Origin of the sequence: Sphingobacterium sp. SG20118, from assembly GCF_044740685.1 — a bacterium.
Taxonomy (GTDB): Bacteria; Bacteroidota; Bacteroidia; order Sphingobacteriales; family Sphingobacteriaceae; genus Sphingobacterium.
This window is the reverse complement of record NZ_CP172826.1, coordinates 1153431-1614803: the sequence shown is the minus strand read 5'-3', so window position 1 is coordinate 1614803 and position 461373 is coordinate 1153431. Positions and strand designations below refer to the sequence as shown.

Annotated in this window: 409 protein-coding genes, 12 tRNA genes, 1 other RNA gene, 15 pseudogenes and 1 riboswitch (2 of these 438 running past the window's edge); of the genes and pseudogenes, 202 read left to right on the top strand and 235 right to left on the bottom strand. The window is 36.9% G+C overall.

The annotated features are described in order from the left end of the window. The 3 genes in view from ACFX5U_RS07550 to ACFX5U_RS07540 are tightly spaced (each overlapping or abutting the next) and all read right to left on the bottom strand, a layout consistent with a single transcriptional unit that may run on beyond the window. On the bottom strand, positions 1 to 1590 hold the 5' portion of the coding sequence (locus ACFX5U_RS07550) for a hypothetical protein (RefSeq protein WP_400262923.1). The gene continues 444 nt to the left of window position 1, outside the view; the window shows 1590 of its 2034 coding nt (coding positions 1-1590); it begins with the start codon at positions 1588 to 1590; its stop codon lies off the left edge, out of view. Then, positions 1565 to 2494: a PHP domain-containing protein gene (locus ACFX5U_RS07545; protein WP_400262922.1), complete on the bottom strand. Its 930-nt coding sequence runs from the start codon at positions 2492 to 2494 to the stop codon at positions 1565 to 1567. The genes ACFX5U_RS07550 and ACFX5U_RS07545 overlap by 26 nt, the downstream gene beginning before the upstream one ends. Beyond that, entirely contained in the window at positions 2484 to 2633 is a 150-nt protein-coding gene (locus tag ACFX5U_RS07540; RefSeq protein WP_400262921.1) for a hypothetical protein, read from the bottom strand. The genes ACFX5U_RS07545 and ACFX5U_RS07540 overlap by 11 nt, the downstream gene beginning before the upstream one ends. 392 nt (positions 2634 to 3025) lie before the next feature. Here ACFX5U_RS07540 and ACFX5U_RS07535 point away from each other — a divergent pair, with 392 nt between their 5' ends. After that, entirely contained in the window at positions 3026 to 4513 is a 1488-nt protein-coding gene (locus tag ACFX5U_RS07535; RefSeq protein ID WP_400262920.1) for a PLP-dependent aminotransferase family protein, read from the top strand. 54 nt (positions 4514 to 4567) lie between these two features. Beyond that, complete coding sequence (gene mazG, locus ACFX5U_RS07530) at positions 4568 to 5380, top strand: nucleoside triphosphate pyrophosphohydrolase (RefSeq protein WP_038697570.1); 813 nt, start codon at positions 4568 to 4570, stop codon at positions 5378 to 5380. Between the two features lie 130 nt (positions 5381 to 5510). Here the strand turns inward: mazG and metA are convergent, their stop codons facing one another. Then, entirely contained in the window at positions 5511 to 6455 is a 945-nt protein-coding gene (gene metA / locus ACFX5U_RS07525; RefSeq protein ID WP_038697568.1) for a homoserine O-succinyltransferase, read from the bottom strand. Positions 6456 to 6858: 403 nt separating this feature from the next. On the opposite strand from metA, the gene ACFX5U_RS07520 reads away from it, so the two are divergent. Then, entirely contained in the window at positions 6859 to 8403 is a 1545-nt protein-coding gene (locus tag ACFX5U_RS07520; protein ID WP_400262919.1) for a SulP family inorganic anion transporter, read from the top strand. Positions 8404 to 8510: 107 nt separating this feature from the next. Here the strand turns inward: ACFX5U_RS07520 and ACFX5U_RS07515 are convergent, their stop codons facing one another. Beyond that, entirely contained in the window at positions 8511 to 9419 is a 909-nt protein-coding gene (locus ACFX5U_RS07515) for a LysR family transcriptional regulator (protein WP_038697564.1), read from the bottom strand. A 302-nt stretch (positions 9420 to 9721) separates the two neighbouring features. Here ACFX5U_RS07515 and hutH point away from each other — a divergent pair, with 302 nt between their 5' ends. From hutH to kdsB, 8 genes are all read left to right on the top strand, one after another. After that, the gene (hutH, locus tag ACFX5U_RS07510) at positions 9722 to 11302 is read left to right on the top strand and encodes a histidine ammonia-lyase (protein WP_235212369.1); all 1581 of its coding nucleotides are present in this window, start codon (positions 9722 to 9724) and stop codon (positions 11300 to 11302) included. A 3-nt stretch (positions 11303 to 11305) separates the two neighbouring features. Continuing rightward, positions 11306 to 12340, top strand: coding sequence for an imidazolonepropionase (gene hutI / locus ACFX5U_RS07505; protein ID WP_400262918.1), 1035 nt, complete (start codon positions 11306 to 11308; stop codon positions 12338 to 12340). Further along, a complete protein-coding gene (locus tag ACFX5U_RS07500) occupies positions 12297 to 12560 on the top strand; it encodes an amidohydrolase family protein (RefSeq protein ID WP_400262917.1) in 264 nt (87 codons plus the stop codon). Before hutI ends, ACFX5U_RS07500 begins: the two co-directional genes overlap by 44 nt. Then, positions 12557 to 14572 carry a urocanate hydratase gene (locus tag ACFX5U_RS07495; RefSeq protein WP_400262916.1) on the top strand — a complete coding sequence of 672 codons (2016 nt, stop codon included), beginning with the start codon at positions 12557 to 12559 and terminating at the stop codon, positions 14570 to 14572. Before ACFX5U_RS07500 ends, ACFX5U_RS07495 begins: the two co-directional genes overlap by 4 nt. Next, positions 14562 to 15521, top strand: a complete 960-nt coding sequence (hutG, locus tag ACFX5U_RS07490; RefSeq protein WP_400262915.1) for a formimidoylglutamase — start codon at positions 14562 to 14564, stop codon at positions 15519 to 15521. The genes ACFX5U_RS07495 and hutG overlap by 11 nt, the downstream gene beginning before the upstream one ends. 109 nt (positions 15522 to 15630) lie before the next feature. Continuing rightward, the gene (gene trpS, locus ACFX5U_RS07485; RefSeq protein ID WP_038697557.1) at positions 15631 to 16629 is read left to right on the top strand and encodes a tryptophan--tRNA ligase; all 999 of its coding nucleotides are present in this window, start codon (positions 15631 to 15633) and stop codon (positions 16627 to 16629) included. A 17-nt stretch (positions 16630 to 16646) separates the two neighbouring features. Next, positions 16647 to 17261, top strand: coding sequence for a deoxynucleoside kinase (locus ACFX5U_RS07480; protein ID WP_038697554.1), 615 nt, complete (start codon positions 16647 to 16649; stop codon positions 17259 to 17261). 106 nt (positions 17262 to 17367) lie between these two features. Continuing rightward, positions 17368 to 18111 carry a 3-deoxy-manno-octulosonate cytidylyltransferase gene (kdsB, locus tag ACFX5U_RS07475; protein ID WP_280568777.1) on the top strand — a complete coding sequence of 248 codons (744 nt, stop codon included), beginning with the start codon at positions 17368 to 17370 and terminating at the stop codon, positions 18109 to 18111. Position 18112: 1 nt separating this feature from the next. Here the strand turns inward: kdsB and ACFX5U_RS07470 are convergent, their stop codons facing one another. The 4 genes from ACFX5U_RS07470 to ACFX5U_RS07455 are packed head-to-tail and all read right to left on the bottom strand — an operon-like array spanning position 18113 to position 20712. Next, positions 18113 to 19018, bottom strand: a complete 906-nt coding sequence (locus tag ACFX5U_RS07470) for an aldo/keto reductase (protein ID WP_400262914.1) — start codon at positions 19016 to 19018, stop codon at positions 18113 to 18115. Further along, a complete protein-coding gene (locus ACFX5U_RS07465) occupies positions 19008 to 19718 on the bottom strand; it encodes an FKBP-type peptidyl-prolyl cis-trans isomerase (RefSeq protein WP_038697548.1) in 711 nt (236 codons plus the stop codon). The genes ACFX5U_RS07470 and ACFX5U_RS07465 overlap by 11 nt, the downstream gene beginning before the upstream one ends. Positions 19719 to 19724: 6 nt before the next feature. Beyond that, positions 19725 to 19916, bottom strand: a complete 192-nt coding sequence (locus ACFX5U_RS07460) for a hypothetical protein (RefSeq protein WP_400262913.1) — start codon at positions 19914 to 19916, stop codon at positions 19725 to 19727. After that, positions 19900 to 20712: a glycosyltransferase family protein gene (locus ACFX5U_RS07455; RefSeq protein WP_400262912.1), complete on the bottom strand. Its 813-nt coding sequence runs from the start codon at positions 20710 to 20712 to the stop codon at positions 19900 to 19902. Before ACFX5U_RS07455 ends, ACFX5U_RS07460 begins: the two co-directional genes overlap by 17 nt. A 148-nt stretch (positions 20713 to 20860) precedes the next feature. On the opposite strand from ACFX5U_RS07455, the gene ACFX5U_RS07450 reads away from it, so the two are divergent. The 3 genes from ACFX5U_RS07450 to ACFX5U_RS07440 all read left to right on the top strand — a co-directional run bounded on the left by ACFX5U_RS07450 (position 20861) and on the right by ACFX5U_RS07440 (position 23788). Continuing rightward, positions 20861 to 21799, top strand: coding sequence for a zinc dependent phospholipase C family protein (locus tag ACFX5U_RS07450; RefSeq protein ID WP_400262911.1), 939 nt, complete (start codon positions 20861 to 20863; stop codon positions 21797 to 21799). Positions 21800 to 21891: 92 nt separating this feature from the next. After that, positions 21892 to 23202, top strand: a complete 1311-nt coding sequence (locus ACFX5U_RS07445; RefSeq protein ID WP_400262910.1) for a TonB-dependent receptor plug domain-containing protein — start codon at positions 21892 to 21894, stop codon at positions 23200 to 23202. Continuing rightward, on the top strand, positions 23141 to 23788 hold the full coding sequence (locus ACFX5U_RS07440) for a TonB-dependent receptor domain-containing protein (RefSeq protein ID WP_400263576.1): 648 nt from the start codon (positions 23141 to 23143) through the stop codon (positions 23786 to 23788). The genes ACFX5U_RS07445 and ACFX5U_RS07440 overlap by 62 nt, the downstream gene beginning before the upstream one ends. A 36-nt stretch (positions 23789 to 23824) precedes the next feature. On the opposite strand, the gene ACFX5U_RS07435 is transcribed toward ACFX5U_RS07440, so the two are convergent. Genes ACFX5U_RS07435 through ACFX5U_RS07425 form a run of 3 tightly spaced genes read right to left on the bottom strand, consistent with a single transcriptional unit; the run spans position 23825 to position 25878 of the window. Continuing rightward, positions 23825 to 24547, bottom strand: a complete 723-nt coding sequence (locus ACFX5U_RS07435) for a ThuA domain-containing protein (RefSeq protein WP_400262909.1) — start codon at positions 24545 to 24547, stop codon at positions 23825 to 23827. Positions 24548 to 24558: 11 nt separating this feature from the next. Next, on the bottom strand, positions 24559 to 25623 hold the full coding sequence (aroB, locus tag ACFX5U_RS07430) for a 3-dehydroquinate synthase (protein WP_038697538.1): 1065 nt from the start codon (positions 25621 to 25623) through the stop codon (positions 24559 to 24561). 48 nt (positions 25624 to 25671) lie between these two features. Next, positions 25672 to 25878: an RNA-binding S4 domain-containing protein gene (locus ACFX5U_RS07425; RefSeq protein WP_038697536.1), complete on the bottom strand. Its 207-nt coding sequence runs from the start codon at positions 25876 to 25878 to the stop codon at positions 25672 to 25674. 93 nt (positions 25879 to 25971) lie between these two features. Here ACFX5U_RS07425 and ACFX5U_RS07420 point away from each other — a divergent pair, with 93 nt between their 5' ends. From ACFX5U_RS07420 to ACFX5U_RS07410, 3 genes are read left to right on the top strand one after another with little or no spacing between them, the layout of a single operon-like run. Further along, positions 25972 to 27168 carry a proline dehydrogenase family protein gene (locus ACFX5U_RS07420; RefSeq protein WP_038697534.1) on the top strand — a complete coding sequence of 399 codons (1197 nt, stop codon included), beginning with the start codon at positions 25972 to 25974 and terminating at the stop codon, positions 27166 to 27168. Between the two features lie 44 nt (positions 27169 to 27212). Then, positions 27213 to 27641 carry an HAD hydrolase-like protein gene (locus ACFX5U_RS07415; RefSeq protein WP_400262908.1) on the top strand — a complete coding sequence of 143 codons (429 nt, stop codon included), beginning with the start codon at positions 27213 to 27215 and terminating at the stop codon, positions 27639 to 27641. Further along, on the top strand, positions 27604 to 27825 hold the full coding sequence (locus ACFX5U_RS07410) for an HAD family hydrolase (protein WP_400262907.1): 222 nt from the start codon (positions 27604 to 27606) through the stop codon (positions 27823 to 27825). Before ACFX5U_RS07415 ends, ACFX5U_RS07410 begins: the two co-directional genes overlap by 38 nt. Here the strand turns inward: ACFX5U_RS07410 and ACFX5U_RS07405 are convergent. Further along, positions 27822 to 29240, bottom strand: coding sequence for a hypothetical protein (locus tag ACFX5U_RS07405; protein WP_400262906.1), 1419 nt, complete (start codon positions 29238 to 29240; stop codon positions 27822 to 27824). The genes ACFX5U_RS07410 and ACFX5U_RS07405 overlap by 4 nt on opposite strands. A gap of 17 nt (positions 29241 to 29257) precedes the next feature. Next, positions 29258 to 29863: an RNA polymerase sigma factor gene (locus ACFX5U_RS07400; RefSeq protein WP_400262905.1), complete on the bottom strand. Its 606-nt coding sequence runs from the start codon at positions 29861 to 29863 to the stop codon at positions 29258 to 29260. A 232-nt stretch (positions 29864 to 30095) separates the two neighbouring features. On the opposite strand from ACFX5U_RS07400, the gene lysS reads away from it, so the two are divergent. The 6 genes from lysS to coaA all read left to right on the top strand — a co-directional run bounded on the left by lysS (position 30096) and on the right by coaA (position 36212). Then, positions 30096 to 31814, top strand: coding sequence for a lysine--tRNA ligase (lysS, locus tag ACFX5U_RS07395; RefSeq protein WP_280568812.1), 1719 nt, complete (start codon positions 30096 to 30098; stop codon positions 31812 to 31814). A gap of 182 nt (positions 31815 to 31996) precedes the next feature. After that, on the top strand, positions 31997 to 33052 hold the full coding sequence (locus ACFX5U_RS07390; protein ID WP_038697524.1) for a patatin-like phospholipase family protein: 1056 nt from the start codon (positions 31997 to 31999) through the stop codon (positions 33050 to 33052). 31 nt (positions 33053 to 33083) lie between these two features. After that, positions 33084 to 34316 (top strand): nucleoside recognition domain-containing protein, encoded by a 1233-nt coding sequence (locus ACFX5U_RS07385; protein ID WP_038697522.1) that lies wholly within the window; start codon positions 33084 to 33086, stop codon positions 34314 to 34316. 21 nt (positions 34317 to 34337) lie between these two features. After that, complete coding sequence (locus ACFX5U_RS07380) at positions 34338 to 34712, top strand: methylglyoxal synthase (protein ID WP_280568819.1); 375 nt, start codon at positions 34338 to 34340, stop codon at positions 34710 to 34712. 66 nt (positions 34713 to 34778) lie between these two features. Next, on the top strand, positions 34779 to 35183 hold the full coding sequence (locus ACFX5U_RS07375; RefSeq protein WP_038697518.1) for an OsmC family protein: 405 nt from the start codon (positions 34779 to 34781) through the stop codon (positions 35181 to 35183). A 63-nt stretch (positions 35184 to 35246) separates the two neighbouring features. Continuing rightward, the gene (coaA, locus tag ACFX5U_RS07370) at positions 35247 to 36212 is read left to right on the top strand and encodes a type I pantothenate kinase (protein ID WP_200878617.1); all 966 of its coding nucleotides are present in this window, start codon (positions 35247 to 35249) and stop codon (positions 36210 to 36212) included. Here coaA and ACFX5U_RS07365 read toward each other — a convergent pair. Further along, on the bottom strand, positions 36209 to 37063 hold the full coding sequence (locus ACFX5U_RS07365) for a mechanosensitive ion channel family protein (protein ID WP_400262904.1): 855 nt from the start codon (positions 37061 to 37063) through the stop codon (positions 36209 to 36211). The two genes, coaA and ACFX5U_RS07365, sit on opposite strands and share 4 nt — an antisense overlap. A 108-nt stretch (positions 37064 to 37171) precedes the next feature. Between ACFX5U_RS07365 and ACFX5U_RS07360 the strand changes: the two genes are divergently transcribed. From ACFX5U_RS07360 to ACFX5U_RS07340, 5 genes and pseudogenes are all read left to right on the top strand, one after another. After that, on the top strand, positions 37172 to 39271 hold the full coding sequence (locus ACFX5U_RS07360) for a heavy metal translocating P-type ATPase (protein ID WP_400262903.1): 2100 nt from the start codon (positions 37172 to 37174) through the stop codon (positions 39269 to 39271). 162 nt (positions 39272 to 39433) lie between these two features. Further along, positions 39434 to 42015: pseudogene (gene gyrA / locus ACFX5U_RS07355) on the top strand (DNA gyrase subunit A). 5 nt (positions 42016 to 42020) lie between these two features. After that, positions 42021 to 43118, top strand: coding sequence for a tetratricopeptide repeat protein (locus ACFX5U_RS07350; protein WP_400262902.1), 1098 nt, complete (start codon positions 42021 to 42023; stop codon positions 43116 to 43118). A 2-nt stretch (positions 43119 to 43120) separates the two neighbouring features. Beyond that, positions 43121 to 44290 carry a lipopolysaccharide assembly protein LapB gene (locus tag ACFX5U_RS07345; RefSeq protein WP_280568832.1) on the top strand — a complete coding sequence of 390 codons (1170 nt, stop codon included), beginning with the start codon at positions 43121 to 43123 and terminating at the stop codon, positions 44288 to 44290. A 280-nt stretch (positions 44291 to 44570) separates the two neighbouring features. Next, entirely contained in the window at positions 44571 to 45644 is a 1074-nt protein-coding gene (locus tag ACFX5U_RS07340) for an acyl-CoA desaturase (RefSeq protein WP_280568834.1), read from the top strand. Between the two features lie 384 nt (positions 45645 to 46028). Here ACFX5U_RS07340 and ACFX5U_RS07335 read toward each other — a convergent pair whose 3' ends face one another. Both ACFX5U_RS07335 and ACFX5U_RS07330 read right to left on the bottom strand, forming a co-directional pair. After that, entirely contained in the window at positions 46029 to 48611 is a 2583-nt protein-coding gene (locus tag ACFX5U_RS07335; protein ID WP_400262901.1) for a TonB-dependent receptor, read from the bottom strand. Positions 48612 to 49084: 473 nt separating this feature from the next. Next, positions 49085 to 50551 (bottom strand): aminoacyl-histidine dipeptidase, encoded by a 1467-nt coding sequence (locus ACFX5U_RS07330; RefSeq protein WP_400262900.1) that lies wholly within the window; start codon positions 50549 to 50551, stop codon positions 49085 to 49087. Between the two features lie 52 nt (positions 50552 to 50603). Here ACFX5U_RS07330 and ACFX5U_RS07325 point away from each other — a divergent pair, with 52 nt between their 5' ends. After that, on the top strand, positions 50604 to 51191 hold the full coding sequence (locus ACFX5U_RS07325; RefSeq protein WP_038697498.1) for a sugar O-acetyltransferase: 588 nt from the start codon (positions 50604 to 50606) through the stop codon (positions 51189 to 51191). Between the two features lie 110 nt (positions 51192 to 51301). After that, positions 51302 to 52843 (top strand): DUF3943 domain-containing protein, encoded by a 1542-nt coding sequence (locus ACFX5U_RS07320; protein ID WP_400262899.1) that lies wholly within the window; start codon positions 51302 to 51304, stop codon positions 52841 to 52843. 7 nt (positions 52844 to 52850) lie between these two features. Here the strand turns inward: ACFX5U_RS07320 and ACFX5U_RS07315 are convergent, their stop codons facing one another. Further along, a complete protein-coding gene (locus ACFX5U_RS07315; protein ID WP_400262898.1) occupies positions 52851 to 53288 on the bottom strand; it encodes a GNAT family N-acetyltransferase in 438 nt (145 codons plus the stop codon). 252 nt (positions 53289 to 53540) lie between these two features. Between ACFX5U_RS07315 and ACFX5U_RS07310 the strand changes: the two genes are divergently transcribed. The 3 genes from ACFX5U_RS07310 to ACFX5U_RS07300 are packed head-to-tail and all read left to right on the top strand — an operon-like array spanning position 53541 to position 55903. Then, positions 53541 to 54797 (top strand): putative DNA modification/repair radical SAM protein, encoded by a 1257-nt coding sequence (locus ACFX5U_RS07310; protein ID WP_400262897.1) that lies wholly within the window; start codon positions 53541 to 53543, stop codon positions 54795 to 54797. A gap of 1 nt (position 54798) precedes the next feature. Then, the gene (locus ACFX5U_RS07305) at positions 54799 to 55563 is read left to right on the top strand and encodes a TIGR03915 family putative DNA repair protein (RefSeq protein ID WP_400262896.1); all 765 of its coding nucleotides are present in this window, start codon (positions 54799 to 54801) and stop codon (positions 55561 to 55563) included. Positions 55564 to 55621: 58 nt separating this feature from the next. Next, positions 55622 to 55903 (top strand): GNAT family N-acetyltransferase, encoded by a 282-nt coding sequence (locus ACFX5U_RS07300; protein WP_038697490.1) that lies wholly within the window; start codon positions 55622 to 55624, stop codon positions 55901 to 55903. 229 nt (positions 55904 to 56132) lie between these two features. On the opposite strand, the gene leuS is transcribed toward ACFX5U_RS07300, so the two are convergent. Next, positions 56133 to 58916, bottom strand: a complete 2784-nt coding sequence (leuS, locus tag ACFX5U_RS07295; RefSeq protein WP_400262895.1) for a leucine--tRNA ligase — start codon at positions 58914 to 58916, stop codon at positions 56133 to 56135. A gap of 217 nt (positions 58917 to 59133) precedes the next feature. Between leuS and ACFX5U_RS07290 the strand changes: the two genes are divergently transcribed. From ACFX5U_RS07290 to ACFX5U_RS07270, 5 genes are all read left to right on the top strand, one after another. Beyond that, positions 59134 to 60012 (top strand): ABC transporter permease, encoded by an 879-nt coding sequence (locus ACFX5U_RS07290; protein WP_280568864.1) that lies wholly within the window; start codon positions 59134 to 59136, stop codon positions 60010 to 60012. A 2-nt stretch (positions 60013 to 60014) separates the two neighbouring features. Then, entirely contained in the window at positions 60015 to 60245 is a 231-nt protein-coding gene (locus ACFX5U_RS07285; protein ID WP_038697484.1) for a DUF3098 domain-containing protein, read from the top strand. 15 nt (positions 60246 to 60260) lie between these two features. Further along, positions 60261 to 61076, top strand: a complete 816-nt coding sequence (locus tag ACFX5U_RS07280; protein ID WP_038697481.1) for an undecaprenyl-diphosphate phosphatase — start codon at positions 60261 to 60263, stop codon at positions 61074 to 61076. A gap of 170 nt (positions 61077 to 61246) precedes the next feature. Continuing rightward, entirely contained in the window at positions 61247 to 61984 is a 738-nt protein-coding gene (truB, locus tag ACFX5U_RS07275) for a tRNA pseudouridine(55) synthase TruB (protein ID WP_400262894.1), read from the top strand. 43 nt (positions 61985 to 62027) lie between these two features. Beyond that, positions 62028 to 63002, top strand: coding sequence for a bifunctional riboflavin kinase/FAD synthetase (locus ACFX5U_RS07270; RefSeq protein WP_038697476.1), 975 nt, complete (start codon positions 62028 to 62030; stop codon positions 63000 to 63002). Positions 63003 to 63070: 68 nt separating this feature from the next. On the opposite strand, the gene ACFX5U_RS07265 is transcribed toward ACFX5U_RS07270, so the two are convergent. Then, a complete protein-coding gene (locus tag ACFX5U_RS07265) occupies positions 63071 to 65074 on the bottom strand; it encodes a M13 family metallopeptidase (RefSeq protein WP_400262893.1) in 2004 nt (667 codons plus the stop codon). Between the two features lie 83 nt (positions 65075 to 65157). On the opposite strand from ACFX5U_RS07265, the gene ACFX5U_RS07260 reads away from it, so the two are divergent. The 3 genes from ACFX5U_RS07260 (at position 65158) to ACFX5U_RS07250 (ending at position 67348) form a co-directional block, all read left to right on the top strand. Further along, complete coding sequence (locus tag ACFX5U_RS07260; protein WP_400262892.1) at positions 65158 to 65790, top strand: YgjP-like metallopeptidase domain-containing protein; 633 nt, start codon at positions 65158 to 65160, stop codon at positions 65788 to 65790. A gap of 66 nt (positions 65791 to 65856) precedes the next feature. After that, positions 65857 to 66144: a hypothetical protein gene (locus tag ACFX5U_RS07255; protein WP_400262891.1), complete on the top strand. Its 288-nt coding sequence runs from the start codon at positions 65857 to 65859 to the stop codon at positions 66142 to 66144. 1 nt (position 66145) lies between these two features. Beyond that, on the top strand, positions 66146 to 67348 hold the full coding sequence (locus ACFX5U_RS07250; protein WP_400262890.1) for an oxygenase MpaB family protein: 1203 nt from the start codon (positions 66146 to 66148) through the stop codon (positions 67346 to 67348). Positions 67349 to 67353: 5 nt separating this feature from the next. Here ACFX5U_RS07250 and ACFX5U_RS07245 read toward each other — a convergent pair whose 3' ends face one another. Then, the gene (locus ACFX5U_RS07245; protein ID WP_280568880.1) at positions 67354 to 68403 is read right to left on the bottom strand and encodes an alpha/beta hydrolase; all 1050 of its coding nucleotides are present in this window, start codon (positions 68401 to 68403) and stop codon (positions 67354 to 67356) included. A 90-nt stretch (positions 68404 to 68493) separates the two neighbouring features. Further along, entirely contained in the window at positions 68494 to 68640 is a 147-nt protein-coding gene (locus ACFX5U_RS07240; protein ID WP_280568883.1) for a hypothetical protein, read from the bottom strand. A gap of 5 nt (positions 68641 to 68645) precedes the next feature. Here ACFX5U_RS07240 and ACFX5U_RS07235 point away from each other — a divergent pair, with 5 nt between their 5' ends. After that, positions 68646 to 69680 carry a L,D-transpeptidase gene (locus ACFX5U_RS07235; protein ID WP_400262889.1) on the top strand — a complete coding sequence of 345 codons (1035 nt, stop codon included), beginning with the start codon at positions 68646 to 68648 and terminating at the stop codon, positions 69678 to 69680. Between the two features lie 80 nt (positions 69681 to 69760). After that, positions 69761 to 70519 carry a murein L,D-transpeptidase catalytic domain family protein gene (locus ACFX5U_RS07230; RefSeq protein WP_400262888.1) on the top strand — a complete coding sequence of 253 codons (759 nt, stop codon included), beginning with the start codon at positions 69761 to 69763 and terminating at the stop codon, positions 70517 to 70519. A 119-nt stretch (positions 70520 to 70638) separates the two neighbouring features. Here the strand turns inward: ACFX5U_RS07230 and ACFX5U_RS07225 are convergent, their stop codons facing one another. From ACFX5U_RS07225 to yihA, 4 genes and pseudogenes are all read right to left on the bottom strand, one after another. Further along, on the bottom strand, positions 70639 to 71292 hold the full coding sequence (locus ACFX5U_RS07225; RefSeq protein ID WP_400262887.1) for an alanine:cation symporter family protein: 654 nt from the start codon (positions 71290 to 71292) through the stop codon (positions 70639 to 70641). A 7-nt stretch (positions 71293 to 71299) separates the two neighbouring features. Then, positions 71300 to 72100 (bottom strand): annotated as a pseudogene (locus ACFX5U_RS07220) (alanine/glycine:cation symporter family protein); the annotation flags it as partial. Positions 72101 to 72276: 176 nt separating this feature from the next. Then, positions 72277 to 73128, bottom strand: a complete 852-nt coding sequence (locus tag ACFX5U_RS07215) for a UbiA-like polyprenyltransferase (RefSeq protein WP_400262886.1) — start codon at positions 73126 to 73128, stop codon at positions 72277 to 72279. A gap of 3 nt (positions 73129 to 73131) precedes the next feature. Further along, on the bottom strand, positions 73132 to 73839 hold the full coding sequence (gene yihA / locus ACFX5U_RS07210; protein WP_081918329.1) for a ribosome biogenesis GTP-binding protein YihA/YsxC: 708 nt from the start codon (positions 73837 to 73839) through the stop codon (positions 73132 to 73134). A 138-nt stretch (positions 73840 to 73977) separates the two neighbouring features. Between yihA and ACFX5U_RS07205 the strand changes: the two genes are divergently transcribed. The 4 genes from ACFX5U_RS07205 to ACFX5U_RS07190 all read left to right on the top strand — a co-directional run bounded on the left by ACFX5U_RS07205 (position 73978) and on the right by ACFX5U_RS07190 (position 76900). Then, positions 73978 to 74919, top strand: coding sequence for an ABC transporter ATP-binding protein (locus ACFX5U_RS07205; RefSeq protein WP_400262885.1), 942 nt, complete (start codon positions 73978 to 73980; stop codon positions 74917 to 74919). Beyond that, complete coding sequence (locus ACFX5U_RS07200) at positions 74912 to 75808, top strand: ABC transporter permease (protein ID WP_400262884.1); 897 nt, start codon at positions 74912 to 74914, stop codon at positions 75806 to 75808. Before ACFX5U_RS07205 ends, ACFX5U_RS07200 begins: the two co-directional genes overlap by 8 nt. After that, positions 75738 to 76226, top strand: coding sequence for an ABC transporter permease (locus ACFX5U_RS07195; RefSeq protein WP_400262883.1), 489 nt, complete (start codon positions 75738 to 75740; stop codon positions 76224 to 76226). The genes ACFX5U_RS07200 and ACFX5U_RS07195 overlap by 71 nt, the downstream gene beginning before the upstream one ends. A gap of 233 nt (positions 76227 to 76459) precedes the next feature. Next, positions 76460 to 76900, top strand: a complete 441-nt coding sequence (locus ACFX5U_RS07190; protein WP_038697457.1) for a nuclear transport factor 2 family protein — start codon at positions 76460 to 76462, stop codon at positions 76898 to 76900. 75 nt (positions 76901 to 76975) lie between these two features. On the opposite strand, the gene mnmA is transcribed toward ACFX5U_RS07190, so the two are convergent. Then, positions 76976 to 78067 carry a tRNA 2-thiouridine(34) synthase MnmA gene (mnmA, locus tag ACFX5U_RS07185; protein WP_280568905.1) on the bottom strand — a complete coding sequence of 364 codons (1092 nt, stop codon included), beginning with the start codon at positions 78065 to 78067 and terminating at the stop codon, positions 76976 to 76978. Positions 78068 to 78254: 187 nt separating this feature from the next. On the opposite strand from mnmA, the gene ACFX5U_RS07180 reads away from it, so the two are divergent. From ACFX5U_RS07180 to ACFX5U_RS07160, 5 genes are all read left to right on the top strand, one after another. After that, a tRNA-Phe gene (locus ACFX5U_RS07180) sits at positions 78255 to 78330 on the top strand. Between the two features lie 37 nt (positions 78331 to 78367). Continuing rightward, positions 78368 to 78443, top strand: a tRNA-Phe gene (locus ACFX5U_RS07175). 37 nt (positions 78444 to 78480) lie between these two features. Further along, positions 78481 to 78556: transfer RNA gene (locus tag ACFX5U_RS07170), tRNA-Phe, on the top strand. Positions 78557 to 78593: 37 nt separating this feature from the next. After that, a tRNA-Phe gene (locus ACFX5U_RS07165) sits at positions 78594 to 78669 on the top strand. 37 nt (positions 78670 to 78706) lie between these two features. Then, positions 78707 to 78779: transfer RNA gene (locus tag ACFX5U_RS07160), tRNA-Phe, on the top strand. A 54-nt stretch (positions 78780 to 78833) separates the two neighbouring features. Here the strand turns inward: ACFX5U_RS07160 and ACFX5U_RS07155 are convergent. From ACFX5U_RS07155 to ACFX5U_RS07110, 10 genes are all read right to left on the bottom strand, one after another. Next, positions 78834 to 80426 carry a RagB/SusD family nutrient uptake outer membrane protein gene (locus ACFX5U_RS07155; protein ID WP_280568907.1) on the bottom strand — a complete coding sequence of 531 codons (1593 nt, stop codon included), beginning with the start codon at positions 80424 to 80426 and terminating at the stop codon, positions 78834 to 78836. 13 nt (positions 80427 to 80439) lie between these two features. Further along, on the bottom strand, positions 80440 to 81741 hold the full coding sequence (locus ACFX5U_RS07150; protein ID WP_400262882.1) for a hypothetical protein: 1302 nt from the start codon (positions 81739 to 81741) through the stop codon (positions 80440 to 80442). Continuing rightward, positions 81701 to 83740 (bottom strand): SusC/RagA family TonB-linked outer membrane protein, encoded by a 2040-nt coding sequence (locus tag ACFX5U_RS07145; RefSeq protein ID WP_400262881.1) that lies wholly within the window; start codon positions 83738 to 83740, stop codon positions 81701 to 81703. Before ACFX5U_RS07145 ends, ACFX5U_RS07150 begins: the two co-directional genes overlap by 41 nt. 518 nt (positions 83741 to 84258) lie before the next feature. Beyond that, complete coding sequence (locus ACFX5U_RS07140) at positions 84259 to 84429, bottom strand: hypothetical protein (RefSeq protein ID WP_400262880.1); 171 nt, start codon at positions 84427 to 84429, stop codon at positions 84259 to 84261. A 1-nt stretch (position 84430) separates the two neighbouring features. Then, positions 84431 to 85879: a RagB/SusD family nutrient uptake outer membrane protein gene (locus ACFX5U_RS07135; RefSeq protein WP_400262879.1), complete on the bottom strand. Its 1449-nt coding sequence runs from the start codon at positions 85877 to 85879 to the stop codon at positions 84431 to 84433. A gap of 11 nt (positions 85880 to 85890) precedes the next feature. Further along, positions 85891 to 88833 (bottom strand): SusC/RagA family TonB-linked outer membrane protein, encoded by a 2943-nt coding sequence (locus ACFX5U_RS07130; protein WP_400262878.1) that lies wholly within the window; start codon positions 88831 to 88833, stop codon positions 85891 to 85893. Positions 88834 to 89159: 326 nt separating this feature from the next. Beyond that, a complete protein-coding gene (locus ACFX5U_RS07125) occupies positions 89160 to 89684 on the bottom strand; it encodes a DUF6266 family protein (protein ID WP_400263575.1) in 525 nt (174 codons plus the stop codon). A gap of 972 nt (positions 89685 to 90656) precedes the next feature. Continuing rightward, a complete protein-coding gene (locus tag ACFX5U_RS07120; RefSeq protein WP_400262877.1) occupies positions 90657 to 90842 on the bottom strand; it encodes a hypothetical protein in 186 nt (61 codons plus the stop codon). Next, a complete protein-coding gene (locus tag ACFX5U_RS07115) occupies positions 90839 to 91474 on the bottom strand; it encodes a DUF6088 family protein (RefSeq protein ID WP_400262876.1) in 636 nt (211 codons plus the stop codon). Before ACFX5U_RS07115 ends, ACFX5U_RS07120 begins: the two co-directional genes overlap by 4 nt. 55 nt (positions 91475 to 91529) lie before the next feature. Beyond that, complete coding sequence (locus ACFX5U_RS07110) at positions 91530 to 91904, bottom strand: hypothetical protein (protein WP_400262875.1); 375 nt, start codon at positions 91902 to 91904, stop codon at positions 91530 to 91532. A gap of 455 nt (positions 91905 to 92359) precedes the next feature. On the opposite strand from ACFX5U_RS07110, the gene ACFX5U_RS07105 reads away from it, so the two are divergent. The 3 genes from ACFX5U_RS07105 to ACFX5U_RS07095 are packed head-to-tail and all read left to right on the top strand — an operon-like array spanning position 92360 to position 93897. Then, on the top strand, positions 92360 to 93322 hold the full coding sequence (locus ACFX5U_RS07105; RefSeq protein WP_400262874.1) for an alpha/beta fold hydrolase: 963 nt from the start codon (positions 92360 to 92362) through the stop codon (positions 93320 to 93322). A 52-nt stretch (positions 93323 to 93374) separates the two neighbouring features. After that, entirely contained in the window at positions 93375 to 93686 is a 312-nt protein-coding gene (locus ACFX5U_RS07100; protein WP_400262873.1) for a YdeI family protein, read from the top strand. After that, positions 93661 to 93897 (top strand): YdeI/OmpD-associated family protein, encoded by a 237-nt coding sequence (locus tag ACFX5U_RS07095; protein WP_400262872.1) that lies wholly within the window; start codon positions 93661 to 93663, stop codon positions 93895 to 93897. The genes ACFX5U_RS07100 and ACFX5U_RS07095 overlap by 26 nt, the downstream gene beginning before the upstream one ends. 126 nt (positions 93898 to 94023) lie before the next feature. Here ACFX5U_RS07095 and ACFX5U_RS07090 read toward each other — a convergent pair whose 3' ends face one another. Continuing rightward, positions 94024 to 96231, bottom strand: coding sequence for a tetratricopeptide repeat protein (locus ACFX5U_RS07090; protein ID WP_400262871.1), 2208 nt, complete (start codon positions 96229 to 96231; stop codon positions 94024 to 94026). An 866-nt stretch (positions 96232 to 97097) separates the two neighbouring features. Here ACFX5U_RS07090 and ACFX5U_RS07085 point away from each other — a divergent pair. Then, positions 97098 to 97664, top strand: coding sequence for a hypothetical protein (locus ACFX5U_RS07085; protein WP_400262870.1), 567 nt, complete (start codon positions 97098 to 97100; stop codon positions 97662 to 97664). Between the two features lie 287 nt (positions 97665 to 97951). Here the strand turns inward: ACFX5U_RS07085 and ACFX5U_RS07080 are convergent, their stop codons facing one another. The 9 genes from ACFX5U_RS07080 to ACFX5U_RS07040 form a co-directional block, all read right to left on the bottom strand. After that, the gene (locus tag ACFX5U_RS07080; protein ID WP_038697410.1) at positions 97952 to 98419 is read right to left on the bottom strand and encodes a GyrI-like domain-containing protein; all 468 of its coding nucleotides are present in this window, start codon (positions 98417 to 98419) and stop codon (positions 97952 to 97954) included. Between the two features lie 248 nt (positions 98420 to 98667). Further along, positions 98668 to 98916, bottom strand: coding sequence for a phospholipase domain-containing protein (locus ACFX5U_RS07075; RefSeq protein WP_400262869.1), 249 nt, complete (start codon positions 98914 to 98916; stop codon positions 98668 to 98670). Beyond that, positions 98913 to 100226 (bottom strand): alkaline phosphatase family protein, encoded by a 1314-nt coding sequence (locus ACFX5U_RS07070; RefSeq protein WP_400262868.1) that lies wholly within the window; start codon positions 100224 to 100226, stop codon positions 98913 to 98915. Before ACFX5U_RS07070 ends, ACFX5U_RS07075 begins: the two co-directional genes overlap by 4 nt. After that, positions 100165 to 101148: an alkaline phosphatase family protein gene (locus tag ACFX5U_RS07065; RefSeq protein ID WP_400262867.1), complete on the bottom strand. Its 984-nt coding sequence runs from the start codon at positions 101146 to 101148 to the stop codon at positions 100165 to 100167. The genes ACFX5U_RS07070 and ACFX5U_RS07065 overlap by 62 nt, the downstream gene beginning before the upstream one ends. Positions 101149 to 101242: 94 nt before the next feature. After that, on the bottom strand, positions 101243 to 102178 hold the full coding sequence (locus ACFX5U_RS07060) for a proline dehydrogenase family protein (protein WP_400262866.1): 936 nt from the start codon (positions 102176 to 102178) through the stop codon (positions 101243 to 101245). A 109-nt stretch (positions 102179 to 102287) separates the two neighbouring features. Then, complete coding sequence (locus tag ACFX5U_RS07055) at positions 102288 to 102737, bottom strand: VOC family protein (RefSeq protein WP_400262865.1); 450 nt, start codon at positions 102735 to 102737, stop codon at positions 102288 to 102290. Then, positions 102734 to 103981 carry an MFS transporter gene (locus ACFX5U_RS07050; protein WP_400262864.1) on the bottom strand — a complete coding sequence of 416 codons (1248 nt, stop codon included), beginning with the start codon at positions 103979 to 103981 and terminating at the stop codon, positions 102734 to 102736. Before ACFX5U_RS07050 ends, ACFX5U_RS07055 begins: the two co-directional genes overlap by 4 nt. Further along, positions 103917 to 104165, bottom strand: a complete 249-nt coding sequence (locus tag ACFX5U_RS07045; RefSeq protein ID WP_400262863.1) for a hypothetical protein — start codon at positions 104163 to 104165, stop codon at positions 103917 to 103919. The genes ACFX5U_RS07050 and ACFX5U_RS07045 overlap by 65 nt, the downstream gene beginning before the upstream one ends. A 315-nt stretch (positions 104166 to 104480) precedes the next feature. Next, positions 104481 to 105116, bottom strand: a complete 636-nt coding sequence (locus ACFX5U_RS07040) for a helix-turn-helix domain-containing protein (RefSeq protein ID WP_400262862.1) — start codon at positions 105114 to 105116, stop codon at positions 104481 to 104483. Between the two features lie 544 nt (positions 105117 to 105660). On the opposite strand from ACFX5U_RS07040, the gene ACFX5U_RS07035 reads away from it, so the two are divergent. Then, positions 105661 to 105734: transfer RNA gene (locus tag ACFX5U_RS07035), tRNA-Arg, on the top strand. Between the two features lie 40 nt (positions 105735 to 105774). Here the strand turns inward: ACFX5U_RS07035 and ACFX5U_RS07030 are convergent. Then, positions 105775 to 106338, bottom strand: a complete 564-nt coding sequence (locus tag ACFX5U_RS07030) for an NAD(P)H-dependent oxidoreductase (protein WP_280568944.1) — start codon at positions 106336 to 106338, stop codon at positions 105775 to 105777. Positions 106339 to 106515: 177 nt separating this feature from the next. On the opposite strand from ACFX5U_RS07030, the gene ACFX5U_RS07025 reads away from it, so the two are divergent. The 21 genes and pseudogenes from ACFX5U_RS07025 (at position 106516) to ACFX5U_RS06925 (ending at position 133173) form a co-directional block, all read left to right on the top strand. After that, the gene (locus tag ACFX5U_RS07025) at positions 106516 to 107385 is read left to right on the top strand and encodes an AraC family transcriptional regulator (RefSeq protein WP_400262861.1); all 870 of its coding nucleotides are present in this window, start codon (positions 106516 to 106518) and stop codon (positions 107383 to 107385) included. 479 nt (positions 107386 to 107864) lie between these two features. Further along, complete coding sequence (locus ACFX5U_RS07020; protein WP_400262860.1) at positions 107865 to 110879, top strand: SusC/RagA family TonB-linked outer membrane protein; 3015 nt, start codon at positions 107865 to 107867, stop codon at positions 110877 to 110879. 51 nt (positions 110880 to 110930) lie between these two features. Continuing rightward, the gene (locus tag ACFX5U_RS07015) at positions 110931 to 112556 is read left to right on the top strand and encodes a RagB/SusD family nutrient uptake outer membrane protein (RefSeq protein ID WP_400262859.1); all 1626 of its coding nucleotides are present in this window, start codon (positions 110931 to 110933) and stop codon (positions 112554 to 112556) included. Between the two features lie 118 nt (positions 112557 to 112674). Continuing rightward, complete coding sequence (locus ACFX5U_RS07010) at positions 112675 to 113142, top strand: hypothetical protein (protein WP_400262858.1); 468 nt, start codon at positions 112675 to 112677, stop codon at positions 113140 to 113142. 100 nt (positions 113143 to 113242) lie between these two features. Next, a complete protein-coding gene (locus tag ACFX5U_RS07005) occupies positions 113243 to 114031 on the top strand; it encodes an aryl-sulfate sulfotransferase N-terminal domain-containing protein (protein WP_400262857.1) in 789 nt (262 codons plus the stop codon). Beyond that, complete coding sequence (locus tag ACFX5U_RS07000; RefSeq protein WP_400262856.1) at positions 113958 to 115073, top strand: aryl-sulfate sulfotransferase; 1116 nt, start codon at positions 113958 to 113960, stop codon at positions 115071 to 115073. Before ACFX5U_RS07005 ends, ACFX5U_RS07000 begins: the two co-directional genes overlap by 74 nt. Positions 115074 to 115103: 30 nt before the next feature. Continuing rightward, entirely contained in the window at positions 115104 to 116138 is a 1035-nt protein-coding gene (locus tag ACFX5U_RS06995; RefSeq protein ID WP_400262855.1) for a glycosidase, read from the top strand. A gap of 628 nt (positions 116139 to 116766) precedes the next feature. Further along, complete coding sequence (locus ACFX5U_RS06990) at positions 116767 to 117723, top strand: hypothetical protein (RefSeq protein WP_400262854.1); 957 nt, start codon at positions 116767 to 116769, stop codon at positions 117721 to 117723. After that, positions 117683 to 118585: a hypothetical protein gene (locus ACFX5U_RS06985; protein ID WP_400262853.1), complete on the top strand. Its 903-nt coding sequence runs from the start codon at positions 117683 to 117685 to the stop codon at positions 118583 to 118585. The genes ACFX5U_RS06990 and ACFX5U_RS06985 overlap by 41 nt, the downstream gene beginning before the upstream one ends. A 406-nt stretch (positions 118586 to 118991) precedes the next feature. Then, a tRNA-Ser gene (locus tag ACFX5U_RS06980) sits at positions 118992 to 119079 on the top strand. A gap of 579 nt (positions 119080 to 119658) precedes the next feature. Next, positions 119659 to 120060 carry a hypothetical protein gene (locus ACFX5U_RS06975; protein ID WP_280568946.1) on the top strand — a complete coding sequence of 134 codons (402 nt, stop codon included), beginning with the start codon at positions 119659 to 119661 and terminating at the stop codon, positions 120058 to 120060. Between the two features lie 111 nt (positions 120061 to 120171). Beyond that, the gene (locus ACFX5U_RS06970) at positions 120172 to 121560 is read left to right on the top strand and encodes a TolC family protein (protein WP_038702314.1); all 1389 of its coding nucleotides are present in this window, start codon (positions 120172 to 120174) and stop codon (positions 121558 to 121560) included. A gap of 9 nt (positions 121561 to 121569) precedes the next feature. Beyond that, positions 121570 to 124746 (top strand): efflux RND transporter permease subunit, encoded by a 3177-nt coding sequence (locus tag ACFX5U_RS06965; protein WP_400262852.1) that lies wholly within the window; start codon positions 121570 to 121572, stop codon positions 124744 to 124746. A gap of 12 nt (positions 124747 to 124758) precedes the next feature. Next, on the top strand, positions 124759 to 125859 hold the full coding sequence (locus tag ACFX5U_RS06960) for an efflux RND transporter periplasmic adaptor subunit (protein WP_038697359.1): 1101 nt from the start codon (positions 124759 to 124761) through the stop codon (positions 125857 to 125859). 12 nt (positions 125860 to 125871) lie between these two features. Continuing rightward, positions 125872 to 126438, top strand: a complete 567-nt coding sequence (locus ACFX5U_RS06955) for a TlpA disulfide reductase family protein (protein ID WP_038697357.1) — start codon at positions 125872 to 125874, stop codon at positions 126436 to 126438. A gap of 390 nt (positions 126439 to 126828) precedes the next feature. Continuing rightward, positions 126829 to 127980: a porin gene (locus ACFX5U_RS06950; protein ID WP_400262851.1), complete on the top strand. Its 1152-nt coding sequence runs from the start codon at positions 126829 to 126831 to the stop codon at positions 127978 to 127980. 15 nt (positions 127981 to 127995) lie between these two features. After that, positions 127996 to 129426: an anion permease gene (locus ACFX5U_RS06945; protein WP_400262850.1), complete on the top strand. Its 1431-nt coding sequence runs from the start codon at positions 127996 to 127998 to the stop codon at positions 129424 to 129426. A 10-nt stretch (positions 129427 to 129436) separates the two neighbouring features. Next, a complete protein-coding gene (locus ACFX5U_RS06940; RefSeq protein ID WP_400262849.1) occupies positions 129437 to 130090 on the top strand; it encodes a succinate dehydrogenase cytochrome b subunit in 654 nt (217 codons plus the stop codon). A gap of 21 nt (positions 130091 to 130111) precedes the next feature. Beyond that, positions 130112 to 132026, top strand: a pseudogene (locus ACFX5U_RS06935) (fumarate reductase/succinate dehydrogenase flavoprotein subunit). Positions 132027 to 132042: 16 nt separating this feature from the next. Continuing rightward, positions 132043 to 132789 (top strand): succinate dehydrogenase/fumarate reductase iron-sulfur subunit, encoded by a 747-nt coding sequence (locus tag ACFX5U_RS06930; RefSeq protein ID WP_400262848.1) that lies wholly within the window; start codon positions 132043 to 132045, stop codon positions 132787 to 132789. Positions 132790 to 132792: 3 nt separating this feature from the next. Continuing rightward, positions 132793 to 133173, top strand: coding sequence for a DUF2752 domain-containing protein (locus ACFX5U_RS06925; protein WP_144243277.1), 381 nt, complete (start codon positions 132793 to 132795; stop codon positions 133171 to 133173). A gap of 129 nt (positions 133174 to 133302) precedes the next feature. Here ACFX5U_RS06925 and infB read toward each other — a convergent pair. The 4 genes and pseudogenes from infB to ACFX5U_RS06905 form a co-directional block, all read right to left on the bottom strand. After that, a pseudogene (infB, locus tag ACFX5U_RS06920) lies at positions 133303 to 136486 on the bottom strand (translation initiation factor IF-2). Between the two features lie 106 nt (positions 136487 to 136592). Continuing rightward, positions 136593 to 137831, bottom strand: coding sequence for a transcription termination factor NusA (gene nusA / locus ACFX5U_RS06915; protein ID WP_038697352.1), 1239 nt, complete (start codon positions 137829 to 137831; stop codon positions 136593 to 136595). 2 nt (positions 137832 to 137833) lie between these two features. Then, positions 137834 to 138301, bottom strand: coding sequence for a ribosome assembly cofactor RimP (gene rimP / locus ACFX5U_RS06910; protein WP_038697350.1), 468 nt, complete (start codon positions 138299 to 138301; stop codon positions 137834 to 137836). Positions 138302 to 138449: 148 nt separating this feature from the next. Then, entirely contained in the window at positions 138450 to 139223 is a 774-nt protein-coding gene (locus ACFX5U_RS06905) for a LexA family transcriptional regulator (RefSeq protein ID WP_280568966.1), read from the bottom strand. Positions 139224 to 139324: 101 nt separating this feature from the next. On the opposite strand from ACFX5U_RS06905, the gene ACFX5U_RS06900 reads away from it, so the two are divergent. Continuing rightward, positions 139325 to 139648 (top strand): hypothetical protein, encoded by a 324-nt coding sequence (locus ACFX5U_RS06900; protein WP_038697346.1) that lies wholly within the window; start codon positions 139325 to 139327, stop codon positions 139646 to 139648. 31 nt (positions 139649 to 139679) lie between these two features. Here the strand turns inward: ACFX5U_RS06900 and ACFX5U_RS06895 are convergent, their stop codons facing one another. After that, a complete protein-coding gene (locus ACFX5U_RS06895) occupies positions 139680 to 141953 on the bottom strand; it encodes a penicillin-binding protein 1A (protein ID WP_400262847.1) in 2274 nt (757 codons plus the stop codon). Between the two features lie 363 nt (positions 141954 to 142316). Here ACFX5U_RS06895 and rpoN point away from each other — a divergent pair, with 363 nt between their 5' ends. The 3 genes from rpoN (at position 142317) to ACFX5U_RS06880 (ending at position 145289) form a co-directional block, all read left to right on the top strand. Further along, entirely contained in the window at positions 142317 to 143783 is a 1467-nt protein-coding gene (gene rpoN, locus ACFX5U_RS06890) for an RNA polymerase factor sigma-54 (RefSeq protein WP_280568975.1), read from the top strand. 311 nt (positions 143784 to 144094) lie between these two features. After that, positions 144095 to 144880 carry a porin gene (locus ACFX5U_RS06885; RefSeq protein WP_400262846.1) on the top strand — a complete coding sequence of 262 codons (786 nt, stop codon included), beginning with the start codon at positions 144095 to 144097 and terminating at the stop codon, positions 144878 to 144880. Next, positions 144819 to 145289, top strand: coding sequence for a hypothetical protein (locus ACFX5U_RS06880; RefSeq protein ID WP_400262845.1), 471 nt, complete (start codon positions 144819 to 144821; stop codon positions 145287 to 145289). The genes ACFX5U_RS06885 and ACFX5U_RS06880 overlap by 62 nt, the downstream gene beginning before the upstream one ends. Before the next feature lie 55 nt (positions 145290 to 145344). Here the strand turns inward: ACFX5U_RS06880 and ACFX5U_RS06875 are convergent, their stop codons facing one another. From ACFX5U_RS06875 to ACFX5U_RS06835, 9 genes are all read right to left on the bottom strand, one after another. After that, positions 145345 to 146556, bottom strand: a complete 1212-nt coding sequence (locus tag ACFX5U_RS06875) for a hypothetical protein (RefSeq protein WP_400262844.1) — start codon at positions 146554 to 146556, stop codon at positions 145345 to 145347. Between the two features lie 219 nt (positions 146557 to 146775). Beyond that, complete coding sequence (gene lysA, locus ACFX5U_RS06870; RefSeq protein WP_400262843.1) at positions 146776 to 147939, bottom strand: diaminopimelate decarboxylase; 1164 nt, start codon at positions 147937 to 147939, stop codon at positions 146776 to 146778. Positions 147940 to 147953: 14 nt separating this feature from the next. Then, on the bottom strand, positions 147954 to 149267 hold the full coding sequence (locus ACFX5U_RS06865) for an aspartate kinase (RefSeq protein ID WP_038697338.1): 1314 nt from the start codon (positions 149265 to 149267) through the stop codon (positions 147954 to 147956). Between the two features lie 119 nt (positions 149268 to 149386). Then, positions 149387 to 150334, bottom strand: coding sequence for a D-2-hydroxyacid dehydrogenase (locus ACFX5U_RS06860; RefSeq protein ID WP_400262842.1), 948 nt, complete (start codon positions 150332 to 150334; stop codon positions 149387 to 149389). Between the two features lie 15 nt (positions 150335 to 150349). After that, positions 150350 to 151417 (bottom strand): 3-phosphoserine/phosphohydroxythreonine transaminase, encoded by a 1068-nt coding sequence (serC, locus tag ACFX5U_RS06855; protein WP_038697334.1) that lies wholly within the window; start codon positions 151415 to 151417, stop codon positions 150350 to 150352. Positions 151418 to 151621: 204 nt separating this feature from the next. Beyond that, positions 151622 to 151825, bottom strand: coding sequence for a hypothetical protein (locus ACFX5U_RS06850; RefSeq protein ID WP_280568994.1), 204 nt, complete (start codon positions 151823 to 151825; stop codon positions 151622 to 151624). 120 nt (positions 151826 to 151945) lie between these two features. Next, positions 151946 to 153208, bottom strand: a complete 1263-nt coding sequence (gene icd, locus ACFX5U_RS06845) for an NADP-dependent isocitrate dehydrogenase (protein WP_400262841.1) — start codon at positions 153206 to 153208, stop codon at positions 151946 to 151948. Between the two features lie 9 nt (positions 153209 to 153217). Then, a complete protein-coding gene (locus ACFX5U_RS06840; RefSeq protein WP_280569000.1) occupies positions 153218 to 155347 on the bottom strand; it encodes a cation:proton antiporter in 2130 nt (709 codons plus the stop codon). A 112-nt stretch (positions 155348 to 155459) separates the two neighbouring features. Continuing rightward, complete coding sequence (locus tag ACFX5U_RS06835; RefSeq protein WP_400262840.1) at positions 155460 to 156440, bottom strand: ABC transporter permease; 981 nt, start codon at positions 156438 to 156440, stop codon at positions 155460 to 155462. A gap of 77 nt (positions 156441 to 156517) precedes the next feature. Between ACFX5U_RS06835 and ACFX5U_RS06830 the strand changes: the two genes are divergently transcribed. Both ACFX5U_RS06830 and fmt read left to right on the top strand, forming a co-directional pair. Beyond that, positions 156518 to 156772 carry a hypothetical protein gene (locus ACFX5U_RS06830; RefSeq protein WP_400262839.1) on the top strand — a complete coding sequence of 85 codons (255 nt, stop codon included), beginning with the start codon at positions 156518 to 156520 and terminating at the stop codon, positions 156770 to 156772. A 20-nt stretch (positions 156773 to 156792) separates the two neighbouring features. Then, positions 156793 to 157710: a methionyl-tRNA formyltransferase gene (gene fmt / locus ACFX5U_RS06825; RefSeq protein WP_280569007.1), complete on the top strand. Its 918-nt coding sequence runs from the start codon at positions 156793 to 156795 to the stop codon at positions 157708 to 157710. Here the strand turns inward: fmt and ACFX5U_RS06820 are convergent. Continuing rightward, positions 157707 to 157931: a helix-turn-helix domain-containing protein gene (locus tag ACFX5U_RS06820; RefSeq protein WP_400262838.1), complete on the bottom strand. Its 225-nt coding sequence runs from the start codon at positions 157929 to 157931 to the stop codon at positions 157707 to 157709. The two genes, fmt and ACFX5U_RS06820, sit on opposite strands and share 4 nt — an antisense overlap. A 364-nt stretch (positions 157932 to 158295) precedes the next feature. On the opposite strand from ACFX5U_RS06820, the gene ACFX5U_RS06815 reads away from it, so the two are divergent. Further along, positions 158296 to 159156 (top strand): RNA polymerase sigma factor RpoD/SigA, encoded by an 861-nt coding sequence (locus ACFX5U_RS06815; protein WP_038697314.1) that lies wholly within the window; start codon positions 158296 to 158298, stop codon positions 159154 to 159156. A 196-nt stretch (positions 159157 to 159352) separates the two neighbouring features. After that, the gene (locus ACFX5U_RS06810) at positions 159353 to 160252 is read left to right on the top strand and encodes a hypothetical protein (protein ID WP_280569014.1); all 900 of its coding nucleotides are present in this window, start codon (positions 159353 to 159355) and stop codon (positions 160250 to 160252) included. A 146-nt stretch (positions 160253 to 160398) separates the two neighbouring features. Here ACFX5U_RS06810 and ACFX5U_RS06805 read toward each other — a convergent pair whose 3' ends face one another. From ACFX5U_RS06805 to ACFX5U_RS06795, 3 genes are all read right to left on the bottom strand, one after another. Next, a complete protein-coding gene (locus ACFX5U_RS06805; protein WP_280569017.1) occupies positions 160399 to 161388 on the bottom strand; it encodes a diaminopimelate dehydrogenase in 990 nt (329 codons plus the stop codon). Positions 161389 to 161730: 342 nt separating this feature from the next. Then, complete coding sequence (locus tag ACFX5U_RS06800) at positions 161731 to 162405, bottom strand: CatB-related O-acetyltransferase (protein ID WP_280569020.1); 675 nt, start codon at positions 162403 to 162405, stop codon at positions 161731 to 161733. 458 nt (positions 162406 to 162863) lie between these two features. Beyond that, on the bottom strand, positions 162864 to 165218 hold the full coding sequence (locus ACFX5U_RS06795; RefSeq protein ID WP_280569023.1) for a GH92 family glycosyl hydrolase: 2355 nt from the start codon (positions 165216 to 165218) through the stop codon (positions 162864 to 162866). A 612-nt stretch (positions 165219 to 165830) separates the two neighbouring features. Between ACFX5U_RS06795 and ACFX5U_RS06790 the strand changes: the two genes are divergently transcribed. Together ACFX5U_RS06790 and ACFX5U_RS06785 are read left to right on the top strand one after the other, a co-directional pair. Then, entirely contained in the window at positions 165831 to 166391 is a 561-nt protein-coding gene (locus ACFX5U_RS06790) for a DUF4230 domain-containing protein (RefSeq protein ID WP_038697308.1), read from the top strand. Between the two features lie 519 nt (positions 166392 to 166910). Further along, positions 166911 to 167474: an AAA family ATPase gene (locus ACFX5U_RS06785; RefSeq protein WP_280569029.1), complete on the top strand. Its 564-nt coding sequence runs from the start codon at positions 166911 to 166913 to the stop codon at positions 167472 to 167474. Between the two features lie 52 nt (positions 167475 to 167526). On the opposite strand, the gene ACFX5U_RS06780 is transcribed toward ACFX5U_RS06785, so the two are convergent. The 3 genes from ACFX5U_RS06780 to ACFX5U_RS06770 are packed head-to-tail and all read right to left on the bottom strand — an operon-like array spanning position 167527 to position 168748. Beyond that, the gene (locus ACFX5U_RS06780) at positions 167527 to 167676 is read right to left on the bottom strand and encodes a hypothetical protein (protein ID WP_280569032.1); all 150 of its coding nucleotides are present in this window, start codon (positions 167674 to 167676) and stop codon (positions 167527 to 167529) included. Between the two features lie 14 nt (positions 167677 to 167690). Continuing rightward, a complete protein-coding gene (locus ACFX5U_RS06775) occupies positions 167691 to 168047 on the bottom strand; it encodes a hypothetical protein (protein ID WP_280569035.1) in 357 nt (118 codons plus the stop codon). A gap of 17 nt (positions 168048 to 168064) precedes the next feature. Next, positions 168065 to 168748, bottom strand: coding sequence for an MFS transporter (locus ACFX5U_RS06770; protein WP_280569036.1), 684 nt, complete (start codon positions 168746 to 168748; stop codon positions 168065 to 168067). A gap of 607 nt (positions 168749 to 169355) precedes the next feature. On the opposite strand from ACFX5U_RS06770, the gene ACFX5U_RS06765 reads away from it, so the two are divergent. Then, positions 169356 to 170717: an NAD(P)/FAD-dependent oxidoreductase gene (locus ACFX5U_RS06765; RefSeq protein WP_280569039.1), complete on the top strand. Its 1362-nt coding sequence runs from the start codon at positions 169356 to 169358 to the stop codon at positions 170715 to 170717. A 144-nt stretch (positions 170718 to 170861) separates the two neighbouring features. On the opposite strand, the gene ACFX5U_RS06760 is transcribed toward ACFX5U_RS06765, so the two are convergent. Further along, complete coding sequence (locus ACFX5U_RS06760) at positions 170862 to 171347, bottom strand: hypothetical protein (protein WP_038697300.1); 486 nt, start codon at positions 171345 to 171347, stop codon at positions 170862 to 170864. A 237-nt stretch (positions 171348 to 171584) separates the two neighbouring features. Between ACFX5U_RS06760 and ACFX5U_RS06755 the strand changes: the two genes are divergently transcribed. After that, positions 171585 to 172013 carry a hypothetical protein gene (locus ACFX5U_RS06755; RefSeq protein WP_280569043.1) on the top strand — a complete coding sequence of 143 codons (429 nt, stop codon included), beginning with the start codon at positions 171585 to 171587 and terminating at the stop codon, positions 172011 to 172013. Positions 172014 to 172092: 79 nt separating this feature from the next. Here the strand turns inward: ACFX5U_RS06755 and ACFX5U_RS06750 are convergent, their stop codons facing one another. Then, positions 172093 to 172602: a GNAT family N-acetyltransferase gene (locus tag ACFX5U_RS06750; RefSeq protein WP_400262837.1), complete on the bottom strand. Its 510-nt coding sequence runs from the start codon at positions 172600 to 172602 to the stop codon at positions 172093 to 172095. A gap of 106 nt (positions 172603 to 172708) precedes the next feature. Between ACFX5U_RS06750 and ACFX5U_RS06745 the strand changes: the two genes are divergently transcribed. Continuing rightward, on the top strand, positions 172709 to 172912 hold the full coding sequence (locus ACFX5U_RS06745; RefSeq protein WP_280569049.1) for a DUF6965 family protein: 204 nt from the start codon (positions 172709 to 172711) through the stop codon (positions 172910 to 172912). Positions 172913 to 172948: 36 nt separating this feature from the next. On the opposite strand, the gene ACFX5U_RS06740 is transcribed toward ACFX5U_RS06745, so the two are convergent. From ACFX5U_RS06740 to ACFX5U_RS06730, 3 genes are all read right to left on the bottom strand, one after another. Then, positions 172949 to 174022, bottom strand: coding sequence for an acyl-CoA dehydrogenase (locus tag ACFX5U_RS06740; RefSeq protein WP_400262836.1), 1074 nt, complete (start codon positions 174020 to 174022; stop codon positions 172949 to 172951). Further along, on the bottom strand, positions 173997 to 174629 hold the full coding sequence (gene pnuC / locus ACFX5U_RS06735; protein WP_280569054.1) for a nicotinamide riboside transporter PnuC: 633 nt from the start codon (positions 174627 to 174629) through the stop codon (positions 173997 to 173999). The genes ACFX5U_RS06740 and pnuC overlap by 26 nt, the downstream gene beginning before the upstream one ends. Before the next feature lie 210 nt (positions 174630 to 174839). Then, positions 174840 to 176348, bottom strand: a complete 1509-nt coding sequence (locus ACFX5U_RS06730) for a malate:quinone oxidoreductase (RefSeq protein ID WP_038697290.1) — start codon at positions 176346 to 176348, stop codon at positions 174840 to 174842. Positions 176349 to 176645: 297 nt separating this feature from the next. Here ACFX5U_RS06730 and fabG point away from each other — a divergent pair, with 297 nt between their 5' ends. Together fabG and ACFX5U_RS06720 are read left to right on the top strand one after the other, a co-directional pair. After that, entirely contained in the window at positions 176646 to 177389 is a 744-nt protein-coding gene (gene fabG, locus ACFX5U_RS06725; RefSeq protein WP_038697288.1) for a 3-oxoacyl-[acyl-carrier-protein] reductase, read from the top strand. Positions 177390 to 177644: 255 nt separating this feature from the next. Next, positions 177645 to 178622, top strand: coding sequence for an acyl transferase (locus ACFX5U_RS06720; RefSeq protein ID WP_280569063.1), 978 nt, complete (start codon positions 177645 to 177647; stop codon positions 178620 to 178622). A 3-nt stretch (positions 178623 to 178625) separates the two neighbouring features. Here ACFX5U_RS06720 and ACFX5U_RS06715 read toward each other — a convergent pair whose 3' ends face one another. Next, positions 178626 to 179312, bottom strand: coding sequence for a neutral zinc metallopeptidase (locus tag ACFX5U_RS06715; RefSeq protein ID WP_400262835.1), 687 nt, complete (start codon positions 179310 to 179312; stop codon positions 178626 to 178628). After that, on the bottom strand, positions 179287 to 179493 hold the full coding sequence (locus ACFX5U_RS06710; protein WP_400262834.1) for a neutral zinc metallopeptidase: 207 nt from the start codon (positions 179491 to 179493) through the stop codon (positions 179287 to 179289). Before ACFX5U_RS06710 ends, ACFX5U_RS06715 begins: the two co-directional genes overlap by 26 nt. A 180-nt stretch (positions 179494 to 179673) precedes the next feature. Here ACFX5U_RS06710 and ACFX5U_RS06705 point away from each other — a divergent pair, with 180 nt between their 5' ends. After that, positions 179674 to 180255 (top strand): alkylphosphonate utilization protein, encoded by a 582-nt coding sequence (locus ACFX5U_RS06705; protein ID WP_280569069.1) that lies wholly within the window; start codon positions 179674 to 179676, stop codon positions 180253 to 180255. A 34-nt stretch (positions 180256 to 180289) separates the two neighbouring features. On the opposite strand, the gene ACFX5U_RS06700 is transcribed toward ACFX5U_RS06705, so the two are convergent. From ACFX5U_RS06700 to ACFX5U_RS06690, 3 genes and pseudogenes are all read right to left on the bottom strand, one after another. Continuing rightward, positions 180290 to 181213 carry a polysaccharide deacetylase family protein gene (locus ACFX5U_RS06700; protein ID WP_280569072.1) on the bottom strand — a complete coding sequence of 308 codons (924 nt, stop codon included), beginning with the start codon at positions 181211 to 181213 and terminating at the stop codon, positions 180290 to 180292. A gap of 166 nt (positions 181214 to 181379) precedes the next feature. Then, a complete protein-coding gene (locus ACFX5U_RS06695; protein ID WP_280569074.1) occupies positions 181380 to 183032 on the bottom strand; it encodes a protein-disulfide reductase DsbD in 1653 nt (550 codons plus the stop codon). A gap of 138 nt (positions 183033 to 183170) precedes the next feature. After that, a pseudogene (locus tag ACFX5U_RS06690) lies at positions 183171 to 184248 on the bottom strand (PLP-dependent cysteine synthase family protein). 184 nt (positions 184249 to 184432) lie between these two features. On the opposite strand from ACFX5U_RS06690, the gene ACFX5U_RS06685 reads away from it, so the two are divergent. Continuing rightward, entirely contained in the window at positions 184433 to 184891 is a 459-nt protein-coding gene (locus ACFX5U_RS06685; protein WP_038697274.1) for an Lrp/AsnC family transcriptional regulator, read from the top strand. Positions 184892 to 184960: 69 nt separating this feature from the next. On the opposite strand, the gene ACFX5U_RS06680 is transcribed toward ACFX5U_RS06685, so the two are convergent. Further along, a complete protein-coding gene (locus ACFX5U_RS06680) occupies positions 184961 to 185503 on the bottom strand; it encodes a hypothetical protein (RefSeq protein WP_280569081.1) in 543 nt (180 codons plus the stop codon). Between the two features lie 238 nt (positions 185504 to 185741). Between ACFX5U_RS06680 and ACFX5U_RS06675 the strand changes: the two genes are divergently transcribed. Beyond that, the gene (locus ACFX5U_RS06675) at positions 185742 to 186131 is read left to right on the top strand and encodes a YchJ family protein (protein WP_400262833.1); all 390 of its coding nucleotides are present in this window, start codon (positions 185742 to 185744) and stop codon (positions 186129 to 186131) included. A 53-nt stretch (positions 186132 to 186184) separates the two neighbouring features. Here the strand turns inward: ACFX5U_RS06675 and ACFX5U_RS06670 are convergent, their stop codons facing one another. The 3 genes from ACFX5U_RS06670 to ACFX5U_RS06660 all read right to left on the bottom strand — a co-directional run bounded on the left by ACFX5U_RS06670 (position 186185) and on the right by ACFX5U_RS06660 (position 188159). Then, positions 186185 to 186664, bottom strand: coding sequence for a dicarboxylate/amino acid:cation symporter (locus ACFX5U_RS06670; protein ID WP_400262832.1), 480 nt, complete (start codon positions 186662 to 186664; stop codon positions 186185 to 186187). Beyond that, a complete protein-coding gene (locus tag ACFX5U_RS06665; RefSeq protein WP_400262831.1) occupies positions 186645 to 187634 on the bottom strand; it encodes a dicarboxylate/amino acid:cation symporter in 990 nt (329 codons plus the stop codon). Before ACFX5U_RS06665 ends, ACFX5U_RS06670 begins: the two co-directional genes overlap by 20 nt. 174 nt (positions 187635 to 187808) lie before the next feature. Then, the gene (locus ACFX5U_RS06660) at positions 187809 to 188159 is read right to left on the bottom strand and encodes a 4Fe-4S dicluster domain-containing protein (RefSeq protein WP_280569089.1); all 351 of its coding nucleotides are present in this window, start codon (positions 188157 to 188159) and stop codon (positions 187809 to 187811) included. Positions 188160 to 188321: 162 nt separating this feature from the next. Between ACFX5U_RS06660 and ACFX5U_RS06655 the strand changes: the two genes are divergently transcribed. The 6 genes from ACFX5U_RS06655 (at position 188322) to ACFX5U_RS06630 (ending at position 193088) form a co-directional block, all read left to right on the top strand. Beyond that, complete coding sequence (locus ACFX5U_RS06655; RefSeq protein ID WP_038702299.1) at positions 188322 to 189335, top strand: acyl-CoA reductase; 1014 nt, start codon at positions 188322 to 188324, stop codon at positions 189333 to 189335. A gap of 57 nt (positions 189336 to 189392) precedes the next feature. Further along, complete coding sequence (locus ACFX5U_RS06650; protein ID WP_038697267.1) at positions 189393 to 189596, top strand: hypothetical protein; 204 nt, start codon at positions 189393 to 189395, stop codon at positions 189594 to 189596. Positions 189597 to 189600: 4 nt separating this feature from the next. Continuing rightward, complete coding sequence (locus tag ACFX5U_RS06645; protein WP_038697265.1) at positions 189601 to 190281, top strand: cell division ATP-binding protein FtsE; 681 nt, start codon at positions 189601 to 189603, stop codon at positions 190279 to 190281. Between the two features lie 158 nt (positions 190282 to 190439). Beyond that, on the top strand, positions 190440 to 190976 hold the full coding sequence (locus ACFX5U_RS06640) for a nucleotide exchange factor GrpE (protein WP_038697263.1): 537 nt from the start codon (positions 190440 to 190442) through the stop codon (positions 190974 to 190976). A gap of 10 nt (positions 190977 to 190986) precedes the next feature. Further along, on the top strand, positions 190987 to 192144 hold the full coding sequence (dnaJ, locus tag ACFX5U_RS06635; protein WP_038697261.1) for a molecular chaperone DnaJ: 1158 nt from the start codon (positions 190987 to 190989) through the stop codon (positions 192142 to 192144). 314 nt (positions 192145 to 192458) lie between these two features. Then, positions 192459 to 193088: an outer membrane beta-barrel protein gene (locus ACFX5U_RS06630; RefSeq protein WP_400262830.1), complete on the top strand. Its 630-nt coding sequence runs from the start codon at positions 192459 to 192461 to the stop codon at positions 193086 to 193088. A 53-nt stretch (positions 193089 to 193141) separates the two neighbouring features. On the opposite strand, the gene ACFX5U_RS06625 is transcribed toward ACFX5U_RS06630, so the two are convergent. Beyond that, positions 193142 to 193909 carry an NlpC/P60 family protein gene (locus ACFX5U_RS06625; protein WP_400262829.1) on the bottom strand — a complete coding sequence of 256 codons (768 nt, stop codon included), beginning with the start codon at positions 193907 to 193909 and terminating at the stop codon, positions 193142 to 193144. A 68-nt stretch (positions 193910 to 193977) separates the two neighbouring features. On the opposite strand from ACFX5U_RS06625, the gene ACFX5U_RS06620 reads away from it, so the two are divergent. Next, positions 193978 to 194451, top strand: a complete 474-nt coding sequence (locus ACFX5U_RS06620; RefSeq protein WP_038697256.1) for a universal stress protein — start codon at positions 193978 to 193980, stop codon at positions 194449 to 194451. An 84-nt stretch (positions 194452 to 194535) separates the two neighbouring features. Here the strand turns inward: ACFX5U_RS06620 and ACFX5U_RS06615 are convergent, their stop codons facing one another. The 6 genes from ACFX5U_RS06615 to ACFX5U_RS06590 all read right to left on the bottom strand — a co-directional run bounded on the left by ACFX5U_RS06615 (position 194536) and on the right by ACFX5U_RS06590 (position 200864). Continuing rightward, positions 194536 to 195705, bottom strand: coding sequence for an RsmB/NOP family class I SAM-dependent RNA methyltransferase (locus ACFX5U_RS06615; protein WP_400262828.1), 1170 nt, complete (start codon positions 195703 to 195705; stop codon positions 194536 to 194538). Between the two features lie 3 nt (positions 195706 to 195708). Next, positions 195709 to 196998 (bottom strand): ABC transporter substrate-binding protein, encoded by a 1290-nt coding sequence (locus tag ACFX5U_RS06610; protein ID WP_400262827.1) that lies wholly within the window; start codon positions 196996 to 196998, stop codon positions 195709 to 195711. Then, positions 196955 to 198505, bottom strand: coding sequence for a glutamine-hydrolyzing GMP synthase (gene guaA / locus ACFX5U_RS06605; RefSeq protein ID WP_038697250.1), 1551 nt, complete (start codon positions 198503 to 198505; stop codon positions 196955 to 196957). Before guaA ends, ACFX5U_RS06610 begins: the two co-directional genes overlap by 44 nt. Positions 198506 to 198669: 164 nt before the next feature. Next, complete coding sequence (gene pyrF / locus ACFX5U_RS06600) at positions 198670 to 199488, bottom strand: orotidine-5'-phosphate decarboxylase (protein WP_400263574.1); 819 nt, start codon at positions 199486 to 199488, stop codon at positions 198670 to 198672. A 35-nt stretch (positions 199489 to 199523) separates the two neighbouring features. Beyond that, on the bottom strand, positions 199524 to 200108 hold the full coding sequence (locus tag ACFX5U_RS06595) for a TlpA disulfide reductase family protein (RefSeq protein WP_038697246.1): 585 nt from the start codon (positions 200106 to 200108) through the stop codon (positions 199524 to 199526). 12 nt (positions 200109 to 200120) lie between these two features. Continuing rightward, the gene (locus ACFX5U_RS06590; RefSeq protein WP_038697244.1) at positions 200121 to 200864 is read right to left on the bottom strand and encodes an RluA family pseudouridine synthase; all 744 of its coding nucleotides are present in this window, start codon (positions 200862 to 200864) and stop codon (positions 200121 to 200123) included. A 124-nt stretch (positions 200865 to 200988) separates the two neighbouring features. Here ACFX5U_RS06590 and panB point away from each other — a divergent pair, with 124 nt between their 5' ends. The 3 genes from panB to ACFX5U_RS06575 all read left to right on the top strand — a co-directional run bounded on the left by panB (position 200989) and on the right by ACFX5U_RS06575 (position 202680). After that, positions 200989 to 201804 carry a 3-methyl-2-oxobutanoate hydroxymethyltransferase gene (panB, locus tag ACFX5U_RS06585; RefSeq protein ID WP_280569114.1) on the top strand — a complete coding sequence of 272 codons (816 nt, stop codon included), beginning with the start codon at positions 200989 to 200991 and terminating at the stop codon, positions 201802 to 201804. A 13-nt stretch (positions 201805 to 201817) separates the two neighbouring features. Continuing rightward, a complete protein-coding gene (locus ACFX5U_RS06580) occupies positions 201818 to 202426 on the top strand; it encodes a hypothetical protein (protein ID WP_038697240.1) in 609 nt (202 codons plus the stop codon). A gap of 101 nt (positions 202427 to 202527) precedes the next feature. Then, positions 202528 to 202680: a 30S ribosomal protein THX gene (locus ACFX5U_RS06575; protein ID WP_081918322.1), complete on the top strand. Its 153-nt coding sequence runs from the start codon at positions 202528 to 202530 to the stop codon at positions 202678 to 202680. A 74-nt stretch (positions 202681 to 202754) separates the two neighbouring features. On the opposite strand, the pseudogene ACFX5U_RS06570 reads toward ACFX5U_RS06575, so the two are convergent. From ACFX5U_RS06570 to dinB, 6 genes and pseudogenes are all read right to left on the bottom strand, one after another. Beyond that, positions 202755 to 202959, bottom strand: a pseudogene (locus ACFX5U_RS06570) (YwbE family protein). A 71-nt stretch (positions 202960 to 203030) separates the two neighbouring features. Continuing rightward, a complete protein-coding gene (gene rseP, locus ACFX5U_RS06565) occupies positions 203031 to 204356 on the bottom strand; it encodes an RIP metalloprotease RseP (protein WP_038697236.1) in 1326 nt (441 codons plus the stop codon). 20 nt (positions 204357 to 204376) lie between these two features. Next, positions 204377 to 205534, bottom strand: coding sequence for a 1-deoxy-D-xylulose-5-phosphate reductoisomerase (locus tag ACFX5U_RS06560; RefSeq protein ID WP_038697234.1), 1158 nt, complete (start codon positions 205532 to 205534; stop codon positions 204377 to 204379). A gap of 15 nt (positions 205535 to 205549) precedes the next feature. After that, positions 205550 to 206338 carry a hypothetical protein gene (locus tag ACFX5U_RS06555; protein ID WP_038697232.1) on the bottom strand — a complete coding sequence of 263 codons (789 nt, stop codon included), beginning with the start codon at positions 206336 to 206338 and terminating at the stop codon, positions 205550 to 205552. A gap of 154 nt (positions 206339 to 206492) precedes the next feature. Next, positions 206493 to 208622, bottom strand: coding sequence for a S9 family peptidase (locus ACFX5U_RS06550; protein WP_400262826.1), 2130 nt, complete (start codon positions 208620 to 208622; stop codon positions 206493 to 206495). Positions 208623 to 208720: 98 nt separating this feature from the next. Beyond that, on the bottom strand, positions 208721 to 209821 hold the full coding sequence (gene dinB, locus ACFX5U_RS06545; protein ID WP_400262825.1) for a DNA polymerase IV: 1101 nt from the start codon (positions 209819 to 209821) through the stop codon (positions 208721 to 208723). A gap of 164 nt (positions 209822 to 209985) precedes the next feature. On the opposite strand from dinB, the gene ACFX5U_RS06540 reads away from it, so the two are divergent. Further along, entirely contained in the window at positions 209986 to 210390 is a 405-nt protein-coding gene (locus tag ACFX5U_RS06540; RefSeq protein WP_038697228.1) for a hypothetical protein, read from the top strand. A gap of 100 nt (positions 210391 to 210490) precedes the next feature. On the opposite strand, the pseudogene dnaB reads toward ACFX5U_RS06540, so the two are convergent. Next, a pseudogene (gene dnaB / locus ACFX5U_RS06535) lies at positions 210491 to 212099 on the bottom strand (replicative DNA helicase). A 431-nt stretch (positions 212100 to 212530) separates the two neighbouring features. Between dnaB and ubiE the strand changes: the two are divergent. The 6 genes from ubiE to ACFX5U_RS06505 all read left to right on the top strand — a co-directional run bounded on the left by ubiE (position 212531) and on the right by ACFX5U_RS06505 (position 216852). Next, positions 212531 to 213271, top strand: a complete 741-nt coding sequence (gene ubiE / locus ACFX5U_RS06530; RefSeq protein ID WP_038697224.1) for a bifunctional demethylmenaquinone methyltransferase/2-methoxy-6-polyprenyl-1,4-benzoquinol methylase UbiE — start codon at positions 212531 to 212533, stop codon at positions 213269 to 213271. Positions 213272 to 213296: 25 nt separating this feature from the next. Continuing rightward, positions 213297 to 214070 (top strand): SDR family NAD(P)-dependent oxidoreductase, encoded by a 774-nt coding sequence (locus tag ACFX5U_RS06525; RefSeq protein ID WP_400263573.1) that lies wholly within the window; start codon positions 213297 to 213299, stop codon positions 214068 to 214070. 16 nt (positions 214071 to 214086) lie between these two features. Beyond that, a complete protein-coding gene (locus ACFX5U_RS06520; protein WP_038697220.1) occupies positions 214087 to 214536 on the top strand; it encodes a GatB/YqeY domain-containing protein in 450 nt (149 codons plus the stop codon). A gap of 53 nt (positions 214537 to 214589) precedes the next feature. After that, positions 214590 to 215036, top strand: a complete 447-nt coding sequence (locus tag ACFX5U_RS06515) for a GNAT family N-acetyltransferase (RefSeq protein ID WP_400262824.1) — start codon at positions 214590 to 214592, stop codon at positions 215034 to 215036. A gap of 10 nt (positions 215037 to 215046) precedes the next feature. Then, on the top strand, positions 215047 to 215421 hold the full coding sequence (locus ACFX5U_RS06510) for a DUF423 domain-containing protein (protein ID WP_038697216.1): 375 nt from the start codon (positions 215047 to 215049) through the stop codon (positions 215419 to 215421). 5 nt (positions 215422 to 215426) lie between these two features. Then, a riboswitch (Fluoride riboswitch) is annotated at positions 215427 to 215489 on the top strand. A gap of 49 nt (positions 215490 to 215538) precedes the next feature. After that, the gene (locus ACFX5U_RS06505) at positions 215539 to 216852 is read left to right on the top strand and encodes a voltage-gated chloride channel family protein (RefSeq protein ID WP_051959805.1); all 1314 of its coding nucleotides are present in this window, start codon (positions 215539 to 215541) and stop codon (positions 216850 to 216852) included. 46 nt (positions 216853 to 216898) lie between these two features. Here ACFX5U_RS06505 and ACFX5U_RS06500 read toward each other — a convergent pair whose 3' ends face one another. The 5 genes from ACFX5U_RS06500 to ACFX5U_RS06480 all read right to left on the bottom strand — a co-directional run bounded on the left by ACFX5U_RS06500 (position 216899) and on the right by ACFX5U_RS06480 (position 221781). Then, positions 216899 to 217546, bottom strand: a complete 648-nt coding sequence (locus tag ACFX5U_RS06500) for a thiamine pyrophosphate-dependent enzyme (protein WP_400262823.1) — start codon at positions 217544 to 217546, stop codon at positions 216899 to 216901. Then, positions 217530 to 218633 (bottom strand): thiamine pyrophosphate-binding protein, encoded by a 1104-nt coding sequence (locus ACFX5U_RS06495; RefSeq protein WP_400262822.1) that lies wholly within the window; start codon positions 218631 to 218633, stop codon positions 217530 to 217532. The genes ACFX5U_RS06500 and ACFX5U_RS06495 overlap by 17 nt, the downstream gene beginning before the upstream one ends. 95 nt (positions 218634 to 218728) lie before the next feature. Further along, positions 218729 to 220045, bottom strand: coding sequence for a magnesium transporter (mgtE, locus tag ACFX5U_RS06490; protein WP_400262821.1), 1317 nt, complete (start codon positions 220043 to 220045; stop codon positions 218729 to 218731). Positions 220046 to 220114: 69 nt separating this feature from the next. Then, positions 220115 to 220819 (bottom strand): dipeptidase PepE, encoded by a 705-nt coding sequence (gene pepE / locus ACFX5U_RS06485; RefSeq protein ID WP_400262820.1) that lies wholly within the window; start codon positions 220817 to 220819, stop codon positions 220115 to 220117. Between the two features lie 89 nt (positions 220820 to 220908). After that, entirely contained in the window at positions 220909 to 221781 is an 873-nt protein-coding gene (locus ACFX5U_RS06480) for an SPFH domain-containing protein (protein ID WP_280569152.1), read from the bottom strand. Positions 221782 to 222032: 251 nt separating this feature from the next. Here ACFX5U_RS06480 and ACFX5U_RS06475 point away from each other — a divergent pair, with 251 nt between their 5' ends. From ACFX5U_RS06475 to ACFX5U_RS06455, 5 genes are all read left to right on the top strand, one after another. Next, on the top strand, positions 222033 to 222518 hold the full coding sequence (locus tag ACFX5U_RS06475) for a DNA-deoxyinosine glycosylase (protein ID WP_400262819.1): 486 nt from the start codon (positions 222033 to 222035) through the stop codon (positions 222516 to 222518). A 59-nt stretch (positions 222519 to 222577) separates the two neighbouring features. After that, positions 222578 to 223756, top strand: coding sequence for an AIR synthase related protein (locus ACFX5U_RS06470; RefSeq protein ID WP_038697204.1), 1179 nt, complete (start codon positions 222578 to 222580; stop codon positions 223754 to 223756). A gap of 54 nt (positions 223757 to 223810) precedes the next feature. Further along, complete coding sequence (locus tag ACFX5U_RS06465) at positions 223811 to 224245, top strand: RimK/LysX family protein (protein ID WP_038697202.1); 435 nt, start codon at positions 223811 to 223813, stop codon at positions 224243 to 224245. Positions 224246 to 224311: 66 nt separating this feature from the next. Further along, positions 224312 to 225244, top strand: coding sequence for a 30S ribosomal protein S6--L-glutamate ligase (rimK, locus tag ACFX5U_RS06460; RefSeq protein WP_038697200.1), 933 nt, complete (start codon positions 224312 to 224314; stop codon positions 225242 to 225244). A gap of 177 nt (positions 225245 to 225421) precedes the next feature. Further along, on the top strand, positions 225422 to 226279 hold the full coding sequence (locus tag ACFX5U_RS06455) for a fumarylacetoacetate hydrolase family protein (protein ID WP_400262818.1): 858 nt from the start codon (positions 225422 to 225424) through the stop codon (positions 226277 to 226279). 69 nt (positions 226280 to 226348) lie between these two features. Here ACFX5U_RS06455 and ACFX5U_RS06450 read toward each other — a convergent pair whose 3' ends face one another. Then, a complete protein-coding gene (locus tag ACFX5U_RS06450; protein WP_400262817.1) occupies positions 226349 to 227023 on the bottom strand; it encodes a head GIN domain-containing protein in 675 nt (224 codons plus the stop codon). A gap of 174 nt (positions 227024 to 227197) precedes the next feature. Then, positions 227198 to 228277, bottom strand: coding sequence for a class II fructose-bisphosphate aldolase (gene fbaA / locus ACFX5U_RS06445; protein ID WP_280569164.1), 1080 nt, complete (start codon positions 228275 to 228277; stop codon positions 227198 to 227200). Between the two features lie 572 nt (positions 228278 to 228849). Between fbaA and ACFX5U_RS06440 the strand changes: the two genes are divergently transcribed. The 4 genes from ACFX5U_RS06440 to ACFX5U_RS06425 all read left to right on the top strand — a co-directional run bounded on the left by ACFX5U_RS06440 (position 228850) and on the right by ACFX5U_RS06425 (position 233892). Beyond that, positions 228850 to 229032, top strand: a complete 183-nt coding sequence (locus ACFX5U_RS06440; protein WP_400263572.1) for an ArsC/Spx/MgsR family protein — start codon at positions 228850 to 228852, stop codon at positions 229030 to 229032. 88 nt (positions 229033 to 229120) lie between these two features. Beyond that, complete coding sequence (locus ACFX5U_RS06435) at positions 229121 to 231070, top strand: M1 family metallopeptidase (RefSeq protein ID WP_400262816.1); 1950 nt, start codon at positions 229121 to 229123, stop codon at positions 231068 to 231070. A 113-nt stretch (positions 231071 to 231183) separates the two neighbouring features. Beyond that, entirely contained in the window at positions 231184 to 231861 is a 678-nt protein-coding gene (locus ACFX5U_RS06430; RefSeq protein WP_400262815.1) for a hypothetical protein, read from the top strand. Positions 231862 to 232404: 543 nt separating this feature from the next. Further along, positions 232405 to 233892 carry an amino acid permease gene (locus ACFX5U_RS06425; RefSeq protein ID WP_038697189.1) on the top strand — a complete coding sequence of 496 codons (1488 nt, stop codon included), beginning with the start codon at positions 232405 to 232407 and terminating at the stop codon, positions 233890 to 233892. An 89-nt stretch (positions 233893 to 233981) separates the two neighbouring features. Here ACFX5U_RS06425 and ACFX5U_RS06420 read toward each other — a convergent pair whose 3' ends face one another. Beyond that, on the bottom strand, positions 233982 to 234284 hold the full coding sequence (locus ACFX5U_RS06420) for a septum formation initiator family protein (protein ID WP_038697187.1): 303 nt from the start codon (positions 234282 to 234284) through the stop codon (positions 233982 to 233984). A 184-nt stretch (positions 234285 to 234468) separates the two neighbouring features. Here ACFX5U_RS06420 and lpxB point away from each other — a divergent pair, with 184 nt between their 5' ends. Together lpxB and ACFX5U_RS06410 are read left to right on the top strand one after the other, a co-directional pair. After that, positions 234469 to 235578 carry a lipid-A-disaccharide synthase gene (gene lpxB, locus ACFX5U_RS06415; RefSeq protein ID WP_400262814.1) on the top strand — a complete coding sequence of 370 codons (1110 nt, stop codon included), beginning with the start codon at positions 234469 to 234471 and terminating at the stop codon, positions 235576 to 235578. A gap of 65 nt (positions 235579 to 235643) precedes the next feature. Continuing rightward, positions 235644 to 236282 carry a hypothetical protein gene (locus ACFX5U_RS06410; RefSeq protein ID WP_038697183.1) on the top strand — a complete coding sequence of 213 codons (639 nt, stop codon included), beginning with the start codon at positions 235644 to 235646 and terminating at the stop codon, positions 236280 to 236282. Between the two features lie 45 nt (positions 236283 to 236327). Here the strand turns inward: ACFX5U_RS06410 and ACFX5U_RS06405 are convergent, their stop codons facing one another. The 3 genes from ACFX5U_RS06405 to ACFX5U_RS06395 are packed head-to-tail and all read right to left on the bottom strand — an operon-like array spanning position 236328 to position 239399. Then, positions 236328 to 237407: a DUF3810 domain-containing protein gene (locus ACFX5U_RS06405; protein WP_400262813.1), complete on the bottom strand. Its 1080-nt coding sequence runs from the start codon at positions 237405 to 237407 to the stop codon at positions 236328 to 236330. A 7-nt stretch (positions 237408 to 237414) separates the two neighbouring features. Beyond that, a complete protein-coding gene (locus tag ACFX5U_RS06400; protein ID WP_400262812.1) occupies positions 237415 to 238470 on the bottom strand; it encodes a nucleoid-associated protein in 1056 nt (351 codons plus the stop codon). Between the two features lie 23 nt (positions 238471 to 238493). After that, positions 238494 to 239399: a histone deacetylase gene (locus ACFX5U_RS06395; RefSeq protein WP_400262811.1), complete on the bottom strand. Its 906-nt coding sequence runs from the start codon at positions 239397 to 239399 to the stop codon at positions 238494 to 238496. 226 nt (positions 239400 to 239625) lie between these two features. Between ACFX5U_RS06395 and ACFX5U_RS06390 the strand changes: the two genes are divergently transcribed. Together ACFX5U_RS06390 and ACFX5U_RS06385 are read left to right on the top strand one after the other, a co-directional pair. Beyond that, positions 239626 to 240261: a YceH family protein gene (locus ACFX5U_RS06390; protein WP_400262810.1), complete on the top strand. Its 636-nt coding sequence runs from the start codon at positions 239626 to 239628 to the stop codon at positions 240259 to 240261. A gap of 134 nt (positions 240262 to 240395) precedes the next feature. After that, on the top strand, positions 240396 to 241268 hold the full coding sequence (locus tag ACFX5U_RS06385) for a DUF72 domain-containing protein (RefSeq protein ID WP_400262809.1): 873 nt from the start codon (positions 240396 to 240398) through the stop codon (positions 241266 to 241268). A 59-nt stretch (positions 241269 to 241327) separates the two neighbouring features. On the opposite strand, the gene eno is transcribed toward ACFX5U_RS06385, so the two are convergent. The 7 genes and pseudogenes from eno to ACFX5U_RS06350 all read right to left on the bottom strand — a co-directional run bounded on the left by eno (position 241328) and on the right by ACFX5U_RS06350 (position 246956). Continuing rightward, positions 241328 to 242623, bottom strand: a complete 1296-nt coding sequence (gene eno / locus ACFX5U_RS06380; protein WP_038697172.1) for a phosphopyruvate hydratase — start codon at positions 242621 to 242623, stop codon at positions 241328 to 241330. Between the two features lie 203 nt (positions 242624 to 242826). Then, positions 242827 to 243928: pseudogene (gene carA, locus ACFX5U_RS06375) on the bottom strand (glutamine-hydrolyzing carbamoyl-phosphate synthase small subunit). Between the two features lie 283 nt (positions 243929 to 244211). Continuing rightward, on the bottom strand, positions 244212 to 244547 hold the full coding sequence (locus ACFX5U_RS06370) for a TM2 domain-containing protein (protein ID WP_280569200.1): 336 nt from the start codon (positions 244545 to 244547) through the stop codon (positions 244212 to 244214). A gap of 114 nt (positions 244548 to 244661) precedes the next feature. Beyond that, a pseudogene (obgE, locus tag ACFX5U_RS06365) lies at positions 244662 to 245661 on the bottom strand (GTPase ObgE). A 44-nt stretch (positions 245662 to 245705) separates the two neighbouring features. Further along, positions 245706 to 246275 carry an adenylate kinase gene (locus ACFX5U_RS06360; protein WP_038697164.1) on the bottom strand — a complete coding sequence of 190 codons (570 nt, stop codon included), beginning with the start codon at positions 246273 to 246275 and terminating at the stop codon, positions 245706 to 245708. Positions 246276 to 246345: 70 nt separating this feature from the next. Then, positions 246346 to 246419, bottom strand: a tRNA-Arg gene (locus ACFX5U_RS06355). A gap of 463 nt (positions 246420 to 246882) precedes the next feature. Beyond that, positions 246883 to 246956 (bottom strand) — tRNA-Arg (locus tag ACFX5U_RS06350). Positions 246957 to 247142: 186 nt separating this feature from the next. Here ACFX5U_RS06350 and ACFX5U_RS06345 point away from each other — a divergent pair. Continuing rightward, entirely contained in the window at positions 247143 to 247970 is an 828-nt protein-coding gene (locus tag ACFX5U_RS06345; RefSeq protein WP_400262808.1) for an alpha/beta fold hydrolase, read from the top strand. Between the two features lie 76 nt (positions 247971 to 248046). Here the strand turns inward: ACFX5U_RS06345 and ACFX5U_RS06340 are convergent, their stop codons facing one another. Beyond that, the gene (locus ACFX5U_RS06340) at positions 248047 to 248280 is read right to left on the bottom strand and encodes a hypothetical protein (protein ID WP_038697160.1); all 234 of its coding nucleotides are present in this window, start codon (positions 248278 to 248280) and stop codon (positions 248047 to 248049) included. 569 nt (positions 248281 to 248849) lie between these two features. Between ACFX5U_RS06340 and ACFX5U_RS06335 the strand changes: the two genes are divergently transcribed. The 4 genes from ACFX5U_RS06335 (at position 248850) to smc (ending at position 254542) form a co-directional block, all read left to right on the top strand. After that, entirely contained in the window at positions 248850 to 249461 is a 612-nt protein-coding gene (locus ACFX5U_RS06335) for a TetR/AcrR family transcriptional regulator (protein WP_400262807.1), read from the top strand. A 1-nt stretch (position 249462) separates the two neighbouring features. Continuing rightward, entirely contained in the window at positions 249463 to 250095 is a 633-nt protein-coding gene (locus ACFX5U_RS06330) for a nitroreductase family protein (protein WP_400262806.1), read from the top strand. 52 nt (positions 250096 to 250147) lie between these two features. After that, positions 250148 to 250852, top strand: coding sequence for a DsbA family oxidoreductase (locus tag ACFX5U_RS06325; protein ID WP_400262805.1), 705 nt, complete (start codon positions 250148 to 250150; stop codon positions 250850 to 250852). Between the two features lie 141 nt (positions 250853 to 250993). Then, complete coding sequence (gene smc / locus ACFX5U_RS06320; protein WP_400262804.1) at positions 250994 to 254542, top strand: chromosome segregation protein SMC; 3549 nt, start codon at positions 250994 to 250996, stop codon at positions 254540 to 254542. Positions 254543 to 254629: 87 nt separating this feature from the next. Here the strand turns inward: smc and ACFX5U_RS06315 are convergent, their stop codons facing one another. The 5 genes and pseudogenes from ACFX5U_RS06315 to ACFX5U_RS06295 form a co-directional block, all read right to left on the bottom strand. Then, positions 254630 to 255262, bottom strand: coding sequence for a YceI family protein (locus ACFX5U_RS06315; RefSeq protein WP_038697150.1), 633 nt, complete (start codon positions 255260 to 255262; stop codon positions 254630 to 254632). Between the two features lie 115 nt (positions 255263 to 255377). Beyond that, positions 255378 to 256704 (bottom strand): annotated as a pseudogene (gene murA, locus ACFX5U_RS06310) (UDP-N-acetylglucosamine 1-carboxyvinyltransferase). Between the two features lie 115 nt (positions 256705 to 256819). Beyond that, positions 256820 to 257632 (bottom strand): DUF4290 domain-containing protein, encoded by an 813-nt coding sequence (locus ACFX5U_RS06305; protein WP_038697145.1) that lies wholly within the window; start codon positions 257630 to 257632, stop codon positions 256820 to 256822. A gap of 52 nt (positions 257633 to 257684) precedes the next feature. Next, entirely contained in the window at positions 257685 to 259961 is a 2277-nt protein-coding gene (locus tag ACFX5U_RS06300; protein WP_400262803.1) for an ATP-dependent helicase, read from the bottom strand. Positions 259962 to 260354: 393 nt separating this feature from the next. Then, positions 260355 to 261086, bottom strand: a complete 732-nt coding sequence (locus tag ACFX5U_RS06295) for a class I SAM-dependent methyltransferase (protein ID WP_400262802.1) — start codon at positions 261084 to 261086, stop codon at positions 260355 to 260357. 91 nt (positions 261087 to 261177) lie between these two features. Between ACFX5U_RS06295 and ACFX5U_RS06290 the strand changes: the two genes are divergently transcribed. Continuing rightward, positions 261178 to 262053, top strand: coding sequence for a LysR family transcriptional regulator (locus ACFX5U_RS06290; protein ID WP_280569223.1), 876 nt, complete (start codon positions 261178 to 261180; stop codon positions 262051 to 262053). Positions 262054 to 262107: 54 nt separating this feature from the next. Here ACFX5U_RS06290 and ACFX5U_RS06285 read toward each other — a convergent pair. From ACFX5U_RS06285 to proS, 4 genes and pseudogenes are all read right to left on the bottom strand, one after another. Then, positions 262108 to 262885 (bottom strand): annotated as a pseudogene (locus ACFX5U_RS06285) (TIGR02757 family protein). A 79-nt stretch (positions 262886 to 262964) separates the two neighbouring features. Continuing rightward, complete coding sequence (locus ACFX5U_RS06280) at positions 262965 to 264110, bottom strand: cystathionine gamma-synthase (protein ID WP_038697135.1); 1146 nt, start codon at positions 264108 to 264110, stop codon at positions 262965 to 262967. 40 nt (positions 264111 to 264150) lie between these two features. Beyond that, a complete protein-coding gene (locus tag ACFX5U_RS06275) occupies positions 264151 to 264936 on the bottom strand; it encodes a GDP-L-fucose synthase (RefSeq protein WP_400262801.1) in 786 nt (261 codons plus the stop codon). Between the two features lie 20 nt (positions 264937 to 264956). Beyond that, positions 264957 to 266429, bottom strand: a complete 1473-nt coding sequence (gene proS / locus ACFX5U_RS06270; protein WP_038697132.1) for a proline--tRNA ligase — start codon at positions 266427 to 266429, stop codon at positions 264957 to 264959. Positions 266430 to 266606: 177 nt separating this feature from the next. On the opposite strand from proS, the gene ACFX5U_RS06265 reads away from it, so the two are divergent. Continuing rightward, positions 266607 to 267668: a hypothetical protein gene (locus ACFX5U_RS06265; protein WP_400262800.1), complete on the top strand. Its 1062-nt coding sequence runs from the start codon at positions 266607 to 266609 to the stop codon at positions 267666 to 267668. Positions 267669 to 267738: 70 nt separating this feature from the next. Continuing rightward, positions 267739 to 269304: a hypothetical protein gene (locus ACFX5U_RS06260; protein WP_038697128.1), complete on the top strand. Its 1566-nt coding sequence runs from the start codon at positions 267739 to 267741 to the stop codon at positions 269302 to 269304. A gap of 70 nt (positions 269305 to 269374) precedes the next feature. Here ACFX5U_RS06260 and ACFX5U_RS06255 read toward each other — a convergent pair whose 3' ends face one another. Continuing rightward, the gene (locus tag ACFX5U_RS06255; RefSeq protein WP_280569234.1) at positions 269375 to 270724 is read right to left on the bottom strand and encodes a nodulation protein NfeD; all 1350 of its coding nucleotides are present in this window, start codon (positions 270722 to 270724) and stop codon (positions 269375 to 269377) included. Positions 270725 to 270770: 46 nt separating this feature from the next. Between ACFX5U_RS06255 and ACFX5U_RS06250 the strand changes: the two genes are divergently transcribed. The 5 genes from ACFX5U_RS06250 to ACFX5U_RS06230 all read left to right on the top strand — a co-directional run bounded on the left by ACFX5U_RS06250 (position 270771) and on the right by ACFX5U_RS06230 (position 275538). Continuing rightward, the gene (locus ACFX5U_RS06250) at positions 270771 to 271520 is read left to right on the top strand and encodes a hypothetical protein (protein WP_400262799.1); all 750 of its coding nucleotides are present in this window, start codon (positions 270771 to 270773) and stop codon (positions 271518 to 271520) included. A gap of 9 nt (positions 271521 to 271529) precedes the next feature. Continuing rightward, complete coding sequence (locus ACFX5U_RS06245; protein ID WP_280569238.1) at positions 271530 to 272414, top strand: LysM peptidoglycan-binding domain-containing protein; 885 nt, start codon at positions 271530 to 271532, stop codon at positions 272412 to 272414. Between the two features lie 33 nt (positions 272415 to 272447). Further along, the gene (locus tag ACFX5U_RS06240; RefSeq protein ID WP_400262798.1) at positions 272448 to 273083 is read left to right on the top strand and encodes a uridine kinase; all 636 of its coding nucleotides are present in this window, start codon (positions 272448 to 272450) and stop codon (positions 273081 to 273083) included. Positions 273084 to 273190: 107 nt separating this feature from the next. After that, a complete protein-coding gene (gene purH / locus ACFX5U_RS06235; RefSeq protein WP_038697121.1) occupies positions 273191 to 274717 on the top strand; it encodes a bifunctional phosphoribosylaminoimidazolecarboxamide formyltransferase/IMP cyclohydrolase in 1527 nt (508 codons plus the stop codon). A gap of 272 nt (positions 274718 to 274989) precedes the next feature. Next, positions 274990 to 275538: a DUF1697 domain-containing protein gene (locus tag ACFX5U_RS06230; RefSeq protein WP_400262797.1), complete on the top strand. Its 549-nt coding sequence runs from the start codon at positions 274990 to 274992 to the stop codon at positions 275536 to 275538. 47 nt (positions 275539 to 275585) lie between these two features. Here the strand turns inward: ACFX5U_RS06230 and fabV are convergent, their stop codons facing one another. Beyond that, complete coding sequence (gene fabV / locus ACFX5U_RS06225; protein WP_038702287.1) at positions 275586 to 276782, bottom strand: enoyl-ACP reductase FabV; 1197 nt, start codon at positions 276780 to 276782, stop codon at positions 275586 to 275588. A 106-nt stretch (positions 276783 to 276888) separates the two neighbouring features. On the opposite strand from fabV, the gene ACFX5U_RS06220 reads away from it, so the two are divergent. Beyond that, positions 276889 to 277878: a multidrug resistance efflux transporter family protein gene (locus ACFX5U_RS06220; RefSeq protein WP_400262796.1), complete on the top strand. Its 990-nt coding sequence runs from the start codon at positions 276889 to 276891 to the stop codon at positions 277876 to 277878. Here ACFX5U_RS06220 and ACFX5U_RS06215 read toward each other — a convergent pair. From ACFX5U_RS06215 to ACFX5U_RS06205, 3 genes are all read right to left on the bottom strand, one after another. Next, entirely contained in the window at positions 277875 to 279656 is a 1782-nt protein-coding gene (locus ACFX5U_RS06215; RefSeq protein ID WP_280569247.1) for an ABC transporter ATP-binding protein, read from the bottom strand. The two genes, ACFX5U_RS06220 and ACFX5U_RS06215, sit on opposite strands and share 4 nt — an antisense overlap. A gap of 145 nt (positions 279657 to 279801) precedes the next feature. Next, positions 279802 to 280596 carry a S1/P1 nuclease gene (locus ACFX5U_RS06210; RefSeq protein ID WP_400262795.1) on the bottom strand — a complete coding sequence of 265 codons (795 nt, stop codon included), beginning with the start codon at positions 280594 to 280596 and terminating at the stop codon, positions 279802 to 279804. 67 nt (positions 280597 to 280663) lie between these two features. Continuing rightward, complete coding sequence (locus ACFX5U_RS06205; RefSeq protein WP_038697113.1) at positions 280664 to 281128, bottom strand: DUF4268 domain-containing protein; 465 nt, start codon at positions 281126 to 281128, stop codon at positions 280664 to 280666. Between the two features lie 106 nt (positions 281129 to 281234). Between ACFX5U_RS06205 and ACFX5U_RS06200 the strand changes: the two genes are divergently transcribed. After that, complete coding sequence (locus tag ACFX5U_RS06200; RefSeq protein ID WP_400262794.1) at positions 281235 to 281795, top strand: lipocalin family protein; 561 nt, start codon at positions 281235 to 281237, stop codon at positions 281793 to 281795. Here the strand turns inward: ACFX5U_RS06200 and ACFX5U_RS06195 are convergent. Beyond that, the gene (locus ACFX5U_RS06195) at positions 281792 to 282097 is read right to left on the bottom strand and encodes a hypothetical protein (RefSeq protein WP_235212360.1); all 306 of its coding nucleotides are present in this window, start codon (positions 282095 to 282097) and stop codon (positions 281792 to 281794) included. The two genes, ACFX5U_RS06200 and ACFX5U_RS06195, sit on opposite strands and share 4 nt — an antisense overlap. A gap of 83 nt (positions 282098 to 282180) precedes the next feature. Beyond that, positions 282181 to 283626, bottom strand: a complete 1446-nt coding sequence (locus tag ACFX5U_RS06190) for an OmpA family protein (RefSeq protein ID WP_400262793.1) — start codon at positions 283624 to 283626, stop codon at positions 282181 to 282183. Between the two features lie 334 nt (positions 283627 to 283960). Here ACFX5U_RS06190 and ACFX5U_RS06185 point away from each other — a divergent pair, with 334 nt between their 5' ends. From ACFX5U_RS06185 to ACFX5U_RS06175, 3 genes are all read left to right on the top strand, one after another. Further along, positions 283961 to 285118, top strand: coding sequence for a hypothetical protein (locus ACFX5U_RS06185; RefSeq protein ID WP_400262792.1), 1158 nt, complete (start codon positions 283961 to 283963; stop codon positions 285116 to 285118). 5 nt (positions 285119 to 285123) lie between these two features. Next, positions 285124 to 287925: a hypothetical protein gene (locus ACFX5U_RS06180; protein ID WP_400262791.1), complete on the top strand. Its 2802-nt coding sequence runs from the start codon at positions 285124 to 285126 to the stop codon at positions 287923 to 287925. A gap of 124 nt (positions 287926 to 288049) precedes the next feature. Further along, positions 288050 to 289462, top strand: a complete 1413-nt coding sequence (locus tag ACFX5U_RS06175; RefSeq protein WP_400262790.1) for an alkaline phosphatase — start codon at positions 288050 to 288052, stop codon at positions 289460 to 289462. Positions 289463 to 289523: 61 nt separating this feature from the next. Here the strand turns inward: ACFX5U_RS06175 and ACFX5U_RS06170 are convergent, their stop codons facing one another. The 5 genes and pseudogenes from ACFX5U_RS06170 to ACFX5U_RS06150 form a co-directional block, all read right to left on the bottom strand. Next, positions 289524 to 290297: a TerC family protein gene (locus ACFX5U_RS06170; RefSeq protein ID WP_400262789.1), complete on the bottom strand. Its 774-nt coding sequence runs from the start codon at positions 290295 to 290297 to the stop codon at positions 289524 to 289526. A gap of 27 nt (positions 290298 to 290324) precedes the next feature. Next, positions 290325 to 290855, bottom strand: a complete 531-nt coding sequence (locus ACFX5U_RS06165) for an adenine phosphoribosyltransferase (protein ID WP_038702276.1) — start codon at positions 290853 to 290855, stop codon at positions 290325 to 290327. Positions 290856 to 290858: 3 nt separating this feature from the next. Next, positions 290859 to 291797 (bottom strand): ComEA family DNA-binding protein, encoded by a 939-nt coding sequence (locus tag ACFX5U_RS06160; protein ID WP_400262788.1) that lies wholly within the window; start codon positions 291795 to 291797, stop codon positions 290859 to 290861. 88 nt (positions 291798 to 291885) lie between these two features. Further along, positions 291886 to 293188, bottom strand: a pseudogene (locus ACFX5U_RS06155) (efflux RND transporter periplasmic adaptor subunit). Between the two features lie 20 nt (positions 293189 to 293208). Continuing rightward, the gene (locus ACFX5U_RS06150) at positions 293209 to 294579 is read right to left on the bottom strand and encodes a TolC family protein (RefSeq protein WP_038697100.1); all 1371 of its coding nucleotides are present in this window, start codon (positions 294577 to 294579) and stop codon (positions 293209 to 293211) included. Positions 294580 to 294720: 141 nt separating this feature from the next. Here ACFX5U_RS06150 and ACFX5U_RS06145 point away from each other — a divergent pair, with 141 nt between their 5' ends. Continuing rightward, a complete protein-coding gene (locus ACFX5U_RS06145) occupies positions 294721 to 295233 on the top strand; it encodes a polysaccharide deacetylase family protein (RefSeq protein ID WP_400262787.1) in 513 nt (170 codons plus the stop codon). Here ACFX5U_RS06145 and ACFX5U_RS06140 read toward each other — a convergent pair. From ACFX5U_RS06140 to ACFX5U_RS06125, 4 genes are all read right to left on the bottom strand, one after another. Beyond that, entirely contained in the window at positions 295228 to 296028 is an 801-nt protein-coding gene (locus tag ACFX5U_RS06140) for a DUF4249 domain-containing protein (protein WP_400262786.1), read from the bottom strand. The genes ACFX5U_RS06145 and ACFX5U_RS06140 overlap by 6 nt on opposite strands. A gap of 8 nt (positions 296029 to 296036) precedes the next feature. Continuing rightward, entirely contained in the window at positions 296037 to 298373 is a 2337-nt protein-coding gene (locus ACFX5U_RS06135) for a TonB-dependent receptor domain-containing protein (RefSeq protein ID WP_400262785.1), read from the bottom strand. Between the two features lie 150 nt (positions 298374 to 298523). Then, on the bottom strand, positions 298524 to 299357 hold the full coding sequence (locus ACFX5U_RS06130) for an alpha/beta hydrolase (RefSeq protein ID WP_400262784.1): 834 nt from the start codon (positions 299355 to 299357) through the stop codon (positions 298524 to 298526). A 1-nt stretch (position 299358) separates the two neighbouring features. Next, positions 299359 to 300240, bottom strand: coding sequence for a hypothetical protein (locus tag ACFX5U_RS06125; RefSeq protein WP_400262783.1), 882 nt, complete (start codon positions 300238 to 300240; stop codon positions 299359 to 299361). A gap of 58 nt (positions 300241 to 300298) precedes the next feature. Here ACFX5U_RS06125 and ACFX5U_RS06120 point away from each other — a divergent pair, with 58 nt between their 5' ends. Both ACFX5U_RS06120 and ACFX5U_RS06115 read left to right on the top strand, forming a co-directional pair. Then, complete coding sequence (locus ACFX5U_RS06120) at positions 300299 to 301216, top strand: DUF4377 domain-containing protein (protein WP_400262782.1); 918 nt, start codon at positions 300299 to 300301, stop codon at positions 301214 to 301216. Between the two features lie 87 nt (positions 301217 to 301303). Next, positions 301304 to 302053 carry an isocitrate lyase/phosphoenolpyruvate mutase family protein gene (locus ACFX5U_RS06115; RefSeq protein ID WP_400262781.1) on the top strand — a complete coding sequence of 250 codons (750 nt, stop codon included), beginning with the start codon at positions 301304 to 301306 and terminating at the stop codon, positions 302051 to 302053. Between the two features lie 49 nt (positions 302054 to 302102). Here the strand turns inward: ACFX5U_RS06115 and ACFX5U_RS06110 are convergent, their stop codons facing one another. After that, positions 302103 to 302621 (bottom strand): TlpA disulfide reductase family protein, encoded by a 519-nt coding sequence (locus ACFX5U_RS06110; protein ID WP_051959798.1) that lies wholly within the window; start codon positions 302619 to 302621, stop codon positions 302103 to 302105. A gap of 235 nt (positions 302622 to 302856) precedes the next feature. On the opposite strand from ACFX5U_RS06110, the gene ACFX5U_RS06105 reads away from it, so the two are divergent. Next, positions 302857 to 303315: a MaoC family dehydratase gene (locus tag ACFX5U_RS06105; protein WP_038697088.1), complete on the top strand. Its 459-nt coding sequence runs from the start codon at positions 302857 to 302859 to the stop codon at positions 303313 to 303315. Positions 303316 to 303365: 50 nt separating this feature from the next. Here the strand turns inward: ACFX5U_RS06105 and ACFX5U_RS06100 are convergent, their stop codons facing one another. The 8 genes from ACFX5U_RS06100 to ACFX5U_RS06065 all read right to left on the bottom strand — a co-directional run bounded on the left by ACFX5U_RS06100 (position 303366) and on the right by ACFX5U_RS06065 (position 308847). Then, positions 303366 to 304016, bottom strand: a complete 651-nt coding sequence (locus ACFX5U_RS06100; RefSeq protein WP_400262780.1) for a hypothetical protein — start codon at positions 304014 to 304016, stop codon at positions 303366 to 303368. After that, on the bottom strand, positions 304003 to 304944 hold the full coding sequence (locus tag ACFX5U_RS06095; protein ID WP_400262779.1) for a hypothetical protein: 942 nt from the start codon (positions 304942 to 304944) through the stop codon (positions 304003 to 304005). The genes ACFX5U_RS06100 and ACFX5U_RS06095 overlap by 14 nt, the downstream gene beginning before the upstream one ends. Beyond that, positions 304944 to 306005, bottom strand: coding sequence for an HlyD family secretion protein (locus ACFX5U_RS06090; RefSeq protein WP_038697084.1), 1062 nt, complete (start codon positions 306003 to 306005; stop codon positions 304944 to 304946). Before ACFX5U_RS06090 ends, ACFX5U_RS06095 begins: the two co-directional genes overlap by 1 nt. After that, entirely contained in the window at positions 306005 to 306757 is a 753-nt protein-coding gene (locus ACFX5U_RS06085; protein ID WP_400262778.1) for a TolC family protein, read from the bottom strand. The genes ACFX5U_RS06090 and ACFX5U_RS06085 overlap by 1 nt, the downstream gene beginning before the upstream one ends. Continuing rightward, positions 306702 to 307304 (bottom strand): TolC family protein, encoded by a 603-nt coding sequence (locus tag ACFX5U_RS06080; RefSeq protein WP_400262777.1) that lies wholly within the window; start codon positions 307302 to 307304, stop codon positions 306702 to 306704. Before ACFX5U_RS06080 ends, ACFX5U_RS06085 begins: the two co-directional genes overlap by 56 nt. Before the next feature lie 393 nt (positions 307305 to 307697). Next, positions 307698 to 307955, bottom strand: coding sequence for a hypothetical protein (locus ACFX5U_RS06075; protein WP_400263637.1), 258 nt, complete (start codon positions 307953 to 307955; stop codon positions 307698 to 307700). Further along, entirely contained in the window at positions 307903 to 308013 is a 111-nt protein-coding gene (locus tag ACFX5U_RS06070; protein ID WP_400262776.1) for a zf-TFIIB domain-containing protein, read from the bottom strand. Before ACFX5U_RS06070 ends, ACFX5U_RS06075 begins: the two co-directional genes overlap by 53 nt. Before the next feature lie 468 nt (positions 308014 to 308481). Continuing rightward, positions 308482 to 308847, bottom strand: a complete 366-nt coding sequence (locus ACFX5U_RS06065) for a PEGA domain-containing protein (protein ID WP_051959796.1) — start codon at positions 308845 to 308847, stop codon at positions 308482 to 308484. Positions 308848 to 309244: 397 nt separating this feature from the next. On the opposite strand from ACFX5U_RS06065, the gene ACFX5U_RS06060 reads away from it, so the two are divergent. Next, a complete protein-coding gene (locus ACFX5U_RS06060; protein ID WP_038697078.1) occupies positions 309245 to 310870 on the top strand; it encodes an ABC-F family ATP-binding cassette domain-containing protein in 1626 nt (541 codons plus the stop codon). 74 nt (positions 310871 to 310944) lie between these two features. On the opposite strand, the gene ACFX5U_RS06055 is transcribed toward ACFX5U_RS06060, so the two are convergent. Further along, entirely contained in the window at positions 310945 to 312540 is a 1596-nt protein-coding gene (locus tag ACFX5U_RS06055; protein WP_038697076.1) for a discoidin domain-containing protein, read from the bottom strand. Between the two features lie 486 nt (positions 312541 to 313026). Here ACFX5U_RS06055 and ACFX5U_RS06050 point away from each other — a divergent pair, with 486 nt between their 5' ends. Both ACFX5U_RS06050 and ACFX5U_RS06045 read left to right on the top strand, forming a co-directional pair. Beyond that, on the top strand, positions 313027 to 315282 hold the full coding sequence (locus tag ACFX5U_RS06050; protein WP_400262775.1) for a TonB-dependent receptor domain-containing protein: 2256 nt from the start codon (positions 313027 to 313029) through the stop codon (positions 315280 to 315282). A gap of 22 nt (positions 315283 to 315304) precedes the next feature. Continuing rightward, positions 315305 to 315916: a hypothetical protein gene (locus tag ACFX5U_RS06045; RefSeq protein ID WP_400262774.1), complete on the top strand. Its 612-nt coding sequence runs from the start codon at positions 315305 to 315307 to the stop codon at positions 315914 to 315916. 75 nt (positions 315917 to 315991) lie between these two features. On the opposite strand, the gene ACFX5U_RS06040 is transcribed toward ACFX5U_RS06045, so the two are convergent. The 7 genes from ACFX5U_RS06040 to holA all read right to left on the bottom strand — a co-directional run bounded on the left by ACFX5U_RS06040 (position 315992) and on the right by holA (position 322463). Next, positions 315992 to 316450, bottom strand: a complete 459-nt coding sequence (locus ACFX5U_RS06040) for a membrane protein (protein WP_038697072.1) — start codon at positions 316448 to 316450, stop codon at positions 315992 to 315994. A 184-nt stretch (positions 316451 to 316634) separates the two neighbouring features. Continuing rightward, positions 316635 to 318218, bottom strand: coding sequence for an MDR family MFS transporter (locus ACFX5U_RS06035; protein ID WP_038697070.1), 1584 nt, complete (start codon positions 318216 to 318218; stop codon positions 316635 to 316637). 4 nt (positions 318219 to 318222) lie between these two features. Further along, on the bottom strand, positions 318223 to 319314 hold the full coding sequence (locus tag ACFX5U_RS06030; protein ID WP_400262773.1) for an HlyD family secretion protein: 1092 nt from the start codon (positions 319312 to 319314) through the stop codon (positions 318223 to 318225). An 11-nt stretch (positions 319315 to 319325) separates the two neighbouring features. Then, complete coding sequence (locus ACFX5U_RS06025) at positions 319326 to 319568, bottom strand: TolC family protein (RefSeq protein WP_400262772.1); 243 nt, start codon at positions 319566 to 319568, stop codon at positions 319326 to 319328. Further along, positions 319522 to 320631: a TolC family protein gene (locus ACFX5U_RS06020; RefSeq protein ID WP_400262771.1), complete on the bottom strand. Its 1110-nt coding sequence runs from the start codon at positions 320629 to 320631 to the stop codon at positions 319522 to 319524. The genes ACFX5U_RS06025 and ACFX5U_RS06020 overlap by 47 nt, the downstream gene beginning before the upstream one ends. After that, the gene (locus ACFX5U_RS06015; protein WP_038697063.1) at positions 320621 to 321238 is read right to left on the bottom strand and encodes a TetR family transcriptional regulator; all 618 of its coding nucleotides are present in this window, start codon (positions 321236 to 321238) and stop codon (positions 320621 to 320623) included. The genes ACFX5U_RS06020 and ACFX5U_RS06015 overlap by 11 nt, the downstream gene beginning before the upstream one ends. A gap of 223 nt (positions 321239 to 321461) precedes the next feature. Further along, positions 321462 to 322463 (bottom strand): DNA polymerase III subunit delta, encoded by a 1002-nt coding sequence (holA, locus tag ACFX5U_RS06010; protein ID WP_038697061.1) that lies wholly within the window; start codon positions 322461 to 322463, stop codon positions 321462 to 321464. A gap of 102 nt (positions 322464 to 322565) precedes the next feature. Between holA and ACFX5U_RS06005 the strand changes: the two genes are divergently transcribed. The 5 genes from ACFX5U_RS06005 (at position 322566) to ACFX5U_RS05985 (ending at position 327403) form a co-directional block, all read left to right on the top strand. Further along, entirely contained in the window at positions 322566 to 323024 is a 459-nt protein-coding gene (locus ACFX5U_RS06005) for a type I restriction enzyme HsdR N-terminal domain-containing protein (RefSeq protein WP_038697059.1), read from the top strand. Positions 323025 to 323120: 96 nt separating this feature from the next. Then, positions 323121 to 323822, top strand: coding sequence for an ATP-dependent Clp endopeptidase proteolytic subunit ClpP (clpP, locus tag ACFX5U_RS06000; RefSeq protein WP_038697057.1), 702 nt, complete (start codon positions 323121 to 323123; stop codon positions 323820 to 323822). Positions 323823 to 323824: 2 nt separating this feature from the next. Beyond that, positions 323825 to 325075 (top strand): ATP-dependent Clp protease ATP-binding subunit ClpX, encoded by a 1251-nt coding sequence (gene clpX, locus ACFX5U_RS05995; protein ID WP_038697056.1) that lies wholly within the window; start codon positions 323825 to 323827, stop codon positions 325073 to 325075. 98 nt (positions 325076 to 325173) lie between these two features. Continuing rightward, a complete protein-coding gene (locus ACFX5U_RS05990) occupies positions 325174 to 325992 on the top strand; it encodes an AMP nucleosidase (protein WP_038697054.1) in 819 nt (272 codons plus the stop codon). 46 nt (positions 325993 to 326038) lie between these two features. After that, positions 326039 to 327403 (top strand): pyridoxal-phosphate dependent enzyme, encoded by a 1365-nt coding sequence (locus ACFX5U_RS05985; protein ID WP_400262770.1) that lies wholly within the window; start codon positions 326039 to 326041, stop codon positions 327401 to 327403. A 70-nt stretch (positions 327404 to 327473) separates the two neighbouring features. Here the strand turns inward: ACFX5U_RS05985 and ACFX5U_RS05980 are convergent, their stop codons facing one another. Both ACFX5U_RS05980 and ACFX5U_RS05975 read right to left on the bottom strand, forming a co-directional pair. After that, complete coding sequence (locus ACFX5U_RS05980; RefSeq protein ID WP_038697051.1) at positions 327474 to 327917, bottom strand: KTSC domain-containing protein; 444 nt, start codon at positions 327915 to 327917, stop codon at positions 327474 to 327476. A gap of 532 nt (positions 327918 to 328449) precedes the next feature. Further along, positions 328450 to 328992, bottom strand: a complete 543-nt coding sequence (locus tag ACFX5U_RS05975; RefSeq protein ID WP_400262769.1) for a DUF1543 domain-containing protein — start codon at positions 328990 to 328992, stop codon at positions 328450 to 328452. A gap of 63 nt (positions 328993 to 329055) precedes the next feature. Here ACFX5U_RS05975 and ACFX5U_RS05970 point away from each other — a divergent pair, with 63 nt between their 5' ends. After that, complete coding sequence (locus ACFX5U_RS05970) at positions 329056 to 329949, top strand: serine hydrolase (protein ID WP_400262768.1); 894 nt, start codon at positions 329056 to 329058, stop codon at positions 329947 to 329949. Between the two features lie 118 nt (positions 329950 to 330067). Further along, the gene (locus tag ACFX5U_RS05965; protein WP_400262767.1) at positions 330068 to 332095 is read left to right on the top strand and encodes a M3 family metallopeptidase; all 2028 of its coding nucleotides are present in this window, start codon (positions 330068 to 330070) and stop codon (positions 332093 to 332095) included. Between the two features lie 84 nt (positions 332096 to 332179). Here ACFX5U_RS05965 and ACFX5U_RS05960 read toward each other — a convergent pair whose 3' ends face one another. Further along, the gene (locus tag ACFX5U_RS05960; RefSeq protein ID WP_400262766.1) at positions 332180 to 333475 is read right to left on the bottom strand and encodes a hypothetical protein; all 1296 of its coding nucleotides are present in this window, start codon (positions 333473 to 333475) and stop codon (positions 332180 to 332182) included. A 162-nt stretch (positions 333476 to 333637) separates the two neighbouring features. Between ACFX5U_RS05960 and ssrA the strand changes: the two genes are divergently transcribed. Continuing rightward, positions 333638 to 334005, top strand: a transfer-messenger RNA (tmRNA) gene (gene ssrA, locus ACFX5U_RS05955). A 259-nt stretch (positions 334006 to 334264) separates the two neighbouring features. Here the strand turns inward: ssrA and ACFX5U_RS05950 are convergent. After that, positions 334265 to 334498 carry a hypothetical protein gene (locus ACFX5U_RS05950; RefSeq protein WP_038697042.1) on the bottom strand — a complete coding sequence of 78 codons (234 nt, stop codon included), beginning with the start codon at positions 334496 to 334498 and terminating at the stop codon, positions 334265 to 334267. Between the two features lie 325 nt (positions 334499 to 334823). Continuing rightward, positions 334824 to 335663, bottom strand: a complete 840-nt coding sequence (locus tag ACFX5U_RS05945; RefSeq protein WP_400262765.1) for a DUF808 domain-containing protein — start codon at positions 335661 to 335663, stop codon at positions 334824 to 334826. 165 nt (positions 335664 to 335828) lie between these two features. On the opposite strand from ACFX5U_RS05945, the gene ACFX5U_RS05940 reads away from it, so the two are divergent. Further along, positions 335829 to 336680 carry an aminoglycoside 6-adenylyltransferase gene (locus ACFX5U_RS05940; RefSeq protein WP_400262764.1) on the top strand — a complete coding sequence of 284 codons (852 nt, stop codon included), beginning with the start codon at positions 335829 to 335831 and terminating at the stop codon, positions 336678 to 336680. Between the two features lie 44 nt (positions 336681 to 336724). Here ACFX5U_RS05940 and ACFX5U_RS05935 read toward each other — a convergent pair whose 3' ends face one another. Continuing rightward, a complete protein-coding gene (locus ACFX5U_RS05935) occupies positions 336725 to 337585 on the bottom strand; it encodes a pirin family protein (RefSeq protein ID WP_400262763.1) in 861 nt (286 codons plus the stop codon). Between the two features lie 451 nt (positions 337586 to 338036). Between ACFX5U_RS05935 and ACFX5U_RS05930 the strand changes: the two genes are divergently transcribed. After that, the gene (locus tag ACFX5U_RS05930) at positions 338037 to 338765 is read left to right on the top strand and encodes a metallophosphoesterase family protein (protein ID WP_400262762.1); all 729 of its coding nucleotides are present in this window, start codon (positions 338037 to 338039) and stop codon (positions 338763 to 338765) included. 179 nt (positions 338766 to 338944) lie between these two features. Here ACFX5U_RS05930 and ACFX5U_RS05925 read toward each other — a convergent pair whose 3' ends face one another. The 5 genes from ACFX5U_RS05925 to ACFX5U_RS05905 all read right to left on the bottom strand — a co-directional run bounded on the left by ACFX5U_RS05925 (position 338945) and on the right by ACFX5U_RS05905 (position 344100). Then, entirely contained in the window at positions 338945 to 339583 is a 639-nt protein-coding gene (locus tag ACFX5U_RS05925) for a peptidylprolyl isomerase (RefSeq protein WP_400262761.1), read from the bottom strand. 1600 nt (positions 339584 to 341183) lie between these two features. Next, complete coding sequence (gene folB, locus ACFX5U_RS05920) at positions 341184 to 341567, bottom strand: dihydroneopterin aldolase (protein WP_038697028.1); 384 nt, start codon at positions 341565 to 341567, stop codon at positions 341184 to 341186. A 161-nt stretch (positions 341568 to 341728) separates the two neighbouring features. Next, complete coding sequence (locus ACFX5U_RS05915; protein ID WP_280569424.1) at positions 341729 to 342202, bottom strand: FKBP-type peptidyl-prolyl cis-trans isomerase; 474 nt, start codon at positions 342200 to 342202, stop codon at positions 341729 to 341731. 198 nt (positions 342203 to 342400) lie between these two features. Next, positions 342401 to 343240 carry an endonuclease gene (locus tag ACFX5U_RS05910; protein ID WP_400262760.1) on the bottom strand — a complete coding sequence of 280 codons (840 nt, stop codon included), beginning with the start codon at positions 343238 to 343240 and terminating at the stop codon, positions 342401 to 342403. Positions 343241 to 343335: 95 nt separating this feature from the next. Next, positions 343336 to 344100, bottom strand: coding sequence for a DUF3050 domain-containing protein (locus ACFX5U_RS05905; protein ID WP_400262759.1), 765 nt, complete (start codon positions 344098 to 344100; stop codon positions 343336 to 343338). Between the two features lie 419 nt (positions 344101 to 344519). Between ACFX5U_RS05905 and ppk2 the strand changes: the two genes are divergently transcribed. Further along, the gene (gene ppk2, locus ACFX5U_RS05900) at positions 344520 to 345329 is read left to right on the top strand and encodes a polyphosphate kinase 2 (protein ID WP_400262758.1); all 810 of its coding nucleotides are present in this window, start codon (positions 344520 to 344522) and stop codon (positions 345327 to 345329) included. A gap of 27 nt (positions 345330 to 345356) precedes the next feature. On the opposite strand, the gene ACFX5U_RS05895 is transcribed toward ppk2, so the two are convergent. Together ACFX5U_RS05895 and ACFX5U_RS05890 are read right to left on the bottom strand one after the other, a co-directional pair. Then, a complete protein-coding gene (locus ACFX5U_RS05895; protein ID WP_400262757.1) occupies positions 345357 to 346034 on the bottom strand; it encodes a hypothetical protein in 678 nt (225 codons plus the stop codon). A gap of 68 nt (positions 346035 to 346102) precedes the next feature. Beyond that, the gene (locus ACFX5U_RS05890) at positions 346103 to 346714 is read right to left on the bottom strand and encodes a WbqC family protein (RefSeq protein ID WP_038697023.1); all 612 of its coding nucleotides are present in this window, start codon (positions 346712 to 346714) and stop codon (positions 346103 to 346105) included. A gap of 90 nt (positions 346715 to 346804) precedes the next feature. Between ACFX5U_RS05890 and ACFX5U_RS05885 the strand changes: the two genes are divergently transcribed. The 8 genes from ACFX5U_RS05885 to rplI all read left to right on the top strand — a co-directional run bounded on the left by ACFX5U_RS05885 (position 346805) and on the right by rplI (position 352949). Further along, a complete protein-coding gene (locus ACFX5U_RS05885) occupies positions 346805 to 347671 on the top strand; it encodes a lysophospholipid acyltransferase family protein (RefSeq protein WP_038697021.1) in 867 nt (288 codons plus the stop codon). After that, positions 347668 to 348024, top strand: a complete 357-nt coding sequence (locus tag ACFX5U_RS05880) for a glycosyltransferase family 2 protein (RefSeq protein WP_400262756.1) — start codon at positions 347668 to 347670, stop codon at positions 348022 to 348024. Before ACFX5U_RS05885 ends, ACFX5U_RS05880 begins: the two co-directional genes overlap by 4 nt. Beyond that, complete coding sequence (locus ACFX5U_RS05875; RefSeq protein WP_400262755.1) at positions 347984 to 348700, top strand: glycosyltransferase family 2 protein; 717 nt, start codon at positions 347984 to 347986, stop codon at positions 348698 to 348700. Before ACFX5U_RS05880 ends, ACFX5U_RS05875 begins: the two co-directional genes overlap by 41 nt. 119 nt (positions 348701 to 348819) lie before the next feature. Further along, entirely contained in the window at positions 348820 to 350853 is a 2034-nt protein-coding gene (gene ligA / locus ACFX5U_RS05870) for an NAD-dependent DNA ligase LigA (RefSeq protein ID WP_038697017.1), read from the top strand. A 29-nt stretch (positions 350854 to 350882) separates the two neighbouring features. Beyond that, positions 350883 to 351761 carry a 4-hydroxy-tetrahydrodipicolinate synthase gene (gene dapA, locus ACFX5U_RS05865; RefSeq protein ID WP_038697015.1) on the top strand — a complete coding sequence of 293 codons (879 nt, stop codon included), beginning with the start codon at positions 350883 to 350885 and terminating at the stop codon, positions 351759 to 351761. A gap of 97 nt (positions 351762 to 351858) precedes the next feature. Beyond that, positions 351859 to 352227: a 30S ribosomal protein S6 gene (rpsF, locus tag ACFX5U_RS05860; RefSeq protein WP_038697013.1), complete on the top strand. Its 369-nt coding sequence runs from the start codon at positions 351859 to 351861 to the stop codon at positions 352225 to 352227. Then, entirely contained in the window at positions 352227 to 352490 is a 264-nt protein-coding gene (gene rpsR / locus ACFX5U_RS05855; RefSeq protein WP_021191490.1) for a 30S ribosomal protein S18, read from the top strand. Before rpsF ends, rpsR begins: the two co-directional genes overlap by 1 nt. Positions 352491 to 352505: 15 nt before the next feature. Beyond that, positions 352506 to 352949, top strand: coding sequence for a 50S ribosomal protein L9 (rplI, locus tag ACFX5U_RS05850; protein ID WP_038697010.1), 444 nt, complete (start codon positions 352506 to 352508; stop codon positions 352947 to 352949). Between the two features lie 249 nt (positions 352950 to 353198). Here the strand turns inward: rplI and ACFX5U_RS05845 are convergent, their stop codons facing one another. The 4 genes from ACFX5U_RS05845 to ACFX5U_RS05830 form a co-directional block, all read right to left on the bottom strand. Then, positions 353199 to 359000, bottom strand: coding sequence for a DUF4011 domain-containing protein (locus ACFX5U_RS05845; protein WP_400262754.1), 5802 nt, complete (start codon positions 358998 to 359000; stop codon positions 353199 to 353201). A gap of 82 nt (positions 359001 to 359082) precedes the next feature. Next, on the bottom strand, positions 359083 to 359955 hold the full coding sequence (locus tag ACFX5U_RS05840) for a universal stress protein (RefSeq protein WP_400263571.1): 873 nt from the start codon (positions 359953 to 359955) through the stop codon (positions 359083 to 359085). Then, complete coding sequence (locus ACFX5U_RS05835) at positions 359840 to 360964, bottom strand: Nramp family divalent metal transporter (protein WP_400262753.1); 1125 nt, start codon at positions 360962 to 360964, stop codon at positions 359840 to 359842. The genes ACFX5U_RS05840 and ACFX5U_RS05835 overlap by 116 nt, the downstream gene beginning before the upstream one ends. A gap of 82 nt (positions 360965 to 361046) precedes the next feature. Further along, on the bottom strand, positions 361047 to 361625 hold the full coding sequence (locus tag ACFX5U_RS05830; RefSeq protein ID WP_051959791.1) for a 2'-5' RNA ligase family protein: 579 nt from the start codon (positions 361623 to 361625) through the stop codon (positions 361047 to 361049). Between the two features lie 519 nt (positions 361626 to 362144). Between ACFX5U_RS05830 and ACFX5U_RS05825 the strand changes: the two genes are divergently transcribed. The 3 genes from ACFX5U_RS05825 (at position 362145) to ACFX5U_RS05815 (ending at position 364726) form a co-directional block, all read left to right on the top strand. Then, entirely contained in the window at positions 362145 to 363314 is a 1170-nt protein-coding gene (locus ACFX5U_RS05825) for a DEAD/DEAH box helicase (RefSeq protein WP_400262752.1), read from the top strand. Next, positions 363298 to 363435 carry a hypothetical protein gene (locus ACFX5U_RS05820; RefSeq protein WP_400262751.1) on the top strand — a complete coding sequence of 46 codons (138 nt, stop codon included), beginning with the start codon at positions 363298 to 363300 and terminating at the stop codon, positions 363433 to 363435. Before ACFX5U_RS05825 ends, ACFX5U_RS05820 begins: the two co-directional genes overlap by 17 nt. A 265-nt stretch (positions 363436 to 363700) precedes the next feature. Continuing rightward, on the top strand, positions 363701 to 364726 hold the full coding sequence (locus tag ACFX5U_RS05815; RefSeq protein WP_400262750.1) for a threonine aldolase family protein: 1026 nt from the start codon (positions 363701 to 363703) through the stop codon (positions 364724 to 364726). A 143-nt stretch (positions 364727 to 364869) separates the two neighbouring features. Here the strand turns inward: ACFX5U_RS05815 and ACFX5U_RS05810 are convergent, their stop codons facing one another. From ACFX5U_RS05810 to thrS, 10 genes and pseudogenes are all read right to left on the bottom strand, one after another. Beyond that, a complete protein-coding gene (locus ACFX5U_RS05810; RefSeq protein ID WP_280569466.1) occupies positions 364870 to 366597 on the bottom strand; it encodes a RagB/SusD family nutrient uptake outer membrane protein in 1728 nt (575 codons plus the stop codon). Positions 366598 to 366615: 18 nt separating this feature from the next. Then, positions 366616 to 366966 (bottom strand): hypothetical protein, encoded by a 351-nt coding sequence (locus ACFX5U_RS05805; RefSeq protein ID WP_400262749.1) that lies wholly within the window; start codon positions 366964 to 366966, stop codon positions 366616 to 366618. Then, positions 366914 to 369895 (bottom strand): SusC/RagA family TonB-linked outer membrane protein, encoded by a 2982-nt coding sequence (locus tag ACFX5U_RS05800; RefSeq protein WP_400262748.1) that lies wholly within the window; start codon positions 369893 to 369895, stop codon positions 366914 to 366916. The genes ACFX5U_RS05805 and ACFX5U_RS05800 overlap by 53 nt, the downstream gene beginning before the upstream one ends. A gap of 1155 nt (positions 369896 to 371050) precedes the next feature. Then, a pseudogene (gene nhaA / locus ACFX5U_RS05795) lies at positions 371051 to 372227 on the bottom strand (Na+/H+ antiporter NhaA). Between the two features lie 709 nt (positions 372228 to 372936). Further along, positions 372937 to 374625, bottom strand: a complete 1689-nt coding sequence (locus ACFX5U_RS05790) for a tetratricopeptide repeat protein (RefSeq protein ID WP_400262747.1) — start codon at positions 374623 to 374625, stop codon at positions 372937 to 372939. 22 nt (positions 374626 to 374647) lie between these two features. Further along, positions 374648 to 375223 carry a hypothetical protein gene (locus tag ACFX5U_RS05785; protein ID WP_400262746.1) on the bottom strand — a complete coding sequence of 192 codons (576 nt, stop codon included), beginning with the start codon at positions 375221 to 375223 and terminating at the stop codon, positions 374648 to 374650. 187 nt (positions 375224 to 375410) lie between these two features. Continuing rightward, positions 375411 to 375755 carry a 50S ribosomal protein L20 gene (gene rplT / locus ACFX5U_RS05780; protein ID WP_038696982.1) on the bottom strand — a complete coding sequence of 115 codons (345 nt, stop codon included), beginning with the start codon at positions 375753 to 375755 and terminating at the stop codon, positions 375411 to 375413. Between the two features lie 97 nt (positions 375756 to 375852). Further along, complete coding sequence (gene rpmI, locus ACFX5U_RS05775; RefSeq protein WP_021191519.1) at positions 375853 to 376053, bottom strand: 50S ribosomal protein L35; 201 nt, start codon at positions 376051 to 376053, stop codon at positions 375853 to 375855. Positions 376054 to 376093: 40 nt separating this feature from the next. Beyond that, entirely contained in the window at positions 376094 to 376657 is a 564-nt protein-coding gene (gene infC, locus ACFX5U_RS05770; RefSeq protein ID WP_081918319.1) for a translation initiation factor IF-3, read from the bottom strand. Between the two features lie 12 nt (positions 376658 to 376669). Next, positions 376670 to 378595 (bottom strand): threonine--tRNA ligase, encoded by a 1926-nt coding sequence (thrS, locus tag ACFX5U_RS05765; protein WP_400262745.1) that lies wholly within the window; start codon positions 378593 to 378595, stop codon positions 376670 to 376672. A gap of 434 nt (positions 378596 to 379029) precedes the next feature. Here thrS and ACFX5U_RS05760 point away from each other — a divergent pair, with 434 nt between their 5' ends. Next, on the top strand, positions 379030 to 379653 hold the full coding sequence (locus ACFX5U_RS05760) for a 7-carboxy-7-deazaguanine synthase QueE (protein WP_280569483.1): 624 nt from the start codon (positions 379030 to 379032) through the stop codon (positions 379651 to 379653). 172 nt (positions 379654 to 379825) lie between these two features. Here ACFX5U_RS05760 and ACFX5U_RS05755 read toward each other — a convergent pair whose 3' ends face one another. The 3 genes from ACFX5U_RS05755 to ACFX5U_RS05745 form a co-directional block, all read right to left on the bottom strand. Continuing rightward, positions 379826 to 381073 (bottom strand): hypothetical protein, encoded by a 1248-nt coding sequence (locus ACFX5U_RS05755; protein WP_280569486.1) that lies wholly within the window; start codon positions 381071 to 381073, stop codon positions 379826 to 379828. A 128-nt stretch (positions 381074 to 381201) separates the two neighbouring features. Further along, positions 381202 to 382287, bottom strand: a complete 1086-nt coding sequence (locus ACFX5U_RS05750; protein WP_280569488.1) for a Gfo/Idh/MocA family oxidoreductase — start codon at positions 382285 to 382287, stop codon at positions 381202 to 381204. A 4-nt stretch (positions 382288 to 382291) separates the two neighbouring features. Further along, entirely contained in the window at positions 382292 to 383482 is a 1191-nt protein-coding gene (locus ACFX5U_RS05745; protein WP_400262744.1) for a Gfo/Idh/MocA family protein, read from the bottom strand. 558 nt (positions 383483 to 384040) lie between these two features. On the opposite strand from ACFX5U_RS05745, the gene hisG reads away from it, so the two are divergent. Both hisG and hisD read left to right on the top strand, forming a co-directional pair. Next, positions 384041 to 384892 (top strand): ATP phosphoribosyltransferase, encoded by an 852-nt coding sequence (gene hisG, locus ACFX5U_RS05740; RefSeq protein ID WP_038696967.1) that lies wholly within the window; start codon positions 384041 to 384043, stop codon positions 384890 to 384892. Positions 384893 to 384926: 34 nt separating this feature from the next. Next, the gene (hisD, locus tag ACFX5U_RS05735) at positions 384927 to 386216 is read left to right on the top strand and encodes a histidinol dehydrogenase (protein ID WP_400263570.1); all 1290 of its coding nucleotides are present in this window, start codon (positions 384927 to 384929) and stop codon (positions 386214 to 386216) included. Between the two features lie 73 nt (positions 386217 to 386289). Here hisD and ACFX5U_RS05730 read toward each other — a convergent pair whose 3' ends face one another. From ACFX5U_RS05730 to ACFX5U_RS05710, 5 genes are all read right to left on the bottom strand, one after another. Then, positions 386290 to 386811, bottom strand: a complete 522-nt coding sequence (locus ACFX5U_RS05730) for a hypothetical protein (protein WP_051959789.1) — start codon at positions 386809 to 386811, stop codon at positions 386290 to 386292. A 49-nt stretch (positions 386812 to 386860) separates the two neighbouring features. Beyond that, complete coding sequence (locus ACFX5U_RS05725) at positions 386861 to 387748, bottom strand: bifunctional 5,10-methylenetetrahydrofolate dehydrogenase/5,10-methenyltetrahydrofolate cyclohydrolase (protein WP_400262743.1); 888 nt, start codon at positions 387746 to 387748, stop codon at positions 386861 to 386863. Between the two features lie 29 nt (positions 387749 to 387777). Further along, positions 387778 to 389568: a translation elongation factor 4 gene (lepA, locus tag ACFX5U_RS05720; RefSeq protein ID WP_038696963.1), complete on the bottom strand. Its 1791-nt coding sequence runs from the start codon at positions 389566 to 389568 to the stop codon at positions 387778 to 387780. Positions 389569 to 389674: 106 nt separating this feature from the next. Then, positions 389675 to 390652, bottom strand: coding sequence for a cation diffusion facilitator family transporter (locus ACFX5U_RS05715; protein ID WP_280569505.1), 978 nt, complete (start codon positions 390650 to 390652; stop codon positions 389675 to 389677). A 56-nt stretch (positions 390653 to 390708) separates the two neighbouring features. Beyond that, on the bottom strand, positions 390709 to 391683 hold the full coding sequence (locus tag ACFX5U_RS05710; RefSeq protein WP_038696959.1) for a bile acid:sodium symporter family protein: 975 nt from the start codon (positions 391681 to 391683) through the stop codon (positions 390709 to 390711). A 175-nt stretch (positions 391684 to 391858) separates the two neighbouring features. Between ACFX5U_RS05710 and ACFX5U_RS05705 the strand changes: the two genes are divergently transcribed. After that, positions 391859 to 393064: a pyridoxal phosphate-dependent aminotransferase gene (locus ACFX5U_RS05705; protein WP_235212359.1), complete on the top strand. Its 1206-nt coding sequence runs from the start codon at positions 391859 to 391861 to the stop codon at positions 393062 to 393064. A gap of 110 nt (positions 393065 to 393174) precedes the next feature. Here the strand turns inward: ACFX5U_RS05705 and ACFX5U_RS05700 are convergent, their stop codons facing one another. The 12 genes and pseudogenes from ACFX5U_RS05700 to ACFX5U_RS05645 all read right to left on the bottom strand — a co-directional run bounded on the left by ACFX5U_RS05700 (position 393175) and on the right by ACFX5U_RS05645 (position 405852). Further along, positions 393175 to 394923: an ATP-binding protein gene (locus tag ACFX5U_RS05700; RefSeq protein ID WP_280569512.1), complete on the bottom strand. Its 1749-nt coding sequence runs from the start codon at positions 394921 to 394923 to the stop codon at positions 393175 to 393177. Continuing rightward, positions 394923 to 396044 (bottom strand): sensor protein KdpD, encoded by a 1122-nt coding sequence (locus ACFX5U_RS05695; protein ID WP_400262742.1) that lies wholly within the window; start codon positions 396042 to 396044, stop codon positions 394923 to 394925. Before ACFX5U_RS05695 ends, ACFX5U_RS05700 begins: the two co-directional genes overlap by 1 nt. A gap of 80 nt (positions 396045 to 396124) precedes the next feature. After that, the gene (locus ACFX5U_RS05690) at positions 396125 to 397213 is read right to left on the bottom strand and encodes a porin (RefSeq protein ID WP_400262741.1); all 1089 of its coding nucleotides are present in this window, start codon (positions 397211 to 397213) and stop codon (positions 396125 to 396127) included. Positions 397214 to 397420: 207 nt separating this feature from the next. Beyond that, the gene (locus tag ACFX5U_RS05685; RefSeq protein ID WP_400262740.1) at positions 397421 to 397987 is read right to left on the bottom strand and encodes a K(+)-transporting ATPase subunit C; all 567 of its coding nucleotides are present in this window, start codon (positions 397985 to 397987) and stop codon (positions 397421 to 397423) included. Positions 397988 to 397998: 11 nt separating this feature from the next. Then, entirely contained in the window at positions 397999 to 400008 is a 2010-nt protein-coding gene (kdpB, locus tag ACFX5U_RS05680; protein WP_400262739.1) for a potassium-transporting ATPase subunit KdpB, read from the bottom strand. 79 nt (positions 400009 to 400087) lie between these two features. Then, on the bottom strand, positions 400088 to 401776 hold the full coding sequence (kdpA, locus tag ACFX5U_RS05675; RefSeq protein ID WP_400262738.1) for a potassium-transporting ATPase subunit KdpA: 1689 nt from the start codon (positions 401774 to 401776) through the stop codon (positions 400088 to 400090). Between the two features lie 38 nt (positions 401777 to 401814). Continuing rightward, positions 401815 to 401892, bottom strand: a complete 78-nt coding sequence (locus ACFX5U_RS05670; RefSeq protein ID WP_144243399.1) for a potassium-transporting ATPase subunit F — start codon at positions 401890 to 401892, stop codon at positions 401815 to 401817. Between the two features lie 14 nt (positions 401893 to 401906). Continuing rightward, on the bottom strand, positions 401907 to 402266 hold the full coding sequence (locus tag ACFX5U_RS05665; RefSeq protein WP_400262737.1) for a hypothetical protein: 360 nt from the start codon (positions 402264 to 402266) through the stop codon (positions 401907 to 401909). 139 nt (positions 402267 to 402405) lie between these two features. Continuing rightward, entirely contained in the window at positions 402406 to 402546 is a 141-nt protein-coding gene (locus ACFX5U_RS05660; protein ID WP_400262736.1) for a hypothetical protein, read from the bottom strand. 491 nt (positions 402547 to 403037) lie between these two features. Continuing rightward, a complete protein-coding gene (locus tag ACFX5U_RS05655) occupies positions 403038 to 404375 on the bottom strand; it encodes a sigma-54-dependent transcriptional regulator (protein WP_400262735.1) in 1338 nt (445 codons plus the stop codon). A 75-nt stretch (positions 404376 to 404450) separates the two neighbouring features. Beyond that, positions 404451 to 404600: a hypothetical protein gene (locus tag ACFX5U_RS05650; protein ID WP_400262734.1), complete on the bottom strand. Its 150-nt coding sequence runs from the start codon at positions 404598 to 404600 to the stop codon at positions 404451 to 404453. Positions 404601 to 404606: 6 nt separating this feature from the next. After that, positions 404607 to 405852 (bottom strand): annotated as a pseudogene (locus tag ACFX5U_RS05645) (ABC transporter permease). Between the two features lie 191 nt (positions 405853 to 406043). Here ACFX5U_RS05645 and queA point away from each other — a divergent pair. Both queA and ACFX5U_RS05635 read left to right on the top strand, forming a co-directional pair. After that, a complete protein-coding gene (gene queA, locus ACFX5U_RS05640) occupies positions 406044 to 407093 on the top strand; it encodes a tRNA preQ1(34) S-adenosylmethionine ribosyltransferase-isomerase QueA (protein WP_038696942.1) in 1050 nt (349 codons plus the stop codon). Positions 407094 to 407178: 85 nt separating this feature from the next. Then, positions 407179 to 407868 (top strand): 2-C-methyl-D-erythritol 4-phosphate cytidylyltransferase, encoded by a 690-nt coding sequence (locus ACFX5U_RS05635; RefSeq protein ID WP_038696940.1) that lies wholly within the window; start codon positions 407179 to 407181, stop codon positions 407866 to 407868. A gap of 4 nt (positions 407869 to 407872) precedes the next feature. On the opposite strand, the gene ACFX5U_RS05630 is transcribed toward ACFX5U_RS05635, so the two are convergent. The 11 genes from ACFX5U_RS05630 to ACFX5U_RS05580 form a co-directional block, all read right to left on the bottom strand. Next, entirely contained in the window at positions 407873 to 408025 is a 153-nt protein-coding gene (locus tag ACFX5U_RS05630) for a lmo0937 family membrane protein (protein WP_144243270.1), read from the bottom strand. Between the two features lie 83 nt (positions 408026 to 408108). After that, complete coding sequence (locus ACFX5U_RS05625; protein ID WP_400262733.1) at positions 408109 to 408675, bottom strand: MBL fold metallo-hydrolase; 567 nt, start codon at positions 408673 to 408675, stop codon at positions 408109 to 408111. Next, positions 408644 to 408874: a hypothetical protein gene (locus tag ACFX5U_RS05620; RefSeq protein WP_400262732.1), complete on the bottom strand. Its 231-nt coding sequence runs from the start codon at positions 408872 to 408874 to the stop codon at positions 408644 to 408646. The genes ACFX5U_RS05625 and ACFX5U_RS05620 overlap by 32 nt, the downstream gene beginning before the upstream one ends. Next, positions 408871 to 409143 carry a hypothetical protein gene (locus ACFX5U_RS05615; protein ID WP_038696936.1) on the bottom strand — a complete coding sequence of 91 codons (273 nt, stop codon included), beginning with the start codon at positions 409141 to 409143 and terminating at the stop codon, positions 408871 to 408873. Before ACFX5U_RS05615 ends, ACFX5U_RS05620 begins: the two co-directional genes overlap by 4 nt. A gap of 196 nt (positions 409144 to 409339) precedes the next feature. Further along, positions 409340 to 410467 carry a glycosyltransferase gene (locus ACFX5U_RS05610; RefSeq protein WP_400262731.1) on the bottom strand — a complete coding sequence of 376 codons (1128 nt, stop codon included), beginning with the start codon at positions 410465 to 410467 and terminating at the stop codon, positions 409340 to 409342. 9 nt (positions 410468 to 410476) lie between these two features. After that, a complete protein-coding gene (locus ACFX5U_RS05605) occupies positions 410477 to 411427 on the bottom strand; it encodes a glycosyltransferase family 2 protein (protein WP_038702244.1) in 951 nt (316 codons plus the stop codon). A gap of 102 nt (positions 411428 to 411529) precedes the next feature. Further along, a complete protein-coding gene (locus ACFX5U_RS05600; RefSeq protein WP_038696932.1) occupies positions 411530 to 412126 on the bottom strand; it encodes a DUF4199 domain-containing protein in 597 nt (198 codons plus the stop codon). Next, positions 412126 to 412800: a hypothetical protein gene (locus tag ACFX5U_RS05595; RefSeq protein WP_038696930.1), complete on the bottom strand. Its 675-nt coding sequence runs from the start codon at positions 412798 to 412800 to the stop codon at positions 412126 to 412128. The genes ACFX5U_RS05600 and ACFX5U_RS05595 overlap by 1 nt, the downstream gene beginning before the upstream one ends. A 2-nt stretch (positions 412801 to 412802) precedes the next feature. After that, positions 412803 to 413843, bottom strand: coding sequence for a dihydroorotase family protein (locus ACFX5U_RS05590; RefSeq protein ID WP_400263569.1), 1041 nt, complete (start codon positions 413841 to 413843; stop codon positions 412803 to 412805). Then, positions 413749 to 414072 (bottom strand): hypothetical protein, encoded by a 324-nt coding sequence (locus tag ACFX5U_RS05585; protein WP_400262730.1) that lies wholly within the window; start codon positions 414070 to 414072, stop codon positions 413749 to 413751. Before ACFX5U_RS05585 ends, ACFX5U_RS05590 begins: the two co-directional genes overlap by 95 nt. A gap of 235 nt (positions 414073 to 414307) precedes the next feature. After that, positions 414308 to 414871, bottom strand: a complete 564-nt coding sequence (locus tag ACFX5U_RS05580) for a UbiX family flavin prenyltransferase (RefSeq protein ID WP_038696924.1) — start codon at positions 414869 to 414871, stop codon at positions 414308 to 414310. A 355-nt stretch (positions 414872 to 415226) separates the two neighbouring features. On the opposite strand from ACFX5U_RS05580, the gene ACFX5U_RS05575 reads away from it, so the two are divergent. Continuing rightward, on the top strand, positions 415227 to 415880 hold the full coding sequence (locus ACFX5U_RS05575) for an ankyrin repeat domain-containing protein (protein ID WP_400262729.1): 654 nt from the start codon (positions 415227 to 415229) through the stop codon (positions 415878 to 415880). 1 nt (position 415881) lies between these two features. Here ACFX5U_RS05575 and ACFX5U_RS05570 read toward each other — a convergent pair whose 3' ends face one another. Beyond that, positions 415882 to 417162: a DUF2851 family protein gene (locus ACFX5U_RS05570; protein WP_400262728.1), complete on the bottom strand. Its 1281-nt coding sequence runs from the start codon at positions 417160 to 417162 to the stop codon at positions 415882 to 415884. 38 nt (positions 417163 to 417200) lie between these two features. Then, positions 417201 to 418247, bottom strand: a complete 1047-nt coding sequence (gene ribD / locus ACFX5U_RS05565; RefSeq protein WP_280569556.1) for a bifunctional diaminohydroxyphosphoribosylaminopyrimidine deaminase/5-amino-6-(5-phosphoribosylamino)uracil reductase RibD — start codon at positions 418245 to 418247, stop codon at positions 417201 to 417203. Positions 418248 to 418452: 205 nt separating this feature from the next. Here ribD and prmC point away from each other — a divergent pair, with 205 nt between their 5' ends. Both prmC and ACFX5U_RS05555 read left to right on the top strand, forming a co-directional pair. Next, positions 418453 to 419307, top strand: coding sequence for a peptide chain release factor N(5)-glutamine methyltransferase (gene prmC / locus ACFX5U_RS05560; RefSeq protein ID WP_038696916.1), 855 nt, complete (start codon positions 418453 to 418455; stop codon positions 419305 to 419307). A gap of 140 nt (positions 419308 to 419447) precedes the next feature. Beyond that, positions 419448 to 419520: transfer RNA gene (locus ACFX5U_RS05555), tRNA-Lys, on the top strand. A gap of 200 nt (positions 419521 to 419720) precedes the next feature. Here the strand turns inward: ACFX5U_RS05555 and ACFX5U_RS05550 are convergent. Then, complete coding sequence (locus ACFX5U_RS05550; protein WP_038696914.1) at positions 419721 to 420155, bottom strand: immunity 22 family protein; 435 nt, start codon at positions 420153 to 420155, stop codon at positions 419721 to 419723. A gap of 149 nt (positions 420156 to 420304) precedes the next feature. On the opposite strand from ACFX5U_RS05550, the gene ACFX5U_RS05545 reads away from it, so the two are divergent. The 4 genes from ACFX5U_RS05545 (at position 420305) to ACFX5U_RS05530 (ending at position 423445) form a co-directional block, all read left to right on the top strand. Then, positions 420305 to 421381, top strand: coding sequence for an agmatinase family protein (locus ACFX5U_RS05545; RefSeq protein ID WP_280569558.1), 1077 nt, complete (start codon positions 420305 to 420307; stop codon positions 421379 to 421381). A gap of 412 nt (positions 421382 to 421793) precedes the next feature. Then, positions 421794 to 422354, top strand: coding sequence for a uracil-DNA glycosylase family protein (locus ACFX5U_RS05540; RefSeq protein WP_400262727.1), 561 nt, complete (start codon positions 421794 to 421796; stop codon positions 422352 to 422354). Between the two features lie 219 nt (positions 422355 to 422573). Further along, positions 422574 to 422646: transfer RNA gene (locus ACFX5U_RS05535), tRNA-Lys, on the top strand. A gap of 328 nt (positions 422647 to 422974) precedes the next feature. Next, complete coding sequence (locus tag ACFX5U_RS05530; protein WP_200878607.1) at positions 422975 to 423445, top strand: response regulator; 471 nt, start codon at positions 422975 to 422977, stop codon at positions 423443 to 423445. A gap of 13 nt (positions 423446 to 423458) precedes the next feature. Here ACFX5U_RS05530 and ACFX5U_RS05525 read toward each other — a convergent pair whose 3' ends face one another. The 5 genes from ACFX5U_RS05525 to ACFX5U_RS05505 all read right to left on the bottom strand — a co-directional run bounded on the left by ACFX5U_RS05525 (position 423459) and on the right by ACFX5U_RS05505 (position 430018). Then, positions 423459 to 424544, bottom strand: coding sequence for an ATP-binding protein (locus ACFX5U_RS05525; RefSeq protein WP_038696902.1), 1086 nt, complete (start codon positions 424542 to 424544; stop codon positions 423459 to 423461). 78 nt (positions 424545 to 424622) lie between these two features. Then, positions 424623 to 426893 carry a 7TM diverse intracellular signaling domain-containing protein gene (locus tag ACFX5U_RS05520; RefSeq protein ID WP_400262726.1) on the bottom strand — a complete coding sequence of 757 codons (2271 nt, stop codon included), beginning with the start codon at positions 426891 to 426893 and terminating at the stop codon, positions 424623 to 424625. Then, positions 426806 to 427894, bottom strand: a complete 1089-nt coding sequence (locus ACFX5U_RS05515) for a ThiF family adenylyltransferase (protein ID WP_400262725.1) — start codon at positions 427892 to 427894, stop codon at positions 426806 to 426808. Before ACFX5U_RS05515 ends, ACFX5U_RS05520 begins: the two co-directional genes overlap by 88 nt. 20 nt (positions 427895 to 427914) lie before the next feature. Beyond that, the gene (locus tag ACFX5U_RS05510; protein ID WP_038696896.1) at positions 427915 to 428727 is read right to left on the bottom strand and encodes a hypothetical protein; all 813 of its coding nucleotides are present in this window, start codon (positions 428725 to 428727) and stop codon (positions 427915 to 427917) included. Between the two features lie 250 nt (positions 428728 to 428977). Next, positions 428978 to 430018 (bottom strand): linear amide C-N hydrolase, encoded by a 1041-nt coding sequence (locus ACFX5U_RS05505; protein WP_400262724.1) that lies wholly within the window; start codon positions 430016 to 430018, stop codon positions 428978 to 428980. Between the two features lie 577 nt (positions 430019 to 430595). Between ACFX5U_RS05505 and ACFX5U_RS05500 the strand changes: the two genes are divergently transcribed. The 7 genes from ACFX5U_RS05500 (at position 430596) to ACFX5U_RS05470 (ending at position 438897) form a co-directional block, all read left to right on the top strand. Then, entirely contained in the window at positions 430596 to 431279 is a 684-nt protein-coding gene (locus tag ACFX5U_RS05500) for a response regulator transcription factor (RefSeq protein WP_038696893.1), read from the top strand. Further along, positions 431276 to 432643, top strand: a complete 1368-nt coding sequence (locus tag ACFX5U_RS05495; protein WP_400262723.1) for an ATP-binding protein — start codon at positions 431276 to 431278, stop codon at positions 432641 to 432643. The genes ACFX5U_RS05500 and ACFX5U_RS05495 overlap by 4 nt, the downstream gene beginning before the upstream one ends. 275 nt (positions 432644 to 432918) lie before the next feature. Next, the gene (locus ACFX5U_RS05490; protein WP_051959788.1) at positions 432919 to 434067 is read left to right on the top strand and encodes an efflux RND transporter periplasmic adaptor subunit; all 1149 of its coding nucleotides are present in this window, start codon (positions 432919 to 432921) and stop codon (positions 434065 to 434067) included. A 107-nt stretch (positions 434068 to 434174) separates the two neighbouring features. Beyond that, positions 434175 to 437261 (top strand): efflux RND transporter permease subunit, encoded by a 3087-nt coding sequence (locus ACFX5U_RS05485; protein WP_400262722.1) that lies wholly within the window; start codon positions 434175 to 434177, stop codon positions 437259 to 437261. 22 nt (positions 437262 to 437283) lie between these two features. Further along, a complete protein-coding gene (locus ACFX5U_RS05480) occupies positions 437284 to 438069 on the top strand; it encodes a TolC family protein (protein ID WP_400262721.1) in 786 nt (261 codons plus the stop codon). Beyond that, positions 437969 to 438586: a TolC family protein gene (locus tag ACFX5U_RS05475; protein WP_400262720.1), complete on the top strand. Its 618-nt coding sequence runs from the start codon at positions 437969 to 437971 to the stop codon at positions 438584 to 438586. Before ACFX5U_RS05480 ends, ACFX5U_RS05475 begins: the two co-directional genes overlap by 101 nt. A 238-nt stretch (positions 438587 to 438824) precedes the next feature. Beyond that, a tRNA-Lys gene (locus tag ACFX5U_RS05470) sits at positions 438825 to 438897 on the top strand. Positions 438898 to 439157: 260 nt separating this feature from the next. On the opposite strand, the gene ACFX5U_RS05465 is transcribed toward ACFX5U_RS05470, so the two are convergent. The 4 genes from ACFX5U_RS05465 to nagB form a co-directional block, all read right to left on the bottom strand. Further along, entirely contained in the window at positions 439158 to 439625 is a 468-nt protein-coding gene (locus ACFX5U_RS05465) for a hypothetical protein (RefSeq protein WP_400262719.1), read from the bottom strand. 7 nt (positions 439626 to 439632) lie between these two features. Continuing rightward, positions 439633 to 440037, bottom strand: a complete 405-nt coding sequence (locus tag ACFX5U_RS05460) for a C10 family peptidase (RefSeq protein WP_400262718.1) — start codon at positions 440035 to 440037, stop codon at positions 439633 to 439635. Between the two features lie 1433 nt (positions 440038 to 441470). Then, positions 441471 to 441905 carry a hypothetical protein gene (locus ACFX5U_RS05455; RefSeq protein ID WP_400262717.1) on the bottom strand — a complete coding sequence of 145 codons (435 nt, stop codon included), beginning with the start codon at positions 441903 to 441905 and terminating at the stop codon, positions 441471 to 441473. A gap of 458 nt (positions 441906 to 442363) precedes the next feature. After that, positions 442364 to 443146 (bottom strand): glucosamine-6-phosphate deaminase, encoded by a 783-nt coding sequence (nagB, locus tag ACFX5U_RS05450; RefSeq protein WP_400262716.1) that lies wholly within the window; start codon positions 443144 to 443146, stop codon positions 442364 to 442366. Between the two features lie 506 nt (positions 443147 to 443652). Between nagB and ACFX5U_RS05445 the strand changes: the two genes are divergently transcribed. Together ACFX5U_RS05445 and ACFX5U_RS05440 are read left to right on the top strand one after the other, a co-directional pair. Beyond that, positions 443653 to 444141, top strand: a complete 489-nt coding sequence (locus tag ACFX5U_RS05445; RefSeq protein WP_280569582.1) for a GNAT family N-acetyltransferase — start codon at positions 443653 to 443655, stop codon at positions 444139 to 444141. 56 nt (positions 444142 to 444197) lie between these two features. Next, entirely contained in the window at positions 444198 to 444770 is a 573-nt protein-coding gene (locus tag ACFX5U_RS05440; RefSeq protein ID WP_400262715.1) for a dihydrofolate reductase family protein, read from the top strand. Between the two features lie 955 nt (positions 444771 to 445725). Here the strand turns inward: ACFX5U_RS05440 and ACFX5U_RS05435 are convergent. Then, on the bottom strand, positions 445726 to 445947 hold the full coding sequence (locus tag ACFX5U_RS05435) for an MnmC family methyltransferase (RefSeq protein ID WP_400262714.1): 222 nt from the start codon (positions 445945 to 445947) through the stop codon (positions 445726 to 445728). A 278-nt stretch (positions 445948 to 446225) separates the two neighbouring features. Between ACFX5U_RS05435 and ACFX5U_RS05430 the strand changes: the two genes are divergently transcribed. The 6 genes and pseudogenes from ACFX5U_RS05430 to folK all read left to right on the top strand — a co-directional run bounded on the left by ACFX5U_RS05430 (position 446226) and on the right by folK (position 449744). Then, complete coding sequence (locus tag ACFX5U_RS05430; protein WP_038696875.1) at positions 446226 to 446882, top strand: sigma-70 family RNA polymerase sigma factor; 657 nt, start codon at positions 446226 to 446228, stop codon at positions 446880 to 446882. 10 nt (positions 446883 to 446892) lie between these two features. Next, positions 446893 to 447534, top strand: a complete 642-nt coding sequence (gene folE / locus ACFX5U_RS05425) for a GTP cyclohydrolase I FolE (protein ID WP_051959785.1) — start codon at positions 446893 to 446895, stop codon at positions 447532 to 447534. A gap of 11 nt (positions 447535 to 447545) precedes the next feature. After that, on the top strand, positions 447546 to 448214 hold the full coding sequence (locus tag ACFX5U_RS05420; protein ID WP_400262713.1) for a flavodoxin reductase: 669 nt from the start codon (positions 447546 to 447548) through the stop codon (positions 448212 to 448214). Next, complete coding sequence (locus ACFX5U_RS05415; RefSeq protein WP_400262712.1) at positions 448201 to 448422, top strand: SDR family NAD(P)-dependent oxidoreductase; 222 nt, start codon at positions 448201 to 448203, stop codon at positions 448420 to 448422. The genes ACFX5U_RS05420 and ACFX5U_RS05415 overlap by 14 nt, the downstream gene beginning before the upstream one ends. A gap of 28 nt (positions 448423 to 448450) precedes the next feature. After that, positions 448451 to 448945, top strand: a pseudogene (locus ACFX5U_RS05410) (SDR family oxidoreductase); the annotation flags it as partial. Between the two features lie 19 nt (positions 448946 to 448964). Then, positions 448965 to 449744, top strand: a complete 780-nt coding sequence (folK, locus tag ACFX5U_RS05405; RefSeq protein WP_158500269.1) for a 2-amino-4-hydroxy-6-hydroxymethyldihydropteridine diphosphokinase — start codon at positions 448965 to 448967, stop codon at positions 449742 to 449744. Here folK and ACFX5U_RS05400 read toward each other — a convergent pair. Next, entirely contained in the window at positions 449716 to 450516 is an 801-nt protein-coding gene (locus tag ACFX5U_RS05400; RefSeq protein ID WP_400262711.1) for a type ISP restriction/modification enzyme, read from the bottom strand. The genes folK and ACFX5U_RS05400 overlap by 29 nt on opposite strands. A 91-nt stretch (positions 450517 to 450607) precedes the next feature. Here ACFX5U_RS05400 and ACFX5U_RS05395 point away from each other — a divergent pair, with 91 nt between their 5' ends. Continuing rightward, positions 450608 to 451774: a homing endonuclease associated repeat-containing protein gene (locus ACFX5U_RS05395; protein WP_400262710.1), complete on the top strand. Its 1167-nt coding sequence runs from the start codon at positions 450608 to 450610 to the stop codon at positions 451772 to 451774. Between the two features lie 253 nt (positions 451775 to 452027). Here ACFX5U_RS05395 and ACFX5U_RS05390 read toward each other — a convergent pair whose 3' ends face one another. From ACFX5U_RS05390 to ACFX5U_RS05370, 5 genes are all read right to left on the bottom strand, one after another. Continuing rightward, positions 452028 to 454994 (bottom strand): glycosyl hydrolase, encoded by a 2967-nt coding sequence (locus ACFX5U_RS05390; RefSeq protein WP_400263568.1) that lies wholly within the window; start codon positions 454992 to 454994, stop codon positions 452028 to 452030. Further along, complete coding sequence (locus ACFX5U_RS05385) at positions 454981 to 455316, bottom strand: glycosyl hydrolase (protein WP_400262709.1); 336 nt, start codon at positions 455314 to 455316, stop codon at positions 454981 to 454983. Before ACFX5U_RS05385 ends, ACFX5U_RS05390 begins: the two co-directional genes overlap by 14 nt. A gap of 114 nt (positions 455317 to 455430) precedes the next feature. Beyond that, positions 455431 to 457059, bottom strand: coding sequence for a RagB/SusD family nutrient uptake outer membrane protein (locus ACFX5U_RS05380; RefSeq protein WP_400262708.1), 1629 nt, complete (start codon positions 457057 to 457059; stop codon positions 455431 to 455433). Positions 457060 to 457081: 22 nt separating this feature from the next. After that, positions 457082 to 460228 carry a SusC/RagA family TonB-linked outer membrane protein gene (locus ACFX5U_RS05375; protein ID WP_400262707.1) on the bottom strand — a complete coding sequence of 1049 codons (3147 nt, stop codon included), beginning with the start codon at positions 460226 to 460228 and terminating at the stop codon, positions 457082 to 457084. Between the two features lie 341 nt (positions 460229 to 460569). Then, a protein-coding gene (locus ACFX5U_RS05370) for a hypothetical protein (RefSeq protein ID WP_038696856.1) crosses the window boundary here: on the bottom strand, positions 460570 to 461373 show its 3' portion. Its footprint extends 45 nt past the window's final position; the window shows 804 of its 849 coding nt (coding positions 46-849); its start codon lies beyond the right edge, outside the window — the gene reads right to left on this strand; it ends in the stop codon at positions 460570 to 460572.

Genomic DNA, 461373 nt, shown 5'->3' with positions numbered 1-461373 from the left:
TTCGGCGGTAGGGTTGGTTTTTGCATGCTTGCTCAATAGCAAATGGGCCTCCCAGAGCATTTCTTTTTTACCACTCCCAACACTACGCAATGCGCCGACACGGATCAGTAGAATAAGTTGTTCCAGACCGATGCCAGTACGTTTCACAAACTGTGGTAAACTGGTATAAGGTCCATTATGCAAGCGTTCGTTGATTATTGACTCGGCCTGCTTGGATTCAAAGTGCTGCATACCATCAAAGCCCAGATAGATGTCTCGCCCCTGGATGATGGTCAGATATTCAGATCGATTGACGCAGGGTAAGCAGATGTTAGCCCCTGCCACCCGAGCTTCGTTGACATAGACTTTTCTATTATAAAAGCCACCATAATTGTTGAGTACGCTGACCATAAATTCCAACGGAAAATAGGTCTTAAGGTATAGACTCTGATAGCTCTCCACGGCAAAGGATGCAGAATGGGCCTTGTTGAAGGAATAACCTGCGAAACTCTCCATCTGACGCCAGATCTCTCTACTGGTTTGTTCGGGATAGCCCTGTTTCTTACAGTGATCAAAGAATTTATCTTCGATCTTAATCAAATGATCCTTATTCCTGTACTTACCGGACATCATTCGACGCAGCACGTCGGCATCGGCCATATCCAGTCCTCCGTAGGCATTACCGATCTTCATCACGTCCTCTTGATAGACCATGACACCATAGGTCTCCTCCAGCTGCTCTTTGAACACCGGATGTGGATAAACAACTTGTGAGGGATTATGGTGGCGCTGGATGAATGCCCCCATCATACCACTGCTGGCCACTCCGGGTCGGATGATGGATGATGCTGCAACTAAGGTTAAATAATCATCGCACTTGAGTTTGGTGATCAACTGACGCATAGCGGGGCTCTCGATGTAAAAGCAACCGATGGTATTGGCAGAGCGCAACTGCTCGGCAATCTTGGGGTCTTCAAAAAAACGCTTCGGCTCTCGCGTATCGATGGTAATCCCCTGATTGATCTTGACGATCTCGCGACAGTCCTTGATATGCCCGATGCCCCGCTGGGACAGGATATCGAATTTTTCGAACCCGATATCCTCTGCGACATACATATCGAACTGCATGGTCGGCAACCCTTTGGGTGGATAGTCAAGTGCACAGTAATTGACCAGTGGCTGCTCGGATATCAACACCCCGGAGGCGTGGATGGTACGCTGATTGGGAAAGTCGGCCATGCGGTTGTATACGCTCAAGATGGTATTGGTCACTTCGTTTTTATTGAGCATATGCTCGGGTTGGTGCACCAACCGATCGATCTCTCCTTTTGGGAGACCATATACTTTGCCGAGCTCGCGCAAGATGCTCCGTGAACGGAAAGTACTCATCGCTCCCATCAGTGCGGTGCGGCCATCCTGATAGCGGTTGAAGATATAATCGTACATATCGCCGCGCTCTTTCCAGCTAAAATCGACATCGAAATCGGGTGGACTTTTCCGCTTGGGATTGAGGAAACGCTCGAATGGCAATTTAAGTGCAATAGGATCAACATCCGTGATACCCAAACAATAAGCCACGGCGGAGTTAGCTCCGGAAACCACGGCCGACATAATGATAGTCGCGATGTCTGGCGTAACGGCAGATATCATCGGTGATAAGGAAATAGCTCGAAAAATTGAGTTCCTCGATGATCTCTAGCTCACGCGCAATACGCTGCCTTGCAATTGGATCTTTTTTATCGTAGCGATGGCCAAATCCATCTTCAGTGTACTTGATCAGTAGCTGCTTGTCATTGTATCGATTGCCGGTAAAGGTCGCTTTGTTCTTAACACCTTCGAAGTCCATCTGAAAGCGGCAGTCCGCCAACAGTCGATGGGTATTGTGCAGGAGCTGCGGCAGATCGGCATAATGACTCATTAGTTTGGCCTTAGGTAAGAACACCTCATCAATGGGTGCCACTTGATCTTCAGAGAGCTGTGATATCAACAGGTTATGGTCGATGGCACGCAGCTGACGGTGTAACGTATGATCAGCCTTTCGAAAAGTAACGGGTGCAAGTATGACGGCTTTGGACAGTTGCTGTTTATCCATAAACATAGCCTTGCCCCGCTCGGACGGACGGATACCGATATATTCATAGTCCTTGAGCCCAAATACTCCCATCCGTTGCAAAGGATAGATGATGAACACTTCCTTGAATTCGGGTGCTTGCAGAGGGACTTTCGTCCCTTCTAAGTTGAGCTGCGTGCGGTAGGCATTGATTTCGCTGAAACCGCGCTCGTTCTGCGCAATGGCGATGAAGCAGCAGGTGTCGTCTTGACGGAACTCCATACCCGCCAGAATATTGACCCCTTTCTTTTGGCCTTTGCGGATAAAATCGAGGGAACCCGTACTGTTATTGATATCGGTGAGCACGGCGGTATCATAGCCATTGGCAAGCATGCCGGCCAACAACTCATCGAGACTCAAGGTGCCGTGACGCAGGCTAAAATAACTGTGTAGATTAAGGAGCACGATGGCCTCCTTTCTCGACGATAGGTTCTGGAGCACAGGTGCCTTTCATGAGCGCTCGAACTGTCAAACTAACGTCCATAAAACGCTCGACCGACACGAAAAATGTATCCAGATCACCATGTACTATATTCCGCTCCATACCTAAAAACTATCATCCATATCTGCTAACATCTTTCACCCCATTGGTATAGATGCATCGTTTCAAATATACTAACATATTTAGCTTTAAAACCAATAATTATAGTATAAAAGAGATAAGTGATTGATTATAAATGCTAATATATTTATAATGAATGAGGTTTGTAAAATTAAAACGATTTGTACGATGTAACAACAAAAGCCATTAAGATTGCACAAGCCTGATAAATACGTAATGCAATTGATTAAATAAACCTTAAAAAAGAATCTTAAAAGTATAAATACACAAAAATCAGATACGGAATAGAGCAGAGAAATATTCAAAACTACCCAACAATACTATAATAATACTTAACTTTCCGGACTATCTTATAAAATCAATAAACACAGCATATGAGTAGTCCGGGGCAAATTCCTTTTAATAGTTTTATTAGTCTAGACAGACAGGACGAAACTTCTATCTATATTCAATTAGCGCAACAGATTATTCAAGCTATTCAACGTGGTTTTATACCTATCGGGACAAAGCTTCCGGGAAGCCGCCAATTGGCAAAAGTGTTGTCTATACATCGGAATACGGTCGTCGCTGCCCTGCAAGAGCTAGAGGCTCAGGGATGGGTCGAGATCAAAGCGAATATCGGCTCATATGTACTGAAGAACACAACTAAAGCAAAAAAAAATACGGGTTACGCTAAAAACTTAAATCAAAATCAATATGCTCTTCAGACAGGGTACGATTTTGAAAAAAGCACCATCTTAGAAAATCCATTTGAATCGACCACATGTACATTACGATTGGATGATGGTATGCCCGACAGTAGACTTTCTCCATTACAGGAACTTTCTAAATTTTATACGGCCAATCTTAAGCGCAAAAAAAACTCAAAGTATCTCGGCTATTCAGATCAAAATAGACCTACAACTTTTCGGGAGCAATTGTGCAATTTTCTAAACCAAAGCAGAGGTTTACATATTCAACCTAAAAACCTATTGATAACACGTTCTGTTGAGTTGAGCACTTATATCATCGCGCAAACACTATTACAACCCGACGACCTAGTTGTCGTTGGCCAACCGAGCTATTTTGCAGCCAACATGATTTTTCAGCAAGCTGGAGCCAAAATAAAGTCCATACCTGTGGACGATGATGGAATCGATACAGAGGCTCTTGAACAACTATGCAAAAAACAACAAATCAGACTCCTATATCTAACACCCCATCACCATTACCCCACAACAGTAACCCTAAGTCCAGAAAGAAGGGCAATAATTTTGGAATTGGCCTCAACCTATGGCTTCGCAATCATTGAGGACGATTACGACTATGACTTTCATTACGACGATGCTCCGATAATGCCAATGGCTGCAATTGATTATGGTGGAATGATTATTTATACCGGTAGCTTTGGAAAGTCTTTGGCCCCAGGTTTTCGTACTGGTTTTATCGTTGCACCTGAAAACCTAGTTATTGAATTGCAAAAACTTTTGAACCTATTGGATAACCAGGGCGATTTTATAATGGAACAGGTGCTCAGTGATTTGATAGCAGAAGGTGAAATACATCGGTATCTAAAAAAATCGGTTAAACTCTATAAGGAACGCCGTAATTACATGAGCTATCTGCTAGCACGGGAACTTAATGAATATGTGGATTTTGATATTCCTACCGGCGGTCTTGCATTATGGACTACATGGAGAAAAGAAATCAATTTAATACAACTGCGTAGACAATGTGAAAAATCAAATCTCTTTCTTCCAAAAAACATACTGTACCAAGCAAAAGATATTGCTGCAATCCGGATTGGCTTCGGTAATTTAAATGCCTCGGAAATGGAAGAAAGCGTGGCAATTCTAGCCGAATCATTAGCTATGATCACATAAAAGCATGCATTTATTAATCTTTTAATCCCTAATTTTGTATTAAACTATTACAATATGAGCTACCCCATTCCAGCCAGCGAGTCGACTCCTGCTGCGGCATTTCAACGATTACTAGATGTTTTATACACGCTTCGTGTAGCTTGCCCGTGGGACAAGAAACAGACAATGGAATCATTACGTCATCTTACAATCGAAGAATTGTATGAACTTACAGATGCTATTTTAGATGAAGATTATCCTGAAATCAAAAAGGAATTGGGAGATGTAATGATGCATTTGGTTTTTTATGCCCGTATAGCAGAAGAGGAAAATCGCTTTACCATAGTGGATGTTCTAAATAGTATCTGTGATAAATTAATCAACCGTCACCCTCATGTTTATGGCGATATCGACGTAAAGAACGATGAGGAGGTAAAACAAAATTGGGAAACCATCAAATTAAAAGAAGGAAATAAGTCCGTATTATCAGGTGTACCAAAAGGTCTCCCTGCCCTAGTAAAAGCTTACCGCATACAGGATAAAGTGCGTGGAGTAGGGTTTGATTGGGAGGATAAAAAAGAAGTATGGGCAAAAGTAGAAGAAGAATTAGCCGAATTTAAAGCGGAATACGACATTGATAACCCTGAGCAAGCGGACATGAGTAAAGCTGAAGGCGAATTTGGAGATCTACTTTTTTCATTGATCAATTATGCTCGTCATATTGGTATCAATCCTGAAAATGCACTGGAACGTACCAATAAAAAATTCATTTCCCGATTTACTTATGTGGAACAGAAAGCTGAAGAAAGTGGACGAAAATTGCAGGATATGACCCTTGAGGAAATGGATATCTTTTGGAATGAAGCAAAAAAAGTGACCCAACCATAATAAATACTCCCCCTTTAAATAGGTGGACTTAAAAGGACCTAGCTAATAAAAAAAGCTCATGCTCGATAGCACACGTATTGTAATACAAGAATGTAACTAGAGAGCATGAGCTATATGCTAAAAGCAAGCTTTAATTTTGTTTCCTTATTTCTTCTAATGATTTGAGTTCATTCAAATCATATGGGGTTTCTTGGTAAACATAGTAATTCAACCAATTATTAAATAGCAAATTAGCATGTCCGGACCACCTGACTAACGGTGCCTGCGTTGGATCATTGTCGATATAATAATTATTTGGAACCTCAAGTTCTAGCCCCTTCTCGACATCGCGCATGTATTCGGTATGTAACGTAAGTGGAGCATACTCGGAATGTCCCGTCAGATAAAATTCTCTTCCACCTCGAGAGGACAAAATAGCAAGGCCTGCTTCGGAAGATTCGGAGAGTAACTCAATCTCTGGTTTATCTTCAATTTCAGATTTTAAAATCGTGGTGTGCCTGCTGTGTGGTATAAAAAACTCATCATCAAACCCCCTAAATAATGGGTTGGTCTTGTCTAAAGTAGTGTGTTTAAATACCCCAAATAATTTTTCGGCTAATGGGGTCTTTTCAACACCATAAAAGTGATAAAGTGCTGCTTGTGATGCCCAACAAATGTATAATGTTGAAGTTACATGCTTTCTTGCCCAATCAAAAATACGGGTAACTTCATCCCAATAGGTAACTTCTTCAAATGGCATCATCTCTACGGGAGCACCTGTAATGATCATCCCATCATAATATTGATCTTCAACAGCAGAGAAAGATTTATAGAACATTTCCAAATGTTCTTGTGGCGTATTTTTGGACATATGCGTATCTAGCCTTAAAAACTCCACTTCCACCTGTAAAGGATTATTCGAGAGTAACCGAATAAAATCAGTCTCCGTCGTAATTTTTAATGGCATTAAATTTAAAATTAGAACCTTCATTGGACGGATGTCCTGTTCGTTGGCTCTAAGATCGCTCATCACAAAAATATTTTCTTTTTTCAGTAGCTCAATAGCTGGCAAATTATCTGGTATCTTGACTGGCATATGCTTTCCCCCTCGCCTTGGTTTAGTTTGGCTATAAAGGTAAAAAATATAAGTTAGTTATCCCACCTAAGTCTGTAATAACTATATTTCATTTTTATTTAGCACTCCGCTTTTAAACGCTCGATTAGGTAATAATACCTTTGGAATCTAATAACTGAAACGAGTTGCTACTGAAAAAATGACTAGCCATACAACTAGTATAAATTACCCGTTCATTTCTAAACAAATTCTAAAATTCATGAATCGGGATCCCGTAAATAATATGCTATACTTTATGAGGAGATATGAGCTGCGCTTTAACTTCAATATATTAAAATAATATTTATTTAATATCCATAAACCGCTTTAGGAACGATAGTTGCATAATAAAAATATATGTTAAATCTAATACTAAAGCTCTTTTATGAATCTATTTCAACATTGGAAAAAAGACATACCTGCTAGTATCGTCGTTTTTTTTGTCGCCTTACCTTTGTGTCTTGGTGTTGCTCTTGCAAGTGGAGCGCCCGTATTTTCAGGAATTATCGCAGGTATTATTGGGGGAATACTCGTAGGGTTTCTTTCCAAATCGCCAATCGGTGTATCGGGACCAGCAGCTGGATTGGTTGTCATCGTATACACTGCTATCAACGATTTGGGTTCTTACAATGTATTTTTAGTCGCGGTCTTTATAGCAGGATTGATTCAAATTGTTCTTGGGATTTTAAAAGCAGGTGTAATTGGTTATTATTTTCCATCGTCGGTCATTAAGGGGATGTTGTGCGCAATTGGTATTTCTATTTTTTTAAAACAGATTCCTTTAGCATTTGGATATAGTGAAGCATTTTCTTTTCAAACTTTTGATGCTTCATTTATCACCCCTGGAGCTATTATTATTACGACTATATCTTTAGCCATCCTCATAATATGGGATAATTATCTTGGGAAAAAATCAAACATCTTTAAATTATTACCAGGCTCACTTGTCGCCGTAATGGTCGGAATTATTTATCAGATAACCATTGGAGATAAGAATCATGAGGTTTTCTCGATTGATCAAGATTTACTCGTAAAAGTACCTGTTCCTGAAAATGTTTCTGATTTTCTAGGGCAATTTACGCTTCCCGATTTCGCAAATGGCATATGGAATCCCGCTGTGTGGCAAGTTGCGTTTACCATAGCAATCGTCGCATCTCTCGAATCGCTTTTATCTGTTGAAGCAACTGATAAAATAGATCCTCTAAAACGACAAACACCTACAAACCGTGAACTTATTGCCCAAGGAATTGGTAACTCCTTTTCTGGTTTAATCGGAGGATTACCCATTACACAGGTAATCGTTCGTTCATCGGCTAATGCAATGAGTGGTGGACTTTCCAAACTATCCACTATTTTCCACGGCTTACTGCTTGTCATCAGTGTCATTTCCATTCCCGCATTCCTTAATTTAATACCCAATGCAGTACTAGCTGCAATATTGTTGGTTATTGGCTACAAGCTCGGCAATCCAAAACAATTCCTTGATATGAAAAAATTGGGAAAAGATCAATTGATACCATTCGCTGTAACGGTCATCGGAATACTTGCTACAGATCTGTTAAAGGGAATTATCGTAGGATTGGTTGTCGCTGTAGTCGTGTCACTCATTAAATCGTACAATAACTCACACGTGATGTTGGTAAAAGAGGGAAATGTATTTCATATGAATTTTGCCGAAGAGGTTACTTTTGTCAATAGAGGTGCTATTGTCAAAGAATTAGATGGACTACAACCTGGAGCATATTTAGAACTTGATGTACGCAAAACTAAAATACTAGATTATGATATTATTGAATACTTAGATGAATTTAAAGTAAAAGCAAGAAACAATAATATCAATATCAAACTTATTTCAGAGCGTGGAACGGTTGATAATCCGGAATCTTTTCGAGAGTTTTTCGGTTACGTGTTAGTGGCAAATACGCATTAATTTGTAATCGCCCCTAGCTATTGCAAACTTTCACGAGAAAGGATGCAATAGCTAGGAATTTTGCCCTTAAAAAATCCATATGACGATAAATAGTGATTTTCCTCGTTTTAAACCTTTCTGGTCAGGTTTAATTCCTTATGAATAACATCCAAAAAAAGATCAATCCCGGGATGGCTTACATTAGCATTATAAATTAAGGATAAAGTTGTTCGTTGTTGAATATGGTCCAAATCAATAAACTTTACTTTTGAATTATACCCTTTTTTTAGAGATGCGGGCACAATGGCAACCCCCAGCCCTTGTTCAACTAGGTTGAAGATCGTCAATGCATTTACCGTGCGCAAAGCGACATGAGGTTCAAATGCTGCATCCTTGAAAATACTCATGACCAAGTCAAAATATGAATGACTATAATCTTTCGAAAAAAGAATAAAAGATTCGTTTTTAAAATCACCTAAACCTTTAAAATTCATCTTCTGAATTGGATAATCATGGGGCACAACTAAGGAAAAATGTTCCTTCAGGATTGGAATACTTTGAAGTCCTTTAGGAAAATCATCTAATCGAACGAGTCCAAAGTCCAAATCCTCCTTTAATACTTTGGCAACCTGCATTTCGTTGCTAAGTTCTTGTAGATCAACTTCCACGGCTGGAAAGTCTTGCTTTAACCGAACCAAGACTTTAGCAAGCACGGATTGTACAGCCGATCCTATAAAACCAAGACGAAGTTCTGTGACATCATCCGACCCCATAATTCGAAGTTCCCGTGTTATCTTGTCAATTTGGTTAAATAAGCTATCAACTTCCTTCTTCAAATAAAACCCTGCTCCTGTTAATCGAACATATCGCTTTCCTCTATCAAATAAAGTTGCTTGATAGATCTCTTCCATTTGCTTGATCTGACGTGATAAACCAGGTTGCGAAATATAGAGCCTTTCAGCTGCTTTTCTAAAATGCAATTCCTCTGCTAAGACTTTAAAATAATAGAGATGTCTAAGTTCGATTTGATAACTCATAGTAATCAACAATTGTCAAAATTGGTATTTATAATTATTAAATATAGGAGTTAAATTTGAGATAATATAATGAAACATCATGCGTATCTCATTTTAACACAGCGAAGCATGCTACCCAAAGGGAACGATAAACGCTTTGAAAAAGAGTTTAAAAATCAACATATACGCATGAGAAATTGACCAGCTTTAAACTGCGAAATGCGGTACGCAAGTCTTTGAAAACACAATGATCGATACACAAATTGTGTGTAGCTCTTCATCTTTACACTTGAAAAACCGCACGCATACTATAATTTATTCCGATGAAAAATATGATAACAAAATTTCAATACGGTAATGATACGATGACCAGTTCTCTCGCAATACAACTTGCAAAAGGAGAAACCAGGGGAGAATTAACTGCTCAAACAATAGAAAAGGTTGTTAAAAGTGCTCAATATGTTCAAGAAATTGTAGATTCTGGTAATATCGTCTATGGTATAAATACCGGATTTGGCCCCCTTTGCACCACGCTAATTAGCCCTGGAGATACCAAGAAATTACAAGAAAACATATTGAAAAGCCATGCCGTCGGTATTGGGGAGCCCATCGATAAGCTCTTGTCCAAATTGATGCTGATCCTAAAAGTACATGCTTTAGCAAAAGGATATTCCGGTATTCAACTAGCAACGTTAGAACGTATATTATGGTTAGTAGAACATGATGTTATTCCTGTCGTCCCCAAACAAGGTTCAGTTGGAGCTTCTGGGGATCTTGCTCCACTCTCCCATCTATTTTTACCATTAATTGGATTAGGAAAAGTTTGGTATAACAATGAAATACAGGAGACAGCACGGGTATTGACCTCATTTAACATCCAGCCGATCACACTTGGTGCAAAAGAAGGTTTAGCACTAATCAATGGCACTCAATTTATGGCGGCCCATGCTGTAAAAGCAGTATCGGAAATGCAGAACCTACTTGACAATGCTGATCTGATCGCTACTTTAATGATAGAGGGACTTAATGGGTCCATTAAACCTTTTTTCGCACAACTACACCAACTTAGACCTTATAAAGGAAACGAGTACGTAGCTAGTACTATTTATAATTTATTAGAGGTATCTGAAATTGTGAGCTCTCATAAAAATTGTTCCCGTGTTCAAGACCCCTATTCCTTACGCTGTATCCCGCAAATACATGGGGCTTCTCGTCATGCATGGCTCCATCTAAAGGATACAATTGAAATCGAAATCAATGCTGTTACCGACAATCCAATCATCATCGATCGTGAATTGACCATAAGCGGCGGTAGCTTTCATGGTCAACCAATTGCCTTACCAATTGACTATGCAACACTAGCCATATCGGAAATCGGGAATGTATCAGACAGACGTGTATACCTTTCACTTGAAGGCGATACGCCTAATGTTCCAAAATTACTCCTTAAAGAGACCGGACTCAACTCCGGATTTATGATTTTACAATATAGTACCGCGGCACTAGCAAGTGAAAATAAGGGATTATGTTTCCCTTCCAGTGCTGATAGCATTCCTACTTCACTAGGTCAAGAAGACCATGTAAGTATGGGCTCTATTGGCTCACGTAAGCTGCTTCAGGTAATCAATAATGTCAGTAAGATATTAAGTATAGAGCTAATTTGTGCAGCCCAGGCATTTGATTTTCATAGGCCCCTCCGATCGACTACCATTGTAGAAGCGGTACATCAAGAAATTAGAAAAGTTATTCCTCATGTTAAAGAAGATCAAATAATGGAGGAAATACTATCAGCTGCACAAAAACTCATTTCTTCAGGAACTTTAGTTCAGATTGCAAATCAAATTGCTGACGAACAACAAGTGCCTTATCACGGATTACATCATGAATATTTTAATGTCTATTAAATTATGGGTAAAAAAATAATTGGACCTTTTTCACAGTTGTTATCTTTTGTTGATACACCTTTGAAGGGTGCCCTCACCGATCAACAGATGACGATAAGGGAATACGCCGGTATACTGGTAGAAGACGGTATAATTGTAATAATTGACAACTATGACGACTTAATATCAAAACATGGAGATCAAGCAGAAATACGATTCATGGAAGGAGATAAAGTCTGTTTACCTGGATATATTGATTGCCACACACATATTGCTTTTGCAGGAAATCGAGCTAACGATTTTGCATTAAGAAATGCGGGAGCTAGTTACTTGGAAATTGCACAAGCGGGAGGTGGTATCTGGAGCACAGTCCTGCATACCCGAGCTGCAAGTGAAAAAGAACTGACCGATAATATCATTAACTTTTCAAAGGATCTATTAGCACAAGGTATCACAACGATCGAAGTGAAAAGTGGCTATGGCTTATCGGTGAAAGAGGAATTGAAAATACTACGTGCGATAAAAAAGGCCCAGCAATCTGTTGCTGTCGACCTCATACCTACTTGCTTAGCGGCTCATATGAAGCCCAAAGACTTTGCAGGTAGTGCTGTAGATTATCTTAATGAAATAGCTTCTGAATTATTCCCGATATTGAAAGCGGAAAATCTCTGTAATAGAATCGATGCTTTTATAGAACAAAGTGCCTTTTCGGCGGATGATATTGAAGATTACTTTATTAAAGCTCAGAAAATGGGTTTTGATATTACGGTACATGCAGATCAATTTTCAACGTCAGGCTCTAAAGTTGCTGTTCGGTTTAATGCCGTTAGCGCTGATCACCTCGAGGCGTCAACAGATGCCGAAATTACACTTCTGGCCACCAGCAATACTGTTGCCGTAGCCCTACCTGGTGCATCTATCGGAATTGGTTGCGCTTTCACGCCTGCACGAAAACTATTAGATCAAGGTGCCTGCTTGGCGATTGCCACAGATTGGAAACCCAGGGTCAGCCCCAATGGGACAGTTAATGACCCAAGCGACCATTTTAGCTACTGCTGAAAAATTATCGAATGCTGAAGTTTTTGCAGCAATCACTTTCCGGGCTGCCCAAGCATTAAATTTAAGTGACCGAGGGCGAATACGAAGCGGTGAAATCGCTGACTTTGTCGTGTACAATACAGACAACTATCAAAACATCACCTACAAACAAGGCACTTTAAAACCTGTGCAAGTTTGGAAAAGGGGAACTATTAGCTATACGGAAGGAGATGAAGCATGACATTTAAGGAAGAAATATTACAAGGTATACCAAGCATTTTACCGGAAAAGGTTTCGTATGACTTTCGTATAAGTCATGCCCCTAAACGAAAGGACAGCCTATCTCAGGAAGATAAAAAGTTAGCCATAAAAAATGCATTACGTTATTTCCCTGCCGATTGGCATGTCGAATTGGGAAAGGAATTTTTAGAGGAATTGCTTCATTTTGGACGAATCTATATGTATCGCTTCCGTCCTAGCTACACTATGTATGCTAGACCAATAGCTGATTATCCCGGAGAGAGCTTGCAAGCCCGCAGTATAATGCTCATGATACAAAACAATCTGGATCCAAAAATTGCGCAACACCCGCATGAACTGATCACCTATGGTGGAAATGGGGCTGCATTTCAAAATTGGGCCCAGTATTTAGTCACGATGCAATACTTAGCGCAGATGACTGACAATCAAACACTCCACCTATACAGCGGCCATCCAATGGGGTTATTTCCATCTTCAAAGGATGCCCCAAGAGTTGTAATCACAAATGGCATGATGATTCCAAACTATTCTAAACCTGATGACTGGGAAAAATATAATGCACTAGGTGTTACGCAATATGGCCAAATGACGGCAGGATCATACATGTACATAGGCCCTCAGGGAATCGTCCATGGTACAACAATCACCGTGATGAATGCTTTCCGTATGCAATTATCAAAAGATGATACCATTCATGGCAAAGTTTTCCTAACATCTGGCTTAGGAGGAATGAGTGGAGCTCAACCTAAAGCTGGTAATATTGCAGGTTGTATCACAGTTTGTGCAGAGGTAAATCCTGATGCTGCTCGTAAAAGACATGAACAAGGATGGGTAGATATTCTAATAGAAAAAATAGAGGATCTCATTAAATATGTTCGGGAAGCGATTCAAAACAAACGTATTGTTTCGATCGCTTACATGGGTAATGTTATAGAAGTGTGGGAGGCATTCTTGCATGCAGATATCCATATTACAGTTGGCTCTGACCAGACATCCTTACACAATCCTTGGGCTGGAGGCTACTACCCTATTGGACTAAGTTTCGAAGAGTCCAATAACCTGATGGCGGAACAACCTGAGCTTTTTAAACAACATGTGCAACAATCGTTGATCCGCCATGTCGCGGCTATTAACGAACACGTCTCCCGTGGGACTTATTTCTTCGATTATGGTAATGCTTTTTTACTGGAAAGTAGCCGTGCAGGAGCTGATGTAATGGACAATGATGGCATCAATTTCCGATATCCCTCATATGTACAGGATATCTTAGGCCCCATGTGCTTCGACTATGGATTTGGACCTTTTCGCTGGGTATGTACTTCTGCCGACCCTAAAGACTTAAAAACAACAGATAACATAGCGCTCCAAATACTAAAAAGTTTAAAAGATACAGCGTATCCCGAAATTCAACAACAATTACTGGATAATATCAAGTGGATTGAACAAGCTGAGCAAAATAAACTCGTAGTTGGTTCTCAAGCCCGAATACTATATGCCGATGCTATTGGTAGGATTCGAATTGCTAAAGCATTTAATCTTGCGGTGAGAAATGGCACCTTAACTGCACCTATTGTGCTTGGTAGAGACCATCATGATGTCAGCGGAACAGATTCTCCCTATAGAGAGACAAGCAACATTTATGATGGTAGTCGATTTACTGCCGATATGGCTATTCATAATGTGATTGGAGATAGTTTTAGAGGAGCTACTTGGGTATCTATCCATAATGGAGGTGGTGTCGGCTGGGGTGAAGTCATCAATGGTGGTTTTGGCCTGTTATTGGATGGTACGGAAGATGCAGATCGAAAATTGGAAAATATGCTTTTTTATGATGTCAATAATGGGATAGCCCGTCGTGCTTGGGCTCGAAATGACACGGCTAGACAGGCTATCGAGGTGGAACTTGAGCGTACAAAAACGTTAAAAGTGACTTTAGCAAATTTAGTGGATACGGAATCAATGGACCAAATTTTTAAGGGGCATGGAAATTAAGCTTTGGGAATACTACGAAGCAGCAAATCCACAAATCTGGAAAGGACGAGTAGATGGTACAACGGATGATCATTTGCGCTGGCATCAAATTATAAAATGTATTGATTTAAAAGATAATAAAGACCTGAGTGGCTATTTCATACTCCTTGGCTTCGCGTGTGACGAAGGTGTGAAGAGAAATCATGGCAGAGCAGGAGCTGAAAAAGGCCCTGAAGTTTTAAAAAAGACTCTTGCAAATCTCCCTGTCTTTAGCGGTGAAAATACTAAAATAATCGATGCTGGCACAGTTAATTGTAAAAATGAACAATTGGAAGCGGCACAAGAATCGCTAGGTTTTATCATCCATCTGATTCTAAAGCGTGGAGGATTTCCAATAGTACTAGGTGGTGGTCATGAGATTACCTTTGGCCATTACCTAGGGCTCAAAGCAAATTATAACAAATCAATTGGTATTCTAAATTTTGATGCTCATTTTGATATGCGTAAACCGCAACAGCAAATTGCTACATCGGGAACTGGATTCTATCAAATTGCTCTACTAGAAAAAAACATCAGATACCTACCTATTGGAATACAAAAAATCAGTAATACAAAAATCTTATTTGATACGGCACGAGACCATCAAATTACCTGGATAGAGGCTCAAGATTTTCAAATTGCCAATCGGAGTAGAATCAAGAAAAAAATTGAATCATTTATCGATTCAATCGATCATCTCTACCTTACAATCGATTTGGACGTATTTGCCGCATGCTATGCTCCAGGAGTAAGCGCAGTTGCTTTTAATGGTATCGTTCCAGATGCTTTTTTTCTTGAAATATTTCACTTTATTATTTCATCAGATAAATTAGTCAGCATCGATATTGCCGAGCTTAATCCTGATTACGATTGTGACAATCGTACCGCAAAATTAGCTGCTGATCTATTGTTTCGCCTAGTAAATGATTAAATGCTATATTCTCAATTGGACATGACATAGCATAAAATTATAGGGGCAAAAAAAAGAAAAAGTTCGTTGAACCATATTTAAGGAATTTATCCTTAAATTCGCAAGCAATATGGAAACTGTTGTCAGTGGTATCAGAAGTACCGGAAAATTACATTTAGGAAACTATTACGGCGCATTAAGCAATTTTGTGAAAATGCAAAATGAATATAATTGCTATTTTTTCATTGCCGATTTACATTCTTTAACGACTCACCCGACTCCTCACGGCCTTCAAAGCACTGTTCGTCAAGTGATAGTTGAATATCTCGCTGCTGGGATAGATCCTGAGAAATCTACGATCTACGTGCAATCTGATGTGCCTGAAGTTGCAGAATTATACTTATATATGAACATGAATGCTTATCTAGGTGAACTTGAGCGAGCAACTGCTTTTAAAGATAAAGTACGCAGCAACCCAGATAATGTCAATGCAGGACTACTAACATACCCAGTTTTGATGGCTTGTGATATCTTAATTCATCATGGTACCAAGGTCCCTGTTGGAAAAGATCAAGAGCAGCATCTGGAAATGACAAGAACATTTGGTAATCGCTTCAATCGTCTGTACGATGTAGATTATTTTAAAGAATCTTTTGCTTTTTCATACTCAGATAAATTAGTGAAAATACCCGGTTTAGCGGGACAAGGTAAAATGGGTAAATCTAATGGTGAGGCAGATTGTATATATTTGTCTGATAGCGCTGCTGTTATTCGTAAAAAAGTGATGCGTGCAGTATCTGATTCAGGACCTACAGAAATGAACCAGCCTAAGCCAGATTCTATCCAAAACCTTTTTGATTTGATGAAAGTCGTTTCCACTCCAGATACTTTACAACATTTTGAAGAGCTATATAATAATTGTGCAATTCGTTATGGTGACTTTAAGAAACAATTAGCAGAAGATATGGTTAATGCTACTGAGCCCGTACGTTCACGCATCGAAGATATATCGAACGATGATGCTTACATCGCTAAAGTTGCCAAGTTAGGTGCAGAAAAAGCAAGCGAATCTGCTCGAAAAACATTGAAAGAGGTTCGTGAGATTATTGGTATTAGAAGATTTTATTAAAAATTAAACCCAAAAACATGCATATTGCAATTGTCGGAAATATTGGTGCAGGAAAGACAACCCTAACAAAATTATTAGCGGATCATTTTAAGTATGAACCTCAATTTGAGGCAGTGGATAATAACCCTTATCTGGAAGATTTTTATGCTGATATGAAACGTTGGTCATTTAATTTGCAGATATTTTTCTTAAATAGTCGTTTTAGACAAATTGTTGAATTGCAAAAGACTAATATTGATATGATTCAAGATCGTACAATTTACGAAGATGCTTACATCTTTGCGGAAAACTTGTATGATATGGGGTTAATGAGTGCGCGGGATTTTGAAAACTACAGCAACATATTTCAGAGTATAATACACTATATCAAACCTCCAGACTTATTGATTTATCTAAAGGCATCAGTTCCTACCCTAGTTAATAATATTCAAGTACGTGGCCGTGATTATGAATCTGGCATTCGTTTGGATTATTTATCCAAATTGAATGAAAAGTACGATAAATGGATTGATAACTATAAAGAAGGTAAATTATTGGTACTGGATAAAGATAATTTAGACTTTACTAAAAATCCAGAAGATTTAGGAGCTATCGTTGAAAAAATCGAAGCCAAATTATTTGGATTGCTCTAATCTGAAGATTAATCATATTTTAAAGCCAGTTTTAGTTTAAGACTGGCTTTACTTTTAAAAAGGATAAAAAATCGAGCTGACGTGCTCATGAAATAATTAGAATCCAATGAAAATAATCGGAATCATTCCTGCACGGTATGCCTCTTCAAGATTACCGGGCAAACCACTAGTTGATATTGCTGGCAAGTCCATGATTCAACGGGTATATGAACAAGTTAAAAACACAAGTTGCTTACAAGAGGTTATCATAGCGACTGATGACTCCAGAATAGAAGAACATGTACAATCCTTTGGTGGAAATGTAGTGATGACCTCCTCTACTCACCAGTCGGGAACTGATCGCTGTGCAGAGGTTGTGTCTAAAGTGAATGGATTTGATATTGCTATCAATATACAGGGAGATGAACCATTTATCAACCCATTGCAAATCGAATTACTGGCATCCTGCTTCAATAAACCAGAAACACAGATAGCGACACTTGTAAAAAAAATACATACACCAGACGAATTGTTTAACGTCAATATTCCAAAAGTAGTTCGTAATATTCACGGTGAGGCAATCTATTTTTCAAGACAAACTATCCCTTATTTAAGAGGATTTGAGCAGAAAGATTGGCTCTCCCAACAAACCTATTTCAAACATGTTGGGATATATGGGTATAAGACAGATATTTTGGCGGAATTAACCAAACTTCCTATGGGTAGCTTGGAAGAGACGGAAGCCTTAGAACAATTGCGCTGGATAGAGCATGGATACGTTATTCAAACTGCAGAAACAGAACATGAAACAATTGCCGTGGATACTAAAGAAGATTTAGAACGTATCTTACAAACTTATTTTAATGCATAAACTACCGGTGTTCTGTGAAATACAATTCACGGACACCGCTAATCAGTTCTAATTTTTCTAACTCACTTAAAGGAGCAACTTGATCTTTTATCTGTAAAAGATCAGATAATTGTACAGGTGTATTGATACCCAATAACGCGGAAGCAACTGTTTTATTCGAAAGCACAAAAGATAACGCTGCAGTTAGGTTATTACAAGGATGACTTTTGACAAAACTAGTGAGATTTCGTACGATATGCTGTACTTCGCTGGAACTATATTGCAGAAAACTTTCCGCTGATTTATTAATTAACATGCCTTTAGCAATAGCACCTCTAGCCAGAATAGAAATTTGATTTTCAAATAAATAATCCCCAATTTCTTCTTCTAGACGTCTATCCAATAAACTGTACTGCATCATCACAGCACTGATATTAGATTTAGCAACGTATTGACGAATAACATTAGGACGAATAGACGATAGCCCATAGGCTCTAATTTTGCCAGCACTTACCAGCAACTCAAAGGCTTCAACAATTTCATCAATAGGATCTTCTATTGTACCTCCATGGAGCTGATACAAATCAATATAATCGGTCTTTAATCGCGATAATGAAGATTCAACAGTTTTTAATATATAATTTTTAGAAGCTTTCCAATCCCAACCGTTTCCATCTGCTCGCCAACTATTTCCAACTTTAGTTGATATAACTACACGCTTCCTGAAATCTTTTAATGCTTCACCTACCAACATCTCATTAAATCCCTTTTCATATAAGTCAGCAGTATCAAAAAAATTGATACCGCTGTCAAAAGCTTTACGGATGATTTCTACACCTTGCTTATGCTTACTGCCCTTTAAAGACATGCAACCCAAACCGATGGATGAAACTTCTATTGCTGATTTACCTAATTTATTATATTGCATCTTGAACGAAATCCAATAACTCAATATCAAAAACTAAAATACTATTTGGTGGTATCGCTCCCATATTTTGACTTCCATACCCCAATTTACTTGGAACGTAAAAACGAAACTTAGCTCCCTTAGACATTAATGGTACGCCTATTTTCCAACCTTCTATCACTCTATCCAATTTCATTTTCAAAGGTTCATTGCGATCCAGTGAACTATCAAATTTCTTACCGTCCAATAATGTGCCTGTATAGTGTACTGTTACTTCATTCTCACGACTCGGTTTATCACCATTCCCTTCTACTAGCACTTCATATTGCAATCCTTCTTCCGTACTTTTCATTCCTGCTTTTTTAGCATTCTCAGTAAAAAAAGCGAGTTCTTTTGCAAGGTTTTCTTTTTCTTTTTGATCTCTCGCATCAGTAACGGCACCTTGGATAATATCGCGCAATTTATCTTCTTCAATCAGTGAATTCTGGTCATCAAGTGCACTTATTAATGCTTTACCAATTAATTCTTTATTCCAACTGGTAATGCCTAAGCTTTTTAAAGAGCCTCCGATATCACGTCCAAATGCATATGAAACCGAATCCGCTTTTGTAGCCAATAAGGGTTTGACTGTTGTAGTATTCTTTTTTACAGTTTTCTTTTTTTGTTGTGCAGATACAGATAGTGTAGCCAAAGACAATAATGCTAAAGCAATATATTTCATAAAATTTTAAGTATGTTTTGTGACAATATTAGTAATAATTTCTTGAGTATTGTTTTTATAATCAATAGCAACTCTAGATTTGCTATTTAACCAAGCTTCAATGGACAGCATATTTTTTTGTTTGAGACTCGAAATTACTGGAACTCCCATCTCTTCCAATGCCGCAGCGTTCAAATGTTGTTCATATTGATTTTTCATCGGAAACTACCAAAAGTTTCTTTTGTAAGAAAAGTGCTTCTGCGGGAGTTTCAAACCCTGCCCCACAAAGGACACCTGAAGAGCTCGCCATGCTGGCAATAAAGGCATCATTGTTAATGGGCCTTATCGAAACATTTTTCATATCGAAAGCACGCGAATTATGTTTACTAAAAACCTGCCACTTGACATCCGAGAACTTCATTAAGTGTTTTAAGAGATGTGCATCATCATAAGCTGGTAAATACACCGTATAGTGTCCATGGTCATGCACCTCCAATTCGCGAACGGAATTACGGATAACAGGGGTAAATATATTCTTATTATAACTTTTAAAATGAAAACCATAGGCATGGGTGGAAGGTGCATAGTTTTTCATAATAAACTTCCCTAACATATCAGTTTCGTCAGGTTTAGGACTAGATGGATCCAAAGCAGCCATTTGATGGCTCAAACCAATACAGGGTTGCTCCTTCATATGAGCTGCCCAAGCAGATATGGGTTCAAAATCATTGATGACTAAATCATATTGATCAAGCGGAAGAGATTTGATTTCTTGTGTGAATTTACGGACTGTAGAGCTCATAAATGTTTTCCACAGATCTACACCCCCCGATTTCCCAAAAATAAAACTTAAACCATGTAGTCGGTATTTCACCTCAAAAGGTAGCACTAAGTCAGCCTGAATACCACTAACTAAAACATCAACCTCTCCAAAATTACGTAAACAAGGAACAATATCCATCGCTCTACTGAGGTGGCCATTACCAGTACCTTGTACCGCATAAAGTATTTTCATAAACTTTGCGATTATTTATCGCCAAAATAAAAATTTTTGATGACATTAAAGTTAAATTTAGATTAGCTTTTTATATTTCATTTCAATAAACCTCTTCGATTCTACTGAATATTCCGTAACTTACTTTCTATTAACCAATTATAAAAACATGAAAAGATTACTCATCATGATCTCTTTATCATTTATTTTTCTACTATGTAATTCTTGGGGATTCTTTGCCCATAAAAAAATAAATGAATACGCTGTTTACACCCTTCCTTCAACTTTAGCCTCTTTCTATAAGAAAAATATTATCTTAATTACTGAAAAAGCGGTAGATGCAGATAAAAGATGCTATATCGATAGCCTTGAATCACCACGTCATTATATCGACATCGATGACTATGAAGAACCTACGATAGACTCTATTCCTATACACTGGTCAAAAGCCAAGGAAAAATACCAAGAAAAACAACTATTACTAAATGGCATCGTTCCGTGGCAGATTTCATTCAGTTACAACAAATTGGTAGAAGCATTTAAAAACAAAAATGTTACGCAGATTATCCGATTTTCAGCAGACCTGGGACATTACATCGGAGATGCGCATGTTCCTTTACACACAACCAAAAACTATAATGGACAATTAAGCAACCAAATTGGAATCCACGCCTTCTGGGAAAGTCGTCTACCCGAAATGTTTGCGAGTCAATACTCTTTTATAAAAGGTCAGGCACATTTTATAAAAGATCCATTAAATACAGCTTGGGATATCGTCAAACAAAGCAATCTATTAGTTGATTCCGTTTTGATCATAGAGAAAAAGCTCGACCAATCCTTTTCAAAATATCAAAAATATGGCTTTATTGAACGAAACAATATACTGATTAGGACTTATTCGGATGAATATGCTAAAGCCTACCATCTTGCTCTCAATGGAATGGTTGAAAAAAGAATGACAAGCGCCATACAACAGGTAGGTTCATTTTGGTATTCGGCATGGGTAGAAGCTGGACAACCTAATCTCAAAAATGTGGAAAAAGTAAAATCAAAAGATTCGCCCATTGACACTAAGGATAAAAAAAATATGGGTAGAGAAGATTGGTAACTCTAACCGGACTACTACCTATATAAGAACTGGCACCTTAAAATTAAAATAGGCAACAGTACTTTTGTCCCATAAATTTTAAGAGAAGCCAAATGAATAAAAAATTTACACTATTAACATTATCATTAATCGGGTATTCTTATGCTTTCAGTCAAATTTCAGAGAGGCAAGCATCCACATTAAAAGATACCACCAATTTAGGTGAAGTTATTATTAATCAAAATCGTTTGCAGATTCCTTTTTCTAAACAAACTAGAAATATTCAGATTATAACACAGGAAGATATTAAGAGACTACCAGCACGTTCCGTTAATGAGCTGCTAAGTTACATCAACGGTGTAGATGTGCGCCAGAGAGGCCCATTTGGCTCACAAGCAGATGTAACTATTGACGGGGGGTCCTTTGAGCAAACACTTATATTATTGAATGGAGCTAAGATATCAGATCCACAGACAGCCCATCACTCACTTAACCTACCAATTCCTACAGATGCAATAGAAAGGATAGAAATTATCAAGGGCCCAGCTTCACGTATTTATGGAATTAATAGTTTAACAGGAGCTATTAATATTGTCACAAAAAAAGCGGTAAATAATCTTGTAAGTGCCCAAATATATGGCGGTAGCTCTTTTGAAAATAGCGAAGACACACATACAGGAAAGTACTATGGAAAGGGATTTCAACTTGGCTTCACAAATAAAGTAGGGAAACTTGAACAACAGCTCTATTTAGGGCATGAGGATTCCAATGGTCAACGCTACAATACCGCTTCGAGAAACAACAAAATATACTATCAGGGAAGCTATGCTCCAAACGATCAAAATAACATATCAACATCTATTGGATATATTGATAATCAATTTGGTGCCAATGGTTACTATGCTAGTCCAGGAGATAAGGAATCCTATGAATTGGTTAAAACAGCATTCGCAACGGTACAGTCCAAACATAAAATAACTAATGCCTTAACCATTTCGCCAAGAATTTCTAATCGGTACAATGAAGACGACTATCAATATTTTAGGCATGACTTAAACAATGCCAGAAGCCTTCATTATAATAACGCATTTATGGCCGAATTAAATGCCACTTATGAGAAAAACTTTGGTTCATTTGGTATTGGGATGGAAAGTCGTTTCGAAAATATTAACAGTTCAAACATAGGTAGACATAATCGAGAGAATTATGGTGGTTATTTAGAGTTCAAAACGGAATCAATTCCCAACTTATTTGTCAATTTAGGAACCTACTTAAATTATAACAGTGACTACAGTTGGCAAATGTTTCCTGGTATAGATTTGGGTTATGATGTCAATAATCACTGGAAATTAATTTTTAACGCTGGTTTCCAGTCAAAGAATCCCATCGTTTACGGACTTATATATAAATCAAAGACCAGCTAATATTGGGAATCCGCAATTACAAGCTGAGCGTGCCAGACAAGTTGAAGGTGCTATAAAGTATACCAGTAACCATATCATTGCGCAAGCGGGTTATTTCTACCGAACAATAACTGACTTTATCGATTGGACGCGCTCCCAGAGCACGGAACCCTGGCAGCCACAAAATATGGATAACAATGAGGTGCAAGGATTTAATGTGAATTTCCGCGTGAATCTGAATGCACTGGACTCGAACACGAAATATTATGCGACAATGGGTTATAGCTACTTACATCCCAAAATAAATGATAATACCGCTGAAAACAATGTTTCAAAATATGCTATTGAAAGTCTTAGAAATCAAATAAACCTAAACTTTACAATTAGCCACATGGCTTGGAGTCTAACGACTGCCAATCGCTTTAATGAACGTTTATCCTATAAATCTTATTTTATTTCAGATCTACGTTTTGCACATCAACTCGACAAATTGAACCTCTATGTCGACGCGCAAAATCTATTTAATGTGAAGTATATCGAGGCAGGAGCTGTACCAATGCCTGGTACTTGGTATACATTGGGAGCTAAGTATACTATTGGTTATTAAGCAAAAGAGGTCAGCCTGAATTAGGCTGACCTCTTACTATTTCTTTTTCAAGACATATCGAATGCCTCCTAAAATATGTTTTTGAAATTTTTCACTATCAAATGCCTCTAAGGTGTGTCCTAAACCGGTGTAAAATGAACGTCCGCCATCAAATTCATGATACCAAGCAATTGGATGAAATTTACCCATTTTTCCACCTTCATAACTTGTTTCATCTAAATCCATTAAAATGTGAAGGCCCTCTTTCACAGATTTAAAATCATACCATTCGTCGCGATGAAACCAAACTTTTGGCAAATGCTTTGTAGCAAGATGCTTACGGTTTTTAACTTCTATTTTAGCTTCCTGGACTGCCGGATGAGATGAGAAATATCCACCCACAAGTTGCCCATACCAAGGCCAATTAAATTCTGTATCACTTTCGGCATGAATACCTACAAAACCTTTCCCCGACTGGATAAAGCGAACAAATGCAGCTTTTTGACTATCATCAAGAATATCACCTGTTGTACTTAAAAAAACGATTGCATCATATTTAGAAAGAATGGAATCTGTAAACAATCGACTATCTTCAGAATGATCTCCCCGCATCATATTGGAAGATAAAATATGTTTTACCACTTCGACGCCATGTTCAATACTTTCATGTCTAAATCCAGTAGTTTTTGAAAAAATCAAGACTCTTTCCTGCGCACTCAATTGTGTGACAAAGAAAATAGTGAACAAGAGTGTTACTCTTTTAAAAATGTTGCCTATCATATTGTTTAGGTTTAGGCAATTAAATTACGGTAAAAATCTAAACTTTCAATAATTAAATCCTCAGTAACAAAAATATCATAATCACAAGAACCAATTTTATTTAACAAAGCGAAACCGATCTGATTAGAATGATTTTTCTTATCATTATTCATCAAACTAAGAAGCTCATGGTCAATAGAATCATCAAATTTATAATCCGTAAAGTTCTTTCTAAACGTTGCTATTAGATCATCCAACTCTTCAATCGAAAGTCCATTCAATTTATGAGAGAGATAGCCTTCACAGATCATACCAACAGCAATGGCTTCACCATGTAATAAAGAATTTTCATCATGCACCAGTGAATATCCTTCTATTGCATGCCCAATCGTATGTCCAAAATTCAATATTTTGCGTAATCCCTTTTCAGTCGGATCCTGTGTTATAACACTATTCTTAACACCCACAGACTGTCTAACATGTTCAGTAGTTATAGCTGTAACATCTAGGTTTTTCACCTTATTATAATAAGCTACATCGAAAATCAAGCCGTGTTTAATGACCTCTGCAAACCCCGAAACTAACTGTCTTCTTTCCAATGTTTTCAAAAACACACTAGATATATACACGGCTTGTGGCTGCGTAAATGTACCAATGATATTTTTATAATTATCTAAATCGATTCCTGTCTTACCGCCTACAGATGCATCTACTTGAGATAACAATGTCGTTGGAATCTGAATAAAATCAATACCTCTCTTAAAAGTTGAAGCGGCAAATCCGCCCATATCGGTTACAACACCGCCACCTAAATTAATTAAGAGACTATGTCTATCTGCACCAAAGTCAAGCATCGTTTTCCATACTCCAATACAGAAATCAATATTTTTATTCTCTTCCCCAGGATCGACTTCAATTACATCATAGTTTCCGAGCTCGGCCAAAATAGGCTGTAAAATGGGCATACAGTGGTCATTCGTATTTCGGTCAACTAAGACAAAAATCTTAGAATAATTACGTTTTTGTATAAAGGTTTTTAGAGACTGCAGTGAGTCATCAAAGACTACTTGATAGCCTAAACTTTCGATATATTGCATTTCAGTTATGTTCAGTTGATGTTTTTTATAAACAAATTTTGTTAAATATTATACCAATTTTACTTGTTGCCCCTCAAACTCGACCACATCATTGGGTCTAATTTTTAGTCTTTTACGATAATCCACCTGACCGTTAATAGTCACCATACCTTCAGTAACAACTAACTGAGCCATAGCACCATGCTCTACCCAATTTAAAGCTTTAAGTAATTGAATTAATTGAATGTATTCTCCCTCGATTTTGAATGTTTGCATAAGGCAAAAATAAGTTAATATTTCAGGAATCTCCTAATCAATAAGTGGTAATATTTTTGAATTTGCTACATTTGTGTGGATTAGATTAAAATAATGACACAGATTGCAGAACCCAGAAAACTTTCTTTTGATAATACAGAAATTGCATTCAAAAGTAAAACCAATAAAGATTTAGATCGTGCTTATTTACTTTACAAAGTAATAGCAAGCAACTTTCTAGTAAAGGTAGGACCTCCTATTGCTAATTTTGCGCTTAATATTGGATTGCCTATTCAGGGAATCATAAAATCTACAATCTTCAAACAATTTTGCGGAGGTGAAACCATCGAAGGCTGCACATCTGCAATCAATCATTTAGGTCAAAATAATGTTGGGACAATCTTAGATTACTCTGTGGAAGGTGAAGATACTGAAGCCGCTTTTGATGCTACTTTTAAAGAAACATTACGTACTGTAGTAGCAGCAAAAACGAATAAATATATTCCTTTTTCAGTTTTCAAACCAACAGGATTAGGTCGCTTCGAATTATTTGAAAAAGTGAATGCAAATGAACCGTTAAGCGAGTCGGAGCAAGCTGAATATGACAGAATGTACGATCGCTGTGATCAGATCTGTAAAGCTTGTTATGAGGCTAATGTTAAGGTACTCATTGATGCTGAACATTCTTGGATTCAAGATGCTATAGACGATATTGCACGTGAGATGATGGAAAAATACAATAAAGAACAACCAATTGTATATAATACCTATCAACTGTATAGACATGACAAGCTAGCTTCTTTAAAAGCAGATTTTGATTATGCCAAAACACAAAATTTCTTCTTAGGCGCCAAAATAGTCCGTGGTGCGTACATGGAAATCGAAAGACAAAGGGCCGCAGAAAAAGGATACCCATCTCCTATTCAACCGACAAAAGAAGCAACGGATACGGACTATGATGCGGCCATACATTTCATCCTTGATCATATTGACCGATTTGGGGTTATGGCTGGTACACATAATGAGGCCAGTAGCCTCTTATTAGCAAACGAGCTAGAAAGACGGGGAATTGATCATAAAAGTGATCGTATCTTCTTTGCTCAATTGCTAGGGATGTCAGACAATTTGACATTCAATCTTTCTGAATCGAACTATAATGTTGCTAAATATATGCCTTATGGACCTATTAAAGCAGTAATGCCTTATTTATTCCGCCGAGCGCAAGAAAATACTTCAGTATCTGGTCAAACTGGGCGAGAACTCAGCTTAATCATCAAAGAAAAACAAAGAAGAAGAAAAGCTAGTCATTAAGACTAGCTTTTTTTTGTAAATTTGTGTTATTCCAAAATTTAGATATGTCACCTGAATCATTAGAGAAATTTAATAAACTCAACGAAATAGCTGAACCATACGACGCCTTATTATTTGATGTTGATGGAACTTTAGCCAATAACATAAGTGCTCATAAAGCGGCATACGTAGCTACAGCTGCCGAATACAATATCATCTTAGATGATGCCCTGATTGACGAAACTGCAGGTTGGCCCACCGTTGCTGTAGCGAAAGAAATATGTATTCGTTACCATACAACGTTCGATGTGCAAGAGTTTTCAACAAGAAAATCTGCCATCTTTATAGAACGATACATTCAAGAAACTCAACCCATCGATTATGTTGTTGAGCATCTGAAATTTCAAATTGGAAAAAAACGCATTGCCGCTGTCTCGGGTGGTTTCTCGATCAACATTGACGATTACACTGACGGTGCTTGGTGTATTGGATAAATTAGAAACTTTGGTATGTGCAGGAGATACACCTCTTGGAAAACCTTCTCCTCAACCTTTTATCTTAGCCGCAGAAAGATTACAGATTGAACCTGCCAAATGCCTAGTCTATGAAGACGGTATACCTGGAGTACAGGGAGCTATAGCTGCAGGTATGGGTGCTGTACGTATTGACCAAATTTAAAAGCTTGTCACCACTTTTAATCCTCCATTGGTATAATTAAGATCTGTTGATTTGAGGCCTCCCACAGGAAGTTTCACGAAGGGTTCGACAGCTATAGATAGTTTTGATCCTACTTCCATCTTTTTTCCAATGGAGAGGTTGATAAACCCATTAAACTCTTTTGTATTAACAGCATTTCCTTTAAATGTCTGTTTTATATTTTCAGGAGCTGAGACAGCCTTTCCATTATTTATTGCTGTATTCTCATTTATACCATTCACAAAATAATTATCTTGAGTTTGGTCTAATACTCCAACATAAGAAACACCTACCGAGGTATAAAATGATTTACTAACATGATAACGAACATCAACTGGAATATCAATCGTTAAGAGTTTATTGTTCACAGCACTTAAATCAGCGCCAACATCTTGTTTCGTCAGAAGCATCGACCCATTATTTCCTTTGATAGGCATATTTTGTGCTAAAGCATCGTTATAAGCCATACTTGCTGACATTACGGCACCTGGATTACGTTGTCTATCAGCCCCCGCTCCATAACTTTGCATTGAAACACCAGATCGAACACTTATTTTATCCGTTAATTGATAAGCTAAACTTAAACCTCCACCCAAACTTATTTCATCAACGGTTGAAGTTGGCGATACAAAAGCACCAATTTCCCATTTCTTCAAAGCTGACGCAAAATCATGCTTTTGCGAATTTGACGGAAACAATGTACCAAGTCGTTCCAACTTTTCACCAACAGACACATCAGCCCTCTTCTCATTGTTCAGACGTTCATTTGTAACAAAACGACTATCCTTCAGTTTCTCCTTTGAATCAACAGAGAGATCGACTTTCCTCTCGATCTGAGCACCTTCATTTGTGACAAAACGGTTGTCACTGAATTTATCCTTTGTAACCAATGGTATATCAATAAATACGGACTGCGCATCTACAACTCCCATATGAGGCACAACCTCGTCAATATGAGCATACACAACTTGTTTAGGTAACAAATCTCGTATTTCTCCACCATGTTTAATTTGTAAAGGGCTCTGGTTAGCCCATTTTTTTTCCATTGGGCCCGCTGACACATCATTATCTTGACTTCCTACAGCCACAACCTCATCAACTGTTGTTGCTTCTGAGCCCGAACGAACATCTGAAACTTTCTTCTCCTTACTACCACCTGCTGCAATTCTTGTTTCCTGTTGAACACCACTAGGAGCAAGATATAGAAACGCAGCACCAGATACTAGCAATAAAGCCGCTGCTGAACTCCAATATTTCCAATTTGAAGATTTCTTACTGATAAGAGGATTACTATTTGACACAAATTTTTCCCACGCACCTTCTAAATAAGGAAGCTCATGAGCTTGCATTTTATCGACAATTTTGTCTATTAATTCCTTACTTTTTTCTTTTGCCATTTTACTACCTCTTCTTATTATCTAAATTCTTGTCCTATCTTATTTTGTTCCAAATAAAGCACTCGTAGCTTTTGCTTTGCTCGGGTAAGATAGGTCCGAGAAGTACTATCTGGAATCTGCAGTTTTTTTGAAATTTCGTCATGTGAAAATCCTTCAATTTCATATAGATTAAAGATAACGCGTTGCAATTCTGGCAACGAGTCCAATAATTTCATGATATCGCTAACTTCCAAATTACTCGAATTATACACCATGGGTACATGCACACTCCTTTCGTCCACATCGTCCAAAGAGGCCATATGCTTTTTTGAACGTAAAAAATCTATCGAAATATTAGCAGAAATCCTACCAATCCATGATCGAAAAGATTTTTCTAAAACATCCTCCTCTACCAAGAGATTAAATGAATCCAACCGTCTGAAAATTCTAATAAATGACTCATTTGTCAATTCTTCTGCATCTACGTCAGATTTAACATAACGAATAATGATAGCCATCAAGTAACCATAATATTTTTTATAGACAAAAGCTTTCCCTTGCTCACGATTTTGTAAACATTCTTCTAGTGCACTTTTAAGTGTTTGTTGCTTTTGTTTTTTAAAATATGTTTTAATAATACCCACTCGATAGACTGTATTAACCCCTAATCTTCATCTAAAATAATACTTTCTAAACTAAGATTAGGAAAGTCTTTCTTTTAATTTTTGTCATGCTATATATTAAGTACATTTTCATAACGAAACCTTATAGCAAAACGCTACAGGATCATTTTACAAATATTATACAGTTCCAACACCCATAAATGTAAAAAAAAAGCTATTTTTGCTTGATTTTTATATTATTTAATCCTTACCAATGAGTACTGTATTATCCGAACAGGAACAATTAAGAAGACAAGCGTTGCAATCTCTTATCGATTTGGGTATTGACCCATATCCTGCTGAAGAGTTTGAAATCAATGCAAATGCAGCTGATATATTAGAAAATTACGATAGAGATAAGCTTAACTATAAGAATATAAGCATTGCAGGACGTATCATGAGTCGTCGTGTTATGGGAAATGCCTCATTTTTTGAAATTCAAGATAGTTCTGGACGTATTCAAGCCTATATCAAACGTGACGACATCTGCCCTGATGAAGATAAAACAATGTACAACATTGTCTTTAAAAAATTATTAGACATTGGTGATATCGTTGGAATAAAAGGTTATGTTTTCACAACACAAACAGAAGCAACCTGTGTTCACGTTGAAAAACTCACAGTATTAGCAAAGTCACTACGTCCCCTTCCAATTGTTAAAATTGCTGATGGAAAAACATATGATGCATTTACGGATCCCGAATTACGTTACAGAATGCGTTATGTTGATTTGGTGGTTAATCCAAAAATCAAAGACACCTTCATCAAAAGGACGAAGTTGTTTACAGCCATGCGTAATTATTTTAACGACGCAGGATACATGGAAGTTGAAACTCCGGTATTACAGTCCATACCAGGTGGTGCAGCAGCACGTCCTTTCACAACACACCACAATGCACTTGATATTCCTCTATACCTACGTATTGCAAATGAATTATATCTTAAACGTTTAATCGTAGGTGGTTTTGATGGGGTATACGAGTTCGCAAAAAACTTCAGAAATGAAGGTATGGATCGTACGCATAATCCAGAATTCACAGTTATGGAAATCTATGTAGCTTATAAAGACTACAATTGGATGATGAAATTCACAGAAAACCTATTGGAACACTGTGCAATTGCCGTAAACGGATCAACAAAAACGACATTTGGCGAACATGAAATAGATTTCCGGGCTCCATACAAAAGAATCACAATGGCCGATTCGATTAAAGAATTCACAGGTTTTGATATCACTGGGAAATCTGAACAAGAAATCTTCGAAGCAGCTAAAGGAATGGGAATTCCAGTTAATGCAACGATGGGTAAGGGTAAGTTAATTGATGAAATTTTTGGTGAAAAATGTGAAGGAAACTATATACAACCAACATTCATTACCGATTACCCAAAAGAAATGTCGCCGCTGACTAAAAAGCACCGCGATAATCCTGAGATTACAGAACGTTTTGAATTAATGGTTTGTGGTAAAGAAATTGCAAATGCATATTCAGAACTGAATGACCCTATTGATCAACGTGAACGCTTTGAATCGCAAATGGCACTTTCAGCTCGTGGAGACGATGAGGCAATGTTTATCGACCAAGATTTTTTACGCGCATTAGAATATGGTATGCCTCCTACCTCTGGTTTAGGCATCGGAATGGACCGTTTAATTATGTTCTTAACAAATAACCCTTCTATTCAAGAAGTATTATTTTTCCCTCAAATGCGCCCTGAGAAGGTAATAACAGTAGCATCAACAGAAGATTATGTTGCACTGGGTATTCCTGAAGAATGGGTTCCTGTTTTACAAAAAATGGGGTTCCATACGATTCCAGAACTAAAAGATGCTAATCCTAATAAAGTATTCAATGACTTAGGAGGAATGCGTAAAAAAATGAAATTAGATATCGCTATGCCAACAATGGATGAAGTCCTTGCTTGGTTCGCATAAAATAATAAATTTTAAAGGAGCCGATTGTCATGATGATAATCGGCTCCTTTTATTTTAACGAATTCAATCCATACCAATATGGGTTGACATATAGCCCCTGCCACCACAATTGGTCTCTAAAAAATAAAAACCTTATATCAATTTCATTATTTAATACTACTTTTAAGTATATATTATAAATAATGAAAAATATACTCTCCATAGATGGCGGTGGAATAAGAGGCATAATACCAGCGTTAGTATTAGTGGTTTTAGAAGAAATACTGCAAAAAAAAAGTAATAATCCTGATGCAAGAATTGCTGAATATTTTGATTTTATAGCAGGTACAAGTACAGGTGGTATTTTGGCCTGTATACTTTTATATCCCAGTGAGGAAAATCCTACAAAACCTAAATTCTCGGCAAAAGAGGCCCTGGGTCTGTATGTCTCCCATGGTTCTGATATTTTTAAAACCACCAAGTGGAGACGCTTTTTAAGTGAGTTTGGGCTCGTGAGCGAACTCTATTCCGCTACTGCTTTGGAAAATGTCTTACAAGAGTATTTTGGCGACACTAAACTAAGTCAATTGATAAAACCATGTATCATTACGGCATATAACATTGAACTTCGACAGAATCATTTTTTCAGACAACAAAAGGCAATAACACATGGCACAGCACGCGACTTCTATTTAAAAGACGTCTGTAGAGCCACCTCGGCCGCTCCCACATACTTTTCAGTGGCCGAAATCTATTCAATATCTGGTACAAGATTTCCTTTGGTAGATGGTGGAATGGTTGCCCAAAACCCATCCATTTGTGCTTTAATAGAAGTGATGAAAGCTTTTGAAGACACAGAAATAAATGATCTTTTCATGGTGTCTTTAGGTACTGGTTTGGCAAAGAAAGCTTATAACTATGATCATTTCAAGAAAAAACTAGCTATCCAGATTGGCCCCTCTTTAGTAGACATCATGACAAGTGCTTCTTCTGAAAGTACAGAGTTCTTTATGGAACAGTTATTCAAATTTAATAGAAAATCAAAAAATTACATCCGATTAGAACCCACAAATTTGTCCAGTGTAGAGTCATCAATGGATGCCGCTTCTCAAAACAACATTCAAAAACTTATTTCATTAGCGGATAGACTTATGAGTGACAATGAAGACGAGCTTAATCGCATAGTCGATCATTTGATAAAAGATAATTACACAAAGAACAAGAAAAATCCTTGGTCTAAGTTGATGGATAGATTGTAATAGTTTACATTTACGCATATTTTAAATCTATATGGCATTAAATATCGTTTGGATCTCGTTTTTTGTTATCGCCTTCATCGTCGCTCTAATTAAACTTATTTTCTTAGGAGATACTGAAATTTTTATGAAAATCATCAATGGAATGTTTGATAGCGCAAAAAATGGTGCTGAAATTTCATTGGGCCTTGTGGGTATGATGACCTTCTGGTTAGGCATTATGAAAGTAGGCGAAAAAGCTGGTATGATTACCTTATTTGCAAAAGCAGTCAATCCATTTTTCAGTAAACTTTTTCCAGGAATTCCCAAAAACCATCCCGCTAACGGTTCTATAATCATGAATTTTTCAGCTAATATGCTTGGATTGGATAATGCTGCCACTCCAGTAGGTCTAAAAGCTATGCAAGAACTACAAGAGTTAAACCCTGAAAAAGAGACGGCAACAAACGCTCAAATCATGTTTTTAGTGCTTAATACTGCCGGAATTGCACTCATACCAACATCGGTAATTGCATTACGAATGGCCAATGGCGCTGCGAATCCTGCAGATATTTTCATTCCAGCTTTGATAGGAACGTTTATCTCCTTTATATCCGGAATGATTGCCGTAGCATTTTTTCAAAAAATCAACTTGTTTAAAACACCTATTTTACTTTTTTTAGGAACCTTTATCGTACTAATGGTGGGATTATATTTCGGGCTAAATGGCCTTCCTCCTGAAAAGATTGAAATAGTAACAGGCCTGATTGGTGGGGTTTTGATTTTCTCCATCATCATCTTATTTATTGTTTACGGAGCATTTAAAAAACTGAATGTTTATGATGCATTTATAGATGGCGCTAAAGAAGGTTTTAAGACTTCAATTATGATTATTCCTTTCCTAATTGCCATATTAGTTGCCATTTCAGCCTTTAGAACCACGGGTTGTATGGATTATCTTGTAAACGCTATTGGCTCGTGTTTTGAGTACTTTGGCTTTGACACACGATTTGTTCCAGCACTACCTGTTGGTTTAATGAAGACATTGAGTGGTGGAGGTGCTCGAGGATTAATGGTCGATGTTATGCAAGCGTATGGAGCAGATTCGTTCCAAGGAAGACTTGCTAGTGTTATCCAAGGTTCCTCAGAGACTACTTTTTATGTTTTAGCTGTCTATTTTGGTTCCGTTGGCATCAAGAACACAAGACATGCTCTTATATGTGGGCTGATCGCTGATTTTGTCGGTTTAGTCGCCGCAATTATTTTAGCTTATATATTCTTTGGTTAAATCTATAACCCTCTTACTAAAATGAAAAAAACAATCGCTTTAATTGCTCACGACGGAAAAAAACCCGAAATGGTTGCTTTTGTAAAGGATCATATCGAATTTTTAGGGAAAGCACATTTAGTTGCAACAGGTACAACAGGTTCGTATGTAAAACAAACAGGGCTTGATGTAGAATTAAAATTAAGTGGCCCTATGGGTGGCGATGCACAGATTGCAGCAATGGCCGCAGAAGGTAAGGTCGATGGAATTATATTTTTTAGAGACCCTTTAGGAAAACATGCCCATGAACCCGATATTCAAATGTTAATGCGTGTATGCGACTTATATAATGTACCCCTAGCTACCAATCCGGCTACAGGGAGCCTAATTATCGAGGGTTTATTAGAAGATGAATAACCGCTAGGAATTTTATATTCGGAAATTAACGTCATAATTCCCTTATATTTTTTTATATTTAGAAATATGAATGATCATGAAATCTTAGTGACAATTGGCACTGTCCCCTATACCACAACCATTACACAAAAAAGCAATACAGTTATTGCTGACGAACCGCAAGAACTGGGTGGTCAGGATGAAGGATTCAATCCACCTGCCCTATTGCTTTCCTCATTAGGTTCCTGCAAAGCGATGACTATCAAAATGTATGCGGATCGCAAAAAGTGGAATTTAGAAGAAGTATGTATTAAACTTTCCTATGAAACTTTAAAAAGCGAATTACAGCAAAATACCTACATACAATGTCATATCTCTTTCAAAGGAGACCTGGACCAGGTTCAGAAAGAACGGTTACTTCAAATAGCAGACAAATGCCCTATTCACAAGATTATGTCTAATCCAATCATCATTTCTTCCAATTTAATCTAAAATATTCACTTAGAATTTTTGATTATATCCGCGAGATGCTATATTTGTCGCCATAAAGAATCTATGAACATGCAAAATGAACAGCACACTCCTATTGACTCTCCTTTCACTTCTATAAAAAGAGAAAATTGGAAAAAACTGAATGGTCACTTTAAACACATATTTTCGCAACATGATTTAGATCAATTGCATGCCCTCAACGAACCTTTGAATGCTGCGGAGATTGAAGATGTTTACTTTCCTTTAAGTCACTTGCTGGGTATTCATATTGAAAGATTTCAGGATTTACATAAAAGTACGAACCACTTTTTTGAAAAAAATGAGAGCACACTTCCTTTTATTATAGGAATTGCAGGATCAGTAGCAGTAGGAAAAAGCACAACTGCCCGAGTATTGCAAAGGGTACTCAAATTACTCCCTAGTAAACCAAAAGTCGACCTAGTCACTACCGATGGTTTCCTTTACCCTAATGAAGTATTAAATGAAAAAGGTATCATGAATAGAAAGGGTTTTCCTGAGAGTTATGATGCTAAAAAATTAATACAGTTCCTATCGGCTATAAAATCAGGTATGGGATCACTTTCTGTTCCTTTATATAGCCACTTGGAATATGATGTGTTACCAGATAATCAGCAGCAACTAATAGATCATCCAGATATCCTAATTGTTGAAGGTATCAATGTATTACAAGTCAATTCACAAAGACCAAGAAAAGGTCACAGCGTTTTCGTCTCCGATTTCTTTGATTATTCTATTTACGTGCACGCAAGTGAGAAAAATCTATTGGAATGGTATACCAACAGATTTGAATCTTTACGTCGTACTGCTTTCCAGAATCCGGCATCCTTTTTTCATCGATATGCCGATATGAATGCTGATGAAAGTATTCAAATGGCCCATCAAATCTGGAATGAAATCAACAAACCAAATTTAGTGCAAAATATATTACCGACCCGATACCGAGCAGATTTAATCTTGGAAAAGGGCAGCCATCATTTTGTTAAAAATGTAAAGGTTCGTAAAATCTAACTTTCCTTAGAACGAAACAATAGAATTTCATTTAATATTTCATTCTGAATCTGATGGTGTAATTTATTACTACTGGATATGATCGTAAGTTCAATTTTATATTTTACAAAGTCCTTTCCTATTTCTGCAACCTTAATATGAAACAAATCATCATTCCAAATGATATTCTTATTCATCATTAACAGTGGTCTTAAATGGTTTTCAGCAGCATAGATTTGCAATGGCTTTTCCAAAGGAAGCTCTAACTTAACAATCAGCTTATTTGATTTTTGAGAAGATTTATTCACCATCGTTGAGGTGAATATCAAATTGTTTGGAATCAGCACCACATCGTCATCTTCATCCCTTACCACAATATTAGCCAACGTGATATCAATGATTTTACCTTGGTAATTACTGATTTTAATGTGGTCTCCTATCGAAAACTGATCTGAGAACATCACGAGAAGTCCACTTATCATATTGGTAATATATTCCCTGAATATTACCGCTATTGCCATAGCTACGATAGTCATACTGGTTATAAATTCTTTTGGATCAATACCCAGTGCAATCATCACCGTAACCACAATCATCCCGGCATTCAATACTCTTGAAACCCGAGAGATGCCCAAAACAAAATTTCCTCTAACATCATGATTGGCGTGCTTTCGATTATACAAGGAAACAATTAAAAATCGTCCAATAGAAATCAACAGATTTGCTGTCAAGAATGTATTAAAGGCATAGGCAAAATGTAATAAAATACGATTTTTCTCATAAAATGATGCTAAACCCACGAAAGAGTAGCTCAAGGCGATCCACAGCGCACAACGAAAAACAAATGATAGGGACAATTTATTTTTAACCATTTAAATTTTATTTTCTTAAGGAACTAAACTAATCATTTTTCAGACAATACAAAAAAGTGATCCATCTAAAAATAAGTATATTTGCAAGAGACCCATGGTTGAATAAGTATGGATAAAGAAATAACAACAATAGAACTTACGGTAACAGGGATGCATTGCACAAATTGCGCAATCGCTATCCACCAATATTTAGAAAAAAATGAGGCACAAAATATATATGTCGATTTTGCCTCTGATGAAGTCAAGTTCTCTGGTATAGCAGAAGAAAATATAAAAGAAATAACAAAAGGAATAGAAAATTTAGGCTTTCAAGTGATAACGGATCAGGCTCCGAAAGAACGTTTCTATAAAACAATAGAAGCTAAATTTTGGTTTAGTCTGATTTTCACACTTCCATTATTTGCCCACATGTTCGTCCATCACCCTTTATTGCACGACCCTTATGTGCAACTAGGCTGCTGTATTCCCGTATTTTTACTCGGATTTTTTCACTTTGGTAAAAGTGCTTTCTTTTCTCTTAAGAACGGCATGCCTAATATGGATGTACTGATATTTATTGGTGCAACAGCCGCCTTTACCTATAGCTTAATTGGAACACTCCATAATCTTGGCTCTGATTACATGTTTTATGAGACTTCCGCTACTATTATCACATTAGTTCTATTAGGGAATCTCCTTGAAAAAAAATCCATCAAAAAGACAACATCTGCAATTGGAGACCTCATCAAGATTCAAAATGTGACTACTACAAAAATTACCGATGATCAAGAGGAAATCATACATACCAAAGATGTTAAACAAGGTGATGTATTACTTATCAAGTCAGGAGATCTTATTCCTGTGGACGGTGACATCTTAACAGGCGATGGTTTCATCGATGAAGCCATGGTCACTGGAGAAAGTCTACCTGTATTCAAAAAAAAATACGATGCTGTCATCGGCGGAACAACCTTAACAGAGGGACATATCAAAATGACCGCCACAAAAGTTGGTCGAAAAACGGTATTGTCCCAAATCATATCGCTCATTAAAGAGGCGCAGTCAAAAAAACCTCCTATTCAAAAATTAGGTGACAAGGTAGCATCCTATTTTGTTCCTATAGTCGTCGTCATTGCACTATTCACCTTTTTCATAACCTATTTTATTGCAGAGGTATCATTGCAACAATCTTTAATGAATGCAATTGCCGTTCTTGTTGTATCCTGTCCGTGCGCTATGGGCTTAGCCACTCCTACTGCTGTCATGGTGGGGTTAGGAAGGGCCGCTCGAATGGGGATACTTATTAAAGGGGGTGATACCATTGAAGAAATGTCAGACCTCAAATACATGGTATTCGATAAAACGGGCACATTAACAACTGGCGATTTTAATATTAAGGCGATTCAAACTTTCGGTATTGACCAAAAACAAGTTGAATCTATCATTGCGCAATTAGAGAGCTATTCTAACCACCCCATTGCAAAGTCAATAAGACAGCATATGACAGAGGTAAAAGCGTATCGAATAATCTTTCAACATGTCAAAGAGGTTAAAAGCGAAGGCATCTATGCAACAGATACGAACAACAATAAATACAAATTGACTAATGCACGATTGGGAAAAGTAGATTACTCTAACCGCTATGATCTGGTGCTCTCCATTAATGATGTTGTTGTTGCAGGATTGGTAATAGAAGACCAGATAAAACCTTATGCAAAAGAATTGATCCAGACAATCAAATCTAAAAATATCATACCTGTAATACTAAGTGGTGACCGTAAAAGCAAATGTGATTTAGTTGCTCAAAGACTTGGGATAGCCAAAGTTTATGCCGACCGCAACCCGGAAGAGAAACTGAACATCATCAATACCCTAAAGAAATCCGGCATTACAGCTATGGTGGGAGATGGAATCAATGATGCCCCAGCTCTTACAACAGCTCATGTAGGCATCTCTTTAGGAGATGCAAGTCATATTGCTATTCAATCTGCAAAAATCATCTTATTAAACTCTGATCTTAAATCGGTTGAAAATCTACTCCTTATTGGAAAACACACCCTGCAAACGATCAAAGAAAACCTATTCTGGGCTTTTGCTTACAACATAATAGCCATACCACTTGCGGCGACCGGATACTTAGGTCCCATGTTAGCTGCGTTTTCGATGGCTTTCTCGGATATAATTGTGATTGGTAATTCTCTCCGTCTACGTTTAAAAAAACTAAGATAAATAGACAGCATATATGCCTATATTTTTTTAAAAATATAGTCTATTTTTTCAGTATCTTGAGCTTCAAAATATTCGTATTTGAGGTTATTTTTTCGTAACTTCGCATGCGTAGCAATCCGTGTAGACGGTATTGTTTAATAGTTTTATCGAAACCAAATTAATATGGCTGAAGAAACAGAAAATGATAATAATTTAGTGCCTGCAAACGATCGAATTATTTCGGTAAGTATCGAGGATCAGATGAAAACTGCATACATTGATTATTCAATGACAGTTATTGTTTCTCGTGCATTACCAGATGCTAGAGATGGTATGAAACCTGTACACCGTCGTGTTCTTTACGGCATGTTGGATTTAGGTGTTACAAGTACTAAACCTTACAAAAAATCAGCGCGTATCGTTGGTGACGTTCTAGGAAAGTACCATCCACATGGTGATACTTCCGTTTACGATGCAATGGTACGTCTAGCACAAGATTGGAACATGCGCTATCCTTTAGTGGATGGTCAAGGTAACTACGGTTTCTGTCGATGGAGATCCTCCTGCTGCAATGCGTTATACTGAAGCGAGACTAAAGAAAATTGCTGAGGACATCTTATCGGATATCAATAAAGATACAGTAGACTATCAATTGAACTTTGATGACTCGCTACAAGAGCCAACAGTATTGCCCACACGTGTTCCTAATTTATTAGTGAATGGTGCTTCTGGTATTGCAGTTGGTATGGCTACAAATATGGCGCCACACAACTTGACAGAGGTAATCAACGGTACAGTTGCCTATATTAACAACCGTGATATTGACATCCCTGAATTGATGCAATACATCAAAGGACCAGATTTTCCTACAGGTGGTTTAATCTATGGTTATTCAGGTGTGCAAGATGCTGAAACCACAGGACGCGGTCGTGTTGTGATGCGTGCAAAAACCGAAATTGAAGTATCAAAGTCAGGTAGAGAATCAATCATAGTCACGGAGATTCCATATCAAATCAATAAAGCGAATATGATTGAACGTACCGCGGAATTGGTTAATGAGAAAAAATTAGAAGGTATTTCTGCTATTCGTGACGAGTCTGACCGTACAGGTTTACGTATAGTATACGATGTTAAACGCGATGCAAATGCCAATGTTGTTCTAAACAACCTCTTTAAATATACTGCGCTACAAACCTCATTTTCAGTAAACAATATTGCTCTTGTCAAAGGGAGACCTGTATTGATGAATCTGAAAGATATGATTCAGGTCTTCGTGGATCACCGTCATGAGGTTATTACACGTCGTACACGATTTGAATTGGCAGAAGCTGAGAAAAGAGCACATATCCTTGAGGGATATTTAATCGCTCTAGATCATTTGGATGAAGTGATTAAACTTATTCGTGCTTCTGCAACACCAGAAGATGCACGCGTAGGTTTAATGGAGAAATTCGGTTTATCTGACCTCCAAGCACGTGCTATCCTAGACATGACTCTTCGTCGTTTAACAGGCCTTGAGCATGATAAAATTAAGGAAGAATATGCTGAATTAATGAAAACAATTGATTACTTAAAATCTGTTTTAGCAGACGAGAGTCTTCGTATGCAAATCATTAAGGATGAATTGATCGAGATCAGAGAGAAATATGGTGACGAGAGAAGATCAATCATTGTTCATTCAGCGGAAGATATGCGTATGGAAGATTTTATTGATGATGAAGAAATCGTTATTACAATCTCTCATAATAGCTATGTAAAACGTACTCCCCTTACCGAATACAAACGTCAAGGAAGAGGTGGTCGCGGCTCTATTGGGTCAACCACACGTGAAGAAGACTTTACAGAACACATTATTACTGCTTCAGCGCATAATTATATGTTATTGTTTACGGAATCTGGTCGTTGTTTCTGGCTTCGTGCATTTGAAGTCCCAGAAGGAAGTAGAACTTCCCGAGGACGTGCTTTACAGAATATTATCAATATCCCGAAAGACGAAAAAATTAAAGCGTACATATTAGTGAAGAATTTAAAAGACCAAGAGTACTTGGAAAACAACTTCATCATTATGTGTACTAAGAAAGGTACAATTAAGAAAACTTCTTTAGAGGCATACTCTCGCCCTCGAGCTAATGGTATCAATGCTATTAATATCAATGAAGGCGATCAGTTATTAGAAGCTTGCTTAACCAGTGGAACGAGTGAAATCGTAATGGCTTTACGTTCTGGACGTGCTATTCGCTTTAATGAATCAACAGTAAGACCTATGGGTAGAAACTGCTACTGGTGTACGTGGTATTACTTTAGGCAGCGAAAGCGATGAAGTAATTGGTATGATTAGTGTAGATGATCCACAGACTACGGTTCTTGTTGTCTCTGAAAAAGGATATGGAAAACGTACTGATATTGAAGATTATCGTGTTACAAATCGTGGTGGTAAAGGTGTAAAAACTATCAGTGTTACAGAAAAAACTGGTAATTTAGTTGCTGTGAAGGGTGTTAATGATACCGAAGATTTAATGATTATCAATAAATCAGGGATTGTTATTCGGATTTCAGTAGAAGGATTAAGAGTAATGGGCCGTGCAACGCAGGGTGTACGCTTAATAAACTTGAAAGGCGATGACGAAATAGCATCCATCACTAAAGTAGATCGTGAAGAAGACGAAGAAGAGCAAGAAGAAACGCTAGCAATTGAGGGTGATGAAAATTCTACAGAAAATACAGAACCTGATCAAGATGATAAATCGGAATCTAACGAAGAATAAATAGAATGAAAGCATTATTGACATCATTAGTACTGTCAGCTACAAGTTTAACTGTTGTTGCCCAATCCAATATAAAGGAGGGCAACAACAGTTTTGCACTTTATACGCAAACTGGAGATATAAAAAATCTAGAAAATGCTCGAAAGTTTAGCGATGCTGCATTTAAGACTAGAAAAGACTCCTCCTCAGTACGAAATAATATTTTAAGAGGATTAGTTTATAGTTCTTTTGCAGTTGCAGATTCCACACGAAGCCAAAAGTATACTTTAGACCCCATCGATGAAAGTTTAAATGCTTTAAAATTTATAAATAAGAAAAAGGCCTATAAAAACTTCCCTACTGAAGTTGACTACATTAAACAAAATCTAGCCACTGCCCTTATCTACAAATCTAACACTGATTTAAAGAATAATAAATTTGAAGATGCCTATATGGGATTTCTGAAAGTGGATTCTCTGGGCTTTAAAAATGCTGATTTAAAGTTTAATTTAGCAACTTTAGCGGTAAGTAGCAAAAAGTATCCTGATGCTATAAAATACTATAAAGAGCTAATCAATCAAGATTCTAGAAAAGCACAATATTATATAGAACTTGCAGCTGTATATGAAAAAATCGGGACTAAACAAGATGAGCTTAATACGCTAACAGCAGGAAGATTAGAATTTCCACTAAATAAAGAAATTCTTTTTAAACTCATCGACATCTATTCCAAAAATGAATCTTACGGTGCTATACTTCCAATTATAGATGAAGCAATTAAATTAGAGCCCGAAAATGTCGAATTAAATTATTTGGCAGGCTACGCCTATGAAGATGCTAAAGATATTCGAACTGCAAAACAATATTACAATCAAGTTTTGCGTTTAGATGCTAATAACTATGCTTCAAATTTAGCTTTAGGACTTATTTATTTAAAAGATTTCCTGAAATCAAAAAATGACGAAGATAAGCAGTATGCACAATCTTTTCTTTTGAAAGCAAATGAAATTAAACCATATGATGTGAATGCTCTTAATGCTCTATCGACATATTACAGTACGATTGAGGACTTTGTGCAATTAGATCGTGTGAATATATTATTAAATCAATTAACAGTTAATTAGAGATGAACATTAAATCATTATTATTATTGGCAGCTATCGCATCGGCAGGCACATCTGTTTATGCACAAAAAAATAATGTTAATAAAGCAAAAACGGGTATAGCAAAATTTGAGGAACTTAAAGCTGCTGGAACTGCACAATTAGCGCTACCTAACTTAAAAACTGCACAAGAAGCTATCGATCTTGCTATTGTTAATGACAAAACAAAGGAAAATCCAGAAGCATGGACAATATACTCGCTAGTGTATGCCAATTTAGCAACTTTAGATAAGTCTGCCGAAGATGCTAAAAAAGCTGAGGATGGAATTGCTAAGGCAAAATCCTATGACAGTGATGGCGCTAATAAAGACAACATCCGCATTGCAGAACAGGTATTAGGTCAGTTTAACTTCAATAATGGTGCTGAAGAATATCAGGGTCAAAAGTATAAAGAAGCCTATGATTCTTTTGAAAAAGCACTTGTATACTTACCTGGCGATACAACATTAATTTATTACGGAGGTATTTCAGCTTTGCAAATAAATGATTACGACAAGGCAATTGCTAAATATAAACAACTGATTCCTGTAAAAGAATTTTCTTCTCACAAACAAGTAGTTGTTGATTTACCAAAATTATTTTTATCTGCAAAAGATACAACTTCGGCATTGGAGTACGCTGCAAAAGCAGTAGAATTATATCCTGAAGACAACGCTGCAGCCGTTCAAAATATAGAATTCAATTTGATTTCTGGTCGTGAAAAAGAAATTGTAGCTGGCATTACATCACAACTCGCAAAAGACCCTAATAATAAAAGCTTAAACTATTATCTCGGTATCGCTCAATCTGCTAATAAGAATGATGAAGCAGCTTTAGAAGCTTATAAAAAAGCTTTAGCGATTGATCCTGATTATTTTGAAGCAAATACAAATATGGCAATCACTATGATGAATGGTGTACGTGAGAAACTAAATGTCTTAAATAATGATAGAACACTTAGCCAAGCAAAATATAATGAGGGCGTTAACAAAATCAAAGAAGAAATAAAACCCGCTTTGGTATACCTAACAAAAGCAGTTGAGCTGCAACCTACTAATATTGATGCTTTGACTAATTTAAAAAATTATTACATTTTCATGCAAGATGAAGCTAAAACTTCAGAAGTTACTGCTAAAATAGATGCTCTAAATTAGATTAATCATTAATTTAAAATGAAGGGGCTTACATTAATTTTGTAAGCCCTTTTTAATTTAAAAATTCTCTAAAATAATTGGATTATAAACAATGTACCTTTACTGATTAATAATAAAATTCCACTCTTATATTATTAACTTTTCAAAAGCTTTAACTTAAATTAACAACATTAAAAAAAATAATTGTTACCTTTATAAAAATAATAAATTTCATCAATATAAGCTCTGTATGCAAAACCTAATTTCAACCATTATTTTTTAACAGAGTTAATCGATCTCAATGAAAACAACAATAAAATTTAATAATGTTAATACACTATTTTCCAAATCTTTAAAGGAAAGAATTAACGATTATTTCAAAACAAATAAAATTCAAAAAACAGGAGAGAAAAAAATCCTGACAAAGGCAATTATTTTGTTTTTAACAGCTATATTTTTCTACATTATTTTAGTAGTAATTCAACCGCACTGGGCTATCAGCGTCATCGTCTGTATATTGCTTGGCATCAACTTCGCTGCCATAGGTTTTAATATTATGCATGATGCTGGTCATGATACTTTTTCCAAAAGTAAAAAGCTTAATAGCGTCTTATCTTATAGTTTTAATCTCTTGGGAGCCAATATTTATTTCTGGAAACTAAAACATAATATTGCTCATCACACTTATACCAATATTGAGGGTGAAGATCATGATATTGATATTAAGTTTATGCGTGTCCATAAAGATCAGGAATTAAAAAAACATCACTCCTATCAAAAATATTATTTTATGCTCCTATATAGTGTTTCCTATTTAGCATGGATCTTCTATCAGGATTATGAAAAATACTTCTCGGAAACAATGGGAAGCAGAAAAAAATCATTTGATTTTCCATTGCGTGAAAAAGTTATTTTTTGGGTCAGTAAAATTGTTCATATTAGTATTTTTATTGTTATCCCTGTTTTAGTTGTAGGTTGGTTGCCAACTTTAGTTGGATTATTAATATCTGGTATAGCTTGTGGTATATGTTTAGCAACTGTATTTCAATTAGCTCACGTATTAAGCGAAACCGAGTTTGTTGCATTAGAAGAAACTACAGATGCTACAAGAATGGAGAACGAGTGGATGATACATCAATTAAGCTCTACAGCTAATTTTGCAACAAAAAACAAATTCTTAACATGGATATTAGGAGGCTTAAATTATCAAGTAGAACATCATTTGTTCCCAAAAATAAGCCACATTCACTATCCTGCTATAAACAAATTAGTGAGAGAGACATGCATTGAGTTTAATGTCAAGTATCTCGAGTATAAGACATTCAATTCAGCGTTCAAATCACATGTCAGTGTAATTCAGTCCATGTCAAGATAATCGATATAACATATAAAAATAAAAAAGGCTAAGCATTATTGTTTAGCCTTTTTTATGCCTTTTTACCTTATTTAAAGCAATTCCCGCTCTGGTGATTGACTTCCGCCCTACTACTAGTAATACATTCGATCTTTTGTACCCAATTAGTGGTTAGTGACAGTTTTGGACATAGCCGTTTAGAAATTAATAAACACTTATTATATTCAGATGGGCTATTGCTTTACTGGAATACCTTTAACCAAAAGCCAATTGCATCGTTAGAGTAATGCACGCAGACATCGGTTGATAAAGTTTGACTATTGTTACCAGTCTCATATAGTTAAGCAAAAAGAGCCGTTGCAATAGATATTGCAACGGCTCTTTAATATGATATTTTCTACTCGCTTAGAATGTGAATTTCACAGAAGCATTCCATGTACGACCCCATCCCATTAATACAGAATTGGAGGTATCAATACCTTTCCAATATTGAGGATTTTCTTGGGCAACACTATTAGAGGTCGCTTCAGAAATATACAAGGTATCAAAGATATTATTGACATTCACACGGAAACTAATTGCATTTTTAGGACTAACTTCCAAACGGTACGATACACCTGCATCAACCAATTCGTAGTTTGGTAACTTCATTGTTGGAGCACTAGCAGGTAATGAACCATACAAATCCTCATAACGTCTATAGTCAGCATCGAATGAAAGACCTTTTATTACTTTGTATTTAGCACCTAAACCCCAACTTGTTTGAGAAGCTTCACCAACTTTCACACCAGTTAAATCTCTTTTTTCATTCGCTAACACCTCGCGGTTTTCATTACGAACAATAGTCTGTGCCATGCCATCATACTTCCAATCCCCAACAGATGCGAAACCTTTTAATTCAAAACCACGGAATGGACGAGCTACAAAATCCAGTTCAATTCCTTTGTGATCTTGTTTTACACCGTAATTAGAGAAGTAAAGATAATCGCCCTCGACTAAAACAGACGGATCATTTGTCGGATTATATTTTTTAACATCAGCCGCAGTTGCATTTTTAGAACTTCCAGTCACACGGTGTGCCCAAGTTGTTTTGTATGCATTTACATTCACATCAAAATATTCAGATGCAAATTTATAACCAGCTTCTAGACCTAAGATTTCTTCATTTCTAGCTTCTCCATTCACATCATTTCTGTAGTTCATGAAGATGTTGTTCTGGTAAGGTTGGCGAGAATATAATCCGGCATTACCAAAGATTGTATGGTTACCTAAAGTATAACTTGCACCACCTTTTACGTTGTAACCTAAGTTATTGACATCTTTAGATTTTCCTTCACCTATTTTATAAAGATAATAATCCTGTCTGCTATTTTGTTGACCTGAAAGGGAACCTTGGAAAAATGCAGAAAAACCATCTTTCGCATATTCCAACTGTCCGAATAAACCAGCATATCTGATCATTTGTTCGTAATCCCAACCTAAACGGTCCTCTGCATTTTTAGGCTTATCACCAAAAGATTTCCAAGGATTAGTGCTATACGAATTCGGAGTTGTCATTGTGCCATAGTTCACATTACCCTTATGAGAAATTGTTTCTTGACCTAATTTATCCGTTACTTGAATATAGTGTTCACCTTTATAGTCACGTAAATCGAAACCAACATTAAAGTTTAAGTTATCATTCAATTTACGATTGTAGTTAGACACTACACCAAACCATTGGTGATTATTCACCTGAGAAGCTAAAAATGGCTCAGGATTTACATCTCTTTCAGTACGTTTAGATTGACCACCACCACTAGCAATAGAACCATATAATACCGTTGATAACGATGATTTATCATCAATAGTCCAATCCCAGTTTAAGTTAGCAACAGGTTTGTGGTAGTAATTTTTACGTACATTTCTTTCCACACCGTTAATCGTCTCCACATTTGCATTGAATTTTCTTCCTTCTTTCAAGAAATTACTCAATGATGAAGTATAACCTTGGTTATGCCATTGCGGGGCACCTGTAACCATTAAGTTTAAGTTGTGCTTTTCATTTACTTTATAACCAACGGACAAAAAATAGTTCTGACCAGCACCTTCAGTACCGTTCATATAACCATTACCTTTCCATCCAGTGACCATTGCAGATACTGCAAATCCACTTTTCATTAAACCCGTATTGTATGCAATCGTTGATTTCACAAACATATCGTTACCGATTGATGTTTTAACAAAACCACCCTGTTGCATATCTGTAGATTTAGTTACAAAGTTAATCGTTCCCCCTACTGAAGAAATCGCTAATTTTGAAGAACCTAAACCGCGTTGAATTTGCACTAAAGAAGCGATATCTGTCAAACCACTCCAGTTAGACCAATACACACGGCCGTTGTCCATACCATTGATAGGTTGGCCATTTAATAAGAAAGCTGTGTTAGATTGATCAAATCCACGAGTCGTCATGGATGATTCTCCAAAACCTTTCGATTGACCAGATACATATACTCCTGGTGTATTTACCATTGAAGCAGTGATATCCATTGCTCCCACTTTTTCTTCAATAATCTGTTTTGTAATAGTAGAAACTGCAATAGGAGTTTTACGATCCTCTGCAATATCAATCAAACCACGGCCTACAATAACAACTTCATCCAAATTTGTTCCAGATGATTCTGCAAAAACAGGATCTAATTGCAATGCTTCACCGGCTTTCAAAAAGACATTATCGTAAATAAGCGGTTTTTCACCGATATAGGTGACCTCAATTTTGTAAGGTCCCCCCTCTTGTAAATTTGCGATATTAAAATGTCCATTAGAATCTGCCGATCCGCTGAAGGTGGCTCCGCTTGACTGATGCGTAATTTTAATTGTTGCACCTGTCGTTGTTTGTCCAGTTGATTGTTTTACAACCCCTGTAACACTACTTGTAGTTGTTTGCGCATGGATTGTTCCATAACTAGCAACAGCAAGAGCAAAAAAAAGTAGAGACTTTTTCATGTAAGATGTGTTTGATATAGTTTTAATGCTGCAAAAGTAAAACTCCCTTACCTATTTAACTAATTTTAACATCTAATGAATATGTTAAAACACACTTTTTGTAATCAAAATTTTTACCAAATTCCTATAAAATAGACTTATATGATAAGAAAAGAGCAATAAAAAGAAGGAAGTAATTAGATATTCGGTTATAAAACCCCTGATTAAATGCCTCAATTACAATTCTAGTCAGAATAACATTTTGTCATTTTTCGATAAATGACAAAAGCATACTCTCACTAAAAAGACAGCTATTTGCAGGAGTAAATGTCATGATTAGAAAACAGAGGATAAAGGAGTAAATAAGTATTTGTACCTCTCTTATCATGAGCAACGATAAGTAAATTTAAATAAAATATATTAAAAACCACTACATGCAATACAAAAAAAGGCTTAAAAATTAATTTAAGCCTTTTACTATTATTTGTTTCAGTTTATTTATTAGGAATTTCTTTCAAAATCTGCTTGACAAATGCCCAATATTTTTGAACAGATGAAATCGACACCCGCTCTGCTGGCGAATGTGCCCCTAGAATTGTGGGGCCAAAAGAAATCATATCCATCTCAGGGTAATTAGTGCCCAATATACCACATTCTAAGCCCGCATGACACGCTACAACTTTTGGTTCTTCATTATGTTGCTCCACATAAATACGTTTCAGAACTTCTAAAATCTCTGAATTTGCATTAGGTGTCCAACCTGGATAAGAGCCGGAAAATTCAACATCAAATCCTGCTAATTCAAATGTTGCTTGCAATGATTGCGCTAAATCAATTTTAGAACTTTCAACAGATGACCGAGTCAAGCATTGGACATTCATTTTCCCATTTTCAACCGTAACCTTAGCTATATTATTCGAAGTTTCCACTAAATCTTCAAAATCTGCACTTACACGATATACGCCATTTTGAGCAGCATAAATAGCATTTACCAGCAACTGTTGATCCAAAGGAGAGATAACACGAGCAGGAACAGTAGTTAATTTCTCAATGGTAATCGTCAAATCTGCATCAACCGTCTTAAACTCATCTTGGATGGATTTTATAAGTGGTGCTAAATCTGAAGCAAAATGATCTTCATGTTCCGAAGATACAATTACCGTCGCAACTGACTCACGTGGTATGGCATTTCGTAAGCTTCCGCCATTTAAAGTAGCGATTTGTAAACCAAACTCTTCGTAAGATTTATATAACAACCGGTTCATGATCTTATTTGCATTCCCCAAGCCTTTGTGAATTTCAATTCCAGAGTGACCGCCATTTAAACCTTGAACTTTAATTTCAAAAGCTACCGCTCCAGAAAGACTTGCCTCCTCTTTATAAGACTTCGTTGCAGTCACATCAATCCCACCAGCACAACCGATATCGATTTCATCATCTTCTTCCGTATCCAGGTTCAACAAGATGTCTCCTGTAAGAATTCCTCCTTGCAAGCCCATTGCACCGGTCATACCCGTTTCTTCGTCAATTGTAAATAAAGCCTCTATAGCAGGATGCTGGATATCTTTAGAAGCTAAAATGGTCATAATAGTCGCAACACCAATTCCGTTATCCGCACCTAGCGTTGTTCCTTTAGCTTTTACCCAGTCGCCATCGACAAACATGTCGATTCCCTGTGTATCAAAATCAAAAACAGTATCATTATTTTTTTGATGCACCATATCCAAGTGAGACTGCAATACAATCGTTTTACGATCTTCCATACCAGTCGATGCCGCTTTTTTGATTATGACATTCCCAACATGATCTTTACTAACCTCAAGTCCTAATTTTTCACCAAAATCTAACATGAATGCGATAACGCGTTCTTCCTTCTTAGAAGCACGAGGAACTGCATTCAATGCAGAAAAATTTGCCCATAACTCTTGTGGAGCTAAGGCATCTAAATTATTATTTGCCATAATTTTTTCTATTTCAACAACAAAGTTAGTTTTTTTGAAGTAATTTCGGCCCATGGATAACAAGAATCTAACGAATCCGTTTTATCGTGAATCTGGAAAAGAGCTTTTTGAAAAAAGACTTCAGGCTAAAATGCAGATTAAAAAATTTAATGATACAGAACCAAAATCTTTTAAAGAACGGCAGCTGGTCATTAAAAATCTATTGAATACAAAAACCAATCGTTTTTTTATTGAGCCTCCATTTTATTGTGATTATGGGTTTAACATCTCCATTGGCGACAATTTTTTCGCCAATTACAACTGCACGTTACTAGACGCCGCTCCGATTATTATCGGTAAAAACGTTTTATTTGGACCACAGGTATCCTTATTTACCTCTACTCATGCCATTCATCCGGAAGACCGTGCAAAAGGTTGGCAATGTTCAAAGTCCATCACAATAGCCGACAATGTTTGGTTAGGAGGTAATGTCATTGTTAATCCAGGTGTTCATATAGGTGAAAATAGTATTATTGGATCGGGGTCTGTTGTTACAAAAGATATTCCTGCCAATGTGATTGCTGCAGGAAATCCATGTCAAATAATCCGGACCATCACCGAAGCAGATAGACTGGAGATCAAAGATGCCGATGACTTTTAATCAGGACTAAGTCAAATTCATTCAATAACAATCTTATTTTTTAACATTCCTGTAAAACTATTTAAGTTTGTTACTTGTTTAAGACATTAAGCCGGGTATATATGATCAAAATGACTAAAATTAGATTTCTTTCTTTATATGTGATACTTCTTCTCCTGCAGGTCCTGATTTCAACACGAACGCTACATGCGCAAGATTACATACAGGAGTATAGAGATACCGTAAATAAATTTAAACCATTAAATGATACAATATACTCAGATGCAATAATTTGCCACAGTAGTTCAGCTAATTCATCACCAACTGTCCTTCAAAATAAAAATTATCAAAACAAAATATATCAAATCCCCAATTATCAAGATACGATTAACCATAACCCCAGAAAGCACTTTGCTAGAGCGGGAACTGAATGGTTTATGTTTCAAGCATTACCCGCCTCGTTCAATTATTTTATAAGAAAAGATCCCTATTCTCATATTACATTAAACAACTGGTTCAAACATTTAAAACCAAATGCATGGGCATGGGACGATAATGCGTTTGCAACTAACCAAATCGCTCATCCTTATCATGGCCAGTTGTATTTTAATGCATTCCGGTCCAATAACTATTCATTTTTACAATCATCCCTCGCCACCCTAGCAGGAAGCTTTATATGGGAAACAGCTGGAGAAACACAAGCACCATCGATTAACGATTTAATAAACACCACTTATGGTGGGATTATTTTAGGAGAAATAACACATCGGATTTCGCAAAATGTCTTATCAAGACCAACAAATTCGCTAGCCGAACGACAAGGTAAAGAAGTGTTAGCCTTTTTTATTAACCCTGTCAATGGCTTGAACCGGTTGTTAGATGGACGTTGGGGCAGAGTGGTAAAAGGTTCTGTAAAAGACTCTTCAAATGTCAAAGCAGAGATTGATTTTGGTATTCGCCGATTCGACACGAAGGACTTAGATATCATTAACAAGGGAAAATCAGATTATTTTGTTCGATTGAGTCTTATTTACTCCAATGATGACATGGAGAAGAAAAAACCATTTGATGATTTTTACGTCAATCTAGAAGTCGGCGGAGACGACAGTTCATTTGTCAACACCGTCAATATATATGCATCATTATATGGCAAACGTGTATTAAAAAATTTACCAGGACGACATCTTGGTGTTCTTTCTGCTAATTATGACTTTTATCATAATGAGGCATTCTTCTACGGAGCACAAAGCTTAAACTATAATATGATTTCGACCTTTAGTTTAGGTGGAAACAATCATTTAAGAACAACTTTGGGTGGAGGTCCTGTATTACTTGCAGCGGTACCTGACCCCTATCTTCTTTTTGGTGACAGCAGAAACTACAACTATGGCCCTGGTATAGATATTCGTGGTGCAGGTGAAATAAGTGTATGGAAAAGATTTAAATTTGGAGCGCAATATCACGGAGGTTACTTTGTGACCATCAGCGGTAATGAATCACACTATTTTTTACATACTGCTTCCGTTAGTGGTAGTCTACGCTTATTGAAAAACTTCTCTATCAACCTAAACTCAGGATATTTTAGATTAGAAGGCAATTTCAAAGATCATCAGGATATAGATAAAAGCTATCCTTTTGCTCGACTATCTCTTGGTTACAATGTATTGTTTTAAGGGCCGATCAAGTTAATTCATCAGATAAAAGAATTTTCATACGCACATATTCTAATCCCTTTTTGAAAAAGGACTGGCTCTGTATTTTCATGCCAAACCCTTCGTAAAAAGATACCGCTCCTATTCGAGCATCGCAAAATAGCGAAGAGGCCCGCCACAGTCTACAAAAGTTAAAAACCGCATGAAGCAACGCTGTACCTATGCCGTAACCTTGAAAATTAGGCAATACTGCAAATTTTCGAAATTGATAACATCCCTCATCAATCTCAAAAACAGAAATAACACCAACCAATACCCCTTCTATAGTCGCTGCAAAATGTGTTCCTTCAAAATCATCATCAATCATCACATCTTTTAAAGAGCCATGCGGATATAATACCTCTTGACGGATTTTCCAAGTACGTGAAGCAATAACTTGTTCGATATACAATTGATCTATTTTCATGCTATGGCATATTTAATAAAAAGATAACGACATGCGTGTAACCAAACAAGCATAATTCTTTTGAGCCTATTTCGTTACAAATAGTTTTCATTTTATAAAAATTCGAAAATTTTAGATAAACAATGAATACTGTAATTTCAATAGCCTAAAATAATAAAATAACTTCTCCAAACGCACCCTTCTTTGCCCTAAATTATCACAAGTCGTAGAATAACTAACAATATTAGTATATTTGCTAAAATTAATAGAAATATGTCCGATCGTATATTTAAAAAACTTCATATTCTAGCAGATGCCGCCAAATACGACGTAAGTTGCAGTTCAAGTGGTAGCAATAGAGCTAATAAAAATAAAGGGATTGGCAATGCCAATCAGAGCGGCATTTGCCATTCCTATACCGAAGATGGTCGTTGCGTCTCTTTATTAAAGATCCTATTGACCAATCATTGCATTTACGATTGTGCCTACTGTGTCTCCAGAAAAAGCAATGATATCGAGCGTGCGGCATTCACCGTACAGGAGGTTGTTGATCTAACTATCAATTTTTACAGAAGGAATTACATTGAAGGGTTATTTTTAAGTTCTGGTATTTTCAAAAATGCCGATTACACGATGGAAAGATTAGTTTCCATTGCTAAAAAATTACGGTTAGAGCATAAATTCAATGGATACATCCACTTAAAGACCATCCCCGGATCAAGTGATGAACTCGTCCATGAAGCAGGCTTATATGCCGACCGTCTGAGCATCAATCTAGAAATTCCGACAAAAGAAGGGCTCAAACTCTTAGCGCCAGATAAAAGCCGTGAAGAAATGATTCTGCCCATGCGCTATCTCAAAAATGAAATTATTAGAACTAATGAAGAACGAAAGGTCATCAAATCTACCCCAACCTTTGCGCCAGCAGGCCAAAGTACCCAAATGATTATTGGTGCATCTGGCGAATCCGATAAACACATCATATTGACGGCTCAGCATTTTTATAAAAAATATCATTTGAAACGCGTCTATTATTCCGGATATGTTCCCATTTCCTATGATAAACGACTACCTGAAATCGGTACAGCTGTACCCATGGTACGAGAGAACAGATTATATCAGTCCGATTGGCTCATGCGTTTCTATGGTTTCAAAGCAGAAGAGATTGTCAATGATACCCATCCTTTATTGGACCTAGACATCGATCCAAAACTAAGTTGGGCCTTACGAAATCAGCATGCATTTCCTGTTGATATCAATAAGGCCAATTATCACACTATTTTACGCGTACCCGGAATTGGAGTGCAATCAGCAAAAAAAATCATCATGGCTAGACGCTTTGGTCCATTGCGCATTGAAAATCTTCAAAAACTTGGCGTCGCCACCAATCGTGCAAAATACTTTATCACCTGTCTTGGTTTTCAACAGATCTATGCAGACAAATCTGGAACAAATATCAAGCAGTATATATTAGCTCAATCGACAAGCAAGTATACCAAAAACAATAGTCAACAATTAACCTTGTTTTAAAATGCTAAAAACACTTCTCTATGATGGCAGTTGGACGGGTCTGATGACCATAGTATTTTGCTCCTACGAATATAAATGGCAAATTGCGACTATCCAACACAATGGCCAATACATACAGTCAGGCTTATTTGTTACCACAGAAAACATCATCTCAGACGATGATAAAGCTAAACGTGTCCTCCTCGGATTGGAAAAGAAAATAGGCATTCAGGGTATCAAAGAATTGTATTACGTTTTCCTTTCAGAAATAAAACATCGTGAGCTCTTGATCCTGCGTAGTATCTCCTATTATTTTAAATCAGAAAACAAATCCAATCACAACTATGCTAATGACGATATCTTACAGATAAAAAAGATAGTTCTTTCAGTATCAAGAGAAAAGCACCGTTTAAAAGCATTTGTCAGATTTCAAAAAATGAAAGATGGATTATATTTTGCCAATCTTGAGCCTGATTTCAATGTATTACCCTTGATGGTCAACTTTTTCAAAGAGCGTTTTGCAGATCAAAAATGGCTTATCTACGATTTAAAACGCCATTTCGGCATCTATTATGATTTAGATCAGGTAGTAGAAGTACAATTCAGCAATACTTTCAATAGCGATTACATAGCCTTCCATTTAGATGATGAAGAATTACGTTATAGTTACCTCTGGAAACATTACTTTGATTCGGTCAACATTAAAGAACGTAAAAACACAAAATTGCATGTGCAAAGTCTGCCTAAACGGTATTGGAAATATTTAAATGAGAAAAATTTATTATAAAAATCATATTTTTACAAAACCAAAGTCAGAAATAAACTGTTTATTTAAATAAAAAGAGATGACTATAAAAAATATTGAAGACGAGAAAAAAGGTCAAATAGTTGCAGAAATTGATGGTAAAGAAGCTGGTGTTATGGGATATACTTGGGCTGGGGAAGATAAATTCATCATTGACCATACTGAAGTTCACCCTGGATTTGAAGGCAATGGAGTTGGTAAAAAACTAGTGCTAGAAGCAGTAGATTATGCCCGAAAGAAAAATGTTAAAATAATGCCCCTTTGTCCTTTTGCAAAATCTGTTTTCGACAGAACAGAAGCATTTCAAGATGTCCTGTTTTAAGCCTTTAATCGAAGTGTTAAAGACAAATTCATTGGTAACAATGAGCCCAAATAATGAAAGTAAAACTGGTAAGTCATAGTTTATCATCATCGCAGACTAAATGCTGCAGATAAAGACATCAGTGTTTTGCAATTCGCAAATCAAGACATCTTAAGTAAAAATAGACATTAAAAAAAAGACGCTTCCATTTTTCTGAAAGCGTCTTTTTTATACTTATTGATTGTTCAACTTAAATCACAACATTGATGATTTTACCTTTCACAAAGACAAGTTTCTTCAAAGGCTTACCATCCATAAAACGCTGTACATCTGGATTTGATAGGACAATCTCCTCAACAGCTTTTGCATCTAAATCTAATGCTAACAAAAGGTTTAATTTCATTTTACCATTGATAGAAACAGGATAAGCGAATTCCGACTCAACTAAATAATCTGCAATAAATTCTGGATAATTAGCATAAGAAATAGCACCGTCCTCATTACCTAACAATGACCACAATTCTTCAGAGATATGTGGAGCATACGGTTGAAGTACTACGATCAGTTGCTCCAAAATAGCACGCTTATTACATTTCAGGTCTGTTAACTCATTCACACAAATCATAAATGCCGAAACCGAGGTATTGAAAGAGAATCTTTCAATATCTTCCTCTGCTTTTTTAATGATTTTATGCAAAGCTTTAAACTCTGCTTTAGTAGGCTGCTCATCAGATACCGCAAAGTTACCCGCTGCATCATGAAATAATCGCCATACTTTTCTAAGGAACTTATATACGCCTTCTATACCATTCGTGTTCCATGGTTTTGCTTGTTCCAATGGTCCTAAGAACATTTCATACAGACGCAGCGTATCTGCACCATAAGCTTCAATGATATCGTCAGGATTGACCACATTGAACTTAGACTTAGACATTTTTTCTACTTCTGTGCCACAGACATATTTACCATCTTCCAAAATAAATTCAGCATGCGCATAATCCGGTCTAGAAGCTTTGAATTTATCTACATTCAATACATCATTCACCACGATATTAACATCTACGTGCAATGGAATCGTATTATATTGATCCTTCAATCCATATGACACATAGGTATCCGTCGCTTTCCCCTCATCACCCAATATGCGATACACAAAGTTAGAACGACCTTGGATCATTCCTTGGTTGATCAACTTTTTGAAAGGCTCCTCCTCATTATGAAAACCCAAATCCTTCAAAAACTTATTCCAGAAGCGTGAGTACAGCAAGTGACCTGTAGCATGCTCAGAACCACCAATGTATAAATCTACCGACTTCCAGTAAGCAACCGCTTCTTTAGAAACAAAAGCTTCTGCATTTTGAGGATCCATATATCTGAACCAGTACCAAGAAGAACCTGCCCATCCTGGCATTGTACTCAATTCATACTCGTATTGATCCTCATACTTCCAGTTTTCTGCACGCCCCAAAGGTGGCTCACCAGTTTCAGTAGGTAAGTATTTATCGACCTCAGGTAACAATAAAGGTAGCTCCTCTTCTTTGATCAAATAAGGTAAACCATTTTTGAAATATACAGGAACCGGCTCACCCCAGTAACGCTGACGACCAAAAATAGCATCACGCATGCGGTAGTTAATTTTTGCCTTCCCTAATTTCAATTCTTCCAATTTAGCAATCACAGCAGTCACACCCTCTTGATAGTTCATGCCATTCATAAAATCAGAGTTGATATATTTGCCATCCTTATTAGCGTCAGCTTCCTCTTCGATTTGCTGCGAATCAGAAATCTGAACAATAGGCAAATTAAAATGCTTTGCAAACAAATAATCACGTTGATCTCCCGAAGGAACCGCCATTACAGCACCTGTTCCATAGCTTGCCAACACATAATCAGCAATCCATATCGCAACGTCCTCTCCTGTGATCGGGTGTTTAGCATATGAACCTGTAAAAGCACCCGATACCGTCTTCGTATCAGACATACGATCTAGTTCCGATTTTTTACTCGTCTTATCAATATATGCACTGATTTCAGCTTGTTGCTTATCAGTCGTTAATTTAGAAACCAATTCATGCTCCGGAGCCAAAACAACAAATGAAACTCCAAATATAGTATCCACGCGTGTAGTGAACACTTCAATATTCGTATCCAATTGTGGAACCGGAAACTTCACCAAAGCACCAACAGACTTGCCGATCCAATTACGTTGCATCTCAACCAGTGGTTCTGGCCAATCAACAAGCTCCAATCCTTGCAACATACGATCAGCATATGCCGTAATACGCATAGACCATTGCATCATCTTCTTCTGTTCAACAGGGTGTCCGCCACGCTCAGAAAAGCCATTGATCACCTCATCATTGGCAAGCACTGTACCAAGAGCAGCACACCAGTTCACCGTACTTTCACGTAAGTAAGCGATACGGTATTTCAACAACTCACGCTGTTGTTTCTCTTCATCAAAGGCAAGCCATTCTTCAGCAGTAAACGATAATACATCATCATCAGAAACAGCATTAATTCCTTTAGAACCAGATTTTTCAAAACGTTCAATTAAAGTATCGATTAACTCTGCTTTATCCGACTCGTTGTTATACCAAGAATTGAATAACTGCATAAAAATCCATTGCGACCATTTATAATATGCCGGTTCTGAAGTACGCACTTCTCTGCTCCAATCAAAAGAAAAACCAATGTTATCCAATTGCTCACGGTAGCGATTTATATTCGCTTCAGTCGTAATGGCAGGGTGCTGTCCAGTTTGGATCGCATACTGCTCTGCAGGTAAGCCGAATGAATCATATCCCATAGGATGCAAAACATTGAAGCCTTTTAAACGTTTATATCTTGAAAAAATATCCGAAGCGATATAGCCAAGTGGATGACCGACGTGCAGACCCGCTCCAGAAGGATAAGGGAACATATCTAATACATAATATTTCGGTTTTTCATGCGTATCCGCTGATTTGAATGTTGCATGATCGGCCCAGAATTTTTGCCACTTTTTTTCTAACGATTTGTGATTGTACTCCATTTTTGTATTGAGGAATTTTGTAAGACTTGCGAAAATACGATTTTAATGGCGAATTGTAAGAAAAGTTTTGTAGTTTAAACAATAAATGATAGTATTGAAAAGTTAAATACAGAGGGGGCATCGAATTTTACACTTTTTATCAGAAAGTTATTACAAGTTTAATTCGAATTAATCCTCTCAAATCATTACTTTCGCAAATAAATTTTTATTGCTTATTATGTCAGAATACGAATCAAGCACGCAAAAAAGAAAAACAAAATCAGTTTATGTCTCTACAGTTATTAGTATTGCATTAGTGCTTTTAGTAACTGGATTGCTAGGTCTATTACTTGTTCACGCAAAGAATTTATCTAAATACGTAAAAGAAAATATCGTTTTAAACGTAATTGTTAACGACGGTACCAACGAAGGAGACGTTCTTTCCTTACAAAAGGATTTGGAAAAGGATAATTATGTGCTCCGTTCAGAGTATATCAGCAAAGAACTGGCCGCCAAATCTCTAAAAGAAGATTTAGGAGAAGACTTCGTGCAATACTTAGGGCACAACCCTTTACTTCCATCAATTGATGTCTATATGAAGGAAGATTATGCAAACACCGATAGTATTAAAACCTTTATTGATAAAATCTCTCGCAACAGCAAGATCAAAGAAGTTGTTTATCAAGAATCTCTAATTGACATGGTCAATAAAAATGTCCGTATCATCAGTATCGTTGTATTAGCCTTTGCCGCGATTTTATTAGTAATTGCCGTAGCATTAATCAACAACACCATACGTCTAGCGATTTATTCTCAAAGATTTTTAATCAAAAGCATGCAATTAATTGGAGCAACGAAAAATTTCATTCGTAAACCATTTATCACCTACGGTATTATCCATGGATTATTAGGCTCTTTAATTGCTATTCTATTGTTAATATTTACATTAAAATTTGCACAGCAACAAATTCCAGAATTGGTATTTTTAAGAAACTGGTATGAGTTTGCAGCTATCTTTTTAGTAGTAATTGCAATCGGAATCCTAATTTCTGGCTTAAGTACATACTTTGCCGTTACCAAATATTTAAAAGCAAAATCTAACGATTTATACAGTTAAAAATGGCTCAAATCAAAAAATCCCCAACGACAAACAAAGGTTCATTTGTTTTCACAAAAGTAAATTATCAATTATTTATAGTTAGTATAATCATTGTTATCATTGGTTTCTTCTTAATGAGTGGTAAGACAGATATCTATAATTTCACTAAAATCACTTTAGCACCCATTGTCATCGTACTAGGCTTTGCATTGGGTTTTGTTGCCATTCTTTACAAACCAAAATCTAAATAAAAGAAAAGCCAAACTATGTCTTTATTTGAAGCCATCCTTCTAGCTATTGTAGAAGGCTTAACTGAATATCTTCCGATTTCGTCTACAGCACATATGGGATTTACTGCAGCTTTAATGGGTATGCAGGAAAGTGAATACCTTAAAATGTTTCAGGTATCTATCCAATTTGGTGCTATTCTTTCTATTGTAGTACTTTACTGGAAGAAATTTTTTGACGTTAAAAACATACAGCTCTATTATAAATTAGCAATCGCTGTTATCCCAGCGCTAGTTCTAGGAAAACTATTAGATGACAAAATTGAGGCCGTATTAGGGAATCAAATCGCTATTTCTACCGTTTTGGTACTAGGTGGTGTCGTTCTCTTATTTGTTGACAAATGGTTTAAGAATCCTAAAATTTTAGACGAGAAAGATATTCCTATTAAAAAAGCATTGATTATCGGTTTTTGGCAGTGTTTAGCGATGATGCCAGGAACTTCACGTTCTGCAGCCTCGATCATAGGGGGTCTGACCCAAGGGTTGGATAGAAAAGCTGCTGCTGAGTTTTCATTCTTTTTAGCCGTTCCTACGATGTTGGCAGTAACGGTTTATTCCGTTTTTGTAAAAACTTGGGGAGAAGGAACAGCCCATGCACAAAAAGGGTATGAAATGATACTTTCGAGCAATGAAAACATCATCGTTTTTATCGTAGGTAATGTTGTCGCATTTGTCGTTGCAATGATTGCTGTAAAGTCATTTATAACGGTTCTAACGAAATACGGATTTAAGTTCTGGGGCTGGTACCGCATTATTATTGGTATAGCTTTATTGGTGTTTTTTTGGAATAACTAATTCCTAAAACTATCTAAAATGCACTTCTACTTTCGGTATCTATCGTAAAAATTATTAGTACCTTTGCAAAAAAAGCAATTAAAGTTCAGCTTGATTTTATTCAATTAGACTTTGTTTCTAACAATACCCTAATTGAAAACAATAATCAATGATCTAATGCAAATTAATGAATGGAAAACAACGAAAAAGATCAAATAGAACAGGCATTTTCATTTGCCGAGGGTCAAATGTTATTGATAGATAAACCGCTTACTTGGACAAGTTTTGATGTGGTTGGTAAAATCCGAAACTCAATCAAACCTCTAAAAATAAAAGTAGGGCATGCAGGTACATTAGATCCATTAGCAACAGGATTGTTAATCGTATGTACAGGTAAATTCACAAAAAAAATAGACAGCTACCAAGCAGAAGACAAAGAGTATACCGGCACGATCACTTTAGGTGGTACTACCCCCTCTTACGATCTCGAAACAGAAGTTGATGAGACCTTTCCAACCGATCACATTACGGAACAGATGATTCACGATGCTGCGAAGAGTTTTGAGGGTGATATAGACCAATATCCTCCCGCTCATTCAGCTATCAAGATAAACGGAGAACGTATTTATGAAAAAGCACGTCGTGGTGAAACAGTCGAATTAAAAACTCGAAAAGTATCCATCAATAGCTTTATCATCGAAAAAATCGATATGCCAATTGTCCATTTTAGAGTATCCTGTAGTAAAGGAACGTATATACGCTCACTCGCTTACGACTTTGGAAAAACACTCCATAGCGGTGGTCATCTGAGCTCGTTAAGAAGGACCAAAAGCGGCGAATACCATGTTGATAAAGCATGGAATTTAGAAGAATTAATCCACAAAATAAAGGCTCACAAAGAAATTAGTTTAACAGCACCTCAGGCTTAATATTGAGGTTCTTTTTGTTAATCTCCCGCAAATATTTCATTAAATGAAAATTTATAGAAGTTTAGATGATTTTAAAGCATTGGATAATGCAGTTGTCACCATAGGTACGTTTGACGGTGTACATATTGGTCATCAGAAGATATTAACTCATTTAAAAGAATGTGCAAAAAAAATCAATGGTGAAACGGTATTATTAACCTTCTACCCGCACCCAAGACTTATTATCAATCCTGATGATGATAGTTTACGTCTCATTAACGATATTGAGGAAAAAGTGAGTAGACTTGCGCAACTGGATATCGATCATTTAATCATCACCCCTTTTTCAAGGGATTTCTCAAACCAGACTCCAGAAGAATACATTAGTAATGTATTAGTTGGAAAACTGGGAACTAAAAAGATTGTCATAGGTTATGACCATCATTTCGGAAAAGATAGAAAAGGTTCATTAAAAGATCTTCAACAGTACGCAGATATTTTTGATTATTCGGTGGAACAAATACCCGAACAAGATATCAACGATGTAGCAGTATCATCGACCCGTATTCGTCTTGCATTGATAACTGGTGATATAAACACAGCAAACCTGTACCTCGGTTATCCATTCGAATTAACAGGAACAGTCATTAGAGGAGACCAAATTGGTAGAACCATTGGTTTTCCAACGGCCAACCTTCAAGTGCATGAACAACATAAGCTTATTCCTGCCTATGGTATTTACGCCGTAGAAGTACATATTTTCGATCACTTGCAAAATATTACAACTGGCGAATATATCGAAAACGAGCCCCATACCGTTGCGAAAGGAATGGGATATATAGGAACCCGCCCCACTGTAGACGGGATGAACAGAAGCATTGAAATCAGTCTATTTGATTTCAACGAAGATATCTATGGAAAGACATTACGTGTTAAATTTTTACACTTCATCCGTCATGATGAGCGATTTGATTCTTTACAAGAAATGAAAGATCAAATCCAAGAAGACGAAAGACAAATTAGAGCTTTACTTTTCTAAAATAAAAATTATAATAAAAAAGGGCCAGCGATAAACGCTGGCCCTTTTCTATTATAATTTAATCTGAACTACCAAATTACGATTCTATCATTTTTAGGGACAAATAACTTATCCCCTTCCTTGGTATCAAAGGCATCATGGAATCCATCCAAATTGATAATAGGTGCAAAAGCACGGTACTGCGCTGGCGAATGTGGATCGGTCTTCACTTGATTGACCACAAACTCATCCGTTGTTTTAGTTCTCCAGATAGTTGCCCAAGACAAGAAAAAACGTTGTTCTTGCGTATATCCATCGATTAAACCTGGATTTCCTTTATCTTTCAAATACATCTTCAATGCATCAAAAGCAACGGAAGAACCGCCTAAATCACCAATGTTTTCACCTAAAGTAAAACGACCGTTCACCTTCACACCTGGTACAGGTTCGTAAGCCTCAAATTGTTTTACCAAAGCATCAGCAGAAGCTTCAAACTTAGTTTTATCCTCTTCAGTCCACCAATTGTTCAAGTTACCATTTCCGTCATACTTCGCACCTTGATCATCAAATCCATGAGACAACTCATGTCCGATAACTGCTCCGATACCACCAAAGTTAACCGCTGCATCTGCTTTATAGTCATAAAATGGTGGTTGTAAAATTGCTGCAGGAAATACGATTTCATTAAATAATGGGCTATAATAAGCATTGACAGTTTGAGGTGTCATTCCCCATTCGCTTTTATCTACAGGCTTACCCTGTTTCGCTAGATTTTGCTCAAACGACCATTTTTGTGCACTCATTACATTGTCGAATAAGGATGATCCTACATTTAAAGTAGCGTAATCTTTCCATTTATCCGTATAACCAATCTTAACATTGAACTTAGCCAATTTTTCCAATGCCTTTACTTTAGTTTCCGCAGACATCCACTTCAAGTCATTGATATGCTGCTCAAAAGATTTGATCAGATAACCAACCAATTCTTCTGCTTGTTCTTTTGCTTCAGGAGGGAAATTTTCTTTTACATATAACTTTCCTAAAAGCTCTCCTGCAACACTGTTTACAAACTCAACACCTCTTTTTTCAAGATCGCGCTGCTCTTTTTGTCCTTTTAGTTTTTTACCCCAGAAATCAAAATTAAGCTGGTCCAAATCTGCCGTTAGATACGATGCAGCATCATTCATCACGTTAAATTTTAATACTTCTTTAATCGCTTCCAGATTCTCAGGTTTCAACACCTTGTCCAGATTTTGGTAATATGCCAGTTCCGAAACGATTACCGTATCCGACTTAAAACCAGTGTCTTTCAGATATTTTGCAATATCTATATTTTTGACCATTTTCTTCAGGTCGGAAACAGCAACAGGATTATAGCGTTTATCAGCATCACGAGATTGCTCTACTGTCTTTAGATTTTTAGCCAACTCCTTTTCAAAAGCAACGATTTTAGGACCCTTTAAGTCACGTGTACGTTGCCCTACTTTACTATACAACGTAGAAATGAAGTTGGAGTAATCACCTAGTGTTTCTGTGTTTTTAGCATCCAACACTTGATAATAAGAACGCCCTAAACCTAAACTTGCTGCTCCTAAATAAACCGTATTGACATTACTGTTTTTTAAATGCGCATATACATAAGCTCCAAAAAAAGGATTGCCACCGATTGGGGTCACCTCCACCAGATAATTATACAATCCATTAAAATCCTTTATTGCCTCTATTTTATCCAAATAAGGTTTAATCGGACTTATCCCCAATTGATTACGCTTATCAAAATCAATATAAGAACGATACAGATCACCGATCTTTTGACCGTCTGTGCCTTTTTCAAATGTTGTACTTAGCGATTCTTTCAAAATCTTTAAAGTCGCAATATCCGTGTTTTCACGTAACTCGTCAAAAGATCCCCATCGCGCTTTATCTGAAGGTATCGATACTGTTTTCATCCACTGGCCATTTACAAAATTGTAAAAATCATCCTGAGGACGAACACTCTTATCCATAAATGCTGTATTGATAGCTGGATTTTGCTGTGCAAAGAGAACCCCTCCACACATCATTAAAGCAGCAAGAACTGAATGTTTTTTCATATTACCGTTTATTTGTTTTAATTTAATGACAAACTTAATAAAAGTATGTATTAAGTTTACAAGGTCGAACATTTAATTTCTATATGTACATCGAAATCGCTGGAAAAAATTATAAAATCATGACAACGGACTCCAAAAACGTCCGATTGACTATACAACACAATACCCCGACCGTCATCGCTCCAGCGGACATTGACATCGATACATTAGAGCAGTTTATCAAAAACAAGAAAATCATTAATCCGGTTACTGAAGAAATCGAGTATCACGATCAGCCGCTTCGATTTTTTCAACAAAACTATTTACTCAAAATCATTAAGAACAGTCCTTCAAACAAGATACAGGTTAAAAATAAAATCGTTACCCTGTATTGTAAGGGAAATGCTGACTATCAAAAACGGCTAAAAGCTTGGGGAAAACAGTTTGCACTACAGCAGTTGTCAGATTTAATCAGCTACTGGGAGCAAGAGTTGAAAGTCTTAGTAGGAACAATCAAACTTAGGACATTGACAAACAATCTATATATCCTTCATCCTAACAATAACATTACTTTTAGCAGCGCTATAACCTGCTTATCGGTTACAGAGCTCACCTACCTTACATTTAGGGCACTAGCAGAGCACTTTGCTTTTACCCCGCACGTAAGAGCAGCTTATTTTCCCGAAGAGCAGGATATGGAACACCAAATTGCTTATACACTAAAAACATGTCAATAATCAAATTAAACATAGCGATCACAGATACAGAAGTAAAGAAAGTCGAACAAAATTTCGCTTTACTACTTGATAAAATCACAGCGGAGGATCGCAAAAAGATACAGGAAACTGGTATTCGATAGCCTAGCAGATAAAGATGGTGCTCCGCAGATTGGAGATCTTACCATCACGAACTTCACCTTTAACGAGAACCAAAAGAAGGGACAATTTCGCATCACCTTCAATATCGACCGTCAATTCTGTTGCAGCGATACAAGCTCCTGCCAGTCCGACTATATGGATTTCGATTTCACCTACGCATCCAATACCCTAGCAGCTGTAGGTCATTTTATGAGTTGGGATATGGACAATTAAAATGGAAATACCGAGCCGCTTTAAAACCAATACCTCCTCCTTCCACCATTATTGGACAATGGGTGCTGGAGTAGGTCTTTTAGAAAAACTACAGCAGAAACCAGATCTCAATCAGGCGAAAGATTTTATCCCCTACCTCTTCTCCTACGATGAACTAGCCGATACATTGGTCAAGCAACTGCATCAACAAGTTGGATTTACCAATGGACAGCAGCTCATAAAAGATTATATCGCAGATCCAACTGCTGTCGCAGCACCCTTTAAAGAAGCGCTAGATGTCTTTTTCAACCAGATAGACCCTTCGCCATCATGGCTCGATTGGGAGCTTCTGGAAAGTGGAATAGACCTTAGTCAACGCGCGGGGCTAAGTGGTTTAATTGTACTGCGCGATTACTGCCTTATGGGTGGTTACGAATCAGCTGCCATCAACAAACCCTTAATTTATACAGGAGCTTTGAAAAAAGGAGCTGTAAAGCGACTTGCTGACACTGTAGATTTCTGGGTAGATGTCATGGGAAAAGGTGCTTTAAGAAGGAATCAAATTGGATTTCAGAAAGTCATTGAAACCCGCATGATCCACTCCTTCTCCCGGATCAATATTCTAGCTAAAACAAACTGGGACAAAACCGAATGGGGTATTCCACTCAATCACTGGGACATGCTAGCCACCAATCTGGGCTTTTCATTAGTCTTTATGGTGGGCTTACAGCGCATGAAGTTTCAAATTATTCCGGAGGAGATAACAGGGCTCCTTCATCTCTGGAAATACATCGGTCATCTATTAGGTATTCCCCTGCAGCTGCTCCCGGATACCGAGGAGCAGGCTATCGAGTCACTTTATTATTGGACTATGACACAAAAGGAAGGTGATGCCGATTCCAAATTATTAGCCCATGCACTTCAAGAGGAACCTATAGTAGCCTACTATCCAGAGTCCGCTTTAGGACGTAAAATGATGCGGGAAATCCACCTGTACTACAACCATTACCTCTTGGGCAGTTATTCCTGTCGGATTTTAGGACTCGATACAACAAAAATCGGTGCCATCGCCTATTTAAATGTATTAAAGAACAAAATGCGAAACAGCAAGGCCAAACTAGCACAACAGCGACATCTGCTTATCAAAAAAGGAAGAGCCGAACAATTGGAGGTCAAAAGAATCTACCTTACCTACAACAAACGAGCGAACAATAAAAATCAATAACTTACCTACTTATTTAAAGTGATACCGCTTGCTTTCAACATTGTCTTGAACTTTGCATTGCGAATGTAACTATTGAAAGCATGGCTTTCCATACCTGAAAAATCAGTTTTATCAAAACAGGTGTATTCCTTTATCAGCTCATTGTATACATTATCTTTATATCCCAGATCTGTTGGGTTCAATTTATCGGCAAGAAAGCCGAAAAATTTCTTTAGCATCTTATCCGTATTATTGATCGTGATGTGTATTTTCTTCACCTGAGGACTAAAGGAACAAAAAGATTCATCGCCCACTTCTTTGGATTTAAAGTCTTTTAAACCAACTGCTGGGGCCAACATGATACAGGTAATCCGATTTTTATTCTCCATCAATTCTTTCGCATTATCAACATCGACTTTATGTATTTCCTTGATTTCTTTCACAAATTTCTCATTGAAATGCGGCTCGGCCAATGCACTCAAGACTACTGATGCGCCCCTACTGTGCGAAATGATATAAATATCTTTATTAGACATGGTATTCAGCACACGTCTTAAGCCAAACTCACCTGCCATCTGACTGAAGGATGTCGCCGTAAACCAAATTTTTGCACCTGCAAAAGGATTACTCGTCCACAGACCGTCCCAGTAAAAACGGACAATTTCATCGTCTTTCGTATTGATTTTAATGAGCTTTTGGATATAACCGTAGCTTTCATTCACCTCTTCGTTATTGGCATTAAATCCATGAACAAAAATAAAGACACGTTTCTTTGTCTTCACATGCTGTTTAAAATCTTTAAGTTTTTGATTTTCAAACCCCGTTAGATCATCTGTGATACCCCGATCTGCCGCAATTTTCATCAAAGAGTAAGCGTCCCTTTTCCCGTTACGAGGAGGATTACCATAGGTCTTACGCCAATTATCAGGATAGAAATTGCCATTTTGATCCACAAAAGAGTTGGATATATTAGGCTGGACAAATGAGTTAGGTTTCTGTGAAATAGGCACATTATGCATGATTCCACATGAAGTTATAAATACCAGAAATATTAAATAGCGTAAGTTTGAATGCATATAGCTTTACAGTAATTGAAATTATTGATACAACGTCGTCATTCGAAAATTGTTTTACTCCAACTCGATATATAGCCGACATAAAAAAATTTAACACACATTATTCCGAGATTCTACAGCTAACTCAATCCATCCCAAAATCTCGGCACTATGTTTGGTAATGAAATCATTCAGAAAAGGCACATCAGCAAGGTCATGGGCTTTTTTTTCTGATTGATCAACATCTTTTTGAGCCATATTTTATGAAGTATCTGTACATCAAAAACATATTAATAAATAGTGTTTTCGTATCCTTTCTGTTCATTTCTTGTCAACAAGGCCAACCCAACAGTAGTCCACAAGGAAATCGAAATGATATTACCAAAGATTCAATAGCAGCAGAAGATAAAAAAGAAAAGAAGCCTAAGACCGCAGATGATATCGAAATAACCAAAGAATTACAATATACAAAGTATACATTAGAAGACACTTATCCCTATAAGGATACAGTGAGACAATTTCAATGGGATAAAATAAAAGAAAAACTGGCCTTTATCGAAAACTTTCAGGATGGCAGATCCATATATGGCGTTTTACAAAACTACCAAAATTCAAATGGAGAAGCTCCAACCATACCCAATTTCAAAAGAGATGCCTACAAGCGGGTTTCAGATTCATTAGGTACGGAGCGCTATCAGGCAACACCGCTATATACTGAAGGAGAAACAAAACTTCCGACCATCTATGGCAAAGATGGTTGGTTGGTCAAGCTACAGAGCAGTGATACCTTAAAGTATGTGAAAATAGCTGGAGTATCTTTTGAGGGAGAATGGGAAGTTCCTAAACGATATCTTAAAACCATTGGAGATTCAGTAGTTTATGATAAAGTCATCATTGTGGATGTGACGAACCAGAATATTTGTACACTAGACAAAACTGAAAAAGGTTGGATCGTACGCAGTATGAATCCCGCTACCACTGGCGTACATAAACCTCCACATGCTCAAGAGACACCTACTGGCATCTTTGTTCTCCAAGAGCATAAATCCAAAATGTTCTATTATAAAGACGGAACAAAGAGCATTGAAGGATATGCACCCTATGCCAGTCGTTTTACAGCCGGGGCCTATGTACATGGCGTTCCGGTAAATAATCCAAAAGGAAAAATAGTAGAATATAGCCAAACATTGGGTACAACACCACGTTCGCATATGTGTGTCAGAAATGCGTCATCACATGCCCAGTTTGTTTATAAAAGGTCAAAAGACCTTCAAACTTTAGTCGTAGTTATTGATTAACAATAATTAACACATTGATTTACAATTTTTTAGTATCTTTAATTCTTAAATTTGCAGTCGAAAACAATTAAGGATTAAGTATGGAGAAATTAGTGTTCATTTTATTTATAGGGTTATATGCATCTGTCTTTTCAGATTCAAAACATGTAACTAAACCAGAAATTGAAAAAAAAGAAATTGTAATTACTAAAGAAATATCAAAAGTAGATTCACTCTACCAGAGCATGAATCTTAAGAATGTTGTCAATTACAAGGCATTCAAAGAAGCGATGGAAGGCTATACTTTACTTCCTGCTAAAAACAAAGATGTATTATCAATCATCGATTTTACATTAGCATCTACAGAAAAAAGACTTGTCGTATTGGACCTCAAAAACGAAAAAGTACTTTATCATTCAGTCGTCTCTCACGGTAAAAATAGCGGTAGCAATTTTGCTACTTCATTCTCAAATCGACCAGAGTCGTACCAAAGCTCATTAGGCTTTTACATTACAGAGAATACTTATCAAGGGGCCAACGGATACTCTTTAGTATTAAATGGATTAGATAAAGGATTCAATGATAAGGCCAAATCAAGAGCTGTAGTCATCCATGGTGCTGACTATGCAAATCCAAGTGTCGTTAGCTCATTAGGGCGCTTAGGTCGCAGTTATGGATGTCCAGCATTGCCAAGGGCATTGAACAAGCCTATCATCAACACCATAAAGGATGGTACCTTGCTCTATATCTATGCTGATGACGAAGAATATCTCGCCAAATCTAAAGTATTGAATCAGCGTAACGAACTTATGGCCCACTATCAAAAAGATATGGCCGATAAATTCGGTACCTTAAATTAATAAAAAAAATGCCTTCAATACATATGTATTGAAGGCATTTTTCATTAATTTTTTAGCTGTTATACAGCTATTACTTCGCACTAAATATAACTGATACGAGCCCAATCTATAGGGTTCAGTTATTTTTCTTCATCCCAAAATTCCGCATTTTTTATACCCAAAGCTTTTGCACTAAAGTTCGGATTCTCTTCCCCATTTTTGCGTTTCTGTTTATAATCTTGCCACACCTTTAGCGCAGTTTTACTCATCAGTAATATCGCAATCAAATTCACATAAGCCATTAGGCCAACACCTATATCACCAATTGCCCAAGCCATTTCCGCAGTCTTAACCGAACCAAAATACACCGCAGAAAGAAAAATAACACGTAAAGTCCAGATAACTAACGGGCTCACTTTGTTAGAAAAAATATAAGATAAATTAATTTCAGCATAGTAATAGTAAGCCATAACAGTCGTAAAAGCAAAGAAGAATAAAGCAATTGCAACAAAACCATTCCCGATCAGCGGAAAATGATGTGACACCGCCGCCTGCGTAAAGGCAGTATAATTGACTCCAGGTATATGTTCTGAAATATACCCAACGAGTTGCCCAGCACCATCAAACTGCCCGACATTGTACTGATTCGTAAATAGAATCATGAGCCCAGTAGCCGTACAGACAAATATCGTATCTACATATACCGAGAAAGCCTGTACCAAACCCTGCTGCGCAGGATGACTGACATCTGCTGCTGCTGCTGCATGCGGAGCAGTTTCCCTGCCCTGCTTCATTGGAATAGATACCTCTCTTCACACCCCAAGCAATCGCCATACCCACAATACCACCAAAAGTAGCATCTAAACTAAAAGCAGAACTAAAGATCAAGCCAAATACATCAAAGATTTGGGTATAATTTAAAGCAATGATCACAAGTGCCATCAAGATATAGCCACCAGCCATAAACGGCACCACCAATTCAGCAACGCGACCGATACGCTGCACACCTCCAAAAATGATAACAGCGAGTAAAACCACTACAGCAATCCCAGTATAGGCAACCGGAATTTCGAAGGCGTTATGCATAGAAGAAGCTATAGCATTACTTTGTACACCAGGTAATAAAAACCCCGTACTTGCTATCGTGATAACGGCAAATAAAACGGCATACCACTTTACACCGAGACATTTTTCAATATAATATGCAGGTCCACCCTTAAACTCATCACCGACCTTTTGTTTATATACTTGCGCCAATGTAGACTCTACAAAGGCCGAAGAAGCTCCCAAAAAAGCAATCGCCCACATCCAAAAGATGGCCCCTGGCCCACCCATATAGATAGCCGTAGCCACACCAATAATATTTCCTGTACCTACACGACCCGAAATGGCTAATGCAAATGCCTGAAATGATGAGATGCCCTCGTTCGTTTCTTTCTTCTGAAACAATAAGCGCAACATATCTTTGATGTAAGTGAGCTGCAGGAATCCGGTCCGTATCGAAAAATACAAACCCGTCAATAGACATAAGTAAATAAAAATATCGCTCCAGACGAGATCAGAAGCAATTTTAACAAAATTTTCAAAATAATTATCGACCATAATTTAAGCTTTACAAATAATTGGGGTTAAGTTCATCTAAATAAGGCTTGAAAGTATAAATTTTTATTCAAAAAAGGCAGTAATAAAATTAAAAAAACGCAAAAAAAGCCAAATTAATATTTGATTAATTTGGCTTTTACCATAAAAAATTATATCGAGCTAAACTTCAGCTTATGCTATTGCACAATAATGTCCAGCAAATAGAAAACAGCAAATATAACGGATGCTACACCATTAGTAGTCATAAAAGCGCGGTCTACACGGCTTAGGTCATTTGGGCTTACGATCCTATGTTGATAGATCAATAAGCAACCATAGAATATAACCCCTATATAATACAACCAACCTACTTCCATATATAAAACAGGCAGTAATACAAATATAAACGAGCAGACGTGCAATACTTCTGAGAAACGCAATGCCCCCTTAGTACCCAGTAAAACAGGAATAGAATTCAACTTATTTTCACGATCAAAAGCTTCATCCTGCAAGGCATATATAATATCAAATCCACTCACCCAACACAATACAGCAAGCCCGTACAATACAGGTACGATATGAAATTGCCCTGTCACCACCAGATATGCGCCTACCGGAGCTAAGCCTAAACCTAAGCCCAGCACCAAATGACACAAAGCTGTAATCCGCTTAGTATAAGAGTAAAAGAGTACGACAAATAAAGCAATAGGTGACAACATAAAGCACAAACTATTGATAAAATAAGTCGCTATTACAAAAAGCAAACAATTGAGGATGGTAAACCATAGTGCACCCTTTGCAGATATGCGTCCAGCAGGTATATCCCGCATGGCTGTTCTCGGATTTATCAGGTCGATATCCCGATCCAAGTAGCGGTTAAAGGCCATCGCTGCATTGCGTGCCGTTACCATACACACTAACATAAGCACCAACAACTTCCAATCAAAAGTATGATTGGTCGTATGTAATGCTAAGAAAAAACCGATTAGAGCAAAAGGTAGCGCAAAGATACTATGCGCAAACAGCACCAAAGATAAATACTTCTTCATTCGCTATTCCTCTTCGTCAGCAAAACGATATCTATCTTTATCCTCCACATCAGCAAATCTATCTTCATCGTCGTCATCATACTCATCATTACGATCAGTATCCACTTCAGGTAGAACAAAACGGGTATTGATATCAGCTATGGTATCCAATATAGCATCACAACCCGATTTTACTTCCGCAGAAGTTAAAAAACATTTTGGAATCTCCTCAAACCATTCGCCCAATGCTTTTTTAAACTTGGACATATTGACATCAGACTTCACATTTGACTGCTTATCCGCTTTTGTAAATACCAACATAAAGGGTAAACCCCGCTCACCTAACCAATAACAAAATTCTAAATCTATTTTCTGCGGCTCATGACGACTGTCTACCAAGACAAAAATACATTGCAAATTATCGCGATGCGTTAGATAACGACGTATAAACTTTTCCCAAGCCTCGCGATTTGTCTTTGAAGTTTTCGCAAAACCATACCCAGGTAAATCCACCAAAAACCAGTCATCGTTGATGATAAAGTGATTGATGAGCTGTGTCTTACCAGGTTTTTGCGATGTTTTTGCTAAACCTTTCTTGCCAACCATGGCGTTGATCAATGAAGATTTCCCTACATTGGAACGACCAATAAAAGCATACTCAGGTAGTTTGCCCTCAGGCAATTTATCAACTCGTGTATTACTACAGATGAATTCGGCTTTTTTAATTTGCATCTTGCAAAGGTAGTATAAAACTATCCTTTTGACAAATTGAACAGCCTGCAGAATCTATATAAAAAACGGAATAATGGCTATATTTATGTAACGTTTCTCATTTACTGTTGACTAATTATAAAATAACCAAAATAAAACATGCTTTTAGAAATCAAAAACGTCGTAAAAGACTATGCCAGTCATAGAGCCTTGGATCATGTATCACTCAGCATTCCTCAAGGCAAAATATTCGGACTACTAGGTCCAAATGGGGCTGGAAAAACATCACTGATCAGAATTATCAATCAGATTACCGGACCCGATGGAGGTGAAATTATCTTCGACGGAGAGCCTTTAGCACCCCAACATATCGCCCGCATCGGTTACCTTCCTGAGGAAAGAGGGCTCTATAAGAAGATGAAGATAGGTGAACAAATGCTTTACTTAGCACAGTTAAAAGGACTGAGTAAAAATGAAGCAACAAAAAGAATAAATCATTGGTTTGTGAAACTTGACATTTTGTCATGGCTGGATAAGAAGGTCGAAGACCTGAGTAAAGGGATGCAGCAGAAAGTACAATTTATCGCTACTGTACTGCACGAACCTGACCTGATCATCTTGGATGAACCCTTTTCTGGCTTTGACCCCGTCAATGCCAACTTAATCAAAGATGAAATCCTCGAATTGAATAGAAAGGGGGCTACAATCATCTTTTCGACCCACCGTATGGAGTCGGTGGAAGAACTTTGCGATCATATTGCACTGATCAATCGCTCGCAAAAGATACTCGACGGCAATATTCGGGACATCAAAGACAAGTACAAAAACCAAACCTACAAAATCGAACTACATTCCGTAACAGATGAAAAATCGATATATATAGAAAATCTATACACTATAAAATCTCTAGAAAACATTGAAAAAAAAATCAATATCACCATTAAGCTAAACAAAGACATTAGCATCAATCAGGTATTGAGCGCCTTAATCCCATTGGCAGAAATTCATCAGGTCCTAGAAATAGTACCCTCTATAAACGACATTTTCATCGAGCAGGTGACGTTATCCAACAGTGCTAAAAACGAAATCGACCATGCATAAAATACTACTCATCATCCAACGCGAATACTTTTCACGTGTCAAAAAGAAATCATTCCTGCTGATGACATTTCTGGTTCCCTTATTTTTCATTGCCCTCTATGGTGGCATATTTTATCTGACCAAGAAAAGTTTCAAAGACGCCCATGCCCATGTTTACATCTTGGACCAGCAAGGAGACTTTGCCCAGCACTTGAAAAGCGACCCCAACATTACGTTTACCGTTAGCGACCGCTCTCTCAAGGATCTAAAAGTGCAGATCAAAGACGATGAGCAAAATAGCTCCATCTTGGTCATCCCAAAAGATATCTATCAGAAGTCTGCCATCGAACTCATTTCGGCAGATAAGGCCAATATTACGATTCAAAATTCCATCGCTCGCCAACTAGAAGGCATCATCAGACTCACAGAATACAAGAAACTGGGTATTGACCCTCAGGTATTGGTATCTGTGCAGCCGCACATCAAAGTCAATGCTAAAGAGCTTACTGAAGATGGTCAAGAGAAAAATAGTAACACAGGCATCGCCATGGGCATCGGAGTGGGTTTGGCCGTGTTGGTATACCTATCGCTATTTCTATATGGAGTGCAGGTAATGCGCGGTGTCATCGAAGAAAAAAGCAACCGTATCATCGAGGTGATTATATCATCAGTCAAACCCTTTCAGCTCATGATGGGTAAAATCATTGGTATCGGTATGGTCGGGTTGACGCAATTCCTACTTTGGATATTACTCACCGGCGGGCTGATCTTTTTAGCAACCAAACTACTGAATAAAGAAGTCGTGGAACAAGCCGCTATGCAACAAGGCAGTTTCCGGTATGGCCGCTATGAACCAATCCGCAGACACTGGACTCGGATTTGGCACCTTACAACATCTCGAGTCTGTTAACGTCACAGAGATCGTCATTTGCTTCTTCCTGTTCTTCCTATCAGGCTACTTACTATACAGTGCTATCTTTGCTGCAGTGGGTTCAGCTGTAGACAGTGAAACAGAAGCCAATCAATTTACCATGCCCATCACCATGCCATTGCTACTGACCTACGTATTGTCGTTTGGAGTCATTATCAACGACCCTAACGGTCCTATTGCAACCTGGTTAAGCTTCATACCCTTTACCTCCCCTATTGCCATGCTGGTGCGGATTCCGTTTGGAGTACCCTTCTGGCAGATTGCCGTATCGTTGACCATTTTGATTATTACCTTCCTGCTCGTCACTTGGTTAGCAGCCAAAATATACCGCGTCGGTATTTTAATCTATGGCAAAAAAGCAAATTTCAAAGAAATCATGAAGTGGATTAAATATTAAAGAAGCATATATGCTTACATAACAGCTCTTTGCTATTCGCAAAGAGCTGTTTTTGGTTACGACCCATTTACCGACCCATTTCAATTCCGTCGCAATTCACCGAATCCTTTCCCCTCTTCACCGAGTTTACCTCGTCGTTTACCTTATTCCGCTTCTAGTTTTTAGTCTTCGTATATACCTTTGATTCAATCAATTAAATAAAAACACAAATCAAAAACTTAAAACTAAAGATCATGAAAAATTCATTAACCTCCATCTTTCTCGTACTTGCACTAATCGGAGCATTGGTAGTACTTACGAATAGCAGTTCTGCAAAAGATAAAATTGCTAAAAACACAGACCCCATTGCCGTTATCGACAGCTACATACAGATTACAACAGTGGGCAATACAGAGGGGATACAAAAATTATTCTCCAACGATTTTAAGTGGACACAATCATCCAATGCAAAAACAAAAACCTATAACAAAACAGATCTTGTTAACTTCTTAAAAGTGCATAAAGGTCTTATTCAAAATTGTAAAACCAGCTACAGTATCATGGAGAAAAATGACAACTGTGTCATGGCCAAAGTAGAAATGAAATATGACAATTTCACAAAAGTAGAATGTATCACCCTATGTAATGAAAATCAGGAATGGAAAATAACCCAAATCATCGAATCGTACAAATAGCAGCACTCCTCCATGAAAAAAGGTCTTAAAACTAATTTTAAGACCTTTTCTTATTTTATATAAAATCGATGATATCTATTTCACTAAGAAACCACCACCGATCAAATCATTGCCTTCATAAAAAACTGCCGATTGACCAGGTGCGATACCTTTTACATTGTGCACGAAATCGATCTTCACCATATCACCCTCTTGCGAGATTGTAGACAAAGCACCAGCATCTTTATAGCGCACCTTCGAAATCGCTTCCATCGGTTGATCCAATGAAGCATATTTCACCAAATTGACATTGCGCACATAAGCGAATGATTTTTCCAGTTCATACTCTTCACCCAATACAACCGTATTGCTTTCTGGAAGAATCTCTACCACAAACATCGGTTTACCCAATGCAATACCCAGACCTTTACGTTGTCCGATTGTGAAATAAGGGTAACCGATATGTTCACCAACCACAGTACCATCTGTCAAGATAAAGTTACCTTTACCGATCTGTTGATCCAATGTAGGAACTTTATGTCTTAAAAATGCACGGTAATCATTATCCGGAACAAAACAGATCTCATAGCTCTCCGCTTTATTAGCCAGTTCCTTCTGCCCCATATCCAAAGCCATCTGACGAATTTCTGTTTTAGCGAACGAGCCCAATGGGAATTGGGTACGAGCCAAATTTTCCTGCGCAACACCCCAAAGCACGTAAGATTGATCTTTATTTTCATCCTTACCTTTCGAAATCACGTAACGATCATTATCGTGAAGACGAATATTGGCATAGTGTCCAGTTGCGATAAACTCACAATCCAATTTATTCGCACGTTTCATCAAAGCCTCCCACTTAATATGTGTATTACACAATACACAAGGGTTCGGCGTACGGCCAGCAATATATTCATCTACAAAATTGTCAATGACAAAATCGCCAAACTCGTCTCTAATATCCAATATATAATGCGGGAAACCATAATTCACCGCCAATGAACGCGCATCGTTGATACTATCCAAGCTGCAACATCCGGTTTCCTTAGACGAACCACCAGAAGCTGCATAGTCCCAAGTCTTCATCGTGATCCCTATGACTTCATACCCTTGTTCATGAAGCATGACAGCCGCTACCGAACTGTCAACACCCCCACTCATAGCAACTAATACTCTTCCTCTTTTACTCATTTTATTTTATTGAACTGCAAAGATAGGCTATTTCAAAATTTTACGTGTTAATTTCTTGTAAATTTTATCTGTATCTAAATCAAGTCTTTCAAAAAAATACATGAAATAAATGATTGAAAAGTTTTAGAATTCGAATTATCGGGCTATATTTGCATCGCATTCAAAGTTAAACGGGGATGCAGGTTAAGGTGCCATAGCTCAGTTGGTAGAGCAAAGGACTGAAAATCCTTGTGTCGCTGGTTCGAATCCAGCTGGCACCACCAGATCTGAAAGTAACAGATTAAAAACAAAAACTTGGAAGGTGCCATAGCTCAGTCGGTAGAGCAAAGGACTGAAAATCCTTGTGTCGCTGGTTCGAATCCAGCTGGCACCACCAGATCTGAAAGTAACAGATTAAAAACAAAAACTTGGAAGGTGCCATAGCTCAGTCGGTAGAGCAAAGGACTGAAAATCCTTGTGTCGCTGGTTCGAATCCAGCTGGCACCACCAGATCTGAAAGTAACAGATTAAAAACAAAAACTTGGAAGGTGCCATAGCTCAGTCGGTAGAGCAAAGGACTGAAAATCCTTGTGTCGCTGGTTCGAATCCAGCTGGCACCACCAGATCTGAAAGTAACAGATTAAAAACAAAAACTTGGAAGGTGCCATAGCTCAGTTGGTAGAGCAAAGGACTGAAAATCCTTGTGTCGCTGGTTCGAATCCAGCTGGCACCACAAAAAAAAGCTCTCTCAGTATTACTGAGAGAGCTTTTTTCATTTATAGGCATCTTATTTATTACCTGAATATGGATTTTGGTCCGTCTCAGAAAGCGCGTTATTGTTCGCGATCTCCAATTGTGGAATCTGATTTAGAAATCGGTAATCATTAGAAGGAAAAGTACCGGTTGGATTGGCACTACCCGCTACATAACCATTCAAATTGTTCATTCCCCAAGTATAATGACCTTCCGGATAAGTAGCCGTTTCTTGGATACGGAGCAATGGTTTTTGCAAGCGCAACAGGTCGTATATTCCCGTAACCCCCTCACACAACAATTCCTTCCTACGCTCCACATAGATGGCTTCTAGCAATGGCGTACCCGCAGCAGCAGTAGTCATCCCCTTAACACCACGAGCCGTTTGCAAACGATTCAGATAGGTCAACGCCTGTCCATTGTTCAATTGTGCAGCAGCCTCCGCCATGATCAGCAACATCTCCGAACCACGCATCAACGAAATTTCTGGTCTGGTATTTCCCTGAACAGCACCATTGGCATCGCCATAATGCTTATACTTATCATACGCCCATTTCGTAGACCATTCCTTCGAAGCATTTTTAGTACGTTTCCAAAACTGGTAACGATCCTCTGTTTTTTCAAACAGCTTTTCATATTGACCATCCGCAAAAAAGTCCAAGAACGAATAGATAGGTCCATCCGTATAGCCCTCACCATAACTTTCATCTTGGTTATACCAGAAATTAAACTGCGTACCACCACCCAGGTTATTGGTAGCCGTAAATTGGACAGCCCACATCACCTCAGCATAATTATTGCTGATTACATCATCAAAACCAGAGCGATACTGCTCTTTGGTCATCAATTGGCTGTAATTAGTATAAGCCGCATTAGCCTCTGCATATGCACCTTCCCAATTATTCATCACCAAATAGACCCGAGCTAACTGCCCCGCTACCACGCTTTTATCGATCGTCCACTTATTTGGACGCGTATAATTTGCCAATAAAGACTTCGCATCCGTCAGATCTTGGACAATCTGAGCATATGTTGCTTCCACTGTAGCACGAGGTAAACTTTCATTTTCCTTCGGACTTAAGCGCAAGATCACCCCAGGTTTCTGTTTGGCCAACATATAAGTCTGTTGATAGTTTTGGATCAGGTGAAAGTAACACAACCCCCTGATCGCTTTTGCCTGACCCATGATCTGATTTTTCAAGGTCTCTTCACCCTGCGCTTCAGGCAAGGCATCGATGATGATATTCGTTTGGTTGATGATCTTATACATCATCGACCAGATACCATTAGATAGACCCGTCGTTTGCGTCTTTTGAGGCTCGTAGGTATATGCCGTCACTTGGTTGCCACCCATATTGGTATGGCTCAAGATATCCGCACCCCCCAGATCCACATACATCTGCAAACCTGGCAACCCCGCATAAACACGGTCCGTGCCCTGATCATTAAAATACAGTTGTCTATAAGTAGCCGTCAAGACACGCTCCAACTGCGAAGCACTCGACAAGACTACATCCTCCGACGTCGCCGTTGAAGAATCGGCATCCAAGAAGTCCTTACAGCCCGTTTGCATTAAAAGGACAGCCCCTAATGCGATATATTGTAAACTTTTAGCAATTTTTTTCATTTTCTATTCTCTTTTAAAACGACACCTGTAAACCAGCCATATACACTCTTCTTGATCCCTGTATCCCATTATCCTTATCAGCAGAACCGTTATAATTATTACCAGACAAGGCCGTTTCAGGATCCGAATACCGTTTTTTCGCTGCACCAAACGTTAACAAGTTATCGCCCGATACATAGAAGCGCACTTTAGACAAACCGATCTTCGACAAGGTATTCGTCGGCAATGAATAGCCCAATGAAACGTTACGCAGACGGATATAATCGTTATCAAACACATAGAAATCAGAATTTTTACGCGTACTCGCATAATCATCATTCGAATACTTAGGCAATAAAGCCTGATCTCCAGGTTGGCGCCAATGATCTGCCACTAGATCTTGAATCACACCTACACCACCACGTACTGCAGTACGCTCGACATAAGCATAGTCAAACATCTTGGATCCAAGCGAATAATACAACATAAAGGACAGGTCTATTCCTTTAAACTGGAATGCATTGGTCAATGAACCATACACTTTCGGTAGCGCCGATCCGATGTGCTGATAATCATCAGAGGTTACCTCTGCATCATATTTTTCTGTCATTTTCCAGTTTTCACCATCACGCACCCAATAGCGCATATTACCCGTTTCAGGGTCTACACCAGCATTTTTAACCATATAGAATTCGTACAACGAGTATCCTTCAGCAAGTTTGTAGCCTGCCCCCCGATTGTTGTAGGTAAACTCGCCACTAGGTAAGTATGTGATTTCGTTTTTCAACGTAGATAAGTTCGCATCGATCTTCCATTTAAAGTTTTCCTTACGAATCGCATCAGCGCCCAATGAGAATTCAAAACCTGAATTTTTCAAATCGCCCAAATTGGTATTCAAGCCATTGGCGTTGCCCACCTGTGCCGATAATGGAAACTCTTTATAATACAAGAGGTCAGATGCCGTTCGCGAATAATATTCGATCGTACCGTAGATGTTTTTTAGGATACCAAAATCAAATGCGGCATTGAACTGTTTGTTTTTTTCCCATATCAACGTCGGAGTCGGGAAAGCCGAAGGCTTTAACCCTGCTTGACCATACAAGTCACTTGATTCATACACCCCTTGGTAAGCATAGTAGATATCACCACCAGCTACACCATTATCACCACGACGACTCAATTTATCGTTACCCGTGGTACCGTAACTCGAGCGAAAGGATAGATTATCCAACCAGCTCACATCCTTTAGGAAATCCTCCTTAGCAATCTGCCAAGAAAGGCCTGCCGAAAAGAAGTTACCCCAGCGGTTGTCCGGATGAAAGCGAGAAGAAACCATCCCGACGGAATGAACCGGACAAAAAGTATTTACTATCGTAGTTATAATCCAACTTACCAAAGTAAGATAAAAGTGCATAGCGATCCTTGTTGGAATTTACCGACCAATTTTTAGTCGTCGAAGACAATTCATACTGCCCCAGCTGCATGATTCCCTCTCCGTATCCATAGTCGTACAAGCTGTTATTGGTATAAGACTCCTGTCCAGCCAATGCAGCAAAATTATGGCTACCAAAATCCTTGTTCCAACTCAATATATTGTTGAATGTAACGGATTTGGTATTGTTATTCGAGCGCGAAGCAGACCCGCCATTCGTCATCACGGTAACCCCATATGGCGCCAGCTGCCCGGCTCCATGGACGGCAGATCCATAGGTGAAATTTTTCGAACTATTATCGTCGATACTTAAGCTCGTTTTAAAGGTAAAATTGTACGGTAAAGTAACCTGTGCAAAAAACCGGGACGCTATCATACTGTTCATCACATTATTGAAGTCCTCATCATTCGCATTGTTCCAGTAGTCACCATTATTCTGCATGACATTGGCACCAAAGAAATTATTGACATAATTTCCATAATCGTACATGCGTTTACCTGTTTTTTCCGAGTACACCCAATCCGTATTGTCGTTATTGCGCAGATAAGGCGAATACATCGATGTGGTAAACACCAAAGCACGTGCAGCACCAGAAACATTCTGTCTGCTACCGCTATAAGAAAGGTTACCCCCTACCTGTAACCATTTATTGACCTGCGTGGTTACGTTGGCACGGAAACCATAGCGTTTAAAATACTGGCTAGACGCATATCCCTTATCATCCAAATACGAAGAAGATAAGAAATAATTGGTCTTTCCATCACCTGCAGTACCTGAAACATCCAGACCATAATCCTGTCTCAATTTTCTTGAAAACACGGCTTTGTACACATCATAATCAGCCTCATCCCAGATCATTTTCAAGTTCGGGTTGATATAAGGGTTGCCTTTACCATCATGCATGACATATTCTTCATCGATGTGCTGGAAGGGCGATACATATATTGACTCACCTTTGGAATTGTTCACCTTTTTCAACAGCTTGCTGAGCACATTGTCTGAAGCCCAATCGCCAGCCTTCTCCGAAGTCAAGTTATATTTATAGAATTGATCATTGTACATCGCTTCCCAAGTATTGAGCAATTGCTCTTGAGGAGAAGCTTTTGTTGGATTTTTGACCGCATTGTCCGAAGTACCCCAAGCCGATCTAAAATTCAGCACCGGTTTAGCCGTTTTTCCTTTTTTAGTCGTGATCACCACCACCCCATTTGCTGCACGAGAACCGTAGAGCGAAGAAGCAGCCGCATCCTTCAAGACCGTAACCGATTCAATATCTGAAGGAGATATCGAGTTGAGCTGACCATCATAAGGCATCCCATCCACCACATATAGTGGATTAGAAGTCCCAGACATGGAACTGATCCCGCGTATCTGAATACGCGTTTCACCACCTGGATTACCTTCATTGTTGACAACATTGACACCAGGACTCATCCCCTGTAGCGCCTCTGCAAAACCCGAACCGGATATTTTTTCCAATTGATCCGATTTGACCACCGAAGCAGAACCAGTGAACGTAGATTTTTTAGCCGTACCATAAGCCACGACTACCACTTCATCCAGATCATTAGCTGTCGATTCAAGTTGCACATTGAGCGTAGTCTCCCCTTTCCATACAATTTCTTTCGATGCATAGCCCATATAGCTGACCACGATTTTTGATCCCACCGGAATCGTCGCCAAGTTAAAGCGGCCCGAAGTATCTGTAAAAGTCGCTATCGCTGTACCTTTGACAGAAATAGAAGCTCCAGAAATCGGCCCATTCCCATCACGCACAACCCCGGTTATTTTAACTTGGTTGCTTTGGTATTCGACCTGTATACCCGCGATCGATTGATCGAGGCCACCAAAACCAAATACCATTGAAAAGGCTAAAACATGAAATAGTTTAGATTTATTCATAAAAAAATAATTTGTTAGTACGTATGATGCATTATCCACACGCGGCGACAAATCAATAAAATATTTTTAACAAAACACATTAATTGTAAAAATAAATCTAAAGAACTACCAAAATAATTGCCAAAACAACAAGTTTGATGGTGTATTATTTACAATAACATAAAACATAGAAAACATAAGCACATACAACTAACTACAGCTAATCAAGCACTTACAATATAGGTCTATAATTTTCCCACATATGCGTATAAATCACCATTATAGTAGCATCATCAACTAAAAAAAAATGAATCTATTTATGAATTGTAACAAAAATATAGCACATGACAGACATAATGCTCAGAAATGACTGATCTATTTTGTTACTAATAATCGTTTAAGAGACGAGTATCTAAATATTTATTTATCCCCAACCAAAATTAACACCATAAAATAAGACATTATGAAATAAAAAGAGCTGATGAATAACGTAATTCACCAGCTCTTCTACCTTTTTAGGTGCTACTACAAAAAGAACACTAATTATTATACCCTATATTTTGAGGAAAATCTGCTCCAGAATTTGCATCAATGACCTCTTGAGGAATAGGCCATAGTTCATTCCCGTCCTTTATTGCATCCTTAGATTGCGTATTCAATCTTTTCACGCGATCTAAAAACACAGTTTTCCCAAATCTAGAAAGTGTCATTCTACGCATTTCCTCTCCCAACAGTTTCCCTAGCTCGCTCGTCCAATAAATAATCTATATTAACTTGAGATGCCAATACAGGAGTAGCTTTAGCTCGCGCTCGCACTACATTAATTGTCGAAGCAGCAGACGCAGGGTCATTCTTTTGCAAATAGGCTTCAGCTAAGAGTAAATACGTTTCGGCCAATCGGATCTTAACACGATCTTTCATATTACCTTCAAACGCAGGGTTATCAGCTGTCTTTCCATAAAAGAATTTAGTTGTCGTCGCAAACACATTGCCAGACTCTTTAATCTGCTCGGTGATATTGAGTTTAGTACCATACAATGGACTCTTCGGATCATTATGATACCAATCTCTTTTGATGTTATATTCCGAATTGCGGACATCTTGCACTTCATAGCTATTCAGCCACCATTCATATGGCCTGATATGACCTAGACCACGACCACCCAAAGAATCTGCTAATAGAAAACCGGTTTGCTGCGCATAGAAAGGCACCCAAGCACGCTTACCCCAATCGGTATAGAGATCTCCCCCACCTTGACTATTATATTCCAGCTGTATTGCCCAGATTGTTTCTTGATTTCCTGATTTACGATTTTGATTTTTTTCAATAAACATATCGTGAAAATAATCTCCAGATAAATCCTTTTCTATACCAAACCGTTGATTGTTCAAGCTAAAATACGGAGCATTGATAACAGCTTGAGCTGCAATAATCGCCGAATCGGGTTTATTGGCCCATAAATAGGCCTCTGCAAGATAGTGATAGGCTGCCCATTTTGTCAATTTACCATCTTCGACACTTCCTGGATTTTCAGGCAGATTTTCGGCTGCATACTTAAGATCTGCAATCATATTTTGAATAACCTCCTGTTTAGGAGCTCTTGTAAAATCTGTCCTTGGTAATTCCGAGACTTTATCCACCCAAGGCACATCTCCATATAAACTAACAAGGTAGCGATAAGCATAAGCTCTGAAAAATTCAGCCGTAGCACGGACTCTTTTAGGATCTTGATCAGCATCCTTCCATTGAATGTTTGGATTGTCCAAAGCGGATAATATCAGATTTGAATTACCAATCAATCCATAGGCAAATTTCCAATAATTACGGACGTAGGAAGACGTCGGATTTAAGGTATAATTGGAAAAGGGTGCCAGTGTCGCGTCTGTACCTGTCTGCTTTATAGCAACAATATCTGTCCCTACTTGCAGTGCTTCCTGCGGGGTAGCTCCTTGCGAAAAAAAGTCGTTGTTCCAGGTATGAAACTCCAATCTAGCAAAGGCATAAAGTCCTGTTAATCCGGTTTCAAAACCATTAGTAGTGGTATACGTATTGTTAGGAGCTTGAAAACCACTGGTATCTTCATCCAAAAAATCTTTACTGCAGCCAACAAATAGTGTGGTGCTTAATAATAAATATGTAATGTTCTTAATTGCTTTCATAACGTAATTGGTTAAAATTGTACATTGACACCTAATGAAAATGTTCTTGCCGCTGGATATGGCGACACGATATTTGTTGTCGTTGGATTGCCCGTTGCACCGCTCACTGCCAATGATTCGGGGTTAAATCCTTTAACATTCGTAAAAGTATATAGATTACGGGCATTGATAAATGCTCTTATAGACCCGATATTCAATCGCTCGAGCTTCGCTCCATTGAAGGTGTAACCCAACGATAGATCACGAATGCGCCAATAGGAAGCATTCAAATAATAGCTATGGTTATTTACAGGTGTATATCCGGGTGAAGGGATGCTAGTACTAGGACGCTCAGGTGTCCAATACTCCATATCGGACAAATAGTTGGCTCCATTATTAGGTAAGAAACGTTCAATATTTCTAAAATTGTCTTCTTTAGAAACGTCAAAAGCGCCATTCATAAAGATCGATAGTGAAAATTTCTTATAGCTAAATTCATTGCCAAAACTCAGGTTATAAACAGGCACTTTATTGCCCATCATGGTACGATCTGCTGCAGTAATTTTTCCGTCACCATTTATATCCGCCAATTTTGCATCTCCAGGTTTTGCATTCGGTTGGTGCGATTGCGCGATATCATCCTCTTTCTGCCAGATACCGGTAACTTTATAATCGTAGAAGATACGAATGGGTTGTCCGATCAACCAAGCATTGGTCAGATCATCCTTGCCATCTCCCCTTAAGTCAACGATCTTATTTTTATTCCATGAAAAATTAATGCTCGACGACCAGCTGAAGTTTTCTTTTACGATATTTTTCGTATTTAATCCGACCTCTATACCAACATTAGCAGTCTGTCCTATATTACTCAAGATCGTGCTATAACCATTCATAACAGGAACCTGACGGCTCATCAATAAATCAGAAGTTTTAGCATTATAATAATCAACATTACCACTGATGCGATCATTCCATAGACCGAAGTCTACACCAATATTCAAGGATTTGGTTGTCTCCCATTTTAGGCTACTGCTTCCGCGACCATTGTAGTTCATGACCAATCCATTGGATACCGTAGCATCGTCCCCAAACAGGTATTCTATTTTGGACAAGCGGTTGTAAGTCTGATATGGGCTTACTGCTTGATTTCCATTTTTACCATAGGAAGCTCTCAACTTTAGCATATTGACATATTCAGAGCTAAAAAAATCCTCTTTGGATATCACCCATGCTCCAGCTATAGACGGGAAAAATGCATATTTATCATTTTTAGAGAAAGATGAATAACCATCCGATCGGCCTGTCAATGTCAATAGATAGCGTTCTTTATACCCATAATTGATTCTTCCCATATAAGAAAGTAATGCCGTATTGGTCAACCCGGAAGATATTTTTTGATTTTTTGCAGCCGAGCCCAAATTGTTATAACCGACATCCGACACAAAGTCTTCACCATATAAGCGAGACCATTTTTCTTGCGACTCCGATGCACTGTACAATCCAACCACGTTTAACTTATGGTCGCCGAAGGTACGGTCATAAGTAAGGAGATTTTCCCAAGTCCAATCGTACCTGTTGTTGTTATAGATTTCGCCTTTCCCTCTTATCCCCATTCCAGTAAGGGTGTTCGATCCATAATAATAGGATTGTTCTCTATTTTGATAATTTGTACCAAAAGTTGTTTTAAAACTCAAACCTTGAATAGGTAATTTAACATCCAAGAAGGTATTGGCGTACACCGTTCTCTTGATATCATCATTAATCCCGTTATCATCGGCAAAAGGATGAGGGTATAACGTCTGTGCATACATCGGATAGGTAACAACTTGACCATTTTCATCACGGTTGATACCATAAGGACTCATTTTTACCGCATTATCAATAGAAGGCTGCACACCATTCCGCTTACCTTGCGACGCTTGTACTGCGAGACCAAGTTTCAACCATGATGTCAGATGCTGATTGAGATTAAGATTGATATTAAAGCGCTCATAAGGTGTGTTTTTTACGAGCCCATCTTGATTAAGATAAGCAACTGAAGCATAATAATCAGAACGGTCACTTCCTCCCGAAAAACTCAACTGATGCTCATTAACTGGCGCATTTCTGTTAAAAATAGCATCTTGCCAATCCACCTCTTCCCCTTTTTTATATTGTTGTAAAACATTGGCAAACAGATAATTCTCCGGATCCAACTGACTGCCTGTTTTACCTTTTGAAATTTGATAATCACGCATATAATTAATATACTCGGGGCCATTCATCAGATTCAGTCTTCTTTCCACATTTTGTATCCCAAAATATCCATTATAACTCATCTGTGGTTTGCCAGATAATCCTTTTTTAGAAGTGATCAAGATGACACCATTTGCAGCACGAGAGCCATAAATAGCTGTTGAAGATGCATCTTTTAATACGGATATATTTTCAATGGTATTGGAAGCGATATCACCTAAAGATCCACTAAAGGGAATACCATCCAAAATAATCAACGGATCGTTAGATGCCGATATGGAGTTTTCACCACGAATCGTAAAAGAAGCCGTAGTTCCAGGACGCGCATTTCCGGAATTAATATTCAAACCAGCTACTTTTCCTTGCAACTTGTCCACGATATTAGGAGAATTGATATTTTCTAAAGATTTGGAAGATACCGTAGCCATACTTCCTGTTAAATCTGATTTCTTTTGTGCCCCATACCCCACTACAACAACTTCGTCTAAGTTTTCAGAACTTGATGTCAACACCACATGACCAGCATCCGAAGCTGTCACTTCCTTACTTTTAAAACCAACAGACGAAAAAACAAGAGTTGAACTTGAAGATGTAACACTCAATTCAAATTGTCCCTTTTTATCTGTGGATGTTGAAGTCGTGCCACCCTTCTCTTTAACTGTTACACCAGCAATTGGGTTACCATCTGCATCTTTAACCGTTCCTTTTATGGTTGATTGCACAGAATGGTATACTGACATATCACTTTTGGAAACATGGGCGTGAGCGTAGCTCTGTAACCCAATTAAAAGAATAGGACTTAATAAAATTGACTTTCGACATAAATAAAGCCGATTAATCATTTTCAAATTTGGTTGGTTCATTATAATATAGTTTATAGTGTGACGACAAAATACACGTAACTTTAACATAATATTAAAACTGCAAATAGACAATCGATTGTGTAATTAACGAAAACGTTATATATAACGACTTCATACGCTAGTAGTGAAATTGGGGAAATTCCACTCCTCGCATTAGATACAATACAAGTTTTCAAATAATAACTAGACTTTTATTTTATCCCTTAAAACAGCCCCAGATATACACTACTCGAATAACTGACCCCATCTCGATCATGGACAACCAGATACAGGTGAACTGGGCGACCATGCAGACCCGAAGGCAATTCCATGGTCAACCGACCATCCTGGCGGATCACCCCTTCCTCATTGATAGCTGCCGAAGCACCTTCGATATCATAGGCACAAAAGATCAGTACATCATCCCAGCTAGCCCCAAGATTAGGGTTATGCATTCTTTCCCAGATCAGAACAACCACCTGCCCTTCTCGCTTTACCGTCCGCATCTTAACGGAAGGCAAAAGCCCTTCACTCAGCTTAGCTTTTGCAGGATTGACCTGGATATTCGGATAATCGCCTTCTACGGCATTCAGCAACAGGTGTGACATCGCCCGTCCCAAAGGCCTCTTTCCTTTCCGGTAACTGGAAAATCCCTTATGAATCAGCAGATTCAACGGAGCCAAGAACAATCTCGCCATCCGAAACCGAGTCCTGGAGATCAGCAGCAGATTGCTACCCTCCCTAGGCATAACGATACTTCTAGTTATTAATTTCATCACATTAATTGCTTAAGTCAAAAGGAACAACCCAAAAATCGTCATTGGCTCCATTTCTAATTGTTCCCATCTCTGTTTTTTTTTAAATATTTAACCATAAATAAAGACTTAATATATACCGGCATATCTTGCTTTACGGAAACAAACATAGCACATGAACCGAGTGCTTGTCAAGAGGCCAAACAGGGTTGTCCGGTATGTGTCCGATACCCGATAACAAATTGTCAGACAACTGTCCAAGAACCTTCTACGGACAAGAAGTTTCGCGCATGAATAGTAAATCTCGCAGGCCCTATTACAGAAAAATCAGGAACTTCATAAAGGTCAAATAGCGAACAAATTCATACCAGATAGGTACCAGCTTCGGCCTCTATCCATCTCCCACACATCGCTGGCACATCTCCCAAACACCCCTTCCCCAAGAAAACGGTATTAAAAGGTAATTAGAAGGTGATTTCAGGATAGTAAAAACTCCGAAGTAGGTACGAATACAGTACGAAGCAGATACCGTTAAGGTATCTGGAAATCAGGGAATATGTTTAGGATTTTTCTGATGGTATCGGATGTACAGGTTCAGTACATCCTGTTTGTGGAAGTATCTTTGTTTGCGTTCCAGGTAGGCTACGGTTATCATGATTGTTTTCATAAGATTGGGTAGTCTAAAGACCTACCGCCGAGATCAAAGCGTCAGCCCTTATTTCAAGCTGACGACTTCATTTAATTAACATGCAAACATAGATTTTGACTAACCCCTTGTATATATTTTCAATTATAATAATTAATTGAACGATAAAGAAATAAAAAACGATAAAACACAACATGTAACGAGAATAACTTTTTTTAGTGCCGAAAATCACGTTGTTACAATCATAGCCATTTTGCATGCTTAACCATAAAATCCGTATCGGTTAAGCATCGGAAAACCGATCAATCAACTTCCAACATTTACTTAAGGATGTTCCACCCTTTAAAAATCAAGGATTTGACATATGGTGTTTGAAAAAGGGTTTTTAATATAAGCGTTATCCACCAGTCTTTTTCCAAAGCCTTAGCAATGATTCCACTTTTGACCTCTGCCTGTGCTAAACTTGTAGGTCGTTGCACATCTGTTAATTTAAGCCATCCAATCATTTATTTAAGATTAGTTTAAGTATAAAATCATGAACAGCGGCAGATGCGAGCTTGAGTTCAAAATTTAAAAATATAGGGTTCTCTTTTTCTAAAAGATGAACCAACCTTACCCTTGTTAATTCATCAATTTGATCAACACCCAATTCCTCTAGCCCTAAGATAATCAAACCACTGAGTTCACCTTTGAGAGCCATTTTCTTAGGTGTTGTTGATTTAAACCTAATGACACTCTTACCAACCTTAATGATACGACTATTACCGTCAGTCAAATAATCAAGCTTCGTAGGAACTTGCAAAGTTAATCCCAACTTATGCAGGACGAATGCTCCAGCAGGTTTAATTTTGATTTTCTCCTTTTTTGCCAGCGCAAAAGCAATTTCTTCACCTGAAGGTAAGATTTCTCCAAATAATGGATCTTTCTTAGGTAGTACGTATAAACCATGTCCCATTCTTTTTATAGTAACTTTTAAAGCAAGTCTGGATAAAGTTTTCTTTATTGCATCCTCAGATCCCTTTCCACGAAAATCTGAAGGCACAATGAGTTCACCACGTTTATAGCGCTTAATATTATCTTCAATTGATGCATGTGTTGTAACCATAGTAATCAGCTCTTTATCAAAAAAAATTAACAACTGTCACCTTTTTATCTATTTAAGTGACAATATCATGTTAATATTGTCACCTTTTTTAAAATATATGTGACAAAAAATCCAATTTAATGCCTGAAGCAGAGGGCCAGACATAGGCCTGTTCACTACTGATAAACACTCGCATAAAGTGATGTGAATGAGCTGTCGGAACACCTCTTATCAACATTCCCGCTTGAGCAGAAAATACATATTTCACTCCATGAGTAGGAAAATCCAATAGGTTTCCTCTGCGGACATGGCGTTTTTCAAAATCGATCAACTCAGCATAGACGCTTCTTTCCAGTGATTCTGATACCTCTGAATTACTTATATATAGCGAGCTAGGCAGATCTTTTAACTGCCAACCTTCATTATGGATGGTTGTAATCTTAGGCAGGATTACGATATCCTGTGGTCTCATTCCATTGTGCATGCGTATCATAATATATAAATATGATTTACAAATCGCGAAATGCAAAACCACCTACTCATTCATAAATGATAAAGGCAATTCGTGGATTATTAAGGCTTTATTCGGGTCTGCTTCGCCCCTTGTTCGGACCGACCATACAGTTTCCCTACTCTGCGCCTACCTCGCGCCTACTGTTTCTGTAGGCAAACTGTAGAGCATCTGTAGGCAAAGAGTAGATATTTCCCGAAGCCTTCCCGAACACATGGCGAATATGGGGTGAATATAAGGGCAAAATACTTATGCTGAAAAAATGATGAAAGCAAAAGGTTCTAAATGTTTATTGACAAATTTGAACCACACATAATGATCCTACAAGAGTATTTTATTGCCTATCATTTATTTTAGACTCCTGACATAAGGTTGTCACTTTTCAAGTATAAATTTGCGTCATTAATTGATTTATAAAAGATATATAGATGACAAACGTAATTAGCACAGGATTTAATTCAATCGAATTTCCAAAACCTACTCTGATTTCAGTTAATGGAATAGTTCTGGAAGTATTTGAAGCAGGTAAACAAAATTCAGAGAAACCTATCGTCCTCTGTCACGGATTTCCAGAGCTTGCATTTTCATGGCGCTATCAGATACCGGCCCTTGTCGCAGCTGGCTACCATGTAATTGTCCCAAATCAACGTGGCTATGGTAATTCATCACGTCCGACTGAAGTAAATGATTATGATATTGAACATTTGACTGGTGACCTTATTGCACTGCTTGACCATTTTGGGTACAAGGATGCTACATTTGTCGGTCATGACTGGGGGTCAAATGTCGTTTGGAGTCTAGCTCTATTGCATCCTGATAGAGTAAGTAAAGTAATAAACTTGGCTTTACCTTATCAGGATCGTGGGGAAAAGCCATGGATTGAGTTGATGGAAGCATTCTCTGGAGCAGACTTCTATTTTGTTCATTTCAATAGACAAGCTGGAGTAGCAGATGCTATAATGAATGAAAACACAGCTCAGTTCCTTCGTAACATATTCCGCAAAAACACAGCTCCCACACCACCTGAGCCAGGAATGCTAATGATTAATCTTGCAAGGGCAGAAAAACCACTTGGCGAACCTTTGATGAACGACAGTGAACTCGCTGTGTTCGTTTCGGCCTTTGAATCATCAGGATTTACAGGAGGTATAAATTGGTATAGAAACCTGGATAGAAACTGGCACTTAATGGCGGACATAAAACCAATCATTCATCAGCCGACTCTTATGATATATGGTGGACAGGATACTATTCCAAAGTCTGAAAACCTAAAAAATATTGTTCCTAATCTGGATGTTGTGTGTCTAGATTGTGGTCATTGGATACAGCAAGAAAAGCCAGAGGAAACTACCCAATCGATTTTAAAATGGTTAGAACAACAAAATGCTTAACAAGGAGGTAGAAACATATTGTCCTCAAAGCGGAACAGATTGGAGACAATGGTTGGAAAAAAATCATCAGTCCAAACAATCTGTTTGGCTTGTTTATTACACAAAAAAGTCTAATATTCCTTCATTAAGTTGGAGTGAGGCTGTTGATGAAGCACTTTGCTTCAGTTGGATTGATAGCACAAAAAAAAAGATTGGCGATTTTTCGTATTTGCAGTTTTTTAGCAAACGTAAACCTAAAAGCAACTGGTCAAAAATCAACAAAGAAAAAGTTCAACAACTCATTGAAAATGGACTAATGACAGCAGCAGGTTTTGATAGTATTGAAACCGCCAAACAGAATGGTTTCTTGGAATATTTTAGATGAAGTGCAAGAACTGATCATACCGAACGATCTAGAGAAAGCGTTCAAAGAACACGAAGGTTCAAAGCACTATTTCCTAAGTTTGAGTAAATCGACAAGAAAAATAATATTAGGCTGGATTGTTCTTGCCAAACGGCAGGAAACCCGACAAAAACGCATTGACGAAGTTGTAAAAAGTGCAGTGCAGAATCTTAAACCGACACTCTTGCGATAGAATACAATAGCATTTAATGGTGCAAAATTATCCCACAAAAAAAACCGCTTGGTCATTGAAGTGCCCCCAAGCGGTTTTCTATATTTTAATTAGATCTTCTATTTCAGTTTTTCGATATCTTCGATGTTACTTATTGTTCAATTTCTGTAAACGTTCTTTTGCTGACGGGATGATATCATCATCTTTTTCTTCATAATTATCAATCACACTTTTCAACGTACTCTTCGCTTGCAAAACATTGCCTTTACGCGCATAGCTATCAGCAAGCAATAGGAAACTCTTGGCCACCCAATATGGACTTTCTTCCTCACTGTTAATCACCTCAAAGGCTGTTGCAAGGGCTTTATCGTATTCTTTGTTGTCATACTGCAGTTGCCCCACACGGTATTTCGCCTCTGCGCCGACCGCCTTTTGGCTCTTCAGAGCAGCCTGATTGAGTTCCTTCATAGCGGACGCTTTGTTCCCTTCTTGCAGTAAGGCCCTTGCACTATATAAGTGTGCTTTGGCAATTTCCTCCTGCGATGCACCCTCGTAATCCTTAATCATCTTCGCATATTTGGCCATCTGCCCCATATCGCCGAGTTCGAAATAACAAATCATCAGGTTAGTTATTGCGTAGCCATAGTTCTTTTTATATTCTGAATTGAGCTCCAATTTTTTGAGGTGCACAATTGCCTCGTTGTATTCTTTTAGGTCCAGATATAGCGCAGCCACTGTCAGCAAGGTGTTCTCCGTATACTTGCTTGTCCAGTCGTTCAGAATGATATTCAGATCGTGCAGTGCTTCTTTTGGATGCCCCGTGCGGTACGAACTCACCCCGCGGATGTAACGAGCAAATTTTTCTTGTTTAGGTTTCGGAAATTTATCAAAATACGCGTTGATTGCTTCCACCGAAGCTGCATATTGCTCCTTGGCAAACAGAGATTGGGCTGCTTGAAACGCCATATTATCTTGCTCCGAAGGACTTAGATTACTGACATTGGTGCCGATTGCGTATCGAATATAGGTTGAAGCATCACCTTCATCGAGGTAGATGTTTTCAATAAAACGCATTGCTTGCTGTGCCTCATTGGTTTTGGAATAATTCTCTACAACATTTTTGAAAGTGGCTTTCGCCGCTTCGGAATCATCTTTGTTATACTGCACGAGCCCTATGGTCATCAACGCGCGTGGCACATAGCTGCTGCGCGGGTACTTTTCGATCATCCGTTGCAGCCCATCGATGGCACGATCATAATCTCCAGTAGTGAAATACGTATAGGGGATCTCAAAGGCAGCGTCATCTGCATAGTTCGAACTCGGAAATTGTTTCAAAACAGACTGCAGGATACTTAGCTTGGTTTCATTGTTTCCCTGCAATCCAAAGATAACACCTCGTTGGAACAACGCATAGTCCTGATTGGAGCTTTTGCTGTTGATCAACTGGTCATAATATTGGTTGGCACGATCGTAATTACGTAAGGACAAATACGAATCGCCCAAACGTGCGATTACGTCATGACGTATATCTTTATCTACCGAACTTCCTGCGACAGCCAAAAAGCGTTCAAAATAATCGGCCGATATACCAAAACTGTTATTTCTGAACGCGGCATATGCTAGCCCATAATTTGCATAATTATATACGTCGGTGCTTTTTGCAATGGGCAATCGAAGGAACCGGGAAAAATTTTCTACCGCCTCCCCGTATTTACGCACTTCATACATCGCTTCCGCTTTCCAATACGTAGCAAGCGCAGCCATTTTTACATCGATCGGAAATTTTTCCGATCTCATGAATATAGATATGCTATTCTCGAAAGCGCGCTCGTTATAAAACTCCAATCCGCGATAGTATGTTGCTTTTTGATAGGTAGCATCGGCTTCCCGCCCTCTATCTTTCAACGATTCCAGCAGACTTACTCCAGTATGGAAGTTACTCGTGCCCAACAAGGTTTGAACCGATAGTATTTCTGGACTTTCTTGTTTTTGAACGCCTGGATCAAAATCCGCATATTCTTGATCAATATATTTCTGGAGAACTTTCTGAGCGGCTTGAGTGGAGTCCATTGCAAACAAGACTTTGGCATAGTTATATAGCGCATCTGCTTTCAATTGACGGTCGAAATCTAGTTTCATCGCTTTGGCAAATGCATTTCGTGCGCGTTGCTTATCGCCGGTTTCCAGGGCAATATGACCCAAAGTAATTATCGAACCCTGATAAAAGGCATCCGAAGCTTCCAGCGACTCCAAAATAGAGGCCGCTCTTGGGTATTCCCGTGCTTGGTAGGCTAGATAGCTGATACGGTAATTATCAATATTGCCGCGTAAGGCGTTTGGATGCCTTTTCTGCAATTCATTGTAATAAGCTTGTTTGTATGTCTTACTTGCAAAATATGTAGCCGTGGCAATTTGGCGCAGTTCCGTCTCAATGGCCTCCCGATTGATATGACTCATATCTGGGCTCCTGCGAACCTTTACGGCATCGGCCAGCACAGGCCGGTAGTCGCGTACAACATCAATGGAATCCATCGTTTTAATTTGATGTCCATCCAGTTGTTGCTTTTCTTTCTGCGGCTTTTCCACTTCCTGCGCATAGCCCGTAACCAGCAAACCAGAAAGCACCACGGTAAATAGGTATTTCAGGGAGTTGTGGTCAATTCTTTTTATCAATATCATTGTTCTTCCGTATTTCTGGGTTATTCTAAATGTTCCTTTGCCGATGAGGCAATATTATCATCTTCCTTAAGCTAGTAGGGCCAAAACTAAAGAATTCTAACAACATTGTGTAAACAGTAATGAAAAAATCGGCCCCTAATAGGCAATTTATAAGTCATATCCATCTTATTTCCTAGATTTCCTATTTCTCTGCTTGCTATCAGCAACTGAATTGATACAATTTTAGAGCCAATTACTTAGCTTAACCTCTAATAGAATAGGTGGTTAATTTTATAGTTGGACGTTTGGTGTAGCTGAGAATGGTTATTGATAAGCAGAATTTATGTAAATGGCAAGATTAAATAATAACCAATCGCATCTAAGCCTGATGGTATATCTAGTAGCCAGACAGTCAATAAATATAGATTTTCTACCCTATCCGTCATCTTAACAATAAATTAATTTTTCAAAATACTTGACACTAAAATTATAGCTATTTTAGAATTCTAACAATAATTTATTATCTTAGAGAATAGCTAATTGGTTTTTGAAAATAAAAAATTATGAAAAATTTCAATCTCAATAAGAGTAAGTTCGCAAAAATGCAAGCTGACGGAATATTTAATTCTATCCAGATTTTAAATAAAAACATCCAAGTTAAGGAAAAATACATAGGAGAAATGAACGCCTTGAATGTGATGAGTGGGCTATGTATCGAACTTTATCTGAAGGCTTTTACTCGTACGCTAAGAAAAGATGCCGTGATAAAAGGACATAATCTTGAAAGATTATTCAATCAACTTCCCCAATTTCTTAAAATCTTAATTAAGCAGCATTATGTAGACAACTTTGACAGGAATGCCAACTTATTCAAAGTTTCTATACTAATAGCAGATAATATATCAGAAACTACGCTCCTACCGGATAAGGAAAAGCTTGACAATTTTGATGATGCTATCAAAACATTATCGACCATTTTCCTTGATTCCAGATATTTTTTTGAAAGGCTCAATGAGCGAAATTGGATCGTAGTAGAATATTATTTCGACTGTGTAAAAGCTATTTGTATATCTCTAAAAACAGTTTATGAACAGTATGCTAGAGGCGACTTTCAAGGTAAAATAAAGTAAACATAATAAAGGTCATATTTTGGCATATCTGGTAAGGATAAATAATGAGTTCAAGATGCACTGTAATTTCTATATGAGTCGTATAGGTATATTATAGAAGCCATCCATACCGCGAACCTTCATCTTCGTAATGGAAAATAACAAATTGTCCCTTATGTCGAAATTGAGTGGGTTATAACTTTAACAAGATGGCTTCAATACATTTAACTATACCAACCTGCGAATTGCTGATGATAATATCCTTTTTATTTCGATTTTCCCCTGTAATAATAGGAATGCTACGACCATCAAGATTTTATTGAGATATAGGTCTCTACCTCAGCCTCGGGTCCGTCATTGTATTTTTCCCCATGAATGGTAAAGTCTGCTTTATAGGCTCTTTTTGAATCAAATTCTTTATCGCCCCAAATTTCCAACCAGGTATTGAATACCGCTTCTGGCATCTTGCCTGTAGATACAAATTTATCATATACGCCCCCTTCAATGACCAGACCGACTAGACCATCAGGGATAGCTAATAACGAGTTGACCTCATATCCTATTATGGTATCGTAGTATCCTGTAAAATCTGTTTCATAATGGGTATAAACGGCATAGATATCATCATTTATCTTTTGCTCGATTTGATGTCCGACTTGTTCTTTCCAAAACTTTTGCCATAATAATTCGATATCATTTGCCGACTGTCCGTTTTCATTTGTAGTTCTAATGGCTAAGCCAATGATTTTCTTTTCTGGGATGGTTACATTTTTCATTTTATCGCTATTTGATTATTAATATTTAAGCGAAAATAGCCTTAGCGACTGACAGCTATATGTCAGGAGGATTTTTAAAAATCAAATATAATTCATACCGGATAAAAGATGGTTCCAAGCAGCAATCTCCTATTTAAAAACAAGGAACAACAAAATATGTCACACTAAGTCGTTGATATTTAAAAAGCGCCATACAATTATGAGTCGTATGGCGCTTTTAGCATAAAATATAAGGATCGTTGAGGTTCTTATGCCATTAACGGATCACTTTTCGCATTTTGTCCAACTTCAATACGTCCAGCAAATTGTTCGTAAAAATCCAAATATCCAGTACAGGTTACTTTGACATCGTACCAATAATGCTGTTTGGATAAATCAACTTCCGCAACTTTGCTAGAACTCGCAAGCACCTTGATACTACGTGCTGCTTGTCCATAACTACTATCTTGAAGCAATACTTCAACCTGATGGTCTTCTTGGTTGGTAATTTCAATCAACAATCGACCTGTAAATCCTTTACCTTTTTTATCGTTTTCGTAACGACAACAAATTTTGATTTTTGGATTTCCTTTCCTCCAGCAAAAGTTCTAAAAAAACCATTAGGACCATAAACGCTCAGTTTATAGGCACCGTCGTCAAAGGCATGTAATAGCCAACTATCTTGCAATTGATCCCCTGGTACCGTGGCATAATTCCAACTTCTTCCTCGCTCATCATGATAAGGGGTTTCGCTGTAAACTGTAAATGCTGCCCCAGCAGATGCGGGACCAAATACACGGTTGCCAGATGCAAAGCTGATCTGATATTCCCCATTTTCTTTATCCAAACACCCATCAACATAGAGTTCATAGGGTAACCCGCATGAATCTTTATAGCCCTTTTCTTGCTGAGGGAAGTAGGGTGAAGATCGAGGTTTTTGTTCGATTTGATCTATTTCAGCCGGACTCAAAGGTTTGAATCCTTTTGGCACATCTTTATACTGTGCCTGATGAATGCTTTCAATAAATGGTTTTTTCTGGACAAATTCAGGTTTCGCCATCACTTCTCCCCGATAAGGTCTGAAAGCCGAAGTTAAATCTCCACAAACGGCCCTCCTCCATGCTGTAATATTAGTTTCTTTGACATTAGAACGTGTTTTGTGGCTAATGAATCGCTCTAGAAACTGTAAAGGTGAAGTGTGATCAAACACTTGAGAATTGACCCATCCTCCACGGGACCAAGGAGAGGCTATGATCATCGGGACACGATACCCTAATCCGATGTTACTTTCGCGTCCACTTTCGGGGTAATACTGATCATCCTTTCGGACATACTCCAGCCGAGTGTCGATACCTTGAGAGACCTTACCTGTACCTTGTTGGTATGGGTTTGGTGCTGCAAAGGGTGCTACATGGTCAAAATAACCATCGTTTTCGTCATAAGTAAGGATAAAAATGGTCTTTTTCCACACTTCTGGATTTTTTGTCAAGATGTCCATGACTTCACTGACATACCAGGCTCCGAACCAAGGAGAATCGGGATGATCGGAAAAAAGCTGTGGTGCTGTCAACCAAGATACAGTGGGTAGATTCCCTGTGTCGACATCTTCTCTAAACTGATGCAAGATATCTCCCTTAGGTATTTGAAGTTTTCGCTTCACATCACCCTCTTGATATTCCATCTCCTCCAATTGCATATAATCTGGATCAGCACTGTTATTGACAAATGCACGTCGATGGATCTCTTTTGTGTAAGCACTTAACTTCTCAAAGTTTTCGTTCGTGTATAGCTCTTGCTCCTTTACTGTTTCGTGTAATCTTTTCTGCAATTTCTCGTAAGCTTCGCCCGTCGCGATACCTTGCCCTTGTAGTTTCCTGAAGCTTCTCCTCGGTCTGCTTCCTCTTTTCGACCAATAAGTCTTGATAACGCTTGCTATATTTGACGGCATATTGCGGGAAGTATTCCATTACATTACATCCAAAATTTCCCAACCAGATATTTTCAGGTCCACTATATCCGGCACTACTTGAAGATATTTCATTTTGATAGATCTTCCAATCCACGCCCATATCCTGAAGACGCTCGGGAAAGGTTTTCCATGTGGCTTTTCCACTAAACTCGGAATCTCCATTCCAAACCAATGCTTTATCGGTTAGTTTTTCTCGAATATTACCGGTCCAAAAATAGAGCCTATTGGGGTTGGTACCTGTCAGACTGGAACAAAAATGCTGGTCACAGATGGTAAACGCATCGGCCATTGCATAGTAAAATGGAATATCTTCACGCGTATAATGTCCCAGTGTTAGGGGCATATCTTTAAAATCTTTAAATCCAGACTGTTTAACATCTAACCAACGGTCCATCTTACCGTGATTACGCGCATCGGTCTGATCTGTCCAATTGTGTGGTAAACAGCCCATCCAGGTGACCTTAGAATCTTTGATATCCAATCTAAAAGGTGCATATGTTTTACCTTCGGATTGAGACTGTAACCAAACCTTTCGATTATTTGGCTGGCGAATAGCACGAGGGTCGTTAAATCCTCGGACTCCCTTTAAGGTGCCAAATGCATGGTCAAATGACCTATTTTCTTGCATGAGCAAAACCACATGTTCTGCATCATAAAATGTACTTCCTAATGTAGGATCAATGGCCATAGCCTTGGCTATAGATTGAGGTAAGAGCTGTGACAAGGACATTCCCCCTGTCAGCATAGCTGCTTTTTTTAGAAAATCTCTCCTATTATCCATATTATCAACTATTCTTTTATATGTACATATTTAATCAACCACATCGTGGCATTGGTATTATCTCCTTCTAGATATTGTCGTTGGATGGCATATTCTATTTTGTAATATCGCTCAAGGCTTGAAATATGCTCATTGGATATTCTGCCATCCGATTGCATAGATATAAGTACCATTCCTTTCCATAAACAAAATAGAGCTTGGTTTGGTATCCTTGGTCGCGAAGTAAGAAAAGTTGCTCATTGCAAATACCATATAGACTTTCAAACTCATAGTTTTCTTTCGTTGGCTTGTATTGCTCAATTAGTAATTGAACGTTTGCTTGTATATTTTTATCGTGTGTAGCAATTGAACATTTATGGTTTTGGGCCAGTAACTGATCGACATAACTCAAATAAACATCATCAAGCAACTCGCCTCTAGGCATGGAAAGGCCACTAGCTGTCTCAAACGCACCTTTCACAATTCTGATTCTTCCACTTTCTTTTTTTATCTCCTCAAAATCATCTTTTGTTCGATACAGATAGGCCTGCAGCGTAATCGCCAAATGATTATAATTTTTTATTGCTTTTTGATAGGTTTCGATTACAGCATCTGTTCTTTCAGTTCCTTCGGCACTGATAATAACTTCAACACCAGATTTGGATGCTTCATGACAAATGGCATTTAAATTATTTAAGCAAAGATCTTTGGATACTGCTAAGCCTATATGCGACAGATCTAAAGATACCGTAGCATTTAATTGCTGTAGCCTGATTTGTTCACAGATACGGATAAACTCTTCGGTAGCAGCGTTTGATTCTTGTTCTGTTCGCGTACTTTCACCCATGAATTCTATTGAAGTTTTTAAATTATTTAAAGCCTTAACTTTAACTATAGTTTCTTCTAGGGTTTCGCCCCCAATATATCTATCGGCTGCTTTTTTGAAAAGTTGGAATAAGACTGGGTTTGTCAATATATAGGCTTTCGAATCTTCATTTAGTGCTGCTTTTCTTAATGCCTCAGCACCAATTTGTATTAAGTCTTTATTCATAATAACTTTTTTATATTGAATAGCAATTATAAACTAATTATTGGAAAAAGAATATTGTTTTTTATCAATTCCATTGTTTTAAACGATCATTTATAAAATTTATCCTTGTCTACCTTTTTAGTTTAAGCCATTCCTCATAGGTAATTATACCTAACTCCGGTTGACCATCTCCTTCCAGAATAGAAATTAATTCTAATTGGTTGCCATCTCTATCATCAAAATAAATAGCAAGAGCTGGCATCCAGCTAAAGACCATTGGTGTGGCAGATTTATTTTTTAAAAAATTATAGGGTTTCAAATGGTGATCATTTAAAAAACAGGCTGCTGAATTTAATATAAATTCTTTATCACAGCTAAATGCAAAATGACGTTTCTGCAAATTTTCTGCTTGTTCCCATAAACCGAGCATTGCTTTCTTATCTTCTCCGATCCATAAAAAAGCAATAGGTCTGTTTTCATCATAGTGTGCGACTGTTAACCCCAATACTTGGGTATAAAATTCAACTGATTTTTTCAAATCACTCACCTGAATATGCGTTTCATAAAGTCCTGTTATCATAATATTGAATTTATTTGTTTTTTTTTAAATAGTATTATAATGCCTAACAAGGGTGCAATGGAAAAAACACCATATAACAGCAAAGACGCACTTTGTGCTCCTATTACACCACCGGGCTCATTGATGCCTCCCATATTTGATACAAGGCCTGCTAATGAAGCTCCGAATGCGGTCGCCATTAATTGTACAGTGGTAACAGAAGTCGACGTTAACTCTTCTTCCCCTTCAGGTGCCATCGCAAATACATTCGTTAATAAATGCGGCCAGCCCAATCCAATTCCTACGCCTACTAAAAACAAAAACAGGCAGTTCAGAAACAGGAATAATGTTGATGGATTATTATTTGTTCCAGCCAACCAAGTTAGACCAACTAAACCAACCAACATTAATATTGTACCCAGACGAATGATCTTAGCAATGGAACTGGTTTTTATACCTGAGAATAAAAGTGATGAAAAGGTCCATCCAAAAGCAATCAAAACAGTGAGATAACCTGACTGCAATGGTGAGTACCCACTAATTACTTGTGCAAAGTAAGGAACAAAAATTTCTATTGATGTGCCGATCGTGAGTAATGTCATAACTGCATAGGTAGCTCCCAAAGGAGAAGACAGATTGTATGCACCTGTTGGCAAAAGCCGTACAGTACTTTTTTTCTCCGCATCAATTAATATATATAAGAACAGAAGAGCAATTCCGACACCTAATATATTGATAACGATACTTTCGAAAATACTTCCTATAGAAACAGATAAGGCAGCCGACACCAGTAACGTTAATTTAAAATATGGTATTATTGGAGGATTCTTTTTGCTTCTCTGTAATGGAAGAATTAGGATGCTGATGGTGAATATAACAATACATATGAGTAATAGCGTACCAAATGCCCAGCGCCATTGATTGTTTTCGGCAAAAAGACCGCCAATAAAAGGCCCTGAGAAAGCGGCTATGCCCCACATGCCAGAAATCAAGGCCATAGCTCTTGACCATAGTATTTTATCGAAAACGATACGAACCATTGCATAAGACAAAGCAAAAAGCAAACCGCCACCCAAACCTTGTATAAATCTGCCAACTAGTAATATATACATACTTGATGCACATGTACATAGTAACGAGCCCAAGAAAAATAAAATAATAGCAAACTGATAAGCCCTTCGTGGTCCTAATACGGCAAGTCTATTGGCTGAAACGACGGAACCTATTATCGAGGCAACCACAAATAGAGTGGTGTTTCCATGCATAATATGCTAAGCCGCCTATATCTTGTATAATAGAAGGCATCACTGTCGTTGCCAAATATATATTGGTAGCATGTAGCATCACCCCTAATGCCAAAGCAGTGGCTTTTATTCCGTTGCCTCCTTTAAACAAAGCTTTCCAATTGCTTGTTTCGGAAACTGATGTCGTTTGATTGATTGTACTCATTTCAATTTGAATTTATAAGTACAAATTTCGAGATGAATACACTTCTATACCAGCTCAATTCTTCGGCATCTATTTCATTTTTTTCGGATTACTGACTTTTCTTTTTATTATTTCTGGAATATTTAACGGTACGGTGTGATTATAGTTATTTTTAAATAGAATGTTGGAATATGATAAGTGTAAAGACATCTAATTTCATTTAAAATGTAAATCAGTAAGAATGCCGTTTAGGTGCTGTTCTAAATTGAATCTGCCCAATTTTTAATTAAATATCAAAACCTAATGCATTTCTATGTAGCATAATTAAAAAACAACTTATTGCGCTCTATAGGCCTGTGGAGAAATTCCCGTCTGTGCTTTAAAAAATCTGGTAAAATAAGATGGTGTATCAAACCCTAATAGATAAGCACATTCTTTTATAGAACCTGAAGTATGTTTTAATAAATACTGGCTTTCTAATAATAATCGCTCATGAAGTATTTGCAATGCCGTTTGTCCTGTTTCTATTTTAATAACTTCAGTTAAATGCTTTGCGGTAATTCCCAAAGATTCGGCATAATTGCCAATAGACCTCCATACTAAAAAATGTTGGTCTACCATTTTTTTAAACTGATAGGTTAATTGATAATTACGGTTCATATTTTTTTGAAAACCAAGTAAGCAATACTCGCATGCCCGATTATATTCGTACAAAATTTCTACGGTAAGTAGTCGACTAACATCCAGGTGATAGGCCGTTTTGTTTTCAATCTCCCGACCAATTTGCTTAAATTTCTGTAAAACTTTATGGAAAGAATCCGCTAACATAAATACAGGTGGATAGTTTGTATTGAGTTCTAGTAGTTCATTGATAATCTCGTCTTTAATGAATATTTTCTGCAAAAAAGATTTATGAAAAAACAACTGTATTACTTCAAAGTCATCTGAAGGTTGATCTGTAGAAAAAATCATATTGGGGGCCAAAATAGATATCATGTTCGCGCTTAGTTCAAAACTATGATAGCCGATTTTTATAGATAAGTCTCCCTTTAAACAAAGTAAAACACTATAAAAATCGTTTTTTTTTGGACTTATCTTAAAAAGATTATCAACAGATTTTGTGTAAATAATTTCAAACTCCATCTTTATAAAATGTACATTTAGATTACAAAAGTAGCTCTTATATCTAATGGATCCAATATCTATTTAATATAACTGAAGCTTTTTAGTCTATCCCAAAAGTTAAAAGACTTATCTTATTTGCATAAGAGAATTTGACCATATTGGTTACACATAAAATTAAAGGTAATTGAATATTGCAATACATTTTTCAAAATAAAACCTTACCTCATGAAAAAAAATAAGCATAGATAGCCGGAATCAGCATTTTTAAGTCTTGAACTTAAAAATTAATCAGCTTGAAATGCAAGGACTTAATGTTTTGGTGTAAAAAAAAAGCACTTAAGTTTTGGATATATAGATCATTTAAGTACTTTTGCATCACCGAAAGGGAAACGCGCTCATAGCTCAGCTGGATAGAGCATCGGTTTTCTAAACCGACGGTCTCAGGTTCGAATCCTGATGGGCGTACTTAAAATCCTCTTTACTTTTGTAAAGAGGATTTTTTGCTTTATGACTTTTTCACTATATTTCTTTCAATCCATAATTCAAATTTCTCTACAAAAGACTGTAGAAAATCTCGGGTGGAGACATCTATCAACTCTCCCGAAGCATCAAATAATTTTGCAGCATGACTCAAATATGCCTCGGGCTGCTGTAAGGTCGGCATATTTAAGAAGACCAATGATTGTCGAAGATGATGGTTGGCACCAAAAGCTCCTAACCCGCCTGCTGTACAACTTATAATTGCGGCGGGCTTATTGTCCCAAACACTTTCTCCATAAGGTCGTGAGCCAACATCTAGTGCATTTTTAAGTACTCCCGGAACCGATCGGTTATACTCTGGAGTAATGAATAATACCGCATCGTAGGGTTTTAGTGTTTCTCGAAAATAGCGCCAGGTAGCAGGCACATCTTTTTCCAAATCTTCATTATATAACGGCAAATCTCCAATTGCAATGCTTTCGAAATGCATACCGGCGACCTTTAACTGGGAAATAGCCTTACCTATCTTTTTATTAAAAGATTCTTTCCTTAAACTACCAACAACAAGTGCAACTTTAAATGGTTTCATACGAATAATCATTTGTTTTTTACATAACGTACGACACTAACTTTTGTTTTTTCAATGTAAATGGAAGAATCGGGTCAGAACAAATTATAACCCGCTCTTTTTAATTTGTAATTATACCGCATTCTATGTAAGTTTAAAATAACTACATTAGTAGACCCTTAAAACCAAAAAAGAATTATGCTGTCAGATATCTATAGAGAAAAATCGCCTTTGTCTGAGCTGGATTGTTTTGTAGTGTTTGACCGGAGGAAATCATCTTTCACATTTCCCGTCCATATTCACCCTGAATATGAACTGAATTATGTAGAAGGAGCTCCGGGAGCTCAACGGATCATCGGCGATTCCATCGAAACTATTGGACATAAAGATTTGGTTCTTATCGCCAATCCAGAACTGAAACACGCCTGGAAAGACGGTGAATGTAAATCAACTGATATCCACGAAATCACGATACAATTTCACCCCTCCCTGATTGAGCAGATCTTAGACAAGAAGCAATTCAAAAGCATCCAGCAATTATTTAACCGGGCATCCAAAGGTGTTCACTTTGGAACTGCTACTATTGAAAAGATACTTCCTTTACTTCGTATTCTGACGATGGAAAAGGACGGTTTTTACGCGGTAATGAAACTCTTTATCCTCCTATATGAGTTATCCAAAGGAGAAGATCTAAGGGAGCTTTCTAGCGCCACCAAAATGGAAATGACTTCAAATGAACTGCTCCTTCAAAAACTTCAAAACTACGTATCCCATAATGTAAACCAATTGATTCGACTACCAGAAGCTGCTAATACGCTCAACATGAGCCGCTCAACATTCGCGAGGTTTATAAAATGCAATACGAACATGAATTTCACAGATTACTTACTCGATTTTCGAATCAATATGGCGATGCGAAAATTGAAGGAGCTAGTACCTATAGCAGATGTAGTCAACCTATGTGGTTTCAATAGCGTCTCTTATTTTTATCGGGTTTTTAAAAAGGCTAAGGGTATCACTCCTGCAGAATTTAGGGACAACTGTAAAAAACAGCAACTCATTGTTTAATAATAAGCAGTTTAACAAGTTCTTAACCATCCGGAAATTTGCCCAATCTGTCGGACATCACACTCCCACTGGAGCCGTATAGCCCTATAAAACACCTATTGTTAATGCGCTAGCCCCTAGCAAAGAGCTTAAAGTTCAATCATTTTGAGTCCATAGTGCAAAAATATAGTTCGGAAAATAATTACAAATCACTGTGAATAAACACCTTAACACCATCCAACTATTTAACTAAATAATTGTAAAAACAAAGTGTTGGTAGCTCAAATCCAACTTTATATTGCTATTCAGCACCCTTCCCTCTCTTCTTTACCCAAACAAAGGATAAATAGTTCAATCAATTTGAATCTATTGTACAATTTACCAATTGCGTTTTACTGTAGTTTAGCCTTTACTAAAAAAGATAACCAAATACAACCTTCAGAATAAATCATTTTACTCTTAGGGTTATTTACATAGTAAACCATTAATTCCTAATAAATATGAGAAGAACTACATTAGTTTCACTACTCTGTACCTTTAGCCTATATGCATCGGCACAACAGGCCGTCCCTGTCAGAGGAACTGTGAAAGACAAAGAAAATAATCCAATTGTCGGCGCAACGATTGTTGTAAAAGGATCTACCGACGGAACAAAAACAGATCAAAACGGAAATTTCTCCATCAATGTCCCAACAGGGAAATTCTTACTGGTCACCTATGTCGGAATGGAACGTAAAGAAGTTCAGATTAAAGATGGTTCGTTTATCAATCTAAACCTCTCGAATGATAGCCAACTTGATGAAGTAGTCGTTATTGGCTATGGTACAGTAAAAAAACGTGACCTTACAGGAGCTGTAGCTTCTGTATCGGGCAAAGACCTCCAATCCAATCTAGCCAAAAGTACTGCTGGTGCCTTGCAAGGCCGCATAGCTGGCGTAAGTGTTTCGAATGCAGGTGGTACACCTGGAGCGGGTATGAGTATCAATATACGCGGTCTAAGCTCGATGGGAAATAATACACCTCTTTATGTCATTGATGGTGTATTTGGTGATATTAATATGGTAGACCCTAATGATATTGCTTCGCTAGATGTATTGAAGGATGCATCTGCAGCAGCAATTTACGGTTCGCGTGCTGCCAATGGTGTGGTCATTATTACCACAAAAGGTGGTAAAAAAGCCTCCCCAGCTACTCTTGGAATAAATGCCTACACGGGTATTCAAAGCCTACCAAAAAAAATGGATCTCATGGATGGCCCGCAGTGGAAAGCCTTTCAAGACAAAAATAAGTACCTGCCAACACAGGCTAAAGATTTCAATGCCAATACCAACTGGCAGGATGAAGTATTTGATACCGCTCCAATTAATAAGGTCAACCTCGATATTTCAGGCGGTGGAGAACGATCTACCTATAGCGTATCCGCTGGTTATCTAAATCAAGAAGGTATCTTGAAAACGACAGGATACAAGGCCTTCAATATAAGATCGAAGAATACATTCAGTTTCTTAAATGATCATCTCCGTATTGGAAATACCTTTTTGATAAAATCAGGTGATCGGAAGTATTCTGATTTGACCATTACTGACATTCTTAGACAGAACCCTATATTATCGATATATGATGAAAATTTACTGGGAGGCTATTCGACCTACGCACCATGGATGAAAAATTTAGAAAATCCAGTAGGTTACTTAAATCTATACAACAAACATGTAAACCAAACAGATATCATGCTCAATGGCTATGCTGAAGCAGATTTATTTGTGAAGGGACTGAAATATAGATTAAACGTCGGCATAAACAGAACTTCGGGAAGAAATTATAATAAGAGTGAAGCCTACACTTATGGTACGGCCAATAATCAATCGACACTCAACGAGAGTGCTTTCTTTAACAATCAATGGCTGATCGAAAACACTTTACATTATGACAACACCATTGATAAACACACCATTTCGGTATTAGCGGGCTATTCTTCGCAAGAAAATACCAATCGTGGTTTTGGGGCTGGCCGAAAAGATATACCTATGGGAACGGACGCAATTGATGCTGGTTCGCCAGCTGAGCAGTCAACATCGGGTAGCTTGAATGAAGCGGCCTTGGTATCCCAATTTGGGCGATTGATGTATAGCTACGACAGCCGTTATTTATTTACGACGACGATACGTAGAGATGGTTCCTCAAAATTTGCTGACGGACAGCGATATGGTGTATTTCCTTCTGTCGCTCTAGGATGGAATATCATGAACGAAAGATTCTTTGAAACCGCAAAAAATGCAATCAATGAATTCAAAATACGTGCTACATATGGACGTCTAGGCAATCAAGAAATCGGAGACTATACCACACAGAATGTAACTACATATGGGATCAATTATATTCAGGGAGGTATGTGGTGGCAAGGAGCCATCCCTGGAAATAGCTGGGTATCGCCGCGAAATCTAACTTGGGAAGAGACGGAAACCAGTAATATTGGCTTAGATCTGGCCTTTATACAGAGTAAATTGAACATCAGTGCAGACTATTATGTGCGGGATACAAAAAATATTCTTTTAGGAATCAACCAACCACCTTCGGCAGGACTGAGCGGCACACCTACAATGAATGCCGGTACAATCCGAAACAAAGGTTTTGAGTTTTCAGCTACTTATAGAGATGCTGTAGGTGATGTTAATTACAATTTCGGAGTCAATGCTTCTACCGTAAAAAATGAAGTAAAAGCTGTAACAGTGGGTGGCAAACAGGAATTTGAGGGTTATAATCCACAGGGCGAAGGTACCGTTTCATGGGCAAAGGTAGGCTATCCCATCGGAGGTTTTTGGGCTATAGAAACCGATGGACTCTTCCAATCGGATGCCGAAGCACAGGGATATAAAGCTGCAAATGGCACGATAATCCAACCGAATGCGATGGGAGGAGATATTAAGTTTGTGGATTATAATGGAGACGGACGTATTGACAATAATGACCGTCAATATATGGGTAGCCCCTTCCCTAAACTTGCCTATGGTATTCGAGGTGGTATGGATTATAAAGGGGTTGATTTTGCCTTCTTCTTTGATGGTATGTACGGCAACAAGATCTATAACTATACCCGCGCACGCATGGAACAGACCAACGAGGTAAACAACCATTCGGTACGCTTGCTAGACTCTTGGACTCCAACAAATACGGATACCGATATACCACGTTATACCAGAGAGGATCCCAACGACAACAAAAGGCGCGTAAGTGACCGTTGGATAGAGAGTGGAGCTTTCTTCCGCCTAAAAACCATCGAACTGGGTTACACATTGCCAGCACAATGGCTGAGCAAAGCTACATTGAAAAATGGTCGTATATATTTAGCTGCAGACAACCTATTCACCGTCACCAAATACAAAGGTTACACGCCAGACCTTGGACAAAGTAATGGTGATAATGGAGCCCCATCAGGTGTATTAACAGCAGGTACGGATCATGGTCGCTTTCCACTGGCACGTACCATTATGTTCGGTATACAAGCTAATTTTTAATGGATAGACAATTTTTAAACAATAACTTTTAATTTCCTAAATACGATATACATGAAAATTTCTATAATTAAGTGTTCGGTAGCTGCAGCACTTCTCCTGTCGCTTGGAAGCTGTAAATCTGACTTTCTGGACCGCATCAATCCGAATAAACCGGTTGAGGATATTTTTTGGCTTAATGAAGGCGATGCACAGGCAGCAATGGCCACAATCTATTCGCCTATTCGCTCGCAAATGTCTGGTTATTATGGAGCCTACAGTGGCTATCAGACCATGAATCGAGCGGATGATGTCTGGTTCCTTACTGGAGAAGAACCATTTACCTGGGAATACATTAATTTCTTAAACTCTGCTGGCACCTCTGAAAGTGACTTTGGCAGCTTATATAAAGGTATAAACCGCGCAAACGTATTTTTCCAAAATATAGGCAAGGTACCTATGGACGAAAATAAAAAGAAAGAATTAAGTGCTGAGGCCAGCTTCTTGCGTGGAATGTATTACTTTTTATTAGCAGCAAATTATGGCGATGTTCCTTTGCTATTAATTCCAGCAGGTGATGATCCTGAAGGTACAAACAAACCAGCTACTGCAGAAGCCGAAATATGGAAACAGGTCGTGGCCGATTTTAAAGCGGCTAAAGACAATTTACCCGTAACCAGACCTGCTGCTGAGGCGGGCAGGGTAACCAAAGGTGCCGCAATTGCTTATCTAGGCAAAGCACTGGTGTACACTAAGCAATATGGAGAGGCTGAAACGGAGCTAAAAGCTTTGCTAAACGCACCTTATGCCTATGATCTGGTAGAAAATTTTGAAGATAATTTTAAAGATAACACCAAATTGAATAAAGAATCGATTTGGGAATTGGTGTATGATAGCAAATTTGGATCGAATGGGTCTTGGGATCAAGAAAACCCCAATAGTCCACAAGGTTTCGTTGTTCCTAATTTTGCCGGTCCTGATGGTACTGGAGCTTGGTTCAAATTGATGCCAGGAGCTTCTGTAGTAAGCAGTTTTGTGGAGGAAGAACGTCCAACAGGATCGGACACACGTTTTGACAAAAGAATGTATACGAGCTTCTTTTGGAAATATTCGGACTATGAAAGTGGTTTGACGGATGGTGCTTGGTTTGGCAACCAATCCTTTGATCTGATGTGGGACAATGCGAGTGCCAAAAGACAACGCGGTGAGCCTGTATTTCCGAAGATAGACAATAAGTCTGGTCGTTTCCTAATCAAGAAATACACCAATTTCTTCAAAAATGAGGCCGGTGCCAATAGCATGTATGATGCTACAAATAGAAATAATAACTTCCGTGTATTCCGTTTTGCCGAAGTATTACTATTGCACGCCGAAGCATGTGCCAAAAACGGGAATTTAACAGATGCCGCTAACTCGCTCAAACGTATCCGAACTAGAGCTGGTTTGACGGATAAAAAATGGGCTGGAGCAAACGAGTTAATGAAGGAAATTATCAAGCAAAATGAATTGGAATTTTTCTTTGAAGGACACCGTTTCTTTGACTTAAAACGTTGGTATACGCCTGCTGAAATGAAACAGGTATTCATTGCAAATAAGAAACAAGGTGCCGCTAATTTTCAACCGAAGCACTATTATCTGCCTATCCCGGAATCGGAGATGAATACAAATACAAAAATACAACAACATCCATTATGGAGGTAAGTCTATATTTTATTGGGAGGGTGTTTCGAACCTCCCAATAAAATTTAACCAAAGTATATAGTATAATTAAAAATTTTACTCCCTATAATTTTATTCACCATTTAAATCTTAATGTATTATGAAAAATTATCAAACATTATTTTTATTATGCTGTATGGCGCTTTTTGCCACCAGCTATTCAGTTTCTACAACAACTGAAAAAGTTACCAAGGGCAATCTGAATACTAAAAATCTAGTGCTTGCTAACACCGTTACCATAAACCTCAATAACTCAACAGGTACGGTATTACCTAGTTCTGGAGTTTATCTTAAACAAAGCGGAAATATTGTAATGACTTTATATTATCCTACTGCACCTGGCGTCAATTTTTACACAAGTATTCCTGCAGGGACTTATGAAGTTGAAGGTTTCTTTTCGGGTTCTAATTCTAGTCAATATCTTTATGGATTACCATTCAAAGGGCCTAAATGTAGCGGCCCAGAATCAAATTTCGGCACCTATAATCTTATAGACAGTGACCATCTTTCCCTTATATGCATACTTGCCAGTAGCGTTGGTAATTATCCTTTCTGTTCAAGTAACTAATCTATCAGCCTTATCAAAGTATAGGAGAAGGGAATAAAATTTGATATTGCTAAATGTGCTATTTAACATTTAGCAATATTTTATAATAAAGTAATCAATTATGCTAACAACCAGGATCTATAGTTATTTAAAAAAGTCTTACATCATATGTCATTTTATATTCATCATGACTGTAATTTCCTTTTATTCCTGTAGGGAAAACAGCGATATTCCATCTGCAATTCCATCACAACAATCGTTGAGCGAATATATAGATAAAGGAGTGTTACTACTTGACATTGCTGAAGCTGAGGGAAATTATATTTTTAATTTTGAAAACGGTAGTGTTCGTATTCCTTTGCAAGATATTACAAAAATAGTTCCTGAACCCGAACTATGGCGTACAAAAGTCGCCTTTAGCGATGGCTCTGAACTCATCATCCCGACAAAAGGCACCTCACTCGACCATATAGTAGAAAAAGTAAAGCTCAACCCATCGGGCTACAACCCTTTAGCAGCATTAGTCGATGTCTGGTTGCCAACCTATGGTCGGGTAAAAGTCACCATAATGGGTAAAAACGACCCTATAGGTACGATAACACATTTATGCCAAGAAAATGCAATCCGTCAGCGTGTACCGATCCTAGGTCTCTATGCTGATTATGATAACTTGGTCGAGCTTACCTTTACCGACATGGAGGGTAAAGAAACGTGGCAGTACCCAGATACATATACGTACCCAAGCCATTTCTATCGCAGACTTTCCAAAATGGAAAAGACTGAAAGCTCAACCCGAAAAAATGGAACCTGGGCTGAACTTAATCAACTATCCAGGCATGAGCGAAGCGGACGTATCCCTTCCTTATATGTTAGACAGCGAAGGGGAATTACGTTGGCTATTGCTATTTAAATCATCACCCGATCTAAACAAACTTTCAACTTCCATCGGTCTGAAACGTACCAAAAAAGGAACCTTCATTGCTGGTGACCAATCCCAGCCACGCGTCGTAGAAATCGATATGTTTGGCAATTTGAAGCGCCAGTGGGATTTTCAAAAATTTGGGTATGGATTTCATCATGAAATTACTGAGGCTACAAATGGAAACTTTTTAATAACAGTAACCAAAACTGCTGCGCGCTTGCGTAATGGTGAGCCACGCGTGAATGATCATATTATTGAAATGAACCCAGAAACGGGTACTGTTGTCACTGAATGGGATCTTGCCAATCTACTCGACACCGCCCGGTACGTAAAACCGGATGGTATTACACCGCCCTCATTCTCACAGACTCCCAACAACTGGGCACATAACAATGCTATTGGTGAGATAGAAAACAATTTATTGGCTACCCTACGCTATCAGGGCATTGTGAGCTTTAGCCGCACTGGGAGCATACATTGGATTATCTCACCTCATAAGTATTGGGGGACTAAACACCAATCTTTATTATTAAAACCGATTACCGAAAATGGGTCTCTGGTGACAGACCCTGATGTGATCAATGGAGATGCGCACATAGCAGGATTTGACTGGCCATGGGGTCCTCATACTCCTGTGGCCATATCTAACGACCGTATACTGGTGTTTGACAATGGCTATGACCGCAACTGGGTATCCAACTCTACTCCTATCGGAACGAATTACAGCCGTATAGTGGAATACAAAATCGACGCCGCTAACAGAACTGTACAACAACTTTGGTCTTATGGTAAAGAACGCGGAGCGATGGGATTTTCTCTTGCGGTTTCAGGGGTACAATACCTAAAGCAAACTGGCCATGTCTTATTCTGCCCAGGAATGGGAGTTTCAACATCTATTGGCACTGGCGGGCGAATCGTGGAAATTAATCCAACAACCAAAGAAGTGCTGTTTGAACTTGAAATAGCAGCCAGTAGCGGCTTTGCTTTCCACCGCGTAACGCGCATGCCTCTATACCCCGAAAACTACTAAATTGAAAATACTTTTAGATTTTACTCCGCGATGTCAACTATATTTGAAAACCAAAAAAATCGAATATCCGAATACCATGAATTTTTACTTAACCGCCCAAATCTTTTCATTCCCTCGTCGAATGGTATTATACAGCGCTGTGAAAATCCCGTGATTACAAAAAATCATATCCCTTTGCATTGGAGATACGATTTTAATCCAAATACAAACCCCTTGTTTTTAGAACGTATAGCCTTTAATTCGACAATGAATGCCGGCGCTCTTTATTGGAAAGATCGTTATCTACTTTTTGTTCGTGTGGAAGGTACGGATAGAAAATCCTTTTTTGCAATAGCTGAAAGTAAAAATGGCCTTGATAACTTTCGCTTTTGGGATTACCCGATTGCTATACCAGATACTGATCCTGACGAAACAAATATCTATGATATACGAGTAACAGCGCATGAAGACGGCTGGATTTATGGAATTTTCTGTAGTGAAAAATTAGATCCTGAAGCAGCAGTGGGTGATTTGTCCAGTGCTATCGCTTCCGCGGGAATTATACGTTCAAAAGACCTGTTACACTGGGAGCGTTTACCCGACCTTCGCGCCTCCAGTCAGCAACGTAATGTCGTGCTGCACCCTGAGTTTGTTGATGGGAAATATGCCCTGTACACAAGACCTCAAGACGATTTTATCCTTGCTAAAAGCGGAGGTGGAATCGGGTGGACTTTGATAGATGATATAACTGATGCCACTGTTCAAGAGGAGAAGATCATCAATAAAAGACATTACCATACAATCAAGGAAGTAAAAAATGGAGAGGGACCCGCACCTATTAAAACCGCTAAAGGATGGCTTCATTTAGCGCATGGTGTGCGCAAAACTGCAGCAGGACTCCGGTATGTATTATACCTCTACCTTACCTGTTTGGACGACCCTAGTTTACTGATTGCTGAACCCGGCGGATATTTCCTAGCCCCTGAAGGAAAAGAAAGAGTCGGCGATGTGTCAAATGTATTATTTTCAAATGGATGGGTAGCAAATGATGATGGAAACTGTGTACATATACTATGCTTCCAGTGATACACGTATGCATGTAGCTGTATCGGATGTTGATAGGCTACTTGATTATTGTCTCAATACACCAAAAGATGGATTAAGATCATTGAAGTCTGTCCAAAAAATAAATCAACTGATTGAAAAAAACAAAGCGTACCTGACAAAAAATGCCTAAAAGAGATTTTGGCCCATCTCACCGTCAGCACAGTATCTTCTATTGAAACCATCATGAGCACCCATAAATTATTTAGAAGCCGAACTAAGAAGTAACATCGTGCTCATGATAGCTTCATAGCAGTTTAAAAACAACTTAATCTGATGGAAATATCATGCGTTTAAAAAAGGTTCATAAACTGTGATGAATAATCCCGCTCTTGGTAGATGCAGCACAACTTAAACCGCCAAAGGCAGCATGAAAGTCTCTTAACGAACCAATGGATTATGGAATAAACAAGCCGAGTGAAAATAAGCTTATTAATACAGATGAAACATACATGCATTAAAAATTTATTCTGACGAAAAACAGTAAAAAAAATGTATATTTGGTTACCGAATAAACCAATTTATAAATCAATCCATAGAAAGGAATAGTTAATATTCAATGAAGCTCCAACTCATAGATATACTTATAATAGTCGTCTATCTCATAGCTATGATTGTAATCGGGCTACTCTTGAAAAAAAGAGCGTCGAAAAACCTGGACTCTTACTTCCTTGGAGGTAAAAAACTTCCCTTCTACATGCTTGGTCTTTCAGATGCCTCTGGTATGTTTGACATTTCAGGAACCATGTGGATGGTTTATCTTGCCTTCGTATACGGATTTAAAAGCCTTTGGATTCCTTGGCTATGGCCGGTTTTCAATCAAGTATTTTTAATGGTATACCTTTCCGTATGGTTGCGCCGTTCCAATGTACTAACAGGAGCCGAATGGATACGCACCCGCTTTGGCTACGGCCGAGGAGCCAATCTCTCGCATACTATAGTGATCCTATATGCCCTAATGGGGGTATTAGGTTTTCTGAGTTATGGTTTCATTGGGATTGGCAAATTTATGGAGGTATTTTTCCCATGGGAGTATGTATCGCACTATATTCCCATTCAACTGGAACCAGAATCCGTCGCCAAGGTTTACGGCATATTTTTCACTACTATTGCGACCTTCTATGTTATGCTCGGGGGAATGCATAGCATCGTATGGGCAGATGTCGTTCAATTCAGCATCATGACAATATCAGGAATCATCATTGCAGCCATAGCAATGAATAAAGTAAGTCCCGAAATGCTCGCATCTCACGTTCCCAATGGATGGGACTCTCCTTTTTTCGGTTGGAATTTGGACCTCGATTGGACCACTTTGATTCCTTCTATTATGACCAAGATCAAGGATGATCAATACAGCCTATTTACAATATTTGTCATGATGATGCTCTTCAAAGGTGTGTTTATGAGCATGGCAGGACCAGCGGCTAACTATGACATGCAAAAAATACTTGCCTGTAAAAGTCCAAAGGAAGCTGCCCTTATGAGTGGTTTCTGTATCTGTTATCCTATTAATACCCCGCTATCTCATGATTATGGGATTCACCGTACTTGCTCTGGTATTTTTTAGTGAGGATTTTAAGACGATGGGAAATAATATTGACTTTGAAACCATCCTGCCCAAAGCTATCAATGAATTTGCCTACGTAGGACTTGCTGGTATTTTGTTAGCTGGACTACTTGCTGCATTTATGTCGACATTTGCCGCCACAGTAAATGCTGCACAAGCTTATCTGGTAAACGATGTTTTTCTAAAGTATATCCATACCAAAGCATCCTCCAAGGCACAAATCCAAGCGAGCTACATCATATCCGTATTAGTCGTCATCGTCAGTACAATAATCGGTCTATACCTAGACAATATTAACTCGATACTACAATGGATCGTATCTGCATTGTATGGTGGCTATATCGCAGCTAACGTTTTGAAATGGCATTGGTGGAGATTTAATGGTAATGGTTTCTTTTGGGGTATGTTATCTGGCATTATTGCAGCCATGTTAGCCCCATTATTTTTTCCGGATATACTGCCTTTATATTATTTCCCAATTTTAATGTGCATATCATTAATTGGCTGTATAGCTGGGACATTATTATCTAAGCCCACAGAAGATAAAATATTGATAGATTTCTACATCAGAATACGTCCGTGGGGTTTTTGGGGTCCGGTTATCAGAAAAGCACAAGCACAACACCCAGATTTAAAGCAGAATACAAACTTTAGACGTGATATGTTCAATATCATAATCGGCATTATATGGCAATGTTCTTTGACATTAATACCAATGTATATTGTTATTCAACAAGGATTTCCATTAGTTACTAGCATACTGACGTTAGGTATCACCTCACTTATCCTTAAGAAAAACTGGTATGATAAAATGAGTATAGAAGAAAAAGAGTATGATGCATTTATGAAAAAAAATTTCTAACCCATTGGGCATTGAAATATACGAAAACTACTTTCCCTATCATGACGAATTTGTTGATATACCAGTTTTTTCAAGTGTACTAAAGATCTCGTAAAATGTGCAGAAGATAAATAACCAGGACAAAAGAATTTTCTAGCGAATGCAGCTACATTTGCTTTCGGATAACTGATATATCCAAAAACATAGACAAAAAGTATTTCAGAATAGCTGCTTTGTGTACACTATCATTGTGTTTCGGCTAAACAAATATTGATTTTTCATAAAAAAACGACAATATAATACTAAACAAGAAATCGAATAAAATTAACAGCTTTTGAATCAATCAAATACTGACTAAAACCGTATTTAAGTGGATATTATTTGAAAATAAATTTGGTAGCACCGTTAAAATTTGTACTTTTGTCGCGGAGAGCTGGCAGAGTGGTCGAATGCGGCAGTCTTGAAAACTGTTGACTGTCATAGGTCCGGGGGTTCGAATCCCTCGCTCTCCGCCAACAAAAAATAAAGCCCAACTGCAAAGTTGGGCTTTTGTTGTTTATAAGATTTTGTAAGCTTGCTTAAACAAAAGCTATAAGCAACAAAAAAATGAGCGAAGTGAATGGCTTTATTTTTTTGATGAAGCCTCCCCCATTTAGGGTTCATAGAATAATCCCTCGCTCTCCGCAAAAACCTTCATCGAAAGATGAAGGTTTTTTTTATGCACTGAATTTAATTTCTGTATGAAATATTGTAAAAAGCAGTTGCAGATTTGAATCAGAAGCGCTGGGTGGGGTTCGAACAATATCGTTGCAGACTGTGTATGGGGATTGAGGGTCGTAACAAATCCCTCGCTCTCCGCCAACAAAAAATAAAGCCCAAAGCAAAGTTGGGCTTTTGTTGTTTATATCGTGAACCTTAATATTCCTAAACATAAAACAGCCCAAATTAATATATTATGATTTTTATGCGCATAAAATCATATCGCACTTTTAGGAAATATGAAATTGTGTCTTAAGCAACAAACCTGTTAGAAAACAAAAAAATAGAACACAATATTTGCTGGCTCACATAAAAAGTCCTAGATTTACCGATATATGAACCGCTTTAGACTACATATAACAAAAAAAATTCAGAGCACCTTATTTATCGTTGCCACGATTTTTTTTGTGCTATTGACTTCCTGTGCAGTTAAAAGTAGCATCAAAAGCTGGGCAGATATCGCAAGTAGTACAGCACAAGCCCCTATAAAGAGCGGAAATCTATTTTCCAGTAGTAATACGGAAAAATGTATCAATAGTGAAACTACAGATACACAGATATCCCAAACTGTTTCTTTTCAGGCTGGTGACTATGCTCCGATAGTATTATTTACCCTTGCATTTATGTTGCTGTTTAGCGTTACCGTTCGCAGCCAACAAGCACATCCCCATTATGGAAACTTGAAAATATCAGGTTCCATACCCATCTTTATTCGAGATCGTAATCTCCAAATTTAGCACTTCTTTTTACCCCCCTCTACTCCTATTGATTTTTCAATGGGCAACATTATTATTGTATTCAAGACAGATTGTTGGTTAACTACCAACCTATCAAAACTTAATATCACTATGATCAAACACATGGTGGCGACTACACTTTTGTGGCTTGCCATTGCACCCGTATTACCCACATACGGACAGCAACAAAAAGAAAATACCTTGGGCAGTTTATGGCCAAAGGTGGAAGAAAATTATCCCGGTTTAGGAGCTAAAAACAATGCTATGGATGCAGCAAAGCTAAATGCTAGGGCTGTAAAAAGTGGCATACTTCCACAGATAAAAACGCAGGTACAAAACACTTATGGCACATACGAAGGTAGTGCAGGAGCCTTTTTCCCTCAACCTGGGTTTTTCAATGTAAGTGGTGCCCCAAATGCGCTTGATGGCAGCAACATGGCCGCCAATAGCTTTGGCTCTGCTACAATCGAATGGGAATTATTCTCGTTCGGTAGACTTACAAAAGAAAATGAAGCAGCAGATGCGCTATTCGAGAAAAAAGTAAGTGAAAAAGATGCATACGCGCTGAACCTCAAAAAAACCTTATCTGAGCGATACATCACACTCCTTTATAATGATGCAAAATTAGCGTGGTCTAAAGCAAATACAGAGCGCTTAGATGATATCCGCAAGATCAGCTCAGGATTAGCTGCTTCTGGTCTTAAACCGGCTGCAGATAGCCTCTTAGCTTCCTCTTCCTATATACAAGCATTGGGGGAATATGATAAGTGGAGTGGTAATAAAAATGCTTCATTTATTAAATTGCAGGAACTTTATGGGTCAGAAGGGATTTCTTATAGCGCATCTACTCATCGTTTTTCCAATCCCATGGAGAAACATGGTTTAAAAATAGGTCAAAAGATAACACCATCACACCCACTATTAAATGCATTGGACAAACAATCGCAATACTATACGCTAAGTGGTGAAGCGCAGAAAAGAGCGGCAATGCCATCTTTAAGACTGTTAGGTGGTTACGCTTACCGCGGTACAGGAGTTAGTGCAACAGGCAATAGTTCTGGAGCATGGAAAAATGGATTTAACAACAGCACCAATAATATGCTAATTGGTATAGGTTTAACCTGGAATATCACGAACATATATACGAACCGATTAAAAGGAGAAGGATTATTTAAGGAAGCTATAAGTACTAAACTCCTTCATGCACAATACGAGCAAGCCATGGAGGCCGACCTCTCGGCATCACAAACGAAAAGTTTTTGGCAGTATAAACAAATTCAAAAATCGGAACTTGCCGTGAGACAAGCTCAAGATGCCTATGCCATGTACCTTGCACGGTACAAAAGTGGACTTATTTCACTTAGTGAATTATTACAGATTCGCATATTGTTAGAACAAGCGGAGAATAATCATATCGAGGCTTCTCGCTCTTACTGGCTGTTACTTGCATACGAATCAGAATTGACAGCGGATTTCGATTACCTGTTTAATAACCTTTAATACATACACATGAATCTAATCAGATTTGCGCTAAGGAAGCCAATAGCCATTATGGTAGCAGTCATTACGATCGCTTTTTTTTCCTATAGCACAATAAAAAAAATAAACGTAGACATCTTCCCTGAAGTTGAACTACCTGCCATGTATATCGCTATGCCATACGGCGGATTATCTCCCGCTTATATGGATGGATTTATGGCCAATGAATTTCAAAAGGTCCTGCTATTTGTCAGCGGAGTCAAAAATATTGACTTCAAAAGTGTACAGGGGTTAAGTCTGATGAAGCTTACCTTTTACCCTGGCACCAATATGGCACAAGTTGCTGGTGAAGTATCTACTTCTGTATCAAGAGCCATGGGTTTTTTGCCCGCTGGGGCAGTACCGCCAATGGTGGTACGTTTTGATGGTAGTTCACTTCCTGTTGGTCAATTGGTATTTGAAAGTGACAAACTTTCTATTAATGAAATACAGACGCTCGTACTGACTAAGATCAGGCCTATGTTTGTTGAGATTTCGGGGATCACTGCACCTGCACCATTTGGGGGTAATGCCCGTTCTATCGTAGTCAATATCGACCCTCAAGCTATGCAAGCTAGTGGTTTAAGTGCCGAAGATATTACGATTGCCATCACAAAAAGTAGTACCCCCTCTCCTGCTGGTAACATCCGGATAGGAGATGAAAACTTAATGGCTCCAATCAACTCCATCGCCAAAAATCCTGAAGAATTTTTAAATACACCAATTAAGACAACGGACAATGGAACCATCTATGTCAGAGATGTCGCTTCGGTAACTGATGGTGCGGATCAAACGGTAGGTTATGCACTGGTGAACGGTAAACGTTCTGTGTACTTACCGATTATCAAAAAGGCTGATGCTTCCACATTAGATGCTGTTAATAATTTAAAAGCATCCATGGACAAGTTAAAAAATCAACTACCAGAAGAGGTAGATGTCCGTTATGAATTTGATCAGTCAAAATACATCGAACGCTCATTGTCAAACCTCATACACGAAGGTATCTTGGGAGCTGTGTTTACTGGATTGATGATATTCTTATTCCTAGGTGATAGCCGTGGAGCACTCATTGTGGTTTTGACCATTCCAATTGCCATTCTTTCGGCCGTTATGGTATTATACTTATTTGGCCAAACGATTAACATTATGACACTAAGTGGGTTAGCCTTGTCCATCGGTATCTTAGTTGATGAGGCTACGGTGACCATCGAGAACATTCACCAACATATGGAAATGAAAAAAGGAAAGCAAAGAGCAATTCTAGATGCGTTGCTTGAAATCTCTGTTCCCAAGTTATTGATTCTCCTGTGTATCCTTGCTGTGTTAACTCCTGCTTTTATCATGACCGGTATTCCCAGAGATATGTTTATTCCATTATCTATGGCCGTAGCATTTGCAATGATTGCATCGTTTATTGCCTCACAAACATTTGTGCCGATATTAGCGAACTGGTTAATGAAGCATAAACATGAGGTGCATAATAAAACGGCTAGGAAAAGAGCCTTTTTTGATAAATTCAGAGTTAATTATTCTTATAGGATGCGTAAGTGGTCTACCAAATCACTAGGTCTATTCATATCCTACATCTTCATAGCTGGAGCCATTGTGGGACTATTATTAAACGTAGTTGGTACCGATGTCATGCCTGTTTCAAACAGTGGTGATTTCCAACTCCGTATCCAAGCACCTCAAGGCAGTAGAATTGAAAAAACGGAAGAACTAGTCAAAACCATCACAGAAGAAATTAAGGCACAACTTCCTGAAAATGGCATGGCGATAAGTTCAGCTTTTGTAGGTATGCAACCCGCAACATCGCCTATAAACCCTATTTTCTTGTTTACAAGTGCATCGCATGAAGCAGTGCTACAGGTATCCGTAGATCAAGATATTTACACCGGTTCAATGGAGGACCTCAAGGAAGAAATCAGAAAATCAATAGGTCAAAAACATCCAGAAGTACAGCTAAATTTTGAACCGATGGAGTTGACTGAAAAAATAATGGGACAGGGCGCTATGACGCCGATTGAAGTTAAAGTCGGTGCTGGACAACTCAAGGTTGCAAATGCCCATGCCTCAAAAATAGAAGCGAATTTAAAGAAAGTTCCTTACCTAAGAGATGTGCGCATTGCTGAACCACTTGCTTACCCCACATTGGAAATTGAAGTGAACCGTGATCTGGCGGGCCAGTTTGGATTGACAATGCAGGATATCACCCGGAATTTAGTTGCGGCCACATCATCGACGCGCTTTACTGATAAAAATCTTTGGGTAGATCCAAAATCAGGACTTGTATTTCAGGTTCAAGTACAAATTCCTGAGCACATCATGTCTTCTGAAGAAATGCTTAAATCATTACCTCTAAAAAAGGGAAGTCTGCGTCCAGTACTTGAAGATGTTGCAACAGTAAAACGAGTCACTGCCCCAGCGCAAGTAAACCGTAAGGGTCCAAATCGCTATGTCACAATCATCGCAAATGTATATAATCAAGATCTTGGAACGGCTTCTGCAGCGGTAAAAAAAGCCATTAAGGAAGCTGGAGCCCCTCCACGTGGGGTCAACGTATGGACAGAAGGGACGATGCAACTATTGGATGACACATTAGGTAGTTTATTGACAGGATTAGCGGTCGCTATTATCGCTATTTTCTTAATGTTATCTGCATATTATCAATCTTTTAAAGTGCCGTTGATCATCTTATCCGTAATTCCAGCTGTAATAGCCGGAAGTTTGATTATCCTATTTATCACCGGTAGTACACTTAACCTCCAATCGTACATGGGAATCATCATGTCTATTGGCGTCTCGGTATCCAATGCGGTACTTCTTATTAATCAAGCTGAATATTACAGAAAAAATATGGCTCTAAAGCCTGCTAACGCTGCGAGACTAGCGGCATCATCTCGATTACGTCCGATATTAATGACAGCTGCAGCCATGCTAGCGGGTATGTTACCTATGGCTATGGGGATAGGTGATGGGGCTGAACAGGTAGCTCCGCTTGGTAGAGCTGTGATTGGTGGCTTAATTGCTTCGACCATTACCATTCTACTTCTATTACCGCATTTCTTTGCTTCACTCCTATCAAGAACAACTATTAAGAGTCCATCTTTAGATCCGGATGATGAAGAAAGTCAATATTATTCAAATCCATCGACATCATCTTTATAAAATATCAGCGATATGTATTCTACAACTTCAATATATAAAACAAGTAAATTAAGCGCATTTGCCGCAATTTTGATTTCATTATCTGCCTGTTCGCAACAAGAACAAAAAGTTGATATGGCCCCTCAAAAAACCGAAAAACAGGTAAACTACCCTACAGGTGCAATACAGATTATGAATCCAGAATACGAAATTTCTGTTCCTGCAGAACTAAAGCCTTATGAACAGGTGGCTGTATTTGCAAAAGTATCAGGATTTGTAAAACAACTTTATGTAGAACGTGGCGATCAGGTACGTAAGGGTCAATTATTGGCTGTCCTTGAAGCCCCAGAAATGAATCAGCGGTATCTTTCTGACAAAGCAACGGAACAAAAGATATACAACGATTATCTTTTTGCGCAGCAGGCTTACGACCGCCTAAAAGACGCTTCTAAAACGGCTGGTGCTGTAGCAGCTATAGAGTTGGACAGAGCTAAAAGTACAGTTGAAAGCGCGCGCGCTGCATATGAGGCATCAAAAGCAGGTACAACACATACATCACAGTTACAACAATACCTACGCATAACAGCTCCATTTGATGGTGTTATTACTGCGAGAAATGTATCTGTAGGAGCTCTGGCAGGTACATCATCCAATCAGTCTCTGTTTATGATGGCCCAGGGCAATAAATTGAGATTAACGTTATCACTTCCTGAAAAACATGCTGCTTCTGTGCAACAAGGCGTACAAGCGAAATTCACCGTAAGTTCGCAACCTGGGAAAGTATTTGACACTTCACTTTCTCGTACATCGGGATTATTAGATCAGCAAGACCGATCGCTGACTCTGGAATTTGATGTTGACAATCCCTCTCGTGAATTACAGGGGGGTGATTATGCGCAGGTAAAATTAAAGTTAAAACGTAAAGAAGCCTCTACTTGGGTGCCTAAAAAAAGTGTCTTGACTACGCAGTCTGGTACTTTTATACTTATATTAGATGATCAAGAAATTAAACGTATTCCTGTCAAAGAAGGCGTACATTTGGATTCATTAACGGAAGTATTTGGTTCGCTTTCTGCAGAACATAAAATTATACTAAAGCCGTCGGAAGAAATCAAAGAAGGAAAAATAAACTAATACGAATAAAATATGAAATTAAAATTCAATAGGAGTATCTTGGGTATGTTGCTTAGTATAGCAAGTATTTCTTTACTTTCCTGCAATTCGCAGAATAAGGAAAATCAAAATTCCCAAAATACCGAAATAACAGCAGAAAATACAACGGATGCAACATCATCACTGACCAACGATGTTTCCTTTATAGATGAAAATGGGAAAGATATCACGCTTAGTTCACTAAAGGGAAAAGTGGTCTTTATTAACTTTTGGGCAACATGGTGTCCTCCATGTATACGTGAGATGCCTTCTATCAATTCGCTAAAAGAATCTTTTAAAGATCGTGATGACATCGTATTTTTAATGGTTGATGTAGATGGAACGATGGAAAAATCGAAAGGATTTATGACCGAAAACAACTATAATCTTCAAGTATATATACCAAAAGGGGAAATTCCATCAAATTTCTTAGGAAATGCCATTCCTACTACAGTAATCTTGAACAAAAATGGCGAACTGGTGAATCGTATGGAAGGCGGACGCGATTATGCGGCCCCCGAAATTATAGCGTCTTTAAATGAGCTGCTTCAAAGTAACTAATATAATTTCCTTGAACTTCAAATAATTTAAGTTAAATTAAGACCAAATACGGCAAGAAAGCCTTCATCACAATTAGATGAAGGCTTTTTTGATGGTTATAAAACGTGTTTTCCTAGTATGATTTCTCAAAAAACAAGTTTGGTATTAGATAATTGCAGTGTTATTACCTGATTATAAAAAACAAAATATTTGCAATCCGTGTTTATAGTACAACATGTAGAAATTTTTAAAATATTAAAATTACTACATTCTCATTTAGATTTAAACACATAAATTTACGTATGAGCAAATAAATTGACGCTCATATATGACCAATTCAATTATAAAAAACCGGACTTAAGTTTTTAATCTTTAATAACCAATTTCTTATTCTTTACTTCATTTTTTTATATGAAAAAAAAATCACCCTTTAAAATATGTACTATACTTGGCTTTTTACTTTTATACAGTAATTCTGTTAGTGCTCAAGTTCCCGACATTACACAAGGAGAAATTTTAGAAAGTTATCCCAAATTTCAATTCAAGGGGCTTTTTCAAGGACGCTTTACCACAAGTCTTAAAAAAAATGTTGACGTCGAAGGCGTTCATCATACCGATGATAAAGGCACAAATAATTCCTTTTCCCTCAAGTACATGCGTGCACAAGTCAAAGGACAAATAAGCAGAAGAGTGGAAGTCGTAGCTTTGGCTAATTTTGCTGATTTTAAAAATGAACCCAAAACACGAGTTTTAGAAAATGCTTACCTGAGATACAGTTTTAATCCTAAAGTTGCGATAACTGTTGGCCAATTCAGACCCTGGTTTGGACTTGAAGAAACCTATCCTGTGGATATTATCAAATCCTTAGAATGGTCTAATCAGTATACCGAATTTGGTAAAAATGGTTGGACAAGCTTTCAGATTGGAGCATCCGTAGGCGGCACCCTACCTTTAGGTACAATGCCAATGCATTATGCTGTTTCTGTTGTCAATGGGAATGGGAAGAATCAGGTCTCGGATAAAGACAATGGTAAACAATTTCTGACACGTGTCGTATTTGATCTTTCAAAGAAATATGACCTCAGTATTGGTCTAAATGGAGGAACAGGTACCGTTTTTAAAAGAAATGTACATGCTTTAGCATTTGATATATCATCTAAATTCAACCTTGCAAAAAAATGGAACTTAGATTTTCAAATCGAAGCTAAGCAGGCCATTAATCACAATTTATATTTCAGCCTTGATGAATCAAATCGACTTCCAGACTTATATCAGTACCAAATGCGCGGCGCATACTTTTTGCCAAATATGCGCTACGAAATAGATTATAATAACTTAAAAGCTATCGAGTTTTCTTGTAGATATGAATATTTAGATACTGACTTCAGACAGAACTCCAATCCGAGACAATCTTTAGTTCCTATGCTAAGTTTTGAATTTCTCAAAAACTATGGAGCTCGAATACAAATGGGTATGCAAATGGATTATTATGAATATCAAATCGATAATACAAACAAATACAATGGCAATTTGTTCATTTTACAAGTACAAAGTCGATTATAACCTTTAACATGCATTATGAAAGAAGTGAGCATTACAAAGATGGGCATAACCTTTGCTTTTGCATTGATTATCTGGATCATCTCCACTCCAAAGGGGGTATCACCTGAAGCCTGGCACCTTTTTGCTATTTTTGCGGCAACAATATTGGGAATTATACTTAAAGCTGCCCCTATGGGAACGATGTGTATGCTAGCCATTGGTTTCACAGCTTTGACCCAAGTATTAGCACCAGGGAATGCCTCGTTGTCCATTACAAAATCACTGAGTGGCTTTGGTGATAAAGTAATCTGGCTTATTGGAATCTCATTTTTTATAGCAAGAGGTTTTATAAAAACGGGTTTAGGAAATAGAATTGCTTTTATCTTTATCAAAATTTTTGGAAGAAGTTCATTAGGCTTAGCTTATGGATTGGGACTTGCAGATGTTTGTCTTGCTCCTGCTATCCCCAGCAATACTGCACGTGGTGGCGGTATCATCTATCCCATTATGAAATCAATGGCTATCAGCTTTGGTTCTCTACCGGAAGATCCAGACACACATAAAAAAATCGGTTCTTATCTGACACTCAATAGTTACTATATGAATCTCATAGGTTCTTCTATGTTTCTTACTGGAACAGCTAGTAATCCGATGTGTCAGAAATTTGCGGCCGATTTAGGAATTAATATTACTTGGATGTCATGGGCAGCTGCTGGTTTTGTACCTGGACTTGTCGCCTTTTTCATCGTCCCATTAGTTTTATACAAATTATACCCCCCTGAGTTAAAAAAAACTGCTGATGCTCCAAAAATGGCAACAGAAAAGTTAAAAGAGATGGGGGCAATCAAAACAAATGAATGGTTAATGTTACTTGCTTTTTTCATTCTTTTAGGATTATGGATATTTGGAGGATCGTTATCCATTGATGCCACTACAACTGCCTTCATCGGACTGACACTTTTACTGCTCACATCTGTACTTACTTGGGAGGATATCAAATCTGAAAAGGGAGCCTGGGACACTATTGTTTGGTTTGCGGTGCTTGTCATGATGGCCAGTTCTTTGAATGAGCTTGGTTTCATTAGTTGGTTTAGCGAATTGATTAAAACCCAAATCGGTGGACTCAATTGGGTAGTCGCATTTCCTGTTATCATTTTAGTTTACTTCTATAGCCATTATATTTTTGCAAGTGCTACAGCCCATGTTGCTGCGATGTATGCTGCAATGCTCGGAGTTGGAGTTTCTTTAGGTATACCAGGTATGTTATTGGCTATGATGCTTGGCTTCGTTGGGTCCATATATGGTGTACTTACCCATTATGGACATGGCCCAGCCCCAGTTTACTTCGGTAGTGGATATGTGGACCTCAAATCATGGTGGGTAAAAGGTTTTGAAATTGGAGTTCTATTACTTGTGATCTATATGGCTGTTGGTGGCCTGTGGATGAAAATAATCGGTTATTATTAATTCTTTACATATGTTGACAACCCTATCTCGAAAATTAGTAATGTGTTTAACAGGTTTATTCCTTTGCTTCTTCCTAATCATTCATTTTTTAGGAAATTTGCAGCTGTTCTTACCTTCAGAACAAGCACACACACAATTCAATGCCTATTCTCAATTTTTATCAGGTAATATCTTAATAAAGATCATATCATATGTCTTATACGCAAGCATTATTATACATGCCCTAGATGCACTGGTTATCTCTATTAAAAACAGAAAATCTGCTAAACAATATCAACGGGACCAAAGACAAAGAGCAAGTAAATGGTATAGTCGTAACATGGGTATTTTGGGTACAATCATCTTAATATTTTTAGTTATACACTTTCAAAATTTTTGGTATGTCTATAAGTTCGGAACACCACCATTAGATAGCAACGGAAATAAGGACCTCTATATATTGGTGGTTACCACTTTTAAAGAATGGTGGTATGTCCTCATTTATGTACTATCAATGGTTGCTTTATGTTACCATCTGATTCACGGCGTACATAGTGCCGTACGGACCTTAGGCCTTTTCCATCCAAAATATGTGACATGGATAAAAAACTGTGGTATAATCTATTCCATCATTATTAGTATCGGATTTGCTATGATGCCGATTTACATTTATTTTACACAATAGTAACCTTTAAATTTTAAGAACATGAATTTAGATGCAAAAATCCCAGAGGGTTCTTTAGAGAAAAAATGGGAAAACTATAAAAAAACAGCAAAATTAGTAAATCCGGCTAACCGAAAAAAACTAGATATCATTGTGATAGGAACTGGATTAGCAGGAAGCTCTCTTGCCGCATCGTTAGGTGAAATGGGCTATAATGTTAAATCATTTTGCTTTCAAGATAGCCCGAGACGCGCCCATTCAGTCGCAGCACAAGGGGGTGTCAATGCGGCAAAAAACTATAAAAATGATGGTGACAGCGTCTACCGTATGTTTGTAGACACTTTAAAAGGAGGAGATTTTCGTGCTAGAGAAGCCAATGTTTACAGAATGGCCGAATGTTCACTCAACCTCATCGATCAAGCAGTTGCTCAAGGAGTTCCATTTGGCAGGGAATATGGTGGCTACTTGAACAATCGTTCCTTTGGTGGTGTTCAAGTAAGCCGTACATTTTATTCAAGAGGACAGACCGGACAGCAGTTGCTACTTGGGTCTTATCAGGCACTTATGCGTCAAGTCGGAAAAAAAACGGTCAAACTACATGCACGTCATGAAATGTTAGATCTAGTTGTTATTGATGGAAAAGCGCGTGGCGTAATTATCAGAAATCTAGATACAGGTGAGATTGAACGACACGCCGCACATGCCGTTGTATTGGCTACTGGCGGCTACGGAAAAATCTACTACCTTTCGACTTTAGCGATGGGTTGCAATGGTTCTGCAATCTGGAGAGCGCATAAAAAAGGAGCATTGATGGCCAGTCCGAGCTGGATTCAAATTCATCCAACATCATTACCACAATCTGGAGATTATCAATCGAAATTAACACTCATGTCTGAGTCCTTAAGAAATGATGGACGTATATGGGTACCACTTAAAGAAAATGAACAACGATCTGCAAATGAGATCCCTGAACAAGAAAGAGATTATTACCTGGAAAGAAGATACCCTGCCTTCGGAAACCTAGCTCCAAGAGATATTTCGTCACGTGCCGCAAAAGAAAGAATCGATGCCGGATTTGGCATAGGTCCTTTAAAAAATGCGGTTTATCTTGATTTCTCTAAAGCTATTAAAGAGCAAGGAAAGGAAAAAATACAAGAAAAATACGGAAATTTATTCGACATGTATGAAAAAATCACCGGTTACAATGCGTATGAAGTGCCTATGATGATTTCCCCTTCCGCACACTTTTCAATGGGAGGATTATGGGTAGATTACGAATTAATGACTACAATTCCGGGATTATTTGCTTTGGGTGAAGCAAATTTTGCAGATCACGGAGCAAATAGATTGGGAGCAAATTCTCTACTTCAGGCTTCTGTTGATGGGTATTTTATTGCCCCCTATACCATTGCAAATTATCTCGCTGGAGATATACACACTGGAAAAATATCAACTGATCATATAGAGTTTGAAAAAGCAGAACAAGGGATAAGAACGCAATTGCAACAATTTAGCAAAAGCAAAGGAAGCAAAACTGTGGATTATTTTCATAAAACACTCGGGAAAATCCTATATGATTACTGCGGTCTTGCCCGAAATGAAGGCGGATTAAAATTTGCAATCTCAGAGATCCGAAAATTACGTGAGGAATTTCACAATAATGTCCATATTCCAGGCAATGAAACAAGCATGAATACCGAAATAGAAAAGGTGGGTAGAGTCGCTGATTATCTCGAAATCGGAGAACTGATGTGTTACGATGCCCTTACAAGAAATGAGTCCTGTGGCGCACATTTCCGTGAAGAATATCAAACACCTGAAGGTGAAGCAAAAAGAAATGATGATGAGTATCAATTTATTTCTGCTTGGGAATGGAATAAAACTGATATCCCCCTACTTCATAAAGAAACCACTATCCTTTGAAGTCATTCAACCAATTGTACGTAGTTATAAATAATTTTAAAATTCAAGTTATGAAATTACATCTAAAAATTTGGAGACAAGAGAATAAAAATACGACCGGCAAGCTCGTTGATTATACCTTAGAAAACCTCAATCTACATATGTCCTTTTTAGAGATGCTCGATACATTAAATGAGAAACTCATACTAGCGAATGATATACCTGTCGAATTTGATCACGATTGCAGGGAAGGGATCTGCGGACAATGTGGTATGATGATTAATGGTATTGCACATGGGCCGTTGAAAAACACCACCACTTGCCAATTACATTTGAGATCCTTCAGAGATGGTGAGGTCATTTTCATCGAACCCTTCAGATCTGAAGCATTTCCCGTAAAAAAAGATTTAAAAGTAGATCGTTCAGCTTTTGATCGCATTATTTCCTCTGGTGGATATGTGTCCATAAATACAGGGCAAGCGCCAGAGGCATTAACCATTCCCGTAACACATCAAGTGACAGAAGCAGCCTTCGATGCAGCTGCCTGTATTGGGTGTGGAGCCTGTGTCGCAACCTGTAAGAACGGAAGTGCAGCACTTTTTACTTCAGCTAAAATCAACCATATGGTATTATTACCTCAGGGTAAAGAAGAACGACTGACAAGAGTAATTGATATGGTCAATCAAATGGATGAAGAACTATTTGGACATTGTACAAATACCGAAGCATGTGAAGTAGAATGTCCACAAGGTATTTCTGTTCTCAATATTGCACGAATGAATTATGAATATAATCGCGCACATTTTTTAAAAAAATGAATTATGGTGATTAAGAAGTACTACACATGGATAATAGGGTTTATAGCATTAACATGTTTAATCCTAATCTATAAGTTTTTTAATCCAATGCAATATAACTTATTCCCAAAATGTCCTTTCTATGCATTAACTGGATACAAGTGTCCGGGTTGTGGATCACAGCGCGCAATACATGATTTATTGAATTTTGACTTCTATAATGCGTGGAGGCAAAACTTTTTGGTTGTCATCGCTATCCCTTATATCATTACAGGTTTAAGCTTTGAATATAACAAAAATCCAACACCCAAAATCCTCAAATGGCGTAAGATTTTGTTCGGCTATAAAGCCATCATAATCGTTTTCATAATTGTTGTGAGCTTCTGGATAATAAGAAATTATTAACTTGAAGAAAGCTTTACGATATAACGAGGAGATATTCACCTCATAAAAAACAGGTACATCACAAAAAAAGACCAAAAAAAAGAGCGTTTAATTAAAAACGCTCTTTTCTATATGTTATAAACTGTTTGATTACAATTTACGTTTTACTTCAACTTGTTCGTATGCTTCAACGATATCTCCTTCTTGTATATCATTATAACCTTGAATGTTCAAACCACACTCATACCCAAATGAAACTTCTTTCACATCGTCTTTGAAACGTTTCAGTGAAGCTAATTTTCCTGTGAATATAACAACACCATCACGTACGATACGAATATCATTATTGCGGTTAATTTTACCATCCAATACCATACAACCTGCGATTGTACCCACTTTGGAGATTTTAAATGTCTCACGGATTTCAACGTTAGCAACAATCTTCTCTTCGAATTTCGGAGCTAACATACCTTCCATTGCCGATTTAAGTTCTTCAATAGCATCATAGATAATCGAGTAAAGACGAATATCAATTTGCTCTTGCTCAGCCAATTTACGTGCACCAATCGATGGACGAACTTGGAAACCGATAATGATTGCATCAGATGCAGAAGCTAATAATACGTCTGACTCTGAAATAGCACCCACTGATTTGTGAATCACATTCACCTGAATCTCTTGTGTAGACAATTTCAATAATGAATCCGATAGTGCCTCAATTGAACCATCCACGTCACCTTTCACGATTACGTTCAATTCTTTAAAGTTACCGATTGCCAAACGACGACCGATCTCATCTAAAGTAATATGTTTCGTAGCACGCATACCTTGCTCACGTTGCAATTGAAGACGTTTATTCGCCACATTACGAGCTTCAGACTCGCTATCCATTGTGTAGAATTTATCACCTGCAGTAGGTGCACCTGCCATACCTAATATTTGGACTGGTACAGAAGGGCCTGCTTCTTTCACACGTTCACCGCGTTCATTTGTCAATGCTTTTACTTTACCACTATGAGAAACCTGCTAAAATTGGATCTCCTACACGTAAAGTACCTCCTAAGATTAATACAGTTGTAACAATACCTCTACCTTTATCTAAAGCAGCCTCGATTACTGAACCTACAGCACGTTTGTTAGGATCGGCTTTCAGGTCTAACATCTCAGCTTCTAATAATACTTTCTCTAATAAAAGATCTACATTCAATCCAGTTTTAGATGAAATCTCTTGAGCTTGGTATTTACCACCCCAATCCTCTACTAATATGTTCATTTGAGACAACTGCTCTTTAATACGGTCTGTATTAGCACCAGGCTTGTCTACTTTAGTAAATGCAAATACGATTGGCACACCAGCAGCTTGTGCGTGGTTGATAGCCTCTTTTGTTTGTGGCATCACAGCATCGTCTGCAGCAATAACAATAATAACGATATCCGTTACTTTCGCACCACGAGCACGCATGGCTGTAAAAGCCTCGTGACCCGGTGTATCTAAAAATGTAATCTTACGACCACCATCTAATTGTACTGCATAAGCACCAATGTGCTGTGTAATACCCCCTGCTTCACCATGAGTCACATTGGCTTTACGAACGTAATCCAATAGCGATGTTTTACCATGATCGACGTGACCCATTACCGTTACGATCGGAGCACGAGAAATTAATGAGTCTTCATTATCTAACTCTTCAAGATCTGCAATCTCCTCATCTTCTGGTTTGATAAATTCAATCTGATAACCAAATTCGTCAGCAACAATCGTTAAAGTTTCAGCATCTAAACGTTGGTTAATTGAGACAAACATACCTAAACTCATACAAGTTGCGATAATTTGCGTAACAGCGACATCCATTAAATTTGCAAGTTCATTTGCGGTTACAAACTCTGTAACACGTAAAACTTTAGCCTGCATCTCTCTTTCTAATGCTTCTTCTTCTGCAATATTAGCAACATCGTCACGCTTTTGACGTCTCAACTTTGCTCGTTGTGCAAATTTACCAGATTTACCAGCACCGCTCAAACGAGCTAAAGTAGCCTTAATTTGGTCTTGAATTTCCTTTTCTGTAGGTTCCTCTTTTGGTACGTTAGGTCCAGTACTTCTATTATTGAAGGCTGGACGACCTTTATGAGCACCTGGACCTCCTGGGCGGTTATGATGACCACCTGGACCACCCGCTGGACGGTTTTGATTATTTCCTCCTGGACCTCCTGCTGGACGGTTTTGATGAGTACCTGTTGCATTTCCTCCTGTACGGTTTGGATGATTTCCACCACCTTGGTTTGGACCTCCCGTACGATTTGGATGAGTACCACCACCTGGAGGGGGAGTTCCCGTATTATTTGTACGCTTACGCTTACGTTTATGATCATTACCCGTAGCACTTGAAGAAGATGCTACTGGTTTATCTCTATGAGAAGGTCTTGCCGTAGGCAATTCAATCTTACCAATTACTTTTGGACCTGTTAATCTTTCTGCTTTAGCACTGATAACCTCATCTGCAGGATTAACTTTTTTCACTTCCTTTACAGGAGTTTCAACCGGTGCTTTCACAGCAGGTTTTTCATTTTTTGGCTTTTCTTCTACCACTTTCTTCTCTTGAACTTTAGGAGCTTCAGTTTTAACTTCAACTTTTTGAGGTGCAGCGACGACAACCTTTGGGGTTTCTTTCGCTTTCTCTTCTACTTTTGGTGCTTCCACTACTGGAGCTTTTGGTGTCTCTACTTTAGGAGCTTCTACTTTCGGCTCTTCTTTTATGATAGGCTTTGGAGCAGGGATAGTAGCCTGTTTAACCACCTCTGGCTTCTTCTCCACTTCCTTTGGAGTTTCAGCTTTCACAACTGGAGTTTCTTCTTTTTTAGGTTTAGATCCTCTTTTCAAAGAGTCTAAATCAATTTTCCCCACAACTTTCATCCCTCCAGTGTGTGTATTTGACGAACTTTCTGCAGTTTCAACACTCGCTACTTTCTCAGCAGGAGCCTCTTTTTTACCAGCATCAGATTCTTCTCTTGTATTAGCCGCAGCATTCTTAATCAAAATTTCTTTTGAAGCTACAGTTTCTTCATAATCGTCATTTTTAGATGATTCTTTAGGAGAAGCCACTGGCGACTCATCACGACGAATTTTGCCAATAACAATTTGCTTAGCTTCATCTTTCACGATTTTGTCACCTTGAAACTCTTTCAACAGCACATTGTACATCTCTCCGGATAGCTTAGTATTAGGTTTGGCGTCTACGTCATATCCTTTTTTCACTAAACAATCTACGGCAGTAGATATGCCAATATTGAGTTCCTTTGCTGCTTTAAGCAGGTTTGTACCTTTTCCTTCAGTCATCTATTATTTTAACTAATTAAATATTTAATACAAAAATATGGTTTTTTTACATCTCTATAACAATTAAATTTGAAATAGAGATGAAAACAAATTATGTGGCTTCATTTTATTCGAATTCAGCCTGTAAAATACGTAAAATTTCTTTTACTGTATCTTCTTCCAAGTCAGTGCGTCTCAGCAATTCTTCTTCTGTAAGTGCTAATACCGAGCGTGCAGAATCTAAGCCTACACGTTTCAATGCATCAATCACCCAGCTTTCAATTTCATCGCTGAATTCTTCGATATCCACATCCTCATCAAACTCGTCATTCTCACGATATACATCGATCTCATAACCCGTCAATTTTCCGGCCAATTTAATATTGTGACCACCGCGGCCAATTGCCAAAGATACTTGATCGGATTTTAAGTACACAGCTGCTGTCTTATTTTCTTCATCAATCTTGATGGAACTTATACGAGCTGGACTTAATGCACGTGTAATATAAAGTGAATGATTCGTTGTAAAATTGATTACATCAATGTTTTCATTACGCAATTCACGAACGATACCATGAATACGCGATCCTTTCATACCTACACAAGCACCTACTGGATCAATACGATCATCATAAGACTCAACAGCTACTTTAGCACGTTCTCCTGGTTCGCGCACAATCTTTTTGATGGTAATCAATCCATCAAAAATCTCAGGAACTTCCAATTCAAACAAACGTTGTAAAAATTCAGGAGCAGTACGAGAAATAAGAATCTTAGGATTATTATTCATCATATCTACTTTATAAACTACCGCACGAATGCTATCCCCTTTTTTGAAATAATCTGCTGGGATCTGTTCTGTCTTTGGTAAGATCAACTCATTACCATCATCATCCAAAACAAGTAATTCTTTTTTCCAAATTTGGTAGACCTCACCAATTACCAATTCACCCTCGCGGTCTTTATATTTTTTGAAAACTTCGTCTTTCTCTAATTCCAATACTTTTGAAACCAAAGTCTGACGTGCTGCCAAAATTGCACGACGACCAAAACTCTCTAATGTAATTTGCTCAATATAGTCATCGCCAACTTCTAAATCAACATCAAGTTTCTTCGCTTCTGTTAATTCAATCTCTAGATCATCATCTTCCGAAAATTCATCTTCAACAACAACACGTGTTCTCCAGATCTCTAAATCCCCATTATCAGGATTCACGATAACGTCACAGTTCTCATCTGTACCGAAACGTCTACGGATCATGCTACGAAATACTTCTTCTAAGACAGAAATAACCGTAGGACGGTCAATGTTTTTAAACTCTTTGAACTCTTGGAAAGAGTCAATCAAATTGATATTGCTGCTCATTTTTATTTAAATGAAATTAACACCTTAGTTGCTTTTATTTGTTCCAAAGGAATGATACGAGCAGCCTGCTGCGCTTTTGTTCCTTTTTCTTTTATCGTTTCTTCAATTGTTATCTGTGCTTCCTCAACTGTCAGTAGTTTTCCTTCAGTTTTCGTACCATCATTCAACTTCACTTGGACATTACGCCCAATATTTTTCTTGTATTGTCTCAGGTGGACCAAATTAGTATCTATACCTGGTGAAGACACTTCAAGGCGATAAGCTTTTTCTACCACCTCTTCCTCCTCTAACTGAAAACCTACAAATCTACTGACTTGTACACAATCATCGATACTAATCCCCTGATCACCATCTAGCAAAACTTCCAACACACTGTTTGGGTGAAATTTAACACTTACAATAAACAAATCATCGCGATCTGCTAACTTTTCTTGAATGAGTTCGACAACTCTTTTCTCTACATTTTGCATATTCTTTCGAAATCGAATAAAAAGACTGAAATCAATGAATTAAAAAAGGGGGCATACGTTGCCCCCTTCCTCTCAGATAGGACAAAGATAAAAATATTTTTTCAACAAACAAAATATAGATGAAAAAGTTCTAAATCAATGCGCCTATTTAGCCCTTATCCACAACCGAATTTATCGTCTTTTGCATTTCAGCCATCATGGTCGACAAAGTTTCCATTGTCGGTTCGTTATTAGGTTCAGGCAATACCGTGCTGATATACGCCTTAGCACGCCAGACTTCCATAATATCACCCGCTTCTACCCAATATGGGTCATAGCTTTTATTATCAGACAACAACTTCAATCCTTTATCCTCTTTAAACTTATAGGCTACCCGCTTATAAACAACGCCCTCATCTTTTGAAACAATCACATACGTCTGGGCTGCTTTAATATCATTCCAATTCTCCACATACTCTGCCACCACAATTGACCCACTAGCCAATGGTCGCATCGAATCTCCTTTGATTTCAAAAGCACGGTAGGTACCCTGATTAAACATAGGTAACGAAAACTTTGGAAGAGTAGCCACATATTCAGGATCTGCATAACCATTCATATATCCTGCACTAGCTTTTACTGGAACCAATTCGATGTTTTCACGATCTTGCCCATCGACGGTCACACTTAACACACGAAGGTTTGAAGCGTTACTTTTTGGAGCAGGACGCCATTTTTCGTTGATTTCATCGTTAGCAAGTTCATCCATTGTCATGTCATAAAACTCTGCTATTTTTTTTAGCAACTCATATTTGGGTTCCGCACGATCCTCCTCATAAGCTCCAACAGAAGCTCTTTTTATCTCCATTAAATCGGCAAACTGCTGTTGTGTAAGTCTTTTCGTTTTTCTTAAAAACTTAAGATTGGAAGCGATGTTTGGCATATTTTTTTAAATTTAATTTTTTAATATCTAAAAATATTAGTATTATTGTGCCAATAAAATTAGTAAAAAAAACACAAATAACCAAATTTATTAGCGCAATCATGAAATTACACATTTTATACATCATTACCGATAGCAATAGACAATTCTTAAAAGCGGATATTACATCGGATATCAACATAACAATGAACGAAATAAAAAGTAGTAGCAAAATACTATTTCCCAATGGTCCGCACCTGACACGTATTGTTTATATGGAACATTTCCAATCTAACGAACAAGCAGAAAAAAGACTATTACAGCTGGGGCAATTCACACGAATGCAAAAAGAGAAACTTATCCGTAAGCACAACGCTAACTGGCACAATCTATCCCTTACTATCGTAAATACTCCACAAAAAAAATCGGTTGTTTATTCTTCATAAACAACCGATTAAAAAAACTTTTACAAACTCGCTACCCAACGTTACCAAGTGAATCGCGCAACTTTGTAGCGACCACATCTTTTTCCGTGGATAAAGCTCCCATATCAACATCACCCTCAGGAGTTGCTACCCCCTCTTCTTGAATTACTTCACCGCTACCAATATCCTCCAAATCCACACCGTCATCTACTGCTGTAGAATCTGACAAGGATTCTTCACGAATTGGACGAGGTGTCACACATTTATATTTCTTGGTTATCTCTACGGTTGGCGCAGGAAATTTACCCTGAGTATAACCTAATGACTTATCCTTATACACGGCCTCCATAAACAAACCGAAAATAGGCAATGCCGTCTTCGACCCCTCTCCTGTTTGCGAGTTTTTAAAGTGAACATTCCGATCATCACAACCAACCCATACGGCAGTCACCAAATCTTTCGTAACCCCCATATACCAACCATCCACATATTCCGATGAAGTACCTGTTTTCCCTCCAATCTCATTCTCTTTTGCAAATAAATCGTATTCCCATAATGCTTGAGAAGTACCGCCAGGTTCTTCCATCCCCCCACGCAACATATAGGTCATCAACCATGCATCTTGCTTATCCACCACTTGCTTTCTTTCTGGCTTAAAAGTTGCAATCACCTTCCCATCATAATCTTCAATACGCGAAACTAATATAGGAGTTAAACGCTCACCTTCATTCATCATAGTCGAATAGCCATTCACCATTTCAAACACCGATACATCATTTGGCCCTAAACCAATGGATGGTACGGGGTTCAATTTACTTTCAATACCTACACGATGCGCTGCTTCAGCAATTTTATCCGCACCAACTTTTTCCGTTAACTGAACCGTGATAGAATTAACAGAACGTGCCATTGCCCAGCGTAACGACATTTCGCGATAACTGAAATTCCAATCTGCATTTTTAGGCTCCCAAACTTCAATTGAATCTCCTTTATCAATTTTAATCGTGACTGGTTTATCCTGCACCTGGTCACAAGGCGTCATACCCGACTCCAATGCGGCTAAATAAACAAAAGGCTTGAAGGTTGATCCCGCTTGTCTTTTAGATTGATTAACGTGATCATATTTAAAGAACTGATGATCAATACCGCCAACCCATACTTTGATTTCACCCGAATATGGATCCATACTCATAACACCTGTATTCAGCATCGTCACATAGTATTTAATCGAATCCATTGTGGACATCTGAACTTTTTCACGCAAACGTTCTCCCTTCCATGAAAAAATCTCCATTTGTTTTTTCTGATTCAAATAAAAATCAATACTATCAGTACGGTTATCATACTTTTTTGTTAGGTGCTTATAATAATCTGTCTTTTTAGCTAAATTCTCTATAAATCCAGGAATCACTTTACCCGATAGATCGCGCCATGGCTCTTCATCACCCCAAGCGTTCTTTAATCTTCTTTGCAATATCTCCATCTGTTTTGCTACAGACTCTTCGGCATGCTTCTGCAATTTTGAGTTGATTGTCGTATATATCTTCAATCCATCTCTGTAAATATCGCGATCATTATCTTCAGCCCACTTTTCCAACCAACGCTCCACAGCGGCCCTTATATAAGAGTCTTCACCAGCATGCACATCTTTATTATCCGTATGCAAGACCAAGGGTTCCTTAGACAAGGTTTCCACTTGAGCCTGATCGATATAGTTGGCCTTCTGCATCTGCAATAAAACCACATTCCTTCGTTCCCGCGATTTATCTAAATTACGCATGGGATTATACATAGTCGTACCTTTCAGCATACCGACTAATACAGCTGCTTCATTGATAGACAAATCGCTAGCATTTTTACTAAAATAGCGTCGTGCAGCTGTTTGTATTCCATATGAATTATTGCTAAATGATACTGTATTTAAATACATAGTAATAATCTCAGCCTTACTATATCGGGTCTCCAACTTATAAGCGGTCATCCACTCTTTGAATTTGGTTACAATCAGACCTATGCCAGGAATTCTACCCAATAATCCAACCGACTTGTTATATCGTGTTCGATATAGATTTTTTGCTAGTTGCTGAGTAATCGTACTTGCTCCTCTCTTATCCCCTGTCAATGTCGATATAATACCTGAGCCTAATCCTAAAAAATCAACACCACTATGTTTATAAAAACGAACATCCTCTGTTGCAACTAATGCATTAATCACATTTTTAGATATACTATCAAAAGCCACTGGGTTACGATCTTCATCAAAATATCGACCGATCAAAACACTATCAGCTGTAAACAATTCCGTTGAAATATTAACATTAGGCATCGTAATATCCTTTTTAGTAGGAGAATAGCCGAAGAGTCCCAAAAAGTTAAGCTGTATGGCACAAACTAGGACGATTAAAAAATATATACCGAACGCTATATAGCGAATAAATTTATTCTTAATCCGTTTAAACATACGGTAAAGGTCTAAAAATGTTTTGTGAAAACAAGCAAAAAAACTAAGGTTTTACATGTAGCTATAACAATTAACGAAATTTAACATTTCATTATTCTAAATCTGATAATTAGGAATATAAGAATCAAGAAGACAACAAAAATTATACCTAAAAATACTATCGATACGTTTTCTTTTCATTAATCGATATATATTATATAAATTTATATGCAATTAGTCATATAAAACATGTTAAAGCAAACATTACAACAAAAGTTATTACAGAAACTATCTCCGCAACAGATTCAGTTTATCAAGCTTTTACAAGTTCCTACGGTATCTTTGGATGCGCGCATAAAAGAAGAACTAGAAGAGAATCCAGCCCTTGAGGACGGTAGTTTAGCAAATATGTCCGAACCAAATGAAGAATACCCCGACCGTGATCCAGACGACAGTTTTGACACTGATGAAAACCATGAAAGTGATGAATTTAATGTAGATGAATATATTCAGGAGGATGATTTTACGGATTATTCCAATAATTATAATTATTCTGACGAAGATGATGATAAAAAAGAAATCCCGATTGCTGTACAAGATTCGTTTTTCGAAAAACTACAGCAACAGTTGGACTTGTTAGCCCTTGATGACCGCGATTTTCTGATTGGACAACAAATTATCGGGAGTTTAGATGATGATGGTTATTTACGTAGACCCATATTGAGTCTTATTGACGACCTTGCTTTTTCACAAAATGTCATTGCAACAGAAGGTGAAGTATTGGAAATGCTTAAAGTTATTCAAGATTTTGAACCTGCTGGAATTGGAGCACGTGATCTACAAGAATGTTTATTGATACAGTTAGAGAAAAAAGATCAAAACAATCCCATTATTGCTCAAGCGATTAAAATAGTGAAAAACTACCTAGAAGAGTTTACAAAAAAACACTATGACAAACTTGAAAAATCGCTGGGACTGACCTCTGAGGATTTAAAAAATATCATAAATGAAATCCTTAAGCTAAATCCAAAACCAGGCGATTCAGGCGCTGTAGCTGGGAAACAACTTCACGTAATCCCTGATTTTCACATTAGCAACAATGATGGGATCTTACACCTCACGCTAAATGGTAGAAATGCACCCGAGCTACGGGTGAGTCGCTCTTATCAGAGCATGTTTGAGCATTACGATAAATCAGACCAAAAGGACAAAAAGATGAAGGAAGCCGTTCAGTTTGTCAAACAAAAACTGGACTCGGCCAAATGGTTCATCGACGCCATCAAACAAAGACAACAAACTTTATTGAAAACGATGAACGCAATTATGGAATATCAGTATGATTATTTCCTGACAGGTGATGATGTGAAACTGAAGCCTATGATATTAAAAGATATCGCTGATCGCATAGGTATGGATATATCCACTGTTTCGCGTGTTGCAAACTCCAAATACGTACAGACAGAATTTGGAACCTTCCTTCTCAAATCATTTTTCTCTGAAGCCATTCAAACCGAATCTGGAGAAGAGGTATCCAACAAGGAAGTCAAAAAAATTCTCGAAGAATGCATTGCAAATGAGGACAAAAGAAAACCACTAGCTGATGAAAAGCTGACTGAAATCTTGAAAGACAAAGGATATAACATTGCACGACGTACTGTTGCAAAATACCGGGAAGCACTTAATATTCCTGTCGCTAGATTGCGCAAAGAGTTATAGTAATGGTAAAAAGCCTCTGTTTAGTGGCTTTTTACTTGTTATTGATTTATCCTACACCTGCATAACCAATTAGATTATTATCTTTGTCTCTGACAAAAATAGTCTAATCTTAAAAGATGTCTGCTTTTAATGTAGTTGAAAGAACATCGCTTACATTAATACCAATGGATAGTGATTTGACTAAAGCTATACTTGAATTGATCCAATATGCAAGGATTACGAGATAGCCTGTACAATTGAATAAAATAAATAAAAATTAAAAAAGTCAATAACAAACAACCCTTACTATAATTACTTTTTTTTAAAGACGAATGAGAGCAACAAAAATTGTTACCCTTACAGCCTTACTAGCGACATTAACATTTGCGTCAAAAGCGCAAGAACGAGACGATAGAGCTACTATCTTGAATTTCAAAGGAATCCAATTCCACAGCAATGACTCCCTCTTCTATACGAACTTTAGGTTTAGAATGCAAAACCGCATTGGTTTCACAGAAAAATTGGATGGCGAAACAAATGGCGAATGGGATGCACGTGTGCGCCGATTACGCATGCGTGTGGACGGTTACATATACACGCCTAAAATTAGCTACTCAATACAATTAGCTTTCACTAGAAGTGACCAGGATTTTGACGAGACAGGTATTCCGAACATTGTTCGTGACGCAGTTGTATTCTACAATTTCACTGATGATTTTTACATCAGTTTTGGTCAAAACAAGTTACCAGGAAACAGACAACGTGTGAACTCTTCTGGGCAGCTACAGTTTGCAGACCGTTCCTTAGTGAATTCAAAGTTTACTGTTGACCGTGATTTCGGTATGAGCGCTAATCTAAGCAAGAAAATTGGAGAAGTACCTATCAATGCCAAAGTAGCTATATCAACCGGTGAAGGTAGAGCAGCTAGTGGCACGGATGGTGGACTATCTTACACTGGTCGTGTCGAATTTTTGCCCTTAGGTAACTTTAAAAATGGCGGAGACTATTCAGAAGGTGACTTAGAAAGAGAAGAAACACCGAAACTTTCAATCGGTGGTGGCTACAGCTACAACGACAGAAACTACCCGCGTAGGAGGTCAAACAGGCAAATATGTTGAAAATCCATTTACACTTAAAACAAGTTTCGTAGATGCCATCTTAAAATATCAGGGATTTGCCTATCAAGCAGAATACATGCGTCGTGACGTAGACAACCCACTGAATCTTGACTTAGAAGGTAAAACAGCCTATGCTTATAAAGGATTTGGTATCAATCAGCAAATGTCTTACCTCATGAATCATGGTTTCGAAGTCGTGAGTCGTTATACATTTGTAAAGCCACACCAAGACATCCGCGCTTATGAGAAGCAAACTGAAATTATAGAAGCTGGCTTAAACAAATATATGAAAGCACATCGCCTGAAATTCAATTTGAGTGGAAATTACACTTTCAAAGAGGGGCAATTCAACAACGTTAACCAAAAGAACTCTTGGGGCTTCCTGTTCCAAGTTGAATTAGGTATTTAATATAAAAAAAGGTTCAGTGTTAAACACTGAACCTTTTTTTTATAACAATAATCATCTAGTCTTCATCCAATTCTTCAAACTTGCGCAAATCAGCTTCAGCTCCCAATATATCGCCTAAGGATTCTTTTATCGCAGCTCGATATTGATAGAGATCTGAATAATAAGGGTTCAAATCAATCGCCTTTGAATAATCCATTAAAGCTTCCTCCTGCTTCCCCAAACGCTCAAATACATCAGCTCTTAACACATAAGGATAGAAATCATCTTTCATCAAAGATATCAATTTCGAATAATCGATAACTGCATCTTCAAACTTTCCAATTCGCTCAAACAAGGAAGCACGTTCCTCATAAATCACGGATTGCTCTGGGTTTAGTGATTCTGCTTTTTCATAATCTGCTAAAGCCTCGGTATGTCTACACAAACATTCTTGTACCTTTGCACGTAATACGTAAGCAGAAACACAACCGGAATCAATTGCCAGTGCTAAATCACAGTCTGCCAGGGCTGCCACATATTGCGTCAATTTGGTATAAATGGCGGCACGGTAAACATACCAATCTGACTGATCTTTTGCCAGTGATAACCCCTGTGTATATAGATTGACTGCATGTTGATAATCATAAATATGTACAAATTCCAGTGCTAGTCTAGCCAATACATCTAGATCTTGCGTATCCTGACTCCAAGTTTCTTCCAATTCTTCTATCTCTGCTTGCTCAGATTTGAGTGTTACCAAATAAGGTAAGTGTTCCTCCCATTCCAATAAGCTATGGTAATTAAAATCAAGTCGCTTAGCAATTTGATAATCATAAAAAGCACCTTCGTCATCATCTAAAATACGATTCAGTACACAACGACATGCATAAAAATAAGGTTCTTTAGGATAGGATACAATTGCGTCGGTATATACCTGAACAGCCTTTTCAATCTGGTTTTGCAAAAAATAACCTAAAGCAAGATAGCTATATCCCAAGGCAGTAATTTGCTGTGCTTGCGCTTCTAATAAATGAATCTCTGCATTTAAATTTCCCGCCTGTAATCCCGCTATCCCTTTTAATAATGCCATTACAACAGGATCTAGCCAATTCATGGTATCCAATTCCACCAATATCTGTTCATACTCAGTTGTTGCATCAAGTTTAAAATCAATCAACTCTTTTATTGGTAAGAATGCATAATTCGCCAATAAAACAGTAGTATCCTCCTTTAGATCAAAATCAACCGTAGTCTGCTGTATAAATAATTTCTGAAGTATTTCTTGCATATACAAAGGTACGACGATGAACAGCAAAACAGAAATATATTTCGCGTGCGCTGGCAGTCAGGTTACCAAAAGCATGTTTTAAAAAAGAGTTATATAACACAATTACAAGCTAAAATAGCATGAATTAATTAAAATTAAATATGCTATAAATAACCTCTAAAGCGAAAAGGCCCAAACTCTTTAAAGTTTAGGCCAATTCTATTTCATAGGATTTAAGTACTACGCTAATTCGTCACTATAAACGTAACGAATTTCTTCTCTCAGATTATATTGTGAAGACATCACTTCACCATACGCTCCAGCTGTACGGATTGCGATTAAGTCGCCCCTTCTAGAAAGAGGTAAAGGCACTTCCTTACCGAAACAATCTGAACTTTCACAAATTGGTCCCACGACATCATAATTAATGATATCCGAAGCTACATCTTCACCTAGTTTTTCAATTTTATGAAAAGCCTGGTACAAAGCAGGACGCATCAACTCAGTCATACCTGCATCTAATATCAAAAAGTTCTTCTTGACACCATTTTTAACATACAGAACCTTACTGATCAACGAACCACATTGAGCCACTAAAGCACGACCTAATTCAAAATGAACCTCCTGCTGTGGCGTTCTCTCCAAAAACTTTTCAAAGATATCAAAATATGATTCAAAGTCAGGAATAGCATTCTTATCTGGATTGTGGTAATCCACACCCAATCCCCCCCCCACGTTCAGTACCTTGATCGGGACACCTCGCTCTTCAAACCAATTCTTCCATTCATTCACCTTGACACACAAACTTTTAAACACATTCATATCTGTTATTTGTGAACCAATATGAAAGTGAAGGCCAATAAGTTCGATGTTTTCACAAGTTCGAATGACTGCCGCAGCTCTCTCAAGCTCTGCATTAGTGACACCAAACTTATTCTCATCTAATCCAGTCGTAATGTAATGATGCGTATTTGCATCCACATTTGGGTTAATACGCAAAGCTACTTTAGCCTTACGTCCCTTTACTGCAGCCAGTTCATTGATTACTTCCAACTCTTGGATCGATTCCACGTTAAAAGCGAAAATATCATGTTCTAGCGCTAGATTAATCTCCTTGTCAGACTTACCAACTCCGGCAAAAGTGATCATTTTAGCGTCAAAACCTGCATCAATTGCACGTTGCACCTCATTACCACTCACACAGTCTGCTCCAAATCCTTTAGCTTGTATCATCTCGAGAAGACGGCTATTGAAATTAGATTTCACAGCAAAATGCACATGAAACCCACGTTTACTCGAAGCAGCAATTGCTGCATCTAACGTATCTTCTAACACGTTCAGGTCATAATAGTAGAAAGGTGTTTCCTTTCCAATGAACTGGCTCTCTATATTTTTGTTTTTCATTTAGAAAATTACAATTAAAATAAACGGTTGTGTAAAGAACGTAAAGCTTCTACTTTATGATTTGTATCCAACAAAACAGAGACATTATAATCAGACCCTCCGTATGAAATCATACGGACAGGTAAGTGCTTAACAGCATCCAATACTCGTGCCGCATAACCATGTGTATTCAAGTCAAAGTCACCTACTACACAGACAATAGTTTGCCCCTCATCAACTGAAACTGTTCCAAAGTCCTCTACTTCTTTGATGATATCCTGCAGATTTTTCGTGTCATCAATTGTCACAGATACGGCCACTTCTGATGTCGTAATCATATCGATTGGTGTCTTGTAGCGTTCGAAAATTTCAAAAACACGACGTAAAAAACCATAGGCCAACAACATCCTAGAAGAATGGATATGAATAGCAGTGATGCCATCTTTGGCCGCAATCGCACGAATACTTCCCTTTTGTCCTCCCTCTTTACTAATCAATGTGCCGCTTGCAGTCGGATCTAATGTATTCAACAAACGTACTGGTACATTATATTTTTGCGCAGGAAAAACCGATTGAGGATGTAAAATTTTCGCACCAAAGTAGGCTAATTCTGCTGCTTCATCAAAACTCAAATGAGCGATAGGAGAAGTGTTTTTTACGATACGAGGATCATTATTATGCATACCGTCAATATCCGTCCAGATCTGCACTTCATCAGCACCTATTGCTGCACCAATTAAAGATGCTGTATAATCCGATCCACCACGACGTAAATTATCGACTTCACCGAAAGAATTACGACAAATAAAGCCCTGTGTAATGAACAATGTATTCTCAGGATGATTCGCAATCAAGGGTGTCAATTTAGAGGTAATGTAATCTACAATAGGTTCATTATCTTCATCAATTTTCATGAAATCCAATGCAGGCAATAAAACAGAAGGAACATTGATCTCTGTTAAGTGAAAGTGAAACAAAGCTGTAGATAACAATTCACCCTGTGCTAAAATAATCTTCTCTTCCACAGGAGTAAAGATCTCATGCGCAAATCCTTCAATAAAATTAAAATGTGACTCGATTAAGCTCTTACCATTTTTATATCCCGCTTCAGTTTTGAACAATTCCTTAATTAGGTCTTCGTACTTGTCTTTATGCTTCTTAATCAACTCCTTTGCCAAGTCCTTGTTATCCGCAAGATAAGCTTGACCAATTTCTACTAAAGCATTTGTTGTCCCAGACACTGCTGACAACACCACAACCTGACGCTCAGAAGGGTTTACGATATCTAACAACCCTTTGATGCGCTCTGCACTACCGACAGATGTACCACCAAATTTTAAAATTTTCATACTGACTTACATTATATTTAAATTTTGCCGTGAATATAGGCAATTACTTACTTTTTTCGCATAAAAAAGCGGCACAAATACATAAGTGTTTGTGCCGCACCAAATATTGTTGCGGAAATCTACTTCTTAAGACTCTCGATAATCAACTGCGCTAATTCGACACCAATTCGCTCTTGTGCTTCATTTGTGGCTGCACCAATATGTGGTGTCAACGAAATTTTCGGGTGCTTTAAAATCCCCGTCTTCGGAGTAGGCTCATTATCAAACACATCCAATCCTGCAAAAGCGACTTTACCAGAATCTAAAGCTTCAATTAATGCAAGCTCATCAATTACACCACCACGAGCAGCATTCACCAAACCAACCTGATCTTTTAATAAAGCGAACTCTTGTACACCAATTGCTGGCTTATCCAAAAACGGCACATGTAAAGTAATGAAATCTGAAGTTTTCAACAAATCTTCCATGGATACCTGATCCACAGGTAACTCTACTTCAAATCCCTGAGTTAGTGTTAATGTCAATGTTTTAGGACCATCAGCTAAATCGTAATAAACGATATCCATGCCCATTCCCAATCCTATTTTTGCTGTTTCACGCCCAATACGACCGAATCCAACGACACCTAAAGTTTTACCTCTCAACTCCGACCCCCCAGCGTACGCTTTCTTCAAAGCTCCAAACTGGCTATCACCTGATACTGGCATCTGACGATTAGAATCATATAAGAAACGTACTCCATTCAAAAGATGAGCAAATACCAACTCTGCTACGGATAAAGAAGAAGCCGCAGGTGTGTTTAAGACAGCAATACCTTTAGAACGTGCGTAGTCAACATCGATATTATCCATACCTACACCACCACGACCTATCACCTTTAGATTTGGACAAACATCGATTAATGATTGCCTAACTTTTGTTGCACTACGCACTGTAATTGCGTCGTAGGCTTGTAATTTTTCCGCTAATTCTTCTTGCGGTATATGATTTGTATCGACTTCAAATCCGGCATCCTCCAAAAGTTTTTTTCCTGCTGGATCGATACCATCATTTGCTAATATTCTCATGATATAAATTAGATTTTATTTTTTTAATTCCTCAAACTCCTTCATCGCATCTACCAAGGCATTGATACTGGTAATCGATAATGCATTATAAATCGATGCTCTAAATCCACCTACTGAACGGTGACCTTTGATACCGATTAAATCGCGTTCTTTAGCTAAAATCAAGAACTCCGCTTCTAATTCAGCAGAATCCATTATAAAGGTCACGTTCATACGTGATCGATCTTCCACAACTGCAGTCCCTTTGAAGAATGGGTTACGGTCTATCTCATCATACAAAGTACGCGCTTTGATTATATTCTCTTGTTCAATAACTGTTACGCCACCTTTTGCTTTTAACCAACGTAAATTAAGTAACGATACAAAAATTGAAAAAACTGGGGGTGTATTGTACATCGAACCTGCACCAATATGCGCTGTATAGTCCAATATAGAAGGAATTACACGACCAGATTTACCTAATATTTCATCTTTAACAATAACCAATGTAGCTCCAGCAGGACCCATATTCTTTTGTGCCCCTGCATAAATCAAATCAAAGTCTGCAACATCAATTTGGCGGCTCAGAATATCTGAAGACATATCAACCACAATTGGAACACCTGAAGCCGGCACATCAAATACTTCCGTACCGTAAATGGTATTATTCGAAGTATAGTGGAAATACGCTGCGTCAGCAGGAACAGAAAACTGTTTTGGAATATAAGTGTAGTTTTTGTCACTCGACGAGGCAACTACTTCTACTGCTCCTATTTTTTTTGCTTCTTTAATTGCCTTTGACGCCCAAACACCTGTATCCAAATAAACCGCTTTACCACTTTCTGGTAACAAATTCAACGCTATCATGGCAAATTGTAAGCTTGCTCCTCCTTGTAAAAACAAGATGGAATATCCTTGCGGTACATTTAACAATTCACGCACCAATTTAGTCGATTCATCCAATACTGCTTCGAATTCTTTAGAACGATGCGAAACCTCCAAAATGGATAAACCTGTATTATTAAAATCAATAACAGCTTGTGAAGCTTCTTGAAAAACTTCCTTTGGCAGAATGCAAGGACCTGCTCCAAAATTATGTTTCATTGATATATAGTTTGTTTTATGTATAGCTTTCTAAGATTTGGCAAGACAATCGTTTGCTTACCAAAAACCAAAGATACAAGATTTCTTATTTAAATTTCAACAAAAAATCAATTTTAATGAAATTAACAAAAAGCAAACAGCAAAAACATACAAAGATTCTATAAAAACCACCTAAAATCATTAAAAATGATATTATTAAACCACCTAAAGTAGCATGACTTTCCAAGCCTGTATTACATCGTTATTTTTCAATAATCGTTTGGCATAAAGCTGTAAATGTACCAACCGACTACTCTCGTCTCCAATAAAGGCGTTGAGCAAGTCGTATATTTCTGGTTCATCACGAATCGCATCAATAGCATCTTCGTCTGGCAACTCCTCTACCGTCAGTAATTGTTGGATTTCCATCTTTGAGAACACAGTAGATGATTTTAAAAAGGGAGGTAAATCTGAAAATTTCATATAAAAAAAGCTGACCTTTAAACAATGTTCAAAGGTCAGCTTTATCTCTGGTATTCAAAATAGTTTTTACAATTTTTCGATAATATGATCGGCAAACTCACTTGTCTTTACAAGCGTTGCATCTTTCATTAAATTATAGAAATCGACCGTTACGGTCTTGGCTTTTATGGTTTCGCCCAATGCTTTAACAATTGCGTCGGCAGCCTCTTGCCAACCCATGTATACCAGCATCATGACACCGCTTAAAATCACCGAAGAAGGATTCATCGTATCTGTGTTGGCAAAACGTGGTGCAGTCCCATGTGTAGCCTCAAACACAGCATGTCCAGTATCATAATTAATATTCGCTCCAGGAGCAATGCCAATACCACCAACAATTGCCGCCAAAGAATCTGAAATATAATCCCCATTTAAATTTAGGGTAGCGATTACCGAATAATCCTTAGGATTCAATAAAATCTGTTGTAAGAAATTATCTGCAATTACATCTTTTATTAAAATTTTACCAGAATCCAAAGCATGTTGCTGTTCTGCATTGGCTGCCAAATCACCTTTTTCTGCTTTGGTACGCTCCCACTGTCCCCAATTATAAGTTTTATCAGCAAATTCTGTTTCAGCGAGTTCGTATCCCCAATTTTTAAAGGCTCCTTCCGTAAATTTCATAATATTCCCCTTATGAACCAAGGTCACAGAGGGTAAATTATGTTCCAATGCATGTTCAATCGCAGCGCGTATAAGGCGCTTTGAACCTTTTTCTGATACCAGTTTGATGCCAACACCCGTTTCTGATGAAAAATTATAATCTACATGCAATTCGTCACGTAAAAAATTTTGAATTTTCTGTGCATCAGCCGTACCGGCAGCGAATTCAATACCCGCATAGATATCTTCTGTATTCTCTCGAAAAATAACCATATTGACATCCTCCGGATGCTTTACAGGAGAAGGAACTCCTTCGTACCATTTCGTAGGTCGTTGACAAACAAATAAATCGAGTTCTTTACGTAGAGCGACATTTAACGAACGGATTCCACCACCGATGGGTGTTGTTAAGGGACCTTTGATACCTACCAAATATTCTTTTAACACCTGCAACGTCTTTTCAGGCAGCCATTCTCCAGTTTCATTAAATGCTTTTTCTCCTGCAAGCACCTCTTTCCATTCAATCTTCCTTCTACCTGCATAAGTTTTTTCTACAGCATGATCAAAGACCCGCACCGAAGCGTGCCAAATATCTGGCCCAATACCATCTCCAATAATAAAAGGGATGATAGGTTGGTCAGGAACCTGCAATAATCCATGCTCGGACTTAACTATTTTACTTGCCATAGTGTATTTCTATTTCTCCTTATTGAACATGTTACCGATTTCCTTACTGATTTTTCTAAAGATCGGCGCCGCTTGCACATCTTCATATTCATCAATATGATGATTGTCCACCCGGCTTGGAAATACCAGCACCACGTTGTCATTTTCATGGATACGTTCCAATTTCTTTGCCAAACCATCCAATGAATCACGATAAGACACCTCTCCATAACGGGAAGAAACATAAAACAACAGCGCATTATCCTCCCTAAATGAGATTAAACCATGAATATGATCCCAATTATCATAAATTCTAAAATTAACGGGAACTGAATTTTTGATTTCATCTAGGAACACAGTAGTAGCAGCCTCTGTGCGTTCATCACATACAAAAGTGACCGAAATAGTAAGCTCCTGTCCTAATTTTAACACTTTCTCTACCCAATACTCAAAACCAAATTCAGATTGTGATAATGGTGGAGCAAAAACGATAATTTTACTATGGGTGATAAATGGCTTTTTGAATTGGCACATCATCACATTTGCAGAAGTACGATTAAGAATACTCTCTGATTTTTCACCGACTATTTTATCCACAAAATTACTAGCACTTGGCCACCCTAAAAGAATACAATCTGCCATCACCTCTTTAGCACTTCTGCTGATTCCACTAGGAATATTAAAGTCAATTGTAGCTGCGATACTTACCTCTGTTTCACTACCTGAAGCATATTTTGCTATGTTATCAAGATTTTTACGAGCAATAGCCATATTCTTTTCCGCTTGCTCGTTATCCTTTACTACGGAGACAATACTGATCGGATGATGTGATTTCTTACTTCGCATTAAAGTAGCAAAATCTAAAATAGATTTCATATTTTCCATATTTGCTAATGGAATCATAATATGTTCATCATGTTCCTTCACAATATTGATATGGGTATCATCCTGATCCCCATCCATAACAATTTTCTTAGAAGCCGCTTCGGTTACAATAGTTGCCACGATACAAGTCACTAAAATCAATAAAATTGTCCCATTCAGTACATTCTCATCAATAATTTCATTTTTATAACCAACCATAATAACGGCTAGAGTTGCCGCAGCATGTGAACTACTCAAACCAAATATCACGTTACGTTGACCAATTGAATACTTAAAGACAAATTGTGTCACCCATGCTGCACCCCATTTACCCAATATCGCTACTACGGTCAGTGTTGCTGCCACGATTAAAGCCTCTGGGCCGCGTAGAAGAACGCTAACATCCACAATCATCCCTACACTAATTAAAAAGAATGGAATAAAAATCGCATTACCAATAAATTCGATTCGATTCATCAATGCAGACGAATGTGGAATCAATTTATTCAAAGCAAGACCAGCCACAAACGCTCCGATAATCGGCTCCAAACCCGCAATTTCAGATAAGAAAGCTGCAAAAAAAACGATGGATAGGATAAAAATATAATGGGAAGTTTTTTCACTTTCAATACGCTCGAAAAACCATTTTGCAATGCGAGGAATGACACCAAACATAATAAAGAGAAAAATAGAAAACGAAACGCCTAAGGTTACCCAAAATTCTTGTCCTATATTCCCCTGCGAAGCACCAGTGATGACTGCAAGTATAATCAACACAGCCGTATCTGTCAAAATGGTACCTCCAATAGTGATGGCGACAGCCTCATTCTTCGAAATACCGTAACTATTAACTATAGGATAGGAAACCAAAGTATGCGTAGCAAACATACTGGATATCAGTATACTGGCTAATATCCCATAATCCAAAAGATAAAAGCACACTGGAAAACCAATAGAAATAGGTATGATGAAAGTAAAAAAACCGAACATAACACTTTTATGTTTCGTCTTCTTGAATTCATTCATATCCAACTCCAATCCAGCTATAAACATAATATATAGCAAACCGATTGTTGAAAAAAGATCCACTGCCGAATTTTTCTCTAACCAATTCAATCCATGTGGACCAATAATCACTCCCGAAATAATCAAGCCTATAATGCCCGGAACCTTAATGGATCGCAATAGTATAGGCGACAATAAAATGATAAATAATACGAGCGCGAAGATGAGTACTGGACTTTTTAAAGGAGCTTCAAAAGCATGCGATAAGTGATCTAATACGTTTCTATTCATAAATATATAAGCTAGTTCAAGTATGTGTTTACAGCGGATTACCTATAGAAATCCACTTACCAAACCTCTAAAAGTAAAATATTTATTTCGGAACCACAATTAAAACAGTCATTTATTTGAAAGAAATCGCGCGCACTGGACTGATTTTTGTAATCAGTAAGGAAGGAATAAATAAGGCCAACATTCCAATAATAACCACCGATAAGTTGATCAAAGCAATGTCCGTCCAATAGAGTTTAACAGCCACATATGAGATATAATAGGTCTTTTCATCCAACTTAAAAAACTGGGTGTAATCCTGAAAGAAGTACAAACCAAGGCCAATCAAATTACCTAGAATCAACCCTAAACCAATCAGATATAACGCGTTGTACATAAAAACTCGCCGCACCCCATTATTATGAAAACCAAGTGCTTTCAAAATACCAATCATAGATGTCCGTTCCAAGATAGTAATGAGCAAAGCTGAAATCATGTTAATAATAGCTACCAAAGTAACCAATATAAAGATAATGGTAGTATTCATATCTAATAGATCCAACCACTGAAAGATATCTGCCATTTGATCCCGAATGCTTACGGCATGCAGATCCATCGGTACCATATCATCAATTTCATTTGTGGTCTGCTGTAGTTTAGAAAAATCATGTATGCGCAATTCATATCCACCAACAGCTGCACTATCCAAATTATTAAGCCTACGAATCAGATTGAGAGAACCAATGACATAAATTTTATCCAATTCTTCGGAGCCCGAGTTATATATCCCTTTAATTTCAAACTTACGTTTACGAATAGGCTGTTGTACGAAGTACATGATGAAATCATCCCCCTCCTTCAGCATTAATCTATTTGCCAAATATTTAGATATCAAGATTTGCTTTCCAGCATCATGATCAGTTCTAAAATCGATCGTATCACCAGCTACTAATATACTCTTTAGGTAGCTCTGATCGTAAGAGGTATCAACACCTTTCAGTAACACCCCTTCCACCTCATCATTAACATTGATAATCCCAGGTTTGGTCGCAAAAGCATGTATGCCCGCTACGTTGGGTAATTTTGTCAAAGTGTTCAATTCCGTTGTATCCAAGGCAATTGGTGAGTTTTCATAGGAACTATTAAGGTCATAACGTAAGACCACAACATCCCCAAAGAAACCCCCGTTGCTTGGCGGTAATCTCCGACTTAAACCCACGCAAAACAGCCACCGAAAGAATAATTGCCGCAATCGCCAAGGCAATTGCCCCTACGGTAATGCGCACAATTAATTTAGAAAAAGTTCTTTTTCCTAAAAAAGTGATTCTCTTGGCTAAAAAATATGGAAAATTCAAGCTTTTAAATTATTTATGTAACTTCGCAAAGTTAAAAAAAAATGTGAACCAGCCTATTTTATTCCTGCTGCTTCCATCACCTCAGTACTAAAATAAGAAAACAAAACGTATATGCGCATCATTTTCATGGGAACTCCAGACTTTGCAGTCGCTTCATTAGATGCACTTGTGCAATCTGGAGAAAATATAGTAGCAGTCGTTACAGCACCAGACAAACCTGCTGGTCGTGGACAAAAGCTTCACCAATCTGCGGTAAAAGTTTATGCAGAAACACACAATATACCTGTATTGCAACCAATTAAACTCAAAGACCCAATATTTCTGAAAGAACTGAAAGGCTATCAAGCAGATTTACAGGTTGTCGTCGCCTTCCGCATGTTGCCCGAAGTCGTTTGGAACATGCCAACACATGGAACAATCAACGTACACGCTTCTTTATTGCCACAATACCGTGGCGCAGCTCCCATTAACCATGCTATTATCAATGGTGAAAAAGTAAGTGGGGTATCCACATTCTTATTACAACATGAAATTGATACAGGTAACATCTTATTATCAGAAGAAGTTAATATTGCTGAAGATGACAATGCGGGCATCTTACATGACAAACTTATGCATACGGGAGCACAGCTTTTACTAAGAACCGTAACTGGTATAAAAAACAACAGCTTAACACCAACTGCCCAAAGCACATTAATTCCCGAAAATGAACTGAAGCACGCTCCTAAAATATTTAAGGAAAACTGCCTGATTGACTGGAACAATGACATTGACTCCATCTACAACTTAATTAGAGGATTAAGTCCATATCCAGCAGCTTTTACAAGCTTAGATAATAAAGTTTTAAAACTTTACAACGTTACAAAAGAATATAATACCGTAGGAGATTCACCAGGCACTTATAAAACGGACGGAAAAACCTATCTTAAATTTGCGGGAAACGACGGCTACATAAATGTTTTAGAGCTGCAAATAGAAGGCAAAAAGAAAATGGAAATTATAGACTTTCTAAGGGGTTATCGCTTTTAGTCGGTTTCTACCCCCTCTTCGGGTACATATACCATCAAATCTGCTGGCTGACAATGCAAAGCATGACAAATTGAAGCCAAAGTATCCAAACGCAACGCTTTGGCTTTTTGATTTTTAATAATGGAAAGATTTGATAGCGTGATGCCTACCTTAGCGCTAAGCTCATTCAATGACATTCTGCGATCGCGCATTACCCTGTCTAAATGTATAATAATTGGCATAATCAAAAGTTATTGTTTTATTGCAAAACACGTGAATCATTAAAAAGTTTTGGGCAAGGATAAAATATTTACGGAAACTTTGATAAGCTTAATTTTATACTGACAAATACATAAATCTTATCACAAATCATTCGCGACAGCAGAGGGCATTCATTACCAATCGTTTAGAATTCGATTTAAAAGTTCAAACACTATTATGACTTAAATACATCTTTTTGGAATAATTTTTGCTATGATATATTTTAAATAAAAAACCTCATAATCAACCAGATATAATCATACATCAGCAATAAATATTACAATAAGTCGTTTTTATTTTGTATTTTTGCAAACATTTCAGAGGAGAAAGGTATTAATATAATTAATGAGACAGCTCAAAATTACACAATCGATTACCAATCGTGAATCACAGTCTTTGGACAAGTATTTACACGAAATTGGTAAAGTAGACTTAATTACAGCAGAAGAAGAAGTTGAATTAGCACAACGTATTCGCGAAGGTGACCAAGTTGCCTTGGAGAAATTGACTAAAACCAACTTACGTTTCGTCGTATCTGTAGCAAAACAATATCAGAATCAAGGATTAACCTTAGGTGATTTAATCAACGAAGGTAACTTGGGCTTAATTAAAGCAGCTAAGCGTTTTGACGAGACAAAGGGTTTTAAATTTATCTCTTATGCGGTATGGTGGATTCGTCAATCGATTCTTCAGGCTATTGCGGAGCAATCTCGTATTGTACGTTTACCATTGAACCAGGTCGGTTCATTAAGTAAAATTAGTAAAGCATTCTCTAAATTAGAACAAGAATATGAACGCGAACCTTCACCAGAAGAATTAGCAGAAATTCTTGAAACAACAGTCGATAAAGTTTCGGATACGTTAAGTAATTCGGGCAGACATGTCTCTATGGATGCACCATTCGTGCAAGGGGAAGAAAATACCCTATTAGACGTATTAGAGAATCATGACCCAGAAACTGACAGCTCCCTTATCGATGAGTCTTTATCAGAGGAAATAAGACGTTCATTGTCAACATTGACAGAACGCGAAAGAGAAATAATTGTATTATTTTTCGGACTTGGATCAAACCACCAATTATCTTTAGAGGAAATCGGTGAAAAATTCAACTTAACGCGCGAACGTGTCCGTCAGATTAAAGACAAAGCTTTACAACGCTTACGTCATACATCTCGTAGCAAGATCTTAAAATCTTATTTAGGTTAATAGTATTAACATTATTTTTTCAGATGCGCAGCCATAAACTGCGCATTTTTTTATACCGAAAATCTGATAGCATTACTTTAACTATAAAATCTTAGCTTCTAAACTTCTAGATACTCTACTTTATCTAAGGTAATTTTTTCTCCTTCAAAATTTTAATCATTATATTTACTATTTGTAAAAATAAATTAAAGTATAAATGAAAAAAATTTTAATCATAGCTGTTACACTACTCACACTCAGTTGCAGTAAAGAGGACAAGATTGTCGAAACTACAAACTATTTCACGCCAATCGAAGTCGATGGACAGGTCATTAAAATAGCACAAGAAAATATTACGGGTAATGAAAAATGCAACACCCTTAATGCTAATATGTCTTTTAAACAAGGTGACGAAAACCTAATGCTCAATTTCAGCTTTCTAAAAACTGGCGAGCTCATCAATGTACGTTTGGATCGCATGGAAAATGGAATCGGTTTTTTCACCTACCTCACGCCCTCGTTTAACCCAGACACCACAATAAAAATCAAAAACTTCGGATTCAATCCGGATACAAAACAATTAACATTCGAATTCGAAGGAAATTTACTTTACGAACAAGAAAATTCAAAATTATTACACCTAAAAGGCAACTTCGCTACTTATTCACTTAAGAATGAAACTTGTACTGTACCTAATAATAATATTTATTATACCAGTGACAGTTTTAAATTCAACACGAAGTCTTGGAATTTTTATCACACAACAAGTGAGGAAAGCTCTTATAAGTTTTGGTCTACGTACGGTACAACCCTTGAAATAAAACTAGAAAAAAAATTAGAAGATCTACCTTTGGGTAAAATTCCAGTAGGTAAACTCCCGAGTGCAAACCAATTAATATTAAAAAAATATGTTGGCCCTATGATTGCAACGCAACAACCTACAACTTCAGAAAGTGATTTTATGACTTACACGGTCGTTGGAACAATTGATATCCAAGAAAAAATTACTTTAGGTACTGATAAATATACAAAAGGTACAATTGATCTTGATGCCATTTATGACGGGAAAATAATGTTTCAAGTGAGAGACATGAATTTCCAAATAAAAGACTTTTAATTTAGCTATATAAGCCCATCTAAAAGAGATAGCCATACACTAAGTGTATGGCTATCTCTTTTTATAAAATCCTTGGATATGCGGTTGTCACTTATTGCATGTAACCTAAACACCAAAAACTACCATATGCTGGATCCTTTATTGCGCTACAACAGTGTACGTCGCAATTCAGCAGGAGATTCTGGAGACAAATACCCTAAAGGAATATCAAAGACAGTACAAGCACCAGTTTGACCTGCAGCAGCTAACTTACATACAGCTCTTGCATAGGCGACCAATACACTTGAAGTAAATTCTGGATTATCTTCCAGAGCCAAGTTGAATTCAATACGTTGCTTAGTTCCATTACCTGTTATTCCTGTACGGAATACTGTACCACCATGCGGCATACTTGAGTGTTCGGCTAATAAATCCTCTTCACTAATAAAATGAACAATAGTCTCGTACTGATCAAAATAGTGCGGCATTGTTTTGATTGTATTTTCTATAGCCACTTTGTCCGCATCAACTTCTGCCACAACATAGCAGACACGTTGATGTTTCTCCGCCGTTGTTAATTGAGGATTTTCACCCGCACGAACCTTTTCCAATGCGCGCTCTAAAGGAATGGTATACTGCACACCATTCTTTACACCATCAACACGTCTTACCGCATCAGAGTGTCCTTGACTTAAGCCCTTACCCCAAAAAGTATATTCCTCTCCAACTGGTAAAATACTCTTTCCTATTAACCTAGCCATAGAAAACAATCCTGGATCCCAGCCCGTAGAAATTAAATTCAACGTATTATTCTCTTTTCCAACTAAATCAATGCGATCAAAGTATTCGGGAATCTTGGCGTGTGTATCAAAACTATCTACCGTATTGAACAACTGCCCAACCTGCAATACTTGTTCTGGCAAATCCTTCGCAGATCCTCCACAAAGGATCATCACATCTATCTTACCAACAAATTTGGAGATTTCAGTGATAATATGTGCATGAGGGCCAATATCTAATAATGCAGGATCCCTTCTTGTAAAAATTGCAATGAGCTCCATATCTGGATGTTGGCGAATAGCCAATTCAACTCCTCTTCCCAAATTACCGTATCCAACGATACCAATCCTTAAAACATCTTTTTTATTACTTTCCATTTCTTCTAATAATTCGTTAAATAGCTCTTTAAGCTACTTATTTGCTCATTTTAATTGACACATCCTTAAAGCTTATCATTAGAATACACCTATGTGCAGTAAATAATAAAAGGTTATTATAATAGATAAGATGGATTAATGAAGTTAATATTAACTTGAGCTATGACCTACAAAAATAACTAAAATGTCGGAAAAAATGTAGTACTAGAAGGATAAACTTAGCATTGGGATTAATCACTATACTCATCTTAAGGATTGAGTTTTTATTTGATACTTTTCAGCTCGAAATCCTAAGCGATAAACGTCACTTTAAAAAATTAAATTTGCAACTAAAATTTATATTCATTTACATTTTAGCAAAATTTCATATTTTTGTTCCTCTTCCACCAACCGTTCAATATTATCACTACAAACAAATGGCTGCAATTGTCTGAATTTCTCCGAACACCATTCATAAATTTTCAAATCAATCAATGTCAAAATAACCTCTTGAGAAAACCTAAATTTAATAAACTTCGCAGGATTACCACCCACGATACTATAAGGAGCAACGTTCTTTGTAACTACCGAACCAGAAGCGACAATAGCACCTTCTCCAATATGAACACCAGGAAGCAATATAGCACGTAATCCTAACCAAGCACCATCGCCAATAATAGTATCACCTTTACTCTCATAAGATTCTGTTATTGTTTCCATAAAAGGATACAGGCTAAACCAATCAGAACGATGGGTATTATTACCCCCCATTAAAATAACCACTTCAGCGGCGATACAGACATGCGATCCAATATACAATTGGTCGACTTTCCAGGTTGATTTCCACTGACTTACACTATATTCATCACCATATAAATAGCGAACAACACTTTCCTCAAAATTTCCCGTCCAAGCGTTACTATAATAACTTGTCGTTCCTTTTATATGAATATTAGTGTTCGTATTGGTTTGGTGTAAATACTCTACCTTAGACCAATGCTTAAGTTGCATATTCGGATTATTCTCTTTTCCGTCCATTACCTACAATGTAGCAAATATTTCGTATATCGATTAATTTAGTATAAAAAGATCGCTTAATCCTTCATTAAAAACATTTTTATATTCAGTATAAATCAACATAAACAAACTGCTTTTTAGACATCCCACCTTACATAATTTTGATTGAAATTATTAGCTAAAACAATATTTAAACTTCATCAAATCTCATATTGAAGTCAAGGATATTCCACAGAATTACTTACTCTTCTTCAACTGTAAATCAAAATAGTCATAATAGGTCAAATTCGAATAGTCATCTAGACTTGTCAATATGCCATATTGGAAAAATATCATAAGAAAGGCTTACATAAAAATGTAAGCCTTTCTTATGAGTAGAGTCATCTTGCTATCCACCATTAATTTTCAAATTTTGGGTCTATAAACTTACATTCTTTGATAAGAACCCTGAACAGGTGAATGTTTAAATAACATTTTGATTAACGACTTCCCGTGGCAACAACAATTTCATCAGTATTTACAAGTTCATGATGTGATACTTTGAATCCTTTATTTTTCTTGCCATCGACCGAAATACTTTTAATATATCCATCTTGTCCCAAACGCTCACGTCGAATCACTAACTTATCCTTTCCATGGTGGTATTTCGCATCCAGATGGATAGTCACTTTATCGAATACAGGAGTTACAATAGTATATTCAGGTCTACCTGGACAAAGTGGGTAAATACCAATCATATTCATAGATGCCCATGTCGACATTGTTCCGGTATCATCATTTCCTGGTATACCTCCTGGTGCATTTGTAAAGTGTTTATTTAAAATCTCTGTAACCAGTTTTTGGGTCCGCCATTCTTCACCCTCTATTTCTGAAAAAATATGTGGATAAAGCATATCCGGCTCATTGGTTACATCAAAATATCCCTTATCAAAGGTCTCCTGAAGTTTCTCAACAAATTTACGTTTACCACCCATCAATTTCATCAATCCCGGAATATCATGCGGAATTGCAAACGAATAGTTCCATGCATTACCCTCATGGAATCCATGATTAGGTTCAAAATTCGCTCCCTGCAATGGGTCAAAAGGTGTTAAAAAAGTGCCATCAGGAAGTATAGGTCGAAAAGTGCCATATTCCTTGGAATAATAATGTTTATACCCTTTAGCACGTTCAGTAAACAATTTAGCATCCTCCTTTTTGTCTAGCGAAGCGGCAAACTGAGCAAGGTTCCAATCTGCAAGATAATATTCGATAGCATGTGAAACTGAATTATCGAATGGCTCACGCAAGGGTACATAGCCGTATTTTACATAGTCGGCATTATCGGGTCGTATCTTGTTTGCACTATCTACGCGTGTTGCAGACTTATAAAAAGCTTCGTATGCCGCTTCATGATCATAATCGCGAATACCTTTCATCCATGCATCTACAATAACAGGAATAGCTGGATCACCATCCATAGTATACGATTCACGTCCATACAATTCCCATTTGGGCATCCAACCGCTTTCCTTATAGATATCAATCATAGAGCGAATCATCTCGGTCTGCCTATCAGGAAACAACAGGCTCATCAATGGTTGAACATTACGATAAGTATCCCACAACGAGAAGACAGTATAGCGATTGCCATCTGTATGACGAGTTTCTCTACTCTCCATTGCTGGATATTGACCATTCACATCTTGTAGAATATTCGGATGAATTAAAGCATGGTACAATGCGGTATAAAACACCGTTTTTTGATCTTCACTTCCTCCCTCAACTTCTATCTTCGATAAGTCTTCATTCCATCTCTTATGAGCAGCTACTCTAATTTGGTCAAAACCACCTTGTGGTTGTTCGTGTTCCAGATTCTGGCGTGCATTTTCAATACTTACAAAGGAAACACCTACTTGAACTTCAATCTGCTCATTTTCTGCTGTTTCAAAACTAAGATATGCACCAATATCATCACCTGACATTTCATTTTGGTAAGCAGTGAAGAGCTTGTATTTCCCTGCATCTTTATTCCATTCATTTTCCCACGGAGCACCTTGTCTTTGGAATTTCCAATATCCTTTTTGAATTGGTTTTTTGCTCAAGCGCATTACAAAATATAGTGGATATACCGCTTGATTATTGACATAACAAAATGACCCCAATAGTTTAGAGCCTTCTATCTCTCTATCATTAACAAAACGCATGGTTGCCCCCGTCTCGTTGGTCAGACCTTCACCTAAGTTTAACAATATATGACTCTTCCCCTTTGGAAAAGTGAATCTAGAAATACCTGTTCTCTGCGTTGCTGTGGCTTCTGTTTTTACATGATACTTATCCAGTTGATTCGTGTAATATCCAGCTGAAGCATTTTCATTCGAATAAGTACTTCCATATTTTTTGTAATCCACCTGCAGCTCTCCAGTGGTAGGCATGAGCAAGAGACTGCCCATATCGGGGCACCCTACTCCGCTGAGATTGACGTGCGAAAATCCTGTAAAAAATTTGTTGTTATATTCATAGGGTGTTGACCACCATCCTGCATCTTTATCGGACTTATTAAGAGAAGACCCCATAACATTGAACGGAGATACATTCATTAATCCTTGAGGGACCTGAGCTCCCGGATTTGTAGTGCCGTAATTAGTAGTGCCAATAAATGGATTGACGTAATCAACAGGTTTCTTTTGTCCCATAGAAAGTTGAACAAGTCCAAGAAGTACCATACTAACAATAAACCGTCGCCATTTCCAGAGCATACTAAATTTATAAAGAGCACGAGCAGTACTAACAGCACGCGCTAATTTAAGAGTCAATTTAAAGTCTTTCAAATTTTTTAAAGTATTTATATTCATTGATTTATATTAAAAATTATCTTTTGACTGCATATCCATATGATGGAGCTGTAAATAACCCAATCCAGCATAATCAACACCACTCATTTCTACATGACACATATTTTAAATTTTTCTATTCTTCTAATAAACCGGTCTGATGAACTAAAGAAACAGTCGTTACCTAATAATTAGATGCAACATCTATTTTAATAACTGAGGGTTGCAAAAAATCAGTAATATTAACAGCACAATTTTCCATAAAATAAACCCTAGAAAAAAACATACGTCTGAACAGCAATAACGTAGGTCCTATAAATATAAAGTTGCGAAAATACTAACCATCAAACCGCGTCAAATTGGAAAGGTGTCGAGATTTTTAAGTGCAATAATACACATAATTGCAAAATACTGCAACATTCAATATTCTCAAAATTATATTACTCTAAAAGTATCACAGACCTGCTTCTTCTTATATTTAACGATTACTGGATTTTCAAATCCTCCCAATAGACAACTATTAAAAAGCCATATATCATTTATCACAGTAACATTCTGATTATAAAAATCAAAAAAATACCACATTTTAACTCTATATTAAAATTCTGGTCTGTAAATTGATTGGTTTACAGTATGGGAAGATTTTTAAAAATAATATTTACACTCGCAATAATAGGTCTAATCGGTTGGTTTTTATGGCCAAAATTTGATTTCAATACAAAACAAGTGACCTCTCACCAGCTTTTAATTGAACGTATTGAAGCAATGGGAAAATTGGAATTAGTCAAATATAGATTTAGTGATGTTGTCGAACATAAAAATATCAGCCAATTTCTTCCAGAAGCGAGTGTATTATTAATCATTAAAGCTGACGCCGTAGGATGTGTCGACTTAACTAAAGTTAAACAGGAGGATATCCAGGTTTTTGGAGATTCTGTTTCCATGCGACTACCGCAACCTGAGATTTGTTACATTAAAATTGACCACAATTCTTCGCGTGTATATGATACCAAGATGGCATTCTTTCGAGAGGCAAACCTTGTGGATGAAGCTTACAAAAATGCAGAAAAACAAATCGCAATTGAAGTTCGAAAATCTGACATTCTTCAACAAACACGTTCTAATGCATTAAGTGTTTTCACACCTCTTCTCAAAGGTCTAGGCTATAATAAGATTAGTCTATCTTTTGAATAAACTGATCCAAACCAAATACCATTGCACATGTAAGTTGACGTAGTATGTGGCTTGTTACGATAGTCAATCCAACTATAACATACTATCGCAATAAGTTCATATATTTCAACTCGTTCTTACTAACCACAGTGCCCTTAAAAAATAATCCCTCATTGTTCAGGCCAGAGCTTATTACAATTCTTCAGATGAATTGGAAGTATTCAATCTCTTTCTTTTATCTACACTTAGTTTTTGCCCTAGAATACCTAAAACTGACGAGCTAGTAGATAATATAAAACCTGACAAGTCCATTTCTCCAATGGAATATAGAAAAGTAGAAATGACTGCTAGTAGTATAAACATTACAATAAGGATGTATGAAAATCTATTCATATAAATGACTTTAAAAATAAGTACTTAAATATAAGAATCTACATAACAAATAGGCAAGATTTCTTTTCAAATCATCTGGGAAAATTGGAAAATTATACATCTTATGAAGTCTATTTTCCAAATTCAGATACCTTAAATTAAATCAAAATGAATACTCGAAAAAACAATTGTTATATTATAACAGGAGGTCCGGGTGCTGGTAAAACAACCTTACTACGCGCTTTAAGAAAAAGGGGCTATAAAACTATTCCAGAAGATGCTCGCAAGATTATAAAACAACAGATCCTATCAAATGGTAAAGGACTTCCTTGGGGAAATAAAGTCCTTTATGCCAAACTGATGCTTGAGGCATCACTAGAGAGCTTCAAAATCGGTCATGATGAAAACGCTATTACCTTTTTTGATCGTGGAATATTAGATACCATCTGCTATATGCGGATAATCAAACTAGGCGTCACATCTGAAATAGAACAAATACCAACAACACATTTATATAATAAAAAGGTTTTTATTCTCCCCCCATGGTTGGCTATCTATGAAACTGACGAAGAAAGAAAACAGTCATGGCAAGAAGCATTCGAAACCTATGAAAAGATAAAAAAAACCTACTGCGATTATGGCTATGAAGTAATCGATGTTCCCATAGGAACAGTTGAAGAAAGAGTGCATTTTATGTTAAAAAACATAGATCCCACAAATAAAATTAACTAGGTAACGCCTTCATTAATAATCATATTCAACACCTTAGCCTTGAATATGATTATTAATGGACTGATTTTCCCTCTAAATGCTGCACAGAAGGAATAAAGAACAATATAATTCCAGTCATTGCAACCACGACACCACCAAACACAAAAAGCTTCTCTACACCGATATCATCAGCAATATACCCTGCAAACAACAGTCCAATCATAGCAGGAAGTTTGCTTATGCTACCAAATAAGGCAAAACACGACCTAAATATGCCGGAGGAAACTGTGTTTGAATTAACACGGTGAATGGACCTGTAAAGAGTGGAACTGCAAAGCCTTGCACAATGGTCAAAATAGCATAAGCTGTGAAGTATCCGGAAGGCAATGCACCACATATGGCTAACACAACGCCGAGTCCAGAAAAACCAAGGATAATTAAGCTCACTTTTCTTATTTTTGGATTCCAAAGACTTAAAATAACACCTCCAACCAGTAAACCAATCCCATAAAAACCCTCGATTAAGCTCACTTGATATGCCGTCCCTTTAAAGTATTGTAATGTCATCAATGGCATAACTGCCACAATTGGCATTACAAAGAAATTGACAATCACTTCTGACAGGTCATACCTCTATTTTGAAGGATTGCAGCAGCCCCATCGGTCATATCTTGTAACATGGTCTTTGCAGATCTCCTTTCCTTTGGTATGCTGGGAATTGAAACGAATAACAACGAAAAACTGGCAATAAAAGCCCCTATAACATCCAATATCATCACGATGCTCATACCAAAGGTTAATAAACATATTGCGCCTAGCATCGGTCCGCAAATGATAGATATAGATTGGATTATTTCATTCACTCCAGCAATACGGACAAGTGCAGATTTAGGTGCCAATATAGGTATCGCAGATTTCATAACAGGTGCATGAAATGCACTTCCCACAGATCTAAGCATCAGTAAAATATAAATAGACCACAACTCTACGATATCTAAGTAAAAGAATAATGCTATTGCAGCAGAACAGAGGGCGACAAATAAATCAGCTCCTCTCATGGTCCATTTACGATTCCACCTATCAATAAATACTCCAGCAAATGGTCCCAAAATAATCTGTGGCAACAATCCTGCAATAGCGGCGTATGCAAGTGCTTCAGCCGAGCCGGTTTCCATCCCTATCCACAAGACCATAGCGAATTGAGCAATCGAACTGCTCAATATAGAAAATAACTGTCCTGTCCAAATAATGCCAAATTTATTTTTCCAGTTACTCTTTTCAACTATAGTTTCCATCAATTCTATAGTAATATTGCTTACGAGCTTGAAGTCCTATAACCATTTCATGAGGCGTATAGGTTCTTTTTTCCATATGTGATAAAAGCTGGTAGACAAGTGTTGAAGAAACTCCATATTTAGCACACAAAATCGAAATGAGTAATTCCATGAATTAAAGTTATGAATATATTCGCAAGCTCATGTATTTTGTATCAGATTCTCCTCAGCATCATTTGATATTATTATTTACATCAGTTTGGAAAAACTTGGCGATGAATAGCTCCACATATACAGGAATCAAATAAGTCGTATTTATATAATTTAACACAACAAAGTTGGTAATTATTAACCACTTATATAAATTAACACTTGACATTGCCATAAATTTTCCCTAGCTTAGCCATTATGATGAAAATACCTTAATATAATTATATTAGGTCATTTCTTTGGCACAACTACATTGATGTTGTGCATCTTTTTGGCTATTGCCATCTATTTTAGAGATTATTAATCTCTTCATTTTGCATACTCAATATGAGTATGGTCTAGAATTTAAAAATTCGATTTCAAAGACGAATTATAGCGCTCACCTATTTGGGATGGGCATACATGTTAATTATATTATATGACAAATTTTAAAGTTGGAATTATTGGTGCTGGACCGAGTGGTCTAGCTATGCTACGAGCATTTGAATCGGAACAGAAAAAAGGTAATCCCATCCCAGAAATTAAATGCTACGAAAAACAAGACAATTGGGGTGGAATGTGGAACTTTACTTGGCGCACGGGTGTCGGTAAATATGGAGAGCCACTTCACGGAAGTATGTACAAATACTTGTGGTCAAATGGACCTAAGGAATGTCTTGAATTCGCAGATTATACATTTACAGAACATTTTGGTCAAAAAATATCCTCTTACCCTCCTCGTGAGGTACTTTTTGACTACATACAAGGCCGCATTAACCAAAGTAATGCAAGAGATTTTATTCAGTTCAATACGGTCGCACGTTGGGTTGATTACATCGAAGAAAAACAACAATTTAGAGTAGTTTTTGATAATTTAGAAAAGAATGAAACTTTTGAAGAATTCTTTGATTATCTAATTGTTGGTACGGGCCATTTCTCTACTCCAAATCATCCATATTTCAAAGGAATTGAAAATTTCCCAGGAGCTGTAATGCATGCTCATGATTTCCGTGGAGCGGATCAATTTAAAGATCAAAGATTGCTATTAATTGGAAGCAGCTATTCCGCAGAAGATATTGGTGTACAATGTTATAAACATGGTAGTAAATCAGTTACTATAGCATATAGAACAAATGCAATCGGATGTAATTGGCCTGAAGGCATAAAGGAAAAAGCAAAACTATCACACTTTGAAGATAGTGTGGCTTACTTTGAAGATGGAACTTCAGAAGAATTTGATGCTGTTATCTTGTGTACTGGTTATCAACATAAATTCCCTTTTTTACCTGATAATTTACGTTTAAAAACAAGTAACTGCTTATACCCTGACGACTTGTACAAAGGCGTAATCTTCAATCACAATGAACGCTTATTGTTTTTGGGTATGCAAGACCAATATTACACGTTCAACATGTTTGATACGCAAGCTTGGTTCGCAAGAGATTATATCTTAGGAAGGATCCCAGTGCCTGCTAAAGAAGAACGCTTACTCGATATAAAAAAATGGATGGATGATGAAGCTCTTACTAAAACCGGAGAAGATCATGTTGATTTCCAAACCAACTACATCAAAGATTTGATGAGCTATACCGATTATCCGAGTTTTAATCTTGATAAAATAGCTGGCATGTTCAAAAGCTGGTTAAAGGATAAAGAAAATAATATCTTAAATTATCGTGATCAAATCTATACGTCTGTTATGGATGGTACGAAAGCGGAAACGCACCACACCGCTTGGATGGATGAGTTAGATGATAGTCTAGAAAAATATTTAGACGAGACAGCTGAAAAAGAGCTGTAATTAACATTTTTATTTTTTCTCATAGATGATGTATATTTCTGATTAATCATATATGTCTCTATATCAAAACGGGGAAGCTTAGGCTTCCCCTCATATATTATTAACGACCAAGGAAACCTACCCCTAGAATGTTTTAAGAAGAGACTAACAAACTCTCGTATCTATCCAAAAATTTTCACGCTCTTGCAAAATAGACTCTGGCGCTATACGATTTAAGATATAAGTCTGCTCAGCCTGCAAAAGCTCCTTTCTATCTTGCTCATCTTCCACAAACAACATCCTGAGTATCGCATCATTCTCAATCACTTGAATATCCGATTCTACTACTTTTGTATCATTAGAAACAAACCACTCTTTCGCTTCTTCCTGATTAAAAAACTTCAAATACATTAAACACGAATCAAACTCTCCAAGCTCCTTCGCTGCTTTATCAGGATAAAAGCTCCGTATATATTCTTCATAAAGTTCACGCCTATTATTACGTAGTGCAAAATTTCTAATAATCAGTCGATGTGGATTACACTCTATACTAAATTTGTGAGGATTTTCTAAAAATCCGTAATGCTTATTGTATCGTGCAATACGTGCATTCAAACTTTTTTTACTATTATCCATAAAAAACTCCTTCATTACTTGTATATGTATAACAATCAAATGCTTAATAGTGTTTAATTAATATGCATTCGTGTTATTTACGGACTGAGGGCTAGATTATAAATTATTAGAATAGTGGAAGGATAATAGAAAAACAACATGTATTAGGACAATTTTTACCAATTTCCCTTATCTAAATACAACTTTTATCAATGAAAAACACTAAATTTATTTATAATAATATTATAAATAAATTTTCTAAAATGTAAATTTATGAATCCTGTTTTAAAGAATCTGCTAGCAATAGTGATTGGTATCATCATAGGCAGTATAATTAATATGAGTATTATCATGTTAAGTGGGGTTATCATTCCCGCTCCGCTTGGAGCCGATATCACCACTACCGAAGGATTAAAAGCCTCCATGCACCTGTTCCAACCAAAACATTTTATTTTCCCTTTCTTAGCACATGCCCTTGGAACTCTATTCGGAGCAGGTATCACAGCCTTTATAGTTGAAAAGAACAAACTTAATTATGCCCTAATAATTGGTCTACTTTTCTTGGCAGGTGGTATAGCAAGTGTCTTTATGTTACCGTCGCCAACATGGTATACAATAATAGATATAGTTGCAGCTTATCTACCTATGGCCTATCTAGGAGCGATAGTGGCAAAAAAAATTAAAAATAAAACACCATTGTAACCTAGTAACAGTTAAGACTAAAGTAAATCGAGTCGATTAAAATGACAACTAATAATGATATACACTCATCTATTATATCCTACTCTACCGACATTTCAAATAATGTAAAAGAATTATTTTGATAATGTGCTGGCATATCAATTGCTTCTTGGATAACAATTGTCTTTACAATGCTAAACCCACAATGTTCATAATACCGATTCAATCGTTCATTACCTGCAGTGGTATCCATCCGGATATATTTCTTACCCTCTCTCCTTGCTAAACTCTTAACAAAACTAACAATTTTGATTACAAAATGTTGACCTCTAAAGTCTGGATTAGTAGCTATACGATGGATATAAATCGCCGGTTGTTCATTCTTTTCTTGCCAAAGTAGCGGGTCTGATGTCGCCAATAGGAAGACGCATGCAACTTGACCTCCTACAAGAATCTTATACTGCTGTTCGGCTTTGATTTCCTGAAGTACAGCATCATCTTCAAAACCTATCCAATTAACATTTCCCAATGCGTGTTGAAACGCAATAGCTTGACGATATAACTTCATATGCGTAGACAAATCCGAAACACTACTCTTCTGTATAATCATAATGGAAATAGCATTTTTTTTCACTAAACTATAAATATAATGAATCTAATACAAGAAAGAACTATCTCAAGTTCTTTCTGTCATATTATAATTTTATCTTTGAGGTATGACTATTGAGGAACTAAAAGACTATTTTGATACTGCTTCATTACCTAGTGAAATACAGATTACTGTTGATATGCACATTTTCGATTTACCGAAATTTCTTCAGGCTAATTTAGCTGCCCTTGAGCGATGGAATAGAGAACTGGAAAAATGTCCATCATATTTACGTTTGATGAATCTAAAAGAAGCGATTGAAAAACAGTAATACAACATCAGTTCAATTAATCAAAAAGGACTGATGTTATTGTTGCAATAAGCTATGTTGCGTTGCTGTAAAAATATTTCTAAAGACAATATTCATCTCTTGATCACGCTGTGCTGCACCTATACCACAAATAGGAAATAGTTCGACCGTGTTTTTTTTAATGACGGATACAAAATCTCGACTTTCCTGTGCAATTTTTTGAAACATCATGGTATTATCGATTCCACTTTCCTGATTTTCCCAAGATCGCTCCGTTAATCCCTGAATCAGATTCCTACGCTTATTAAAGTCTTGCTGAAATAAATCTAGTTGCTTAAATCTATCTTTCCCCTTTTCTTGCAACCAGACTTGGTCTTGGGATTTAATAATAAAATATTTTTCAACTAAATCCAGAAATCGTTTATACATGCCAATAAAATTACTAAGCAATGTTAATTCTGCAAATGGAATAAAAGGATACTGATATAATAAATCGGGCCATGTGCTTTCCGATTCTTTTATAACGAAACTACGTGAATCTCCTACAAAATGATTCTCAACGGAAAAACTATGGCTTGCGGTACATTCTAGCCCAAAGGTGTCCCAATCGTAATGAATCAAAACATCATCACGGTCAAAAAAGAAAGAATATATTAAGGGTTGTCCACTTTCATCAAGCACAGGGATCCCTTTCTCAGTTATTATGCAGTTGGCGGTAAAATGCGTCAAATGAGGAGCTCCTGTCGCATATTTCCAATGGCCCTTAATTCGATATCCAGCTTCCTCCTTTTCAGCATAGCCAGATGCTCGGCCACTACCGCCCAAGCATACCGCAGGATTTTGAAAGATTTCTTCGCCTGTTTTCGGATCAATAAACCCTACGAATAGATTAGCTCCCGAGCACAAAGTTATAGTCCAGGCCAAACCGCCATCATGATATGCAATCTCCTCTAAAAACTGCATACCTTCAGACAGAGATAAGCCCAAACCTCCAAGAGATTTTGGAACCCAAATCTTAAACCATTTTCCAGAAATTGCCAATTCCAACTGTTCCGAAGTCATCGTTTTAGCAACTATTGCATGCGCTTGTTGGTCTTTTATAAGATTAATTTGAGCTTGATTGATTACCATATATAATTTCACGTTTTAGAATTCTTTTCCAGTTAAAATAGCCGAAGAAAGCCATAATAAATAAAAATAATGTTAGAGCTGCGAATAGCAACAAATCTTTATGATAGAGTAAGGGTATTGCCATGAGATTGCTGATGTTCAACAAAATCCAATTTTCTATTTTCCGCTTTGCCAATAACCACATGCCTGCCCATGCTGTACAAGAAACCAGGGCATCCCATAGCGGAACATCGGAGTCCGTAGCATGCAATAAGCCAAAGTAAAAGATATTAAAACCTATGATACAAATAAACAAAACAATCACCCAATCCTTTTTTGTTGAAGTGGTTATTACATGTTGTTCTTTACTTTTTTGTTGCCAGTATATCCAACCATATATACTCATCAACAAATAATACATATTTAAGGCAATTTCACCATAAAGTTTTGCGAAATACAAAACATAAATAGATATTAAGATGCCAAAAATACCAAAAAGGTAGTTAATGGGTTTATTAGACTTAGCGAACCACACTTGCAAAATTCCAAAGCCCACAGCAAACCATTCTGCTAATGATGTCGCTTTAATCTGTTGAAAAAAATCATTTAAAATTTGATCTGACTGCATTCAAAATATGTGTAAAATAAAATAATACACACTTTAGGAGTGGCTAGAAATGCAAGGTTATTGAAATTAAAATCCCTACGCCAGCATTATCTGGATCAGGTATATAACAACAATTGCTCAGTATGATGAGCAATTGTTGTTATTGGGTATAATCTCAGCCTGCGACAGTAAATAGTACTGCAAGCACCCCATAAGTATGGTTAATAGAAATTAATCTTTAAAATTTTCAAGTTTCAATGCGAGATGCGTACGCTTTCTAGTAGCCTCACACAATTCAACATTATCATTCAAAGACTGTCCATGTGATGGAATCATTTCGCGTAATTTCTTACGATATTCATCCGCTTTAGCACGTTCAGGGAAACATCTTTTTAACAGTTTAATCATGATAGCAACTGAAGTAGATGCACCAGGAGAGGCTCCCAACAATGCAGCAATAGAACCATCAGCAGAAGAAACGACCTCAGTACCAAACTCAAGGACTCCACCATGTTCAGCATCTTTTTTGATGACTTGAACACGTTGACCTGCGACCTCAATTTTCCAGTCTTCTAATTTTGCTGTAGGCATAAATTGCTTCAATGCATCCAATTTGTCTTTAGGACTCTTCATCACCTCAGAAATTAAATATTTCGTCAAATCCATATTGTCCCGTCCCACGGATAACATAGGTTTAATATTTGACAATTTAATCGATGCAGGTAAATCAAAGTAAGAACCTTGCTTCAAGAATTTCGTCGAAAAACCAGCATAAGGTCCAAATAATAAAGCTTGCTTGCCATCAATATAACGCGTATCGAGATGTGGAACAGACATAGGAGGTGCACCTATAGATGCTTTACCATATACTTTTGCATGATGATTCTTGATAACATCTTCATTGACACAACGTAACCATTGTCCGCCAACAGGAAATCCACCATAACCTTTAGATTCTGGAATACCCGATTTTTCTAACAACAATAGTGAGTGTCCACCGGCACCAATGAATACAAATTTAGCATTGATCGTCCTTTTTTCTCCTGTTTTTAAATCTTTTACTTCTAATTCCCACGTGCCATTATCGTTTCTTTCAATGTCACGTACCTCTTGAGTAAGATGAAGAGTAATATTTTCCTTAGCATCCAAATGTTCAACCAAATCTCGGGTTAATGAACCAAAGTTTACATCTGTTCCCAATATCATCTTCGTCGCAGCTATTTTATCATCTACTGGACGTCCTTTCATCATCAATGGAATCCATTCGTTTAGAACAGCTTTATCTTCTGTATACTCCATGCCTTTAAACAAGTTATTCTTGGATAAAGCATCATATCTTTTACGTAAAAAGTCAATATCTTTCTCCCCAAAAACAGCACTCATGTGCGGTACGGAGCGAATAAAGTCTTCAGGTTTTTTAATAACACCCTGATCAACCAAATAAGTCCAAAATTGTTTGGAAACTTCAAATTGTTCAGCAATACTGATTGCTTTATCAATTTTTACAGAACCATCCGCTTGTTGTGGGGTATAATTCAACTCACATAATGCAGAGTGACCAGTTCCTGCATTATTCCATGCATCTGAACTCTCTGCTGCAACAACATCCAAGCGCTCTAAAATCTCTATTTTAATATCTGGACTCAACTCATTAATAAGTGTGCCCAAAGTTGCGCTCATGATACCTGCGCCAATTAAAACGACGTCAACCTCTTTGGTATTTTTTGTTCTTTTACTCATGTCTTCGTGATTGATGCAAATTTAATATAGATTTTTATATAAACGCAATCCTTTTGTCAAAAAACTGTACTTTTTAAAACCACTTATTCAAATTTACCGTACTATTATTAAGAATTCCCTAACTTAATTTTTTTCATTAATTTCAAATATTGACGTTCTTCAAGGATTAAACCTCCTTTAATACTAATTTTTCAAATTTTAATTTTGAAATCACGTAATTAAATTGTTATTAGGGTTGCGATTGTAGTATAGTTTTAACATTTTTGCAAGTACCTTTATTACATATAATACATAAGAATGAAATTACTTGAAGGAAAAACTGCTCTTATCACAGGAGCGTCAAAAGGAATAGGAAGAAAAATTGCTGAAGTATTTGCTCAAAACGGTGCAAAAGTAGCATTCACATATTTATCATCTGTGGAAAAAGGCCAAGCTTTAGAGCAAGAACTTCAGGCTTTCGGAACTACTGTAAAAGGTTACCGTTCGGATGCATCAAAATTTGCTGATGCTGAAAAATTAATCAATGATATCGTTACTGATTTTGGAACGATTGATATTGTCGTTAATAATGCTGGTATTACGAAAGACGGCTTATTGATGCGTATGACAGAAGAGAACTGGGACGATGTCATCAATGTTAATTTAAAATCTGTGTTCAATGTTACTAAGGCGGCCTCTAAAATCATGATGAAAAACCGCAAAGGTTCTTTTATCAATATGAGTTCTGTAGTTGGTGTACAAGGAAATGCAGGACAAGCTAATTATGCAGCATCTAAAGCTGGTATCATTGGTTTTTCTAAATCAGTAGCTAAAGAGTTAGGTTCTCGAAATATCAGATCCAATGTGGTAGCACCAGGATTTATCCGCACAGAGATGACCGATGTATTAGACCCTAAAGTTGTAGCAGGTTGGGAAGCAGGTATCCCTCTGAAACGTGCCGGAGAAGCAGAAGATGTGGCCAATGTGTGTCTATTCCTTGCTTCAGATTTATCTGCTTATGTAACAGGACAAGTCTTACCGGTTGATGGTGGTATGTTGTAATACAAACTGAAATTATAAATATATAAAAAGGTTCTTAGCCATCGCTCAAGAACCTTTTTTATCTTATAGAAGCTTACCACCTATATATCGTTTAAAAATAGTGCTTATCTACTTATTAAAAGTAATCTTAATGATAAAGCATTCATGATCGACGATTCACAGAGCCCAAAAACGAATATATTTGAGTTTTTCTCAACGTAATTATATTGTTAAAGAAAGCAAATTTACATAAGTTTGCATTGAAATATTTATAATATGAATTGGGAACGGGTATTTACTATTCAAAATGACACTGAATTTAATGAAATTTGCTTAGACACTTTTCATTTTCAAATGAACAATGTGCCTATCTATAGAAAATATGTGCAATATTTGAATAGGAAAATTGATACCATAGACCATTATACTAAAATCCCTTTTCTTCCCATCGAGTTTTTTAAAACACAGAAAATTCTTGCGCAGAATCTAAGTTCAGAGATAATATTTACGAGCTCAGGAACTACTGGAATGGTGACAAGCAATCATTTTGTAGCACAAAAGGAAGTTTATGAGAACAGTTTTCGTCGAGCTTTTGAACAATTCTATGGTAAAATAGAAAATATTGCCATTCTGGCACTTCTACCCTCCTATTTAGAACGAACAGGCTCCTCTTTAATCTATATGATCAATGATTTAATGGAGCAAAGTAAACAACCCGAAAGCAACTATTTTTTGTATAATCATGAAGAGCTCTACCAAACGCTTCTTCAATTAAAAGCAAAGGGTACAAAAACGATTTTATTCGGAGTCACCTTTGCCCTGCTTGATTTTATTGAGAAATACGCATTGACCTTTCCTGAGTTAATCATTATGGAGACAGGCGGTATGAAAGGAAAGCGCAAAGAAATGATTCGTGAAGAAGTCCATGAGCTGCTCTGTAACAGTTTTCAGGTGCCCGGTATACATTCCGAATACGGAATGACCGAATTACTATCACAAGGCTACTCCTATAGCGATGGTATATTTAAACACCCAAGCTGGATGAAAATTTTAATCAGAGAAACGAATGATCCCTTAACACTTGCAGCAAACAAAAAAACCGGCGCTATCAATGTCATTGATTTAGCAAACCGGTATTCATGCTCTTTCATTGCAACTCAAGATCTGGGAAAAATCTATGAGGACGGATCTTTTGAAGTCTTAGGTCGTTTTGATCAAAGCGATATAAGAGGTTGCAATCTGCTTGTACAATAGATATTAATTTAAACTAGGATCTTGAAAAGTATTTCCGGCACGTATATCACCCGAATCATAGCCCTTTTTAAACCATGCACGGCGTTGTGCAGATGTACCATGTGTAAATGAATCAGGTACTGCATAACCCTGAGCCTGTTCTTGTAATTTATCGTCCCCAACAGCTTCAGCTGCCGCCATACCATCTAAGATATCGTTATAATCAATTTCTATATCAGACATTTTATTGACATGATGGGCCCATACTCCTGCATAATAATCGGCTTGTAATTCAGTCATCACCGATAATTTATTATTTTCAACTTCGCTCAATTTACCACGCATGGCATTTGTCTTTGGGAGTAACCCAACAAGTTGCTGCACATGGTGTCCAACCTCATGTGCAATTACATAAGCTAATGCAAATTCTCCCTTAGCACCGAATTTTGTTGTCAATTCTTGATTAAATGTTAAATCTAAATAGATTTTATGATCTCCCGGACAGTAAAATGGTCCATATGACGCTTTACCAATTCCACATCCGTCTGTTTCTGTACCTCCATCATAAAACACCAACTTTGTTGGTTCATAATTTTTTCCTAATTGTTCCTTAAAAAGATTGCTCCATACAGACTCGGTACTTCCCAGAACAATTCTCGAAAAATCTGTTAATTTAGCTTCCTCTTCACTGATTTCCCTTGGCTGTCCCACCTGTTTCCGTACCCGTCATGTTTTGCGCTTGCTGCAGCAATTGTGAAGGGTCGCCTCCCATTAAGAAACCAATGATTAATACAATTACTCCCCCAATTCCTCCCAAAGTTAGCTTCTGTCCACCGGACATTCCCCTTCTATCCTCAAAGTTGTCACTCTTTCTACCTCCTTGCCATTTCATATTTCAATAATTTAAGTTACATTTCTGTTAATTATAAAATAAGATACTAATTTTATAATTCACATTAACGCAAAATACATTCCAAATATTTTTCATTTTCTACTTGGGGGTTTATTTATCTAGAGTTATAAATATTCATTATGTTTGTACCTTATCGTTTGCAACTTATCCAAAATTTAGATGAAATTAGAAAATCAACTATTCGAAAGAGCGGGAAATAAATGTGAATTGAGTCAAGCAACTGACGATTTAACCTTATACACATTACCCCCAGATTTACAAGCTAATGCAGAAAACACCATTGTAGTATGTCAAACATGTGCCGATCAACTAAATAAATCGACACAATTAGATGCTGACTACTGGAAATTCTTACCTGATACCATGTGGTCTGAAATACCTGCTGTACAAGTAGCGGCATGGCGTATGTTGAATCGATTGAAAAACGAAGGCTGGGCTTCAGATGCGCTAGATATTTTATATCTAGACGATGCGACATTGGAGTGGGCAAAACAAACAGGTGATCATGAAAATGATGGCTATGTGGAATTTCACCTCGATAGTATAGGTCAACAGTTGTTGGATGGGGATTCTGTAGTACTTACAAAAACTTTAGATGTAAAAGGATCTTCAATTCGTGCAACATTAGGTACCGTCGTTAAAAACATCCGACTTGTTTTTGATAACACGGAACAAATTGAAGGTAAGATAGATGGCCAGACTATCGTCATATTGACAAAATATTTAAGAAAACAAAATTAAAAAGAAAGGCTACAACTCTGTTGTAGCCTTTCTTTTATTTCTGCTTCGGATAATCCCGCATATGAGCAAATTCATAGTTAGGATGTGACTTCAAACTGTCAATTAAATCGCTCAGCATCTGCTGTCCCTTTCTAGTCTGAAACATATCATCATGCATCAATAAAACGACATTATTTTTAGAAAATGAAGTACCATTACGCAACCTATTATTGATTTGGCGGTATATAAAGCTAACGGACTCCTTAGGAATACCAGATGGCTTACCCTTTTTCCACTCACAATCCCATCCCATTGTTCGATAGCCATTTTGATAGAGCATATCGGCAGTGCTAGAACCACTTTCCATATCAATACGTTTACGATCCGCAAAATACCAAATATTACGACCTGGTAAGCGAACGATTTTATGCTGTAGATTTAACTCCTTTTCATTCTTATCAAAATCCTCGAATGAAGACTCCGCATTGCTATAGAACTCTGTAAATTTATTGTGAGCATGTGTAAAACTATGATTATAACAATCAACCAATGGATTATTTATATAACGTTCATAGTATTTATGTAGGCCTTTGCTCATCCGATCATGCTTACCGATTAAAAAAGTATTAATTTTCACATTCTTGGCTGTTGCAATTGAATCAATAAATTGACTTCCATTTAATGGACCATCATCAAATGTAAGATAAATATATCGTGGAGAAACCGAATCCGTCAATAACTTAGACGTATCAACTGCATGATGCAACACCGTCTTTTTGTTCTTAACAGCTATAGAGTCGTCAATTATTTTTTGTTCTACCTTATCCGCTCCCAACTTATCTATAACCGCTGTATTAACAACGGTATCATTTTGTATTGAACCTGATTTTCCTTTAGCACCTTCATTGCAAGATTGTAATGCAAAAGATGATATTGATAATAACCCGAGGATCAACCCCAGATTGAATGCTTTCTTCATGTTATAATTCACTATTAGCCCCACCCTAAAGCCACTGAATAATAGTATTCGTTATCCAATAGCATTGATGGTGTAAAAGTAAGATTAAATTTTTCAGAAATCCAATTTTACGAAAGCTTTTTGCGTCAAAAACAAAAACATTTTTTATCAGATTAGTTATGCAAAACTATTTCACCTTATTAAAAACTTCCAGACCTTCCTTTAAATACATTAAATAAGTATTCGCATCATAGTCTGCGCCTTTAGGTTTAATTAAAACTTGACGGTCAGATGGATTCATTAATACATAAAAAGGCTGTGAATTTGACTCAAACTGATTTGCTTGTAAATAACTCCATTTACTTCCAATCATTTTCAACAATTTCCCATCGCTTGTTACTTGTTGATCTTCGATCGCGAGTTCAGTACGATCATCGACATAAAGTTGAATGATAACCACATCGTTAGTTAAAAAAGAACGAACATGTTGATCGGTCCAAACATTAGCTTCCATTTTTCGACAGTTCACACAAGCGTGTCCCGTGAAATCAATCATCACCATCTTATTTTGGGTTTTCGCATATGCCATGCCTTCCTCATAATCAAAAAATACATTCAAACCCAATGGAGCATGAAATAAATCAGCATATTTACGACTAGAAACATCCTCTTTATGCGAAACATCACCTGCATAAACTGGGTTTAAATCAAAATCTTGCGTACTTTGCGGAGGCAAAAATGCAGAAATTGATTTCAGTGGTGCCCCCCATAGTCCTGGAACCATATATACAGTAAATGATAGCACAACAATTGCAAAGAAAGTTCTTAACACAGATAAGTGAGTCAGATTGCTATCATGTGCAAACTTGATTTTACCCAGTAAATAGAGCCCCATTAATCCAAAAATAACAATCCATAAAGCCAAGAATACTTCACGATCAAACCAATTCCAGTGGTAGGCTAAATCTACATTAGAAAGAAATTTCAAAGCAAACGCAAGTTCTAAGAATCCCAATACTACTTTCACGCTATTCAACCAACCTCCAGATTTTGGCATTGCTTTCATTGCGCTTGGAAACAAAGCAAATAACGCAAATGGTATAGCTAAAGCTAAAGAAAATCCAAACATTCCGACGGCAGGGCCTAATAGCGCTCCATTAGTAGCCGCTTGCACCAACAAAGTACCAATGATGGGACCTGTGCAGGAAAATGACACCAACGCTAAAGTTGCTGCCATGAAAAATATACCAGCCCATCCCCCCTTATCTGATTTTTCATCCATTTTATTCACCCATGAACTTGGAAGGCTGATTTCAAAAGCACCTAAAAATGATGCTCCAAAAGCAAGCAACATTAAAAAGAAGAAAAAGTTAAAAAGTCCATTTGTTGACAAGGCATTGAGGGCATCTGAACCGAAAATCATCGTTACGGCCAATCCTAATACAACATAAATAACAATAATGGAAACTCCATAAAACAAAGCACTAATAAAAGACTTTGATCTATTTTTATTCCCTTTAGTAAAAAAACTTACCGTAAGGGGTAGCATTGGAAAGATACAGGGCATCAATAGAGCAGCAAAACCACCTATAAGTCCACCCAAAAATATACCGAAAAGCGAATCATTCACTTTACTTTCTTTTGATTCAGCAATGGTCTTAATGGGCATAATATGCACGGACGAATCAACCGCAATGGCCGCTATCTGATTCTCATCAATACTTCCGTCCACAAACTCCAACTCATCTAATTTCAATAACGTGTCAGCTTCCTGTGATTGCGCAAAAGAAGGAAATAGAAAAGCTACTGAAAGCAATAATTTTACAATTAATCTTTTCATAAACAATACTTAAATAATGCCGAGTGGCAAAATGATAATTGGTTCGAAAACTGGCCGCAATAGGATATTCTCATTGCGACCAGTTTATCCTTAATTACAAACCAATCACTTAATATATAATTCAGTGAAAACTAAAATTTACACTGTTTCAGCTTTAAAAAGTGATTGTTCTAACCTACTGATCGGTTGGAATCCTGTGAATATAAGATCCGTAGAGATATATCCATCAACAATAGCTTGTTCTTTCACTAGATCTGTACTTAAATATTTTTTATTATCATCACACAATAACGTCACAACAACAGCTTCCTCACCTAATTGTTGCTTCAATTTAATAGCACCAATCACATTGGCTCCAGAAGAAATCCCTACAGCTAGCCCGAGCTCTTTGGCTAGTTTTTGAGCCATTATAATAGAATCGCCGTCTGATGCAGCAATAATTTCATCCAATTCATCCAATTTCACAATAGCAGGAATAAACTCATCCGATATCCCTTGAATACGATGTGAACCAATTTTATGTCCTGTTGACATCGTTGGGCTTTCTGCAGGTTTCTAAAGGATGAACCTTTACATTCGGGTTCAGGCTACGTAAATGGCGACCTACGCCCATCACTGTGCCACCTGTCCCTACACCAGCTACAAATGCATCCGCAACTAACCCCTTAGAGGCTAACTGCAAACCAATCTCACGACCTGTTGTCAATTCATGTGCTTCTGCATTAAAATCATTTTCAAATTGTCTTGGCAAAAACACACCTCCTTTTTCAGCTAACTCCTCACTCAGTTTGATACTACCTAAGAAGCCTCCCTCCTCTTTACTGACCAGTTGAATATCAGCACCCATACTTTTAATAATATCGATACGCTCTTTACTCAACCAATTAGGCATGATAATTTTCACTTGGTGTCCCAAAGCTTTACCAATCGCAGAAAATGAAATTCCAGTATTACCACTAGTAGCTTCTACAATCATATCTTCAGGTTGAATTTGACAATTCATATAGGCTTTGTACATAATATACAATGCCATGCGATCCTTAATACTTCCTGTCAAATTATAGTTTTCACATTTTACATATATTTTACCTGCTTTGCCCTTATACGTATATTGTAACTCCAACATTGGTGTATTTCCAACTAAACACCATAAATGTTTAAATCTATTATCAAGCTCAGGAGACAAACATTTACTAAACATCAATTCGTTATTCATGACATATTATTTTAAAATATCAGGTGACACATAAAACCCAATATCATCGGCAAAATTGCTTTAAAACAAAATAATATTCAACACAAACAAGATAAATCAATAAATTTTATGGTAATAATGATATATTTAAAAAATATTACAGAAACAAGGATAACATTTTATTGATATCCATAAAAAACACAATATGCAGCTCGATGAAATAGATATCAAACTACTCAGGATACTTCAACATGATGCTACGCTAAGCAATAAGGAACTAGCATTTAGGCTCCATAAATCAATCGCAGCAATACACGAAAGGGTCAAGAAACTTAAGCAACAAGGTTATATTAAGAAAACAGTAGCCATTCTCGACCGTCAAAAAATAAATATGGGTCTGATATCCTTTTCTCAGGTATTCTTAAAAGCCCATACAGCAGAGGTATTGAATGAGTTTGAAAAAGAAGTGGCAAAATTCCCTGAAGTAATGGAATGTTACCAAATGGCTGGATCTTATGATTTTATGCTTAGAATAGCGACTAGAGACATGCAGGCTTATCACGAATTTTTAAGATATCGTTTAGCCGTATTGCCACATGTCAACACCGTGCAAACTTATTTTGTTTTATCAGAAACCAAAAGCGAAACGGCCTACCCCATATAAATAGTGTATAATAAAAAAAGAGGAAACCTTTGTTTCCTCTTTTTTTATTATACATACATAGCCTAAACTTTATCGTCTACCGTGGCCCTCGCCTCTATCCGAGCGACGGTCATGGTCTTTCTTACCATTTCTCTTTTCAGATTTTCTATTTTCAGACCGCCCCCTTCTATGATCATTACGCTTTTCTATACGATGATCATCGTAACGATTGTTGTTTCGTGGGTGATCATGCCCTCTATGGTCTCTCAAATTGACTTGATTTCTGCGATGTGCATAATGTCCGTATTCTCTTCTATAGCGGTCATGATGTCTCCAAGGATCTCTGTCGTTTACGACCACTTTATAAGTGTTGTAAAAATTAAAATTCCGATATCTCCCTGGTAAATTCCTACTCGTTATCCATCTTCTACCCTGATAATGTGTATACCTGCGATTGACAACATCATAATACACATTAATTTCAGGAATGTAATAATAACGGGCATAATCATATCCCACTGGCCCCCATGTGGGTTGATTACCGATATTGATACTCACATTAACTTGTGCTTCTGCAGGTTTTACAAAAAACAAACCGCCGACTAAAACCGTTAAGTAAACTAATTTTTTCATTCCTGCTCCTCCCTAAAATTTATATTTTCAAATTATTTATAGGTATGACTATACTTTATAATAGAAGATTAATGCAAGGTTGTTAATATTTGTTAAAACCGATAAAAAACACTAGAAATGAACAGAATAAAAATATTTAATTAGGTTACGGTTTAGAAAAATCATGCGTTATAAATTTTATCACCTAAAAAACTCGGAATCATTTTTTACATTTGCTAAACATTAAAATCTTGGTGCATTGACAAAATATACGAATAAATGTTATTGTGGCAATAGTCTCCCATATGAGGAATGCTGCCAACGAATTCATCTTAACCAACAGAAAGCACTTTCTTCAGAGCAATTAATGCGAGCAAGATATAGTGCATTCGTCGTTCAAAATATTGACTTTCTATACAATAGCTTTCATCCGACAACACGTAACTTTCAAGATAAAAAAGAAATTGAAATGTGGGCCAAAGAATCCAAATGGATGCAGCTGCATATCCTAACAAGTACCACCTCAGTTGTGGAATTTGAAGCACATTACCTAGATGCACAGCTCAATTTACAGATTCACCATGAGAGATCCAATTTCAAACAAATTAAGGGAGTTTGGTATTATGTTGATGGAGATCTGATTGCATAAAAAAAGGATCCTATAACGCAATAGGATCCTTTTTTATGCAATCAGAATACAATCTAACTGTTCAATTCAGTTTGTTGTTCATTTTCATCCCTAAATGGGGCCTCTTCGTCAAATTCACCTTCCCATTTGGCAACTACAACAGTCGCTAAACAATTTCCTATTACATTGACAGAAGTGCGCGCCATATCCATTAATTCATCAATACCCAAAATAGCAGCAATCACAAATGTTGGTAAACCGAACTGATCTGCCGTAGCAATTAAAATGATCAATGAAGCACGAGGCACTGCTGCAACACCCTTAGAAGTAATCATCAAAGTAAAAGCAATCATCAATTGCTCCCCAAATGTCATATGTATACCAGCTGCTTGTGCTACGAAAATAGCTGCCAATGACAGATACAAGGATGTACCATCCAAATTGAAACTATATCCCGTTGGGATAACAAAAGATACAATTTTACGGGGAACTCCAAATTTTTCCATGGCAGACATTGCCTTTGGTAAAGCAGCATCAGAAACTTGTTGTAGCAAAAGCGATTGAAACGGGTTCTTTAATAGCGTTAATAAACTTTAACACTGGAATTTTCAAATACAGTGCGACTGGTAATAACACCAATAATAAAAAGCCAATTAATGCTAAATATAAAGTTGCCAATAACATAAAAAGATTTTTCAAAATATCCACTCCAAGATGCCCTACGGTGAAAGCCATAGCTGCGCCCACACCAATCGGAGCAAAATACATGATCAGGTTAGTAAACTTAAACATGGTTTCTGAAAGACTCTCCGTAAAATCGACCAAAGGTTTTCTTTTCTTTTCATCGACCATCGCTAGTCCAATCCCAAAAATAACTGAAAACACCACAATCTGCAAAACTTGATTATCATATACTGCTTTTACTATATTTTCTGGAAATAAATCTCTAAAAAATGCCGTAAATTTATATACAGGATGAACATGATCTGGCAAAGATGCTAATACGTCTGCATCATTATTGGCATGCGTAGTAGGTAACTCTTCATGAGGCATATGCGCAACATCGACACCCACTCCCGCTTGTGTGAGATTGATTGCACCAAGCCCAATGAAAATGGCACAAGTTGTAGCACAGAAGAAATACAACATAGATTTCCATGCCATGCGGCCTACTTGTTTCAAATCAGAATGCCCTGCTATACCATACACCAAAGTCGCAAATAAAATAGGACCCACAATAGTTTTCACTAACTTAATAAACCCTTTACTTAAAGGTTGTAGTGAAATGGCAATATTTGGAAAATCCAACCCCACAAAAATACCCAAAATCATACACGTCAGGATCCAAGTTGTTAGATTTTTCCTCACAAAAGCGTTCAATATCAACACAGTAGCGACAAACCATCTTACTGCCATTAAAAATGATGGAGAAAAATCGACCCAACTAAATTCGTAACATATTGCTATAATTGCTGCAATTGTGACCGAAACAAGGGTAACTAGCCCCATTTTTGATTTATACATCGGCAAACTATTAAAAAAGTTAAAATACAAAAATAAAAAAATACTAGGCTTTCACAAATATAAATATGGCGGGAAACAATAACAACAAATTTTATGCTTCTATAAAGACATAAAAAAAGGTAGAATATTTTATTATTCTACCTTTTTCAAAATTTTATTTTAAAAGCTACGCTTTTATTCAGCATGTAGCCAAGCTTTTTTTGCTAATAACTCTTCTTCAGACTCACGAACTTCTTCGTCATCCACACAACAGTCTACCGGACAAACTGCCGCACATTGGGGTTCATCATGAAAACCCACACACTCTGTGCACTTGTCTGAAACAATATAATATACTTCATCTGATATTGCAGCCTGAGAATCTTCAGCATCCAACGTCACACCATCACCAAAATCAATAACACCTTCTAATGCAGTTCCATCAGAGAATTTCCAGCTCACGCCAGCGTCATATATTGCATTATTTGGGCACTCCGGTTCACAAGCACCACAGTTAATACACTCGTCTGTAATTTTAATCGCCATTTATAACCTCAAAATTATGATAAAAAACTATTTTTGTACTATCATATATACAATCAAATCATTTTACACGTTTTAAATAGTAGTAATTTGGTTTTGCTGATTGTATTTGATAACACAAATATAAAACAAATTTGTGTATACACGTTTATAAAATTTTACATTTTGACAAAGAAACAACGATTAGAAGCTTTTGCAAAGCTAGCAGACTTATTCCATGATGATAATGCAGAGCTGCGTGATTTAATAACATCTGCACATCATAGAAATCCATGGTATACAGCAGAGCAAGTAACAAAAGCATTTACTTCATGGAAAGCTAATTTAAAACTTGAGCAATTAGAACAGTGGCTATCGCCATATCCTGATATTGAAAGTGATAAAATTGTAGGACTAATATTAGCTGGAAACATCCCCTTAGTAGGCTTACATGATTTATTATGCGTATTGGCTTCAGGGTTCAAGGCTCAAGTTAAGGTTTCCTCAGACGATGCTCTTTTGACTAGCTATATTGTTAAAAAACTAATCGAGGTGGAGCCGAGATTTAAGGATAAAGTAGCGTTAGTAGAAAGATTAACAGATTTTGATTTAATCATTGCCACTGGATCAAATAATTCCTCACGTTATTTTGAACATTATTTTGGAAAAAAACCAAATATTATTCGAAAAAACAGAAACAGCGTAGCCATTATTACTGGTAAAGAGTCACCAGAACAATTAAATGCATTAGGCCATGATATTTTTGATTTTTATGGTTTAGGCTGCCGTTCGGTCTCAAAAATATATGTTCCAAAGAACTACGACATTAGTCATTTTTACGAAGGAATCATCGCATTCGAAAGTGTCAATACGCATTTCAAGTACAATAACAATTATGATTATAACAAATCCATTTACCTCATCAATGGCGATAAACATTATGATAATGGTTTTTTACTTTTAAAGGAAGACAACAAGATTTCATCTCCATTGGCAACGATTTACTTTGAAGAGTATGACAACCTAAATGATCTTGCACAAGCACTGGATGCAATACAAGACCGTTTACAATGTGTAACAACTGATACCGCTATACAACTTAAGACACCGACTTTTAAATTCGGGTCTAGTCAAAGTCCAGCTCTAGATGATTACGCAGATGGTGTCAATACCCTTGAATTTTTATTTGCAAACCAATAAACATAGCCTTATATTCGTAAAAGGGTTTTGAAATAAAAAGTATTAACTTTGTAATACATGTATATAATCAAAGTAAAAGGAGTTGCCAAAATCCCAGACTATGTTCAATTAAGAGATGATTCATTCACTCTATTAGCATACTTCAGGGTCGATCGACCTGATAAATCTTTGGAAAAAATCGGTCTCGCAGATAAGTCAGAATACATTATGCAAATGGTGAAGGATTTACCATTTGGACAAATAAAAAAATTAGAATTATAGTTCAATGTCTGGAAATACAGTAATCACATTAAAAAACGTCGATATCTACCAACAAAAACACTTGGTTTTATCCAATGTGAATTTGAATATCAATAAGGGAGAATTTCTTTATCTCATTGGCCAATCAGGAAGTGGAAAAAGTAGTTTACTTAAAATCATCTACGGCGATTTATACATTGGAAACGGTGAAGGATTAATTGCAGGATTTGATCTCAAAAAACTACATGAAAATGATGTACCTTATTTGAGACGTAAATTAGGGATTGTATTTCAAGACTTTCATCTTTTGTCCGACCGTTCAGTAGAAAAGAATCTAGAGTTTGCGCTAAGAGCAACTGGTTGGAAAGATAGAACTCAAATTGAACATCGCATGCTTGATGTGCTAGAAAAAGTGGGACTTCGTTCTAAATTAAAAAAAATGCCACATGAACTTTCGGGAGGTGAACAGCAACGTATCGTGATAGCACGTGCACTATTGAACAATCCCGAAATTATATTGGCTGATGAGCCAACAGGAAATCTAGACCCGGCAACTTCAGAAGAAATTGTATTGCTTTTACGTGATATCGCATCTTCAGGCACTGCTATTTTAATGGCAACACATGATTACCAAATCATCCGCAATATGCCAGCACGCATCATCAAAACCGCCGATGGCGTACTTGTAGATCAGGTAGAGATATAAGCTGTCAATACTGACATAAATCCTTATCATCCGACATTTTGTTAGTCCAATTCCTTGGTTACTGACAAGCTGTCGGATTTTTTCATTTTGGCAACAACTTTGACTGTACTTAAATTTTAAAGACAGAACATTAGTTTCCAACATAGAATTTAGAAGAAATGAGCGAACAAGAGAAAAATAACGAGACTATTCAAGATCCTATTGAGGATAATACAACGGAAAATCAAGAAGAAACAATTGAACTATCTGTTGAGGAAAAATTAACTGCAGAATTAGCAGAATCAAAAGATAAATATATACGTTTATCTGCAGAATTTGACAATTATAGAAAACGTACGAGTAAGGAACGCGTTGAACTAATCCAATCTGCAGGAAAAGATGTTATCACAAAATTACTATCAACAGTAGACGACTTTGACAGAGCTTTAAAAGCAATGGAAACGGCAACAGATATAGAATCTTTAAAAACAGGCATTGATATCGTCAATAATAAATTCAGACAAACTCTAGAACAACAGGGGTTAAAAGAGATGGAAGTATTAGGTCTAGATTTCGATGCGGATTTACAAGAAGCAATTACAGCTATCCCAGCCCCTACTCCAGATTTAAAGAACAAAGTAGTTGATGTCATTGAAAAAGGTTACTATTTAAATGATAAAGTAATCCGTCATGCAAAGGTAATTATAGGTCAATAAGATAAAAAAGATGTCAAAAAGAGATTATTACGATATATTAGGTGTAGCTCGTGGTGCAGATGAAAAAGAGATCAAATCTGCCTATCGTAAACTAGCCGTAAAGTATCACCCAGACAAAAACCCTGGGGATCATGAAGCTGAAGAAAAATTTAAAGAGGCCGCCGAAGCATATGATGTTTTGAGCAATCCTCAGAAAAAACAACGCTATGATCAATTTGGTCATGCGGGCAACTCTGCTTCCGGTGGTGGTTACGGTGGTGGCATGAATATGGACGACATATTTAGTCAATTTGGAGATATATTTGGTGGTGGTGGTCATCCTTTCGAAAGTTTCTTCGGTGGTGGTGGCGGAGGCTCTAGAGGCGGCCGTCGCGTTGCTAGAGGAACGAATCTTCGCATTAAAGTTAAATTGACTCTAGAGGAAATTGCTAAAGGTGTTGAGAAAAAAGTTAAAGTAAATAAACAAGTTAGCTGCCATACCTGTGATGGAAATGGTGCTAAAGATAAATCATCTTTCCATACTTGTAATACTTGTGGTGGTTCAGGATCTGTACGCCGTGTTACCAATACTATTTTAGGACAAATGCAAACTACAAGCACCTGCCCTACTTGTAATGGAGAAGGTGTAGAAATTACTGCAAAATGTACAACATGTAGAGGTGAAGGCTTAGAAAGAGGCGAAGAAACGATTGCAATCAATATCCCAGCAGGAGTAAGTGAAGGAATGCAATTGTCAATGAGCGGTAAAGGTAATGCAGCTCCTCGTGGCGGTATTGCTGGAGACCTTATTATTCTCATTGAAGAAATACCTCATGAAGCATTAAAAAGGGATGGTCTTAATGTCATTTATGATTTATATATCAATTTTGTAGATGCTACATTAGGAACAAGTGTTGAAGTTCCAACTATTGATGGTAAAGCAAAAATTAAGATAGACCCAGGAACTCAAGCTGGTAAAATATTAAGATTAAAAGGTAAGGGTATTCCTGAAGTCAATTCATATCACAAAGGAGATCAACTTATTTATGTAAATATCTGGACTCCGAAGGCTGTTTCTTCTGATGAGAAAGAAATCTTAGAAAAATTAAAAGAATCACCAAATTTCAAGCCTCAACCAGGCAAGTCGGAAAAATCATTCTTCGAACGTATCAAAGAATATTTTGACTAAATAGTAAATTTAAAATAATATACAAGACCATATGTCAGCACTGACATATGGTCTTTTTTTGTGCCATCCTACAAACTGACAAATTAACACAAATAGTCATATGTTTGCCGAATCTAAAAAATAGCCAATCATATTTTTAAATTTCAGCAAAAATAAAGCGAAATACAAGTTGCTGATTGCGATTACATTATAGTTTTATCAAATTCTTCGTACATTTTCATGACAATTTTAAAGCGCTTTGGTATCCATATTGATAATATAAGTTAAATAGTCAAAATGTTTGATTGTTGATTTTAAAAAACAAATTACAAAAAATGAAAAAATTATTACTTACATTAACTGCTGTAGCTGGTTTAACATTTGCTTCTCAAGCGCAAGAATTTGGTTTCAAAAAAACGGACTTTATTGTAGAGGGAAATTTCTCTGCAAACACAACAAATGATAAGACTGCAAAAGAAAAAACAAGTACGTTCAACTTCAATCCTTCTGTAGGTTACTTCGTATCTGATAAAATTGCTGTTGGATTAGATTTCAATTTCGGTAACGAAAAAAACACGAATTATATGGGTACTAGTGATACTTACGATAAAGTAAGCAACTTTGGAATTGGCGCTTATGGTCGTTACTACTTCTTAGATCTAGGTTCACGTTTTAAAACTTATGCTCAATTGGCAGCTGGTTACCAACAAGCAACTGGTGAAATAAACGATGGCACATCTACGTTAGACGTTCCTAAAATTAAAGGTTTTGGTGCTGGTGCTGGATTAGGTGTTAATTACTTTGTTACTGAAAATATTGCTATCAACTTTGGTTTGACAGACTTAGTATCATTTGGAACAGCTAAAGCAGACGGCGGCAAGTCTTCAAACGCTTTTAACGCAAACATCAACAGTTTCAACAACTTCTTTGATACTGCTAAATTTGGTTTGACTTTCAAATTCTAATCATTTTTGAATATATAAAAAGGGAGAGGTCTCTATTAAGACCTCTCCCTTTTTTATATATAACGCTTAATGATGCGTAATTTATGTGTGTATTTATTCAACTCTTTGTTAAATATCCCTTCCTGATCCATGCTGTCTATTCGTACACGGCCGGAAGCATGTATGATTGTTTCCGAATCCAATAGGATACCCACATGATTGATTCTCCCCTGCTCATTGTCAAAAAATGCCAGATCTCCGTTTTCAATTTCTGACAAAAAGTCCACCATATGCCCTAACTCCGCTTGTTGATACGCATCTCGTGGTAAGGCATGCCCAAAGGATTGATAGATTAATTGCGCAAAACCAGAACAATCAATACCAAATTTCGAACGTCCTCCCCACAGGTAAGGCACCTCCCAATACCGCTTAGCGAGTAAACTCACCTCAAGTTGAAAACTTGTTTGATCAATAGGGGCATGCGGTACTACAAATTGCTTCAATCTTCTATCGTTAAGATAAGCGAAATCTTTCCTAATAACAGTTCCGTGCAATAGTTCAATACGAAATTCACCATTTGTTAAAAAACCTCCTTCAAAACCAACGTATTCTTTATCCAGGGAAAGGTAGTCTTGGTATTGCATTTCATTAAGGGTTAAAAACTGGCCATTTTGAATCCAACCAGTATAACCATCAGCAATCATACAAACCTTTGTCCATTCCTTCGATTTCATTTGTATTTCAAACGCTTCACCAAACAGCACTTGTGAAACCATTTCACTACGATGTGCCTCATCTGCACGAAGGGGAACAATTGTTAAATTACAAATTCCGTATTCCATATTTCTAAAACAAAAAAGCGTATATTCAAGTTATTATTAAATACGAATATAAACTTAATATAACAACCATGGATACCAATGTCGTAAAAATAACAAGAATATTAGTTGCTGTGGACGATGAACCATGTTCACATAAAGCAATCACTTATGCCAAAGAAATGGTTAATAAATTTGAGGCATCGGTCGCTCTAGTAACAGTAACTTCCCCCACCTCACCCGCAAGCTACGGTGCTGATCCATTATTGGGTCAACAGCCCATCATAATACCAGAGGTATCTGAAATAGAACAACAAAATGCTCAAAAATACTTAGAGCAACTGGGAAAAGAATTTGATAAAGCAAATGAAGTTTTCCTATTCAACAGGATAGGATCTGTGAAAGAGGAAATATTAGCCACATCACATGAGTGGTCTGCAGATTTGATTGTAATGGGTTCCAATGGCCGAACTGGCTTCGACCACTTTATATCTGGATCTGTTTCCGAGGCCGTAATTAGAAAAGCAACATGCCCCGTACTTGTAGTACCAAGCAAGTGCGAATAATGAATAAAGCCATTCACAATATAATTAAAAAAACAAAGCCATCTGTATTTCTACAGATGGCTTATGATATAATATCTTACAAGATTACAGTTTAATTAAGCGGGCTACAAACATACTATCTGCTTTTTCAGTATATCCTTTTAACACTTTATATGAGTCTAGTGTATAGCCCAATTCTTTTTGGATATAGTCAATAACATCCTCGTTTTCTTTTTCAAAAACCGAACAAGTGATATAAACCAAAGGTTTTCCAGCTTTCAGATGCAACGAAGCATTTTTAACGATATCTTTTTGCAAAGCAGAAAAATCTTCAATCTTTTTGGCATTAAAATAACTGATATTCTCAGGGCTTCGTCCCCAGGTACCAGACCCCGTACAAGGAGCATCTACAATAATTCCATCGAAAAGCTCCGCTCCTAAAATAGGTGTTGTATCTTTCGTCAAATCGACTATCTTCTTGCGATAATTTTGGATTCCAGCCCTCTCAAAACGTTCATCAAGATTACGCAAAATACTCATACGAATATCGGACACCATCAGATTTGTTGTTGGATATTTATCAAGAAACAATAATGCCTTACCACCTGAGGCAGCACATGCATCCCACCAGTTTTCTTTAGGAAAAGCACTCATAAATTCAACAGTACGTTGTGAAGAAAGGTCTTGCACCTCAATCACACCTTCCAAATCTTTGAATCTTTGCAAAGAGGTACCATTAGCCAAAGCAATAGTTTGATCGGAGATAAAGTGATAAATAATCTGCTCAGCTTCAAAAATAGCTTTCACAAACTTTTCTTTACCTTTCTTTACGCGAATGAATAAATCGGGTTGGATAAACAGACTTTGAATAAAAATATTTTGATCGATTGCTGGCGATAGCTTATTAGTAAATGGAAAAACATCTTCCAAGAGCAATAAATTCTGGTCCTGTAGAAAAATTAATTTCTCTTCTAATGTCAAATCCAAATTCCATTCCGGTTCAAACAATGAAACAAGAGGGCTTTCTTTTTCACATAAATACTCAGCGATGACAAGTCTTTTTTGTTGCGAAAGCTGTTTTGCACCCTTTCCTAATCTAAAAAAATTATAACACAAACGGGAAGTCCATTTACGGTCTTTTGAGCCCATTTGCTTGTTTATTTTAAAAAATGAAGTGAGATAACGTGCAAACGGCTCATTCCCTTCATAACCATCCAGTGCTCTTTCAAAATTACGAATTTGCTGCTGTACTCTTTTTTCACTAAAATCACTCATTTTTTATTTTCTAACAAAACTATTATTACGATATACTATAAATCTAATTCCCCTGTTCACATAGCCCCATTTCGGAAAATAATCAAAACTAAAATCATTGCTTATTCCAGAGTACGATTCCTTCACGAGATACTGTACATAGTCTGTACCGTATTTGGATAGAAGACCACCAAAATAAATAGCGGCGTCATATCCTTTATAAGAAAAATCTGATGCCGCAACTTGGAATTTAGTTTTATAATTATAATCGAATTTGCGGGTTTTTTCAGCTCTTTCATCGACCAATGTAGAGGTAGTCAACGTCAATTCGTAACGATCCATATACATGTAATCTTCAAATGACAATTTAGCCCAATTTGGATGACCGTACAATTTAAACCCGTAACCAAATTCAGTCGTTTGCACATCCATGTTTGCTAACAATGTCCTAATTTGATTTCTATTTGTTGTACCACAAACAATATGGTTGTTACCAGTTGCTACTAGATTATCATTCAATTCAGCTATAGAATTCACTACTTTAATTTGTAGATCTTTATTATAGCCCAGCGCTTCAGACATAAAACTGTCTAAAAACTGTTTACTATCAGCGTCCTGTATATCATAAACCAATACAACATCACCTAAAGCAAATTGCTTGGCTACATACTTGGCCATTAATTCAGAATGAACTCGAATAGAAGGAGTTAAAGACACTAAATTTGAAACTTCGAATTCTGAAGCCAAAGTCGCTGCTAAAGGAGAAATTTGTAACGTATTTTTATCTTGAATCGCTCGTGAAAATGCTCTAATCTCTTTTGGATAAATCGGTCCCACGATTAGGTTCGCATTTTTCACAGAAGAAGATGTTGCTAAGGAGGTGTTTCTATAATTATCATCTTCAGAATCAATAACCTGAAGATTAAATTTACTACCCTTCTCACCTAGCTCTTCTAGTCCCAATTGAAAACCTTGATAAAAATCCAACGCTAGAGCTGATCTTTTAATATCCTCAGCAGTAGGCTGCATTCCAGCTATATGATTCAGTTGAAAAGGTAAAAGAAGAGCAATTGATTTTTGACTTTTAAGATTTTCACTCGCTTTAGCCGCTTCGAGTTTTTTGGCTTCTTCTGCTTGTTCAGCAGTAGTTATCCCACTATTATTAGAAGCAGCACCTTGCTCACCTCTTTGAGAAGGTGAGCGAAGTACGCCTATTTTTTTTGTCGTACAGCTTGCAAGGCTTAAAGCCAATGCTACTGCAAGAGCAATTTTATTCCCACTCAATCGTAGCTGGTGGTTTTGAACTGATATCATATACAACTCTATTAATGCCTTTGACATGGTTGATAATTTCATTTGAAATCTTAGCCAATAAGTCATAGGGTAAGTGAATCCAATCTGCAGTCATACCGTCTAATGAACCTACTGCACGTAAACTAACGACATGCTCATATGTACGTTCATCACCCATAACGCCTACTGAACGAACTGGAAGAAAAATCGTGCCAGCTTGCCAAACTTTATCATACCAACCCGCTTCTTTTAAATTACGAATGTAAATATCATCAGCTTCTTGCACAATACGAACACGGTCTTCGGTAATATCACCTAAGATACGAATTCCCAAGCCAGGTCCAGGAAAAGGATGTCTCCCAAGGATAGCTGGATCAACACCTAATGTTTTACCAACACGTCTTACCTCATCTTTAAATAAAGCTTTCAAAGGCTCAACCACTTTCAATTTCATATAATCTGGCAATCCGCCAACATTATGATGCGATTTAATCGTTGCAGATGGGCCATTTACCGATACTGATTCAATAATATCAGGATAAATAGTACCTTGACCTAACCATTTTGCTTCAACACCTTCAGGTAATTCTTTTTGAATTTCCTTCGCAGCCTCATCAAATACATCAATAAATGAATTTCCAATGATTTTACGTTTTTGCTCTGGATCAGAAACACCAGCTAAACGACCGAAGAATAACTCTTTTGCATTTATGCCTTTAATATTAAGGCCCATGTTTTTATACGAATCCAATACTTGTTCGAATTCATCTTTACGTAACAAACCGTGGTCTACAAATATACAATGTAAATTTTTCCCAATTGCTTGGTGCAATAATACAGCTGCAACAGTAGAATCGACACCACCAGATAATGCTAAAATAACGTGATCATCACCCAATTGTGCTTTCAATGATGCAACACTAGTTTCTGCAAATGCATCAGGAGTCCACTCTTGAGCACATCCACAAATGTTAACGACAAAGTTTTTCAACAAAACTGCTCCATCTGTACTGTGAGTAACTTCTGGGTGGAACTGAATACCGTAAGTTTTTGTACCAACAATATGGTAAGCTGCAACTCGAACTTTATCAGTACTCGCGATAATTTCAAAATTTGAAGGAACCTCTTTGATGGTATCACCATGTGACATCCATACCTGAGATTGTACCGGTACACCTGCTAATAATTCATTCTCAGCATTCACAAATTGCAAATTGGCACGTCCGTATTCACGAATCTCCGAAGGTAAAACTTCACCTCCTGATTTTTGAGCGATATATTGTGCACCATAACAAACGCCTAATAAAGGGAAACGCTCCTGAATTGATTTAAAATCAATTTGTGGTGCATTCTCTTGTCTCACTGAAGATGGACTTCCTGAAAGGATTACTCCTTTTACAGTCTCATCAAATTCAGGTAATTTGTTGAAAGGGTGAATTTCACAATACACATTAAGTTCTCTTACACGACGCGCGATCAATTGCGTGTATTGCGAACCAAAGTCAAGAATTATAATTTTTTCTGGCATGGCGCAAAGTTACACATTTGATATGAAATTATAGTATCGAAATTTGACTTAAATACGCTTAAATACTCCCTTTTTATCTTCCTTTAGAAGAAAAATAAATAGGCTAAAAACAAAAAGTGCTTCATTTTGGGTTAAATGAAGCACTTTTTGTTTTATTGTAGCTGTTAATCAATAATACCAGCCTTTATCAATTCTATTTCCATTTCTTGTTGCAATTTTAAAGCTTCCTCTCTGGCCTTTTCTGCAAAATCAAGACCTTTTGAAGCATAAATAATACCCCGAGTACTATTTACTAAAAGACCACAATCCTTATTCATACCATATTGACAAACATCTTGAAGCGATCCTCCTTGAGCACCAACACCTGGTACCAACAAAAAGTGATCTGGTGCATGCTCCCGAATTTTAACAAATCCTTCTCCACGCGTAGCACCTACCACATACATCAAATTCTCGATCGTACCCCAAGTATTTACCTTATCGATAACCTGTTCAAACAACTGTAAACCAGCGGAATTTTTAAAATTCTGAAAATCTAGACTCCCTTCATTTGATGTCAGTGCCAATACAATTGCCCACTTTCCTTCAAAATCCAAAAATGGTGTAACCGAGTCATTTCCCATATAAGGAGCGATAGTAATGGAATCAAATCCTAAGCCAGATTGTTTTTCGTCAAAAAAAGCTTGTGCATACATTTTCGACGTATTTCCAATATCACCACGTTTTGCATCAGCTATGCTCAAGCAATCTTTAGGCAAAGCCTCCCACGTTTTTTGCAAAGATTGCCATCCTTTGATACCGTAACTTTCATAAAATGCAATATTCGGCTTGTAAGCAACACATAAATCTGCTGTAGCCTCTATAATAGCCTTATTGAAAGTATAAATAGGATCCTCCTCTCCTAGAAGATGCGTAGGTATTTTAGTGATATCGGTGTCCAAACCAACACAAAGAAATGACTTCTTTAGTTTAATCTGCTGAATAAGTTTCTGCTCTTGTCATACCTATTATTCTGTACTTATTTTTTTGTTAATTCAATTATAAAATCAGAGACATCTTGACGAGAATAATCGGCTAAACCTTCATGTTTAGTCGCGATTTCGCCTTCTTTATTGATGATTATTGTTGTGGGTATCGATCCGCCTAACCATTCTTGTGGAATCTGAGAATTTGGATAATACACAGGAAGAGTTAATTGCTTACCTTGCATAAACTTGTTTGCTTTTTCAGACTCACCTTCAATCTCCACAATAAGAAAAACAACATCTTTATTATCTTTCAACCGCTCGTATAAAACAGCAATTGAAGGCATCTCTGCAATACAAGGAGGACACCAAGTAGCCCAAAAATTGATAAAAACCACTTTCCCTTTCAAATCAGTCATATGCACGACCTCTCCCATATCATTCTTAAAAGAAATGTTATTCTGAGTAGGTATCGTAGACGCTGAATCTATTTTTTTAGGCTCCTCAAGAGAGGGCTTAAACAAACCGATTTTCATTAAGCCTTGCTGAAAATACGCCCTACTTGTTGGCCATAATAATAAAAGAAGAAAGACTGCAAATACAACGTTAACGATTATTTTTTTCGTTTTTGGATTCATGGCACATGCTTTTTAAGAGTCAAACTTTTCTAATTGCTTCAGTAAAGTCGCAAAGTCTTTGGGATACGGTGCTTCAAATTCAAACTTCTTGCCATCAATTGTAAAGTCAACATACCTAGAATGCAACGCAAAACGTTTCATAATCGGTTGTTCCTCTTCATTCTTGGACAAAGTAAATCCGCGTTTTTTAATCTGCGACAAATATACAGGCTTTCCATGATACATATCATCCCCTACAATAGCAGCTTTTTGCGTTGCCAGGTGAATTCGGATTTGATGCATACGTCCCGTAATTGGTTTACATTCCACTAAAGTAAAATGATTAAAATAACGTAAAGAATTAAAAATTGTAGTAGCCGCTTTACCATTGACACGATCGATAGATACATTTTTACTACCTTGATTTAAAATTGGTAGTTCGACCTTTAGATCCGTGAAAGTATGCGTCCCAGCAATAATGGCATGATATACTTTATTAACACGACGTCTTTCAAATTCGATTGAAACGGAGCGATAAGTTTCAGGGTTTTTAGCAATGAGTAACAGCCCCGATGTTTCCTTATCTAATCGATGGCAAACTTGTGCATCAGCATGATATTTTTTCGCCAAGCGTAATATATTGACCTCCCCTCCCTCGCGTTCGTCCAAAGAAGCGACAAAAGGTGGTTTATTAATAACGATCAAATTGTCATCTTCAAATACAATAAGGTCGGAAAATTTCGGAAATTTAAATAAGCGAGTCTCGTTTTCTCTCATCCTACAAAAATAGTAAAATCAAAGCAATTTAATCTGGTAAATGCGCAACTAACATTTTAAAATCAACAATTAATGACCTTAATTCAACGAATTTCTCTAATTTTGATTAATTAAATTATAAGTAATGTCTGTAAATAAAGAAATAAAACGTATCACAACAGTACAAGTGCAGGAAATGAAGCATCGCCATGAAAAAATTGCGATGTTAACAGGTTATGATTTCACAATGGCAAAGGCGCTTGACGAAGGTGGAATCGACATCATTTTAGTAGGAGATTCGGCTGCGAACGTATTTGCAGGTTACGAGACCACCCTCCCTATCACATTAGACCATATGATCTATCATGCCGCTTCTGTCGTACGTGGCACAACAAGAGCTTTAGTTTTAGTGGACCTTCCATTCGGAGAATACCAAGGTAGCGTCGACCAAGCTTATCTCTCTGCAGTACGTGTCATGAAAGAATCTGGAGCACACGCCCTTAAATTGGAAGGTGGCATTGAAATCATTGACAATATCAAAAAAATCATAAACGCTGGAATTCCTGTATGTGGCCATTTAGGATTGACGCCACAGGCAATCAATAAATTCGGAAATTTTGGTGTCCGTGCAAAAGAAGATAGTGAAGCCGAGAAATTAAAAGCAGATGCTTTAGCGCTACAAGAAGCAGGTTGTTTCGCTGTTGTATTGGAAAAAATACCAGCAACATTAGCTGCCGAAGTTAGCGCCTCGTTAACGATACCAACAATAGGTATTGGAGCTGGTAATCAATGTGATGGACAGGTTTTGGTAGTCAATGATATGCTAGGTTTAACAAAAGGATTTAAACCGAAATTCTTAAGACAATATGCACAACTATATCAAGAAATAACCGGTGCTGTAGAACAATATGTTGCTGACGTAAAAGCAACAAACTACCCAAATGATAACGAACAGTATTAATACATAAACTGTCATGACCAAAATCATCTTAATAGTTGGACTCATTCTATTCTTGCTATACTTTATCAGTAAAAAGTTAACAAGTTCGTTTACGACCAGTAGTAGTCCAACTATTATTGTTAGAAATGGTTTTCAGAAAATAGACACCTCTAAACTTATCATTGCAGACACTTCGCAAAAAGTGATGAAAAATGTAGGAATTGGCGCTATCCTATTAATTATCATGCTTGCATTGATTATTAAGGTTAAGTTGCTCCTTTTCTTACTTCCAATTTCCATTTATATGATGGGCTACCTTTTTCTTTTTAAAAATCATTTAAAGAAAGCAACAGATCAAATTATATGGTACAATAAAGAAACTGCAGAAGTGCTTATTGAATCGACTACAAAAGAGACTTATCGCTTTAATATGCTCACCGATGTGAAGGCAGTGCAACAGATAGAATCCATTCAAAATACTAAAGGTCTTTTATTTGGTTATTTCAGAATAAAAACACAAGATAAAATAGTCGAAATACCCTATCTCGTGTTTCAAAATACGGCTAGCAACCAAAATTTTTTCGACACTTTAAAGAAAAATTATAAAATTGATCTTCAGAAAAAGATATTTCCAATTATATAATTTCAATAAATTTGATAGTTAGCCTTTAATTGCTTAAATTGAATTATTCAGCTGAAAAACAGCTGAATAATTCAACTATCACTAATTTTACACATTGAAGTATGGGCAAAGGAGATATCAAAACCGGAAAAGGAAAAATCACAAATGGTTCTTATGGTGTTAGGCGACCAAAAAATAAAGCAAGGGTAAACAAGACAACCAAAGCAACTGAGGTAACAAAAGAAGAGCTTCCTAAAGCTGAAACAGCACAATAAAACGCTGAAAATATTTAATAAAAAAGCTTCTATCCCTAAGGGATAGAAGCTTTTTTATTAAATGCAAGACCGACTTAAAAATCGTCTTCAATAATCTCTGCAACTCGACCTATTTGACCATCCATTAATCGAACCTTTATTCCTCTGTGATGATAAGGTGCCGAAGTCAATAAATCTTTTACGATACCTTCTGTAAGTTTCTCCGGAACGTTGATCTTTTTTCAAGATAATGTTAACCAACATCCCTGGTTTAATCGTTGCTCTAGTTTTTCCATCCATAATACAAATATCTAAAAATAAACAAGGTCTTACAAATGAAGTAAGACCTTGTTCAATAAGCTTAATATTTCTTACTTAAATAATTTAAAAATATCATTTCCAAAAATGAATACCATCAAAGCCAGCAAAATAAAGAATCCTACCATTTGTGCTTTTTCTAAGAACTTCTCACTAAGCGGCTTTCCTTGTATCATTTCAATCAAAAGGAAAACAACATGCCCTCCATCTAAAGCAGGAATAGGTAATAGATTCATAAATGCTAAGGCCATCGACAACATACCTACCAATGACCAAAAACGTACCCAATCCACTTCTGTTCCAAATAACTGTGCTATACCAACAGGTCCAGAAAGTGCTTTATCTGCACGAATTTCACCCTTAAATATTTTACCAAACCCTTTTGCATTATCTGTAATAACAGTAAATGCTTTCTTTGCACCCATTGGTAAAGATTCTAATAGGCTATAGTGTATTGTAAATGTTTTAAGTGTTTGATCTGGATTGACATTAAAACCCAAAATCGCATCCGCTGGAACCACACCACTTAATAATTGTTCTTGGCCATCACGAATAACTTTCAATTCTATCTGCTTTCCAACTTTCCCTTTTAATTGATCCTTAAATTGATCAAAAAACTGGATAGGTGTATTATCAACAGCAATAATACTATCCCCTTTGATAAAGCCCATTTTTACTGCTTCAGAACCTGGTTGTGTAGCTGCAACAGCAGTCATTTTCATACGGGGCTCTATAAACTTCTCATCCTTCTTATCTGCAATTGTATTCAAAATATCTGCAGGAACGTGTACCTGAGTATCGATACCTCCACGGTTTACCGTCAAGTCAACTCCCCCCATCAATAATTTAGAACTGATCAAATCAGAATAATTTTCAATCTTAGTCCCATCGATGGCCAGTATACGATCTCCTACCTGCAACCCAATTGATTTACCAATTTCTCCTGGTACAATACCATTCACCAATTGATCATTTTTAATATCGGTAGTCCCCATTTTGAATGTTAACATCCAAAATACAATGACACCAACAATCACATTGACAATAATACCACCCAACATGACAATTAAACGTTGCCAAGCTGGTTTGGAACGGAATTCCCAATCCTGTGGTTCACCTTTCAACTGCTCAGTATCCATCGATTCATCGATCATACCCGCAATCTTAACGTAACCACCTAAAGGCAACCAACCAATACCATACTCACAGTCTTTATATTTAAATTTGAATAATTTGACACCCCAAGCATCAAAAAACAAATAAAATTTTTCTACTTTGATTCCAAAAGCCCTAGCCGCTAAAAAGTGACCTAACTCATGCAATACAATTAAAATTGACAAGCCTAAAATAACTTGCGCCACCATAATTAAAACACCCATGTATCTCTTCTTCTATAATTTTACTTAATGATTATTTCTCTCGCAATTCTCCTTGCCTCATAATCCGACTCAATATAGTCATCTAGACTTGGTCTCACAAGGTAATTTACTTTTTCCAACACAGCCTCGATAACATCACTCATCCCCAAGAAACTAATCTTATCATTCAAAAAGGAATCAACGACAATTTCATTAGCTGCATTTAAAACACATGCACGATTACCACCTTTCCGCAATGAATCGTAGGCCAAAGCCAAATTTCTAAAAGTTGCCATGTCGGGTTTTTCGAAAGTCAGCTCCGGATAATCCAAGAAATTAAATCGTTCAAAATTATTCTCCAAACGATTGGGATAAGACAAGGCATATTGTATCGGCAATTTCATATCGGGCAATCCAAGTTGCGCTTTCATAGAACCATCTTGAAATTGCACCAGTGAATGCACAATAGACTGCGGATGTACAATAACATCAACTTGATCAACTTCAAGGTCAAAAAGCCATTTAGCTTCTATCACTTCCAGTCCTTTGTTCATTAAAGAAGCCGAATCAATTGTTATTTTGGCACCCATTACCCAGTTTGGATGCTTTAAGGCATGTTCCTTTTTAACTGATGATAAAAAGGAACGATCTTTTCCACGAAAAGGACCACCAGAGGCCGTGATGTAAATTTTCTCAATAGGATTCTTTTCCTCCCCTGCCAAACACTGAAAGATTGCTGAATGCTCTGAATCCACAGGTAACATCTTAACCTGATGTTTCGAAGCTAATTGCATAACCAGCTCACCAGCGACAACCAATGTCTCTTTATTAGCAAGAGCGATATCTTTCCCACTCTCAATCGCCTTCACTGTTGGTCTTAATCCTGCGGCCCCCACGATAGCATTTAAAACAACATCAATTGCTTCAAACTGTACCACTTCCTCCAATGCAGATATCCCTGCATAAACAGCAATGGAAGTATGACTTAATTTTGACCGAACAAAATCAAGGAGGTCTTCATTGATAATAACAACAGCTTGGGGTAGAAATTCCAAAGCCTGAGCAACGAGCAACGTAGCATTCGAAGCACAGGTTAATACAACAACATTAAAATGACTAGGAAAAGCGCGAACCACATCTAAGGTTTGTGTACCTATACTACCCGTCGAACCTAAAATAGCGATTCCTTTTTTCTTCAAAATCAAAATTCTTTATTAAAATATATTACTTAAAATACTGGGGTCTTCACTTCCCTTATATTCCTGAATCATGTCCCTATAAGCAACTGTATAAACCACAGATGTCAAAGGAATAATCAAAAACGAATTTATTATACTAAATATTATCGCCATAATAGAATAATCCATATAGACCCAATAGATATTCATTACACTAGCAAATGCTAAACTCAATAGAATTAAAAATAGGCGAACGATATTTCCCTTTGTAATGGCAAGACTCCATCGCAGCGATTTTGTCACATTTGCTCCTTTATCAATGATAAAGAATGGGAAAAATGAAATTCGGAGCAAAATAAAGAATGATAATATAGCCGCTACATTTGGTACAACTTCAAAAGAAACTACTTCCGTATCAATCCCCATATAAATAAGTGGGAAACACACGATCATTGCAAATACAGAAATCAAAATAGAAGCAAAGGTAAAAACGACAATTCCTCCTAAAAAAGAAACCAATTCTGACCACGATGGCCATGTTTTCACAAGCCCTACGTTCTCTTTATGATCCAATAGATTCAAAATGTATTTAAAAAGGAACAATTGTAAACCTAATAAACTAATCGCAAACAGTAACATCAAAGGGATTTTGATGAGTAGACTTGACGTTTCCAAATAAAACGTCAGTTCATGTGCAAGTACAAACAATAAAAAAATAGACAATAACAATCCCCCAATAGAGAAATAATGTCCCTTTAGTATACGAATTGACTTGCTTAAAACTTCATTAACAGCAAAAGTGCTCTCCTTGAGAAACTGAATCATTGAAATAAAAATAGATTACACAAAGATGAAATAATTTTTGGTTATCAACAATTTAACGCTCCAATATTTCTTCTTTTTTTACAGATAAAAGGCGACTTAACAAAAAAGCCATCTCAAATAAAATTTTGAGATGGCTTTTTCTGTTTTTACACGCCTATTTGAATTCTTTTGGAATTGGTTTTTCGAGCAAATACTGATAATAAAAACGTACACGTTCCTTAAAATCATAAGCACTCTTAGATCTTTCAAAACCATGTCGGCTACCAGGATAAATCATCAATTCAAAAGGAACAGCACGATCTGTCAATGCATCCACCAATTGCATGGTATTTTGCAAATGAACATTATCATCCATATCACCATGCATAATTCTTAAGACACCTTTATATTTCTCTGCATACGTTAATACAGAACCATTTTTGTATCCTTCAGGATTATCCTGAGGTGTATCCATCCAACGCTCTGTATAATGGGTGTCATACAATTCCCACGATGTTACAGGAGCACCAGCGATACCAAAGTCAAAAACATCAGCCGCTTTTGTCATAGCCAAACAAGTCATGTAACCACCATAACTATGGCCCGTAATCAAAAATTTATGCTTAGCAACCCAAGGTTTCGCTTTAAACCATTTTGCAACCGTAACGTAATCTATAATTTCCCAGTGGCCTAAATTGCGATGCATAAGCGCTACCCCTTGTTTTCCGAATTGGCCAGATGCACGGTGGTCGGCAGAGACCTGAATAACACCTTCATTAGCCCAATATTGGCTTCTAGTACCTTTCCAAGTATCTTTTACTGTTCCAGCATCAGGGCCACCATAAATACTAAAAATAACGGGATACTCTTTTGTTTCATCAAAATCTGTCGGGTAAGTAACTACCACCGGTAAATCATACTGTCCATCATCAGATTTAATAGTGAAATACTTTGTTTCGCCAAATTTATATCCATTAAAATCCGCCGCTTTACTATCGGCCAATTCCTTAATAACTTTTCCTTTGTTATCGACTAACGCTATTTTATTTGGCGTGCTCACATTGGAATAATTCGTAATGAAATATTGACCATTCGGAGAAACCTTCACGTCATGAGAATAATCTCCAAATGTCAATCGCTTCAAGTTTTTACCTGAAAAATCAACGCGATACAAATCCCAACGAGCCGAATTTTCTTTTCGTGCCATAAAATAAACCACTTTAGACTTCTCATCAATATACTCCAATGAAGTTACTTGCCAGTCACCTGATGTGATTGGATTTAATAGCTTACCATCTAACGTATACAAATAATAATGAGCCCAACCTGTCTGATCTGATTTTAAGATATAATGTTTATTATCGGCTAAATAAGTAATGCGTTCTTCATGATCTAAGTTAATCCACGAAGGTTGTTTTTCGTCATAAATCTCCACTTTTTGGCCAGAGATAGGATCAACCTGATAAAACTTCAAATTATTTTGGTCACGGTTCATCCACTGCACCATGATATTCTTACTATCAAAACTCCAATAAGGTTGACCAAAGTATTGATCATCTTTTTCGTTAAAATCAGACCATGTAACTTGACCACCCGTCGCGTTGACAAATCCAACTTTAACCTCTGGGTTTGGATCACCAGCCTTTGGATAACGTGTCTCTTCAAGATACCCGTGCTGACCTTTGGAGACATAAATCGGAAACATCGGAACCTTGGTATCATCAAAGCGCATAAAAGCGAGCTTTTTACTATCCGGCGACCACCAAAAAGCTTTATAGTTCGTCGATCGACCTAAAATTTCTTCATAATAGACCCATGAAGACCAACCATTATATATGACATCTGTACCGTCATTCGTATAGCGAATTTCTTTTCCTGAAACTAGATCAATAGCATAAAGATCGCTTTTGCGTGTAAATGCGATAAAATTGCCATCTGGAGAGAGTGTCGGATTTTGCTCTTCAATATCAGGAGAATTTGTCAATTGCTTTGCTTCCTGACTGCCATCCTGAATGAAAATATCATTTTTGGAGACATATACCTTTATAGAAGATTTAGCAGGCACAATATACACTTCGCGTTTTCCTGTTTTCAAATCTACTTGATACGTTTTACCATCTTGGGCATCACGTTCTAAGTAAGCATTATTATTTGCCCAACCTGGATAACTGTTGATGCTCTGTGTTAATGAATTTCGATTCCCCCAAGATTGATCAAAATCCAATCGTTTTTGTTGCGCTTGAACTGAAGATTCTGAAACCAGAATAAAAGCCGTAAGACTCAGCGCGGTAATTAATTTACTCATTTAAATATGAAGATTATCTAAGTTTGAGCACTAAGATAGGAAATTGCCCTTATTTATAAGAAATTTAAGTTGTAACAAGGTTATTAAGAACACAAAATTCATTCATCATCGAACAGTGATAATTGATACCCCTCGAAGCGCTCATTATTTTCATCTTGAAAATTTGAAATCGAAATTCCCATTAAACGAACCTTTTTATCCGACTCCAATTTAAGGAATAAAGCCAGAGCAACTTGGTACATTTCTTCTTGCTTTTTAAAAACTTGTAAAATGGAAACACTTCGCGTCAATACTGTAAAATCTGCATATTTCACTTTTAATGTTAAGGTTCTCCCCCGTTTGTCACCTTTTTCTAAGCGACCATAAAGTCTTGTACTTAAATCCTGTAAGATTAATTTTAAATCTTCTACATGCGCTACATCACTAGAAAAAGTATCCTCAATACCGATTGATTTACGAATACGATTCGGGACGACAGGTCGATCATCGATTCCCCTTACAATTTGGTAAAAGAAATCGCCCGATTTTCCAAACCATCGAACCAGATCAGTATGTGATTGCTTTTTTAAGTCTAACCCCTTAAAAATACCTAATGACCTCATTTTATTTGCTGTCACTTTCCCTACACCAAAGAATTTCTCGACAGGCAATTCCTCCATAAAAGAAAAAATCTTGGACGGACCTATAAAAGTAAGACCATCTGGCTTATTCATGTCCGAAGCTATCTTTGCAACAAACTTATTGACAGAAACTCCTGCTGATACCGTTAGATTAAGCTCCTCCTTTATCGCAATTTTTATTCTTTTTGCGATTTCCAAAGCTGATCCAATATTTTGCTTATCATCAGAAACATCTAAAAAAGCTTCATCCAAAGACAGGGGCTCAACCAACTCCGTATAACGATTGAAAATTGTACGAATATGGTCTGACACTTGCTTGTAAACGTCAAATCTAGGCTTAGTAAATATTAAATGGGGACACAATTTTAGAGCACTTGAAGAAGACATAGCTGATTTAACGCCATATTTACGCGCCTCATAACTTGCGGTAGCCACTACACCGCGACCATCTGGAGATCCACCAACAGCAATAGGCTTCCCTCGCAGCTCCTCAAAATCACGTTGATCAACAGAAGCAAAAAATGCATCCATATCCAAATGGATAATTTTCCTCTTCCTATCTGTCGTGCTATCCATCATAACTTCTTGTCAAGACAAATCTATATAATTATATACAGAGATGTCTCATCTGATCATAATTTTAGACAAAACGCTACATTAAAATAAAAACGACTATCTCTATTTTAGAGGGAATAATTATATTGACGATAAAACCTATATATTTATATTAAAATAAAGATATTATGAACAATTCTGTTGATACACAAAAAAAATCAGGTGGTTTCAAAAAGTTTTTAACCATTGCTATCCTACTCATCGTAGCCATTGGAGCATGTGCAACCTATTATAAATATTACTTCGTATTTGGAGAAGGTGTTAAATCCGGCTATTTAAATTACGCCGTAAAAAAAGGTAACGTTTTCAAAACTTACGAAGGCAAACTTATCCAAGAAGGTTTTGGACAGATGAAAACAGGAGGTATTACCAGCAATCAGTTCGAATTCTCCATTGAGGATGATGCCATTTTCAAACAGCTTGAAACGAACAGTGGAAAATTTTTCGACTTACACTATAAAGAGTACCATGGAATATTACCTTGGCGCGGAAATACCGTTTATGTGGTTGATAAAATTATCCGCATGAAATAAATAAAGGGCTGTTCTATGAACAGCCCTTTATCATGATATAGCATCATTCCAAGTGATCAGACTAAAATCTGAGAAACTTAGACGATTTAATTATTTTTCATTAAAATGGAGCATCATCAGGCATATCATTCATTCGTGATGGCATGGTAATACCACCAGTCATACCGCCCTTATCACCTCCACTAAATAGGGCAGAAGGATTCATAGCAGGAGAGCTAAATGAAGTAGGGTTATTAAACCCATCAGCAGCACCTATTCCTGAGAAACTCATCTTCCAAATCCACAAATTTCACATATTTACCTATAAAACGAAGTGGAACAATACCAGTTTCACCATTACGGTGCTTAGCAATAATAACCTCTCCTAATCCAGCTGTAGAACGTCCTTCTTCATCCTCTGTCATACCATAATATTCAGGACGATATAAAAACAACACCATATCCGCATCCTGCTCAATAGACCCAGATTCACGTAAATCCGAAAGCATAGGTCGTTTTGAGTTCCCAGGACGTGACTCTACCGCACGACTTAATTGAGACAATGCCAATACAGGAACATTCAACTCTTTCGCAACAGATTTCAAGGCTCTTGAAATACTACCAATCTCCTGCTCACGGTTACCACCACCTTTACCATCAGCTTTACCTTGCATAAGCTGCAAATAATCGACAATAACCATCTGAATATCATGCTGCGCCTTTAAACGCCTACATTTTGCCCTAAATTCAAACACATTTAAAGCCGGAGTGTCATCAATGATCAATGGCGCTTCAGTCAAGCGTCCAATTCTAGAATGCAATTGCTGCCACTCGTGATCGGCTAAATTCCCCTTCTTTAATTTCTCCTGTTCTATTTCGGTTTCACCAGCAATCAAACGATTCACCAACTGCACCGATGACATCTCTAGTGAGAAAACCGCAACAGGCTTGTTATGATCTACCGCAGCATTACGTGCTATAGATAATACGAAAGCTGTTTTCCCCATTGCAGGACGAGCAGCAATAATAACCAAATCCGAAGGTTGCCATCCTGAGGTCATGCGATCTAATGCCGTTAAACCCGAAGGCACTCCTGTCAATCCATCAGTACGATCACGCAACAACTCCAAATTAGATATTGCTTCACGCATGATGTCGTCCATTTTCCTAGAATCTCTTCTTAAGTTGTTTTGAGCAATATCAAACAAGCTCTTCTCTGCATGATCCAACAAATCAAAGATATCAGAAGTTTCATCATAAGAACTGTTGATGATCTCTGTTGAAACTTTAATTAATTCACGTTGAATATATTTCTGAGAAATAATCCGAGCATGAAATTCAATATTAGCTGCAGAAACAACACGATCGGTTAATTGCGTTATATAGTAAGCACCACCTACCATCTCTAAAGCTCCCATCTTTCGAAGCTCAGCAGTTACAGTTAACAAATCTATGGGAGATGATTTTTGGAATAAACTAAAAATAGCTTCGAAAATTTTCTGATGTGCATCTTTATAGAAAGATTCTGGCTTAAGGATGTCAATAACTTCACTTAAAGCATTCTTTTCCAACATCAAAGCACCTAGAACTGCTTCCTCTAAATCCAAAGCTTGCGGAGGCAATTTGCCCATGCCGCCAACTAAGTTATTGAGTTTAGTTCTACGCTCTCCGAAATTGGTCTTCTTTCCAGTTCCAGCATTCTTATCTTCAAAATTATTATCGTTACTCATCTTTATGTGATATCCAAAACGTGTGCATGTACGCTAAAAAATTGATAGCGGATAGCAAATGTATAAAAAATAAGGTTGACATTTTTTAAGAGTTGTACACAGTCAAATTAGTTGTGAAAACAATGACCCTAAAAGCTTTTGATAAACATCGATTTACATCGATACTTTTCCACAATTGATGTGGAAAAAAATGTTGATAAACAAAAACCATAGCTAAATAACAACACCTTATATAAATGTTAACAACTTTACCCTATGTTAACAAAGTTACGCTAATTATCCTAGCAATCGTACAATACAAAACCAATAAATATTAAAAAGGACATTCCTGTTATTAATTCGACAAGAGATTGAATCAGAAAAATCCGCGATTTCATTTTTTCCTTTTCGATCATATTAAAGCTCAATCAGAATATTGTATCTTTGCTACTATGACAAATGAAGCATCATCATTAAAACCTTACAAAGACGCAAAAGACGGTAAAAAACAACAAGTTGCAGACATGTTTAATAACATCTCAAAAACTTACGATTTTTTAAATCATTTTCTATCTTTAGGTATCGATATAATTTGGCGTAAAAAAGCAATCAATGCTTTAAAATCAATTGCTCCGCAGTACATGCTCGATGTAGCGACAGGAACGGGTGATTTTGCCCTGGAATCGATTAAGATATTGAATCCAAAAAAAATAATTGGGGTAGACATCTCCCAAGGCATGCTCGATGTTGCACAACAAAAGATTAAACAAAAAGGGCTATCCGATCAGTTTGAAGTTCAGCTTGGCGATTCTGAGCATCTTCAATTTGAAGACAATAGCTTCGATGCTGTAACTGTAGCTTTTGGGGTTCGTAATTTCGAAAACCTAGAGCAAGGCTTAGCAGATATCTGTCGTGTATTGAAACCAGGAGGGAAAGCAGTGATATTGGAATTTTCTAACCCTAAAAAATTCCCAATAAAACAATTGTATAATTTCTATTTCAAAAGGATTACACCAACAATAGGAAAATTATTCTCAAAAGACTCAAGCGCTTACTCCTATCTACCGGAATCTGTAGCTAGATTTCCCGATGGGGAAAAATTTGCGACAATTACAAAAGCTGTAGGATTTTCAAGCACAATCATTCGTCCTCAAACTTTCGGGGTTTGTACCATTTATATCGCGACAAAATAAAACTCGCAATTAAGTTTCATTTTTAATATCAATACGATGTCAAAGACAATATTCATCACAGGGGCAAGTTTCAGGTATCGGAGAAGCTTGTGCCGAAGTCTTCGCACATGAAGGGTTTAACTTATTACTTTGCGCTCGTCGCTTCCAAAGATTAGAAGAAATCAAGGATAGGTTGACAAAGCAATACCCAAAACTCGCTATTCACATCTTTGAACTTGATGTTCGTAATTACGATGAAGTAAAAACTAAAATAGATAACCTCCCTGAAGAATGGAAAAACATCAACGTCCTGATCAATAACGCGGGCCTAAGTCAAGGTTTGGATGCTATTCAAGATGGTGACATCGGCGATTGGGATCGTATGATTGACACCAACGTTAAAGGACTATTGTACGTAACAAAAACTGTCATACCCCTTTTAGAGAACCAAGAAGGAGCGCATATCGTCAATCTAGGATCAATCGCTGCTAAAGAGGTATACCCCAATGGAAACGTCTACTGCGCCAGTAAACATGCGGTAGATGCGCTAAATCAAGCGATGCGTATTGACTTACTTTCAAAGGGAATAAAAGTAACCGGTATCAACCCTGGAATGGTTGAAACAGAGTTTTCAGAAGTGCGCTTTAAGGGAGATAAGGATCGTGCGAAAAATGTATATTCAGGTATCGAAGCATTAACGGGAAAAGATATCGCAGAAACGATATCATTTGTCATCAGTAGACCCCAGCATGTCAACATCAATGACCTTATTATCATGCCTACTGCGCAGGCCTCAGGAACGATCATAAATAGAAAATAATAAAATCAATTAAAATATGGCTTTAGAAGAAAAAATCAATCAGGATATTAAAGCAGCGATGATCGCAAAAGATGCGAGTAAATTACGTGGCTTACGTGCTGTGAAAGCAGCAATTTTACTAGCAAAGACTGAAAAAGGTCATAGCGAAGAATTGACAGAAGAAACAGAAATCAAAGTTCTTCAGAAATTAGTTAAACAACGTAAAGAATCTGCTGAGATTTACAAAGATCAAAACAGAGAAGATTTATATGCGATTGAGGTCGAAGAGCAGGAAGTTATTGAAGCATACTTACCACAACAATTAAGTAAGGAAGAAGTCGAGAAGATTATCAAGGAAATCATCAGTACTACTGGAGCATCCTCGGTGAAAGATATGGGAAAAGTAATGGCAGCTGCTAACCAACAATTGGCAGGGAAAGCTGATGGCCGCACCATCTCTGAACTTGTAAAAGGATTATTAGCTTAATTGAATACACGTAATATTATAAAAGGGCTATAGCAATATAGCTCTTCTTTTTTATGGAATTATTTTGGAAACATAAGGCTTTCTCCGAATTGACTACGGAAGAATTATATCGCATTCTGCAATTACGGGTAAATATTTTTGTCAATGAACAACAATGTTTTTACCCAGAATTGGACGATAAAGATTTCCATTGCTCCCATCTTTGGGCAGAAATCGGCCATGAAATTATTGTTTATGCGAGACTTGTACCACCAAGTTTCTCTTATCCGGAGCCATCTATTGGACGTATAGTCACGAACCCTTCCTTCAGGGGAAATCATTATGGCAAATCGCTCGTAGAAAAAGCAATTGCCCTAACTTACGAAAAACATGGCCAGACAGCTATTCAGATCGGTGCTCAGACCTATTTAAAGAAATTTTATGGTTGCTTTGGATTTGAACAAGTATCAGAAGAATACTTGGATTTCGGAATCCCCCACATTGATATGATAAAACCCTAAACATACTTTTATGAATAATCTTGTAATCATCACAGCAGCAATCTTAGGTTCCACAGCAATTATGTTAGGAGCTTTTGGGGCACATGCCTTTAAAAAAATAATCAGCGAAGAAAAACTTGCCTCATTTGAAGTTGGCGTTCGTTATCAAATGTATATAGCAATTACCTTATTAGTGCTTGGCTTCAATCTACATTTTGATCTTTACAGTGAACGATTAGCCTTCTATAGTATGACTGCGGGTACTTTATTATTTTCAGTTAGCATCTATTTGCTGTCGTTCGCGCAGTATTGGAATAAGAATCTAAAATTCCTAGGCCCTATCACACCACTAGGAGGACTCTTAATGATCGTGGGTTGGGTTGCATTAATCATCCGTTTTATTTAATTTTACCTAAATAAGGCAATGATGTCTGCCCTAAACCGCTTTAAGAAGCTGATGACGTCTACTTTAGATGGTACAAGCTGTACCGTTTGTAATGGTGTATGATATTATCAAGTAGACATGTTAGCAAAAAACAGTAACCTTTCAGAAAATTCGTTTCGTACAATAACGATCACAGCCCTAAAATGGCTATTGATTACCGCAGTAGTCGGTAGCGTCGTTGGTTCCATTTCCGCCTTCTTTCTAACAAGTTTGTCTTGGGTAACCAATTATAGAGAGGCCCATCCTTTGATTATTTTAGGCTTACCCCTAGCAGGATTGACCATTGGCCTATTATATTACTACTACGGTGGTGTATCGGACAAGGGTAATAACCTTTTACTTAAAGAATATTACCAAAGTGAACATCCAATCCCTTTAAAAATGGCTCCTTTGGTTTTGTTCAGTACGTTACTCACCCACCTTTTTGGAGGATCGGCAGGAAGAGAAGGGACAGCAGTACAAATCGGAGGAGCTATTGCTGATCAATGCACAAGAGTTTTGAAGCTCAATCATGATGACCGGAAAATTTTAATTATAATTGGAATTAGTGCCGGATTTGCTTCTATTTTTGGGACACCTTGGGCCGGAGCATTATTTGGATTAGAGGTCATCACAGGGGGAAAGTCCAGATTAAAAGCACTGATCCCAAGTATACTCGTTGCCTTTATCGCCAACTATACATGTTCCCTATGGAATGTAGCCCACACACATTACCATATTCAGGAGGACATACCTGCAATAAATACATCATCCATACTTTATTCAGTTGTGGCAGGTGCAATTTTCGGATTAGTGGCCTACCTCTTTACACTATGCAGTGACCTCTTTGGCACGGTGTTCAAAAAAATAGCATATCCTCCACTTCGACCTTTTATCGGAGGATTGATACTTGTACTTTCGATTTGGTTCTTAGGAAGCACGAAATATATTGGATTAGGGATCCCTACAATATTAGCATCATTTGACAGCCCCTTAAATTCTTATGATTTTTTGATTAAGCTATTACTGACCACATTCACCCTTTCAGCTGGATTTAAAGGCGGAGAAGTAACACCCCTCTTTTTTATTGGAGCGGCACTCGGCAATGCCCTCTTTGGAATCATTCCACTACCCCTGGGATTATTGGCAGCAATGGGTTTTATCGCCGTGTTTGCTGGAGCGACCAATACACCATTTGCTTGTCTACTCATGGGAATCGAGCTCTTTGGTTATGAGGCAAGTATATATTTTGGTATAGCATGCTGTATTGCCTATTTCTTTTCTGGTGCAAATGGGATTTACTCAAGTCAAATTTTAAAAGGTCCAAAACATCATTTTTACCTCCATTTAAAGAGACGGAGATCTGGTATCCAAGAAAAATTAAAGAAATTCAAAAAGTATAAAAACACCTAAAGAATCCGATAACATAAATAAATTCTTAGGTGTTTTATAGTATACATTACAGCTCTTTGAGATGTTTATAGTTGGATTTTATGGTATCCAGTACTTCCTGCATCTTGCCACCTAACATCAGCTTGGACATGGATTTTGCCATCCCCACCATTTGATCAAAATCTACTTTCGGAGGCATTGCTAATGCATTAGGATTGGTGAAAACATTTAGAAGAATAGGTCCAGGATGCGATAATGCAAATTCTACAGCATTCCTTACTTCCTCGGGTTTATGCACATTAATGCCTTTAAAACCCATAGCTTGAGCTATAGCAGCAAAATCAGGGTTCATCATATTGGTCTCATGATCTGGCAATCCAACAACTTCCATTTCTAATTTAACCATACCCAACGATCTATTATTGAAGACTATGATTTTAATTGGTAGTTGATACTGGTTGATTGTCGCTAAATCACCAAGCAACATGGACAAACCTCCATCGCCACACATAGCAATGATTTGTCTTTCAGGATGTGACAGCGCTGCACCTATTGCCATAGGCATTGCGTTGGCCATTGACCCATGATTGAAAGAACCTAACATCTGTCTTTTACCTGTCCCCGTAATGAAGCGAGCGCCCCAAACGCAGGTCATACCCGTATCAACGGTAAAGATTGCACTGTCGGTGGCGAGTTCGTTAATGCAGTGTGCCAAGAAACTCTGGTTGAATGGTATCCTCTCCCCCCTGCTCTTCCATAAACATCCTCATATTATCTTTCACTTTCTCATAAATCTTCAATTGAGATTCTAAAAAGCTCGTATCTTCTTTTTGATCCAATAACGGTAATAGCGCCAGCAGGGTGTGTTTAATATCACCACATAGCCCCATCTCTAGTTTTGCCCTCCGTCCTAATCGTTCCACTGCAGTATCAATTTGAATGATTTTATTATCTTCAGGCATAAACTTATCGTAAGGAAAATCAGTCCCTAATAACAAGACCAGATCAGACTCGTGCATACTCTGATAAGCTGATGCCTGTCCCAATAGACCTGTCATACCTATTTCAAAAGGATTATCATGTTGAATCCCCATCTTTCCTCTAAAAGAATAACCTACAGGAGCTAAAATCTTCTGTGAGAGTTCAACAACTTCACGATGGGCAGCTGTAGCACCAATTCCACAAAAAATAGTCACACACTTACTTACATTGATTGTCTTAGCAAGAGCATCTAACTCATCATCAGAAGGTCGAATGACTGGATTTACACGAAACAACTGTGTAGATACTGACGAATCTTGAGCTTTCATCTCTAACACATCGCCCGGTAAACCGATGACTGCTACACCTTTCTGCCCAATCGCATGTTGTATAGCCGTTTGAATAATTCGAGGTGCTTGTTCGGCTGTAGTGATTAACTGATTATAACAACTACAGTCATCAAAAAGCTTGATGGTATTTGTTTCTTGAAAATATCCCATTCCCATTTCCGGGGTATTAATGGTAGACGCTATCACGATCATGGGAACATGAGAACGATGGGCCTCGTACATACCGTTGATAAGATGGATGTGCCCTGGGCCACAACTTCCAGCACAACAGGCTATGCCATCCAATTCAGCTTCAGCAGCTGCAGCATAAGCCCCCACTTCTTCATGCCTTACATGAATCCATTTGATTCGACCATCCTTACGGATGGCTTCATTAAAAAAATTAAGACTATCTCCCGTAACCGCATATACACGTTTTACACCTGCTTCAACAAGCATTTCAACCAATTGATCTGCAACAATCTTTGCCATATTAAGTTATTTAAGTCAATCGAGCCAATTTAATGCTCGGTCTTTAAATAACAATGAAAAGCACGATCAGTTTTAAAATCTTATGCAAAGAAACTTTACAGCAATTTACCCGCTAAAAATAAACCTGCAATGGTAAAGTAAATAATCAATCCAGATACATCCACCAAAGTCGCTACAAATGGTGCGGAAGCAGTTGCAGGATCTAAACCAAACTTCCGTAAAACAAACGGAATCACAGAACCAGACAAAGTCCCCCAAAGCACCACAAATAACAACGATATGGATACACTTAAGGCAATATACAGCCAATAGACACCGTAATCATAGATTCCCAATTCTTGCCATACTAAAATCCTTAAAAAACCTATAATACCCAGTATCCCTCCCAAAATCAATCCTGAAGAGATCTCCCGTTTCATCACATACCACCAATCTTTTAGCTTTATTTCGCCTAAAGCCATGGCACGAATAATCAAAGAAGCAGCTTGTGAACCCGAATTTCCGCCACTCGAAATAATTAATGGAACAAATAATGCTAAAACTACTGCTTTTTCTATTTCACCATCATAATAAGCCATTGCTGATGCCGTCAGCATTTCACTTAAAAATAAAATAACAAGCCACCCTGCTCTTTTCTGAATTAATTTCATCAAGGGCGTTTTTGTATATGCAACATCGAGCTCGTCCATACCACCAAAACGATGGATATCCTCCGTATCACGGTCTGCTATCTGATCCAACACATCATCAAACGTGACAATCCCCACCAAAACTCCATTTTCTGTCGTAATAGGAAGCGCACTTCGATCATATTTTTGAAAAATCTCAAACGCCTCCTCCATAGGTGTCGCTGCTTTTATAGCAGCAAAATTATAGTCGATCAATTCCGAAATTTTCGTATCAGCATCTGCCAATAACAACTCTCCTATTTTCAAATCATCAATCAACACATTATTTTCATCTACCACATAAATGAAATTTAATGTCTCAGCCTTTTTACCAAATAACTTAATATGCTTAAAAACATGCTCGACAGTAAAGTAAGGTCGAACTTGTACATACATAGGAGTCATCAGTCGTGCTATACTGTTCTCAGCATAACCAATCAGCTTCAGAGCCAATTGCTTTTCCCGTTCATTCAATAGATTGATTAAATATTTAATCAAATTATCAGGTAAATCAGAAAACAATTGATTCCTAATATCGGGTTTCAAATTATTGAGCAATTCAGTCAGTTGCGATTCAGAAAGAGAACGTGCTAATCGATATTGAACGTCCTTTTCTAAAAAGGAGAATATCTCGAGTTTCAATTCAAGATTATATTGATTGAATTGTTGATATAAAGACTCCTTATCTAATTTACCTAGAGCCTCAGCAAGATCTGCGGGATGTACTTTTATTTTTTTTCCCATAAATATTTACTTTTTTAGTGTCGCCGCTAAGATCAAAAGACTGAATTGCAAACATGATGTGCAAAAGTCTCAGAAATTAAGTTGACCAGGATTAAGCTCAATAGGCTCTTCTCCTTGTTGAAACAATCTTGCTGATAGTGTACCTTTAAGTTGAATTTCGCCATTTTCGACATGCAACCAACTTCCTTCTCTTAATCCCAAAACTGCTTGACAATTGAATTGATGAAATTCATTTATCCGCGTTTCTCTTGTTTCTCCTTTATGGGTGGAATTGGGGTCTGGATCCAGATAATGTGGGTTGAGATTAAAGGGCAAAAACTGCAAGGCATCAAAACTAGGTGGATAAACAATGGGCATATCATTAGTTGTCCCTATCGTCAATCCCGTTAAATTAGATCCCGCAGAAGTACCTACATAAGGGACACCTGCCGCAACAGCAGTTTTCAAGTCGCCAATAAGATCCAATTCATACAGCGTTTTGAGTAAAAGAAAAGTATTACCTCCTCCTATAAAAATTGCTTTTGCCTGTTTGATTGCTTCCTTTTTATCCGAAAATGTATGTAAACCTTTTACTGCAATCCCCTTTTCAGCCAATGCTGATTGGACATTTACCGTATAATCATCATAAGAAATCCCAGAGGGCCTTGCATAGGGCACAAAAATCAATTCATCCGTTTGAATGAAGTCGACGAAATCATCCTTTATATAAGCTAAAAACGAACTTCCGTGAATTGTGCTCGTACTGATAACAAGCAATCTAAAATTACTATTCATATTTAATATAATCTTACTAATCAAAAATCATTCAAATTTAGAATTTATTACCTTATTTCAACATAATTAAAAACGAACTTGAAAAATACTTATTGATTTAGAGATCCTGTGTTAAGAACCGGAGATACGGCTTTCTCACCGCACAACACCACCATTAAGTTGCTGACCATTGCAGCCTTCTTCTCATTATCAAGTTCAACAATATCCTTCTCAGACAATTTCTGTAAGGCCATCTCTACCATACCTACTGCACCTTCCACAATTTTTGCTCGAGCAGCGACAATAGCTGTCGCTTGTTGACGTTGTAACATCGCTCCAGCTATTTCAGAAGCATAGGCCAGGTGACTGATACGTGCTTCTTTAATAAGAATACCTGCTGGTGCCAATCGGTCGGATAACTCCCGCTCTAATATTTGATTGACCATCTCACCACCTTCACGCAAAGTAATTGACTCTTCATTATTGGAGTCAAGTTCCAAGTTATCATATGGAAAACTACCGGCTAGATGCCTTACAGCTGCTTCACTCTGTGTATTTACGTAAGATGTATAATTCGTAACATCATAAGTCGACTTATAGGTGTCTCCTACCTGCCAAACGATTACCGCACCAATTTCAATAGGGTTACCCATTTTATCATTTACTTTTAAAGTCTGTCCCTGCAGATTATCCAACCTTAAACTCACTTTTAAAGTTGAATACAAAGGATTGACAAAGAATAGTCCATTTTCTTTAACAGTTCCCACATAACGACCAAAGAAATTCAATACACGCGAATGGTTCGGGTTGATGATCATCAACCCTTTTAATAAGAACAATGCTGCTATTAAAAACAAAATACCCCCCAAAATATACCAGGGTGAATTGTCTGCCTGAACGAAAAATACAATAGCCAATAGCATAAGAACAATAGCCATTAAAAGAGCCAAATAACCGGAAAGTGGTTTGATTAATTTTTCCATAAGTGTTTAGTTTATTATTGTTTCATATCAAACTTAGATAATATTTTATTATATATTATTGCATTTTATAAAACAAAATTATTCGTTCGAGTCTTTTTATGTCGAACTCATCATTGCTACGCAATTATCGACATCCCATCTACCATCAAGAATTATTTTCAGAGGAAATAGAACATATTAAGATTTCAGGCTTAGAAAATTCATGATATCAGAAAGAATTTTTAAATTCGCAGCAGAAGTTCATTATCAATATGTTAAAACAATCTTTCGCACCAATTGCAAACAATCATATTCAAATACTGATCTTAGGGTCATTACCAGGCGATAAATCCATTCAAGAAGGAGAATATTATGCACATCCTCAAAATCGATTCTGGAAATTAATAAAACTGATTTTTAATAGCACGGATTTTAAATCATATAGCGAAAAGTTAGAAACGCTTTTAATAAACCAAATTGGACTATGGGATGTCTGTGCACAAGCGAACAGAAAAGGGAGTATGGATATCGCTATCGTTGAAGAAGAACCGAATAACCTTGCCCAATTCCTAACCGACCACCCACAATTGCACACCATAATTTTCAATGGTCAAAAGGCGCATCAGCTCTTTAAAAAACATTTTAAAAGAACGGAGTACCATCAATATTACATATTACCAAGTACCAGTCCGGCAAATGCTCAATATTCATTAGAAAAACTATTTAAAGAATGGGAAACTATCCTTAAAAAAGATTAACAAATATTTCCAGTAATAAAAGCATTAAATTCATAACGAATCATTATTTTTGCAGCAACATGTCAGATTTAAAATATAACCAAAGAGGTGTATCCGCAGGTAAAGAGGATGTACACAATGCTATTAAGAACATCGATAAAGGATTGTATCCTAAAGCTTTTTGTAAAATCATTCCTGATATTCTAGGTGGTGATGAGCAGTGGTGTAATATTATGCACGCCGATGGCGCAGGTACAAAATCTTCCTTGGCCTATGTTTACTGGAAAGAAACAGGTGATATATCTGTTTGGAGAGGTATAGCACAAGATGCAATCATCATGAATTTAGATGATTTACTTTGTGTCGGTGCTACAGACAATATTTTGCTATCTTCAACAATTGGTCGTAATAAAAATGTTATTCCTGGAGAAGTTCTTGCAGAAATCATCAATGGTACAGAAGAAATTCTAGCAGAACTCCGTGAAATGGGAATTGGCATCTACTCGACAGGTGGTGAAACAGCAGATGTAGGTGATTTGGTACGCACGATCATTGTAGACAGTACGGTTACATGCCGCATGAAGCGTGAAGATGTAATCTCTAATCATAATATCAAACCAGGTAATGTCATCGTTGGTTTGTCTTCCTCAGGAAAAGCGACTTACGAAAACGAATATAATGGCGGCATGGGTTCCAATGGCTTGACTTCAGCGCGTCATGATGTTTTCAATAAAAGTATTGCCGAAAAATATGCTGAAAGTTTTGACCCAGCTGTTCCTTATGATTTAGTTTTTGCAGGAAGTCAAAATTTAACCGACAAAATCACAGTTGAAACAGGTGAAGAAATTACTGCCGGAAAATTAGTGCTATCTCCGACTCGAACTTACGCACCCGTCATCAAAAAAATATTAGACCTTTACCGTCCTCAAATTGATGGTATGGTTCATTGTTCTGGTGGTGCACAAACGAAAGTATTGCATTTTGTTGATGGCGTACACGTCATTAAAGACAACCTATTCCCTATTCCTCCTTTATTTGAATTAATTCAAAAAGAATCAAATACCGATTGGAAAGAAATGTACAAAGTATTCAATATGGGACACCGCATGGAATTATATGTTTCTGAAGACATTGCAGCTGCAATTATTGCAATATCAGAATCTTTTGGTATACCAGCACAAATTATTGGTCGCGTAGAGACATCTGCTACAAAACAAGTAACAGTAAAATCTCCTTACGGCGAATTTATTTACGAATAATAAAAATTAGAATAAGGCTTGATGTAATTTCAAGCCTTATTACTCCCTATAGCCATGAAAGATAAACTAATTGTGGGATGGAAGGAATCGCTAGATTTACCAGAACTTGGTATATTTAATTTCGAAGCTAAAGTAGATACTGGAGCGGGATCTTCTGTTTTACATTGTGAATCTTATGAAATCAAAATAATTGACAATCAAAAATGGATTGTTTGTCATATTATCATTAATTTTAAAACACAGGAACTACGCATATTTCAGTTCCCCGTTTATAAAGAAAAGATCGTTAAAAGTTCATTCGGTCACAAAGAAAAGCGTTATTATATTTTAACGAAAGCCAAATTATACAATCAATTATTCGACATTAAGTTATCTTTTAGAGACCGCTCTTCCATGCGATACCCCATGTTATTAGGAAAAAGCTTCCTAAGTAAAAAATTTATCGTTGATGTCTCACGATCAAATGTGTCCCAAAAATCCATTGGATAAAACTTATATTCGTACATATTTGTTTATAGACCAGTATTACAATTAAATCATTCTAATCATAGCAAAGTGAAAATCGCTGTATTATCAACAGTTAAAAGCTTATACTCGACACGTCGATTAGTAGAAGCCGCAGAAACACGTGGACATGAATGCGTTGTTATTGACCACAGCAAATGCTATGTGGGCATTCAACAAGGCAAACCAAGCATCCACTATAAAGGTCAGGATATTTCTGATATTGATGCAATCATTCCTCGTATAGGAGCTTCCGTTACTTTCTATGGTTCTGCCATTGTAAGACAATTTGAAGTTATGGACGTCATATCCGCTAATCCGAGTCAAGCAATCACCCGTTCGAGAGACAAGCTGCGTTGTATGCAAATTCTTTCTGGTGCAGGTATAGGACTTCCCATTACTGGATTTGCGCGTACCGCTTCGGATGTAGACGACCTTATCAATATGGTCGGTGGTGCTCCACTGGTCATCAAGTTATTGGAAGGAACGCAAGGCATTGGAGTTGTATTAGCAGAAACCAAAAAAGCAGCATCTTCTGTTATCGAAGCCTTCTATGGCCTAGGAAATAATATATTAATTCAAGAATATATTAAGGAAGCAAAAGGCACCGACATTCGTGCTTTTGTTGTTGGAGGAAAAGTAGTAGGTGCTATGAAAAGAACAGCCAAAGAAGGGGAATTTCGTTCGAATATCCATCGCGGTGGAACAGCCGAAATCATTAGATTAACGAAAAACGAACGCGAAACGGCAATTGCAGCAGCAGCTTCTATGGGATTAACGGTCTGTGGTGTTGACATGATGCCATCCGACAGAGGTCCACTCGTGTTAGAAGTAAACTCTTCACCAGGATTGGAAGGAATAGAAAAGGCGACGAAAAAAGATATTGCAGGCGAGATTATCCTGTATCTTGAAAAACAATATGAGTTAAAGATGGCCGCTAAACCAGTTGTTCGAAAAAAGAAGAAAAAACAAAGCAATTTATAAAAATCAAGGTTCCGTAAATGGAACCTTTTTTCATTCTCATAAAATGTAGACAGCACGCATTTATCGTTATACAAATAACAAAATACCTTTTAAGAACTTCAAAACCTCATTTTGACAATTTAAGAACGATCAAATAAGAATATAGGGTTAAATTTGCCATTCAACATTACAATTAACATGAAGCTATTTCGATACGGGCCATTAGATCAGGAAAAAACAGGGATTCTTATTAACAATATACATTACGACACATCCGGATTCGGGGAAGATTACGATAATGATTTTCTTGCCAACAGCGGACTTGAAAGACTACAAGATTATATTAATAAAAATTTAAAAAATCTAAATCAAATTCCCGCCGATTCCCGTATCGGCACTCCTATTGCAAATCCACGTAAGATTGTATGTGTGGGTCTTAATTATTCAGACCATGCAAGAGAGACGGGGTTGAATCTAGAGCAAGAGCCCATTTTATTTTTAAAAGCTATTTCAGCATTAAATGGTCCCTTTGATGATATCATCATTCCGAAAAATTCTTACCATACAGATTGGGAAACAGAATTGGCTATTGTTATTGGAAAAAAAGGAAACCATTTTCCTATTGAAGAATCCAGCGATTATATTGCAGGATATGTCATGATGAATGATGTAACAGAAAGGCATTTTATGAAAAACAGAGGCGGAACTTGGGACAAAGGAAAAGGTTACAATACTTTTGCTCCATTAGGCCCTTACTTCGTCACCAAAGATGAAATTGAAGATGACGGAAATTTGCGTATCTGGTTAAAATTGAATGGAGAATTGATGCAAGAGGGGAATACAAAAAACTTCATTACTCCTGTAAAAGATCTTTTATCCTATATCTCCGATTTCTTTGGACTATTTCCTGGTGATATTGTTTCTACAGGTTCACCCGCCGGAACAGGTATCGGACACATCCCACAACGTTTTTTAGTCGATGGTGATGTAATCGAATATGGTATAGATGGCTTAGGTATTGCTAAAAATACATTTGTCGATTATCGCAACACCTAACATGTTGATGAAATAGTAAAGCAAGCACTTGAATCCATCAGGTGCTTGCTTTACTACATAGCGTGCCAATTATTTATAATTGATAATACCTCCAGCCAATTTTTTTTCTGACTTGTGGGCAGGTTTACCATAAACATCGATTACACCCCCTGCTCTTGTTTTGGCGACAATAGAATCTTTAGCATAAACTTCTGCTTTACCTCCGCCATTCACAGTCACATTGCTCACATCGGTCAGTAAATCTTTACCTTCATATTTACCTCCGAAATTAGAAATGACATCCTGCGTTATACTTTTTCCTATAAGAGAGATCGTTGAACCAGATGTTGCTTTGACATCCACCTTCTTAGCCTGTATATGCATAACAATCAAGCCCCCTTCAGCTGCAGATACGCTCAACTGATCGGATACAAGCTGATCAGCGTCTCTATTAATGAGCTTGGCTCCCTTCTTTGCTGACACACTTTTCAATGCATCGTAATAAACCTTTACATTAACATTATTACCCTGTAAGGCGTTTAAAGTATTCATTTTTATACGCAGTGCCCCATTTGTATTGACAACTTGAATATTTTCGGAATTATCACCTTCTATCACGACCTCATTGGATTTTCCATGAATCAACTCCACTTGTATTTTATCCGTCACATCTACGGAATTAAAAGTTCCCACATTTTGCTTTGTTTGAGCAAAACCAAATTGCGCAATAAAATATAAAATCGCACCTAATCCTAATTTTTTCATATTCATTTATTGTTTTCGTGTAACTGTTCTGCAAAATATGCACCATCCTTGACTTTAGCACATAATTTAGCAGTTTTTAACAAAAAATAGACAAAAATAAAGCATTAAAAAAGCGCATGAAGTGAAATCCCTCCATGCGCTCTTAATAGCTACCAAAGGTAGCATGATCTGATATTACAATTTATTGTTAATATCGATTGCATTTAATTCTTCGAAAGCTTGTTTCAAACGTGTAACGAAAGCTTCTTCCCCTTTACGTAACCAAACGCGAGGATCATAGTATTTTTTATTTGGTGAATCAGCACTTTCAGGATTACCAATTTGACTTTGTAAGAAGTCATGGTTTTTAGCTTCGTATTCACGAACGCCATCCCACATAGCCCATTGCATATCTGTATCGATATTCATTTTGATAGCACCGTATGAGATTGCTTCTTCGATTTCTGCCGGAGAAGAACCTGAACCACCATGGAAAACAAAGTTTACTGGTTTTTGAGCTGTTAAATTGAATTTCTCACGAATATACTCCTGCGAATTATGAAGAATAACAGGTTGTAATTTTACGTTTCCTGGTTTGTATACACCGTGTACATTACCAAAAGCAGCTGCTACAGTAAATTTATCAGAAATTTTCGACAATTCTTCGTAAGCATAAGCCACTTCTTCTGGTTGCGTATATAATTTAGAGCTATCAACATCAGAATTATCTACACCATCTTCTTCTCCACCTGTAACACCCAATTCAATCTCTATAGTCATACCTAGTGGTTTCATACGAGCAAGGTATTTTGCAGAAATTTCGATATTTTCTTCGATAGACTCTTCAGATAAATCTAACATATGAGAAGAAAATAATGGCTTACCATGTTGCGCAAAAAATTTCTCTCCAGCATCTAATAAACCGTCGATCCAAGGTAACAATTTCTTAGCAGCATGGTCAGTATGCAAAATAACAGCAACACCATAGTGTTCTGCTAATAAATGTACGTGTTGAGCAGCAGCTACAGCACCTAGAATACACGCTTTTAAACCATCATTATTTAATGTTTTACCAGCGTAAAATTGTGCTCCACCGTTTGATAATTGAATAATTACAGGTGAGTTAACTGCTTTAGCAGTTTCCATCACAGCATTGATTGAGTTTGTACCAGTAACGTTAACTGCTGGAAGTGCGAATTTATGCTCTTTTGCTAATTCGAACAACTCTTGTACTTGATCTCCTGTCAATACACCTTTAAAATCTTTTAGGCTCATATTATAATTTGCTTTTGATATTTATAATCTATTTATGGACTAAGGTAAAAAAAAATTATTGTTCTACATAATTTATAAAGTGTACATATTACACTAACCTCATTAATTAACCTAAAGATAGTGACTTCCTTCCATATTACTGGCTCTACTCATAATGATGACGGAAAACTGTTATACCTTCCCAATATCTGCATATAGCAACATCACGACTTGAAAAGGTAATTTAACTGGGAGATTATATGCTTTTAGCGCTACACTAAAGCCACTATTTCATTGCATAAGCATAACGATTACTATAGATAAACATATAAAATACATCCTAACAATAACTTGTTGCTATATTCCGCTTGATTATATTGTTTATAAAGCTCAATTTATCTAAGTTTGGTTAAAAATATTGGATATTATGTTACACGTTTATGGAATCAAAAACTGCAACACAGTCAAAAAAGCAATTACTTGGCTAGCAGATAATCAATTAGACTACACTTTTCACGACTACAAAAAAGAGGGTATTTCGGAGGCGAAACTAATCGAATGGGAAAAAGAAATTAGCTGGGAAAAACTATTGAATAAGAAAGGAAACCACTTGGAAAAAACTAGATGCCGACGAACAAGCAGCTGTTATCGATGCCAAATCGGCGAACACAGTTTTGGCTAAAAACACCAGCATGATCAAGCGTCCAGTCATTGAAGGTGGTCAACAAATCTTGGTGGGTTTTGATGAAATTGAATACGCCTCTATCTTAAAATAATCGTTACAAACCGATTATTTATCAGAAATAATTTCACATTACATCTTTTCATACTATATTTAGAGCAGAACAAGCCTTACAATTAAGTATGAAAAGATTACCCCTACTATCAATAAGTATTCTGTCCTTATCAATCACTTCTTTAAGCTTTGCGCAACAAAAAAGCAATTATAGTTATACGGAAGCATTTGCACCTTTGTTTTTCAACAATAATGGTGATGAATTTCGCTCTGCAAGTGGAAAACCGGGACCAGCCTACTGGCAAAACAATGCCGATTATAAAATCACAGCCGCATTGGACGACAAAAAAAACAGCATTGCTGGAGATGTCGAAATAAACTATACGAATAATAGCCCTGATCAGCTTGATTATATTTGGTTACAGCTGGATCAGAATATGTTTTCAAAGGAAGGTCGCGGCCAAGCCATTTCTCCATTAACGAAAAGTAGATATGGCGATGCCAATAATAATTTTGATGGCGGTTACACAATCTCTTCTGTCACCGACTTAACGGGAAAAGCTATTGAATACATCATTACCGACACCCGTATGCAAATTAGACTTCCTCAAGCATTAGCTTCAAAAGGAGGAAAAGCAGGTTTTAAAATACAGTATTCCTATACCATCCCAGAATATGGTGCGGATCGAACAGGTATCCTACCAACAGCTCAAGGCAATGTATACGCGATAGCACAATGGTTTCCAAGGCTTTGTGTCTATGATAATATTCGCGGATGGAATACCCTTCCCTATACCGGTCCTGGTGAATTCTATCGGGAATTTGGAAATTATAAGGTCGAAATTACTGCTCCCGCCAATCATATCGTAGTATTGGGCGGCGAATTGCTTAATCCACAAGAGGTTTTCACTGCAGAGCAACTCAAAAGATATGAAAATGCAAAAACAAGTGACCAAACCATTATTATACGTTCTGCACAAGAAGTAGCGCAAAAAAATTCAAGACCAAATAAAAAGAGCTTGACATGGAAATACAGTCTTAATAATGCACAGGATATTGCCTGGGCTTCTTCTTCTTCTTTTATTTTGGATGCCGCACGAATAAATTTAGCTAGCGGAAAAAAATCACTTGCCATTTCTGCTTATCCAGAAGAAAGTAACGGCAATAATGCTTGGGAACGTTCTACAGAATATACAAAGGCAGCAATCGAACATTATTCAGATCAGTGGTATGAGTATCCTTACCCTGTTGCCGTTAATGTGGCTTCAAATGTAGGAGGTATGGAATACCCAGCACTATCCTTCTGTGGCAACCGAGCTAAAGCTGGCTCATTGTGGGGAGTGACTAACCATGAATTTGGTCATAATTGGTTTCCAATGATTGTTTCCAGCAATGAAAGAGAATTTGGATGGATGGACGAAGGATTCAATACATTTATTAACGAAATTGCTACTGAAAGTTTCAATAATGGTGAATACGCTAAAAAAGTAGGCGACCCAAACAGTCAAGCTGTCCGTTTTACCGACCAAAGATTAGAATCTGTTATGAACACGCCGCAAAATATGAATGAACGAAATATCGGGATTTTAGTATACTATAAACCGGCCTATGGATTAAAACTTTTACGCAATGAGATTATTGGTAAGGAGCGTTTCGATTTTGCCTTTAAAAAATACATTTCAGATTGGGCCTATAAGCACCCTACTCCAGAAGATTTCTTCCGTTCCATCGAAAATGGAACCGGTGAGAATTTAAATTGGTTTTGGCGCGGTTGGTTTATCAATAATTGGCAGGTAGATCAAGCCATTAGCCAAGTATCTTACTTGAAAAATGATCCATCACAGGGTGCAATCATTACCGTGCAAAATTTAGAAAAACTTCCCATGCCTGTTGTCATAGAGGCAACAACAGCCTCTGGAAAGAAAATCCGAAAAAAACTACCGGTAGAAATTTGGGAAAGAAACCAATCGTTCGATTTCAAGATAGATTCTAAAGAACCTTTAGTATCTGTCCAGTTAGATCCTGATCATGTATTTCCAGATCATGTTCCTGAAAATAATAGCTGGACTGCTAAATAAAAAACTTAAATGTCATATGTAAAAGAGCATATGACATTTTTTTGTTAAAATAATTAATTTTTGAAAGATCTAAGTACTTATTATTATGTATTTTTGATTATAAAAAAGAACAAATGACAGCAGCATTCATACAGCGTTTAAGCATCTTGACAATCTTAGCCTTCAGTAGTATGTTAGGAAAACTACATGCACAGGAAAAAGTCAAAGGTATCGCAATGGAATTGGTAAGTAGCCAGACCATCAGTGGAGTTTCTATTAAAAATATAAGAACAAACACGGAAGTACTGACCGATCAAAATGGAAATTTTGTAATCGACGCCCAATTAGATGATTATTTAGCAATCGAATCGACCGGTTACCAAAAGGACACTGTATTTGTATATGACTTCGGTGTAAAAAGAGTTTATTTAAACAGACTAAACACGGCTATTGAATTGAGTGAGGTAGTTATCGAAAGAATGACCGATAGTAGGTTGCGTGCTGAAATACAGGCAGCAAAACTAGCCGGTAAATACACTGATATTGGTCAAGAACGTGGTGGTATCCGAATATCTCCTTCGCGCGTTTTCAGTAAGGAAGCAAAAAGAGCACGCCAAAGCTATAAATTACTGGTCGAAGAGCAACAAAAAAGAGCAATTGACCGTAAATTCTCAAGTGATCTTATTCAGTCCTTGACTCCTCTTGTCGACCCTGAAACTGGCTTTATTCAAAGAACAATACAGACCAACTTACAAATTTATCGAACACGCATTACAAGAAGATATAAAACTGTATATTATGGATTCGTATAAAAAATTCAATAGTAAAAAATAAAGGTATTTTTTACATCTTAAAAATGCTCCATATTAAAAAGCTTTTAACTGTATTTCAGTTAAAAGCTTTTTTTTTCACGTTTATTTATAACGCTATCCCGTTCAGTATAATCGTTCCATCATTTTTTTTTATACTTCCCTTAATTGTTTTTTAATTACAAGAGGAAGAATCAGCGCTTGAGAAGCTAAAAACCAGCTTCAAAACTTCCGTTGGAAAGATATTTTCAAGAAGGGCAATATAATTCGACAACATATGCTAAATAATGACTGCTAAAACGGTATGAAATAAACCTCCTAAAGGTTGTTCAAATAAGGTATATTTTCTCTGAAAATCATTTCTCGATGGAAAAGGAGAAATCGACAATTGCGTAGCATTCATAAGTTCCAAATAAAAAGAGTCGAACGAATAAATTTATTTTATATATGACAAAAATAAAATTGTAAATAAAACAAATTTATCTAAGTTTGACTTTGAAAAGACAAATATTACAATTTTAAAACCACTATAACTTAAAATATCTTATGCTTTTTAAAAAATCAATTAGCAAACTAATAGCAGAGGCGGATCTCAATGGTCAAGCTACCTTAAAACGTACACTTTCCAGTTCCGGTCTTATTGCATTAGGAGTAGGTGCCATTATTGGTGCCGGACTATTCTCATTAACAGGTATCGCTGCTGCTGATCATGCTGGCCCCGCTGTTGTGCTCTCTTTTATCATTGCAGCAGTCGGCTGTGGGTTTGCTGGATTATGTTATGCAGAGTTTGCATCGATGATACCGGTTGCGGGTTCAGCATATACCTATTCCTATGCGACTATGGGCGAATTTATGGCTTGGATCATTGGCTGGGATTTGGTCTTAGAGTATGCGCTAGCAGCAGCTACAGTATCTGTGAGTTGGTCGCAATATTTCAATCAGCTCCTAATAACTTTAGGTATAGAGCTTCCAAGTCAATTTTTACACGGTCCTTGGGAAGGCGGTATTGTGAATGTACCAGCCATTGTCATTGTTTGTTTGCTTTCCTTGCTCTTGATGCGCGGAACAGAAGAATCTTCTTTTGTCAATAATATTTTGGTAATTTTAAAAGTTGCTGTTGTTCTCATTTTCATCGTATTGGGTTGGGGCTTCATAGATGATGCCAACCACACTCCTTTTATACCGATCAACCACGGCGAAGAGCTCGTGAAAAGTGGTCAATTAAGTTTCTGGAGTTTCCTTCAAAGTGACGATTTTGGACATTATGGCTTTAGCGGAATTTTACGTGCTGCGGGTGTCGTATTCTTTGCTTTTATAGGTTTTGATGCCGTTAGTACTGCTGCTCAAGAAGCGAAAAACCCTAAAAAAGGAATGCCAATTGGTATTATCGGTTCCTTGATTATCTGTACGTTATTATATGTACTCTTCTCTTATGTATTAACAGGATTAGCACCGTATACTGAATTTAAAGGTGACGCCAAACCCGTTGCAACTGCCTTTGCTAAAACAGGATATACATTCTTAAATACCGCTTTAATCGTCACTATTATTGCTGGATATACTTCCGTTATCCTAGTGATGCTTTTAGGGCAAAGTCGTGTTTTTTATTCCATGAGTAAAGATGGTTTATTGCCTAAAGTATTCTCTGACCTATCAAAAAGACAAACTCCATGGAAAACCAATCTTATCTTTATGGTTTTTGTCAGTATTTTTGCAGGATTTGTGCCGGTTTCAGATTTAGGTCATATGGTAAGTATTGGTACTTTATTTGCCTTTACCTTAGTTTGTATCGGTATTCTTGTTTTACGGAAAACAGAACCTAACTTAGAACGGCCCTTTAAAACACCATTTGTACCACTTGTACCAATCTTAGGGATTTTGGTCTGCGTATTGATGATGGCTTCATTACCAGTCGAATCTTGGGAACGTTTAGGTATTTGGATGTTGATCGGGGTTGTCGTCTATTTTGTATATAGCAAAAAGCATTCAGTCATACGTAAAGAATATGCTGAAGAGCAAAAATCAAAAGAATAAAACAAATAGGCTGCTTCAAAAATGAAGCAGCCTATTTGTTTCGGGTATTATTATTTTTCCATACCTGATAGGCACGGAAGACCTCCATCCTATTTATCTGCAAGTTCGACTTCAGTCACAATATAAACGTCTTCGTTTTCTTTCTTCATTTTATATTTTTCACGCGCTATTCTTTGCACTTCACGTTGGTCAGATCGAATATTAGTGACGGTCTCAATGATTTGTTCATTTTCCTTTTCATAAAAATCTTTTTCCCGTTCTAGATTACTCTTCTGGTGCTGATAACTGTATTGTGTCGCAAAATCATTCCGATCAAAAAAACACATCCATATCGTAAAAGCGATACCAGCTAAAAAGTATTTATTTCGAATAAGTGCTAAAAATCTATCCATAATACAAAAGTAATATTAAAGATCTATACATGCTAAATCTCTATTAAATATAGAAACATTTCTTTAAAATCAGCCACAATTTCACTTAAATGCTTTTCATTTATGGAAAAAGTAAATGACCGTCATCTATTAATGAAGAAGAATAATCTTATCTTTAACCCTATTATTGAATAGAATCGAGCAAATGAAATATTACCTTATAGCTGGCGAAACATCGGGAGATCTGCATGGTGCAAACTTAATCAAAGCACTAAAGATCGAAGATTCGGACGCTACTTTTAAAATAGTGGGTGGAACGGAAATGGAAGAGGCTACAAATCAAAAAGCATTGATTCATACCGCAGATATGGCTTTTATGGGTTTTGTAGAAGTTCTTAAAAATTTAGGTACCATCGCAAAAAACCTTAAAAAAGTCAAAGCAGACATCATCAAGGAACAACCTGACTGTGTTATCCTCATCGACTTTCCTGGTTTTAACCTTAAAATTGCAGAATTTGCAAAGAAGAATGGCCTAAAAACCTGTTATTATATCTCTCCTAAAGTCTGGGCCTGGAATCAAAAACGTGTCGTCAAAATCAAGCGTGTCGTGGACCATATGTTCTGTATCCTCCCTTTTGAAGTGGATTTCTACAAAACATGGAAAATGCCAGTTGATTACGTTGGCAATCCGCTATTGGATGCCATTTCTGCCCATAAATTCAATCCTAATTTCATTAAGGATCAACAGCTAACGGATAGGCCAATCATAGCCCTATTGCCCGGAAGCCGTAAAATGGAAATCGCCAAGTTATTACCCATCATGGCCAATTTAACTTACCTTTTCCCAATGCATCAATTTGTCATAGCCGGAGCACCTAATTTCAATCAAGCCTATTACCAACAATATATAGGTGATCAGCATATTCCTGTCGTATTTAATGCCACCTATGATTTGCTCAAACATGCCGAAGCAGCAGTGGTAACAAGTGGAACAGCTACACTAGAAACAGGAATCCTAAAAATCCCTCAAGTCGTAGTCTATAAAGCCAATGCCATATCGATTTGGATAGCGAAGCTGGTGATCAAAGTCAAATTCATTTCATTGGTCAATCTGATTAATAACTATCTTTCTGTTCGTGAATTGATTCAAGAAGATTGCACAACCTACGATATCGCACAAGAATTAGATCAACTTATCAATAAACCAGAATACCGCGCGAGCGTAATGGAAAACTATGAGGTACTTGCCGAAAAGTTAGGACAACCAGGGGCATCAAACAAAACAGCTAAATTAATTGTTCAGTATTTGAAGTAGCGCATTAAACCTTCAAAAACGCTATTCGTCAAATGAATGTTGTTTAACATAAATTACTAATAGCCATGAAAAAAATAATTGCAATGTTAGCTTTTGCCTTTTTGGCATTTCAGTCACATGCTCAAAGCAATGTTGAGCACATCAGTAAGTTAGAGATTGGGAAAAAGGCTAAAAAAGTCTATAATAACAAATCATCTGACTCGACTATTAATTTGCATATTGATACCTTAATAATGGGAGATAAAGCATCCTTGATGTTTTACGGGAACAAAAATGTCAATCTGAACATTGGTCACGCCATCATTAGCAATAATGCTTCCATTTCGGGAACAGATAGCAAGAACAATGGTGCTAATTTTGATATTCAAGCAAATTTCCAAAAGTTAGGGTCTCTCTATATCATAGCGAAAGGAGATAATGCCTTTAACGGAACAAAAACATACCCAAATGGAAACGGTGGGAATGTGAAGTTAACACTTGCTGAAAATAGTATCGTGCCACAGCGTGAAAATAAGAAGCAACCGAATTATCTTCAAATTGCAAATGAAGGTGGAGGGAAAAATGTCAATGCCACAAGTGACCTGAGATCAATTTATGATCGCGTGAGACAGGCTCCTGGAGGGCTAAGAGGTCTTCCTCAAGGACAGATTTACTCAGGAAGTCCTGGAGTAGATGGAAAAACTGAAATTATCAGTATCAAATAAAAAAAGCGAGCATAGCTCGCTTTTTTTATTTGATACTCTTTTATATTATCGACAGCCTTGTTGCTTTAGTTCATAGGCTAAAACAAGTTTTGTCATTCGATCATAACGGGCCATGCCCTCCTGTTGATTGTTGTGCTTCAAATAGCCATTATAGAAGATTCCTGATGCAGTATTGATCCAGCCTGTATAATTACTCCAAAAAGCAGCTTCCTCCTGTAAATCACTTAATACACCCTTTGAGAGGCGATTTTTAAAACTCAAAAACAACCCTTCATCAATCCCTCTCAACTCTTGCAACATATAAGTCGTCGTTTGCAAATAATTTGAGTAGCGATAGAAGGCTTCCGAATGGTTTCTCAACCGTACATATGCAATAAAATTAGCTTCATCCTCAAATCCTATCCCTTGTTGATGAGCAAGTTCATGAACATAAGTAAAAGGGCTGGAAACCACAGGCATTTCCGTATTCACATGTGCTTCATGCGTAAAAGGATTAAAATATCCAGAAACGCCAAAATAGGACACCAAAGTACTATTGAGTGGGCCTTTCGCACGGATGAGTGTTGTGGAAAGGAAAGATTGAAATGTCGTGTCTGTACGAACCAATTCTTCCATATCCCTTTTTATTTTCTCTCCATGATTTTCCCATTCTTTTGGATTTACTTCCGCTCGTAATGTGTTCGTTGAATCTAAACTCTGCTCCAGAAGCACCAAATAATCGGCCAGTTGTAGACTATCGGTATCCAAACCTGCGTTTTCTGTAATCGGAGCCCGATAATAATGCATTGCCCAACTACTATAAAAATACAGATATAATCCCAATACAACATTTAAAAGGCAAATAAAGGATTTAATCGCATGAATATAATTCTTTCTCAATAAATTTTTAAGCGCACACACAGCTATTCCAACTAGGGAAACCACGATGATTACATAGCATATATCTCCAATACTAAAAGGTATATATCCGAAAATAGCCTGCGGAACATATGAAAATAAGGGATACCACAATCGTGAAAAATAGCGTTCGACTAAAGCAGTCTGCCCTTCCATATAGGTCAAAATACCAATAAGAAGCAACAGGATAGCAAAACATAGCAGAGGCTTACGCAATATCGTTTTCATCTAATGATTAGCTTTCATTTTCAAAATATAATTTATAGTAATTCATCCCTTTTTCCTCATCAAATCCTTTCTCGATATATTCTCGTTTCCCATGTAAATAAACATGGAAATTTTTATCTAATTTTAAGACGGTTTTATAAGACGTTTCCATTTTTTTAACGGCTTTATCAGCGATATCAAAACTACTTTGAAAAGGAGACTCAAACTCATCTTCAAATCCAGACCTAAAATCTTTAAACAAACTCGCCGCAATTGGATTCCCGATAACCTCTTCCTCAAATTCCTCTTGGTCAAAGGTTTCTTTCTCCTTGAAATAATTCATGGACTTATTGAGTAAATCAATTTTATCTGCTTTTTCCAATTCAAACATATCATCCAGTTTTTCATTGACAAAGTTTTTATAGACTTTCAGATAGTTGCCTGTTTGATTAAAGTCATCGTTACGAATTTTTATTTTCAAGAAATCATCCTTCCAATACACAGCTTCTGTTTTGTTGGTTTGATCCACAATCAGCACCTTGTATCCCTCTTCCTCTTCTACATTTACTATAATAACTCCCTTATCTAATTTATTGATATTAATTGCCTCTTCCTCATAATCCAATTGAAAACCGCCTTGGTTAGGATAGACCTTTAAATACGTTTCCTTATTCTCAGATTTAAAAATGCCAATTGCATCGTAATTCTCACCCTCAATCTGTACATTTTTCAAGGATACGACATAAACTTCTCCCGGTTTAATCTTCGGGTGCATACAAACTTCGTAAAGATGTTTGGCCACCTGTTGTGAAAATTCATGAAAAGGCAACTGACCTTTAAAAAACTGCTTCGTGAAATAATAGATCTCATTCAACTCCAATTCCCCATTGGGATGGAACAAACGATAGACTTCATTCACTTTTGCAAACGGACCCATAAAATATTGCATTAATAAAGGCGGTAAGACTTCATCGTTTTCCAATGGAACAGGTTGTTCGGATAAAATATAAAACTCTTCTTGCGACTTGTTTCCTACGCGATGAATAGAAAGTTGCTCGAAAGTTGCATCTTGATGAAAAAACATATTTTTTAATTAAATTTTATTTTTTAAAAATTATATAAATCTAGCGCAGTCTTAAATGTTTGACAATGCGCATTGACGATATCTTTTATACGTGGAGAATAGCCTCCCCCCATACTCACCTGTACAGGAACTTGATTTTTCAAGCAAAGTTTAAAGACAAATTCATCCCGCGATCGACAGCCTTCATGCGAAAGTTTCAACTTTCCCAACTTATCTGTTTCCAAAATATCAACTCCTGCTTGGTAAAATACAAAATCTGGCCTTACTTTTTCGAATACCGCAGGCAAATAAGTATCCAACACCTGCAAATATGCATCATCCATTATGCCATCTGCGATAGGGATATCTAAATCTGAACGTTCCTTGATAAATGGAAAATTCTTCTCTCCATGTACCGAAAAAGTAAATACTCGGTTATCATCTTGAAAGATATGAGCAGTTCCGTTACCTTGATGGACATCTAAGTCAATTATTAAGATTCGTTGCACAGATTTATGCTTTAATAAATACCGTGCAGCCACCGCCTGATCATTAAGTAAACAAAATCCTTCTCCGAAATCATAACCTGCATGATGCGTACCGCCAGCAACATTAAAGGAAACTCCATTTTGTTGTGCATATAACGCTGATTGAATGGTACCATCCAACAGGTAGCGTTCACGATCGACTAAGCTTTTTGTCAAGGGAAAACCAATCCTCCTGATCATCTTAGCGTCTAACGTCAGATCAAATAAGGATTGGACATAACTCGGGTCGTGAGCCAGACATGCCACTTCAAATGAAGCCAGCTTCGGTTCAAAAAAATCAGATTTACTGACCACACCCTCGTGCAATAATTGTAAAGGAATTAATTCATACTTTTCCATCGGAAATCGATGACCTTCACGTACGGGATGAATATATTCGGGGTGGAAAGCAATCTTTAGCAAAACAATGTATTTAAAACTTTACTAAGATAATAAAAAGGTCAATTATTGGTTTTTATTGTGGATAATATTTTAAAAAATAGTTTCTCTTTATAAAAAAAAACGGCCTATTCCCGTTAAAAAATATTTCTTGATGGAAGACGCAAACGAATATTTTTTTTATATATGACACAATAAAAATTGTAAATAGAACAAATTTATTTAAGTTTGGTTACAACTAATTAAACATATGGAACTCAGTCCAAAACCTCAACTATCTGCAGAAGAGCAGCGTGTCTTAGGGTCATTGATAGAAAAGTCAAAGGTCACGCCCGAATATTACCCAATGTCACTAAACGGACTACAAAGTGCATGTAATCAAAAGACCGCACGTAGACCTATTGCACAATATACGGACGAGACCATCATCAACACCTTAGCTATATTGAAGAAAAGAGGACTCATCGCACATGTGGTAGGTGGCGGAAGCCGTGTTACGAAATATAAGCACAATCTCGCCATACAATTTCCTTTACTTCCTTCAGAATTGGCCATTATCTGTCTTCTTTTACTTCGTGGACCATTAACAGCCGGTGAGATTAATTCAAATTCTGGAAGCATTTATGATTTTGAAGCTTTAGAAGATATCACCTCACAACTCGAAAAATTAGCGACCGAAGGTTTTGTAAAAGCATTAGAAAAGCAGCCTGGACATAAGGAAATTCGCTATATTCATTTGTTAGGCGACGTTAATCTTGCGCAATTTGAACAAACACATGGTACTCCTGAAAACACGGATGCTTTACATAAAAGAATTGAAAATTTAGAACAAGAACTAGCACAATTGAAACAGCAATTTCAAGAATTCTGGGATGAACTACATTAAGAAAAATCAAATTTCAAAACACTGTTCCTCTACATGATACACGACCAAGCTACGATAACAAAAAATTTGAACATGTAAATCATCATTAATCTTTCATCTCTACTTTACAATTTTAAACATTAAAAAACGAAAACATGAAATTTGGACAAGTATCGAACCCTAAGGATATAGACTTTACATTACCCCCTACTGCGCCTGATACCCTAAGCTTATTAAAGGAACTGCAGCATAAAGACAACTTTGCAGCCTATGTTGGATGTGCGAAGTGGAACAAGTCCGATTTGAAAGGATTCTATCCAAAAGGCACAAAGGATGAACTTCCATACTACAGTAAGCAGTTCAATAGTATTGAACTCAATGCGACTTTTTACAATACACCATCAAAAAGTCAAGTTGAGACCTGGAAAGAAAAGACTACTCCCGATTTTAAGTTTTGTCCTAAAATACCCCAATCCATTAGCCACTATAGCCGCTTACTCAATACTGATGAAAAAGTTAAGGAATTTACAGATAGTATCGCTTTATTTGAAGAAAAATTAGGGATGACTTTCCTACAAATGCACGATAACTATAAGCCAAAAGATATCGAGCGTTTGCGGGAGTTTTTAATTAAATTTCCAAAAGGCATACCCCTAGCAGTAGAAGTCCGTAATGAAGAGTGGTTCTCCAATCCCGCAACAGCTACTTCATATTATAAATTACTCGAAGAGTTTGACATGACAAATGTCTTGGTTGATACAGCAGGAAGACGTGATTTATTGCATATGCGATTGACCACAACTTCAGCATTCATCCGTTATGTCGGAGCCAACGACCCTTCCGATTATCCCCGATTAGCAGAGTGGGTAACTGTAATTAAACAATGGCGAGAGGCAGGTTTACAAAACTTGTACTTTTTCATCCACCAAAATATCGAAGTAGAATCGCCCCTACTGGCAGCTTACTTTATCCAAAAATTAAACAAAGAACTCAACCTTAATCTCCATATACCTACCACAAATAATTAGGTATTAAAAAAGGCGACTCTACCTGTGTAGAGTCGCCTTTTTTATAAAGTATTTGCAAATTATTTTTTCGCAAAACGGAAGTTCTTTCCGATAAAACGAGCGTTAGCACCCAATTCTTCTTCAATACGTAACAATTGATTGTATTTAGCCATACGATCAGAACGAGAAGCAGAACCAGTCTTAATTTGACCACAGTTCAAAGCAACAGCTAAATCAGCAATTGTTGCATCTTCAGTTTCACCAGAACGGTGAGACATAACCGAAGTATAGTTTGAGTTCTGTGCTAAAGTAACCGCATTGATCGTTTCTGTTAATGAACCGATTTGGTTAACTTTTACTAAGATTGAGTTTGCTGTATCCGTATCAACACCTTGTTGTAAACGTTTTGTGTTCGTAACAAATAAATCGTCACCTACTAATTGAATAGTAGCACCGATTTTCTCTGTTAACAATTTCCATCCAGACCAATCATCTTCTTGCATACCATCTTCAATAGAGATGATAGGATATTTTTCAGTCAATTCTGCTAAGTAAGCTACTTGTTCTTCAGAGCTACGGATTGCACCTTTATCACCTTCAAATTTTGTATAATCGTATTTACCGTTTACGTAAAATTCTGATGCAGCACAATCTAAAGCTAAACAAATATCAGATCCTGGCTTGTAACCAGCAGCTTCAATTGCTTTTAATACCGTCTCGATTGCATCTTCAGTACCGTCAAAAGTTGGAGCAAATCCACCCTCGTCACCTACAGCTGTAGATAAACCACGGTCATGTAAAATCTTTTTCAAGCTATGGAATACTTCAGTTCCCCAACGTAAAGCTTCAGAGAATGAAGGTGCACCAACTGGCATAATCATAAACTCTTGGAAAGCGATAGGAGCATCCGAGTGAGAACCACCATTAATGATGTTCATCATCGGAATAGGTAAAGTATTCGCATTAACACCACCAATATAACGATATAACGGTTGGCGAGACTCCTGAGCAGCAGCTTTCGCAACAGCTAAAGAAACACCTAAAATAGCATTAGCACCTAAGTTTCCTTTATTTTCAGTTCCGTCCAAATCGATCATGATTTTGTCGATTGTATTTTGTTCGAAAACATCAACACCTTCTAAAGCCGCAGCGATTTTAGTATTTACATTTTCTACTGCTTTCAAAACACCTTTACCTAAGTATTTTGACTTATCACCATCACGTAACTCTACTGCCTCATGAACACCTGTAGAAGCACCAGAAGGTACTGCAGCACGTCCAACGAAACCATTTTGTGTCGTTACATCTACTTCGATAGTAGGATTTCCGCGCGAATCCAAAATCTGACGCGCATGTACATCAATAATTAAACTCATTGTAATATTGGTTTAAATTTTTATATAGTATTTTTATACAATACTTAGTGTAATTTTTACACTAAAAAATTATATTCTGATTTAACACTCAAATATAACTAAAATTGGGCTTATTAAAAAACGTATTCCACAATTTTATGGCAAGAATGAATACCCAAAGCCAAAAAAAAGGGGCTAGCAATGCTAACCCCGATACTTATGAATTATTTTTTTATCAACGCAATGAAATCGTCGAATAAATAACGTGAATCATGTGGTCCAGGAGATGATTCTGGGTGGTATTGCACCGAAAAAGCGTTCTTACCGATCACACGAATTCCTTCGATAGATTGATCATTTAAATTGATATGGGTTACTTCTACTTTATCGGATTGTTCAATATCTTGAGCTATAACACCAAAACCGTGGTTTTGTGACGTAATCTCACAACGATTTGCAATGATGTTTTTCACAGGGTGATTGATTCCGCGGTGTCCATTATGCATTTTTTCAGTACGGATATCATTCGCTAATGCTAATATTTGGTGTCCAAGACATATTCCAAACATGGGTTGATCTGCTGCTAAAATATCTTTAACCGTTTGTATTGCGTAATCCATAGCTGAAGGATCACCAGGACCATTGGAGATAAAATATCCCGCTGGATTCCATTCTTGCATCTCAGCGAAAGTTGTCTTAGCAGGAAATACCTTAGCATAAACATCTCTTTGATCAAAGTTGCGAAGGATGTTCTTCTTAATACCTAAGTCTAACACGGCAACGCGAACAGGAGCTTCTTCATTACCATAGAAATAGGGTTTCTGTCGTCGAAACACGCGAAGATAATTCCAATCCATCCATTGATGGTACATTTGCTAAAGCTGCTTTTAACGAATCGATATCCAAATTCTCCGATGAAATAATCGCATTCATAGCACCTTTATTGCGAATATGACGGACCAATGAACGTGTATCAATATCCGAAATACCAACTAAATTTCCTTCTTCAAAATAGCTCTGAATAGATTCGTCTGCCATTTTGCGACTATAGTTAATATTATAATTTTTACAAACTAATCCTGCTATTTGAATCTTATCTGATTCAGCATCATTTTTGTCAATTCCATAGTTACCAATATGGGCATTGGTTGTTACCATAATTTGTCCGAAATATGAAGGATCGGTAAAAATCTCTTGGTAACCTGTAGTTCCGGTATTGAAACAAATTTCGCCAGTAGTCGTTCCAATTTTACCCGCTGCTTTTCCGTGGTAAACAGTTCCGTCTTCTAAAACTAAAATTGCAGGCAATTTGCTGTAGTTGGTCATTATTTATTAAATTATAAAATTGTTTTTTCCTAATTTATTGTTACATCGAAGTTTGGTGTATAAAAAAAGCCCTAAATGGGCTAAATAATCAATAAATAAATTGATTCAACGATAACGAAGGTATCGTTTTTTATAACATTTGCGAAAGCATTTACTTCAATTTTCACAGGAGACAAAGGTATAACAAAATCATCAAAGTAGAAAGACTTTTTTTTATATAATTTCGGATTTTATAATGATCTCTGCTCCAGTAATTAAATTTCAGAATTAATTAGGACTTTCTTTAACCATTTTTAATCACATTCCCATCAGCGTCTTTAAAATTCCCAATAATGATCATGACCAAATCGATGATATACCATATACCACAACCTCCAAAGGTGAGCAATTGAATAACACCCGTACCAATCTTACCTACATAAAAACGATGAGCACCAAATGGACCTAAAAAAATACACAACAACAAACAAGCTAACCATCTTTCATCCTTTACAGGGCCACCATACTGCTGTTGACTGAAGTATAAGGGTTGACGTACACCGCACGAAGGACAGATTTCGGCTTGCACATGAATTAAGGTACCACATTGTACACAATATTTTTGCGTAGGTTGATTCATAATTTATAAGTTTAATAGCCTAAAGTTACAAACTACAATTCAAAAACAAGCGTATTTAAACAAAAAAAGCGATTGCAAAATTGCAATCGCTTTTTTTATATCAGCAATCAAATACTACGAATTAATTGCTTTCCAAATCATATCTTTTAATTGTAGGATATTCTTACCAGCAACAGATGAGATAAAGATATGCGGGAGTCCTTCAGGAAACTTCCTTTTCCATCTCACGTTCCAATTCATCATCCAACATATCCGACTTTGTAATCGCCAATAATTTAGGCTTATCACGAAGCTCTGGATTGTAGACAGAAAGTTCGTTCAATAGAATATCATATTCTTGCTTTATCGTACGTTCAGTGTCCGCAGGAACCATAAATAACAAAACAGAGTTTCGCTCAATATGCCTCAAAAATCGATAACCTAAACCTTTACCTTCCGATGCGCCCTCTATAATACCTGGAATATCAGCCATTACAAAAGATTTTCCATCACGGTAACTCACGATCCCTAAATTGGGAACCAAAGTCGTAAAAGGATAATTCGCTATTTCAGGCTTAGCAGCTGAAACCACAGACAATAGCGTAGATTTTCCAGCATTTGGAAATCCCACTAAACCGACATCTGCCAACACTTTCAATTCCAAGATAATCCAACGCTCTTGACCCGGCATACCTGGCTGCGCAAAACGTGGCGTTTGCTGTGTAGACGATTTGAAGTGCCAGTTTCCTAAACCACCTTTTCCACCAGGTGTTAGAATCTGCGTTTCACCATCTTCCGTAATTTCAAATAAAATCTCACCCGTTTCAGCATCTTTGGCTACTGTACCAGCTGGAACCTCAAGAATTTCATCAGCCCCTGAGGCACCTGTACTCGTTCCAGAGCTACCAGACCCACCACTAGAAGCGATGATATGCTTCCTGTATTTCAGGTGTAATAAAGTCCACAATTGCGTGTTCCCTTTAAGGATGATATGACCACCTCGTCCGCCATCACCACCATCAGGACCACCTTTCATGGTTGTTTTATCTCGATGTAAGTGCGCTGAGCCTGATCCTCCGTGTCCCGATCGACAACACACCTTCACATAATCAACAAAATTCGAACCTTGCGCCATAGAAATAAAATATAATTTTTAGTAAAACGTTGCCGTTTTATTATTTAATAATTGTCAATAATAGCCGTTAAATCTCCAAAGATAACATCAATATCACCGATACCGTTTACCTTAGACAATTTACCTTGTGCTTCATAATAAGGCAATACATGAATCGTTTTTGTAAAATACTCATCGATACGTTTCACCAATTTATCTGCAGCATCATCTGCACGTCCAGAAATCTCCTGACGTTTGGCAATGCGTGTTTTTAATTCATCTTCATTCACATCTAAAGCAATAACTACTGAAATAGAAGTGTTAATAGTCGCTAAGAAAGCATCCAATGCCTCAGCTTGCGCCACTGTACGTGGGAAACCATCAAAAATAAATCCTTTTGCTTCCGGATTTTTCTTCACTTCCTCTTCCAACATCGCAATCGTAACCGAATCTGGCACCAAATTTCCATCAGCTATAATCTGACTGACTTGTTTACCTAGAGTTGTCTGGTTTTGAATATGAGCCCTAAAGATATCACCTGTTGAAACATGAACTAACTGGTATTTATCGATAAGTTTCTGCGATTGTGTTCCCTTCCCTGCCCCCGGAGGGCCAAATATTACAAGGTTTAGCATAGTAGTATTTAGAGTAATAGAGTAAAAAAATAAAAGCCTAATCGCTATATTGATTAGGCTTTTCAAATAGTGCGCTCAAAGGGAGTCGAACCCCTAACCTCCTGATCCGTAGTCAGGTGCTCTATCCAATTGAGCCATGAGCGCGTCAACCATTACGTCATCTTCATTGCTGTTCTTCCGTTTTGGTGATGCAAATATAGGCAAAATAGCCCTGTCTCCAAATTATTTTTTCAAATATTATCTAATCCACTGATAATGAAAGAAAATAAATCACCCTCTATCCAATGCCATTAATATCAATTCGTAATCTAAATCCCCTATGCTGCGAAATGACATCAAAACAATAACATATTAGGGATATAACCTCTTCGAAATAACGCGAAATAAAAGCAATATGAACATTCAATCAGCTCGGTCAAAATTAAAGAGGTCTCTTAAATTGGATCAAATGAAAAACATCATCATACCAACTTTGAAAAAATGAGCGAAAGAAAGAAAGAAAGAAAGAAAGAAAGAAAGAAAGAAATCAAATGTAGAAAATCCGGAGACGAATGAAGCTTAAAAACAAAAAAGCCTGATCAAAATAATGATCAGGCTTTCCAAACTGTGCACTCAAAGGGAGTCGAACCCCTAACCTCCTGATCCGTAGTCAGGTGCTCTATCCAATTGAGCCATGAGTGCATTTTTGATGACTTTATTAAAAGTCATACCCTTTTGTTTGGTGATACAAATATCGGGACTTTTTTCAGTTTTGCAAACTATTTCGCATCTTTTTTTAATAATAAAAGCAATATTTTTTTTATCTTATTGATAGTATTACATTTACAGGAGTAATTTTTTTTTATTTTTTCTCACAAAGACTACTATATGTCCAAAAAAGAAACGAAACTAGGCAAAATACGCATTGGTGACATTAGCATTTCATACATGATTAGACCTAGTAAGGTACATCCACCTGAAAAAACAGTCATTTTTTTACACGGCTTCCCCTTTAACAAAAACATGTGGCGGGCACAATTGCAACAGCTGGATGAACAGATGACCGGAATTGCAGTTGATATTAGAGGGCATGGACACAGCACACGTGGTCATGGATTTTTCAGTATTGATGTCTTCGCAAAAGATTTGAAGGAATTTATAGCGCATCTAAATTTAGGCCATGTAGTCTTATGCGGCGTTTCCATGGGTGGTTACATCGCATTGCGCACATACGAACTGATGGGAAATGAATTAAAAGGCCTTATATTAAGTGACACACACTCGCTTGCTGATGATAACAAAGGTAAACAAAAACGCTTTGACGCCATTCAAGCCTTACTAAAATATGGGAAGCGTCCTTTTTCATTAGGATTCATTGAAACTATCTTTTCAAAAAAAACCCTAGCTGAAAATCCCGAAGCTATTGAAATCATCAAAAGTTCCATCAGGAGAAACGATTTGCAAAATATTTGTTCAACCCAATTAGCATTGGCTGCTCGAACGGATACGACCGCGATATTACCTACGATAGAAGTCCCAACCCTCGTCATCAAGGGAAGAGAAGATAAATTGGTTAGCGAGCTGCAGATAAACACCCTGCTCAACCATATACCTCAGGTTAAATATCTAGAATTTATGGAATCGGGACATTTACCAAATCTAGAAGAACCCGAAAGGTTCAATTTTGAAATCAATCAATTTTTACGATCCTTTTAAATTAAAAGGCATAAAAAAATGCAGTGGATAAAAATCTACACTGCATTAAATTGGATGTACCAAAAGAAACAATCTTTTAAAAACCACGGTATTTGCTTTGTTTATATTTAAGGAAATCGTTCAAATGCTGTAAATTTTCTTTTCTTTCCTCCGATTTACGGTAAGAAATAACGGCATCCCAAATAAACAAGGCAAATGCTAAGGTGGCAAAAAGCACTGGTAAACTCAGGAAGCTTCCTGTAGCACTTTGCATGATTAACCAAGTTGAAACAACAACTGTCAATAGAAATTTCATAATAAATCCTAACATATTTTATAAATTAAAGTGAACTGAATAAACGCTGGCTATAGACCAGAACGTGTGAATTAAACCTTGATGCTGCGTTTTGAAAGCTTATTGCTACCGATCATTATACATGACCAGAGAAATATTTTGGTGGAGAAGAACCAATATATTGATAAATCAAAATATCAGGTCAATCTTTAAAAATCAAAAATTGTATGGATGAGATAAAAACTGGTAATTTTTATCAATGATTTATATTTTAAAAACTGACTAGAAGTAGTTGCAATTAAGCCCCTAAATCCGCATCAACTACAAATGTACTAATTTTTTTAGATAAAACCAAATGCTATACGTAAAATTTTAGTCGAACATCGCATTCATCAATTATTTAAAGAACTTAAATTAACCATCTTAAAAAAATACGAGCCCCTAAATCTTTCTATTTCTCAAAATTTGAAAGGTATAGCAATATTAGCCTAAACCCAATTGACACATACCCTTTTCTGTCATCGAAATGTATTAAATGTGATGACATATAAAAACTAAAAAAATCATTGTTACTTTTGCTAACACTGTTAACTAAAAAACATAACATGGGTGTTTCGGAGCGAAAATTAAGGGATTTAGAAAAAATAAGATTGCAAATCATTGAGCAGTCTTGGCAGATCGTACAAGAAGAGGGGTGGCAGGCCCTTTCTATTCGAAAAATTGCCGATGCCATAGAATATAGCGCTCCAGTCATATACAAACATTTTGAAAACAAAGATGCTATTATAGCCTATTTCACCAAAGTAGGATTTTCATTGATGGCCAAAGAATTGGCTTCAGCAGTAGATCATAACAAAACTGCTGATCAAAACTTATTTGACATGGCGATCTCTTACTGGAAATTCGCATTTGAGCATAAGAAATACTATGAGATTATGTTTGGACTCGGTATCCCACAATGTGAAGTCGTTAATAGTTTCAAAGAAATGAAAGCAGCATCGGACGTGATGCTGAGCTGCATTTCTACATGTGTGGAGGAAAACCGAGTTGAAGACATCAACCTACATTTAAAATTCAAGACTTTTTGGTCCATCCTGCATGGCATCATTACCATTGAATTTATATCAAACAACGAAACAAATCCTGAAGAGGTATCACCTATATTAACAGATGCTATTCAGGGATTTATTATATCATTAAAATACAACAACCACTAATATGAGTTTATTAGAAAATTTGAAATGGAGATATGCTACTAAAAAAATGAATGGCACTCCTGTAGCACAAGAGAAAATCGATTACATTCTAGAAACTGCTCGCTTGGCTCCTACTTCTTCCGGATTGCATCCATTTAAAGTCATTGAGATTACAAACCCCGAATTGCGGGCTAAAATTCAACCTATTGCTTATGGGCAATCGCAGATCATCGACAGTTCACATATCTTAGTATTCGCAGCATACGATGGTTATACCGAAGAGCGCGTGAACGCTCCTTTTGCACAGCAAGCAGAAGAGAGAGGATTGCCATTGGGCTATGCTGATGATTATAAAAACAATCTATTTGCAAAATTATCGACATTATCCAAAGAACAACAGTTCAATCATGCTGCTCGTCAAGCTTATATTGGATTCGGATTAGCTTTAGCGGCAGCAGCTGAACAGAGAATTGATGCGACCCCAATGGAAGGTTTTAACAATGAGCAATTGGACGCACTCCTCGGATTAGACAAATTAGGACTTAAATCGGTTACCATATTAGCATTAGGTTACCGTGATGAAGAGCATGACTGGTTGGTAAACTTGAAAAAAGTAAGACCAAATCACGAAGATTTTATCATTAAATTTAACTAACATATGTTTGGAAATGCTCATTTGTGTGTTTCCAAACCTTCAAATACATATCATGAAAATAGAAATTTGGTCTGACATCGTTTGTCCGTTCTGTTATATCGGAAAAAAAAGATTAGAAAAAGCATTAGAAAATTTCCCACATCGAGATGAAGTCTCCATTATCTGGAAATCGTATCAGTTACATCCCCAATTTCCGAAGGATACTGCAGGCATCCCTGCTATTGACTATATTAAAAATGCCAAAGGGCTTACTGAGGAGGAAACCTTAGGTATGATGCAACAAGTGCAGTCGATCGGAAAATCGTTGGACATCGATTTTGATTTTGAAAAATCATTGATCGTTAACACCTTGAATGCACATCGCCTAATCCATTTGGCTCAAGAAACAAACCAAGGCAACGCACAAAAAGAGCGTCTGTTAAAAGCACATTTTAGCGAAGGCCTAGATGTGAACAACCACGCTATCCTGGTACAACTTGCTGTAGAAATAGGGCTTGATATTACTGCTGTGGAAGAGGTATTGACAACAGATCGTTTTACATACGAAGTAACACAAGATATCCAAGAAGGTGTCAACTTAGGATTACGTGGAGTTCCCTTTTTTGTATTCAATCAAAAATTTGGAATTGCCGGAGCGCAACCCCTTGAAATGTTTGAACAAACACTTCGTCAAGCATATGATGATGCCAAACCCAATATCATTATGAACAATAACGAAGGTCCAACTTGTGATGTTGAAACCGGAAATTGCGAATAGTTTACTATTCGCAATTTTTGATTACTGGACATAACCAATGGGTTAACAAAACTTCCGCTCTTGAATCGCAAAATCGTGCAAATAAGTTGAACTTATTTCTTAATTTCGTTTCCTATTTAATGCAGCAAAATTGTAGTATAAATGCAGTTAACCAAACTAGAAATAAAAGGATTCAAGAGCTTCGGCGACAAGATAACAATCAATTTTAATGAGGGTGTCACCGCTATCGTGGGCCCTAATGGTTGTGGCAAATCAAATGTTGTTGATGCCATACGTTGGGTTTTGGGAGAGCAGAGTACACGCATGCTCCGTTCCGAAAAAATGGAAAACATCATTTTCAATGGAACGAAAAATCGTAAGGCGGCAAACTTAGCAGAAGTTTCACTCACTTTTGACAACAACAAAAATGTCCTCCCCACAGCATTTACGACAGTCACTGTGACCCGTAAATTATTTAGAAATGGAGATAGTGAATATCGCTTGAACGATGTAAAATGTCGTTTAAAAGATATTACAGATCTGTTCTTAGATACCGGTGTCGGAGCAGACTCCTACTCTATCATTGAACTCAGAATGATAGATGAAATCATCAATAACAAAGAAAACTCACGTCGTAATCTATTTGAAGAGGCTTCAGGTATATCTAAATATAAAGTTCGTAAAAAACAAAGTTTAAATAAACTTAGGGATACAGAACTAGATCTAAGCCGCGTAGATGACTTACTTTTTGAGATTAATAAAAACCTGAGATCCCTAGAGAGCCAAGCCAAAAAAGCTGAAAAATACATCCTATTAAAGGATGAATACCGTCAGAGCAGTGTCAACCTCGCTTATTACCGCATCGGTGATTTCAGCACTGAATTGGAACGATTGCAGCATCAAGAGTCTAAACTGTCTAAACAGAGTACGGATGCTCAAGTGCACATCGAAAAGGCAGAAAATGAATTAAAACAAATACGTGAAGATAATTTAGAGCAAGAAAAAAACGTTTCCTTTCAACAAAAGACGGCGCAAGAGTTTATCAATAAGATTCGCAATTACGAATCAGAAAAGAAAGTTAAAAACGAGCAGCTTAAAAATCTTCAGGACAAAGAAAACAGATTAAGTTTTGAAGTCAATAATGACAAACAACAACTCAATCACGTGCTCTATACCATTAAGCGTTTAAATGAGGAGTTGTATCACGAACAACAACAGCTAGACAGTTTTCAAAACAATCTGGAAAAGAACAAATTTGAAGTTGAGGAACTGAGAGGACAACAACAAACGGCAAAAGGAAAACTGGATGCTTTCAATAAGTCAAGTGGCTCCTTACAGGACCGAATCTATAGCATTGAAAAAGATATAGCTGTCCTCAATATTCAAAGAGAGGCACTCCAACAAGAATCCATACGTACAGTAACGGATACCGAATCGAAAGAAATTGAATTGAATCAGTTCAATATTGCAGTTGCAGAGTTAGAAGGGCGAGTAGAAACCCAGCAGCAGCAATACGAGACCGGCTTACAAATGGAAGAAGAATTGCAACTTCAGATCCAAAACCACACGACGAACATCAATACGCTCAAAGAAGAGTTAAGTAAAGAATCGCGCTTGGTAGATGCCAAACAGAACGAGTACAATTTAACAAAATCCCTAATAGATAATTTAGAAGGTTTCCCTGACTCCATCCGATTTTTAAAGAAAAATGCAGGTTGGAAAAAGCAACCGCCGCTATTTTCGGACGTCTTATTCTGTGAAGAAGACTACCGTGTAGCCGTTGAAAACTATTTGGAGCCCATTATGAATCATTATGTGGTGGATACGCAGCAAGACGCCGTTCAAGCCATCAATTTATTAAGTGATGCCGCTCGGGGTCGTGCTAACTTCTTCATATTGGATGCGATTCAAGCAGTCCCTAAGCCTACAACACAAACTAACGACTTGCTTATACCAGCAATGGATGTTATTACTGTTGATGATAAATTTAAATCATTATGTCAGCTCTTATTACAAAATGTCTACATTTTACAACAAGAGCGCGAACATGAACTCAATTTGGAACTCCCACAAGGAGATGACATCATTTTGCAAAAAAATGGTAAGTTCTCAAAAAGTAAATTAGGTTTATCTGGTGGTTCTGTTGGTTTATTCGAAGGTAAAAGAATAGGACGCGCTAAGAATATTGAGATCCTAGCAAAGGAAATCAAGAGAATTACTGAAAATATAACGCAATTACAAGATAAAATCTCGGATGAAACAGGGCGCTTAAATGCTTTAAAATCCAACTCTCAAAAGGAAATGATCGATGAACTTCGTTTCCAATTGAACCGTCTGAATAATGAATTGATTTCTGTCAAAACAAAACAGGAACAATACCAAACATTCATTAAGAATGCCCTAACTCGTAAGCAGGATATTCAGGATAAGATCATGACGATCGAAAATGATCTATTAGTCCTTGAACCTCAGATACAGGATCTAAAGCATGAACGTGAACAACATATTGGGGATCTACAGGATTTCCAAGACCGTTTTAACGAAATTTCAGATATACTAACGGAAAAATCAGCCAGCTATAACCAAGGTAACATCGGCTATCATCAACAGCAGAACAAGGTCTCAAACATCAACAAGGATCTTGAATTCCGCGAGACGCAACAAGATGATTTTGAGGCGCGTATTGAACGCAATGCCAAAGATTTGGAAGAAGTGCAACTTGCATTAAAGAATACGGCACAATTCGTAGATGAAGAAGACGAAGATTTGGTGGAGATGTACACGCAGAAAGACGCCTTAGAAAAAGGTCTGGAAGATTTGGAGAAAAGCTACTATGGTGTCCGTAAGCAGATGAATGAATTGGAACAACAAATCATTCAGTACCGTCGAACAAAAGAACAGGATGATATCCTGATTTCTGAAATTAAAGATAAGAAGACAGCACTTCAAATTGACCTCAATACATTAAAAGAACGTCTATCCGTTGAATTTAATATTGAACTAAAAGATCTCTTAGAGCAAGAAGAACCACCTACTATCGTAGAGGATCAGGAAGTACTGGCTGTCAAATGTACCAAGCTTAAAAAACAGCTGAATGAATATGGCTCCATCAATTTAATGGCTAAAGAAGCTTTTGACGAGATGAATGAACGCTATAATTTCATCAATAAGGAAAAGGCCGACTTATTGGAGGCTAAAGGCTCATTACTGGCAACGATTAAAGAAATCGACGATACGGCTGAAGTGCAGTTTATGTTTACATTCAATAGTGTGCGCGAAAATTTCATCAAGGTTTTCCGTTCCCTCTTTAACGAAGAAGATAGTTGTGATTTAATTCTCACAGATCCTTCCAAACCTTTAGATTCGGATATTGATATCGTTGCACGCCCCAAAGGTAAAAAGCCACTATCCATCAATCAGCTATCTGGTGGTGAAAAGACATTGACCTCAACAGCACTTCTTTTCTCGCTATATTTATCAAAACCAGCACCGTTCTGTATTTTTGATGAAGTGGATGCACCATTAGACGATACGAATATTGATAAATTCAATAACATCATTCGTGACTTCTCTAAAAATTCACAATTTATTGTCGTATCGCACAATAAGAAAACAATAGCAAGTACAGATATCATTTATGGTGTTACCATGGTAGAAACAGGGGGTATCCCGTGTTGTTGCCGTAGACTTGAGAGATGTCGCTTAGTATAGTTTAAGCGCTTGCCCAAAAGGCTATAAAAAAACGGAGCGATAATTAATTATCGCTCCGTTTTTATTATATATGTTGTCCAGATGAGACTATTTATTCGCTACTAAAGTAACTTTAAAATTAATTTCAGCAGAAATCAAATCATCCTTTTTACCTTCATAATTTACACCCCAATCTGCACGAACGATATTAAAATCAGCTTCTGTTTTGATTGTAGTCGCATTTGATTCGACAACTTTAGCATCGAATGAAATATTTTTAGTAATACCCTTGATTGTTAAGTTACCCGAAACCTTCACATCCTGTGCAGTAGCACCAGCTTCAGTTTTAGTAACTACAAAAGTAGCTTCAGGAAATTGAGCAACATCAAAGAAATCTTCCGATTTTAAATGTCCGTCTAATTTATCTTTGTACTCCCCTTCTAAATCTGTAGAACTGATTGTATTCAAATCCAAAGAAAATGTACCACCTGTCAAGACTCCGTTATCAACATGTAATGAACCTGATTTAATGGCAATAGTACCTGTGTGTGCACCGGTTACTTTTGTTCCTGTCCAGATCACTTTTGATTGTGCGGCATCAACTTGATACTCCTCTCCTACTTTAACAATTTCCTCAGTAGCTACAGAATCTTGCACCTCTGCTTTTTTACCCTCTGGGTTTCCAGCACATGAAGACATAATAACTGCTGCGATAACTGGTAATACTAATAATTTTTTCATAATTAATTTAATCTATTTTATATGTTCAAACATTTGTTATATCAAAGATATTATAAGATTTAAATAAAATCTAGTAAAATAGTATACAAAATAACAATTATGACAATAGCATGGCTTAGTGTCCTTTAGGAGCTACATCCACCCGACGTATGTCCGCTCCTAATTTTTTTAGACGCTCCTCAATATGTTGATAACCTCTTTCTATCTGTTCGATATTGTGGATCGTAGAAGTTCCTTTTGCAGATAATGCAGCGATCAATAACGATACTCCGGCACGAATATCCGGTGAAGTCATTTCAATACCACGCATCGGATACATTTTATTCAATCCGATTACCGTAGCACGATGTGGATCACAAAGGATAATTTGCGCTCCCATATCGATTAATTTATCGACAAAGAACAAACGGCTTTCAAACATCTTTTGGTGGATCAACACATTACCTTTTGCTTGTGTCGCCACAACCAAAACAATACTCAATAAGTCAGGTGTAAATCCTGGCCATGGAGAATCTGATATGGTCAAGATAGAACCATCGATAAACGTATCGATTTCATATGATTCTTGTGCTGGAATAAAAAGATCATCGCCTCTTAATTCCATTTTAATACCTAGACGCTGAAACACAGTCGGAATAATACCCAACTCTTTATAACAAACATCTTTTATCGTGATTTCGGAGCCTGTCATTGCAGCCAAACCGATGAAAGAACCGATTTCAATCATATCGGGCAACATACGATGGGATGTACCTCCCAAGCGCTCTACACCTTCTATAGTCAGTAAATTTGAACCTATACCCGAGATCTTAGCCCCCATACGATTCAACATTTTACATAACTGTTGCAAATAAGGTTCACATGCTGCATTATATAATTCCGTTACACCCTTTGCTAACACTGCTGCCATTACGACATTTGCTGTACCTGTAACAGATGCTTCATCCAATAAAATATAGGCCCCCTTTAGTTGAGTAGCATCTACATTGAAGAAGTGATTTTCGGCATCATATACAAATTTAGCACCTAGTTTTTCAAAGCCCAAGAAATGGGTATCCAAGCGACGGCGACCAATTTTATCACCTCCAGGTTTTGGAATAGCAGCTTTTCCAAAACGAGCTAATAAAGGACCAACAATCATGATAGACCCTCTCAATCCACCACCCTTTTCTTTGAATTCTTGAGATTGAAAATAATCTATATTGATATCTTTTGCTTCAAAAACATAAGTATCGTCATCGATGCGATTAACGCTAACACCTAGTGCTTTTAAAAGATCTATTAATTTATTAACATCTTTAATATCTGGAACATTACTAATGGTCATCGGTTTCTTCTGTCAACAATACTGCTGACAATATTTGCAATGCTTCATTTTTTGCCCCTTGAGGAATAATCTCGCCCTTTAATGGCTTCCCGCCATTGATTTCAAATGCATTCATTCGTACACCTATATCTTTTATATATTTTTATTGCATTATTTATAAGAAAAAAAGCAATTGAAAAGAAATAAAAATCACTTCACAATTGCCTTATATCATACCTAAGTAGTAACAATTACCCTCTTTTATAACCGCTGTTGCTATTATTATTGTTGTTATTGCTATTATTATTATTTTGATAAGGACGTCTATTACTATTGTTTGTACTTCCGCCGCTACTATTACTTCGTTTTTGAAAAGAATTCGTTCCAGAAGGTCTTCTATTATTCGAATTGGTGTTATTGTTGCTTCGACCATGGTTATTACTAGAATGACCAGAATTATTATTAGTCGGAGTCGGATTATTTCCTTTAATTCGATTACCTGGAGGCGCGCTTTTGAAATCAAGTTTTGTCAATACCGTACCTTCTGGCAATTGCAATACTTGACTCGACAATTCCGCCAAATCTTGAATGATAAATTCATCAGCTACTGCATCTTTATTCCAAGTGGTATACGCCATCTTCATAAAGTTAGCAATCGAAAGCGCCATTTTTTGACGTTTTTCATCATCTGTGATTGAAATCGCTTTGTTAATCATTTTTTCCACCGTAAAACCATAGTGTTTATACTTGATTCTATGTTGTGGATACGATAACAACTCGGGTTCATGTTTTACCAATTCAGGAGTGGCTGTAGGGTATGGAGAATCTACATCAATCGTAAAATCAGAAATAATTTGCAAGTGATCCCACAATTTATGTTTGAAGTCTGCCACATCTCTTAAATGCGGATTCAGCACCCCCATCATATCTATGACAACTTGGGCATACTTATTTCTTTCTTCTTTTGTAGGTAAATCACAAATATAGTTTACCATATTTTGCACATTCCTACCGTATTCAGCTAGGATTAGCTTCGGTCTTGTGCTGTTGTAGTCAAAGTTCATATAGTGAATTTCAGTACCAATACAACGTTGTATTCTGTACTTTGGTATTAAATTATTGAATAATTCTCAGTTTTGCAAATTTAAGCAACAATTGTTTCTGTCCCAAGTCTTTAAAGAAAATAGTTGCTTTTACTTCTCCTTTTGATCCTTCGAGGTTAACAACCTTTCCAAATCCAAATCTTTCATGCTCTACTTCCATGCCAACCTGTAAATTATTGGTGTCGGATGGAGCGAAGCCTGCGGAAGGTGTATGCGCTTTGGGTAATATCGAGGTAGTTTTAAAAGGTTTCGGCTTAGGTTTTGAAAAACTATCCGTCTCCTTTTGCTGCCAAGCAATACGCTCACCTTGGAAGCCTCCAGATTCTGCAGAAGAACTTTGTCTTGGTTTAAAATCCAAATCCAAACAAGATGGATTCAATTCATCCAAGAATCTGCTTGGTTCACAGTTATTCAGTGTTCCCCAACGATATCTAGAAGTTGCGTACGAAAGTAATAATTTTTTCTCAGCTCTGGTTACTGCAACGTAAAATAATCTTCGCTCTTCCTCCAATTCAGTCCGCGAATTCAATGCCAATTGTGATGGAAATAAATTTTCTTCTAGCCCTACGATGAATACAACAGGAAATTCTAACCCTTTGGAAGAGTGTATCGTCATCAAAGATACGGTATCTGCATTTGGATCTTTGTCATTATCATCATTGGTCAATAATGCAATATCTTGCATATACACGTCCAATCCTCTTTCCTCAATATCCTCGCGCTCAGAAAACTCTTTAATACCATTCAACAACTCTTGTATGTGTTCGTACCTAGTCAATCCTTCTACAGATTTATCTTCGTACAATTCTTTTAGTATACCCGAATGCTGTGCAATATGCATAGCGGTATCAAAAGCGCTATTCGTTTTTGCTAAGGCCTGAAAACTTAAAATCATTTGACCAAATCCGCCAACAGATGCTGCGCTTCTGCCATCCATAAACATTTGTGCATTGGCTACGATATCCCAAAGACGATATTGATGTTGATCGGCAGCAATCACTATTTTCTCTATAGTGGTATCGCCTATCCCCCTACGTGGATAATTGATCACGCGCTTCAATGCTTCTTCATCATTTGGGTTAAAGGTCAATCTAAAATAAGCGATTAAATCCTTTATCTCTTTCCTTTGGTAAAATGAAGTACCGCCATATATTTTATAAGGGATATTGATTTTACGTAAGGCTTCCTCCATCGCTCTAGATTGTGCGTTGGTACGATAAAGAATGGCGAAGTCTTTATAATTTAACGATTTCAAAGACTTTTCTTGTGAAATTAATTCCGCAACAATTTTACCTTCTTCGTTATCCGAAAATGCACGCGATACTTTTATCTTCTCCCCTTCTTCATTATCCGAAAAGACATTCTTTTCCAACTGATTCTTATTATTTGCAATAATCGAATTGGCAGCATTCACGATCATCTGTGTCGAACGATAATTTTGCTCTAGTTTGAAAACCTGTACAGTGGGATAATCTTTTTGAAAATTTAAGATATTCTGAATATTTGCTCCACGGAAAGCATATATACTCTGGGCATCATCACCTACAACACAAATATTTTCGTTTACAGCGGCCAAGCGTTTAACGATTAAATATTGTGAAAAGTTGGTATCCTGATACTCATCGACCATCAAATATTTAAACTGATGTTGGTATTTATGCAATACTTCAGGGTGCTTATTCAATAATACATTGGTCTTGAACAATAAATCGTCAAAATCCATAGCTCCTGCACGGTAACAACGTTGTGCGTAGGTCATGTAGATTTCACACAGCTGCCCCCTACCATTCGAAATATCTTCGGCCTTTAAGGCTTCATTTTTATTATATTCTTGTGGCGATATCAGGTTATTTTTTGATTGCGAGATACGTCCATAAACATGATTGACATTATATAGCTTGTCATCCAAATTCATTTCTTTTAAAATCGAACGCAATAAACTCTTGGTATCGTCGGTATCATAAATCGTAAAGTTGCGTGGGTATCCGATCAGTTCAGCCTCCACACGTAATATCTTTGCAAACACCGAGTGAAAGGTACCCATCCAAATATTCTTGGCCTCTGCACCAACCACAGTTGTAATACGATTACGCATTTCCTTTGCCGCTTTATTCGTAAACGTCAAAACGAGTATATTAAAAGGGTCGACACCTTTTTTTATCAAATGTGCTACACGATAGGTAATTACACGTGTTTTTCCTGATCCAGCTCCAGCAACTATCATTACCGGGCCCTCAGTTTGTTCTACAGCTCCTCTTTGAGAAGGGTTCAATCCTGCTAAAAAATCCAAAGCTTTCTCCTAAAATTATATGTTGTTTAAAATAGCTTATAAAAGTACGAAAATCATTTGGCGGATGGGCAGTCGGCGCTACAAATATTAATTTTTCAACAAATTCTGCTTCCACTTATGAATATCTAAAAGACTGTTTCGCACCATAGCTACCACTGATTTAATATTCAATATGATTTTCGAAAGATTTTACTCAGTTTCAATAGAGGGTTTATAGAGTTTTACCTCTATGAACCCTCTAGAAACCCTCTATTATAGCTGTATAATAACTCTAGTAAAAATTAATGAGATATGAAGGATATACAAGTCTATTACCTAACTAAATAACAATCCATCAATGTGCTATTTGCGAACTAAAATTCACGATCATGTAAACAAAATCAACTAAGCTACTTAAGATGCCTTATTTCCAGATTTAAAAGCGACGAAAGAGGCAAAATTTAATTTTTTATGCAGCACATCAACTGATTTGAAGCCCACTTTTTTCAATAAGTCCAATTGATAATTTACACTACGGGGTGTATCTTCTTTTTCAATATATGCAAAAACATGATCGCGATAAGATTCATCTTTCAAGCTTGTCAGGTATGCTCCATAGTGATTCTTATAAACCAAATTCTGAATCGCTTCGTGATCGTGTATCACCAAGTCAAAAATCCAGATACTTCCTCCTTCTTTAAGTAAACCATACAGCTTTTGAAATGCTCCTTCCCAATCCTGATCATCACGGAGATGGTGCAAAACCGCTGTGGCGATGATAACATCGTAACTGTTGGCCGTTAAATCAACCGTTCTAAAATCACCTTTTACACACTCCACTTCACCGGAGGTCATTTCTTGAACGCGCTCTTTCGCTTTATCCAACATAGGCTGACTTAAATCAACCAGCGTACAGTCAAAATCTGAAACTTTATGTGCTAATTTTACCGGGTAGTTTCCCGCACCGCAACCAATATCAAGTACACGTTTCAATTCGGGATAAACAGCAGCAATACCATCAGTAATCAATTCCATATTAAACAGGGCATCTAAAGTGGTCTGTTGCCCCGTATCCAGATTGGAAAATCGTGTTACATCCTGATCAAATCGTTCTTCAATCTCTTTTAATGTTGATTTTTCTGTCATGTCTTTCTTTTTTAATACTTTCAAATCTAAAGCATTGATTAATACTTTAAAAATACTATTTTAGACAATTATTAATACCTTGCAAGTATCGATGGAATTAAGACATTTACATTATTTTAAAGCAGTAGCTGAAGAACTGCACTTTGGTCGTGCGGCGGAAAAACTGCATATATCGCAACCGCCACTTACCCGTCAAATCAAAGATTTAGAGAAAGAATTGGGGGTTATTTTGTTTTACCGCAACAACAAGCGTGTAGAAATAACAAATGCAGGTCGTTATTTTTTAAAGGAATGCGATCAATTGATGCAACAATTGGAGAAGGCTAAACTGATGACTAAGCAGTTGCACCATGCCATATCTGGCGATTTTAGGCTAGGCTACATCAGTTCAACACCAAAAAATATGTTAGCACATATTTTAAAAAAAATCAAGAAAGAGTTCCCCTATTTACATGTTTACCTCTATGAAACCTCTTCTCAAAAGCAAAAAAAAGCATTAGAGAGCGGTAAACTGGATCTCGGAATATTACGTGCACCGATATTTACCACAAATCTTCAGATCTTATCCCTGTTTAAGGATTCGTTTTGCTTAGCAACACCTAAAGGTTGGAAAAAGGATATTAATGCCATTACGTTGATGCAGGAAGATTTCATCTCCTACAATTCAAATTACGCCGATGATTACCATAACCAAATCATAGCATGCGCAAACCGTATCGGTTTTCATCCTCAAATTGCACATGAGTGCAACACCATGCATTCCATATTGGAACTTGTGGCTAATGGATTGGGGATTGCGTTTGTTCCCACTTCGGTATCACAACAGCAAACGGAATTGGCCTTGGATTTCCATCCGTTAAAAGAACAGGATATTCAGACTGAGGTTATTTTAGCCTATGACCATCAAAGCCAACATCCGGTTCTACAGCAATTCATTGATGCGATAAAAGAATATTACACCCCTTAACACCTGGTAAGGGGTGCAAAAACAGATCCGACAACCATTGCTCTCGGATCTGTTTTAAAGTTCTCTTTCTACCCCTAGGCCAAACAAGGCAAAATCATATTTTACTGGATCCAGTGGATCCAACTGTCTTAAATTACCCGTTAGTTCCAGCGCTGTTTTCCAATTGACCTTATCTAAGGTAATCAATCCAAATTTACGAGCCACACGCTCCACATGCACATCACATGGACAGATGAGGTCCTTTTGATTCAACCGTTTCCAAATCCCAAAATCTACACCTTTATCATCCTTGCGCACCATCCACCTCAAAAACATATTGATGCGTTTAACACTCGATTTTTGAGCAGGAGAACTGATATGCTTTCTTGTTCTTACCGGAAAATCGGGCATTGAAAAAAAATAATTTTTAAACTCATCCAAAGCCTTTTCAAGAATAACGTTCTTGGAGTTTTCCTGACCGATTAAAAAAGCATCTTCCAAAGAAGGAAAGTGACTATAATGGTATCGGAAAAACTGAATAAAATACAATAGATCGGTGTCATTAAACGTGCGGTGCTTAAAACCCAGTAATTGCTTAAGATCGGTGTCTTGATGGTTCATAATGAAATCATGTGGGCTCCCGTCCATCCGTTCGATCAGTTTCCGTGCATTTATTAATGATGGTCTTCCGTTGTCCCCAAGCTAAAATTGCCGCTATAAAACCCATAATTTCAACATCCTCTTGCTTTTGGAAGCGGTGAGGTATGCAGATTGGATCATTCGGAATAAAATTAGGTTGATTATACTCTTCGACTTTCTTATCTAAAAAATCCTTAATATTAAAATCTGCCATTTATATCAACTAAAAACCATCAGCACCAGCGCACAAATTGTAAGCAGGAACTGATGGTCATTCTTTTTTCTATCTATATTTATACTAAAGCTTGCTCAAGATCTGCAATCAGATCATCCGCATCTTCTATTCCGACAGATATACGGATCAAATTATCGACAACGCCCACTTTTTCACGTATTTCTTTCGGAATTGAGCCGTGTGTCATGGTTGCTGGATGGTTGATCAATGATTCTACTCCTCCTAAGGACTCTGCCAAGGTAAATACTTTGAATTGCGAAGAAATACGGAATGTTTCTTTCAAATCAGCACCTTTCAGAACAATGGAAATCATACCTCCAAAATCACGCATTTGCTTTTTAGCAATTTCATGTCCTGGATGGTCTTCAAAACCTGGCCAATATATTTTTTCAACTTTGGGATGATTTTTTAGGTACTCCGCTACTTTACGTCCATTAGCACAATGCGCTTCCATACGTAAATGTAAAGTTTTTATGCCACGAAGTGCTAGGAAAGAGTCCTGTGGACCAGGAGTGCCCCCTACGGCGTTGTAAAAAAAGAACAACTGCTTATATAGCTCATCAGAATTCATGACCAATGCGCCCATGACGACATCCGAGTGACCATTGATGTATTTGGTTGCGGAGTGCATGACAATATCCGCTCCTAGATCCAACGGATTCTGCAGATAAGGAGAAGCAAAGGTGTTGTCCACGACATAAAGTACTTTTTTCTCTTTTGCCACCTGTCCAATAGCTTCGATATCCGCCAGTTTTAATGTCGGGTTCGTTGGTGTTTCAACCCAAATCAATTTAGTCTTATCAGATATTGCTGCACGTACGGCCTCCACATCTGAAGTATTGACAAATTTGAAGGTAATACCATACACCTCATATACTTTTGTAAAAATACGATAAGAACCACCATAGAGATCATCACCTGTTACTACTTCGTCGCCTGGTTTCAGCAAACGCAAAACACAGTCTGTCGCTGCCATACCACTTGAAAATGCGAGGCCATGTTGCCCGTTTTCTAGCGCTGCCAAACAGTCTTCCAAAGCCTTACGTGTAGGATTAGTTCCTCTTGAGTACTCATATCCTTTATGTTCTCCAGGAGAGGCTTGTTGGTAAGTGGACGTCTGATATATAGGAGTCATCACCGCACCCGTTGTAGGGTCCGATTGTTGACCAGCATGAATCGCCTTAGTTGCAAATTTATATGCCATATTAATGATATTTAGATGTAATTCGTAAAACGTAAATTTATTAAAAATCTAACGGAGATTCATATTGAAAAGTATAATTCAGGTCATTTTGCAAGCGTGTCGATTTAACAATTTTTTGAAATGATGCTCCGGCAATGAAAGCGCTTGGTTGTTCAAAGCCATATTTATGTGCTGATGCCAAAATAACATCTTTCTTTGAGGGATGCTGCGGACATACCACATTGTACAGGGTATGCTGCAATGGCTTGATAAAACCAGTACGGATCAGTGCTGCCACATCTTCCAGATGAATAAAGTTCGCTGGTTGATCACCTGTGCTACACTCTTTGGATTGAAAATATTTTGCAAATATGCGATTTTGACCAAATAACCCACCTAACCGGTAAATATGGGTACGTGGAAATCGACTTACAGCTTTTTCTGCGCTTAAAAGTTTTGCTTGAAGTTCTTCATCTTCAAAGGTATCCTCATCGATTTCTTTGGAAAGATCAGGATAGATGCCAATAGAGCTTAAGAAGATCATCTTTTGGTATTTGACTCCAGACAAAAAATCACATACCCGAATAAATCGACTAGTCAACTGGTCTTGTGTTGATTTATTTGTTGCCGGGATACTGACCAAGATATAATCAAATTCCGTCGGTAAATCGATAGCGGGAGTAGCTTGTTCGTCAAAATTCTGTTTAAACACAAAAATACCATCGGCTACTAACCGATGGTATTTTTCTTCCGTAGTGGTCGAAGCCCAGACTTCATGTCCTTCTTCCAACCATAACTTAGCAACAAACTCGCCTACCCATCCACAACCTAATATAAGATAACGCATGAGTTATGAATTTACTATAATTAATATGCTTTCGCAAATAAAACACGTTTCGTTGATGGCTTGCCTGTGAAAATACAAACCCCTGCTTCTTCTTTTGCATCTAAAGGGATACAACGAATAGTCGCTTTAGTTTCTTCTTTAACGAGTTTCTCTGTTTCTACTGTTCCATCCCAATGACAAGAGATAAAGCCCGCTTTCGTTTCTAATACTTCTTTAAATTCATCGTATGAATTTACTTCTGTAATATGTGAATCTCTATAATCCAATGCTTTCTGGAAGATATTCTCTTGAATTTCTGTCAATAACGCTTCGATTCGAGTGCCTAAACCAGCTTGTTCAACTGTTTCTTTTGTCTGGGTATCGCGTCTTGCTAATTCTACCGTACCGTTTTGCATATCACGTGCACCAACTGCTAAGCGCAATGGTACTCCCTTCAATTCCCATTCTGCAAATTTGAACCCAGGTCTTTGTGTATCGCGGTCATCGTATTTAATAGAGATATTTTTAGCTTTTAATTCGGTAGACAAAGCATCGATAAATGTATCGATTGCCTGCTTCTCTTCCGCCGTTTTAAAAATCGGAACGACCACAACTTGAATTGGAGCAAGCATTGGAGGTAATACTAAGCCTAGATCGTCAGAGTGCGCCATCACTAAAGCACCCATCAAACGCGTAGAAACACCCCATGATGTAGCCCATACATGTTCTAACTTACCTTCTTTAGAAGTGAATTTCACATCAAAAGCTTTTGCAAAGTTCTGACCTAGAAAATGTGATGTACCCGCCTGTAACGCTTTTCCATCTTGCATCAACGCTTCGATACAGTAAGTATCGATAGCACCAGCAAAACGTTCGTTCTCTGTTTTACGACCACGAATAACAGGTACGCCTAAATACTTCTCAACGAAATCGCCATAGACGTGTAACATTTTTTCTGTTTCTTCGATCGCTTCCTCTTGTGTAGCATGTGCCGTATGGCCTTCTTGCCACAAGAATTCTGTTGTACGCAAAAACAATCTAGTGCGCATTTCCCAACGCACGACATTCGCCCATTGGTTAACCAAGATTGGAAGATCGCGATAAGACTCGATCCAGCCACGATACGTATTCCAAATAATCGTTTCAGAAGTTGGTCTAACGATTAGTTCTTCTTCCAATTTAGCATCTTCATCTACAATAATATTTCCGTTACCATCATTTTTCAAACGGTAATGTGTCACTACAGCACATTCAGTCGCAAAACCTTCTACGTGCGAAGCTTCTTTCGAAAAAAATGACTTAGGGATGAACAAAGGAAAATAAGCATTACTGTGACCAGTATCTTTAAATTTCTTATCTAAAACTGCTTGCATACGCTCCCAAATAGCATATCCATATGGTTTAATTACCATGCAACCTCTTACTGCAGCATATTCTGCCAAGTCAGCCTTGATTACAAGATCGTTGTACCATTGTGAATAATCTTCTGCACGACTTGTTATACCTTTACCCATATTATTATTTCAAAAATTTATTGTAACATTGTGATTAAGAATTCCGTCTAATAAAGGAATGTTATTTCTAAAAAGAAATATTTATTATTTTTGATAATACGATTAAACCCTTATCCGAAATTTGGGTCTAAGATAGTAAATTAGACTGTATTGTCGAACATAACGACTTAGTATATTATGAAAAAAAATAGTTTTTTACTCGGCGCTATTGTGATTTCAGGAGCCTTGACTTTAGGATCCTGTACTACTAGCAGACAAATCACACACAGTGATGATGTCTATAATAATAATGCCCAGGCAAGACAAGCTTATCAGGCTCCAGATTATTATTACACGGATGAGAATGAAGTGGATCAAGGACAAGATAATGGGTATTATAGTGATGATTACTCTGATGCTGAATACGAAGAGGGTAAATACGAGGATTTAGAATACGCAAATCGTATCAATCGTTTTTACTATGCTTCGCCTGGCATGACCTACTTTGACCCTTTCTTTGACCCTTGGTATGGTATGGGCTATGGCGGTTGGTACGGAAATATGTACGGACCATCATTTGGATTTGGTGGCGGATGGTCAGTTGGCCTAGGTTTTGGCTTTGGCTATAACCCTTGGTATTCTGGTTGGGGATACGGCGGTTACTACGGTGGCATGGGTGGCTACTGGGGTGGCGGTTTCGGTGGTTACTACGGTAACTATTGGGGCGGTGGATACGGTCGTCCTTATTGGGGCAATCATAGATCCCGTCAGCTAGCTTCACGTTCTTCTTATCGCGATAATTACAACACGAGAAGCCGATCAGGCTCTCGCTATAGCAATACAAGTGGCACTTCAGGTCGTACACGATCGAATGCAGTTGTATCTAGAGATGCAAATGGTCGCATCAGTAGTGTTAGCAGAACACGTTCTTCGGCAACAACCGACAGAACTAGGGCTACATCGTCTGGAAGAACACGTATTGGCAACAGCAATACAAACCGACCTGGTTACAACAATGGTTCTGTTGGAAGAACACGCTCGACTAGTTCCAACAGAGTACAGCAAACGAATCCAGCTCGTAGAAGTAATACTCAAGAAGCTAGGACGCGCTCATATGAACCGGCACGTTCTTCACAACCAAGAGTGAGCAACCCGCCAACCCGCTCTAGTGGCAGCTTCAATAGTGGTGGTGGTTCTACCAGATCTTCAGGTGGTGGCGGTGGCGCAACACGTAGCAGTGGCGGAGGCCGTACAAGATAATTTGATTGATAAATAAGAGTGATTGATGTATAGTCAATCACTCTTATATTACTACTATAATATAAACTATATGACTATTAAAAAAATACTTTTCGGGAGTGTACTTGCTGTAGGTATGGTTGGCACTGCAAACGCCCAATATACAGAAGACGTACTTTTATTTTCTCAAGGAGACAATGGAGGAACTGCGCGCTTCAAAGCAATGGGTGGAGCTTCTACTGCATTAGGTGGGGATATTAGTTCCATTACGGGAAACCCAGCTGGTTTAGGATTCTATAATCAGTCTGATGCTTCTGCAACATTTCGCTTCCAAAATAATAAAAATAAGAGTAACTATTTTGGCAATAAAAGCGACAGTAAAACCGACAACTTCAACATCGATAATGGTGGTATAGTTTTTCATATGCCAACAACAAAATATGGCGGTGATCTAACCAGAGGCTGGTTGAATTTCAACGTCGGTATCGCTTATAATAGAACCAATCTTTTTAACAATAAATTAGATTATCAAGGTATTAATAGCGACAATTCCATTACGCATGCCTATGCGGATCAGATGTTCGATCAAAATGGTAGTGAATGGGCGAATGACCTGAATTCATCCCTCATGTTTGATAAAACTACTGGAAAAGACAAGAACTTTTATTTCCCATTGGCTGAAGGTAGAGATAACGAACAACTTAACTCCGTCTGGACCAAGGGTGGAAAATCTGAAACTGCCTTATCGTTCGGTTCAAATTATAGTAATAAATTTTATATTGGTGCTACCTTTAGTTTGACCGATTTCCGTTATGAAAAATCAGCGGTTTTTACGGAATATGGCATGACTAAAACTGCTAAAGGTATTGAGGCTTTAAATCCGGATTCCAAATACTTAAAACCTGGTTCAACGGAATCAGAATTTGTTGACGTTGATTACGAATTATTTGACCATTACGGACAAGTGACGCAAGGATCAGGTTTTGATTTCAAATTGGGTATGATCTATAAAGCGACTCCTTCTTTAAGTTTGGGTTTCACGGCTAAAACACCGACATTCATGTCTATCACGGATGAATCAACCGCTTATACTGATATCAACTACTTTAAACCTGAAGCCGGTACTTCATTCCACGATTATGGATCGAAGTATTATGATAGCTCGTACGACTACAACTTACAAACGCCCTATAAATTATCTGCAGGTGTTACGCAATATTTTGGTGCGGGTCTGTTAACAGCCGAAGTTGAGTTTGTGGATTATGCTAGTATGCGTTGGAGAGATGTGAACAACTACAATAAAGCTGACGAAAAACAAATGAACGCTAACATCAAAGATACCTATCAAGCAGCATTCAATGTCCGTGTAGGTGGTGAAGTGTTATTTGATCAAGTATTTAGTGGTCGAGCTGGTTTCAACTATAACGGTAACCCTTACAAAAGCGCAGACTATAAGACTTATGGAATTTCTGCTGGTCTAGGTGCAAAATTAGGTCGTGGTCTTTATCTAGATCTAACCGGTGTTTATCAGGCCAACAATTATAAAGAAAGTCCTTATTTGATCACTTATGAAGGCGACTGGAATACGGTTAGCCCAAGCGTGGACATTAAAAACAGTAGAACAAATGTCATGCTAACGATTGGTTCTAAATTTTAAGCATTCTAGTTTATAATATAAAAAGGCTCTATTCGGTAAGAATAGAGCCTTTTTTCATCTGGATGAACGCTTAAGAATGTTCCGTTTTTCTTCTGACAAACAGACTGTAATTCTCATGTTTATCCACATAAATCTCCTCCCCCTCTTCAATAAATCCATCTAAAGCAACTGCATCGTACCAGACACCTTCGATCTCGATTTTACCCGATGGTCGTAAGACGGTCCTTGCAATTCCCTCTTTATTCAACAAATTGGATTTTAAAACAGAAGAGGTATACCCTTCTTCGGATTTTTGTTCTTCCTTCAGCACCAGACGTCTAAAGACGGGGGCTTTCAATAAACTCTTTCCAAATATTACCATCAATATGACCGATAATACCATGGCTCCTATAACTAACAAAAATGAATTGAACAACATACCTGGATAAGCGAGTTTAAAATCTAAAAAATCATTGGCAACCAGACTAAAAGTCAGACCGCAAGTAACGAAAATAATTCCTAATATACCGATTATTCCAAACCCTGGAATAACAAAAACTTCTAACATGATCAATATGATACCAACCACAAAAACAGCTATCTCCCAGTTTGCAGCCAAACCTTGTATATAGAGCGGTGCAAAAAACAACATAGCAGCAACTATGGACACAGCAATTGCAAAACCTAAGCCGGGAGCTTGCATCTCCGCATAGATCCCACCAATGATCAGCAAGATCAAAATCCCGCTTACAGCTGGATTGATTAAGAAACCGATGATATGATCGATTGTTCCTTTACGATAAACGGTTTCCTGAACCTGAGTTAAATTGAGATCCTTATAGATCATATCGCGATTCGTAACTTCTGCCTTTGCAAGTTCAAACTTCACGGCTTCTTTACTTGTTAAAGTAAGCAATTGTCCATCTTTTTTAATACTTGGTAAAGATACATTAGGGTCTACAAAGGCTTCAGCCAACTGCGGGTCTCGATTGCGGACTTCAGCAGTGGCACGCATGAGCCCGCGCATATAGGATTGATATTTCTCTGGCAATACTTCTCCTTGCGCATTAACAACACTTGCGGCACCGATACTCCCACCTGGATGGATATAGATATAATCGCTCGCGAGCGAAATGAGTGCTCCTGCAGAAGCGGCATTATTATTAATATAGACAATGGTTTTTATTTTTGATTCCAAAAGCTTCGTTCGAATGGAATCTGCAAAATTCAGGGCACCCCCATAGGTATTCAGCTCCAGCAGTACATAATCTACCTTTCTACTCTGCGCACTGTCATAAGCTTGCTTCACTGTGCGCCATGCACTTGGCCCTATATCCTCTTTTAATTCAAACACATAGACCTTTTGTGCAAAGCTTGAGGTGAATAATACCAAGCTTAAAAAGACTGTTATTAAAAATGATTTACTAATTTTGTCTTTCATAATAAGATTATTAAAAAATAATAAACGAGCGATTAATACATTTGCTATGTCTAAATATACTATTTCTAGCGCATTTTCTCAAACATTCAGATTTCCGATCTGGAAGATAGAAGTAGATGAACACAGTAAATTGCTAGCAATCGAGTGTCGCGATCCAGAAACAACGCTTCCCTATATCACGGTGATGGGTTTTGACGGGACAATCAAATTAGATCATTACCTGCTGCCCGAAAAAGAATGGACGCTAGCCGCTATTCAAAAGGAAGTGGTCGTGCTGAGAAAGGTTTCCGAAAACAGTCCTGTATCTCCAGGCGTGTGGGTCTTGAATCATAAAATTCCGAATACAGATTTTCTTTTTCATCAATATCAATATATCGGTATCTTAAACGGATACATACAGATCAGACCACAACATATTACATCGGGTTTTGAACAATATTTTTCGCTAGTATCTAACCAAATTTCAACAAGGATAGACTCGGGAATTAAACCTTTTGATAATAACATAGTCTTTCCCTTGGAATTCAATGGGCAAAAACCTGCTTTTTTGCTGCATTATAAAAATGAAGATCTTTGGATCAGTAAATCAGGTTCTAATTTTTTATGGAGTTTTCATGAAAAACAAGATGAAAAATATAATATCAGGTTGCTGATTTCAAATAAAAATGAAATTCTGGATGAGGCCATGATCATTCGTAATCTGGAATTAAAATTGGTACAAATTTATTTTCAAATTGGTTGTCAAATTTTTCTTTTAACACACAATAAACGAGAGTTTGTATCGTATTTAGTATAATTGTAAAACATGATGAATATTCTATTAAAATCTACTACATATAAAACACTGGCATTCTTATCAATAACAATGCTAGCCATAAATCACAATCAAGTTATCGCTCATACATTTTCTAACGCTGCCGTACCTGACTCCATTGGAGTAGAAAAAATTGACGGTCAAGAATATGTTCTTTTTAAAATTGAAAAGGGGGATAACTATTATCAATTGAGTAAAAGATATAAAACGAGTGTTGGTAAAATAACAGAATTAAATGGCAACAAAACTTTAGCCGTGGGTCAGATTGTCAAAATCCCAACGGGCAAAATGTTTTATGTAACGCCCAACGATCCAAAGAGCACTCCAAATAAGAGCGCTAAGAAAGAATTGATGGATTACACTGTTGGTAATCAAGAAACGCTTTATGCCATTTCCCGTAAATTTAATGTAACTGTTGAAGAGATAAAAAGAGCCAACAATCTACACTCAAACAGCATTAGTGGTGGACAAATTTTAAAAGTCCCGAATAATGACGCCATAAGTATTGTCGAGAAACCTAATATTAGTTTAATTTCTCCGGATAGCCTTGATGTAGATGAACCTCAAATTGCTGCTAATAAATACGGTATCCGTGAAAAAACGGAACGTGGTATTGGCGTCTGGATTGAAGGGTTGAATGCTAACGGCACCAGTAACTTGGCCTTACACAAAACAGCCGCAATTGGAACTGTTTTAAAAATAACAAATCCAATGACACGTAGCGTAACCTATGCAAAAGTTGTTGGGAAGTTTAATGAAAATGCGGATACGCATAATGCAATAGTCGTTTTATCAAAATCTGCAGCTGCCTACATCGGCGCATTGGATAAACGCTTTCAAATCGAAATCACTTATGGAGTCCCATTAGAGGATTAGTTTTTTCGAATCTTTTTGAATATTATATATTAAATGAATAAAAAGCCATATGTCATTGGAATCGCGGGTAGTAGCGGCTCTGGTAAAACATTCTTTCTAAATTGTTTTTTAAAGCACTTTAGTAGCAAAGAAGTAACACTCATCTCACAAGATGACTATTATATTCCTGCAAACACAAAAACGCAAGAGGAAAACAAATTATATAATTTTGATCTCCCCACTTCGATCGATCGCCAAGCTTTCTATAAAGATATCAATGATCTGTTTGAAGGAAAAACGGTGTACAAGGAAGAATATACATTCAATAATCCTGCATTAATACCAAAGATGCTCGAAATTAATCCTGCACCTATTTTGATTATTGAGGGTCTATTTATATATCACTATACAGAAGTAAATAAGCTGATTGATCATCGTATTTTTTTGGATGCCGATCAAGACATCGCTTTTGAGCGTCGCTTGAAGCGTGATCTGATTGAGCGTGGATATTTAGAAGATGATATTCGTTATAAATGGGTCAACCATGTTTTACCCTCTTACAGTGAATTCCTTTTACCTTACCGAGATAGTTGCGATCAAGTGATCATCAATAACACCGATGACCCCGAACCTATCTGGAAGATAACAGATGATATCTGTGAGGATCTAAAAAAGAAAATATACAAATAACAGATAAAAGACTGCCTAGAGCGGTCTTTTATGTTTTCATCTCGAATAAAAGGGTTTGCGTATACTTATTATTTACCTATCTTTGCGCCAGCAAACAAATTATACTAATGAGCCATTCTGTAAAGATTAAAAATGCTTTAGTGTCTGTATATTATAAAGACAACTTAGCACCATTAATTCAATTATTAAACAAATACGGTGTTACCTTCTATTCTACAGGTGGCACAGAAGCTTTCATCAAAGACTTAGGTATTGATGTAGTTCCTGTAGAAGACTTAACGAGCTATCCTTCTATTTTGGGAGGTCGTGTTAAAACATTACACCCAAAAGTATTTGGTGGTATATTAGCAAGAAGACCTTTAGAAAGTGACCAACAACAATTAGCTCAATATGAGATTCCAGAGATTGATTTAGTCATTGTTGATTTATATCCTTTTGAGGAAACAGTAGCTTCTGGTGCTTCTGAGGAAGACATTATTGAAAAAATTGATATCGGTGGTATTTCATTGATTCGTGCTGCTGCGAAGAACTTTAATGATGTTGTTATCCTATCTTCTAAAAATGATTATACAGCATTGGAAGAAATGCTTGCAAATCAAGAAGGTACAACAACTTTAGAGCAACGTAAGGATTTCGCGAAACTTGCTTTCAATACGTCATCACATTACGACACCGCTATTTTCAACTACTTCAATAAAGAAAATACGTTGGATGTGTTCAAACAATCTGAACAAAAAGCACAAGTATTACGTTACGGTGAAAACCCACATCAAAAAGGAGTTTTCTACGGTGATTTAGAAGCGATGTTCACGAAATTGAATGGTAAGGAATTATCATACAATAACTTGGTGGATGTAGATGCTGCTGTAGCTATTATTGATGAATTTACGGAACCTACATTTGCGATCTTAAAACATACAAATGCTTGTGGAGTTGCTTCACGTCCAACAATTAAGCAAGCTTGGGTTGATGCGCTAGCATGTGATCCTGTTTCTGCCTTTGGTGGTGTATTGATTACAAATGGTGAGGTTGATGCGGAAACTGCAACGGAGATCAATAATTTGTTTTTTGAAGTTCTAATTGCTCCTTCTTACTCGGAAGATGCGATTGCAATCCTTACAGCGAAGAAAAACCGTATCATTCTTGTTCGCAAAGAGGTTGAATTACCGACACAACAATTCAAAACGTTGTTGAATGGTGTTATTCAACAAGATAAAGACAATACGGTTGAAGGTCCTGAGCAAATGACTGCTGTAACGACTGTAGTACCTACTGCAGCTCAGTTGGAAGACTTATTTTTCGCCAATAAAATTGTTAAACATACCAAATCAAATACCATTGTATTTGCTAAAAATGGTACGTTGATCACTTCTGGTGTAGGTCAGACTTCACGTGTTGACTCTTTGAAACAAGCGATTGAAAAAGCTAATGCTTTTGGATTTGACTTGAAAGGCTGTTCTATGGCTTCTGATGCTTTCTTCCCTTTCCCTGACTGTGTGGAGATTGCTGCTGATGCTGGAATCGCTGCTGTACTGCAACCAGGTGGCTCGATTAAAGATCAGTTATCGATTGACATGTGTAACGAAAAAGGATTAGCGATGGTGACGACAGGTGTACGTCATTTCAAACACTAATCTCGCGCTAAACGATATAAAATACAAGAGGCAGTCTTCCTAATTAGGAAGACTGCCTTTTTTTTGTAGGGTTGAGATTTTAAGATTCAGATTAAAGGAAGAAAATTTTCATCAGCCCTAAACATTTATGTGGATAAAAGAAATATACCTATAGCAGCATTCGATACAGATGAGTTGTATTTAAAATTGTACCTAAAATAAATTTAGCTTATTTTGAAAATAGGTTTAACCTGTTTATAAAATAGACTAAATTCCGTTAAAATAACCCGTTTATGTACATAGCAATATTAAGAGGTATCAATGTAAGTGGTCATCATCTCATCAAGATGGAGAGTTTAAGGACCTCACTTCAAGGAATAGGCCTTCAGGAAGTCGAAACTTATATCCAAAGTGGGAATATTGTGTTTCAATCTGAAATAACCGATGTGACTCTCTTGGAAAGTAGGATAATGAACGTAATCCTCCAAGATTTCGGATACCATGTGCCCTGCCTAGTCTTGCACAGCGATGATCTATATGTTATCGTGAATCAAAATCCTTTGTTAAAGGATCCTCATAATAAGCTGTCCTACTTTCATGTTACATTTTTATCAAAGGCCCCCGAAATAAAGGACCTCACTCCTATTCTGGACAAAAAACTACCTGATGAAGCAGCTGTTCTCATGGGTAGAACAATCTATCTGTACTGCCCCTATGGCTATGGAAAAACTAAATTAACGAACAATTTCATTGAAGCTAAACTAAAGGTGTCGGCAACCACACGCAACTGGAAAACACTGCAGGCTCTTCTTAAAATGGTTTCAAAAAATAGTGAAAAATAAGAAAGGCGACCCATGGTCGCCTTTCTTATTAAAATATGTAATGATACTTAGATACTTGGTACATTGACCAATTCATTTGTATCTGCATTATAATCGATACCTTCGAAATTAAAACCAAAAAGGTGGAAAAACTCGTCGCGGTAACCTTGAATATCTGAAATTTCAGATAGGTTTTCCGTACATGCTTTGTCCCATAATGCCGCTACTTCAGCTTGAACATCAGCTCTCATTTCCAAATCGTCTACACGGATACGGCCTTTTTCGTCTAATTGAACTTGACCATCTGCAGTATACAATCTTTCTGCAAATAAGCGCTGCATTTGCTCAATCGTTCCTTCGTGAATACCTTTTTCTTTCATCACTTTGTATAGTAACGATATATATAAAGGAACTACTGGAATTGCTGAACTTGACTGCGTCACCAAAGCCTTGTTAACAGAAACATAAGAAACACCGTTAATGTCTTTCAAGATTTCATTGATAGCAGGTACAGTACCTTCTAAATTGTCCTTTGCGCGACCAATCGTACCATTACGGTATATTGGATACGTTAATTCAGGGCCAATATAGGAATATGCAACAGTTTTAGCACCTTCGGCCAAAACTCCAGCTTCTTTCAAATCTTCAATCCAGAATTTCCAATCCTCACCACCCATTACGGCTACTGTATTTGCGATTTCTTCTTCATTATCAATCGGATTGATGGTAATATCTGAAACCACACCTGTGTGAAAATCTACTGTTTTATCCGTAAAAGGAACTTCTATAGGTTTTAAAACAGAAGCATGTGCTACGCCTGTTTTAGGATGTGTACGTCTTGGAGATGCCAAACTATAGATTACTAAATCCACTTGACCTAAGTCTTGTTTGATTAGGGCTATCGTTTGCTTTTTGATTTCATCAGAAAAAGCATCGCCATTGATACTTTTTGCATAAAGACCAGCTTGTTGTGCTTCTTTTTCAAAAGCAGCAGTATTATACCAACCAGCTGTACCAGGTTTCCCCTCTGCAGCAGGTTTTTCAAAAAATACGCCAATTGTCGCTGCTCCAGAACCGAATGCTGCTGAAATACGAGATGACATACCGAATCCCGTAGATGCACCAATAACCAATACTTTCTTAGGGCCATTAGCGATTTCACCTTTGGATTTCACGTATTCAATCTGGTTTTTAATGTTTTGCGCAGTTCCTTCTGGATGCGAGGTTAAACAAATAAAACCTCTAGTTCTTGGTTGTATAATCATAATGATTAATTTTCTTACTCCTATTTTATTAAGGATGCAAAATAAACAAATTTTAGCAACAATTGATGCATAAATCAAGAATATCTTTTTTCTACTGCTGAATAGAATGGCTATTGACATTATCCAAGACATTCCCTACTTTAGAAATCTTAATCATGATCAAAACTTAAGCATGCCCCTTACCCCTAAATCTAAAGCACTTTGGCTTGGAATACTAGCCTCTTTATTTTTTGCCAGTACTTTTGTACTCAACCGTATCATGGCTGTATCTGGAGGTGGTTGGCAATGGTCATCGGCGCTTAGATTCTTATGGATGCTTCCCGTGCTATTGCTCATCGTTGTTATTCGAGGCAATTTGAAACCGTTGCTGATCGAGATGAAAAGGAACTTGATGCCGTGGTTGGTGTGGAGTACCATGGGTTTTGGGGTGTTCTATGCGCTCCTTACATTTGGTGCCAGCTATGGTCCCTCATGGTTGGTTGCTGGAACTTTCGAATCCACTATCATCGCCGGTATGTTTATCGGTCATTTCCTTCAGAAAAAGCAAGACCGACAACCTTTTTCAAAAGCGACACTCTTTTTCTCCTGTATCATTTTAATAGGCATTGTAATCATGCAGATGGCAGAGGCCAAATCGACCTCTTGGTCTACGCTATTGTTGGGGACTATCCCTGTTTTGATAGCAGCTATTGCTTACCCACTCGGCAATCGTAAAATGATGGCACTAACACAGGGTTCCTTAGACACCTATCAACGGACTTTAGGAATGACTTTAGCGAGCATGCCTTTTTGGATCATCCTGATGTTTTTTGGATATCACGAGCATGGGCTTCCCGAACAAGGACAACTGTTGCAGACGTTACTTGTGGCTTTGTTTTCAGGTGTTATCGCAACGCTACTTTTCTTTAAAGGAACGGAATTGGTGCAACATGACCAGAAAGGGTTAGCCGCGGTGGAGGCTACACAAGCGATGGAAGTTATCTTTACTTTATTAGGTGAAATCATCCTATTAAACAGTCTCTTTCCCAATAATTTAGCGCTATTGGGAATTTTCTTGGTGGTAGTCGGAATGTACCTTCACAGCAAAAACCACTAATGTAACAGGGTCTTACTTATCTTATCGAGATTTAAGCTATTTGCCATGGCAGAAAATATTTTATAGTAAGTGCCGCGAAGGTCGTAAAGGTCTTCATGAACCCCCTTTTCGACCACCCTTCCTTTTTCCATAACGACGATCGCATTGGAATCTATGATCTGAGAAATACTGTGCGAAATAATGATTACTGTACGGTCCTTTTTGATAGCATCTAAACTATTTTTAATCTGCTCTGTCGCGATGGCATCTAAATTTGCGGTAGGTTCATCCAAAAATATAATAGGTGGATTTTTTAAAAATAACCGGGCAATAGCAATGCGCTGCTGTTGACCACCGGATAATAAGTGAGCTCCCGAATCGTAGCCTTGCGGAAGTTCCATGATCTGCTCATGGATGTAAGCATCTTTCGCTGCTTGTATAATCTCCTCCTGACTACTTCCTATTTTTCCATATTCAATATTCTCAAAAATTGAGCCCTTAAAAATATGATTACGCTGCAATACCATCCCCGTGTTCTGTCTTAAAAAATCAGTATCGTAATTTCGCAGATCAACTCCATCTAAAAGGATCTGACCTGCCGTTGGTTCATAAAATTTATCGAGTAAATTGATGACGGTACTTTTACCGGCACCGCTCAGTCCTACAAGTGCTGTGATTTGATTTGGTTTTATTTCAAAGGAGATATCTTTTAAGGCATGGGTTCCATTGGGATACTCAAATGAAACATTTTGAATCGAAATATGACCTTTTATCTGCTCAGGTTTAAACGTTCCGCTCCCTTCTGTAAGATCATCAGATTCCAATATTTCGAAAAAAGATTCGGAGTAGATCAACGCATCATTGACCTCATCATAAATACGATGTAGCTGACGAATTGGCGCTGAAACGTTGGAGAATAACATAATATGAAACATAATCGCCCCTATTGTTATTTGATTGTCAAGCACCAGATAAGCGGTCAATACGATGATCACGACCACTGCAATTTGCTCAATGAAATTTTTTAGACTATCAAATATAAAACTCGTTTTCCGAGTTTGCATCTGATTTTCTGTCATTTCAAATTGAATTTTCTCATGCCTCTCGGCTTCTTGGGGTTCACGGACAAAAGATTTAATGACCAATATAGAGTCAATCAGATTGATGATCCTATTGTTTTTCGACTCCCTATACTTCCGCATCTGACGTCGGAATCCACTTAACTTTACAGCTTGGTTTTGACTAATATAAAAATAAATGGGGATGACTGCCAAACCTACTAATCCGACATATACGTTGGCCAGAAACATACACACCAATGCCACGATAGCATTGGCAAACAGGGGTAGAATATCAATGAAGAAATTCTGAACCAGCCTGGTTAGGGAGCTGATACCAGAATCGATTCGCGTTTGTAATTTTCCGCTTTCATTCTCTTCTGAAGTGTAAAAAGCCATCTTATAGGTCAAAATTTTCTCTACGATTCGTTGTGAAAAATCACGCGCAATAAATATGCGCAACTTTTCACCATAAAATTTCTGTCCAAATTGAATAAAGGAATAGATAATTTCCTTCAACAAAAGAATACCTGAAATAATTCCAATCAGATGCATTCCTTTAGATAGTGGCTCTTTAGCAACCATCAAATCGCTAATGGAATCTACCGTATATTTCAATATAAAGGCATTGATCTGCGCCGCGAATGAACCGACTAATGTTAAGATCAATGTATAAAAAATAAGGCTTTTATAAGGTTTGGCAAATGGTGCTATTTTTTTAAACAGAAGTGATAAGGTCATATTTGCAGTATTTAGGCGACTTATTGGAAATAATCAGGATATTACTTCAATCTGACTACAACAATAATACCGAAATCAAGTAAAAAAACATTAAAAAAGGGAAATGAATAATTCCATTTCCCTTTTCTCATGTTTGAATTGATAACTAACCAAAGATGTCGTTCAATACCTTTGCTAAACGTAAGCCTCCTCTTAACATACAATTTTCCACTGTGTAGATATTGTTGTAAACATAGCTGTAAGAAAGGTTCGCATTATGAGCTACATCTGCATAGATTTTATCTGACAGTTGATTGGACTCGTACAACCAACTTGCTAAGTTTCCTCCTTGTAATTGCTTCGTCTCAGGTTTACCTAAAATATCCAATACAGTTGCATATTCTGTATAGCTATATTTTTCACCATCGACTAAATCTGAATCCCACACACGGTGAATATTAGATTTTTTACCGAACCAACTCACCTCAATTTTATTCCCGCCTTGATCCTCTGCTTTACTCACGTGCATGGGTTGGTGCGCATCGCCGATTAAATGGATCAACATATAAAGGTTTTGCTTCTTTTTCTCTAAAGGCAATGCTTTATCCGAAAATGATTTTTCCAATCTCAAAACGGTCTTGTATAAGTTCTCTTCACTTGAGTTTTCCATGGCCAACTGAAAATCTGCCCAAGGCAAATGTGGATTGGTATTGATGAAATGAGAATTTCCAAGTTTTTTAAACTCCTCATGTGGATCAGATTTAATGAAATCGCCCCAATTTGCCCAGTAGGCTAATTTCTGTTTTCCGATTATTTTTTCAATATTTCTTTTAGCCTTTTTATTCAAATGACGTTCTGCCACTTCGGCAACAACACGATGTCCTGTGGATCCCCAAGCAAATACGGAAGAAATCTGCAAGGTCAATGCGACTACAATCAGACTTTTTAGTATATTTTTCATAAACACTACAATTTTAGCGCAAAGGTAAAAATTACATTTTCAAATAAAACCCTATCAGCGTAATAATTTAACTTTTAAAAAGCTCAAAACCATATTGGGCATCGCACCAAAATTCATCTAATGCAATTAATCGCGGCTTAAAAAAGGAAATCAACGCTGGCCAATCTTCTTGTTTAAAAATACTCTTTCCCTCCATGGTTATATAAATCATACTGACGGATTTTCCATATTCATCTACGACTTCTAAATCCCAAGTCCAATCTTCTTCCAAAATACCCTTTAAAATATTGCGGTATTCTTCAAATTGTTCCCACATTAATTTACGCATGGATAGATCTTGGTGATTCCATTCAATTGCGATGATAGCGGTGCGCTTATCAGCTTCCATTTTAAAACGAAGATTTTTCACTCCAGTTCTATAATTCACCCAATTGATCTTTACTCCATCTGCTGATGTATGCAATGCCATATATTGGCCAAAACGAGTCCAAAAAGACTCCTTCAATTGCTTCACTTCTTCTCTTGAATACACGTATTAATTTTTAAAACAACGAAATTACTATTTTTATTCACATAATATACAAAACATTCCCCTCCCCTTGTCTGTTTTAATGGTATGTCGTTTATACAAACGATAAATGAATACAAACATAAATAACACGATAATGGATAAGAAAAAATCACTCTTTATACTCGCCGCTACTGCAGTTGCTACTTTGGCCTATAACGCATTCAAACCTATTAAATCTAAAGTAAAAGTTGTTGAACCCTTTGATATCGATCGTTATTTAGGTAGCTGGTATGAAATAGCTCGGCTCGATTTTAAATGGGAAAAGGGACTGTCGCAGGTAACGGCAACCTACAGTAAGCATGAGGATGGAAGTATTCGGGTTAACAATCAAGGATTCCATAAGCAGAAAAATAAATGGAATCAATCCGTTGGTAAAGCAAAGTTTATAGATCTGCCAACGAGAGCAGCATTAAAGGTCTCGTTTTTTGGTCCATTTTACAGTGGATACCATGTCGTAAAAATAGATAAAGATTATCAATATGCACTCGTATTTGGAGACACCTTAGATTATATGTGGATATTATCCAGGGAAAAGGTCATACCAGAGGAGATAAAATTGGACTTTTTAAAATACGCTAGAAACTCTGGTTATGCGATAGAAAAACTCGTATGGACCCTGCAAGATTAATCAAAAATAGGTTTTAAAACACCATAGTCAAGAGTTGGGTCCTTTGCAAAGACGAGTGCCAGCTCTTCTCTATCTTCTTGGGTTATGGCACCACCAAGACCGACATTATATAATTCAAGCAGATACATGGAACCTTCTAGCTTATTTTCGTGATTTAAAATCGCGCTACCAACGTAGAAGTTCAGGACAGATACGGCATATTCGCCAAAAATATCAAATCCAAATCCGGCTTTTGTCACTACTGCATAACGCATATATTTCTCAAAATCAGATTTCAAAATTTCCTTAAGTTTTTGTTCCATACCCGCAAAAATGCAATATTATTGTGATATAAAAAAGGGGATAAAAACCTATTTATCCCCTTTTTATATTTCAGAAATCTTTACTATCGTACACTTATAGCTACGATGCGATCTAATATACGTTCGGACTCTGGTGCATCAGCATCCGCTTTTGCAAATTCAGAACCATATCCCTCTGCTCCTATCACTTGACCACTTGGTCCCTTTCCTACTAGAAAGACTTTGACGACATCTGCACGATCTTGAGATAATTTTTTATTGAAATTTTCATTTCCTGTTTTATCAGTATATCCGCCTATTTTAATGGTTGCAGCTGGAAAGGCATGTAAAATTGCGGCTAAATTCGCCAACTGAATTTCACTTTCTGGTAATACTTTGGCAGTTCCTGTTTCGAAATTTAAATTATCAAAATTAAACCATTTATCTTTCAATTCTTCCTCACCTAATGCCTTATAATCTGTTTTTAAAAACTGAACCAGCTGATCTTCTATACCACCTTTATAAGCTTGTAATTTTACTCCATCGGGTAAGATGACCTCTAAGCTTTCCCGAACAACAGGGGTAACTGCGACAACAGTAATACTGGTATCTACAGCCGTTGTTTGCATGGTATCAACCACTGCTACTTGATCTTTATCTCCTTTACATCCTCTACCAAATAAAAACCAGAGTATGGCAATAATAACAATTGGGATCAATAACTTCCATATACCGCCACCGCCAGACTGTGGATTTTCGGTATGTAAAGGATCTACTGTAGCCCCTACCGGAGGACGAGGAATAATGGGAACATGATCAATAGGTGGCACAATTGGCGGTACTACGGTCAACTCTTCCTCTCTTGATACAGCCTCGTCTGTTACATTTTCAGGATGTATGATTGCGGGGTCCTTATCTACAGGTACGGAAACCAACACGGCTTCAATAGACTTGTCATCGACTGTGGTATTCGCTGTAGGTGTAACCACTTCTCCAGAAGTAGTCACCGGAGATCCAAATGCTCCTAACCCCAAACCTGCAGGTAATGCGGCAGCAAAATTATGCTTATTTTCATCCAGCAATCGCGTGACAGCACTGGCATTCCAATTGGTTCCATTTTGTGTTAAACTTGAAAACACCGCGGGTAAAGAAAGGCTTAATAGTTTTTCAACTGTTGCGCCATTAGCGCCAATAGCACTTCCTAAATTCGAAACAATCGTATCGAACTTACCGCCAAAAATGGATTGTAATAGATCATTATGATGGGGCGAGATAGGCTCGGAATCCACCAAACCATTGATCCGTCCGGTTTCAGTATTCGTTTTTAAATAGTCATCAAATTTAAAGTCTCCGAAATATTGTTTCGCTTTCTCCAATATGGCATTCAATCCCGTTCCAGATTCTTTCTGTAATCCTAAAAAAAGCGATGGAACAATTGTTCCAATTGCTGATTTTACTTTTTCCTTATTTTCTCCCAAGGAATTACCAAGCTTAGATAAGGCCTCTTCGTTAAAAAATTCTTTAGCAGAATTTAAAAGATTAATTTCCATAATGTTCAAATTTTAGTTTATCTGTTTTCAGTTAGTTTCATTGCAGATAGATGTAGTATGCTGCAATGCTACCTTGTTGTAACAATTATCTTGCAAGAATTGTTTTAAGACCCAAGCTACTCCTAAAAAAAATAACGCTAAATAATAATTGACTTCAATGGGTAGTAAATGACAAATACGCAATCGATTGTCTTATTCTAGATATTTTATTTACGATAAAATATATTTACATTCATAGATAATAATTACCCAATTTCACTTTATCCTAAAAAATTGTTAACCGCAATTAAAGGATAATTTAACCAAGCAAATAAACTTAGATCTATATCTTAAAATGCGAATTATACTCTTATGCTTAGCCGCGTTACTATTTCAGTCAAGTCATCTTGCTGCTCAACGCCTTATTTATGCTAAAGATATTCCTTTAGAAAAAATACGTATCGTACCCGAAACCACATTAGGAGGGACTATTTCCGAACGAATCAGCGATTTGGAGTATATTCCTTTAAAAGGTAATAAAAACCAATTATTGGATAGAGCCTATAGCAGTACCCTTACTAACGATCGGATAGCCATATTATCAAGAAAAGGTTATCTATACCTCTATAACTTAAAAGGAGATCTCATTAAGATTGTCGATGAAGTAGCTGGTATAAAAAAAACAAAGGAAGATTCTCAGTTATTCCATCACATTATAGCAACAGAAAAAGGGTTTAGACTTTCTTACAATAAGATGAAAATAAATCTGGATCGAGATGGTAACCTGATCGATACCATATCGATCAATCACGATGATAGCTTTCAATATACCACAACCATCGGAAATTCTTCTTGGCATTATTCAGTTCCTGATTTTATTGGTAAAAAAAACATGGATACCAAGTCTCTAAGACGAGGTGATAGTACCATCGTCATCTATCAAAAAATGGATAGTACATTCCTGGCATTCTATTCATTCGGTTCATTAGGGTCACTTCAAAAGAACAATAAAGCCTATGCGAGTTTTACCTATAGTACGCAACTGTTTGAACTGGATTCAATGGGAGTCTCAAAGATCTATCAGTTTATTTTCCCTTTAAAAAACACACCAAATCTAGATGAATTGACTAAAATAAAAGATTATATGCCTGCTATGCAGTATATGGATGCCCATCAAAGTATCATTACCGGTATTGGGGATGTCTTTCCTTACCAAAATTATTTGATCATTCAATTCCAGCAGAGCGGAAATTTAACATTAGCACTCGATCCTACGACCAAAGAAATCATAGGGCTTCAAAATATTATACCGGACAAGTGCAATGACTATCTCGCTTTTTTGAACTATAATACCTTAGGTACAGATGGTGAATATTTATACTCGATCTTATTTCCAGAAGATATTCGACAGGCCATCGGGAAATCTATTGATGAACGTCATCCTGTAAGCGATCGCCTCAAAATGTTAGAAAAAGTCAACAATCCTATTTTTGTACGTTTCAAATTACGATAACCCTTATGTCATATACCTTTATCCGCTATATCCTAATCACGCTATGTTGTATAGGCACGCTAAATGCACAAACGAAAATTCAAGGCATCGCAATCGATACGTTATACAAAAATATATTACGTTCTGCTTCTGTTTCGATCTACGAGAAAGGGAAAGAGTCTGTCGAAAAAGTAACCTTAACTGATGCTTATGGTAAATTTGTCGTAAATGACCTTGCAGCGAATAAACCCTATCTATTAGAACTACGGTATCAAGGATTTCAAAAAGTCTTACAGGAGTTTATGCTTAGCAAAAATGAGGAGAAGGACTTTGGCAAAATCCACATGGCGTTTGTAGAAAATCAGCTCGAAGAGGTCGAAGTCATTCCGCCGGTACGTATGAATGGAGATACCTTGGAGTTTAATGCCGATGCATTCCAATTGGACAGCAATGCGGTAGTCGAAGATTTACTTCGAAAGCTGCCTGGTGTAGTGGTTTGGGGAGATGGTAGTCTAACCTACAACGGACGTGAGATACCCAATGTATTGGTGAATGGAAAAGAGTTTTTTGGAAGTGATAAAGCCATTGTATTGCAGAACCTTTCAAAAGATGCGGTTAAAAAATTACAAGTCTACGATAAGCGTAATGAGAAAGAAAAAAAAGAGAATCCGCATGATGTAAAATATGAAATGAACGTAGCATTGAAAAAAGGTAAGGAAAATATGTATTTTGGAAATGCTTCCATAGGATTAGGTACTACCAAACGTTATCAACAACATGCTAATTTCAATCTTGCAAAAAATAAATCACAATTTACTTTGGGCTACTCTGGAAATAATAGCAACAAGAACCTGCAGAATATGGATCAGCTATTAAGAAACACCAGCTTTAAAGGTGTCGGTATCAATGCTGATTTTGATTCGGACTTTCTAAGTACTGGTATCAATAACCAACATGTTTTGGGGTCAAGATATCAATATGATATCATCGGAACCAATGAAGTAAACCGGAAGCACAATATTATCGGAAACGTACTATCACGTTGGGACAACATCCGCACCGAAAGCCACTCGACGACCACACTCCTATCCGAGGAACATAATAATAATACACGTACCAATAATAATCAGAATGAGAACCACCGTCAAAACCAACAGATGGACCTTCGGTACACCAATACAGGAGGAAAAATAAAAGAACGACAGAACAGCTTTACTGCTAATATAAATGCTTACCATCAAAAAAATCAAGACGAATCCGATGATATAACACAATACAATTATGAGGGCAATCATGCTGAAAACACAGCTAATAACAATTCTAACAATCAAATCAGACGACTTAATTTCAGCTCTAAGCTGGATGTCTATGGTGTCAATTCAAGTCCCAACATGCGGATGACTTCCAAAGGGGATAAATCTTTCTGGCAACTGATAACCTACGGGGTACTAATCAATAGCGACATCAGCCAACAAAACAATAGAAATGAACGTAAGAGCACCTATATCAATTACGATAATGACAGTCTCAATCGCAATGATCACCGTTTTTACGACAATAAGTTAGATCAGCAAACGCACGATATACAGCTCACGGCAAACTACAATGATTGGCGAATAACGCAAAAAATAAGCTATTACCATACCAATACCGACAATGATGTTAAGAACCTTATTGGGAACCAATTCGAACAAAATACTGACCTCAGTCACATCAGCACTTTTAATCGCGTACAATATATGCCTACTATCCATTACTCTAAAAACATAGGATACACCAACATGGATGGCAGATATAGTAATTCAACAAATCTTAATATGAGCCTTGGCAGCCGCTTCCATAACGAAAAAAATAGTTCGTCGTTGGATTACCGTAATCTTGAGCAGCATTTTGGGACATTCATACCAAAAATTGGAATTAATAATTACTATACTAAAAATGGAAAATATTATATGTCTAGTGCACTAAATTTTGAATATGATGAAGAGTATCCCAATTTAGACCGATTGCGTCCAATCTATGATAATAGCCATGTCGCGTTCCGTTATTTTGGAGCAGAACATCTCAATAAAACTAGCCGCAGTCGCATTACGCTGAGCAATAATTATAATGAGCAGCGTCAACATGGATATTCCGGTAGTGTAAGTTTAGGCCTTACACTATATAAAAACGGATTAACCGACAGCATTGTTTATGTACCAGGACAGCAGCAGAACTATGTCACGCAGATAAAGGATCTGATGAAGCTCTATTATTTTTCAGGGAATTTGGATAAATCCTATTTAATAGGTAAAAATCAAACCTTGAATATGCAATTTCGCGGTAATCTCAACTGGGGTAATAAGTTTCAATACATGGACCAAGAAAAACAAGAGATGCTCCATAATGCACAAAATATAGAATTAGAGAGCTATTATACTCTTGTGGATCGATATCAGATTGGTTGGACAAATGGCTGGAACCGTTATAGCAGATATAATAAATTAGGGAATAGTAACAATGACTATGTTTCCAATTATTGGAGCTCAGGTCTCAGCATGAGTTATTCCTTGACTAATCGTTGGCAGATCAACAGCAATGCTACAAGCCGTCTATCCACATCTGGAACCTACAAAGACCATGCATTGATCTGGAATGCCAATACAAGCTATCGAATGATGAAGGGTAATAATTTAGAGGTAAAATTGGCAGCCTATGATTTACTGCAGGAAAATAAAGGATTGTATATGTTAAATGGACTCACCGAATTTACACAAGGGTATCGTAACAATTTGACACAATATTTTATGCTTTCTTTAAGTTATTTTCCACGTAAGTTCGGATTTTAGTATCTTGACTGCATCGTCTAGCTCCTATTTTCAAAAACTTAACATTAAACAAATATGGGTTTATTATATTAGCCCTTTTAATACATAACATAATTTAAATACCTATACTAACACAACATTACTCATGATCAAACGTACAGTTGCAACAACTATTTTCTACTTAGCGTCGCTATCCATTTTATTCGCCCAAAATAAACCCAAGTATATATTTTATATGATCGGTGATGGTATGGGACTGAATCAAGTCAATTCCACCGAAGTTTATCTTGCAGATCTAGAAAATAGAATCGGATTGAAACCTTTGGTCTTTTCACAATTCCCTGTAGCCACTTTTGCATCAACTTACTCCCTTTCTAACGGCATTACAGATTCTGCTGCAGGAGGAACTGCACTAGCAGTAGGTTCCAAAACAAAAAACGGTGTCATTGGGATGGACTCAACACAAACAATAGCTTTGAAAAGTATTGCATATGCAGCGAAAGAAAAGGGAATGAAAGTTGGAATCACCACGAGTGTGAGTATTGACCACGCTACTCCAGCTTCTTTCTACGCACACCAAACCAGCAGAAATAAATATTATGAAATAGCGACAGACATCCCTAAATCAAACTTCGACTTTTTTGCTGGTTCAGGATTTTTAAAGCATGATACCAATGCTGCGAAGGAAACTGTCACTCCTATTTTCACCTTATTTGAGAAATCGGGATATACACTTGCTTTTGGAAAATCGGACTATGATAGCGTAAAAGGCAAAGCGGATAAGATTATATTCATGAACAATAAAAACACAGATCCTGAATCCCTAAAATTTGCGATTGATCAAAAAGATGGAGACTTGAATTTGAAACAAATAACAGAAGTTGCTATTGAATCGCTTACGAAAAATAATGACAATGGATTTTTCTTGATGGTAGAAGGTGGTAAAATCGATTGGTCTAGCCATAGTAATGATGCTGCTACTACGCTACACGAGGTGGTAGACTTCAACAGCTCTGTTCAAGTCGCTTATGATTTCTATTTAAAACATCCTGAAGAAACATTGATCATCATTACTGCTGATCACGAAACAGGTGGTATGACCTTGGGTACTGGGAGCAGTAATCTCAATTTTAAAATTTTAGCGAACCAAAAAGTTTCTCAAGGTGAGCTTTCAAAAATAATTTCGAAAGTGAGAGTGGAACAACCAAAAGCAACTTGGGAAGAAATCAAGCATATACTATCGGAAAATCTTGGTCTATGGTCAAAAGTAAAGATCAATGAGGCTCAAGAAAAAGCGATTTTTCAAGCTTACGAGAATAGCTTTATCAAACATGTGAATGCCACAGAAAAAAGTCTTTATGCTAGCGATGAGAAACTTGTTGCACTGGCTGTAAAAACGTTAAATGAAGTGGCTAATATATCATGGGCCTCGGGCAACCATTCGGCAGGATATGTTCCAATTTATGCGATTGGAGCAGGTTCGGAATTATTTACGCATAAAATGGAAAACACCGATATTCCTAAAAAGATTGCGCAAGCAGCGGCTTTAAGTTTATAATTGCCGATAAATAATTCAATAAAAAAGCTATCCTTTTTAAAAAGGATAGCTTTTTTTATGTCTATTTCTCTATTTTTTGATTATCCTTTTGCAGTTGTTTTTTCTCACTTTTAATATTAAGAAATTCGACTAAAACTGAAAAAGCCATCGCAAAATAGATGTATCCTTTTGGGATAGTCTGATCAAAAGCTTCGGCTGTCAACGACACTCCAATCAACAATAGGAACGATAGTGCCAACATTTTGACCGATGGATAGTCATTAACAAATTTGCTGATCTGTTCTGCAGACAATAACATAATCAGTACTGCAATAATAACTGCTGCAACCATAACACCAATTTGATCGACCATACCAACAGCTGTTATGACTGAATCTAATGAGAATACAATATCTAAAATCAAGATTTGAAAGAGTGTCCCAATAAAAGTAACTCCCTTTTTGATGGTCTTTTGTTCTTCCGTATGTCCATCCATTTTATGATGAATTTCTGTTGTACTTTTATATATCAAAAATAAACCCCCAATAAATAGAATCAAATCTCTACCCGATAATTCTAAGTAACGGGACCAATCTGGATTATCAATTCCAAAAGTAGTTGCAAAATTAATAAATGGCTCTGTCAAAGACATGATCCATTTGATTGAAAATAGTAATAAAACACGAGTTACTAAAGCCAAAAGTAAACCTAGCTGACGCGCCTTTTTTTGCTGTTCAGCAGGTAATTTACCACTCAGTATGGAGATAAACACAATGTTATCTATTCCGAGTACAACTTCTAAAACTGTCAATGTCAGTAGTGAAATCCAAATTTGTGGGTCCGAGATCCATTCCATAAAAATTTATTGGGTTTTTAAATTAAATTAATTATAATGTGCTAATGAAAAAATATTCGGACTAAAGCGGGTTAACCGTCCTTGGCTATTTAGAAAATCTAAACTGATGACAAAGCAGTATCCTGCAACTTCACCACCCAATTTTTCAATTAACTTACTTGCAGCGACTACGGTACCACCTGTCGCTAATAAATCATCATGAATCAATATTTTACTCCCTTTAGGGAAAGCATCTTCATGCATTTCAATAGTAGCTTGCCCATATTCGAGGGCATAAGATTCTGAAATCGTATGAAAAGGTAATTTCCCTTGCTTGCGTATAGGTATAAAAGGCACCTGCAAGCGACTCGCTAGCATCATGCCAAATAGAAAACCTCTACTTTCGATACCGGCAACCGCATCCAATTCACAATCTTTTATCTGCTCTACAAATGCATCTACCATTTCTAAACAGAGTTTTGCATCTTGCAATAACGGTGTTATATCTTTAAAAACAATTCCAGGTTTTGGAAAATCATATACATCACGAACAACACGTTTTAATTTTTCTTCTAGCATCATTTAAAATGTTAAATATGGTGCAAGTTTACGCAAAAAATCATCATCTAATAGGAGGACCTTTCTTAAATCTTCCATGTTTTGAAAGCGTCCATGCTGAATTCGATAATTGACTATCGCTGTACCTTGCTTGTAATTAATATAGGGATGTTTGGCCAAAGACTTAACATCCAAATCATTGATATTAAGTTTATAAATCATCGGATCTGAACTGATTTTTAAATAAGGAAATATAGCTTCGTAAGTCTCTAATGGAAGTCCATATATTTCCTTTATTTGCTGTACCGTTACAAAACCACCTAGTGATTTTCGATAGCTAACAATACGATTTGCAAAAACCGAGCCTATACCGCGAAGTTTAATAAACGCTGTCGTATCTGCAAGATTAACATCAATAATTGGAGGAGCTAATCTAAACTCCTTTTGACCTACTTTTTGTACAGTCTGATATTCTTGTTTCTCTTCCTCTTGTTTATAAGCAGAAACCTGTTCTATCACAATAAAATCTTGGAGACGTTTAAATTCATCTGGCGAAATGGAGTAGATTTTTGCCAAATCTTCTTTCTTGTAAAACTGACCACCCTTATTTCTATAATTCAGAATAACACGCACCTGTTTATCTGACAATCCCAACCTTTTCCAGCCATCCTCATCCAAGCGATTGGGGTCGAAAGGAAACAATTTTGCTGCTGTTTTTAATTGATTTGAAGCGGAGCCTTTGCTATTTGCCCATTCACCAGATGTCCGCTTATAATGCCTTGAGTTGACACCACTTGTATCTTCCGTAAAATCTCGAATTTCAAAGGAGTCAAAATCAGTGGGATGCAAGAAGTTATAAAAATATGGAAAACTGATGAACACCAAAATCATCAGGAACAAGACAAAAAAACCGTTCTGTTCAGTTCGGGATAAATTAAAATATTTAAAAAAATTCCGTAACACAATGATTTAGTTTTCATTAAGTTACGGAATTTTTAATTAAATACAACCTTTTTGTTATGTTTCAAACCTTAAATAAAGGCTTTAAGTACTATAGACTATTTTTATCTACTTTCTCGACTTTACTATCGTCCTTCAATGTTTTGGAAATCGCATCAAATGGTCTAGATACAATCTCATCTCCTTTTTTAAGGCCTGATAAAATTATAATATTCTTATCATCCTGAATACCGGTCTTTACAACAGTTTGTTTAACCAAGCCATTATTAAGTACGAAAACGTATTCTTTAAGACTATCATTGCTTAAGCTATCTGCTCCAACACCATTTCTGATGGTTACAGATTGAATTGGGATTGCTAAGCCTTTCTGATGACGTGTAAAGATCTGCACTGTCGCTGACAAACCTGGTTTAAAAGGCGAAACATGAGTTTCCTTTAATAGATCCTCATAGGAGCTCAATTGGATACGTACTTTTACATTAAAGTTTGTCACTTGTTCTGTAGAAGAACCTGCAGTAACCGTTGCTATATTTTTGGATGAAGAAGCAATTTCTGTTACGATACCCTTAAACTTGCGATCTTGGTAAGCGTCTACTTCAATTTCTGCTTCATTTCCTACACGAACGCGATTGATGTCATTTTCATTCACATCAACATTCACTTCCATAACTTCCATATTGGCAATACGCATAATTTCTGTTCCAGCCATCTGGGCAGTTTCCTACCACACGCTCTCCCAATTCGATAGATAAAAGAGATACGACACCATCACTTGGAGAATATATTGTCGTTCGGTCTAAGTTATCCTTCGCTTCTTTTACTGTCGCTTGCGACTGGTCAATTCCATATTTAGTAGAAAGTACCGTTTGCTTCTGCGCTTCAATAGCTGCTAGAGTCGAGTAATACTCGGAAGAACTTTTATCCATTTCAGCAGCAGATATCACCCTTTTATTGAACAATTCTTGATTTCTTTTAAAAGTTGCCTCCACATTACTAAAATTTGCCTGTTGCTGCTTCAATTGTTGTTGGGCAGCTGCTAGATTAGCTCTTTGTGAATTTAACGTTGCAATAGAACGATCGTATCCCGATTGTAAGATATCAGGTTTAATACGACATAAAACTTGTCCTTTTTTAACGATATCGCCTTCCTTGATATTCAATTCAACGACCTCTCCCGAAACCTCAGAACTTAATTTAACTTCAAATTCCGGTTGAATCTTACCACTTGCAGAAACCAACTCATTGATTTCCATCTCTTTTGCGGTATCCACAGCAACTTTGATGACATCCCCTTTTCCGAACCATCCTAATTTGCTGCCAACTAAAACCAATACTAATATAACTACAGCACTTATTAATATGATCTTTGTTAATTTACTTTTCTTTTTAGCCATTTCAAATTTTCGTTAAGGAGTTAATTGACATCAAATTTAATCGGATTTCCAACATAATAATCTATTATTTTATCTTTAAAGATCATATTATATTTTGCTTGAATCAAATCAAATTCAGCTTTATTTCTATTTGTTTGAGCAGTAAATAGTTCAATACCGTTAGCCATTCCAATGTCGTAGCGTTCTTTGATGACCTGAAAGGCATCTGTTGCGCTGCTAAAAGCAGCTAAGCTCGATTGATATCGCTGCGCTGCAGCAGATAAGTCCAGAACAGCTTGATTGACGGTTTTATTTAAAGTTGTTTCCAAAAGCTGCTCATTGGTCTCTGCCAATTGTAGGTTAATCTTCGCTTTTGATACATTAACCTTGTTTTTATTATTATCAAAAATAGGGATCGATAATGACAGACCAGCACCAAACGATTTATTTTTGTTCACCTGGTCTCCAAAAGGAATAACAGTTTGAGTAACTAGGTCATATGCCTTTGAAGAATAATTAGACCCATAACTAACACCCAAAGAAAGAGTTGGTAAATAACCTCCTTTTGCAATAGCAATCTGTTTTAATGCGGCTTGTTTATCCAATTGTGCCTTTTTCAGTTCGGGATTAAAACTTTTAGCTTTATCAAAAACGGTTTCAGCAGTATATTGCTCTAATACCTGATCGATTGCTTCTACTTGTGGTTTCACCAATTGCAGATCGGTCTGAGGAGATAGCTCCATCAATTGCTTAAGGGCTAACAAAGAAGACTCATAAGCATTTTTTGCATTAACAAGATTAAGTTGATCTGTAGCAACTTGGTTTTTAGATTGGGATAGATCGGCCAAAGTCTTATTTCCAACTTCGAATTGAATAGAATCATTTTTCACTTGCTCCTTAGACAATAAGATTTGTTGCTCACTTGCAATCGTCATCTCCTTGTTGGTGATTGCTTCTAAATAATTGACCAAAACGGAAAGCATCAGGTCGTACTTGATCTTTTCTATTTGTGTTGCTGCCGATTCCAATAATAATTTATTGGCTTTAATTTGATTGACTTTTTGTAAACCTTGGAAAATGGTTACGTTTGAACTCAATGAGCCACTTGAAGTAGTAGTCCAGTCATTACCCGTAAGTACCTTTCCTGCTACTTGGTCAAATGCAAATCCATTATTATATCGTTGATTGACACTGATGCCTAAATCAGGATATAGATTGGACTTCGCTTGGAACACATCTTGTGCAGCGAGGTCTTTATTCAATGTTGCCTGCTTTACTTGCAGGTTTCTCTCCAAAGTAACTCGTATTGCCTCTTCTACGGTTACCTTCCCCTGTCCAAAACTCGCATAGCCCATCATGGAAAACATGATAGCCATTAGAGCCATTTTTTTATAATTTTTTCTATCGTCCATAGTAAGAACTTAATAGTTTTAATACATTTGTTAAAATGTAATGTATGTATCTTGTTAAAGCACCTTTCTTTCTTAAACTGTTTTATCCAAAATCAATTTGGAATAAATCTAGGAAAGAAAACAAAATTTATCTCACATTTGATGATGGACCTATTCCAGAAACTCACTCCTTTTGTTTTAGATACACTAAAGGAATACAACATCAAGGCGACTTTTTTTTGCGTAGGTGAAAATATTAAAAAAAATCCACATTTGTTTGAAAGAATTTTGGAAGAAGGGCATCAAGTGGGTAATCACACCTATAATCATCTGAAAGGCTGGATAACTACAGATGAAGAATATTTAGAAAATATTGAAAAATGCCAACATTTAACCAAAAGTAAGCTGTTTCGTCCTCCTTATGGTAGGGCAAAAAAGTCACAACTGAAAACTTTGTATCCAAATTACGAAATCATCATGTGGGATGTCCTTACCGGTGATTTCGACCTATCTTTGAGTCCTGAAAAATGTTACAAGAATACAATTGAAAACACCGAAAATGGTTCCATCATTGTCTTTCATGATAATATAAAGGCAATCCCACGTGTAACATACGCACTTCCAAAAGCCATAGCATACCTTCTCGCTAAAAACTATCGTTTTGAAGTACTATAATTTTCGCTTTTCTGCTACATCTAGGTGGTAATACTGTGCACTACTGACGCTAAAATACCCCAAAGCTCCATTGGAAATATTAGAAATTGGATTAAAAGGTGCTGCTGATCCTGGATTTTGACCCTGAATATTGGACCAATACGTGTACACATCTTTGGCGATACACTGCCTTAATATCTGAATCCGATCCCCAACTTTTAAATCATTGTCTTCATTTGTTATTTCATGTTCAACGAGTAAACCGTCATTAAACTTGTCACTAAAGACGTCACTGAATTTAAATTCTTCGTCATTTAACTTCAATTTGTATTTATAATAATTCTCTTCCCCTACAGGATCGACAAAGCTCAATGTTGCATATATATACTCTTCATCAAATCTTTTTTTACGAAGGAGGCCAATAGAGTCGACATTGACAAAAACGGGCATTTTACACGTTGCTTCAAATGCTTCACCATCGGACATTTCAATATGAAGAGCATAAGAGTCGCCTTCATTTAAAGTCATTTTATCGATAGTGTAGCTCCCATCACCTCCATCTACAAATTTATAGGATCGTCCACTCGTCGTATTTTCTACCAATACATGTGCTCCTAGTACAGGGTTTTTAGTTGTATTGTTAGAAAAATCAACAGCTTTATTGATTTGAATCGTTTGCAATGGATTGGCATTATGTAAGTCGGCTACTATGACATACTTCTCTTCAATAGAGCCCAATTCAAGATCGATCTTATCCTCGCAAGAACCTAGGAATAAAATCATGAATAGGGAGATATAATTTAAAAATAATTTCATTTTCATTATTAAAATTTAAAATTCCAAGTGACAGAAGGAATGATTCCAAACAAAGCGATCCGATAAGCTTCCGTAATATTAGGGTTATCTTCATTTTCTTTGAAATCAATTAAGTAGGCATTTTTCCGATTATAGGCATTGTACAGTCCAAATGACCAAGAAGAAGAGTAGCGTTTGTTTAGCTTCGCTCCTGGATCATATGTTGCTGACACATCCAGACGATGATAGTTGGGCATACGATAACGATTACGATCCGTATAATAAAATAATGTCTTGCCATCCACTTGATATTTTCCTGATGGAAAAGTAACCGCATCGCCCGTATAGTACACAAATGTTCCCCCTAAGGTCCACTTATTTGTCAATTTATACATCGCTACCAAAGACACATTATGCGTCTTATCTTGTCTTGCATTAAACCATTCTCCGGCATTGATCTGATCGAATTGACGCTCGCTTTTTGATAAGGTATAACTTAACCACCCGGTCAATTTTCCCTTATTTTTCTTCAAAAACCATTCAACACCATAAGCCCTGCCTTTACCAAATAAAAGTTCACCATCTAGCATTTCATTTGCTTGTAGGTCTGCACCATTTTTAAAGTCTATCTGATTTTGTAAATCTTTATAATAGGTCTCTACAGAAGCTTCATACTTTGCGTCCTGAAAATTTTGAAAATAACCTAAGGAGACTTGACTGGCCAACTGCGGCTTGATATTATTTGAACTCAATACAAACTGGTCCGTAGGAAGACTGGATGTGGTATTGGTCAATTGATGTAAATTTTGCGAATTACGATTAAACGAAGCTTTTACACTCTGCATATCATTAAACATATAGTTCAAAGATAGACGTGGTTCGAAGGTCAGATAATTTTTAATTACTTTATTTTTACCATACAATATTTTTTCAATCGGATTACCTCCAGCATCAAAACTATAGATCGTGCCTGGCCCCAACATACTATACTGATTTACCCTTAAGCCATATAAAGCTTTGAATTTATCCGACAACGTCCATTCATCTGAGACATATACTGCTGTTTCTAAACCTTTGCGTGGTTCAATCTCAATGGTATTTACTGCTGACCCATCTCCTCCATATAGACTTGCAGGCCGAATAGTCTGCATGGAAGTTTGAAGACCAAAACGAGTCTGATGATCATTATTCGGATAATATTGAAAGTCCTGCTTCAGATTGATGTTTTCGATTTTAGAGGTAATCTTAAAATTTGAGTTATCTTCTATATTGACATTATAATTAAAATCACTGTAAATAAAGGTCGTGTTGCTAAACAATTTATTGTTCCATACATGATTCCATCGAACAGTCCCAGTGGCATTCCCCCAATTGAAATCGAAAAGATTGCTATAGGCCATGGCATCTTTCCCAAAATATCCAGACAAGAACAAGGAGTTTTTATTATTAAAGCGGTAGTTTACTTTTGCATTGAGATCATAAAAGAACAGTTTACTTTGGTTGACATCTTCATCTTTAGAAAGTTTCAAGAACAGATCGGCATAAGTTCTACGGCCACTGATCATAAAGGAACCTTTGTCTTTTACAATAGGTCCTTCAACTTTAAGGCGCGAAGCAATCAGACCGACACCACCTTCAACGCCGAATTCCTTATTGTTACCATCGATCATACTGATATCCATAACAGAAGATACTTTTCCTCCAAAATAGGCTGGCATCCCTCCTTTATAAAAATTAACATCCTTGATAGCATCGGAATTAAACGTAGAGAAAAAACCAAAAAGATGGGAGGCGTTATATACAGCAGCTTCATCCAACAAAATCAAGTTTTGATCCCCACCACCACCGCGTACATAAAATGAACTACTTCCCTCACCTCCACTGGTCACTCCTGGTAATAATTGGATTGTTTTCAACACGTCTTGTTCACCAAATACAACAGGAATATTTTTAATGTCTTTAATTTCCAATTTAACTAAACCTGTCTGCACTCCTGTGACATTTCCAACTTTTCTTCTTCCGGATACCACGACCTCTTCCAACTTATTTCCACTTGGCGTCATTTCGACGTTCAAAACGCTATCTCGGCTTATGGTTACATCGAATATCTGTTCATCAAAACCGACATAAGAGATTGCAAAGGATTGCTTGCCTTCAGGCAATTGGATAGAGAAAAAACCATAATTATTTGTTCTTGCGATTTGACTTGAGTTTAAATCACGTACAACTGCTCCTACCAGCGTTTCACCGTTTTCACCATTCTTGATATAACCAGAATATTGAAACTTGCTTTGCGCGAAAGTTTGATTTAAAATAAAGAGAAAGCAGGCTAAAAGGATAGGGATAAGCTTAAGTAATCGACGCATTTTTCTAATTTAGTAATTTCTCAAAGATAAAAAAAGCCTTGTGGTTAACAAGGCTTTATAGTATTAAGTTTATAATTTGGTTATAAAAATATCTTCAATACAAAGCTAAATTATTTATCCAAAAAAGCCAATTATTTATCTAAATTTTTTTTAACTGTGTTTTTTATTGAAAAAATCATGAAAGAATGCCATCTGATAAACAATGGATTTAGACCAGTAATCCCAATTATGAGCACCAGCGCGGGTAATAAAAGTATGTGGAATATTATAGTAATCTAATTTATCATGAACGGCTAGATTCACGTTATAAAAAAAATCCTCTTTACCACAATCTATAATAAGTTCCAATTGATTTGGGGTAAGTAGATGTACCATATTGATAGCAGATCTGGTTTCCCATTCCTGTGGGTGTGTGGCGTATGTGCCAATCCTACTTTTGATATTCCAATTCATTGGGAACGGACGAATATCTAAGCCACCAGAGGTACTTCCAGCTGCGCCATATACATCTTGATGTTTAATCGCCAACGTAATGGCACCATGACCACCCATACTCAAGCCAGTGATCGCTCGGCCAGTTCTTTCTTTTTTGGTCATATAATGTGCATCGATATATGCGGGCAACTCTCCACTGATAAAAGTATCATATTGATAGTTATTGTCACCTTGAATATCCCAATACCAACTATCGACACCACCATCAGGGCACACCACGATATAATTATAGGTATCGACGAGCTTCTTTACTTCAGGAACATTATTAACCCAATTATCATATCGCCCTCCATAGCCATGTAGCAGGTATAACACTGGATATTGTTGTGACTTATCGTACTTTTCCGGAAGTATAACAACTGCTTTTACTTCTTTTGACATGCTTTTACTATTGATATTTAAGGTATCTACAATTGCAGCGTGTGTATTGGCGCATAAGAAGAATAAGAATAGCGTAACTAAGCAATAGTTGTGATTGTTGTTTTTCATGTTATCGTTTTTCAAAAAAATAAAGATATGATTTAAGACCAAATGGGCGTTCACTTATTGTATAAAAACCTTCTTCGTTTCCTCCAAAAGTAATGGCTTCTCCTTGTGGCTCGACTTGATAAGGTATTGAGGTTGTTTTTTTGGATAAGGTATGTTCCACTGATTCATTCCTGTTTCTTTTCCAATAGAAAATTTCAGTCAAATTTTTAATAAGAATCTCGTCACCTGAAGTGCTGATATCGGCAGAGGTTACAAAAGTAAAAGGCAATTTTATAATTGGTGAGAGTAGCGCATTATTCTTTTTCAAATCGTTAAATATAACTGCCTTATAAACCGTCGATTGAAAATCTCTTTTCGAAATCACATAAAGTTGTCGATCTTTCGGGTCTATAAATAATGCCTCGGCGTCCCGCGGTCCATCGCTATACCGCAGGGTTACGGTTCGAATTTCTTTCTTTGCTATCAGCATGGCGTTATCCCCGGATTTATATATAGGCTCCGGGAATATATACAACTTAATATGAGTACGAATAGCCCGATTGTCTCCAATATCCGCCAAAATTAAATAGGGTTTCCCGCTGATTATTACGCGAGCCATATCTTCACAATCCTTTACATCAATAGCTTCCAGTTCATAGTCACATAGTAATTTGCATTCTTTGTCAATTAAATAAATCCGAGCCCCATCACCGCTGTCATTATGAACCCAAAAGTAAGAAGATTGTGTGGCATAAGTAATTCCAGATATTTCACTTAATTGTTTATCGATAATTTCACCCAATGCTAACTGCGACTTGAAGGTCTGTTTACTACTTTGGCTGTACCCATTATGAAACTGTACGAATAAGAAAGAAAAAACAATAACTTTGTTTAAAAGGTTCATGCATTAAAAATACAATATTTTTTAATGACACAACGTTTTCTATTTACAAATAAAGCATATGATCAAATTTTCAGCCCTATTATTTTTGTCTCTCACAACAATCAGTTTAACATCATTGGCACAGACAAATGATGTTACAATAAAATTAAAAAGTGGCATACCTCATGAAAAGGCACTACAAGTAAAATATTATAATAGTAAGGATTGGGAACCCTTTTATGCGCGTATCGACTCCTTTGAGTATGATCCAAATTACAATTATGAACTACGTCTAAGAAGAACAAAATTAGCAGACCCTGTACCCAACAAACCCAGTTATCGCTATACACTCTTAAAGACATTACATAAATCGCAATCAGCAGGCGAAAACCTAACGATGGAAATCAATGATAAACGTGTCGATTGCCAAGGTGTAGGTCAGATGAAATGTTTACAGGTAAAATATAGCCCAAAAGATGATTGGGAATATTTCTATAGTCATATCGAGGGATTTGAATATGAAGAGGGTTACACTTATACCATCATCGTCAATCGAACCCTGGTAGAAAATCCACCTCAAGATGCTTCGGCATACCAATATGAACTTGTAAAAATAGTAGCGAAAACAGCGGCTAAAAATGAGCAATCTTTGCCAACTGCTGCTGCATTTTTATCGAGACACAAGTGGAAATTAATTAGTTTGAATGGCAAGGAAGTTGCCAAGTATAATGCCTTTCTATTATTTGATGCGGATAAAGGACAAATATCTGGAAACTCCAGCTGTAATAATTTTTTTGGTCCTTTTATGATCAACAGCAACACCATTGCCTTCCCAAACTTAGGAACTACGATGCGTGCATGTATGGGTGAAAATATTGAAGCAGACCTATATAAGATTCTTGAAAATAAAGAATTACACTACGATATTGCAGAACAGACATTCAACCTGTATATCAAAAATGAACATGTTGCAATTTTTGGACTTACAGAGAAATAAGTACCTGTATATTTCCGACTATTTTCCTGTTCTAAAACAATTGTACCCTTTGACCTGTTTTATATCTTAAAGAACGGAGAATACCATATGTCTTATACAAAATTTTCAAAACTACACCATCAAAATGATTTACTTTTATTAGGAAATGTTTGGGATGCACAAAGCGCTAAAATAGCGGAATCTACTGGTTTTAAAGCCCTCGGAAGCTCCAGTCATGCTATAGCCAATTCACTTGGCTATGCCGACGGGGAACAGATGTCTGTGGATGAATTACTATTTATAGTTGAAAGAATCGTGAAATCTGTTAAAATACCCGTTTCTGTCGATTTTGAATCTGGTTACTCCGATGATCCTGATCAAGTCGCCAAGTATGTCAAGCAACTCGTTGAATTAGGAGTGGCTGGCATCAACTTAGAAGATGGAAAAGTTGTTAAGTCTAAACGTACACTTGGCAAAGCAACGCTTCTTTCAGATAAGATAGCAGCCATTAAAGCATTGACAAAAAATATATTTATCAATGCGAGAACAGATACTTACACGACTAAGCATGAAACTGCGCTGGAGGAAACCCTAAAAAGAGCGCAAATCTATGACCAAGCAGGTGCCGATGGATTCTTTGTACCCTTGGCAGAAACTAAAGTTGATATTGAAAAAATAGTAAACTCAACCCGCTTGCCTCTCAATTTATTTTTAACGGACAAGCTTCCTAAAGCTGCTGTATTAACGGAAATTGGAGTAAAAAGGCTTAGCCATGGTGCAAAAATTTACGAGTATTTAGTGGCTGAAAACACGAAATTATTTCATGATTTTTTAATTCATCCAAAACTTCCGAAATAAGCATAAAAGCCATTTTATTGATTATGAAATGGCTTTTTCCATTGCAATGCTATTCCTCACTGAGCTGCTGCAGGGCTTCTTTAAATTTGGTGGATTTAAAATTCATGGTACCAACATGTTTATTCACCAACAAGCCTTTTTTATCCAATATAATCGTTGTGGGTATGGATCGCGTGGTTAAGTCTGCGGGCAGCTCTGAGTTGAGCTGATAAAGAGGAAGACTATATTTTCTTTTTTTCATAAATCGAGCCGACTTACCTAGGTCCCGATCCATATCAACTGCCATGAAAACGATATTTTCATTAGCTTTCATATCAACATACAATTGGTTGAGTGCAGGCATCTCAGCTAGACAGGGGACACACCATTTTGCCCAATAATTGATTAGTACGACTTTTCCTTTTAAATCGCTTAAGTTGATTTCACTGCCCGTATTGTTCTGGAATGTCACCTCATATACAACGTTTGTTGCTGTTGTTTGCTGTATAACATGCGATGAAAATACAAGTGAAGTACAACATAAACCATATACCAAAATTTTCCTACCTATATGTCCAAAACCAAGCATAACATCATAAATTAATCAACTATCAAAAATAAGTTTTTCTCGCCTTTTTGTTTTCAATATAAAAAAATCTATTCACATTCTTTATACATTCAAAAACAGTATCTATATATAAATTATGTAGTTATGGCTTTCCTTAAAAGGATGAGCTTATTTTAATATATATTCGCTATATTCATTTAACAAAATTGTTTTGAATATCAAGAATAATCAACTTACAACTAACATATCAAAAAATATGGTTATAATAAACAATTACGAAGATTATAAGTCCTATGAGGGAAAGCTCTTGGGACTATCCGAATGGCATAAAATAGATCAGAAACAGATCAATAGTTTTGCTGATGCCACACTGGATCATCAATGGATACACGTTGATAAGGAAAAAGCGGAATCGGAAGGACCTTTCAAATCAACTATTGCCCATGGATATTTAACGCTTTCAATGATCCCTTACTTGTGGAAACAGATTTCCGAAGTGAGAAATGTGAAAATGGAAATCAATTATGGTATTGAAAACCTCAAATTTGGACAGGCAGTATTAGTTGATAGTGAAGTTCAATTACAGGCTAAAGTAAAAACTGTCACCAATTTAAGAGGTGTAATTAAGGTCATCATAGAGGCAACGCTATTGATCAAGGATAATGCTAAACCTGCTTATGTAGGTGATGTGATATTCCTTTATCATTTTATCTAGTTATTGTTAAGGCATCCATACCTAAGCATGTGGTGTATGGATGCCTTTTATTATGCTGGTGACACCATATTCTGTTTAAGTTTTTTATACATGCTTTTAAGTGAGGGTGATAAAAAAATCAGAATTAATATGCAGATACTGATGATGGACATCAATTCGTAATAATCCATAGCAAAACGAACGAAAGATTGATTCTTGACTCGCTCCGCTACTAGTTTTATAGCAGTAGCCTGCTCATGAAATTGAAGGCCATTTTCCAGTAGTTTGGCAGCTTCTTTGTCAAAATAAGTCTGCAAAATAACATTGCTCCGTTGCAACTGATCCTGAAATACTTGTTGATGCTGATTACTTTCAAATAATTTAAAGAAATTTTGCAAGCCAATACTACTGGTATACCCAAAATACCGCACCGCCAAGCAGATAGCTGCCGCCGAAACCGCAAGATGTGGCTTTACGCTTGCTATCGTAAATAATATAGTCGGCACCATGATTAATCCTACCCCTATCCCATGTATACACAACGGAATCCAGAAGTAATAATCATTTCCTTCACTTTCAAATGAAAAAAACATAATCTGATGAAATGTAAGTAAAAAGCAATAACCTAATATCCAAATCCATTTGACTGATTTATGCGCAACGATCCAGTACATGGCAAATAAAACACCTATAATAATTCCCAAAATATTAAACCACTGCATATAAGACAGGTGGATTGGATCTACTTTGAGTACCTGTAGAAAATATTGATTGGAAACTGAAAGGGAAAATCGTTCGATGTACATCATATAAAGAATCAGTAAGCCCAAAAGAAATCGACGATTCATGAAAATAGAAATATCGACATAGACACGTTTTAAAGCCAATTGGCGAGTGACAAAACAAAACAATAATGCAATGCCTAGAAATAGTGCAACCTGCATATGTGAATCCCAGAAACCAATACACCTCTTGACCATAAACCATCATGTAACCAAAGGCAATGATGAGGCCACTAAAAAAAACACAGCTTGGCCAATCCAATGAAAATAAAGGATAGGGTTTGACATGACGCGTAGATTTCATTGAAATCAACACCAGCAATAGACCTGGTACAAAAGCCAAAGCGGCATAGAGGTATAGTTCATCAAAATTAAATGAATCGATAAATTCGGCAGTTACAAAACTGTTAAAAGGTGAACTGCAGAGTAACATTCCAAAAAAGATGGAATAACTGACTTCCTTAGCACGCTCGCTATTTAAGCGTGAAAATATCATCGATATGGATAGATTGACTGCACTTGCAAACAGCATACCTTGTATAAATCGTAGCCCATAGACCCAAGTAATATCGGTGATGCTGTACATCAAATAACAATTCAAAACCTGCAACAGATTGAATATGACATAATACTGCTTAACAGGGAAAAAGAGAAAAAAACGTCTTTCTAAGATGTAAAATCCAACGAATCCAGCATAAAACAGAATAATCAAAAATTGTATATCACTGGGTTGAGAACCGTAGTAACCTGCAGTAACCTGTATATTCGCCCCTGGTAAGAAGAATAAAACCATACTCGGCATTAAGCAACTGAATAAAATTAACTTAATAAGCCATTCCGGAACCCATTCTCTAAATATTCCTTTCACTATTTTCTATTTTTTGCAACGGATACATTAACATTCATCCCCGAACGCAACACCTGTTCTTCTTGTTTTTTATCCAATTCTATTCGAACCGGAATCCGCTGCACGATTTTCACAAAATTCCCAGTAGCATTATCCGGTGGCAACAAAGAGAAAGACGATCCAGTTGCTGGAGATATTGAAATAATTTTACCCTTAAATACCTGATCAGGATAGGCATCAGCAATCACTTCTACTTGATCATGAAGATGCAAATAGCGTAACTGCGTTTCTTTAAAATTTGCAGTTACCCAGGTTGGTGTTTCCGCATTCACTATAAAACCTAATACTTCACCTGCATTGACCATTTGTCCTTCTTCAATACTTCGTTTACCAATCATCCCGTCATATGGAGCACGAACGACTGTATATCCGACATCTAGATGTTTTCGTCCAGCAGCTGCTGATAATCTATTTTTCTCCGCGCTAACCACTGTCTTCTGTACATCGACATCGTGCACGCGCTCTTTTGAAGCTTCCAATTTATGTTGCAAAGCCGCTACTTCACTTTTATAGACATCCAAAGTAGCTTTTACCTCTTCCAGTTGTTGTGCCGTAGCAGATTTTTCTTCATATAGAAACTGATAGCGATTAAACTCTAACTGCTGTTTTACGACGCGGGCTTCGTTGGCAGCAATTGATTTTTTCAACGATTCGTGTTCTTCGATCAAAATTTGTTTTTGACTACTCAGTACATTCATTTCTGCATGTTCCTTGTAGACCGAAGCGTTCGCTTGATCTGCCTCATATTTATATTCACGATTATCAATAATCAATAAAGTATCGCCACGTTTCACAATTTGATGATCTTGATAATGTACCGAAACCACATAGCCCCCCACTCTGGAAATAATGGGGTTAATATATTGCGTTACCTGAGCATCATTGGTATAGGCGTAATTGATTCTAATCCATAAGGTACGTCCTCCCCAAAATAATAGCACACACAAAACAAATACAGCAATCCAATTCGTAACTGTTGTCAACTTAGCATCGGTCAATGACCAACGAGATTTAGGTTTCATTAAATAGTACCTTTTAAAAATTCAATAAAATAATAGTGTTTTTGTATCGCTATTTTTGCAGATTCTAGCTCAAATAGGGTTTTGAGATGCTCCATATCCGCATCCAGTAAATCAGTTACCAAAGCAGATGACTTAAAGTACCTATTTTTGATAATACGCGCATTTTCTTTAGCAAGACCTACATTTTTCAAACAGACATCCCGCTGTACACAGGCTAGTTTATAATCCAAATGTGCTTGTAGGAGCTGATTTTGCATCTGTTCCTCTTCCAAATGATGTTTCACTTCCTCTCGCTCTAAAGAAATCTTTGCCTCCCGCACAACATGCTTATTGCGATAAACTGATGAAATCGGGATCTTCAATTTAACACCAACAATACCTAGATTATACCAACTATCGTTGTAGGGATACAGAAATATCTGGGGGTTAGCAAATGTAAAATTCCCGACCAGAGACAATTCAGGTAGGTAATTAGCTTGATATTGTTTGATTGCAAGTTGTTTTAGCCTGACTTCCTGTTCCGACTTTTGGAGGCTAAAAGCGTGATGTTTAGCAAATGTCCAAGCATCATCATAACTTTCGACCGTCCCCGTAAAATCATGAGGAATTGGAATAATATCGACGTCATCGGCAATAATAAATTTCAATTTCTGGTTCAAAGTTTGAATATCGTGAACAATCTGAACGGACAGCATCTCACGCTTGGAAAGTTTCCAGTTCCATACGCAACACATCACTATGCAGTACCACACCAGAATTATACAGGTTCTTAATTTCCTTTAGTTGCGACTTTTGATCCAGGATATCAGATTCAATAAGTGCTTGATCCATATAAGATCTTTCCAACTCTAAGAACAGGTTACAAACATCTAATTTGATACGCGCTTTATCATTGGACCATTCGATCGAAGCGAGCACCTGTTCCAATTTTCGGGATTCGATTTTCATTAAATCTTTATGCCCATTATAAAGATTTAAATAAAAGTCAACTCCTGTATCGTATAAATAATGGATAACATCATGCTGGCTAGGTCTATTAAAAATGCCTTGATCATAGATAGGCATGTTGGTTGCGTAACTTGCAGACCCTCGTAATGAAATTTCTGGGAGTAATTCCATGCGCTGCTGTTTCACAGCTAAATTCCGTTCTTCAATTTGCAAATGAGATTGCTCTATTTGCTTGGCATTCAGTATTGCTTTACTGATGATATCATCCAAAGAAGTTCTTAAAGTATCAGATGCCTTTGCATCTGAAATAGCAAATAATAACAACCCAATTGTTAAAATCCGCTTTACCATTCTGGTAATAAGTTTCACTTTCGTTTCTATAAAAATTTTGCGTTGCAAATTTAGAGACTATTTCGATAAATAATTTCTTCACAATTGCCAATATATTACGCATAATAGACAAAATCAAATAAATAGACATCAATATGATTCAATAAAGACATGCGTGAACTTCTAGAGTATTCATTAGAGAAAATTTAATTCTATAATAGAAACAATCAAAACTAGTTGTCCGGAATTTAAATATCTGTATTAAAAGAGAACCTATATAATGCAAAAAGTCTGCAGAAAACCTTTAATGCTTTCTGCAGACCTTTTACTTATTTGTTCTACACCGGTCTTAAAGAGATCGATATAATTGTGCTGACATTTGCTTTCGTAGGAATCACAAAAACAATTTAAAATCTAATCAAAATCAAAGAAATCAGAAAGGAATGATTTCTTCTTTTTAGGATATTGTTGATGTCTGTTATGTTCATTGCGATGATCACCACGATATTGATCCCGATCTTCGGCTCTCTCTCTGTTTATATGTTCAGGACGTACGGAACGATCTTCAAAAGTATTTGAAGATCCTTTATTTTGATCAGCTGCATAAGACATCAGCTTATCAAGTTTCTCCTTTATCCAACCATACGCCCCTACAAATAGGGCAATAATCAATTTCTACTTGATGACGCTCGGTCATCAATAAAGTTTCGTTACAATTTGGGCATTTCATATCTTCCTATTTCTAATTTTCAATCAATTAAACAGCAATTTACTGAATTTCGTACTGTGATCTAGCAGCGGTCATATATATTTCACATTATTTAACAAGAATTATCATCAGAATGTAAGGGAATTAATTATTTTTCATAAAATCAGTACCATTTCCTGATAATATAATGTAAAAGCTTTCAAAAAACATCAACATCTAGAAAGGAATTTGAAAACAGATAATACCAGAGGCATTAACAATATAGATTATTGGTCTTTAAAATATTTTGATAAAAAAATAAAAAGAGAGCTGTTCATTTATGAAGAAGGATCAGATTTCTTTACTGATTCACAGTAAATTAGTTACACGAAAAAAAACAACTATAATTTTTAGGTCACAAAGAAAGTTAAAATAAAAACCCCTGTCGTATAGGATTATAAAAAACATACGACAGAGTGTATATGTTGGTCATGAGATTATGGAAAATCCTTATTTTTTAGGATCTAGAGTTATTTCATACACTTTAGGATCATATTTCATCATCGCTCCAGTAGCCGCGTCGACACCCCATCCAATTAATCCTATAAAGTTTAAAACAGAAACAGGATTAAAAGTAGTTTCAGGTTGGAACATCTTAAATTCATAGCCTTCCTTCTTTAAGGTAACTGTCTGACCACTGAAACCTTTTTTTAATCTTACTGCCACAGGTGTTATTCCTCGATCAAGACCATCAACCTCAACTTTAGCGCCTTCTGGGTAAGTTTTAATGGTTACGGTCTGTTTTGTACCTGTAAAAATTGTCGAACATGAAGTTAATGTAATAACTGATAACGATAATAGTAGAATTCTTTTCATAATATATCTATTAAAATAAAGTCCAAAGATATAAAATGAAAAGAAATATTATTAAAATTACTTAATATTTATACAACGAATATATAACTGTTTTTTAAACAGTTATATATGTGTTTCGAGACTAAAAATTTCAAAGTGAATCACAAAAAAAATCAATTCTTATTATCCCAAGTTTTTAGAAATAAAAATTACTTCATTCAAAGAGCTCTAGACATATTGCTTTAAAATTTTATGGATATCTCTTAAGAAAGATACTTAACAAGCTCATATAGTGTTTAAGTGTAGCTAGTGAAAGTAGCATATTTGAAATTAAATTGGATGAAAAATATACAGATTACTTTACAATACACTTAAAAATGCAAGTAAAAATAATAGAAATAAAGCGTATCTTTGCAGGATGATTAATGTGTCAAATCTTTCCCTTCGTTATGGTAAACGTGTACTATTCGAAGATGTCAATCTAAAATTCACACCTGGTAACTGTTACGGTATTATTGGTGCCAACGGAGCTGGAAAATCAACTTTTTTAAAAATTGTTTCTGGTGAAGTCGATCCATCTACTGGTTCTGTTGCTTTTACTCCTGGAGATAGAATGTCGGTCTTAAGTCAAGATCACTATGCTTTCGACGAATTTACAGTATTGGAAACCGTAATGATGGGTAATCATGAACTTTACAAGATCATGAAAGAGAAAGATGCTATCTATATGAAAGAGGATTTCTCTGATGCAGATGGTGAGCGCGCAGGAGAACTTGAAAGTTTATTTGCAGAAATGGATGGCTGGAATGCTGAATCTAACGCTGCTACTCTTTTAAGTAGTTTAGGTATTAAAGAAGAGTTCCATTATAAATTAGTATCAGAAATCGATGGTAACCAAAAAGTACGTGTACTATTGGCACAAGCTTTATTTGGTAAACCAGATATTTTAATTCTCGATGAGCCTACCAACGACCTTGACATCAATACGATTGCTTGGTTGGAAGATTTCTTAGCTTCTTATGAAGCCATCGTATTGGTGGTATCCCATGACCGTCACTTCTTAGATGCTGTATGTACGCATACGGTAGATATTGATTTCGGTAAAATGACCATCTATACAGGTAGTTACTCTTTCTGGTACGAATCGTCACAATTAGCATTGAAACAACGTACAGATCAGAACAAAAAAACTGAAGATAAAGTAAAAGAACTTCAAGAGTTTATCCGTCGATTCTCTGCCAATGCATCGAAATCAAAACAAGCAACTTCTCGTAAGAAAGCTTTGGATAAAATCAATATCGATGAAATCAAACCTTCTAACCGTAAATACCCTGCAATCATGTTCAACACCATGAACAGAGATCCGGGAGATCAAACGTTACATGTTGAAGGATTGAGTAAAACAGTAAATGGTGAAGTTTTCTTCAAGGACATTACCTTCATGATCAATAAGGGTGATAAAATTGCTGTTTTAGGTGCCAACTCATTGATTACATCAGCATTCTATGATATCATTGCAGGCCGCGACCAAGATTATACAGGCGATATCAAATGGGGTATTACTATCACTCCTGCCGACATGCCAATGGATAACTCATCGTTTTTCGATGGTAAGACAGAGAATCTTGTAGATTGGTTAAGAGATTATACGACCAACCCGGATGCTGATGAGCAATTTATCCGTGGATTCTTAGGTAAAATGTTATTTTCCGGAGAGGAAGTGTTGAAAAAATGCTCCGTACTATCCGGTGGTGAGAAAATGCGTTGTATGTTCTCAAGAATGATGCTACAAGGAGCAAATTTCTTAATCTTTGATGAGCCAACGAACCACTTGGATTTGGAATCCATCACAGCATTAAATAATGGGATGGTAGATTTTAAAGGTTCCATGTTGTTTACTTCTCGTGACCACGAATTGACTGAGACAGTAGCAAACCGTATTATTGAATTGACTCCGAAAGGAATCATTGATAAATTGATGTCTTATGACGAGTATATCAATAGTGAAGTTGTACAAGCACAACGTGCTGAAATGTACAAATAAGCACTATTTTAATAAATAAAGAGAGGCCTTGATATTAATATCAAGGCCTCTCTTTATTAAGCTATTTAACTCCCTTAATTTGAGTAAACACCAAAATCAGCTAAATGAGAATAGAAGAAATTTCCCCATGAACTTGTCGACTCTATTTTCAAGTATCGGGTATTCAATACTGAAGTAAGATCGACATTTATCCAACTTCCTGAGACTTGTATCAACTGTGCTGTTTTCACTAAACTCCATGCAGTCCCATTTGTGCTCGAATAAATATGAACATCTTTCATAGCACCATTCAAATTATCACGATTTCGGAAAGCAAGACCTTTAACAGAGCGTGTCGCTCCCATGTCAACAGAGAAATAGTGCGGTTGTGGTGTTTGAGCAGAAGACCATGGTGTATGCCAAATCGTATTTCGATCCTTGTCCAACACATTACTGGCAGGACTTCCGTTTTCTTGACTATCGCTTGCTATTATCGACCATCCAGTTGTTGGCAATAAATCGTGCACCACAACTTGAGAAAGATTAGGAATACCATTAACGAAGTTATAGAGATAGCCATAGGTGGAGCGACTTCCATTTTCATGTAGAAAACCAATTCTTAATTGGTACTCGTCTGTCAAATCGTAAAAATCTGACAATGGACATTCAAATCTAAAACTATCTTGCCCGATTACCTTAGTCGCCCATTGTACAGCATCGTAATCTTGATTGCCGCCATAAGGGGTTCTATCATGCCAGATAACAACATCTTTCACAGGCTTGGTTGTCGTAAACTTACCAGAAATGATGATGCTATTATTAGAAAATGACGATGATAATGACGTAATATCTACTGATGCATTTTGGTACCAATCCGAACGTGTTACCGTGCTAAACACTTGACTATTATTAAATGTTGCCGTAGTCGCTTGTGTCAATGAGGTTGTTGAAATACCGTAGGTAGAATTACCACTTCCCATCAAAGCAGTTCCTAAAGAGGGGGCTAAAGTCTTATTCATACGATTATGACTTGCATTTAAACCATGTCCTAACTCATGTATCATCCCTCCTATCCATACCGTTGCCTTCCACCCTATATCTCCACCTATCCCTAAGTTTTTCGCATCTAAATTGACATAATCAAGTGCATAGCAGGTCGTGCCTGTTCCATAAAAAGGAGGGCCTCCAGGATTGGACGGATCGCTATCGTAAGTTGGGATAACGATCAAATTATGTTCACTTTTTTTAGCGGAAGGATTTAAGGAATAATAAGCATCAACTTCAGCTTTTACAGCACCATGTCCTCCATCATATGGATAAGTTGCTTTGCCGAAATTACCCGGAATGTAGATGATATTAATGAGTGTATCATTGATTAAATCCAAGCCAAAAGATTTTCTTCCAAACCCTTCGCGATCCATGTTATCGGCAAACATGGCTTGTGCGTCCAACAGTATTTTACTCAAACGTGATCTAAAATTTGGTATTGAATCCAAATCTTCCGGAACAAAATAAACGACATTTAATTTGTAGGGATTATTCCGCCATTCATTGGTAAGATTTAGCACCTGATTTTTCCCATCACCAGGTAGAGCGCCTTCATAATTAATTAAATCCTGTGAAATGTCTTTACAGGAAAAAACAGTCAGTAGTATAGCACTACATAATGCGTAAAAAGATTTGTTCTTCATATTTAATGTTTACATTGGTGTTAACCTAATTTATAAAAGAGAAATCATTTTAAAAAAAATAATTCAAATTATGTAATGTTTTATCTAGCGCAATCGATTGACTTTTATATATAATTAATATACTATGTAACGAGAGGATAGTGACAATCACCTTTATTATTTTTAGTTTTCTCTTGCAAGAAAATTCTACTATGCAAATTAAGAACAATATCGACCACCACTTTCGGTATATCTTTCTATCAGCTGATTCCTGCTCTTCATTCTGTTTTTAAATTTGGCTATTTTTATAGAAAAATAATTATAAATGATAACCAATACTCTTAAAAAAGCAGCAATCACGTCAATAAACTTTGAAATGAAAAAAATAAAACTAACTCATTAACAACTACTTAAAACAACCAAATAACAGATTATTAAAAAATAATACTATAATATGAAAACTAAAAAATATATTTGTCTACCAAATCGATAGATTAAATATTAAATATGAAAAGAGCAGTACTAAATTTTACTATTATAGTGATTCTTGGAATGACCACGACCCTTCCATCATTTGCTCAGGGCACAAATATAATTGAACTTACAGGGCATGTCATTGACCAGATTACAAAGGAACCTTTACCAGGGATTACAATCACTATCGAAGGGACCGTTAATGGAACCTCGACGAATAATAAAGGTGATTTTAAACTCAACACAAAAGCGAAATATCCCTTTACTATAAAAGTATCCGGGGTCGGTTTTGAAACTAAAACCTATGATATTACGGGTCCTGAGTCCGATTTGAATCTCGCATTACTGACACAAACGATACTAGGTAAAGAAGTGGTCGTCACAGCTTCAAGAACGCAAGAAAGCATTCTAAAATCACCCGTATCTATAGAAAAATTAGATATTAGAGCAATCCGGGAGTCTCCTGCACCTAGCTTTTATGATGCGCTGGAAAATGTAAAAGGTGTTCAAATGACGACTTCGAGTATCACCTTCAAAATCCCCAATACAAGGGGATTCAACATTCCCAACAATTTTAGATTTGTACAACTCGCAGATGGTGTTGATATGCAAGCAGCTACATTAGGTGTTCCACTTGGTAATGCAATTGGTCCGACGGAACTAGACATCGCTAGCATAGAAATAACTCCTGGGGCCTCCTCTGCACTCTATGGAATGAATGCAATAAATGGTATGGCTAACCTGTTGACCAAAAATCCTTTCCTCTATGAGGGGCTGAGCGTGTACACAAAAAATGGCCTTAATCATACTGGCGGTACAGGAAGAGAATTGAGCAACCTAACAGAAAATGCCGTTCGTTTTGCTAAATCCTTTAATAATAAATTTGCATTTAAGGTCAATATCAGCTATTTAAGAGGTACCGATTGGTTGTCCAATTCATTTCAAGATCAAAATCCAAACAATTTAAACACAGCAAATCCTAACTATCCTGAACTTTCAGGCAATAACAATCCTGCTTATGATGGTTGGAATATTTACGGTGACGAAAATAATAATGCTGTCACTTTAAGTGGATTAAATTTTGATGGCAAATCTAACCAATCTCTTATCGTTAGGCGAACGGGATATAAAGAACAGGATTTAGCGAAGCCAACAGTCGAAAACTTAAAATTCGATGCCGCATTGCATTACCGCTTCACGGAAAATGCTGAATTGTCTTATAGTTATCGGTTTGGTCAAATGGATGGTGTATTCCAACGTGGTAATAAAATTCAATTGGACAATGTGAAAGTTCAAAATCACAAATTAGAATTGAAAGGAAATGACTACTCCATAAAGACTTATATTTCGACAGAAAACACGGGTGACTCCTACAATATAAAACCTTTGGCAGACAATTTAGACCTAACCCATCTATCGAACAATGCCTGGAGAGATCTTTTCAAAAACACATTGCAGACACAATTAAATGAAGGGACTTCATTAACAGAAGCCTTGCAAAATGCAAGAAGATTAGCCGATAATGGCCGCGTGGAGCCGGGTACAAATGATTTTACATCTTTGAAAAACACGATCACGAAGATCAATAATTGGGATCACCTGAATGCAGGTATAGCTACAGGTACCGCAACTGGAGGAGCGCAATTGAAACAGATGAGCAGAACATATCATGCCAATGCCCAGTGGGATCTAAGCCGGCATATCAATATTTTCAACCTTCTTGTGGGCGGCGATGCAACCGTATACGAAGTTGTTCCTGACGGAAATAATTTTGTTGACTTTAAAAGACCTGTTGCCGAACGCAGTCAACCTTTACCCAATGGCTCTTTTGGAGATAATGTCTATTATAAAAAAATTGGTGGTTTTGGTCAAATTACAAAATCCTTATTAGAAGAGAAATTAAAGATTTTCGGTTCCTTACGTGTGGACTATAATCCAGAATTTTCCGCTAAAATTAATCCTAGAATCGCGGCTGTGTATACTTTAAAAGAGAAACATAACTTGAGAGCATCATTTCAGAATGGCTATCGATTTCCCGCTCTTTTTGAAGCCCTATCATTCGTCAATAATGGAAATGTGCGTCGTGTAGGGGGCCTACCTTATATCAATGAGGGCCTTGGGTATTTAGATAATTCATATACTTTACAATCTGTCAATACCTTCAATGCTGCAGTAAATAAAGATGTAGCAAATGGATTGACATCCAATGATGCAGCACTTAAGAACCGTGGACTATTGACCGTGACAAATCTAAGAGCAACAGAAACCGGAAAGCATCAAGTCTTTTGAGATTGGTTATAAAGCAGTTCTTTTGCAAAATAAATTAGCGATTGATTGGGATCTTTACAGCAATGTTTACAATGGATTCTTGGGGCAGGTAGAGGTTGCTGTTCCTGCCACAGACAAAATAACGACCGACGCTTCAGTACTTGATATGTTGGCCAACAATAGATCGCAACAAACACGTTATCGGGTTTATACCAACGCGAAAAACAGTTACAATAACTACGGAAGTTCTTTGGGTGTAACGTACAACTTCAGTGGCAACTATACCCTGTCTGGCAATATCAATTTCAGTGACATAACAAAAAACAAGGAGTCAGATCTTTTTGTTACGGGCTTTAACACACCTAAATGGGCATCGAATCTATCGTTTGGAAATAGAGAAATCGTACCAAATTTTGGTTTTAATGTCGTTTGGAAATGGCAAGATGCTTTTGATTGGGAAAGCCCACTCGTAAATGCACGTGTATCTGCTTATCATAATATCGATGCTCAGATGAGTTACAAACTGACGAAGGCAGTTATAAAACTTGGTGGTAGTAATGTATTCAACAACCACTACATTCAATATGCTGGTGGTCCAACACTTGGTGCTTTATATTATATGTCCATTACTTTCGATAATATCCTAACAAAATAATATTCCCTCCTCCCTCTATTATAATTGGTTTAATCCTCCTCATCGCTCGATGATGGAGGATTTTTTAGCACATTATTATTTTATGTATAGCCCAAAATACCAGACCCACGCAATCAAAATAAGCTGCATAGGAAGTCTTTGCGCGTAAAGATAATTCATGCCCGGGCCAGTATAATCTGCCTTAAACATATTGATCATCTTTTTTGAGGAATTTACATTTGCTATAAAAACAACGATAAAGAAAATAATCAACAATACGGCTGTAATAGTACGTAATGATGGTATCATTAGCCCAATACCCGCAGCAATTTCCAAAACTCCCGTTAAGTAAACAAAAAACAACTTTGCAGGCATAAAATCGGGCATCATCATGGTCATCCCCTTTTGAAACTTAAAGTGCGACAATCCTGTAAAAATGATAAAGACAGACATCCCTAGATTTCCGGCGAACGAGAAGTCCCAAAAACCATATACTAATTTTGTACCTACTAAAGAAATGAAAAATGCCGTAAAAAGAATAAGTAATAATTTCATAAATCTATCATTAGTTTGTTTAGAGCCCCATCCCTATGTTAAACTTGTGTACCGTTCACAAGGAATATCAAATTATAAACAAACAAATAGCACAATTGTTAGCATAAAAATATTTGTCACGACCGCATAAAAAAACAGTAACAGATAAAATCTATTACTGTTTTTTTAGAGCCATACATATCATTTAATGTAAACTCGACGTATCCACTTTATTCTTCCCTTGTTTAATCATTAGAACAAAAGGGACACAAGCGATAAATAATAACCCAATATATAGGAACACATCCATATACGACAATACAGTTGCTTGCTTTGTCACAGAACCTTCCAATAGCTGATAGGCCTTTGCTAATGCTTCATTAGGAGCAAATCCTTTAGCAATAAAGCTGGCTTGAAGCTGGTTAACTCGCTGCTGCACTTCGAAACTCGTGGTATCCAGATGCGAGAGCAAATTGACACGGTGCGCCTGCGTGAATCGGGAAATAAAAGTGGTAATCAATGCAATTCCAAATGAACCTCCAAGCTGACGCATCATACCTGTAAAAGCTGCGCCTTCACCTATGCTTTTACCCGACAAAGTAGAAAGGGATAAAGTCATGACAGGAACAAATAACAGACCCAAACCGACTCCTCTGAATATCAATGGCCAGAACATATGCTCCGCACCTGTATCATTGGTCAATCGGCTGTACATGACAAATGAAAAACCAAAGAATATACATAGACCTAACGCTACCATATACTTTTGAGGAACTCCATTTTGAATCATCTTCCCTATAAAAGGCATCATCGCGCCCGTCATCAGTGAACTTGGAATCAATAGTAACCCTGCATCTGTAGCAGTCCAACCTAGAATGGATTGCGTGTATATCGGGATTACAAATGTTGAACCGAATAAACCAAATCCTAATATAAAACTCATTACGACCCCTACTTGCAGATTTTTGTCTTTTAGAACGCGAAGATTCACAATTGGCCGATCATATGTCAACTCTCGCCACACAAAAAATAACAATCCTAAGACGGAGGCCACGGATAACACAACAATGGTACTATTAGAAAACCAATCATCTTGTTGTCCATGTTCCAATACATATTGTAATGAACCAATGAACATAATGAGAAATACCATACCCCACCAATCCACATCTTTTGCAGCTTGTTTTTCACCATATTTTGGACTTCTAACAAATGAAAGTGTCAAGAGAACCGCAATAATACCTAAAGGCACATTGATATAGAAAATATAAGGCCAAGAGAAATGATCGACGATATAACCACCTAAAGGTGGCCCTAAAGTAGGACCCACAATAACCCCCATCCCATAGATAGCTTGTGCCATACTTCTTTTAGCAGGTGGATAGCTTTCAGTGATAATGGTTTGGGCGGTAACCAAAAGTGCCCCGCCTCCCATTCCTTGTATAAATCTAAAAAATACGAGTTCCCATAAATTCGTCGAATTACCACAGAAAAAAGAAGATACGGTAAAAATAATAATGGAGGCAGCAAAGTAATTTTTGCGACCAAATTGCTGCGATAGCCAACTTGTCATGGGGATTACGATAACATTTGCGATTGCATATGCAGTGATCACCCAAGCGATATCAGTCAACGTAGCACCCAATGTTCCTTTCATATCATTGAGAGCAACATTAACAATCGTGGTATCCACAATCTCCAATAAAGCACAAAGTACGGCTATAATGGTAATGATGACACGTCGATACCCATATTCAATAAGACTATCTTGATCAAGTGTAGCTGTCATAGTTCTATTTTAAATGGACATCAACATCTGCGTTCATCCCTGAACGTAATAATGCAATATTATCGGCCGTATTAGCATTCGTTAATAATATCTTCACAGGCAGACGCTGCACGGTTTTCACAAAGTTACCCGTTGCATTGTCCGGAGGTAACAAAGAAAATCTAGACCCTGTCGCTGGTGAGAAAGAATTCACTTCACCTTCAAACTTAATACTTGGGTATGCATCTACAATCACCTCTACTTTTTGTCCAATACGGATATCATTCATTTGTGTCTCTTTGAAATTGGCAACTACCCAAGTTTCATGATTGTCGACTATGTAAAACAAGGCTGCTCCGGGATTAACCATTTGACCTGGTCTAATTTTTACATTTGAAATCTGACCATCTGCAGAGGCAGTCACAACCGTATACGAAAGGTTCAACTTCGCTGCATCAAGCGCCGCTTTTGCACGCTCTATATTCGCTTGTGCAACTAACGTCTGCTTACTTGCTACATTAGTTTTACTCACCACAGCCTCGCGTTGCGAGTTGGAGGCATTACGTTGTTGCTGTAAGATCTCCACTTGCTTCTCTGCTTCTAACTTTGCTGTCAGCGCTTGCTCATATTGTTGTTTGGTGATCGAATGATTATGATATAGGTTCGAATAACGGGTAAAATCATTCTGAGTTTGTTCGGCTCTAATCTTTGCGGCATCTATACTTCCGACGTTAGAGCGAACAGTTGCATCGGAAACAGCAACATTCGCTGAGGTTGCGTTAACATCAGCTTTTGAAACCTCGAAAGAACTTTCTGCTCCCAAGAGTGCCGCTTCCGCCTCTTTCACAGAAATTAAATAATCTTGAGTGTCAATGGTAAAGAGGGTATCCCCCTTTTTGACAAGATCATTATCTTTCACATATACTTGGGAAATATATCCTCCTACTTTTGGAATGATGGGGTTCATATTTTTATCAACCTGCGCATCATCTGTAGTCTCATGTGATTGACCGTGTATATATTTATAACCTCCATAACCACCCCCAACTAAAATAAGGGCTATTAGAATGAAGGCGAACTTTTTACTCGATGGTTTCTTTTCTTCTTGATTTTCCATTGCTATTATAATTATTTTGTTGCTATTTGTCCATTTACCAAAAGCAGGTCGTAATATTTCTCTACCGTATTCGCTTTGGAAATTGCTAAGTTAATTTTTGACTGTAATTGCTGTACGTCGGCTTCTAATAAATCATCTGTATCTGCCACGCCGTTATCATACTTATCCTTGACGATTCGATAATTTTCATTTGCTTGACTAACAGCTTCAGAATAGAGCTGGTTTCTGCGAGACCGACAGCTGAAAGTTTTCATTTGCTTGTTGCACTTGAACCTTTATTTTATCGTTCATAATGACAACATTTTCATCAATTTGACTAACTTGATTACGCGCGATATTGACATTTTTCTTATTTTTATAAAGCGAGCCAATATCATAGGACACGCCTACTCCTACATTCATGGCATTTTTCACCGTTAACAAATTATGTACATCTAATGCGGCATAACCTCCAGATACAGCAATTTTAGGTAATGCGTTAGCCTTTTCGATATTGACTTTATTTTCAGCAATATCGTGTTGTGCTTGCAGAGCTTTCAACTCATTTCTATTATTCAGTGCAATCTGGGCATCAGAAGATCTTACAGCAACTTCAGGATCCTCCAATTGTATAGCTGATATATGTGTACCCTCATCTAATTTTAGAAAATTAACCAGTTCATAATTTAACACCGCTTTATTTTTCTCAGCTTCCTGTAAGGCAACTTTATAATTGGACAATTGCAGCTCTGATTTTAAAAGGTCGTTTCTTGGAATAATACCATTCGCTTCCATGGCTCTGAAATCAATCACTCGTTGCTCGGCTCTTTTTATATTTTCCTCCATTAAAAGCGCTGTCTGCTGTGCTTTGTATAAGCTGATAAACAAATTGATACCACGCTGTGCTAATTGATCTTTAAGTGCCAATGCTGTATATTCTTCAGCCTTTACAGCATTACCCGCAGCAGCAATACTATTTTTAATCTTTCCTCCGGTATAGATAGGCATACTGATGGAAGCCTGTCCTAACAACAGCTGATTAGCCTTGATATCCATCGGATCTGAAGAAGAAGACAGTGGTATTTGCAGTTTTACATCTGGTGAGGTCATAGCCAAATATTGGCCACTTAGTTTAGCATCAGGGAGCAAACTATTCTTGGAAGCTTCTAACTCCAGTTTTCTTCCTCTAATTTTTGTCTCTGTAGCTTTTGCTTCTAAACTTTGTGTCTGTGCAAGATGGATAACCTCTTGCAAGGTAAGAGGGCCATTTTGCTGTGCAAATGCCGAGCCCTGAAGACAGAAAAGCAAGAGCGCCAACTTTCCTATTTTAATATGCATATGTTAATAAAGCTTTAATCGTTCTTTGTAAATGTATGACTAGGGTAGATTCCATATATTTGCTATAGGCCTCGTCTGTAGTTATATTTAATTGCGATTTTAAAAATGTTTTATTCATCTGAAAATTCATGAAGGTCCCCATCATCGTAGCATGGATTAATATTGGATCATTGCCTGATAAAAATTCTCCAGTTTCTATTCCGCGATGAATAATACTCGAAATAACTTGTAGATTATGTTCCTTTAGATTTTTATATGAATCAGATAGCATTAATCTTCTTTTTACACCTGCTTCGATAGCAATAATCTGATAAATAGCCAGGCTCGAATTCATATACTTGATATACGAACTGACCATTTCGTCGAGAATTTCCATTACGGGTGAAGTGAGGTTCAAAATACTTTCATCCATTTTAAATTTTTCAACTCGATAGGTGAACAAATCATCCAATAATTTATCCTTAGACCCAAAATAATAATTGATCATTGCGACATTGACCTGTGCCTCTTGTGCAATGTCACGAACAGATGTCCCATCAAAACCATTTTTTGAAAAAAGATTCTCTGCAACATGCAATATTTCTAATTGTTTCTCACTAAATTCCATTCTTGATGATTTAAAAAAACCGTGTGCAAATTTAAACAAGTGTTTAAATTAAACAAGTGTTTAATTTAAAAATTACAAAAAGAAAACAAAAACACACAAAACACTATAAAACAACTGGTTATATCAATTTAAAATAGATCTTATTACAAAAAAAGCCTCTCTCAAATAAATGAGAAAGGCTTTTTTAGATTAAAATAATATTTTATTTAATGGAATTACTAGCCTAATTAAGGATATTAAAGAGCAACTCTGTCAAAATATCTTTGGTATTTGTATTGCTTCCAACCTGGACTCCCTTTGATTTTAGATCAGCATCTTTTAGATTTTCAATAATAGAAAAAGTTTTCCTTCTGTTGTAATTACGGGCTGCAAGTTCATACTCTTTCAAAAAGAAAGGATGTACTCCCAATTCTTTAGCTGCAGTATTTTTGTCAACGATATAATGGTATTTTAATATCTTTGTAAAGTATCCTGCCATATTACCTAATACAAGTACTAAAGGATTACTTTTAGGGTTTGCGGCAAAATAATCAATAATCTGATACGCTTTAAAAGCATTGCGCTTAGCTAATGCGGTGTTGAGCTCAAAAACATTAAAATCTTTCGAAATACCTATATTCTGTTCAATATCCGCTACCACGATTTCTTTTTCTTTCGGCACATTGAGCATCAACTTATTCAGCTCATTCACGATTTTAGAAAGCTCTGTCCCTAAATATTCGGACAGCAACGCCGCTGCCTGTGGATGTATGCTCCAGCCTTGCTCTTTAATATAAGAGATAACCCAAGCGGCTACCTTATCATCGTAAAGTTTATTTGATTCAACAACAAGGCCTTTTTTTTCAATCGCCTTGTATAGTTTTTTGCGCTTATCAAATTTACTATACTTATAATCAAACACCAATACAGTAGTCGCTGTACATTGATCCACGTATTTAAGGAGCAAATCGTCGTCCTTCCATTTTAGATCCTGAGCTTCTTTGATGATGATCAATTGATGATCGCTCATCATGGGGTAGCGCCTAGCAGCACTTACAATCGTTGAGAAATCAGTATCCTTCCCATATAATATGGTTTGATCAAACCCTTTTTGTGCATCATTAAGGACCGTATGCTCCAAGGCATTACTAATGACATCTATAAAATAACTCTCTTCACCGTGCAATAAATATACGGGTTGAAATTTTCGTTTCTTTATGTCTGCTAAAATGGGACTGATATTCATGATGCCACTAAATTACAACTAAATTGATGAACAGTAAAATTTGTATTATAGATTCCTGCTTAGGGATTATTACGAGTAAACCAAAATTAGTATCTTTGTAAGATGTTTAACCCGATTCCGTTAAATTTACCGCCTTATCCAGCGAAATTGACAAAAGAAAATGAAACTATTTTCATTTTTGATGATTTGCGAAAAAAGAAACTTGTTTTAACACCTGAGGAATGGGTACGTCAACATTGGGTACATTATCTCCATATTAAAAAAAAATACCCGAAATCATTAATGAAAATTGAAGGTGGGTTGAAATTAAACGACTTACAAAAAAGAAGTGATTTATTGATTTATAATAATCGCGGAGAGAAAATAGTATTAGCAGAATTTAAAGCACCACACATAAAGATTACGCAAGCTACTTTTGAACAGATAGCAAACTACAATTCCATCCACAAAATACCACTACTACTCGTGAGTAATGGATTGGAGCATTACTATTGTAAGATAGATTTTGATAATAAATCATTTATATTTATTGAAGAACTCCCAAACTATGATCAACTCTAGTAGAATTGTAACTCATGTGTAAAACAAATGGCATATAGTATTTATTATTTAAAATATAGTTTTATATTAGTCTTATAAATTTGAATCACAAAGAATATGAATATAGATAAAAACGAATTCAGAAAATATGCAGTTAAGCATCATCGAATTGGAAGTCAACATGTTGATAGTTTTATAGCACGTGCGCAAGTAAATACACCTACTAACTTGACTCCTTACATCGTAGAAGAGCGTCAACTAAATGTTGCTCAGATGGATGTATTTTCACGTTTAATGATGGATCGTATTATTTTCTTAGGTGATGGTATCAACGATCAGGTAGCCAACATCATTCAGGCACAATTATTGTTTTTACAATCTACAGATGCACAACGAGATATTCAAATCTACATCAATTCACCAGGTGGTAGTGTATATGCAGGTTTAGGTATTTATGATACCATGCAATATATTGCACCAGATGTAGCCACAATCTGTACAGGTATTGCTGCTTCTATGGGTGCTGTTTTATTAGTTGCGGGCGCTAAAGGTAAACGTGCTGCATTAAGACACTCTCGTGTGATGATCCACCAACCTTCAGGCGGTGCTCAAGGTGTTGCTTCGGATATGGAAATCAATCTACGCGAGATGATGAAATTGAAAGAAGAGCTGTATACCATCATCGCTGATCACTCGGGACAAACTTACGAATGGGTAGAAAAATCTTCTGACCGTGATTATTGGATGAAGGCTTCAGAGGCTAAGGACTTTGGAATGATAGATGAGATTTTACTTCCTAAAAAGGAGATTATTAAATAATAATGGCTAAAAATAATAATAGTGGCGTTCACTGTTCCTTCTGTGGAATGAGTAAAAGTGACGCCCAAATGCTTATCGCTGGAGATGGCGCTCACATCTGTGACCGTTGTATCAATCAAGCTGGCGAAATTCTAGCGGAAGAATTGAAACAACGTAAAAGTAAAACATTACAAACTGCGTTAAAACTCATTCGTCCTTTAGAAATTAAAGAACACTTGGATCAGTACGTTATCGGACAGGACGATGCTAAAAAAGTAATCTCTGTTGCGGTTTATAATCACTACAAACGTTTGAATCAAAAAGTTGATGAGGATGAGATTGAGATTGAAAAATCAAATTTGATTGTCGTCGGTGAAACAGGTACTGGTAAAACATTATTGGCAAAAACGGTTGCCAAAATTTTAAATGTTCCTTTTAGTATCGTAGATGCGACTGTATTGACAGAAGCGGGTTATGTCGGAGAAGATGTTGAGAGTATTTTAACACGCTTATTACAAGCTGCCGATTATGATGTAGCTGCAGCTGAACGTGGTATCATCTATATTGATGAGATTGATAAGGTCGCTCGTAAGAGTGATAACCCTTCGATCACTAGAGATGTGTCGGGAGAGGGTGTGCAGCAAGCATTGCTTAAAATCTTGGAAGGAACAGTAGTTAATGTACCGCCTCAAGGTGGTCGTAAACACCCTGATCAAAAAATGATTGCCGTAAATACGAGCAACATTTTATTTATCTGCGGTGGCGCATTTGATGGTATTCAAAAGAAAATTGCGAATCGTCTGCGCACACAAACAGTAGGTTATCGCATGAATGAGGATGAAACAGAAATCGATTTAAAAAATCTTTATAAATACATCACCCCTCAGGATTTAAAAAGTTTTGGATTAATTCCAGAATTAATAGGAAGATTACCTGTATTAACGTATTTAAATCCATTGGACAAAGAGACACTATTGAGTATCTTAACAGTACCTAAAAATGCGTTAATCAAACAGTACAGAAAATTATTTGAATACGAAGGAATTGAGTTGAAATTTGATGCAGAGGTTTACAATTTTATTGTTGATAAAGCAGATGAATTTAAACTTGGAGCTCGTGGTTTAAGAAGTATATGCGAGGCTATTATGCTCGACGCAATGTTTGAAATTCCAACATCGAAGGAAAAGACCAATCAAAAAGAATTGCATATCACATTGGAATATGCATTGAAAAAATTTGAAAAGTCGGATATCAAAAAATTGCAAGTCGCTTAATTAAAATCCCTCGCTTACCGCGAGGGATTTTTTTTAAACGCATGGGTTCTATCAATCATTCTTCCTTCAAACATGTTTAATTATTAAATTGAAGAATTATGGCAAAAAGTAAAAAAAATGTAGATAGTCCTATCACACCTGGTTTGAAATCCAAGGAAGAAATTGTTCACAACTGGTTGCCCCGATATACAGGAAGGCCCTTGGAAGAGTTTGGCGAATATATCCTACTTACGAACTTTTCAAAATATATCACTATTTTTTCTGAAATGCATGATGATGCCCCCATCTATGGAGAGGATAAACCTATGCAAAGTGTAACTGCGGGTGGTATCACCATTATCAATTTTGGTATGGGTAGTCCAATGGCAGCCACGGTAATGGATCTATTATCAGCCATTACACCAAAGGCTGTGCTTTTTTTAGGAAAAACCGGTGGATTGAAAAAGAAAATTGGTGTTGGAGAACTTATATTACCCATTGCTGCCATCCGTGGTGAGGGAACTTCAAATGATTATTTTCCTGCAGAAGTACCCTCCCTTCCATCTTTTGCATTACAAAAAGCAATTTCTACAACCATACGTGATCATTCAAGAGATTACTGGACAGGTACGGTTTACACGACAAACAGACGTGTTTGGGAACACGATAAAGATTTTAAAAAATATCTAAAATCCATACGTGCTATGGCAGTAGATATGGAAACCGCAACCATATTTAGTGTTGGATTTGCGAATAAAATTCCTACAGGGGCATTATTACTTGTTTCTGATCAACCTATGATTCCTGAAGGTGTTAAAACAGCAAATAGCGATGTCAGTGTAACCGCTAAATATGTAGATGCCCATATCAGTATCGGCATAGATGCACTTAAACAACTTAAAAATAATGGGCTGACAGTAAAGCACTTGAAATTCTAAGAAATAGACATTTTTTGTTATTTTTAAAGAAACTAACGGTAACCTTATGTGGTATAATAACATTTTAGAAACAATTGGAAACACCCCTCTTGTTAAACTAAACAAAATAACCAAAGATCTAAAAGGAACTATCCTCGCTAAAATAGAGACCAGCAATCCTGGAAACTCGATTAAAGATAGGATGGCACTTAAAATGATCGAAGATGCGGAGCAGGCAGGTTTATTGAAACCAGGGGGAACAATCATTGAAGGAACTTCTGGAAATACCGGAATGGGATTGGCAATGGCAGCAGTGGTCAAAGGCTATAAATGTATATTTACAACAACAGATAAGCAATCTAAAGAAAAAGTTGATGCACTGCGGGCTTTTGGAGCAGAGGTAATTGTGTGTCCAACAAATGTAGATCCCGAAGACCCTCGCTCCTACTATTCTGTTTCAAGTCGCTTAGAACGTGAAGTACCAAACAGCTGGAAAGCGAATCAATACGATAACCCATCAAATGCCCAAGCACATTATGAGCAAACGGGTCCTGAAATATGGGAACAAACGGAAGGAAAGATTACCCATCTTGTCGTTGGAGTGGGGACCGGTGGTACCATATCAGGCACAGCTCGATATTTAAGAGAGCAAAACCCCAATATCAAAGTATGGGGCATAGATACTTATGGTTCTGTTTTTAAAAAATATAAGGAAACGGGTGTTTTTGATAAAGATGAGATATACCCTTATATCACAGAGGGTATAGGTGAAGATTTTCTTCCCCAAAATGTCGATTTTAGTTTGATTGATTTCTTTGAAAAAGTAACCGATAAAGATGCGGCTTTAATGACTCGAGAATTGGCGCGCAAAGAAGGAATTTTTGCAGGTAACTCAGCTGGTGCAGCTTTGGCTGGTCTTATTCAATTAAAGGACTCTTTAAATGATGATGATGTGGTGGTTGTAATCTTCCATGATCACGGTTCACGGTACATGGGTAAGATGTATAATGAGGATTGGCTGAGAGAAAGAGGGTTCTTAGAAGATGAGAAACTAAATGCGAAGAGCATATTGAAAAAAAGGGGCGAACAAGCGATTGTTACCGCAGATGTCAATCAAACTGTATTTGAAGCATTCAATTTCATGAAAACCCTAAATATTTCACAAATACCTGTAACGCAACAAGGGATGGTAGTTGGTAAAATAACTGAATCTGACATTCTCAGTGCCTTATTGGAAAATTCTTCACTCAGGTCATCATCTGTGCAAGAAGTAATGACAAAGCCTTTTCCCTTTGTTGATTTAAATACATCCATAGACAAGATATCAGCTTTAATTAACAAAGAAACGCAGGCAGTATTGGTAGAAGATGATTTTGGTAAAATTAATATCATAACACAATACGATATTATCAATGCAATTTCTGAAGCTTAATCCAAAATATTCATGTATAAAAAAGGCCTTACTATTGATAATAAGGCCTTTTTTAGGATAAGTAATAAGACTATGCTTCCATTCCATTCGCGCTTTTGCGGAATGTATAAGAATTGAAAATTTGTCTTCTACCAAATCTTGGACGAGAGTCAGCATTAATAAACTTAGTGTACACAGTTTTTGGAACACCAAAATACTCATATGTGCTTTTATCCTGAAATGTAACTCTTAACGTCTGACCTTTAAATTCAAAATCCTCGATAAAGAAGTTATTGATCGTGTTGTTATACTCTTCTACATTAGCTTCATGTGTCTCAGGAGCTATACTAACTAAGAAGTGATATGCTTCAATAATTTCTGTACTCTTCAACTCCGCTTCCTCTTTTTTCACTTCATCTTGAAACTTATCAGGATGCCAAGCTTTGATTAAGTCACGATATATCTTTTTTAACGTCGCTAAATCTTCATTCTTCGTAATACCAAAAACCTTTTTGGATTCAGTTATTCTTTTCATAATATTTATTTTTCCCTAGTCCAACCAATCCATATTGATTTTAGGATTTGCAAAATTACGTCAATTATATTTTAGAATGAACATTTGCATGTTAATTTTTTCAAAAATTCATTTTCTGATTGCTGAGATAAATGCTATAAAGTTTGATAAATGTTAATTAATTACATTGAAATGCATTAATACGGTCGCAAGATGGTTAAAACAATAATGTCTCTAAAGTAAGTCATTTGTATCTTTGTTAGCTACATATAGTTGATTTTGACCTATTACAAATCTCTATTTTTCAATATCAACATAAAACAAATCGCTGTCAATTCCAATTATTTCGCACGTCTTAGTTGGACATTCTCTTTGCAACGATAATTTTAGATTTTCCATTTTATAATTAAAAAAATCTCAATTTGGAATCCATACCGAATGGTGATTTCATAAAATCTTGCAATCCATGTACCATCTAAACCTGTAACCCACATTACGGGATCTATTACATGGAAAAGCACAAAACTTTTCAATCAAGCAACCTATCCCTTTATTATATCAATTCATCCAGTGGATAGTATCCGTTGGTGACTACATCCTCTTCTATTTCATTGTCAACAAGATTATCGATTTTAATATAAAAATTTCGCTTAAATGATTCCGGCAATATATCTTCAATTTCATAGATATCATCGACATCAATGCCATACTTATCATCAATATGTGGAGATAAATGATTTTTGAAGAAAACAGTTTTCTCCGCCAAGCATTTTGCCTGTTCTATATCAGAAGCAACAACGAGCTCCTTATAATGATATTCTTCTAACTCATTAGGTTTATATCCCCCTAAATTGACAAAATAAAGTTTTAATTGGCTATTATCAACGGCGCTTGCAGAAACAGTAATTTGGTATTCTCCAACTTTTGTAACCTTGCGCCAGGCATCAATGTGTATCTTTCCGTCCGCCTGTTGCCAATAATCTACAATCGAGGGAACTAAATCCCGTAACTCATTAGCAATTCCAAAATAAATATCATGCTGTTCAATATGCCTCCCTAGTGGTTTACATCCCAATAATAACATAAAAAGATTCATATCGTTCGTCTTATTAATTTTAGTTTAATTATGATTACATTTATAAGATACAATTTAAATCTAATGAGAACAAATCTTTTATTACTCCTTATATCAACTTCATTGCTCATTCCTACTGGCCTAATTGCTCAGAAAATTGATACAAAATTAGACCGAAAATTAAGGGAATTGACGCAAAACTTTGCCGGAGATATTGGTATCTATGTCAAGAACCTTAAGACACAGGAAGAAGTTCTTATTCAAGCAGACACTGTTTTCCCAACAGCTAGCATCGTAAAAGTTCCAATCTTAGTTGGAATTTTCAATAAAATAGAACGAGGTGAATTAAATTTAGACCAAAAATTCATATACCGCTCATCTCAGCAATATAGCGGTTCAGGAGTGATGCAATTTTTCAAGGATAGTACGGAGACAGATTTGGCTACTATGGTTGCTTTAATGATAACCTATAGCGATAATGTTGCCTCTATTTGGAATCAACAACTTGCTGGTGGAGGTATCACGATAAATTTATTGATGGACCAATTAGGGCTTCCAAACACGAAAGTCAATTCACGTACCGAAGGGCGTAATGAAATCTGGGAAAAATATGGTTGGGGACAAACAACTCCAAAAGAAATGGCAACCTTGGTTGAGCTCCTATACAAAGGTAAAGTAGTAAGCCCTAAAGCATCAGAAAACATGTATCGTCATTTAGGGAATATTTTCTACAATGACCGCTCTCTTTCACAGATACCCGCAAATATCAAAACAGCATCTAAAACCGGTTCTGTTGATGAAGCTCGAGGGGAGGTCGTGCTCGTCAATGCTCCTAGTGGTGATTACGTCTTTTGTGTTTTAACAAATAACATTAAGGATCAAAGTTGGACCAAAAATAATGAAGCTGAAGATCTCACTAGAAAAATCTCTCATTTGTTATGGAATTATTTTGAACCTAAAAGACCCTATACTCCGTAATCAATCCCTGCCATTAATACGAATAGACTGGTAAAATGAAGTGAAATTTGAATATCATCTTGCTGTCGTAATTTTCATTTTTCTACATAGGTTCAAAATAATCTACTAAATTTACTTTATGAGTATCTTAACAAAACATTTTGAGACGGTTCATAATACCGCGCCATTTTCTAAAATAAAAAACGAAGACTATATACCAGCATTTGATAAAGCTATCGCTAGCACTAGGGCTGAAGTTGATGATATTGCCCATGCAACTGAGCAAGCGACTTTCGGAAATACGATTGCAGCACTCGCTTTTTCGGGCATGCCATTAGATCGTCTATCTAATGTTTTTTTTAATCTGCATTCAGCGGAAACAAACGACGAGTTGGAGCAAATTGCACAAGATGTTGCTCCTAAACTTTCAGCATTGGGCAATGATATCACCCTTAATTTTGACTTATTCAAAAGAATTAAGCAAATCTATGATCAAAAAGAGAAGTTAGAGCTAACAGTGGAGGAATCTACCTTATTAGAGAAAAATTATAAAGATTTTGTTCGTAATGGAGCGCTTCTAGCGGATGATGAAAAAAATCAACTCCGTGCTATTGATACGGAACTTTCACTTCTAAAATTAAAATACGGAGAGCACGTATTAGCAGATACGAATGCTTATGAACTTCATATCACTGACGAAACTGAACTGGCTGGATTGCCGGATGGTGTCAAAGAAGCGGCAGCAGGATTAGCAAAATCCCAAGAAAAAGCAGGTTGGATCTTTACCTTGGACTACCCGAGTTATGTACCCTTTGTAACCTACGCCGATAATCGTGAACTACGTAAAACAATAAGCATAGCTGCAGGTAAAAAAGGATACCAGGCAAATGAAAACAATAATGAAGAGATTGTTTTAAAAATAACAAAACTACGTTTCCAGCGCGCTCAACTTTTAGGTTATGAAACCCATGCCCACTTTGTTTTAGAAGAGCGTATGGCACAAAAACCTGTTAAAGTAAATGAATTCTTAGATGATCTATTAATCAAGGCAAAACCTGCCGCAATAGATGAATTTCAGGAACTGACCTCTTTCGCCAATGAAACCGATGGCATCGCCGTTTTGGAAAAATGGGATGGAACTTATTATGCTGAAAAATTGAAACAAAAGAAATTTCAACTTGATGACGAGCAGTTAAAACCCTATTTCAAATTAGAGAACGTACTAGAAGGTGCATTTGAAATAGCTGGAAAATTATTTGGTTTACACTTCAATGAAGTACAAACTATTGACAAATATCATAAAGATGTACAGACTTTTGAAGTAAAAGACGATAAAGGTAATTTCATCGCTGTTTTCTATGCTGACTTTTTCCCAAGAAAAGGTAAACGTAATGGTGCCTGGATGACCTCTTTCAAACCACAATATAAGAAAGATGGTATTAATGAACGCCCTCATGTTTCTATCGTTTGTAACTTCACACCAGCAACAGAGACTAAACCATCACTCTTAACCTTTAATGAAGTGACCACTTTATTTCATGAATTTGGTCATGCTTTACATGGTATGCTTGCAGATACGGTTTACCCTACACTTTCTGGAACTTCTGTGTTTTGGGATTTTGTCGAATTGCCAAGCCAAATCATGGAGAACTGGTGTTATGAACAGGAGGCCCTTGCTCTTTTCGCTAAACATTATGAAACAGGAGAAGCTATTCCTATGGAGCTCGTTGAAAAAATACGTGAAAGTGCATCTTTCTTAGAGGGTATGGCAACTCTCCGTCAGTTGAGCTTTGGTAAGTTAGATATGGGCTGGCATGGTCAAGATCCAACAACAATCAATAACCTAAAACAATTTGAAAATGAACAATTCGCATCTACACAACTCTATCCAGATGTTGTGGATAATGCAATGAGTACTTCATTCTCGCATATTTTCAATGGTGGTTATTCATCCGGTTATTATAGTTACAAATGGGCGGAGGTGTTGGATGCTGATGCATTTGACTACTTTAAACAAAATGGCATCTTTAACAAGGAAATTGCAACAAAGTTTAAAGATACTGTATTATCTAAAGGGGGCACTAAACATCCGATGAGTTTATATAAAGAATTTAGAGGCCAAGAAACCTACAGTCGATGCTTTACTCAAGCGAGCTGGCTTACTTAAATAAACTTAATATTTAGTTTTATAAAAAAGGTTGTTTCATAATATGAAACAACCTTTTTTATTATTTTTAAGGATAGCATATGCCTATTTTTTTACGTCAGAAGCATCCTCCGTTGGAGACGTATTTTCAACAGGAGCTTTTACATCATCTGTTTTCGTTGATTCCAACGTCTTTGGCGCAGATTGAGCTGCTGGTTTTGGTGCAGAAGCATTCGCAGGCACTACAGGCTTTTTAACCTCAGCCTTCTTTATAGCTTCAGGAGATTTTGCTTCATCTTTTTTAACAGAAGCAGATTTAGCAGCTGACGGCTTTGCTTTAGAAGCAGTTGAAGGCGTTGCAGGCTTTTTAACCTCAGCTGCCTTTGAAGCTACTGGAGCTTTTGCTTCATCCTTTTTAGTAGTAGATTTAGCAGCTACTGGTTTTGATGCAGTATCACTCGCTGGCACTGCCGGCTTTGTTGCTGAAGCACTTGCAGGCACAGCAGGTTTTTTGACCTCAACTGTCTTTGAAGCTACAGGAGCTTTTACTTCAACCTTTTTAGCAGGAGCAGATTTAGTAGCTGCCGGCTTTGCTGCTGAAGCACTAGCAGGCGCAGCAGCTTTTTTGACCTCAGCTGTCTTTGAAGCTACAGGAGCTTTTACTTCAACCTTTTTAGCAGGCGCAGATTTAGCAGTTGCAGGCTTTGTTGCCGAAGCACTAACAGGCGCTACAGGTTTTTTGACCTCAGGGACCTTTGTCGCTACCGGGGCTTTTGTTTCATCCACTTTGGCTGTTATACCTTTAGTAGCAACTGACTCCTTTGAGTTTTTATCCTTCTTTCCTTCACTTTTTTTATCCTTGACCTCTCCTGAAGCTTTAGCTTTGCTGTTAGCTACAGACTTAGGGCTTTCATCATTGTTTGATTTCTTTTTTTTATCAACTTTAGATTTTTTCGCTTCAGTTTTAGAAGACTCTGGTTTATCCTCTTTTTTATTTTTAGGGGAGATACCTTTATTTGACGCACTTTTCCTATCCACAGCATTCTTCTTACTTTTCGTATCCGAAGCCTTTTGCTCTTTCACTGGTTTCGATGAACCTTCTTTTTTCTTTGAACCGGTAGTTTGACCATTCTCCTCTACATGAAAAAAAGGTAATTTTTCCTGTATATCTAAAAGTGCTTCTCGCACTTTCTTATTCAGTTTTTTATAAGCCTTAATTAATTTAGAATCATCATTTGAAACCTCCTTTTTAGATGACTTCTTTAATTTGCGCGGCTTTTTAGATTTTTCAGTAGTTGCATATATATTACTGACTTCATCAGCAGATTTTTTCTTTGCTACTGGTTTAGACACTTTATTATTGGTCTTTTTCGTTTTTTTAGATTTTAATTCTTTAGCCATGTAGATTTAATTTTGATTCAATGAATATTTCATTCTGATAACAATTCTGATTAACAATTGTTTGTATATCAATATATGTAAGTTAGTAAATAAATTACATTCGTACTGCCTGCATTAGCTCTTTATTGAAATAATATTTGTATTTTTGTGTTCTACATAATTGGGGTCGACCGGAATTGACAGGATGGAGACGGTTATGTAAGCATGCAGTGCGTTGTTAGTAGAGCACTTTAATCGGAACTTTCAGAATTACAACTGGCGAAGAAAACTACGCCTTAGCTGCTTAAGTTAGACTTAACATAGCTATTTGTCCCGTTAGATCCTGTTCTTTGGTTTAACATTCGGGGCATCGAACAATAGAACTGGCAGATGTGATTTTGCTAATCATCTGTAAGACTCAGCAAATACGGCGTACGGTATAGGTAAGCAACTCACCTTCCCTCGCTCGACACTCAAAGAGTAGCTAAGCATGTAGAAAGCGTATACAGTACCATGACTGGACGAGAGTTCGAATCTCTCCGGCTCCACGATTAACAAAACAAGTAGTATCAAAACCCTATAAATAGCAGTATTTATAGGGTTTTGTCGTTTATATGCCTTCCTGACTATTCCATATTTCTTATTTCCAGCGAGACCCTAGCGAGACTCTAATATTTTGAAAATTAGGGTCTCGACAAACAGCTCAAACACATAACTAACAATTAGTTATGTAAGAAACATAATGCAACACCTTATTCCAATTAGGCGCAAGCATTACCTTAAAGATCCATAAATAAAAAGAGCAGGTAATTAGCCTACTCTTTTATAATTTGATGCTTCTAATTCAATAAGACGTTCGATACCCTTTCTTGTAATATCATAGCATTCATAGGGACTTTGCCCAATTGCTGGCTTATAACCCCTAATAAAACCACTCCTTTCTAAAATGGCCAATTCATCTTGAAAATATTCATTTGTCATCAAGGGTAGAAGATCTTTGTGTTCTTTTACCAACTGTAATATTTTAACCGCTAACTGTCTCATATTATTTGAATAGTGGGAAAGCTGAATTGCTTTTATCTAAATATACCAGTTTGATTTGGCAAAACAACAGCTTAAAAGTATTGTAGATCAAAATTAATATTTTAATAATCCATGAATTACAATCTTTTAATATATAACACAAATGAATAAATCATTGCTTCATTATATGAATTCCATATCATTCAACTCTCAGAACACTTTTGAAATAGATAAAATCAAAAAACTGTTTCCTTAAATGCAGCTTAAAAGCTTACAAAAAAGGCATCCAAATGGATACCTTTTTCATACCATACTCACGTAATATTAATTACTAGCAAATGCCTTCTTAACTGCTGTCATGACCAGAAACTGCAGATAATCCAGCCACTATACCATAACCAATTTGTTTCAAAATAGATGGTATATTTGGTAAAAAGTGATGCAAATAATCAATATTATGTTCAAAAATACCACCCGACACTAAAATCAGAGCAACAGTTCCTACCACTGCTAAAACTTTGATGACAACAGGTAAGGATTTAACCAATAAATGCCCAAATTTAGAAACGACACCTTTATCATTCGATCGCTTGATTAACTTATACCCCGCATCGTCCATGCGAACAATTAATGCAACAATCCCATATACACCAATAGTAGCGAACATAGCAACGACAGATACTGTTAAAATTTGAATCGTTAGGCTTTCATTTAATACCGTTCCCAATGCAATGATCACAATCTCAACAGATAATATGAAATCTGTTGTAATAGCTGATTTTACTTTAGTTTTCTCTAATTCGCTGTTATTTTCTTCATTTTCAACGACCACCTCATGACCTGTCTTCTGCCGATGGAACAAATACTCAATAATCTTTTCGACCCCTTCATACGCCAAATAGATTCCACCTATGATTAAAATAAATTTAATGGCGACAGGAAAAAAGACATTCAACAACAAAGCAATTGGTACAATGATGATTTTATTGATAAACGAACCTTTCGTGATTGCCCACAAGACCGGAATTTCACGTGAGGAAAGAAAACCAGTAGCTTTCTCCGCATTTACAGCTAAATCATCGCCAAGAATTCCAGCAGTCTTGCTTGCAGCAATTTTACTCGTAACCGCCACATCATCCATTAGAGCGGCAATATCATCCAATATTGCAAATATACCTGAAGCCATATGTATCTTATATTTAGTAGGACAAAATATAAAATGATTTTGAAATTCATTTTATATTTCTTAATTTTTATTTCATACTAAAAATGTTCTCAAAATTTCTTCTTCCATCTACTCAATATTGTTTTATTTAAGCAAATTACGAGACATTTATAACTCATTTTCATCATGGATAACAAAGAACTTAAAAATACCATTATCGATTTTGCTGAAAATGATGCACGTGTTCGAGCGGTTCTACTCAATGGTTCTCGTGCAAATCCCAATATTCTCCCCGACAGATATCAAGACTTTGACTTACTCTTTATTGTAAATGATATCGAGTCGTTTATAGCCGACAGAGAATGGACTTCTTTTTTAGGAAAAATTATCATTCAGCAACTTCCAGATGAAATGCTATTAGGGTCAGACCCAAAAGAAGAAAAAGTAACATTCACGTATTTAATGATTTTTGAAGATGAAAACCGTGTTGATTTAACCCTGTTTCCTAAAAGTAAATTCCATTCTGATTTTAAGAACGATAGTTTAACAATGATTTGGGTAGACAAAGATCATCTCTTCAAAAACATCATCACTTCAAATGATAGCGATTATCACATTGTTAAACCCAATGAAAGAATATTTCAGGAGACCTGCAATGAGTTTTGGTGGGTTTGCACATACGTGGCGAAAGGACTGGCCCGAAAAGAGGTGCTATATGCTAAAGATATGATGGAATCTGTAGTCCGCCCCATGTTTATGAATCTAATCGCTTGGCACATTGGTGTAGAGAAAAAATTTCAAGTTTCTTTTGGTAAATCTGGAAAACTTGCAAAAAAACACCTCGCTAAGGAATTATATCAATCCATATTACAAACCTATGCAGATGCATCTATTGAGAACAATTGGCTTGCATTGATACATATGATGACCATTTTCCGAGACTTAGAAATAAACCTTGCAGCACATTTTCAATACCGTGTTAATATAGACGAAGCTCATAGCGTTTATCGTTATATTTTAAAAATTAGAAATGATTAATAACCTCATAAAATAGGCGATTCACAAGAGAATCGCCCCTTCTACTAATCAGCTAAATAACCGAATCTACCATTATTAAAATCTTCAAATGCTTGACTGATTTCCTCCCTAGTATTCATCACAAATGGTCCATGGCTCACAATAGGTTCCAATATAGGCTCTCCACTCATAACTAGTACTATTGCTTGATCTATCGCTTGAATTTCAAAATCTTCACCATCATTTTTGAATAGTACAAAATGATCTGAAGGTGCCTTCTCTTTACCATTGATCATCACATTACCTTCGATAACAATCATTGCAGTATTATAATGTTTAGGAAATGAAAACATTGCATTTCCACCCGCATCTAGTTTAGCGTTCATAACATGCATGGGTGTAAAAGTAGATGCAGGTCCTTTATTCTCCTGGTATTCACCGGCTATTACTTCCACAACACCTTTATCAAGTTTAACTTTTGTCTGCTCATGATTGGCTATCGCCTGATATTTTGGAATACTCATCTTGTCTTTTGCAGGCAAATTTACCCACAATTGAACCATCTGGAAATCTCCCCCTATTTTACTCCATTCCGTTTCATGAAACTCTTTATGCAGTATACCTGATGCTGCGGTCATCCATTGCACATCACCTTCCCCAATGACACCACCTCCACCAGAGCTATCTCCATGCTCAACTCTACCTTTATAGGCAATTGTAACGGTTTCAAATCCACGGTGTGGGTGTACTCCTACTCCTTTCGGAACTTCACTCGGCGGAAAATTGTAAGTCGAGTTATAATCCAAAAGAATAAAGGGACTCATCCTAGTAGCAGAAGCAATACTTGGTATCAAATTATGTACTCGAAATCCATCTCCAACAAAGTGAGCTGCTTGCGGTTTTGCAATAATTTCTACATTTTTCATATTCTTTTCCTTTAGTATACCACAAAGTTAACACTAGAACTGCCAATATTAATTGATCTAGGATAAGAAAATAGCTTTCTACCAGTATCTTCAAAATTGTTGTTCAACAGAAGTGAGATGTAGTTCCTCTTACACCTATTCCTCAATAATAGAAAATCACAAGGGAAATTAATATGTTAAGGATATATAATGTGATTAAAATTGAATTAAAAGACGACTAAATCTGCAAAAAGTACCATAAATTACTTTGGTGAATTTATTAATTTTACCCACAAACTATATATGATACAGATTGCCATTTTTAGTGATATACACGGAAACTTACCTGCTCTAACAACAGTATTGGCTGATATCGCAGCTGTGATTAAAATTGAATTAAAAGACGACTAAATCTGCAAAAAGTACCATAAATTACTTTGGTGAATTTATTAATTTTACCCACAAACTATATATGATACAGATTGCCATTTTTAGTGATATACACGGAAACTTACCTGCTCTAACAACAGTATTGGCTGATATCGCAGCAAGGAATATCGAACACAGATATTGTTTAGGGGATTTGGTAGACTTTGCTCCTTGGAGCAATGAGGTGATCGAACGGGTGATACAAGAAAAAATCCCTTGCTTAATGGGTAATCACGATGAACGCATCGCTTTTGACCACCCTATAATACCACTTCAAAAACACAATAACGAAGAAACAGAATGTCGTATCCGTGCTATTAGCCATACTAAAGAAATCATTAAAGAGGAAAATAAATTGTTTTTAAGTCAATGCCCTTATCTGATGCAATTGGATTTCAAAGTAAAACATAAACGTTGGCGTATTCAGTTAGTTCATGGTAGTTTAGCAAGCAATGAAGAGTATCTGTATGAAACAGAACCGGACAGTACGTTTGAACAGATACTAAGCGAAACACAGGCCGACATATTGGTGATGGGGCATACGCATACTTCTTTTATCAAGTGTCTTGATAAAAAATGGGTTATTAACGCAGGCTCAGTTGGACGACCTAAGGAGAAATCTAAAGACGCTTCATACCTTTTATTGCAGTTGTACGAAGACCGTGTTGTAGCTGAAATCATTCGAACTCCCTATAATGTAAGGATGGTAACTAACGAAATAAAAACAAGTGCAATACCTAATTTTTATGCAAACTTCTTATTGTCTCAATAAATCCTGTAAATAATAAAATAAGATGTAATGCACTTTATTATTTACACAATATGAACCGCTATTAATCCAGTTCTCACCACCACGATAACTACCGTAATTGCTCATTAAACAGTAACTAAATCTTAATTAAGCTACAATAATCGATATCACAGAGCATAAAAAGAATTCAACTGTACACTTTAATCCTTAATCTCAGACAATTCGAATCGTACTTCTTGCAAGGGATAGTCTTTGGCATCAGTTTTTACTTTACTAATTTTTAAGATTACGTCCAATCCATCATATATCTCGCCAAATACCGTAAAATCATGATCCAACCGCGGTTGCCCACCGCTTTTCAAGTAGTCACTTCTTTGTTCGTTCGAATATTTAATTCCTTTTTTTTCTTCCAATTGATTCAAATCATGCGCGGAGACAGGTTTGCCGACTACAAAATAGATTTGATTCAAGAAGGATGCTTTTTCAGTATTGCTATCCCTCCCAGCTCCCAAAGCCCCTATCTTATGGTATGCCCGATTATCAAATTCTGGCGCTAAACGAGGTTTTCTATTTGATGGATCCTGTGCTTCGCGTTGTTCTATATCAATATCATGTTCTCCTCCTTGCACCACAAAATTGGAAATAATACGATTGAATAGCGCATCTTTATAAACTTGATCGTCAATTGCCTTCAATATTAAATCGCGATGTTTCGGCGTAAAATCATACAGAACAACCTTAAAATCTCCATACGTTGTATGGAATAATAAGCGATGTGTTTGACCTTTAGCGGCCACAACAAATAATAAACACAGCAAGGAAATCGTGAGTTTTTTCATTTTATAAATTTAAAATGAAGGTAATTCAATTTTATTTAAAAATAAAGCGACAACAATATTATTGTCGCTAACCTACAAGAGACCTTCTAGATTATGCGTCTATTTCAATAAAATCTCCATGGCATTTTCCTTTTATATATTGTGATAATGAACCTTACATAGACCGAAAATTTGGAGACTCTTCATACCAGTGCACATGATTTAGTATCGGGTAAACTAAGGGGTTAATCAAAACTAAACCATTTCACCTGTTGAATAAACACTTGAAATCGAAAACGTTCGGTGTTAAAAATGGATGGAATCCTCTATAGTTTTCAATTTGCAATACGACATTCACTCCGATGGCAAGGTGTTTTTTACTCCAAATTAATATAAACAAACAGGTAATACAACCACATATTAAATGCTGACATACAACTTATTGAACATAATATTTACAAAATTCATAATGAAAAAATTGAATCTCACATTCACGACAGCATTCCTTAACCTCCTCATTATAAGTAACAATCACCAAAAATTTGGAAACTAAAAATAATAGTATAGAATTTTAACAAATTATCCCCAATAGGGATGTTTTACACCTAAGATTAGGAATGGAAATCAATTTATAACCTATGCACAGAGCCAAACAACTATTAAAAAAGAGGATAGCAAAGCGCTAGAAATTACTCTGTCTCTTATCGTTACATCTTCTAGAGCTAGCTAACTATTTCAAATAAAACAGATAATAACAAGTTGTGCCATACGATAAAACTCTTATCACAATAGATTAAGGATAAATAAATATTATATAACATTCTATTAATCAATAAACTAAATATTCATTAAATGAATATTTAGTTTATATATTACAAGTATTATATACAGCTATTTCGTTGGAATTAGAATCCAATTCCATAAAAAACATATGAATCAAATCAAGTAAACCAAATCAGGCTCTAGAAAGGTAAATCATCTAGAATACGTATCAGCCCTCTGTAAGCTATGATTTTGAAAAAGCAAGTACATCACTAGACTTCGTGCAAAAAGATCGTTAAATCAACTAATTCTAGTCTTAAAACAAAAGGTTGAACCACGAATTCCTTCACCTATACAGAAAACTAAAACCGTTTAAGAATAATCTAGTTAATCGGAACAACAGGCCACCTCATCAAAATCTCAACAACCCCACCATCTAACAAGGGAAAATCAACAGATGAAGCATACATTCTAGTAATAGGGCTAGATAAAAGTTTGGATAAAACAGAAAATAAGACATAAACAATTATAAAGCAAATATTTACAGTAACCATATAAACTTATAATACATATTTAGAAGAGATTTTATAATAAGGTCCCCACAACTGGAAATCCGACTTTATGGTTTCCCCTACTCGTTATAATAGAAATGAACAATCCAAACAAATTTGATATCATAAATGTATTTGTAAAATTGTTAAACAAATACAGTAAGAGATGATGTCATATTTCTGTTGTCATTTGCATCTTGGGAACAGCAATAACAACAGAGGAAAAAATCATAAAAAAAGCCTTGCATAGTCAGAACTAAAAGCAAGACTTCGAAATGATAGTCTGGTAGAATTCCTCTGATTGGAGGTTAAATGACCAGGCCTGAATTGGGTTGTGAGTACCGAACGGAAACCTTTGAATGAGCAAAATCACCTCCAAAAGGAGGATTTAATTTTTTTATGGAAACATCGATAGATTGCGCAAACGAAAAATACAGATGGATCGCTTTTAAAATCTCATGAGCAGCTGACTCTAACAACTTACGTTTAGGCGTCATAACTTTTTGAATAATTTGATATAAGATTTCATAATTGACAGTCTTATCCAAATTTTCGTAATCATCATCACCTGCATCAAAGCTCACTGAAGCTTGTACTAAAAATTCATTTCCCAAAAGTTGCTCTTCTTCGTAAAACCCAATCGGAGCAAAAACTCGAACATCTTCTAAAGAAACGGTTTGTAATATTTTCATATTACAAACCTACTTTTTATTCTTAATAATGCGAACATCAAATGTAAATTCACCTCAAAAATCCATATCTCCCAGTATCGAAAAGTTTTGATTGGAGAATACAAGTGTCCTAAAATTCTAACGGAACATACAACCGACTATTTGATTTTAAAATATACGTACTAGTGAATGGATACAAGCTCCACTTCAAATATCAAAGTAGCATTCCCACCAATCTCTTTTGAAACACTCAATTCTCCATATCCAAGTGCCGATGGAATAAACAAACGCCACTTACTTCCCTCTTTCATTAATTGCAGAGCCTCCGTCCATCCTGGTATGACTTCGTTAACAGGAAATGAAGCTGCCTTTTTACGCTTCTCTGTTGAATCGAAAACTGTACCATTGATTAAGGTCCCCTTATAAAAACACTTAACACTATTTGTTAATTTTGGGGTCTTTCCCTCTCCATCCACAATGATTTCATATTGTAAACCCGAAGGTAAGCTTACTACGCAATCGCGCATGCCATTCTCCTTTAAGAATGCTTCTCCCTCAATTAAATTCTTTTTAGCTTCTAAGCGTAGCTTTTTTAAATATCCTGTTGCGTTAGCCATTTTTTTCCTTTTAAACTTAGATAAGTATGTTTTATACACAGTTTAAGTCTGTGATATATAAAACAAATATTCATTTGAGTCTTTTATTTGGGACTCGTGATTATTAAATAATTATCGGATCTCCTCTACTAGCAAGGGTTTATAAGAGGAGAAATATCAAACCTTCCTTACTGATTCAACTTCCAATCGAATATGACTGAAATCGGCCAATGATCGGATAGCGCATGCCCCTGCTCATTAACAAAATCTGCTTTCTCCACTTGATATCGCTTTGGTGTTAGAAACAAGCCTATCATTGCTCCTAAACATGACCTTATCGATTGATTCCGACTTATTATCAATATCCATTATATCTAGACATAGAAACAATGGATCAATGGTTGGTGCCACATGATTATGTTGGAGCGAAACCCAACTATCACTTAATTGCGTCTTATTCATAAAATCAACCAAATTATCTTCAGCATATGAAAAATGAGCATTAAAATCTCCAGCGACAATAATAGCTTTACCAACCGAAAACTTATTGATATAAGCTGCTAATTGATGATAATTGGCTCTCCTAGCCTGTGCGGCTCTTTTATTATCTTGAGAATTGGCATGTATATTATAAAAATCGAGTTCTACCCCTTGCCCCAAGTGAAGGGTGCAGCAACTGAACCCTTTTGGTGTCAACCGATCTGAGCCCGTTCTATTAAGCCATTCTATCCGTTTAAAATTAGAGAGTGGATATTTTGATAAACAGTCCAACCCATCGCCAAATATGGCCAACCCCATACTGATTGTACGAAATGGGTGTAGGTTACCGTATTGGTATAAATAGTGGTTGTAATTGAAATCTTCTTGGATGTGGGCAATATCGAACCTATTTAGTAATACACCAATATGTGCTATACTTTTTGACCGATTCGTCTTTGCTGATGAAATAACTTGTGGTAACCCTGCGACATTGTACGTTATAACAGAAAAATTGCCCGATAGTAAATGGGGCAATTCATATTGTTTTTCGTGTAGGAAAACATGATCTTTTCTTCGCATTAAAGATTTCCATAATTCCTGAAGATATTGAAAAAACATATTTATTTACAACTAGGCTTGTTCTATAACAAAGATAGCATGCTTAAATTAAATTACAATAACCCCACAATTAAAACTTCTTTAAATTGAATCGATTATAACTTTGCATCAATTGCATCCCATAATTTAATTCTCTTTTCTAGAGCCAATTTCGACACTTCCTCCACTTCTTTCCATTTCCCAAGATCATCACCACACAATTCCATAATCATTTTCATCGCCAATGGTCCATGTTCGTCTGCATCCAATTCAATATGCCTTTCAAAGTAATAAAGCAGTTTTTCTAGATTTGCATTAGGAAAATTCAGTTGAATCTCCTTGAGAATAGAAGAAAACATATCTGGGATTAGATCTTCTCTCCCAAATGTAAATGCGGCAGCTATTTCATGCGCTGATCCATTTTCAATAATATCAAAGGTAAATGTCAAAAACTCTTTTATGTTTGAATGTAGTGTGCTTTCAGCTATCACTTCGAAAATAGGAGAACCCTTATAAACTTGATTTAAGAACTCATTAACTTCATGTGTACTCCCTCCGATAGCTTCCAACGCATCAAGATACATCTCGAAATGACTTAAGCGTCTACCGTCAATATACTCATCTGATTCTTCAGCAACAACAATTTCATTAATCAAATATCTCGTATCTGGATACGCAGAAGGGTACCAAGGTGTAGTAGTACATGTTAACTTTTGCTGTAATGCTTTCAATAGTGACATAAAATCCCATACTGCATAAACATGCCCCTGCATAAAAACCTGAAGATCCCCTAACGTTTTTATTTTAGAATAAAGTGGATGGGCAAGCAATTGATCTCTTTCCGTAGCAATGTAGTCATTAACATTCTTGATGTATTCCATATCTTATGATTTGAAGCAAAAGTAGTTTCTCAGAATGAAAATTGAACAATTTTTAAAAAAAATTGACTTCTTATTTACATATATGACCTTCTAAAAATAGAAAAGCTTGAAGTGGGGAACCTCAAGCTTATCGTTAGCCATATATTAACCTATTTTATGAAAAGTATTTGTAATTAAAACGACCGACTGATTATATTATTGTGCACCGTTCATTTTTTTTTAAATTTTATCAAATCAATACTTGATAAAACAAACCGCTGTTCTTTAATTTAAGGAACAACTGATTTACTACATGTATAACGCCTTAGTGAAGACATTATTGTTGGTTCAAAATATTTATCGCAGAAATCGGTCTAAAAAATAAACTTCTACCGTATATTGAATGTTATATCATGGTAACCCAATTAAATATATTCCATATGGCGGATTTTAATTTAGAAGATTTTGTAAACATCTTAAACAATAAAGAGGTTTTCCAATACTTGGTCGATAAAAAAGTAATCAAGGAAAAGAAATTTTTAGAAACATACGAATACGAAAAAGAGCTACATGAACTGCAAATTCAACTAACAGCAGTCCAAAATACCGTCATCGCAGAAAACAAGCGAGTATTGATTATTTTTGAAGGAAGAGATGCTGCCGGTAAGGGAGGCGCTATAGAAAGACTTGTCGAATACCTGAATCCAAAAAAATTGCGTGTCGTTAGCTTACCTAAGCCTACAGAAGAAGAATCTAACCAATGGTACTTTCAACGCTATTTTAAACAATTACCCAATGCTGGAGGGCTTGTTTTTTTTGATAGAAGCTGGTACAATCGTGCTGTTGTTGAACCCGTATTTGGCTTCTGCACAGAAGAACAGTACAAACTGTTCTTAAAACAAGTCAAAGAGGTGGAAGAACTATTAATACAAGATGGCGTCATCTTAATCAAGTTATTCTTGACCATTTCTAAAGAAGAACAAGCAAAAAGACTGGAAGAAAGAAAAACCGATGTCTTAAAACAATGGAAAATTGGCCCTCTTGACAAACAAGCTCAGGAAAAGTGGGACACCTACAGCATCTATATTAAAGAATTGTTCAAAAATACAAGTACAAAAAAAACACCTTGGGTTGAAATTGAAACCGATAACAAAAAGAAAGCTCGTCTTGAAGTTTTTAAAATTATCATCAACCAAATCTCGAATCAAAAGATCGGAAAAATCGAGGATATTGTGAAAATCTATAATTGAGGGTAAGAAGTGGGAAAGAGTTAATTATTATTTCTCTTTTCCACTGATCGAGCCATCTACCCCTATCACTTTGATTACCTTATCACCCAATCCTGTTATATCGGACTTGAGGCCAACCATAATGGTCATGATATTGATTGGCGTTTCCTGTATTTTATTGAAGGAATGCAAGTATCCGATTTCCATACCTAGGAAGAAACCATTAAACCGATAATCGGCACCTACCCCAAGTTTACCTGAAAAAGAAAATTTCTTCTTATTATCTATTTGTGCAATGTTATTGACAGCATCTACATGCACTCTAGGCTCTACTAGAAAGCCAAACCCTGGGCCTGCATAGGCATAGGCATTCAACAATCTCAATTGTTTACGAACACCACCGGCTAATGATAAAGTGTAAAAATTCGCATTCGCATCTTCAACTTTAAAGGCATATTGATTGTCTTGAATTTTTTGCTTATAGTCAAATGACAACGTATATAATGCAGGATAAAGATAGTATTTAGGGTTTTTCAACGAGATATCCAATCCTAAGCTTCCTGAAAACTTAGGAGATAAAACATCCTTGGTTTTCCCCATAGGGAATCCCATTCCAGTACCACCAAAATAATATACCTTACGGAAATGTAAGGTATCTACTCCAGTTTGAGCAAAAACAGAAAAACACAAAAACAAACAAAAAGTAGTCGCTAAAATTCTCTTCATAAAAAACAAACCTATTATCGAAAAACAATAATAGGTCTAAAAAGTTTGATTCCGACTATAATTACTTTTTAAAAGTAATTTTTAGACTGCGGTCCCTGACTAAATAACAGGTCCACTATACTTAAATCTGGATAAAATCCATTCTTTTCTTCAAAAACTTGATAATATGGTTTAGGATTCAACAAAAGACTCTGTTTCTTTGGGTGAATCTGATCTCTAAGGTCTACCACATTGGGTACTTCTCTAAAATATTCATCAGTAAAGGAAAGTTCTCGCTTTAATTTCAATGATTTTAACAAAAGCTCTAATTGTGCTACATTATAATCAAATAATAAATCATATTTTTTATTATAAAACTGAGCAAAATCATCCTCATAATATTCAAAATAAGCTGAATTTCGATAAGCCGCCTGCAAACTTAACCAATGTAATCTTTGCCAATCAAATTCGTACGAAATCCGTTTATGGGACATTGGTGAACGCTCACTTTTGCTATGCTGAATAGGTACAATCAATTCCTGTATTCCATTTGCAGTAGCAATACGCGTTCTGGAGCGATAAGTTTGTTTTTGAAAATTATCATACTTCTCAATCAAAATCGGCAAAGGATTTTGTTGAATACAATGAAAATATGATATTGGAGGTAAGTAACAAGTTGTTAATAATAAATGAGTTGACATAAAAATCGCTGAATTTTATTTTATCTGCTGCAAAAATAACTTAAATTAGGGATATTTGCAGGTAAGATTTAGAATAGTTACAAAGAATACATGAAACAAAAAGCATTATCAGCACTTTTATATCTAATCGCTTTAATGCCATTCTGGTTGATATTTAAGGTATCCGACCTATTTTATTATATCCTATATTATATTGTTCGATATCGTAAAAATGTGATTTTTGATAACCTAAGAAATTCATTTCCTGAAAAAAGCGAAGAAGAAATACGTGCAATAGCGAAGAAATTCTATCGCTTTTTCCCAGATCTTATTTTAGAATGTCTAAAATTTAAGCGCATTTCAAAAGATGAGGTCAGTAGAAGACTTACGCTTGTGGACGAGCATGAACTCACGAGGCATTTAGATCAAAATAAAACAGTAATTGCAGCTACTGCCCACTATGCCAATTGGGAATATGGGATCCATGGCTTAAGCACCATCACAGATGCACCAACACTTATCGTATATAAGCCCTTAAATAATAAGACCGTAGACCAAGTCTATAATCAAGTTCGCACAAGATTTGGAGCAGTTATGGTACCCATGAAGCAAATTGTAAGGCATTTAGTTAAATTAAGGGGTAAACCGAGTGTGAGCGTTTTTGTGGCAGATCAAGCTCCGACCTATTCAGATTCGGATTACTTCCTCCAATTCTTAAACCAAGAGACACTCGTATATACAGGTCTTGAGCGGATATCAAAAATGACCAATGGACCTATTGTTTATTGCCATATTGGGAGAAAAGAAAAAAGAGGATATTATTTTTGTAAATTTACCACATTAATTGAAGATCCATCTGCTTATTCAGACAAAGAAATCACCCATATTTACAACGCTTTTACGGAAAACATCATCCGCGAAGAACCACAATATTGGCTTTGGTCTCACAAAAGATGGAAAAGAAAACGTAGAAAATGAAAAATTACCCTAAAGTAGCTGTAGTTATTTTAAATTGGAACGGGAGATTTTTCTTAGAAAAATTTTTACCTTCTGTATATAACAGCAGTTACCCAAATATAGAATTCGTAATTGGAGATAATGCGTCTACAGATGACTCTTTGGCATTTGTAAGTGCATCATACCCCAAAATTACCCTATTAGAAAACGAGCAGAATTTCGGTTTTGCTGGCGGCTATAACCATATTTTGTCAAGAATCGAAGCAGATTACTATGTGCTACTCAATTCTGATGTTGAAGTTACACCAAACTGGATAGAAACCCGTCATCGAGATGCTAGAGCGAGACGAAAAATTGGTTGCGGCGCAGCCTAAAATACTTGCTTTCCATAATAAAGCCAAATTTGAACATGCTGGCGCTGCAGGAGGATACTTGGACCGCTATGGCTTCCCTTTCTGTTGTGGACGTATTATGGATAAGGTAGAATATGACCTTGGTCAATATGATGATGAAAAAGAAATTTTCTGGGCATCAGGAGCTGCATTGTTCATCAAAAGCCATGCGTGGAAAGAAGCACAGGGACTTGATGAAGATTTTTTTGCACATATGGAAGAAATAGACCTTTGCTGGCGCTTAAAAAGGATGGGCTATCGTATTGGATACTGCCCAGATTCAACAGTCTATCATGTAGGAGGAGGCACTCTGAATGCGAGCAACCCACAAAAAACTTATTTAAACTTCAGGAATAATCTATATATGCTACAAAAAAACCTAGCAATAAGTCAGGTTTTTACCATTATTTTTATTCGCTTTTGGTTTGATTTTGCAGCTCTAGTCAAATTTCTTTTAGATCGAAAATTCAAAGATGCTTGGGCGGTGAGCCGGGCACATCAATCTTTTTTCCTAAATATTTTCAAAAACGCTAAAAAAAGAAATAATAATCTTCAACTTGAAAATAAGACTGGTGAATATAAGAAATCAATAATTGCTGATTTCTATCTGGATAAGAAACAAAAATTTTCAGACTTAGATCAAGAGAACTTTTTTTAAACGCCTTACTCGCATGAAGTAAAAACGCATAAAAATGCAGCTCTTATCAATAGCTGCATTTTTTATTAATTTCTATTTGTAAATTGATTAAACGTACTTTTTATTTGTAAATTCGCAACATGTCATCCATGGATATTGAACAAAAAATAACTTCACTAACGCAAGAGCTAAACCACTATAATTATCAATATTATGTGTTGGCTCAAAGCCTTATTTCAGATTATGATTTCGATCATAAAATGAAAGAATTGGAGGCCTTAGAAGCACAATACCCTGAATTCGCAGACCCCAACTCTCCTACCCAGCGGGTGGGTGGAGATGTAACCACGAAATTCGAAACTGTTAGGCATCGTTGGCCTATGCTATCATTAGGCAATACCTATAACCAAGACGACCTTCGCGATTTTGACCTAAGGGTTCGTAAATTAATAGGTGATAATTTTGAATATATCTGTGAATTGAAATTTGATGGCTTATCCATCAGCCTCACCTACCAAAATGGTAAACTATCAAAAGCAGTTACACGTGGAGATGGCACACAGGGAGATGTTGTTACCAATAATGTCAAAACAATTAGAAGTATTCCAATTCATTTAAAAAAAGGTCATTACCCTGAAGAATTTGAAATCAGGGGAGAAATCTTTATGCATAAGACGGCCTTTTTACGTTTGAATGCCGAAAGGGAAGAAAATGAGGAACAAACTTATGCCAACCCACGTAATTTTGCAGCAGGAACAATTAAATTACAAGATTCTGCAGAGGTAGCTAAAAGACCTTTAGATTGTTTCTTGTACTTCTTATACTGTGACAATAGAAATAAACTATTTCATAATCATTGGGAAAGCTTACAAGCTGTCAAAGAATGGGGATTTCACGTTTGTGAACACACACAGAAATGTCAGACTTTAGATGATGTATTCTCCTTCATTGATTACTGGAATGAAAAAAGACATGATCTCAGTTATGAGATCGATGGTATCGTAATTAAAGTAAATGATTATGGCGCGCAAGAGGAACTGGGTTTTACAGCCAAGAACCCACGTTGGGCAATTTCCTATAAATTCCAAGCGGAGCGAGTTGAAACACAACTCGAATCAATCAGTTATCAGGTGGGCCGTACAGGTGCTGTTACACCAGTCGCAAATCTAAAAGCCGTTTCTCTAGCAGGAACAACTGTTAGAAGAGCTTCCTTACATAATGCCAATGAAATCGCAAGACTTGACCTCCATGAGGGGGATACCGTTTTCGTTGAAAAAGGTGGAGAAATAATCCCGAAGATCATCGCTGCAAATGAGGATAAAAGACTTCCGGATGCTAAAGCGTACATCTACCCAACGCACTGTCCAGAATGTCATACAGAATTAATCCGCCAAGAGGGAGAAGCTGTACATTATTGTCCTAATGAAGATGGTTGTCCACCCCAGATTGTTGGGAAAATGCAACATTTCATAGGGCGTAAAATGATGGATATCGAAGGGATGGGAGATGAAACAGTAGAAACGTTCTATAAAAAAGGAATTCTGAAAAATGTCGTTGATATCTATGGTCTCCAAGATCATCAAGACCAACTTCAGAACTTAGAGCGCTTTGGTCAAAAATCCATCGATAATATGTTAAAAGGAATTGAAAAATCAAAAGATAAACCTTTTGAAAAATTGCTTTTTGCATTAGGGATTCGGCATGTTGGAGAAACGATAGCAAAAAAATTGGCACATCATTTCAAAAATATTGATGCTATCAAGGCGGCTTCTATAGAAGAAATAGCTACTGTTCAAGATATTGGAATCCGCATTGCTGAAAGCATACATCACTATTTACACATACCTGCCCACGAAGAGCAAATAGCACAACTAAAATCTTACGGATTACAGTTTGAAATTGAAGAGAAAGAAGTAATTTTGGACAGTAATACGCTAACTGGTCAAACCTTTTTAATATCAGGTGTCTTTGCACTTCATTCAAGAGAGCAGTTGGCAGAACTTATTGAAAATAATGGTGGGAAAATGGTTTCCAGCATTTCAGCTAAATTAAGTTATCTTGTCGCAGGAGATAAGATGGGGCCTTCTAAATTGGCGAAGGCAGAAAAATTAAACATCAAAATGATCGATGAACATGAACTATTAGCGATGATCAACGATAAAACTAGTATATAAATTAAATATTAATCTTTACAATCAACACAATGAACGAGCTTCATGGAGCTGGTGTAGCATTAGTTACACCTTTCAACGCAGATGGAACAGTTGATTTTGATTCTTTAGCAAAGCTAATTGAATATCAAATCGACTCCGGTATGAATTATTTAGTCTCTTTAGGTACTACTGGGGAAGTGGCAACTTTATCTAAAGATGAGCGAAAGCGTATCTGGGATTTCACTGTCAAACAAGTGAATGCTCGCATTCCATTAGTTGCGGGTATCGGCGGAAACAACACAGCCGAAATCGTTGAGCAGATCAAAGACTTTGATCCAACAGGTTTCTGCGCTATTCTATCTGTATCTCCTTATTACAACAAACCAGTACAAGAAGGAATTTATCAGCATTACAAAGCGATAGCAGAGGCATCCCCCCTTCCGATTATTCTGTATAATGTACCTGGACGTACAGGAAGTAACATGACCCCAGAAACAACAGTACGTTTAGCTAAAGACTTTAAAAATATAGTCGCAACAAAAGAAGCGTCTGGTAATTTTGCTCAATTCAGTGAAATTTTGAGAGACAAGCCTGCAGATTTTTTATTGATATCAGGTGATGACCCCGCCACATTACCTATGATGGCTTTAGGCGCAGTAGGTATTATTTCGGTAGTTGGCAATGCATACCCTGCACAAGTATCCCAATTAGCTGCATTATGTGCTACCGGAGATTTTGTGGAAGCTAGATCGGTGCATAATGCGCTATTAGAAATAACGGATCTTTGTTTTGTTGATGGCAATCCATGCGGTGTCAAATATATCCTACAGGAACAAGGGTTGGGTCAAGACCACGTACGTCTACCATTAATTCCGGTATCAGCTAAAACACGAACTGCTATACAAGCCGAAATGCAAAAACTAAAATAAAAACTAACAGTAGTCATTGTATATTTAAAATCTATTAATTATCTTTGCACTTCCGTAAGTACGGATAAAAAATTAATAAACATAATTATTTAACAAAATGCAACAGTACGAATCTGTAATCGTTCTTACCCCGTTGCTTTCTGAAGATGCTGCGAAAGAAACAATCGCAAAATTCAAAAACATCTTAACAGAAGGCGGAGCCGAAATTGTCGCTGAAGACAATTGGGGTTTGAAAAAATTAGCGTATCCAATCCAGAAAAAATCAACTGGGTTTTATCACTTAACTGAATTCAAGGCTCCAGGAGAATTAATCAATAAATTAGAGGTTGAATACAAACGTGATGAGCGTGTTATGCGTTTCTTAACTATTGCTTTAGACAAACATGCTAAAGCTTACAGCGAGAAAAAACGTAGCGGTGCATTCAACAAAAAAGCGGAAACTAAAACTGAGGAGGGATCAAACTAATGGCTAACGAAAATATCCAGTACGTAACTGCCCCTAAAGTAGAGGACAATCGTAAAAAATATTGCCGTTTCAAAAAGAATGGTATCAAATACATCGATTATAAAGACGCTAACTTTTTGATGAAATTCGTGAATGATCAAGGTAAAATCTTACCTCGTCGTTTAACTGGTACATCATTGAAATTCCAACGTAAAGTAGCTCAAGCGGTTAAACGTGCTCGTCACATCGGCTTGTTACCTTACTTAGCTGATTCATTAAAATAAGGAGGACTAGAGAACATGGAAGTTATTTTAAAACAAGATATCAAAGGCTTAGGTGAGCAAAATGATATCGTAAATGTAAAGCCAGGTTACGGTCGTAATTATTTAATCCCGCAAGGATTTGCTATGCAAGCGACTGTATCAGCAAAAAAAGTTTTAGCTGAAAACATTAAACAAGCTCAGTTCAAACAAGATAAAATTAAGAAAGACGCTACAGAATTAGCTACTAAATTGGAAACTGTTAAGTTATCAATCGGTGCTAAAGCTGGTGAAACAGGTAAAATCTTCGGTAAAGTAAACAGCATTCAAATTGCTGATGCTTTGAAAGCTAAAGGTTTTGATGTTGACCGTCGTCGTATTACTTTCGAAGTTGAGCCTAAAGAAATTGGCGAATACTTAGCTAACTTAAACTTACACAAAGAAGTGAAAGTTCAAGTTCCTTTCGAAGTAATTGCTGAATAATTCTTATCCGGTATAACATACATAAAAGGAGATAATTTCGATTATCTCCTTTTTTTGTACCTAAAATACTTATCCATATCGAAACTAGAACACCTCCTTACTTCATCCTTTTTTGCAAAAACTATTCATTGCCGATTTAAATCATCCTAGTTTTAGCGTACTTGCCCATCCCAATTAAACATGAACACAAGGGATAAATCGAAACAGCATAGTACTATCGTTCATTTTTTAGTCTCAAATTCTTTAGCATTATAAGATCTTAATGCGGCCTTCCTCTTTTGCGACAAGCTGTCTCTCGACAGCTAAATCAATTGCATATCGCATAGAGCTATCAATTTGCTTCCCTACTTTTGGAAAATCAAATTGACGGGCTAAATAACGAATCAAATCTTCTTCAGCCACACTCATATTTTGCTCGATAGCTTCCTGTAATGCAACAATAATTTCTTCTGGTGCAATATCTTCCACAGTTCGCCTTACTCCATTATTTGATCGATAAAAATCAATTCCTGGTAAATCCTCCTGCTTCCAATAAAATGGCTGCTGATGTTCGGTTATATAAGGTTGTAATTCGTCAATAATTTCATTCAAAATACGCTCAACTTTAATACTCGCTTTTGCTTCCCAATGGTCAATAATCCTTTTATAAAGAAACAGTCGACTAATAGGTGATTCATTATAAATAATCATTTCCATCTGTTTTCGAATAATGATTTTATTCTCTATATCATATAGCAATTCATTTTCGCCGCCATATTCATGTTTTAAAACAGTTGATTCATATGGAATCTTCTTCGATAATATCGGAGAAGCATCAATTTCTTCAATGCGATGTTCATTAAGCGCATAGTCTCCTAAAGTTACTGATTCATGCTCTTTTTCTATTTTATGCAACAGTCCATTTACCTTCTCCAAGATAGACGCTACAACTTCATCAGCATTCTCAATCCAATCTAATGACCAAATCCTAAAGATATTCCAACCAAGGCTTGTCAACATCTGGGGTAATACCAGTTCTCTATCATTAGTTGTTTCAGCATTAAAATAATTAGGACCATCTAATAAAACAGCTAAAATATATTGCTTTGGATATTCTGGATGGACAACACCTAGATCAACTTTGTAATCAGACGTACCAATATTTTTATTCACTGTCAATCCTTCAGCTTTCAATCTATCGGCCACATTTTGACTTAAATTTCTATGATTATTCTCCAGCTTAATCTGAGAAGCATCAATTATCAAATGTCCTCTCTCAGCAAAAGATAGAAAGCTTTTCAATCCGGCAACACCCTCTGAAGCCGTTCGATTCAAGTTAATCTGATCTGCTCGAAGGGTAGCAAAAACCTTCATTTCCTCACGTGCTCTAGTCACAGCGACATTAAGTCTCCGCCAGCCCCCTTCCCTATTCAACGGACCAAAATTCATGCTTACTTGACCATGCTCATCCGGTCCATAGCCAATAGAGAATAAGATTACATCACGCTCATCTCCCTGTACATTTTCCAGGTTCTTAATGAAAATAGGCTCCTCGCTTTCTGTTGCTAAAAGTTCAAGTTCAGGATCAAGTCGGTATAATTCATTTAATTTATCTTCAATCAGACTTTGTTGCACCTGGCTAAAAGTAACGATACCAATACTCTGCTTACTGGTTTTATCATTCCGAAGCCGTTTTGCTATGTCATTGACAATAGCTTGTGCTTCAAACTTATTCTGTCGACTTTTACCTTTATCATAATACCCTTTGACATGTTCATAGGTCACTCTACTATTTAAGTCGTCTGCAGATGGAAATGTTAATAATTTATTATCGTAGTAATGGGCATTACTAAAGGCAATCAAACTTTCATGTTTACTGCGATAATGACGTAACAAATATTTGGAAGGGAATGATAAAGAAAGGCAATCATCTAAAATACTCTCCAAATCTTCAATCTCCATATTATCTTCATCGACTTTATTGGTCATAAAAAATGAAGTAGGCGGCATTTGCTTAGGATCTCCAACTATGACGGCATGCTGTGCCCTTGCTAAAGAGCTCACTGCTTCACATGTAGGTAATTGAGAAGCTTCGTCAAATATCAGTAAATCAAATTGATTCGGATCAGCTTCAAAATACTGCGCTACCGAAATCGGGCTCATCAACATACAAGGAGCCAATCGAGGTAGCAGCGTAGGAATTTGATCAAACAACCGCCTAATACTCAATCCTCGTCCTCTGTTTTTAATTGCGCGTTTCAAAATGGCAATTTCAGAACCTTGAAGTGCTTCTATTGTGCCATTAGGTAAGCGCTCATTCAAACGCAACAGCAGCTCTTTTTTTGTCAATTCAGTAAATGAGTTTGCAATCTGTTTATATTTATTGATCTTATCCTCAAATAGTAGAACGTTAAACATATTTAAAGGCTCATGTACAGCAATAACCTGATTGGTTAAATTAAAATGAATAAGATAATCAAAATGATGAACCAAATTATCATGCTCAATGCGGTCCTGCTCGTACAACGCTATAAACCATTGTATATCTGATTCAATAGCCCGCTCTCTTATCCTAGCATAATTAGTCCAATTTTTCAACGTATCAATATTTTCCACAATCTCAGAAACCTTTTTAGTGATAGTCTTCACCCAGTCCCCTGCTATCGGGTATTTCCGAATATCCAAATGTGTATCAACCTGCAATTGATCAATTGCAACTGATAATCTATCCCAGGCATTGGTAAACCTGTGTAATACTTGTTCTTGATCAGGAATCAACTCGTCCGAATTTAGCTTCGAATGAGTCATCCACTTTGTTAAAATTTCCCCTACCGAGAGGGGTGTAAGTTCTACCAAAATCCGATTTAACGATGCTAACAATACAAGTTGCTCTTTAATTATACCTACATTAGTCTCTTCTGCCAAATATGAACTGGACAATAAAGCTGGTATCTCATCATATTCACGTGATCTAACTTTAGTTTCGAGTTCTTGAAAAGTATTTACATCAGCAAAAAATTGATCAATGGTTTCATCGTCATTAAAAACTAGGATACTAAAGGCAGACAATCCTTTTTTTACTTTCCTTTTTTTCAACCACTTAGGTAAAAACCATGTTTGTTGTGCCACTCTCCATAACGACTCTAAAGGCATTAAATTAGCCGTCAACACACTTTTGTGTGCAATATTCAATAAGTTTTGTCGCTTAACCTGAAAGTTTTCAAAATCGGATAACCATTTTTGAAATTTCTCTTCTTCTTTCTTTTTCGATATAAATTGCCAGAGCGACAAGGCTGTCAGTGGCAATTTCGACAATAAAAGTGCAAATTCGTTAAACCGATATAGATTGTCCCAGGTTGATACTTGAAGCGGAATATCTAGTGCCGATAAAACGAGATTCCTCAAACTATCATAGTGTGATAAATTTTCCTGTACTTGAAGAGCCGATGTTTCAACCTGTTGCTGAATTGGAGCTGAATATTGAAGTAGTGAAATTCCTTTGAATGGATTTTCGCTGGGTTTGATTATGATTTTTGAGACCGACTGCAATTCCTCGACCACATCTTTCCAAGATTTCCATTTTTCATTTGTCAACACATTAAAATCTATTTCTCCCAGCTCTATTTCAGGGAAACCATAGCTTGATAATACACTAATTTCAGAAATACTGTCGTATAAACTCCAACCAATCGGTTTTTGTTCATGAAGTAACTCTATATAAACTTGAAGTTCTTTTTTAGCATTTATTAAACGATTGGCTTCTTCATTAAAGTCGAAATTTCCTTTCAATTGAGGCTGTTCCAACGTATCAGAAAGCTGAGCAAGCACATCCGATTTCTTCGCTTTGTTGGAATGCAATTCCAAACAAAAATTTGCGAGACCTATTGCTGTCAATCGTTTATATACGACATCTAATGCGGCCTTCTTTGCAGCTACAAATAATACTTTCTTTCCTTGATATAGCGCGTTAGCGATAATATTAGTAATCGTCTGTGATTTCCCTGTCCCCGGAGGACCATGTAAAACAAAACTTTGATTTATACTGGAAGTAAAAACCGCTTCTAATTGAGAGACATCAGTAGCAATGGGCAATGCTAATGAAGTCGGATGAATATTATCAAAATCTAAAACAGGATTATCCGCAGCAATATCTAATCGTAACTGTCCATCCATAAGACTCCTAACAATGGGACTTTTGGCAATCTGATCCGCCTGATGCGCAATATCGTTCCAAAGAATCAGCTTATTAAATGAAAAATTACCCAATACCACCTGGTCTGCAATATCCCATCCCTTTAACTCCATGATTGCCCGTCGTATATGCGCAATCACCTGAGCAACATCGATTCCCTTACCGTCTTTTGGTAGCTCTTCAAGACCACTTAAATTCAAACCATGCTCTTGTCTCAGAAATTCCAATAAAGTGATATTTATCATGGCTTCTTCCTCCCGACTTCGAAGCGTAAATTTACTGCTAATAGAGCGACGGTTTAATTCCACAGGCATCAATATAATAGGAGCAGATCGCAACTGATCCGGTGTCTTTTTATCTCGCCATTTTAATAAACCAATGGCCAGGTAAAGTGTACTATACCCATTCTCTTCAATTGAAAGTTTAGCATTTCGAGATATATGCGTCAAAATAGTATCTAAATCTTCACTATGATAATAAGATACCAAACGATTATGAGTCAATTCTTCACTTGCAGATTGATATGACAAAGACGAGGAATGCAATGCTTCATTAAAAATATTATACTGCTTTAGTACTTGTGCATCAGCATTTGCACTGATTGAAAAACTTTTTCCATCAACCAACAAATCTTCTAAATCATGAATATTGACATCCATAATCTGCAACATGTTTTTGGTCATGCGCAAATTGAGTAAATTGTTGCGCAGTGATAGATCTAATAATTTACGTTCCCAAACTTTCTGCTTACTGAGTAATTTATAATCAATAAAATCCTGTTCTTCGTATATTTTACCAAGTGCTATCTTTTCATCCGTCCTACTGCCATTATCATTGTTAGACAAATGTTCAGAAAAATCACCCATACTTTCACTCAGTTTTAACGGGAGAGGTTTTATTCCACTCAAGCGAGCCCGCTTGATATCGATTGACAACAGGAAATCGTCCTTTCCAATTAAGTTTGATTCGCCCAAGTCAATAGCTTGATTAAAACCAATAGTATTACCCTTACACACACTTGTGGATTCGATAATCACTAATTCACTTATTCCTTTAGCAATTCGTTTGGTAATGGCAGTTTTATCTTCATTAATAGTTTCTGAAAAATTTTCTTTTTGAAGCCAACAGCCCACAAATGCATGTTCCTTTGTGACGATTATAATAGGGTTTAAATCAATAGCTTCCAAACAAGCTGCTAATAGCAAACTGATATCAATACAATTACCAAAACGCTCGCTTGCGATCAAATCCAAAAGTCTCAATCGCTGTCCCTTTTCTTCAAAACTTGGAGGCAATGCGCTATAGACGATTTCTTCATCTTGTATAGCGTTATAAATAGCCCGCATCATTTCCAATATACGCTCGGGATTCTCAGATTGGTAACCTTCAAATTTAGCAGGTAATCGTTGTTGCTCTAAATAAGCTATCGCTTTCTTTTTAATTGCATAAACATAAGGGTTGTTGGGCGTGATATAGGAAGCTAATAATTCTGGAAATGTAGCAAAACCACCAAAAAAGGATAATGGTTGCAACTCAATTGAAGCAACTTCTTCACCCAATAGATGATCATCCTGATAGATCAATATGCTAAAAAAACTTCGCTCGACCTCCGTTAATTGCATAAAATATGCAGGATCAATGACGATATTATCCGTGGGAATTTTAACCGAAATTCCTATGGGTAAATAAGCAAGTTGATAAGAGTATGATTCCATCCATGCGCTACTTGCACTGATTTCGATTCGCACCCTTTCTAAAATCTGATTACTGTTTGAAGAAATCATGAGATTACTTAAAAAAGTAATTTTATTCTGATACATAGAAAGATTAAAGAAGTTTGCTGCATCTTTCTCTATATGAACCTGTTTAATTATATCCATCCGCCTTACATCTAAAGGACTAAGATAAAAAAGATAGCGAACAGTTCAAGTATCTTTTATCTTAAATAATTATCATATCAGGTTATTGAGCAATAAACACAGGTATTTTAACGGCATGTCTCAATTTATTTACAGTTTCTCCAAAAATAAAATCTTTTATACCTCTATGTCCATGGCTACCAACGATTAATAAATCGGCTTGGTACTGCTCACATATTCTTGTTATGGAAACAACACGATTATTATATCCAAGTTCAAAATCAACCTTAAAATGGCGATCTAAAAAGAATTGTTCATATTTTTTCAAGCGATCTAAGTCCTGCCTGGATTCTAAATCATCTGTACTTTCACCTGTATATTTTACCCCCGCACTCTCAACAATATGCACTAATATAAAATGAGAATCTGGCTGAGATATAGAAAGGGCATATTGAACTGCTTTTGTATCTGAGGTCGAATAGTCCAATGCAATTACAATTTTATTAAAAAGCTTGGGTTCATCAAATTTTAAATCCTCAAATGGAGCATGTACATCCAATTCAATTGATTTCTTCTTATGGAGTATCGGGTACATAAGAGTCATGATTAATAAAGTCACCATTCCGATTGCCCCCATTATCAATAGAACTGTTAACCACCAAACATCATATTTGATTATCCAACTGGATATCTCCTCAAACACCAGCTTTATATTCAGTACTGCGATAATGACCGCAACCAACCAAGCCAATACTTGCACATAAGGTTTAATCACAAATTTTCCCATCTTTTTCTTATCACTTACAAAGTGGATTAAGGGAATAACTGCAAATGCCAGTTGCATACTAAGTATAACCTGACTAAAAATAAGTAAAGATCCTACCTTCGATTCTCCTGCTATTAGAATCACCAATACGGCAGGTATAATCGCTAGCAGTCGTGTTATAATTCTTCTTAAAGTTGGACTGATACGCAGCCTTAAATAACCTTCCATTACAATCTGCCCAGCCAATGTACCTGTAACAGTAGAAACTTTGACCTGCCAATATCAATGCCACTGCAAATAATTTAGGTGCTAAATCTGTACCTAAGGTTTTTCCCAATAAATGATAGGCATCCTCCAGATCGGCAACATTGTGCATACCATTTTTATGAAAGGCCGCTGAAGCTAGGATGAGGATAGCGGCATTGACCAAAAAAGCCATATTTAAAGCAATTGCACTATCAAAAAAGTTATATTTTATGGCTTTTTTAATGGAATAGTCATCTCGCTCTATTTTTCTCGTTTGAACAAGAGCAGAATGTAAATATAAATTATGCGGCATCACGGTTGCCCCTATAATCCCTATAGAAATATAAAGTGCAGCACTGTTAGGTAGACTAGGAATAAAACCTTTCACAACTTCGCCAAAGTCAGGTTTCACTAAAAACATTTCCACCATAAAACACATCCCAATCATGGTGATGAGCCCAATGATAAAGAGCTCCATTTTTCGTATGCCCAATTTCTGCAAATACATGATTAGAAATGTATCCGCAAAACTGATGAGTACCCCCCAAAGGATATCTATTCCAAAAAGTAGGTTTAGCCCAATCGCCATACCCAGTACTTCTGCAAGATCACAGGCTGCAATTGCTATTTCGGCTAAAATATAAAGAACGAAATTCATCCGCTTTGGATAGGTCTCCCGATTACACTGCGCCAAATCTTTTCTTCTTACAATCCCCAAACGTGTACAAAGACTTTGTAAGAGCAAAGCCATGATATTACTCATCAATAGTACCCAAAGCAACGCGTAGCCAAACTGGCTTCCTCCAGCCAAATCCGTAGCCCAATTTCCTGGATCCATATAGCCTACACTTATTAAATAAGCCGGTCCAAAGAAACTCAGTACCCTTTTGATCTTTGACTTTCCTTTACTGATTTCGACACTTTCGTGCACATCAGAAAGCGATTTTTCATGCTGATAAGGATCTTTACTCATGTAGCTATCTCTCGTGTTTTAGATGCAATCTATTCTTGTAGAAATAAAGATAAAAATCCTAATACAGAAAACTAAACTTTTATTAGAAATTAAAGGTGAGTTGCCCTTCCTCTAAAGGAGGTTTTGGAAAATTGCCAAACTTAAATTCTTCGATGATATCATACTGTTCTCTAGCCGGATTATATTTACGCAGAAAAATGCTTGAACAAAAAAAATCTAAATCAATTGCTTTAAAACTTTCAACAGCTACAGCTAGTTTCTCAGGGTTCAAATCTCGACCCACTGTCAAGTGAGGTTCATCACATTTAGAAAGTAGTGTGGAGATATTTATCTTCGTTATAGCTTCCATTTTTTTCTTCAAAAACTGCTTTGATTTTAGCGCTGGTGCAATATAAAAGGCACCATTGCGGAACGCGTTATAAGTGTCAAAATAAACATATTGAGAGCCCTCGTATTTCAATACTTCAGCAACTTGTTTTTTAATTTTGGATAACGTCTCCAAATCGGCATGATACTCACATATCGTAATATGTGCCAATGAGTGACAACTGTGGAACCACCCAATTTTACTTTTCAAGTTCTCCTTAATGGATTTTACAATTTGAATACCCTTTTCACAAGGCTGAAATACGAATGAATATTGTTCTACATCTGTGGACATCTGCCCCTCCTTTTTAAATAATGCTACTGCATCTTTTTAAAGATACCCATAATAAAGCAATAAGAGAAACAGGCAAACAATACGCCATTTCTATTCTAAAGCCACAATCTGTTTATTTAAAACCAAAAAATACGTCTACCTAACAATGATGAATATGAGAGCCATAAACCAAACCATGGGCATCATAATTGACTTATCAAAAAGATGTGCAGGTTTTCTAAGCGCACCTCATTACGAAACCTAGGCTTACGTTCTTGACAAAGTTGAAGAGAACATCAAAATATATCTTGATCTTTTTGAAAGATAAAATTAATATTTAGCGATTAGCTGTTACGGTGAATAATTTCTGTTTCCAAAAATAATGTCCCAATTATTAAGCTGCTTAGCTTCCTAACCGCAATCTATCTCCGATTTCACCGTTTATTTCTCCCCTATGGTTAAATCCACAAAGGCCAATAACGCCGTCTTTACAAAGTATTTTAAGTAACTTTGAGCATTATTCATTAAATACGACAAAAAGTGTCTCTCGATAAATTAAAACTAGGTAAGCGGTTACATAAGTCCATGGAGGACTTGGGATATTTAACAGCTAAGGAATTACAAGTCAAATCTATATCACGTATATTAGGTGGCCAAGATATCATAGCGATTGGTCCTGAAGATTCAGGTAAAACGACGACTTATGTGCTCAGTGTACTTTCTGGATTAAAATTCAATGTTGCTGATGCGCCAAAAGTTTTGATTTTAGCACCCGATCAAGAACGAATCCAAAACATTCTAGATCAATTTTATTTAATTAGCAAAAATAAAGATCTGAGTATCATAGGCCTACGTGATGGAGGCAGTATGGAGCAGGAAATTGAAAAACTTGTAGCTGGTGTTGAGATTGTCGTGGCGACCCCGAACCGAGCAAGAGCGGTATACCTTAAATTAGGCTTAAATCTAAACTTAATTCATACTTTTATTATTGACGATGCGGAGGAGATTATAAAAAACGGCATGATTACGCCTGTTAAAGAACTTGCACAAAGTTGTAAAAAATGCCAGCATCTCATCTTTAGCACAGTAGAGCATGAAAAATTACATCAGATGATTGACGATTTCATGGTCCTACCTGCATTAATCGAAGTGGAAGAATTAGCACAAGAGCAACTTGAAGTACATGATTTATTTCTCTATCAGGTACCAAATTTTACCACTAAAATTACACTTCTTAATAGTTTAATGCTAGATAATGAGACTTTCGATAAGGTTATTATTTTCGTAAATAGCAAGTTAACTGCACAAAAACTTGGTAAAAGCTTACATCGTAAATATAATGATGAAATCCTTATACTCAATCCTTTATTTATTGAAGATAGAGCCATTGAAGATATCGATTTATTTAAACAACAGGATACCCATCGGATTTTAATCGTAGCAAATGAGGGAGCTGACGAGATAGATTTATCAGGTATACCCTATATCTTTCATTTTGAGATACCTGAAAACAATGATATGCTTATCCAACGAATCTTAAAATCTGGTTCTGAAGAGCAATTGGCTTTCACTTTCGCAACTGACTTGGAGTTACCTGAAGTTAGAAAAATTGAACAAATTATAGGCCGAAAAATGGAGGTTCTTGATTTACCAGAACGCATGTCCATATATAGTGCGAAAAAAGGAAATAAAGATGCCGGTTTCTGCTGAAGATGAAAGTAATGAAACTCGAGGTGGGGCCTTCCATCAGAAGAAAGAAAGTAATACCAAAACATATAATTATGGTGCTGGCAAGAAAGCTAGAATGACCATGAAAAATAAAAAAGGCTAAATAAACAACGGTATTCAAAAAATAAAAAATCACGAAAGCCTGCTTTCGTGATTTTTTTTATCCCAAAATCAAAGTGGCATTACTTTCCTACTGAACTAAGTATACCTAAAGAACATCAAAAAGATGCGCTCTCAAAGGCTTTTTGCTAAACCCTCCTTTATTTTTTATTCTTACATTTGCATTCAAATCACATTGGATAAAACAACCTAAAGTGATAATAAGAGAATAAAGATATACTTCCTTACGCTTGACACTAAAATAAAAGATGTATAATTTCAAAAATGATTATTCTGAGGGTGCACACCCAAATATTCTAACTAAACTAATAGAAACAAACCTCGTACAACAACTTGGATATGGAGAGGATGAGTATGGAATACAAGCAAAAGAAATTTTAAAAAATAAAATTAATAATCCATTTGCTGCCATACATTTTCTTTCTGGAGGCACGCAGACCAATCTTATTGTTATTTCCTTTCTTTTGCGTCCACATGAAGCGGTCATCAGTGCTAAAACAGGACATATTGCAGCGAATGAGACAGGAGCTATTGAGGCTACCGGTCATAAAGTCATTACTGTAGAAACCACAGATGGCAAACTAAATCCAGCTGCTATTGAAAAAGCATTGCAAGAATATGCACTAAAACCACATGTAGTAAAACCTAGAATCGTTTATATTTCTAATTCCACTGAGATAGGTACGATATATCTCAAAAAAGAATTAGAGAATCTGGCAGCATGTTGTCTTGCACATAAACTATTGCTCTTTCTTGATGGTGCTCGATTGGGACATGCTTTAATGGCTCAAGATAATGATTTGACACTTACAGATATTGCAACTTTAACAGATGTATTCTATATCGGTGGGACTAAAAATGGTGCTTTATTAGGAGAAGCTGTTATTTTCAGAGACCCTCATCTGGCAGAAGATTTTGAATATGTACTGAAGCAAAGGGGTGCAATGTTAGCTAAAGGACGTCTACTTGCTATACAGTTCCTTGAATTGTTTAAGGAAGACCTATATTTCGAATTGGCAGATCATGCTAACAAAATGGCTATGAAAATAGCAACTACTGTGAAATCCAAAGGTTTTTCTTTTTTAACAAATTCTACAACAAATCAAATCTTCCCCATATTACCAAAAACCGTCATTGCAAAACTCAATGAGAATTATTTATTCTTTGTTTGGAAGGAGATAGATGAAGATCATGCGGCAATTAGATTAATAACCTCATGGGCAACAGACGAACAATATGTCGATGCTTTTATCGCAGATCTTAAACTACTCTAATAGATTGAAGAACATGCTGCGGAAATATTGTTTTTATTAAACACCTTCAATCGAATATCATATTTCAAGAACATCATAACTGAGAATAAAAAAGGGTTCTTCATAAACTGAAGAACCCTTTACCGTTTATTTATTTCAAAAAATTAATAACCAGTATTTTGAGTTAAAGTACCATTACTCTTATCAATTTCACCCAATGGGATTGGATAAATTTCGCTTTTAGAAGTAAAATTCAAATTTTTATAAGAAGGAAGTAAAACACCTTCAAATGCGGAATATGTTGTAATTACATCTTTAGCAATCCCCCATCTCACTAAATCAAAGAAACGATGTCCTTCCATAGCCAATTCTAAACGACGTTCAAAACGCACAGCTTGTCGCGCATTATCTTGACTTGTGAAAACAGGATATGGCTTCACTGAATAGCGAGCAGCATTTTTACCCTCAATCGTTTTCTTAGCTTCTAATTTAGCTGCACGATTTCTTACACTATTCACTAAAATAAGTGCTCCACTTAAATTACCCAATTCAACTTCACATTCAGCAGCCATTAACACAACATCGGCCAATCGGATAATATTAACATCAAGTCCAGTGATATAATTCTCTCCAGAAGCAGATTGCGTAGCAAATAAAGCTTTAGGTATCATCGTTTTCATACCTACAAAAGGACCACCATACTTTGCATCGCGAATCCAATCGTCACCAGGCATTACCCCATAATCCAAATACATTACACCTCTACGTCCTACTGTATAATCTAAACGAGGGTCAAAACGAAGAGTTGTATCAACTTTATATTTTGTTTTTGCAGAATCAGTTTTTGTATCGACCAAACCCATATCTGATTTATAAGCATTTGTGCGATAGCTGTTATCCAGCATCGGAAGTCCATTGGCAGTCACTTTGAAAGCATTTGCCAAGTCAATCGTCGGTTGATAAAAACCACAGCAACCCACAGGAGATGTTCCGTACAACCCGCCTAACATATCCCCTACATTCGCATTCTCACCATTACCATTACTATTGATAGCATGTTTAGCAACCATTATCGCTTCCGATCCATTCTCCGTTAAAATATTAAAATTATTCCAAAAATTCATCGAAGTGATATCCTTTCCTCCAATCACCTCTTTGAATAAAGGTAAAGCTTCAGCATATTTCTTCTCATATAGATAAACTTTACCTAAGTATGCTTTGGCAGCGTTTTGATCCATACGACCATACTCATTATTAATTTTTGTGTTTGGTAAATTTGAAGCTGCAAATTTCAAATCTTCAATGATTTTCGGTAATATGTCTTCCGTATTTGGCTTTACTTTAGCATCTTCAAAAGTCGTATTTTCATCTATCCAAGGTAGATTTTTAAAGATACGCCACATAAAAAAGTAATAATGCGCGCGCAACATTCTTGACTCAGCTTGAATTTGAATCACACGTTCTGCGGTCACCTCTTTTACACCTGCTTGATCAGCTGCAAGTAACACCAGTGTTTTATTCGCGCGTTGAACACCTTCATAATACACTTGCCACATGGTGCTCAAATTATCATTTTCGCTATTGACAGAGTAACTTTCAATCATGTTCATATTTGGCTGATCCGTCTGGTCAGAACCTTTATGTGCATTATCAGATGTCATTTCACCGAATATCCATTGACTAGGTGCAGATGCATAGTTACCCCAAGTGCCACTGACGTTACCATTCATAATAGAATATGCACCTAGTAGTTGCATCTCTATACTTTCTGCAGAGCCTATCTGTGAGTCTGACAACTCTCCTTGAGGTACTTTATTTAAAAATTCTTTGGAACATCCCGTCATCAAAAATGCCGCGATTCCAATCTGTGCTATTATAGTATATATTTTCATTACTTTCTACTTTGATGATTAAAAACCTAAACTTACTCCGAATATAAATTGTCTAGCCTGTGGGTAAATCCCTAAGTTCACACCAATAGCAGAATAATCAGAAGCAAAAGCTGATACTTCAGGGTCCATTCCATCATATTTTGTAAACGTTAATAAATTGGTTGCTCCTCCATAAATACGCATTTTGTTAAATGAAGTGTTTTCTCCAAATAATTTTTTAGTATCAAAAGAATAACCAACTTGTAGGTTTTTCAATTTCAAGAAACTACCATCTTGGACAAAATAACTTGAAGAAGCATATTCCAAACCTGATGCATCATTCGTCAAAGAAGGAATAGAAACTACCCGTATTTGAAGGACTCCAAGCATCTAACAAACGAGCACTTTTTTGTCCTGCAAAAACTCCGAAGTCCGTAAATAAACGTGTCGCATCATAGATATCGTTTCCTTGAGAACCGTAAAAGAATACTGCTAAATCAAAATTTTTGTAAGTCGCATTAATATTCAAGGAATAGATAAAATCAGGATGTGGATTTCCAATCACTGTTCTATCTTCTCCCGTGATGACACCGTCACCATTGAGATCAGCATATTTAAGTCCACCTGCGCGTGCTTTATCATAAGACGCCGAGTTTTTCACATCCTCATCACTTTGATAAATTCCTTCCGTTTTATAACCAAAGAATGCACCGTAAGGTTGTCCTGCTGTTAAAATCGATGTTTGCAAATTACGAATGGATCCATAAATATCTTGCGTGATTGATGGAGCTAATTCCGTAATTTCATTTTTATTTTTTGAAATATTAGCGCCAATATCTAATGTAAAATCTTTCTGTTGTCTATGTCCATAATGATAGCCCAATGCTAATTCAAGGCCTGTATTTTTCATACTTCCAATATTCACGTATGGTGAAGCCGCTCTACCCACCGCTGAGGCTGGTAAAGGTAAGCGATATAACATATCTGAAGTAGTCTTAGTATACCAATCCACAGCTCCATCAAAATCACCTTGGAATAAACTAAAATCTAATCCCACGTTCAATGCTTTTACCTGTTCCCACTTAATTGCTGGATTACTATATGCATTTACTGCGAGACCTGATTCAGTAGCATCATGAATTGGATAAGAAGTCGAAGTTAAAGATGAGGTATATCGATTAATATATTGATTTGCTGGAATACGCTGATTTCCTGTCACCCCATATCCTGCTCTAAATTTTAAATCATTTAACCATGATAAATCTTTAGCAAAGTCTTCCTCCGAGATTCGCCAAGCTCCTGAGATTCCTGGAAATACCCCATATTTATTATCTTCTCCAAAATTAGATGATCCATCTCGTCTGACAGTGGCACTAAAAAGATAACGATTTAAATACGAATAATCTACTTTACCAAACACCGAGTACATCGAACCAACCGTTCCCGAACCAGCGTTACCAATATTGGATGTTCCTCCATTCAAGTATAAATAATCCATACTACTCATCGTGAAGTAACCATTTCGGCTTCCCGATATTTCTCTCCATCTATTTTCGATTGCTTCTGTTCCAGCAAGAACATTTAAATTATGATTTTCTCCAAGTTCAGGTCTATAGTTCAAGGTATTCGTCCACGTCCATTCTGTTGTAAAACCGTAATATTCACTCATACCATTATTGAAACTTCCCTCCGAGAACTCTGGATTTGGATATGTGTAAGTCGCTCCATTATAGTTTTCATAACGCATCCCTAGATTTGTTCTCAAAGTTAAACCTTTGATTAGGTCAGCTTCCGCAAACACATTTCCAAAAAAGAAATTACTCTTATTTTTATTGTCTTTGGCTCTATAAGCTATTGCTACAGGATTCTCCCCATTACCATTATTTTTACCAAATGATCCTGCAAAATTCCCACCTTCATCATAAACAGGAATGATATTCTGTATACGGTAAGCCCATCCCATTACACTACCATCACCTTGATAGCCTCCTGCAGTATTTGGATTTACACCCATTCCATAGCCTTCAGTAAATGCATATTGCATATTCTCACCAAAACGAACCTTGTTGTTAAATGCTTTGAAAGCGGTATTGGTACGAATGTTATATTTTTTAAACCCAGAATGTATCACAGTCCCCTGCTGATTCAAATACCCTCCTGAAAAAGCATAAGTCGCATTCTCACCACCACCACTAGAACTTAATTGATACGATTGAATGGGTGCATTTTGCGTAATTTCTTTAAACCAATCCGTACCTGCTTGATTCGCTTTCGTAATTTGATAAAATGAAGATCGGTCTTTACCTTTATAATTATACTTAGACATATCCACATCAGCAGCAGTAATATCATATCTAGTTTTAGCTCCTGCTAATAGGTACTCAGGAAGTATTAAACTTGTTCCATTGAGGCTATTGTCCATATCTAAAATCTGTTGTGGACTCATCATCTTTGGAAAACTAGAAGAGTTGGGCACACCCACTCCCACATAAGCGTCCAAATTAATCATAGGTTTACTGTTAGCTTTACCTGTTTTCGTGGTGATAATTACAACCCCATTATTTGCACGCGCACCGTAGATAGAAGCAGCAGAAGCATCTTTCAATACCTGCATGGTTTCAATGTCATTTTGATTCAACCAGCTTAATTTCCCTTCAAAGGGCACACCATCAATAACATATAATGGCTCATTATTATTAATAGTACTATAACCTCTAATTTTAATTTGAGGTGTAGATCCTGGTGCTCCGTCATTCACAATCTGTACACCTGTAGCTCGTCCTTGTAAAGCTTCAACAGCACTTGCGGCAGGTTGTGATTTCAATTCATTAACATTCACGACTGCAACAGCACCTGTAAGATCCTTTTTACGCTGTGTACTATATCCCGTCACGACAACCTCTTCCAAATCATCACTTTTAACATGCAATCCGATAACCAAAGGTCCTGCTGTTGAAGTTACTGTTTGCGATTGCTTTGAAAACCCGATATAAGTAATTTCCAAAACATCGTTTAAAGCAGCAGCAATTTGAAAATTACCATCTGAATCGGATGAAGTTGCAATAGACTTTCCTAGTACTTTAATTGTTGCGCCACTAATAGGCTCTTTTGTGAGTGCATCTTGAATCTTTCCCCGGATAGGTGTCTGAATTGCAGTAACATGAACCTCATGAGCCGAGGTTTCTGTAAATTTTGACATAGGACTACCCAAAGACTGATGACTAATCAGTAGTAAAGCAGTGGATGCCCATAGAGAGTGTTTTACCGATAATTTGTGCTCAATAAAATCCTCGTTAAGAAACTGTAGTAGTTTTCTCATAATGTGAAAAAGGTTTAATTTGGTAATTTAATCAGTGCTATACCCTATCTCAGGATCTCCCCTAGCACTGTATGTTTAGTTGTTAATTACAATTTACGCAATCGATTGACTCTTCATAATTATTCATGAAATATCTTTTGAATTAAATATTAAAATGTTGATTATCAACAATAAAAAAATCATCAACTTATTGTAACTAGTACAGTATGTAACAACAAAAAGACAAAAGATGGAAATAACTTCATTAAAAAGGCGACTGAATATATCCATGTATTCAGCATTTTCGACATCATTATTTTAGATGCATAATCCTATTGTAACTAACCTCTATAAGTCCTTTCCAAAGCAGTACCAATACAATAGGCTCTGAAAAGAAGTCCATATTGTTAAAGGCATGCAATTAGACATATAGTACAAACCGCACCTATTCTCTTTAGTCATTCTTTGGCTATGAGTATGTGCTATTTTTTAGGCATTTTAATATCCTGATATTGCACAACAGACACCTAAAAGATGAAGCCGGTTACATAGATGTACAAATTCATTGGATACCAATCATGAAGCTCGCCGTTGATCTATAGCTGCTCGCATCAAAATAAGAAACTGTTATGAAACTACTAAGTCTACTTTACAACCTTAATGAAACCTAGCCGTATAAAGGTGCAAAGTGTATTTATTGGTTTAAATAAATGGAAAGCACTTGATCAACAACCATTTCGAAATTTAAATTCGATTATTCTCGTGGAAATATGCACAATCTTTTCCTTAATTATAGCTACGAGTCAATATTTCCACCGCCCAATAACTAAGTTTTAAAGATATTGAAACTTTAGAAGTTCATGTAATGAATAAAAGTCAATGCTAATTTCTATGCAAGCTTGGTTAAAACCCAGCTAGTACTGTTATTCCTTAAGGGGTAAAAGGCACGTTTAATAGTAAACAGAAAAATATAGAATAAAATAAAGGATACCAAATTAACGTGATTACTATCAGTGGTATAGTATGGCCGTCTTATTTCAACGTATAAAAGATCGAGTAGATTTCGAAATTGCAGTTAATGTGGTAGGTAATTGATAAAAAGCAGCCTCGATGTCGGAGTGCCCCGAAAATGTTAGATACATCTGGGGCACTTCAAGTAGAGACTGCTTTTTAGTATTAAGCGCTTTTTTTATTGCCTATACTCGATAGAAACAGGTATCCTGCTGCACCTGAAAATAAAGAACCAATCAATACGGCAAATTTTGCTTCCTCCACCAAGAGTGGATCTGTAAAAGCTAATATGGATACAAAAATGGACATTGTAAATCCAATACCACCCAATAGTCCCACGCCAAATATATGCTTCCAATTTGCGCCCTCAGGCAATGTACATAGCTTCAATTTGGTAGCAATGAAAGATACTCCCAATATGCCTAAAGACTTTCCAACAATCAACCCACCAATAATACCGAGCCCCAACGCTGTAGTTAAACCACCGACCATTTCGCTATGAATCGTAATATTGGTATTGGCTATTGCAAAAAGAGGTATAATAATAAAATTAACAGGAGAAGTCAGCATATGTTCCAATTTCTCTAAAGGTGATTCATCATCTGTCGTATTTGTTGGTAAGGCTAATGCCACCAATACACCGGCTATCGTTGCATGTATACCTGAGTGATGTATAAAATACCATATAAAAACTCCTGGTATCAAATAAGCCCATATTTTTTTAACCCCTAAATAGTTTAAAAGCAATAAGAAAGCAAATATGCCCAATGCAATAAATAAGTAGTTGTAATGTAGATCGCCGCTATAGAATAAAGCGATTACCAAAATAGCCAACAAGTCATCAACGATTGCTAAAGCTGCCAAAAATATCTTTAAACTAGCTGGAAACACGCTTACCCAACAAAGTAATAACTGCCAATGCAAATGCAATATCAGTAGCCATCGGAATCCCCCAGCCATGCTCGGTAGGTAATCCTTTATTAATGTACAAATAAATAAGTGCAGGTAAAATAGCTCCACCAAAAGCAGCTAAGATTGGTAATAGCGCTTTTTTTGGTGACGACAATTCACCCTCAACCAGTTCGCGCTTTATCTCTAAACCTACCAAAAGAAAAAATATGGCCATCAAACCGTCATTAATCCATAGCAGCACCGAATAGTTTAATTGGATATGTTCTGTTTCGAACCCTAATGTTGTATTCAATAAATTGTTAAAAGATTCCGCTAAAGGAGTATTTGCAACAATCAAAGACAGAATAACACAGATAAACAATAAGATACCACCTATATTACTAGACTGTAAAAACTGTTTGAAAATTTTTAAATTAATTAAGTTTGCCATAAAGACATTTTCATTTAGTGATGAATAAGGAAAAATATAAGCTCCAAATATATTATGAAACCTAAAGTAAGTAAGTCTACTAAGATAAGTTTTTCTTTTAAAATACTAAGGATTATAGACCCTTTTTCGTTTATAAATCCTCTAAAAAAGAATCCAATGTTAAGCAAATAAATATATTTCAAGACTTAACAAAAACTTCACATCAAATTTACTCTGAGGTTAACAACTAAGCTTACCTTTATGGTAAATAAAAATTAAAGAAGATGATTAAAGATTTCGAACTACAAGCTTTAGAAAGTTACACCGAGGTAATTGAGTTTACATTTGATGGAGATGATTTATTATCAGGTGAAGATTAACCTGCCCTTATTCAAAAAATGTCGCACGCTTACAGCGTGTTTTTTTTCGAATAAGAATTGATGAAATAGTAACAAAATAAAAAAGGACCTTATAAAATCAGTCCCTTTATTAAGTATTTTTTAAATCTGGTAAGTTCATTTAATTTGCACGACCATATTATTTGCGCCGCTATAACAGTCTCCGCCTTTCTTATCTTGTTTTTCGAAGCCTTACTATTCATGGTATCGGTCCCTTATAACATAGCCATAGCTATGTTATATATTTTTATTATCATAACCTTAACTATATTTACTGCTATACAACAATAAATGGCATGATAAAATTTAGGCTTTCACCAATCGCAATAGCATTACTTTTTCAACCAACCAAACCAACCAGAGCTCCATGCTTTCTTTTTCTCTAACGCTTTTTCATCCTTAGGGAATAACTTTAGGATAGCTTGTATCTTCTCTTTAGCAACTTCGCCAGCACCAATTGCAAAAGATGCTTCGGCAGACATAAAGGTCATTTCATTCCAATCATCGTCTTCTTCCCAATTTTCACTACTATACATAGCATCAGATTCCTGGCTGATACGAATTACATTTTCCCAATCTTGTAAATGGAAATAAGAATGTATAAGATGCAGTAGTATCAAGTGAAAATCGCCATACGATTCTTCTTCTTTTAAAGTAGACTTCGTAGAGTCATAAGCGACTAATAAATCCTTTAGCGCCGCTGGAAAATCCCCAATTAAGAAATATGATTTTCCTCTCAAATAATGCAACTTACGATAATCGATTAAAGCCATTTCCTGCAACGGTTTAGTAGCTTCATAATTATTTGCGCAAGCTATACATTGATCATACTGCTCCAATTGAAAGTAATTTTGCATCAACATATACCAGTTTGATGCATCATCAGGTTTACTTTCCAATTCTTTTTGCCAATCCTTCAAAGTTTCTGAATCTCCCCTATGATTGATTAGATCAAAACGTGCGTTCTGAATCTCCATATAAGCTTGACGTGTAACAAACAGCTCTTCTTCCTCATAGTCAGCATATTCTGAAGACTGGATGAGTTCATCATATTCTTGTGCAATAGTCCTCAACCTTTCCTCAGCCTCTTTTATATACCCCAACTTAAACTCACATTTGGTCACGTATGCAGATATTCGAAGATAATTTGGCATATCAAACTCTTTAAAGCTATCATCTAATAACTCATGGTAGTTGATTAATGCATCTTCATACTCTTCTTTCTCAAAATACGCATCCGCCAATGTATTGTACAGTTCCCAAAATCGACTATAAGTAAGTCCCTCCTTACATATTTCGATTACTTCATCATATTTTCGCTTGCTATTCAATGCCAGTGCATAATTATTACAACACATAGACATCAACTGACTATTGATAAAGTAATTTGCTTCAAATTGATTTTCGTGAAAATATGCTTTAAAAGCTAAATATGATCGCTCAAAAAACTGCAATCGATAATTTAGCAAGGACATATCAAGAATTGGTGAACCGATAGAATTCTCAAATTCAGAAAACTCGCAGCCTGCATTAAAATAGTCAATAGGACCATCTACTGGCCAATTCAATATTTCAGGTAACTCTTTATGGACTTCGTAGTAAGTAAGGATGAAGCGATGAATGGTTATTGAAAAACCACCAAGCTCTACTGCTTTCTGAAGGTAAGGTAACGCTTCTTCATGATTTCCACCTTCAAGTATATAGGTTCCTGCAAAATGATAAGGAATAAACCAATCTGGATAACGTTGGATGTAACGCTTAGCTTCTATTAAAGGATCTGATAAGTCTAATCCGAGTTCTTCCCGAAAATTACGTTGCACCATGATAGCAAAGTAAATACACTGTTTATCCTCCAAACCACCATTTAACAGCGATACGACCTGTTCATAAAATTTGAAGATCTCAGCATCAATTTCAGGCTCTTCATTTCCATATAATACGGCCTTGACACCCGCCCAACCAATCATCTCATAATCATGATACTCCATAGCAAGCTGACCAATATCCAGGTATAACAGCACGTTATTAGATAAAATATCATGTTTATATTTTCTGAACTCGGCAAGTGCCTGTTGATGATGATTTAGGTTTCTCGCGAAGAATCATTGCTTTAAAAAGTACACTTTCTGTTAATAGTGCACATTTACTAATACGATCATGGGCATATAATACTTCATAAATGGAAAGCAATTCATTGATATTACCAATAGACTCTTGATATTTCTCATGTAAATAATTCAAATCAGCTCGAAAACGACATACATTCTCTAACTCATCCTCATGGATACTCAATCGTTCTATATAAGAAGCATATTCATCGTAATCTAAATCTTTATAGAAAAAACGAGTAGTTTCCAACAGACCAAAAAGGGCGGCCTCATTATTTGGTTCAAGCTGTAAAATAGATTTGTATATACTAATAACCTCTTGAAAATCGTCTAATGTCAGTTCATTACTGTCTTCATCTAAATTTTGAAAATCAAGTTCCTTAAGTACGGTAGCTTTTAAAATTAATGCGGGAATATCTTGTGGATTTAATACTAGAAAAACTTCTAATTCAGATAAACAATCCTCATATCTCCCTTCTTCATACAAATTAACTAGATCTTGAAACTTCATAAACTACGACTCTTTTATATAAAAATAAAAATATATTACAAACTTCAAAACAGTTCAAAAAAATAAACATTAAAACAGCTCATTACTAATGATAAAATTAGTTGAAGCTTGTAACATTAAAAATAAAAAAAAGGAACCCTGATGGGTTCCTTTCCAATATCTAACAAATTGACTCGGGGTTAAAACTCTATTTTACTGCGTCAATAACTGCTTTGAAAGCATCTGGGTTGTTTAAAGCTAAATCAGCTAAAACCTTACGGTTTAAACCAATGTTTTTAGCATTTAATTTACCAATCAACACGGAATAAGATAAACCTTGTTGACGAGCTCCAGCGTTAATACGTTGAATCCATAAAGCTCTAAACTCGCGTTTTTTAGTTTTACGGTCGCGGTAAGCGTACTGTAAACCTTTTTCTACTGAATTCTTAGCAATAGTATATACTTTGCTGCGTGACCCATAATAGCCTTTAGCTAATTTTAGGATTTTTTTACGTCTTCTTCTCGAAGCAACTGCGTTAACCGAACGTGGCATATTTTTAAAATTATTTGGTAAAAGGCGTCATGTTTCACAATGAACTTACTACCCTGTACCCGGTTAAAAAATTATTATTAATTAAATCGAATAAAACTTATTTTCCGATAGCAAGCATACGTTTAACGTTGCCCATGTCGCCATCAGATACATAACTTGTTGTTGTTAAGTTACGTTTACGTTTTGTGCTCTTTTTTGTCAAGATGTGGCTTTTGAAAGCGTTTTTTCTTGCGATTTTACCTGTTCCAGTAAGCTTAAAACGTTTTTTAGCACTGGAATTGGTTTTTACTTTTGGCATAATACTTAAATTTTATATCAATCTGTTAGAATTTCTATTATTATTTCTTAGCAACCACTTTAGGTGCTAAAGTCAAAAACATACGTTTTCCCTCTAATTTCGGCAGCAATTCTACTTTACCCACTTCTTCTAAAGCTTGTGCAAAACGCAATAACAAGATTTCGCCTTGTTCCTTGTGTACAATTGCACGGCCTTTAAAGTGTACGTAAGCACGAACTTTTTCTCCACTTTCAAGAAATTTGATTGCATGTTTCAATTTGAAATCAAAATCATGTTCACTGGTATTAGGTCCGAAACGGATTTCCTTAATAACAGTTTGTTTTGCATTAGCTTTGATTTCTTTTTGTTTCTTCTTTTGCTCGTAAACAAATTTACTGTAGTCGATAATTTTACAAACCGGCGGAACAGCATTTGGCGAAATCTCAACTAAATCAAGTTCCAATTCATCTGCAAGCTCTAAAGCTTTACGTGTAGGATAAACTCCTGTTTCCACATTATCACCTACCAAACGTACCTCAGGCACACGGATTAGCTCATTAATGCGGTGATCTGGTTCTTTCTTTCTCATTGGTGGTCTAGGACCACCTGGTCTTTTTAATGCCAAATGTTTAAATATTTAAACGGTTATTTCTTTAATTAATACTTCTCTAAATTCGTCAGCAGTCATGGAACCCAAGTCTACTGAACCATGTTTACGCACAGAAACCGTGCCACTCTCAGCCTCTTTCTCCCCTACAATCAACATGTAAGGTAGTTTTTTCATCTCTGCATCTCTGATTTTACGACCTACTTTCTCATCGCGCAAGTCTATCAGTCCGCGAATATCGGAATTATTTAGCGATTCTAAAAGATTTTTCGCATATTCTTCATATTTTTCTGATACTGGCAAGATGATAAATTGTTCTGGAGCAAGCCATAATGGAAATTCTCCTGCACAATGTTCAATTAATACAGCGATAAAACGCTCCATTGAACCAAATGGCGCACGATGAATCATCACAGGTCTATGTTTTGCATTATCAGAACCTGTATACTCTAATTCAAATCGTTCAGGCAAATTGTAATCCACTTGAATAGTACCCAACTGCCATCTGCGACCCAAAGCATCTTTAACCATAAAGTCTAGCTTAGGTCCATAGAAAGCCGCTTCGCCGTATTCAACAACTGTCGACAATCCCTTTTCTGCTGCAGCTTCGATAATGGCACTTTCAGCCAGAGCCCAGTTCTCATCACTACCAATGTATTTGGTGCGATTCTCTGGGTCCCGCAATGAAATTTGTGCGGTATATTCTTCAAAACCTAAAGCTTTGAAAACATATAACACCAAGTCGATTACTTTTTTAAACTCCTCTTTAACTTGATCAGGTCGGCAAAATAAATGCGCATCATCTTGCGTAAATCCTCTTACCCGAGTCAAACCATGTAATTCTCCAGACTGCTCATATCGATACACAGTACCAAACTCTGCAAAACGTACAGGAAGATCCTTGTAAGAACGTGGTTTTGTTTTATATATTTCACAATGATGAGGACAGTTCATTGGCTTCAAGAAAAACTCTTCGCCTTCAACTGGAGTCCTTATCGGTTGAAATGAATCTTCACCATACTTATCATAATGACCCGAAGTGACATACAATTGCTTGTTTCCGATATGGGGAGTCATGACAGGCTCATATCCACCTTTCAATTGTGCTCTCTGCAAGAAATCTTGTAATTTCTGACGCAAAGCTGCTCCCTTCGGTAACCATAATGGAAGCCCTGCGCCTACTTTCTCTGAAAAAGCAAACAACTCCATTTCTTTACCTAATTTACGGTGATCACGTCTCTTAGCTTCTTCGATAAACTTAATATATTCCGTTAATTCCGAAGCCTTAGGGAATGTAACACCATAGATACGAGTCAACTGCTTACGAGACTCATCACCTCTCCAATACGCACCAGCGACATTTGTTAATTTAATCGCTTTAATAAAGCCCGTATTGGGAATATGAGGACCCCGGCAAAGGTCAGTAAATTCGCCCTGTGTATAGAACGTGATCTTGCCATCTTCCAAATCCTTGATTAGATCTAATTTATACTCATCTCCTTTTTCAGTAAAATAAGCAATAGCATCTGCCTTTGAAACAGCTTTACGTTCGAAAGTTTCTTTACGTTTTGCCAATTCCAACATTTTATCTTCGATTTGTTTAAAATCATCCGATGAAAATTCGCGATCTCCGAAATCTACATCATAGTAGAAACCTGTTTCAATAGCTGGACCGATACCAAATTGAATACCTGGATAAAGCTCTTCCAATGCTTCGGCTAAGATATGCGCTGAAGAATGCCAAAAGGTAGATTTACCTTCTGTATCATTCCAGGTCAACAACTTTACGGTAGAATCTTCTTCAATTGGACGGGATGAATCCCAAACCTCTCCATTTACTTCGGCAGCTAAAACATTTCTAGCTAAACCCTCCGAAATTGACAATGCTACTTGAGCAGCTGAAGTCCCTTTTTCATATTCACGAACGGAACCATCAGGTAATGTAATTTTAATCATCAACAAATATGATTATTTATAGTAATTATTTATTAAACAACACTTTACGAACACACAACATACTAAATTGCTTATTATTCATAAAGCTTAAAATTCAAAATCTAATAGTAGATTTATTATGCATCAAATATACTGAAAATAATCCACAATTGCATTTTAGTCTTTATACATGATTGTTCTTCACTCAAACCAATCAAACAGCTTTCATATCTAAGCCTGTTTCAGATAATACATGTGAAAAGTGATGTGACCCTTGCATGGATATAACAGTTTGGCACATTATTATCCAAAACGTCCAGCTTTAAAAAAGAAAAATATCATCAAAAAAAAGAAATTACCATCTCCAAATCAATCTAATCTAAAAGTAATGAAATTAAAACAATCCCGATATGACAATCTTTTTTATTAATTTTGCAATCTTAAATTCATTACATATGTCACATCAAGTTCCAGAAGACGGCACTTTACTTCCGTTGATGGAAGAGTTCTATACAATTCAGGGAGAGGGATTTCACACAGGAAAAGCTGCATATTTTATTCGATTAGGAGGATGTGATGTGGGTTGTCACTGGTGTGATGTCAAAGAGAGCTGGGATGCTGATTTGCACCCACTTACTCCTGCTGACCAGATTATTGAAAACGCAAAAAAGTATCCTGCTAAAACTGTTGTAATCACTGGAGGAGAACCTTTAATATACAATCTGGATTACTTAACAAAAGGCTTACATCATGCTGGAATCCAAACTTTCATCGAAACATCGGGTGCATACCCATTAAGTGGCGAATGGGATTGGATTTGTTTATCACCAAAAAAATTCAAAGCCCCACGAAAAGATGTCCTAGAAGCTGCAGGTGAATTAAAAGTCATCGTTTTCAATAAAAGTGATTTTGAATGGGCGGAGGAGCATGCAAATTTAGTGAGTAGCAACTGTAAATTATATTTACAGCCCGAATGGTCCAAATATTCAGAAATGACCCCACTTATTATCGACCACGTTAAAGATAATCCCAAATGGAATATCTCACTTCAGACTCATAAATACTTAAATATCCCTTAAGGGATGATAATTACAAAAGGCGACCATGGTCGCCTTTTGTAATTATCAAAAAAATTAAATCCAATACTAAAAGCTTTACTATTGTTCAACAAGCCCATAATTACTGATTCAGTAAGCTCCGTAATAAAGTTCCAGCTTATTATTTCAGACCATAAAGCATCTTCAATGCAGCCTATTTAAGATACTTTTCCTGAAAATCAGCAAGTGAGTATTGCTGTATCTCAGGACTAACTTTTAAATCTTTAACGAGAATATTACCCTGATCATCCGTATCTATAAAATCTAATACGGGTTTTAAAACAATATTTCCGTCAAAATCCATCAATCCCTGCTTATTATTCTCTGAAAATAATAAATATGACCCAACAAAATTACTGATATTACTTAATCCACCAATGATTGACACCCCAGAAGCATTAATAATCCCATAATGATCTTCTATTGCATAGACCATATTCTCTTCATTGATACCGTAAAGTACCTCAAAACCCACTTGGTTTATTTTCTTAGCCTCATCGTCGATAATCCAAAACAAACTGCTACTATCAGAAACAATCGCTCTATCCTTATTCAATACGTCAATCGAGTAAAAATTTGCAGGCTGAACAACAGTACCATCTGTTTTTTTAACCCCAAATAAATGTTCATCACCAAAAGAAGTGCTATGTTGCGAGAACCACTTCAATGGAGCTTTCAATTCAAATGCATCCTGAAAAATACTCGCATCGTCCAAATTACTGCCCTCATTTGCTGAAAGCTTAACTATTTTCATATCCTGAGGCAAATCAAACTCTTTTAAGCCATTGACTTCTGTTAAATCCGAAACTTCAAAACCCAAAGAATGATGAACCTGATCGTTCAATCGCAATACAGCACCAGGAATGTGAATCAAGAATGGCATACTACTTACATAATAGCTAGGAATCTCCGGTGCATACCAGACCGTCATCGCGACTTCACCTTCGTCCGGATTGACAACTTTTAATGTTGCTTTCACACAATTTATTCCATTGATCATCTCTTGATCAGGCTCCTCTTCCAAAATAAGATATGCATCCGATTGATCAGTAGGCGACTTCAATAATGGATAATCCTGAAATAAGGCCTCCTGTGAAAGCACATCGTCTCCTGTTGTATAGGAATACTCTTGTTTTTGAATACGGTCTGCAATTAAAACACGACCTACCTGATCAATTGATTTTATTTTCGATGGTGAGGTAAATACTTGGACGTCCGAATGCCCCGTCCCCTTACTAAAAGGTTCATAAAAATCAACAGCAAATTCTGGAACTGATTGCCCTAATTCCTCCAAAGACACCTGCCCCTTAAAACTTAACTTCATTTGCCATACTTTATCCTGAGCTATAGCAGAATGGGATAACAGTATAGTCAGAAAAACAACATGAACCAACTTTCTCATACTTTACAAATATAGCTGGTAAACAACAAAAGATAGACCAAAAGATCTATCTTTTGTAATAAAAAGATTTAAATTCAATTTCTTTTTCAGATATAGGAAAGATGCACAACAAATTAGGGTTGCTACTTTTACAAAAAATCCTGCAAATCTATCATCATTTTAGTTTTCACGGCCCGATCACAAGCGAAAGCAATACGTAGGCTATTCAAGGCATCTTCACACTGCTTTGTTAAATCCAAATTTTCAACAATTGCTTTTTCGAAAAATAACTGTTCTCGCTCACATAAATCTTGATGCGTAGGCTCATCTTCTAAGTGCATCCATTCATCCGTCCTTATAAACTCGTTCGCTGCATCGATATCAGCATAATGAATCCGTAGAGATTCTGTTTTAGTATGAGCTTCTACCGAATCAGAAACACCTTCCTTGATTGCTGCGTTCGGCACAATGGACACCGCACCTTTAGGGCCAAAAACATCCTTCACGAAAAATGCCGTCTGACTCACCATAGGTCCCCAACCTGCTTCATACCAACCTACAGAGCCATCATCAAAATGCAGTTGAAGTTGACCATAATTATAATTCGTTTCCGGTATATCAGCCGTTAGACGTGCTCCTATAGCAGATACCCGAATAGGTTTAGCATCGGTCATCTGACACATAACATCAATATAATGCACCCCACAATCAACGATAGGACTCAAACTATCCATTAAATTACGATGCACATCCCACATAAAACCATGACTTTGCTGATTCAAATTCATGCGCATGACCAATGGAGTTCCTAGTGTGCGACTGATCTCAATAAATTTTATCCAAGAAGGATGATGTCTCAAAATATACCCCACCACCAATTTTTTATTAAACTGCTGCGCAGCCTTTATTACATTCTGAGCTCCAATAACAGTATCTGCCAATGGTTTTTCCACAAAAACATGCGCTCCATTCTCAAAAGCACGAATCGCATACCTTTCATGCGTATCTGGGTAAGTGGAAATGCATACAGCATCTGGCTTAGTTGCAGCCAATGCTTGCTCATAATCATTGAATTCGGGATAAGAAGTTTGCAACGATTCGTTCAGAATAGATTTACTATTTCCTCTGGACACCAAACCTACAATTTCAAACCCTGCTAAGTCATGATAAGCACGAGCATGGGAAGCCCCCATATTACCACAACCCACTACTAATATCTTAATTACAGTCTTCATATTTTTAAACAAATGGAGTTTTACCCGGTTGGGCTACCGGAAGCTTATCCGTTTCCATTTCCCAAGCATAATCTAATGAATTGGGTCCCAAAACCTCAGTCGATTGCATAATCTGATCATACGTAATCGCTTGCCCTGTATAAGCTGCTGCTCGCGACCATATGGCAAGTAACGTGCTATTCGCAAGATGAGGTCCGTCATTAATGACTTGCTTATTTCGAATCGCTTGAAAAAGCTCATCATGTTGCGTCTGATACATGTTATTATTACGTCCCGCAAACTTCCAAGCCTTATCCCCGTAGATTTCGAAATTGGAAGGAATATTCAAATTTGCTCTTCCATTCTTTCCGATAATATCAACCGTATTTCTAGATGTTGTACCATTTTGTTGACGACAAGAATGAAAAGCTTTTAATCCTTCGCCATAATCAAACTCAATAGACATATGATCAAAGACATTACCAAATTTATCCATTTCTCGAGACTGTCTTCCACCCGTAGCAACCACACTCTTTGGAACAACATCACCCAATGCCCATGACATCATATCGACACTATGAATGGCTTGCTCCACAATAAGGTCCCCAGAATATCTTTGAAAATAAAACCAATTCCGCAATTGATATTCCAAATCAGACCATCCGGCTTGTCTCTCTCGATGCGACAACTCTCCCCCAAATCTAAAAGTAGAAACAGATTGTATTTGTCCAATATCCCCTTGTTTTACGCGTTGAAAAATTTCACGATTAGGGGTTGCATAACGAAAACAAAAACCACTTACTAAACACAGATTTTTAGCCTTTGCTATCTTAACGCTTTCAAACACACGCTTCAAGTTCGGAATATCTACGGCAACAGGTTTTTCACAAAAAATATGTTTCCCCCTTTTTACGGCTTCCTCCAAGTGGTCTGGTCTAAAATTTGGAGGAGAACAGAGTAAGACAACGTCTACATCTGTCTTCATTAATTCTTGAAAACCTAGAAAACCTAAAAATATGTGCTTATCATCTACCGCGACTTGATCCTTGGAAATCTGTTTTAAAGAATCCAAACAAAGATCTACCTGATCCTGAAAAACATCCGCAACAGCGGTAATAATGACATTAGGGTCTGCACGCAATGCCTGTGAGGCAGCTCCGGTTTCCCCTACCTCCACAGCCCACAAGCCCCACTTTAATTTTTTTTGAAGCACCATTTGCATATAAATCAAAACTCGAGGCAGCAAGAGCAGTTCCTAAAACCATGGTATTTGTTTTCTTTAGAAAAGAACGGCGATTTAGATTTTCAAAATTCATATTATAGTTTATTATTTATCGGATGTTTAAATCCCCAATTAACATTACAATTAAGGAGAATTTAAAATTAATATTAAATTTTAGACTAAAAAAGTATTAATGCTTTCAATGTGTAATAATCTTGTGTAAGATTATCTTATGGCTTAGTACTTCCAAAGCACCAACATCCTAATTAGAAATTGTAGTAAATAAAACGTCAAATAAGTAACGATATGTCATATTTATGCTATCTCTATTTTATTTTTATCAAATAAAAGCTATTTTAATTTGATTTCTATTAACAAAGTATTATTTTTGGCTCATTATTAATACAAACATGATTTTTGCTCACGGACATCACTTTCATATGCATCATCGCCATTGCGGCGATATGTAATTAGTGTGTTTCTACGTGAAGCATTTTTTCCCTTGTGTTTGATTTCTATTTATTAATAATTTACAGCTAACATTATAAAGCTTTGAAAAATCTTAAAATTGCTATCCAAAAATCGGGTAGACTAAACGAAAAGTCTGTTCAATTACTCAAAAACTGTGGTCTTGACTTCGAAAACTATAAAAGTTCTTTAATAACAACCGTTTCTAATTTTCCTCTTGAAATTCTTTTCCTTCGTGACGATGATATCCCAGGATACGTAGAACAAGGGATTGCAGATCTAGGAATAGTTGGAGAAAACGTTATTGATGAAACAGAATCTGAGGTTAATTACTTACAGCGTCTTGGTTTTGGAAAATGCACTTTGAAATTAGCCGTTCAAAAAGACAGTCATATTAAAGATCTTAAAGATCTAAATGGCAAATCTATCGCAACCTCTTACCCCGTTATCTTAAAGAAGTTTTTGGATGAATACCGTATTGAGGCGGATATCCAAATGATTTCAGGTTCTGTAGAAATTGCACCTGGATTGGGGCTTAGCGATGCTATCTGTGATATTGTTTCCACCGGCGGGACACTAAAAAATAATGGCCTCAAACAGTTTGCTGATGTCCGTAAATCTGAAGCGATACTAATTGGTCGCCCGGGTATAGAGGATAATGAAATCTTAGCAGAACTTTTACAAAGAATTCAATCAGTCTTATTAGCCAAAGAAACGAAATATGTCGTTCTCAATGTCGAAAAGATAAATTTACCAACGATTACAGCACTTTTACATGGTGTAAAATCGCCAACCGTCGTTCCTCTAGCAGAAGAAGGATGGGTAGCTGTACATACTGTTATTTCAGAAGATGACTTTTGGGATAAGATCAACAAGTTGAAGTCTGCAGGTGCACAAGGAATTGTGGTCATGCCGATTGAAAAAATTATTATGTAATAATAAGCGCTCTGCGCTTAAAACAAAATTCATGATGCTTAAAACTTTTGAATATGCTACGTTAACACCAGCAGAACTGTTGGTATTAACGACGCGTAATACAGACCCTTCCCATGCTATCCAAGATACTGTTTTGGATATTATACAAGAGGTACGTCAAAATGGCGATAAAGCTTTAATTCACTATGCACAGCAATTTGACAAAGTTGAGCTAGAAAAGCTTTATCTCGACTCCGACGATATTGATGCATTAGCGTCTACCATTAATCGCGATCAACAAAGAGCTTTAGAAATTGCCTTTCAAAATATTCATAAATTTCACTCTTCACAAGTAAAACGTGAGCGTGTCGTAGAAACAACAGCAGGCGTAAAATGTTGGCGAGAAATTCGTCCGATTGAGAAGGTAGGTCTTTATATCCCTGGCGGTTCTGCCGTATTACCTAGCACCTTATTGATGCTAGGGGTACCCGCTCGAATTGCCGGCTGTAAAGAGATTGTTGTTTGTTCTCCACCTCAAAAAAGCGGAAAAATTAATGGTTTTGTAGCCTATTGTCTCAAACTTTTAAAAATAGAGCGCATCTATCTAGTCGGTGGAGCCCAAGCCATTGCCGCAATGGCTTTCGGTACAGAAACCATTCCTCAAGTATATAAAATATTTGGACCTGGTAATCAATTTGTAACTAAGGCAAAAAGTATTGTTCAAGGAATGACAAATGTTAGCATCGACATGCCGGCAGGTCCTTCCGAAGTATTGGTCATTGCTGACGAGACGGCAACACCTGCTTTTGTTGCTGCTGATTTATTAGCACAAGCAGAGCATGGAGCGGACAGCCAAGCGGTATTGGTCGCGACATCGGCAAGTATTATTGCGGAGGTAAATCTAGAACTAGAAAAACAATTAGCTGTTTTACCGCGTTTTGAATTAGCAAACAAGGCAATCGAAAATTCCTATGCTGTATTGGTAACCGATCTACAAAAAGCAATTGCATTTAGTAATGCTTATGCCCCTGAACATCTGATTTTAGAGACAGATGAATGGGAACGCTTAATCCGTCTTATTTTAAATGCAGGTTCTGTATTTTTAGGACACTTAACACCAGAGAGCGTAGGTGATTATGCTTCAGGAACGAATCATACGCTTCCGACTTCTGGCTATGCAAAATCTTATTCTGGTGTATCGGTTGATTCTTTTGTTAAAAAGATTACTTTCCAACACATCAGTCCAGACGGTTTATTAAATATAGGTTCCACTGTAGAGATTCTTGCAGAATTAGAAGGGCTACACGCACATAAGAACGCTGTTAGTATTCGGAAAATGAAGTAATTTATTAAACTCATAAAAAAACCCTTTCAGCATATGCTGAAAGGGTTTTTTTTATGAGTTCTTGCTTATGAAATTAGTTTTTCAAAGCTTCACCTACTTTTTTCGCTTTGTTCGAAACATCTTTTGCCGCTTTATCAGCCGCATTGCCTACAGCTTTAGCTGCATCTTTAGTTCCTTCAACAGCAGATTTACCAGCTTTAGCGGTTGCATCAGCAGCTTTATCCAATGCGTTTCCAGTAGCATGTGCAGCATCCTTAACACCATCTTCTACGTCATCCGCTACTTTTTCAGTTCCTGCTGTAATTTTATCCCAAGCAGTTTTTGTTTCATCTACTGTTTTACGAGCAGCTTCTTCCGCTTTCTTGTCTCCTTTAGCAATAGCTTCATCCAGATCTTTTTTAGCTTGCTCATATTTAGCTTTCGCTTCATTAGCTGCCATGTCTGTATGTTTATCTAAACTATCCAAAGAATTATCTAACTTTTCTCCAACAGTAATTTCACCGTCACTATTCTTATCTTCTTTTGGAGTGTTATTACAAGCTGCAAAAGTCAACGAAGCTCCTGCAAACAATGCTAAAAATGCAATTTTTTTCATTTTATATATTTTTTGGTTAACAGACTTAACCAATCAATATTTATGCCAATTATCCCTTTGGATAAATGCTCCCTTTAGCTGCTTCCAATGTATTCTTTAAGAGCCCGACGATAGTCATCAAGCCAACTCCACCCGGTACAGGCGTTATCCAAGAAGCTTTTGGTGCCACATGCTCAAAATCCACATCTCCGTATAATTTAAATCCAGATTTTGTTTCTGTAGAATTTTCTCTATTGATTCCCACATCAATGACAACAGCACCTTCTTTTACCATATCAGGAGTTACGAAATTTTTCTTCCCTATTGCTGCTACAATAATATCTGCGCGCAAAACTTCAGTCTTCAAATCTTGCGTACGACTATGCGTTAATGTAACCGTACAATTCCCTGGATTTGAATTACGTGCTAGTAGGATACTCATTGGCGAACCAACGATATTACTTCTACCTACAACTACTGCATGCTTACCTGCTGTATCAATTTGATAATAATCAAGCATCAACATAATACCGTAAGGAGTCGCTGGGATAAAGCAAGGCAAATTACGTTGCATTCTACCCAAATTGATCGGATGAAATCCATCTACATCTTTACGGTAATCAATAGCCTCTGTTATTTTATCGGGATCGATATGCTTTGGAAGTGGCAATTGAACGATTAAACCATCAATGGTTGCGTCGGCATTAATTTCTTGAATTTTCGCAATCAATTCTTCTTCAGTCACATCAACATCGTAACGAATATTGGTAGATTCAAAACCTACTAATTCACAATTACGCATTTTACTCGCCACATAGGTTTCACTACCACCGTCGTTTCCAACTAAGATAGCTACCAAATGAGGTTTACGTCCAGCTTTCGCTGTAAAATCAGCTGCATCTATTTTGATGTCTTCTTTTATTTTAGCTGATACGAGTTTACCGTCTAATAAATTCATTTTTATAGGAATAGGATTTTATAAGTTTTCTAATCTAATTTCAGTACTGCCATGAATGCCGATTGTGGAATTTCAACGTTACCTACTTGACGCATACGTTTTTTACCTTTCTTCTGTTTTTCCAATAGCTTACGCTTACGAGAAATATCTCCTCCATAACATTTTGCTGTTACATCCTTACGTAATGCAGAAATCGTCTCACGAGCAATGATTTTCATCCCAATAGATGCTTGGATACGAATTTCAAACTGCTGACGAGGTAATAGTTCCTTTAACTTTTCACAAATTTTCTTACCAAAATCATATGCATTACTTCTGTGAATCAAAGATGATAATGCATCGACAGGCTCATCATTCAAGAGAATATCCAAACGTACTAGATCTGATTGGCGGTAACCGATTTGAGTATAATCGAAAGAAGCATACCCTTTAGATATCGTCTTCAATTTATCGTAAAAATCAAATACAATCTCACCCATTGGCATTTCAAAAACCAATTCAACACGATCGGAAGTTAAATATGATTGATTAATAACAGTACCACGTTTTTGAATACATAGCGACATAATTGGCCCTACGAAATCAGATTTGGTAATGATATTTGCTTTGATATAAGGCTCTTGAATAGCATTCAGCTTACTAGGATCAGGTAAATCTGACGGGTTGTGCACTTGAACCTCTTCATTGTCTTTTGTTAAATAAGCCTTGTAAGACACGTTGGGAACCGTTGTGATAACCGTCATATCAAATTCACGCTCAAGGCGTTCTTGGATAATCTCCATGTGGAGCATTCCCAAGAAACCACAACGGAATCCAAAACCTAAAGCTACTGATGACTCTGGTTCAAAAACCAAAGAAGCATCATTCAATTGCAAACGATGCATGGACTCCCGTAATTCTTCATAGTCCTCCGTATCAACAGGATATATACCTGCAAAAACCATTGGTTTCACTTCTTCAAATCCTTGAATAGCTCCAGTACAAGGTCTTTCTTTATGCGTAATGGTATCCCCTACTTTTACTTCACGCGCTTCTTTGATACCTGATATAATATAACCAACATCGCCCGTTCTAATAACATCCTTGGCAACTTGATTTAACTTCAATGTACCGATTTCATCCGCAGAATATTCTTTCCCTGTTGCAACAAATTTCACTTTATCACCTTTGCGAATCTCTCCATTTACAACCTTGAAATAGGCCATGATACCACGGAAAGAGTTAAATACAGAGTCAAAGATCAAAGCTTGTAATGGTGCAGCCGGATCACCTACTGGTGCTGGTACACGCGCTATAATCGCTTTTAAAATATCTGGAATACCCAAACCAGTTTTACCTGATGCTGGAATAATATCTTCACGTTGACCACCAATTAAATCAATAATTTGATCTTTTACTTCCTCAGGCATTGCACCCGGAAGATCCATTTTATTTAAAATTGGGATAATTTCCAAATCATGCTCAAGAGCTAAATAAAGATTGGAGATTGTTTGTGCTTGAATTCCTTGAGAAGCATCTACAATTAATAAAGCGCCTTCACAGGCCGCTATTGAGCGTGACACTTCATACGAGAAATCGACGTGTCCGGGAGTATCAATTAAATTTAAAATATACTCTTGACCGTCCTGTATATAATTCATTTGGATGGCGTGACTTTTGATGGTAATACCACGTTCACGTTCCAAATCCATATTATCAAGTAATTGTGCCTGCGCTTCACGTTTTGTAATGGTATTCGTGTACTCCAATAATCGATCGGCTAATGTACTTTTACCATGATCAATGTGTGCGATGATACAGAAATTACGTATTTGCTTCATATAGGATTTTTAAAAATCGTTTCTAAAAAGCAAAGATACTTTTTTTGATAGACATTTAAGGCAAGCCCCCTCCTATTTTTATGCACTTAAATTTTCAGTTTTCAGTTTAAGAAAGAAAGTGTTTCCGGTTGGCAGTAACATTTTCGACGACCCAATCGATTTGTGCTTTAAATTCTTCAGAACGTATAGGACAATTCTCTACCTGACAGTAATGACAACACTCTGGTAAACAAGGATCTGCATGTATAAAAAACTCTGTTTTAATAGACATTTTTGTATTCACGATCTTATCTAACGTTGATATTTCATCATGCACTTTATTCAAGGAATAATAGTTTGGCAAAGTCAAATGACAATCTACATGCAGCTCATTACCATAACGTTGAACCCTTAAGTTATGAATATCAATCCAATCCGCATGCCTATTTTCCTGTAAAACATTAACCACTTCTTTCACAAGATCCACATCGGACTCATCCATAAGTCCTCCAATTGATTGGCGCAACAACTTATACCCATTATATAAAATAAAACTACCAAGCGCAAATGATATCGCTATATCAATCCAGTTCAATCCCGTTAATTTCATGAGAATCAACCCGACAATAAGCCCTACTGTACTGTACGCATCAATCTGTAAGTGTTTACCATCAGCTTCCAAGGTAAGAGAACCCAATGCACGTCCCCTTTTCATGATATAAAATCCGACGATAAAATTAATCAGCGCTGTAATGGCAATTAACCAAATACCTTCCTCCAAATTGGATAATGTAGCAGGAAAAAAGATATTATAGAAACCTTTTACCAAAATAATTGCCCCTGCGATAAAGATTAATCCTCCTTCTAAAAAAACAGAAAAGAACTCCACTTTACCATGTCCATAAGGATGGTTCCTATCTTTAGGTTGTGCTGCTAAATAAATACTATAAAAAGCAAAACTGGAAGCAATAACATTAACAATACTTTCTGCTGCATCCGTAAAAATAGCATTAGAAGCCGTTAGGAAATACGCTACAAACTTAATAATCATTAACCCTAATCCCGTTAAAAGGGAAAGTAGGACTAATCTTTTTTGCTTAGACATATATATATTATTTTCAATCGCGACAAAGGTAGTGATATAACGTAATTGTTTACTTTTTAGTTTTTAACCGACAACCTTTTGGCATAACGCTGCGCAATGATGCTAGCAACAAATATCTGGAAAGCATGGTAGATCATAATCGGGAAAAATACAAGTCCGAAACCTAGTCCCACATGACTAAAAATAATTTTCGCAAAAACAGAACCATGTGTAAGTGATTTTTTAGAGCCACAAAAAATAGCTGTAATTTGATCCTCGATTGGAAATTTCAACAATTTAGCAATATACCAGATAAGCAAATAGACTAAGCAAAACAGAAGAATTACTCCTGCAAAAACCGATATGAAATACCAGACGTCCACCGCATCAAAAATCTTTTCTATAAAAGAGTCTGCAAAACTTTTATAGACTATTAAAAGAATGATCGTTTTATCAAACGTACTTAATGGCTTTGAAAACCTACGCGCCCATTTACCCAAATAGGGTTGTAATGCTATCCCAAGAATAACTGGAAGTATGATTTCTAGAAACAGTCCTAGGTAAATATGACCGAAATCAAAATCAGAGTTCACTGTTAAAAACAACCCCATCCATAAAGGGGTGACAATAACTCCTATAATACCGGATATACTTGCATTAAATATAGCTGCTGGCATATTTCCTTTTGCTATCGACACCATCACTACAGATGAAGAAACAGTCGAAGGTAGCGCTGCTAAAAAGAAAAAAGAAAGCCAAAATTGGTGCTGAATTTCTGTCTTTACAAAGGGTAGAAATAGCAAGACTAATAGAGGGAAGAGGATAAAAGTTGAAAAATGAACGAGCACATGTAATTTCCAATTTGACAATCCCGCTTTTAGATCTGTTAAACTTAATTTGAGGCCGTAAAAAAAGAATATCAAAGAAATACCTATCGTAGTAATTGAATCTAAAGAAAATTTTCCTTCTATTAATGCCAGGTTGGGATAGATATATGCTAAAATAATAGCGACAAACAAGCCAATAACAAAGGAGTCTATTTTTACTTTCATAATATGCATGTATTGATGTGTGTACAAAAAAGCGACCCGTCAAAACTACAAGTTATTTTAAAATAATAGAAATCTAGCTAACTTTACATATTTTCAGGAAAACACAAACAATCGTTTGTCTTTTTTCAAGAAATTAGCGCATTAATTGCATTCTAAATAATATCTTTGTCTTACCATGAGCACACAATCATATTTATCAGATCGGATAAACAATCTATCCGAATCGGCTACGCTTAAAATGACTAAGCTTGGTCGTGAATTAGCCGCAAAAGGCGTTAATGTTATCAGCTTAAGTGTTGGTGAACCAGATTTTAATACTCCAGACCACGTTAAAGAAGCTGCTAAGAAGGCATTGGACGAAAATTGGACGCGTTACTCTCCAGTTCCAGGATACCCAGAATTGCGTCAGGCTATTGTGAATAAATTGAAGATTGAAAATAATCTTGATTATGATATTTCTCAAATCGTAGTTTCCACAGGTGCAAAACAATCTTTATCAAATGTTATTTTAACACTTGTTAATCCAGGTGATGAAGTCGTAATCCCTACTCCATATTGGGTTTCATATTCAGAAATGGTTGTATTGGCAGAAGGAAAATCTGTTTACATTAATACTGAAATTGATAACAACTTTAAAATTACGCCTGAGCAACTCGAAGCTGCCATCACGCCAAAAACTAAATTATTCATGTTTTCATCACCCAATAACCCTACAGGTACGGTGTATAGTAAAGATGAATTGGCTGCTTTGGCAAAAGTTTTTGAAAAACATCCACATGTGTTCATCCTATCCGATGAAATCTATGAGCATATCAATTTTGTAGACAAACACGAATCAATTGCCCAATTTGACAGTATTAAAGATCGCGTTATTATCGTAAATGGTTTTTCTAAAGCATTTGCAATGACAGGATGGAGATTAGGCTATATCGCTTGTAATAAAGAGATTGCTGCTGCAAATGATAAATTACAGGGACAGACAACCTCTGGAACTTGCTCGATTTCACAACGTGCTGGTATCGTTGCTTATGAGCAAGGATTAGAATCAGTGAATATCATGAAGGAAGCATTTGTACGTCGCCGTCAGTTGGTGTATGATCTATTAGCTGCAATTCCAGGTGTTAAGACAAATTTACCTGAAGGCGCATTCTATTTCTTCCCTGAGATCAGTTCATTCTTTGGAAAAAAAGATGAAAATGGAAATGTAATCAAAAACTCATCAGACTTAGCATTGTACTTATTAAACGTAGGTCATGTTGCTACCGTTGGTGGTGATTCATTCGGAAATGACAAATATATTCGTCTATCTTATGCTGCTTCAGACGAAAGCCTAGTAGAAGCATTAAGACGTATTAAAGAAGCTTTGGGTAAATTGGCATAAACCATTTACTACCCTGCTAAAGCAAGCTGATTTTTAAGTTCACCAATTATAAACTTAAAAATCAGCTTGCATATTTAACGTATATTTCCCTGTAGATCAACATCCAAAGATCAGCCATTTTTCGAATGGACAGTTACCACACCATTCAATGTAAAAGAAAATATACTTCCCGAACCATATTCACTTTCGACCGTAATGGTTCCTCCTTGCGCCTCAATAAATTCCTTACTGATACTCAACCCCAAACCTGTTCCTTCTTTTTTTGTTCCTGGTATACGAAAGTAACGTTCAAATATCTTATCCCTATATTGTCCTTCTATTCCCTGTCCAGCATCTTTTACAGCGATTCTAACCTGATCATCAGTCGATGCTATGATGATATAAATAGCCGAATTTTCATAAGAATAACGCACCGCATTTGACAATAAATTGGTCAGCACCCAAGCCGTTTTTTCATTATCTGCAAGTACATCCGGAAGATTATTTTCCATTTGTAATCGCAATTCAATGTTCTTTTGCTCAGCCATAGCCTTTGTTGCACGTATCGCATATTCCACCAGTTCGCTGACATTCGTGGGTGATACATTTAATTGAATTGTTCCGCTTTCAACCTGAGTCATATCCAACAATTCACCCGTAATTTTCAATAACCGAACCGTATCATCACGAATACTTTGAACAAGATTGTTCTGATCTTCGTTAAGCGTACCGATTTGTTTATTTTCCAACAATTGCAATCCCATTTTTATAGAGGCAATAGGTGTTTTCAACTCGTGAGAGATTGTTGCTATAAAATTCGTTTTTGCAAAATCCATCTCTTTAAATTGCGTTATATTACGCAACATGATGACCTGGCCTATAAATTGTGATTCTGATTCACCCGTTGGCACAATATTGATGTCGACAATCTCTTTTTCAAAATAACTTTCCTTACCATTAGCATAAATTTTTAAAAGCTCCCCATCCCGTTGCTGCTTATCGCGAAAGATATCTTTAATAAAATCCCTGACCAGATCATTCGTAACAGCCACATCCTGTATCTGCTTTCCAATCAATTGTTCTCCAAGTAAACCCGTAATCTTCAAAGCCTCTTCATTCGCAAATAAAACCACCTTCTCTTCATCGATACCAATTACGGGGTCATGCATCTTATTAATCAGCGTATCGATTCGCTTTTTCCCCTTCAATATCTTATCCAATTTGCTTTCGGCATATTCTTCAAGCTTCTCTGCCATTGTATTAAAGGACTTTGCAAGCTCACCAAATTCATTGCGTCCTTCGTAATGAATTCTTTTTTTATAATTTTCATTCGCAATCTGTTTAATACTTTCTGTCAATTCCTTTATTGGGTTGGCAATATTGGACGGTAGATTGACAATGAGAATAAAAGCAATCAAAAAACATAATGTTCCCGTAATCGAAATAACAGCAATGGCCTTTTCTGCTGTGACAGACGCTATATCACTTTTCCGTTCTATGGCTTCCATGTTGAGCCGCATCAATTCTGTGATATCTTTCCTAATTTTTGAAACAAATGTCTGATCAAATTTATTTTCAATAAATTGATAAAAATGCTTCTCTACCAATTGTGTTGCTTGTACCTCTCCAATCTCCGTAACATTCTCTTTTTGTTTCTCTAAATTTTCTTTAAAATCATGTAACGCCGTTGTATCAACAGCATACTCTTCCAATGCCAATAACATATTCCGAGCATATTGTAAGGTATTGTAGTTCGCATTTAGGATATTATTCGTGTCCCTCTTCAATTGATTGACGTACCAACCGCTTACCACAACCAATAGTACGATCATGAGAAAAAGTAATCCAATACCATAAGTTAATTTTGTTTTAATGCGCATTATGAAAGAATTATAAGGTCAATTTTTTCGTTCGAAAGCTTTGTTAAAAGGGTATTAAAAGTATTTGTTGCCCAGATTATCTTAATCAATATCAAATGTGGTTTCCCAATACAAACGGTCGTTATCTGCCTAGTTTCACATTGTTCTATAATCGCTTTTGCGACATTTCTGTGATTAATTTTGATGATTTCCGCACCCAATTCTGTTGCTAATTTAAAATTATTAATCAAATGCCGTTGTTTATCCAAGGCTATTTTAGAAACACTTTCTTTTGGTGTCTGTACATAGAGCACAAACCATTTACTATTATAATAATTTGCTAATCTTGCGGTCTTACGAATCACAATCTTTGCTGTCTTTTCATTTGAACTAATACAAGCTAAAAGTTGTTCTTTTTTTACGTATTTACTGTGAATAACCTCCGCCTCAACTTTCCTTTGTACTTGCGACGCCACTTCTTTCAATGCCAACTCGCGCAACTGCAAGATATGATTAGTATTAAAAAAATTGGCTAATGCCATTTCAATCTTGGCTGCATCATAAATTTTCCCCTCCTTCAACCTATCAATTAGCTCCTCAGCAGTCAAATCAATATTAACTACTTCATCTGCCAAGCCCAAAACACGATCAGGTATACGTTCCTGCACATCGATTCCTGTGATTTCTTTAACCTCATCATGTAAACTTTCAATGTGCTGGATGTTGACTGCGCTAATCACATTAATACCACTATCCAATATATCGACAACGTCCTGCCAGCGCTTTTCATTGAGACTACCTTCCATATTACTATGCGCTAGCTCGTCAATAATAACAATCTCAGGATGCAAATTAATAATTGCCTGTACATCCAAATCTTCAAGCTCTTTACCCTTATAAAACAATTTACGTCTCGGTATTACAGGAAGTCCATCCAACAGCGCTTCCGTTTCCTTTCTATTATGGGTCTCCACATAGCCTATTTTAACAGCTATACCATTATGCAAAAGTGTATGCGCTTCTTGCAACATACGGTATGTTTTACCCACACCGGCACTCATACCGATGTACAGTTTAAATTTTCCTTTCCTAGACTTTTTTATCAGGTTCAAGAAATATTCCGCATCTTTCCTTTCTTCCATACAAGAATAGATCATATGATAATTCACGCTATTCTATTGTGAAACACATGCAATAGATTAGCGTGAAAATAATGGTTAAATTAAAAACGCAACGCCAAGGAAGTGATTCCTATCATATTATCTTTCGTCAAGGCAGCATTTCGTTCAACAAAAATAGCATCTTTACTCTGTAATTTTTTAAATTCAGTTCGCCAGATTAAATTCGCCAAAACCGTATAATCTAACGTAAAAGAATAGCCAAAAGTTTGAAAGCCATGTGGTGTCCCGGTATCGATCAATACGCCATCCTTATCTTGATAATATTCACCTCGAAGAGCAAACGCTAAATCATCATGGACCTTATAAGAAGCAATCAAAACAGGGGTAAGCCAGGTATTGTATTTCGAACTTCCCTTCTGCTTTTGTTCTACCCCAATATCAAAACCTGTTATCAAAACAAGCTTATCATATAATTGGAACTGTCCATAAAAATGATGAAAATAACGTATTCTACGGACAGAGTCAGCTTGATCACTCCCCATAAACGAACTGCTATTCAACGTTACTTTATCTGTTGGTTTATAAGTTACTTGGTGTCCAAAGGCAGGAGTACTATTTCCGTCAACTCGCTGAATTCTTTGCCATCCATTTAAAACTAGCCCACTTAACAACCACTTACCATCTTCCGTTGTATACGACACCTTTGCTCCTGTTTCAAAGTATGGGGAGTTTTCGGCGCCCATACTCCTTGTCAAGGTATAGCAGTCTTTACTAATAGCACTTTCAAATCCAATATGCGATGGAAAAATACCTGCATCAATCCATAGATTATGTTTTTCCGAAATTTTAATCCCTACATTTGCTTCATAGCTATTTTTTAATGTTGCAGGTTCCGCAGCATAATTTACATTCATATAAGTTCCAGCCCCAAGCGCGAGGTTAGCTCTGACCCTCTCGGTATCGTAATTCACTTTAATCAGTCCAAGGTTTAAATTCACCTCGTTATTCCGATGGTGGCTATACACAAATCCAGGTCTCACATTATTTTTCGGATTTGAAAAATCGTACTGCCCATACACCTCGACGTAACCACTCACGGTTAACGCTTTTTTGTCCTCAACCTTTTCCTGTGCTTGCAAAATTTGGATTGTTCCTAATAACAATATGGAACAGATGATATATCTTTTCATCCTATTATTTTTTTCATTTGTTGATGATAGCTTGAATAAATAATATTTGCCTCCTGTGTCAAAATTATTTACTTCTCAATTTCATATTTATATAATTTGATTTTTAATGGCCTTTTGGAATATCCAATCCGAGTGCGATGAAACTCATGAAAGAATTAGATTCATCCATGTCTGTAGCTTGTGCTACATAGGTATTCCATATCATCATTATTTCGCGGCTAATTGATCTAATGCAATATTCAATTTTAGCACATTGATTTTCGCTGGACCAAATATCCCAAACAGCGGTCTTTCGGTATGATCCTCAATCAAAGCAACAAGAGCTACTGTTGATATATTTCTGATCTTAGCGATACGTTTCACTTGTACTTGAGCCGCTTGTATAGAGAAGTGTGGATCCAAACCACTCCCACTAGCCGTAATCAAATCAACAGGTATTTCGCGTTTGGTGATTTCAGGATTATGCACCAAAAAAGTATCAATTCTAGCTTCGACCTCTGCGAGGTATGATGGATTGGATGGTCCTTTATTACTACCCGCAGAACCTGCTGCATTATAATTTACAGCAGAAGGACGCGACCAGAAATAATGATCATCGGTAAAAGACTGGCCAATATTCTTGTAATAGGTCTTGCCTTGAAAAGTAATGATTTCACCTTTACCGTTATTTGGAGCTGCCTGAGCAATGGTCCAAATAGTAAAGGGGTAGATTACTGCAAAAAAAACAATCAAAATAATGGTCAGCTTAATTGCTGGTAAAATATGCTTTTTCATAGTGTTGATATTTAAAAAAATAAGGAAACAATGAGGTCAATAAGTTTAATACCCACAAAAGGCACTAAAACACCCCCTAGACCAAAGATCAGTAAGTTGCGACGCAACAAAGCGCTAGCACCAATTGGTTTATAAGCCACACCCCTTAACGCCAAAGGAATCAAAAATGGAATGATAAGCGCATTAAATATAACAGCAGATAAAATAGCGCTTTCAGGACTATGTAAATGCATGATGTTCAATCCTTGTAATGCCGGAATGGTCGTTATGAATAACGCTGGAATGATTGCAAAATATTTAGCTACATCATTTGCAATACTGAAAGTAGTTAAGGTGCCCCTTGTCATCAACAGCTGTTTACCGATCTCTACAACTTCAATTAATTTCGTAGGGTCATTATCCAAGTCGACCATATTTCCAGCTTCTTTAGCGGCCTGAGTCCCACTATTCATAGCTACACCAACATCTGCCTGTGCCAGTGCAGGAGCATCATTTGTTCCATCGCCCATCATCGCAACCAAACGTCCATTTGCCTGCTCCATCTTGATGTAGTTCATTTTATCTTCAGGCTTAGCTTCAGCAATAAAATCATCTACCCCCGCCTTTTTAGCAATATACCTAGCTGTCAACGGGTTATCACCGGTTACCATCACCGTTTTGATTCCCATTTTTCGCAAACGTTCGAATCTTTCTTGGATACCAGGCTTGATCACATCTTGCAATTCGATTACACCCAAGGCTATTTCATTTTCACAAACAACCAGAGGAGTACCTCCATTTTGAGATATTTTCGTAACGTTATCCGTTATATCTAATGGGAAGGCATGGCCTGCTTGCGTTACAATATTTCGAATCGCATCTGTTGCTCCCTTACGAATACGGGTCTGATCAAAATCAATCCCTGAGCTTCTGGTTTCTGCGGTAAACTTGATAAAAACTGGCGAATGAATGGGATACGAAATTGGGTTTATTCCAGCCAGTTCGATGATTGACTTCCCTTCTGGGGTTTCATCACTCATCGAACTCAGAACAGCTGCTCTTATCAATTGCTGTTCAGCTATGTTATTGGACGGATAAAAATGAGTTGCTTTACGATTACCTATGGTAATCGTTCCTGTCTTATCCAATAACAAGACATCAATATCACCTGCCGTCTCCACAGCTTTCCCACTTTTAGTAATCACATTTGCTCGTAGCGCTCTATCCATTCCAGCTATACCAATAGCAGATAACAAACCGCCAATAGTTGTCGGTATTAAACAGATAAATAAAGAGATAAAAGCCGCAATTGTAATAGGGGCTTTAGCATAATCTGCAAAGGGCTTTAGGGTGACCGTCACAATAATAAATACCAATGTAAAACCTGCCAACAGGATTGTTAATGCGATTTCATTCGGTGTTTTTTGACGGCTTGCACCTTCAACCAGAGCAATCATTTTATCTAAAAAACTTTCTCCAGGCTCGGTCGTTACCTTCACTTGTATGCTATCGGACAATACCTTTGTACCACCGGTCACACTACTCTTATCGCCACCACTCTCTCGTATCACTGGAGCTGATTCACCGGTTATGGCACTTTCATCTATTGTTGCCAATCCAGAAACAATCTCTCCGTCAGAAGGGATAATATCTCCTGCTTCGCAAATAAAAATATCGCCTTTAACTAACTGCGAAGAAGAAACAATTTTTCCATCTGCCAGTTTAGCAGGTGTCTCCTCTCGCGTTTTACGCAAACTATCGGCTTGTGCCTTCCCTCTCGCTTCGGCAATAGCTTCAGCAAAATTGGCGAATAATAATGTCAGCAATAGCAGCAAGAATATGATAAAATTATATCCAAAATTACCCTGCGATGATTCTCCCGCCAGTATCCATATACAAACTACAAGCATCACGAAAGTCCCGATTTCTACGGTAAACATAACAGGATTCCGAAACATGAGTTTAGGATTCAATTTCACGAACGACTGTTTGCCAGCTTGCAGCAATAGGTCATGCTGAAACAATGATTGATTCTTATTCATATTAAAATATTATTATTAATGAAGTAAACATCCATGTCAGAAATATATGAGCCACAGATTATTTACCATTCAAATGAGATTAGTGCATTGAAAAATACTCTGCAATGGGCCCTAAAGCCAATGCTGGGAAGAATGATAATGCAGCTACAATTGCGATAACGGTAAATATCAGAATCCCAAAAGTTGCCGTATCGGTTTGCAAAGTTCCCTCCCCTTGTGGAATAAATTTCTTCTGAGCCAATAGACCTGCAATAGCAACGGGGCCAATAATGGGTAAGAATCGCGATAATATCAAAACGATGCCCGTACTGATATTCCACCAAGGGGTATTATCGCCTAGACCTTCAAAACCACTTCCATTATTCGCTGATGAAGAAGTATACTCATATAAAATCTCACTAAATCCGTGAAATCCTGGATTATTTAAAGTTGCGGCACCCTGACCCGGGAAAGCAGTTGCTAAACCAACACCAACTAAAATTAAAAATGGATGGATCAAAGCAATGATCATGGCGATCTTCATTTCCCTAGCTTCGATTTTTTTACCCAGAAATTCGGGTGTACGTCCTACCATCAGACCACTGATAAATACAGCCAGAATAATGAATATAAAAAAGTTCAGAATACCTACTCCTGCCCCTCCGTAGAAGCTATTGATCATCATGGCAAGCAATTCGTTCATACCAGAAAGTGGCATAGAACTATCATGCATTGAATTGACAGACCCTGTTGAAATCACTGTTGTCACAATACTCCAAAAACCAGATGTAGCAGCACCGATACGAATTTCCTTTCCTTCCATGGCACCTAATGATTGATCTATTCCCAGTTTTTCAATAGCAGGATTACCATTCATCTCCATACGAATATTAGGGATAGCCAGCAGCAAAAACCCCACAGTCATCACTGCAAACATCATCCACGATAATTTTCTTCTTTTGATAAAATAACCGAAAGCAAAGATCATGGCAAACGGAACGATCATCTGGGCGGCCATTTCCACCATATTACTGAAGTACGTCGGATTTTCAAAAGGATGAGCCGAATTCGCACCAAAAAAACCACCACCATTGGTACCAATATGTTTAATGGCAACAAATGCTGCCGCAGGGCCCCTTGACACTTGGACCGTATCTCCTTGCAAACTCACCATTGTATCCTTGCCGTCAAATGTCATTGGTGTACCTTGAAAAACAAGTAAAATAGCTACAACAAAGGATAAAGGAAGCAATATACGGGTGCAAGATTTTATAAAGTATTCATAAAAATTACCCAAATCTATAGCAGTTTTATCCCTAAAAGCCCTAAAAAGAGTTACTACAGCAGCCATACCTGTACCCGCACTTACAAATTGCAAAAACATCAACCAATATTGCCCCAAATAACTTACCCCTGTTTCACCAGAATAATGTTGTAAATTGCAGTTAACGACAAAAGATATCACTGTATTAAATGCTAAATCTGGAGACATGCTTGGGTTATGGTCTGGATTTAAGGGTAACATACCTTGCGTCATCAACACCGACATTCCCAATAGGAACCACAGCATATTAATCGTCAATAGTGCAACCATCTGTTGCTTCCAATTCATTTCAACCTTTGAATCGATTCCTGTTATTTTATAGAAAAACCCTTCAATCGGATAGAAGATGGGGTCGAGAAATGTCTTATCTCCAGCAAATACCTTGGCAATATATCTTCCAAGAGGAATTGCTAAGGCGATCGTGCCCAGAAATAGGACGATTATGGCTATTATTTCTGTGTTCATAATTAAATTTCAAATATATTTCAACCTCAGTTTTATCGTTAAAACTGTTCTGGCTTTAGCAATACATACACGATGTATGCAAACACGCCAATTGCTATTATGAATAATGCTATCATCACCTGTTTTAATATTAATTTTCCAATATCGTTTTTAGATATTCCTTTCTCAGTTCTTTTGGGAGTATGTCTAGATGTTTTTTCAAACTTGCAGGACTTTCTGCTATAGCTAGTTTAGTCAAAAACTCATTTTCAATGGCATTGCGTGTATATTGATTACCTCCCTGATACATCAGATTCACAACTTTGGCGATTTCGCCTGCATCTTCATTCTCATGCTCATTTTCAGAATTCATCTTTTTTAAACATACATCAGCCAATTTTTCCAAAATTTGATAGTCGGAAATTGTATGATCACTAAAATCATTATCCGAAATCCAGCTACGGGACTCAGGCATCCATTCTTCAAGCGTACTTATCATTTTTGTTTTCATCTTATTCAAGGTATTTCATTTGTTAATAAAAGCAGGAGTAAATAATTAAATCTGATCAAAGAAGTCAATTGATTTAAAAAATAGTACAAAACAAATTACACCGACGAGGGTCAATACTATGGCTATCATATCTATAAGTTTATATACTGAGTTCGTCTACCAATTTTACCAGTGCAAAAGTCACGATTGCGACAAAAGCAAGTTTCAATAACCCGTGGGTAATACCACACTTCCAGTACTTGTCGTACTGCCTGATTTTTTTCCATTTCGAATTTAACATGAGTGTTCATTTGAAATGGTTTATGCCAATTTTATTCCAAACCCAACAAAAATAATATCAACACAATGAAAAACAGACGTTTAAACGAAAAACAAAAATAACTGTAAACAAAATAACCTATCATTTTGATAGGCCTCTTATCATAATAGAAGTATTGTTCTTATCTTTTATGATGACATTTAAATTGGTAATCACCAGTGTTATTTATTAAAACGATGCCCATCACGCGTATATTTTAGATACATAAATGCGAGACTGATACGTAAACATTGGTCTCTGCGAGCGACATAATTGGGACTTACGCTGACACAGCTTGTTCATGTAATTAGGTTCTAACTATAGTGCTACCATAGTGAAAGCACTATAAAAGGTGGACACAACGTAGACTTATAGTGGTCTCACCGTGCTCACAGTCCGAATATGGGGATAAGTTGGTATGAAGCTGAATCGGAAAAATACAGCATTAAGGCATGTTATTGTTCAGTTCACTCCTATACTAATTTGTACTCTTCTATCTTACGGTAAAGAGTAGCAATACCAATTTCCAAGAGTCGAGCAGCTTCAGCTTTATTACCATGGGTATGGTGCAATACTTTTTGGATATGTAATTTTTCTACACTCTCCATGGAGAAGGCAGATAATATTCTAGTCCCCGAATCCACAGAAATACGGGCAAAAGGAAGTGTTTCTACACACAATACATCAGTATCTGATAAAATCACACTACGTTCTATGCAGTTCTTAAGTTCTCGAATATTTCCTTTCCAATCATGGTTTTCCAAAGCAGTTACATATTCTGGCGAAATCTGTAACTCTCTCCGGTTAGCTCGTGTAGAAAATATTTGTGTAAAATAAATCGCTAATAAATGGATATCCTGTTTACGTTCACGCAATGCGGGCAAATAGATGCTGAATACTGAAAGACGATAAAATAAATCGCTCCGGAAGTTCTCGTTTACCATTTCCTCCTCTAAGTTACGATTGGTTGCCGTAATAATACGAACATCCACCCGTGTTACCTTAGTATCACCGACTTTCAAAAATTCACCGGTTTCCAATACTCTTAAGATTTTAGCCTGCAGCTCTATGGCCATTTCGCCAATTTCATCCAGAAAAATCGTTCCTTTATTAGCCTCTTCGAAAAGTCCTTTTTGATCCTTCAATGCCCCAGTAAATGAACCTGCTTTATGTCCAAACAATTCACTTTCCAACAAGTCCTTACTGAATGCAGCACAATTAATGGCTACAAAATTGAATTTTTGACGATTGCTAGCCTGATGTATCGCTTGTGCAAAAACTTCTTTTCCAGTTCCCGTGTCACCCGTCAGTAAAACAGTTGTATCCGTTACAGCAACTCTCTTTGCCAAATCAATAGCATTCAAGATTGCTTTAGATTTCCCGACAATTTTATCAAATGAATGACGATCACCAAGCTGTCTTTCGAGCTCTCGCACACGCTTTGCCAGCGCTACCTTTTCACTAGCATTGTATAAAAGAGGGATAATCTTATTATTATCGTCTCCTTTAGTAATATAATCAAACGCACCATTTTTAATCGCCTGTACCCCATCAGGAATATTCCCATAAGCTGTCAATAAAATGATTTCGATATACGGATATTTGTCCTTGATTACTTTTGTAATATCAACTCCACTTCCATCAGGCAATTTGACATCACAGATTACAACGTCTATATCTTGTTCTTCCAATCGTCTCAAACCTTTCTTTAGGTCTGATGCTTGAAATACCTCATAGCCCTCTAGCGTAATTATTCTAGCGAGTAATGTACGGATCTTATCTTCGTCGTCGATGATTAGGATAGTGCTCAATTTTTTGAAATTATTTACCAAACTTAAATAAATTGTATACGATATGGATGAACACGTGAAACGAAATAAAAATACCTAGCGACCGAAATGGTCAGGATTGTTCATAGCATATTTTTCAAAACGTGATAGAATAGTAATATTATCACGTTCCAATGGAATCAATTCTTTAGAAACGTCATTAGCTATCAGCATATACCAGTCTACAGGATTGTAAAAAGAGAGCAAAACCTATTATTTACTTCTTATTGCTTCCACAGGATCTAATCTAGAAGCCATTAAGGCAGGTACTATTCCTGAAATCAATCCAATTATCGTTGAAATAAAAACAGTTAAAACGACCATCTTCAAACTCACTATAATCGCCATTCCAATGGTAAGTTTCACTAACAGGGTGATTAGATAGACAATCGATAATCCAATAGCCCCCCCTAACAAACATAGGACAATGGATTCAATCAAAAACTGTGATAGAATGAAGAAATTTTTTGCGCCTAAAGCTTTTTGTATACCGATAATATGCGTTCGCTCTTTTACGCTTACAAACATAATATTGGCAATCCCAAATCCCCCTACTAAAACAGAAAATATACCGATACAAAATCCCGCTAAATTGACAATCCCAAACATTTTATCCAACTGCGATGTAATCATCGTTGTTTGATTAATAGAAAAATCATCCTCACGTTGTGGCGCAATACGATGGATAGAACGCATCAACACTTTAATTTCACTTTCGGCTTCAGCCAGCGTATATTTAGACATCACCCGAACGGCTATACTAGGAGAGAAATTATCGTAGTTTACCAAATTTCGAGCAAGTTCAAAAGGAATGAAGGCACTGTTATCCGGTGAGGTATTAATCAGGACTCCTTCTCCCTCCTTCTTTAAGACGCCTACTACTTGAACTTTTCTCCCCAACATATTGACATACTTACCCAAAGGATCCGTATTCGGGAAAAGACCTTCCGCAATAACAGCTCCCAACACCGTTACTAAAGAACCGGCCCGCGTTTCACTCTCAACAAAATACCTTCCTTTTTCGACATTCAGATTTTGGATATTATATTGATCCTGCGTTCCTGCAGAAATGGAAACACCCGAAGCATTATTATTTTTGTATTTAATCGTGGAGTTACCGATATCAATCATATAGGCTATTTTATCAGCTGTAGTAATACGCTCCTTTAGCGCTAAATAATCTTCATACTTGGGTTTCTGGTCTATTCAAGTATTTCCACCAGGGGAAGTCGGGTCCACCTGCCCAAGGCCATTTTTGGATATACAGTGTATTTGACCCTATCTTTTTGACAGAGTCTTCAATATTATTTCGTAATGTATCGACGGCTGAAAAGACACCAATAATCGTTAAAATACCAATTGTCACCCCTAATAAGGATAACAATGTCCGTGTTCGATTATCTTTTAAAGCCGATAGTGCGAATTTCGCACTTTCTTTTATGAGACCTATAGCTAGCATATTCAGCTTCTAAATTACAATTTAGTTTTGATTTTATGTCAAAATCAATTCATTAATCAATTTAATCATGAAAGAAACTCCCTTTTAACTAAAAATTTGACTACCTTTGTATGCTTATTTATGTTCCGATAAGTCTGTTATTTGGAACTTAAATACAATAAAGGCAATCATTTAAAATATCAATATTAAAGATGAAGTTATCTCAATTTAAATTCAACTTACCAGAGTCTCTTTTGGCGTCTGAACCAACTGAAAATCGTGACGAATCACGCTTAATGGTTTTACACCGCGACACTGGTAAAATTGAGCATAAAATTTTTAAAGATGTATTAGATTATTTTGATGACAAAGATGTCATGATCTTAAATAATACAAAAGTTTTTCCAGCACGTCTGTATGGCAATAAAGAAAAAACTGGAGCTACAATCGAAGTTTTCTTGTTACGTGAATTAAACAAAGAACTTCGCTTATGGGATGTTCTAGTTGATCCAGCTCGTAAAATCCGTGTAGGTAATAAACTTTATTTTGGAGATGATGATTTATTAGTTGCTGAAGTAGTAGACAACACAACTTCTCGTGGTCGTACGATCCGTTTCTTATTTGATGGTACGGATGAAGAATTCCGTCGTAATATAGAGATCTTAGGTGAGACACCACTTCCAAAATATATCACTCGTAAAGCAACACCTGAAGATAAATTCCGTTACCAAACGATCTATGCTAAAAATGAAGGTGCAGTAGCAGCTCCAACAGCAGGTCTTCACTTCTCTCGTGAGTTGATGAAACGTTTGGAATTGAAGGGTGTTGATTTTGCTGAAGTAACGCTTCACGTAGGATTGGGTACTTTCAGAACCGTTGAAGTAGAAGATTTAACAAAGCACAAGATGGATTCGGAGCAGTTCATCATTACTGAAGAAGCTGCCAAAACTGTTAATAAAGCGATTGATGCTAAGAGAAAAGTTTGTGCTGTAGGTACTACATCAATGCGTGCTATCGAATCTGCTGTTTCTGCAGATCGTCATTTAAAGCCTGCTAATGATTGGACAAGTAAGTTCATCTATCCTCCGTACGATTTCAGTATTGCAAACTCTATGATTACAAATTTCCATACACCAGAATCTACTTTATTGGTTATGATTGCTGCTTTTGGAGGTTATGAACATGTCATGAATGCTTACGAACAAGCTGTTAAAGAAAAATACAGATTTTATAGCTATGGCGATGCCATGTTGATTATCTAATCAGATATATAAAATATAAACGTGGATAAATATCGTATTTATCCACGTTTTTTGTTTCCGACCCACCCCATATTGACAATATAAGATGAGTGATCAAAATTTCGTAATTATAGTGGCCGCAGGAAAAGGAAGTCGAATGCAGTCAGATTTACCTAAGCAATACCTCCTTCTGGACAACAAGCCTGTATTGATGCATACGATCGAAAAATTTTATGCAAGTAAAACGCAGCCACAAATTATTATTGCAATCGACCCTGAAATGGAGGAATTTTGGAAATCACTTTGCCAACAATACAACTTCAGCATTCCGCATGCTATTACTTATGGGGGCAAGACTCGATTTCAATCCGTCAAAAATGGAATCGCCTTTATCAAAAATAGACAACTACAACTAAATGACCATGCAATAGCTGTCCATGACGCAGCAAGACCTTTAATTGCGATCTCAACGATAGATCTTGCCTTTGAAAAAGTTAAGAAATCAAAAGCAGTTATCGTCGCAAGATCGTGTACAGATTCTGTTCGTTTCACAACAGGAAACTGTAACAAGGCTATTGACCGAAGCCAAATCTGGCTTGTACAAACACCACAGGTCTTTGAAGGGAACTTATTAGAAACTGCATATCAACAAAACGAAGAAGCAACATTTACAGATGATGCTTCCGTGGTAGAAAAATTAGGCAACTCCATTGAAATCGTGACCGGTGATTATAAAAACATTAAAATTACCTATCCCGAAGATATAGAAATTGCCCAACTCTATTTAAAAATGTAAAGACCTATGTATTTCCTCTTATCACACGCAATAATATCACAATAATTGCGATAACGAGTAAAGTGTGTATGATTCCACCTGTATAGAAACCTCCCAAAAAACTAATCGCCCAGATAATAACTAAAATCACAGCGATGATGTACAATAAATTTCCCATAATATAATATGTTAACATGTGATTACATGTTCATATAACATATGAATGGGCTTGTTGTTTGGAAATGTAAAAAAGTAATACCTTTATAGGTTGATTTCGAGTTGGTCATATGCTAAAGAAATACCATCAGGTAACTCGTTTGAAACCATATCATGCAAGCCCATGCGATGGCCAATATGGGTGAGATAAGTTTGTTCAGCACCAACTTCTTGCGCAAATAGGATTGCCTCTTCCAACGTCATATGGGAAACATGACTTTCTTTCTGTAGTGCATTAATGACCAACACTTTCAATCCGGTCAATTTTTCTCGAGTAGCTATTGAAACTGTTTTAGCATCAGTAATGTATGCGAAATCATCTATTCTAAAACCCAAGACCGGCATCTGATAATGCATCACCTCAAGTGGAAGAACTTCCTTCTCAAACAGGGAAAATGATTTTAAGGCTTCTATTTCAACTAATTCAAGGCGCGGAATCCCTGGATATTTTACTCCAGAAAAGGCATAATAAAATTCACGCCTCAATGCATCATGTAGCACTTTCGTACCATAAATATCAATCGAAGATTGTTGTTTAAAATTGAATGCGCGCACATCATCCAAACCAGCAATATGATCCTTATGCGAATGTGTCATCAATACGGCATCCATATGCATCACCTGTTTCCCGCAGCATCTGGTATCTAAAATCAGGACCAGTATCTACAACGATATTTTTATCATGATAGCTAATCAAAATTGAAGAACGTAAGCGTTTGTCATAATGGCTATTTGACTTACAAACAACACATTGACAAGCTATTACAGGTACACCCTGTGAAGTTCCCGTTCCTAAAAATTTGATTTTCAACGTTTTGATTTTAGTTTAGCAATTTGTGTATAAATAGCATGATGTTTATCACTAATGAGTGCTTCATCAATATCAACATCATTTAAAATCCCTATTAAGGATTGAATTTTCATTTCAAGATTAGAAAACTTATTCACTACCACTACATGTGAGCTTTGCAAAAGACATGCGCCTGTTTTAAAGGTTCCTTTCTCATACCTCACCCTATATCCTTGATCCTTAAAAAGTTCTTCGATCTTATCTAAACTACCCTGTGTTAATGCTACCAATGTTCCCTTAATTTATGCAATTGTCTATATTCAAACTTAGATAAATTTGATTAGATTCACAATAAAATTGCATTAACATATACGTAAATCATTCGCTACTAAGTATTTTAATAACATACAGGAATGGCTTTCGCTTTATTCATTATTTACGACGCCTGTACAGGTTGCTAAAGACCGAAAATCGCTGCAGCTAAAATTACTGTCCCAAGCGTAGGATTTCCTCTCCAAAGGTATCCCAACTGTACTTTTTCTTTTCTTCTTTCATATTCTCACGAAACAATCTACTTCTATCATCCTGATAGAAGGCAATGATCCCCTTAGCAACCTCTTCTGCTGTTGGCTCGACGACAAGGCCCACTACTTCGTCATGCACCAGCTCGGGTAAGCCCCCTACTCGAGTAACAATCATTGGGACATCATAATGATATGCTACTTGTGTAATACCACTCTGCGTGGCAGTTCGATAAGGCAGCACTACTGCATCAGCAGCACAAAAATACCTTCCAACTTCATCATTAGGAATAAAAGAAGTATGCGGATATATGCGATCTTGTAAATGATATTTTTGAATTAAATCTTGATAATATGCTTCATCTCCATAAAACTCTCCTGCCAAGAGTAATTTGACATTTAAGTTTTTTATTTCAGGTTTTCCTAAGGCCTCCAACAGTATATCCAATCCTTTATACTGGCGAATAAAACCAAAAAACAGGACAACTTTTTCTGATAGCGGAATGTTTAGCTGTGCTCTTGCTTGTTCTAAACCAATAGCTGGTCCGTAGTTGTCATATAGCGGATGAGGGCTATAGATGGCTGGTATATGTGGATTAATTTTGCTTAAATCTTCCAATACACTTTGACTCATCGTAACACAGCCATCGACCGCATTTAAAAAATATTGAGCCAATATTTTGTCCCCTATCCGCTGTTCATGCGGAATAATATTATCAGCAATGCAGACGACCTTCGTATGGTTATTTTGACGTACAATTCGCTGTATCGTACCTAAACAAGGACCAAAGAAAGGCATCCAAAAGCGCACGATCAAAAGATCATATTTAGCTTTTTTAAGCTCTCGTCCTATTTTTATCCAATTAAATGGATTAATCGAATTCACTTTCGAAAAAATGCGTAAATCCTTTGGTGCAGGTTCGTCTGAAAACTGCGATTTGCCTGGAAATAGAAAATTAGGATACTGCAATGAGAAAGAATAGATATCGACTTCGTGTCCCAATTGCTGATAATGTTCTGCTAACCGTTCATTAAATGAAGCAATGCCTCCTCCTCGCAATGGATATGCAGATCCTAAAATTACAATACGCATATCAGTAGCTTAAATTACTTTATCAATCTGGTAATTATTACGATCTGTACTATTTCTTGAAACCAACTCTGCAAGAAATCCGGTCAAAAACAATTGCGTACCAATTATGATTGCTGTTAGTGAAAGGAAAAACATAGGCTGATCGGTAATATCTCTAAATGCTGTCCCTGCCGCTATACTCATCAATTTTTGACAAATCAAAAATAGCGTAATTACAAGACCCAGTAAAAAGCTGATTACCCCCATAACACCGAAAAAATGCATCGGTCGTTTAGCAAATTTACCAACAAAAAATATGGACAATAAATCTAGAAATCCCTTCACAAAACGTCCGGCGCCAAACTTAGTCACTCCATATTTACGGGGATAATGTTGTACCACCTGTTCTTGAATATTCGTAAAACCTGCCCATTTGGCAATCACTGGAATATAGCGATGCATTTCACCGTATACTTCAATATTTTTGACCACTTCTTTGCGATATGCTTTTAGACCACAATTGAAATCATGTAAATTATCTATACCAGACATGCTACGTGTAACGGCATTGAAAAGTTTAGTTGGTAATGTCTTCGTTAGCGGATCATAACGCTTCTGCTTCCATCCCGAAACAAGGTCTGCTCCTTTATTCATGATACGATCATACAATTCTGGAATTTCATCAGGACTATCCTGTAAATCGGCATCCATCGTAATCACCACATCCCCTTGAGCGGCTGCAAAGCCAACATTTAAGGCTGCTGATTTACCATAATTACGTCTGAATTTGATAGCTGTAATATTATTGTTGTCTCTCTTTAAATCTTCAATGATAGACCAAGACTTATCTTTACTTCCATCATCAACTAAAATAATTTCATAAGAAAACTGATGCTTTGCCATTACACGGTCTATCCAAGAGGTCAACTCGGGCAACGACTCTTCTTCATTAAAAAGAGGAACAACAACTGAAATATCCATATGTACGTTGATCATTGTCAATATATTTGCTTTATAAACAAGTTAAGGTATCGTCTTCATGACAACACCTTAACGTATTGATTTTATTTAAAAATTATACTTTTAAACTGTAGGATTACCTATACTTTTTTGACCATTCTTTGTCAATGCTGCTAACAATAGGGCAAACAAAAAATAAGGAAGTAGTGTAATAACAAAACCTTTCATACGCGCCCCTAAAGTCATCGTAGCAACTGATTCATTATCCTTCTCCATTTGTTCTATACTCATATCAATTGTTTGCTGCTTTTCCTCTTCACTATCAAAGGCTGTACTATTTTCCATACTTTCAATCCGAGCATTCATCATGATATGAAAATTTTCCTCTTGAATTGTTGGTTCAAAATAGCTTAAATATGAAAAAGTACTTACTGAAGCGACTAAATGGTTAATAACAAGCATGATGTAAATACATTTTACAGCTTTAGTAAAATCCCATATTCCACCCATTTTTTTTCTTAGCGAAAAGGTTAGTAAAACCGTAACACCAAAAAATAAAATAAAGTTAAAAAAAGGATTGATGAATTGTAATAAAGATGTTCCCTCTAATGGTTTTATTGAATAAATCGAAAATAATCCCAAAACAAAAGAAGTAACCCCCAAGACAACACCATATACAATACTTGTAATCTTACTATTTTTGTCAACGCCAACTTCCATTACGCTTTGTAAAAGTTAGTGATGACTTGATAAAGTGCTGCGTCAAAAGCTTTGTTTTCACTTTGAGCCTCATAATCTGCTAATTGAGCCTCTTTTGGATTAATTTCGCTAAAGAAACTTAAGATCGCATAAAACAACTCATAAACCTCACTTGAAGGGTCAATTGTTTTCGCTGTCTTCGCAATTTCTGCATATGTACTCTCTACTAAAATTTGATTTGCAATGATATCTTCATAGATCTCATGCTCATCCTGGAATTCATCCTCATCAACCAACAAGAACTCTTTCAAGTAATCATCTAAATCTGGATCGATTTCATCATCCTTACATTCACGTAGATATAAAAATATGTTTAACAATTCTGTTCCACGGTCAATCGTTTCATCTTCGATTTTCTCCCATTCCTCAGATTCTAAATAATCCTCTTCTAATTTTAGAATATCTGTAGAGAAGAAATTCATCAATAGTAAATCGACATATACTTCTCTCAACTCATCAAATAGTGGATAGTCGTCAAATGCCTGATCCAACAAAGCCAATTTATCGATATATTTTCCATCTGTATCAAAAACTGATTCAACTTTTGTTAAGAACTCTGATTTTGTTTCGATGTTATCTACTCTACCGTAGGTATTGATCCCTGCAGCAACAGCCGCTTTAATATTCGCTTCCATTATTAAGCATTTTTTATGATTTGACCATTATTGATCACTAATTTAACTTTTCCTTTTAGCTCTTTTCCAAATAAAGGACTATTTCTTGATTTGGATTTATTTGACTGATTATCAAAAACCCAAGCTTCGTCCAGATTAAAGAGCACGAGATTTGCTTCTTCACCCTCCTTAATTTGAGGAATGGTTAAGCCTACTACCTGACGTGAATTTACAGCTAATTTTTCAACTATTTGTTGATCGTTCAACCCAGCTTTTACTAAAAGAGGCAATACCGTTTGTAATCCGATTATTCCATTTTTTGCAATATGAAATTCAACATTTTTAAATTCAATTTCATGCGGAGTATGTTGCGAAACCACAGCGTCAATAACACCATCCTTTAATCCCTTTATTAACGCTTTTGCATCGGCTTTGGTACGCAATGGCGGATTTACTTTATAATTACTATCGAAACTAACGATATCATCATCTGTAAAAACCAATTGATGGGCTGCAACATCACAAGTAACCTGAATTCCTTTCGCTTTCGCTTTTTTAATTAGATCTACCCCTTCTGCAGTACTGATGGAAGTGAAGTGAATGGGCGATTCGGCATATTCTGCCAAATATAAATCGCGGGAAATCATCAAAGTCTCGGCAAGATTAGGAATACCTTTCATGCCCAAATAAGTACTCATAACACCCTCATTCATTTTATTTCCACCTGCCATAGACGCATCTTCGGCATGAGAGATGATCAAACCACCAAACCCACGCGCATATAACAAAGCACGGCTCATTAAACCGGCTTGCTGAATACTTCTATTGCCATCACTAAAAGCAATTGCTCCGGTTTTTTTCATATCGTACAATTCAGCCATGTCACTGCCCTCACGGTTTCTGCTTACAGCACCTATCGGCAATACATCAACTAAATTACCTTTTGCGATATTCACGATTAAAGCCACTTCAGCACGACTTTGGATTGCAGGTTCTGTATTCGGCATAACCGCTACTGCTGTAAAACCACCTGCTGCAGCAGCAGCAGAAACCTGAACTGATATCTTCTTTTGTTTCCAACCCTGGTTCTCCAAAATTGGCATTTAAATCAAAAAAACCGACAGAAAGAATATTGCCTATACCGTCGAATATTTCAATATTTTTATCAGCGACTTCAATGGATTTTGCAATTTTCGAAATCTTCCCCTTTTCAATGAATACATCAACCACCTGTTGATCAAATTCATTTCCTGGCAAAACCACTTTTACTGAAGTAATTAAAACGCTTTTCATATGCTTAAGAAATTGTAATTTATTGAATTTGAATAGTAAATATGTGCAGTTTTACAGCATGAAATCATCATCTCTTTAACAGAATCCAATAAAAACAGTGATTTTTCTCTTTGAAAATTAGAGGAAGGATGATTTTTAATACGTGTAGCTTTAGACTGCTTCATTTCAAAAAACAAAGTTACAAAATAGTATCGATTCTGCATTGAATTTTAAAAAATATTCATGTATTACCCATCTATTCCTGACCCCATTGGTAATGATCGAAATCAAAACCCGCCAAACTCAAGACACGATCAACAACTGTACCGGCCAACTCATCGAAAGTCTTAGGTAAACTATAAAAGGAAGGCGATGCCGGGCAAATAATACCTCCTGCGTCGCTGACAGTCTTCATATTTTGAATATGTATGTGACTTAATGGTGTTTCTCGGGTAACTAAAATTAACTTACGTCTTTCTTTCAATATCACATCCGCAGCTCGCGTTGTCAAATCTGAAGAGATTCCATGAGCAATACGAGCCAATGTCCCCATCGAACAAGGACAGACAATCATGGTATCAAAACGTGCAGACCCTGACGCAAAAGGAGCGAAAAAATCATTTTTATTGTAAAACTGGAAAGGAATATCATTATAATCTTGATTTTGCAACTCTTCTTGCCACACATCTTTGGCATTATCAGACATCACAACCCCTACCTCACTGATCTGACCTTGCAATTCGACAAGTCGATTCAGCAGAACTTGAGCATATATGGAACCACTAGCCCCAGTTATCGCCACTACAATTTTTCTTGCCATATTTTCAATTTAATAAGCAAAGCTATAAAAAAGGGTCGAATAAGAAATATTCGACCCTACATCTACCTATGAAAAACATGCCCTTTGGGAGGGGCATTACAAATGTAGCATTCGAAATAATAATTTTGTAAAAATTAACAACCGACAGTTAAACTTGTAAACATGCATCTACAAAACTGTTGCAAATTCTATCTTATCCACAATAAACGCGGATAAAAACGCAAGTAAAAGACCATAGTCTCAGTGCTAAAAAGATCAACTATAGTAGATAAATTCCTTGTTTTTTTTCTTTATACAGATTTCCATCATAAATTTTCACTATTTTAGATACCATAAATAAACGAATAGTACAAAAATGAGTTTAAGCATATTAGAACAATATATTGAATCTGGAAATAGTAGAGATTTAGATTTACTTTTAACAAGTAATCCTGCTTTAATATTAGAAGAAACAAGTCATGGTATTTCACCACTATTATTAGCTTGTTACTTTCACAAACCGCAAATTATCCGTGTGCTCTTAAAACATAATCAAGGATTGAATGTACATGAGGCGGTTGCGGCAGGTCTGAATAATTATATTGAAGCTATGATCAAACAGATACCTACTGTTGTCAATGAAATTTCCACACATGGATACTCTGCTCTTGCTCTAGCAACCCATTTTAATAAAGAAGATACGGTAAGGCTATTGCTCAAAAACAAAGCAAACCCAGACGTCCCTACTCAAAATGAGGAGAACCTTTTCCCTTTACATATTGCCTTACTAAACAAAAACAATAATATCAGCAAATTGCTCATAGAAGCGGGCGCTAATGTCAATAATACGCAAAACAATGGTGTGACAGCATTACATTTGGCCGCACAAATGGGAAATATTGAACTCATAGTTTTACTCTTAGAACATGGATCCCATATTGAACTAAAGACCAAAAACAACAAAACGGCTTCGGATCTTGCCGCATCAAAAGGTTATAGTGACATTTCAAACATCCTTAAAGAATTGTAAATTACCTTTTTAACAACTCCAAGCCAATTCCACAGTTTAAGCATTTTTTTAAGTCACAGTACTTGTTCTTGATGTGTAATAAGCCTTGTGAATGGGCTGCATGCGAAGCATTTATTCCTATATATTCAAATTTCTGAACAATATTATTCTTTTCTGTAGGTAGCTCCTCCAGCCAGTTCATCGCCTTTTCTTTAAAATGCTCCTGTTTAAAATAATCTCCATAAGAAAAAGTAAATGCAATGACAGCATTAATAATTAAACTATTTTGAGTCATCATACTCAACCGATGATTACTGACGATATGCGTCTGCTTTCCAAAATTAAAATGACTTTTCCAATACGAATTCATGTGAAGATTATCGAGTACGCATCTAAAGTCGTCCAAGTTCACCAAATCCAATATACCTTGTAAACGTATATTCTCATGCTGCAATAAAATGGCTAGTTGGGCTAATCGAATTGTAGGGAAATTATGCGGTCGCATCCGCGAAAAAAGCAATGGAAAATGAGTTTCCTTCAAAGCGTGGGCTTTTTGAAGATACTGATATTCCTGTTGTAATTTCACGGGATAACTTTCATCAAAATTTGTATTCAAAAGTCCTGCTTGACCAAAAATCATAGCTTCTAACTTAAGTCCGTCATTTCTATACTTTTGTAACAACAAGCTAGACAATTGCTCGCCTAGAGCTTGAAAAGCCTCTGCATTTACTTTAAATCCAAAACTTCGAAACAACCAGATAAAGAACGTTTTCTCCCAGTCTCCATCAAATTTTTTAAGCAATCCTAGAATTACTTTTGATTTCTCTTCCATTCTTTCTACAGCCATACGGTCAACCCATCCTTCCACCTTAAAGGTATTTAAATGCTGTATCTGACTTTCACAGGGAATCCAACTTTGCCCCTCCATCAACCGTTGATATTGCCCTAGCAGCTTTTCCGAAACATAATCCGCCAATTTAAAGGTTGGAATGACTGAACCATCGTCATGAAAAACTTGTTTATCATCGTCCCATACAACATGTAGAATTACATTTGCATACTTCGCATCGTGCTGATGCCCGTGCAGAAACCAATCCGACGACTTGACATGAATCTCTACGCTACCCGTCCACTCCTCTCTTCCAATGCGAATTTTTGAAAGTAAAAAATCGGGACCCGCATTTTTATTATGCTCTCCTACATGAAGGACATGAATGTGGTCTCCATTAACGGTTTCTAATGGGTACGTCTGAAAAAGACGAAACTTCCATATAAATTGCAATAGGTCTTCAGGAATAGCCATAACCTAAAGATAATCAAATAATTCTAAAAATTAAATAATTACGAATTGACCCAAATTTCCAATTGATCATCAGAAACTTTCTTAGTTTTTTTAAGTGTGCCACTGATATGAGGCGCTTTGATGCCCTCACCCAATATACTTGTCCCCTTAAATATACGTGCTTCATCCCACAGGCCAGCTTCAATAAATAAATTGAGGGTCTTAGCTCCACCCTCAATAATAATAGATTGCACATCCATTAAATATAATTGATATAGGATATTCTGAGGTAGGTACCAATCAAAGTTTTCCAACTCAATATACTTATTATGCCCCATCCATTCTGATTTAACAGCATTGAATATCAGGGTTTCGGCTTCATCATTTAATATAGCCGCATCAGTCGGTACGACAAGTAATTTATCGATCAATATCCGCTTTGGGTTCCTCCCCTTCCATTCGCGCACAGTCAAACTTGGATTATCAACTAATGCAGTTTTGGTTCCAACTAGGATGGCATCTTCTTCAGCCCGCCATTTATGAACCAATTGCTTACTCGCTTGATTACTAATCCATACCTGTTCACCCTCTTTCCCAATAAACCCATCTGCACTTTCGGCCCATTTGAGGATTACATAAGGTCTATTTTTTTGAACACGTGTGAAAAATCTTCTGTTTAGCCATAAAGCTTCTTGCTCTAATAAACCGACTTCAACTGCAATACCAGCCTCTTTTAAGATCGTAATTCCTTTACCGTCCACTTTAGCAAAAGGATCCAAACAGGCTATACACACCTTTTTAGGTTTATATTTCGCTATTAGATCCGCACAAGGAGGAGTCTTACCATAGTGCGCACAAGGCTCGAGACTAACGTAAAAAACGGCAGCATGTAATATAGCAGCAGCATCTTCATGATAACGATCCAAGACTTGTTGAATAGCGTTTACTTCTGCATGTGCCCCACCGTAAGGAGAAGTGTATCCTTCACCTATAATTTGATCTTCAAAAACAATCACAGCCCCGACCATTGGATTGGGACTTGTAGTACCAGCACCTAAAACTGCCAATTCGAGACACCTATGCATGTAGCTTTCTTGCTTATTCATACACAAAAGTATCAAAACAATGCTGTAACAAAAAATACAAGATATATTGTAAATTTACGCTATAAAATAACTCTTGATTGTAGAGGGAAAATCGATAATTGTATAACAGCCATAAGTACCAAATAAAAAAGATACGAACGAATAAATGTTTTATATATGATGCAATTATAATTGTAAATAAAACAAATTTATCTAAGTTTGACCTATGGAAAATTTAAAAACCTATGACAGCTTATTCCAAGAGGAACTAGCCACATTTTATCATACAGAAGAAATTAAAAACATCTTCTATATGGTTGTAGAAGATGTATTAGGGCTTTCTAGAATGCAATATAGTTTAAACAAAGAACACGTATTATCGGAAGAACAAAGCATTCGAATAACTCGTATTTTAAAGGATCTGAAGAATCAAAAACCAATTCAACATATATTAAAAAAAGCAGACTTCTACGGTGAGATTTTTGAAGTTAATCCATTCGTCTTAATCCCCCGTTCAGAGACCGAAGAGCTCGTCGATATGATTATCCGTAATCACAAAGACCAAACGCCTCTCCGCATTATCGATATCGGAACGGGGTCGGGTTGTATCCCTATTTCTTTAAAAAAACACCTAAAAGAAGCACATATTTCAGCATTGGACATATCTAAGGAAGCTATCGCAACAGCAAAGCGCAACGCACAACGATTGGGTACTCCTGTTGATTTTGTAAACGCTGATATTTTGGAGTGGGAATACATTTTCCAAACGCAACAATATCATATCATTGTGAGCAATCCTCCATACATCACGCCAAAAGAAAAAGAGGAGATGCATCCCAATGTATTAGAATTTGAACCACACCTCGCACTTTTTGTTGAAGAAACCGCTCCTTTACTATTTTATGAAACCATCGCTTCTTTCGCTTTGAAGCATTTAACTGCGGATGGAGACTTATATTTTGAAATTAATCAGTATTATGGCCCAGAAACGGTAGATATGCTGCGTAAAAAAGGATTCAAAACCGTGACATTGCATCATGATATGCAACAAAACCCTAGGATGATACACGCAAAAAGATAAGCTAGCGAAAAATTAATCATTTCATTACCAAACAGTAATAAAATAATTCAACCATATCAGATCTAATAGTTGGCACATATCACTATTTTTTCTACCTTTGCATCACTTTCAGAAACGGAATTTACTTCCAAAAAAGAAAGGATTCAGTAGCTCAGCTGGTAGAGCAATACACTTTTAATGTATGGGTCCTGGGTTCGAATCCCAGCTGGATCACTTAAGAAAGCTCAATCGCAAGATTGGGCTTTCTTTGTTTAAAGACATTCGGATTCGAACAGAAGTATTGGGCTCGACCATTTCCACTTCAGCTATGCATGCGGGAAATGTATGTCGCACTATATTTCAACTATATACAAAAAAAGCTCAATCGCAGATTGGGCTTTTTTTGTATACTATGATACACTTTATGCTAACTGTTAGCTAGAGATATTAAAGCTACCAACATAGATCATGTCGTTGTAATTTTCGAGTGGTTTATCTATCTTAAGCTCCTCATCGGCATAACAAAGTATCGCATTTACAGTTGAAATTCCTTTGCTTACACATGCTTGATAGATCTCAACTTCAGTTTGATCATTCCATATAGGTAGCTCTTCAATGGCAGCCTGGATGCTCATTCTTTTGCGACTGTAGTAAATGGTGATCCAGTCTACGTCGTAATCGTACTGTTTGTCGATTGCTTTACTGAATTGAGAGCGGAGGTTAAAGTCAGGTGCATTTCTTGAATAGGTTTCATCAGTTTTAAACCTATGGTAATCTTTGATAAACTTGCTTTGGTCAAAATATTTATAAAATTGTTCATCTGTTTTATTTGACGTTCCTGTCCAGATATGGATGCGTTGCTCTGCCATTTTATTTCTTATAATTTTAGTAGGCCGTAAAGATACCCTAAATTCCTGAACCTTTCTTTTTCATTTATCCACGACATAGTGGCTTAGCATATCTTCTTTACTGGACATAAGTTTTTTTTATATTTGCAGTTCAATTAGCGAATCATAACATGTCGACAAAGCAAACAAAGATTGAAAATTTCGATCCATCACAACCTGGTTTACCGGATTCAAGCATATATGGACTACCATTTTCGGCTGAGGAAAGTGATATTATTGTAATACCAACACCTTGGGAAGTAACTGTAAGTTATGGGAGCGGTGCTAGTAATGGCCCTGAGACTATACTAAACGCCTCTTTCCAAGTAGACTTATTACATCAAGAATTTCCAGAATTATGGAAACTAGGTATTTACATGGACGAAGCACCGGAACATTGGATAGAAAATAGCGAAAAATATAAACGTTTAGCGCAACCTATCATAGAAGCATTAGAGAATGGTGATGACATAGCAACAATCCCTGCATTAAAAAACGATTTAGAAGAAATAAATAAGGCATCAGCACAATTCAATGCCGAAGTCAAAGAACGTGCCTTGTACTGGATGAGTCAAGGTAAAAAGGTAATTTTATTAGGTGGAGATCACTCTACACCACTAGGTTATTACCAAGCATTGGCAGAGAAACATCATGCATTCGGAATCCTACATTTTGATGCACATATGGATTTACGTAATGCTTACGAAGGATTTACATATTCCCACGCTTCCATTATGTATAATGCCATTCAATTACCACAAATTGAAAAAATTGTACAAGTAGGCATCCGCGATTTTAGTGAAGGAGAATTGGAAGCAGTTCAAACTTCAAATAAAGTAAAGGTATATACAGACACTGATTTAAAAGCAAACAGCTTTGAGGGCAAAACCTGGAAAGACCAATGTGATGCGATATTAGCACAATTACCAACTAACGTAGCAGTAAGTTTTGATATTGATGCCTTACAGCGTTGGTACTGCCCTAACACTGGTACTCCAGTACCTGGAGGACTATCTTACGAACAAGCAACATACTTACTAAGTAAATTGGCCAATAGCGATAAAAACATCATCGGTATTGATTTGGTCGAAGTCGCTCCTGGTGATGATGATTGGGACGGTAATGTAGGTGCCAGACTCTTATTTCACCTATGTGGCGTCTTTGCAAAAAACAACAAACTTGCTACCGGAACCAAGATAATATTTTAATAATTGTAAGCGGCATACCTAAACGTATGTTTTTATAATCAGAATTGAAGTCTATCAACAGATCCATAAATTGCGACAGTCTTCCGACCGTACCATTTAAACAAAAAAGCCAATCTCATGATTGGCTTTTTTGTTTAAATGGACAGCAAGATAAAAGTTATTGAAAACCAACATCACTTGTAAAACAGAAAACAAATAGCAACAATCTGTTGTTGTATCTCACAAATACCATGATTATTGAGACCATAATTAATGTACATAATGATGATTAATAAAAATAGATTGGACGCTATCGTTTTTTCTTGATCATTCCAAAAACTAGGCTATATACAACATGTTCACTACTTCTAAAATTTCAGATCGCAATGCTGGTATAATTAGCTTATATAAACACCACTTTACACGGTAATTTATGATCAGCACTTTAGCCGAAAAGATTATTGAATTCAATAAAAACCTACATTACACGGGTGATATCCCTAATGATTTCAGGATCCTAAATCCCTATTTAGATAATCCAGAAACATTAACAGTGATGCAGCAGTTCTACAACAAATTCTATCATGATGATGTAAGTCGCAAATTTATTATTGGCATTAATCCGAGCCGCCATGGAGCTGGAATCACAGGCATACCCTTTACTGACACGAAACGCCTCGAACAAGTTTGTGGAATTAGCATGAAATCGGCCTATAGTCACGAAATTTCCTCCGTATTCCTTTATGATATGATTAAAGAATTTGGAGGAGCAGCAGAATTTTACCAAAAATTTTACATCAATTCCCCATTTCCATTAGCAATTGTCCGGCGTACAAAGGAAGGCAAGTGGATCAATGCGAACTATTATGATGATAAATACTTATTTGACGCAGTCAAACCATTTATGGTCAACACACTCATAAAGCACATAAATATTGGGTTAGATACAAAAGAAGTATTTGTATTGGGGAAAAAAAAACGCAACCTTCATTGAAAAAATAAATAAAGAAGGGAAACTATTTGAAAAACTGACAGTTCTTGAACACCCACGCTACATTCAGCAATACAAATCTCGCGATAGAGACCTTTATATCGAAAAATACATCAGTGTATTAAGCACTTAAATTAAACTTGAATTTTATTTGGATTTTGCATTGAGAAACCCTATCTTTGCATCACTTTCAAAAAAGGAACTTATTTCCTAAACAGAAAGGATTCAGTAGCTCAGCTGGTAGAGCAATACACTTTTAATGTATGGGTCCTGGGTTCGAATCCCAGCTGGATCACAAAAAGCTTCACAGAAATGTGAAGCTTTTTTTGTTTCTTATGGATTCGAATACTTCAATAAATATTCATCATGAATCTAGGTAATTTTGAAACTTGATTAGATTTATTCTTTAACTTAGCTGTACATAGTTACACATTACTTATAATGGGAATTATTTTATCTAATTCATGCAATGAGGTTAGATTATCGAACTTCTAAGTATAAAGCGATTGATTAAAAGATCATGCTAATGATAAGATAAGACCCAAATACAAGTTCGTAGCATTGTTATAGCAATGCTACGAACTCTTATTTTTAGATTTCTTATATTTATTGTAACAAGCATTATGAAAAACAAAAACGATAAGATCACAATACTATATGTTGACGATGAAGAGAACAATCTTATTTCTTTTAAAGCGACATTTCGTTTCAAATACAAGGTTTATACTGCTATCAGTGGCTCAGTAGCTATTGATATTGTAAAGGAAAAACCCATAGACATCATTATTACTGACCAGAGAATGCCTAAGATGACTGGTGTAGAGTTTCTGGAAGAAATCATCAAGATTAACCCTGAACCCATGCGTATACTACTGACGGGCTATACAGATATGGAAGCAGTAATCGAAGCAGTTAACAAAGGGAAAATTTTTCACTATCTAAATAAGCCTTGGAATGAAGACGAATTAGACGAAACAATAGGTCGCGCATATGAAATCTATTCTGAAAGAAAAAATATCTTGGAGACCTATTCAAAACTAGAAGTATCAAATGAACAATTAGAGTTTCTACTTCGACAAAAATTACTCTCTTAGAAATTGTGCTTAACTACTTATTCGGGACAACTATTGTAAATGTTGTTCCGACGCCTAATTGCGACTTTACTTCAACAGTACCCTGTAATTTCAACAAGGCACTTTGTACATTGTAAAGACCAAATCCCATACCTTTTGCTTGATCGCTAGCCCTAAAGAACAGCTTAAAAATATCATTTATATATTCCGAAGATATACCAATACCACTATCAGAAACCTCTAAAATTGCAGAACCATTCTCGACCGTTACAGCAAGTTTAACAAACTTATTATCGCAATCTTTCCGCTGATATTTGAATGAATTTGACAATAGATTATGCAAAATTAATTCCAATACGGCCTTATCACTATTAAAGATTTCGCTTTGATTGACACTAATGGCAAATTCAACATCACTATTACGTGTGTGCATACTATAAAAAGCCTCTATATTCGCAAAAAGGTCTTTAAATTCAATATGACACAACAACAATTCACCGCGTCTCAGCAGATAATAATCACGTAAGCTATCGATATAATCATCTAAACGAGTTAAAGACGACTCCATTAAAGCCAATAACTCATGAATTTGGTCTACTTGATCAAATTCCAAAGCAAGCTTCACCGCAGACAATACACCCGTCAAGGGATCTCGAAGATCATGACTCACACTGTAAGCAAATTTATCCAACTCATAATAAGCCTTCTCCAGCTCCTCGTTCTTGATCGCTAACATCGAGTTGGCTGTATAAAATTTATCTGCTTCTTCAATGCAAGATATCATATCTTCTTCCAACCATGGTTTACGAATAAACCTAAAAATATGTCCCTTATTAACAGCATCTATAACAGTCTCCATATCAGCATATGCAGTAAGCAAAATACGGATAGGCCGAGGATAGTCTCTTTTTGTCCTTTCAAAGAAATCAATACCCAATTCATCAGGCATACGTTGATCACAAAAAATGATGCGTATATCAGGATTATCAAGAAGTATTTTTTCTGCTTCGATGGTCGATGAGGCTGTATGAACAATATACCGGTATCTAAAGTTAGCCTTAAAACCGAATAAATTATTTATCTCATCGTCAATATATAATATTTCTAAGTTTCTTTTCATAATATAACAGTAGGCCGCCGTATAGCAATCGTAGAGACGAAATTAATAAAATTAATGACTTTCAAGGCACACTGTTCCTTAAATATTTTGTCGTATTGGGATAATCAATATAAATGAAGTCCCCTCCCCTTCTACAGACTCAATTTCTATTTTGCCATTATGCTTGATTATGGTATTGTAAGCGATAGACATGCCCAAACCCGTACCCTCCCCTACATCTTTAGTTGTAAAAAAAGGTTCGAAAATGCGATCTCGGATATGGTCCGGAATCCCTATGCCATTATCCCTTATTATAACATAAATAGCCGATGCATTTTCACACACTCCTGTCTCCAGTGTTAATTTCGCTCCATCCCTTGTCTTTACTTTATCATGAAGTGCATAAATCGCATTCGTGATGATATTCAAAAATACCTGATTCAATTTACCTGCATAGCATTCAATCTTCGGGAGGGCACCATATTTCTTCTGCACAACAATTCCATCTTGCACCAAACTATTAAGGATAACCATCGTTGACTCTAAGCCTTCGTTAATATCCGCAAATTTGAGGGTATCCTCGTCAACACGTGAAAAAATCCGTAGGCTCTTAACAATTTCTGCAGTCCTATTGGCACCATCACTCATTCCTTTAAGCAAGAATTCGACTTCAGTTTTGAGATAATCCAAATCAATTTCATCTTTGAAATTTTCGATACGTGATCTCTTCTCATCTGAAGATAAATTATCATCCAGAGCTACCTGTTCGACCTCCTCCAAAGTCTCCCAAATCATTTTAATGTCGCGCTTCAAAGGAGCAACATTAGAAGTCACAAAATTAATCGGATTATTGATTTCATGAGCTACCCCAGCAGTCAATTGCCCTAAAGAGGCCATTTTCTCTGCTTCAACAAGTTGTGACTGTGTTTCTTTAAGATGAGTTAAAGTAGCCTGTAAAGACTCATTAGAAGCAGTCAACGCACGAGTTCTTTCTTCAACTTTGTCTTCTAAAATGACATTTTGCTCACGAATCAATAATTGATTTTCTAATGAAATGGACAATTCGCGTGCTTGAGATTCATCTTTTTCCTTACGATAGATATTGATCTTATCTCCTAATGCAAAAGAAAGTAAAATGGCTTCAAATACCGACCCAATTTGAACAGCTCTTACGGTGAAAAAGTTATAGGGGAGTAAATTGTAGTCCTTAAATACATATACCACTACACTGACTAAAAACACACACCATGCAATCAAAAAATATTTCGTTTGTTCATATTTTTCACGACTCAATTTGAACGCTAAAATTAAAACAATTATAGACCCTCCACCGGCTACTACATTGACTAATTTATATGCTGGAATTAAGTAACCGAAACATAAAAATCCGATTGCAATAAAATACCCAATTAAGAAAATATTCAATAATTTATTGAGTTTAGGAGCATCCTTCGCAGTTTGGAGAAATGACTTGACAAAATATATCGCACCTATTCCAGACATCGCTCCAGAAAAAGTTAATAATCGATTTAAAACCCAGCGATTATGAATAGAAAATATCGGCTCAAGAATTCCTAGCACTGCACATTGTGCTATAGTAACCCAAAAAATATAGTTAACATATATTATATAGTGTTTCTCACCTGTAGAAAAATATAAAAATATATTGTAAAAAATCATCGACATCATCAGCCCAATAAACAATGCTGAAAAAATATCGGTATCTAAGAGTATTTCCAGTAATCCTTTTTCAGTATGAATCGAAATTGGCACTAACAATTGTGTGTTACTTCTGAGTTTGAAATAACATATCACATCTTCCCCTTTTTTAATAGGAATTTCAAATAGGTAAAATTGATGGGGGTAATCACGCTTATTTAAGGCTGTTCCCGATTCGAAACGCGTACTATCTATAACCCCATTCTTTAAAGAATAAAAAACGACCTCATCGATATTGGCATGCGAGAGATTTACCACTAACTTCTCTTCGTCAGTAAGATTTTTCAACTCAAACCTTATCCAATTATTTACATCACCGATCCCCAAATTAGGCACATCATCCTTGCTTTCATTGAACAAATTAGTGTGATCAATGATATCCGTAATGCTAAGCTGCTTTGTAGCATCTTGGAATAAAGAAACATGCTTCCCAATATATACAGCTGAACTATCTTTTTCAAACTGAAGCGGCACCATCGCATGCAAAGCGAGATACGCGGTCATTAAAAAAATAAATAGCACTAGATTTTTAATATTCGCACCAAAAATGTACTTCATAGAAATCAATTGCGACTGTGACTTGCCAAACCTTCCATATCCAGGTAATAACGACCCGACAGCACAGGTTGTCCAAGCAATAATCTTCGACATACCGAGGTAGTCATAGCACTACCTAAAACAACTTCAGAAGCAAGTTGAGGCCAGGAAATAATCGATTTTTTAATTTCCGGCACTGACTTTTTCATCCGATCAGATAGATTTTCAGCATCCACAAGTTGCATGAGGTACCTTAACCTTTCTCCTTCCGATAACATATCCAATTTTTCTCTTGTCAAATCATCTACTAAGCCATGAAAAATTGGACGCTCCGGTTCCAGATCAAATCGTTCAACATCCAACATACCCCGATCATTTGTGTCCATGACAACTGGAATTCGAAATTTCCTTGCACAAATTCTACTTTCAATTTTAACTTCAAAACTATCACATACCTCAACAAGCAAATCTAGTTGTCCATTTCCTCCTAAAAAATCATCGTAATTACCGTGGCTTACACCCGTTGGAAAAATTTCAACCTGAATAAAAGGATCTATTTCTACAATCTCCCTTGCAGCAATAATAACCTTTGGAACAGATAGATTAAAAATACCTGTACGTAGTCTATTCAAATTACTAAGATCCAACTCATCAAAATCAGCAATTCTTAATATCCCACAAGTCCGCTCCATGGCCATGGTCAATGCGATAGCGTGACCAACAGATAAACCAATAATCCCTACTTTTTTATTAGCAAGAGTATCACGTTCAGCTTCTGTTATTTTTAATTGATTACGATTCGTCCTGACCTCAACAAATTCTTGCTCATCAAGAACATGAATCAGTGTTTTTCGCCACGGATAATAGACCCAAACGCCATACTCATCTAAAGACTTCCCATTTAGTAGCGCTTGTACATACCCGTCAAATTGTTCGGGTGAAACCCATCCAGCTGGAAATCTGCAACGAATTAATTCATTAATCTGCCTTTCGATTTCATCAAACACAAATACGATATCACCATTCTTCCGTAGTGTATCCAATGATAACATATCTTGTGTAACTGTTTTTCTAAAGTATAGAGGTTTATAGGCTAAATTTAAGTTCTTGATCATATTTTTATTTCGAATTGATGTTACATTATCTGCACATCTTTTTCCTTCATATTAATATCTAATATTGTCTGCTTTCTAGCATTATGAACGATGGTTTTCAAATCCCACTGATCCATATTATCCAATTGCAGCATATAATGTATTTCAATTTCTTTTGAACGCAATTCCTCTATCCTAACGACATCACCGTGATTTCTTAAGTCCATGATGGCATTTTTGTCGCCTTCATCAGCTAAACTCAAATTATCTACATCATCAAGAATCATTGTCGTAGCAAGGAGGTCTAACTTTGGGTAATAAAATGTACCATTATTTCCAACGCTACTTTCCAGTCGATATCCAACACTTTTGGTCAGATTTATCGTATACGGAGCACAAAGAGCAAATAATGATTTGATACCTATTTGAGGAGCAATAGCGATTGCCGCTCTAGTCAGAAAGATACTTCCGATACCGTAGCCAGCAATTTCCCTAGAATTCCATAGACCACAACCTTCGCCTGTTCCTTCTTGCGCATAATCCCAAACCAAGTCAAAGATTTTAGGATCCATCTTCCCAGTAGCTTCTTCGATAGGAAGCGGTTGTGAGCCCCCCGCAACATGTATGCGTGCACCGCCATATACATTTTCTCCATCAAGAGACTCAACAATCAATACAAAGGCAGCTGGATTATACATCCAATCATTTTTGGATGACGTTACTTTTTTAACACCTATTGCTGCCAACACATGCTCATGTCCCTGTATAAAACGTTCACAAGTTCTGGGGTCATCAATAGCACGAAACGCTCTTAGCCTGACTACAGGACGTCCATCTTTAAGTATTAGTGACATGAAATGGTTATAAATATTTTTTTAAAGTTCAAAAATAATCAATAAAACTGAAAGGCGTAACGTATTGATACAAATAATCAAAGGCATAGCAGTTCTACCTCAATTTCTTTTCATTCCACACCTAAATACCGTTACACTAAACTATTTCTTTCTAAATCTAGTAGTTTTTATCTAATATCAAATCATCCGTTAAGAAAACAAAAAGAACCGTCTTAACAATAGATAAAACAGTTCTTTTATTTTAGTACAATTAAATTCCTAAAAACTTAAAAGGATCGGCAACTTTAAAATTGCTATTGGATAAACCGTTATACGTGGCAAATTGATTTAAATCTAACTTCATCGTTTTGGCTCCCTTCTGCAAATCAAATTTTGTCAAATCAACCCAAAACGTATTCGGTGTCAGAACCGTTTCAAAATAATAAATTTTATTTTTTTGATCAGCAACAGAACGCCAACGCGTAGAGGAAATATTAGGCTCTGTAGGTGAACTTATACCAAACGGTACCGAACAATTTCGAATCACACTAAATACACTAGCCACAGCAGTTCTAACATCGTCAGTCTGTGGAATCGCATTGATATAATAGGATGCTCTAACAAAACGATCTGCGGCACGATTTGTACCTGGCAACATGACCGTACCTGGTATTCCTTCCCAGTAGCTATTCAAAGCAAGTTGTTCGGAAAATACGGGCGAATTTGTCATCACAGTATAAGCAACATCATGATGAATCATCAGTCTCCCATTTACATATTCAAAAATAGCATTATCACCTGAAGCATCAGAAATCGACAAATGCAGTGTTGCAAATTTCTTAGTTCCTGGAATATAATCACTCACAACAACAAATGGTTCATCCCGCAATGCCGTAACCGCTTCACTTACATTTGCAAAATTATCCAAGACATACTGTGCCCAAGCCGAGATCGTGATTCCCTGTTTATCACCAGCAGGATTGAATTTTGGATAACTAGACTCTACTAACCATAATACATTAGCCACTAAGCCCTTTTCATTCAAGCCGTCAACAGTTGCAATATCCCATGCACTTGAAATGACACTTCCATACTTTGAAGTCCATTTCAGGGACTTAGGTCCTACCTCACCATTCCGGTCCATACCACGCGGGAACACCCATAGATTAGCTGAAATTTCGTCCTTCCAATCCATACTCCGCGCTGTAATTACGGTACCATTAGGCCCTTTATACACCACTCGCGTGCAGGCCGCCGTTTCTTTTCGTAGAAAAAGAAACACAACAAAAACAATTGAAAAAAGATACTTCATATGAACTGATTTAATGAATAATAACATAATCCTACTCTTTAATTTCTTGTAAAAAAAGTGATCTATTAGTGCTACAATTACACTTTATATCCAATTACTAATCACCTTCTCAACTGCATACTAATTGGTCTATAAAAATATACGGCAGTAACCTAATACGAAGTTAATTAAAAAACCTTAAAAATTAATTTCCAACATTTATTAATTTAGTTTTTCTGATTTTTCAATAAAATTAAAGTAATATCTACTGGCAATACGTTTTTCACCTTAAAAATAAGACCGCCAACATGAAGCAAGTATCATGCTGGTTACAACAAAAATAAATTAGCAAAGTTTCCTGATTACAATAATAGCATCTTAAATTGTAAGTTTGTATCTGAACAAATACAATGGGTATAGGACTCAGCGTTGGTGAGTTCATATATCCCGTTAAAAAAATACAGATATAAATATCCGAGTTTACAAGCTCACGAAGCAATTTATCTAATGAAACCATTATGGGCTACAAGATTTCACAAACCGTGATGAATTAGGTGCTCATGATAGCTTTATCGCAATTAAAAAACAATTTATTCTGATGAAAATATTAATTGTAGAAGACGACCAACGTGTTGCAGAACTTATAAAAAGAGGACTGGAAGAACAAGGCTTTACGACCACTTTGGCATACGATGGCCTTTCTGGAAAAAAGCTGTCTTCGCAAGATAATTTCGATCTGATTATTACCGATATCATCCTTCCCAAAATGGACGGGTTAGATCTTTGTAAACACATTAGACAAACAAGACCTGACCTACCGATCATCATGCTTACTGCACTTGGTACGACGGACGATAAAGTAGAAGGCTTCGATGCTGGAGCAGATGACTATTTAGTAAAACCTTTCGAAATGCGTGAGCTTTTAGTACGAATTAGAGCATTACTAAAGCGAAATCAACATCAGTCAAACAGCCAAGGTTTTGTCTTGCGCTATGAGGATCTCGAAATGAACTTACACAGCAAAATCGTAAAACGGAATCAACAAGAGATCGATTTAACTCCAAAAGAATTCAAGTTATTGGAATATTTGATGCAAAATCCGAATCGGGTATTGTCTCGCGTAGAAATAGCTGATAAAGTTTGGGAGACCCATTTCGACACTGGTACCAACTTTATTGACGTATACATCAACTATCTTAGAAAAAAAATAGACCGCAATTTTGATAAAAAACTTATTCATACAAAATCTGGAATGGGCTTTATTCTGAAGAAGGAATCATGAAAATAAGAACGCGACTGATTATACTATTTACAGTAACAACGGCAATCATATTAGGTCTGTTTGCTACCGTGATTTATTTATCTGCTAAGGAAAACCGGCAAATTGAGTTTTACAACCTACTCAAGAAAGAAGCCATTACCAAGGCCAATCTCTTTCTAAACGCTAATGTTGACAAAAAGATATTGCAAGATATCTACCATAATAACCGAAAAATACTCAATGAAGTTGAAGTTGCCATTTATAACACCCACTTTGACCTACTGTATCATGATGCTGTTGACCTAGATTTTGTCAAAGAAACCAAGCCAATGATTGATGAAATATACCAAAAAGGGGAAATTGAATTTTATCAGGAAGGCTGGCAAGTAATAGGCTTACAGTATATCTATGAAGGCAAGAAATATATCGTTACCGCAGCTGCGTATGATCAATATGGTTATAGTAAACTCAATAACTTACTCCACAACAGTATCCTTGTTTTTATTATTTCTATTTTATTCATACTTGTAGCAGGCATCTTTTTTTCTAAAAAAGCATTTGAACCTGTGCGTGCCATGATTGCGAAAGCAAAGAACATTTCCGCTACAAACCTAGATTTACGATTATCAAACAATGGTAATAAAGATGAGCTTTCTGAACTTGCCAATACATTCAATGAAATGCTCAACCGCTTGGAGAGTTCCTTCGATGCACAAAAGAATTTCGTCTCGAATATTTCACATGAATTGCGCACCCCACTAGCCGCTATTATTACAGAGCTTGAACTATCAAGCAACAAAGAACGTACGCCTAGTGAATATCAAACAGCGATTAAGGACGCTTTAAACGACTCGAAAAAATTAGTCCGTTTATCCAACAGCCTACTCGACTTGGCAAAAGCCAGTTACGATCCTACAGAAATTGCATTCAAGCCGATTCGTGTCGATGAAGTCTTATTAGATGCCAGACAACAAGTCCAAAAAACAAATTCAGACTTCAAAATCGATATCCATTTTGAAGATGAGATAGACAATGATGACCAGATTTCAGTCAATGGCAATGAATACCTACTAAAAGTAGCATTCACTAATCTTTTTGAAAACGGGTGCAAATTTTCTACTCCACATCGCTGTACCGTGTCGGTCCGATTTGACAGTAAAAATATAACTTTATTATTCGTTGATAAGGGAATCGGTATTTCAGAACATGACTTACTTCAAATTTTCACCCCATTTTATAGAGGGGAGAATAGAACATATACTTATGGACACGGTATTGGTTTGCCCCTCACACAAAAAATTGTGGCACTCCATAAAGGTGAAATAACTGTAGCTTCACAAGAAAACAAGGGAACCAGGTTCACCATCATTTTACCGCACTGCTAATCAGGAAAAACACGGTTTTTCACCAACCCCAGTGTGAAAGACTTTCAAACGCACGCTATTATCGATCTCATCTTTAATACAAATACCTTTCTAATAAAATTCTAATATTTTTCTATCACTCCTCTAACAGCTATCGCACGCTAAGTTGCGCACTTTTGCATTGTAAAAAAAATACAAATGGCCCTCTACTAAAAAGAAGGACCAAATAAGTAAATAAAGCGATATCGATAAAATCTTTAAGGCAGCATGAAGGCCTTTAAAAAACGAATAGATTAATGAATAGACAATTAATTCTAATGAAAACAACAAAAAAAAAACACATCACTTTTATAAGAATCCTTTTTATTTCGCTATCCCTATTGGGTTGCCAAACAAAAGTCGAACATGAAAAAATAGCAGATTTCACTGTTAGCGGAGATACCATTTATGTACACGATAAAGCACAAGTAATCGCACAGTTAAAGACCATTACCATACAACAAGAATCGCATCAGCTCGAGCTCGTAGCAGCAGGAACAGTGAAAGCTATTCCTAATCTATATGCAGAGATTGCTTCTCCTTTTTCAGGAAGAGTGACCGCCGTGCAACTTAAATTAGGGATGAAGACAAAACCAGGCACTCCTTTATTTGAGCTCGCCTCACCTGAATTTACAGACACGCAAAAGCTATTTTTTCAAGCAAAAACAGCCTATCAAAATGCAGGACTAATTTTAAAACGACAACAAGACCTCAAAATTAATGGAGTCGGCTCAGAAAAAGATGTCGAAGAAGCAAGGGCAAATTATGAGATTACTCAGAAAGAATATCAAAATGCTTTAGCCTCACTCCAGATATTCAATGTAAATGTAGAGAAGCTCGTTTTAGGACAACCCCTTATTGTTCGATCACCTATAGCAGGAGAAGTCATCACGAATGATATCGTCATGGGTCAATACATCAAATCGGACGAAACTCCTCGTGCAAAGGTCGCCGAATTGAGCAAAGTCTGGGTCGTAGGTATGGTGAAAGAACAACATCTCCATCTCATCAATAAACTTGATGTTGCTGAAATTGCTATTGCAGCCTTCCCAGGCAAGAAGATAAAGGGTAGCATTTACCACATTGATGAGATCGTCAATGAAGATACACGCAGCGTGCAAGTGCTTATCGAGTGTCAGAACCCAGATCGCCTGCTCAAGCCTGGGATGTATGTAACGGTCAATTTTATTGAAAAACCATCCGACGCGATCTTTATACCCGAAAAATCACTGTTGCAATACAATGACCAAAGTTATGTACTCGTGCAAATCGGTAAAAACAAATATGTAAAACGTGATGTGGAGACCGGTGTCACAGAGGAGGGTAAAGTACAGATTGTAGCGGGTTTAATCGCAGGAGACAGCATTATCAGTGAAGGTGCATTCTATTTACTAAATGCGAAATAAAGAACAATACAAAACATATTAGCAGTGAAACCATCATGGATACAAGAGCTCACAAAATTAAGTCGTGCTCCTGATAGCTTCATCGCCTTTAAAAATAAGTTATTCTGATGAAAAACATATTCACCAATACCATCGCCAAACGCTGGCTTATTTTAGCACTTTTTACGCTAATGACCTTCTTTGGATATTACTCATGGACCCAACTTTCTATAGAAGCTTACCCCGATATCGGCGACGTCAGTTCACAAGTGGTGACACAAGTACCGGGTCTTGCAGCCGAAGAAATAGAACAACAGATTACCATTCCAATAGAGCGTGCTATAAACGGCTTACCAGGTATGCATGTCATGCGTAGTAAAAGTACATTCGGGCTTTCCATGGTCACGATTGTCTTTCAAGATGGAACAGACGATTATTTCGCAAGAGCAAGGATTCAGGAGCGCCTGGCAGATTTGGAACTTCCCTATCAGGCAGCACCAAATCTTGACCCCCTCACCTCCCCTACAGGCGAGATATTCCGGTACATCATCGAAAGTAAATCGCATGACCTACGTGAACTAACCGATCTGCAAACTTTCGTCATCATACCCCGTATAAAACAAGTATCGGGCGTAGTCGATGTGACTAATTTCGGGGGGATTACCACACAATTTCAGATTGAAATCGAGCCACAAAAATTGGAGCAATATGGAATTTCCCTGAGTGAGGTCGTTAATAAAGTCGAAGCCAATAACACCAATGCAGGTGGAAGCGTGATGAATAGAGGAGATCAGTCTTACGTTGTAAGAGGTATTGGACTTGTCAGAACATTGGATGATATTGGCAATATTGTAGTCAAATCACAACAGGGTACAGCAATTTTGATGAAAGATATCGGTCAAATCAAATATGGCAATCTAGAACGAAAAGGTGCTTTAGGCTATTCAGACAAACGTGGTGTAAACTATTCAGACAATATCGAGGGAATCGTGCTCTTATTGAAGGGACAAAATCCATCGGTTGTTTTAGAAGGCGTGAACGCAGCTGTTGAAGAACTAAATGATAGCATTCTACCAGAAGGAGTCCAGATCCATCCGTTCATGGACCGTACCCACCTGGTTGAAACGACGTTACAAACCGTTTCACACACTCTTTTAGAAGGAATGGGATTAGTCATTATCGTACTGATTGTATTTTTAGGAAGTTGGCGCGGTGCGCTACTGGTTGCTATTACCATACCAGTAGCCTTATTAACTGCCTTTATCCTCATGCATTTCACCAATGTTCCAGCCAACTTACTGTCATTGGGTGCTATTGATTTTGGGATTATCGTCGATGGTGCAATTGTGATGATGGAAGCGATATTGAAAAAAAGAGAGGAAAATGAACATGAAGAACTCACCGAGTTTGGCGTGGCATCCCTAGTCAAGCAAATGGCTAAACCGATATTTTTCGCAACGATTATTATCATCACTGCCTACATTCCCTTGTTTGCCTTTGAACGCGTGGAGAAAAAATTATTCACTCCTATGGCGTTCACAGTAGGTTATGCCTTATTAGGAGCACTATTAGTAGCCTTATTTCTGATTCCAGGACTTGCTTACGTGGTCTATAGAAAGCCTCAAAAAGTATATCATAATAAATGGTTGGAGAAAATAACATCTGGCTACCATCGCCATGTGAATAAATTATTACAGCATCCAAAACGTGTGTTTTTACCTCTAGTACTTATATTCTCTGGTGCTGTGTTACTGACATCTACAGTTGGTAAAGACTTTCTACCCCCATTGGACGAAGGTTCCATCTGGCTACAAGTGTCTCTTCCTCCTGGAATAACGGTAGAAAAATCAAAAGAAATGAGCGATACGCTACGGGCTCGCACCTTAAAGTACGATGAAGTGACCTATATCATGGTACAAGCCGGCCGTAATGATGATGGCACAGACGCTTGGACACCTTCACATTTTGAGTGTAGCGTCGGATTGCTCCCTTATAAACAATGGAAAAATGGTCGAACCAAAGCTGATCTCATCGAAGAACTTGCTGCAGAATATGCACAGATGCCCGGTTATGATGTTGCCTTTTCTCAACCCATGATAGATGGTGTCATGGATAAAATAGCCGGAGCACATAGCGAATTGGTGGTAAAAGTATATGGCGAAGATTTCAAGGAAATCCGTAGGGTAGCAGAAGAAGTGCTTTCGACATTACGAAAAGTAAAAGGCGCAGTAGATTTGGCTATTGATCAAGAGCCCCCATTGCCCCAGTTACAGATTAAAGCAGATCGCAACAAAATAGCGCAATACGGACTAAACATCGCTGATGTTTCAGACCTTATTGAAACGGCTATCGGCGGAAAAGCGATTTCTCAAATATTTCAAGAAGGAAAAGTATATGATATTATCTGTCGTTATAATGAAGAAAGTCGCAATACACCGGAAAAAATAGGAAATCTGATGCTCACCAATGAATCAGGAGCTAAAATTCCACTATCGCAGATTGCTGAAGTAAAACTCAATACAGGTGAGAGCACCATCGCTCGCGAGATGAATAAAAGACATTTAACAGTACGTCTTAACCTCCGCGGCAATGATTTGAGTTCATTTTTAAAAGAAGCACAAGCTAAAATAGAACAGGATATCCCCTATGACCACGACAGTATTAAAATCAAATGGGGCGGTCAATTTGAGAATCAAAATCGAGCATATCAACATCTGGCCATCATCGTACCTATAGCATTAGCGATTATGTTCATACTCCTTTATGGTGCTTTTGGGAGTTTTGCCCAAGCAGGATTGCTGATGAGCGTTGTCCCACTTGCCATATTTGGTGGCATGCTTGCCTTAAATGTTCGTGGAATGACCCTCAATGTATCTTCGGTAGTTGGTTTCATTGCTCTTTTTGGTGTTGCCATTCAAAACGGAGTATTGATGATATCACAATTCAATACCTTACGAAAAAAAGGCTATTCCTTACGACAAGCTGTTTCTGAAGGTTCACAACATCGCTTTAGACCGGTCATCATGACGGCTACAGTTGCTATTTTAGGCCTACTACCCGCATCCCTAGCTACAGGCATCGGTTCGGATGTGCAAAGACCATTGGCTACTGTAATCGTTTACGGATTATTCTTTGCGACCATCATCACACTCTATGCTTTGCCATCGCTCTATTATCTTTTAGAGAAAAAGAACGCTAAAAAAAAGGAGCATTAGTATTCACCATAAAAACAAGGACATGTTAAACGTCAAAAAAATAAATAAGAAAAATCTATTACTCACCTGCTACATCCTTGTGCTCACTGCGGTAGCACAAGGTCAGGTCGATACTTCTTTTCAAAAAAAAACAATCGCTTACTCCGATTATATGGAAGCTGTAGCCAAGAACAATAAGGCTTTTGCTGCAGAAAAATTCAATATTCCTATTTCAGAAGCCGGTATAGAGATGGCTAAAGTTATCCCAGATCCCGAATTCAGTGCCGGTATCTTTAATAACGACCAGCGCAATAAAAAGATGGGTTACGGATACACCGCTGAACTTGATTGGACAATAGAGCTTGGAGGAAAACGGAAGGCGCGCGTAGATCTTGCTAAAAGTGAATCCGAACTCAGCAAACACATTCTGATTGACTATTTTCGAAATCTTCAAGCAGATGCCACCCTTCAATATCTACTTAGCATCCAACATGAACAGCTTGTAAAACTGCAGCTCAATTCCTACGAAGCGATGAGCCAATTAGCAAAATCGGATAGTATGCGAGCGAAATTAGGTGCCATTACAGAAGTAGATGCTAAACAAAGTAAACTCGAAGCCTCAACCCTATGGAATGAAGCCACTTCGTCTATTGGAAGTTGGAAATCATCGCTGAGTAATCTAGCCTTACTGATGGGAAATTCGCAAATGGGCACCTTGTTGGCAACTGTTGGAGATTTTTCAGCCTTCCATAGAAACTTCCAATTGGCAGAAACTGATCGAGAGCGCACAACTGAATCGCGCAGATCTGCTATACGCGTTGCAAAATAAGGATGTGTCCGAAAAGATGATAAAATTGGCAAAGGCCAATAGAATCATTGATTTGGGCTTAGTTGCCGGTGTGGAATACAATGAAACAGCTAAAAATGAAACCGCTCCCAGCCCTTCTTTCACACAAAGCAATATTGGAGTACGGGTTCCATTAAAATTTTCCAACAAACGAAAAGGAGAACTAAAAGCTGCTTACTATACCGCTCAACAATCGGAAGTGGCATATAGTCAGGTCGAGTTGCAGGTACAGCGCGATGTTACCCAAGCATTTTACCAATACGAAGCCACCCAAAAACAACTACAACAATTTGATAACGGCTTACTTCAAGATGCAAAATCTATCTTAGATGGCAAACTATATAGCTACAAACGAGGTGAAACGAGTTTATTAGAAGTGTTAACGGCACAACGTACCTACAATGAAGTGCAACAACATTATTATGAAATACGGTTCAATAATGCTGTAGCGCTTGTAGAATTAGAGCGATCAGTTGGAATCTGGGATATCAATTTTTAATATCGCGGTGCAATAAATGCATATTTTAAGATTAAATAGGTATTTGAAGCCTTTAATTTTGGTCGAATGAGCACGTAAATCAGAAAATCACAGTCTAAAAATAGCATCTTAAAAAAATATTCTCCCTCAAAATAAAGGATTTAAGGAATAATTACGACATACGTTTGGCATATGTCAAGTATTTTTCTACCTTTGCATCACTCCAAACAACGAAGGAAACTTCAGAAATAAAGAGTACGATTTAGTAGCTCAGCTGGTAGAGCAATACACTTTTAATGTATGGGTCCTGGGTTCGAATCCCAGCTGGATCACAAAAAAAGCTTCACATAAATGTGAAGCTTTTTTTGTATCTGCTGTATTCGAACAGAAGTTACCCTTCTAGTCATAAATCATCTTAACGGATTGCCAGTGTAGGGATGAAAATTTGCAGTGTATTTATTAAACGGTCGAACTTTTTTGATATAGATGATTTATATCAATTCTGCTATTAGAGGGGGTGGGCGATTTTATAAGCCATAAGTGAGAAATGACGAAGACCACTGATCAGTGGTCTTCGTCATTTTTTAGATAATTATTTTTTAAGTTGTACCTTCAGTGGCTTAGCCCGCAAGTCTATCGAAATACTTTCTCCATTTACAAATAGATCTGAGTACCCAACGCTACCACCGGTTTTTTGAACCTTAACCTTAATTGTTATATCATTATAACCTTTAACTTTTAATATGCTTTCAGCAAACTCATTATTTTGAGCGTCCACATTTGCAAACACAATCAGCATCTTATCCTGCCTATCATTTATAATATTCATATTCTTTGGAAAATCCAGGTTTTCATGATTTTGAAGGATTTTATCACCTGCACTTGTGACGTAATATAGATCCAGATCAGCTATTGTCAACTTCGAATTAAGGACATTTATACCATTCTCATCTACTAAATTTAGCTGAACCTTGTCATATAGGTTTGTTTGCTTAGTTTCCTCTTTCTTACATGCAATGAAAGAAAGAACACTTACGATTATTAACAATAACTTGTTCATATTGATTTTATTTATGAATAGAATAAACCATTTGTCGTTTATATTGGTAATTTCCATTACCTGAATCTGCATTGGCATACCCGAACCAGCCGTTATGCGAACCACCCCATCCCCAATTCATGTGGAGCCACAGATATCCCCCTCCTCCAACTGTTGAACCATCGGGTAAAGTTTCGGAACATGTTATGAGCTGGTGAGCTCCGTCTACTATCCATACATGTCCGCCACCGTATGTAGGAAAAATTGATCCGCTCTTGGTACTGTAACCTGATAATATAGCGGGCCTGTTACTTGTTATTTCACTCAAAACTGTCGAAGAATTAAAATCACCCGAAGTTGCGGAAGTGGAATACCCAAGACTTTTAAAAGTAGAGGAAATATCACTTATGTTGGCAGCCGCTCCGGTTTCCATCACAGTTATAATTTGAACCAACTGCATCCGCTGCCAGCCACATCAGTTTAGATATTTCATTTGCCCCTGCAGAAACATCTGAATAATTTGGAACACTACTGGGCATAATGCTATAATTAAATGTAGTTGGATACTGATGATATCTCATGACCTATGCCATTGCAGTGGCTACACAACCAGTAAAAGCTTTACCATTGCAATAAAAAGGAGTACAACTTTTCGCCGGCATATAATTATTTTAGCCACCGATTTGGTCCCAATTTGTTGTAAGAAGTGGACCCTTTACATATTCACTATCCTCACATTTTGGGGGTGGCGGTTTTGCGACATTTCCTCCAGCTGCCTTTGTTTTTATAGCAGAGACCATGTTACCGGATAATAGCTGAGTATATTTGACTTTCTTCAATAGAATAGCCGCAACATTGGTTCCCTGAGTTCCTCTTGCTTTGATAGCATCAATTTCAAGTTTTGTATCGTTCAGCCATGCATCTGTGGCAAGTTGTCCTTATTAATATCCTCCCTGTTACACGAAAAGAAGATAAAAATAGCTAAATACAAATAAATTTTTCTCATAATCTAGTTCTTATGGTTAGTATTATAAATATACAATAAAAATAATCATAAACTTTAATTAACGAAATAGATAACTTTTTTTAACCTATATAAGTTAATAAAAACAATAAATCAACTGCGATTTCGTAATTTTTTTAATTAATGGATTTTAGGGTATAGAAAATTAGGAAGTGTAACAATTTCATAACAAATTTTCAGGTTCCTCAATAAAAGAAGCATGATCCAATTTTTATGATTTTTCCTAGGTGCATGCTGAAATTACGGTATAGCTTCTTTTTAACTGGGCTTGTCTTATTTTGGACCGCGCTTTTCGTTGCAAGTTCTCGCCCGGCTGTGGGCTTTTCTCTTCAATCACTCACGCAGTTTTTATCATGAACCCCACCACGCTGCAAAGCACATTTACTCCATTTCACATTCCATTCGTAAAAGAGCTTTTAGCAGCTCAATATAGCAAATTGAAAGCTGCTTACCTTGCCGTCGCAACCACAAATCATCTTCCAATTCCCTATAAAATAATATAGCTTTTGAATTCATAAATCTTTAGAGAAAGATAAGATTAGGAATATCAGTTTTATCAAAAGAACAGTCGAAAAAGACATTCAAAGTACACAGGGCATTCAACCCTCAGCCCGCAAAAGACTACGGCATAAACACATGCCGTCGCACCCTCCCTTCCTTTATTCCGTTTCCTTTTGCCTTGCATCAATTCCCCTATGTACCGATTGACTTTCTTTTTTTTCCTGTTTTTTCTTTTGGATCAGTAATATAACTGTAGTCAACTCCTTCATCAGTTGCAAAGCGTTTTGCTATAGCCTTAATTTTAGCTTTTGGAATAGGCTTCCCGTAAAAAACAGCTCTATCTATATATCTAACGGCTTTTCGATGCTGTAGACTAAGGTTGTAATGGTTTTCCCTTTAATAGGAAAAACACCTAGTGTTCTAAATCTGAATGGTTCGCCCGACATATCCACCTCTTTTAATTGCGCGAGGTCGATTGGCTTATTAACCACGATGGGCTCATCATCAGCTAAAATACTATAACGATAGTGCTGTACCGGGTCTGTCGGTCTGAAATAGATTTGGATACTCACATTATTGACCTCCGGTAAATAATTAAAGGATGTATTAGGCTGATTTGGGAATGTATTGTCGTAATTGACATTTGCCGCCGAACTATCCACACACATCAGCAGCTTTCCTCCAGCAGCGTACGTATGAAAGAAGTTGATGCCTTGCGCATTTACTATTAATAGCGCAATAAAGAACCTGAGAACTGTAAAAATTAGCTTTTTCATAATATTTAATTTGCATCAAACTTGCGGTAATAATAGGAAAACTAAAACCATAAAACAGCAATGACATTGTTTGGAATAGTAAATGTAGTGTTCTGTGCAGTATTTGAATAGCGCAAAAGAAAATATCTGCGTTAACTAACCCAATTACGGTATTAGTCCACAGGGAGAGCGAGTGAAGCTTAAGACCAAAAGTGCTTAACGTAATAAATCAGTCATATTAATAAATACAGCTACTTTTTCTGTTTGAGAGTTGAAATAAAACACAATGTTAGTTTTTAACAAAATGTGCAAACTAAATCGCAAAAAAAGCTTCACATAAATGTGAAGCTTTTTTTGTTTCTGGCGGATTCGAAGAGAATCGTTGGGATGGGTTCCATCCCATGCAAGATCTGGAAATGACTTAGAGTGTCCACTATTTTCCACAATCCTCTAAATCATGTATTTCTACTCGGTTATTTTTAAAGACTTAATTTAGTTGCAGCACCTTTATCCAACACCATTTCAACTCCATCAAATTCTTGTAAATAAGTAGCGGGTACTTCTGTTGTGATCTCGCTCTCTAATGCTTTTTGAACGATCTCCGCTTTACCTTCACCCCATGCCATTAAGATGATTTTCTTTGCTTTAGCTATCGTACCTACACCCATCGTAATCGCATGAGTGGGCACATTGGCTATACCATCAAAGTTTGCCGCTGCATCTGCACGGGTTACCTCATTGAGTTCCACCAGTCGCGTAAGCGAATCGACTGTCGAACCCGGCTCATTAAAACCGACGTGTCCTGTTCTACCAATACCCAAAAGCTGTAGATCCAATCCGCCGTAGCTTGTTATCTTTTGTTCGTAGGCTTCACAGTAGGCAGCCACATCATCGCTAGCTATCTCACCATCAGGAATATTAACATGCTCCTTCACGACATCTACATGATCGAAAAGATGTTCATTCATAAATGCAACATAACTTTGCTTGGCTGTAGGCTCCATCGGGTAGTACTCATCCAAGTTAAAAGTGATTACATTCTGAAAGCTCAATTCTTCTTCTTTATGCATACGAATCAGTTCGTTGTATACCTCAATTGGTGTCGCACCCGTTGCTAAACCTAATACTGCCTTTTCTCCAGCTTCATTTTTAGATTTAATTAAATCTGCTATCTGTTGAGCTACCGCAATAGATGCCTCATGCTTGTTGTCGTACACGCTTACTGTTGTACCTTTGTACGTAGTATTATTTACTGTTTTCATATTTCTACTTTATTTATTTTTTTCGTTTACGAACCGTGCCTTTTTCATGAAAGCATCTGTTATATTTAAAGAGCATGTGCATAAAAATCCAGACTCATCATAATGGTTAATGATAATGTGCTCGAATCGGGCTCGAATGACCATGCTTTCTTTTTAAAGAATACTTATGTTTGGCTCGGTTAAAAACACAATGATACAAAGAATATATTCAGATAGTTTTTATTGGAATGAAATTAACTGGTTCGAGTTTTATACCTACTGAACTATACCATTCCCTATCCAATAGTCTACCAACTTAAAATCCAAGTTTTTTTGTTTTACCATTCAAGAAATATAAAATAGTTATCTTATTGATTGACAAAAAATTACTAATTTTATAGATACCTATTACGCTATATGGACATGGGGTATGTTTAGCGAAATTTCATTTCGCAAATGGTGTTATTATAGGGCATTTTAGGAAGACCCCCAAAAAACAATGGTAAACTCAACTAAGGCAAGAAAATATGACGAACGACAAACTTGACATAAAATTGAGACAAACAGAAGTTGCAGACTTAGCTATTTTTTTTCTCTTTCAACTTGACAAAGAAGCAAATCATCTCGCTGCGTTCACACCAAAAGATCCGACAGACAAAGCCGCATATTTGACCAAATACACAAAATTATTGAATGATCCAACCGTAAATAATCAGACAATTATAGCGGACAATGTTATTGTAGGAAGTATAGCAAAGTTTGTCATGGAGGACGATGCCGAAATTACCTATTGGATAGACAAAAAATTCTGGGGACAGGGAATTGCAACAAAAGCTTTAAAAAACTTTTTAGACATTGAAACGACAAGACCAATTTTTGGACGAGTTGCATTTGACAATTTTCGTTCACAAAACGTTCTAGAAAAAAGTGGCTTTCTCAAAATTGGTTGTGACAAAGGTTTTGCTAATGCACGACAAACTGAAATAGAAGAATTTATCTACAAGCTTGGCAGCTGAGCAATAGAAAAAACTACTTAAACAAAAAGTTATATAACCACTTAAACATATCTAAAATGAGACATTTAATTTTTTTCATGCACACTTCGCTTGACGGTTTTGTAGCTGGGCCAAACGGAGAAATGGACTGGATAAATTTAGACGATGAGCTATTTGACTTTGTGGCTACTATGACGGACAAAGCCGACACTGCACTTTATGGACGGGTAACTTACGAAATGATGCAAAGTTATTGGCCAACTGCAGGGGAAAACCCAAACGCTTCCAAACACGACAAAGAACATTCAGTTTGGTATAAAAAAGTTGCAAAAATTGTTTTATCAAAGACCATCAGCGAGGAAGGACTTGACAACACTACAGTCATTAGCGACGAACTTGCAGACAACATAAATAAAATAAAGAAACAAGAAGGAAAAGAAATTTTGATTTTTGGAAGTCCAACTGCTTCTCACTCACTACTAAGTCAAGGTTTAATTGACGAATTTTGGTTATTTGTCAATCCAATTTTACTTGGACATGGAATCCCGTTATTTAAGGGTATAATTGAAACTACAAAACTGAAACTTGTGGAAACGAAAACATTTCCTTGTGGCGTAATTGCACTTCATTATGAAACAAAACGCATTTAATAGACAATGGTCATTTAGTAAATAATTTTATAGACTTCTCTATTTCGGGTAACCACAACTCTGGGCTCGGCCCCAGAATTCAATAAGATTTGCAGACCGCAACAATTTAATCCTTCTTCCGATTCTTTTAACCGGTCTTTTTACTGTATTAGCAAAGAATGGAGCTCCTTTACCAATAGTAATCTTATCGAGAGAAATAGTTAGTTTACATCCTCTTCACTAAAACAGTTAACGCAACAATTATTAATCGATTATAGAAATAATGCTACTTCACCACTTTCTTCATGATTGAAAAACAGCTTTTAAAGACCAAAATGCCTGTTTCAGGTGAAAATCTGCCGCTTACCTTGAACACTTTATGCCTTTTGCTAGTTACTTCATCCATCACATGACCTATTTTCAATAGTTTTATGTCCTCCTTCTTCTAAAAAAGGAAGTACTTCTTCAAATAATCAGAACACTAATTGGCAACGAATGAATAGTTTCTCCTAAAGGTATCCACATCTTAACAATAAGGTGACTTTGTCTACAATAAGCCTAATAGCTATTTAGAAATATGGAACACCTTTCCATATCATGTAGTACATTTTAGAAAAGAAAGAAATTGATTTTGACTCAATAAGTATAGACTCCTTTGGTAGTATATATCATTAAACGAAACTAGTGTATAACAATTTAGGGAAAGCAATTACTTCTATACATAAAGGCCATCCTTTTCATAAACAGACTACGACTCAGCTAACCTGAGCATCATTTCTTTTCGACAACTGCTTAATTATTCAGAATAAGCTCCTCTTTTGTGTAAAAAGGGGGGACCTGTATCCCACGAAGTGCCTAGCATAACCTAAAAAGTATTCCTACCTAAGCCTCCCCCATTGCAACTTGACCGCACAATAGTTCAATAAATTAGCATGCTAACTATTATAAGTCATCGTTTAATGTAGGTTTTTACATATTATATCTTTGTCGCTCGTAGCATCTCTCTCTTTTCTAGCGCACCTGGAACTTGCGCAATAGTAAAGCCCAAAGCTTTTATACTTCTTTTCAGATTACCTGCGATGGCATAAGTAACAAATAAAACACCAGGTTTAATAAATTTTGCTACATGCGCCAAAACTTCATCCGACCTCATCTCGGGCTGATGAATAGCAGCATCTTGTTTGTCCCATATAAGCACTAATTGTGCACTAAAAGCAAAAAATCAGGTTACTCCTGTAACCTTTAATATGTTCATTAACTCTAATAGGATATAAACGATAATTTAAAATGAAAAAACCTAATTGGTAGTTGTCGACATAATAGCAATAATTGTAGGTTTACTCGTACTCAAAAATTCGTATCTTGGAGAGTATATCGTCACAACTTGGTTAACCTCGTATCTATAATAGTAAGACACTGATTTATAGCAATCACGACTTCTCAATGGGGATATTATCCAAAACAATAAATCAATAGATGAAAGACATGGATCAACGGACAGAAACGGAGATTATTTCCTGCATACTTCAAGGAGAAAAATCGCTCTACGAGGTGATCGTAAGAAGATTTAATCCATGCCTATATAAAGTAGGACGATCTTATAATTACAATCATGAAGATACACAGGATTTAATGCAGGATAGTTATTTGGACGCCTTTAGGTGTCTATCACAATTTGAACAACGTTCAAATTTCAAGACCTGGTTAATGCGTATCATGCTTAACAACTGTTATCATAAGAAACAGAAATTCAGTTATAAAAATGAATTGCCCACTGATAATATCAATGAAAATTTATGTCCCATGTTTAACAATTCAAACAATGATACCAACAGGCAAGTGTACAGTAGAGAACTGAGATATGTCATAGAAAAATCGTTGGAAAAAATTCCGGACGAGTATCGTATTGTTTTTTCTCTACGAGAAATAAACGGGCTCAATGTAGCAGAAACAGCAGAAGTGCTGGAAATTACCGAAAGTAATGTAAAAGTAAGACTTAACAGGGCCAAGGGAATGTTACAAAAAGAGCTGAAAAAGATATATTCTGAGACAGAACTATACGAATTCAACCTGATTTATTGTGATGCCATGGTCGATCGCGTGATGAAAAAAATAACTGAACAATACATATAATAGAACATATATGGAAGATTTATTGCATATGCCCGTAATAGGGCGTAACATAGACACCCCGTTACGAGAAGATGCATTTGAACTTAATGACAATGAGAAAATTGAAAAAATAGCTAGATTATTTAGTGAGATTATGTGGACACTGGGATTGGACTTGACCGACGATAGCCTGCGTGGCACTCCATTAAGAGTAGCTAAAATGTATGTTAACGAAGCATTCAGCGGATTGAATGCTGCGAATATGCCTCAAATAAGCCTCTTTGAAAACCGATATAGCTACGATCAGATGCTCATTGAAAAGGATATTACACTTTACTCCCATTGCGAACATCATTTTGTTCCCATCATTGGAAAAGTTCATGTTGCTTATATTCCACATGGAAAAGTAATTGGATTATCAAAAATCAATCGTTTGGTCCAATATTATGCCAAAAGACCACAAGTACAAGAACGTCTGACTATTCAGATTACAGAAGGTATGAAGCATGTCTTAGGTCATGATGATGTCGCTGTATGGATAGAAGCTGACCACCTCTGTGTAGCATCACGAGGCATAAAGGATACCAATAGCCGAACAATTACGGAGAACTATTCGGGGGTTTTCAATAATAAAGATATACAGCAAAAATTTATGACATACATTAATCGTTAATCATACCGGACATGAAAAGTATACTCAAGATTAGAGAAATCAAGCACCTTACCCATGATGTACTGCTGATTCAAACAGATAGACCAGATTCGATTACCTTTCAGCCAGGACAGGCTGCAGATATCGCCATCAATCTGCCCGATTGGTCCGATCAACTTCGACCTTTCACTTTCACCTCATTGCCAGAAGATGATTTTTTGGAGTTTACCATAAAAACATATCCCTCCCATCATGCTGTAACTGAGAAACTCCTTACTTTGGTAGCAGGCGATGAACTCATCGTACACAGTGTATTTGGCTCCATAACTTACAAAGGAGAAGGAATATTTATTGCGGGTGGAGCAGGTATTACACCTTTTATTGCCCTATTTCGTCATTTAGAGAAAGAAGGATCAATAGGAAATAACAAACTTCTATTTGCGAATAAGACAAGTGCAGATATAATCCAAAACACATATTTTCATACCTTATTAAAAGATAATTTTATTAATGTACTCTCGAAAGAACAACTAAAAGGATATGAAAGTGGCTATATCACAACAGACATTATCAGAAAACTGCAAGCTGCAGACCTGAAATATTATTATTTATGTGGCCCCCCAAACATGATGGATGCTATACAGAAGAGTTTAGAAACTTTGGGTGTGAACGAAAAATATATAGTACATGAAAGTTTCTGAACAACGTGTAAAAACAGACCGCTATGCACTGGTGACAGGCGCTTCTGATAGAATTGGAAAAGCAATAGCTTTGGAATTGGCAGAAATGGGGTATCATCTGGTATTGCATTATCGAAGTTCGCTAGCAAAAATTGAACAGGTAAAACAGCAGATTGAAGGTATAGGACGAAAGGCAGTTTCTCGTACAATTCGATTTTTTAGCAGATAATGACTTTAATAAGGTCTTCGATGACCTAAAGTCGAAAAATATCATGATCGAAGTAATGATCAATAGTGCCTCAGATTTTTCACCTTCCAATTATACAAATAAAGGAAGTCTGATGCTTGGTCGCCAAATGAAGATCAATTTTGAAGGTGCTTATTCCCTTACTAAAGCTTTTTATCAAATATATGGCAAGGGAATCGTTATCAATCTTTTGGATACCAAAATCAATAAAAACCATACGATGCATCTGGATTATATCCTGGCAAAAAAGTTATTGGCCGAATTTACGAAAATATCAGCCTTGGAACTCGCTCCACATATACGCGTCAATGGGATCTGCCCGGGTTTAATTCTTCCTCCCAAGGGTAAGGGAGAACAATATTTAAAAGAGCTCGCGGAACATATTCCACTCAAACAGATTGGAAGTCTGGAAGATATTCAAAGAGCGGTTCGCTTTCTGGTCGAGATGTCCTTTATCACCGGACAACTACTCTTCATAGATGGCGGCGAACATTTATCATCATAAATCTATAATTAAAAATAAAATGCCAAACACATCATCTATAACAAAGTTACTGACTATACAGGTTGACAATTTACGCTTACGGGCTTACATCGGCTATCTAGATTGGGAAAAAAGAAAATTACAGGATGTAGTTATATCATTCTCCTTCAAGTATAACGCTGCTATAGCAACGCTGCAAGATGATGTTCACTATGCAATAAATTATAAAGATGTGAACAAAACAATAATTAAGATTATTGATAATCAATCTTTCAACTTGATCGAAACCTTAGCAGAACAAGTATATACCGTTATTGCTGAGTTTGACCCTCGGATAGAAGAAATTAATATAACAGTTGAAAAACCGCATGCACTACGTTTTGCCGATAATGTAATGGTAAAGGTCTCCAGTAAAGACCGATTTAATTTGGCATTAATTGCTATGGGATCAAACATTGATTCCGAAATCAATATGCAAAAAGCATTAGAAAAACTGTGCAAACTGGGGACAGTAACAAAACGAACGGATTTTATCAAAACGAAGCCTCTGAAATTCAAAGATCAAGATGACTTTACAAACGGAGCTGTCTTATTACACAGTAATATGTCTATGTTACAGTTAAAATGGAAACTCAAAGAAATTGAAGCTCTGATGGGGAGAGTCCGAACAGATAATAAGAATGCACCACGTACTATTGATCTAGATATCGTTTGTTTCAATGAAATCATCATTGATGAAAAAGAGTTGGAAGAACTACCTTTTTTAAAAACATTTATAAAAGAATTGCAACCTAATAGCTTAGGTCTATCTCGTTCCTAAGGCGAACTGTATTGCTTAGTGCGTCAATTAAAATTTGATATTGCACGATATCCAATTCTTCTAAATTCGAACCTAGGTATCTTTTCAACCATTCCTGAGCTGGAAAATAATTGAAGCACTTGAAGTTCCAGGCGCGCTCAGGAATGTTTCCGAAATATTGTTCATCATTGATATACACACTTCCTTCTCGAAATAGGTAAGAGTTCACCTGATTATCACCTACAATGGGGAAGCTTGTTGAAATGTTAGCTGAATATGATTGATCAATCGCAGTTAAGTTTCTAAATACCTTTCCAATATGGACCAATTTCCAAAAAACATCCGCATCCGTTGGATAGGGAATTTCGATTACTTTTGATGACATCGATTCGTTAACACTGATAGCATTATCCGTAATGTACAAAAACGCATAACAATAATCTAAAATATCTACTCGGCAAAAAACCTGCTTAAACTCATCTCTTAACTCACTATTATGATATGCATAACAAACCTGACCAATATCTTCGGTCGTTTCTAAGAAAAGCCCTAACTGAGAGGCAAACCTATTCATAATGGACAATTCATCCTTTGAAGGTACCTGTGATGCAGTTCGTAAAACATGTAAAGTTAAATCAATAGCAAATAGCTGAAAAAACACTTCACCGCCATACTCACCTACTATAGTCGTTTGGTTAAGTTTAAGAGCGAACGAACATGTAAAATACTTCGACCTCGCTGGTGACAAGTTCTCACTTAATTCTAAATCAGTAATGATATAAGAGAAACACATATTTTCTTAATATATTGGTAAATTGCGCATAATTTATTAATTTAAAGAAAAATTATAAACGCTATTCTAATAACGCAAAAAAATAAACGTTTTGAAAGAAACACAAGAAAAAATTATTGCCAATGCATTTTCTAAGGTAAGAGCGTTTTATGATCTCCACGGGCGTACCCCCATTAGACGCGAGTTTGAGCAGGTCAATACTATTGCACGCAAATATTTTGGAACATGGAACAATTTCATAACCGCAGCTGGCTTCAAACCTAATGTAACGAAATCAAAATCAGAGATTACGGAGGAGTTGTTTAACCTGGTTCATGAATTTTACAAAACACACAAACGCATTCCTATGCGGAGAGAATTTTCCAATAAATCGAGTACCATTACCAAATACTTTGGGTCATGGAATAAATTTATTGCTGAAAGTGGTTTTGAACCTAATTCGAGAAGAATACCTTCTAAAATTAAATTAAAAAACTCTTTGATACAATATCGAATCAAAAATCAAAAAATTCCCGCTGTCTCCGATTGCATTTCCAAGAATGGATTGTATAATTTCAGATCTTACTTTACCCATTTTGGTGTTAATTCATGGCCAGATGTATTGGAATATGTCGGTTTGCGTCCCTATTTTAGAATGACGACAATGAGTGAACCTGAGGCCAAAGAAGCGGTTATAAAGCTCATCAGAAAACACAAGATCCTATATGGTAAAGATTATTTAAGACTAAAACCGGAAAATTATCCTTCATTATGGTACCTAAAAGAAAAATTTGGGTGGAACAAATTATGCTACTTGGCCGGTACAAAGGTTCCCTTAACGAAGGTTAGCGTAAAGGACCATTATATGGGCCTCATAAAAGAATCCGGTAAGCCAACTGTAAAAGAGTTAGCCGCAAAAATGAAAACAACACCTGGTGCCATAATTTGGAAACTGGACCAAAATCTGAACGATTTTATTACATCCATCGGTCATGAACCAATACACAAAACGCCAAATAGATGTAAACTCACAAAAAAACAACTTGCCGAACATTATAAAGCCAAAAGCCTTGAACATGGATATGAAAATGGTATACCTCGCGATAAACTGAAGGAGTTGACAGGATATCCAAGAGAAGTATATGAAAGAAGATATTTTTCCATGAATGGTCTCCGATTAGCCTGTAACCTAAAGTTTGTACACCGAGGAAGTAAACGATACTCGGAAGAGGAACTATGGGATATCTTGAAAAAACCGAAGTATATGAAAATACCTTAGTTTAATTTCAACTTAGCATTCATTTTATTTTCCATGCTCTAATTTATATACACAAAAAGATATTGTCAATTTGAAATTAAAGGCGATGCTTCTCATTTAGGAGAAGTAGACTAATTTAATCCTTTTGAAAGGATTAAATTAGTCTACAGCTACCATTCATTCTCTCATTAAAATCTTAGTCGATAAATAAGATTTTAATCCGCGGCAAATTGCCTCCTGCTCAAATCTTTCAATTACCTGATTATAAGGCACATCATTCCCTCTTTTGAATCTGCAAGACTACAGGTCCCAACAATCCAGACTTCCGTAGTGGTGAATTTTTGTCCGGTCCTGCTACCGTCCATGTTTTTCGCTTATCTTCAGCTTGTCCAGCATCATAAACTAGACGATTGAACCACGTACTGGTTACTTCAATAGAAAGTGTATTTACACCTTCTTTAATCCAATCTGTAATATCAATACAATAAGGAGTTGCCCATAATTTGTATGGTTTTTCGCCATTGACCGATACAGCCGCAGCCATATCTACATTGCCAAGGTCAAGAATATAATGCTCTTCAAGATCGATTTTCTTGATATCGAAAGTTGTCGTATAAGTCGCTGTACCCGAAAATGCTTTTCCTTCAGGAGCGATATCAAGGTCTTTCCAAGGTTTTAAGTCTGTCAATGGTAATGCTGCGGGAGCTCCCCATCCCGTAGGGAAAGCAAGCATCCATCGCCCTTCAATTGGCAAAGTTTCAACCGTCATTTTCTGCTTAAACTCAGGAGACACATGATCTTGATCTTTTTTTCTAAATACGATGAAACACGAACCGGCACGAGCTAAATCAATCTTAACCGTTGTACGATCTCCGTTCTTGTTGCTCTCAACCGGCATTGAACGACCTGTCATAGGATCCCAAAGTTGCACATCTCCACTGCTGCGAAAATCAAGTGTGCCCTTAAAACCACGCCCCTTGGGTGCACTTATAAAGTACCAATCAGCTCCTTCAATCTGCCTATGGGACCATAATGCATCTCCCCCAATCACATCAGGAGCTATTTTCAATACCGAAAATGCTTCCTCGAGCGACATACCAGAAAGAACATAGCCCTTTCCAATCTTCTGCTCTTTACTGCTCCCTTTTCCCCATAGACCTTTCACAACGTCATTAAAACGTCGCTTGGCAGCATCGCCACCTCTAAGTGTCGCTAGCCCTCTAGGAGGGTTGCCGACAACTGTAGCGCCATCGCGTACCAATGTCTGTATTTTCTCTAATGTTTCAGGTAACATATACGGAACATCCGGTAGCCATAATACACGATAACTAATTCCTTCTGGTGTAACCAAAAGCCCATTTTCTACTTTTAGCCGATTCAGCAGCACATCGGGGTTGCAGTAATCGTATTTAAATCCTGCTGGAAATGGTGCATGTTGATCAGGCTTATGGTTTATTTCATCTCCGAGATACCATAATACATCGGACACCGGTTTTCCGCGTTCAAGCATGAAGCTACATCGCGCTAAATAATCTTGAAAATCTGGAACATAATTCCACCATGTCTGCCCCCGTACGAAAGGAGTACCGATCCCTGCACCAAAAGATGATCCTGGCGCTAAAAAAGGAGTTTGGGGATTGTGTGTATACGTATGGAATACAAAATGCGAAACACCTTCTATGCTATTGATGTTGGCCGCTTCTTTTAGGTCTTCCAAGTGTTCATCCCATGTCAAACTCATATCTGTAAACGATTCTGCGGCCACGCGAGGTTTCCCATACATCCTTGCGGCAGATGCTGTGGGCTTAATTGGTTTGAAATTTAATGAGCCAACAAATCCATCAGACATCGGCAACCAGAATTCGGCCATCGGTACGTCTGCAAACTTAAAATACTCTAGGATATCCGCTGGAAAAACATCTCCAGCGGCTGTTTCATAAGTAACATATAGCCCCTTTTCATGTGCTAAATCGGTCATACGACCATAAAAATTATGAGTAACAAGATCATTCACAGTCCTTCGCCAATCGTACAAAAATCTTGCTGTAGTTTCGTGGTCTCCGATGACATATCCAAACATTGCTGGAAGCCACTTACGAAGTTCATAGTTTGCAACGCGACTAAATTCATCTTCCATACTGGCCGTCCAAGTTTGCGTATGGCACTCCCAGCTATCCAGCAGCATCCCATCCAATAATCCACCTGCAAGCGGTCCTTTTTGATCTACAAGTCGCCCTATATACCCTGCAAAGTGTGCGTCAGGACCAGATTTAGAGAACTTATTAGCCTCCCATCCCGTACCTTCAGCAGGAGCTGGACCATTCCGTGCTCCAGTATTCACATGCCCCATTCTAAGTATGGTCCAATTCCCACTAGGAGCAACCCAATTTAGATTTCCATTTTCATCCATCTTATCGGAAATATCCAGTATGTGCCTAGGTGCAATGAATGCTTTTGAAGATTGAGCGGGTGATTGACCAGAACGCTGAATGCTCCGTAAAGTCCAACCCGCCTCCGACTCCCAACTATTTTTCCGGGCGGCAGAGAAAAGACGGAGCGAAGAAAGCGCCATATTGTATTTATTGACAATGGAGATCCGGTATTTATTCACTCCAGCGACTTCAGAACAAGCTAACGTAATCGGTTTATCGTCTTGCCAATTTGATTGAGGCATATCAGCCCGTAGGATGTCCTTTAATTGCCCATTTGGCAACACTGCCTGTATTGAAACAGTAACCCCTGGTTCATAACATTGTCCATGATTGAAGCTATTGATACTGGGCATCTCTACTGACCTAAGCATTACAGGGTCGGTAAAAGTAACTTCAACCCAATGGGGTTTATCAGCAGAGGTTGGTAACAACTGCATCGATTCCTTGGCATCCCCCGCCAAATAAGATTCCCATTCAGTAGCAATATTACTTTTTATGGATTGGGGTACAAGCGGCAGACCGGTATCGTCAAGTGGTGTTGGAAAAGCAAGCACGGCTACTTCCTTGTAATCGCGCCAAGACTCTTTAGTGAATGCTGGAAGCGACAGAAGCTGATTAATGGCATTACCGCCAGTTACATCCGTACGGCTTACTGTCAGGTTCCGCATCGCGTTAGAGGGTTCAATCCACGGGCCACCAGCAGTTGCCCATCCTGGTGTATTATTCATTGTAAAGCGCAACCCTAGGCGTTCACATTCCTTGGCGGTATGACGTACTGCATCATCCCATTTTGGACTAAGGCTTGTTATCTGAGGTTTCTACACCTGGCCAAGGGCCTCCGAACTGGCCATGAAAAAGATGGATTCCTGAAAACCCAGAAGTTGCTATGGCCTCCAGATCTTTCGTAATCCCTGCCTTCGATACATTTCCGCCGATATAATGAAACCAAGTTTCAGGACGATTCACTTTTGATGGCTTCAGAAACGAACCCTCATCATGCTGCCCAAAAGGTTTGTTAATATCCTCGTATGACGGAATAAAAGGCGCTTTCAAAACTTGAGCGAACAAAGGATTGACAAAGGAAATAAGGATTCCGATACAAAGTATTATGGGTCGTTTTAAATATTCCATTTTTTATTATTTAAACTTTTTTTATAATCAATTTATGCAACATCTAATAGAACATGGATGATTTTTCAAGAACAGACCTTTAGAAATTCTGCTCCTGCTTATATAAGTAGATGCTTAATAACCTTCGTTTTGTGCCAATTTATTTAAGCTTTTGTCAATCTCAGCACGTGGTATAGGAAGTCGATAATGCTGTTTTTTAAAATCACGTTCCCCCGACAAAACACTTATCGTATAGTTTTTCTTATTCTCTGCTTGCTTTAATATCGTCATTTTTAACAGATCCAAATTTTCGGTTTTTTCTGCAATCATCCACCGTCTAACATCGTAAAAACGATGCTCTTCGAACGCTAACTCTACCAAACGTTCGTTGTGGATTCTTTCCCTCAGCTTTTCTCCAGCATCCGTTACCGGTGGCATCTTAACGCTTAATCGGTCTCTAACTTTATTAAGGTATTCTCTTGCTACCCCCTCATTTCCTAATTCAAATTCTGCTTCGGCATAATTTAGCAAAATCTCGGCATATCTGAAATAGATCCATGGATTTGTTGGCTTCTCTGTATTACCGGTGGGTGGTATGTCTTCATTCATAAATTTCTTTAAAGCATACCCCGTCAACGAGGCATTCCAAGGTTGAACAGTACTTTCTGGGGAATCTAACCCGCCTTTAAATGTCTCCGTTTCACGTCCCATCCACATCGACCCGTCATAAAGTATGGTTGCGTAAAATCGTGGATCACGACCTTCATATGGTTTCATAGGATCATAGCCCGATAGCTGATTAACGATTCGTGTTCCATCCACTTGAATATGATATGGAAGTAGTCCGGTACCTTTCATTTCGTAAGCATTGACCAAATTTTGTGTCGGTCCTTGAAAGTTTCCGCCCTCATCTCCATTACGTCCATTTTTCCAATTATAATCCGTACTGTTGGCCTGAGTAAAATAACGTGCCCATATGATTTCATCATTATCTTTCAGAAACAGATTTTGATAATCTGGATAAAGTACATAGGCCCCCAATAATTCCCGAGCAGCGTCAGAGGCTGCCTGCCATTTGGACTTATCATTTGAAGCATTGTTTAACTTACTTGCCGCATACAATAGAACACGGGATTTGAGTGCTTTACTCGCATCACCCGACGCTCTACCAAGCTGACTAGCACTTTGCTTTGATGGTAGTAACTGAATCGCTTCATCCAATTCTTTAACGATAAAGTCTACACCGTTCTCATACGAATCGCGGGACAAAGAATAGTCCTCATTCAATTCATATACCTTCGTAATAATGGGCACTCCTCCGTACCTCCAAATTAAATTGGCATAAACAAATGCCCTAAGAAACTTCATTTCTCCGATCATGATATTCTTAACAGCCTCATCAATAGGCGCAGCCTGTATTTTTGAGAAAAACACATTCATATTGCGAATTTGACTGAAACCGAGCTGCCAATAATTAACCCTACCAGAGAGCATCGAAATATTATCAGAGGTCACCTCACCTTTTTGTAAAACGAACATATTGCCGTGATTATGTAAATCATAGGATTCATCACTTGCAGCAGCAAAGACATCATCTTCATACCCGTGTAAAATAGCGTTATAATTTGCATTCACATACAATTGAACTAATGCCGCGTCTGACCATGTATCTCCTTCAGACAGTTTATCCAATGGCTTCAACTCCAGCACATCGCAAGAGCTCACTGTAAAAACAATTAATAAGATATAGATAATTTTTTTCATTTCTATAGGATTAAACATAAAATTAAAACGTTAAATTCATTCCAAAATTTAACACACGTTGCTGTGGATAGTACCAGAAATCTTGAGTCTCTGGATCGAATCCCATTTTTTTCATATTATCGTAAATCATAAATAGATTGCTTCCGCTGACATTTACACGGAGTGCTTTTAAGCCCAACGATTTGCAGATATTCAACGGGAGATTATACCCTAGTTCGATATTTTTTAAGCGAAGAAAACCGGCATCTTTCAACCAGTGAGTAGACGCATATGAGCTATTGGTACTAGTTGTCCATAACGCTGTACTACCCCGAGGCATAGTAGCATCTACATGATCCGGTGACCAACTATCATTTGCGCGCCAATCGAGAAAGTTACCGAAGGTATGACTCATGACAGGGAACCAACCGCCAAAATATTGTTTTACGTTTTCTTGCCCTTGAAAAAGCACAGAAAGTTCAAGTCCTTTATATGCGACACTTGCATTGAATCCAAAGGTTACCTCAGGGATATTCGTTTGATCAACCCTAATTCGATCTAACGAATTAATAGTACCATCGTTATTGACATCTTCATAAATGAGGTCTCCAGGTTTTGTACCTGGTAGATTCGGAGTAGCATCAACTTGCGCTTGGTCTCTAAATACACCAATTGATTTATATAACAATGCAGCTCCATATGGCCTACCCGTGGCATATTGATAGGGCTCTGCTGCAGGTTGCTCATCCGCAAATACAACTTTATTACGAGCAAAGGATACATTACCCGATAATCTGTAAGTTAAGGCATTTACCATATTCCGATGTGATAACACAAGCTCAAAACCCTTATTATCCACAATTCCAATGTTTTCATCAGGTAATTTTAACCCGGTATAATCAGGTACCGTCGCATTACGTTTGGTCAGAATATCAGACCGCCTAGATTTGAAATAATCGAATTCGATATCCAATAAACCATTCCAAAAACCGGCATCAAAACCAATATTCCATGTTCGCGCAGTTTCCCAAGTAATAAAAGGATTGGGCACATTAGTTTGTACCAACCCAGAAACATCATTATTACCAATGACATAATTGTTATTAAAGCCATAAGTCATCATATACTGAAATGCTGCAATAGCATCGTTACCCATTTTACCGTATGATCCTCTTATTTTCAAGTTATCGATAAAATCGAGGTCGGTCATAAAAGACTCTTCAGAGATTCTCCATCCTAATGAAACCCCAGGGAAAAAACCGTATCTCTTTTCTTTCGGAAATTTGGATGAACCATCGGCTCTTAACGTTATCTCCGCCAGATATTTCTCTGCATAATTGTAATTTACCCTCGAAAACACATTTTGTCTTGCGTCCTGACCAGAAAAACCTCCATTGGATTGTTTAGTCTTATCGCTACTTCCCATATTTATTTCTGGTAAACTGATGGACAAGAAATCACTCCTACCCGCTTCTAGGGTCGAGTTCTTAATTTGGGTCTGTTCATAGCCAACCATTATTCCCACATGATGCAAGTTAAATTGTTTAGCATAATTAATTTTCGAAGTGAAATAACTCTGGGTAACGGCATAGTTAGTTTGATTTAATCTGGCCAGTGAGGGACTCATCCCCGACAACTGTTTGGAATATTCTCCTGTCTTACCATCAATTTGATAAACATAACTTGGAGTCTCAAATCTTTTGGTATAAACACCTCCAAAATCATAACTACCACTTCCATCGACAGATAAACCATTAACCCAAGGAACGTCCCATTTAAATGACAGAGTACTTTGAGCAGTTCTTGTATCTTCCTGATGAAATCCTGCATTATCTGTAACCCAATTATGGGCATTCTCACTTCCTCTTAAAGGTTGCATATAATCCGTTCCTGGCCAGTAAGCCTGCCAATTCGGTTGATAAAGGTAAATATGACTATTGAGCTCATTGTTACTTCTGAATGGGTAATGCCGATTGTCAACACGTCCAGACATATTTAAACCCACGGTCAGATTGTTGGTGACTTCGACATCTACATTGGACCGTAAATTATACGACCCAAATTTAGTTGAACCTTCCTTATACTGACCTGACTGAGAGAGTTCTCCCAAAGAGAAATAGTACTTTGACCGATCACTCCCACCAGCTACCGATATATTGCCTCGATGTTGTGGCGCAGCTGTGCGCACAAGCGACGAATACCAGTCTGTACTCGGGTAATTGGGATCACTGCCGTCTTTGTACTTTTGAAGTTCAAGGTCCGAATAAATGGGTTCCCTGCCTTCATCTCTTTCAATGTTGTTTGATATCTTAGCAAAGGTGTATGAATCGGCCATTTTCGGATTTCTGGTCGGTTGACTAAAACCCTGATTAAAAGAAAGATTAATAGACGGCTTACCGTTCACCCCACGTTTAGTCGTCACTAAGATAACCCCATTTGCTGCTCTGGAACCATAGATGGCTGCCGAAGCATCTTTCAATACGGATATCGTTTCGATATCATTCGGGTTTATTTGTCCTAAGCCTCCCCGTTCGACACCGTCAATTATAACCAAGGGATTTGTTGCTCCTGTAGTGCCTCGTCCTCTAATCATAATCGAGGGATCGTCTCTCCCTGGTTCCCCACTACGGCTATTAATGACTACCCCAGGTAACCTCCCTGCAAGTGACTGGGTAACGTTTGCAGCGGGACTTTTAACGAGGTCAGTACCTTTAACCGTTACCACAGCGCCTGTTAAAGTTGCTTTCTTTTGAGTACCATATCCTACTACGACAACTTCATCTAATGTTTGTAAATCTCTAAGAAGTGTGATTGTGAATTCTTTTTGCTTTTCAACCTCAATCTCTTGTGAGATAAATCCAGTGAAGGAAATCTTTAAGATGGTTTTCTGTTTTACTTTCAAGGAAAACTTTCCATCTTCGTCAGTACTGATACTGTTTCCTGTACCAAGGTCGATTATACTAGCCCCCATAATTGCTTTCCCATCTTCATCATAAACGACCCCTGTTACGCTATGCTCAGCCTGATAGGAGATTTCATTTATTTTCTCCTGACCAAAAGCATCCCCTTTTGCAGTGAGCACAATGTCTGGATACAAAAACAGTACAGCCCCTAGCGCTGTGACTTTTTGCACGTTTATTTTCCTGTAATACTTAATTGCTAGAAAGAGCAATCGATTTCTTTTTTTCATAACTTGCTGTTAATTTAGGTGGGTAATTAGTTAAATAATGGTTTGTTTTTAGTGTCTATTTGGTTTTATCTCTATGTAGCATAAGCGAAACACTTAATAAGAAAGCAACACAAGATCTTAACCTTATGCGAGATCAATTTTTAGGACAATAATCATGTTAATGCAACTTGAAAAAGATCATTTTCGGATTACCGCGCGCATAAAGGGTGACGCTAAACTTCTTCAATGAATCTCGAACTTTTCACAATTCTAATTTTTCACTTATGTTGGTGACATGACCATATTAGAAATTACGTAGCTTGGCTTTATCGAAAAAATGTATTGAAAATTTCATCATACAATTAGGGTATCAAGTCTGCAATTGAATATCGATTATAAAGGAGTTCTCTCATCCAACAATTTATTTGATATTGATCTGCAACCGGTTTCGATGTATTTGGAAAACAGAACATATATGGACTGGGACCAAATTCGGGTGTGATTGTTGCTCTTTGTGCCCCTTCTTCTTTTAGGTATTTTATCCAACGATCCCACCAAGCTAGATGATGCTGTAACGCAACTTGGTTTTCCCTTGTTCTCGGATCTGTGACCTGTGGCCCCTGTGGAAACCCCACGCGAGCATGTATGTGCCTTGTATGCTGTATCGCTCTTTCAACGGCATCTTCTTGATCTTCGAGAAAGCTTTCTGACACACATACCCAATGTGAAATATCTAGCGCCAACTCCAAGCTAGGGAAATTCTTTAAGTACTCGTTGACTACATGGGCCGCATACGACCATTTATTTCGATGCGTTTCATGGATAATCTTGATACCCGACTCCTTCATAATACGGTCGCACAATACAAAACAAGTTTCCATCTGACTCCTTGTATAATATTCTCTGCCTGTTTGTGAAACTATAAATTCAGGTGACGAAGTTGTATCTTGATAAGTTAGTAGCGCGTATAGGTTGCGCTCCAATGCGTCAAGATAACGATCAAACTTTGGTCCTTCGTTTAGTTCAGTGTGGAGCAGTATGTATGAAAGCCTATTATCATTCAATACAGCCAACATATCCTTATTTTTTAGAGCATTATCCAAAGGGAATACCTCTACTCCTGCAAATCCGTCTCTTTTAATCCGAGAGGCAAATTTGCCCCAACC

Bases quoted from the DNA above. Each gene is read 5' to 3' on its own strand.
- ACFX5U_RS05630 (WP_144243270.1), bottom strand. From the start codon at position 408,025: ATGGGAAATTTATTGTACATCATCGCTGTGATTTTAGTTATTATCTGG.
- ACFX5U_RS06080 (WP_400262777.1), bottom strand. From the start codon at position 307,304: ATGGTAAAGCGGATTTTAACAATTGGGTTGTTATTATTTGCTATTTCA.
- ACFX5U_RS05385 (WP_400262709.1), bottom strand. From the start codon at position 455,316: ATGGAATATTTAAAACGACCCATAATACTTTGTATCGGAATCCTTATT.
- ACFX5U_RS05460 (WP_400262718.1), bottom strand. From the start codon at position 440,037: ATGGAAACCGGAGCGGCTGCCAACATAAGTGATATTTCCTCTACTTTT.
- ACFX5U_RS06645 (WP_038697265.1), top strand. From the start codon at position 189,601: ATGTCTGGAAATACAGTAATCACATTAAAAAACGTCGATATCTACCAA.
- ACFX5U_RS07415 (WP_400262908.1), top strand. From the start codon at position 27,213: ATGTCACCTGAATCATTAGAGAAATTTAATAAACTCAACGAAATAGCT.
- ACFX5U_RS07200 (WP_400262884.1), top strand. From the start codon at position 74,912: ATGCATAAAATACTACTCATCATCCAACGCGAATACTTTTCACGTGTC.
- nagB (WP_400262716.1), bottom strand. From the start codon at position 443,146: ATGAAAACAGTAAATAATACTACGTACAAAGGTACAACAGTAAGCGTG.
- ACFX5U_RS07140 (WP_400262880.1), bottom strand. From the start codon at position 84,429: ATGACACTTTCTAGATTTGGGAAAACTGTGTTTTTAGATCGCGTGAAA.
- ACFX5U_RS06125 (WP_400262783.1), bottom strand. From the start codon at position 300,240: ATGAACCTTTTAAACAAAGTTATTGTTTTTTCTTTCTTATTCGTACAG.
- ACFX5U_RS07125 (WP_400263575.1), bottom strand. From the start codon at position 89,684: ATGCCTAGGGAGGGTAGCAATCTGCTGCTGATCTCCAGGACTCGGTTT.
- prmC (WP_038696916.1), top strand. From the start codon at position 418,453: ATGGAAAATTTAAAAACCTATGACAGCTTATTCCAAGAGGAACTAGCC.
- ACFX5U_RS06185 (WP_400262792.1), top strand. From the start codon at position 283,961: ATGCGAATTATACTCTTATGCTTAGCCGCGTTACTATTTCAGTCAAGT.
- ACFX5U_RS06865 (WP_038697338.1), bottom strand. From the start codon at position 149,267: ATGAAAATTTTAAAATTTGGTGGTACATCTGTCGGTAGTGCAGAGCGC.
- ACFX5U_RS06430 (WP_400262815.1), top strand. From the start codon at position 231,184: ATGACAGCAGCATTCATACAGCGTTTAAGCATCTTGACAATCTTAGCC.
- queA (WP_038696942.1), top strand. From the start codon at position 406,044: ATGAAGTTATCTCAATTTAAATTCAACTTACCAGAGTCTCTTTTGGCG.
- ACFX5U_RS05585 (WP_400262730.1), bottom strand. From the start codon at position 414,072: ATGAAAAGCGTTTTAATTACTTCAGTAAAAGTGGTTTTGCCAGGAAAT.
- ACFX5U_RS06850 (WP_280568994.1), bottom strand. From the start codon at position 151,825: ATGGAAATCCAACAATTACTGACGGTAGAGGAGTTGCCAGACGAAGAT.
- ACFX5U_RS06280 (WP_038697135.1), bottom strand. From the start codon at position 264,110: ATGGCATATAAATTTGCAACTAAGGCGATTCATGCTGGTCAACAATCG.
- ACFX5U_RS06750 (WP_400262837.1), bottom strand. From the start codon at position 172,602: ATGATTATACAGAAGAGTAGTGTTTCGGATTTGTCTACGCATATGAAG.
- ACFX5U_RS05800 (WP_400262748.1), bottom strand. From the start codon at position 369,895: ATGAGAAAACTACTACAGTTTCTTAACGAGGATTTTATTGAGCACAAA.
- ACFX5U_RS05540 (WP_400262727.1), top strand. From the start codon at position 421,794: ATGATCAGCACTTTAGCCGAAAAGATTATTGAATTCAATAAAAACCTA.
- ACFX5U_RS07225 (WP_400262887.1), bottom strand. From the start codon at position 71,292: ATGAAGCAGGGCAGGGAAACTGCTCCGCATGCAGCAGCAGCAGCAGAT.
- ACFX5U_RS06200 (WP_400262794.1), top strand. From the start codon at position 281,235: ATGAATACAAACATAAATAACACGATAATGGATAAGAAAAAATCACTC.
- hutG (WP_400262915.1), top strand. From the start codon at position 14,562: ATGGAAATTAAGCTTTGGGAATACTACGAAGCAGCAAATCCACAAATC.
- ACFX5U_RS06790 (WP_038697308.1), top strand. From the start codon at position 165,831: ATGGGAAGATTTTTAAAAATAATATTTACACTCGCAATAATAGGTCTA.
- ACFX5U_RS06620 (WP_038697256.1), top strand. From the start codon at position 193,978: ATGGATACCAATGTCGTAAAAATAACAAGAATATTAGTTGCTGTGGAC.
- ACFX5U_RS06540 (WP_038697228.1), top strand. From the start codon at position 209,986: ATGAACAATTCTGTTGATACACAAAAAAAATCAGGTGGTTTCAAAAAG.
- ACFX5U_RS07330 (WP_400262900.1), bottom strand. From the start codon at position 50,551: ATGGCAAATAATAATTTAGATGCCTTAGCTCCACAAGAGTTATGGGCA.
- panB (WP_280569114.1), top strand. From the start codon at position 200,989: ATGTCTGTAAATAAAGAAATAAAACGTATCACAACAGTACAAGTGCAG.
- ACFX5U_RS05515 (WP_400262725.1), bottom strand. From the start codon at position 427,894: ATGATCAAGAACTTAAATTTAGCCTATAAACCTCTATACTTTAGAAAA.
- icd (WP_400262841.1), bottom strand. From the start codon at position 153,208: ATGGCAAGTAAAATAGTTAAGTCCGAGCATGGATTATTGCAGGTTCCT.
- ACFX5U_RS05545 (WP_280569558.1), top strand. From the start codon at position 420,305: ATGTCGACAAAGCAAACAAAGATTGAAAATTTCGATCCATCACAACCT.
- ACFX5U_RS06455 (WP_400262818.1), top strand. From the start codon at position 225,422: ATGAAGCTATTTCGATACGGGCCATTAGATCAGGAAAAAACAGGGATT.
- ACFX5U_RS06400 (WP_400262812.1), bottom strand. From the start codon at position 238,470: ATGTTTTTTCATCAAGATGCAACTTTCGAGCAACTTTCTATTCATCGC.
- ACFX5U_RS07155 (WP_280568907.1), bottom strand. From the start codon at position 80,426: ATGAAAAAAATTGCTAAAAGTTTACAATATATCGCATTAGGGGCTGTC.
- ACFX5U_RS06930 (WP_400262848.1), top strand. From the start codon at position 132,043: ATGAAATTACATCTAAAAATTTGGAGACAAGAGAATAAAAATACGACC.
- purH (WP_038697121.1), top strand. From the start codon at position 273,191: ATGAGCCATTCTGTAAAGATTAAAAATGCTTTAGTGTCTGTATATTAT.
- ACFX5U_RS06695 (WP_280569074.1), bottom strand. From the start codon at position 183,032: ATGAAAAGATTAATTGTAAAATTATTGCTTTCAGTAGCTTTTCTATTT.
- ACFX5U_RS06290 (WP_280569223.1), top strand. From the start codon at position 261,178: ATGGAATTAAGACATTTACATTATTTTAAAGCAGTAGCTGAAGAACTG.
- ACFX5U_RS06515 (WP_400262824.1), top strand. From the start codon at position 214,590: ATGGAATTATTTTGGAAACATAAGGCTTTCTCCGAATTGACTACGGAA.
- ACFX5U_RS06420 (WP_038697187.1), bottom strand. From the start codon at position 234,284: ATGGATAGATTTTTAGCACTTATTCGAAATAAATACTTTTTAGCTGGT.
- ACFX5U_RS05400 (WP_400262711.1), bottom strand. From the start codon at position 450,516: ATGTGTTTCTCTTATATCATTACTGATTTAGAATTAAGTGAGAACTTG.
- ACFX5U_RS06940 (WP_400262849.1), top strand. From the start codon at position 129,437: ATGTTGACAACCCTATCTCGAAAATTAGTAATGTGTTTAACAGGTTTA.
- ACFX5U_RS05525 (WP_038696902.1), bottom strand. From the start codon at position 424,544: ATGAAAAGAAACTTAGAAATATTATATATTGACGATGAGATAAATAAT.
- ACFX5U_RS06105 (WP_038697088.1), top strand. From the start codon at position 302,857: ATGGTTATAATAAACAATTACGAAGATTATAAGTCCTATGAGGGAAAG.
- ACFX5U_RS06770 (WP_280569036.1), bottom strand. From the start codon at position 168,748: ATGGAAACTATAGTTGAAAAGAGTAACTGGAAAAATAAATTTGGCATT.
- ACFX5U_RS06925 (WP_144243277.1), top strand. From the start codon at position 132,793: ATGGTGATTAAGAAGTACTACACATGGATAATAGGGTTTATAGCATTA.
- ACFX5U_RS07260 (WP_400262892.1), top strand. From the start codon at position 65,158: ATGTACATCGAAATCGCTGGAAAAAATTATAAAATCATGACAACGGAC.
- ACFX5U_RS07480 (WP_038697554.1), top strand. From the start codon at position 16,647: ATGCATATTGCAATTGTCGGAAATATTGGTGCAGGAAAGACAACCCTA.
- ACFX5U_RS07300 (WP_038697490.1), top strand. From the start codon at position 55,622: ATGACTATAAAAAATATTGAAGACGAGAAAAAAGGTCAAATAGTTGCA.
- ACFX5U_RS05490 (WP_051959788.1), top strand. From the start codon at position 432,919: ATGAATAGACAATTAATTCTAATGAAAACAACAAAAAAAAAACACATC.
- ACFX5U_RS06140 (WP_400262786.1), bottom strand. From the start codon at position 296,028: ATGAAATTATTTTTAAATTATATCTCCCTATTCATGATTTTATTCCTA.
- ACFX5U_RS07360 (WP_400262903.1), top strand. From the start codon at position 37,172: ATGGATAAAGAAATAACAACAATAGAACTTACGGTAACAGGGATGCAT.
- dinB (WP_400262825.1), bottom strand. From the start codon at position 209,821: ATGATGGATAGCACGACAGATAGGAAGAGGAAAATTATCCATTTGGAT.
- rpsF (WP_038697013.1), top strand. From the start codon at position 351,859: ATGCAACAGTACGAATCTGTAATCGTTCTTACCCCGTTGCTTTCTGAA.
- ACFX5U_RS07385 (WP_038697522.1), top strand. From the start codon at position 33,084: ATGGCATTAAATATCGTTTGGATCTCGTTTTTTGTTATCGCCTTCATC.
- ACFX5U_RS06950 (WP_400262851.1), top strand. From the start codon at position 126,829: ATGAAAAAAAAATCACCCTTTAAAATATGTACTATACTTGGCTTTTTA.
- ACFX5U_RS05975 (WP_400262769.1), bottom strand. From the start codon at position 328,992: ATGAATCTTTTTATGTTATTATTGGGATGTAAACCACTAGGGAGGCAT.
- ACFX5U_RS06885 (WP_400262846.1), top strand. From the start codon at position 144,095: ATGAGAGCAACAAAAATTGTTACCCTTACAGCCTTACTAGCGACATTA.
- aroB (WP_038697538.1), bottom strand. From the start codon at position 25,623: ATGCAATATATCGAAAGTTTAGGCTATCAAGTAGTCTTTGATGACTCA.
- kdsB (WP_280568777.1), top strand. From the start codon at position 17,368: ATGAAAATAATCGGAATCATTCCTGCACGGTATGCCTCTTCAAGATTA.
- ACFX5U_RS05935 (WP_400262763.1), bottom strand. From the start codon at position 337,585: ATGAAAAATGTAGAAATTATTGCAAAACCGCAAGCAGCTCACTTTGTT.
- lysA (WP_400262843.1), bottom strand. From the start codon at position 147,939: ATGAAAAACAAAAATATAGAGAGCCAGTTCATTGGAAAGGAAACACCT.
- ACFX5U_RS06220 (WP_400262796.1), top strand. From the start codon at position 276,889: ATGGCTATTGACATTATCCAAGACATTCCCTACTTTAGAAATCTTAAT.
- ACFX5U_RS06150 (WP_038697100.1), bottom strand. From the start codon at position 294,579: ATGGACGATAGAAAAAATTATAAAAAAATGGCTCTAATGGCTATCATG.
- ACFX5U_RS06745 (WP_280569049.1), top strand. From the start codon at position 172,709: ATGACTATTGAGGAACTAAAAGACTATTTTGATACTGCTTCATTACCT.
- rpoN (WP_280568975.1), top strand. From the start codon at position 142,317: ATGTTAAAGCAAACATTACAACAAAAGTTATTACAGAAACTATCTCCG.
- ACFX5U_RS06760 (WP_038697300.1), bottom strand. From the start codon at position 171,347: ATGAAGGAGTTTTTTATGGATAATAGTAAAAAAAGTTTGAATGCACGT.
- ACFX5U_RS06305 (WP_038697145.1), bottom strand. From the start codon at position 257,632: ATGAACTTTGACTACAACAGCACAAGACCGAAGCTAATCCTAGCTGAA.
- ACFX5U_RS05760 (WP_280569483.1), top strand. From the start codon at position 379,030: ATGTCACATCAAGTTCCAGAAGACGGCACTTTACTTCCGTTGATGGAA.
- ACFX5U_RS05575 (WP_400262729.1), top strand. From the start codon at position 415,227: ATGAGTTTAAGCATATTAGAACAATATATTGAATCTGGAAATAGTAGA.
- ACFX5U_RS06295 (WP_400262802.1), bottom strand. From the start codon at position 261,086: ATGACAGAAAAATCAACATTAAAAGAGATTGAAGAACGATTTGATCAG.
- ACFX5U_RS06785 (WP_280569029.1), top strand. From the start codon at position 166,911: ATGAATACTCGAAAAAACAATTGTTATATTATAACAGGAGGTCCGGGT.
- ACFX5U_RS07310 (WP_400262897.1), top strand. From the start codon at position 53,541: ATGTCCGATCGTATATTTAAAAAACTTCATATTCTAGCAGATGCCGCC.
- ACFX5U_RS06505 (WP_051959805.1), top strand. From the start codon at position 215,539: ATGTTAGCAAAAAACAGTAACCTTTCAGAAAATTCGTTTCGTACAATA.
- ACFX5U_RS05730 (WP_051959789.1), bottom strand. From the start codon at position 386,811: ATGAAAAAAATTGCATTTTTAGCATTGTTTGCAGGAGCTTCGTTGACT.
- ACFX5U_RS05520 (WP_400262726.1), bottom strand. From the start codon at position 426,893: ATGTCGAAGATTATTGCTTGGACAACCTGTGCTGTCGGGTCGTTATTA.
- ACFX5U_RS07215 (WP_400262886.1), bottom strand. From the start codon at position 73,128: ATGAAGAAGTATTTATCTTTGGTGCTGTTTGCGCATAGTATCTTTGCG.
- ACFX5U_RS05660 (WP_400262736.1), bottom strand. From the start codon at position 402,546: ATGTTAAATTCGAAATGGAAAAAAATCAGGCAGTACGACAAGTACTGG.
- ACFX5U_RS05670 (WP_144243399.1), bottom strand. From the start codon at position 401,892: ATGATAGCATTATTCATAATAGCAATTGGCGTGTTTGCATACATCGTG.
- ACFX5U_RS06710 (WP_400262834.1), bottom strand. From the start codon at position 179,493: ATGAAATGGCAAGGAGGTAGAAAGAGTGACAACTTTGAGGATAGAAGG.
- mgtE (WP_400262821.1), bottom strand. From the start codon at position 220,045: ATGGGAAAAAAAATAAAAGTACATCCCGCAGATCTTGCTGAGGCTCTA.
- ACFX5U_RS07110 (WP_400262875.1), bottom strand. From the start codon at position 91,904: ATGCACAATGGAATGAGACCACAGGATATCGTAATCCTGCCTAAGATT.
- ACFX5U_RS07320 (WP_400262899.1), top strand. From the start codon at position 51,302: ATGACTAAAATTAGATTTCTTTCTTTATATGTGATACTTCTTCTCCTG.
- ACFX5U_RS05965 (WP_400262767.1), top strand. From the start codon at position 330,068: ATGAGTATCTTAACAAAACATTTTGAGACGGTTCATAATACCGCGCCA.
- trpS (WP_038697557.1), top strand. From the start codon at position 15,631: ATGGAAACTGTTGTCAGTGGTATCAGAAGTACCGGAAAATTACATTTA.
- proS (WP_038697132.1), bottom strand. From the start codon at position 266,429: ATGGGTAAAGGTATAACAAGTCGTGCAGAAGATTATTCACAATGGTAC.
- ACFX5U_RS05835 (WP_400262753.1), bottom strand. From the start codon at position 360,964: ATGAGTAAAGATCCTTATCAGCATGAAAAATCGCTTTCTGATGTGCAC.
- ACFX5U_RS06360 (WP_038697164.1), bottom strand. From the start codon at position 246,275: ATGCTAAACCTTGTAATATTTGGCCCTCCGGGGGCAGGGAAGGGAACA.
- ACFX5U_RS06070 (WP_400262776.1), bottom strand. From the start codon at position 308,013: ATGAAATGCCCAAATTGTAACGAAACTTTATTGATGACCGAGCGTCAT.
- ACFX5U_RS05465 (WP_400262719.1), bottom strand. From the start codon at position 439,625: ATGAACAAGTTATTGTTAATAATCGTAAGTGTTCTTTCTTTCATTGCA.
- smc (WP_400262804.1), top strand. From the start codon at position 250,994: ATGCAGTTAACCAAACTAGAAATAAAAGGATTCAAGAGCTTCGGCGAC.
- ACFX5U_RS05480 (WP_400262721.1), top strand. From the start codon at position 437,284: ATGTTAAACGTCAAAAAAATAAATAAGAAAAATCTATTACTCACCTGC.
- dnaJ (WP_038697261.1), top strand. From the start codon at position 190,987: ATGTCAAAAAGAGATTATTACGATATATTAGGTGTAGCTCGTGGTGCA.
- ACFX5U_RS06120 (WP_400262782.1), top strand. From the start codon at position 300,299: ATGATCAAATTTTCAGCCCTATTATTTTTGTCTCTCACAACAATCAGT.
- ACFX5U_RS06180 (WP_400262791.1), top strand. From the start codon at position 285,124: ATGTCATATACCTTTATCCGCTATATCCTAATCACGCTATGTTGTATA.
- ACFX5U_RS06685 (WP_038697274.1), top strand. From the start codon at position 184,433: ATGCAGCTCGATGAAATAGATATCAAACTACTCAGGATACTTCAACAT.
- ACFX5U_RS05710 (WP_038696959.1), bottom strand. From the start codon at position 391,683: ATGAAAGTAAAAATAGACTCCTTTGTTATTGGCTTGTTTGTCGCTATT.
- ACFX5U_RS05820 (WP_400262751.1), top strand. From the start codon at position 363,298: ATGCCGGTTTCTGCTGAAGATGAAAGTAATGAAACTCGAGGTGGGGCC.
- ACFX5U_RS05420 (WP_400262713.1), top strand. From the start codon at position 447,546: ATGAAAAGTATACTCAAGATTAGAGAAATCAAGCACCTTACCCATGAT.
- ACFX5U_RS06700 (WP_280569072.1), bottom strand. From the start codon at position 181,213: ATGAAGAAAGCATTCAATCTGGGGTTGATCCTCGGGTTATTATCAATA.
- ACFX5U_RS05455 (WP_400262717.1), bottom strand. From the start codon at position 441,905: ATGAAAAAGCTAATTTTTACAGTTCTCAGGTTCTTTATTGCGCTATTA.
- ACFX5U_RS06190 (WP_400262793.1), bottom strand. From the start codon at position 283,626: ATGGAAATTAATCTTTTAAATTCTGCTAAAGAATTTTTTAACGAAGAG.
- ACFX5U_RS06050 (WP_400262775.1), top strand. From the start codon at position 313,027: ATGAAAAGAGCAGTACTAAATTTTACTATTATAGTGATTCTTGGAATG.
- ACFX5U_RS06775 (WP_280569035.1), bottom strand. From the start codon at position 168,047: ATGCCAATTGTGGCAGTTATGCCATTGATGACATTACAATACTTTAAA.
- ACFX5U_RS05910 (WP_400262760.1), bottom strand. From the start codon at position 343,240: ATGTTTTTTCAATATCTTCAGGAATTATGGAAATCTTTAATGCGAAGA.
- ACFX5U_RS06795 (WP_280569023.1), bottom strand. From the start codon at position 165,218: ATGAATATAAATACTTTAAAAAATTTGAAAGACTTTAAATTGACTCTT.
- clpP (WP_038697057.1), top strand. From the start codon at position 323,121: ATGAATATAGATAAAAACGAATTCAGAAAATATGCAGTTAAGCATCAT.
- ACFX5U_RS06990 (WP_400262854.1), top strand. From the start codon at position 116,767: ATGATTGTAATCGGGCTACTCTTGAAAAAAAGAGCGTCGAAAAACCTG.
- ACFX5U_RS07375 (WP_038697518.1), top strand. From the start codon at position 34,779: ATGAATGATCATGAAATCTTAGTGACAATTGGCACTGTCCCCTATACC.
- ACFX5U_RS05890 (WP_038697023.1), bottom strand. From the start codon at position 346,714: ATGTCAACTCATTTATTATTAACAACTTGTTACTTACCTCCAATATCA.
- ACFX5U_RS07305 (WP_400262896.1), top strand. From the start codon at position 54,799: ATGCTAAAAACACTTCTCTATGATGGCAGTTGGACGGGTCTGATGACC.
- ppk2 (WP_400262758.1), top strand. From the start codon at position 344,520: ATGGCGGATTTTAATTTAGAAGATTTTGTAAACATCTTAAACAATAAA.
- ACFX5U_RS07020 (WP_400262860.1), top strand. From the start codon at position 107,865: ATGAGAAGAACTACATTAGTTTCACTACTCTGTACCTTTAGCCTATAT.
- ACFX5U_RS05695 (WP_400262742.1), bottom strand. From the start codon at position 396,044: ATGGAAGAAAGGAAAGATGCGGAATATTTCTTGAACCTGATAAAAAAG.
- ACFX5U_RS06720 (WP_280569063.1), top strand. From the start codon at position 177,645: ATGAATTGGGAACGGGTATTTACTATTCAAAATGACACTGAATTTAAT.
- ACFX5U_RS07280 (WP_038697481.1), top strand. From the start codon at position 60,261: ATGTCTTTATTTGAAGCCATCCTTCTAGCTATTGTAGAAGGCTTAACT.
- ACFX5U_RS06015 (WP_038697063.1), bottom strand. From the start codon at position 321,238: ATGGAATTTAGTGAGAAACAATTAGAAATATTGCATGTTGCAGAGAAT.
- ACFX5U_RS07065 (WP_400262867.1), bottom strand. From the start codon at position 101,148: ATGGATAATAGGAGAGATTTTCTAAAAAAAGCAGCTATGCTGACAGGG.
- ACFX5U_RS06215 (WP_280569247.1), bottom strand. From the start codon at position 279,656: ATGACCTTATCACTTCTGTTTAAAAAAATAGCACCATTTGCCAAACCT.
- ACFX5U_RS06875 (WP_400262844.1), bottom strand. From the start codon at position 146,556: ATGCAAGAAATACTTCAGAAATTATTTATACAGCAGACTACGGTTGAT.
- ACFX5U_RS07235 (WP_400262889.1), top strand. From the start codon at position 68,646: ATGAAGTATCTGTACATCAAAAACATATTAATAAATAGTGTTTTCGTA.
- kdpB (WP_400262739.1), bottom strand. From the start codon at position 400,008: ATGAATAAGAATCAATCATTGTTTCAGCATGACCTATTGCTGCAAGCT.
- ACFX5U_RS06995 (WP_400262855.1), top strand. From the start codon at position 115,104: ATGTCAACTATATTTGAAAACCAAAAAAATCGAATATCCGAATACCAT.
- ACFX5U_RS05485 (WP_400262722.1), top strand. From the start codon at position 434,175: ATGAAAAACATATTCACCAATACCATCGCCAAACGCTGGCTTATTTTA.
- ACFX5U_RS05705 (WP_235212359.1), top strand. From the start codon at position 391,859: ATGAGCACACAATCATATTTATCAGATCGGATAAACAATCTATCCGAA.
- ACFX5U_RS07325 (WP_038697498.1), top strand. From the start codon at position 50,604: ATGGATAACAAGAATCTAACGAATCCGTTTTATCGTGAATCTGGAAAA.
- ACFX5U_RS07025 (WP_400262861.1), top strand. From the start codon at position 106,516: ATGCTGTCAGATATCTATAGAGAAAAATCGCCTTTGTCTGAGCTGGAT.
- ACFX5U_RS07150 (WP_400262882.1), bottom strand. From the start codon at position 81,741: ATGGTTTCTTCTCGCTTTCATCCGGACAACCGCTGGGGTAACTTCTTT.
- lysS (WP_280568812.1), top strand. From the start codon at position 30,096: ATGAGTACTGTATTATCCGAACAGGAACAATTAAGAAGACAAGCGTTG.
- ACFX5U_RS07095 (WP_400262872.1), top strand. From the start codon at position 93,661: ATGGTTTCTTGGAATATTTTAGATGAAGTGCAAGAACTGATCATACCG.
- ACFX5U_RS06730 (WP_038697290.1), bottom strand. From the start codon at position 176,348: ATGAGTAAAAGAACAAAAAATACCAAAGAGGTTGACGTCGTTTTAATT.
- ACFX5U_RS06315 (WP_038697150.1), bottom strand. From the start codon at position 255,262: ATGAAAAAATTATTAGTATTACCAGTTATCGCAGCAGTTATTATGTCT.
- lpxB (WP_400262814.1), top strand. From the start codon at position 234,469: ATGAAATATTACCTTATAGCTGGCGAAACATCGGGAGATCTGCATGGT.
- ACFX5U_RS06130 (WP_400262784.1), bottom strand. From the start codon at position 299,357: ATGAAAAACAACAATCACAACTATTGCTTAGTTACGCTATTCTTATTC.
- ACFX5U_RS05685 (WP_400262740.1), bottom strand. From the start codon at position 397,987: ATGAAAAAGCATATTTTACCAGCAATTAAGCTGACCATTATTTTGATT.
- ACFX5U_RS07010 (WP_400262858.1), top strand. From the start codon at position 112,675: ATGAAAAATTATCAAACATTATTTTTATTATGCTGTATGGCGCTTTTT.
- rimP (WP_038697350.1), bottom strand. From the start codon at position 138,301: ATGCAAAATGTAGAGAAAAGAGTTGTCGAACTCATTCAAGAAAAGTTA.
- thrS (WP_400262745.1), bottom strand. From the start codon at position 378,595: ATGATTAAAATTACATTACCTGATGGTTCCGTTCGTGAATATGAAAAA.
- ACFX5U_RS05745 (WP_400262744.1), bottom strand. From the start codon at position 383,482: ATGGTGCTTCAAAAAAAATTAAAGTGGGGCTTGTGGGCTGTGGAGGTA.
- ACFX5U_RS07285 (WP_038697484.1), top strand. From the start codon at position 60,015: ATGGCTCAAATCAAAAAATCCCCAACGACAAACAAAGGTTCATTTGTT.
- ACFX5U_RS06970 (WP_038702314.1), top strand. From the start codon at position 120,172: ATGATCAAACACATGGTGGCGACTACACTTTTGTGGCTTGCCATTGCA.
- metA (WP_038697568.1), bottom strand. From the start codon at position 6,455: ATGCCAGTCAAGATACCAGATAATTTGCCAGCTATTGAGCTACTGAAA.
- ACFX5U_RS06265 (WP_400262800.1), top strand. From the start codon at position 266,607: ATGAAAAAAAATAGTTTTTTACTCGGCGCTATTGTGATTTCAGGAGCC.
- ACFX5U_RS07005 (WP_400262857.1), top strand. From the start codon at position 113,243: ATGCTAACAACCAGGATCTATAGTTATTTAAAAAAGTCTTACATCATA.
- ACFX5U_RS05570 (WP_400262728.1), bottom strand. From the start codon at position 417,162: ATGGCTATTCCTGAAGACCTATTGCAATTTATATGGAAGTTTCGTCTT.
- ACFX5U_RS06985 (WP_400262853.1), top strand. From the start codon at position 117,683: ATGATTATGGGATTCACCGTACTTGCTCTGGTATTTTTTAGTGAGGAT.
- ACFX5U_RS06005 (WP_038697059.1), top strand. From the start codon at position 322,566: ATGTTTAACCCGATTCCGTTAAATTTACCGCCTTATCCAGCGAAATTG.
- ACFX5U_RS06900 (WP_038697346.1), top strand. From the start codon at position 139,325: ATGAAATTACACATTTTATACATCATTACCGATAGCAATAGACAATTC.
- ACFX5U_RS07105 (WP_400262874.1), top strand. From the start codon at position 92,360: ATGACAAACGTAATTAGCACAGGATTTAATTCAATCGAATTTCCAAAA.
- ACFX5U_RS06975 (WP_280568946.1), top strand. From the start codon at position 119,659: ATGAACCGCTTTAGACTACATATAACAAAAAAAATTCAGAGCACCTTA.
- clpX (WP_038697056.1), top strand. From the start codon at position 323,825: ATGGCTAAAAATAATAATAGTGGCGTTCACTGTTCCTTCTGTGGAATG.
- ACFX5U_RS07195 (WP_400262883.1), top strand. From the start codon at position 75,738: ATGGCCGCTATGAACCAATCCGCAGACACTGGACTCGGATTTGGCACC.
- ACFX5U_RS07130 (WP_400262878.1), bottom strand. From the start codon at position 88,833: ATGTCAGTATACCATTCTGTGCAATCAACCATAAAAGGAACGGTTAAA.
- ACFX5U_RS06245 (WP_280569238.1), top strand. From the start codon at position 271,530: ATGATGAATATTCTATTAAAATCTACTACATATAAAACACTGGCATTC.
- folB (WP_038697028.1), bottom strand. From the start codon at position 341,567: ATGAAAATATTACAAACCGTTTCTTTAGAAGATGTTCGAGTTTTTGCT.
- ACFX5U_RS07340 (WP_280568834.1), top strand. From the start codon at position 44,571: ATGAAAACAACAATAAAATTTAATAATGTTAATACACTATTTTCCAAA.
- ACFX5U_RS07335 (WP_400262901.1), bottom strand. From the start codon at position 48,611: ATGAAAAAGTCTCTACTTTTTTTTGCTCTTGCTGTTGCTAGTTATGGA.
- ACFX5U_RS07015 (WP_400262859.1), top strand. From the start codon at position 110,931: ATGAAAATTTCTATAATTAAGTGTTCGGTAGCTGCAGCACTTCTCCTG.
- ACFX5U_RS06475 (WP_400262819.1), top strand. From the start codon at position 222,033: ATGTTAAAACAATCTTTCGCACCAATTGCAAACAATCATATTCAAATA.
- ACFX5U_RS07345 (WP_280568832.1), top strand. From the start codon at position 43,121: ATGAACATTAAATCATTATTATTATTGGCAGCTATCGCATCGGCAGGC.
- ACFX5U_RS06765 (WP_280569039.1), top strand. From the start codon at position 169,356: ATGACAAATTTTAAAGTTGGAATTATTGGTGCTGGACCGAGTGGTCTA.
- ACFX5U_RS05880 (WP_400262756.1), top strand. From the start codon at position 347,668: ATGAAAAATTACCCTAAAGTAGCTGTAGTTATTTTAAATTGGAACGGG.
- ACFX5U_RS07205 (WP_400262885.1), top strand. From the start codon at position 73,978: ATGCTTTTAGAAATCAAAAACGTCGTAAAAGACTATGCCAGTCATAGA.
- ACFX5U_RS07455 (WP_400262912.1), bottom strand. From the start codon at position 20,712: ATGAAAATACTTTATGCGGTACAAGGTACTGGTAATGGCCACCTCAGT.
- kdpA (WP_400262738.1), bottom strand. From the start codon at position 401,776: ATGAACACAGAAATAATAGCCATAATCGTCCTATTTCTGGGCACGATC.
- ACFX5U_RS06065 (WP_051959796.1), bottom strand. From the start codon at position 308,847: ATGAAAAGAATTCTACTATTATCGTTATCAGTTATTACATTAACTTCA.
- ACFX5U_RS06325 (WP_400262805.1), top strand. From the start codon at position 250,148: ATGAAAATAGAAATTTGGTCTGACATCGTTTGTCCGTTCTGTTATATC.
- ACFX5U_RS06385 (WP_400262809.1), top strand. From the start codon at position 240,396: ATGAAATTTGGACAAGTATCGAACCCTAAGGATATAGACTTTACATTA.
- ACFX5U_RS05635 (WP_038696940.1), top strand. From the start codon at position 407,179: ATGAGTGATCAAAATTTCGTAATTATAGTGGCCGCAGGAAAAGGAAGT.
- ACFX5U_RS07520 (WP_400262919.1), top strand. From the start codon at position 6,859: ATGAATCTATTTCAACATTGGAAAAAAGACATACCTGCTAGTATCGTC.
- guaA (WP_038697250.1), bottom strand. From the start codon at position 198,505: ATGCCAGAAAAAATTATAATTCTTGACTTTGGTTCGCAATACACGCAA.
- ACFX5U_RS05430 (WP_038696875.1), top strand. From the start codon at position 446,226: ATGAAAGACATGGATCAACGGACAGAAACGGAGATTATTTCCTGCATA.
- ACFX5U_RS05700 (WP_280569512.1), bottom strand. From the start codon at position 394,923: ATGCGCATTAAAACAAAATTAACTTATGGTATTGGATTACTTTTTCTC.
- ubiE (WP_038697224.1), top strand. From the start codon at position 212,531: ATGACAAATGAAGCATCATCATTAAAACCTTACAAAGACGCAAAAGAC.
- ACFX5U_RS05960 (WP_400262766.1), bottom strand. From the start codon at position 333,475: ATGGCTAAAGAATTAAAATCTAAAAAAACGAAAAAGACCAATAATAAA.
- hutI (WP_400262918.1), top strand. From the start codon at position 11,306: ATGGGTAAAAAAATAATTGGACCTTTTTCACAGTTGTTATCTTTTGTT.
- ACFX5U_RS05580 (WP_038696924.1), bottom strand. From the start codon at position 414,871: ATGGCAAGAAAAATTGTAGTGGCGATAACTGGGGCTAGTGGTTCCATA.
- ACFX5U_RS06555 (WP_038697232.1), bottom strand. From the start codon at position 206,338: ATGATTCAGTTTCTCAAGGAGAGCACTTTTGCTGTTAATGAAGTTTTA.
- ACFX5U_RS06040 (WP_038697072.1), bottom strand. From the start codon at position 316,450: ATGAAATTATTACTTATTCTTTTTACGGCATTTTTCATTTCTTTAGTA.
- ACFX5U_RS06060 (WP_038697078.1), top strand. From the start codon at position 309,245: ATGATTAATGTGTCAAATCTTTCCCTTCGTTATGGTAAACGTGTACTA.
- ligA (WP_038697017.1), top strand. From the start codon at position 348,820: ATGTCATCCATGGATATTGAACAAAAAATAACTTCACTAACGCAAGAG.
- ACFX5U_RS07000 (WP_400262856.1), top strand. From the start codon at position 113,958: ATGAGCGAAGCGGACGTATCCCTTCCTTATATGTTAGACAGCGAAGGG.
- ACFX5U_RS06965 (WP_400262852.1), top strand. From the start codon at position 121,570: ATGAATCTAATCAGATTTGCGCTAAGGAAGCCAATAGCCATTATGGTA.
- ACFX5U_RS06250 (WP_400262799.1), top strand. From the start codon at position 270,771: ATGTCTAAATATACTATTTCTAGCGCATTTTCTCAAACATTCAGATTT.
- ACFX5U_RS06030 (WP_400262773.1), bottom strand. From the start codon at position 319,314: ATGGAAAATCAAGAAGAAAAGAAACCATCGAGTAAAAAGTTCGCCTTC.
- ACFX5U_RS07405 (WP_400262906.1), bottom strand. From the start codon at position 29,240: ATGGCAAAAGAAAAAAGTAAGGAATTAATAGACAAAATTGTCGATAAA.
- ACFX5U_RS06175 (WP_400262790.1), top strand. From the start codon at position 288,050: ATGATCAAACGTACAGTTGCAACAACTATTTTCTACTTAGCGTCGCTA.
- ACFX5U_RS05415 (WP_400262712.1), top strand. From the start codon at position 448,201: ATGAAAGTTTCTGAACAACGTGTAAAAACAGACCGCTATGCACTGGTG.
- ACFX5U_RS06955 (WP_038697357.1), top strand. From the start codon at position 125,872: ATGAAATTAAAATTCAATAGGAGTATCTTGGGTATGTTGCTTAGTATA.
- ACFX5U_RS06450 (WP_400262817.1), bottom strand. From the start codon at position 227,023: ATGAAAAAATTAGGATTAGGTGCGATTTTATATTTTATTGCGCAATTT.
- ACFX5U_RS07500 (WP_400262917.1), top strand. From the start codon at position 12,297: ATGGGACAGTTAATGACCCAAGCGACCATTTTAGCTACTGCTGAAAAA.
- ACFX5U_RS05925 (WP_400262761.1), bottom strand. From the start codon at position 339,583: ATGAAAAAACTCACGATTTCCTTGCTGTGTTTATTATTTGTTGTGGCC.
- ACFX5U_RS07270 (WP_038697476.1), top strand. From the start codon at position 62,028: ATGAAAATTTATAGAAGTTTAGATGATTTTAAAGCATTGGATAATGCA.
- ACFX5U_RS05950 (WP_038697042.1), bottom strand. From the start codon at position 334,498: ATGAGACAGTTAGCGGTTAAAATATTACAGTTGGTAAAAGAACACAAA.
- ACFX5U_RS06650 (WP_038697267.1), top strand. From the start codon at position 189,393: ATGTATATAATCAAAGTAAAAGGAGTTGCCAAAATCCCAGACTATGTT.
- ACFX5U_RS07290 (WP_280568864.1), top strand. From the start codon at position 59,134: ATGTCAGAATACGAATCAAGCACGCAAAAAAGAAAAACAAAATCAGTT.
- ACFX5U_RS06170 (WP_400262789.1), bottom strand. From the start codon at position 290,297: ATGGAATGGATCTCGGACCCACAAATTTGGATTTCACTACTGACATTG.
- ACFX5U_RS06480 (WP_280569152.1), bottom strand. From the start codon at position 221,781: ATGGAAAAATTAATCAAACCACTTTCCGGTTATTTGGCTCTTTTAATG.
- fabV (WP_038702287.1), bottom strand. From the start codon at position 276,782: ATGATTATACAACCAAGAACTAGAGGTTTTATTTGTTTAACCTCGCAT.
- ACFX5U_RS07450 (WP_400262911.1), top strand. From the start codon at position 20,861: ATGAAAAGATTACTCATCATGATCTCTTTATCATTTATTTTTCTACTA.
- ACFX5U_RS07350 (WP_400262902.1), top strand. From the start codon at position 42,021: ATGAAAGCATTATTGACATCATTAGTACTGTCAGCTACAAGTTTAACT.
- ACFX5U_RS06335 (WP_400262807.1), top strand. From the start codon at position 248,850: ATGGGTGTTTCGGAGCGAAAATTAAGGGATTTAGAAAAAATAAGATTG.
- ACFX5U_RS06340 (WP_038697160.1), bottom strand. From the start codon at position 248,280: ATGTTAGGATTTATTATGAAATTTCTATTGACAGTTGTTGTTTCAACT.
- ACFX5U_RS07365 (WP_400262904.1), bottom strand. From the start codon at position 37,063: ATGGTTAAAAATAAATTGTCCCTATCATTTGTTTTTCGTTGTGCGCTG.
- ACFX5U_RS06495 (WP_400262822.1), bottom strand. From the start codon at position 218,633: ATGGCAAAGATTGTTGCAGATCAATTGGTTGAAATGCTTGTTGAAGCA.
- rseP (WP_038697236.1), bottom strand. From the start codon at position 204,356: ATGGGTGTTTTAATTATGGTGGCGCAAGTTATTTTAGGCTTGTCAATT.
- ACFX5U_RS06580 (WP_038697240.1), top strand. From the start codon at position 201,818: ATGACCAAAATCATCTTAATAGTTGGACTCATTCTATTCTTGCTATAC.
- ACFX5U_RS06550 (WP_400262826.1), bottom strand. From the start codon at position 208,622: ATGAGTAAATTAATTACCGCGCTGAGTCTTACGGCTTTTATTCTGGTT.
- ACFX5U_RS05550 (WP_038696914.1), bottom strand. From the start codon at position 420,155: ATGGCAGAGCAACGCATCCATATCTGGACAGGAACGTCAAATAAAACA.
- ACFX5U_RS06435 (WP_400262816.1), top strand. From the start codon at position 229,121: ATGAAAAGATTACCCCTACTATCAATAAGTATTCTGTCCTTATCAATC.
- rpsR (WP_021191490.1), top strand. From the start codon at position 352,227: ATGGCTAACGAAAATATCCAGTACGTAACTGCCCCTAAAGTAGAGGAC.
- ACFX5U_RS05980 (WP_038697051.1), bottom strand. From the start codon at position 327,917: ATGAAAAGAATAACTGAATCCAAAAAGGTTTTTGGTATTACGAAGAAT.
- ACFX5U_RS06410 (WP_038697183.1), top strand. From the start codon at position 235,644: ATGAAAAAAATAATTGCAATGTTAGCTTTTGCCTTTTTGGCATTTCAG.
- ACFX5U_RS07055 (WP_400262865.1), bottom strand. From the start codon at position 102,737: ATGATAACAGGACTTTATGAAACGCATATTCAGGTGAGTGATTTGAAA.
- ACFX5U_RS07535 (WP_400262920.1), top strand. From the start codon at position 3,026: ATGAGTAGTCCGGGGCAAATTCCTTTTAATAGTTTTATTAGTCTAGAC.
- ACFX5U_RS06640 (WP_038697263.1), top strand. From the start codon at position 190,440: ATGAGCGAACAAGAGAAAAATAACGAGACTATTCAAGATCCTATTGAG.
- ACFX5U_RS06625 (WP_400262829.1), bottom strand. From the start codon at position 193,909: ATGGAATACGGAATTTGTAATTTAACAATTGTTCCCCTTCGTGCAGAT.
- ACFX5U_RS06260 (WP_038697128.1), top strand. From the start codon at position 267,739: ATGACTATTAAAAAAATACTTTTCGGGAGTGTACTTGCTGTAGGTATG.
- rpmI (WP_021191519.1), bottom strand. From the start codon at position 376,053: ATGCCAAAAGTAAAAACCAATTCCAGTGCTAAAAAACGTTTTAAGCTT.
- ACFX5U_RS05755 (WP_280569486.1), bottom strand. From the start codon at position 381,073: ATGAGAAAGTTGGTTCATGTTGTTTTTCTGACTATACTGTTATCCCAT.
- ACFX5U_RS06240 (WP_400262798.1), top strand. From the start codon at position 272,448: ATGAATAAAAAGCCATATGTCATTGGAATCGCGGGTAGTAGCGGCTCT.
- ACFX5U_RS06895 (WP_400262847.1), bottom strand. From the start codon at position 141,953: ATGCCTAATGTTAATATTTCAACGGAATTGTTTACAGCTGATAGTGTT.
- ACFX5U_RS06090 (WP_038697084.1), bottom strand. From the start codon at position 306,005: ATGAAACCTAAATCTCGTTGGTCATTGACCGATGCTAAGTTGACAACA.
- ACFX5U_RS05905 (WP_400262759.1), bottom strand. From the start codon at position 344,100: ATGGAATACATCAAGAATGTTAATGACTACATTGCTACGGAAAGAGAT.
- ACFX5U_RS05440 (WP_400262715.1), top strand. From the start codon at position 444,198: ATGAGACATTTAATTTTTTTCATGCACACTTCGCTTGACGGTTTTGTA.
- ACFX5U_RS06665 (WP_400262831.1), bottom strand. From the start codon at position 187,634: ATGTATAAATCAAAAATGGGGCTAGTTACCCTTGTTTCGGTCACAATT.
- ACFX5U_RS06135 (WP_400262785.1), bottom strand. From the start codon at position 298,373: ATGCGTCGATTACTTAAGCTTATCCCTATCCTTTTAGCCTGCTTTCTC.
- ACFX5U_RS06230 (WP_400262797.1), top strand. From the start codon at position 274,990: ATGTACATAGCAATATTAAGAGGTATCAATGTAAGTGGTCATCATCTC.
- ACFX5U_RS06055 (WP_038697076.1), bottom strand. From the start codon at position 312,540: ATGAAGAACAAATCTTTTTACGCATTATGTAGTGCTATACTACTGACT.
- ACFX5U_RS05970 (WP_400262768.1), top strand. From the start codon at position 329,056: ATGAGAACAAATCTTTTATTACTCCTTATATCAACTTCATTGCTCATT.
- dapA (WP_038697015.1), top strand. From the start codon at position 350,883: ATGAACGAGCTTCATGGAGCTGGTGTAGCATTAGTTACACCTTTCAAC.
- ACFX5U_RS06405 (WP_400262813.1), bottom strand. From the start codon at position 237,407: ATGAAAACGATATTGCGTAAGCCTCTGCTATGTTTTGCTATCCTGTTG.
- ACFX5U_RS05930 (WP_400262762.1), top strand. From the start codon at position 338,037: ATGATACAGATTGCCATTTTTAGTGATATACACGGAAACTTACCTGCT.
- lepA (WP_038696963.1), bottom strand. From the start codon at position 389,568: ATGAAGCAAATACGTAATTTCTGTATCATCGCACACATTGATCATGGT.
- ACFX5U_RS05375 (WP_400262707.1), bottom strand. From the start codon at position 460,228: ATGAAAAAAAGAAATCGATTGCTCTTTCTAGCAATTAAGTATTACAGG.
- fbaA (WP_280569164.1), bottom strand. From the start codon at position 228,277: ATGAGCCTAAAAGATTTTAAAGGTGTATTGACAGGAGATCAAGTACAA.
- ACFX5U_RS05945 (WP_400262765.1), bottom strand. From the start codon at position 335,663: ATGGCTTCAGGTATATTTGCAATATTGGATGATATTGCCGCTCTAATG.
- ACFX5U_RS05805 (WP_400262749.1), bottom strand. From the start codon at position 366,966: ATGCTTGGAGTCCTTCAAATACGGGTAGTTTCTATTCCTTCTTTGACG.
- ACFX5U_RS07435 (WP_400262909.1), bottom strand. From the start codon at position 24,547: ATGATAGGCAACATTTTTAAAAGAGTAACACTCTTGTTCACTATTTTC.
- ACFX5U_RS07495 (WP_400262916.1), top strand. From the start codon at position 12,557: ATGACATTTAAGGAAGAAATATTACAAGGTATACCAAGCATTTTACCG.
- ACFX5U_RS05750 (WP_280569488.1), bottom strand. From the start codon at position 382,287: ATGAAGACTGTAATTAAGATATTAGTAGTGGGTTGTGGTAATATGGGG.
- folE (WP_051959785.1), top strand. From the start codon at position 446,893: ATGGAAGATTTATTGCATATGCCCGTAATAGGGCGTAACATAGACACC.
- ACFX5U_RS06810 (WP_280569014.1), top strand. From the start codon at position 159,353: ATGAAAAAAATTTTAATCATAGCTGTTACACTACTCACACTCAGTTGC.
- ACFX5U_RS06590 (WP_038697244.1), bottom strand. From the start codon at position 200,864: ATGAGAGAAAACGAGACTCGCTTATTTAAATTTCCGAAATTTTCCGAC.
- ACFX5U_RS05885 (WP_038697021.1), top strand. From the start codon at position 346,805: ATGAAACAAAAAGCATTATCAGCACTTTTATATCTAATCGCTTTAATG.
- ACFX5U_RS07045 (WP_400262863.1), bottom strand. From the start codon at position 104,165: ATGAGTACAATCAATCAAACGACATCAGTTTCCGAAACAAGCAATTGG.
- ACFX5U_RS06575 (WP_081918322.1), top strand. From the start codon at position 202,528: ATGGGCAAAGGAGATATCAAAACCGGAAAAGGAAAAATCACAAATGGT.
- ACFX5U_RS06780 (WP_280569032.1), bottom strand. From the start codon at position 167,676: ATGATTGGACTGTTGTTTGCAGGGTATATTGCTGATGATATCGGTGTA.
- ACFX5U_RS07040 (WP_400262862.1), bottom strand. From the start codon at position 105,116: ATGATTTTTTCTACAGATCAACCTTCAGATGACTTTGAAGTAATACAG.
- ACFX5U_RS05605 (WP_038702244.1), bottom strand. From the start codon at position 411,427: ATGGATATTTCAGTTGTTGTTCCTCTTTTTAATGAAGAAGAGTCGTTG.
- ACFX5U_RS06025 (WP_400262772.1), bottom strand. From the start codon at position 319,568: ATGAAAACTTTCAGCTGTCGGTCTCGCAGAAACCAGCTCTATTCTGAA.
- ACFX5U_RS07190 (WP_038697457.1), top strand. From the start codon at position 76,460: ATGAAAAATTCATTAACCTCCATCTTTCTCGTACTTGCACTAATCGGA.
- ACFX5U_RS05445 (WP_280569582.1), top strand. From the start codon at position 443,653: ATGACGAACGACAAACTTGACATAAAATTGAGACAAACAGAAGTTGCA.
- ACFX5U_RS06510 (WP_038697216.1), top strand. From the start codon at position 215,047: ATGAATAATCTTGTAATCATCACAGCAGCAATCTTAGGTTCCACAGCA.
- truB (WP_400262894.1), top strand. From the start codon at position 61,247: ATGGAAAACAACGAAAAAGATCAAATAGAACAGGCATTTTCATTTGCC.
- ACFX5U_RS07465 (WP_038697548.1), bottom strand. From the start codon at position 19,718: ATGAAATATATTGCTTTAGCATTATTGTCTTTGGCTACACTATCTGTA.
- ACFX5U_RS06945 (WP_400262850.1), top strand. From the start codon at position 127,996: ATGAAAGAAGTGAGCATTACAAAGATGGGCATAACCTTTGCTTTTGCA.
- ACFX5U_RS07445 (WP_400262910.1), top strand. From the start codon at position 21,892: ATGAATAAAAAATTTACACTATTAACATTATCATTAATCGGGTATTCT.
- hisD (WP_400263570.1), top strand. From the start codon at position 384,927: ATGCTTAAAACTTTTGAATATGCTACGTTAACACCAGCAGAACTGTTG.
- ACFX5U_RS06035 (WP_038697070.1), bottom strand. From the start codon at position 318,218: ATGACAGCTACACTTGATCAAGATAGTCTTATTGAATATGGGTATCGA.
- ACFX5U_RS05845 (WP_400262754.1), bottom strand. From the start codon at position 359,000: ATGGATATAATTAAACAGGTTCATATAGAGAAAGATGCAGCAAACTTC.
- ACFX5U_RS06115 (WP_400262781.1), top strand. From the start codon at position 301,304: ATGTCTTATACAAAATTTTCAAAACTACACCATCAAAATGATTTACTT.
- pnuC (WP_280569054.1), bottom strand. From the start codon at position 174,629: ATGCAGTCAGATCAAATTTTAAATGATTTTTTTCAACAGATTAAAGCG.
- ACFX5U_RS05600 (WP_038696932.1), bottom strand. From the start codon at position 412,126: ATGGAAGTTGGCGTTGACAAAAATAGTAAGATTACAAGTATTGTATAT.
- ACFX5U_RS06100 (WP_400262780.1), bottom strand. From the start codon at position 304,016: ATGCAGTGGTTTAATATTTTGGGAATTATTATAGGTGTTTTATTTGCC.
- ACFX5U_RS06705 (WP_280569069.1), top strand. From the start codon at position 179,674: ATGAAATTAGAAAATCAACTATTCGAAAGAGCGGGAAATAAATGTGAA.
- ACFX5U_RS06960 (WP_038697359.1), top strand. From the start codon at position 124,759: ATGTATTCTACAACTTCAATATATAAAACAAGTAAATTAAGCGCATTT.
- ACFX5U_RS07265 (WP_400262893.1), bottom strand. From the start codon at position 65,074: ATGAAAAAACATTCAGTTCTTGCTGCTTTAATGATGTGTGGAGGGGTT.
- ACFX5U_RS05690 (WP_400262741.1), bottom strand. From the start codon at position 397,213: ATGAAAAGATATATCATCTGTTCCATATTGTTATTAGGAACAATCCAA.
- ACFX5U_RS06615 (WP_400262828.1), bottom strand. From the start codon at position 195,705: ATGAGTGATTTTAGTGAAAAAAGAGTACAGCAGCAAATTCGTAATTTT.
- ACFX5U_RS05785 (WP_400262746.1), bottom strand. From the start codon at position 375,223: ATGAAGTTTCAAGATCTAGTTAATTTGTATGAAGAAGGGAGATATGAG.
- rplI (WP_038697010.1), top strand. From the start codon at position 352,506: ATGGAAGTTATTTTAAAACAAGATATCAAAGGCTTAGGTGAGCAAAAT.
- ACFX5U_RS07030 (WP_280568944.1), bottom strand. From the start codon at position 106,338: ATGAAACCATTTAAAGTTGCACTTGTTGTTGGTAGTTTAAGGAAAGAA.
- ACFX5U_RS05830 (WP_051959791.1), bottom strand. From the start codon at position 361,625: ATGTCCACAGATGTAGAACAATATTCATTCGTATTTCAGCCTTGTGAA.
- ACFX5U_RS07425 (WP_038697536.1), bottom strand. From the start codon at position 25,878: ATGCAAACATTCAAAATCGAGGGAGAATACATTCAATTAATTCAATTA.
- coaA (WP_200878617.1), top strand. From the start codon at position 35,247: ATGAACATGCAAAATGAACAGCACACTCCTATTGACTCTCCTTTCACT.
- yihA (WP_081918329.1), bottom strand. From the start codon at position 73,839: ATGCAAATTAAAAAAGCCGAATTCATCTGTAGTAATACACGAGTTGAT.
- ACFX5U_RS06740 (WP_400262836.1), bottom strand. From the start codon at position 174,022: ATGGTAATCAATCAAGCTCAAATTAATCTTATAAAAGACCAACAAGCG.
- ACFX5U_RS07060 (WP_400262866.1), bottom strand. From the start codon at position 102,178: ATGAATAAAGACTTAATACAAATTGGTGCTGAGGCATTAAGAAAAGCA.
- ACFX5U_RS06840 (WP_280569000.1), bottom strand. From the start codon at position 155,347: ATGAATAGAAACGTATTAGATCACTTATCGCATGCTTTTGAAGCTCCT.
- ACFX5U_RS06595 (WP_038697246.1), bottom strand. From the start codon at position 200,108: ATGAATCCAAAAACGAAAAAAATAATCGTTAACGTTGTATTTGCAGTC.
- ACFX5U_RS06425 (WP_038697189.1), top strand. From the start codon at position 232,405: ATGCTTTTTAAAAAATCAATTAGCAAACTAATAGCAGAGGCGGATCTC.
- ACFX5U_RS06370 (WP_280569200.1), bottom strand. From the start codon at position 244,547: ATGAATCAACCTACGCAAAAATATTGTGTACAATGTGGTACCTTAATT.
- mazG (WP_038697570.1), top strand. From the start codon at position 4,568: ATGAGCTACCCCATTCCAGCCAGCGAGTCGACTCCTGCTGCGGCATTT.
- ACFX5U_RS06275 (WP_400262801.1), bottom strand. From the start codon at position 264,936: ATGCGTTATCTTATATTAGGTTGTGGATGGGTAGGCGAGTTTGTTGCT.
- ACFX5U_RS05500 (WP_038696893.1), top strand. From the start codon at position 430,596: ATGAAAATATTAATTGTAGAAGACGACCAACGTGTTGCAGAACTTATA.
- ACFX5U_RS07120 (WP_400262877.1), bottom strand. From the start codon at position 90,842: ATGATTGGATGGCTTAAATTAACAGATGTGCAACGACCTACAAGTTTA.
- ACFX5U_RS06165 (WP_038702276.1), bottom strand. From the start codon at position 290,855: ATGCTAGAAGAAAAATTAAAACGTGTTGTTCGTGATGTATATGATTTT.
- ACFX5U_RS05715 (WP_280569505.1), bottom strand. From the start codon at position 390,652: ATGTCTAAGCAAAAAAGATTAGTCCTACTTTCCCTTTTAACGGGATTA.
- serC (WP_038697334.1), bottom strand. From the start codon at position 151,417: ATGAAACATAATTTTGGAGCAGGTCCTTGCATTCTGCCAAAGGAAGTT.
- ACFX5U_RS06330 (WP_400262806.1), top strand. From the start codon at position 249,463: ATGAGTTTATTAGAAAATTTGAAATGGAGATATGCTACTAAAAAAATG.
- eno (WP_038697172.1), bottom strand. From the start codon at position 242,623: ATGAGTTTAATTATTGATGTACATGCGCGTCAGATTTTGGATTCGCGC.
- ACFX5U_RS06820 (WP_400262838.1), bottom strand. From the start codon at position 157,931: ATGCCAATTATTATACATTTAGACAGGGTAATGCGCGATCGCAGAATG.
- ACFX5U_RS06345 (WP_400262808.1), top strand. From the start codon at position 247,143: ATGTCCAAAAAAGAAACGAAACTAGGCAAAATACGCATTGGTGACATT.
- ACFX5U_RS05725 (WP_400262743.1), bottom strand. From the start codon at position 387,748: ATGAATTTATTAGACGGTAAACTCGTATCAGCTAAAATAAAAGAAGAC.
- ACFX5U_RS05895 (WP_400262757.1), bottom strand. From the start codon at position 346,034: ATGAAGAGAATTTTAGCGACTACTTTTTGTTTGTTTTTGTGTTTTTCT.
- ACFX5U_RS07250 (WP_400262890.1), top strand. From the start codon at position 66,146: ATGGAAATACCGAGCCGCTTTAAAACCAATACCTCCTCCTTCCACCAT.
- ACFX5U_RS06110 (WP_051959798.1), bottom strand. From the start codon at position 302,621: ATGCTTGGTTTTGGACATATAGGTAGGAAAATTTTGGTATATGGTTTA.
- ACFX5U_RS05815 (WP_400262750.1), top strand. From the start codon at position 363,701: ATGTATAATTTCAAAAATGATTATTCTGAGGGTGCACACCCAAATATT.
- ribD (WP_280569556.1), bottom strand. From the start codon at position 418,247: ATGAATAAGCAAGAAAGCTACATGCATAGGTGTCTCGAATTGGCAGTT.
- ACFX5U_RS06520 (WP_038697220.1), top strand. From the start codon at position 214,087: ATGGCTTTAGAAGAAAAAATCAATCAGGATATTAAAGCAGCGATGATC.
- ACFX5U_RS07230 (WP_400262888.1), top strand. From the start codon at position 69,761: ATGGAGAAATTAGTGTTCATTTTATTTATAGGGTTATATGCATCTGTC.
- ACFX5U_RS07135 (WP_400262879.1), bottom strand. From the start codon at position 85,879: ATGAAAGCAATTAAGAACATTACATATTTATTATTAAGCACCACACTA.
- ACFX5U_RS06860 (WP_400262842.1), bottom strand. From the start codon at position 150,334: ATGAGAATATTAGCAAATGATGGTATCGATCCAGCAGGAAAAAAACTT.
- ACFX5U_RS05505 (WP_400262724.1), bottom strand. From the start codon at position 430,018: ATGAAGTATCTTTTTTCAATTGTTTTTGTTGTGTTTCTTTTTCTACGA.
- ACFX5U_RS06470 (WP_038697204.1), top strand. From the start codon at position 222,578: ATGTCAGATTTAAAATATAACCAAAGAGGTGTATCCGCAGGTAAAGAG.
- rplT (WP_038696982.1), bottom strand. From the start codon at position 375,755: ATGCCACGTTCGGTTAACGCAGTTGCTTCGAGAAGAAGACGTAAAAAA.
- folK (WP_158500269.1), top strand. From the start codon at position 448,965: ATGCCAAACACATCATCTATAACAAAGTTACTGACTATACAGGTTGAC.
- ACFX5U_RS07145 (WP_400262881.1), bottom strand. From the start codon at position 83,740: ATGAATAAATCTAAACTATTTCATGTTTTAGCCTTTTCAATGGTATTT.
- ACFX5U_RS06465 (WP_038697202.1), top strand. From the start codon at position 223,811: ATGAAAGATAAACTAATTGTGGGATGGAAGGAATCGCTAGATTTACCA.
- ACFX5U_RS05810 (WP_280569466.1), bottom strand. From the start codon at position 366,597: ATGAAAATATATACTATAATAGCACAGATTGGAATCGCGGCATTTTTG.
- ACFX5U_RS05665 (WP_400262737.1), bottom strand. From the start codon at position 402,266: ATGAAAACAAAAATGATAAGTACGCTTGAAGAATGGATGCCTGAGTCC.
- leuS (WP_400262895.1), bottom strand. From the start codon at position 58,916: ATGGAGTACAATCACAAATCGTTAGAAAAAAAGTGGCAAAAATTCTGG.
- ACFX5U_RS06255 (WP_280569234.1), bottom strand. From the start codon at position 270,724: ATGAAAGACAAAATTAGTAAATCATTTTTAATAACAGTCTTTTTAAGC.
- holA (WP_038697061.1), bottom strand. From the start codon at position 322,463: ATGAATATCAGTCCCATTTTAGCAGACATAAAGAAACGAAAATTTCAA.
- ACFX5U_RS05990 (WP_038697054.1), top strand. From the start codon at position 325,174: ATGGCAAAAAGTAAAAAAAATGTAGATAGTCCTATCACACCTGGTTTG.
- ACFX5U_RS06815 (WP_038697314.1), top strand. From the start codon at position 158,296: ATGAGACAGCTCAAAATTACACAATCGATTACCAATCGTGAATCACAG.
- ACFX5U_RS07050 (WP_400262864.1), bottom strand. From the start codon at position 103,981: ATGCATGGAAACACCACTCTATTTGTGGTTGCCTCGATAATAGGTTCC.
- ACFX5U_RS07540 (WP_400262921.1), bottom strand. From the start codon at position 2,633: ATGGAGCGGAATATAGTACATGGTGATCTGGATACATTTTTCGTGTCG.
- nusA (WP_038697352.1), bottom strand. From the start codon at position 137,831: ATGAGCAGCAATATCAATTTGATTGACTCTTTCCAAGAGTTCAAAGAG.
- fmt (WP_280569007.1), top strand. From the start codon at position 156,793: ATGCGCATCATTTTCATGGGAACTCCAGACTTTGCAGTCGCTTCATTA.
- pepE (WP_400262820.1), bottom strand. From the start codon at position 220,819: ATGAATAGTAATTTTAGATTGCTTGTTATCAGTACGAGCACAATTCAC.
- ACFX5U_RS06905 (WP_280568966.1), bottom strand. From the start codon at position 139,223: ATGCCAAACATCGCTTCCAATCTTAAGTTTTTAAGAAAAACGAAAAGA.
- ACFX5U_RS05875 (WP_400262755.1), top strand. From the start codon at position 347,984: ATGCTAGAGCGAGACGAAAAATTGGTTGCGGCGCAGCCTAAAATACTT.
- ACFX5U_RS06390 (WP_400262810.1), top strand. From the start codon at position 239,626: ATGGAACTCAGTCCAAAACCTCAACTATCTGCAGAAGAGCAGCGTGTC.
- ACFX5U_RS07420 (WP_038697534.1), top strand. From the start codon at position 25,972: ATGACACAGATTGCAGAACCCAGAAAACTTTCTTTTGATAATACAGAA.
- ACFX5U_RS07080 (WP_038697410.1), bottom strand. From the start codon at position 98,419: ATGAAAAATGTAACCATCCCAGAAAAGAAAATCATTGGCTTAGCCATT.
- ACFX5U_RS05595 (WP_038696930.1), bottom strand. From the start codon at position 412,800: ATGGAAGCGAATATTAAAGCGGCTGTTGCTGCAGGGATCAATACCTAC.
- ACFX5U_RS07460 (WP_400262913.1), bottom strand. From the start codon at position 19,916: ATGAAAAATCAATATGAACAACATTTGAACGCTGCGGCATTGGAAGAG.
- ACFX5U_RS06660 (WP_280569089.1), bottom strand. From the start codon at position 188,159: ATGGCGATTAAAATTACAGACGAGTGTATTAACTGTGGTGCTTGTGAA.
- ACFX5U_RS06680 (WP_280569081.1), bottom strand. From the start codon at position 185,503: ATGAAAAAATTAGTTTACTTAACGGTTTTAGTCGGCGGTTTGTTTTTT.
- fabG (WP_038697288.1), top strand. From the start codon at position 176,646: ATGAAATTACTTGAAGGAAAAACTGCTCTTATCACAGGAGCGTCAAAA.
- ACFX5U_RS05495 (WP_400262723.1), top strand. From the start codon at position 431,276: ATGAAAATAAGAACGCGACTGATTATACTATTTACAGTAACAACGGCA.
- ACFX5U_RS07380 (WP_280568819.1), top strand. From the start codon at position 34,338: ATGAAAAAAACAATCGCTTTAATTGCTCACGACGGAAAAAAACCCGAA.
- ACFX5U_RS07390 (WP_038697524.1), top strand. From the start codon at position 31,997: ATGAAAAATATACTCTCCATAGATGGCGGTGGAATAAGAGGCATAATA.
- ACFX5U_RS07245 (WP_280568880.1), bottom strand. From the start codon at position 68,403: ATGCATTCAAACTTACGCTATTTAATATTTCTGGTATTTATAACTTCA.
- ACFX5U_RS05940 (WP_400262764.1), top strand. From the start codon at position 335,829: ATGGATAACAAAGAACTTAAAAATACCATTATCGATTTTGCTGAAAAT.
- ACFX5U_RS06610 (WP_400262827.1), bottom strand. From the start codon at position 196,998: ATGATATCAGTTCAAAACCACCAGCTACGATTGAGTGGGAATAAAATT.
- hutH (WP_235212369.1), top strand. From the start codon at position 9,722: ATGAAAAATATGATAACAAAATTTCAATACGGTAATGATACGATGACC.
- ACFX5U_RS05985 (WP_400262770.1), top strand. From the start codon at position 326,039: ATGTGGTATAATAACATTTTAGAAACAATTGGAAACACCCCTCTTGTT.
- ACFX5U_RS07515 (WP_038697564.1), bottom strand. From the start codon at position 9,419: ATGAGTTATCAAATCGAACTTAGACATCTCTATTATTTTAAAGTCTTA.
- ACFX5U_RS06020 (WP_400262771.1), bottom strand. From the start codon at position 320,631: ATGCATATTAAAATAGGAAAGTTGGCGCTCTTGCTTTTCTGTCTTCAG.
- ACFX5U_RS06630 (WP_400262830.1), top strand. From the start codon at position 192,459: ATGAAAAAATTATTACTTACATTAACTGCTGTAGCTGGTTTAACATTT.
- ACFX5U_RS05625 (WP_400262733.1), bottom strand. From the start codon at position 408,675: ATGGATGCCGTATTGATGACACATTCGCATAAGGATCATATTGCTGGT.
- ACFX5U_RS07315 (WP_400262898.1), bottom strand. From the start codon at position 53,288: ATGAAAATAGATCAATTGTATATCGAACAAGTTATTGCTTCACGTACT.
- ACFX5U_RS07085 (WP_400262870.1), top strand. From the start codon at position 97,098: ATGAAAAATTTCAATCTCAATAAGAGTAAGTTCGCAAAAATGCAAGCT.
- ACFX5U_RS05530 (WP_200878607.1), top strand. From the start codon at position 422,975: ATGAAAAACAAAAACGATAAGATCACAATACTATATGTTGACGATGAA.
- ACFX5U_RS07470 (WP_400262914.1), bottom strand. From the start codon at position 19,018: ATGCAATATAATAAATTAGGTAAATCAGCAATAGAAGTTTCATCCATC.
- ACFX5U_RS05610 (WP_400262731.1), bottom strand. From the start codon at position 410,467: ATGCGTATTGTAATTTTAGGATCTGCATATCCATTGCGAGGAGGAGGC.
- ACFX5U_RS06195 (WP_235212360.1), bottom strand. From the start codon at position 282,097: ATGGAACAAAAACTTAAGGAAATTTTGAAATCTGATTTTGAGAAATAT.
- ACFX5U_RS05380 (WP_400262708.1), bottom strand. From the start codon at position 457,059: ATGAAAAAAATTATCTATATCTTATTAATTGTTTTTACAGTGAGCTCT.
- ACFX5U_RS06805 (WP_280569017.1), bottom strand. From the start codon at position 161,388: ATGGAAAGTAATAAAAAAGATGTTTTAAGGATTGGTATCGTTGGATAC.
- ACFX5U_RS06755 (WP_280569043.1), top strand. From the start codon at position 171,585: ATGAATCCTGTTTTAAAGAATCTGCTAGCAATAGTGATTGGTATCATC.
- mnmA (WP_280568905.1), bottom strand. From the start codon at position 78,067: ATGAGTAAAAGAGGAAGAGTATTAGTTGCTATGAGTGGGGGTGTTGAC.
- ACFX5U_RS06210 (WP_400262795.1), bottom strand. From the start codon at position 280,596: ATGAAAAATATACTAAAAAGTCTGATTGTAGTCGCATTGACCTTGCAG.
- ACFX5U_RS06800 (WP_280569020.1), bottom strand. From the start codon at position 162,405: ATGGACGGAAAAGAGAATAATCCGAATATGCAACTTAAGCATTGGTCT.
- ACFX5U_RS07240 (WP_280568883.1), bottom strand. From the start codon at position 68,640: ATGGCTCAAAAAGATGTTGATCAATCAGAAAAAAAAGCCCATGACCTT.
- ACFX5U_RS05510 (WP_038696896.1), bottom strand. From the start codon at position 428,727: ATGTCACTAATACTTAAAGATGGACGTCCTGTAGTCAGGCTAAGAGCG.
- ACFX5U_RS06145 (WP_400262787.1), top strand. From the start codon at position 294,721: ATGATGGACCTATTCCAGAAACTCACTCCTTTTGTTTTAGATACACTA.